This window comes from Pseudomonas sp. TH07, from assembly GCF_016651285.1.
Taxonomy (GTDB): Bacteria; Pseudomonadota; Gammaproteobacteria; order Pseudomonadales; family Pseudomonadaceae; genus Aquipseudomonas.
In genome coordinates, this window is record NZ_JAEKED010000001.1 from 4,760,227 (window position 1) to 5,221,599 (window position 461,373).

Sequence of the window (461,373 nt, forward strand, 5' to 3'; positions counted from 1 at the left end):
CTGTCGAGGCGCGAAACCAGGATCGCGCCCTGGTCATCCTTGAGCAGGCTGCCGTTTTCCTGGGTTACCGGTGCACCGTCACGGCTGCCGATCCCCAGCATCAATAGTTGCGGTGCACGGCCACCCAGGGCCTGGCGGATGCCTTGGCGTTCCTGTTCGCTGAGGGACGAGGCGATCAACAGGATCCGGCCCTGACCCAGGGCGCCCTGGTCCAGCAGTTGCAGGGCCTTGTGCACCGCGAGGTCGGCGCGCTGGCCGGCCTCGGGCATGATCGACGGCTTGAGCGCTTCGAGCAGGTTGCGGCTGGTGGCCAGGTCGTCCGACAGCGGCACCAGGGTGTGGGCACTGCCGGCGTAGACCACGATGGCGGTCTGCGCGTCACTGCGCAGTTGCAGCAGGTCCAGCAGCTTGCGCCGCGCCTGTTCGAGGCGGTTGGGCGGCACGTCGCTGGCAAGCATTTGCGGCGTCAGCTCCAGCAGCACCACCAGCGGGTCGGCGGGCTTCTGGCTGATTTGCTCCACACGCTGCCAGCTGGGGCCGAGCAGTGCCAGGACCGCGATCAGCCACGCCAGGCCGAGCACCACCCAGGGCATTTTGCTCTCACGGCCGTTGCCGCCGCTGAGCAGGGCCGCATGGAAGGCCGGTGGCAGGATCATCTGCCAGCGTCCGGCGCGTTTTTGCCGATGCCAGAGGCGCCACAGCAGCCAGCCGAGCGGCAGCAACAGCAGCAGCCAGGTGGGGCGGAACCAGTGCGGCCAGAGCGCGGCGATCATCGACGCCTCCGCAGGCGCAGGCGTTTGAGACGCTCGCGCCAGTCATGGGCCGGTTGCAGGAAGTGCGCCTTGGTGAAAAACCGTTGCAGCGGGTTCTCCGGCCAGCGCTCGCGCACCACCAGCAGCATGCTGAAAATCAGCGCCAGGGCCAGCGGCCAGCTATAGAGTGCCTGGGCCGGGCGCGCCTGGGTCGGCTGCTGGGCCACGGGCTCCAGTTGGTCGAGGGTTTCCTTGATGGCTTGCAGCTCCTGGCCGTCGCGGGCGCGGAAGTAGCGGCCGCCGGTGACTGTGGCGATTTCCTTGAGGGCCGGCTCGTCCAGGTCGAGGCTCGGGTTCAGCCCCAGCAGGCCCTGGGTGCCGCTTTGCTCGGGGTCGGCGCCGATGCCGATCGGGTAGATTTTCACCCCTTCTTCAGCGGCCAGGCGCGCAGCGGTCAGGGGGTCGATTTCGCCGCCGTTGTTGGCGCCGTCGGTCACCAGGATCAGCACCCGGCTTTGCGCCGGGCGTTGGCGCAGGCGTTTCAGGGCCAGGCCGATGGCGTCGCCGATGGCGGTGTTTTTACCGGCGATGCCGATCTTCGCTTCATCCAGCCAGATGCGCACCGTGCGGCGGTCGAAGGTCAGTGGCGCCTGCAGGTAAGCCTTGCTGCCGAACAGGATCAGGCCCACGCGGTCGCCTTCGCGGCCTTCGAGAAAGTCCCCCAGAAGGTGCTGCACCAGGCTCAGGCGGCTGACGTCTTCGTCCAGCCACTGCATATCGGGGAAGTCCATGGAGCCGGACACGTCCACCGCCACCAGCAGGTCGCGACCGCTGGCCGCCACCGGCAGGGGGTCGCCCAGCCATTGGGGACGGGCCGCAGCCAGTAGCAGCAACAGCCACAGCAGGATGAACGGTGCCTGCTGGCGCCAGGCCGGCAGGTTGGCCCGGGCCCGGCGCCGGGTAAGGCCTTCGAGTTCGGTGAGGAAGCTGATCTTCAGCGCCGGCTCGCCGCTGTCGGCCACCGGCAGCAGCACCCGCAGCAGCCACGGCAGTGGCAACAGGGCAAAGACCCAGGGCCAGGCGAACTCAAACATGTTTGCGGATCCAGGTGTCGACCGCCTGGGTCAGGCCGGCGATGGCTTTGTCGTCGAGCTTGCACTCGGGCTTGTAGGCGCCTTCCACCAGCACCATCCAGCGCGTCAGCCCCGCAGCCGGGCAGCGGTTGTCGAGAAACGCCAGCCATTTGCGGCCGTTCAGGGTATGGCTCTGGCTGTAGGGGTAGTGGTTGCGGCACAGGCGCTTGAGCAGCGCATTGAGCTGTTGCAGCCAGGCCCCGGCCGGTGCGCCGTCGTAGGGCTTGGGCAGCAGTGCCAGTTCGGCCAGGGCCGCCAGGCGCACCGGGTCCAGGGGCAGTTCGGCGCGCACGATGGGGCGCTTGCGCTGCCACCAGCGTTTAAGCCGCCACAGGCCGAACCCCAGCAACGGCAGCAGCACCAGCAGCAGCCACCAGCCCGGGGCGGGCGGCCAGAAGCCGATGGCGGGCGGGGCCATCAAGGGCTGCAGTTGTTCGAGGCTGCTCATCGGGATTTACCCGGGCGTTGCGGGTTCAGGTATTCGCGCAGCTGTTCGACCATCTCGCTCTGGGTGCTCAGGGGCATCAGCAGCACCCGCAGCTTTTGCGCCAGCAGCTCCCAACGGGCGATGCGCGCCTCACTCATGGCGCGGTAGGCCTGGCGCAGGTCGTAATTCAGGGTGTCGAGCTCCAGCTGCGCACCACGCTCGGCAAAGCGCAGCAGGCCGGCGGCGGGCAGGGCGTGGTCGAGGGGGTCGGACAGCGGCATCAGCAGCAGGTCGCAATGGCGTGAAAGCAGGCTCAGCTGTTGTTCGGCGGCGTCGGACAGGGCGCGCTCGTCGCAGATCACGATCACCAGGCTGCCCGGGCGCAGGACTTCGCGGCCACGGCGCAGGGCGGTGCCCAGGGCGTCGCGCTCGGGTTCGGTCTCGGTGTGCAGCGACTGGTTGACCCGCACCAGGCGGTTGAGCAGCTGCAACAGGCTCTGTTTGCTGCGGCGCGGCTTGATTTCGTAGTGTTCGTCATCGCCGAACACCAGGCCGCCGACCCGGTCGTTGTGACCCAGGGCGGCCCAGCCGATCAGGCTCGCGGCCTGGGCGGCGAGCACCGATTTGAACATCAGCCCGGAACCGAAGAACAACCGGCGACTTTGCTCGACCATGATGAAAATCGGCCGTTCGCGTTCTTCATGGAACAGCTTGGTGTGCGGTTCCTGGGTGCGCGCCGTCACGCGCCAGTCGATGGTGCGCACGTCGTCGCCGGCCTGGTAGACCCGCACCTGATCGAAGTCGACCCCGCGTCCACGGAGTTTCGAGTGGTGCAGGCCGATCAGCGGGCTGCGTTGGCTCGGGGTCGAGAACAGCTGCACTTCGCGCACCCGATGGCGCATCTCGATCAGCTCGGCGAGGCTGATGCGGATGCCGGGTTCGGCGGTCTTGGGGCTCGGGCTCATGGGGGTCAAGCGACGGCAACGACGTCGAGAATACGCTGGACCACCCGGTCCTGGTCGATGCCTGCGGCTTCGGCTTCAAAGGACAGGATGATGCGGTGGCGCAATACGTCGAACAGCACGGCCTGGATATCTTCCGGGCTGACGAAGTCGCGCCCGGCCAGCCAGGCATGGGCCCGGGCGCAGCGGTCGAGAGCAATCGAGCCCCGGGGGCTGGCGCCGTAGGCGATCCACTCGGCCATCTCAGGGTCGAACTTGGCCGGGGTGCGAGTGGCCATGACCAGTTGCACCAGGTATTCCTCCACGGCGTCGGCCATGTACAGGCCGAGGATTTCCTTGCGCGCGGCGAAAATCGCCTGCTGGCTGACCCGGCGTTCGGGCTTGGTTTCGCCGTTCAGGGCTTCGCCACGGGCCTGTTGCAGGATGCGGCGTTCGACGGCAGCGTCGGGAAAGCCGATTTTCACGTGCATCAGGAAGCGGTCGAGCTGGGCTTCGGGCAGGGGGTAGGTGCCTTCCTGCTCGATGGGGTTCTGGGTCGCCATCACCAGAAACAGGGGCGACAGCTCATAGGTGCTGCGCCCGACACTGACCTGGCGCTCGGCCATGGCCTCCAGCAGGGCCGACTGGACCTTGGCCGGGGCGCGGTTGATTTCGTCGGCCAGCACCAGGTTGTGGAAGATCGGGCCTTGCTGGAACACGAAGCTGCCGGTTTCCGGGCGATAGATCTCGGTGCCGGTGATGTCGGCCGGCAACAGGTCAGGGGTGAACTGGATACGATGGAACTGCGCTTCAATGCCTTCGGCCAACTCTTTGATGGCCTTGGTCTTGGCCAGGCCTGGCGCGCCTTCGACCAACATGTGACCGTCGGCGAGGAGGGCGATGAGCAGGCGCTCGATGAGTTTTTCCTGGCCGAGAATCTGCGTTGAAAGAAAGGTTCGCAGCGCAAGCAGCGCTTCACGATGTTCCATCGATGACTGTTCCTGGAGAGGGAGAGCCCGGGTGTTCGAGTAACGCCGGGGCTGGGGGCGATACTTTAATCCATAGCAGGGGGTGCCGACTAACGGGGAAATCCGGAATTGCCGATTTAGTCGAAAAAATCAGCCCGTAGCGCTGTAGCCGCTGCCGCAGGCTGCGCTGGCCGGGGAGGGCGATACAGGTTTGTCCGACACCCTCCCGGCGGCCACAGGGCTTACAGCTGGCTTATATAGGTGCCGGTGCCCTTGAGGATGTTTTGCAGGGTCAGTTCGACTTCGGCGAGGTCGCTGGCGGCGGTGGCGTGGTGGATTTCCAGGTGGTCGTCGCCGTTGAGGGCGTCGGCGTCGGCCGCGGCGATTTCGATCAGCAGGCGGGTCGGGCTCAGGGTGACTTTCACCCCGTCCAGGGTCGAAGGCTCACCGTCGAGGGTGATTTCCAGCTCGTCCTCATCCGGGTAGCGGCTCATCAGAAACATGTCGCCCTGGCTGCTGTGGCAGCAGAGCATGGCCATGTTGTCTTCTTCGTCATCGCAGGGGTTGGCAATCAAATGGGCGGTGGTCAGTTGCATGGGGCTGTTCCTGAAGAGTGGCTGCACGGACCCACAGCGGGGCAGGCAAAGCGCAATTCTGCCAGCCCTGGGGAATTTCTGCTGGTTTGCGTGTCTGAGAACAGGTCGTGACCGCAGTCGCCCTGGTGGGTCATTTCTGGTACGCCAGTACCCCGAAAACCAGGTTCAGGCCACGGTTCGGTCCGCTGGCTGCTAGTGTTGTGCGGGGTGCGGCGCGTCGGGTGCGTGCCAATGACCGAATATGTCGCAGCATCGCAAGCAGCGGCCTTGCCGCACTCGTTAAGCTGCGCAACGGATGGACACCTGTAAAGGCATTGTGCGCGTGATGCGTCAGTCGTTTTTGCAGATGCCCATCGCAGCGAAGGTGAATGTGACCCGAGTGTCCCGTCCAGCTTCACCACCTTGTCATCCTGCAACCTCTGCCCGAGATCAGGAGCAGGGTGACGCTTGACCCCGCAAGGGGATTGCACGCGACGCTTCCATCAATAACAAGCCCAAGCGGAGTACCACAGATGGCGTTCTTCACCGCAGCCAGCAAAGCCGACTTCCAGCACCAACTGCAAGCGGCACTGGCGCAGCACATCAGTGAACAGGCACTGCCACAAGTGGCGCTGTTCGCTGAACAATTCTTCGGCATCATTTCCCTGGACGAACTCACCCAGCGTCGGTTGTCCGACCTGGCGGGCTGCACCTTGTCAGCCTGGCGCCTGCTTGAGCGCTTCGATCACGCGCAACCGCAAGTGCGCGTCTACAACCCCGACTACGAACGCCACGGCTGGCAGTCGACCCACACCGCGGTCGAGGTCCTGCACCATGACCTGCCGTTCCTGGTCGACTCGGTGCGTACCGAGCTCAACCGTCGCGGCTACAGCATCCATACCCTGCAAACCACCGTGCTCAGCGTGCGTCGCGGCAGCAAGGGCGAGTTGCTGGAAATCCTGCCCAAGGGCACCCACGGCGAAGGCATCCAGCAAGAATCGCTGATGTACCTGGAAATCGACCGTTGCTCCAACGCCGCCGAGCTCAATGTACTGAGCAAGGAACTGGAGCAGGTGCTGGGTGAAGTGCGCGTCGCAGTGGCCGACTTTGAACCGATGAAGGTCAAGGTCCAGGAACTGATCGACGGCATCGATAACAGCCAGTTCGCCATCGCGGCGGACGAAAAAACCGAAATCAAGAGCTTCCTGGAATGGCTGGTGGGCAACCACTTCACCTTCCTCGGCTATGAAGAATTTGTGGTTCGCGAAGAGCAGGACGGCGGTCATATCGAATATGACCCCAACTCGTTCCTCGGCCTGACCAAGCTGCTGCGCGCCGGCCTCACCGCCGACGACCTGCGCATCGAAGACTACGCCGTCAACTACCTGCGCGAACCGACTCCGCTGTCGTTCGCCAAGGCCGCGCACCCAAGCCGCGTGCACCGTCCGGCCTACCCGGACTACGTATCGATCCGCCAGATCGATGCCGACGGCAAAGTGGTCAAGGAATGCCGTTTCATGGGCCTGTACACCTCGTCGGTGTACGGCGAAAGCGTGCGGGTCATCCCGTACATCCGGCGCAAGGTGGAAATCGTCGAGCAGCGCTCGGGCTTCCAGGCCAAGGCCCACTTGGGCAAGGAACTGGCCCAGGTCCTCGAAGTACTGCCCCGTGACGACCTGTTCCAGACCCCGGTCGACGAACTGTTCAGCACCGTGATGTCCATCGTGCAGATCCAGGAACGCAACAAGATCCGCGTGTTCCTGCGCAAAGACCCCTACGGTCGTTTCTGCTACTGCCTGGCCTATGTGCCGCGCGACATCTACTCCACCGAAGTGCGGCAGAAGATCCAGCAAGTGCTGATGGATCGCCTGCAAGCCTCGGATTGCGAGTTCTGGACCTTCTTCTCCGAGTCGGTACTGGCCCGCGTCCAACTGATTCTGCGGGTCGACCCGAAGAACCGCATCGACATCGACCCGCTGCTGCTGGAAAAAGAAGTGGTCCAGGCCTGCCGCAGCTGGCAGGACGACTACGCCAGCCTGGTGGTCGAAAGCTTCGGCGAGGCCCACGGCACCAACGTGCTGGCGGACTTCCCGAAAGGCTTCCCGGCCGGCTACCGCGAGCGCTTCGCTGCGCACTCGGCCGTGGTCGACATGCAGCACCTGCTGAGCCTGACCGAAGCCAACCCGCTGGTGATGAGTTTCTACCAGCCCCTGGGCCAGGTCTCGGGCCAGCGCGAGCTGCACTGCAAGCTGTACCACGCCGACACCCCGTTGGCGCTGTCCGACGTGCTGCCGATCCTGGAAAATCTCGGCCTGCGCGTGCTGGGCGAGTTCCCGTATCGCCTGCGTCACAACAACGGCCGTGAGTTCTGGATCCACGACTTCGCCTTTACCGCTGCCGAAGGCCTGGACCTGGATATCCAGCAGCTCAACGACACGCTGCAGGACGCCTTTGTCCACATCGTGCGTGGCGATGCCGAGAACGATGCCTTCAACCGCCTGGTGCTGACGGCCGGCCTGCCATGGCGCGACGTCGCACTGCTGCGTGCCTACGCCCGTTACCTGAAGCAGATCCGCCTGGGCTTCGACCTGGGTTACATCGCCAGCACCCTGAACAACCACACCGACATCGCCCGCGAGTTGACCCGGTTGTTCAAGACCCGTTTCTACCTGGCGCGCAAGCTCACCAGCGACGACCTGGAAGACAAGCAGCAGCGCCTGGAACAAGCGATCCTCACCGCCCTGGACGACGTTCAGGTGCTCAACGAAGACCGCATCCTGCGTCGCTACCTGGACCTGATCAAGGCCACCCTGCGCACCAACTTCTACCAGACCGACGCCAACGGCCAGAACAAGTCGTACTTCAGCTTCAAGTTCAACCCGCACGCGATTCCAGAGCTGCCGAAACCGGTGCCGAAGTTCGAGATCTTCGTCTACTCGCCACGGGTTGAAGGCGTGCACCTGCGCTTCGGCAATGTGGCGCGTGGCGGCCTGCGCTGGTCCGACCGTGAAGAAGACTTCCGTACCGAAGTCCTGGGCCTGGTAAAAGCCCAGCAAGTGAAGAACTCGGTGATCGTGCCGGTCGGCGCCAAGGGTGGCTTCCTGCCGCGTCGCCTGCCACTGGGCGGCAGCCGGGACGAGATCGCGGCCGAGGGCATCGCCTGCTACCGCATCTTCATCTCCGGCCTGCTGGACATCACCGACAACCTGAAAGACGGCGCCCTGGTGCCACCGGCCAACGTGGTGCGTCACGACAACGATGACCCGTACCTGGTGGTCGCGGCCGACAAAGGCACCGCAACCTTCTCCGACATCGCCAACGGCATCGCCATCGACTACGGCTTCTGGCTGGGTGATGCGTTCGCTTCCGGTGGCTCGGCCGGTTACGACCACAAGAAAATGGGCATCACCGCCAAGGGCGCGTGGGTCGGCGTGCAGCGCCACTTCCGCGAGCGTGGCATCAACGTCCAGGAGGACAGCATCACCGTGGTCGGTGTCGGCGACATGGCCGGCGACGTGTTCGGCAACGGCTTGCTGATGTCCGACAAGCTGCAACTGGTGGCCGCATTCAACCACCTGCACATCTTTATCGACCCGAACCCAACGCCGGCCAACAGCTTCGTCGAGCGTCAGCGCTTGTTCGACCTGCCGCGTTCGGCCTGGACCGATTACGACACCAGCATCATGTCCGAAGGCGGCGGTATCTTCTCGCGCAGCGCGAAGAGCATTGCCATCTCGCCACAGATGAAAGAACGCTTCGACATCCAGGCCGACAAGCTGACCCCGACCGAACTGCTCAATGCCTTGCTCAAGGCACCGGTGGACCTGTTGTGGAACGGCGGTATCGGCACCTACGTCAAGGCCAGCACCGAAAGCCACGCCGATGTCGGCGACAAGGCCAACGATGCACTGCGGGTCAACGGTAACGAGCTGCGCTGCAAGGTGGTGGGCGAGGGCGGCAACCTCGGCATGACCCAGCTGGGTCGTGTGGAGTTCGGCCTCAATGGCGGCGGTTCCAACACCGACTTCATCGACAACGCCGGTGGCGTGGACTGTTCCGACCACGAAGTGAACATCAAGATCCTGCTCAACGAAGTGGTGCAGGCCGGCGACATGACCGACAAGCAGCGCAACCAGCTGCTGGCGAGCATGACCGACGAAGTCGGCAGCCTGGTGTTGGGCAACAACTACAAGCAGACCCAGGCCCTGTCCCTGGCCGCGCGTCGTGCCTACGAGCGTGCTGCCGAGTACAAGCGCCTGATGAGCGACCTGGAAGGCCGGGGCAAGCTGGACCGCGCCATCGAGTACCTGCCGACCGAGGAGCAGCTCACCGAGCGCGCCGCGGCGGGCAAGGGCCTGACCCGTCCAGAGCTGTCGGTGCTGATCTCCTACAGCAAGATCGACCTCAAGGAAGCACTGCTCAAGTCCCTGGTACCGGATGACGACTACCTGACCCGTGACATGGAGACCGCGTTCCCGCCAAGCCTGGTTGCCAAGTTCTCCGAGGCCATGCGTCGTCACCGCCTGAAGCGCGAAATCGTCAGCACCCAGATCGCCAACGACCTGGTCAACCACATGGGCATCACCTTCGTGCAGCGCTTGAAGGAGTCCACCGGCATGAGCCCGGCGAACGTGGCCGGTGCTTATGTGATCGTGCGTGACATCTTCCACCTCCCGCACTGGTTCCGTCAGATCGAAGCCCTGGACCACCAGGTTTCGGCTGAAGTGCAGTTGGCGTTGATGGATGAGCTGATGCGCCTGGGCCGTCGTGCCACGCGCTGGTTCCTGCGCAGCCGTCGCAACGAGCAGGATGCAGCGCGCGACGTCGCCCACTTCGGTCCGCACCTGGCGGCGTTGGGCCTCAAGCTCGACGAACTGCTGGAAGGCCCGACCCGCGAAGGCTGGCAGAACCGTTATCAGGCGTATGTCGAAGCCGGTGTGCCGGAGTTGCTGGCGCGCATGGTTGCAGGCACCACTCACCTGTACACCCTGCTGCCGATCATCGAAGCCGCTGACGTCACTGGTCAGAGCGCCGCCGATGTGGCCAAGGCCTACTTCGCTGTGGGCAGCGCCCTGGACCTGCCGTGGTACCTGCAGCAGATCAGCGATCTGCCAGTGGGCAACAACTGGCAGGCCCAGGCCCGCGAAGCCTTCCGCGACGACGTGGACTGGCAGCAACGGGCGATCACCATCAAGGTTCTGCAAATGGCCGATGCGCCGGACGACATGGAAGCCCGCGTGGCCCTGTGGCTGGAGCAGAACGCGAGCATGGCCGATCGCTGGCGCGCCATGATGGTGGAAATCCGTGCCGCAGTCGGCACTGACTACGCCATGTACGCGGTGGCCAACCGTGAACTGCTGGACCTGGCACTGAGCGGTCAATCGAGCCTGTAACGGCCTGATCGAGCGTTAACCCAAAAAGCCCCGTATCGCGAGATACGGGGCTTTTTCATTGCACCCGATAATGGCAACGCCCAACCCCACCATCCCCGCCGCTACTTCTCCAACGGCGTCAACACCGCGTCCTGCTCATCCATCAACATGAACACTAAGAGCTTCGCCGGCTCGGTCTGGCTGGCATTGCTCGACACCGGATGCCGCGAACCGGCAGGCTCGAACCAGGACTGCCCGGCCTTGTAGGTTATCGCCGGCTGGTCATTGACCCGCGAAGTGATCGCGCCCTGCAGCACATAAGCCATGGCCGCGCCGGCATGCCGATGGGGCACCGTGGCCTGGCCCGGGGCGTAGTCCACGGTCAGCATCAGGGCTTTCTTTCCAGGCATATTGCTCAAGGCCTGTTCCTGGAGAATCGCCAGCTTTTCCTGGCCGTACACCGGTTCATGGGCGGCGGCGCCCAGGGAGGTCAGCAGCGCCAGGGCGGCGAGGGCAGCGGTCAATGGGTTCATGGTCTGGTTCTCGTGCTCAATGAAAAGACCGACCCAGACTAATCCCGCTCAGCGCCCCGACCTATGGCCAATCCCGGCAAAGAACGGCAGACCACTGCTCAGGCGATCTGCCGCAGGATGTCGCGCACCTGGTCCAAGGCCGGATCGATGTCCAGGGTTTCAATGGCGCCAAACCCGATGAACAACCCGCTTCTGACCGGCGTGTCGTTGAAGAAACCGTCCAGGGAGTACAGCCCGATCCCGGCCTGTTTCGCCCGCTCCAGCAGCAACGGCAGGTTCACCGGCACCTTGCACAAGGCCGCCATGTGGAAGCCGGCGGTGGAGGGAATGGCTTGCAGCCAGGGCGAAAGGTCGCCGTCGAGGCGCTGCAGGATACGCTCGCGGCGCCCGGCATAGACCGTGTGGCAGCGGCGGATATGCTTGAGCAGGCAGCCATCGCTGATGAACTTGGCCAGGGCCCACTGCGCCAGGGTCGAGGTGTGGCAGTCGGTCAGGTGCTTGGCTCGCACCACCGCGCCGATGATCGCCGGCGGCAGCACCCCATAACCCAGGCGCAGCTGCGGCAGCATGGTCTTGGAAAAGGTCCCGACGTAGGCCACCACCCCATGGCTGTCCAGGCTTTGCAGCGAGTCGGTGGGCCGTCCTTCGTAGCGAAACTCGCAGTCGTAATCGTCCTCGATGACAATTGCCCCCAGTTGCTGCGCCCGCTGCAACAGGGCCTCGCGCCGTGCCTGGCTCATGGGCATGCCCAGGGGGAACTGGTGCGACGGGGTGACGTAAATCAGCCGCACGCCATCGGGGATCAACGCCACCTGCAACCCTTGCTCATCCACCGGGACCCCGATCACCGTCGCGCCCTGGGCACTGAATAGCATGCGCGCCGGGCTGTAGCCGGGGTCTTCCATGGCCACCAGGCTGCCGGGTTCGAGCACCACCCGGGCGATCAGGTCCAGGGCCTGTTGCGCACCGTTGCAAATCACAATGTCGTGCTCGGTACAGACCACGCCCCGGGAAAACGCCACGTGCCCGGCGATGGCGCTGCGCAGGGCCGGCAAGCCCTCCGGCTGGCTGTAGAACCCGCCGTGTTCGGCCATGCGCCGCAGGGCTTCCTGGGTGCAGCGCCGCCATTCCTCCTGGGGAAACTGATTGCGCCGGGTCGCGCCGCCGATGAATTCATAGCGCGCGGTGCTTTCCAGGGAGGGGTGGCGCAGGGGCCAGGGCAGGTTCTGCCATTTCTCCAGGTTGGCGGCGCAGGCCAGGTCCTGGGCCGCCTGTTTGCGTTCGACCTTGACCGCCCGGGCATTGACGAAGGTGCCACGGCCGATCTTGCCGATCAGTAGGTTGTCGTAGGTCAGCAGGGCATAGGTGTCGGACACGGTCTTGCGTGAAATGCCCAGTTGTTGCGCCAACAGACGGCTGGGGGGCAACTGGGCCCCGGCGGCCAGGCGCCCGGATTCGATGGCGCTGCGCAGTTGCTGGTAGAGCTGGTCGGCCAGGTCCTTGCGGCCGTTGATGACGACATGCAGTTCCATCGATACATCCTGAGCAAGGCAATGGACGCAAGGTTACTCCCATGCCCGCAGCGGGTGTAGCGCCGCGGCCGGCCTGGCGCTCGCGGCGATGGCATTGTGCTGTGTCTTATGGCCGTTGCGGCTTCACCGAGGTGCCGAATGTATTGCCCATGCGCACGCTGGTGGCGGCTGGGGTCGATAGGCCGATCTGGTTCGGCGGGCGTTTCTCTACCGGCACGGTCTGCGCCTGCTGGTTGTGCTGCGCGGCCTTGGCGGCGTCCGGGGTGCCGCCCATCTGCTGGCTCAGGCAGCCGTAGTCCGGCGCCTTGTAACCGCCGACGCTGACGTCGACGCAGCCGGTGGCGGGCTCTTCGGCCAGGGCGGCGAAGGGCAGGGCGGCGCACAGCAACAGGCTGGCGAGGGTCGGAAACAGCTTCATCTGGGCCTCCTGGCGGGCCCGAAGGAGTGGGCCGGTATGGGACCTGAGTGTAGTGCAGGGGCCCTGGGCCAAAGGTGATGTTTTTTTTGCTATCACCGTAACATCAGATTCATAAACTGGCCTCAGGATGACGGTTTTCAGGGACGCGTCAGCCGTGCAGCGATGCAGAGCAGAGGTCGAGCGGCGGTCTTGGGTGCACGCACGTTTCGCGGGCTGTTGCCTGGCGGTGCTGCTGGGCCTGGCCATGCCCGGCCTGCTGCGGGCCGAGCCATTGGGGCCGCCGCAGATCGACTCGCCGCAGTTGCTGGCGCTGGACCTGCCGGCGCAAAACCTGGCGGACGCCCTGGAAGCTTTCAGTCGTTCGACCGGGATGGCGGTGCTGGTGGACCGCGAGTTGACCCGGGGCCGGCGCTCGATTGGGGTGCACGGCCGTTACAGCGCGCGCGAAGCCTTGGGCCTGTTGCTCACCGGCAGCGGCCTGGTGGCGCGTTATGCCCGCAGCGATGCGTTCACCCTGCAGGTGCCCGAGGCCAGTCAGCCACTGTCACCCAAGGGGCCACGTGCGGCACGGATCAACAGCAGCTACGCCACGGCGTTGCAGCAGGCGATCGAGCGCAGCCTGTGCCGCTCGCCATTGACCCGCCCGGGCAGTTTCCGGGCGCTGGTGCAGGTCTGGATCGGCCCTGACGGCAGCATTGAGCACAGCCGCCTGGTCAGTTCCACGGGTGATGTCCAGCGCGATGAAGCGCTGGTCCGCAGCCTGGGCAGTACCCGGGTCGAACGCCTGGCGCCGAGTTCGTTGCGCCAGCCGCTGACCTTACTTTTGATGCCGGACACCACAGGAACACGCATGGAATGCACAGCACGGGAAGGAGCTTCCGGGGTATGAAAAATACCGGGCACAGTCCGATGGTCAGGTTGTTCTTGACCTCCTACGAGGATTTCAAGGTGCGTCTGCGCCGACGCCTGGGCTCGGAGGACCTGGCCAACGATGTCCTCCACGAAACCTACCTGCGGGTCGACCGCATGGAGGTCCCGCCGAACCTGCTGCAACCCAATGCCTACCTGTACCGCATGGCCCTGAACATTGCCGCCGACCGGCGCCAGTCCGATGCCCGGCTGTTGACCGGCAGCGAAGTCGAAGAGCTGTTGCAGGTGGCCGATGAAGCCCAGGACCCGTCGCGGGTGGTAGGCGGCCAGAAAGAGATCCAGACCCTGCTCAAGGCCCTTTATGAACTGCCGGCGCGGCGGCGCAAGATTTTTATCGCGGCGCGCCTGGAAGAAGCGCCGCACCTGGAAATCTCCCAGCGCTTCGGCATTTCCACGCGCATGGTGGAGAAGGAACTCAAGGCCGCCCTGGGGCACTGCGCCTTGCGCCTGGAAAGAAAAGTCATCCAGCGGTTCGGTCCCGGGGCCGGAAAACCGTCTTAGTCAACGAGTCCCTGATTAATCCGTGAGTATTTGCGCGCTTGAATATTTTTAGCATTTCCACTGCTCGGGATACGCCAGACAGCCGACTGCACAGCGAGGCCCGCGACTGGCTGCTGCTCCTGACCTCGGGCCAGGCCACCGTGGCCGACGCCAGGGCCTTGCGCCAATGGTGCGCGCAGAGCCCGGAGCATGCCCGGGCCTTCGAGCAGGCCAAGGCCCTGTGGCAGCAGTTGGCGCCCGCCGCCGAGCACTGGCAGCAGGCGACGCAGCCCCGGCGTTTCGGGCGGCGGGCGTTCCTGGGTGGGGCGATTGCTGCCTCGGCGGCCTTGTTTATGGTGCGGCTCACGGTGCCCGGCGGTTTTGCCGGGTTGACGGCCGACTACCGCACCGAGGTCGGTGAGCAACGGCGAGTTGAACTGGCCGAGGGCGTCAGCCTCGAACTCAACACTCAGACCCGCATCAACCGCCGGGCATTGGCTGAGGGCGAGCAGGGCATCGAGTTGCTGCAGGGCGAAGTCGAGGTCCTGGCCCAGGCTGCGCGGCCGCTCAAGGTCCAGGCTGGCGCCGGCTGGCTGAGCGCGACAAGGGCGCGCTTCAACGTGCGCAACACCGACAGCCGGGTCTGCGTCACCTGTATCGAAGGTTCGGTGGCGGTGGCGGTGGGTGGACGCAGCATGGCGTTGGAGGCGGGCCGCCAACTGATCTACGACGCCCAGGGCATCGGCCAACCGCAGGTGGTGGACACCCAGGCGGTGGTTGCCTGGCGCGAGCAGGTCCTGGTGTTCGACAACGCCAGCCTCAACACCGTGATCGATGAGATCAACCGCTATCGCCCGGGGATGCTGGTGCTGCTCAACGCCGAGTTGGGCAAGCGCAAGGTCCAGGCACGCTTCAGCCTCAACCAGCTGGCCGGCGTGGCCCTGCTGATCCGCGACGCCTACGGCGCCAAATGCACTGAACTGCCGGGCGGCGTGGTCCTGCTCAGTTAGGCCCTGTAGCCGCTGCCGAAGGCTCGGGCCGCGCTGTCCCTCCAACCCATGCATTCCTTCCGGATGTATCCCGGCGCCCATACGGGCCAGCGTCCGCCCGAGCCTGGTGGCAGCGGCTACAGGTTATTGCAGGGGGCCGAGCACTTGGCGGTAGCGTTCCACGCCTTGGGGTGTCTGGCGCACCAGGCTGATTTCCAGGCCGGGTGGGTTGTCCTGGCGATTGCCGCTGAGTTGTCGCCAGCCTTTGTCGGGGTCCCAGACCCGCAGTTGCAGGTCGCTGACCTGGCTCAGCACCGCCACCGCCTGTTTCGGCGCGGGCAGGGGTAGCGGTCGCCGGCGGGGGCGGCGGCGCGGTACAGGGTGTCGCCCTTGAGCCACCAACGCACCCGTTGCAGGCCGGCACCCGGGACCGCCGCGCTGCGGATCAGGTCCAGGCGAAAGCCCTTGCTGTCCGAGCTGCGCACACTCAGGGCCGGTGGCGCGGCGGGTCGTGGCGGGTCTTCCCGAGGTTCGGCCGAGGCCTGTTCGGGTTCCGCCAGTTCGATCCCGGCCCGCAAGCTGATGTCGCGCTGCAACTGGTTCAAGGCGCGCAACAAGGCTTCAGTCTGCTCGGTGCTGGCCTGCAGATGACGGTCGGCGCGGGTCACGCTGTCCAGCCCGCGCCAGGCAATCAGGCTGACCAGTGCCATGAGCATGATCGCCACCATCACTTCGATCAGGGTAAACCCCTGCTGCGGCCGCTTCATGGCTGGTTCACCAGCCGCAACCGGCCATCCGCGTCGCGTTGCAGGTCGAGGCTGTGCTGCCCGTCGGACAGCACCAGGCGTAACGGCGGGTTGATCCACTCGGCGTCCAGCACCAGGGTTTGCCGGGGCTCGATGCGCACCTGCATCGGCGTGCTGTCCCAGGACCGTGCATGCAATTGCGGGTCGCCCGCGAAGTGCTCCAGCCCCTGGCCGTCGGCGCTGCGCCGGCTGAAGCCATAGCCTTTGGCGTCCGCGCGCCAGGTGATCGGGCGCCCATCGACCCGTGCCTCGGCCTGGGCCATTTGCAGCAATTGGCTCAAGCGCTCGGCATCCTTGCGCAGCTGTTGCAGCGGGTCGGGCTTGATGCTCAGGCCGACGGCCGCACTGGCGATGCCGATGATCACCAGCACCACCATCAGCTCGATCAGGGTGAAGCCCTGTTGCTTGAGGTTGTTCATGTTCGCGCTCCCTTGCGTCGATCCGATGCTGCACGGCGAAGATGATGGGCGTGTGAAATAAAAACGTGAGAATTGGCCTGTAGGCTGTCGGCACGGACAATCAGGAGGTCCCATCCATGGCATTCGCCCATCGTATTTCAGCTGCGCACGCGGTCCAGGGCCTGGCCTTGCTGGCCGCCCTGGCCGGGGTTGCGACCTGGTCATCATTGCTGCTCACCTCCGCCGAGTCCCACACCCCGCCCGTGGCGCCCCAGGTGCTGGCGGAGCGCAACGACAACCCGGCGCTGCAGTGGTTTTCCAATCGCCCGGCGCCGGTGCAGATCAAGGTCTCCGGGGTACTCAGCGGGGCCCATGGCGCGGTGGCGATCCTCAGCCTCAACGACGGCCCGCCACGCAGTTTCATGCAGGGCGAGCGCCTGAGCCAGGGCGTGCGCCTGGCGGCGATCGAAGGCGATGCGGTGCTGATCGAGCGTCGTGGCGAAACCACGCGCCTGAGCCTGCCCAAGCCAGCGGAGCCGCCGGCCTTGCCGATTCTCACCCGGCCCTAGAGCGGCCTAGGGCAACTTCTTCAGCAGCGCGCGGCCCACCAGGGTTTCCAGGCGCGCCAGGGGCGGTCCGTCTTGGCGCCGGTCCAGCACCTGCACGCTGACCTTGAACAGCCGCGCCTGCGGCCCTTGGCTGATGACCTGTTCGCAACGCAATTGCAGGCGGCCCTGGTCGCACTCGAACACCTGGCTGCCCAGGCTCGGGCGGCCCTCCAGGCGCACTTCGGCGAGGCGGCTCTGGGCGGCCAGCATGGCGATGGATTTGTCCCGCAACAGGCCGTTGCTCTGGGTCATGACCCCGGCCACGCGCACGGCCGCCGACATGGCCACGGCGATGATCGCCAGCGCCACCAGCACTTCGATCAGGGTAAAGCCTTGCTCATTACGCGGGTGTGGCATGGCGTGCTCGGGCCGGGAAACAGGCCCGCAGACTAGCCTTCGGGCTTGACCGATTGGCGACCGAAACACCCGAGGATTTTCAATACCACTGACATATCTTCTTGCAACACTGCGCGACGAATCCGCAATCAAGCCAAGGAATGTCGAGATGGATATCGCGCACTTCACGTCCCCGCCCCGAGGCCCTCGCGGCCAGCGTGGCTTCACCCTGATCGAGATCATGGTAGTGGTGGTCATTCTCGGGATCCTGGCGGCCATGGTGGTGCCCAAGGTCCTTGACCGGCCGGACCAGGCGCGGGCCACGGCGGCGAAGCAGGACATTGGCGGGTTGATGCAGGCGCTGAAACTCTACCGCCTCGACCACGGCAGCTACCCGAACATGACCCAGGGCCTGAAGGTGCTGGCAGAGCGCCCGGCCGATGCCAAAAACAGCAACTGGCGCTCTTACCTGGAGCGCCTGCCCAACGACCCCTGGGGCCGGCCTTATCACTACCTCAACCCGGGCGCCAACGGTGAGGTCGACGTGTTTTCCCTGGGGGCCGACGGGCAACCCGATGGCGACGGTGTGAATGCCGATATCGGCTCCTGGCAGCTGTAAGGGCGACCATGAAAACCCATTCGCCGAAGCCGGCGAAGCAGCGCGGCATGGCGATTATCAGTGCCTTGCTGATTGCTGCCGTGGTCGCGGTCATCGCCGGAGGCATGCTCACCCGGCAGACCCTGTTCACCCGCACCCTGGAGGCCGAGCAACTGCGGATCCAGGGCAACTGGCAGTTGCAGGGCAGCCTGGAACTGAGCCGCCAACTGCTGTGGGAGGCGCGCCAGCACGAGGTCCTGACCCGCCTCGATCAGGCATGGGCCCAGCCTCTGGGCGGGATCCAGGCGAGCAACCTTGGCGGCGTGTTTGAGGGTCGGCTGGAGGATGAGCAGGGCAAGTTCAACCTGCGCAACCTGGTGCTCAATCAGCAGCCGGACGCCGCCCAATTGCAGAACTTCCAGCGCCTGTGCGCGCTGCTCGGCATCGACGCCAACCTTGGCCGACGCATCAGCCAGCGAGTGATCGCCTCCTATGACCTGCTGCCTGAGCGGCTGGCGCCAGTGCCGGTGAAGAACGGCTTCGACAGCGGCCGTGAAACCTCACCGGGCAGTGCCGCGCGCCTGCTGCCGGCCAGACAGCCGATGCTGCGCAGCCTGGATGACCTGCGGGGCCTGAAAGGGCTGGATGAACGCCGGCTGAAGCAGCTGGCGGCCTATATCAGCCTGTTGCCGAGCAACACCTGGGTCAACGGCAACACCGCCAGTGCCGAGGTGCTCAGCGCAGTGGTGCCGGGCCTGGGTTTGCCTCAGGCCCGGGCTCTGGTGGCCGAGCGTGACGGCGGTCGTTGGTTTATCAACCGCGGGGACTTTTTCAACCGCCTGCGTTTAAAGGGGCTGGCCCTGGACCAGGTCCAGGTGGGGATCACCAGCGAGTGGTTTCAGCTCAATGGGCAGGTTCGCCGCGAGCAGCGCCGGCTGCATCTTCAGGCGCTGTTGCATCGGCCCGAAGACCGCCTGCCACAGGTGATCTGGTCGCGGGTGGGGGCATGAGCCGGTTGCGGGTCGCCTTGCCGGCCCTGGAACACCTGAGCGCCGAAAGCCTGGTGCAGTTTGCCTGGCTGGACCGCGCCGGACAGGTCAGCCGTGAGGGCCAGGGCAGCCTGGCGCAACTGGGGCTGGCGCACAAGGCGCTGGCGCTGGAGTGCTTCCTGCACCCCCAGGACAGCCTGCTGACCAGCCTCGAATTGCCGCTGTTGCCGACGGCCAAGGTCGCGGCGGCGGTGAATTGCGCGGCCCAGGCGCTGATCCTCGGGCCGTTGCAGGAGATGCATGTGGCCCACGGCCCCCGCGAGAGCAATGGCCTGGTGCAGATTGCCTGGCTGCCCAAGGTGCGCCTGGCCCACCTGGGTCGGGTCCTGGCCCAGGTGCAGCTGAAGGTGCGCGGCCTGTACCCGGCGCCCTATGCCCTGGCGCTGCCGCCCCCTGGACGGCTGACGGTGGCCCTGGCGGCGGAGCATTTGTTGTTGCGCCATAGCCTGCAACAGGGCGCGGTGCATCCCTTGGGCCAGCAGGCACTGCAGGACCTGCTGGCCTCGGGCGCCGAGTTGCAGTGGGTCGGCGAGGGCGCTCCGGCAACGGCGCAGGCGCTGGGCACGGCACAACGCTGGAGCGGCGCGGCACCAACCTGGGGCCTGCACGGTGGGCTCGACGCGCCCCGTGTCGGCGCGGCCGGCTGGGGCCGGGCGCTGGCGTGCGGCGCCCTGGCCGTGGCGATCTGGGCCCTGGGCCTGAACCTGTACGCGGCACGACAGGCCGAAGAGGGTCAGCGGCTCAAGGCGCAGATGAGCCAGCGGGTGAAACAGGCCTTCCCCGAATTGCCGGTGATTCTCAACCCGTTGCAACAGGCCCGCCAGCAATTGGCCGCCCCCCAGAGCGGCACGGCGGCTGACCCCGGGCAACGCTTTGCCAGCCTGTTGCAACTGGCGGGCAAGGCCATGCCGTTTATGGTCGGCGGCGTGCAGCAACTGGAGTTCGAGCAAGGGCGCCTGCACCTGAGGCTATCGAACGATAGCCAGCAGGGCGCGCCAGGCGACTGGCAAGCGGCCTTGACCCAGGCCGGTTTTGCCGCCGTTCGCGATGAACACGGCTGGACCCTGGGCCCCCTGGCCGAGTCCGCCGAGGCCACGGCTGCCAAGGAGGCCGCGGATGAGTAAGCGCGCGTTGGCCCCGTATCGATTGCGCTGGCAGCGCCTGCGAAGCCAGGCCGAACAGCTGTGGAGCGGCCTGGCGCTGCGGGAGAAGCGCCTGCTGGCGGGCATGGGCCTGGGGCTGTCCGGCCTGCTGCTGTGGATGCTGCTGATCCAGCCGGCGCTGGCCAGGATCGATTACTGGCAAACCGAAACCCCCAAGCTGCGGGCCCAGGCCGAAGCCTTGCACGTGCTGCTGCAAGAGCTCGCCAGCGACCCGCGGCCAACCCCTGGCGCGGACCTGGAACCGGCGTTGCGCCAGGCCCTGGACAGTGCCGGGCTCAAGGACCGTTATCAATTGCAGGCCCCCGATGCTGCGGCGCCCGGCAGTTGGCGCCTGACTTTTCAAGAGGCCCCGGCGGATGCCGTGGTCGGCTGGCTGCTGGGTAGCCCCCGGCAATTTTCCCTGGAGGTGTCCGAGGCTCGCCTGCAACGCGCAGGCGCGGCCCAGGCCGAAGATTCGGCCGGCACATTGTCCGGAACCGTTCGCATGGATCAGGCGCTTGGCGCTAAGGAAGCTTCATGAAGTGGTCAGGCTCCAACACCGCGCGCTGTCGCAAGGCCGCGCCCCTGCTATTGCTCGCCCTGGGAGCGTGCAGCAACACCCAGTCGCCGACACCGCCGCCCTTGCTGGTGGACAGTGAACTGGGCCAACCCCTGGCCGATACCCGACGCAGCGGCGACGCCTTGCTCGACCGCCAGCGCCCGGCCAGCAGCCTGGAGCCGCGGCCAAGGGTGCAGCACCCGGTGACCAACAGCGCCCGTGGCCACGCTGCCAATACCCGTGGCAGCGCAGCGCGCAACCCCCTGGGTGAGCAGCCGGTGCAGCTGAACTTTGTCGAGGCCGATATCCAGGCCGTGGTGCGGGCGTTGTCCCGTTCCACCGGCCAGCAGTTCCTGGTGGACCCGCGGGTCAAAGGCACTTTGACCCTGGTCAGCGAGGGGCAGGTCCCGGCTCATCAGGCCTATGCCATGTTGCTCGCGGCGCTGCGCATGCAGGGCTTCAGCGTGGTGGATGTGGGCGGCGTGGCCCAGGTGGTGCCCGAGGCCGATGCCAAGCTGCTGGGCGGGCCGATCTACAGCGCCGACAAACCCGCGGGCAACGGCATGTTGACCCGGACTTTTCGCCTGCAATATGAGAACGCGGTGAACCTGATCCCGGTGCTGCGCCCGATCGTTTCGCCGAATAATCCGATCAACGCCTACCCGGGCAATAACAGCATCGTCGTCACCGACTACGCGGAAAACCTGCAACGGGTGGCGCAGATTATCGACGGCATCGACACCCCGAGCGCCATCGATACCGATGTGGTGGCGGTGCAAAACGGCATCGCGGTCGATATCGCGGCCATGGTGGCCGAACTCCTGGAAAATCAGGGCGGCGACCAGACGCAAAAAATCAACGTGATCGGCGACCCACGCTCCAACTCGATCATCATCCGCGCCGGCAGCCCGGAACGGACCGAACTGGCACGCAACCTGATCTACAAACTGGACAACGCCCAAAGCAACCCCAGCAACCTGCACGTGGTCTACCTGCGCAACGCCCAGGCCGGCAAATTGGCCCAGGCTCTGCGCGGCTTGCTGACCGGTGAAAGCGACAGCGGTGGCAACGACAATGCCCGTTCGATGCTGAGCGGCATGGGCGGCTCCGGACAAAGCGCCCAGGGCAGCAGCCAGAACAGCAGCGGCACACCCACCGCCAGCGGCAACCTCAATGGCAGTACAGGCAGCAGCGGCTATGCCCAGGGCGCCAGTGCCGCCAGCACCCAGGGCAGCAGCACGACCCAGAGCGACCAGAACACCGCGTTCAGCGCAGGCGGCGTCACCATCCAGGCCGACGCCACCACCAACACCCTGTTGATTTCCGCGCCGGACCCGCTGTACCGCAACCTGCGGGAAGTGATCGACATGCTCGACCAGCGCCGGGCCCAGGTGGTGATCGAAAGCCTGATCGTCGAAGTCAACGAAGACGATGCCAGCGAGTTCGGCGTGCAATGGCAGGCCGGCAATTTGGCCGGCACTGGTGGTTTCGGCGGGGTCAACCTGGGAGGCAGCGGGCTCAACGGCACACCCACCAGCAAGACCAGCATCGATGTCTTGCCCAAAGGCCTGAACATCGGCTTGGTCAACGGCACGGTGGATATTCCGGGAATAGGCAAAGTGCTCGACCTCAAGGTTTTAGCCCGAGCCCTGAAAAGCAAAGGCGGCACCAACGTGCTGTCGACCCCCAACCTGCTGACCCTGGATAACGAAGCCGCGAGCATTTTTGTCGGGCAGACCATCCCCTTTGTCACCGGCAGCTATGTGACCGGAGGCGGCGGCACCAGCAACAACCCATTCCAGACCGTACAGCGCGAAGAAGTCGGGTTGAAACTGAATGTGCGCCCGCAGATTTCCGAAGGCGGCACGGTGAAACTGGACATCTACCAGGAAGTCAGCAGCGTCGATCAGCGCGCGTCGGTGGATGCCGGCACCGTCACCAACAAACGCGCAATCGACACCAGCATCCTGCTGGATGACGGACAGATCATGGTCCTCGGCGGTCTGCTGCAAGACGGCTACAGCCAGAGCAACGACGCCGTGCCCTGGCTGTCGAATATCCCCGGGCTTGGTGCGTTGTTTCGCAATGAAAAACGCAGCGTGAACAAAACCAATCTGATGGTGTTTTTACGCCCTTACATCATCCGCGACAGCGGAGCGGGGCGCAGTATCACCCTGAACCGCTACGACTTCATGCGCCGCGCCCAAGGTGGCCTGCAGCCGGAAAGAAGCTGGGCCATGCCGGATATGCAGGCACCGCAATTGCCCTCGGTAGAGAAGGGCATCCCCGGCGCAACCCCAGCGGCCCAAGGGCCCAGGGCCGTGATCAGGGCGGTGCCGCAATGATTCGGCGCCAACACCCAGGCCGGCCGGAAGGCCGCCGCGCTCTTGATTTTGATCTGCAGCGCCCCGTCAAACCACGATGGCCGAACGCAGGCAGTGAGCCGTGGGTAACCCGGCAGGACGCCGGGTTAGCCGCGCTGGGCCAAGGATGGCCCATCGCGGCGGCCCACCCCCCAACAACGGATCTGCCCCCGATCTAAATCCCGCGGAGCCCACATGACCCAACTCCCCTACGCCTGGGCCAAATCCCACCGCATCCTCCTGCGCCAAAGCGAGGCGGGCGCCATACTCCTGGTCTGCCCCTCAACCCCCGGCTGGTCAATCAACGAAGCCCAACGCCAATTCGGCCCCAGCCCCATCGAACACATCCGCGATGACGAACTCGATGGCCTGCTGGCCAGCGCCTACGCCGACACCGGCAGCGCCGCCGCCGTGGTGGGCGCCGCCGAAAACGAAGTCGATCTCGATCGCCTCATGCAAGACATCCCGGAAATCACCGACCTGCTCGACACCCAGGACGGCGCCCCGGTGATCCGCATGATCAACGCCTTGCTGACCCAGGCCGCCCGCGACGAAGCCAGCGACATTCACATCGAGCCCTACGAAACCCATTCCGTGGTGCGCTACCGCGTCGATGGCACCCTGCGCGATGTCGTGTCGCCGCGCAAAGCCCTGCACGGCGCCCTGGTCTCACGGATCAAGATCATGGCCCAACTCGACATCGCCGAAAAACGCCTGCCCCAGGACGGCCGCATCGCCCTGCGCGTGGCCGGGCGCCCCATCGATATCCGCGTCTCCACCGTGCCAACCGGCCATGGCGAACGGGTGGTGATGCGCCTGCTGGACAAACAGGCCGGGCGCCTGCAACTGGAAACCCTGGGCATGGACCCTGAGGTGCTGGCCCGACTCGACAGCCTGATCCGCCAGCCCCACGGCATCGTGCTGGTCACCGGCCCCACCGGCAGCGGCAAAACCACCAGCCTGTATGCCGCTCTGGCCCGGCTCGACGCCAGCACCAGCAATATCCTCACCGTCGAGGATCCGGTGGAATACGACCTGCCCGGTATCAGCCAGATCCAGGTCAACGCCAAGATCGACATGACCTTCGCCCTGGCCCTGCGGGCCATCCTGCGCCAGGACCCGGACATCATCATGATCGGCGAAATCCGCGACCTGGAGACCGCGCAGATAGCAGTGCAAGCCTCGCTGACCGGGCACTTGGTGCTGGCAACCTTGCACACCAACGATGCCGTGTCGGCCGTCAATCGCCTGATCGACATGGGGGTCGAACCTTTTCTTCTCGCCTCATCAATGCTCGGAGTCCTCGCCCAGCGTCTGGTGCGCCGTCTGTGCTCGCAGTGCAAGGAAGAAGACCCGACGGCCCCCGGCACCTGGCGCCCACAAGGGTGCGCCGCGTGCAATCACACTGGCTACAGCGGCCGCACCGGAATCCATGAGTTGTTCTGCATCGACGACGATATTCGCACCCTGATTCACCAGGGCGCTGGCGAGCAGGCCCTCAGGGCCGCTGCTCGTAAAGCCGGCATGCTGAGCATGCGCGAGGATGGCGAGCGCTGGGTGCGCAGCGGTGCCACCGCGCCGGAAGAAATCCTTCGCGTAACCCGGGACGCCTGATGAATCGCTATCGCTACGAAGCCGCCGACGCCAGCGGCAAGATCGAGTCCGGGCACCTGGAGGCCGACAGCCAGAGTGCGGCGTTTACCAACCTGCGTGGTCGTGGCCTGACGGCGCTAATGGTGCAACTGGACAGCCATCAGGGAACCAATGGGGCAGGGGGCCTGTTCAGCGCCAAGCTTTCAGACAACGACCTGGCCTGGGCCACCCGCCAATTGGCCAGCCTGCTGGGAGCCAGTCTGCCCCTGGAAGCCGCGCTCAGCGCCACGGTGGAGCAGGCCGAGCGCAAACATATCGCCCAGACCCTGAGCGCGGTGCGCGCCGACGTGCGCAGTGGCATGCGCCTGGCCGAAGCCCTGGCGGCGCGGCCCCGGGACTTTCCGGAGATTTACCGGGCGCTGATTGCCGCAGGGGAGGAGTCCGGCGACCTGGCCCAGGTCATGGAGCGTTTGGCGGACTACATCGAAGAGCGCAACAACCTGCGGGGCAAGATTCTCACCGCCTTTATCTACCCCGGGGTGGTGGGGCTGGTGTCGATCGGCATCGTGATTTTCCTGCTCAGCTACGTGGTGCCCCAGGTGGTCAGCGCGTTTTCCCAGGCGCGCCAGGACCTGCCGGGCCTGACCCTGGCCATGCTCAACGCCAGTGACTTTATTCGCAGTTGGGGCTGGTTGTGTTTCAGCCTGTTGGCAGGCGGTTTCTGGGCGTGGCGCCTGTACCTGCGCAACCCCGTCGCACGCCTGAGCTGGCACAGCCGGATCCTGCGCCTGCCGCTGATCGGGCGTTTTGTGCTGGGCCTGAATACCGCCCGTTTTGCCTCGACCCTGGCGATTCTCGGCGGCGCCGGGGTGCCGTTGCTCAGGGCCCTGGAAGCCGCTCGGCAAACCCTGTCCAACGACCGCCTGAGCCTGAGCGTCAGCGATGCCACGGCCAAGGTGCGTGAGGGCGTCAATCTGGCGGCGGCGTTGCGGGTGGAAAAGGTCTTTCCGCCGGTGCTGATCCACCTGATCGCCAGCGGAGAAAAGACCGGCGCCTTGCCGCCGATGCTGGAGCGCGCGGCGCAGACCCTGTCGCGGGATATCGAACGCCGGGCCATGGGCATGACCGCGTTGCTGGAGCCGCTGATGATCGTGGTCATGGGCGCGGTGGTGCTGGTGATCGTCATGGCGATCCTGCTGCCGATCATCGAGATCAACCAACTGGTGACCTGAGTAAGGTCACCCGGTTTTTATCTGCGGCATGGGGTCAGGCCCGAAAATTTTTCACTGCTGTGCCAGCGCTCCCGACTTCGGGCAGGCGGGTTCTCGGGTTCGTTGTTCTGTCATGTGTCGGGCCCGGCTTCAACAGCGCTGCCGGCTCCCGCCGAGGCCCGCTGAACTCTCGCGCTCACCTGCCTGGCGTGCCCCCGCAAAACCCTGCTGAACACCCGAGAATCCCGGGCAAAAACCCGCGGTTCCTCCCGAGGTTTTTTCCTTTATCTGTCACCGGAAGCTGCGAACTTCTCTACCCATGGCCTCACCCCTCAAGCCCTCTGGATCAAGGCTGCGGACCGGAGCGCCATGGCGTCATGCAAGAGCCATCTACCCCACGTACGAACACGATGAAAGGAGCTTCTTCATGTTTAAGCGCAACGTTCTCGCAGCATCCCTGACCCTCGCGGCCCTGTGCTCGGCCCAGGCTGCACTGGCAGACATCAACGGCGGCGGTGCAACCCTGCCACAACCGCTGTACCAGACTGCGGGCGTACTGACCGCCGGTTTCGCGCCCTACATCGGCGTCGGCAGCGGCAACGGCAAATCGGCCTTCCTGAACAACGACTACACCAAGTTCGTGGCCGGCACCACTGGCAAGAACGTGCACTGGGCGGGCAGCGATTCCAAGCTCTCCGAGGCTGAACTGAGCGGCTACGTGACGGCTCACAACACCGCCTGGGGTCCGTTGATCCAGGTGCCTTCGGTGGCCACTTCGGTTGCCATTCCTTTCCGCAAAAGCGGCGCCAACGCCGTTGACCTGAGCGTCAACGAACTGTGCGGTGTGTTCTCTGGTCGTGTGAACAAGTGGGATCAGATCACCGGCTCCGGTCGTACTGGCCCGATCACTGTGGTCTACCGCAGCGAGAGCAGCGGCACCACCGAGCTGTTCACCCGTTTCCTCAACGCCAAGTGCGCTGAAACCGGCGCCTTCGCCGTCACCACGACCTTCGCCAACAGTTACTCGGGCGGCCTGCCAGCCGGTGCTGTGGCCGCTGCCGGTAGCCAGGGCGTGATGACTGCGCTGAACGACACCACCGTTGCTGAGGGTCGTATCACTTACATGAGCCCGGATTTCGCCGCCACCACCCTGGCCGGTCTGGACGACGCCACCAAAGTGGCCCGCGTGGGCAAAGATGTGGCGAAAAACATCGTCGGCCTGTCGCCTGCACCGGCCAACGTCTCGGCCGCAATCAACGCCGTAGCCGTACCGGCCACGACTGATCGTGCCAACCCGAACGCCTGGGTTCCGGTCTTCACTTCCCAGGCTCAGATCGACCTCAACCCAACTGACCCGAGCCTCAAGCTCTACCCAACCACCGGCTACCCGATCCTGGGCTTCACCAACCTGATCTTCAGCCAGTGCTACTTCAACCAGGATCAAAGCAACCAGGTGCGTGATTTCTTCACTCGCCACTACGGTGCCGCAGCGGCCACCAACAACGACGCCGCCATCACCGCCAACCGTTTCGTACCGCTGCCAACTGCCTGGAAAGCCGCTGTACGCAGCAGCTTCCTGACCGCCACCAGCGATCAGAGCATCGGCAAAAGCAACATCTGCAACGGCATCGGTCGTCCGCTGTAACCCTCGCTTCACTGTCGCGCAATACCCGATCAGCAACGGCCCAGGCCGTTGCTGATTTTTTGCTTGGGGCGCCCTGAGGCCTCAAAGATGAATTTTCCATGACAAGCGTTCGGTCGCAGCCCGCGCCAACGGCCTATTGCCTGAAGCGTCGTGCTCCCGTGGGCGTCATAACAAAGGATGAGTCGTAATGGTTCGCTGCAAACCACCGGTCAAACCCCAAGCCCAAGGCCACGATGGCCAGGCGATCCTGCGGCTCAAGCCCCTGGCCCATGCCATCGCCTTGCTGCTGATGGCCGGCAGTGCCCATGGCGCCACGGCGTTCAGTTCCGGTTGGTTTGCCGCCAAGGGCGCGTCCCAGGCGGCCACGGCCGCGCGCACCGGGGGTCAGGTGCCGGGCATGCCGCCGCCGTTGTCCCAGCAGACCCGGGCCAACCAGCAGTTGCAGCGTTCCCTGAGCAACCTCAACACCAGCGTCGCGGCCATTGCCGCCCAGCAAGCGGCCCAGGCGGCCGGGCGCCAGGCCGCGTTCGGCCGGGTGACCACGGTGCCCGACGGCCTCGGCGAAGGCGGGCTCAAGGTCGACAACAGCCTGACCCAGGGCTGGACCAACGCCAAAGGCCCGGTGCAGACCCAGGCCGGCGGCCAGACCACGGTGACCATCGAGCAGACCGCCGACAAGGCGATCCTCAACTGGGAGACCTTCAACGTCGGGCGCAACACCACGGTCGACTTCCAGCAGCAGTCGAGCTGGGCCGTGCTCAACCGGGTCAACGACCCCAATGCCCGGCCCAGCGAGATCCAGGGCCAGATCAAGGGCGCGGGCACGGTGATGATCATGAACCGCAACGGGGTGATCTTCAGTGGCAGCAGCCAGGTCAACGTGCGCAACCTGGTGGCCGCGGCCGCCAGCATCAGCGATGACCAGTTCACCCAGCACGGACTGTACGTGGACACCAACGGCACCCTGCCGACCTTTACCGATGCCGCCGGCAAGGTCGAGGTGCAGCGCGGGGCGCTGATCCAGACCCACAGCCCGGCGACGTCCACCGACGCCGGTGGCTACGCCTTGCTGCTGGGTTCGGAAGTGGAGAACGCCGGCACCCTGATCACCGCCAAGGGCCAGACCACCCTCGCGGCCGGTGACAGTTTTTACATCCGGCGTGGCGTGGGCACCAGCGGCAACCAGCATTCCACCACCCGGGGCAACGAAGTGGCGACCAGCCTCAACCCCGGCAGCAGTGCCGGCAAGGTCACCAACACCGGCCTGATCATGGCGTCCACCGGCGATATCACCCTGACCGGGCACCAGGTGCAGCAAAACGGCGTGGCCCTGGCCAGCACCTCGGTGGACACCCGCGGCACGATTCACTTGCTCAATTCGGCCAGCGACAGCACGGGCAGCGTGACCCTGGGGCAGGGCAGCACCACCGCGATCCTGCTCGACAGCAGTGGCAGCAGTGCCCTGGACAGCCAGCGCAACAATGGCCTGATCAACCTCGACGGCACCCCGACCAACCTGATCACTGGCCAGTTCAATAACCTCAGCAGCATCAGCGACCGCACCGATCAGTCCCGGATCGAAATCGTCAGCGGTGGCCATGTGGATTTCCAGAGCGGCTCCATCACCCTGGCCACCGGCGGCCAGGTGGCGGTGACGGCGGGCCAGCGCAGCCTGGTGCGCGACGGCGCAACTATCGATGTGTCCGGCGCCGTCGGGGTCAAGGTGGCGATGGAGTCCAACACCATCAAGATCAACGTCCAGGGCAACGAGCAGCGCGACTCGGCGGGCAACCGCGATAACGGCCAACTGATCAACAATGATGTCTGGGTCGACCTGCGGGAGCTGGTGTTCGTCCCGGCCGGCACCAACGGCTACGCCACCGACCGCTGGTACACCGCCGGCGGCCTGCTGGAGGTGGGCGGCTACCTCGGCACCCAGGGCCATACAGTCGGTGAGTGGATGGCCCAGGGCGGCACCCTGACCTTTACCGGCAAGGACGTGCTGACCCAGTCCGGTGCCCAGTTGAACCTCTCCGGCGGCACCGTCGACGTGCAAGGCGGGTATATCCAGCAAAGCTGGCTCAAGGGTCCCAACGGCCAGCTGTACGAACTGTCGCGGGCACCGGGGGACATTCTCTACACCGGGCTCTACAAGGGGTATGAAGACATCAGCACGCGCTGGAACCGCAACGACTACTACTACAACCCGCTGATCGCCCAGCAACGGCGCTACGAGGCCGGCTACACCATCGGCCGCGACGCCGGCAAGCTGGTGATCGGCACCCGCAACGCCGTGCTCGAAGGCCAGTTGATCAGCGACGTATTCAAGGGCGAGCGCCAGACCCAGGCGCCCAACGTCAACCTCGACGGCTACCAGCAATCCCACAAGGCCGCTGCCCAGCGGGCGCAGTTGATCATTGGCAACTACACGCCGATCTACAACAAGGCCAGCGGCACCCTGCGCTACGCCCTGAGCCCGAGCGTGGACCAGGTGCTGATCGAGGCCAACACGCAGAAGATCGCCGACGGCCTGGACCTCACCAGCGCCTTGCCGGCCGATCGCCAAGGGCAGTTGGTGCTGGACAGCGACCAGCTCAACGGCTTCCAGCTGGGGGCGATCAAGGTCGGTGCGCGGCAGCAGATCCAGGTCAACAGTGGGCTGAAGGTGGCCGACGGCGGCGATATCACCCTGTTCGGACCCCAGGTCCAGATCAACGCCGACCTCACCGCCCATGGCGGCCGGATCAATGCCGGCAACGTCTTGAACCAGGTGGATGTAAACCGTGGTTTTGTGCTCGGTGACGTGATCCTCGCACCTATCGGCGCTGCCCAGCCCCGGGTCGATGTGGCGACCGGGGTCAAGCTCGATGTCTCCGGGCGCTGGACCAACCTCGCCCTTGATCCGCAGGCCAGCGAGGGGCTGGCCTTTATCAACGGCGGCAAGCTGTCGCTGCGCAGCAGCGGCGACCTGAACCTGGCCAGCGGCACCCGGCTGGATGTCACGTCCGGTGCGAGCATCGGTTACGACGGCAAGACCAGTGGCGGCAAGGGCGGTGATCTGACCCTGGCGGCCGATGGCTCGCTGGACCTTGGCAGCGAGCTGCTCGGCTACGGGGTCAACGGCGGCGGCACCCTGGCGCTGCAGGCGCACAAGGTGCTGATCGGCGACACCGGCGCCGCGCCTGTGGCCGGCACCCTGCAACTGGCCGGGGACTTCTTCGACAAGGGCTTTTCCGCCTACGACATCACCGGCAATGAAGGCCTGATTGTCGCCGACGGCGCCCGGGTCGACGTCAACCAGCCGCTGTACCGCCTGACCGCCGAGGCCAGCACCCGCCCCACCGGCAGCGCGCCGGCCAGCGTGCTGCAAAGCTGGCTGCCGGCGCTGTACCAGCAGGACCCGGCCAAAGGTGTGCTGACTCAGCGCCGTGGTGCCAGCCTGACCCTGAGCGCCGGCACGCAATACGCCACCGCCGCCCAGTTGGCGACCACCGCCCTGAGCGTTGGCCAGGGTGCGGTGATCACGGTCGACCCGGGGCAGGCGATCAACCTGCGCAGCGTCGGCCAGTTGACCGTCAACGGCACCCTCAATGCCTGGGGTGGCCGCGTCAGCCTCGGCGGCCTGACGACGGCCAGTGGCGAGGCGGCCAACGCCACCGGCCACGGGCGCTCGATCTGGGTCGGCGAGCAGGCGCTGATCGATGTCGCGGCCCGGGCGGTGAGCGCGGTGGACAACCGTGGCCGCAGTTACGGGCAGGTGCGCAATGGCGGCACGATTGCCATCGGCGGCGAGATCGACCTGGCCACCGGCATCGCCAAGGCCAGCGATCTGTTCGTGGTGGTGCGCGAAGGCGCGCGGCTGGAGGCTTCCGGCGCCCAGGCGGCCCTGGATATACCGGGGCAGGGCCGGGTGCAGGTGGCCAGCAATGGCGGCAGCATCAGCTTCGCCTCCAACAACGGCCTGTACCTGGACGGCAGCTTTGCGGCCCGGGCCGGAGGCGCCGGCGCGGCGGGCGGCAGCCTGTCCCTGGCCCTGGAAAGCCCGTACTACATCAAGAATGCGCTGACCGACCGGGTGCTCAAACCCCGGGAACTGGTGCTCGGCCAGGTGCACCAACCGAGCACGCTGCCGGCGACCGCCGAAGACGCGGCCGCCAGCCTGGAGTACGGCCATGGCCGCCTCGGGGTGGACCAGGTCAGCGCCGGTGGTTTCGACAATCTGGCGCTGCTGAGCAACGGTCTGCTCAGTTTCGATGGCGATGTCTCGCTGCATATGGGCCAGAGCCTGCGCCTGTACAGCAGCGCCCTGAACCTCAGCGAGACCGCCGCGGCCCACTCGCGGGTCGAGTTGTCGGCGCCCTACCTGTTGCTGGCCGGGATCCTCGCGCCACTGGAAGCCAAGGATCAGTATGAGCATCCGGTGCTCGGCGGAACGCCGTCACAGCGGCCGACCCAGGCGCAGTTCAGCGCCAGTGGCAACCTGATCGACGTGCGCGGCAGTGTGGTGTTCGGCAGCCTGGGCAGCCTGCGCCAGGCCAATGGCAGCCAGCAGGTTGTCGAGCGCCGTGGCTTCGATGATGTGCAACTGACCAGCCAGGGCGACCTGCGCTTCCTCGCCGGTGCCGGCGCCGATGTGATCGCCAAGGGCATCAGCACCCAGTTGCTGACCCACGGCGACATGACCCTGCGGGCGGCGCAACTGTACCCGGCCACCGAAGTCGGGGCCCGAGTGCTGGCTGGTTACGTGGGGGCCGGCAATGGCCTGCTGCTGAACTTCGACCCCGCACGGACCCTGACCATCGGCCGCAGCGGCAATGCCGAGCTGGCCGTGCCTTATTCGGCCTTCGGCCGCCTGCAATTGGGCGCGGCAACCATCAAGCAGGGCGGGGTGCTGCGTGCGCCCCTGGGCCTGATCGAAATCGGCAACCTGGGGGCGACCCGGGTCGAGTTGCTGCCCGGCAGCGTGACCTCGGTCAGCGGCAAGGGCCTGGTGCTGCCTTATGGCGGCACGGTCGACGGCCAGCTCTACAAGTACAACGGCAAGAATGTGACCTTCCTTGGCCAGGGAGCGCTGGTGAATGAGAACAGCGACCTGAGCGTGGGGGTGATCCTCGGCGGCCAGTCGGTGAAGGTGCTGCCCGAGGCCACGGTGGATCTGTCTGGCGGTGGTGAGTTGCTGGGGGCCGGGTTTATCTCCGGGCGTGGCGGTTCCACCGATGCCCGCTACAGCCCGTTGGTGCAGATTGGCGCCAATGGCGGCTTTGTCCTGCCGGGCCTGGGCACCAACCCGATCTACGCGATCGTGCCCGGGGTGCAGCCGGGCTATGCGCCGGTGGCGGCGGAAGGTGGGGCGGTGGACCCGATGATCGGCCAGCAGATCAGCATCGGCGCCGGAGTGCCGGGCCTGGCGGCAGGCACCTACACCTTGATGCCGTCGACCTACGCCCTGATGCCGGGGGCGTTCCGGATCGAGATCAACGGCCTGGCCGGGCTCGGCAGCGAAGGCACGGCGCAACAGCTGCGCAATGGCTCCTGGTCAACCGCCGGGCGCCTGTCCGTGGCCCATACCGGGATCGGCAACAGTGTGGCCAGCCAGGTGATCCTGACCCCGGCCGAGACCTTGCGTCGTTACTCCCAATACAACGAAACCGGTTATGCGCAGTTCGCCCTGGCCGACGCGGCCAAGCTCGGGGTGCCGCGGCCGCTGTTGCCGGTGGATGCCAAGACCCTGAAGCTGGCCCTGTACGCGGGCGCCGGGGCCGAGGCGTTTTCCTTCGAGGGCATTGGCCGCTTCGAGGCGGCTGCCGGTGGCTACGGTGGCACGGTGGCGGTGCTGAATTCGGGTTTTGGCGGTATTGAAGTGGTGAAAGCCGGCAACGCCGCCAGCAGCGGCTTCGGCGGCGTGACCCTGGATGACCGGAGCCTGAACGCATTGGGCGCGGCGCGCCTGATGCTCGGTGGCCTGACCCTGGTCAAGTACGGTCAGGGCGGCAACTACATCACCCTGGCGAGTGGCACCAACGCCATGTCGGGCTCGATCACCTTGCGCCAGGGCGCGAGCCTGGCCGCGCCCGAGGTGTTTCTGGTGGCGGGCAACGGCCAGATCGTCCTCGAACAAGGCGCGTCGATCAACAGCATCGGCCGCGGCCGGGCCAGCTACGACGCCCGGGATGGGTTTATCTACCAGATGAGCAACCTGCTGGCGGTGTCCAACGGCCTGCTCAACGTCATCGGCCAGACCCAGGCCGGCGGCCAGGTCAGCGGCGGCATCCAGGTCGGCGCTTGCACCAACGCCCCGTGCAGCGGGCAGACCGCGCTGTATTCCGAGGGCAGTATCGTCGCCCTGACCGACAACACCTTCGAGCTGGGAGACCAGGTGCGCTACGGCACCCGGCACCTCAACCTGGGCCTGAGCAGCGTCAACGTCGGTAGCCCCGAGGCCCTGGCTGCGGCCGCGGCCAGTGGTCGCCTGCCGACCGGCATGACCCTCAACCAGCAGTTGCTGGACCGCTTGCTGCGCGGCGACACCCAGTTCGGCGCGCCGGCCCTGGAGACCCTGCAACTCTCGGCCCGGGACAGCTTCAACTTCTACGGCAGCACGGCCCTGGACACCTATGACCCACTGACCGGCAAGTCGCTGCTGAGCAACCTGCTGCTGTCGAGCCCGGCCATCTACGGCTCGGGCAGCGCCAGCGACGTGGCGAGCATTCACACCGCCAACCTGATCTGGCAGGGCACGGATACGCCTGCCGGCGCGGTGGTGGCCGGTGGCGCCGGCACGGGCAGCGGGCGCCTGGATATCCAGGCCGAGCGCATTGAGTTCGGTTATGGCGCCTTCGCCCAGCCCAGCACGATCAAGAGCTTCGATCGCCTGGCCCTGGGCTTTGGCAGCGTCAACCTGAGTGCCAGCGAGCGCATCACCGCCAACCACAAGGGCAGCCTGGCGGTCTACCAAAGCCAGGGTGCCTATGAAACCGGCAAGGGCTTCCAGTACAGCGGCGGCAACCTGAATATCCTCACGCCGTTGCTGACCGGTGCCGCCGGTTCGGTGAATCGCATCACCGCCGGGGGCGCGATTGATGTGGCGGCAACGGGCGTTACCCCGGGCACGGCTGACGGCCAGGGCGCCGAGCTGGCGTTGCAGGGCGACAGCATTCGCCTGGCCAGCGCCGTGGTGCTGCCCAGCGGCAAGGTGACCCTGGGCGCGCGGGGCGATGTGCTGCTGACCGACGCCGCGCTGATCGATGTGGCCGGGCGCGCCGTCGCTTTCAACGACCTGACCAAATATGGCTGGGGCGGCGATGTGCTGCTGCAGAGCCGCGCCGGTAACGTGCTGCAGGCGGCGGGTTCGACCATTGACCTGTCGGCCAGGAACAACCAGGCCGGCAAGCTGCAAGCCATCGCCCTGGACCCGGGCGCGGGTGGCGTCGACCTGCAAGGACGGATCCTCGCCGGCAGCAGCGGCTATTACGATGCCGGTGGCAGCCTGATGCCGTACGCGGCGGGCGGCGTCGAGATCCAGGCCCAGCACCTGGGGGCCGGCGCGAGCCTCGACCAGCAGTTCGCCGCGCTCAACCAGCGGCTGAACGAAGGCCAGGTGTTTGGCGCCCGCAGTTTCCAGCTCAAGCAGGGTGACCTGACCATCGGCAATGGCCTCAAGGCCGGCAGCATCAGCGTCTCCCTGGACAACGGCAGCCTGCGGGTCAACGGCCTGGTGGACGCCAGCGGCGAACGGGTCGGCAGCATCAACCTGGCGGCCAGGAACGGCCTGACCCTGGACGGCAGCGCAGTGCTCGACGCCCATGGCAGCCGGCTGCGGGTCGACAGCTACGGCAAGATCATCGACTCGCCCAACCGCGCCACGGTGGTGCTCAGCTCCGGCCAGGGCCAGTTGACCCTGGCCGACGGCGTGCGTATCGACCTGCGCCATGGCACCGAGGTTGCGCTCGGCACGGCCCCCGGCGCCAACGACGGTCGCAGCCGCGGCACCCTGGAGCTGAATGCGCCACGGCTGATCAAGCCCGATCAGAGCAGCGACGACATTGCCATCGACGCCCATGGCCAGCTGGATATCCAGGGTGCACGCTCGATTGCGGTCAACGGCATGATCAGCTACGACGATGCCCGGGAAGGCACCGATACCAGCGCCAGTGGCCGCCCATACCAGGTGATCGATGAGGATTACCTGAAGCAGAAACATGCGCTGAGCGTGCTGTTTATCAACGCGGCGAAGAACAACAGCGACCTGATGCAGAACAAACTCGCCGGCCTGAACAATGCCACCTACGCCGATGCCTTCCATTTGCGCCCGGGGGTGGAGATCGTCAGCAAGACCGCCGACGGCGACCTGGTGGTGCAGGGCGATATCGACCTGTCGCAGTTTCGCTACGCTAGCGTCAACCCGCACACCGAGCAGACCCAGGTGTACGGCTCCGGTGAGGTGGGCAGCCTGACCTTGCGCGCCGGTGGCGACCTGAACATCTACGGCAGCATCAACGACGGCTTTGCGCCGCCACCGCCCACCGACGATGACACGGGCTGGATTCTGCGGGCCGGCCTCGACTTCACCGGCGGCGACATCGTGGTGCCGGGCACGGGCGTGACCCTGGCCGACGGCACGCTGTTCCCCGGCGGCAGCACCCTGAACTACGACCTGCCGATCCGCGGCCTGATGCTGCCGGCCGGCAGCCGCCTGCCGGTCGCCGCGACCCTGGCCCAGGAGCTGTTCCTGCCGGCGGGTACGGTGCTGGCGGCGGCGGTGCGCGATGCCGACGGCAAGGTGCTGTTCACCGCCGGCTCCTTGCTCGGCCACGACCAGACCCTGGCCGTGGGCAGTGTGCTGGACGCCGGCACCTTGCTGGTCGGCAACACCCGGGTCGGGGCCATGACCTGGCCCAAGGGCGTGCCTCTGCCAGGCCAGGCCGGGAGCCGGGCGGTGGTCACCCTCGATGGCAGCCGGCTGCTGCCGCGCGGGGCGCTGATCCCGTCCGGCACCGACATCAAGCTGCCGGCCGGGGTCGAGTCGGTGCAGTTGCGGCCCGAGGTGGCCGGGCGCCAGGGCAAGCTGTGGGCCATCGCGCCGATGCTGGCCGAGGGTTCCCAGTCCTGGTCGCTGCGCCTGGTGGCGGGTGCCGATACCCAGGCCGCCGACAGCCGTCTGCTGCAAACCCAGGCTCGGGCCGGCGATCTGCATCTGGCGGACAGTCACTACGGGATGTACGGCCAGCCGGAGTTTGTCTGGACCGAAGAGGGTTCGCTGGACTTCTTTGGCGACGACAGCATGGTGGGGCTGCCGATCGATTTCGTCGAACTGCAATACCCGGGGCTTTGCGACGATACGCCCAGTTATTGCCAGGTAGGCAGTGGCTATACCCTGGTCGCCAGCAGCACCCGCCCCAGCGTGGTGCGTACCGGTGCCGCCGACCTGGAGCTGCTGGCGGCGGGCAACCTGAGCATGGATTCGCTGTTCGGCGTCTACACCGCCGGCACTTCCTCGACCCCGACCTCTGCCAGCGACCCCTACAACCTGGCGCGCTCAGGCAGCGGCGGCAAGGTCCTGAAGAACCTCGCCGGCGGCTATGAAGCCCTGGTCGACGGCGGCACCCAGAGCCTGTACCGCGCCTGGTACCCGGAAGGCGGCGGCAACCTGCGGATCAAGGCCGGCGGCGACCTGAGCGGCAATATCGTCGACCTCCCGAGCCAGAGCCCCAACGGTCGCCCGGTGGGGTCGGACATGGGCCATGACTCGAGCAATGTCGGCAACTGGCTCTGGCGCCAGGGCAACGACGCCGGTGCCGGCCAGGCGCGGGACACGGCCTGGTGGATCAACTTCGGGACCTACACCGCCAACAGCGTGTCCGGTGCCGACCAGATGGTCGGTTTTACCGGCTTCGGCACCCTGGGCGGTGGCAACCTGGAGGTTGAGGTCGGTGGCGATGCCGGGGTGCTCGCACCGCTGGCGGCGGCGGATTTCGCCGGCTACGCCAACCGCCGCAGCCAGGGCCTGATCCTGGCCGTCGGCAGCACCGGGCGCCTGGCGGCCGATGGCAGTCGGCAAGTGACCGGTGGCGGCGACCTGAACCTGCGGGTGGGCGGTGCCCTGAACCCTTATCGCCAGTACGGGGCCGGTGCGTTCAACGGCGCGCTGGTGGACCTGCGCGGCCATGTGCAAGTGAGCGGCAGCGCCCTGGGCAGCCTGGAGCTGCATTACGGCGCCCGGGCGGTGGACCAGAGCTCCAGCGAAATCCGCGCCTTCGACTTCCAGCGCGCGACCCTGGCGGCCGCCTCGGGCGGTCTGACCCTGGTGCCGGGGGACGCCACGTTCAACCTGTCGACCCGTGGCGACCTGGTGCTGCAGACCGTGGCCGACCCGGGTCGGGCGACCCTGGTCAATGGCTGGAGTTATCAGAGCCCCGCTGGCACCTGGGGCGTCGGCCAGAGCTGGTTCACCCTGTGGACCGAGCGCACGGCGGTCGATCTGTTTTCCGCCGGGGGCAACCTCACGCCCATGAACGACGGCAGCCCCACCGATATGGCGACGGTGTACCCGGCCACCCTGAGGGCGGTCGCTGCCAGCGGCAGCCTGTATTACGGGCACTCCAGGCAGTTTTCGGCAGGCGCGAACAACGTCCCGGCGGCCCTGGTACTGGCGCCGTCGCTCATTGGCCAACTGCAGTTGCTGGCCGGCGACTCGATCTACGGCGGGGACCTGACGGTGAGCCGCTCCAGCGCCGCCGCCCGGGTCCTGGCCACCCCGCAGCACCCGGCCTATATCGTGACCACAGACAACCTCACGGGCGCGCCCATCGTCGGCCGCGGCAATCTGCCCAGTGACGGCAACCGGGCCCGTGGCGGGACCTTTCCGTTGTTTGCCTTCGGCCCCAACAGTGCTTCCACCGAGTGGGGCAGCGCCGCCGAACCGGCACGCTTCTATGCCATCAATGGCGACTTGATGGGGGTCAGCAGCGGCCGGGCGATCACCATGACCTCCACCACCGACTCGCGCTTCGGGCAAACCTTCTACGAGGGCGGTGGGCCGGTACGGATGCTGGCCGGGCGCGATATCGTCAGCAGCGGCACGCCCATGAACGGCAGCACTGGCGGCGACTTCAACTTCGGTGCCTATACCCTGGTGGGCAACCTGTTTATCCATAACGACCCGACCGATATCTCCATCGCCAGTGCCGGGCGCGACATCCTCTACAGCAACTTCAGGGTCGCCGGCCCTGGCACCCTGGAGCTGACGGCGGGGCGCACTATCCTGATGGAGGACAAGGTCAGCGTCATCAGCCTCGGCGGCGTGGCACCCGGTGACAGCCGCCCCGGGTCGAGCATTGTGATGCAGGCCGGCGTCGGTCCCAACGGTCCGGACTACCAGCGCTTCGTGCAGGCCTACCTCGCCCCGGCCAACCTGGCCCAGCCCGGGGAAAGCCTGGGCGCCGGCAAGGTGGCCAAGACCTATGAGGGCGAGTTGCAGGCCTGGCTGGCCGGGCGCTTCGGTTTTGTCGGCGACAGCACCCAGGCCCGGGCCTATTACGCGGCGCTGCCGGCGGAGCAGCAGCGGGTGTTTGCCCGCGAGGTATATTTCGCCGAACTCAAGGCCGGCGGGCGCGAGTACACCCAGGAAGGCGGCCTGCGCCAGGGCAGCTATGCCCGTGGACGTACGGCGATTGCGGCGTTGTTCCCGCAGACCGATGTGGCCGGCAACCCCATCCGCTACCAGGGCGATATCACCCTGTTCGGCGGCGCCGGGGTGCACACCGATTTTGGTGGCTCGATCCAGATGCTGACCCCCGGCGGCAACCAGACCTTCGGCATCGAAGGCGCGGCGCCACCGGCCTCGGCCGGGGTCATCACCCAGGGCGCGGGGGATATCCAGCTGTATTCCCTGGGCAGCATCCTGCTCGGCCAGAGCCGGATCATGACCACCTTTGGCGGCTCGATCATGGGCTGGTCGGCGGCCGGCGACATCAACGCCGGGCGCGGTTCCAAGACCACCGTGGTCTATACGCCGCCCAAGCGGGTGTACGACACCTGGGGCAACGTCGGCCTGTCGCCGTCGGTGCCGAGCACCGGGGCTGGGATCGCCACCCTCAACCCGATCCCGGAAGTCGCGGCCGGCGACATCGACCTGATCGCGCCCCTGGGCACCATCGATGCCGGCGAGGCGGGGATCCGCGTGTCGGGCAATATCAACATCGCCGCGCTGCGGGTGGTCAATGCGGCCAACATCCAGACCCAGGGCAAGTCGTCCGGGGTACCGGTGTCGGCGGCGGTCAATACCGGGGCCATGAGCTCGGCCAGTTCGGCGGGCGCTGCGGCTTCCCAGGCTGCTGAAGACGCTGCGCGCAACCAGCAGGCGGCGGCGAAACAGGGGCGGGCGTCGATCGTTACCGTCGAGGTCCTGGGCTTTGGCTCCGAACCGCTGCAACGCGGTCGCGAAGACGCCAGCCGCGCCCCGGGCTACAACCCCGACAGCCCGGTGCAAGTGCTGGGCGCCGGGCCCTTGAGCGACCAGGCACGGGCGCGCCTGACCGATGAGGAACGTGGGCAGCTGACGTTATAGGGTTGTTCTCGTAGCACGTTCGGGGGCGATCGCTGATCGCCCCTTTTTTTTGCCGGTCGCCGCGCCACGACCTATGCCGCGCCGCGTACGCAACCGCAGTTCGGGTTGATCAGCGCGGGTGGCTGCTCACTGGTATTCATGGCTCTGGGTTTCAATGAACTCCTTGAGCCAGTGGGCGATGTGTTCGACGTCGATGGGCTCGCCCTGCCTGACGCGTTTCAGGAGCAGGCCAGTCACGCCGATCTGCAGGGTGGTTTGCCGGTAGCGCAGGACCGGATCGACGCCGTACTCATCGCTGACCAGGGCCCAGGCCAGGCCGGGCACTTGCGCCAGCAGTGCGTCGCCCAGCGCGATGCCCATGGCCTCCCAGGCCTGGACGTCGGAATCCTCCAGGGTCTGGCTGGCGACCATCTGCTGCAACAGGGCGAAATCGGCGCCGGTGCCGCTCAGGGAGGCGCCTGGGAACTGCTGGGCAATCCGCTCGCCGAGCTGGGCCCGCAAGCCGTGCATCGTGGCCAGCAGGTCGCCAGGGATAGGGCCGAAGGTTGCCGTGGCGGGTTGGGAATTCGACATCAGAAAGCTCCATGGGGTGGTGTCGTGGGGCGCTACTATCGGATTTTTTCGAGCCGATTTCCAGAGTGCAGACGCAGCTTGGCCGGGGCAGGCGAGACGAGGTGGCTGATGGAGGAGGTCGTTCGGTACAGCCGGCATGTGCGCGGCTCAAGCCAGGTATCGGCTGCGGGATAACGGGTGGATAACCCTTGAAGAAAATGGCAGGGGCGGCTGGATTTGAACCAACGCATGGCAGGATCAAAACCTGCTGCCTTACCGCTTGGCGACGCCCCTGTAGCTGTTGCGACGTTGCTTGCTGTCACTGCAGGCCGTGGAGGCCCCTGTGCAAGAACGCGCGGAAATTTATCAATATTTATCGCGTATGGGAAGTGAAAGTTGAAAAAAATAGTTTTTAAAACAGCGGCTTACTCAGGCATTGAGCACTCGGCTATATAAGCGGCCTGGGTATCCTTCAGGGGCCGGGCAATGTCCAGCGCATGGCGGATGGCCCGCAGCTCATCGCCCGCCAGGCGCTTGCGGCCCAGGTCGCAGGTGCTGGAGCCCGGGTCCATATGCAGTGAAAACAGCCCGGTCAGTTGCTCGCCATCTTGTTCCAGGAGCATCTCCATATAGGTTTCATGGGGTGCGCTGGCGGTCAGGTAGATCAACCCCGCAACCTCGGCGCGGCCGCACACGCGCACCTCATCCCAACTCAACCGGGTGCCGCGCGCGGTGCCTACCTGGGGCAGGTGCCAGGCGTTCGGGGCGGGCGGCAGTGCACGCAGGAGAGGCAACAGTGCCTCGCAGGCAAGCACCTCGAATTCATAGCGGTACTTGCCATGCAGCATGCCGTGGGCGTTTGCCGCGCCGGGCAGCGCGCGGATAACCCGGGCCCGCAGCAGGTGACTCAGGGCGATTTCCGAAGGTTGTTCGCTCCAGCCGTTGAGGTCGGAGACCGGCGGGCACCAGATCAGTTGCAGGGTTTCACCGGGCGTCAGGTGGGCCTGCCAATCGAAGGCTGCCAGGGTGTTTTGACCCACGGCCGGCAGCAGGTCGCGCAGGTACAGGGTCGGTGCGCCGTAGTCGATGCCCAGGTCGGTGGCCCAGAACAGGGGCAGGTAGGTATTCATGGGGTGGTTCCGGTTGCGGTTTTTTCGAGCGCCAGCGGGCCGCCTGTGCCGAACGCGATCCTGGCGAAGCGCTGGCCGATCCGCTGGTGCGCGGCATCGTCCGGGTGCAACTGATCAGGCAGCGGCAAGTCGGCAAAATCCTCGGCGCCGTACAGCTGCCGGCCGTCGAGATAATGCAGGTTCGGGTCGTCGGCCCGGCGTTGCTCGACGATGCGCTGCAGTTCCTGGCGGATGCGGATCAGGGTCAACTTGCCGGCCTGGGCTTCTGCGGGGTCACCCGACGCACGAAACAGCACCTTGCCCGCTGCCAGGGCCTGGCTATCAAAAGCGCCAGGGCCGGGAGTGCGTTCATGAATCGGGCAATAGAGCGGTGAAATCAGCAGCAGCGGGGTGTGCGGGTGCCCGTCACGCAGGGTGTCGAGAAAACCGTGCACCGCCGGGATAAAGGCTCGCAGGCGCATCAGGTCGGCGTTCACCAGATTGATCCCGAGCTTGACGCTGATCAGGTCGGCGGCGATGCCGCCCATGCTGCGCGCGGTGAAGGGGTCGAGCAGGGCGTTGCCGGCCAGGCCGAGGTTGTACAGCTCCACCTGGCCAAGGCGGGCCGCCAGCGCCGGCCAGATCGAGGTCGGGCTGGCGGCATTGGAACCGTTGCTGATGGAGCTGCCGTGGTGCAGCCAGACCGGGCGCCCCGTGGCCTTGGGCACCGCCAGCGGGGCGTTGCTGCGCAGGGCCTGGAGCCAACTGGTTTCGTTATAGGGCAGCCAGATTTCCACGGTCTTGTCCCGCGCCGGCAGGCCGGCAAAACCCAGGGTGGCGACCGGCCCCGAGGTGCATGTCTGCGCACCCGTGGCCAGGTCGATGCGTACCTGGTCACCGCCCTGGGCGCTGCACTGGTGCAGCAACTGTCCATTCACCCACAGGTCATAGACCCCCAGCGGCCGGGGCGGTGCGCCGCTATACAGGTAGCGGATCGGAACTACATCCAGCTCGATCTCGGTGGCCTCGGTTTGCAGCACCAGGCGCACCCCGCAGGGTTGGGCTTCGGCCCGGGCGAACTGCGGGTCCGCGCATTGCGCCCGGGCCCAGGCGGGCAGGCGGTGGGGCAACAGGCCCTGTTCGCCGGCTTCCAGCTCCACTGCACCGCGCATCAGTTCCAGGCTGATGGGGGTGGTGATCAGGGCAAGGCGGGGGTGGGTCATGGTGGCGGCGCCAGATGGGGGACGGCGGATCTTAACAAGGGGCTACATAGGGGAGCTACATAAGGGAGCTACATAAGGGGGGTACATAGGGCGCGTACCGCCCTTTGCGGCCGCTGCGCAGCCGAGCGGGAGCAAGCTCCCTCGCCACCGGGAGAGGAGCCAGGTGTATGGGCGTCGCACTGTGCTTTTTTTTGTGGCGAGGGAGCTTGCTCCCGCTGGCCTGCGCAGCAGGCCTGATCTGGTCACTGATACCTCTGAGTCTGCCGCGCGCAACGCGTTGCCGGGGCTATACTGCGCCGCCGCGCTCAAGGGCGGACTCTTTTTCAGGCAGAGGCGTCGCCGATGATCGTGTTACTCGACAGGCCATTTCCAGAGACCTCGCTGGCGCAAAGTGCCGAGCTCGACCTGCGCAATATCGGGCCCAAGGTCTGGCCCCAGGTGCTGGCGCACTGCCGCGCGCAAAAGCTGCGGCTCTACCACCTGACCCTGGCCTCCCTGCAAGGGCTTGAGCGGCTGGTCGACACCCGCGAGCTGGAGCTGGAGTGGGCGACGAAAATCGACGACATGACGCCGCTGTGGCAATTGACCCGCTTGCAGAGCCTGTCGATTGTTGACGTTCCCCGGCTGCATGAACTGGCAGGCATCGAGGCCTTGCAGCAGCTGACCCGATTGCACCTGTCGGGCAGCCAGGGGGCGTCTGGCAACCCGATGCGCCTGGTCTCCCTTGAACCCCTTGTGGGGTTGCCCGGGCTCAGCGAGCTGTCGTTGGTCAATGCCAGGATCGATGACGATGATATCCGCGTGCTGGCACGCTGCACCGGCCTGCGCCGGCTCAAGCTGTCGAACCAGTTCGAGCGGGCTCAGGTGGCCTTTGTTGCCGGCCGGCTGAATTCACAATTGGCGGAGCCGCTGACGGCCTGTATCGAGACCCGTGTTCCCTGCAAGAAATGCGCTGCGCCGACCTCGTTGTTCAGCGGACGGCGAATGCCGTTTCTGTGTCCTGATTGCGACCGCAAACGCTTCGAGAAATTGACCGGGGAGTTTGATCAACTGGTGCGTGAGGCGCAGGGGTAGCCGCGCCGATGGGGGTGGGTTGGGGGATGTTGGGAGTTTGTCGGATGGTTTTCGGCGGCTGTGCTGGCCAGCGCAGCCTGCGGCAGCGGCTACAGTGGCCCGCGTGCATGCCGGGGGTGTCGGACTCCCCTCGGCAGTGGCGACGGATGTGGGTTAGAAGTCCACGGTGGCGGAGAGTTCGAAGGTCCGCGGCGCTCCCAGGCCGAGGCTGGAGGTCAGGGGCATGCCCCAATAGGCCTTGTTGGTGACGTTGGTGACGTTGCCGCGCAAGGTCAGCGGACGGCTGGCCAGTTGGGTGGCGTAGCGAGTACCCAGGTCATAGACGGTGTAGCCCGGCACCGACAGCGAGTTGTCGGCGCTGATGTACTGCCTGGAGATGGCGGTGGCATTGGCGGTCAGCGTCAAGCCCTGTACCAGCGGCGTGTCCCACTCCACGCCCAGTTTGCCCTGCAGTTTTGGCGTGCCCGTTGCGGTCTTGCCCGCGTTGACTCCACCGGCCGTCTTGGTGACCTTGGGATCGACATGGGCCACGCCCCCCCTCAAGCGCACATCGGTCAGCGGCGAGCCGAAGAACCCCCATTCCACCCCTCGGTTGCGCTGCTCGCCGCCAAAGGAAAACACGTTGGTCACCGGGTCGGTGTAGCTGCTCGGGCGTTCGATCTGATACAGGCTGAGGGTGTGGGTGAACTCGCCAAGGTCCAGCTTGATGCCGACTTCCTTCTGCTTGGATTTGTAGGGGGCAAACACGTCCCCGGCATTGGCTGCGGTCGCCGGCGCGGTGGCGCCTTTGCTCAGGCCCTCTATGTAGTTGGTATAGAGCGAGACATGGTCCGTGACCTTGACCACCAGCGCTGCCGCGGGGGTGGTCGCGTTCTCGTCATAGCGCCCGGTGCGGGCGCCGGTGGTCACGCTGAAGGTGTCGCTGAGCACTTCCTGGCGGCGCACGCCCAGGGTCAATTGCACGCGATCATCGAGGATCGACAGGGTGTCAGCCAGGCCGTAGCTGGTCAGTTGGGTTTCCGTATGGCTGATGATCGGCCAGCTCTCGCCTGCGGCAGGGCCCCAGGTCGGGTGATAGATATTGGTGACCCAGTTCGCCCCCGGGACCGATCGGCGGCCGTAGTCTTTTTGGGTGTCTGCGTAACGCGTGGTGTTCAGTACCCATTGATGCTTGACCGGGCCGGTTTGCAATTGGCCCTTGAACCCTGCCTCCCCGGAGGTCTTTTCGATGTTCATCTTCAACTGGCCCATGGTCGACTGGTAGTCGCCTGCGGCGTTGAGTACCTGGGACGACATGGCGCCGCTGTAGCGATAGCGGGTCTTGCTGGCGCCGAAGGCGGCATAGCCCAGCAGGTGCTCGCTGATCTCATATTCGCCACGCAGGATCGCGCCCTGGTCCTTGGTTTCGACAAACGCCCAGTCCGGGTTCAACAGGGTGTCTGCCTTGGGCGGCTTGGGCACCGCCACCCCCGGGGCCAGGCTCAGGCCACGATTCTGGCCACGCACGCGGTCTTCGCTGTTGTAGAGATCAGCAGACAGGCGCGCCCGCTCGCCACGCCAATCCAGGCCCAGGGAGGTCAACTGGGCCTTCTGTTCCTGATGCCGGGTCGCCGTGTCGCCATCCCGATAGACGTTGTTGAAGCGAACACCGAACTGCTGGTTCTCGCCAAAACGCCGGCCCAGGTCCAGGTGCCCGCCGTATTGCGCATCGGACATGTAAGTGGTGGTCAGGCGGGTCAGCGGTTCGCTGCCCGCGCGCTTGGGCACCAGGTTGACGGTGCCGCCCACCGAACCGCCGGGGGGCATGCCATTGAGCAGGGCGGACGGGCCTTTCAGAACCTCGATGCGCTCGTACATTTCCGGCGAAATCCGGTAGTAGGGCGCCACGCCGAACAGGCCGTCGATCGTCACGTCGCTGATGCTGCTGGCGAAGCCGCGTATGGAGTAGTTCTCGCTGTAGGTGCCTTTCAGGCCGTTGCTGAACACTGCGGGGTCGGTGGCGGCAATCACCTGGGTGAGGTCTTTGGCCTGCCGGTCGTTGATGTATTTTTCCGTGTAGCTGATGGTGCTGAACGGCGTTTCCATGAAGTCCTTGTTACCCAGCAGGCCAATGCGGCTGCCATACGCCACCTGCTCGCCGGCATAGGCGGCCGGCAGGTCATCGAGCACCGCAGTTTCCCCTTGCACCATGGTTGCAGGCAGCACGGCCACGGCATGCTCTGCGCTGCCGGCCGAGGCCAACCGGTAATTGCCGTTGGCCTCGGGCTCGACCCACAAGCCGTGTTCGCGCAGCAACTCGCTGAAGCCAGCGTCCACGCTGTAGCTGCCGGACAGCCCCTGGCTGTGCTTGCCCAGTAGCAGGCCGGGGTCGGCCGCCAGCTTGACCCCCGCCGCCGCGGCGTAGGTATTCAATACCTGCCCCAGCGGGCCGGCCGGCACGTCGAAGCGGCTGAGGGCTGCCTGCGCCCGGCCAGTGTCTTGCGCCACGGCTGCCGGGACGGTCAGGGCCAGGGTCAGCCCGAGGAGGGCGATCTGCACCGCGGCAGAGCTGCCCTTGAGCGCAAAGGCTGAACGAGGAGGCGCGATGGAAGGGTGGCAGTGGGTCATGCTGGGGCTCCATAAAATTGAGTAGGGGCAAATCTAAATAAACAAGGTAGGGCGAATGAGAATCAGTAAATGACAGGGCGCAACACTGGCGCTGCCCGCGCAGTCAGTCCTGATAGCCCTTGATCACGTCGTTGATCACCAGCTTCAGGGAAGTCGGGCTGGCGGCAGTGACGTACCAGGCCTGGGCGTCGACGAACACCACGCGCCCGTTCTTCCAGGCCTGGGTCTGGCGCAGCAGCGGGTTGCCCATGCTTTGGGCATTCAGGGGCGGGCGGCCCTCCATCACGGCCGTGCGATCCACCACGTAAATGATGTCGGGGTTGGCCTGCTGGATGAACTCGCTGGAAATGGGCTGGCCATGCAGGCCGGTCTCGGCGGTCGAGCTCGCCGGCTTCACGCCCAGGGCGGTGAACACGAAGCCGTAGCGCGATTGCACACCGAAGGAACTGAAGGCGCCGTTGTTATGCAGCACCACCAGTGCGCGCTCGGGACGGTCCTGGGTGATGCGCCTGGCTTCTTCGACCCTGACCTGCAACTGCGCGGCTTTTTGCCGGGCGAGGTCCGGCTTGCCGAAGATCTGCCCGAGGGTCATCAGGTGATCCTTGATGACCTCGATATGCTGGTTCGCGCTATCGCGGTAGTCGACGTCGAAATGCAGCGTCGGCGCGATCTGGCTCAGTTCCTGGTAGTGGTTGGCCTGGAGCGAGGTGATCAGGATCAGGTCCGGCCTGGCGCCATGCACTCGCTCCAGGTTGGGCTGCACGATCGAGCCCGTGTCCTCGACCTGCGGGTCGTTCTGGTAGCGGCTGAGGAAGTGCGGGACGAAATCCTTGGGCATGCCGACGATAGCGACGCCCAGCTGGTCGAGAAAATCCACTTCATTCATGTCGAGGGCGATGGCCCGTTGCGGAAGCTGGCTGATCACCGTCGTGCCCAGCTTGTGCTGCACCGTGACGGGCGTGAACCCAGTCTGCTCTGTGGCGCTGCTAGCGGCGTGTGACGGTGCGGCGGATTGCGGGTCGCACCCTGGCGCCACGACCGCCGTGGTCAGCAGCAGGGCCAGTGCCCAGGGCCGGTTTATGTGATTGAGGGTCATTTCAGTGCTCTCGATGGGTTGAAGTAGTTGCACAGGTAGCCGCGCTCGTCATGGCTGATGGCGAAGTCCAGCCCGTACAGCTCCTGCATCCGGGGCTGGGTGACGACCTCGGCAACGCTGCCGGTGCAATGCACGGCGCCGTTCTTCATGGCGACGATATGGTCGGAATAGTTGGCGGCGAAGTTGATGTCATGCACCACCAGGATCACCGTGCGCCCCTGTTCGTCGCACAGCCGGCGCAGCGCGCCCATGATCTGCACCGCGTGCTTGATATCGAGGTTGTTCAGCGGCTCGTCGAGCAGCAGGTAATCGGTCTGCTGGGCGATGGCCATGGCCAGAAATGCCATCTGCCGTTGACCGCCGCTGAGTTCATCGAGGTAGGCGTGACGCAGGGGCTCCAGGGACAGGAATGCGAGCGCTGCATCGATCGCCTGCTGATCCTCGTGGGTCAGTGCCCCGCGGCTGTAGGGGAAGCGCCCGAACGCCACCAGTTCATCGACCGTCAGCCGCAGATTGAAATCCGGCGACTGGCGCAAGGTGGCAACGCGCCGTGCGTAGGCGCCGATGGGAATGTCTGAAACCCTTTGCCCGTCGAGGCGGATTTCACCCCGGGTCGGTTCCATCAACCGGGCGATCATCATCAACAGCGTGGTCTTGCCTGCGCCGTTGGGGCCGATCAGCGAGGTCAGGCGCCGGCTCGGGAACTGCGTGTCGACGGCGCGCAGCACGTTCTTGGCACCATAGGCTTTGTGAAGGTCGTGGACGGTGATCATGGGGCTCCTCGGGTACGGACCATCAGCGCGAGGAAATACCCGCCACACACCAGGTTGACCAGAATGCCGACGGTGGTTTTGTAGTTGAAAACATGCTCGACCAGCAGTTGGGCGGCGATGAAGATGCCTATGGCAATCGCGGTGCCCAGGGGCAGGGTGACCCGATGCCGGGACGTGCGCGCCAGGGCGTAGGTAGTGTTGGCCACGAACAGCCCCATAAAGGCCGTGGGGCCGAGCAGGCTGGTGGAAATCGCGACCAGGGTCGCGATCAGCGCGAGTTGCAGGCGAACCGTGCGCCGGTAATCGACCCCCAGGGAAATGGCCTGGTCGCGGCCCAGGGAGAGCACGTCGAGGGTCGGCAGGGTCCTGCGGGCTGCCAGGCACAGCGCCGTGACCACCAGCCCCGCATAGAGCAACTGCTGGGGCTGCGCCTTGTTGAAAGAGGCCTGGCTAAACCCCAGAAGCACCGAAAACTCGCCGGGGCTGATCCTGACCTGGATGAACTGGGTCAAGGTGCCGAGCACCATGGTCAGCACCAGTCCCACCAACAGCAGGAAGAACACGTTGTTCCTGCCGTCGCGGAACAGCCAGCGATGGATCGCCCACGAGTAGGCGAGCATCAGCAGCACCGAGAGCAGGAAGTTGCCGTTGGCGCCGAGCAGCACCAGGCTGGAGGTGCCCATCAGCAGAACCAGCAAGGCTTGCAGCAGCAGGTAGACCGCCTCGTAGCCCATGATCGCCGGGGTCAGTATGCGGTTGCCGGTCAGGGTCTGGAACACGATCGCGGACCAGGCGATGCACACGCCTGCGACACCGATGGTCCCCAGCCGGACCAGGCGTTTGGGGATCACATAATCGAAGTCCAGGCCTGAGCGCAGCAGCACAAACGTCAGCGCCAGGGCGATGACCAGGATCCAGACCCCGTACCCGCTTGCCAGGCGCCTCATTTGTTCCTCCAGATGATCAGCGCGAGGAACAGCACGCCGCCCACGCCGCCTGCGGTCAGGCCGATGGGCACTTCGAACGGATAGATCACCAGCCGCCCCAGGATGTCGCAGGCCAGCAGCAGCGAGGCGCCGCCCAGGGCGACGATGGGCAGGGTGCGGCTCAGGTTTTCGCCGTAGCGCAGCGCTACCAGGTTGGGGATCACCAGCCCGACAAAGGGGATCGCGCCCACGGTAATCACTGTGGCCGATACGGTAATCGCCACCAGCATCAGGCCCAGCGCGGCCGTTGCCCCATAGTTCAGGCCCAGGCTGGTGGCCATGCTCTCGCCCATGCCAAGCACGGTGAAACGCTGGGCATAGAGGTAGGAGAGGGCGACGATCGGCAGAATCAGGTAGATGATTTCGTAGTTGCCCTGGACCACCTTGGAAAAATCACCCAGCAACCAGCCCTGCATGCTTTGCAGGATGTTGTGGCGATAGGCGTAGAACTCGGCGATGGCGCTCAAGACCCCGCCATACATGAGGCCGATCACCGGGACCAGCACCGTGCTCTTGAACCGGATGCGGCGGATGAGCGCGACGAAGATCAGGCTCGCACCGAAGCAGAACACCAAAGCGAATAACATCCGCCCCAGGGTGCCGGTTGCGGGCGCTACGGACAGCGAGACGAGGATGCCCAGCTTGGCTGCATCCAGCCCGCCGGTGGTGCCCGGCTCAACGAACTTGTTGCGCACAATGTGCTGCACAATCACCCCGCAGACCGACAACCCGACCCCCGTCAGCACCAGCGCTGCCAGGCGTGGCAGGCGGCTGGCGGCTGGCGGTCAGCGTCAGCCAGGCATCGCCCGACAGCGACAACAGTTGGCTCCAGGCCACCTGCCGCGCGCCGACCAGCAACGACACAAGGCACAGAAGGGCGAACAGCCCCAGCCAGCGTGCACGCATCAACGGGGCTCGCTGCCGGTGGCGCTTGCGATGCGCCAGCCCCGGGCAGCCCGGCGCTGCTCCAGGAACTGCGCGTAGCGGCCGCCGCTGGCACGCAGGGATGCCGGCGAGCCCTGTTCGACGAGACGGCCCTCATCCAGCACCAGGACCTGGTCGGCCATCGCCACCGTGGACAGCTGATGGGCAATCACGATCAACGTGCGTCGCCCCCGCAGCCGGGCCAGGGTCTGGGTAATGACGGCCTGATTCTCCGCATCCAGGGCGGCGGTGGCTTCGTCCACCAGCAGGATCGGCGCGTCCTTGATCAGCGCACGGGCAATGGCGATGCGCTGGCGTTCGCCACCTGACAGGCGTGCACCGCCTTCTCCGACCGGGGTGTCGATGCCCTGCGCCAGGCGCTCGATGATCTCGCTGACGCCGGCCTGTTGCGCTACTTGCAGAATTTCGGCGGCGCTGGCATCGGGTTTGCCGATGCGGATGTTGTCGGCAATGCTGCCTTGAAACAGGTAGCTGTCCTGGAAGATCTGGCTGATCTGGCCGGCCAGTTGCGCGCTGGACATCTGCCGCACATCCACGCCGCCGATCAGCACGCTGCCCTGGCTGACATCGAAGAAGCGCGCAATCAGGCGCACCAGTGTGGTCTTGCCGGAACCGGACGCGCCGACCAACGCGACCATGTCGCCCGCGGCGATGCTCAGGCTCAGGTCGCTGAGGACATCGGGCTGTTCCGGCCCATAGCGGAAACTCACCTGGCGCAACGTTATCGAGGCATCGGCCGGGGCCTGCGGCTGCTCCGGCTCGGGCAAGGGCCGGACCGCGAGGATTTCGTACACCGCGTCGAGCTGGCCGTGGGCGCCACGCAGGATCTCGCCATAGCTGGCCACGTCCAGCAGCGGATCGATGTAACGGCACACCAGCAACAGGGCCGTGACCACGCCCAGCACCGAGCCGGTTTCCAGGCCGCCGCTCAGGCTGGCGTTGAGCCACAGCGCGGCGGCCACCAGCAAGGCGGCAAAGGTGGCCTGGACGAACCAGGTATTGAGCACCGCCGACAACGAAGATTGCAGGATCAGGCGCAGTGCGGACTGCCGTTGCTGATCGATGGCCTGCTCCAGCAAGCGGGTACTGCCGCCCCCGCCATTGAATGCACGCAACACCGACTGGGCCTGGGCGAACTCGACCATGCGCTGGCTGGCGTCGGCGAAGTGCTGCTGGTAGACCGCGTCGGCCCGCCGGCCCAGGCGGGCGGTGAACAGAAACGCGCCGGCGAGCAGCGGCAGCGCCGCCAACGCGATCAGGCCCATGGGCCAGTGCAGGGCGAACAGGGCCGCCACCATCACCAGCGGGGTCACGATGCCGCTGATCACCGGGGTCAGCACATGGGCCGGCAGTTGGGCCACGGCCATCATGCCGTGGGTGATCACATGGCTGAGCCGGGCCGTGTTCTGCGACGTGAACCAACCGACCGGCAGGCCCGCAACGTGGTCGCCGATGCGCTGTCGAGCGCCCCGCAGGACCGCGACCCCGACCGCGACCCCGGCCTTTTCCAGTGTGCGGCGCCAGGCCCAGCAGGCGAGCATGCCGGCCAGCAGCACACTCAGCCACAGCGTCGCGCCGCGCACATTGCCGGCCAGCAAGTCGCCAATCACCGGCACCAGGGTGAGGATGGTCAGCCCGCTGAGCACACCGTAAGCCACGGCCAGCACCAGGTAGCGCCGAAAGACCGGCGCCTCGTCGCCCAGCAGTTGCATGAAGTTCTTCAGCATGACGGCACCGCCTGTTCTTTGGCCTGGTCATGGCCGCCCAGGGCCCACAGTCGGGCATAGGTTCCCCCGCGAGCGAGCAATGTGGCGTGGTTGCCTTGCTCCTGCACCTGGCCGTTCTCGAGCACGATGATCTGGTCGGCGTACATCACGCTGTCCAGGCGGTGAGCGATAACCAACAGGGTGCGGCCCGCGGCGAAGCGCGACAGCGCGTCCTGGATCGCCACTTCATTTTCGGCATCGGCGGCGGCCGTGGCTTCGTCGAGCACCAGCACCGGCGGATCGAGCAGCACGGCACGGGCAATGCTCACCCGTTGCTGTTCGCCACCGGAGAGCTGGGCGTCCTCGCCAATCACCGAGTCGTAGCCACGAGGCAGGCGCACAATGCGCTGGTGGATGTTGGCCATGCGCGCGGCGTCTTCGATTTCCTGCTGGCTGGCCGAGGGCCGGCCCAGGGCAATGTTGTCGCGCACGCTGGCATGAATCAGGCGCACCTCCTGCAGCACGAAACCCAGGTGCTGGTACAGGTTTGTCGACTCGATATGCCGCAGGTCCACGCCGCCCAGGGTGATGCGCCCCTCGCTCGGGTCGAAGAAGCGCAGCAGCAGGCGAGCCAGGGTCGATTTGCCAGCGCCCGAGGGGCCCACGATGGCGGTGGTGGTGCCCGGTTCAAGGGTGAAGCTGATGCCCGAGAGCACCTTGTGCCCGCTGGCGTAGCCATAGCCGACCTGCTCCAGGCGGATCTCGCTGCCAGCCGGCACCTGGCGTTGCGCCGCCGTCGGTTGTTCGAGCACCGGGGTCTGCAACAACTGCTGTACGCGCTGCGCTGCACCCGTCGCCTGATTCAGGTCGTGGGTGATGTAGTGCAGCAACAGCAGCGGGGCGCAGAGACCTGGCGTGACCAGGGCGAACGGCAGCACATCCAGCGGGGCGATCCAGCCCTGGCTGACGAACAGCGTGCCGCAGATCAGCACCACGCCCAGCACCGCCACCGGAGCGATCATGGCGTTGGCGTTGGCCATCGAGGCGACCAGCGGGCGGGTGAAACCGATGAAGGTCTGAGCGAAGGCGTCGATGGCCTCGCGGTAGCCGCGGTGTGCCTGGCCACTGGCGCCAAAGGACTTGACCACCGGGATGCCATGGGTGAACTCGACCACGGCGTTATCGATGCGGCCCATCGCCGTGACGAATTCATCCATGTTCGCGCCGCTGGCTTTCATGGCCCTGGCGAAGAACAGGAAGTACGCGGGGAACGGCAGGATCGAGACGATGGCCATGGAGTAGTCCATCGCGAACAGGTAGATCACCGAAATCAGAATGGCGCCGACGGCGCGGCCGGCAGTGGTAAAGAAATGCGCGGTCAGGCTGTGCAGGGTGTTGATGTCGTCCTGCACTGCCTGCTTGACCTCGCCCGAGGCCCGGCTGGTGAACCAGCCCAGTGGCACTTGGCTCAGGCGCTGGGTGATCGCCAGGCGCAGGTGGTGGGTAAGGCGGTTGTCAGCCAGGTGGGCGAGCATTTCGGCGCAGGCCAGCAGCGCCATTCCGACGAACAGGCTCGCCACGCTGATTGTCACCACCCACCACACCTCGCTGGCGCTGACGGCAACGTCACCGAGGACGATTCTGGCGAGCTGGGCAATGCCGGCCAGCGGCACCAGGGCGAGCATCGCGCCGCCGGCTGCCAGCGTTGCCGCCACTGCCAATTGGCCACGGATCGGGCGCAGTACTTGACTGATCGGGCCGGGCACCTTGGGTGCGGCGCAGGCCGTGTCGTTAGTTTCCATGAGGAGGCGAGGTCCAGAAATTCAGGAGGATGAAAAAGCGCGTTCGCACTGCCTTGTGCCTGGCCCTGGCGAGTCGCTGCCGCGCTGCCGTGTTCCAGGAACAGGGCAGGGACTGGGTGCTGGATTCGCGTGAAACAGCCTTGAAAATCAACGCGGTAATTAGTTGCATGACTATAAACTAATTTGCGGAATCTAGACAAGACGGCTACAACACAGCAGTCCCCGCACTAGGAATCAGCATGAAACCGCCACAACCACCCGCAACACGCGGGCGTCCTCGCACCATCACCCGGGAACGGATTGTCGACGCCGGTATCAAGATGGGCTTGCCGAGCATCACCTTCGTGGGTGTCAGCGCCGCGCTCGGGGTCAGCCATATGGCGCTCTACAAGCACGTGGCGAACCTCGAAGCACTGAAGAGCATGGTCGCCGAGGAGATTTTCAGCCGTTGGCAGATCCCCCAGGCCAGCGGCAAGGAGCCTGGCGGCCTGCGCGAGTACCTGAGCCTGTTCGTCACTTCGACTCGCGAGTTCGTCAAGGCTCACCCCGGGCTGACCCCCTACGTGATCCGCAGGCTGGCGGCGACGCAGCCCATGCTTGCCAAGATCGACGGGCATCAGAGCCATATCGCCCAGGCCTATGGCATTTCAAAGGAACAGGCGCGCTGGTTGCTGGCGACTGTGGCCTTCCACTGCATCGCCGTGTCCGACACGGTGTATTCGGTCACGGGCCGGGAGCCGGTGGTGAGCGCGGACCGTGCGGTGGAAGAGGCCGAGATGGAGCTGGAGCTGGCTCAGGGCATGCAGGCGCTTATTGTCGGCGCGCTGGCCATGCTGGAAGAGGGGATTGATGGCGTCGGCGCTGAGGGCCAGGTCACGACATAGGTTGCGGCTGCGATCGCCACTGCCGCTCGACTCCGGCCACGGCTACAGGGGGTAGCCGCGGCGGCTGGCTCTTATGCAGGCCGCACAGTCGACAGCTCCAACTGCTCGACCACTTCCCCGGTGAAAAAATCCACGACCTCGGCCAGATGGGTCAACAGATGATCGCCAAACCAGTCGGCGGCGAGCCGGGCGGGTGGGCCTTTCTGGCGCACGACGGTGTTTTCGATCCGGCCGCTGTCGGCTGCGATGATGATGTCTTCGCCCCAGCGCGAGTGTGGCGTTGACGAGATCGGCACGCATAAATGGCTGCCGGATTCGTTGAACAGGATCATCCCCGAACCCAGCTGGCCGTATTCCCCCAGGTCCCGGGACCACAGCGTGGCGCCCGTGCGGTCGCAGCAGAGCAGCCGATTGCTGTCGGTCGTGACAAACAGGGACTGGCCGTCCCGGGAAAACCGCAGGCTCTTGCTCTTGGCCTCCAGCGCCAGCGTCAGCTTGTCGATTTCGCCACTGGCGCAATCCACCGCCAGCAGGCTGTTGCGCGTACGCTCGTCGGGCACCCACAGGCGGCCTTGCAAGGGGTCGATGCAGCCGTAGCGCGCGTCCACATCTCGGGCGATAGGCTCACTGCAGGTTCCGTTGTCGAGGTCGATCACCACCGGGCGTTTTTTGCCATTGAAAGTGCTGGTCAGCGCGTAGCGGCCACTGGGGTCGAACCGGCACCAGAACGACAGGAACTGTTGGGTCTCATGCAGCGCCGCACCGTCCTCCAGAAAACTCAGGCGAGAGCGACTGGCGCCCCGCACCACCTGCCAGTCAGCCCCTTGCAGGGCCATGCGCCGACCATCGCGCGCCACATCCCACACCCTGTCATCCGGCTGGGCACCCAGCGGTTGGGTCAGCGCCCCCGTGTCCGGATGGTATTGGGTCAGGCACGGGACATTGGCGGTGTCGCTCTTGTCAAAAAACACCAGGCGGCGCGGAACATCGACGTACATGAAAACCCCAAAAGCCAGCGAACAAGGAGCGGCAGGATAAAGGCTGGGAGGAGGGGAGGAAAGTGACGTCTGGTGTGGCACACCTCCGGGCTGGGCGGATCCTGCATCGACGTTGCATACTCCGGCCTTTTGCATGGCGGATCCTTGCATCGATGATTATTACCTTGAGCGACGCCGACCTTGATGACGTGATGCGCGCCGCCATCGAAGAAGGCTCCGGCCTCGACCTGAACCCTATTGCTCAGCGCCTGCAGGTCGATCGGCGCGACCTGTTGAACCAGGTCGCGCTGGCCGTGGCCCGAAGGTTTACCTCCAACAGTCGGGATTTCGAGTTCTGCGATGACGTCATGAACGGGTTGATTGGCGCGATTGTCGACCTGTCCCTGGACGCGCAAATGCCTGAGCCGGCGTTTTCCATCTATCAGGCGTTTGATGCCGGGGAATATTGCCACCGCGGCGATCCTCGGGAGGTGTGCCCCTGGGAGAAATACACGCGGCCGGAGCTGGAGCGGATTTTAGCGGCGGTGGAGTAGCTGCTGCTGGAGGCTGCGCTGATCATAAAATCCAGCGCAATTGTTCCAGGTGTACCTCCAGCGCCCATGAGGGCCAGCCCAGCCTCGTGCCTTGGCAGCGGCTACAGCCGGGCAAATTGTTGTTTGACCCGGCACGCGCGTCTGGGCAAGGATCCGCAACCCCTCTCACAACCCAGGCGCTCGATTTTGAATCACAAACAACTGCTGGCTTATCTTCCCCGTGATCTGGTCGATCCCATCGTGCATGACGTTTCGCGACTTACCGCCTGGGAGATGCTGGGCCCGGAAAAAGACCCCCATGAGGCGCTCGCGGCGCGGGTGATCGGGCCGCTGTTGTTGCGTTGGAATTGTGTGTTGAACGCCTCCGGGGAGGTTGCCACCGATCATTACAAGGACCTGATATGCCTGGCCCTGGCGGTGGTGCTGCACCGTCATGGGTTCAAGGACGACGGCTTGACCCACGATGCATTGCGAGCGGTCGACCGGCTCAACGACCAGGTGGTGCTGAGCGACGCTTTTTATCGCCAGCGCGAGGCGATCAAGGCCTTGCTCGTTTCGCCGCCGACCGCGCTGAGCCGGCGCCCGGCAAAGAGCAAGGACCAGACGTTCTGGAGGGCCGGTGATGCCGCGTCGGTGCAGATCGGCGAGTGGTTCTACGGGATTTACGTCCTGGAGATCCTCGGCAATCACGAAGCGCCCATTGTCGAGATTTATGATTTTGCCTCGCGCCAGCGCCCCTCCCCGGCGGACCTCCTGCAGTGCCGGGCCAAGGGCCAGCGTTACAACGATGGCCAGCAGCGTATCTCGCGCCATGCGGCCTACGGCCTGCGGGATCTGCCTGACCGCGCGAATCAGTTCCAGATCATCGCCAGCGGCGTCGCGGCGCCCGGCACCGATCATTTGCAACCCTCGGTCGGCCTGTTCGCGGTCAGCGATCACTTCCGGCTGTTGCGGGATATCCAGGCGCTGTTTGCCCAGGCCTGACCTCGCGGGCAAGGCGCTAGGAGCAGGGCGCGCATAGAGCAAGATCGTACAAGCCATCCCGGTCCGGATTAACTACTGTCTGTTCATGTTCAAAAAAGGAAGATCAGGAACATGACGCGCAAAATATTCTGGGACGAGCCTTATCGGACGACGCTGGACACCGTCGTCAGCCAAGTGAATGGCGAGCAGGTGCAGGTCGAGGCGACGATATTTTTCGCCTTCTCCGGCGGCCAGGAAAGCGATCACGGCTCATTGGCCGGTTACCCGGTGATCAAGGCCGAAAAGCTCGGCCTGGAGATCGTCTACACCTTGGCGCACGACCATTCGCTCAAGGTCGGGGATCCGGTCGCATGGCGCATTGACTGGGCCAGGCGCTATCGGTTGATGCGCCTGCACTTCGCCGCGGAAATGGTCCTGCAACTGGTCTATCAACTGCGCCCGGGCATTGAGCGGATCGGCGCGCATATCGCCCAGGACAAGGCCCGTATCGATTTCGCCAGCGATGTCAGCCTTGCCGGCTGGTTCCCCGAAATCGAACAGGCGGCGAACGAGCTGATCGCCCGTGACCTGCCCATCGTCACCGACTTCAGCGATGTCCAGGCCCAGCGCAGGTATTGGCAGGTGGAGGGGTTTGCCCGGATGGCCTGTGGCGGCACCCACCCCCGCTCAACCCGCGAGATTGGCCAGGTGAAACTCAAGCGCAAGAATACCGGCCGGGGCAAGGAGCGGATTGAGATCCTGTTGCTGGACGATCTGTCTGTTGAAACCCTTGCGGGTGAGCCTTCTGGTTAATCCGGGTGGGGGCTTGGCACCTCGGTCCGCTAGCCGCGGGTGCCAGGCTCGGGTGGCCTATGGATGCAGGCCATAAGAACCCCACACTTCTCCCGCCTGTATCTCTCGCGCCTATTCTGGCCAGCATCTGAACGCGGCCCTAGCTTGCGGCAGCGGCTACAGGCTCTCTTGCTCTTTTTCTTGATTTTTTCAGCGCCTGCCCGGGCTTTTGCCGTGGGCGGTTGGGCGGCGCTTTTTTGTGAATGAAGCTTTTGTGACAAAAGTTCGGTAGCACCGGGTCGCACAGGTCTTGGCTATGTAACGCGCTTGAGGGGGCCCAGAGGGCTTTTTTCGGGGCGAGGCGGGATGCCAGGAGTGAGGCGATGGGGACTATGGAACGTTACTCGAAAGTGGGCATGCAGGAGCTGGATCAGCGGCTGTCGAAGATTGTCGAGGCCGCGCGCAAGAAGCCGGTGTCGGTGTATCGCTACGGCGCGCCGTGGGTCTGGATTGTGTCCCAGGATGACTGGCAGGGCGCCTTGAAGGAGGTGTCCAGCTACATCCCTCCGGGGCATTCGCTGGTGCTGCTGCGTCCGCAGATCGATGACTTGCTGGCCGAGCACCGTGACCTGCTGCAAGGCCTGAACGCCGAGCCGGGCATGCTGATCGCGCCGCAGACGGTGTTGCAGATTTTGTTGCTGCAACTGCTGTATTCGGTGCCCAGCGAGCAGCAGTTGTACGAGCAGCTCAATTACAACCTGCTGTTCCGCTGGTTTGTCGGCCTGGACCTGAATCAGAAGGTCTGGAGTTTCAACGCCCTCAGCCGCGACATCGCCACCTTGCTCAACAACCCGCGAGCGGTGCAACTGATCCAGAAAATCATTGGTGAAGTGTTCTGCGGCGCCTTGCTGCAAATGCCGGAGTTCTCCCTGAATTTCGCCTTGCTGCACACCTGGCTGTCGCGCCACGCCCACACATCGACATCGAACAATTGAAGGGGCCAAACGCTGTGCAGACAGCGACGGCCGGTTCCGGGCGACCGGGCAATTTCGGCAATCTAGGGGGCGGTGTGGAGTATCTGTTCAAGTCAAAGCGGCCGGCGGCGGGCGGGCGCGGCCTGGCGCTGTGCGGCTGGCTGGCGCTGGGGGCGCTGGTGCCGACGGCCCAGGCCGACGAGGCACCTGTGGGGCAGGGCGCGGAGCCGGCGCCACGGCTGGTGGACGTCAACGAGTACTTTGTGCGCGGCAACACGGTGCTCGACGCCCGGGCCATCGAGGAGGCGGTGTACCCGTTTCTCGGCCCGCAAAAGGCCTTGAGCGATATCGAAGGCGCGCGCGATGCCTTGCAGAAGGTCTACCAGGCCCAGGGCTATCAGTCGGTGTTTGTCGAGCTGCCGGAGCAGAAGGTCGATGACGGTATCGTCTACCTGCAAGTCAGCGAGACCAAGGTCGGCCGGGTGCGTGTGGTCGGCGCCAAGCACTATTCGCCGGTGGAGATCCGCGACGAGGTGCCGGCGCTGCAGGAAGGCCAGGTGCCGGATTTCGCCCGGGTGCAGACCCAGCTCGCCGGCCTCAACCGCAGCGCCGGGCGCCAGGTCACGCCGCTGGTGCGTGAAGGCCAGCGCCCGGGAACCATGGACGTCGACCTGCAGGTGGAGGACCAGAATCCGTGGCACGCCAGCCTTGGCCTGAACAACGACTACAGCGCCGACACCGAGAAGCTGCGCAGCGTCGCCACCCTGGGCTACGACAACCTCTGGCAACTGGGGCACAGCATTTCCCTGACCTACTTCACCGCGCCCCAGGACAGCGCCAACGCCAAGGTCTGGTCGGGCTCCTACAGCGCGCCCTTGAGCGAGCGCTGGAGCCTGCAGTTCTCCGGCTATCAGTCCGACAGCAACATCGCCACCATCGGCGGCAGCAACGTGCTGGGCAAGGGCCATTCCTACGGCGTGTCGGCGATCTACAGCCTGCCGGCCGCCGGCAACTGGGCCAACTCGTTGTCCGTGGGGGTGGATTTCAAGGACTTCGACGAGCAGATGCGTTTCGGTTCCAGCAGCGACCAGATTCCCCTCAAGTACGCGCCGCTGACCTTTGGCTACAACGGCTACCGCTACAGCGAAACATCGCAACTGGGGCTGGGCCTGAACCTGATCGTCGGCACCCGCAGCTTTTTCGGCTACGGCAGCGATGCGGAGGAGTTCCAGTACAAGCGTGACGCCGCGAGCCCGAGCTTTGCCGTGCTCAAGGGCGACCTGAACTTCACCTACACCTTCGCCAGCGACTGGCAGTCGGCGTCCAAGGCCGGCTTCCAACTGGCCTCCGGGCCGCTGGTGTCCAACGAGCAGTATTCCGCCGGTGGCGCCACTTCGGTGCGCGGCTACCTGGCCGCTGAGCGCACGGGGGATGAGGGCTACCTGCTGTCCCAGGAGCTGCGTACGCCGTCCCTGGCCAGGTTTCTCGGCAGCTATGTGCAGGAGTGGCGCTTCTACGCCTTCGCCGAAGGCGCACACCTGTCCCTGCATGACCCGCTGCCCGAACAGGAAGACGAGTACAGCCTGGCCAGTGTTGGCCTCGGCACCCGCGCCAGTTTGAGCAAGTGGCTGTCCGGCAGCCTCGACTGGGGCTACCCGCTCAAAGACGGCCCCAACACCCAGAAATACGACCCGCGCCTGCACTTCAGTGTGCAGGCGACGTTCTGACTTTTACGGAGAACCCATCACATGCAACGCTTATTTCTGAGCCTGTTGATCTGCCTGGGCTTCGTGCTCCCGGCCACGGCCCATGCCTGGTGGCAGGATGACTGGCATTACCGCAAGCAGATTTCGGTCGACACCACGCCCCAGGGCGCGGCGATCAACGAGGCCCTGGGCCGTACCGCGCTGCTGGTACGCCTGCACACCGGCAACTTCACCTTTGACGGGGTCAAGGAAGACGGCGCCGACCTGCGCTTTGTCGCGGCCGATGACAAGACCGTGCTCAACCACCAGATCGAAAGCTTCGACCCGCTGATGGGCATGGCCCTGATCTGGGTCGATGTGCCCAAGGTCGAAGGCGGCCAGCGCCAGGACATCTGGATGTACTACGGCAACCAGAAGGCCCCGGCCACCGCCAATGGCCAACTGACCTTCGATCCGAACTACAGCGCGATCTACCACTTCGACGGCGCCAACGGCACGCCGGCCAAGGACACCACCGCCTACGGCAACACGGCGCAGAACGCCACGGGCGCCAGCATCGACGGGGTGATCGGCCGCGCCTTGCAGTTCAGCGGCCAGCCGCTGTTGTTGCCGGCCAGCCCGTCGCTGCAACACAGCGCCGGTGGCGCCTTTACCTTCAGCAGCTGGCTGCGCCTGGACCAGGCCAGCGGCGAGCAAGTGCTGCTGGCCCGCCGCGACGGCGCCCACAGCCTGTTGCTGGGCTTGAACCAGGGCACGCCGTTCGTGGAGGTTGACGGCCAGCGCGCTGTTTCGACCCAGCCGCTGAACCCCGGTCAATGGCAACACCTGGCCTTTACTGCCCAGGGCGAGCGGGTTGCGCTTTACCTCAACGGCCGCGAAACCGCGAGCCTGGCCCTGGCGCTGCCGGCGTTCAATTCGCCCCTGGCCATCGGTGCCGACCTGCCGGACGCCGCCAGCACCCACCTGCCATTCACCGGGGCCCTGGACGAACTGCGCCTGTCCAAGGTCTCGCGCCCGGCCGCCTTGCTCCTGGCCGACGCCAGCGCCCAAGGCGCCGAGTCGAAGCTGGTGGCCTATGGCGTCGATGAAGAGCAGTCGGGTTTCGGTTTCGGCAGCCTGGGCTTTCTGCTCAACGCGGTGCCGGTGGACGCCTGGGTGATCATCCTGGTGCTGGTGGGGATGATGATCCAGTCCTGGATAATCATGCTGCGCAAGAACCGCATGGTCAGCCGGGTCAGCAGTGCCAATGAAGTTTTTCGCGAGCAGTTCGCGCAGATCGGCACGCGCCTGGAAATGTTCGCCGACGACCCGCAACTGGCCGAGCGCCTGACCCATTCCTCGCTGTGGCGCCTGTACCTGGTGGCGGTCAAGGAGATCCGCACCCGGCGGGCCCAGGGCGCCGACACGTCGTCGGTCTCGGCGGCCACCATCGAGGCCATCCGCTGCTCCATGGACGGGGTGCGCACCCGGGAAAACCAGCAGCTCAGCGCCAAGCTGTCGACCCTGTCCAACGCCATCGCCGGCGGACCCTATATCGGCCTCTTGGGCACGGTGCTGGGGATCATGGTGGTGTTCCTCGGCACGGCCATGGCCGGTGACGTCAACATCAACGCCATCGCCCCGGGCATGGCCGCGGCCCTGCTGGCCACCGCCATGGGCCTGTTCGTCGCGATCCCGGCGCTGTTTGGCTACAACCGCCTGATCACCCGCAACCGCGAGGTCAGCGCCGACATGCGGGTGTTCGTCGACGAGTTCATCACCCGCCTGGCGGAGATGCACGGCGAGAGCCAGCACAGCGAAAACGCCCATTGGCGGGTCAGCCATCCCAACGCTTCCGTACCGGCCTGAGGAGAACCGCCATGGCTTCCGTGAACGCCTCCCATGACGACGAAGAAGACGCCGCCGTCGACAGCATCAACATCACGCCCCTGGTGGACGTGCTGATGGTGGTGCTGGTGATGTTTATCCTCACCGCCACCGCCCAGGTCTCGGGGATCCAGATCCACCTGCCCAAGGCCAGCGCCTCGGTGTCGTTGTCCGAGGCCAAGACCAAGGCGATTTCGGTGAACGACGGCGGCCAGGTGTTCCTCGACGCCTACCCGGTGACCCTGGCCGAGCTGGAAGAGCGCCTGCGCATCGAGAAGGCCCAGAGCCCGGACTTTCCGGTGATTGTCCGCGGCGATGCCACGGTGCAGTACCAGAAGGTGATCGAGGTGCTCGACCTGCTGCGGCGCCTGGAGCTGTCCCAGGTCGGGCTGGTCACCGGCAAACCGAGCCAGGGCTGAGCCATGACCGCACAACAACCTATCCAGCTGCCACCGGTGCGGCACACGCCGCGCGCCGCGCGCCTGTTGAAGTGGGGCGCCGGCCTGCTGCTGGGCGCGGTGGCGGCCTGGCTGCTCTGGCAATGGGCCAATGACATGACCGGCGTGCGCCGTGAAGCGCCCAAGGTGCCGACCATCATTCCCTTGCCGCCGCCACCCCCACCGCCTCCGGAAAAGCTGAAGGAGCCTGAGCCCCAGGTCGAGGAAAAAGTCCCCGAACCCGAGCCGACACCAGAGCCGGAACAGGTCAAGCCCGAGGAAGAGGCACCGCCCAACCCGGCCCAGGACCTGGCCAACCCGATGCAGATCGACGGCGATGCCCAGTCCGGCAACGACGGTTTCAACATCGGCGCCGGCAAGGGCGGCGGCATGGCCGGTTCCGGTGGGGGCGGCCTGGGCACCGGGACGTTCAAGCAGTACCTGGCGGCGACCTTCCAGCGCCTGCTGCGCGAAGACCCGGAGCTGCGCAAGAAGGCCTACGCAGTACAGGCGGACCTGTGGTTGAGCGCCGATGGCCAGGTCACCCGGGCCGAGCTGGTGCAGTCCAGTGGCGACCCGCAGACCGATGCCCAGGTGCTGGCGGCGTTGCGCGCCACGCCGCGGCTCAAGGAACGCACGCCGGCCTCGCTGACCCTGCCGGTGCGCCTGTCCCTCAAGGGCCGGCGTCCGGATTGATCGAACCCTATTTGCAGTTTTCTACAGGAGTTGTGTGCAGATGATTTCCCACGTGAATCGATTGACCCTGGCGGTCGGCATGGTCATTGCGACCCTGGTCGGCCAGGCGACGGCCGCTCCGGCTGCGCCTTCGGAAAACGCCACGATCAACCTGATCCGCCTGCTGGTGCAGCAGGGCGTGCTCAAGCAGGAACAGGCCGACGGGCTGATTGCCCAGGCTGAAAGCGAAGCCCGCCAGGCCCGTCAGGCGAGCAATGCGACGGCGGTGGCGGCCGGCCCCGCCACCGCCCCGGGGGATGTGCGGGTGCAGTACGTACCGGCGGCGGTGCGCGACCAGATCCGCGATCAGGTCAAGGCCGAGGTCATGGCCACCGCCAAGCAGGAAAACTGGGCCCAGCCCAACACCTTCCCCGACTGGGTGTCGCGCATCAGCTTCGACGGCGACATTCGCCTGCGGGACGAGTCGCGCTACTACTCGGGCAACAACAGCAATGAAATCGTCGACTACGCCAAGCTCAACGACACGGGCCCCTACGACGTCAACAAAGACACCAACACCAAGCTGCCACCCTTGCTCAACACCCGCGAAGATCGGGAAAACCTGTTCCGCCTGCGTGCACGGTTGGGCATGAAAGCGCTGATTTCACCGGAGTGGACCGCCGGCGTGCGGATCGGCACCGGTTCCGACAACAACCCGGTATCCACCACCCAGACCCTGGGCGGCGGCTTTGGCAAGAAGGACATCTGGCTCGACCAGGGCTACCTGACCTGGAAGGCTACCCAGGACCTGACCCTGACCGGCGGGCGGATCGCCAACCCGTTTTTCTCCACCGACATGATGTATTCCAACGACCTCAACTTCGACGGCGTGGCGGCGATCTTCAATCACACGCTCAACAGCGATTGGGGGCTGTTCGGCACCCTGGGCGCGTTCCCGGTCGAGTACAGCTCCGACACCGCCAGCAGCAACGGCCTGGACAAGGAAGACAGCGACAATAAATGGCTGTTCGGCGGGCAGATCGGCGCCAACTGGCGGATCAATCGTGGCAACAGCCTCAAAGGCGCGTTGGCCTACTACCGCTTCGACGACATCGAAGGCCAGCGCTCCAGCCCTTGCGCACCCTGGGCCGGGCAACCGGCGTGTGACAGTGACGGCTCGCGGGTGGCCTTCATGCAGAAGGGCAACAGCGTGTTCCTGCTGCGCGATATCAGCCCCAACCCGGCCACGCCCGGCCTGACCCCGCAGCCGCAGTACGTCGGCCTGGCGTCCAAGTTCGACGTGCTCGACCTGAACCTGGTGTGGGATGCCGAGTTGCCGGACGACCTCAAGCTGCGCAGCCAGACCAACTTCATTCACAACCTGGCCTACGACAAGGGCGAGATGCTCAAGCGCAGCGAGGGCGAAATCGTCAACAACATCAACCGCAATGGCCAGTTTGAAAGCGGCGCCAACGCGCTGATGGTGCAGTTCACCCTGGGCAGCGCGCTGGAGATGAAAAAGGCCGGCGACTGGAACCTGCTGGCTGGCTACAAGTACATCCAGCCCGACGCCTTGCCGGACGGCTTCAACGACTCGTCGTTTCACCTGGGCGGCACCAACGCCAAGGGCTATTTCATTGGCGGCAACTACGGCATCGACAAGAACATCTACGCCAGCGCCCGTTGGCTGAGCGCTTCAGAGGTGTATGGCGCGCCGTTTGAAGTCGACGTCATGCAGCTGGAAATCAACACGCGCTTCTGACGCGCAGGGAGACGCCACATGAACACGCGAACCCGGGCAGGCGCTTGCTGCCTGTTACTGGCCTTGGGCGGCCTGGCCGCCAGCGGTGCCTTGGCCGAAGGCATGGAGGAGCGCCTGCGCACTCAGCTGCGCAGCACCACCGCGCAATTGCAGGCCCTGCAAAGCGAACAGGCCCAGGCCACTGCTGCACGCAGCGCCGCGGAAAACCAGGCAAAGCAGGCCCAGGCGCAAATCAGGCAACTGACCGCCGAGCTGGACAAGACCCGGGCCCTGGCCGAACAACTGGCCGGCCAGCAGCAAAGCCTGCACAGCCAGGCCCAGGCCCAGGTGGCGGCCAGCAGCGAGCAGGCCGGCAAGTTCAAGAAGGCCTACGACGAGCTGCTGGTCATGGCCCGGGGCAAAGAGACCGAGCGTGCGCGGTTGCAAGGGCAATTGGCCGAACGTGACACACAAGTGCAGCAATGTTCGGTCAAGAATCAGCAGATGTACGAGGTCGCCAAAGAGGTACTGGCGGCCTACGAAAAAATCGACGTGGCCGATGTGATGAAAATCCGCCAGCCGTTTGCCAGCGGCGCCCGGGTCAAGTTCGAGGAACTGGCCCAGGGCTTTGGCGACGGGCTGTACCAGAACCGCTTCGATGCCCCCCAGGCTGCGATCAACCACTGACTGACAAGGAAGAACCTGCATGAACAGCCCACAACTGATTACCAGCGTCACCGTGCCAAGCCTTACCGAGCTGCTGCAAGAGGCCGGCTACCGGGTCAACCAGAGCGAACAGAACGCCATCGTGCAACTGCTCAGCGCCAGCCAGGGCATCGGTTTTGCCGTGCGCTTCGGCAACCCGGCGGCGGAGCCGGGCAGCTACGTGGACTTCACCTACAGCTGCGCGCTGCGGGTCCAGGGTGATTTGCCGGACGGCCTGGCGCAGCTGTGGAATGCCTCGCGGCGCTTTGCCCGCCTGGCGTTGCAGGGCGAGTTTCTGGTGATGGAAATGGACGTGGTGGTGGCCGGTGTTGGCGAAAGCCACCTGCGCAGCCAGCTGGAACTCTGGGACCGCCTGTTGCAGGAATTCATCGTCTACCTGCGCGAATACAGCCAGCACGCGGCGCAGCTCCAGGCCCAGGAATCCGCCGCCGCTGCCCCCGCGCCGGCCCCCACTGAAGAGGCGCACGCCCTGTGAAAAAGCCCAGCCTGGTGATCGGCGCCGGGGCCCTGGCGCTGCTGGTGGTGGGCGTGGGCCTGGCCTTGCGTCCTGGCGTCGATCCGGTGGCCGCCCAGCAGGCGGCGCCCGCCATCGACCTCGAGCCAAGCGGGCCGGCAGTGGCACGCCTGGGCAATCAGCAGGTGGCACTGCCGGAGCTCACGGCGCTGCTCGCGGCGCTGCCCGAAGAGTCGCGGCAGCAACTGCGGGGCAATCGTCCGGCCCTGGAAACCTGGATTCGTTCGCGCCTGGCGCAAAAGGCCGTGCTGGAGCAGGCCGATGCCCAGGGCTGGCGCCAGCGCCCGGAGGTCGAGCAGCAGATGCGCGCCGCCACCGAGCAGATTGTGTTTCGCGACTACATGATTTCGGTCAGCCAGGTGCCGCCGGGCTACCCCAGTGAGGCGGAACTGCAACAGGCCTACGACAGCGGCAAGGCGGGGTGGATGACCCCGGCGCTGTACCGGGTCAGCCAGATCTTCCTGGCGCTCGATGACCCGCAAAGCCTGGATTCGGTGCGGCGTCAGGCCCAGGAGTTGAGTCGCCGGGCCCAAGCCGCGCCCGCCGAGTTCAGCGCCCTGGCCGCGCAGTATTCCCAGGATCGCGAGAGTGCCCGGCGCGGTGGCGACAGTGGCCTGCAGCCCTTGCAGCAACTGGTGCCGGAGGTGCGTGGCGTGGTGGCGCGGCTCAAGCCCGGGTCGGTTTCGGACGCGGTGCAGAGCGCGGCCGGGTTCCATGTGCTCAAGCTTGTCGAGCAACAGCCGGCGCGCCTGGCCAGCCTCGATGAGCTGCGCGAACGGCTGACCCAGGCCCTGCGTGCGCAACGCCAGGAGCAGATCGCCAAGGCCTACCTCGAAGGCATGCTCAACACCGCGACCCTGAGCATCGATGGCGCGCAATTGAACAAAGTGCTGGAGGAGCCGCTTTAGCCACCGGCAATGGATGCAATAACCATAAGACAGGGAGTCAACAATGGCCTTTTTAGAACCCGCTGCACCCCAGGGCATCGCGCCTTATCGCTCGTCCGGCGAACCTCGGGAAGCCTGGCTGGCCCTGGCGGCCGCCATCGACCCCGAGGTGGCCCGCTACTTTCTGGCCAGCGCCCGCTGTGGCTGTTTCATGCAGGCGGCGCGCAGCCTCAATATCAAGGCCACGCTGTTGCGCAAGCAGCTGGCCTTGCTCGAAGAACAGGTGCATCGCTCATTGTTCAGCTACCACGGGAGCGCCTTGACCTTGAGTCGCGAAGGCCATCAGTTACAGGCGCAGTTGATCGCCCTGGCCCATGAACGGCGGTTGCCGGTGATCGAGCAGCCGTTGATCCGCCTGGCGGTGGCCGAGTCGATCCTGCACGACATCCTCGGCCGCGACCTGATTGCCCTGCTGCGGCGCAACGCCAGCGTGCGCCTGGAGATCATCTCGATCGACAGCGAGCTGTCGCTGCAAGCCCTGAGCGCCGATGTGGTGCTGTGGCTGGCCGGGGTGGACTCGCCAGCGCCCGGGCCGAGCTTCGCCACCGATACGCCGCGAGCCCTGGCGCGCCTGGATTATCTGCCGCATATCGCCAAGCGCTATTCGCGGGTGGCGGCACGCCCCGACAGCCTGGATGACCTGGCCGACTACATGCTGGTGCAGTGGCAGCATGACCGCCAGATCGAGGCCTTGCGTCCCTGGAACAGCCTGGTGGAACAGCGTCTGGCCGGGGTGGTGCAGGTGCATGCCTACGAACTGATGCTGGAGATGATCCGCTGCAGCGCCTGCATTGGACTGCTGCCGCGCTACATGAGCTGCTTCGATCGCGGGCTGACGGCCTTGCCCGGGTTGTTCGCCGAGGGCATGCAGCGCCAGGCGTGGATGGCGGTCAATGCCCAGGTCGAGCACCCGCAGGCGGTGGAGCTGATGGTGGAGCTGATCCTCAACACCTTCAACGAGCGGCGCGACTGGTTCGAGTAACGGGGGACGGCAGGCGGGCGAGGTACTCGCCAAGTCGGAGGCGGGCCGCTTACACTCGGCGGCCACACCGATTTCAAGGACGAGCCTGCCATGTCTCACCGTGACCCGACCATCGTCATCGAACGCTTCAGCGAAGCGCACCTCGATGGCATCACCGCCCTCTATAACGACCCGGCCGTGGCGCGCCAGGTGTTGCAGATGCCGTATCAGTCGCGCGAGGTCTGGCGCAAGCGCCTGGACCCGGACAACGAGCGCCGCGTGGCGCTGGTGGCGCTGCATCAAGGCTCGGTGATCGGCAGTTGCAGCATCGAGCAGTATTCGCGGATCCGCCGCGCTCACTGCGGCAGTATCGGCATGGGCGTCGCGGTGCCCTGGCAGGGCAAGGGCATTGGCACCTGTCTGCTGGCGGCGGTATTGGATGTGGCCGACAACTGGATGAACCTGCGCCGCGTGGAATTGACGGTGTACGCCGACAACGAAGCCGCCATCGCCCTGTACCACAAATTCGGTTTCGACAGCGAAGGCCTGCTGCGTGAATACGCCGTGCGGGACGGGCGTTACGTCGACACCCTGAGCATGGCGCGCCTGCGGCCAGCACCCACGGCCTGACCCACCGTCAGCGGCTACCCTGTAGCCGCTGTCGAAGGCTGCGCTGGCCCTCACCAGCGTCGACGCCCTACCTGAACAACCTCGGCCAACCGCCAATCCCGCGCCCAAACCTGACGGCTTCAGGGCTGCTGCAAGGCAAAGGCAACTGCCGCCCGCGCATGCAGCTCGGTGGTGTCGAACAGGGGCAGGGGGCTGTGCTCGGGCTTGATCAGCAGGCCGATTTCCGTGCAGCCCAGGATCACCGCCTGGGCGCCGCGGGCCATCAATGAGGCGATGACCTGCTGATACACCCGGCGCGATTCGGCGCTGATGATGCCCACGCACAACTCCTCGTAGATGATCCGGTGCAGCGCCTGGCGCTCCTCGGCGTCCGGCACCAGCACTTCCAGGCCCTGGGCGCCGAGGCGTTCCTTGAGGAAGGGTTGCTCCATGCTGAAGGCCGTGCCCAGCAGCCCGACCTTGAGTGTGCCGGCTTCCTGCGCGGCCTGGGCCACGGGGTCGGCGATATGCAGAAAGGGCACCTCGACCGCGTTCTGAATCTGCTCGGCGACCCGGTGCATGGTGTTGGTGCAGAGCACGATGCACTCGGCGCCGCCAGCTTGCAGGCGCTGCGCCGCGTCCACCAGAATCAACGCCGCATCCTCCCAGCGTCCGGCATGTTGCGCCTGCTCGACAGGCCCGAAGTCGACGCTGTACATCAGCAGTTTTGCCGAGCGCAAGGGCCCGAGCTGCTCGCGCACCTGCTGGTTGATAAGCCGGTAATACTCGGCGCTGGACTCCCAGCTCATGCCGCCGATAAGGCCGATGGTTCGCATGCAAAGTTCCTGTTGATGACTACCTGAGATGCTCTAAAGTGTGTGCCGACACGCCCCGTCGTTCTATCAGGAAATTTCACATGCTGAGCCAGCCGTTGCTCGATGACCGACTGTGCCTGCAACTGCTGCCGCGCTCGGCCTACAGCGCGCGCGACCCGGCGCAGCGGTCAACCCTGGGCGTGACCCTGGAGCGCCAGCAGGGCGTGCATGCCATCGACAGCGACCACCGCCAGGACTTCGACACCTGGCCCGGCACCCTGGCGCTGACCCCGGCCGGGATCGAGGTTTTTTCCGAGTCGGACACCGGCGGCGAATACCTGCTGTTGCGCTGGCGCGATGAGGCCCTGCAAAGCGTATTGCCCCTGACCTCGGGCCGCGTGCAGCGCCAGGGTCACGGCCGCGCCCTGGCATTGGCGCAGCAGGCACGACGCCTGCTGCTGGAGCCGACCCCGGATGTGCTGGCACTGGAGCATTGCGCGCTGCAATTGCTGGCCTTGCAGGCGGTGACCGAACCGGGGTGCTCGCGTCCGCGTCCAGCGCAGTTCGCCCGGGTGCTGGAGCAGATGGCTGAGCAATACGGGCAGCCGTTGTCCCTGGCACAACTGGCCGCTAGCTGCGGCCAGCATGAGCTGCGCTTTCTGCGGGACTTCACCCGTGCCGTCGGCATGACACCCCACGCCTGGCTTATCGAGACCCGGGTCCAGGCCGCGCGCCGCGCAATCGACAGTAGCGACTTGGCGCTGGCGAGCATCGCCCTGGACGCCGGTTTTGCTCATCAGTCGCATATGGGTAGTGCGTTCCGCAAAGTCCTGGGGCTGACCCCCAGCCAGTACCGGGCGCGCCGACGGGCACTTTAGTCATACGGCCGTGGCTGGCATCTGCCATGATCCAGACCCGCAACACCGGTTTACTCAAGGATCAAGACAATGGACGACGTACAGCAACTGGGCGAGATGCTCAAGCAATTCGCCCAGAGCGAAGCGCACAAGAAACAGCTGTTCGAAAGCCAGTCGGCGGTCTGGGCCACCCGTATCGGCGAGCTGTTCGACCAGATCGAGCAATGGCTGGACCCGGTCAAGAGCCCCAACCTGCTGGAAGTCGCGCGCGAACCCTATGTCGCGTTCGGCCCCAGCGTGGCGGTGGAAACCTCGACCTTCAAGACCGAGAAACTGACCATCGTGATCGCCGGCAAGCCGGTGGAATTCGTGCCGGATGTGATGGGCGCCGGTGGTCTGATTTCACTGGCGGTGATGGGCCTGACCGCAGCGCGTTATGGCAGCGTGTCCCTGGTGGGGCTTGCGTCTGGCACGTGGCAATGGCGCAAGACCAACGGCCTGAAAGACCCGGATACCTTTGCCTTCGACGGCAACTTTCTCGCCGCGCAACTGCAAAGCCTGATCCCCCGCGAACGCGGTTGATCCCGCCGTCGGCGCCGTGCCTACGGCGCCACGACCTGCAACTGATAGCTGCGCTCGGCGCTTTGCCCGGCGCATTGGGTGCCGTAGCTGGCGGTGTAGATCAGCACCGGATAGACCCCTGGGGTGTGCGCGGTGCCCGACAGCTCTGCGAAGTCGCTATTGGCCAGCTGCCGCAGCTCGATGCCCTCGGGCAAGCGTGTGGCCGGGTCCAGGTAGAACCCGCTCAGGGGCGTATGGGACCCCGGCACCGTCAACCTGACCTGGTAGGGCTGGCCGACGATGGCGGCGGGCAGTTGGCCGGGTTCGATCTGCAACGCCGTGCGGCCCATGCAGCCGAGCATGAACAGCGACTCGCAGCCCCCCAGCGTCAGGCTCAGGCCGAGCAGCGCCAGGGTTTTCAGGGTGTGCCGGCCGGCCTTGCCGGGTGTGTCGTGGTCAGTGTGCATGGCAGACGTCCTTGTGAAACCAGGCGTGCAGCTTAAACCAAAGGGCCGGCGCCGGACCGTGGTCCAGGCCTCAAATATCGATATTGCCCCAACCCGGCCTGGCTTCTTCGGGGGCCACGGCCTTGATTTTCTTGCCGGTGGCCAGCTCGACCCGGCGCGCCACTTCCGGGTCGTCGGCAAAGGGAATCAGGCTGGCATCGTCCAGGCTTTGGCTGTTGTGGTGGCGCAGGCAGTACTCGATGCACAGGTACAGGCCGGCCACGCCCAGCAGGTTGAAGAGGATTTCCATGGGTGAATGCTCCCGGGCAAGGCGGGCGCCCCCGCTAGAGGGCGCCCGGGGTGGTCAGGCAATCTGCGCTTCGCGCTCGGCCAGGCCAAGGTCGGCCACGCGTACGGTGCGCCAGGTGTTGTAGGCCATCAGCAGCATGCCGCTGAGGAAGAACACGCCGCCGGCAAAGCGCACCACGAACCCCGGATGGCTGGCCTGCAAGGCTTCGACAAAGGAGTAGGTGAGGGTGCCGTCGTCGTTGATCGCGCGCCACATCAGGCCCTGGGTGATGCCGTTGACCCACATCGAAGCGATGTAGAGCACGGTGCCGATGGTCGCCAGCCAGAAGTGCAGGTTGATCAGCGGTGTGCTGTACATCTGCTCGCGGCCGAAGACCTTGGGGATCATGTGGTACAGCGAGCCGAAGGTGATCATCGCCACCCAGCCCAGGGCCCCGGCGTGCACGTGGCCGATGGTCCAGTCGGTGTAGTGGGACAGGGCGTTGACCGTCTTGATCGCCATCATCGGCCCCTCGAAGGTCGACATGCCGTAGAACGCCAGGGACAGCACCAGAAAACGCAGGATCGGGTCGGTGCGCAATTTATGCCAGGCGCCGGACAGGGTCATCATGCCGTTGATCATGCCGCCCCAGCTCGGGGCCAGTAGGATCAGGGACATGGCCATGCCCAGGGACTGCGCCCAATCCGGCAGGGCGGTGTAGTGCAGGTGGTGCGGGCCGGCCCAGATGTACAGGGTGATCAGGGCCCAGAAATGCACGATCGACAGGCGATAGGAGTACACCGGGCGCCCGACCTGCTTGGGCACGAAGTAATACATCATCCCCAGGAAGCCGGTGGTCAGGAAGAAACCTACGGCGTTGTGGCCGTACCACCACTGGACCATGGCGTCCGTGGCCCCGGAATACACCGGGTAGGACTTGAACCAGTCCACCGGGATCGACAGGTGGTTGACCACGTGGAGCATGGCGATCACCAGGATAAAGGCGCCGAAGAACCAGTTGCCGACGTAGATATGCTTGGTCTTGCGCTGCACCACGGTGGTGAAGAACACGATGGCGTAGGCGACCCAGACCACCGTCATCCACACCGCGCCGCTGAACTCGATCTCGGCGTATTCCTTGGTGGTGGTGTAGCCCAGGGGCAGGCTGATCAGCATGATCACGATCACCGATTGCCAGCCCCAAAAGGTGAAGGCGGCCAGGGTGTCGGAGTACAGCCGCACCTGGCAGGTACGCTGTACCGCGTAGTAGCTGGCGGCAAACTGGGCGCTGCCGGCAAAGCCGAAAATCACCAGGCTGGTGTGCAGCGGACGCAGGCGACCGAAGGTGGTCCAGGGCAGGTCGAGGTTCATTTCCGGCCACACCAGTTGCGAGGCGATCCACACCCCCATGGCCATGCCGATGACGCCCCATACCACGGTCGCCACGACGAATTGGCGAACGACCTTGTAGTTGTAGGCCGGTTCGATTGTTGCTGTGCTCATGGTCAATTCTTCCACGGTTGCAAAGTCTTGCCAGGCCACCCGGTCTGGCATGCCGCAAACTGTAGAAAGCATGGGCGAAACAAAACAGGCTCAGAAAAACTGCATTAATACGGATCAGATTTTTCGCCTGCCTGCGGCCATCGGCCGCGCCCTGATATGGTTTTTTAGTATTTACCTGAATCTGTAACGCGCTGAGCTGTTGCGCCATAGTCTTCATCACACAAGAACCCTGTCCGCCCCCTCCAGCGTGCGACCCCCAACCCTGTAGCCGCTGCCGTGGCACGAGGCTGCGCTGGCCCGTTGCTGGGCCAGGATCGCTCTGGCACTCGCCGATTGTCCGGGCAGGCCAGCGTCCGAGCGCGGCCCGAGCCTGCGGCAGTGGCTACAGGTTGGAGGGGGCGGGAGGGAGCGGCGCAGTACTGATGAGGCAATGACATGTATCTGTATGACGATTACGACCGGGCCCTGGTCTTTGAGCGGGTGGCGCAGTTTCGCGATCAGGTCGAGCGGTTCCTGGCCGGCGAACTGAGCGAGGAAGAGTTCCTGCCGCTGCGGCTGCAGAACGGCCTGTACATGCAAAAGCATGCCTACATGCTGCGGGTGGCGATTCCCTACGGCACCCTCAGTGCGCGGCAGATGCGCACCCTGGCCAGCATCGCCCGGGACTACGACCGCGGCTACGGCCACATCACTACCCGGCAGAACATGCAGTTCAACTGGATCGAGCTGGCCGAGGTGCCGGACATCCTCGAACGCCTGGCCGAGGTCGAGATGCATGCGATCCAGACCTCCGGCAACTGTGTGCGCAACATCACCACCGAAGCCTTTGCCGGGGTGGCCGCCGACGAGATCCTCGACCCCAGGCCGCTGGCGGAAATCCTGCGCCAGTGGTCGACCATCAACCCGGAATTCTTGTACCTGCCGCGCAAGTTCAAGATCGCCATCTGCTCGGCCAGGGAGGATCGGGCGGCGATCATGATGCACGACATCGGCCTGTACCTGTACCGCACCCGGTCCGGGGAAATGCTGCTGCGGGTGATCGTCGGCGGCGGCCTGGGGCGCACGCCGATCCTTGGCTTGCAGATTCGCGAAGGCTTGCCCTGGCAGCACCTGCTGTCCTACGTCGAGGCCGTGCTGCGGGTCTACAACCGTCACGGGCGGCGCGACAACAAGTACAAGGCGCGGATCAAGATCCTGGTCAAGGCCCTGGGGATCGAAGCCTTCGCCAAGGAAGTGGAAGAGGAATGGCAGCACCTCAAGGACGGCCCGGCGCAATTGACCGAAGCCGAGTACCAGCGGGTCGCCAGCGCCTTTGTCTCCCCCGATTACCCGCCGCGCAGCGAGATCGACCTCGACCACGGCGTGCGCCTGGCCGAGAACCCGGGGTTTGCCCGCTGGGTTGCGCGCAACGTGCAGCCGCACAAAGTGCCGGGCTACACCTGCGTGGTGCTCTCGACCAAACCAGGCATGGCGTCGCCGCCGGGGGATGTCCGCGCCGAGCAGATGAGTGCGGTGGCCGACTGGTCCGAACAGTTCGGCTTTGGTGAGATCCGCATGGCCCACGAGCAGAACATCGTCCTGCCGGACGTGCCCAAGTCGCTGTTGTTCGACCTCTGGCAGCAAGCCTGCGAGCAGGGCCTGGGCTGCGCCAACGTTGGCCTGCTGACCGACATCATTGCCTGCCCCGGCGGTGATTTCTGCGCCCTGGCCAATGCCAAGTCGATCCCCATTGCCCAGGGTATCCAGCAGCGTTTCGAAGACCTGGATTACCTGCACGACCTGGGGGATATCAGCCTCAATATCTCCGGCTGCATCAACGCCTGCGGCCACCACCACATCGGCAACATCGGCATTCTCGGGGTCGATAAAAACGGCAGCGAGTGGTACCAGGTCACCCTCGGCGGCGCCCAGGGCCGCGACAGCACCCTGGGCAAGGTGATCGGTCCGTCGTTCAGCGCCGCCGAAATCCCCCAGGTGATCGAGTGGATCATCGCTACCTTCGTGCGTTACCGCGAAAGCGAAGAGCTGTTTATCGACACCCTCAACCGCATCGGCCTGGAGCCGTTCAAGGAGCGGGTCTACCCCAAGGCCCAGGAGGCACTGGCATGAATAACCTGTTGCAACTGCAGGAAGGCGAAGCGCGGCTGGTGGAGGACGATGCCTGGACCCTGGTCCGCGAGGTCGACGGCCCGTTGCCCGACGGGCCCCTGGTCTTGCCCCTGGCGCGCTGGCTGATCCGGCGCATCGAGCACCACCCGGCGCGGGACGCGGTGTGGCTGGGCCCGGACGACGAGGTGGAAAGCCTCAAGCCCTGGCTCAAGCTGCTGCCGATGATTGCCCTGGACTTCCCGAGCTTTCGCGACGGCCGTGCCTACAGCCAGGCCTATCTGCTGCGCACCCGCCTGGGCTGGCTCGGCGAGTTGCGCGCCATCGGCGATGTGCTGCGCGATCAGCTCAGCCATATGCGCCAGTGCGGGTTCGACAGCTTTGCCGTGCGCGAAGACAAATCCGCCACCGATGCCCTCAAGGGCCTGGTCGGCATGAGCGTGCAATATGGGCGCTCGGTGATCGAGCCACGGCCGCTGTTTCGCCGGCGCTAGGTTTTTAGTGCGTCCGCAGCGATCGGGGCGAGTTTCGGTTGCGTGCGGGCGTGTGAAGTGACTGGTAACGGGGGTAGAAACAACTCCGCAGCGCCAGCAAAGTGCCGTGTTTTGGCTATACCTATAACTCCTCCAAACCAGCATCGCTTGGCCCCTGATAGGAGTTACCCATGAAACGTTCACTGATGATAAGCATGCTTTGCATCGCCTCACTCGGGATTACCGGCTGCTCCAGCAGCGTTACCCAACCCGACGAATATTCCGGCTTCCTCAAGGATTACAGCCGGCTCAAGGAAGCCAAGTCGCCCTCGGGGGTGGAGGTGATGCGCTGGATCGATCCCAAGCTCGACGTGAAGCAATACCGCAGCGTGTACATCGAACCTACCCAGTTCTACCCTCAGCCCCAGCCCACCGCAAAAATCCCCCAGAGCACTTTGTCCGGCCTGACCCGTTATTACGACCAGGCGTTGCAGCGCGAGATGAGTAAGTCCCTGCCGCTGGCCAACGGTCCCGGCCCGGGTGTGATTGTGGTGCGGGCGGCGATCACTGCGGTCAGCAGCAAGACCGAGGGCCTCAAGCCTTATGAAATCATCCCGGTGGCCCTGGTGGCTGCGGCAGTCAGCACCGCCAGTGGCATCCGCGACCAGGAAACCACCCTCGCCACCGAAGCAGTATTCCTCGACGGCAGCAGTGACGCGGTGTTGGCCCAGGTGGTGCGCAAAGGCACCGGCAAACCCTTGGAAAACGATACCCAAGTGATGCAGGCCAACGACGTCAAAGGCGTGATCGACGGCTGGGCTTCGGACCTGCACCAGTCCTACCTCAAACTCAAGGGTCGCTGATCTGGCGGCGGTAGATAGGCTGTGCTGCCTCTGGCGGTTGTGTATACCGCATCACGAAACTGAAAGAATGACCTGAAGGTTGTCAAATCGACTCGTTAATACTTGGCTGAGACTCTTTCTTGGCCTGCGGTGGCGGTTTTTTTCAACACAGGGAGTTGTTCATTAATGGCGGTCTTGTTACGCAGCACCTTCATTCCCGGGCGCAGCCCGGCGCAAGTCCTCGACTTCTGCCTGGAGGGCAGCAACTTTCCGAAGATTTTTCCGGAGCCGGTGACGCCCCTGGGGGAGATCGATATCAACGACTTGCGGATCGCCGAGGGGCGCGAGTTCAGGTTTCGCCACTGGATGTTCGGTGTCATCCCGGCGAACTGGAAGGTGGTGATCCGTGAGGTGGGCCCCAGCCATTTTGTCGACGAGATGCTCAAGGGGCCGATGCGTGCCTTTCGCCATGAGCATCGGGTGGAGGCGGCCGAAGGTGGGACCCTCTACACCGACCGTGTGACCTACCAGGCGCTGGGCGGTGCCCCGCTGGAGTGGCTGCTGGTGAATGCCTATATGCGGCGCATTTTCCAGGCCCGCCATCGCAACATGCTTGAACTGCTGGCCTGACCCCCAAACCCCGTAGGCGCTGCCCCAGGCTCGGGCCAGCGTTCGGACGCTGGGCCTGACTGGCGCTGGGGGAGTGTCTGGAATAGGTGTGGTGGTGTTGAGGGCCAGCGCAGCCTCATGCCTCGGCAGCGGCCACAGGGGCGCAGGGAATGTGGCGGGATCTGGGGGATAAATTGTGGGCTGGGCATAGGTCGTTGGCGTGTTTCGTGGTTAACTTCGGCCTTTCGAAAAAACCTTATCGCTGTTCAATCACCTTCGTGCAAAAGGACTCCGTTCATGGCTCAAGTCACTCTTAAAGGCAACCCGGTGCAAGTCAACGGTCAACTGCCGCAAGCCGGTTCCAAGGCCCCTGCGTTTTCCCTGGTGGGTGCAGGCCTGGCCGACGTCACCCTGAGCAGCTTTGCCGGCAAGCGCAAAGTGCTGAATATTTTCCCAAGTGTCGACACCCCAACCTGCGCCACCTCGGTGCGCAAGTTCAACGCCCAGGCCAACGAACTGGCCAACACCGTGGTGCTGTGCATCTCGGCTGACCTGCCGTTCGCCCAGGCTCGTTTCTGCGGCGCCGAAGGCCTGGAAAACGTACAGAACCTGTCCACCCTGCGTGGCCGTGAGTTCATCGAAAACTACGGCGTGGCCATTGCCGACGGCCCGCTGGCCGGCCTGACCGCACGCGCAGTGGTGGTGCTGGATGAGAACGACAACGTGCTGCACAGCGAGCTGGTCAAGGAAATCGCCGAAGAGCCGAACTACGACGCTGCGTTGGCCGTTCTCAAGTAAGCCTCTGTCCCCGTTCTGCGGCGCTGGGCTCAGGCGGCGTTGAAAATGGCTTTGAAATGCGGATTTAGAACCCTGAACTGCAGGTTCTCAGCCATTTCTGCCTGGCCTGGGCGTCGTTAGATCGCGAACCGGCTGCAACAGGTTTTACAATTATTAACGGCCTGGCCCTGTCCAGGCCGTTTTTATTTGTGCTTCAGTGGCTTAGCGGGCGTTGTAAAACGTAAGCCAAAGGTAAATTGCCGGTAAAGGCGCTTTGCTAATCCCCCGCCAGTGCTTATCTTTCAGCCTTCTCAAGAAGACCTCCTCGCGCCCAATGGTTGATCATTCCATGCAATCCTCCGCTCCCCGCAAATCCCGTCGCTGGCTGTTCGGCCTGCTCGTCCTGCTGGTCATTGCCGTCCTGTGCTGGAAATTCTGGCCCGCGTCGAGCACCTCGAAGGACGAAGCAGCACCCAAGGCCGCCGCCGGGCATGCGGGCAGAAGCGGGGCGATGCGTCCGGGGTTCGGCGGGGCGACCGGGCCGATCCCGGTGCGCGTGGCGCCGGCGACCGAGGGCGACTTCCCCGTGTATTACAAGGCGCTGGGCACCGTTACGGCACTGAACACCATCAATGTGCGCAGCCGGGTCGCCGGTGAGCTGGTCAAGGTGGCGTTCGAGGAAGGGCAGATGGTCAAGGCCGGCGACCTGCTGGCGGAAATCGACCCGCGACCTTACCAGAACGCCTTGCTCCAGGCCGAAGGCACGCTGTTGCAGAACCAGGCCCAGTTGAAGAATGCCCAGGTCGACCTGGAGCGCTACCGTGGCCTGTATGCCCAGGACAGTATTGCCAAGCAGACCCTGGACACCGCCGCCGCACTGGTGGGCCAGTACCAGGGCACGGTCAAGACCAACCAGGCGGCGGTCAACGACGCCAAGCTCAACCTGGAATTCACCAAGATTCGCGCGCCGATCGCCGGTCGCCTCGGCCTGCGCCAGCTGGACGTCGGCAACCTGGTGGCGGCCAACGACACCACGGCGCTGGTGATCATTACCCAGACCCAGCCCATCAGCGTCGCCTTCACCTTGCCGGAAAACAGCCTCGACACCGTGCTCGCCCGTTACCACAGCGGTGCCAAGCTGCCGGTCGAAGCCTGGAATCGCGGCGACACCCAGTTGCAGGCCACCGGCGTGCTGCAAAGCCTGGACAACCAGATCGACACCACCACCGGCACCCTGAAGTTCAAGGCGCGCTTCGATAACCGCGACCAAAGCCTGTTCCCCAACCAGTTCGTCAATGTGCGGCTGCTGGCCGATACCTTGAAAAAAGTGATCCTGGCCCCGTCGGCGGCGATCCAGTTCGGCACCAATGGCACCTTCGTCTACGCGCTGGATGGCGACAACAAGGTGCAGATCCGTCAGCTCAAGGTGGGCGACAGCAACGGCGAATCGACGGTGATCAAGGAAGGCCTGGCCGCCGGCGACCGCGTCGTGCTCGAAGGCACCGACCGCCTGAAGGACGGCAGCGCGGTGGAGGTGGTCAACGACAGCGTCGACGTGCCGACCACCCCGACTGAACACCTGCAAGGCAAGCCGACCACCTCCACCGGAACCCCGGCCGCCGGGACCAAGGCGCAAAAGGGCGGCGCATGAATCTCTCGCGGCTGTTCATCCTTCGCCCGGTAGCCACCACCCTGAGCATGCTGGCCATTGTCCTGGCCGGCCTGATCGCCTATCGGCTGTTGCCGGTGTCGGCCTTGCCCCAGGTCGATTACCCGACCATCCGCGTCATGACCCTGTACCCAGGGGCCAGCCCGGACGTGATGACCAGCGCGGTTACCGCGCCCCTGGAACGCCAGTTCGGGCAGATGCCCGGCCTGACCCAGATGGCGTCCACCAGCTCCGGCGGCGCCTCGGTGCTGACCCTGCGCTTCAACCTCGACATCAATATGGATGTCGCCGAGCAACAGGTGCAGGCCGCGATCAATGCCGCCACCAACCTGCTGCCCAAGGATCTGCCGGCGCCGCCGGTGTACAACAAGGTCAACCCGGCGGACACCCCGGTGCTGACCCTGGCCATCACTTCCAAGACCATGTTGCTGCCCAAGCTCAATGACCTGGTCGATACGCGCATGGCGCAGAAAATCGCCCAGATCAGCGGCGTGGGCATGGTCAGCATTGCCGGCGGCCAGCGCCAGGCGGTGCGGATCAAGGTCAACCCCGAGGCCCTGGCGGCCAACGGCCTGAACCTGTCGGACGTGCGCACCCTGATCGCCGCGTCCAACGTCAACCAGCCCAAGGGCAACTTCGACGGCCCGACCCGGGTCTCGATGCTCGACGCCAACGACCAGCTGACGTCGCCCAAGGATTACGCCGAACTGATCCTGGCCTACAACAATGGCGCGCCGTTGCGGCTCAAGGATGTGGCGCAGATCGTCGATGGCGCGGAAAACGAGCGCCTGGCAGCCTGGGCCAACGAGAACCAGGCCGTGCTGCTGAATATCCAGCGCCAGCCCGGGGCCAACGTGATCGAGGTGGTGGACCGAATCAAGGCCTTGCTGCCGAGCATCACCGATAACCTGCCAGCCGGCCTGGACGTCATGGTGCTGACCGACCGCACCCAGACCATCCGTGCCTCGGTCACCGACGTGATGCACGAGTTGCTGATCGCCGTGGCGCTGGTGGTGATGGTCACCTTCCTCTTTCTGCGTCGCGCCAGTGCCACCCTGATTCCGTCGATCGCCGTACCGCTGTCGCTGGTCGGCACCTTCGGCGTGATGTACCTGGCCGGGTTCTCGGTGAACAACCTGACCCTGATGGCCCTGACCATCGCCACCGGGTTCGTGGTGGACGATGCGATCGTGATGCTGGAAAACATCTCGCGTTATATCGAGGAAGGCGACAGCCCGATGCAGGCGGCGCTCAAGGGCGCCAAGCAGATCGGCTTCACCCTGATCTCCCTGACCCTGTCGCTGATCGCGGTGTTGATTCCGCTGTTGTTCATGGCCGATGTGGTGGGGCGCCTGTTCCGTGAGTTCGCCATCACCCTGGCGGTGGCGATCCTGATTTCCCTGGTGGTGTCCCTGACCCTGACCCCGATGATGTGCGCGCGCCTGCTCAAGCGCGAACCCAAGCCTGAAGAACAGGGCCGCTTCTACCGCGCCAGCGGCGCCTGGATCGACTGGCTGATCGAAAGCTACGGCCGCAAATTGCAGTGGGTGCTCAAGCACCAGTTCCTGACCCTGCTGGTGGCCATCGGCACCCTGGGCCTGACGGTGCTGTTGTACCTGGTGGTGCCCAAGGGCTTCTTCCCGGTGCAGGACACTGGGGTCATTCAGGGTATTTCCGAGGCGCCGCAGTCGGTGTCCTTCGCGGCCATGAGCCAGCGCCAGCAGGAGCTGGCCAAGATCATCCTCGAAGACCCGGCGGTGCAGAGTCTGTCGTCCTACATCGGGGTCGATGGCGACAACGCCACCCTCAACAGCGGCCGCCTGCTGATCAACCTCAAGCCCCACAGCGAGCGGGACCTGAGCGCCAGTCAAGTGATCGCGCGGATCCAGCCCCAGGTCGACAAGCTGATCGGCATCCGTCTGTTCATGCAGCCGGTGCAGGACCTGACCATCGAAGACCGGGTCAGCCGCACCCAGTATCAATTCAGCATGTCGTCGCCGGACGCGGAACTGCTCAGCCTCTGGAGCCAGCGCCTGGTGGAAGCCCTGGCCCAGCGCCCGGAACTCACCGATGTCGCCAGTGACCTGCAGGACAAGGGTTTGCAGGTGTTCCTGGTGATCGATCGCGACGCCGCCTCGCGGGTCGGGGTCTCGGTGTCGAACATCACCGACGCGCTGTATGACGCCTTCGGCCAGCGCCAGATCTCCACCATCTACACCCAGGCCAGCCAGTACCGCGTGGTGCTTCAGGCCCAGGCCGGGGAGAGTATCGGGCCCCAGGCCCTGGAGCAGATCCACGTCAAGACCACCGACGGCGGCCAGGTCCGGCTGTCGAGCCTGGCCCATGTCGAAGAGCGCCAGGCGCAGTTGGCGATTGCCCACATCGGCCAGTTCCCGGCGGTGATGATGTCGTTCAACCTGGCACCGGGCGTGGCCCTGGGGCAGGCGGTCGACATCATCGAGCAGGTGCAGCAGCAGATCGGCATGCCGGTGGGGGTGCAGACCCAGTTCCAGGGTGCGGCCGAAGCGTTCCAGGCCTCGTTGTCGAGCACCTTGCTGCTGATCCTGGCGGCGGTGGTGACCATGTACATCGTGCTCGGCGTGCTCTACGAGAGCTACATCCACCCGATCACCATCCTCTCGACCCTGCCTTCGGCGGCGGTCGGTGCCTTGCTCGCGCTGATCCTCAGCGGCAATGACCTGGGGATGATCGCGATCATCGGCATCATCCTGCTGATCGGTATCGTCAAAAAGAACGCGATCATGATGATCGACTTCGCCCTCGACGCCGAACGCAACCAGGGCATGGCGCCGGAGAAAGCCATCTACCAGGCGGCGCTCCTGCGTTTCCGGCCGATCCTGATGACCACCCTGGCGGCATTGTTCGGTGCCGTGCCGCTGATGCTGGCTACGGGTTCCGGCGCCGAACTGCGCCAGCCCCTGGGCCTGGTGATGGTCGGCGGCCTGTTGGTGAGCCAGATCCTCACGCTGTTCACCACGCCGGTTATCTACCTGTACTTCGATCGCCTGGGGCGCCGCTTCGGCAAGCGCGAAGTCGGCCAGGAGCAGGGCGTATGAAGCGGCGCAGCGGCCAGTTGCAAGCCGCAAGCCGCAAGCTGAATCAAGAGCAGCAGCAAAAGCATGCGCCGATCGCGCTTTTCTCTTGCAGTTTGAGGCTTGAAGCTTGGAGCTGCTCCCGATGAACCTGTCCGGACCGTTCATCAAGCGCCCGGTGGCGACCATGCTGCTTTCCTTGGCGATCATGCTGCTGGGCGGCGTCAGCTTCGGCCTGCTGCCGGTGGCGCCGCTGCCGCAGATGGATTTCCCGGTGATTGTGGTCCAGGCCAGTCTGCCCGGGGCCAGCCCCGAGGTGATGGCGTCCACCGTGGCCACACCCCTGGAGCGCTCGTTCGGGGCGATTGCCGGGGTCAACACCATGAGCAGCCGTTCGAGCCAGGGTTCGACCCGGGTGATTTTGCAGTTCGACCTGGACCGCGACATCAACGGCGCCGCGCGGGAAGTGCAGGCGGCGATCAACGCCTCGCGCAACCTGCTGCCCAGCGGCATGCGCAGCATGCCCACCTATAAGAAGGTCAACCCGTCCCAGGCGCCGATCATGGTGCTGTCGCTGACCTCCGACGTATTGCAGAAGGGCCAGCTCTACGACCTGGCCTCGACCATCCTTTCGCAAAGCCTGTCCCAGGTGCCGGGTGTGGGTGAGGTGCAGATCGGCGGCAGCTCGCTGCCGGCGGTGCGCATCGAACTCGAACCGCAATTGCTCAACCAGTACGGCGTGGCCCTGGACGATGTGCGCAACGCCATCGCCAATGCCAACCAGCGCCGGCCCAAGGGTTCGGTGGAAGACGATCAGCGGCTGTGGCAGATCCAGGCCAACGACCAGCTGGAAAAGGCCAAGGACTACGAACCGCTGATCATCCACTACAAGGACGGCGCAGCCCTGCGCCTCAAGGACGTGGCCAAGGTCAGCGATGGCGTCGAGGACCGCTACAACAGCGGCTTCTTCAATGACGACGCGGCGGTGCTGCTGGTGATCAACCGCCAGGCCGGGGCCAACATCATCGAGACAGTGAACGAGATCAAGGCCCAGTTGCCGGCGTTGCAGGCGGTGCTGCCGGCCAGCGTCAAGCTCAACTTGGCCATGGACCGCTCGCCGGTGATCAAGGCCACCTTGCACGAGGCCGAAATGACCCTGCTGATCGCCGTGGCCCTGGTGATCCTGGTGGTGTTCCTGTTCCTCGGCAACTTCCGTGCCTCGCTGATCCCGACCCTGGCGGTGCCGGTGTCGCTGGTGGGCACTTTCGCCATCATGTACCTGTACGGGTTTTCCCTGAACAACCTGTCGCTGATGGCGCTGATCCTCGCCACCGGGCTGGTGGTGGACGATGCCATCGTGGTCCTGGAGAACATTTCCCGGCATATCGACGAGGGCATCGCGCCGATGAAGGCGGCGTACCTGGGGGCCAAGGAAGTGGGCTTTACCTTGCTCTCGATGAACGTGTCGTTGGTGGCGGTGTTCCTCTCGATCCTGTTTATGGGCGGGATCATCGAGAGCCTGTTCCGCGAATTCTCCATCACCCTGGCGGCCTCGATTGTGGTCTCGCTGGTGGTGTCCCTGACCCTGACCCCGATGCTTTGCGCGCGCTGGCTCAAACCCCACGTCCCGGGCCAGGAAAACCGTCTGCAACGCTGGAGCCAGCGCAGCAACGAGTGGATGACCGAAAAGTACGCCACCAGCCTGGACTGGGTGCTGCGCCATCGGCGCCTGACCCTGCTCAGCCTGCTGCTGACCATCGGTGTCAACGTGGCGCTGTATGTGGTGGTGCCCAAGACCTTCCTGCCGCAGCAGGACACCGGGCAACTGATCGGTTTCGTGCGCGGCGACGACGGCCTGTCGTTCAGCGTGATGCAGCCGAAGATGGAAATCTTCCGCCGCGCCGTGCTCAAGGACCCGGCGGTGGAAAGCGTGGCCGGCTTTATCGGCGGCAGCAACGGCACCAACAACGCCTTTATGCTGGTGCGCCTGAAACCGATCAAGGAACGCAATATTTCCGCGCAGAAGGTCATCGAGCGCATGCGCAAGGAAATGCCCAAGGTCGCCGGCGCCCAGCTGATGCTGATGGCCGACCAGGACCTGCAGTTCGGCGGTGGCCGCGAGCAGACCACCTCGCAGTATTCTTACATCCTGCAAAGCGGCGACCTCGGATCGCTGCGCGAGTGGTACCCGAAGGTGGTGACCGCGCTCAAGGCCCTGCCGGAGCTGACCGCCATCGATGCCCGCGAAGGCCGTGGCGCGCAACAGGTGACCCTGGTGGTTGACCGCGACCAGGCCAAGCGCCTGGGGGTGGACATGGACATGGTCACCGCAGTGCTGAACAACGCCTACAGCCAGCGCCAGATCTCCACCATCTATGACAGCCTGAACCAGTACCAGGTGGTGATGGAGGTCAACCCGAAATACGCCCAGGACCCGATCACCCTGAACCAGGTGCAGGTCATCACCAGCGCCGGCGCGCGGATTCCGCTGTCGACCATCGCCCATTATGAAAACAGCCTGGAAGACGACCGCGTCAGCCACGAGGGCCAGTTCGCCTCGGAAAGCATTTCCTTCGACATGGCCGAAGGGGTGACGGTGGAGCAGGGCACGGCGGCCATTGAGCGGGCCATCGCCAAGCTCGGCATGCCGGAAGACGTGATCGTCAAGATGGCCGGCACCGCCGACGCCTTCGCCGCGACCCAGAAGAGCCAGCCGTTCATGATCCTCGGCGCGCTGCTGGCGGTGTACCTGGTGTTGGGCGTGTTGTACGAAAGCTACATCCACCCGCTGACCATCCTCTCGACCTTGCCCTCGGCCGGGGTCGGGGCCTTGCTCTCGATCTACCTGCTGGGGGGCGAGTTCAGCCTGATCTCGCTGCTGGGCCTGTTCCTGCTGATCGGGGTGGTGAAAAAGAACGCGATCCTGATGATCGACCTGGCGCTGCAACTGGAACGCCACCAGGGCCTGGCGCCGCTGGAGTCGATCCGCAGTGCCTGCCTGCTGCGGCTGCGGCCGATCCTGATGACCACCCTGGCCGCGATCCTCGGCGCTGTGCCGTTGCTGCTGAGCACCGCCGAAGGCGCGGAAATGCGCCAACCCCTGGGCCTGACCATTATTGGCGGGCTGATCTTCAGCCAGGTGCTGACCCTTTACACCACCCCGGTGGTTTACCTGTATCTCGATAAACTGCGCCATAAATTCAACCACTGGCGTGGAATACGTACCGATGCCGCTCTGGAAACGCCGCTATGACTGACTGTTCGCCTCGCAACTCTCTTGTGCGCTCCGCCCAGCGCCTGGCCCTGGCTCGTGGCTCGCGCCTGTTGAGCCTGAGCCTGAGTCTGGCGCTGCTCAGTGCCTGCGCCATCGGCCCGGATTATCAGCGCCCGCAAGTGGCTGAGCCGGCGCAGTACAAGCAGGCCGAGGGCTGGCGCCAGGCCAACCCCAGCGATGCCCTGGCCCGTGGCGCCTGGTGGGAGCTGTATGGCGATGCGCAACTCAATGGGCTGGTGGAGTCGCTGAACAGCGCCAACCAGACCGTGGCCCAGTCCGAAGCCCAGTACCGCCAGGCCCAGGCCCTGGTGCGCAGCGCACGGGGTTCGTTGTTCCCTTCGGTGGACCTGAGCGCCGGCAAGACCCGCGCCAGCCAGGGCACCGGCAGCAGCAGTTCGGGGCTGAGCAGTTCCTCCAGCGGCATCCGCGACACCTACAACAGCCAGTTGGGCGTGAGTTGGGAGGCGGACGTGTGGGGCAAACTGCGCCGTGGCCTGGAAGCCAACGAAGCCAGCGCCGAGGCCAGCTTTGCCGATCTGGCGGCCATGCGCCTGAGCCAGCAGTCGGAACTGGTGCAGAACTACCTGCAACTGCGGGTGATCGACGAGCAGAAGCGTTTGCTCGAAGCCACGGTGGCGGCGTATCAGCGTTCCCTGACCATGACCGAGAACCAGTACCGCGCCGGGGTGTCCGGCAAGGATGCGGTGGCCCAGGCCCAGACCCAGCTCAAGAGCACCCAGGCCGACCTGATCGACCTGATCTGGCAGCGCGCCCAGCTGGAAAACGCGATTGCGGTGCTGATCGGCCAACCTCCGGCGGGTTTCAGCCTGGCCGAGACCCAGAGCATCCCGGCCTTGCCCCAGGTGCCCCTGAGCCTGCCGTCGCAGTTGCTGGAGCGGCGCCCGGACATCGCCTCGGCCGAGCGCTCGGTGATCGCGGCCAACGCCAATATTGGCGTGGCCAAGGCGGCCTACTACCCGGACCTGACCCTGAGCCTGGCGGGCGGCTACAGCAGCAGCACCTATGCCGACTGGATCAGCCTGCCCAACCGCTTCTGGTCGGTGGGACCCAAGTTGGCGATGACCCTGTTCGACGGTGGTCAGCGCTCGGCGGAAGTCGACCGTACCGAGGCGGTGTACGACCAGACTGTGGCCAAGTACCGGCAAACCGTGCTCGACGGGTTTCGCGAGGTGGAAAACTACCTGGTGCAGCTCAAGGTCCTGGAAGACGAGAGCGCCGTGCGCCAGCAAGCCCTCGACGCGGCCCGGGAATCCCAGCGCCTGACCGAGAATCAATACAAGGCCGGGCTGATCGCCTATCTCGATGTGGTCGCGGTCCAGGCCACGGCCCTGAGCAACGAACGCAATGTGCTGAACCTGCTGCAAAGCCGCCTGGTGGCCAGCGTCCAACTGATCGCCGCCCTGGGCGGTGGCTGGGACGGCCAGTTGCAAGCCAGCGAGCAAAAGCCCAACCCTTGAAACCCCACGGCGGCTACAGATTTGTCCCACGGCGCCCCTGTAGCCGCTGCCCCAGGCTGCGCCGTTCCTAAAACCCGACAACCCTCCACCTGACACCCCTCCGGCGCCTGTCCGGCCCAGCGCAGCCTGGCGGCAGCGGCTACAGTGAGGCTTGTTGTTTTTGGGGGGCGGAGCGGCTGATTTCGAGGCATGCCCACAGGGCCCGTAAGGGCATGCCGGGCCGGAATAAAGTCTTCCGTCTGACTAATGGCGTTCTGCTCACTTTGTGAGTGCGTTCTGCCGTGCAATCAGTACAATCTGCCGCTTTGCCCACCGAGCCTGGATCCAGGCTTAACGGCTGCGAGACCCTTGATGCTCATTGGTTCCTACTCTCCCGCGCTGGTCGTCATTTCGCTGTTTGTGGCGATTCTTGCGTCCTATACCGCTCTGGATCTCACAGGGCGTATTGCCACTACCCGTGGCCTGGCGGCGCAGCTGTGGATGGTCGGCGGCGCGCTGGCCATGGGGGTGGGTGTATGGTCGATGCACTTTATCGGCATGTTGGCCTTTGAGTTGCCGATCGAGCTGGGCTACGACCTGTCGATCACCGCTTTGTCGCTGCTGATTTCCATCCTGTCCTGCGGTTTTGCCCTATGGCTGGTGAGCCAGACGCGCCTGCCGTTCTGGCAGTTGGGTTTTGGCGCCCTGGTGATGGGGGCCGGGATCAGCGGCATGCATTACACCGGGATGGCGGCGATGCGCATGCAACCGGGCATCGACTACGATCCGACGCTGTTCAGCGCGTCGCTGCTGATTGCCGTGGGCGCATCGGCCGCGGCCTTGTGGATCGCCTTCCGCCTGCGCCGCAATACCCCCCATGTGCGCCTGGTCCGGGCCGGTGCAGCGGTGATCATGGGCATCGCGATTGTCGGCATGCATTACACCGGCATGGCCGCCGCGCGGTTTGCCGATGGCAGTTTCTGCGGCGCCCTGGGCAATGGCCTGAATGGCAAGGGCCTGGATAACCTGGTGCTGATCACCACCCTGGCGGTGCTGATCATCGCCTTGCTGACCTCGGTGCTCGATGCGCGCCTGGAAGCGCGCACGGCGATCCTGGCCGAGTCGCTGACCGAGGCCAACCGCGAGCTGACCCAGCTGGCCTTGCACGACACCCTGACCAGCCTGCCGAACCGGATCCTGCTGGCCGACCGGATCGACCAGGCCATGCACCGGGTGACGCGCCAGGGTGGCTGCTTCGCCCTGATGTTTATCGACCTGGACGGGTTCAAGCCGGTCAACGATGCCTTCGGCCACCATATGGGCGACCAGTTGCTGCGGGAGGTGGCCCAGCGTTTGCGCGAGGATTTGCGCAACGAAGACACCCTGGCGCGGATCGGTGGCGATGAGTTCGTGCTGCTGGTGCAGCTGGCCGAGCCCGATGACGCCATGCGCGTGGCTGCACGCCAGGTCGGGCTGATTTCCCGGGTGTTCCGGGTGGCCGACCATGACCTGCAGATCTCCGCCAGCATCGGCATTGCGGTGTACCCGGGCAATGGCCAGAACGCCCAGGAACTGCTGATGAACGCCGACGCCGCGATGTACCACGCCAAAGGCGCCGGCAAAAATGGCTACAGCTTCTTCGATGCATCGATGAACACCAACGCGCGCCGACAACTGCAACTGTTGCAGGACTTGCGCAACGCTCTGGATCAGCAGCAGTTCAGCCTGCACTACCAGCCCAAATTCGATGCGGTGAACGGCTTGCCGGTCGGTGCCGAGGCGCTGTTGCGCTGGAACCACCCGCAACAGGGGCTGCTGTTGCCGGACAAATTCATCGAGCTGGCGGAAAAGACCGGGCTGATCATTCCGATTGGCGAATGGGTGCTCAACGAAGCGTGCCGGCAGATGCGCGAGTGGTATGTGCAGGGCTACACCGGCTGGCGTATCGCGGTAAACCTGTCGGCATTGCAGTTCTGTCATGCCGGGTTGGTCAAGAGTGTCGCCGGTGCCTTGGCCCGCTATGAGCTGCCGGCCAACAGCCTGACCCTGGAAATCACCGAAACCACGGCCATGAGCGATGCCGATGCGAGCATGACGGTGCTGCAGCAGCTGTCGGACATGGGGGTGGACCTGTCCATCGATGATTTCGGCACCGGTTATTCCAGCCTGATGTACCTCAAGCGCTTGCCGGCCAACGAGCTTAAAATCGACCGCGGTTTCGTTCGCGACCTGGAGCACGACAGCGATGACGCGGCGATTGTCTCGGCCATCGTCGCCCTGGGTCAGGCCCTGGGTTTGCGCATCGTCGCCGAGGGCGTGGAAACCGGTGTCCAGCAGAACTTCCTGACCCAATTGGGCTGTGATTCGCTGCAAGGGTATTTCCTTGGCCACCCACTGCCCGCCGAACGTTTTATGCAAGACATCCAACTCGCCGAGCAAACACAAAACCCGTAGCTGCTGCCGAGGAATGAGGCTGGGTTGGGCTGGCCGGGTCGGGCGCCGGAGTAATCTGGAAGGAATGCGGCGTAGCGGACGGCCAGGCGCCGCAGCTATGTCGGGAAGGATTGCAGTGTTGGAGAGGACCAGGCATCCACTGGGCAAAGCAGTTTTCATCGCTGCGCGCAGGGTGTTTAATTGCCCGGGTTTAAAGGATCAGCAAGGGGATTGGCCGTATGGATAAAGTCATCGTCATCACTGGCGGCGGACGGGGGATTGGCGCTGCCACGGCGGTGCTCGCCGCGCAGCAGGGCTATAGGATCTGCATCAATTACCAGGCCGACGAACAATCGGCGCTCGCGGTGTTGGAGCAAGTGCGCGCGCTGGGGGCCCAGGCCATTGCGGTCCGCGCCGATGTGAGCATCGAGGACGAGGTGATCAGCCTGTTCAACCGGGTCGACGCCGAACTGGGACGGGTGACCGCCCTGGTCAACAATGCCGGGACCGTGGGGCACAAATCCCGTCTCGACGAGATGTCCGAGTTCCGCATTCTCAAAGTACTCAAGACCAATGTCCTGGCGCCCATGCTGTGCGCCAAGCAGGCGGTGCTGCGCATGTCGCCACGCCATGGCGGGCAGGGCGGCAGTATCGTCAATGTGTCGTCGGCCGCGGCGCGCCTGGGTTCGCCCAACGAGTACATCGACTACGCCTCGTCCAAGGGCGCGCTGGACACCTTCACCCTGGGCCTGTCCAAGGAAGTGGCCGGGGAGGGGATCCGGGTCAACGCGGTGCGTCCGGGTTATATCTTCACCGACTTCCATGCCCTGAGCGGCGACGCCGACCGTGTCAGCAAGCTCGAAAGCGCGATCCCCATGGGCCGCGGCGGACGCCCTGATGAAGTGGCCGAGGCGATTATCTGGCTGCTGTCGGACAAGGCCTCGTACTCCACCGGCAGCATCATCGACCTGGCTGGCGGCCGTTGATTCGCGCTTGAGCCTGGGACCGCTGCACAGCGCAGCGGGAGCCAACTCCCTCGCCACGGGCAGGCCGCTTCAGCCCAGGCGCGGCCTGCGGCTGCGGTGGCTCAGCAGCAAGGCCAGCAGCAGCCCCAGCAGGCTGATGCCGTACATCATGTGCAGGCTCAGGAAGTAGTCCAGGGTTTCACCAGGGCGCACGCAGCTGTAGCTGAAGCCCTGGCCATCCTGGGTCACGCCCGGCGCGGCACTCAGGTCTACCGCCACCTGGGGTGGCGACACTGGATCAGGGTTGCCGATGTCGGTCCAGGTCTGGCTCGCCAACTGGTCGATTGCCGCCAGTTGCGCGCCGTTGCAGCGGTGGAGTGCATAACCGCCGATGATCAGCAGCGCGAATATCAGGATCAGCATCGGTATCACGTAGTAGCGCTGCGCAGGCAACACGCGCACCACCACCAGCCCTGTAATAAAGCCCGAGACCAGCAGGTTGGTCCAGATTGGCAAACTGTCGTTCCAACTGTCGGGGATCAGCAGCATCAATGCGTAGGGCACGACCAGGCTCATCAGCAGTTTGCACAGGGCAGCCGCCAATACGGCGACCAGCAAGGGTTTGATCAAGGATTTCATGGGCAATTCATAACCTGATGAGGAAGATGGGGGTCAGTCGTGGTCGGCGGGCGAGGGGATCGGCGGCGGGCTGAAACGCCGCGCGTATTGCACCAGGTCCCGTGGGTAAATCAGGTGTTTGACCCGGCTGTCATCCAGGTCATAGAGGTAGGCGATGGCAGCCGCCTCGAAGGCCCAGTAGCCAACATACTCGCTGTCATCGACCTGCTGATGGCTGTCGAACCAGGGTGCCTGGGTGAAGGCCGGGTACCACTGGTTGCAGTATTCCTCCAGCAATTCGGCGGCTTCGGCACGGTCCTCGGCATAGATGGCGTTGATCAGCGGCGTATACAGTTCGTGGTACCACTCGTCCAGGTCCAGCCGCTCGGCCAGGAACGGCTTGAGCAGGTCTTCCACCAGGGTGTCTTCGCCGTGATAGCCGGCGCGGTCGAACAGCGCGACGAAACGCGGCAGCAGGTCGCTGCGCTGGAGCAGGATGCACAGGCTGATGACTTGCACATATTCCTCGAACTCATGCACCGCGGACTGGATGTCGAGGGGCGCAATGTCCGGTGCCTCGAGCCAGTCGCCGAGGGCCTGTTGATGGCGCTCGTAATCAAGGATCAAGCGGTCCAGGCGCCCGGCCAGGGAGGCGATGTCGGCCCCGGCGGTGTACTCGAGAATCAGCGCGTTCAGGGTCGCAGTCTGAATTTCCAGGGCTTCCAGTTGTGGGCCCTGTTTGCCCGTATCAGGCGGCATCGGGTGTGCCAGCAACATCTGCTCGGTGCCTGCCAGGCTGTGGCGCAGGTCGTGGTACTGCTGTTGGCTGAGAAAAACCTGTCGTCTGTTCATGGGCGCTCCAGGCTCATTCAAAGATCAGCGGGGTAAAGGGGGCCCGGCGGCCTGAGGTTTCTTCGAACAACTGCGCCAGGTCCGTTTCATCGAGGTCCAGGCCCAGCTCGTCAAGCTCCTCTCGCAACTGTTCGACATCGCCCTCAACGATCTGCAACGGCAGGCGGTGATAGGGCCGCGGGTCTTCGCCGTAATACACCTTGGCCGGGCCGAAGGGCACGTCTTCGAGGCGGGCGAAGCCTTCGTCGTCGAGGCTGCCCTGGCGCTCCGAGCCATCGCTGAAGATCACCCGGTACGCCGCGCCGGACACCGGTTCCAGGTTGCCGTAGTGCAGGTTCAGTTCCAGCCAGTTGCCGCTGCCCTCGCTGCCTTGATTGAGGCTCTGGGTAGTCTTGGCGCCATCGCTGGCCCCGGCCCCCGGCAGGGCGCCGGGGCGTTGTTGGGACTGGGGCTTGAGGAATCGCGCCGGCTCCTGGCTGCCGGTATCGGCTCCCGAACTGTTGCGCTGCACGGCCACCCAGGGGGCGATGCGTTCCTGCAGGGTCTGGATCAGGAACCCGCTGTGCCCCGTGGCTTCGTTGAGGTTATGGCGGACCATGGTCTGTTGCTGCGGGGTCAGCCCGAGGAAGTGCCGGGACTGTTCCACCACCTGCTGCACCAGCAGCATGTCATCCCTCAGGCGTTGCGCGTCGAGGGTCTTCTCCAGCAACTGCTCCGGGCTGGTCTTGATCCGGCAGGCTTCGAGGCTATAGCGGATCAGATCGAACAGGCTGCGGGCATGGCGTTGGGGTGCACGGTTGATGGCACGCAGGATCAGCTTGAGGTCCTGGCCCGGGCCGGGGATCCAGCCCACCAGGGACAAGGCCAGGTCGAAGAAAGCGTCTTCCTCGTCGTCGGCAAAACGCACCGCTTCCAGCTCGAGGATCGCCTGCACCGTGTCGTAGGCGTTGAGCTCCTGGGTCAGCAGCGGCAACCGTCCACGGTAGATGGCCTTGATCAACTGCTCCTTGGCGTCCTGATAGTCGATCAGCGACTCATCGTAGAGGTCTTCGCCCATGGCGCGCTCCATCCCTGGAAAAATTCGAGGGCGGATGCTGCCGCAATTGCCCCCGGGCTGCAAGGCCCGGTTCAGAAAGAACGGACAATCCGCCCCAGGGTTTCCATGGCCCGTTCCATGGCTTCGTCCCATGGGCTGCCGTAGTTCAGGCGGATGCAGTTCCTGAAGCGCTGGGTCGGCGAGAAGATCGGCCCCGGGGCGATGCTGATGCCCTGGGCCAGGGCCATCTGGAACAGTTTCAGCGAGTCCATTTGCGGCGGCAGTTCCAGCCACAGGAAGTAGCCTCCGGCCGGCTGGCTGACCCGGGTCTGGGCCGGGAAGTAGCGGGCAATCGCCGCGAGCATGGCGCTTTGCTGTTCTTCCAGGGCGTAGCGCAGTTTGCGCAGGTGTCGGTCATAACCACCGTGCTGCAGGTAGTCGGCGATGGCGGCCTGGGCCGGCATCGAGGCGCACAGCGAGGTCATGAGTTTCAGGCGTTCGATCTTCTGCGCGTAGCGCCCGGCAGCGACCCAGCCGATGCGGTAGCCGGGGGCCAGGCTTTTGGCGAAGGAGCCGCAGTGCATCACCAGGCCTTCGGTGTCGAAGGCCTTGGCCGGTTTCGGCGCCTGCTGGCCGTAATACAGTTCGGCGTAGACATCGTCTTCGATCAGCGGCACCTGGTGCACCCGCAGCAATTCCACCAGTTCCTGTTTCTTGGCTTCGGGCATGGTCGCGCCCATGGGGTTCTGGAAGCTGGTCATGCACCAGCAGGCCTTGATCGGATGACGCTCCAGGGTCTGCGCCAGCACCCCGAGGTCGATCCCGTCCCGTGGGTGCACGGGGATCTCCACGGCCTTGAGCTTGAGCCGCTCCAGCACCTGCAGGCTGGCATAGAAGGCCGGGGCCTCGATCGCCACCAGGTCACCGGGTTCGGTCACGGCCTGCAGGCACAGGTTCAGGGCTTCCAGGGCGCCGTTGGTGATCAACAGTTCTTCCATGGGCAGCATCAGCCCGCCGACCATGTAGCGCAGGGCGATCTGGCGCCGCAGTTGCGGGTTGCCCGGGGACATGTCGGTGACCACCATGCGCGGGTCCATCTCGCGGCTGGCGCTGGCCAGGGAGCGGGCCAGGCGTTGCAGGGGGAACAGGGTCGGGCTGGGGAAGGCCGAGCCGAAGGGCACGGTGGTCGGGTCCTTGATCGAGTCCAGCACCGAGAACACCAGTTCACTGACGTCGACTTCGGTGGACTCGCTGACCTGGCTGCTGATCACCGGCTCCGAGAACGGGCTTGGCGCATGGGTGTTGACGAAGTAGCCGGAACGCGGCCTGGCGCGAATCAGCCCGCGGCGTTCAAGCAGGTAATAGGCCTGGAATACCGTGGACGGGCTGACCCCGTAGGTCTGGCTGGCGTAGCGCACCGACGGCACGCGCTGGCCGGGGCCCAGGACTCCGGAACGGATCAGTTCGGCGATGTCCTCGGCAAATTTTTCGTAGCGTTTCATCGGTATCCCGCGATGGACTGAATTCGGATTGCTGGTGTGGCGAGGGAGCGGACTCCCTCGCCACAGAGGATCGCTTGCTCAACAAAAGCAGCGCATCTTAAGGCTCAGCGATTCAATGGCGCCACAAAACGGCTTTTGGCCACGCTGTAGACTTCGGGCTGGTCAGTGTCGGTGACTTTGAAACCGATGGTCTGCGAGCTGCTTTGCGGCTTGTCGGTGATCATGGCCACGGACACCGGGAAGTCGGTGATTTCCCCGGGCGCCAGGCTGAACTCGGTCTTGCCTTGCAGCTTGAAGCCATCGCCGTCCACCAGTTCGACGCGATAGTCCTGGCGCTGCTGGGTCTTGTTGATGACCTTGAGGCTGTAGATGTTCTCGATCTGGCCTTCGCTGTTCTCGCGGAACAGCCCACGGTCCTTGCTCACGTCCAGGGACACCATCGGCCGTTCCACCAGGGCCAGGGCCAGGGCGCCGATCATGATCACCAGCACCGCGCAGTAACCGATCAGGCGCGGTCGCAACAGGTGCGTCTTGCCGCCCTGCAACTGATGCTCCGAGGTGTATTTGATCAGGCCGCGGGGGTAATTCATCTTGTCCATGATCGAGTCGCAGGCGTCGATACAGGCCGCGCAGCCGATGCATTCCATTTGCAGGCCGTCGCGGATGTCGATGCCGGTCGGGCAGACCTGCACGCACAAGTGGCAGTCGATGCAGTCGCCGAGGCCAACGTCCGCCGGCTTGACGTCACGCTTGCGCGGACCACGGTTTTCGCCACGGGCCACGTCGTAGGAAATGGTCAGGGTGTCCTTGTCGAACATCACGCTCTGGAAGCGTGCATACGGGCACATGTGCATGCACACCGCTTCCCGCAGCCAGCCGGCGTTGATGTAGGTGGCGCCGGTGAAGAACAGCACCCAGAACAGGCTGACGCCGCCGATCTGCAAGGTCAGCAGCTCTTGGGCCAGGGGCCGGATCGGGGTGAAGTAGCCGACGAAGGTCAGCCCGGTCATCACGCTGATGCCCAGCCACAGCGTGTGCTTGGCCGCGCGTCGTGCCAGTTTGTTCGGCCCCCAGGGCGCCGCTTGCAGCTTGATCCGCTGGTTGCGCTCGCCTTCGGTGACTTTCTCGCACCACATGAACAGCCAGGTAAAGGAGCTCTGGGGGCAGGTGTAGCCGCACCAGACCCGGCCGGCGAACACGGTGATCGCGAACAGGCCGAAGGCGCAGATGATCAGCAACGCCGACAACAGGATGAAATCCTGGGGCCAGAAGGTCGCGCCGAAGATGTGGAACTTGCTTTCGGAAAGGTCCCAGAGCACCGCCTGGCGGCCGCCCCAGTTGAGCCAGACCGTGCCGAAAAACGCCAGGAACAGAAAGCCGGCGCCGGTCACGCGCAAGGTACGGAACAACCCGCTGAAGCTGCGGGTGTGGATTTGGTTGTCGCTGGATTTGGCCTTCATCTTTGGGCGTGAAGGCTCGAATGTTTCTACTAATCGGACGGGGATTCTATCGCTCATGGTCTTTCGCTCATCAGCCTCCATCAGGCAGGTGCACTATGACCATCGATCTGTTTGCATAACAGACTCAGCTATTGCATTAAAAAGCGGATCAGATACGCCTTCGGGGGCTGCCTGCGACAACTTGCTGCACCCTGGCAAACTCCCGCTGGCGCGTGGCGCCGAGCCCTAACGCAGGCGTCGGCGCTTGTCTGTGATCCAGGTCAGTCAAATCACCGACTCACTGTCGGTGGCCTTCAGGTGCTTACGGCCGTCGGTAGCGCCTGCTACGGTCAATGCGTCGGCTTCTGCTTCGGTGATGTATACCCGCTGGCCTTGCAGCTCGACGGCGGACATGGATTTTTCACTGTCGGTGATGATGGTCACTTCGTTGGCGGGCCACTGGCCGCGGACTTCGTCGGTGTCGATGTAACAGATCTGGTTTTCGATACGCAGGCTCATGGCGCGAGTCCTTTTTCAGGGGTGATACAGGTTAGGGCGCCGCAGCCGGGCATGGTTCGGTGCAACCGATTAATGGTCATGGTGGGTGCGGGTGCCGTTGCAACTGCACCGCACTTTTTGCCCTGGGCCGCTGTCCATCCTTGGTCGAGGGCTGCTCGCGTTCAGGTACCGCACGCCGCCGCTCTCCACACAAATCCCCACACAAGGATCGAATCATGAACGCCTGGTGGCATGAAGTCTGGGTAACCTTGCAGGCCGAGTTCGCCGATATCGGCGATGCCAGGCAGCTGACACAAATCACCGTGCGCCTGCTGATTGCGGCGACCCTGGGTGGGATTCTCGGGTTCGAGCGCGAGCACAAGGGCAAGGCCGCCGGGGTACGCACCCATATGCTGGTGGCCTTGGGCGCTGCGTTGTTTGTGCTGGTGCCGCAGATGTCCGGGTCCCAGGCCGATGCCATGAGCCGGGTGGTGCAGGGGGTGATCGCCGGTATCGGTTTTCTCGGGGCCGGGACCATTCTCAAAGGCCGGGAAGACGGCGACGAACAGCACGTCAAGGGCCTGACCACCGCCGCCGGGCTGTGGATGACCGCAGCCATCGGGGTCGCTGCGGGGCTGGGGCGCGAGGCCACCGCCGTGCTCAGCACCTTGCTCGCCCTGGGCGTGTTCAGCCTGATGCCGCGCATCGTGCGCTTGCTGGACAAACCCTAAACCTGTTGCCGCTGCCGAGGCACGAGGCTGCGCTGGGCCTCAAGGCCAGCGTCCGAACGCGGCCCGAGGCAGCGCGCCACTGGCCTGCGAACTCAGCTGCTCAGCATCTTCAGCCTAGGTGTCTAAGCTTCATCCCCTGGGCTCGACAATCACCGGCGGCATGGTGCTGGGCGGATCGCCCTTGGGGGCGGGGTGCTTTCGGGCGGCTCCTGTTCCGGCACCGGTTGCGGTTCGCTGGGGGCAGGGTCGGTTGGTCGATGTTCGGATCGGGGGTTTCTGCCGGAATCGGGATATTCATCGTACTGGCCTCCTTTGTGCTTGGCTTTGCACAGGCTCATGGGGTGGACCCTGGGTGAGGCGAATTGATTCCCTGCCGTTGGCGGCGTCCGTCCGGCCGAGTTCATCCGGCGGCGCCACATTCGGCTGAACTTTTAGCGCGCTGCTCGGTTCGGAACTTAAGTCTCTGAACTTAAGTGCGCCCGTCTGGGCCACGTGTGAATACATCAGGTACAAGAGCGTCCACGGGGCGTTAAGGGGTGATGCTCGATGACTGCTGATAAACCGACTGAGCTGCACTACAACCCGCATTTACCGCTGTCACAGGCCTTGCTGCTGCCACGTATCGCCATCGAAAACACCGAGCCGGTGATCGATGGCGGGCAGTTTGCGGTCAAGGCGGTCGAGGGCGAGACCATCAACGTGCGCAGCAAAGTGTTCGCTGACGGTCACGACAAGCTGGCGGTGCGCGTGCGTTGGCGTGCCGAGGGCGATGAGGTCTGGAACAGCCGGGCCCTGGACGACCTGGGCAACAACGGCTGGGGCGGCCAGTTCAGCGTGCCGACCCAGGGCCTGTATCGATTTTGCATTGAAGCCTGGGTCGATCAGTTCGCCAGCTTCACCTACGAGCTGGAGAAAAAATTCCTCGCCGGGATCCCCGTCAGCCTTGAGTTGCAGGAAGGCCGCAACCAGGTGCAGCTGGCGTTCGAACGCAGCGAGGGCGAGTTGCGCGAGCAGTTGATCGCGTTGCATCACCGGTTGTCCGGGTTGCTGGAAACCGAACAGGTGCAGTTGTTCCTGGCCGCGGACAGTGCGGCGCTGATGGCTGAGGCCGACCATCGGCCCTACCTCAGCCTGAGCCCCGAGTACCCGCTGGACGTCGAACGCTCCCTGGCCCAGTTCGCCAGCTGGTATGAGCTGTTTCCGCGCTCGATCACCGACGATCCCCACCGCCATGGCACCTTTAATGATGTGCACTCGCGCTTGTCGATGATCCACGACATGGGTTTTGACGTGCTGTACTTCCCGCCGATCCACCCCATCGGCCGCAGTTTTCGCAAGGGGCGCAACAATTCCCTGAACGCCGGCCCCGATGATCCCGGTAGCCCCTATGCCATTGGCAGCGAGGAGGGCGGGCATGACGCCATCCACTCCCAGCTCGGCACGCGCGAAGACTTCCGGCGCCTGGTGGCCGCGGCCGCCGAGCACGGCCTGGAAATCGCCCTGGATTTCGCCATCCAGTGTTCCCAGGATCACCCTTGGCTCAAGCAGCACCCGGGCTGGTTCAACTGGCGCCCGGACGGCACCATCAAATACGCCGAAAACCCGCCGAAGAAATACCAGGACATCGTCAACGTCGACTTCTATGCCGCCGAAGCGATCCCCAGCCTGTGGCTGGAGCTGCGGGACATCGTGGTCGGCTGGGTCGAGGAGGGGGTGAAGATCTTCCGCGTCGACAACCCGCACACCAAGCCGCTGCCGTTCTGGCAGTGGTTGATCGCCGATGTGCGGGCGCAGTACCCGGAAGTGATGTTCCTCGCGGAAGCCTTCACCACCCCGGCGATGATGGCGCGCCTGGGCAAGGTCGGTTACTCCCAGAGCTACACCTATTTCACCTGGCGCAACACCAAGAGCGAGCTGGCGACCTACTTCACCGAGCTCAACCAGGCGCCGTGGCGCGAGTGCTTTCGGCCCAATTTCTTCGTCAACACCCCGGACATCAACCCGGCCTTCCTCCATGAGTCGGGGCGCCCGGGGTTCCTCATCCGTGCCGTGCTGGCAACCATGGGCTCGGGGCTGTGGGGCATGTACTCGGGGTTCGAGCTGTGCGAAGCCGCGCCGGTGCCGGGCAAGGAGGAGTACCTGGATTCGGAGAAATACGAGATCCGCCCCCGGGACTTCACCGCGCCGGGCAACATCATTGCCGAGATCGCCCAACTCAACCGCATCCGCCGCCAGAACCCGGCGTTGCACAGCCACCTCGGGCTGACGATCTACAACGCCTGGAACGACAACATCCTGTACTTCGGCAAGCGCAGCGCCGATGGCAGCAACTTCATCCTGGTGGCGGTCAGCCTCGACCCGTTCAACGCCCAGGAAGCTCATTTCGAATTGCCACTCTGGGAGTTGGGCCTGCCCGACGACGCCCAGACCCAGGGTGAGGACCTTATGAACGGCCACCGCTGGACCTGGTACGGCAAGACCCAGTGGATGCGCATCGAACCGCACCAGCCGTTCGGCATCTGGCGCATCAGCAGCCCTTGATCCCGCCCGCCCGGTGCTGGCGCAACCCGCGCGAGCACCGAGAGCAGTGCCAGGGGGAGGTTGACGACCTTCGCGCAGTATCCGGACCCATCACATTTTCAGGAGTTTCCAATGGCGAAGAAGCCCAGACCAGCCACCTTTATCAATGACCCGCTCTGGTACAAGGACGCGGTGATTTACCAAGTGCACGTGAAGTCCTATTTCGACTCCAACAACGATGGCGTCGGTGACTTCCCGGGCCTGATCGCCAAGCTCGACTACATCAAGGAGCTGGGGGTCAACACCATCTGGCTGCTGCCGTTCTACCCGTCACCGCGCCGCGACGACGGCTATGACATTGCCGAATACCGTGGGGTCAGCGCCGACTACGGGACCATGGCCGACGCCAAGCGTTTTATCGCCGAGGCCCACAAGCGCGGGCTGCGGGTGATTACCGAGCTGGTGATCAACCACACTTCGGACCAGCACCCCTGGTTCCAGCGTGCGCGCAAGGCCAAGAAGGGCTCCAAGGCCCGGGACTTCTACGTCTGGTCCGATGACGATCAGAAGTACGACGGCACGCGGATCATCTTCCTCGACACCGAAAAATCCAACTGGACCTGGGACCCGGTCGCCGGCCAGTACTTCTGGCACCGCTTCTATTCCCACCAGCCGGACCTCAACTTCGACAACCCGCAGGTGATGAAGGCGGTGCTGTCGGTGATGCGCTATTGGCTGGACATGGGCATCGACGGCCTGCGCCTCGACGCCATCCCCTATCTGATCGAGCGCGACGGCACCAATAACGAAAACCTGCCGGAGACCCACGTGGTCCTCAAGCAGATTCGTGCCGAGATCGACGCCAATTACCCGGACCGCATGCTCCTCGCCGAAGCCAACCAATGGCCGGAAGACACCCAGCTGTATTTCGGCGATGTGAAGGGCGACAACGGCGATGAATGCCACATGGCCTTTCACTTCCCGCTGATGCCGCGCATGTACATGGCCCTGGCCCAGGAAGATCGCTTCCCGATCACCGACATCCTGCGCCAGACCCCGGAGATTCCCGCCAACTGCCAGTGGGCGATCTTCCTGCGCAACCACGATGAGCTGACCCTGGAGATGGTCACCGACAAGGAACGTGACTACCTGTGGAACTACTACGCCGCCGACCGGCGTGCGCGGATCAACCTGGGTATCCGCCGACGCCTGGCGCCGCTGATGGAGCGCGATCGTCGGCGCATCGAACTGCTCAACAGCCTCCTGCTGTCGATGCCGGGCACACCGACCCTGTATTACGGCGATGAGATCGGCATGGGCGACAACATTTACCTTGGCGACCGCGATGGCGTGCGCACGCCCATGCAATGGTCCATCGACCGCAACGGCGGCTTCTCCCGCGCCGACCCGGCCAGCCTGGTGCTGCCGGCGATCCAGGACCCGCTGTATGGCTATCAGTCGGTCAACGTCGAGACCCAGGCCGGCGACCCACACTCGCTGCTCAACTGGACCCGGCGCATGCTGGCGGTGCGCAAGCAGTCCAAAGCCTTTGGCCGGGGCAGCTTGAAGATGCTGTCGCCGAGCAACCGGCGGATTCTGGCCTACACCCGTGAATACACCGGGGTCGACGGCAAGCACGAAATCATCCTCTGCGTGGCCAACGTCTCGCGCAGTGCCCAGGCCGCGGAGCTGGACCTCTCGGCGTTCGCCGGCATGGTTCCGGTGGAGATGCTGGGGGGCAATGCCTTCCCACCCATCGGCCAGCTGAATTTCCTGCTGACCCTGCCGCCGTACGGTTTCTACTGGTTCGTGCTGGCGGCGGAAAACCAGATGCCGAGCTGGCACGTGGAGCCGGCGCAAAGCCTGCCCGACTTCAACACCCTGGTGCTGAAAAAACGCCTCGAAGAATTGCTCGAAGAGCCGGCACGCACCACCCTGGAGCACACGGCGCTGCCGACCTGGCTGCCCAAGCGGCGCTGGTTCGCCGGCAAGGACAGTGCGATCGAAGGCGTGCGTATCGCCTATGGCGTGCGCTTTGGCGATCCGCAGCATCCGGTGCTGTTCAGCGAACTGGAGGTCACCAGTGGCGGCCAGGTTGGGCGTTATCTGCTGCCTTTCGGCCTGCTGGGCGAAGACCAGTTCGGCGCGGCCTTGCCCCAGCAACTGGCCCTGGCCCGTGTGCGCCGGGGGCGCCAGGTCGGCCTGATCACCGATGCCTTCGCCCTCGACAGTTTTGTGCGAAACGTGCTGCTGGCGCTGCAAGCCAATACGGTGCTGAGTTCGACCCAGGGCGAGATTCGTTTCGAGGCCACCGAGCTGCTGGCGGGCCTGGGCCTGAATGCCGAGTCCGAGGTGCGCTACCTGTCGGCGGAGCAGTCCAACAGTTCGGTCGCGGTCGGCGGCAGCCTGGTGCTCAAGCTGATCCGCAAGGTCGCCGCCGGGGTGCACCCGGAACTGGAAATGGGCGCCTACCTGACGGCCGCCGGCTTCGCCCATATTTCACCCTTGCTGGGTTCGGTGATCCGCCGGGACGAACAGGGCCAGGACAATCTGCTGATGATTGCCCAGGGCTACCTGAGCAACCAGGGCGATGCCTGGGAGTGGACGCAGAACAACCTGGAACGGGCGATCCGCGACGAGATGGCCGAGGTGATTTCCGAGCAGCAACAGCACTACAACGCCCTCGGTGAACTGCAGGACTTTGCCGGCATGCTCGGCCAGCGCCTGGGCGAAATGCACCAGGTGCTCGCGGCGCCCAGCGACAACCCGGACTTTGCCCCGCTCAAGAGCACGGCCAAGGACGCCCAGGCCTGGGGCAAGCAGATCAGCGCCCAGCTCGAGCGGGCCCTGCAATTGCTCAAGCAGCATGAAAATAACCTGGAACCTGCCGATCGGCAGCGGGTCAGTCAATTGCTGCAAGGTAAGAAGGCGATCCTGGCCTATGTGCAAACCCTGGCCAAGCAGGCCATCGGCGGTTTGCGCATCCGGGTTCATGGCGACCTGCACCTGGGACAGGTGCTGGTGATCAAGGGCGATGCCTACCTGATCGACTTCGAAGGCGAACCGGCGCGGCCGCTGGAAGAACGCCGCGGCAAGCACAGCCCGTACAAGGATGTGAGCGGCGTCCTGCGTTCGTTCGACTACGCGGCGGCGATGGCGCTGAATGTGCAAGGGGTGGATAGCTCGGAGCAAGCCCTGGCCAGCCGGCAACGGGTGACCGAACGCTACCTGGCCCAGGCGCGCGAAGCGTTTGTCGAGGCCTATCGCTTGGCAACGGCTAATCTTGCTCATGCCTGGCAGGACAGCGCCGGTGAAGAGGCCTCGCTGTTGTTGTTCGGGCTGGAGAAAGCGGCCTATGAAGTGGCCTATGAGGCCGAGAATCGTCCCGGCTGGTTGGCCGTGCCGTTACGCGGCCTGGTCGGGCTGTTGAGTGCAGTGCAACCCTTTTCCGATACAGCGAGTAGTGGAGAGCAGTCATGAGTTTCTCGAACAAGGAACAGGGTCGGACCGAAGCGGTGTTGCTCCCCAGTGCGAAAGACATCGAAGCGCTGGTGCGCGCCGAACACCATGATCCATTTTCCATTCTCGGCCCCCACGATGACGGGGCCGGTGGGCAGTTTATCCGCGCGTTCCTGCCGGATGCCCTGAGTGTGCAGGTGCTGGCCCGGGACGGCGGCGAAGTCCTCGGCAGCCTGGAGACCGGCCCGGTGCCGGGGCTGTTTCTCGGGCACTTCGCCCAGGCCCGGGATTACCTGCTGCGTATCCAGTGGGCCGGTGGCGAGCAGGTCAGCGAAGACCCCTACAGCTTCGGTCCGCTATTGGGGGAAATGGACCTGTATCTGTTCGCCGAAGGCAACCACCGCGACCTCAGTTCGTGCCTGGGCGCCCAGTTGAAAACCGTGGACGGCGTTGATGGCGTGCGCTTCTCGGTCTGGGCGCCGAATGCGCGGCGGGTGTCGGTGGTGGGTGATTTCAATATCTGGGACGGGCGCCGGCATCCCATGCGCCTGCGCCATCCGTCCGGGGTCTGGGAGTTGTTTATCCCGCGCCTGCAACCGGGCGAGGCCTACAAGTACGAGATCCTCGGCGCCGACGCGATCCTGCCGCTCAAGGCCGACCCCATGGCCCTGGCCACCCAGCTGCCGCCGGACACCGCGTCCCGGGTCGCCGCGCCGCTGAGCATCGATTGGCAGGACGGCGAGTGGATGCAGGCTCGTGGCGAGCGCCAGCGGCCTGACGCGCCCTTGTCGATCTATGAGCTGCACATCGGCTCCTGGCAATGCGAGGTCAACGACCTGGGGGAAGTCGCCCGCCAATACAACTGGCATGAACTGGCTGAGCGGGTGATCCCCTATGTCCAGGACCTGGGCTTTACCCATATCGAGCTGATGCCGATCATGGAGCACCCCTTTGGTGGCTCCTGGGGTTATCAGCCGCTGTCGCAGTTCGCCCCCAGCGCGCGCTACGGTTCGCCGGATGATTTCGCGGCCTTCGTCAACGCCTGCCACCAGGCCAATATCGGGGTCATCCTCGACTGGGTGCCGGCGCATTTCCCGACCGATGCCCATGGCCTGGCGCAATTCGACGGCACCGCGCTGTACGAATACGGCAACCCCCTGGAAGGCTTTCACCAGGATTGGGACACCCTGATCTACAACCTGGGGCGCACCGAAGTCCACGGCTTCATGCTGGCTTCGGCGTTGCACTGGCTCAAGCATTTCCACGTCGACGGCCTGCGGGTCGATGCCGTGGCCTCGATGCTCTACCGCGACTATTCGCGCAAGGCCGGCGAGTGGGTGCCGAACCGTCACGGAGGCCGGGAAAACCTGGAGGCGATCGACTTCCTGCGCCACCTCAATGACGTGGTGGCCCTGGAAGCGCCGGGCGCATTGGTGATTGCCGAAGAGTCCACCGCCTGGCCCGGGGTCAGCCAGAGTACCCAGCAGGGCGGCCTGGGGTTTGCCTACAAGTGGAACATGGGCTGGATGCACGACTCCCTGCATTACATCCAGCAGGACCCGGTGTACCGCGCCCACCACCACAACGAGCTGAGTTTTGGCCTGGTGTATGCCTGGTCCGAGCGGTTTATCCTGCCGATCTCCCACGATGAAGTGGTGCACGGCAAGCATTCGCTGATCGACAAGATGCCGGGCGACCGCTGGCAGAAATTCGCCAACCTGCGGGCTTACCTGAGTTTCATGTGGGCCCATCCGGGCAAGAAGCTGCTGTTCATGGGCTGCGAGTTCGGCCAGTGGCGCGAGTGGAACCACGATCAGCAACTGGACTGGTACCTGCTGCAATATCCGGAGCACCGTGGGGTGCAGAAGCTGGTGGGCGACCTCAACCGCCTGTACTGCCAGGAGCCGGCGCTGCACGACCAGGACGATGCACCCCAGGGCTTCCAGTGGCTGATTGGTGATGACGCGATCAACAGCGTGTATGCCTGGTTGCGCTGGAGCAAGGACGGCAAGCCGTTGCTGGTGGTGGCCAACTTTACCCCGGTGCCGCGTCAGGCCTACCGCATCGGCGTGCCGTTCGCCGGGCGTTGGAGCGAAGTGCTCAACAGCGATGCCGAGACCTACGCCGGCTCCAACTACGGCAACTCCGGCGGCGCCTTCACCGAAGACGTCGCCAGTCATGGCCAGGCGCTGTCCCTGGTGCTCAACCTGCCGCCGTTGGCCGTCCTCATCCTGCGCCCCGAAGCCTGACCGTCGTCGCAGCCTCGCGCAGCTGTAGCCGCTGCCGCAGGCTGCGCCGGCCGTCATGGATATGGAGATAGTCCAGAACTGCTTCGGCATCCATCAGGGCCAGCGCAGCCTCGCGGAGCTCGGCAGCGGCTACAGGGTCGCAGCGGCTATACGCTGGCCGTCATGGCGTTCAGAGGTGGATTTCGACGGACAGGGGCAGGTGGTCCGAGAGGTGAGTCCAGGGTCGGTTGCCGAGGATTTTCGGTTCATGGCTGCTGGCGTTGCGCAGGTAGACCCGGTCCAGGCGCAGCAGGGGAAAGCGCGCCGGGTAGGTCTTGGCCGGGCGGCCGTTGTGGCGTTCGAAGGCTTCGTGCAGGTCGGCGCGTTTGGCCAGGGTGGCGTTGCCGTGCAACTGCCAGTCGTTGAAGTCGCCGGCGATGATCACCGGCGCATCTTCCGGCAGGGATTCGAGCAATTGGCAGAGCAGGGCCAGTTGCAGTTGCCTGTGGCTCTCCAGCAGGCTCAGGTGCACGCAGATGGCATGCACCTCGGCGTGCCCCGGCACCTCCAGCACACAGTGCAGCAGGCCACGGCGCTCGGGGCCGGTGATCGACACATCGAGGTTGCGAAACTGCCGGATCGGGTACTTGGACAGCAACGCATTGCCGTGGTGGCCATCGGGGTAGACCGCATTGCGTCCGTAGGCGAAGTCGCTCCACATGCTGTCGGCAAGAAACTCGTACTGCGATTGCTGCGGCCAGTTTTCATGGCGCGACGCGTGCCGGTCATGTTCGCCCAGCACTTCTTGCAGAAACACCAGGTCGGCACCGGTGCTGCGTACCGCCTCGCGCAGTTCCGGCAGGATGAAGCGGCGGTTGAAGGCGGTGAAGCCTTTGTGGGTGTTGACCGTCAGGATCCGCAACCGGTGGATCGCAGGGGCCTGGTCCTGGGGGGCGGACTCAACGGGGCGCCCGGGGGGATGACTGCTCACGCTCACTCCTTTTGATCAGTGCCAGTTACTTATGCGACTGATAGCGCGCCCGTCAGTTCAGGTTTTTCATGGGTTGCCTGGCCCCGTGGCTACATCAGGATGATCTCGTAGGGCTGGCGCAGGCGCTCCAGCAGCACCGCCGACAGTGCCGGAGCCAGGCCGATCTTCGGGTCGCCCTGCAACTGGCTGGCATAGGCGTGGGCGGCATGCCGCTTGCGGGCCACGGTCCAGGTGTCCAGGCGCAGCTTGCGCGCGCGCGGCCAGGGGATCTGGTACTCATCGCGCAGGGCCCGGTGCCAGACCCCGACCGGCAATTCAAAGTGACGTGCCCCGACCTGGGCTGCGGCCTTGGCGGTGGCACGGCCGACGGCTTCGTGATCGGGCGGGCCGTCTTCGCACCAGGTGCTGAACACCACGTCGTCGTGGCGCAGGTAGCGGCTGATGAACTGGCTGAGCTGATGCTCGCGGGCGGCGAGGGCGTTATCGGTAAAGCCGCCGCGGATCCACTTCAGGCTGTGCAGGGGCAGGCCCAGGCGCCTCAGGGCCTCGGCGCTTTCCTGGGGGCGGAACACGCTCAGGCGGCGCTCCGACCACAGTTCCGAGCCCGGGTGGCTGGCGCTGCCATCGGTGACGGAAATCAACTGCAAGGGGTGCCCGTGGTGCGCCAGCACTTGCAGCAGGCCGCCGCTGGCGATGACTTCATCCCCCGGGTGCGGGGCGACGACCACGGCCCGGGCGCCGGCGGGCACCAGGCTGGCGAGATGAATCGGCGGCACGTCGACCAGTTGCCGCGTACCGTTCCAGATCTGGTTCGGCCAGTGGTTTTCTATAACGGGTATGGATTTCATCGGTGTCACATCCCTGTTCCTGGCAGTCTGCGGCAGCACATCTGGCGCTGGCCGGCAGCCTTGGGTTCGCACGCACGCCAATGTGTCGACGACAGTTTGGCGTGAAGTACCGGCGCTCCAGACCTTGGATTGCCGTATTTGCGCGGGGGCAATCATACACAGCCCGCTCGCGCCTACGCAGCGCCGTGGCGGTTTTTTTCTCCGGCACGGCATGCGGTTTTCACCATAGTCGGTAAATCCGCGGTGTGCAGGCCGGCCTGACGGGCGACCGCCACCGGCCTGGGGTCAGGCCGGCGCCACCAGGCTTTTCAGGTAATCGCCGAAACCGCCACGGGCGCGGCTGTCGAGGCGGGCGCTGGTGATGACCTGCGGCCGATGGCTCCAGGCGATGCTGGCACCGCAGCGTTCCAGCTGGCGCACCAGTTGCACGTCTTCATCGCAGGCCAGGGGTTCGAAGCCCCCGGCGCGGCGGTAGGCCTCGGCACTGATGCCCAGGTTGGCGCCGTGGATATGCCGATGATCGTCACGGGCCTGATAGGCCTGGTGATAACGGATCTGCGCCTGGGAGTCGAAGCCCTGGCTCCAGACGTCGACAGTCACGGTGCCGCACACCGCGTCGGTACCCAGGGCCAGTTGCGCCACCAGCCAGTCGGGGGCGACCCGGCTGTCGGCGTCGGTGCAGGAAATCCAGCGCGCACCCTGTTCCAGCAGGCGATGGGCACCCGCCGCCCGGGCCTGGCCGACGTTGCGGGCACTGAGCGCCAGGCTCTGCACCGGGTGCTCGCCGACGATCTGCGCCGAGTTGTCGCTGCAACTGTCGAGGACCACCAGGATCTGCACCGTTTCGCCGCCCAGGCTGGGGTGGCTGCCGGCATGCAGTGCGGCTTGCAGGCAGTGCTCCAGGTACTGCTCTTCGTTGTGGGCCGGAATCAGGATGCCGATCATCGCAGGCCCTCCAGGGTGGCCACCGAATCCGCCTCGCGGCTCCAGAGGTCGAGCATGAAGTCGGCCTCCTGATGCTCCAGCAGGCGCGGCAGTTGCAGCTGGCGGTGCAACTGGTCGTGAACCTGGCCGGCATCCAGTGGGCAGCCGGCGATGGGCGGGCGCCAGTGGCAGGCCAGCAACTGGCCGTCCGGGGTCAGGGAGCGCAGGGCCTGACGGATCAAGTGCGAGAGGTCGGCGGCGTCCAGGTAGTAGCCGATTTCGCTGAGCACGATCAGGTCGAAGCGCTGGTCCGGCCAGTCCCTGGGCAATCGCCCCTGGAACACCTGGGCATGGGCAAAGGGCTGCAGGCGCTGTTCGGCCAGGCTCACCGCCGCCGCCGCAGTGTCGCAGCACAACAGACGCTCGCAGCGGGTCGCCAGTTCGGCGCTGAGTTCGCCATTGGCGCAGCCCGGCTCGAAGACACTGCGGTAGCGTCGGCGCGGCAGACAGGCCAGGGTCAGGGCCCGCTTGCGCTGTTCATACCAGCGTTCGCGAAACGACCAGGGATCGGCGCTCTGGGCGAACAGCTCATCGAAGTAGCGGTTGCCGACGCTCATACGAACACCACTTCAAAGGGTTGCAGCAGGCGCTCGATGATATGGGGCGCCAGGACCGGTGGCAGGCCGATCTGCGGGTCGCCTTCCAACTGGCTGGCAAAGGCATGGATCGCGTGGCGCTTGCGGGCCACCAGCGAGGGCTCGAGCTGCAGTTTGCGCGCACGCTGCCAGGGTATCTGCGGGTCTTCGGGACCGGCCCAGTGCCAGGTCCACACCGGCAGTTCATGGAACGCCGCGCCCACCGCCCGCGCCGCTGCCGCACTGGCACGGCCCACCGCTTCATGGTCGCAGTGGCCGTCTTCGCGCCAGGTGCTGAACAGCACGTCGGTGGGCCGCAGGTAGCGCTGGATAAACGCCGTCAGGCGCGGCTCATCGGCGGCCACCTGGCTGTCGCTGAAACCGCCTCGCAGCCATTGCAGGCGGTGCAGGGGCAGGTCCAGGCGGCGCAGGGCCTCGGCCGATTCCTGAGGGCGTACCGCGCTCAGCCGCTCCACCGGCCAGCGCGCCGAACCGGGGTGGCTGGCGCTGCCGTCGGTGACCGAAATCAGCAGCAGCGGTCGACCACTGTTGGCCAAGAGTTGCAGCAGGCCGCCGCAACCGAGGATTTCATCATCCGGGTGCGGCGCGATGATCACTGCACGGTGCCCCGGGGGCACCAGTTCGTCGCAGCTGATCGATGCCAGTTGCGCCAGGTGCGTGGAGTTCTGCCACTGCTGCAACGGCGTGCCGTGGCCGACGATAGGGTTGGGTTTCATAGTTGCCATGTTCCTTCTGGCTGGTTGGCGACCTGTTCGCCCAAGGCGGCCAGGTCACGCTCGGCATGACTTTGGCGCAGGTACACCGGCAGGTCGGCCAGCAATTGGGCGAAGCGCCGGTCCTGGCAGTAGGGGCCGGCGCCCAGGGCCCGGCCGACGTGCTGCAGCACGCACTCGACGCTAGCCTCGGTCACTGCCCGGGCGCGACGTGCCAGCAGCGCGGCATCGGCTTTTGGCCCGTGGTCGATGGCCTGGGCGCTTTCCCGCAGGACGCTGGCGCTGGCCTGCAAGGCGCTGTCGACGGCGCCGAGATGGGCCAGGGCATGGGGTTCCTGGCGCGTGGCGCAGTGCTCAAGCAGGCGTTGGGCGATGGCGCGCGCCGCGCCATGCCAGCAGGCGGCGATACCGATGCCGCCCTGCCAGAAGCCGGGGCGCCGCAGGTAGTCGCCGGGGCCGCCGACCTGTTGCGCCTCGGCCTGGTCCAGGTTGACCACCAGGCTGGCGCTGCTGGCCATGCCCACCGCGTGCCAGCCCTCGGCGTCCAGGGTGACCCCGGGTTGTTGGAGCTCGACACACATCAACTGCTGTTGGCCATCCGCGTCCCAGGCGGTCAGCAGACCATGGCTGAGGACCGCCGCCCCGGAGCACCAGGCCTTGCTGCCCTGGAGCCGCCAGCCGTCGCCATGGCGCCGCACCTCGACCCGCGCCTGGGGCGGCTCGGCGGCCCAAGTGCCGAGGGTGGCGCCCGGCGGCGGGCTGGCGCCGAGTTCGGCGAAGATGGCCAGGGCATCGGTATGGCCTTCGTACAATTTGCACAGCCCCAGGTCGTGGCCACCGACCGCCGCCAACTGGCGCCAACGTCGCAGGGTGGCGCCCTGGCCGGGCAGGGGCAGGCGGTCCAGACCGAGTTCGACCATCCGCCGCAACTGGCGGCCATGGTCCTCGGCGCTGGGGGCGCCTATAGGCAAGCCTTGCAGGTAACGCTCCAGGTCCATATCAGTCGTCATCCTCGCGTTGCAGTTCGAAAAACAGCAGCGAGCGGCCGGTCACCGAATACTCGTGGCCGAACTGGAAGCGTTCCTGGCCGCGTACCGCCGGCTGGTTGGTGTCGATCATGCACGTCCAAAACTCGCCCTGGGGCACTTCCGGCAGCCTGAAGTTGACGATGTCGTGGTGCGAATTGACCACCAGTAGCACCGTGGCATCGGCCCCCGGACGCAGGATCCCGGTTTCCTGGGCGCGACCGTCGAGCAGCATGCCCAGACAGCGGCCATTGGCGTCCTGCCATTGCTCGGTGCTCATTTCATTGCCGTCCGGCGCCAGCCAGGTCACGTCCTTGACCCCGATGTCTTCGTTGTATTCGCCCACCAGGAATCGCCCGCGGCGCAGGATCGGGTAGGCCATGCGCAGCTTGATCAGGCGCTTGACGAACTTGAGCAGCGACTTGCCGTCATCATCCAGCTCCCAGTTGATCCAGCCGATTTCGCTGTCCTGGCAGTAGGCATTGTTGTTGCCGTGCTGGGTGCGGGCGAACTCGTCGCCGGCCACCAGCATCGGCGTGCCCTGGGCCAGCAGCAGGGTGGCGAAGAAGTTGCGCATCTGGCGCAGGCGCAGGGCATTGATTTCCGGGTCGTCACTGGGGCCTTCGACGCCGTGGTTCCAGGACAGGTTGTTGTTGCTGCCGTCCTGGTTGTTTTCGTCGTTGGCCTCGTTGTGCTTGTCGTTGTAGGACACCAGGTCATGCAGGGTGAAACCGTCGTGAGCGGTGATGAAGTTGACCGAGGCGTACGGCCGGCGCCCGCGCTGGTTGAACATTTCGCCGGAGGCGGTCATGCGCCCGGCAAAGTCTGCCAGTTGGCCGTCGTCGCCTTTCCAGAAGGCGCGCACGGTGTCGCGGAACTTGTCATTCCATTCGACCCAGCCCGGTGGGAAGCCGCCGACCTGATAGCCGCCAGGCCCGCAGTCCCAGGGCTCGGCGATCATTTTCACCTGGCGCAGCACTGGGTCCTGGCGGCAGGCGACGAGGAAGCTGTGGCGTTCGTCGAAGCCATCGTGGTAGCGGCCGAGGATGGTTGCCAGGTCGAAGCGGAAGCCATCGACGTGCATTTCCGTGGCCCAGTAGCGCAGCGAGTCGGTGACCATCTGCAATACGCAGGGGTGGCTCAGGTCCAGGGTGTTGCCGGTCCCGGAATCGTTGATGTAGAAGCGCTTGTCGTCGGGCATCAGGCGATAGTAGGAGGCGTTGTCGATGCCGCGCATGGACAGGGTCGGGCCTTGTTCGTTGCCCTCGGCGGTGTGGTTGTAGACCACGTCCAGGATCACTTCCAGGTTGGCCTCGTGCAGGTGCGCGACCATCTCCTTGAACTCGGCGATCTTGCCGCTGGCCAGGTAGCGCGGGTCGGGGGCGAAGAAGGCGATGCTGTTGTAGCCCCAGTAGTTGGTCATGCCCTTGTGCAGCAGGTGCTGGTCATTGACGAAGGCGTGGATCGGCAGCAACTCCACCGACGACACCCCGAGCTTGCGGATGTGCTCCAGGACGTCATCCACCATCAACCCGGCGAAGGTGCCACGCACATTCTCGGGGACGGCAGGGTGGCGCATGGTGAAGCCGCGCACGTGGGTCTCGTAGATGATGGTCTTGTCCCAGGGCACGCTGACCCGCTGGTCGTTGCCCCAGGTGTGAGCCGGGTCGATGACCTTGCTCTTGGGCACGAAGGGCGCGCTGTCCCGTTCATCGAAGCTGAGGTCGGCGTCAGGGTGGCCGATGGTGTAGCCGAACAGCGCTTCGGACCACTTCAACTCGCCCACCAGTTGCTTGGCGTAGGGGTCGATCAGCAGCTTGTTGTGGTTGAAGCGGTGGCCGTTGGCCGGGTCGTAGGGGCCGTAGACCCGGTAGCCGTAGATCAGCCCCGGATGGGCGTCGGGCAGGTAGCCGTGGTAGATCTCGTCGGTGTATTCCGGCAGCTCGATGCGTTCGAGTTCGACTTCACCGGTGGCATCGAACAAGCACAGTTCAACCTTGGTGGCGTTCGCGGAAAACAGCGCGAAGTTGACACCCAGGCCATCCCAGGTCGCACCCAGCGGAAAGGGCAAGCCTTCGCGAATGCGCGAGGCTTCGGGTTCTGGCTGGGGCGCGGCGGATTTTTTTGGCGTGCTCATAGGTGCTCCTGCAAAGGGGTTACAAAACGGGCTGAGGGTTTTTTCCGGGCAAGCGATTCCCCTGTGGCGCTCAGGCACGCCACGCGTTCAAGGCATTAAAAAAAGGCCGGGCCCGGACTCGGATCCGGGCGCCGGAACCGGACGTCAGCTGGCCGGTGGTTTGCGGGGGGCGCGGGGCTTCTTCGGTGCCTCGGCTTTTTCTCCGGGCGGGACCACCACTGTGCTGGCAGCTGCCGGCTTGGCCTTGGGTTTGGCGGCAGGCTTTTGTGCGGGCTTGGCCGCCGGCTTGGCTTTGCTGGCCTTGGGTGGCTTGCTCGGGGCCAGGGCCTCGGCTTCGGCCAGCTTGCGTGCCATCTCCCAGTGACGGGCTTCCTGGCCCTCGGGCTGGCCTTCGGATTCCCAGATTTGATAGGCAAACTCGCGAATGCGTTTATCGTCGGTGCTCATCGCAATGCTCCTGAAACTGACTCAAGTTTGGATGAAGAGGTTGACCGGGAAATCCCGCAGTGCGGAACTGATTAGCAGGTCCTTGTGGTGTGTGACTGCACCCGTTGAAAAAAGTCCCTTCAGGTTTTGTTGTGGAGCGGCGAACGGTAGATGCACCTTCGTATCGCCCCAATCCAGCGCGTGGATTCTGGGTGTTGCGCTGCTATCCAGCAGCGTGGCGGCCAGCCTTGGCACCAGGATCACCGCCCATTGCTCGTGCAGTTCCCGGGCAAAGGCCAGCACCTGGTCGGCATGCTCGCCGCTGACCTGCAGCGGCTGGTAATGACCCCGGCGAAACAGCTCCGGGTACTGCGCACGACGTTGCAGGACCTGGGCGATCAATGCCTGTTTGATCTGCCCGTTGCGCCATTCCTGCAGCAGGTGTTCCGGTTCGGCGGCGGCCTGCAGCGCCTGTTGCCGGGCACTGAAATCCACGGGCCGGCGGTTATCCGGATCCACCAGGCTGAAGTCCCAGAACTCATCACCCTGATACAGATCGGGCACTCCCGGTACGCTCATGCGCAGCAAGGATTGAGCCAGGCTGTTGAGGGCACCGGCCGGGGCGATATCATGGGCCGCGTGGCAGATCGCCGTGCGCAGCGCCAGGCCTTCGGGCGCCAGCAGCAGCGCCCGCAGAAACTCGCCCATGGCCTGTTCGTAACCGTCGTTGGCGGCGGCCCAGCTGCTTTGCAGCTTGGCTTCGCGCAGGGCTTTTTCCTGCCATTGCCACAGGCGCTCGGCGTAGCGTTCGAGCCCGGCCTGATCGTCTGCGCGCAACTCCAGCGGCCAACTGCCGAGCAGGGCCTGGTACAGAATCAACTCGTCGCCGGCCGAGGGCGCCACCGGGTTGCGGCGCAGGGCCTGGGCCAGGCCGCGCCACTGCTCGACCTGTTCGACGTACCACGGCGCGCGCTCGCTGAGCACCGCCAGGCGGGCGCGGCTGTCTTCACCGCGTTTGTGGTCGTGGGTGGCGGTGGCCAGGAGGTTGTCGGGGAAGTCCCGCAGGCGCTCTGCGCATTGGCGATGGAAGTCGGCCGGGGGGGCGCTGAACTGTTCGGTGCTGAACCCCACGTCATTGCGCGACAGCAGCACCGCCGAGCGATAGAACGCGGTGTCTTCCACGGCCTTGGCCGCTGCCGGCGAGGTCAATTGCTGGAAGCGCACGCAGGCATGCTTGAGCAGTTTGCGCGAGCGCCCGGGCGGCAGCTGGCGCCAACCCTGGCCACCGAGCCAGCGTTCCAGGTAGTCGAGTACCGGCCAGTCGGCTTCGCCCAGGGAGCTTTTGGCGCCGTCCAGGGCCTGCTGGAAAAAAACCTGGTCCTGCGTCGAGCGCCCGCAGGCACTGATATAGGTGCGGTACACCGGGAAGTGCACGATCAGCTCCTGCAACGCCCGGCGAATTGCGCCCAGGGTCAGGTCGCGGCTCATCACATCCTGCCGCGCCACTTGCAGCAGGGCCTGGGCCACGCTTTCAAAGTCACCGGCCAGTGAGCCGTTGAGGATCTGCTGGCGCGCCAGCCGTGCCTCGTCGATAAAGGCTGCCGGGCGCTCGCTGTGCCGGCTCCAGAGCTCGGCCAGTGGCGCCTGGCCCCGAGGGTCGTGTTGCAGCAGCGAGACCTGGTTCATGAACTCGTAACCGGTGCTGCCGTCGACCTTCCAGTCGCGGTGCAGGGTTTCGCCTTCGCCAAGGATCTTCTCCACGTAGATCGGCAAGTGCCGGCCCGGGCTCAGGGCATCGACCCGGCGCCGCAGCTTGCGGCAGTAGCCGCGCGGGTCGGCCAGGCCATCGATATGGTCGATGCGCAGGCCGTCCACCAGGCCCTGGCTGATCAGCTCGAAGATCTTGGCGTGGGTGGCTTCGAACACGGCGGGGCGCTCGACCCGCAAGCCTCCCAATTCGTTGACGTCGAAGAAGCGCCGCCAGTTGATGTCGTCGGCCGCCGTGCGCCAGCTGGCCAGGCGGTAGCTTTGCTGTTCCAGCAGCGCGTGCAGGCCGGCAAAGCCTTCGGTCTGACGGGCGTCGTACAGGGCCAGAGTGCGCTCGACGGTCTGATGGATGGCCGGGTCCGCCAGCAGTTCGCGCAGCGCCTGTTGCAAGGGGCGCGCCTGGGCATGGGCGTCGGGCCGGTAGCGCAGGGTGCTGAATTGATCGGCCAGGGCCTTGAGCGCCTCGGCCTGCTGGGCGCTCAACTGGGCGTCGGGTTTGAGCAGTTCGCCGTAGTCGCTGGGGCAGATCGGGAAGCGATGATCGTAGTGCTGGGCGTGGAACTCACCCTGCTCGGCGTCCAGTTGCAGCACCAGGCTGCCTTCCTGCAGGACCGTGCCGTAGTCATTGCCCAGGAACGGCAGCAGCAGTTGCCCCTCCATCAAGGGGTCTGGGGAGTGCCACTGAATATCGAAGAACTCGCCGTAGGGACTCAGGCGCCCCCATTGCAGCAGGTCCAGCCACCAGGGGTTATCGGCGCCGCCGACGGCCATGTGGTTGGACACGATGTCCAGAATCAGGCCCATGCCGTGTTGCCGCAGGCTGGCCACCAGGCGCTTGAGAGCCGCTTCGCCGCCCAGTTCGGGGTTGACCCGGGTCGGATCGACCACGTCATAGCCGTGCATCGAGCCGGCCCGGGCGCACAGCAGCGGCGAGGCATAGACGTGGCTGATGCCCAGTTCGGCGAAATAGGGCACCAGCGGCACTGCGTCGTCCAGGGTGAAGCCTTTATGAAACTGCAGGCGCAGGCTGGCCCGCAGCAGGGGTTCGAACGCTGGGCTCATTGGTCACGCTCGACAGCCTGTTGCCGGGCGCAGGCCAGCAGTTCCAGGCGCCGCGCGGCATCCGGGTCGTCCAACAGCTCACGGGCCGGACGCGCCAGGCGCCGGCGCCAATTGGGGTGGCTGTCGGTGGTGCCGGGCAGGTTGGGCTGCTCGTCGACACCCAGGGCATCCTCCAGCGGCAACAGCACCAGGGGCGCGCGGGTATGGCCCAGAAAACGTACGCTGGCATCCACCACTTCATCGGCTTCGTGGGCGTGCTCGCGAAAACTCTGCGGGTCCTGGTCCAGGGCCTGACGCAGGCCGTTGCGCTCGTGCTGGCGATGCTCGCGCCAGTGGGTGGCGCCGTTTTCATCCACCAGGCCCAGGCGCAGGTTCCAGTCGATATCGCGGCCATGCCACCAGCCATTGAGGGTGGGCAGGTCATGGGTGCTGGTGGTGGCCAGGGCGTTGTCGGGCCAGTCGAGGATGGGTTTGAAATGGCAGCCGTGGTCCTGCTCGAACAACAGTACCCGCATGCCGAGAATCGAGCGCGCCGCGAGTTTTTCCCGCAGGCCGTCGGCCACCGTGCCCAGGTCTTCGCCGAGGACGATGGCCTGGTGCCGATGGGATTCCAGGGTCAACAGGCGCAGCAGGTTGTCCACCGGGTAATACAGGTACGCACCGTCGCTTGGCGGCGAGCCCAGGGGGATCACCCACAGCCGTTGCAGGCCCATCACATGGTCGATGCGCAAGCCGCCGGCATGGGCGAAGTTGGCCCGGAGCATTTCGATAAAGGCGTGGTAGCCGTTGCGCACCAGGCCTTCGGGGGAGAACGCCGAGATGCCCCAGCCCTGGCCCTGGCGGTTGAGAATGTCGGGGGGCGCGCCCACGGTCAGTTCTGCCAGCAACTCGTCCTGGCGACTCCAGGCCTGGCTGCCGCCACCGTCGGCACCCACCGCCAGGTCGGCGATCAGGCCGATGCCCATGCCGCTGCTGCGGGCCGCACTCTGGGCGCGGGCCAGGCCACGGTCGATGAGCCATTGGCAGAAGGCATAGAAGCCGATTTCCCCGGCGTTTTCTTCGGCAAAGCGTGCCAGTTCAGGGCTGCGCGGGTTGCGCCAGGCCTCGGGCCAGTGGCGCCAATCGAGGCTTTCGCCACGTGCGCTGCGCTCCGCTTGCAGGGCTTCGAAGCGGCAGTGGTTTTCCAGGGCTTCGCCGCTGGCGTGGCGGAAACTGGCAAAGTCTTCGTGCAACGGGTGCTGCCCGCTGCCAAAGCCCCGGTACAGTTCGCGCAGCAGGGTCTGTTTGGTTTGCGCTGCCACGGGCCAGTCGATCAGGGGTTGTTGTTCCAGCTGGTGCAGGGTCTCGCTAAGACCGCAGGCGTCGATCGCGCTCTGCCAGGCGTGCTCGCCGAGAATGCTCGCCGGCGCACAATACAGGCTGTTGAGAAACAGGCGGCTGGAGGGTGAATAGGGGCTGTAGCGGCTGCTGTCGCTGCTGAACATGGCGTGCAGCGGGCTGATGGCCAGGGCATCGGCACCGCGCTCGCCGGCGACCCGCGCCAGCTCTTCCAGGGTCTGGGTATCGCCGAAACCGCCATCTCCGGTGCGGCGCAACGAGTACAGCTGGACACTCAGGCCCCAAGCCCGGGGCGTCGGCTGGTCCACCGCATCGGCCACGCTGTGGCAGTGCTCGGGCGCCACGGCCAGGGTGAAGTGCTGGTCATCGATGCTCACGGCCTGGTAACCCACCGGCACCAGCCCGGGCAACACGGCGTCGGCGTCGAGTTTGAGGTTGAGGATCGAACCGTCTTCGAGGTGAATTTCACAGGGACTGTGGGGCGCAAAATAGTGCGCCAGGTCCAGGCCCTGGCCGGCATCCGCGGTCAACAGCGGCGGCAGGTGCCGGGTCTGTTGCACCGCTTGCAGTTGCAGCAGGCTTTGTTCGATTTCCTCATCGGTGTCGGCGGGGTGGCCGAGGCCTTTGAGGACGGCGCGCAGTACGCGCGGTTCGACCCGCTGCGGACGGCCGTTGGCGTCGATCCAATCGACGGCCAGGCCAGCTCGGCTGGCCAGTATTTCCAGGTGCGCATCGCTCATGGACGCTCTCCATCAAGGGGTGCGGAAGGGGGGACGGCGGTCAGGCTGACCCGCGCGCTGTAGCCGCCGAGGCGGCCGGGGTGCATGCAGGCCGGATCCTGGTCCGGGTATTGGAACAGTGGCCGGGCATCGTCGAGCGGGGGCAGGGCCACGCTGTCGGCGCCGAGGTTGAGATCGATGCGCAGCAGGCTGCCGTCGCCCAAGCGCCAGCGGGCACTGACCGCGCCTTCGGCCAGGACTTCCGCGCCCAGGGCCAGGGCCCCCGGCAGGCGCGGGATGATGTACTGGTGGCGCAGGCCCAGCAGGTGCTGGTACAGGGCGCGGGTTGCCGCTCCCTGTTCCGGGCTGGCCTCGGGCCTTGAAGCGTGGAAGGTGGACGCCGCGTTGGGGTCGGGGATCCGTTCCCGTTGCTGCGGATCGGCGAACACGCTGAAGTCGGCGAATTCATTGCGCCGGCCTTCACGCACGGCGTCGGCCAATTCACCGTGGTGGCTGGTGAAAAACAGGAATGGCTCGGTCGCCGCGTGTTCGTCGCCCATGAACAACAGCGGGATCATCGGCGACAGCAGCAGCAACACCGTGGCCGCCTCCAGGGCCTGGGGCGGCGCCAGGCGGTTCAGGCGTTCGCCAAAGGCGCGGTTGCCGACCTGATCGTGGTTTTGCAGAAACAGCACAAAGGCACTGGGTGGCAGATGGCCGCTGGGCTCGCCGCGAGCGTTGCCGTGGCGGGTGCGGTGGCCCTGGTAGACAAACCCCTGGCTCAGGCAGCGCGCCAGCTTGGCCGTGGGTTGTTCGGCAAAGTCGGCGTAATAGGCGTCGGTTTCACCGGTCAGCAGCACGTGCAGGGCGTTGTGCCCGTCGTCGTTCCACTGCGCGTCGAAACCCTGTTCGAGGAGGCTGGCCTGGTTGAACTCGTTTTCCAGGTTGAGCCACACCTGCCGTCCCGGGGCGACTTCACTGCGCACGCGACGCGCCAGTTCCTGGAGGAAGTCCGGGTTGTCGATGGCGTGCACCGCGTCCAGGCGCAGGCCGTCAAAGCGGTATTCGAGCAGCCACATCAGGGCATTGTCGATAAAGAAGTCGCGCACCTCGCGGCGGCGGAAGTCGATGGCCGCGCCCCAGGGGGTGTGTTGGTCTTCGCGAAAGAAGCGTTTGGCGTAATGGTGCAGGTAGTTGCCGTCGGGGCCGAAGTGGTTGTAGACCACGTCGAGGATCACCGCCAGGCCCAGGCCGTGGGCGCTGTCGATCAAGAACTTGAGGTCCTCGGGCGAACCATAGGAGGCTTGCGGCGCATAGGGCAGGACCCCGTCGTAGCCCCAGTTGCGGCTCCCCGGGAACTGCGCCAGCGGCATCAGTTCGATGGCGGTGATGCCCAGCCGCGCCAACTCAGGCAGCCGTTCTGCCACCGCGCGATACCCACCGAGCACACCCACGTGCAGCTCGTAAATCACCGCCTGGTGCCAGGGCCGGCCCTGCCAGAGCGGGTGTTGCCACTCGTAGGCGCGGGGGTCGACCACCACGCTCGGCGAACCGATATCGCCGGCCTGGAAGCGGGAGGCCGGGTCAGGCACCTCCAGTTCGCCATCGATCTTGAACCGATAGTGGCTGCCGGCCGGGCAGCGGGCCTGCAGCACATGCCAGCCCTCGGCCTGGGGCTGCATGGGCAGGGAACGCCCATCTTGCAATTCAACCTTTACTTCATGTGCATCAGGCGCCCACAAGGCGAAGCGGGTATGTTCCGCATCCAGCATGATCGCGCCGTGGGGCCAGGTTTCCAGAGTCCTTGACGGCATCCATGTGGCCTCTTATTTGTGCATCGATTTACCCAGCGCCTTGGCAACCAGTTGTTCATAGAGTTCGGCGTAGGGTTCGACCGCCTTGCACCAGTTGAAGGGTGCGGCCATGGCCCGGCAGCGCATGGCATTGAGCAGTTCGGGGTAGGCGAATACCTTGAATGCCCGTTGCAGGGCTTCTTCGTAGCTGGGCACGGTGGACTCGTCGAACAGGAACCCGGTCACGCCGTTTTCGATGGTGTCGGCCAGGCCCCCGGTGTTGCGTGCCACCGGCAACGAGCCGAAGCGCTGGGCGTACATCTGGCTCAGGCCGCAAGGCTCGTAGCGCGATGGCATCAGCAGAAAGTCGCTACCGGCAAACATGCGTCGGGCGTCAGTTTCGTTAAAGCCGATATGCACCCCGATCTGCCCTGGAAAACGCTGGGCCAGGGCGCGCATGGCTTGCTCTTCTTCCGGCTCGCCACGGCCGATGATGGCGATCTGGCCACCGGACTTGACGATAAACTCGGCCACGCCTTCGGTGAGGTCCAGGCCCTTCTGGTAGACCAGGCGCGAGACCACGGCGAACAGCGGACCCGACGAATCGTCGAGGCCGAACATCTGCCGCACATGGTCGGCGTTGACTGCCTTGCCGTCCCAGTCGCCAATGCCGAATGGGCGGAACAGGTGCGGATCGCAAGTGGAATCCCAGCTTTCGTCAATGCCGTTGGGGATACCGCTGAGCAGGCCCTGCTGGGTCTTGCTGGCCAAAAAGCCGTCAAGCCCGCAGCCGAAGGCCGGGGTGGTGATTTCCTGGGCGTAGGTGGCGCTGACCGTGGTGATGTGGCTGGAGTAGGCCATACCGGCCTTGAGGAACGACAGCTTGCCGTAGAACTCCATGCCTTCCTGTTGCAGGGCATGTTCGGGGATGCCCAGCTCCGGGCAGCAGGCCAGGCTGACCACGCCCTGATACGCCAGGTTATGGATGGTGAACAGGGTTGGGGTGCGTTGACCGCGCCAGTGCATATAGGCCGGGGCCAGGCCGGCGGGCCAGTCGTGGGCGTGCACCAGGTCGGGGCACCAGTGGATCTGCGCCAGGTTGGCGGCGATATCGGCGGCGGCCAGCCCCAGGCGCGCGAACCGGATGTGGTTGTCCGGCCAGTCGCGGCCGTTGTTGGCGCCATAAGGCGTGCCTTCGCGCTCATAGAGCTCGGGGCAGATCAGAACGTAGATGACCAGGCCGTCGGGCATGTCCATGCGCCCGATCTTGCAGGCCGGCAAGGCCGCGTGGCCGCCCAGCTCACCGATGATATGGATCGGGTTTTCGCTGTGCAGCACCTGCGGGTAGCCGGGAATCAGGACCCGTACATCGTGCAGATGGGACATGGCCCGGGGCAGTGCCGCCGAGACGTCGCCCAGGCCGCCGGTTTTCACCAGGTCGGCGATTTCCGAGGTCACGAACAGGACTTTCTTGCGGTTGGGATTGATCCGATGAATCGGCGAAACCGTTTTGCCACCCGGAGCGAGCATGGACTTGTTGGCCGCTTCACTGGCCTGAGGCTGAGGTTGTTCTCCCTGGGTTTCCAATACGGCACTGATCATGTGTCTCTCCCATTTTATTGATCTGGTCCTGGTCTCACACCTGCACTGGCGCCGGTTCGCTGCCTGAATTGGGCCTGGATCCGGGCGCACAAGCGCTACGCAATGAAGAGCCAAGGCAGCCCATTGCGTCGAAGCAAAAAGGGTGAAAGGGGCATTGCAAGGATTGCACCAGTCGCTATGGCCCCACCTTTAAGCTGACCCAAGGGCTACAGCAAAAGTTTCGACTATTTTTCAGTAAAGGTGACTGTCCGGTCACTTTGTGAAAACCAGTCTAGGACAGAACCTAGAGCCTGGCAGGCGCGATCGGGGAATAAGTTCGACCGGCGGCGACAGCGGGCGCAAATAACCCGACGAAAGGTAGGGGCTGCACTGCGGGAGGGCGGACAGGTGCGGCCCGTGGCGCGAAAAAGCACCGCCAGGAGCGAGGTCGCGGTGCGGGCGCCATTCCCTGCGCACGAAAGCGGTGCGCGGCTCTGACGCGGCGCCGGGCGCTCTAGTTGAGTGGGCGCAACGCTTGGCCGGCGTGCCAGGCCAGCAAGTCTTCGATCATCTGCCCATAAAACTGGCGGTAGTTGTTGCGACTGACGTAGCCAAGATGGGGCGTGGCCAGCACCGTGGGCAGGTGGCGCAGGGGATGATCGGCGGGCAGTGGCTCCGGATCGAACACATCCAGCGCCGCGCCCCCCAATCGGCCCTGTTGGAGGGCAGCGATCAGTGCCGCTTCGTCGACGATCGGCCCGCGCGCGGTGTTCACCAGCAGCGCTGCAGGTTTCATCCAGCCCAGGGCCTGGGCGTCCACCAGGCCACGGCTGCGCTCGCTGAGCACCAGGTGCACCGAGAGCACGTCGGCCTGTTCAAACAGTTGCTGCTTGCTGACAGCGGTCACCCCGACCTCGGCGGCGCGCTCCGGGGTCAGGTTCTGGCTCCAGGCGATCACGCGCATGCCGAACACCTGGCCGAATTGCGCCACCCGCTGGCCGATGCTGCCCAGGCCGAGAATACCCAGGGTCTTGCCATGCAGGTCGCCGCCCAGGCCTTGCTGCCAGCCGCCGTTGCGCAGGGAGGTGGCTTCGGCCAGCAGGTTGCGGGTGTGGGCCATGATCAGGGCCCAGGTCAGTTCGGGGGCGGCGTGCTTGTAGCTGTCGGTGCCGCACACCTGGATCCCCAGGCTGCTGGCCGCCGCGAGGTCGATGGCGGCATTGCGCATGCCGCCGGTCAGCAGCAGCTTGAGGCGCGGCAGGCTGCGCAGCAGGGCCGCGTCGAAGCGGGTGCGCTCGCGCATTACGCAGATCACCTCGAAATCCGTCAGGCGCTGGCTCAAGGTCGCGGTGTCGGCGGGGTAGTCATGGACAAAGGTGACCTCGCCAATGCCTTGCACTGGCGACCAGTCCACCACGTCACGGGCGACCTGTTGCCAGTCATCGATTACCGCAATCTTCAGCGTCATGGGGCGGCTCCTGGGGCGGGGAGAATCTGCACGCTCAACCCGGTTCCTGCACGTCTGGACAGGGAGGGCGTAGCGGGTGGCAGACGATCTTGGCGCAAATCCGTTGCGAATTCCACGCCCCCGATTGGCATGGATTCAGGCGGTGATGCCCAGGGTCAGCAGGGCCAGCACGCCATAGCGTGCGCCCTTGGCCAGGGTCACGATCAGCAGGAAACGCTTGAGCGGCTCACCCATGACCCCGGCCACCAGGGTCAGCGGATCACCGATGATGGGCACCCAGCTCAGCAGCAGCGACCAGTGCCCGTAGCGTTGGTAATGCACCCGGGCGCGCTCCAGGTGGCGGGGGCTGACCGGGAACCAGCGCCGGCTCTTGAAGCGTTCGAGGCGCCTCCCCAGCCACCAGTTGAGCAGCGAGCCGAGGACATTGCCCAGGGTCGCGCTCAGCAACAGCAGCCACGGCGCGTAGTGGGGGTTGAGCAGCAGGCCGACCAGCAGCGCTTCCGATTGCAGGGGCAGCAGGGTGGCGGCGCCGAACGCCGCTAGAAACAGCCCGAGGTAGCCGAGGATCAATGGGCCGGGTAGTCCGCGACCACGACGTCCTGGCCGTCCTTGGTCAGGCCGATGACCTGGTAGGCGTCGGCGGGCATGCCGTCCATCTCCATGCCGGGCGAACCCATGGGCATGCCCGGGGCGGCGATGCCCAGCAGGTCGCTGCGGTTGCGCAGGGCCAGCACCTGCTCGGCCGGGACATGGCCTTCGACGAATTTGCCGTCAATCACCGCGGTGTGGCAGGAGGCCAGGCGTGGCGCCACGCCGAGGCGCTGCTTGACCGCGCTCATGTTGCTTTCAACGTGGTCCTCGACCTTGAAGCCGTTGGCTTCCAGGTGCTTGATCCACTCCTTGCAGCAACCGCAGTTGGCGTCGCGGTGTACTTCAATCGGGATGGGCGCGGCGGCCTGGGCCAGGGAAGTGACGAACAGGGCCGACAGGGCGGCCAGGCGCAGGGTGTTTTTCATGAAAGGTCTCGTGATCAAAAGGAGGTCCGGGGGGCGTGCATTTTGAGCTTTTTTCGACCCGTCGCCGGGCACTTGTGTTTCAAGGTTATACAAACTACAGCCCGCCCTGTAGCCGCTGCCGCAGGTGTTGCTTGGGGGGAGATTAAACCGTGGTTGCTGACAGATCACTGAGGGCGACATTACAGATTTGTCAGCGAGGCGGGATTTCCAGCTTGTGCTTGAGGTTATCCAGGGCCTGGTTCGATTGCTCCACCAGGCGCGAGTGGATGCCACCCAGGTTGAGGTCGGAGGTGTAGTGCAGGGTGCGCTTGAACAGGGTGGCGTTGCCCCGGGTCTGCAGTTGGTAATGCAGGGTGCCGTCGACGGCGATGGAGCTGAACACCGCCTTGAATTCCCGGGGCGGGAGGGCGGTGATCACCCGGCAATTGAGGTGCACTTGCACCCCCAGCAGGTCGATGACCCCGGTAAAGCGCTGGCCCAGGGGCAGGGAACCCGGGTGACTGGTACTGGCGCTGAGGGCCGTGGGGTGCCATTCGTGCCAGCGCTCGGGCTGGGTCACGTAGTCATAAACCTGGTCGATGCCTGCCTTTATATAGAGCTCATTGATGATGTGCTCGTCCAGCAGATGCGATTGGCGCTGTCCCATGCTGCACCTCCTTGTGACCGGAGCTGCAAATATAGCTGCACTGGCGCGCCACGCACGCCAGTGCAACCGACCGTTCAGCGGACTTTGAAGCGCGCCATCAGGGCGCTGACCCGGTTGTTGGCCTGCAGCAGGTTCTGGGTGTTGCTGGCGCTGGCCTGGCCGCTGTCTACCAGTTGCTCGACCATGTGCCGGATGCTGACCATGCTGCGATTGATCTCTTCGGTCACTGCGCTCTGTTGTTCGGCCGCGGTGGCGATCTGGGTGCTGAGGCTGTTGATCTGGTTGACCGAACCGGCCATTTCATCCAGCCCGGAGTTGACCCTGGCCGTGGCGTCCGCCGCCGACTGGCAGCTGGCCTGGGTGTTTTCCATGGCGCTGACCGAAGAGCTGACGCCCAGGGTCAGGCGGTTGAGCATTTCGTTGATCTCCGAGGTGCTGGCCTGAGTGCGGGCGGCGAGGGCGCGCACTTCGTCGGCCACCACGGCAAAACCGCGGCCTTGCTCGCCGGCCCGGGCGGCTTCGATGGCGGCGTTCAGCGCCAGCAAGTTGGTCTGCCCGGCAATGGCGCCGATCACCCCGAGAATCTCGGTGATGCGCTGGGCATCCTGCTGCATGGCCTCGACCTTGTGGGTAGCGCTGGCCACTTCGTCGATCAGCGCCACCACGCTGCTCGACGCTTCGCCGACCACCACCCGCGAGCGTTCGGCGTGTTCGTTGGCGCGCTGGGTAAAGGCCGCGGTTTGGGCGGCATTGGCCGCGACGCTGTCGGCGGTGGCGCTCATTTCGGTAATGGCGGTGACGGTCTGGTCGGTTTCCGAGGCATGCCGCGCGAGGATCTGCGTGGTCTGGGTCGAGGTCTGTTGCAGTTGCTCCAGGCTGTTGGCCATGGCCCCGGTAGCCTCGGTCACCTCACCGATCATGTTCTGCAGGTAGACGATAAAGCGATTGACCGAATGGCCGATGGCCCCCAGTTCGTCTTCGGCGCGAATGGTGATGCGCCGCGTCAGGTCGGCATCGCCGGTGGACAGCGCGTCGATATTGGCCTTGAGCGCCTTCATCCGCTGCACCAGCTGGCGGATCGCGTACACCTGCAACAGCACCAGCAGGACGATCATCGGGATCTGCAACAGGCTCAGGGTGCTCAGCACGTCGTCACGCTGGGCGGTGATCAACTCGGTCGGCAGGGCGCTGGCCAGGAACCAGGGGGAGCCCTCTATCGGGCGCATGAAGAAGGTGCTGGCGACCCCGGCGTTGTCGAACTCGACCCGTTGCAACGAGGCGTCGCGGCGTTCCAGCCCGGCCTTGACCTGGGCAGCGAACGGCGAGCTGGCTACCAGATCGCTGATGTTCTTGAGTACGATCTGGCCGTTGATGCGCGAGCTGTTGCTGATGATCTTGCCGTCGGCCTCGACGATCAGCATCTCGGCCTTGAGGTCCTGTTCCTTGCGCGCCACCAGGTCGTTGAAAAAGCCCAGGGTCACGTCGATGGTCGCCACGCCGTACGGCACACCGTCCCGGGTAATGGCCATGGCGCAGTTGGTGCGCGGCTCGGCGCTGGCATCATCCTTGTAGGCGGCGGCCCAGGCACATTGTCCACGCGGGGTCTGCATGCCGCCCTTGTACCAGGACTGGTCGTAATAGTTGGGCGCCGGGTCGCTGTTCCAGAAGGTATTGACCGTGAGCTTGCCGGAGGCATCGCGGTGCCAGAAAGTGCTGTGCTTGTTGCGCCCCGGGGTGCGCTGGCCGGGCAGGGGCCAGATGCCGCCGCCAAACACTTTCAGCTCGCCGTATTGGTCCACCAGGCCCGGCAGGACCTTGTCGATGGTGTCGCTGTCGAGCAGGGGAATGGTCTGGGTGATGGTGCGTTGCTGGGCCTGGACCTTGTTCAGTTCGCCCTGGATCTGCTGGGCCACTTCGGCGATGCGATTGAGGACCACCTGTTCTTCGGTGTGGCGCAGCTTGGGCGCCACCAGCTGGCTGATGCCGACGACCGTCAGCACGAACATCAGCAGGATGAACAGGACCAGAAACAACGTGTAGCGAGCTTGGATCGTGCGCAGTGCGGGCATTGGACCTGTCCTTTCGAAGCGTTTCTTATTATTCGAGGCGAGCGCCCCCTATCAGGGCTTCGTCAGGTTGTCGGCGTGGTTTTGCCCAGCTTTAGTACGCCCGTGCAAGAAAGTTATGGCCGTCGTCGCCTGATATCGCTGTCATGTATCCGAGGCCGTTCAATTGCGCAGGCTGCAGGCCTGAAAATACGCTTGAAAAGGACCTGGAACACTTCGTGCTGATGAGTACAAGCCTTGCAGGACGGGGCTTGGCTGGTTTGTATCGAAAATGTACAAGAATTGTAAATTGCCGAAATAAAGCGTTGTTGGAGGGCGATGGCACGTTGATACTTGCGCCTATTCGCCGCTCGGCTGAGGCTTCGCCGCCCGGGCACTGTGTACATATGAAAAAGGAAGCATGCTCGTGACAATCGGATATGTCGGTGCCTGGACCAGTAAGGCCGGTTTGTTGGTACGTGAGGGCTCGGAGACCGCCAAGCCGGTTTCCCAGAGCACCAAGGTGCGACAGATGCTGGCCCTGGTCGGCAACGACCCGACGGCGCTCAACACCAAGAAGATGGACGAGCTCAAGCTGCACCGGCAGATCAAGGGCTTTGATCCGACCAACGTCACCGCCACTCAACTGGGCAACATGAGCACCTTCCTCAAGAACAACGGCCTGATCACTGATATCACGGCGTTGAACCTGCTCAGTGCCGGCGATGATTTCGACCGTTTCGGTGCGCCGAAGAACCCGGACCAGGCGTTCAATGCCCTGGAATTCTTCGCCACCAAGCTTGAGACCATCCAGAACAACAACCTCAAGGGCAACAAGTACGCCAACTACTTGATCCCCGAGTACAAGAAGGCCATCTACGTCCTGCAAAACCTGCAGACCTATGGCAAGGGCAACGGTACGACGGTGGTCGACAAGAACATCTCCGCCAAGGCCTGACGCCTTGAGTGCGTCGGGGCTCTGGCCGAGCCCGCGACGCACGCCGCTTACTTGTCGAGCAGGGCCATCACTGCCTCGGGGTAGCGCTGGCCGGACGTGGCCTCGGGGCTGAAAATCCGCTCCAGAGCTTGCAGCTCGGCGGCCTCCAGGCGCACCTCCAGCGCCGCGACGTTTTCTTCCAGGTATTTGCGTTGCTTGGTTCCGGGAATCGGGATCAGGTAGTCGCCCTGCGCCAGCACCCAGGCCAGGGCCAATTGCCCAGCGGTCACGCCTTTTTCCGCCGCCAGGCGCTGCACCTGATCCACCAGCAGCAGGTTTTTCGCGAAGTTCTCCCCCTGAAAGCGTGGGCTGAAGCGCCGGTAGTCATCGGCGGCGAAGTCTTCTGGGCTTTTCAGCGCGCCGGTGAGAAACCCTCGGCCCAATGGGCTGTAGGGCACAAAGGCGATGCCCAGGCGCTGGCAGGCGGCGAGGCAGCCGTTGTCTTCCTGATCGCGGCTCCACAACGAATATTCACTTTGCAGGGCACTGATCGGATGCACCTTGTGCGCCCGCTCCAGGGTCGTCGCCGAGGCTTCGCTGAGCCCCAGGTAACGCACCTTGCCGGCCTTGACCAGCTCGGCCATGGCGCCGACGGTTTCCTCGATCGCCACCTGCGGGTCGATGCGGTGCTGGTAGTAAAGGTCCAGGGTTTCAACCCCCAGGCGCTGGAGGGTGCCGTCGATGGAAGCGCGGATGTATTCGGGACTGCCGTTGACCCCGCGGGCCGCCGGGTTGGCCGGGTCGCGCACGATCCCGAACTTGCTGGCCAGGAACACCTGTTCGCGCTTGCCGCGAATGGCCTGGCCGATCAGTTCTTCGTTGCTGTGGGGGCCGTACATGTCGGCGGTGTCCAGCAGGTTGATACCCAATTCCAGGGCGCGATGCAGGGTGGCGATGGCTTCGCGGGTATCGGTGCCGGTGGTGTAGAAGTCGGTCATGCCCATGCAGCCGAGGCCGATGGCGCTGACGTGAGGGCCGTTTTTACCAAGTTGACGGGTTTGCATCGGGGTATGACTCCGGTTGGTTAAGTGTCGCCATTGTTCTCCTCGACAAAACCAAGATAAACCGGCTAAAAACGCTATCACTGTTCGTAATTTCTAAATAATCCACGAGTCTGCGCCCCATGGACCGTTTCAACGCCATGCGTGTTTTCACCCGTATCGTCGAACTTGGCGGCTTTGCCAAGGCCGCTGACAGCCTGCAAATGCCAAGGGCGTCGGTGACCATCCTGATCAAGCAACTGGAGGCCCATCTGGGTGTGCAGTTGCTGCACCGCACCACGCGCCAGGTCAGCCCGACCCTGGATGGGGCCGCCTATTACCAGCGCTGTGTGCAATTGCTGGCGGACCTGGAAGAGACCGAGGCGGCATTTTCGGCGACCCGGCGCAACCCGCGTGGCACCTTGCGCATCGATATGCCGGCCGGCGTCGGGCGCTTGATCGTGATCCCGGCATTGCCGGCGTTTTCCGCGCGTTATCCGGCGATCGAGCTGGAGATCGGCCTCAACGACCGGCCGGTGGACTTGATCCGTGAGGGTGTGGATTGCGTGTTGCGCGGCGGCCTGTGCCTGGATGACTCCCTGGTGGCCCGGCCACTGGTGCTGATGGAGCAGGTGACCTGCGCCAGCCCCGGTTACCTGGAGCGCCATGGCACGCCGCAGTCCCTGGACGAACTGGGCGGGCATCAGGTGGTGGAGTACTTTTCCAGCGTCTCCGGCAAGCGCTACGGCCTGGAGTTCGAGGTGGGGGAGGAAGTGCGCCTGGTGGACCTGCCCAAACAGGTAGCGGTCAACAGCGCCGATGGCTACCTGGCGGCCTGTGAGGCTGGCTACGGGCTGGTGCAGACGCCGTACTACCACGTTGCCCAGCAGTTGGCCGACGGACGCCTGCGGCAGATACTGCGGGATGTACCACCGCCGAGGTTGCCGCTGACCGCGCTGTACCCGCCGCAGCGGCATTTATCGACGCGGGTGCGGGTGTTCGTCGATTGGCTGGTGGAGCTGTTCGACGGGCCGGGCGTGCACCAGTACCGGCGCTGAGCGGCCACAGCAAAACGCCCGCTGGGGAGCGGGCGTCGGGACGTTGTGCTGCGGGTCGGCGCTTCAGGCTGGCCTGGATCGGTCAGTGCTGGAGTGCCGGGTCTTCAACGGTGGTAGTAACCAGGCCCGCCGTCGTAGTAGCGATGGCCTCCGTGCCCGCCTGGAAGAAAGATGCAGCCGGACAGGGCCAGCATCAGCAGCAGGGGAATCAGCACTGTGATTCGACGGAACATGTTTCAATCCTCATGGGCTCTGGGGGACAACTTCGGCGCCCGTGCAGCGAAAACTTTTGCGCGCCTGTAACATACGACCCCGTTTGCCCTGTCCCATCCCCGAATCTCGGTAGGTGCTTGGCATTCGTCTTGATACAAAGCCGATACATTCCAAGGCCCAGGAACCCGTAATGACCCAGTCACAACGCTTGAAATACTCGATTCTGATCTCCCTCCTGGTACTGGGGATCATGCTTGGCCTGTCCTACCTGCAGAACAACGGCGTCATCAGCGAGAAGATGTTCCAGTACATCGCCATCGGCGTGGCCGTGGCGGTAGTGGTCATCAACGGCGTGATGCGCCGCAAGGTCAAGCCCTGAGCTGAACCCGGCGGGCTCAGGCGCTGCCGTCGAGCAAGGCTGCGGCCTGCTGGTGCAGGCTGTAGCTTTTGTCGGCGTTGAGGGTGATCACCCCTTCGCTGCACAGGCGCTTGAGCACTTCACGCACACTGAGGAACGACAGCGGGATATCCAGTTCCAGCAAATGGCTGTGAATACCGCGTACACCCAGTGAACGGTCGTTCTCGGTGGCCACCAGCAGGGCGTCTATGACTTTGAGGCGAATCAGGCTGGTGCGCAGGCCGAAGCCCTTGAGCAGCTGGCGGATACGCTCGTTACTGTTGCGGTCGGCGTTCTTGCCGAACACACCGGCGCCGGCATTCAGAGAAGGCGAGGACTGCGCGGTGTTGCCGTCCGTTGGCAATTGCGGGTTGTACATGCAAAAACTCCTTTTCAGAGCCTGATCAGGAAAATGATGGGTGCTCTCATTAACTAAGACGTATGAGCACGCCAAATCATGAAGCCCCAGATGTATAAATTTCGTCAGTATCTTGTCGCTGACACGTCAGACAGCTTTCTGTCGCCCCTCGCGCGCTAAATTTCCCGGTCGGTTTTCGTCTTTATGGGCAGGCACTTTTCGGCTTCGGCCGGACTGCACCGTGTTCTCCAGGCTGGCTCGACGTGTGTGCGTCGTCCCCCCCTTGCCGGCCTGGTGTCTTTTTTTTCGAGCAGGAGTCGGCGTGATTATTTCCAGGCAGTTACCCAGTGTGTGCCTCGCAGCCTTGTGTCTGGGGCTGAGCCTTGCGGCCCACGCCCGCACCCCGGCCCCCGCGCAACCGCGCGAGGCCAGCGCCGAGATCCGGCGAACCGCTTTCGGCGTCCCCCATATCCGTGCCACCGACGAGCGTGGCCTGGGATATGGCATCGGTTACGCCTATGCCCAGGACAACCTGTGCCTGCTGGCCAACGAAGTGCTGACGGTCAATGGCGAGCGCTCCAGGTACCTGGGGGCCGAAGGGCAGACCCTCGAGCAGCGCGACAACCTCACCAGCGATGTGTTTTTCAAGTGGCTGAACACACCCGACGCGGTGTTCGGCTTCCTGCAGGCGCAAACCCCCGAGGTGCGCCAGTTGATGGGGGGCTATGTCGACGGCTACAACCGGCAACTGGCCGAACGCCGGGCCCAGGGGCTGCCAGCGCAGTGCGACGGTGAATGGGTACGGCCGCTGACCACCCTGGACCTGGTGAAATTGACCCGGCGCCTGCTGGTGGAAGGCGGCGTCGGGCAATTCGCCGAGCCCCTGGTCGGTGCCACTCCGCCCGGTGCTCCGGCCCAGGCCAGCATCAGTCGTGCCAGCCTGCAACTGGCTGAGGCGCGTCAGCAGCGCTTTGCCCTGGACCGCGGCAGCAACGCGGTGGCCGTCGGGGGCGAGCGCTCGTTCAACGGTCGCGGCCTGTTGCTGGCCAACCCCCATTTCCCGTGGATTGGCGGCATGCGTTTCTATCAGATGCACCTGACCATCCCTGGCAAGCTCGATGTCATGGGCGCCGCGTTGCCGGGGCTGCCGATGATCAATATCGGCTTCAATCGGCACCTGGCCTGGACTCACACGGTCGACACGTCCAAGCACTTCACCCTGTATCGCCTGCAACTGGACCCCAAGGACCCGACTCGCTACCTGTTGGACGGCAAGTCGCTGCCGCTGACTCCGCAGACCCTGAATGTCCAGGTGCGGGGGGCGGACGGCGAGTTCCAGCTTGTCACGCGCACGGTCTACAGTTCGCAGTTCGGCCCGGTGGTGCAATGGCCGGGCAAGCTCGACTGGGATCGCCAGTACGCCTACAGCCTGCGTGACGCCAACCTGGAAAACGACCGGGTGCTGCAACAGTGGTACGCCATGAATCAGGCGTCGGACCTCAAGCAACTGCAGGGGTCGGTGCACAAGATCCAGGGCATCCCCTGGGTCAATACCCTGGCGGTGGATGATCAGGGCCAGGCGCTGTACATGAACCAGTCGGTGGTGCCCAACGTCAGCGCGGCCAAGCTGGCACTGTGCAGCGACCCACGGGCGGGTACGCAGATGATCGTGCTCGACGGCTCACGCAGTGCCTGCGCCTGGGACAACGCCCCGGGGGCTGCGCAGCCGGGCATCTTCGCCGCGCGACAATTGCCGCAACTGCTGCGCGGCGACTTTGTGCAGAACTCCAACGATTCGGCCTGGATGGTCAACCCGGCTGCGCCGCAGGAGGGTTTCTCGCCGCTGATCAGCCAGCAGGACCTGCCGCTCAAGCAACGCTCGCGGTTTGCCCTGGAACGCCTGGGCCGGATGAGCGGTTCGGGCCAGATTGGTGTCGCCGATTTGCAGCAGATGGTGATGGATAACCAGGTGTACCTGGCCGGGCAGGTGCTGCCGGACGTGTTGCAGTTTTGCGCCGGGGACCTGGGGGCCGATGCCGGGCGGCTTGAGGCTGTGTGTGCCAGCCTGAAGACCTGGGATCGCAGCGCCAACCTGCAGGCCGGCCTGGGCTTTGTGCACTTTCAGAATGTGATGCAGCCATTGCTCAAGCACAACGACTTCTGGCGCGTGGCCTTTGATCGTAAAGATCCGCAGCACACGCCGCGCGGCTTGAACATCGACCAGCCGGCGGTGGCTCAGGCCCTGCGTGAAGCGATGCTGGGCTCGGTGACCAAGGTGGCCGAAGCCGGGCTGGGCGCGCAGACGCGCTGGGGTGATATCCAGGTGGCCAGCAGCGGTGAGCGGCAGACGCCGATTCATGGCGGCCCGGAAAGCCTGGGGGTGTACAACGCGATGCAGAGCGTGCCGGGGGCCAAGGGCAAGCGTGAGGTGGTCAGCGGCACCAGCTACCTGCAAGTGGTCAGCTTTGACGATCAGGGGCCTCACGCCCAGGGGCTGCTGGCGTTTTCCCTGTCCAGCGATCCGGCGTCGAAATATTCGCGGGACCAGACCGAGGCGTTCTCCAACAAGCAGTGGCACGCACTGCCGTTCACCGAAGCGCAGATCAAGGCCGATCCGAGCTATCAGGTGCAAGTAGTGGGTGAGGGTGCCCCGGCCAAGCGCTAGGGGTAATCGGGCTGCGCCTGTCAGGGCGCAGCCTTCAGATTTTCGGCGGGCTTTGCGGCAGCGAGTTGATCACTGGGTTGCCGTCTTTGTTACGCGTCAGGTACACCGGCAGCACCTTGGGCAGCGAAGCCGGCAGGCCCTTGACCTCCTTGATGTTGTAGATGCCGCCAACACGGATCGCCCCGGTGGCCTGGTCGGCCAGCATCAGCGGCGCGCTCAGGTAGCGGTTGATCAAGGGCAGGGCATCGCTCAGGGCCAGGTTGTCGAGTACCAGCTTGCCGCTGCGCCAGGCCAGGGAACTGTCGTTGGCGTAGGTCTGGCTGATCTGCGGTGCGTAATCGCCATGTTTGTAGCGGGCCTGGGTCCCGGGTTCGAGGCGAAAGCCATCGCCGGGCAAGGCGTTGTTGCTGGTGACCAGCACCGAGCCTTCGATCAGGGTCACGCGCACCTGATCCTCATACATCCACACATTGAACTGGGTGCCGGTGACTTTCACCTGGCCCTGGGCGGCCTTGACCACGAACGGGTGGCTGCTGTCATGGCGCACTTCAAAGAAAGCTTCGCCCTTGCGCAGGGTGACCTGGCGCTGATCCTTGTAGTTGCTGTAAGTCAGTTCGCTGCCCAGGTTCAATTCAACCTGGCTGCCATCCCCCAGGGTCACCTTGCGCACCGTGTTGTCGCTGGTGAAGTGCTCGTAGGAGGAGGGGATCCAGCCCAGGTTCCACCCGGCATAACCGGCCATGGGCAAGGCCAGGGCGCTGATGGCCGCTGCCACGCCGTAACTGCGCCAGTGCCTGCGTGCCCGGGGCTGGACTGTCGGGGGAGGCGTGAGCTGTTCGGGCAATGGGCGGGGCAGATGGTCGGCGACGTCCCAGATTTCGCGCATCGCTTCATATTCAAAGGCGTGCAGAGGATCGGCGTCATGCCATTGCTGGAATGCCTGGCGTTCTTGCGCCGTGCAATCGGATGCATGCAGACGCATGCACCAGTGGGCTGCCGCATCCGTGATGGCGTCGTATTCGGCTTCTGAGAGGGTGTGTTCGCTCATTGACTCTTCCTGATTTCCGACATTCTACCCTCCACGCCAACCCTTGGAGAACAGCCGTCATGGCGAATGCGCATCAAAGTGGAACTTATTTTTTACGGTAATGCCCTAAAAACAGGACTTACGTAATCAGTATCCACAAATGGAGTGAAAAAATGATCAAGAAAACCCTCGCCGCTTTCGTCGCCACTGCCTCCCTGCTCAGCGCCGGTGCCGCGCTGGCCGATCGTCCGGGCGCAGGCTGGATCAGCATTGAAAAAGCCGTCGAAACCGCGAAGACCAAGGCCGGCTATGTAGAGATCTACGAGATCGAAGCCGATAACGACGGCTACTGGGAAGGCAAAGGCCGCAAGGCTGACGGAATTGTCTATGAGTTCCGTATCGACGGCGCTTCGGGCAACGTCCTGCGTGACCAGAAAGACTGATAGTCCCTCGCGCCAGGGCACGTTCTGTAGCCCTGGCGCTCCTGCCCCCTGTCTCGACTCCCCGCTGCAAACGTCCCCTCCGGCCTCCGATTTCCTCTGAACGACCTGTGTTGGCATTGGCTGTGCACGCCTGCGCGGTGGTTGACAGCAGGCGCGTCGAAGGTTGTTTAATCCGCTTCTACGCTGTTGCCCCCTCCAATAATTAAACTGGAGCTTCAGATGTCCGCATTGCCCCTGGTTGATGAAACGCCTGGCGAAGCCCTGTCGCTGGACCAACTTACACAGCTCCTGGAAACCATCTTCCTGCGTCACGGCACTTCCCTCGAGGTGGCCCGCAGCCTTGCTGCCAACTGTGCTGGCGCCGAGCGCGACGGCGCCCACAGCCATGGCGTGTTCCGTATTCCCGGTTATGTCTCGACCCTGAAAAGCGGCTGGGTCGATGGCCAGGCGGTGCCGGTGGTCGAGGACGTGGCGTCGGGCTTTGTCCGGGTCGACGCTGCCAATGGCTTTGCCCAACCGGCGCTGGCCGCTGCTAGGGCGTTGTTGGTGGAAAAAGCCCGCAGCGCCGGGATCGCGGTGCTGGCAATCCGCAATTCCCATCACTTCGCCGCGCTGTGGCCGGATGTCGAACCCTTCGCCTATGAAGGCCTGGTGGCCTTGAGCGTGGTCAATAGCATGACCTGCGTGGTGCCCCATGGCGCCGACCGGCCGTTGTTCGGCACCAACCCGATTGCCTTTGCCGCGCCCCGCGCCGGGGGCGAGCCGATCGTCTTCGACCTGGCCACCAGCGCCATTGCCCACGGCGATGTGCAGATTGCCGCACGCAAAGGCGAGCGCCTGCCGCCGGGCATGGGCGTGGACAGCCTGGGGCAGGCGACCCAGGACCCGAAGGCGATTCTGGAAGGCGGCGCCTTGCTGCCCTTTGGCGGGCACAAGGGGTCGGCGTTGTCGATGATGGTCGAGCTGCTTGCAGCGGCCTTGACCGGTGGCAATTTTTCATTCGAGTTCGACTGGTCCAACCACCCTGGGGCCAAGACGCCCTGGACGGGGCAGTTGCTGATTGTCATCGACCCGAGCAAAGCGGCCGGGCAGAACTTCGCCGAACGCAGTCAGGAACTGGTCAGGCAGATGCATGGGGTCGGGCTCAAGCGTTTGCCGGGCGATCGGCGGCATTGGCAGCGGGAGAGATCACAGGAGCAGGGGATAACCCTGGCACGCACCGAGCTGGCACAGTTGCGGGAATTGGCGGGGTTGTAGCGGTTGACGCGATAAACAAGGCTCAGGCGAGCGCAAGGCTCGCCTGAAACCCTTGCTCAGGAACCGATATCAGGAACGGCGCCCGAGCAACAGGCCAACCACCAGGCCGAAACCTGCGGAAATGGCCACGGTCTGCCACGGGTGGCCACCGATGTAGTTCTCGGTGGCGTCCACCACCGGTTTGCTGCGTTCACGCACATTGGCCACCGAATCCAGTGCCTGCTTGAGCTTGAGCGCAACCTGCTGACGCAAGGTTTCACCTTCTTCGCCGACCAGCGCGGCGCTGCCCTTGAGCAGTTTTTCCGATTCTTCGATCAGCGCCTGCAACTCGCTGAACGCCTGGTCCTTGATTTGTTCTTCGGCTGCTTGCGCGACAGTTTTGCGAGCCATTGAGTTACTCCTTGAGTTAAGTGATGCGGTGAACAATGGAGTCGAGCGGGAGCGGAAAAGTTGCAGCTATTTTCCGCTTCCGTGAAAACCCGAGGGTAAACCCGTAGCCGCCTAAGGTGTAAGATGTCGCCTATTTTACGCAGCAGGAATTTCCCATGAGCTTCAACCTGGCCGACAAAACCCTGGCCGAACGCGCCGCCCTCGAAGATGAAAAGTCCCGCCTGTTCGACCTCTGGCAGAGCAACCTGGGCAAGGCCAAGGGCGATGCCGCGCGGCTGTTCGGCGAGCGCAGCAAGCGCAAGGGGCGCTGGTCCGAGTGGGTTCGCGCCGAACTCGACGGCATGTCGCCGCCGGAATACGCGAACATGGTCCGCAGTGAAGTCAACCGGCTGATGGCGGCGAGCAAGTAACCGCGAAGCTTTCGATAATCGCCTCACGCACCTTGAGCAACACCGGGTCGACCTGGGCGCTGGTACGCCACCCCAACTCGATCGGGTAACGCGGCAGGTCCAGCGGGCAGGGCAGCAGCGCCAGCCCGCTCAAGGCGGCAATCCCCCGGGCGGCGTGGGCCGGGATGGTCGCCACCGCCTGGCTGCCCTTGAGCAGATAGGGCAAGGCTGCAAAATGGCTGGTGGAGGCGCACACATGGCGGCTCAGGCCCAGGGCGGCGAGCCCCTCGTCGGTGATCCCGATAAACCCCTGTGACGACACCAGCACATGTTCGCGCGAGACAAACTGCGCCAGGCTCAGTGCCTGCTGCCCGGGTTCCAGGCTGGCCGGGTCTGCCAGGCACAGGTAGCTGCCTTCGCCCAGTACCTGGCGGCTGAGCAGGCGTTCGGCAAAACCGCCGGCGCTGATCGCCAGGTCGATGCTGCGTTGCAGCAGGGCTTCACCGACGATCTGGCTGTGGCTCTGGCGGAAAATCAGGCGCAACTTCGGCGCCCGCCGGGCCACGGCCTCGATCAAACGCCGGCCATAGGCGATCTCGAAATCATCCGACAGCCCCAGCGTCACCGAGCGGCCCTGATAGTCGTTGGCGTTGGGGTCGACCATGGCCAGGCTCTGCCGGCATTTGTTCAGGGCCTCACTGATCACCGGCTTGAGCTGGTTGGCCCGCAGGGTCGGTGCCAGGCCGCGTCCGGTGCGCACGAACAACGGGTCGCCATACAATTCGCGCAAGCGACGCAAGGCCGCGCTCATGGCCGATTGGGTGACGCCCAGGCGCAACGCCGCGCGGCTGGCGCTGGACTCGTCGTGCAGGGCTTCGAAGGCCTTGAGCAGGTTGAGATCGACGCTGGCGATATTCATCTGGTTCATATCATTAAGCACTGAGATGGGGTTTATGCATGATCGGCGCGCGGCGGAGAATGGGCAACACTTCACCGTTCACGGAGCTTTCCGATGCCTGTATCCATCGTCGCCGCGCTACAAATCGGCTCCCTGCCCGAAGGCAAGGCCGCCACCCTGGAACAGATCCTGTCCTATGAAAGCGCGATCATCGAAGCCGGCGCGCAGCTGGTGGTGATGCCCGAAGCGCTGCTTGGCGGCTACCCCAAGGGCGAAGGGTTCGGCACCCAGCTGGGTTACCGCCTGCCGGAAGGCCGCGAAGCCTTCGCCCGCTATTTCGCCAATGCCATCGACGTGCCGGGGGTGGAAACCCAGGCCCTGGCCGAACTCTCGGCGCGCACCGGGGCCAATCTGGTGCTGGGAGTGATCGAGCGCAGCGGCAGCACCCTGTATTGCACGGCGCTGTATTTCGACCCCCAGCACGGTCTGCTGGGCAAGCACCGCAAGTTGATGCCCACCGGCACCGAACGCCTGATCTGGGGCAAGGGTGACGGTTCGACCCTGCCGGTGTTCGACACCCAGGTAGGGCGCGTGGGCGCGGTGATCTGCTGGGAAAACATGATGCCGCTGCTGCGCACCGCGATGTACGCCAAGGGCCTGGACCTGTGGTGCGCGCCGACCGTGGATGAGCGCGAAATGTGGCAGGTCAGCATGCGTCACATCGCCCATGAGGGGCGCTGCTTTGTGGTCAGCGCCTGCCAGGTCCAGGCCTCGCCCCAGGCGCTGGGCCTGGAGATCGCCCATTGGCCCGCCGAGCGCCCGCTGATTGCCGGCGGCAGCGTGATTGTCGGGCCGATGGGCGATGTGCTGGCCGGGCCCCTGGTCGGCTGCGCGGGGCTGATCAGCGCGCAGATCGACACCGCGGACCTGGTGCGCGCCCGCTACGACTACGACGTGGTCGGGCACTATGCGCGCCCGGATATCTTCGAGTTGACGGTGGATGAGCGCGCCCGGCCCGGAGTGCGTTTTACCTGAGGTGCAGCCACGCTTCGCGGGTGTTCGCCCGGGCGGGCCGAGGGGCCTGCAAGCAAGGCCGCCAGCAGTTGACGCTGGCTCCGGGCTGCCGTTGAATAGCCAGCCTCACGCCCCTTTGCCCGCGGAACTACTGTGCTTAGAAACGTCACCGATATGGACTTGCGTCTGCTGCGGATTTTCTCCGTGGTGGTCAAATGCGGTGGCTTCACGGCGGCCCAGGCCGAGCTGAACATGAGCCAATCGAACATCAGCACCCATATCTCCAGCCTGGAAAAACGCCTCGGCTATCGCCTGTGCGAGCGCGGCAAGGGAGGCTTTCGCCTGACCGAGAAGGGCCAGCGCATCCTGGCGGCGGCCAGTGCGCTGTTTGGTGCGGTGGACGTGTTTCGCAACGAGGCCCAGGAATTGTCCGGGCGCCTGGTGGGTGACCTGTACCTGGGCCTGGCCGACAACATCGCGACCTTGCCGGCGGCGCATATCGACGCAGCGATCGCGCGCTTTTACCGGCGCGACCAGGATGTGCACCTGCACGTGTTCGTCAACTCGCCCACCGAGCTGGAGCTGGCGGTGATCGACGGCCAGCTGGACCTGGCCATTTCCTATTTCAGCCGTAGCCTGCCGACCCTGGACTATCAGCCGTTGTACAGCGAAGAGATCGGCGTGTTCTGTGGGGCTCGGCATCCGCTGTTCGCCGAAGCCGCGCCGACTTTGGAGCAGATCAAGGCCTGTGACTGGATTCGCCACGGGTTCCTGCCGGCCAACCAGGTGCTGCCGGTGGCGCCGTCGCGTGCCACGGCCACCGCCTACCACATGGAGGCGGTGGTGCATGGGGTGCTGGCGGGTACGCACCTGGGTTATTTGCCCAATCACTACGCCCGGCCCTGGGTGCATGACGGGCAGATGCGCGCGTTGCATGCACAGACCCTGCGCTACGAGGTGCAGCACAGCATGATCACCCACGCCGGCCACCCCCATAGCGAAGCCCTCAAGGCCTTTATCGATGACCTGCTGAGCGAACACCGCAACTGAGCACCGCGTTTACCCCAGGCAACGGGTCACGTGCTTCAGCGACTGATAGGCGGCCAATCCCCAGGGCCCCAGTTCACGACCGATACCGCTGCCCTTGGTCCCACCCCATGAGGTTTCGACGAACACTGCCTGGATCGAGTTGATCCACACATGACCGACCTCCAGGGCTGCCGCCAGCCGTTCAGCCCGGGCCAGATCGGCACTGATCACTGTCGCCACCAGACCGAAGGCGCTGTCATTGGCCAGGGCCAAGGCTTCGGCTTCCGTGCTGAAACGCCTTGCGCAGAGTACCGGTCCGAAAATTTCCTCGCGCCACAGGCGGCTGTCGCCCGGCACCTGGTCGTACACCGTCGGGCTGACGAACCAGCCGGGTTCGGCCAGGGCTTCTCCGCCGGTCAGGCACACCAGGCCTTCGTCGCGGGCAATGGCGAAATAGTCGAGCACCTTGCGGTACTGTGCCTCGCAGGTCAGGGGGCCCATATCCACTTCCTGATGCTGCGGGTTGCCCACCCGCAACCGTTCCAGGGCCTGGCTCAGGCGTTGCAGCAGGGAATCGGCAATGGCTTCATGGACCAGCAGGCGTGAAGTCGCCGAACACATTTGCCCGGCGTTCCAGCAGAAGCCGGCAATGATCCACTCCACCGCCTGATCCAGATCGCAGTCCTCGAACACCAGGATCGGCGATTTGCCCCCCAGCTCCAGGGTCACCGGCCGGCAATGTTCGGCGCAGCTGTGCATGACTTTTTGCCCGACCGGGTTGCTGCCGGTGAACGACAGCTTGTCCAGCCCCGGGTGCGCACTGAGGGCCGCGCCGACGGTGCTGGCACCGACCACGATATTCAACACCCCGGGCGGCAGGCCCAGCGTTTCTGCGATCTCGGCGTAGACCTGTTCTATCAGAGGCGTGACCTCCGACGGCTTGAGCACCACGGTGCAGCCGGCGGCCAGGGCCGGGGCAATCTTCCAGGCGCTGGTCACCAGGGGGAAGTTCCAGGGCACGATCAAGCCCACCACGCCCAGGGCCTCGACCCGGCAATGGGCCTGGAAGCCGGGAGCCGACAGCGGCACTTCGCGGTTCGGGGTGGCGTCCAGTTGTTGGGCCAGCCCGGCGTAGTAGGTGAAGGTGGCGATGGCATCGTCCAGGTCGACACTGGCTTCGTGCCGCGGCTTGCCGTTATTGCGCATTTGCAGCTCGACCAGCGTGCTGCGGCGTCGTTCGAGTTCGTGGGCGAAGCTTTGCAGATAGTGCCCGCGCTGGCTGCCGCTGAGGCTGCGCCAAGGACCGAGGGCCTGGCGCGCGGCAGTGACGGCGAGGTCGATCTGCTGCGCGCTGGCGCCCTGGAGACGGGCAATGACCTGGCCCAGTGACGGGTCGCAGGGGCTCAGTTGCTCGTCGCCTTCGCCATCCTGCCACTGGCCGTTGATATAGAGCGCCGGATTCATGGACGCACCCCCGGCAGCACGCCGTGTACCGCGTTGCAGAAAATCGTCCGGTACTGCTCGGCGTTCAGGGGCTGGGCATTGGTCTCGGAAGAGGAAATATCGGCCACCGCCTGAGCCCCGACCCAGTCGGCGTCGGCCGTGTCCAGGCCGATCTCGCCGAGGCTGTGGGGGATGCCCAGCTCCGCGCGCAGCGCCAGGACCCAGTCCAGGAAGCCTCGGAAGTCAGGCTGCGGCAATTCCAGGTAGCGGGCCAGGCGCGCGATATCGGCGTCGATCACCGGCTGGTTGGCCACCAGCACATAAGGCAGCAGGATCGCGTTCAACAACCCATGGTGCTTGTGGTAGCGCGCTCCCAGCGGGTGCGCCAGGGCATGCACGCCGCCCAGGCCTTTCTGGAACGCCACGGCGGCCATGGCCGAGGCCACCAGCATGCCTTCGCGGGCCACCAGGTCCTGGCCGTTGGCGTAGGCCTGGCGCAGGTGCTGGCTGACCAGGCGAATGCCTTCGACGGCGATGCCGCTGGACATCGGGTGATACAGCGGCGAGCAGAAGGCTTCGAGGTGATGGGTCAACGCATCCATGCCGGTCGCGGCGGTCAGTGCCGGCGGCAGGCTGCGGGTCAGTTGCGGGTCAAGGATCACACAGGCCGGGAGCAATTGTGGATGGCTGATCACCCGTTTCACGTGCAGCCGGGTATCGGTCAGCACCGCCTCACGGCCCAGTTCCGAGCCGGTGCCGGCGGTGGTGGGCAGCGCGATCAGGGGTGGCAGGCCGAGTGCGGGGAAGTCGCTCAGGCTCGGATAGCGCTCGATGATCTGCGACCACTCAAAGCGCTCCAGACCCTCAGGGTCGCAGGCTGCCAGGGCGATGCCCTTGGCCGCGTCCATGGCGCTGCCGCCACCCAGAGCGATCAGCGAGTCGTGCTCGCCGGACTGGAACGCGACAACGCCGCGCTGCACATCTTCCAGGCTGGGGTTGGCGCCCAGTTCGGAAAACACCGCAACGGGCAGCCCGGCGCGGTGCAACTGCGCAACCAGCAGGTTGAAGGGTTCGAGGGTGAGCATGCCGGGGTCGGTGACCAGCAGCGGACGGCCCATGTTCAACAACCGGCAACGTTGCCCGAGCAGGTCCAGGGCGTCGGCGCCGCAGAAGATTTCAGTGGGGTAGTTCCAGTAATGCACAGCAGGGGACATGGTTTTCTCCAGCACGAGTGAGTTCACAGGTGGCCAGTCATGGCCACCCGGGCAGGGAGCAGAGCGCTGTCGGCGACAGCGCGGGGGAAGTCAGTTGGTGGGTAGCGGGGCGCTGGGTGTGCGCAGGTAGGGCTTGGCCAGCAGCATGTACAGCAGGCCAAGCAGCGCCAGGCTGGAGAACACCAGGATCACCGCCCAGACCTGGAACCACGGAGCACCCGGTGGCGCCAGGGACTCCCGGGGCCAGGCGACGTTGATGGTTTCGAACACCAGCCAGACAAACGCCAGCAGGTTCACCGGCAGGCCCCAGCGTCCGAGACTGAACACCCCGGCCTCGGGTTTCCAGCGCCCGCGCAGGCGGGCAATCAGGGCGCAACTGATAACGATCAGGAACACCATGAAAAAGCCGCCGCTGCCAAAGGCGATCAGGGTGCCGACGGCCGTGGCATTCAGGCCCAGAGCCAGGCCGAAGCTGGCGAACAGAGTGCTGAAGACCATCGCGGCGAACGGCACCTTGCGCTTGTCCACCCGGCGCAGAGTGGCCGACGCCGGCAGGATCGAGTCCCGGGCCATGCCGAACACGGCGCGGCCAATGTAGGTCTGAACCGACACCACGCAGGCAATAAAGGCCACCAGCACCACGCCGACGAAGGGCCGCTCGGACCAGGCCCCAAAGGCGTCGACCACCGCCGGGGTTACCGGGTCGACCACGCTACCGGCGACCATGCCGGCGGTATCGGTAAACGACAGGGTGACGGCGAACGCGGTGAGCATCACTGTCAGCCCCACCAGGATCATCGAGCGCAGGATGGCCCGTGGGGTCGAGGTGCGGGCGTCGGCGGTCTCTTCGGAAACCTGGGAGCAGGCATCGAAGCCGAGAAAGGCCCAGCCGCCGACGGCCATCGCCGTGATAAAGCCACTGAAGTACGAACCATCGGCCGGGGCCGTGGCGCTCAGGCCTTCTAACAGCAGCGACCAGGAGTGGTTGCGGAAAAAGATCAACAACAACAGGCCGATACCGATGGAGGCAATGGCTTCGGCGATGATCCCCGCGTTGACGAAATATTTCAGCGGGTTGATGCCCAGCAGATTGACCCCCAGCCCGAGCAGCAGCAGGACTGCGCCGCTGGCCACCTGGGCGTTGGCTTCCGGTGCATGACCAGTGACGAACAGCCACAGCCAGAACCCGCCGAGGTAGGCCACGGTGGTCAGGGACGCCAGGGCCGACGCGAGGTACATGAAACCGGTGAACCAGGCCCAGCGATCGCCCGCCAGGCGCTTGACCCACTGGTAACAACCACCAGCCAGCGGGTACTGCGAAGCCAGTTCGGCGTACACCAGGGCCACCAGAAGCTGCAGGGCCAGGCTCAGCGGCACGATCCAGACCCAGGACGGGCCTGCACTCATGGCCCCCAGGGCCATCACCGAATAGATGCCGACCACCGGCGAGACCGTGGCAAAGCCTACGGAAAAGGACGACCAGAGCGACAGGCCACGGTGCAGCTCCTGGCGGTAGCCCTGGCGCTGAAGCAGGGTTTCATCATGGGAAGTGTTCATTGCGCACCTCGTGCGCACGGCGCAGCACGGGTACGGCGGCCACGGGTAGGGCGTCGAAATTGGGACATAGGGAGTTCCTGGAATCGGCAGATCAAATTGTTATTGGGGTGGCCTGTAGCTTTTGTTGTAGGCGGACCGACCTTGCCTGCCCTCGGATGAGGACAGGGCGAGCTTAAGCGCGGTAAACATCAAGATGAATACACATATTAGTAAGCTGACATTTGAGTTTGTTGATGTTTGCCGAGCTGGTGAGGCGAGCAGGGGCAATGGCATCCAAGGCGCCAGTGTCCGCAGAGAAAGACGACAAGCCGCCGCAGCTTGGGCCGCCGATGGCGGCTGTGGGGCCAGGGCGTTACGCCCGACGAACGCCGGGACAAAGGGCGCCAAGCGCCCGCTTTGAAGCCAAGCCCGGGTGCGGTTTACCTGAGGCGCTGCCACTCTTCGCGGGTGATTTCCCAGAGCTCCCTGGGGAGTCGCCCGGCGACGAAGTCCCCCTCGTCGCAGCTGATCAGGCGCATCCCGCTGCGTTCGGAAATCCGCCGTGAGCCCAGGTTGGGCGCCGCCTTGGGCGCCCGCAGCAGGGGGCGTTGCAGCACCTCGAACCAGTAGGCGGTGACCGCGGCGCTGGCTTCGCCCATATACCCCTGGCCCTGCCAGGCGGGAGCGAGCCAGAAACCACGGTTGTTATCGGTTTCATCCATCAGGCTGACGTTGCCAATCAACTGTCCGGGCGCTGATTTCAGGCAGATTGCCCAATGCCACTCTTCACCCCGGGCCATGGCCGGCAGGGCCAGGTCTCGCAGGTAGCTCAGGGCACCATCGGCCGGGTAGGGCCAGGGCACCAGGGCGTTGAGATACCGCACCACCTGCCAGTGAGCAAACTGCGCTTGCACTGCTTCGGCGTCCGCCAGTTGCAGCGGCCGCAGGATCAGGCGATCGGTGTACAGGGTGGGGATCTCGACAGTGAGTGGGGTGTCCATCGGGGGGCGCGGCTCCTGAGTCGGTCATGGCGCCGCCATATTCCAGCCTGAGCCGGCGCTGGGCAAGGATTACCCGAGGATCAATCGCGCCCCAGGCGCAGGTGCTCGCCGAGAAAGTCGACGAACACCCGCAGCTTGGGCAGCAAGTGGCGGCTGCTGGGCCAGAGCACCGAAAATTTGCCGCTGTCGATCTGATAGTCATCCAGCACTGCCACCAGGCTGCCTTCGGCCAGGGCGCCGCGGACCACGAAATCCGGGACAAAGGCGATGCCCAGGCCCTGGCTGGCGGCAAAGATCAGCGACTCCAGGTTGTTGCTGGTCAAGGCGCTGCGCAGGCTCAGGGGCGGCTCGCCGGCGGGCAGGCGCAGGGTCCACTGCTGCAACTGGGTGGTTCCGGGGAATTTGTAGCGCAGGCAGGCGTGCTGCTCCAGATCCCGGGGGGACTGCGGCGTGCCGTGTTCGGCAAAGTACTGCGGAGCGCTGACCAGGACAAAGCCGAAGGGCCCGAGGGTGCGGGACTTGAGTTGCGAGTCGGCCAGCTCGCCGCTGCGGATCACTGCGTCGACGCCCTCGGCGATCACATCGATCAAGCGGTCGTTGAAGTCCAGGTCGAGTTCGATCTGCGGGTAGCGCCGGGTGAACTCCGGAAGAATCGGCAACAGCATGCGATAGCCGATTGCGGGCAGGCTGACCCGCAACTTGCCGCGCGGAGTGTCGCTGATCCGCGCCAGTTCGGCTTCGGCTTCTTCCACCTCGCCGACGATGCGCTGGCAACGCTCGAAAAACAGCGTGCCTTCGTCGGTCAGGCTGATGCGCCGGGTGCTGCGATTGAGCAGCCGCACACCGAGCTTGTGCTCCAGCCGCGCCAGGCTTTTGCCGACCGCCGAGGCGGAAATTCCCAGGCGTTCGGCGGCGCCCACCAGGCTGCCGCTTTCCACCGTGCGGACGAATGCCAGCAAGCCGTTCAGATTGTCCATGGGGGACCTCGATTAGAGCGTTTATGTCCGCAAGCCAAGGACTTTAGCCCTGTTTTTTGCTGATTGCGGCGAATCTATCATCCAAACCCACCCCTGTCCGCTGTGGCTTTTGCCTGTTCGAGGTCCTGATGAACCCTGAAATCGATCTGCCCGCCGCCTTCCAGGCCGCCACCCCTGCCAGCCGTGCCTATGGCGTGCTGGCGGCGGTGTGCCTGGCGGCGCTGATACTGCCCCTGACCTTTGTCGGCGTGGCCGTGGCCACCCCGGCCATTGCCCGCGAGCTGGGTGGCAGCCCCATGGCCCTGAGCTGGGTGACCAACGCCTTTATGCTGACCTTCGGCAGTGCGCTGATGGCCGCCGGGACCCTGGCCGACGAGTACGGCCGCAAGCGGGTGTTCAGCCTGGGTGTCGGTCTGTTTGCCCTGACGTCCCTGGTGCTGGCCTTTGCCCCGTCGGTGCTGTGGCTCGATGGCCTGCGGGCGTTGCAAGGGCTGGCGGGCGCTGCAGCCCTGGCCGGCGGTTCGGCGGCCCTGGCCCAGGAGTTCGAAGGCCGCGCCCGCACCCGTGCCTTCAGCCTGCTGGGCACCACCTTTGGCGTCGGTCTGGCATTCGGGCCGCTCCTGGCCGGGGTGCTGATCGAGCACTACGGCTGGCGCGCGATCTTTATCAGCGGCACCTTGATTGGCGGGCTGTCGCTGCTGTTTGGCGTGCCGCGCATGCACGAGTCCCGTGACCCGGACGCCGCCGGTGTCGATTGGCCCGGCACCCTGAGTTTTACCGCAGCGCTGGTGCTGTTTACTTGGGGCGTTCTGCAGGCGCCGCAAAGTGGCTGGGGCAGTGTGCTGGTGCAAAGCCTGCTGTGGGGCTCGTTGCTGGCGCTGCTGGGGTTTGTCGCGATCGAGTCGCGGGTCCAGCGGCCGATGCTTGATCTGTCGCTGTTTCGCTACCCGCGTTTTGTCGGGGTGCAGGTGTTGCCGATCGCCACCTGCTACTGCTTTGTGGTGCTGCTGATTCTGCTGCCGATCCGCTTCATCGGGGTTGAAGGCTACAGCGAGATCGAGGCCGGGCTGATGATGATGGCCCTGTCGGCGCCGATGCTGGTGGTGCCGTTGCTGGCGGCGTGGCTGACGCGCTGGGTCAGTAGTCGCGTGCTGTGCAGCGCCGGCCTGCTGATTGCCGCCTTCGGCCTGTATCTGCTGAGCCGGGTAGGCGTGGGGCAGCCCACGGCCAACGTGCTGCCGATGCTGTTGATTGGCCTTGGGGCGGGTTTGCCCTGGGGCCTGATGGATGGCTTGTCGGTCAGTGTGGTGCCCAAGGAGCGTGCCGGGATGGCCACCGGCATCTTCAGCACCACCCGGGTGGCGGGTGAGGGCATTGCCCTGGCCCTGGTGGTGGCATTGCTGGCCGGGCTGCTGCAGCACTCCCTCGGCGCGGCGCTGGTGGACGCCGCGCAGATTCCCCTGGCCGCGCAGCAACTGGCCAACGGCAACCTGCAGGCCAGCAGTGCGCTGCTGCCGGAGGTCGGGCGCGGTGCCCTGTTGCAGCTGTATGTGGAGGCCTTCGGCCAATTGCTGCGGGTGCTGATCGGCATCACCCTGGTCTCGGCCGTGGCGGTGTGGCTGGCCCTGCGCGAGCCGGCTCGTCCTTGAGCGCGGGAGGTTTCAGCGGAACTCGAACAGCTCGTAATGCAGATTGCCCTCGGGGATCGCCTGTTCGCGCATCAGCTCGCGGACGCGCTCCAGCAAGCCCTTGGGCCCGCAAAAGCTGATCTGGATCTGTTGTGGGTCGGTTTGCGCTACGGCGTGCTTGAAGGTCTCGGACAGTTGATCGCCCCCGCCATCCTGACCAACAAAGCGCACGCCGCGTTGCTCGGCCATGCTTTGCAGCTGTTCGGCAGTGGGAAACGCGCGTGAGGGATTGAAGCAATACACCAGGGTCGTGTTATCCAGGCGTTCGCTGGCATCGTCTTGCAGCCAGGCGATAAACGGCGAGATGCCAACCCCGCCCGCGACCCAGATTTCCCGTGGTGCATCGACCTGGCGCTTGAACTGTCCATAAGGCGCATAGACATCCGCGAGCATGCCGACCTTGACCTGGTCGCGCAGCTTTTGCGTGTAGTCGCCCAGGGCGCGGATCACGAACTCGATACGCCCATCGCTGGCATGGGCGCTGGCAATGGTGAACGGATGGGGCTCGCGCAGGCCCTTTTCCTTGAGCGCAAGAAAGGCGAACTGCCCGGCCTTGAACGCAAAGCCGTGCTGCACAGGCGTCAGCTCCAGGTGCAGGGAGTGTTTGTGCGCCGACACGGCGCTCACGGTGTATTCGCCGGCCTTGGCCAGCACTGGGTAGAGCAACAGCTTGTACAACGCACCGAGCAGCCCCAGGCCGCAAAGCAAAGTCAGCCACAGGCCCGATGGGTTGTTCAGGGCAATCGGCGATTTGAAGCTCAGCCAATGCAGGATGACGATCACGAACAGCGGGCCGGAGAGCTTGTGCCACCAGCGCCACAAGCGATAGGGAATATTGCGGTTCAACGCCAGCAGCACAATCAGGCCCAGGGCCACATAACTGAGCTGGCGCACCAGGCGCGTCCAGTACTTGGGCCACTCGATGATGGGCACGCTGTTCCACAGGTCCAGGTTGGCCTTGAACACAAAGTGGTAGCTGGCAAACACCAGCGCCCAGATCCCCAGCCACTTATGCGCTTCATACACCCGGTCGAGGCCACCGAACAGCCACTCGACCCAGCGCCAGCGGCTGGCCAGCAGGCACGAGGTGGCCATGTACGCCAGCGCCGAGGCCCCGAGAATCAGGCTCAGGCTGGCGGAGGTGAGCCAAGTGCTGCTGGGGATTTCGATCAGGACGGTGATGCTGGTGATCAGCAAAATACCAAGGATGCAATGCCAGGGTTTCAACGCGCTTCGCCTCTGTAGACACCGGTTTTCCGGCGATGGTGCCGCTGCGCCGGGTGCACTCATTGACTGGCCAGCATCGGCGAGCAGCCGCTGTGAGCGGTCGAGGGCACGGTTGTGGCAACGGTTTTTACGGTCACGCAGCCTACTCGCATCGCGCCAGGGGGGAGGTGACCTGTGTCAGGTGTGGGCCGTAACTGTGCTGCGCGGCGGTTGTCGGGCGTCTAGCAAGCACAGCCCCGCAGCGGTTCGGGGCCAGAGATTGCGAGCCTGACGATGCAAGCGCTGTTGAACGAAATCCTCGACCAAGTTCGGCCACTGATTGGCCAGGGGAAAGTCGCCAATTACATCCCGGCCCTGGCCGACGTGCCGGCCAACCAGCTGGGGATTGCCGTGTATGGCAACGACGGCCAGGTGTTCAGCGCCGGCGATGCCGACACGCCGTTTTCGGTGCAGAGCATTTCCAAGGTGTTCAGCCTGGTGCAGGCCATCGGTCATTCCGGCGAGGCGATCTGGGAGCGGCTGGGGCATGAACCTTCGGGGCAGCCGTTCAATTCCCTGGTGCAGCTGGAGTTCGAGCGTGGGCGCCCGCGCAACCCGTTTATCAACGCCGGGGCACTGGTGATTTGCGACATCAATCAGTCACGGTTTGCCGCGCCGGCCCTGTCGATGCGTGATTTCGTGCGGCGTCTGTCGGGCAACCTGCAGGTGATGGTCGACGGCAAGGTGGCCGACTCCGAGTACCAGCACCGCGCCCGCAATGCGGCCATGGCCTACCTGATGCAGTCCTTCGGCAACTTCCACAACGATGTCGAGGCGGTGCTGCGCAGCTACTTCAGCCATTGCGCGCTGCGCATGAGCTGCGTCGACCTGGCCCGGGCGTTCTGTTTCCTGGCCAACGACGGCTTTTGCAAGCACAGCGGCGAGGCCATCCTCACCGCGCGCCAGACCCAGCAGGTGAACTCGATCATGGCCACCAGCGGCCTGTATGACGAGGCCGGCAACTTTGCCTATCGCGTCGGCCTGCCGGGCAAGAGCGGGGTGGGCGGCGGCATAGTCGCCGTGGTGCCGGGGCAATTCACCGTGTGCGTGTGGTCCCCGGAACTCAACGCCGCCGGCAACTCCCTGGTCGGCATGGCGGCCCTGGAACTGCTGAGCCAGCGCATCGGCTGGTCAGTGTTCTGATCCCGTAGCCGCTGCCGAGGCATGCGGCTGCGCTGGTCAGAGTGAACACTGAAGAGTGCCTATTGAAAACAGGTTGCCTCACCAGGTGCCATTGGCGGCATTGGGCAGGCTCAGGGTGCCGTGGTCGACAAAACGTAGGGTGCCGAACAGGCCGCCGGCCAGTTTGCCGCGCAGGGTGTAGGGCAGGTTGTCGACATTCTGGTTCTGGCTCAAGCCCAATGTCTGGCGCAGCACGGAAAACGCCGAGACGCTGACCGGCACCACCAGCACCTCTTCCGAGAAGCGCCCAATGCTGCCGTGCTGGTCACTGACCCCCGAGGCCAGGGGCCGGCCGTTGACGTCCAGGTCCAGGGCCACGCCGTTGTAGTCGATCGCGGTTTCGTTGGGGTTCTGCAGGCGCAGCTTGACCGCGAAACGCATCTCCAGATCCTGGCTGGGCAGGGGCTCGATGCCCACCACATTGATGTTCAGCGGGTCGCGATTGGGGAACAGGGCACAGGCGCTCAGGCTGAGCAGCACCAGGGACAAAGCGATCAATCTGCGCATGGGGTACCCGTCAGGTTGGAGGACATACAGGGGGCGGTCGCCCCCCGCTGTAGACGTCCGCTGACCTCAGGAGTTCGCTTTGGCGCTCATGTCCGGGTCCTGCATGACCTTGAGGGTTGCCGCCTCGGGGTCGAACTCGTCTTCTTCCAGTTCCATGAACTCTTCCGGCAGGAAGATATTCAGGAAAATGGCGCAGAAGGCGCCCACGGTGATCGGCGATTCAAAGATGTTGTGCAGCGCCTTGGGCAGCTCGCGCAACACTTCCGGCACCGCTGCCACGCCCAGGCCCATGCCCAGGGAAATCGCCACGATCAGCACGTTGCGCCGATGCAGGCCGGCTTCGGCGAGGATCTTGATCCCGGCTACCGCCACGGTGCCGAACATGATCAAGGTGGCGCCGCCGAGGACCGGCTTGGGCATCAGTTGCAGCACCGCGCCGATCATCGGGAACAGCCCGAGCAGCACCAGCAGCCCGGCAATAAAGTAGGCCACGTAGCGGCTGGCCACGCCGGTCAGTTGGATCACCCCGTTGTTCTGGGCAAAGGTCACCATCGGCAAGCTGTTGAACACCGCCGCCACCATCGAGTTGAAGCCGTCAGCCAGCAGCCCGGACTTGATGCGCTTGATGTACAGCGGACCCTTGACCGGCTGCTGGGAAATCATCGAGTTGGCGGTCAGGTCGCCGGCCGCCTCCAGCGGCGAAATCAGGAAGATCACTGCTAGCGGGATAAAGGCGATCAGGTCGAACGAGAAGCCGTACTTGAACGGCACCGGCACGCTGACCAGGGGCACGTCGGGCAGGCTGGCCATGTCGACCCGGCCCAGCATCCAGGCGACGACGAAGCCCAGGGTCAGGCCGATGACGATCGAGCCCAGGCGCAGCATCGGGTGGTTGAAGCGGTTGAGGATGACGATGGTCAGCAGCACCAGTGCTGCCAGCCCCAGGTTGCTGGCCGCGCCCAGGTCCGGCGCGCCGAAGCCGCCGGCCATGTCGGTGACCGCGACCTTGATCAGTGACAGGCCCATCAGAGTGATGATGGTGCCGGTGACCACCGGGGTGATCAGCTTGCGCAGCTTGCCGATGAACTGGCTGAGGAACATCTCGATAAAGGCCGCGCAGAAGCAGATGCCGAAGATGGTCGAGAGAATCTCTTCATTGCTGCCGCCACGGCCCTTGACCATGAAACCGGCGCTGAGCAGCACGCTGATAAAGGAAAAACTGGTGCCCTGCACGCACAGTAAACCGGAGCCGATAGGGCCCAGGCGCCGGGCCTGGACAAAGGTACCCAGGCCGGAGACGAACAGCGCCATGCTGATCAGGTAGGGGGTTTCTTCGTGCAGGCCGAGCACCCCGCCGAAAATCAGGGTCGGGCTGATGATGCCGACAAAACTGGCCAGCACATGCTGCAACGCGGCGAAGATGGCCGCGCTGAAATGCGGGCGGTCGTCCAGGCCATAGATCAGGTCGGACTTGTAGCGAGGGATGCGATCAGGTGCGGTCATGAAAAGGCCTGCCAATGGCGTGTCGGTACAGGGAGCACACGCCGGAAAGTGGACGGGACTTGGTTTGCGAAAGGATTGCGCCAGGCAAAACCTGCGAACCGGTCAGAAAAAGGAGGCGCAGGATGCCAGAAAGGCGCCGCAGTCAGAAGCGTAAATAGCGGCAAAGGCACAACTTCGAAAGGATACGAAAGATACTGTTTCTCATTTGCCGTTATGGAATAATCCGGCCCCCGACCCCCGGACCGCCCCTCGATGCTGCCCACGCCCAGCCTGCTGCTGAGTTTTCAGGAGCACTACGACGACCTGCTGAAGTTTCTCACCCGGCGCATGAGTGATCGCCAGCGTGCGGCCGATGTTGCTCAGGAAACCTACCTCAAGCTGCTCAAGGTCGATCAGACGGTGGCGGTGCACAACGACCGCAGCTTTATCTTTCGCGTGGCCGGCAACCTGGCCATTGACACCTTGCGCCGTGAGCAGCGCCTGGCGGCCAATCACAGTGACGGCCAGGAGCATGCCGAGGCCGTCGACCCGGCGCCCGAGGCGGTGCTGCTGGCCAAGGAGCGTCTGGCGCTGCTCGACGACGCCCTGCAATTGCTCTCGGCCAATGCCCGGCAGGCCTTGCTGCTCAACCGTATCGAGGGCCTGACCCAGGCCCAGATCGCAGTTCGGCTGGGCGTTTCCGAGAGCATGGTGGCAAAATACATCGGCCAGGCCCTGCGCCATTGCCGCGACTGGCTCAAGCACAATCATGCATGATCCTTCTCCCTCAGCCGCCGACCTGCCCATGACCCAGTCCCCGATTCCCGAGCCTGACGACAGCCTCGAAGACGCCGCCGTCGACTGGCTGGTGCTGCTCAACTCGGGCCAGGCCAGCGCCGCCCAGCGCATGGCCTATCAGCAATGGCGCCTGACCAGCTCGGCCCACGCCGCGGCCGCCGACGAGGCGCAGCAACTGTGGGCCGACCTCGGCATGACCGCGGCGGCGAGCGAGCTGCGGGCCCAGGCTCAAGTGCCACGACGGCCACGGCGTTGGTGGCCGGCCCTGGCGGCTTCGGTGCTGGTCGCCGTTGCCGGGGTCACCGGCTGGCAACAGTGGCCGGCCTTGAGCGCCGACTACCACACCAGTGTCGGCCAGCAGCAGACCCTGACCCTGGACGATGGCTCCACAGTCACCCTCAACAGTGCCAGTGCCTTGTCGGTGGCCTACACGGCCAGCGAGCGCAAGGTCATCCTGCGGGCCGGCGAGGCACTGTTCGAGCCGGCACCCGACCGGCAGCGGCCGTTTGTGGTGAGCGCCGGCGACGAGCGCCTGCAAGGCACCGACAGCAGTTTCAGTGTGCGCCGCGACGGTGGCGACCTGACGGTGGTGGTCAGGAGCGGCCAGGTGCAGTTCAGCGGCGACCATCAGCCAATGCTGTTGCAGGCCGATCAGCGCCTGCAGCACCGAGCCGGCCAGCCCCTGCTGGCCCAGCAGAAGGTGGATGCCGCCAGCCTCACGGCCTGGCAGCGCGGCAAGCTGATCTTCAATGGCCGGCCGCTGGGGGAGGTGATTGGCGAGTTGGAGCGCTATCAGCATGGGCGGATCGTGATTTCCGATGCGCAACTGGCGGCTCTGCCGGTCAGCGGGGTATTTGATCTGAACGATCCGCAAGGGCTGCTGCGCACCCTCGAACAGCGCTACCCGCTAAAGGTCACGTACCTGCCATGGCTGGCGGTCCTGCACTGATTTGAATTTTTTTCGCTGGGCCGTTGCAAGTTCCGGCTGGCGAAATCGTCGTAGTGAGAACGAGAAGAAAATCATTCTCATTGACGTATTCAAACGGGGCGGGAAAACAGTCGTGAAAGGTATGTTCAAGCAGTCGACACAGGTCCGGGCCAAGGCCCTGGTGCGCCGTACACTCCTGGCTCAGGCCATCATTGCCGGGCTGTGCAGCCCGCTGCTGGTTCAGGCCCAGGACGCCGTCGCCCCCAGCCACAGCGCCGAAGAGCGCCGGGTCAACCTGGCATTGCCCGCCCAAGCCCTGGACCAGGCCCTGACCGGCTTTGCCGACCAGGCCGGGTTGCGCCTCTTGTACACCACCGCCGATGTCGAGGGCCTGCAAGCCGAGGCGTTGAATGGCGAGCTGAGCGTGGCCCAGGCCCTGCAACGCCTGCTGGCCGGCAGCGGCATGAGCTGGGCGTTCAGCGACCCGCGCACGGTGATCCTGCGCCGCGCCACGGCGCCGGCAGCGAGCCTCAACCTCAAGCCGATCCAGGTCAGCGTCGCCTCGCGCACCAGCACCGCCATCAGTGAAATCCCCGGCACCGTATGGGTGGTCGACCAGACCCAACTGCGCGAACAATTGCAGACCGGGGTCAGCCTCAAGGAAGCCATCGGCAAGCTGGTGCCGGGCCTCGACCTGGCGCCCGAGGGACGCACCAACTACGGCCAGAACATGCGCGGGCGCAACGTGCTGGTGATGATCGACGGTGTCAGCCAGAACAGCTCCCGTGGGCTGTCCCGGCAGTTCGACAGCATTTCTCCGTTCAACGTCGAGCGGGTGGAAGTGCTCTCCGGCGCCAGCGCCATCTACGGTGGCGGCGCCACCGGCGGCATCATCAATATCGTGACCAAGAAGGGCGAGGCGGGGGCGGCGCAGTTTGAAACCCAGGTCGGGGCCAGCAGCGGCTTCAACAACAGCGATGACCTGTCGACCCGTATCGCGCAGTCGGTCAGCGGCGGCAACGAGCGCATCAACGGCCGACTGGCGGTCGCCGCCGAACAGAACGAGGCGTTCTACGACGGTTCCGGCAACCAGATCTTCATCGACAACACCCAGACCGACCTGCAATACAACCGCACCGTCGACCTGATGGGCAGCCTGGCGCTGCAATTCAACGAGGCCCAGGGCCTTGACCTGCTGGCCCAGTACTACGACTCCGGCAACCATGGCGGCACCGGTATCTACTTTCCGAACCTCAGCTACCAGAAGCCTTCGGACCTGGAGGACGCGCAATTGCGCGGCGGCTACTCCACCGATCTGCAGCCACGCACCAAGCGCCTGCTGCTCAATGCCAGCTACCACTACGACGATGTGCTGGGCGGTCAGGACTTCTATCTGCAAGGCTCCTACCGCAAGGAAGACGACAACTTCTACCCGTTCCCCTATTACAACGCGGCCAACCCCACAGGCTCCAAGGGCGTGTATTTTGCTGCCTCGCAGCAGAACTTCGAGGTCAGCAGCCTAAAGGCTCTGCTGGTCAAGGAGTGGAGCGCGTTCAAGCTGACCTATGGCGTGGACCTGGACCGCGAGCGTTTCAACGCCGAGCAGAGCGTGTTCAACTCCCAGACCTCGTCCGCCACCGGTGGCCTCGACCTCGATACCTTGAGCAAGGCGCCGCGCTATCCCAGCTACCGGGTTGACGGGCTCTCCGGCTATGCCCAACTGGACTGGCACGCCACGGACAACCTGACGGTGTCCGGCGGTGCGCGGCGGCAGAAAATGGATGTGGATGTCGGCCAGTTCAAGAACGTGCCGGGCGGCAGCAATGACTATGAAGTGAGCCTGTACAACATCGGGGCCATCTACGACTTCAAGAATGGGCATCAGACCTGGATCAACTACGGCGAGGGTTTCGATCTGCCGGACCCGGCCAAGTTCTACGGCAAGCCGGGCTTGAGCGTCGACGACAACCCCCTGGCCGGGATCAAGAGCCGCCAGGTGGAGACCGGCTGGCGTTATTCGGACAGCGACTGGGATGCCCAGGCGGCGCTGTACTACATCTGGTCGGATAAGGTCATCACCACCGACAGCGCCACCCTGACCATTGATGTGATCGACCAGAAGAGCCGCGACTACGGGTTTGAAGGCGCCTTGACCCGCCACTTCGCCAGCGGCTGGGAAGCTGGCAGCACCCTGCACCTGGTGCGTTCGGAAGAAGAGGACAAGAACGGCGACTGGATCAAGCGAGATGCGCGCTATGCCTCGTTGTCCAAGTCCACGGCGTTCGTGGGCTGGAAGGGCGACCGCAGCAGCGCCCGTCTGCAAGGCAACCACGCGTTCACCCTCAAGGATGACGCCGACCACACCATCAACGGCTACACCACCTTCGACCTGCTGGGCAGTCATGACACCGGCTTCGGCACCTTCAGCGCCGGGATCCAGAACCTGTTGGACAAGCAATACAGCACGGTCTGGGGCCAGCGCGCGACACTGTTCTACTCACCGGCCTACGGCCCGGCGTACCTCTATGACTACCAGGGCCGAGGCCGCACCTACACCCTCGGGTGGTCAATGGCGTATTAACCCCTGTCGCCGCTGCCGCAGGCTGCGCTGGCCCCCATCAACACCGCAAACTCCCTGGCATCCCGGGCGTCGGTCAGGGCCAGCGCAGCCTCGTGCCTCGGCAGCGGCTACAGGGTGGATACCGCGCATCTCCAGCAACAGGCCGGCGGCTCCTGACAGTTTCTGACAGGGGCCTCTGCTAAGCTGCGCGGCTCTTTTGTGTGGAGGCTGCTGCGGTGTCGCGAACCAGTCGTTTACTTACCCTGCTGCAAGTCCTGCGTGGCAAGAGCCGTCCGGTGACGGCCGCGGTCCTGGCGCGGGAGCTGGAAGTCTCCGAGCGCACCTTGTACCGCGATATCGCCGAGCTGACGGCCCTGGGCGCCCCGGTGTATGGCGAGGCGGGCATCGGTTATGTGCTGCGCAGCGGCTTGTTCCTGCCGCCGTTGATGCTCAATGCCGACGAGACCGAAGCCATTGTGCTGGGCCTGCGGTATGTCGATCAGCGCGGCGATGATGTGCTGGGCAAGGCCGCCGCCAATGCCCTGGCCAAGATTGCCGCCGTCTTGACCCCGGCGGCCCAGGAGGCCTTGCGCAACCCCACGGTCATGCCCGGGCCGTCGGCCTGCGCCTACCCGGAAAACGTGGTGCCGCTGGATGTGTTTCGCCAGGCCATTCGCGAACAGGCCAAACTGCATCTGGACTACGCCGACGCCAAGCAGGTCTCCAGCCAGCGGCTGATCTGGCCCCTGGCCCTGGGGTTTATGAACGAGGCGCGGGTGATAGTCGCCTGGTGCGAGTTGCGCGGGGCTTATCGGACCTTTCGCACCGACCGCATCCTCGCGGTCAGCGCTCGGGGAGAGGTCTACCCCGGTCGGCGCAGTGACCTGTTGCGCACCTGGCGCACGCTGATGCAGCTGGATGAACACGGGCGCTTCACTCCTGACAAGAACTGACGCAGGGGGCCATTAGCATGGCGCCTGACTTCACTCACAAGGAGCTTCACGCATGCCCAGCACCGCCCCCGTACTCGCCCCGGCGATCGCTGCCTACATCGCCGCCGCCAACGCCCGCGACAGTTCGGCAGTGACCAGTTTCTTCGCCGAGGACGCGACGGTATTCGATGAAGGCCGGCAGCGTGTCGGCACCCAGGACATCGCGCACTGGATGGCCGACTGCGCCCAGCGTTACCAGCCGCGCCTGCAAGTGCAGGCGGTGCAGCAGCGCACCGGCAAGGTGCTGCTCGACAACCTGGTCTGGGGTGCGTTTCCCGGCAGCCCGCTGGTGTTGCGCTACGTGTTCCGGCTCGATCCCCAGGGCAAGATCTGCCGCCTGGACATCTCTCTCTAGGCGCCGCCCGGCAGTGGCAGGCGCCAGCGGCGTGGCATACTGCGCGCTCTTTGCCCGGATCGTTCGCCCCATGCCTTTTGATTCCCCCCTCAGCGCCTATCAGCATGCCCTGGAGCAAGGATTTGTCGCCGACCCGGCGCAATTGCGCGCGGTGCAGGCCCTGGAACAGTGCCACCAGGCCCTGCACCAGGGCCAGGCGCCGATTACCGGGGTGTACCTATGGGGGCCGGTGGGGCGCGGCAAGACCTGGCTGATGGACCAGTTCTACCAGAGCCTCAGGGTGCCGGCGCGGCGTCAGCATTTTCACCACTTCATGGGCTGGGTCCACCAGCGCTCATTCCAGCTGACCGGCACCGCCGACCCTTTGCAGGCGCTGGCCCGGGAACTCAGCGCCGAGGTGCGGGTGCTGTGTTTTGACGAGTTGTTTGTCAACGACATCGGTGATGCGATCATCCTCGGGCGTCTGTTCCAGGTGATGTTCGATGAAGGCGTGGTGGTGGTCTGCACCTCCAACCAACCGCCCGCCCAGCTGTATGCCGATGGCTTCAACCGCGAGCGTTTCCTGCCGGCGATCCAGTCGATCGAGCAGCATATGCAGGTGGTTTCGGTGGATGGTGATGAAGACCATCGCCTGCACCCGGGCACCGGCCTGCAACGCTACTGGGTCACGGCGGCAGGCGAGCCCAGTGCCCTGGGGCCGGTGTTCGAGCAGTTGAGCGCGGGGCAGGCGGTATCCAGCGCGGTGCTGGCGGTGGGGCATCGCAACGTCACGGTGCTCAAGGTCAGTGAAACCGTGCTCTGGTGTCGCTTTGCCGACCTTTGCGAGGCGCCGTTCGCGGCCATGGACTTCATGGCGCTGTGCGACCGCTTCAGTGCCATTCTGCTCAGCGAAGTGCCCAACCTCAGCGCCCGGCAGCGTCCGGGACGCATCGCCCGAGGCACCGAGGATGGCGCGCAGCGGGTTGATGCCGGGGACCGCCAGTTGCCCCAGCTGTCGGTGCACGACGACAGCGTGCGGCGCTTTATCGCCCTGGTGGACGAGTGTTATGACCGCAAGGTGCCGCTGTACCTCGAGGCCCAGGTCCCGCTGGAGCAGCTGTATACCGAGGGTTACCTGGAGTTTGCCTTCCGTCGTACCTTGAGCCGCTTGCAGGAAATGCAGTTGCAGCGTTTTTGCTGAAGATCCCGCTCCTGGATCTACCATTGCTCCGTGAGGTGTTGCCGTGAACCAGCCCTTGTCCCACCACTTGTCGACCATGGCCTACCAGAACGCCTGGGCCAACCACCGCCTGGCCAAGGCCTGGGGCCAGTTGAGCGCGGCCGAACTGGTCGCGCCGCGCAGCAGCTTTTTCCCCAGCTTGAGGGCCACCCTCAATCACATCCTGACCTGCGACTGGTTCTACGTGGATGCCCTTGAACGGGAGCTTCGCGGCGAGCCGCCACGGGTCGATTGCTATGTGTTTTTCGACGTCGACGAGCCCTGCGTCGAGGCCGGTGAACTGCGCCAGGCACAATCCACCGTCGACCAGCGGCTGCTGGCGTACTGCGCGCAATTGCGGGACGCCGATCTGGGGCGCAGGGTGACCATCGCCCGGGAGACGCCGCAGCACGACAGCCGCTTGCGCATGCTCAGCCATCTGTTCGAGCACCAGATCCACCATCGCGGCCAGGTGCACGCCATGCTCAGCGAAACCCGGGTCGCGCCGCCGCAACTGGACGAGTTTTTCTGCGCCGGCGAGGCCGGGTTGCGTGCTGCGGACTTTGCCGAGCTGGGCTGGACCGAAGCACTGATCTGGGGCGACTAAGCGCTCGGTTCAGCTCCCGGCCAGCGGGCGACGCCGGAACACCAGGCGGAACTCGGTCAGGCCGTCGGGCTGGCTGCTGACGTCGGTCTGGCCCTGATGCAGGTTCATGATCGAACGCACAATCGCCAGGCCCAGCCCGGTGCCGCCTTCGGCTCGGGAGCGGCTGCTGTCGACTCGGTAGAAGCGCTCGAACAGGTGCGGCAGGTGCGCTTGCGCAATCCCGGCCCCGGAGTTGCTTACCGTCAGCGCTACGCCTGCGGCCAGTTCTTCCACCTGCAGCGAGATGGCGGCCTGCCGCGGTCCATGGCGGATGGCGTTGGACAGCAGATTGGAAATGGCGCGCTGGATCATCAACCGGTCGCCGTGTACCCAGCCGCTGCCGGACAGGCTCAGAGCCTGGTGTTTTTCCTCGGCGCTGAGGGCGAACAGTTCCATGACCCGGCGCGCTTCTTCCTCCAGGGCAACAGGTTGGAAACTGACCTGGGAAGCCGGGTGGCTGACCTGGGCCAGGAACAGCATGTCGCTGACGATCCGGGTGACCCGTTCCAGTTCCTCGAGGCTCGACTCCAGCACCTGCTTGTACTGCTCCGGCGGGCGCTCGCGGGACAAGGTGACCTGGGCCTTGCCCATCAGGTTGGTGATGGGCGAGCGCAGTTCGTGGGCCAGGTCATCGGAGAATTGCGCGAGCTGCTGCACGCCGCCGTCCAGGCGGTGCAGCATGAAATTGATGCTATGGGCCAGTTCCGCCAGCTCCCGCGGCAGGTTGTCCTGGGACAGGCGGTGGGTCAGGTCCTGGGTAGTGATCTGCGCCGCCACCCGGCTGAATTGCTGGAGCGGCAGCAGCCCGCGTTGCACCAGCCACCAGGCGCCGATACCGATCAGCAACAGCAGCAACGGCAGGATGATCACGGTCGAGCGCAGGTAGGCGCTGAGCAAGGCCTGGTCATTTTGCCGATCCAGCGACAGCACCACTCGCACCTGTTCGCCACTGCCCAGGGGCAGCAGGCGCGAGGCGCTGAGCAGGGGCCGGCCGCGGCTGTCCGCCCAATCCAGAAATGCCGGGCTGTCGGCGCCGTTCAAGGCGGCGGGCAACGGCTCCAGGGGCTGGCTGCCGATGTCGAGCAGGGGCGGCGCCTGGCGATCGACGGCGAGAATCCGCAAGTGCAGGTTGTCGTGGCCCATGACCAGGTCGAGCAGGGAATGGGGGCGGGCGGCGATGTCCGCAGTCTTGAGGTCGCTGGTCAGGCTGTGCTGGATCTGGGTCAGCTTGTTGTCCAGGCTTTCCCGGGCGAGTTTGCCCAGTTCGTGGGTCAGCGCGAGGTAGGCCAGGGTCGCCAGCAAGAGCACCAGGCCGGCGCCCATCAGGCTCACGGTCAGCCCCAGGCGCATCGACAGGCTGCTGGGTTGCCTCGCCGGCATCGGCAACGGTCCGGCCTTGCCGGCCCCTGGTCTCATTGGCGCACCTCCAGCACATAGCCGACACCGCGAATGGTGTGGATCAGCTTGATGTCGCTGGCATCGTCGATCTTGGCCCGCAGGCGGCTGATGGAGACCTCGACCACGTTGGTGTCGCAATCGAAGTTCATGTCCCAGACCTGGGAGATGATCTGGGTCCGGGTCAGCACTTCGCCGGCCTGGCGCATCAGAACATGCAACAGCGTGAATTCCTTGGTGGTCAGGTCGATTCTGCGGTTGCCGCGGTAGGCTCTGTGGCGCCGTGGATCAAGTTCCAGATCGGCCACTCGGAATACGTCCACCGCCGTCAATTGTTCATTGCGCCGCAGCAACGTACGAACTCGGGCCAGCAACTCGGGGAACTCGAAAGGTTTGACCAGGTAATCATCGGCGCCCAAGTCCAGGCCCCGGACTTTATCCGCCAGGCGTCCGCGGGCGGTTAACATGATGACCCGCGTACTGTGTTCACGGCGCATAAGTTCCAGCACTTGCCAACCATCTTTGTGTGGCAGGTTGACGTCGAGAATCACCAATTGATAATCCTGCTGATCAATCAAGTGCAAGCCATCCTGGCCATTCGCCGCACAATCGACGACATAGCCACTTTCCGTCAGGCCCTGTTGTAGATAGTCAGCGGTTTTTGGTTCGTCTTCGACAACCAGGATGCGCATCAATAGTTCCTCGTATGACTCAAGTTGAATATGAGCGGTGTAGAAAAAAGCCGTGGCCAGCCCTCGATTACTCCGCGCAGGAGCTTCGGGCGGCAGGTTGGCCTGGGTTTGGGTGGGCGGATAATGAAGCCTGTAGCTGCTTTAGGGTCAAGAGAGGAATGGCTCTGAATCAACGGTTTGCGTGAGGCTTGGCGAGGCGGGGGGGCGCCTGCTGTTGTATCAAGGCGTGTCTGTTTGCAGGCACCGACAATCGGTTGGTGAAGGCCAATGGTTAATTCCGGGGGGAACGGTGTGGATATAGCAATAATGAAGGGCGTGAGTGACATCCAACAAGAAAGGCGCCCGGTCAGGCGCCCATTGCTTTAACGGTGTGAACTTAAGCGTCCGGGGTGTGTGCGGAAGTTTTATCGGCTGAAGATTCAATAGTGTTCTTTGGGGTTTCGCTGGAGGCGGTGGTTTCAACCGTGCCGTGAGTCTGTTGCTGGCTCACGCGGAAGTTCTCCCAGAACTGTTGCGAGCGTTCCGAACCATCTTCGGCAAAGGCACTGGCCGAGCCAAGCGTTATCAAAGTGGTCAGAATAAAAGTTGAACGTTTCATGCGTTGTTTCCCATTAACAATGTTCGCTGCCCGCCTTATCTCTGGATAAGTGCTGATAGGGGCGGAGTGTGTGCGAAGTTTATTAAATGGGAGTTAACGCCGGCATGAGCCGTTGATTACATATTCGTAATCTTTGCCCGAGGGCGATACAAGACGACTCGCGGGAGTCGTCTTGTTGGGAGGGGGTTACTGCTGGACCACTTGCGTGGTGCGCGGCTTGGGTTTCATCAGGCTGAAGTCGATCAGGGCCTTGGACTGGCGCTCGAAAGGGTTGCCGATCAGCAGCGGCCGCGGCTTGAAGCTGTCGCTGACCAGGCTCTTGCTGCGGTCCAGTTCGTCGGCGCTGAGGCCGGCCAGGTCGGCCCAGGTGTGAATCAGCTGCGAGCTGCTGTAGGGGCGACCCAGGTCGCCGGCAAAGCTCCAGTCGTGGGTTTCCCGCCATTTCGGCGAGGCCCAGGCCATGAACGGGATGGTGTACATCGGCGCGGTCGGCTTGCTTTCGTTGCGCCCCAGGGTGTTGTGGCCGGCGGAGTCAAAGACGTCTTCGCCATGGTCGGACAGGTACAGCAGGAAGCCGTTGGGATCGGTCTTGGCGTAGTCCTTGATCAGGCTGGACACCACGAAATCGTTGTACAGCACGGCGTTGTCGTAGCTGTTGTAGGTTGGCACCTGGTCGTCGCGCACGCCGGCGGGCACGCCCTGGCGGTCGGTGAACTTGTCGAAGGTTGGCGGGTAGCGGTACTGGTAGCTCATGTGGGTGCCGAGCAGGTGCACCACGATGAATTTGCGCGGGGCTTTGTCGGCCAGGGCCTTGTTGAAGGGCTCGAGCACATCGCCGTCATACTGGCGGGCGTTCTGGTTGCGGTTGTTGTTCAGGTACACCTGCTCGTCGGCCTGCTCGGAGAACGTGGTGAGCATGGTGTTGCGCTTGGTCATGGTCTGCTGGTTGGTGATCCAGTAGGTCTTGTAGCCAGCCTGTTTCATCACGCTGACCACCGACGGCGTGGTCAGGTACAGCTCGGGATTCTCTTCGTCGGCGAAGGTCAGCACCTGTTGCAAGGCTTCAATAGTGTATGGCCGAGGGGTGATCACGTTGTCGAACACCGCCAGCTGATCCTTGAGCTTGTCCAGCTCCGGAGTGGTCTGGCGTGGGTAGCCGTAGAGACTCATGCGTTGGCGGTTGGTCGATTCGCCGATGACCAGCACCAGGGTCGCAGGCAGGTCGGCCGAGGCGTCCTTCAGGTTTTTCAGTGGCGCGATCTTGCTTGCGCTGGCCAGCATGCCTTGCATGTTGTCCAGTTGTTCCAGGTAGCGGCGATAGGCAACCACCATCTGCCACGGCACGGCGGGTTCGATGCGGGTTTCGAATCGCTCCAGGCCGCCGCGCAAGCTGTCGGAACGGGCGATCTGCTTGACCAGCGGGTAGCCGACCACCGCCACCAGCAGCGCCGTGGTCGCGACCAGGGCCCGGCCACGGGGCATGTACACCGGGCGCAAGCGGGTCCAGAGGAAAATGGAGAACGCGGTGTGGGCGATAAAGGCGAGGACGATCCACCAGGCAAAGTATTGCGTCATGTACTCGCCGGCTTCCGACGGGTTGGACTCGAACATGATGAAAATGACGCTTTGCGAGAATTCCTGCTGATAGATGAAGAAGTAGCCGAGGCTGGCCATGGAGCAGGCCCACAACACGATACCGATCAGGGCGGCGAGCAGGCGGGTGCGTGCGGGGAACAGCAGCACCGGCGCCAGCCAGATCGAGCTCATTATGAAAGCCTGGCGGAAGCCGGCGAAACCGGAGGTGTCGGTCAGCAGGATCAGCAGTTGGGTGATGCCGGAAAAGTACCAGAAGAACAGGAAGAGCCAACCCAGACCGGCCCAATCGAAACCTTTCGCAGACGTGTCGCCGCGTTTAAACAATGCCATGGAGCGCTCCAACCGGTTAATCACTGCTATCGCGGACACGCAGGAGCGGTCCGTGAGCCAGGGCGGCTCTGAACCGAGCGGCCACAATGGCCGGAGTATCACCACTCAGGTGTGAAAAGTTTGTGAGCTGAAAGCGCGCCGCGTTCCGATGAACGGTGAGGATGGAACGGCTGATGAGGGGGGTGCAGTCATTGCCGGCATCATCCCCGCAAGGGATAACGCCGGCGATGTGGCGCAGAGGGCTGCGTCAGGTTGAATGCTGGGTCCGCTGGCGGGACTCAGTTCGGCGAGGGTGCGTGCAGGCTGGTGATCTGGGCGGTCTGGCCCTGGCCTTGAAGCAATAGACGCAGTTGCGAGAGTTCCTGCTGCAGTTGATCGCGTTCTGCTTTCAATTGACGCAATTCATCACGACGGATCGTGACATACAGGGTTTGTGCAGGTCGTGCCGGTAGTACTGTGCCCATTGCTCACCTCGCAAATGGCGTGTTTCAACTGTGTGTGTACCGCTCGGTTTCGAGGGTCAAAACACTATCGGCGCCGATTTTGATTTCTTTTGCCGGCAAAGGGAACTTTTTTATTTTTCAATGTCGTTGTGTCTTCGAGGCGATTTGCGTCGTTATCCACTGTCTGCATGGGAAACTAAGTCCGGGCGCTCTGGACTAACCCTCATTGGCCCCATTGGGCTATAACCTTTTGACACAAATCTATTCGTAGTAAGGAGCATCAGCACATGCAACTGGGGATTATCGGACTGGGCCGCATGGGCGGCAACATTGCACGGCGCCTGATGCTCAACGGGCATGAAACCGTGGTGTATGACCGCAACGCCGAGTTTGTCAGCACCCTGAGCGGTGAAGGCGCCAAGGGCGTGGCCGATCTGCCGGCCCTGGTGGCAGGCCTGGAAAAACCGCGTGCGGTATGGGTCATGCTGCCGGCCGGCGCACCCACCGAAGACACCATCGAGACCTTGAGCCAACTGCTGGAAGCGGGCGATGTGATCATCGATGGCGGCAACACCTACTACAAGGACGATATTCGCCGCGCCCACAGCCTGGCGCAAAAAGGCCTGACCTACATTGATGTCGGCACCTCCGGCGGCGTCTGGGGCCTGGAGCGCGGCTACTGCATGATGATCGGCGGCGATGCCGACGAGGTTAAGCGCCTGGACCCACTGTTCGCCGCCCTGGCGCCAGGTTATGGCGACATCCCGCGGACCAAGGACCGGGTTGCCGAAGATGACCGTGCCGAGCGTGGCTACATTCATGCCGGCCCTGCGGGCTCCGGGCATTTCGTCAAGATGATCCACAACGGCATCGAGTACGGAATGATGCAGGCCTTTGCCGAAGGCTTCGACATTCTCAAGACCAAGGCGTCGGAAAACCTGCCTGAAGATCAGCGTTTCGACCTCAACGTCGCCGATATCGCGGAAGTCTGGCGTCGCGGCAGCGTGGTGTCCTCGTGGCTACTGGACCTGACCGCCGACGCCCTGGCCACCGATCCCAAGCTCGACGGTTACTCCGGTTCGGTCGCGGACAGTGGGGAAGGGCGCTGGACCATCGAAGCGGCCATGGAGCAGTCGGTGCCGGTGCCGGTGCTGTCCAACTCGCTGTTCGCTCGGTTCCGTTCACGCCAGCAAAGCACCTACGGCGATAAACTGTTGTCGGCCATGCGCTTCGGCTTCGGCGGCCACGTGGAGACTTCGAAAAAATGACCACTGTGCGCAGGAAATCCAAGGCTGAACCCGCACCGCCCACCACCCTGTTTCTGTTTGGCGCCCATGGCGACCTGGTCAAGCGCCTGTTGATGCCGGCGCTGTACAACCTCAGTCGCGATGGCTTGCTGAACGAGGGCTTGCGGATTGTCGGGGTCGATCACAACGCTATCAGCGATGTGGACTTCGCCAAGAAGCTGGAAGACTTCCTGCGCACCGAAGTGGCGAACAAGGTCGGCGACGGCGCGACCCTGGACCCGCAGCGCTGGGCCAAGCTCGCCCAGGGCATCAGCTACGTACAGGGCGACTTCCTCGACGATTCGACCTATAGCGCGCTGGCCGCCAAGATCGCTGCCAGCGGCACCGGCAATGCGGTGTTCTACCTGGCCACCGCGCCGCGTTTCTTCAGTGAAGTGGTGCAGCGCCTGGGTGCGGCCGGATTGCTGGAGGAGAGCCCCGAGGCCTTTCGCCGGGTAGTGATCGAGAAACCCTTCGGCTCCGACCTGCAATCTGCCGAAGCCCTGAACGGTTGTCTGCTCAAGGTCATGAGCGAAAAGCAGATCTACCGCATCGACCATTACCTGGGCAAGGAGACGGTGCAGAACATTCTGGTCAGCCGTTTCTCCAACAGCCTGTTCGAAGCTTTCTGGAACAACCATTACATCGACCACGTGCAGATCACCGCGGCAGAAACCGTTGGTGTGGAAACCCGTGGCAGCTTTTATGAACACACCGGTGCCTTGCGCGACATGGTGCCCAACCATCTGTTCCAGCTCCTGGCCATGGTGGCCATGGAGCCGCCCGCGGCCTTCGGCGCCGATGCCGTGCGCGGCGAAAAGGCCAAGGTGGTCGGCGCTATCCGGCCCTGGACGATAGAAGAGGCTCGCGCCAACTCGGTCCGTGGCCAGTACGTGGCCGGTGAGGCCGGCGGCAAGGCGTTGCCGGGCTATCGCGAGGAGCCCAATGTGGCGCCGGACAGCAACACCGAAACCTATGTGGCGCTCAAGGTCATGATCGACAACTGGCGCTGGGTCGGTGTGCCGTTTTACCTGCGCACCGGCAAGCGCATGAGCGTGCGCGACACCGAGATCGTCATCTGCTTCAAGCCGGCGCCCTATGCTCAGTTTCGCGACACCGAGGTCGACAAGCTGCAACCGACCTACCTGCGGATCCAGATCCAGCCCAATGAGGGCATGTGGTTCGACCTGCTGGCGAAAAAGCCCGGGCCGACCCTGGACATGGCCAATATCGAGCTGGGGTTCGCCTACAAGGACTTCTTCGAAATGCAGCCGTCCACCGGGTACGAAACCCTGATCTACGATTGCCTGACCGGCGACCAGACCCTGTTTCAGCGTGCCGACAATATCGAGAATGGCTGGCGTGCGGTGCAGCCGTTCCTCGACGCCTGGAAGGAAGACGCCAGCGTGCAGGCCTACCAGGCCGGTGCAGATGGCCCAGAGGCTGGAACCCAACTGCTGGCCCGCGATGGTCGCGAATGGCACAGCCTCGGATGAATGACGCCACGCGACAGCCCATCCGCTTCCTGCTCAGCGACATGGACGGCACCTTGTTGCTGCCCGATCACAGCCTCAGTTCGCGCACCATCGACGCGGTAAGGGCGCTGCGTGAGGCGGGGATTTATTTCAGCCTCGCCACCGGCCGCCCACCCAGGGCCATGCTGGCCCAGATCAAGACCCTGGGCGTCGACCTGCCCACGGCGGCCTTCAATGGCGGCACCATTGTCCATCCCGATGGCCGCTTTCTCGCCCGCCATCACCTGCCGGTAGACGCGGCGATCACCACCATTGAGCTGTTTTCGACGCAGCCCGAGGTGGAAGTCTGGGTGTTTGCCGACGGTGAGTGGTTGTTGCGCGACCCCCACGGGCCGATGGTGCCACGCGAGCAACATGGCCTTGGCTACCCGCCGGTGGTGGTCAAGGGTTTTGAGGAGTACTTGCCGCGCATCGACAAGATTGTGGCCGCGAGCAACAACGCGTCGTTGCTGGTGGAGCTGGAGGCGCAATTGCAAGCCCGGGTCGAAGGTCAGGCCCAGGTGTCGCGCTCGCAGCCGGTGTACCTGGATGTCACGGCGATGGAGGCCAACAAAGGCCAGGCCCTGGTGACCCTGGCGGCTTTTCTCGGGGTAGACCTGGCGCACACGGCGGCACTGGGCGATGGCGGCAATGATCCGGCGATGTTTCACAAGGCCGGGTTGTCGATTGCCATGGGCCAGGCGCAGGAGGAGGTCAGACGCCAGGCTGACCGGGTCACGGCGAGCAACGTCGATGACGGTGCGGCGCAGGCCATCGAGCGTTATATCCTGGCGCGCTGATCGCTCGCGCCAGCCGATCGCCGGCGCCAGGCCCTTGAGCCCAGTGCCGGCCCATCGCTACAACCAGTAACTCACCGCGTACCAGCCCAGCAGGCCCATCACCACGGTGTAGGGCAGGGCCATCCACACCATGCGCCCGTAAGACAGGCGCACCAGCGGGGCAATCGCCGAGGTCAGCAAAAACAGGAACGCCGCCTGGCCATTGGGCGTGGCGACGCTGGGCAGGTTGGTGCCGGTGTTGATCGCGATGGCCAGGGTTTCGAAGTGTTCACGGCTCATGTGCCCGTTGAGGAAGGCCTGCTTCACCTCGGTGATGTAAATGGTCGCCACAAACACGTTATCGCTGATGGCCGACAGCAGGCCGTTGGCGATAAACAGCATGCCTGGCTGTTGCTCCGGCGGCAGGGCCAGCACCCACTGGATCAGTGGCGTGAACAGTTGCTGATCGTGAATCACCGCCACCACCGCAAAAAACACCACCAGCAGTGCGGTGAATGGCATGGCGTCCTTGAACGCATTGCCGATGCGGTGTTCTTCGGTAATGCCGGTGAAGGCGGTGATCAGCACGATCACCATCAGCCCGATCAGCCCCACTTCGGCGATATGCAAGGCCAGGCCGGCAATCAGGATCAGGGCTGCCAGGCCCTGTACCAGCAGTGCCGCACGCTGGCGCGGGGTACGCTCGGCATCGTCGACGGCGGCGTAATCGGCCAGCACGGCGCGCACATTGTCCGGCAACAGGGTGCCGTAGCCGAACCAGCGCAGTTTCTCCAGGAGCACGCACGTCAGCAGTCCGGCAGCCAGCACCGGCAGTGACACCGGGGCGATCTTCAGCAGGAACTCGGCGAAGTGCCAGCCCATTTCATGACCGATCAGCAGGTTCTGCGGCTCACCCACCAGGGTGCACACACCGCCCAGCGCAGTGCCGACCGCGCCGTGCATCAGCAGGCTGCGCAGGAAGGCACGGAACTGCTCCAGGTCCTCGTGGTGCAACTTGGGCAGCCGCTGATCGTCGCTGAAATCGCCTTCCTGGCGTGGGTCGTTGCCCGAGGCCACGCGGTGATACACCGAGTAGAAGCCCACGGCGGCGCTGATAATCACCGCCGTCACGGTCAAAGCGTCGAGGAACGCCGAAAGAAAGGCCGAGAGGAAGCAGAACAGCAAGCCCAGCAGCACCTTGGAGCGCACCCCGAGCAACAGCCGGGAGAACAGGAACAGCAGCAGCTCCTTCATGAAGTAGATGCCGGCCACCATAAACATCAGCAGCAGGATCACCGGGAAGTTGTGCAGCAGCTCTTCATACAGCGCCTGGGGTGTGGTCATGCCCAGCAGCAGAGCTTGCACCAGCAACAGGCCGCCGGGCATCAGCGGGTAGCACTTGAGCGCCATGGCCAGGGTGAAGATGAATTCCAGCACCAGCAGCCAGCCCGCCGCTGCCGGGCTAACCAGCCAGAACAGCAACGGATTGAGAATCAGGAACGCGACGATACTGGCCTTGTACCAGCGTGGTGATTGACCGAGAAAGTTATGGGCAAACGCCTGGGCCATTGAACCGGACATCGGCGGCTCCTTTTATTGAGAAGCGCGCAAAGTGCCGCAAGCCGCATTGAAGAGCAAGGATCGATGAAATCTTTTGTAACAATCCGTAGCCGCTGCCGAAGGCTCGGGCCGCGTTCGGACGCTGACACTGAAGTACAACCCATTCCTTTCGGGTGTACTCCAGCGCCCATCCCGGCCAGCGCAGCCTCGCCAAGCTCGGCAGCGATTACAGGCTCGCGGGGGCTTACCCTTCGCGTTTGACGACGAGGGTCAGGATGTCGTAGCTGGCCACCAGTTCGCCCAGTTGGTTGGTGACTTCCACGTCCCAGGCCACGACGCCTTGGGGGATGCCCTGGGGGCTGAGCTTGCCCTGGTCGATCTTGCGTTTGCAGGTCAGGCGCGCCTGGATCGTGTCGCCGATGCCCACCGGGTTGATAAAGCGCAGGGTGTCCAGGCCGTAGTTGGCCAGTACCGGGCCCGGTGCCGGGGAGACGAACAGCCCGGCCGCGGCCGACAGCACGAAGTAGCCATGGGCGATGCGCTTGCCGAATTGCGATTCCTTGGCGGCGATCTCATCGAAGTGCATATAGAAGTGGTCGCCGGACAAGCAGCCAAAGTTCACCAGGTCCGCCTCGGTCACCGTGCGGCGATGGGTCAGCAGCGACTCGCCGATCTGCAGGTCCTGGAAGAAGCGGCGGAACGGATGGACCTCGGTCTCGATCACCTTGGCCCCGCGCACGTATTCGCCGGTAACCGCCGCCAACATGCTCGGCGAGCCCTGGACGGCGGCCCGTTGCAGGTAATGCTTCACCGCTCGCAGCCCCCGAGTTCCTCGCCACCGCCAGCGCGGCCCGGGCCGCCGTGTTTCAATTGGGGCAAGGGTGAGCCATGGCCGGTGGACTCGCCGGCGCATTCGCGGTCCAGCACCAACAAGCGGCCGTGCCAGGCAGCCGCCACCGGGATCGCCTTGGCGGCAATCTGCGGATCGCGGGTCACCAGGCTGCCCACCAGGCTGCCTTTGCCGCGAGCCGCCAGGGCCAGGGCTTCGTCCAGGTCGTCATAGGCCATCAGCGTGCTGACCGGGCCGAAGGCTTCGATATCGTGGGCACCCGCCCCATGCGGGTCGCGGGCCAGCAGCAGGGTTGGGGCGAAGAATGCCCCCTGGCTGACGTTTTCGCCGCGGGGTTCGAAGCCGTCGCGGGCACCGAACAGCAGGTCGCTGCTGTGCAGCAGGCTTGCCACGCGCTCGGCCACATCCCGTTGCTGGTCGTGGGAGGCCAGGGCGCCCATGCGCACGCCTTCCACCGACGGATCACCGACCACCACCTTGGCCAGGCGCTCGCGCAAACGGCTGGCCACGGCGTCGATGTGCTTGGCCGGGACGATGGCACGGCGGATGGCGGTGCATTTCTGACCGGCCTTGGTGGTCATTTCCCGGGCGACTTCCTTGATGAACAGTTCGAACTCTTCATCGTCCGGGGTCACGTCCGGGGCCAGGATCGCGCAGTTCAGCGAGTCGGCTTCGGCGTTGAACGGCACCGAGTGGCGAATCAGGTTCGGGTTGACCCGCAGCTTGGCCGCGGTGTCGGCGGAGCCGGTGAAAGTCACCACATCCTGACCTTCGAGGCGGTCCAGCAGGTCGCCGGTGCTGCCGATCACCAGTTGCAGGCTGCCGCTGGGCAGCAGGCCCGACTCGTCCATCAGGCGCACCACGGCCTCGGTCAGGTAGCTGGTGGCGCTGGCCGGCTTGACGATGCACGGCATGCCGGCGAGGAAGCAGGGGGCGAATTTTTCCAACATGCCCCAGATTGGAAAGTTGAAGGCATTGATGTGCACCGCCAGGCCACCACGGGGCACCAGGATATGAGTGCCGGCAAAGCTCCCGAGCTTGCTCAGTTGCAGTGCCGGGCCTTCATGCACGATGTTGCCTGAGGGCAGTTCGCGGGCGCCGAGGCTGGCATAGGTGAACAGCGTGCTGTTGCCGCCTTCGATATCGATCCAGCTGTCGGCGCGGGTGGCGCCGCTGTGGTGGGACAGGGCGTACAGCTGTTCCTTGCGCTCGCTGAGGTACAGCGCCAGGGCCTTGAGACGCTGGGCCCGTTGCTGGAAATCCAGGGCCATCAGCGCGGCGTTGCCCGCGCGGCGACCATGCTCGACGGCTTCGGCGAAATCCGGGCGTTCTTCATGGGTGCGTGCCAGTTCATGGCCATCAAGGGCGCTGCGCAGCACCTGGGCACCGTGTTGGCCGATCCAGCGGCCGGCGATGAAGCTTTGCAGGGTAGGGGCGTGAGGCATCACGATTGCTCCGGGTGAAAAATGAGGCCGGCGCGGCGAACCGCGCCGGAGGGGGGTTACCAAAGCGCCAGGGTGTAACCGAGGATCAGTCGGTTTTCATCGATGGCGGTGCTCAAGCCATTGCCGGAGCGGAACGTCAGGTTGCGCCAGCGAATGCTCACGTCCTTGAACACGCCGCTCTGGATGACGTAGGTAATGTCGGTGTCGCGTTCCCATTCGCGGCCGTTGTCGACGGCACCGGCCTTGACGTGGCGGCCATCGGTGTAGCGGCTCATGAAGGTCAGGCCGGGAATGCCCTGGGCGGCGAAGTCGTAGTCGTAGCGCAGTTGCCAGGAGTCTTCTTCGGCGCGGGTGTAGGTGTTGTAGGTCACCAGGTTGACCACGTACGGATCGCCGCCGTTGAGGAACGGGAAAGCGCTGTCACCTGACAGCTGCTGCCAGGTGGCGCTGACTTTGTGCGCGCCGTGGGCCAGGGTGAACATGCTGTTGAAGTTGCGGTTGTCGATACGCCCGGCACGTTCGGCGCCGTCGCCGCGACTGTCGAAATAGCGCAGGTCGCTGCGCAGGCTGAAGCCGTTGCCCAGGGGCTGGCTGTGCACCAGGCCGAGGAATTGCTGGCGATAGATTTGATCGAGCTTGCCGTAGTAATAGCTCAGGCTCAGTTGTGGGTTGAAGGCATAGCTGCCGCCGGCGAAATCGAAGTGGTCGCTGCGGGCGGCGCCATAGCCAATGTCGTCGTTGCTGGAGGAATCCCGCAGGTTGGTCTTGGTCAGGCGCCCGGTATTGATGGTCAGGCCGCTGATTTCCTGGCTGGTGAGCAGGCCGCCCTGGAAGGTCGAGCCCAGCAGTCGGGTGTCGTTGTAGGTGGCCACCGGCAGCAATGGCTGCAAGGTGCCGAGCTTCAACACGCTTTTGGATAGGCGCAGCTTGCCGGTCAGCCCCAGTTCGCTGAACTCGTCCGCCGGCTCGTGGCTGTTGGGGCCATAGGGCAGCAGGCCGGTGCCACGGCGGTCGGGGCTGGAGTCGAGCTTGAGTCCCAACTCGCCCAGGGCATCCAGGCCGAAGCCCAGGGTGCCCTCGGTAAAACCGGACTCGATGCGGGCGGTAAAGCCCTGGCCCCATTCCTCGGCCTTGGACTGCGCGGCGTTGTCCTGGCGGAAATCACGGTTCAGGTAATGGTTGCGCAGCTCCAGCCGCGCCTTGCTGTCGCCGATGAAGTCGGCCAGGGCACTGGGGGCGAACAGCGGCAGGCTGAGGGCCGCCATGATCGACAGTAGAGCCTTGGGTGAAGCGATGTGAGCGGGGTTCATTGTTGTTATTCCCTGTCATCCGATCGGTCGTGGTGAGTTCAGTGGTTGCTGGCGCTGGAGGCGCCGATGCCGGTCATCGAGCGGATGAACTGCGCCAGGTAGCGCCCGCGCTCCAGTTCGGCCCGGGGCGAGCGGTCGGTCACCGAGAACAGCCACGCGCTGAGGAACGCCAGGCTCATGGAGAACAGCGCCGGGTTGGAGTAGGGGAACAGCGCCTGCTCGTGGTGCAGGACGTTGACCCAGACCGCCGGGCTCAATACCAGCAGGACAATGGCCGAGATCAGGCCGGCCAGGCTGCCGGTGACCGCGCCACGGGTGGTCAGGCCTTTCCAGTACATGGAGAGGAACAGCACCGGGAAGTTGACCGAGGCGGCAATCGCCAGCACCAGGCCAGAGAGGAAGGCGATGTTCTGCGACTCGAACAACAGGCCAAGGATGATCGCCAGCACGCCGATGCACAGGGTGGCGATGCGCGACACGCGGATTTCCTGCTTCTCGGTGGCCTGGCCCTTGCGGATCACGCAGGCATACAGGTCATGGGACACCGCCGAGGCACCGGACAGCGCCAGGCCGGCCACCACCGCGAGAATGGTGGCGAAGGCCACCGCCGAGATGAAACCGAGGAACAGGTTGCCGCCCACGGCCTGGGCCAGGTGCACGGCGATCATGTTGCCGCCGCCGATGATCGCGCCGTTGGCATCGCGGAATGCCGGGTCGGTGCCGACCATGACGATGGCACCGAAGCCGACGATGATCAGCAGCAGGTAGAAATAGCCGATGAAACCGGTGGCGTAGAACACGCTTTTACGCGCTTCCTTGGCATCACTGACGGTGAAGAAACGCATCAGGATATGGGGCAGGCCGGCGGTGCCGAACATCATGCCCAGGCCCAGGGAGATGGCGTCGATCGGGTTCGACAGCAGGCCGCCCGGGGCCATGATCGCGCTGCCCTTGGCGTGCACCGCACTGGCACCCGCGAACATCGCCTCGGTACTGAAACCGAAATGCTTGAGCACCATAAAGGCCATGAAGCTGGTGCCGAACAGCAGCATCACCGCCTTGATGATCTGCACCCAGGTGGTGGCGAGCATGCCGCCGAAGGTCACGTAAAACACCATCAGCACGCCCACCAGCATCACCGCGTACAGGTAGCTGATGCCAAACAGCAGCTCGATCAGCTTGCCGGCACCGACCATCTGTGCCACCAGGTACATCAGGGCCACGGTCAGGGTGCCGAAGGCCGAAGTCAGGCGCACCGGGGTTTGTTCCAGGCGATAGGACACCACGTCGGCAAAGGTGTATTTGCCCAGGTTGCGCAGGCGTTCGGCGATCAGGAACAGGATGATCGGCCAGCCGGCCAGCACCCCCAGGGCGTACAACAGGCCGTCATAGCCGTTGAGGAACATCATGGCCGAGATGCCGAGGAAGGACGCGGCGGAGATCATGTCGCCGGCAATCGCCAGGCCGTTCTGGAAGCCGGTCATGCCGCCACCGGCGGTGTAGAAATCACTGGCCGAACGGGTGCGCAGGGCCGCCCAGCGGGTGACGCCGAGGGTGAACAGGACGAACACCAGGAACATGCCGATGGCGTTCCAGTTCAACGGCCGGGCGCTGCCCTCGGCGGCCAGCGCAACGTCAGTGGCGAAGGCACAAGGCAGCAGGAACAGGGTCAGGAGGCGCTTCATTGGGCGCACTCCTGCTTGAGTTTTTCGTTCAGCGGGTCGATCACGTGGTTGGCGCGGTACACATAGAAACCGGTCAGGGCAAAGGCCAGCAGCACGATCACCACGCCCACCAGCATGCCGACCGTGGTCACGCCGCCGCTCAGGGATTGGCCCAGGGTGCTGGGGGAAAACGCCACCAGCAGCACAAAGCCGTAATAGATCACCAGCATCGCCAGGCTCAGCGACCAGTAGAGGTTCTGTTTGCGGCGCACCAGCTGGATAAAATCCGGGTGCTGACTGATCTGTTGTATCTCTTGCGGGGTCATGGCGGCGCTCTCTGGGTTGTTGTTTTTGTTTTGGGTGAAGCAGGTTGCGGGCACGGCGTCAGGCATCGCGCCTGCACGGTGGCAGGCGCTGCTGGGGTGACGGCTGGCGTCAGAGTTGGTCGAAGTCCAGCACCACCTTGGCGCTGACCGGGAATGACTGGCACGACAGCACGTAGCCGGCCGCCACTTCGTAGTCCTCGAGGGCGTGGTTGCTGTCCATTTCCACCTCGCCTTCGATCACCTTGCATTTGCAGGTGGAGCAGACCCCGGCCTTGCACGAATAAGGCAGCTCGGCGCCCTGGATGTTGCCGGCGTCGAGGATGCTCAAAGTGTTGCGCGGCAGGTCGAAGGCCAGGGCGCGGCCATCGCTGATCACGGTGATCTGGCTGGTGGCGGCGTCGATCTGGCGTGCAGCTTCGCGGGCCTCGCGTTTTTGCTGGCTGCCGGCGGCGGCAAACAGTTCGAAGTGAATGCGCTCGGCCGGCATGCCCTTGGCCTTGAGGCTGTCGCGCACGGTTTCGGTCATTTCCTGGGGGCCGCAGATAAACGCCGCGTCCAGGGCCTTGACGTCGAGCCAGCGGGAAAACAGCTGCTCGCATTTCTCAGCGTTGATCCGGCCGTTATAGAGGTCGACATCCTGCTGCTCGCGGCTGAAAACGAAGATCAGGTTCAGGCGCTGCAGGTAACGGTTCTTCAGGTCCTCGAGCTGTTCGCGAAACAGCGCACCGGAACTGGAACGGTTGCCGTAGAGCAGGGTGACCTGGCTGTGGGGTTCGGTTTCCAGGGTGCTCTTGATGATCGACAGGATCGGCGTGATACCGCTGCCGGCAGCCACCGCCAGGTAGCGCCCGTGCCGCGCCGGGTCCAGTTCGACATGAAAATGCCCGGCGGGTGGCATCACTTCCAGGCGGTGCCCGGCCTTGAGCTGTTCGTTGGCAAAGGCCGAGAAACGTCCGCCGGCCACACGCTTGATGGCGATGCGCAGTTCGCCGTCATTGACCCCGGTGCAAATCGAATAGGAGCGGCGCACTTCTTCACCGTCCAGTTGGGTGCGCATCACCAGGTGCTGGCCCTGGGTGAAATGAAAGCTGTCCTGCAGGTGCTGCGGAATCTCGAAGGCGATGGACACGGCGTCACGGGTTTCGCTGCGCACATCCTTGATCACCAGGCTGTGGAATTTGCTCATTGTGGGTCTCCCACTGACACGGCAAGCGGCCGCTCAGATGCACTTGAAGTAGTCGAACGGTTCCAGGCAGTCACGGCAGCGATACAGCGCCTTGCAGGCGGTCGAGCCGAACTCGCTGAGCAGCTCGGTATGGGCGCTGCCGCATTGCGGGCAGAGGATGTCGTGGCGCTCTCCCAGCAGGCCGCGTTTGCTGGTGCTGCCCGGGCGCGGCGGCGCGATGCCATAGGCCCGCAGGCGTTCGCGGCCGTCGTCGGTGATCCAGTCGCTGCTCCAGGCCGGGGTCAACTTGCGTTGCAGCTGCGGAGCGCGGAAACCGGCGAGTTCCAGGGCGTCGCGGATGTCGCTTTCGATCACCTCGGTGGCCGGGCAGCCGGAGTAGGTCGGGGTCACTACCACGTGCAGGTGGCCGTCGCGCCAATCGAGATCGCGGACGATCCCGAGGTCGACCACGCTGACCACCGGCACTTCCGGGTCCATGACCTGGGTCAGGGTCGCCCAGGCCGCGTCCAGGTCGCCTGGCTGTACCGCCCGCGCGCCCTGGTCGCTGGTGATCAGCTCACCAGGTCGCATCGGGGTACGCTCGGGGCAGGAACTGCATTTCCGCCAGCAGGGTGCCCAGGTGTTCGCTGTGCAGGCCGCGACGGGCATCGAGGTAGAAGTAGCTCGGCGCCGCAGGCAGGGGCAGGGTGGCGCGGGTGAAGACCTGCTTGACCCGGGCCTGCCAGGCGCTGGCGATCTGCGCGGCATCCGGCACCAGGCCGGCGGCGTGCAGGCGGGTTTCGCTGTCGTCACCGCTGATCAGCTCGATGGTGAAGCGCCACAGCAGGGGGATGGCATCGAGCATGCGCTGATGGCTCTCTTCGGTGCCGTCGCCCAGCCGTTCGACCCATTCGCCGGAGCGGCGCAGGTGATAGGTGGCTTCCTTGACCGCCTTGGCGGCGATCCCGGCGATGCGCTCGTCGCTGGACTGGCTCAGGCCCTGGAGCACTTCCAGGTGCCAGGCGTCATAGAAAAACTGCTTGAGCATGGTCACCGCGTAGTCGCCGTTGGGCTGCTCCACCAGCAACAGGTTGCGGTAGGCGCGCTCGTCGCGGCGGAACGCCAGGTGGTCGGCGTCGCGGCCGTCGTCCAGCAGCTCGGCGGCGTAGTCCAGCCAGTTGCGGGCCTGGCCCACCAGGTCGAGGCCAACGTTCATCAGCGCCAGCTCTTCTTCCAGCGCTGGCGCGCGACCGCACCATTGGCACAGGCGCTGGCCCTGGATCAGGGCGCTGTCACCGAGGCGCAGCAGGTATTGGATCAGATCGGTTTGAGTGGTCATGGTCGGCCTCACATGTGTCCGACTTCAGGCGGCAGCTCGTAGAAGCTGGCGTGGCGATAGACCTTGTCGTCGGCCGGGTCGAACAGCGGGTCTTTCTCGTCCGGGGACGAGGCGACGATCAGATTGGATGGCACCACCCACAGGCTCACGCCCTCGCTACGGCGGGTGTACAGCTCGCGGGCGTTCTCGATGGCCATGACACTGTCGGCGGCATGCACGCTGCCGACGTGTTTGTGGTTGAGGCCGTGCTTGCTGCGCACGAAAACTTCGAAGAGGGTCCATTCAGACATCGGGGTGACTCCACATCAGGCGTTTGATCGACGGGCGATCAGGCGGCGTTTTTATTGGTTTTCTTGCGGGCGTGGGCGACAGCGGCCTGGCGCACCCAGGCGCCGTCTTCAATGGCCTTGCGCCGGGTCGCGACGCGTTCCTGGTTGCACGGGCCATTGCCCTTGAGCACTTCGTAGAATTCGTCCCACTGGATTTCGCCGAAATCGTAGTGGCCGCGCTCTGCGTTCCACACAAGGTCCGGGTCGGGGCAGGTGCAGCCCAGCAGTTCCAGTTGCGGGATGGTCTGGTCGATAAAGCGCTGGCGCAGCTCGTCGTTGCTCTGGCGCTTGATTTTCCAGGCCATGGACTGGGCGCTGTTGGGCGAGTGTTCGTCGCTGGGGCCGAACATCATCAGGGCCGGCCACCACAGGCGGTTGATGGCGTCCTGGACCATGTCTTTCTGCGCCTGGTTACCCTCGCGCATCATGGTCAGCAGCACTTCGTAGCCCTGGCGCTGGTGGAAGCTCTCTTCCTTGCAGATGCGCACCATGGCCCGGGAATAGGGGCCGTAGGAGGTGCGCTGCAACACCACCTGATTGACGATGGCCGCGCCGTCCACCAGCCAGCCCACCGCGCCCATGTCGGCCCAGTTCAGGGTTGGGTAATTGAAGATGCTTGAGTACTTGGCGCGGCCGCTGTGCAACTTGGCGATCTCCTCGTCGCGGTCGGCGCCCAGGGTCTCCATGGCGCTGTACAGGTACAGGCCGTGACCGGCTTCGTCCTGGATCTTGGCCATCAGTTGCAGCTTGCGCTTGAGGGTCGGCGCGCGAGCCACCCAGTTGCCCTCGGGCAACATGCCGACGATTTCCGAGTGGGCGTGTTGGGAAATCTGCCGGATCAGCGTCTGGCGATAGGCATCGGGCATCCAGTTCTTGGCTTCGATCTTGATTTCCGAATCAATTTTTTCCTGGAAAGCGCGCTCCTGCTCGGACATCTCCGACAGGCTCTTGATGCTCTTGACCCCGGTTTCTACCAGCTGTGCATACATGACGTGTCTCCCGCCGTGAAGGTGTGCGTGGGCATGGAGAACTTTATATGTGATACATAAATAAATATCAAACACAAAATAACGTGTCGTATATTTTTTTGTATCGCATTGGGGGGATGAAGGCTCCAGATCAGGGGTTGCTTCTCAATGCTGTCAGGCGAGTGCTGTCAGGCCTCTGGCTAGGGAGCTTGCTCCCGCTGGGGCGCGCAGCGGCCCTGAAACCGGGCGTTGCGGTGCCTCAGGGAGATGGAGTTGGGGTGATTGCGGCTGCTGCGCAGCCGAGCGGGAGCAAGCTCCCTCGCCACAGGAGGGATCGGGTGTGTTGGGATGTTTCTGGCTGCAACGATGGGGTGTTTCTCAAGGCTGTCAGGCGAGCACTGTCGGGCCGTTGTGGCGAGGGAGCTTGCTCCCGCTGGGGCGCGCAGCGGCCCTAAAACCGGGTGTTGCGGTGCCTCAGGGAGATAGAGTTGGGGTGATTGCGGCTGCTGTGCAGCCGAGCGGGAGCAAGCTCCCTAGCCACGGAGGGCGTTCACCACGCTGTTTCAGGGGCTTGAAGCGGAGGGGCGCCCCGGCATCGGGCGATGCGGGGCGTGGCAGGGGCAGGGGTGGTTATTTGCGGTTGTCGATCACATGGCAGGCCTTGCCTTCGGAACGCTTGATGGAGAACGCCGGCTGCAAAACGATACGGGAACTGATGCCGATGTTGGTTTTGATGTGCCGGCTCAGTTCGCTGCAGATGGTTTTCTGCTGCTCTTCAGGCAGGTGCTGGTGCTCGCTCTTGAGTTCGACGTGTACGTCGACACTGTCGAGGTTGCCGTTGCGATAGAGATGGATCTCATAGCTCTCGCACAGCTGCCGGACCTTGAGCACCTGTTCCTCGACCTGGGTCGGGAACACATTGACGCCGCGAATGATCAGCATGTCATCGCTGCGTCCGGTGATCTTGTCGATACGGCGCATGGGGCGGGCGGTGCCGGGCAGGAGCCGGGTCAGGTCGCGGGTGCGGTAACGGATCATCGGCAAGGCTTCCTTGCTCAACGAGGTGAAGACCAGCTCACCCATCTGCCCGTCGGGCAGTACCTCGCCGGTGATGGGGTCGATGATCTCGGGGTAGAAGTGGTCTTCCCAGATGGTCGGGCCATCCTTGGTCTCGGCGCACTCCATGGCCACCCCCGGGCCCATGATTTCCGAAAGGCCATAGATATCCAGGGCAGTGATCCCCAGTCGTTGCTCGATGGCGCTGCGCAGTTCGGCGGTCCAGGGTTCGGCGCCGAAGATGCCCAGGCGCAACGCGAGTTTTTGCGGGTCGATGCCCTGGCGCTCGATTTCATCGGCGATGTTGAGCATGTAGGAGGGCGTGACCATGATGATGTCCGGCTGGAAATCCTTGATCAGTTGCACCTGTTTTTCGGTCTGCCCACCGGACATCGGGATCACGGTGCAGCCCAGGCGCTCGGCGCCGTAGTGCGCCCCCAGGCCACCGGTAAACAGGCCGTAGCCATAGGAGATATGCACCTTGTCGCCACGCCGCCCGCCACCGGCGCGGATCGAGCGCGCCACCACGTTGGCCCAGGTGTCGATGTCGTTCTGGGTGTACCCGACCACTGTCGGTTTGCCGGTGGTGCCGCTGGAGGCGTGCAGTCGCACCACGTCCTGCATCGGTACGGCGAACATGCCGTAGGGGTAGTTGTCACGCAGGTCGGACTTGGTGGTGAAGGGGAATTTTGCCAGGTCATCGAGGCTGCGCACATCGTCGGGGTGCACCCCCAGTTCGTCGAAACGCTGGCGATAGAGCGGTACGTTGTTGTAGGCGTGGTTCAGGCTCCAGCGCAGCCGGTCAAGCTGATGCTGGCGCAGTTGGTCGATGCTGGCGGTCTCCAGCGGGTCCAGCACGGGGTCAAGCACGGCTTTGGCAATTGGCATGTTCATGACTTCACTCGAATTGTTTTTGTGTTGCGACCCGCCGGCAAGCGGGTCTTGAGTGCATGCGCCAAGGATACCTGGCGGCACCCTGGGTCTTGCGTTGTTTCTACTAGAACCTTTCGATAATCAGGGCGATGCCCTGGCCGACGCCGATGCACATGGTGCACAAGGCGTAGCGGCCCTGGCGTTGTTCCAGTTCGTGCAGGGCCGTGGTCACCAGGCGTGCGCCGCTCATGCCCAGGGGTGGCCCAGGGCGATGGCGCCGCCATTGGGGTTGACCCGTGGATCGTCATCCCCCAGCCCCAGTTCGCGCAGCACGGCCAGACCCTGGGCAGCGAAGGCTTCGTTGAGTTCGATCACGTCCATGTCTGCCAGGCTGAGGTTGGCCAGTTCCAGGACCTTGCGCGTCGCCGGCACCGGGCCGATGCCCATGATTCGCGGCTCGACTCCGGCCGTGGCCATGGCCACCACCCGACCCCGGGCCTTGAGCCCGTAACGCTGGGCGGTGGCGGCATTGGCCAGCAGCAGCGCACAGGCGCCGTCATTGACCCCGGAGGCGTTGCCGGCGGTGACGGTGCCGTCCTTGCGGAATGGTGTGCCGAGCTTTTGCAGCTGTTCGAGGGTGGTGTCGCCCCGTGGGTGCTCGTCGTGTTCGACGACGATGGCCGGACCTTTGCGCTGACGGATCTGCACCGCGACTATTTCCCGGGCGAGGCGCCCGCTGGCTTGGGCGGCAGAGGCGCGTTGCTGGCTGCGCAGGGCGAAGGCGTCCTGGTCGGCGCGGGAGATATTGAACTGCGCAGCGACGTTTTCGGCGGTCTCCGGCATCGAGTCGATGCCATATTGCTGCTCCATCAACGGGTTGACGAAACGCCAGCCGATGGTGGTATCGAAAAGCTGCGCCTGGCGAGAAAACGCGGTCTCGGCCTTGCCCATCACCAGGGGTGCACGAGACATCGACTCGACGCCACCCACCAGCATCAGCGAAGCCTCGCCGCAGCGAATCGCCCGCGCCGCGCTGCCGATGGCGTCCAGGCCGGAGCCGCACAGGCGGTTGAGGGTGGTCCCGGGTACGCTAACCGGCAGCCCGGCCAGCAGGGCCGACATGCGCGCCACGTTACGGTTATCTTCGCCGGCCTGGTTGGCGCAGCCGTAGAGGACATCGTCGACCGTGCTCCAGTCCACTTGCGGGTGGCGGCGCAGCAGTTCGCGCAGGGGTATCGCACCAAGGTCGTCGGCGCGCACGCTGCTCAGGGCGCCGGCATAGCGGCCGATGGGGGTGCGGACTGCATCGATGATCAGGGCGTCATTCATTGGGGGTCTCCTGCGTCAGCACCGGGCCGCGCACTTTGTAGGATTTGCCATGGAACAGGGCAATCAACTGCCCTTGCTGGTTTTCAATGCGCACGTCGTAGTTACCGGTGCGCCCGCTACGGCTTTGTTCGATGCAGTCGGCGGTGAGGGTGTCGCCCAGGCGTGCCGGGGCGATGTAGTCGATGCTGCAGCCGATGGCCACGGTGGCCTCGTTGTAACTGTTGCAGGCAAAGGCGAAGGCCGAATCCGCCAGGGCGAACAGGTAGCCACCGTGGCAGGTGCCGTGGCCCTGAAGCATATGGGCGCCGACGCTCATGCCCAGTCGGGCGGCCCCCGGCGCCACTGACAGCAGGCGCATGCCCATGGCCTGGCTGGCCTGGTCACGTTCAAACAGGTTTTGTGCGCATTGGCTGGCCAGGTTCATGGCTTGGTGGTTAGTCATGGAAGGTGCTCCCTTCGGCTACCTTGCGCCGCAGCAGCAGGGACGGCCGGTAACGTTCTTCGCCATAGGCGGCTTGCAGGTTTTCCAGGACGTACAGCAGCGCCGCCAGGCCGATGCGGTCGGCCCAGGCCAGCGGGCCCTGGGGATAGTTGACGCCGGCGCGCATCGCCAGGTCTATGTCGGCAGCGCTGGCCACTCCGTGCAGGAGCGCGTCCGCGGCCTCGTTGGCGAGCATCGCCACGCTGCGCAGCACCACCAGTGCCGGGCTGTCAGTGACTTGGCTGACCTTGAGCCCGGCGCGCTGCAACAGCGCCACGGCTTGCTCCATAGCCTGGGGCGAGGTGTCGGCGCTGCAACTGATGGCAATGCGCCCTGCACTGGAAAAATCGCCCACCAGATCCAGCAGGATCAGGTTGCGCAGGCCGCTGGCACGGGCGCGTTGGCTGGCCGAGCGGCCATCGCTGAGGGCCAGCACCGCGTCGCCAACCCGCAGCAGGCCGCTGCCGTCGCGAAGAGTGAGGTGAATGCCGGCCTCGCGCAGGCGCGGCAGCAGTTCGCGGGCGATGCCGAGGTCGCCCTCGACTTCGCAGCAGTCAATGCTGGCCTGGCTTTCGAGCTGAGCAGGGGTTGGCCGTGGGGCGCCTTCGGCATAGCTGTAGAAGCCCTGGCCGCTCTTGCGGCCCAAATGGCCAGCGTCCACCAGTTCTTTCTGGATCAGCGACGGTTGGTAGCGCATGTCGCCGTAGTAGGCGTGGAACACCGAGCAGGTCACGGCGTAGTTGACGTCGTGGCCGATCAGGTCGGTGAGCTCGAAGGCGCCCATGGCGAAGCCGCCGCCTTCGCGCAGCAAAGCATCGAGGGTGGCGCAATCGGCGGCGCCTTCCTGCAGCAGGCGCAGGCTCTCGGCATAAAACGGCCGGGCCACGCGGTTGACGATAAAGCCCGGCGTGGATCGGGCATGCACCGGTTTTTTCCCCCAGGCGGCCGCCGTGTCATACAGGCAGCGGGCCAGGGCAGGGTCGCTGGCGAGGCCCGAGATCACCTCGACCAGGGCCATTACCGGCGCCGGATTGAAGAAGTGCAGCCCCAACAGGCGCTCGGGCCGTGTCAGGCCGGCGGCGATGCTGGTGATCGACAGTGATGAGGTGTTGCTGGCGAGGATGCAGCTGGGCTGGCACAGGCTTTCAAGCTGACGAAACAGCTGCTGCTTGACCTCGAGGTTTTCGACAATGGCTTCGATGATCAGGTCGCTGTCGGCCAGGCTGTCGATGGATTCGGCTACTTGCAGGCGGTCCAGGGTGGCGCGATGGGCCTGGGCCTCGAGCTTGCCGTTCTGCACTCGCTTGCCGAGCTGGCGGTCGATGCCGGCGATGGCCTGGGCGGCAGCGCCGGGACGGCTATCGAGCAACTGCACCTGGTGCCCGGCCTGGGCCGCCACCTGGGCAATGCCGGCCCCCATGGCGCCGGCGCCGATCACCGCGATGCGGGCGTCTGTAGTCAATGCGCTCATGGTCAGCGGCCCTTGAAGGTCGGTGTGCGTTTTTCCATAAAGGCGCTGACGCCTTCGCGGTAATCCTCGCTGCGCCCGGCCAGGCGTTGCAGGTCTTTTTCCAGCTCCAGTTGCTCGTCGAAGCTGTTGTGCAGGCTGGCGTTGAGGCTGCGCTTGATCAGGGCCAGGCCGTAGGTTGGCTGGGTCGCCAGGTGCCGCGCCAGCTTCAAGGCTTCGTCGCGCAGATCGGCATCGTCGACGCAGCGGTAGATCAGCCCCCATTGCTCGGCTTGTTCGGCGCTCAGGCGATTGCCCAGCAGCGCCAGGGCCTTGGCTCGGGCCATGCCGACCAGGCGTGGCAGGGTCCAGGTGCCGCCGGAGTCGGGAATCAGGCCGATCTTGCAGAACGCTTGGATAAAGCTCGCCGAGCGCGCCGCCAGGACTAGGTCACAGGCCAGCGGGATATTGGCCCCGGCCCCGGCTGCGACACCGTTGACCGCGCAGATCACCGGCAGCGGCAGGTCGCGCAGTTGGCGGATCAGCGGGTTGTAGAACTTCTCGATGGATTCGCCGAGGTCCGGCACGGCACTGCCGGGCGCTACGTTGCGGTCGCTGAGGTCCTGGCCGGCGCAGAAGCCACGGCCTTCGCCGGTCAGCAGCAGCACCCGGACTTGCGGGTCATTGCGCAGCAGCTTCAGCGCCTGTTTGACTTCACCGTGCATCTGCGCGTTGAAGCTGTTGAGTTGCTCGGGGCGGTTGAGGCTGAGCAGGGCGACGCCGGCCTCGATGGAAAACAGGATGTGTTCGAAGTTCATGGTCATGGCGCTCTCTGCGAGGTCGTTCGAATAAGGGGCCTGGGCCGGGTCATTGCCCGCTGAAGTGCGCCGGGCGCTTGTCCTGGAAGGCGCGTATGCCTTCGTCGCGGTCACGGGTGCCGGCCAGCAGGGTGAAGGCCTGGCGTTCGAAGCGCAGGCCCGTGGCGAGGTCGGTGTCCATGGCCTTGAGCAGCGCCTCCTTGGCCAGGCGCACTGCCAGCGGGGCTTTGCCAGCAATCAGCGTAGCCAGTTGCAGGGCGCGCTCGACGGTGAATTCGGGCTGGGTGACTTCGCTCACCAGGCCGGCGCGCAGGGCGTGGCGGGCGTCGATTGATTCGCCGCCAAGGACCATCTGCATGGCCATGGACTTGCCGACAGCGCGCAACAGGCGTTGGGTGCCGCCGGCGCCGGGCATGATCCCGAGGTTGATTTCCGGCTGGCCGAAGCGGGCGTCTTCGCCGGCAATAATGATGTCGGCGTGCATCGCCAGTTCGCAGCCACCGCCCAGGGCGAAACCGTTGACGGCGGCGATCAGTGGTTTGCTGAAGCGGGTGATGGCGTGCCACGACGCCTGGCGCGGGTCATTGAGGATGCCCACCAGGTCGCGCTCGGCCATTTCCTTGATGTCGGCGCCGGCGGCGAACGCTCTGGCGCTGCCGGTCAGGACCACCGCCCGGGCATCGGGGTCGGCTTCAGCCTCGGCCAGGGCGCTGGCCAGTTCCGCCAGCAACTCGGTGGTCAGGGCGTTCAAGGCCTGGGGGCGTTGCAGGGTAATCAGGCGTACGCCGTGCTCGAAGCATTCGACGGCAAGGGTTTGAGGCATGGCGGATGCCCTCGGGTGCACGCTCGGCCTGGGGCCGGCTCATTATTGGATCGGCTGGGACGCCGGTTTTCGCCGAGTATATCGCCAATGCGATACACGAATGCAATATTAAAATTGATTTAATGTGTCTTATTGTTTGTCATTGGATGGCCAATTGCTACAGATCAACGGGTGTGTTTTATTCTTTTTACCCCTGTTTCATTGGTTTTAAAGCGTGTTCGTTGTTCGGCGCAGGGTTGCCTTGTGTCTTGATCGTGAAGCGATACGCTTTTAATCGCTTTGTTCGATTAAACCGATGTGATACAAAATGCAGCCATTACGGCATCGCTTTGCGCAGTGCTTCCTGCAGCGCCTTATCAGGAGTGTTTCATGACCTGCTACAGCCTCGATGGCCTGACCCCGGTGGTCGATCCCAGCGCCTATGTGCATCCGTCCGCCGTGCTGATCGGCGATGTGATTATCGGTCCTCATTGTTATGTCGGGCCGCTGGCCAGTTTGCGCGGCGATTTCGGCCGGATCGTGCTGGAAGAGGGGGCCAACCTGCAGGACACCTGTGTGATGCATGGCTTTCCCGACAGCGACACGGTGGTCGAGCGCAACGGGCACATTGGTCATGGCGCGGTGTTGCACGGCTGCCGGATCGGCGCCGATGTGCTGGTCGGGATGAATGCGGTGGTGATGGATAACGCCCGCATCGGGCCGCGTTCGTTTGTGTCCGCCGCCGCCTTCGTCCGGGCTGGGTTCGAATGCCCGGAGCAGTCGCTGGTGCTGGGCACGCCGGCCAGCGTCAAGCGCCGCCTGAGTGACGACGAAGTGGCCTGGAAGCAGGCCGGAACCCGCGAATATCAGGTGCTGACCCGGCGTTGCCTGGAGAACATACAGGTCTGCGAGCCCCTGGCCGCGCCCGAAGCCGATCGTCCTCGTCACAGCGACAGCGGCTTTCGAACCAAAGGCGCGCAATAATGCCGCAGCCGGGTCGAGCGTTATGAAACCCGGTATATTTATTCCTTTTTTCTCGGTACGCCCATGTCGTCCCTCGCACCTTTGAATCAACTTATTACTCGTTTCCAGGAGCAGACGCCGATTCGCGCCAGCTCGCTGATCATTACCCTGTACGGCGACGCCATCGAACCCCACGGCGGTACGGTGTGGCTGGGCAGCCTGATTCAATTGCTGGAGCCGATCGGCATCAATGAGCGGCTGATCCGCACCTCGATCTTCCGCTTGAGCAAGGAAGGTTGGCTGACCGCAGAAAAGGTCGGGCGCCGCAGTTATTACAGCCTGACTGGCACGGGTCGCCGCCGTTTCGACAAGGCCTTCAAGCGTGTGTACAACGCCAGTGTGCCGGCCTGGGACGGCTCCTGGAGCCTGGTGATGCTGTCCCAGCTCAATCAGGACAAGCGCAAGCAGGTACGCGAAGAGTTGGAGTGGCAAGGATTTGGTGCGATCTCGCCGGTGGTGCTGGCTTGCCCCCGCAGTGATCGCGCCGACATCAACGCCACGCTGCTCGACCTGGGGGTGCAGGAAGACACCATCGTCTTTGAAACCACCGCCCAGGATGTGATGGCCTCCAAAGCCTTACGCCTGCAGGTGCGCGAGAGCTGGAACATCGACGAGCTGGCGGCGCACTACAGCGAGTTCATCCAGCTGTTCCGACCGCTCTGGCAGGCGCTTCGCGAGCAGGAGCAACTGCAGCCGGCGGATTGTTTCCTGGCTCGTCTCCTGCTTATTCATGAATACCGCAAGTTGCTGCTGCGCGACCCGCAGTTGCCGGATGAGTTGCTTCCCGGCGACTGGGAAGGCCGGGCGGCGCGTCAGTTGTGCCGCAACATCTATCGGCTGATCTATGCCCGGGCCGAGGAGTGGCTGAACCATGCCCTGGAAAATGCCGATGGGCCGCTGCCGGATGTCGGGGAAAGTTTTTATCGGCGTTTTGGCGGGTTGAAGTAAGCAGAACCACGGAGCAGGAGCGTTCAGGAGAACAGCCGTTATCCCGGTCGCCACAGACGGCCGGGCAGAATAAAAATAATGCCTGGTGAGGTTCGACATGAGAGCGTGCAACGCACAACAGCGTGAAGGGTTTGATCAGTGGCTGAACCAGATCAACCAGATCTGCGGTGCCTTCGATGCCCAGGCCCTGGGGCCGGCGTTTTCCGGTGCAATCCGCGAGTTCCGAAGCGGGGCGCTCAAGCTCAGTTTCGTCGATGCCTGCCAGGCGCGCCTGTACCGCACTGCGCGCGAGGTGGCGGCCAATGAGGGCAACAAGTATTTCGCGGTGTTCCAGTTGGAAGGCACGGCCGGCATGGCCCAGGGCGATAGCCGGGTCAAGCTTTCAGCGGGCGATATCACCTTGATCGATGCGTCACGCCCCAGTGATTTCACCTACAGCGACAACTCGCGCCAGTTGTCGCTGATCTTGCCCCACCAACAGGTGGAGCAAGCCTTGCGCTTCAACCAGGTCCAGTGCGGGCGGCGGATCCCCGCGACTTCGCCGATCGCCATGCTCTCCCATCGGCTGATTCTCGAAACCACCTGCCAGCCGCAACTCAATCAGGTGGAAAGCGAAGCGACCCTGGACGCGATGATCAGCCTGCTGCGACCGGCCATCAGCGCCAGCGAAGACAGCGTCGACCCGCACCAACGCATCTTGTGCAAGAGCTTTGCCTTTATTGACGAGCATATTCGTTGCGAGGAGTTGTGCCCCGAGTGGCTGGCTCGCGAGGTGGGGGTTTCGGTGCGTGGGCTGTACCGGCTGTTCGCCAAGAAAGGCCTGGTGGTGGCGCAGTACATCAAGAACCGGCGCCTGGATTTCTGCGCCGAATCACTGCGTCAGCCCGGGGCGGAACAGAAGCTGTCGGCGCTGGGGTATTCCTGGGGCTTCAGCGATTCCAGCCATTTTTCCACCGCGTTCAAGGCGCGGTTCGGCGTGTCCCCCGGCGAATACCGCAAGCGTTACGCCTGAGCCCCGTCGCCGCTGGCGAAGTTCACGAGCACCCTTGATCTGTCTGAAGCACCTACGGCGTTCATGCCGGCCAGCGCAGCCTGGCGGCAGCGGCTACAGCACAATCCTGTCGCCGCTGCCAACACCCGGATCGGCCGGGAACACCCTCGATGCCCATGCCGGCCAGCGCCACCTTCGACAGTGGCAACAGGGCTCCTATTGATACAGCCTGGCAGCCTCACCAATACGTCTGGCATACAAAGCAAACCCCGCTGGTTTCCCAGCAGCAACACTTCGATCTCTCTCACCACGGGCCGCAAGGCCGTTCCTTATCAGGAGTCTGCATGAGCAAGGTTGAAGTTCTGCCCCAGGTCACCGCGTTTCTACAGCGCCAGCATGGTTGTTTTATCGACGGCCGCTGGCACCTCGACGACGGCCCGAGCACGCCGGTCCTGAACCCGGCCACCGGCCAGGAGATTGCCCGGGTAGCGGATGTCGGGCTGGAGGTCCTCGATCAGGCCGTGACCTCGGCTCACCGGGCCTACACCTCCGGCATCTGGTCTGGTCTGCGCCCGGCTGATCGCGAGCGCATTCTGTTGAACTTCACTGCGCTGGTGGAGCAGCACGCCGAGGAGCTGGCCCAGTTGGAAACCCTCAGCCAGGGCAAGTCGATCAACATTGCGCGGATGCTCGATGTCGGCGCCACGGTGGAGTTCATGCGCTACATGTCCGGCTGGGCGACCAAGATCGAAGGCCAGACCCTGGATGTGTCGATCCCGATTCCCGAGGGCACGCGCTTCACCGCCTTTGCCCGACGTGAACCAGTGGGCGTGGTGGCGGGCATTGTGCCGTGGAATTTCCCGTTGATGATCAGCGCCTGGAAGCTGATGCCGGCCCTGGCCTGTGGCTGCACGGTGGTGATCAAGCCCGCCAGCGAGACGCCGCTGACCGCCTTGCGCCTGGCTGAGCTGGCATTCGAGGCCGGGATTCCCGCCGGGGTATTCAACGTGGTCACCGGGCGCGGTAGCACGGTGGGCAATGCCCTGGCGTCGCACCCGTTGATCAGCAAGGTGTCGTTCACCGGCTCCACCGAAGTCGGCAAAGGCGTGGGCGTGGCGGCGTTGCAGAACATGACCCGTTTCGCCCTGGAACTGGGGGGCAAGAACCCGATGATCGTGCTGGCCGACGCCGACATTCCCAAGGCGATCCAGGGCGCGCTGCTCGGTGGCCTGCTGAACCAGGGGCAGGTATGCGCCGCCGCGTCGCGTTTCTATGTGCAGCGTTCGCGTTATCAGGCGTTTGTCGACGGCCTGGCGGCGGCGGTGGCCGGGATGAGTATCGGCGCCGGCATGGACCCTTCGGCAGCGATCAACCCGCTGGTCTCGCGCAAGCAGCAACAGAGCGTGCTCAAGCATATCGAGCTGGCAAGGGAGCAGGGCGCGCGCCTGGTGGCAGGCGGCAAGGCGCTGAACCTGGACGGATTTTTCGTGCAGCCAACGGTGCTGGCGGACGTTGACCACAGCATGGCCGTGGCCCATGAGGAGGTGTTCGGCCCGGTGCTGTCGGTGATCCCGTTCGACGACGAAGACAGCGCCATCGCCCTGGCCAACGACAGCCCTTACGGCCTGGCGGCCAGCCTGTGGACCAACGACCTGACCAAGGCCATGAACCTGGTGCCACGGATCCAGGCCGGTACGGTGTGGGTCAATGCCCACGTGCTGCTGGACCCGAATATGCCGTTCGGCGGGGTCAAGCAGTCGGGGATGGGCCGTGAATTCGGGCGCGCGGTGATCGAGGCCTATACCGAGTTGAAATCGGTGTGCATTGCTCATTGAGCCTTGAGGCAACAGCCAGCCCCGTAAGCCTGATGCCGTCCATCTGAGGATGAACACTGTACGTGTGCGAGGGAGCTTGCTCCCGCTGGACCGGCCGGCGCTCCGGTGCGTAGCAGTCCCATGTTTGAGGATGCTCCACGCTGAAGGGCCAGCCTGGCCTAGCGGGAGCAAGCTCCCTCGCCACAGATGTTTTTCTGCTAATGCTGTCGTTTAAGTGAACAACAGCAGCCCCGTTTGCCGGGGCTGCTGCTGAATGGACAGGGTCTGTGCGCTGCCTTCCTGACCAGGCCCTTGCCGCATCACTGGGGCAATGGCCGTGTCGCTTTCGCTCCTGTCTGACGCGGCTTATCGCCCGGACGTGCCCACTGCCTAACGCGGCATCCCGTCCTCGATCACAATCCCCTGCGCCTGCATCGCCTTGATCAGCCCGGACCGGGTGTCGGGCAGGTTGAGGATGGAGACGCTGCGGATCGCGCTGACTTCTTCGGCCGTGTAGGGCTGGACCTGTTGCGGCAGGCTGTCACCGGCCATGCCGTCGCGGGTCAGCAGCCAGTTCAGCATGTCTGCCAGTTGCGCGTTGTTGAGGGCGGATTGGGAGATGCCGGGGACCCGGACCAGAAACTCCCGGCCGCCGGCGACTTTGAGAAAGTTGCCGACAAAGCCGCGCATGCGCGGCGTGTCATTGGCCGGGGAGCCCTGGCCGCTGGCCTGGTGGCAGCCGGCGCATTGCAACTGATAGTTGACCGCTGTGCTGTAGCCAGCTTCGGCGATGGGCACCTGGGGCCGTTCGTTGCCGGGCGCCGGCCGTTGCTGCGGGTCGGGAATGGCCCGGGCCAGGGCCAGCGGGGCGGCGATCAGGCACAGCAGTCCGAGCAGCAACCGGGTGCGCAAGGCGCCGCCCACCTTAGACCGCCACGCCGCGGATGACCGCGATGGTGCAGTTGTAGACGTGGGACTTGGCGCCCAGGCACCAGTTCACGTCGTTGTTGTTGAACGGGCGGTACAGCGGTTCCTCGCTGTCGTTGCGGGTGCAGGCGCACTGGGCGCAGCTGTGTTTTCCGCAGCAATCGTTGTAGGAAATGATGTAGTCCTTGCCATCCCCCGGGTTGCGGCAGGTGCCGATCCAGGTGATTTGCGAGACTTCGGCCCCCGGCGGGCAGGCGGTCACGGTGCCGCCGCAGCAACTGCAGAGAAAACCGTCGATCGAGCAGTAGCGCCAGTAGTCGCAACTGGTGGGGTCGCCCGGGTCGCCGGCTTTCGGTGCTTCGGCGGCCAGGGCCTTGGAGGTGCGGTCGATCGGCAGAAGCAGGGGCAGGGCGGCGCCCACCACCATCAGCGAGCCCAGGCGCGACAGCAGCTTGCGCCGTGAAGTGGTGTCGGCGACCCGCCGGGTGGAGCGCTCGAACAGAAGGTCGAGTAATTTCATGGGGGACTCCTTGGCTTATTGTTGTGGCGCGTGCGTGTGGACGTGGTCGCGGTGCAGGTAGTCCTGCAGTGTCGCGCTGCCCAGATGCTCGACTTCGAACAGGCTGTCCAGGTGCTCGCGGGAGTTGACCAGGCCCTTGGCGCGCAAGGTGCCGCTGCTGTCGATCATGGCCGCGTAGGGCAACTTGCCAATCTGGTAGGTCATGCCGACTTCCGGGCCGACCACATAGCGCGCGCCTTCGAGCTTGAACTCGGTGATCAGCTTGCGCTGGGCCTCCAGGTCGCCATCGCTGACATAGATCACCTCCAGGCGCTCGGCCTGTTCCCTGGCAATGGATTTGATGGCCGGCAGCAGCGACTTGCAGATCGGGCAGGTCGGCGACAGGAAAAACAGCAGTTGGCCCTTGTCGCCGGCATAACCGAAGTTCACCGGACGCCCGTCACGGTCGGCGGCGGTGACTTTCGGCGCCGGTTCGTTGACCGCCACGCCCTTGTCCAGCATCAAGGCACCGGCCGGCGCGATGCGGCCATGCAGAATACCGATCTGCCGCACCAGCCCCATCACGGCGAACGCCAGGGCAATCAGCAGGCACCAGAGCAATACGTTGGAAACAATCAGAGCTTGCATCATTCACCTTCCAATCAATTTGAGAAGACCTGGGCTGTTGGCCAGAAGGCCATCGGCTGCGGCATAAATCAGTAACGCCACCGCGCTGGCGGCGAGCACCACGAAGGCGTCGAACAGGCCCAGTGCACGGCTCTCGGGCTGCCAGGCGGCAAGCAGTGCCACGGCGACCAGCAGGCCGTTGCGGATCAGCAGCAGCGGGCGGATCGGCTGGCGCTGGTGCGGCCCGGCGCAGCCGCAATCAATGTCCTTGCGCCCGCGCCAGAGGTTGATGGCCATCGCGGTGGCGTACAGCGCCAGCAAGGCCGCCGCCGCCATTGCGGCGCCAGTGCGGCTGAGCGGCAGCAGCAGGGCGAAGGCCAGGGCCAGTTCCAGCCATGGCAGACCGCGGGCAACCGGGCGCACCAGGGCACTGGGCAGCAGTTGATAGGCTTGCAGTTGGGCACTGAAGCGGGCCGGTGCACGGACTTTATGGGTCGCGGCGCTGGCCAGAATCACCGCCGTGCACAGGGCCCCGGTCAAGGTGAAAAGTGGATCAGGTTGCATGGGGAGCCTCCTGGAGTGGAACGGGGGTTAGTGGCTCAGGACCTGGATCGGGGTCTTGGCGATCTTGTCCATCGTCCCGTTGAACTTGCCGCTCTTGAGGTCGAAGATTTCCAGGCCGCCGCTGACGTTGGTGCCGATCAGCAGGGGCTTTTCATCCTGGGTGGCGTGCAGGCTCCAGACCGGGTTCGGTGCTTCGAGGGTGCCGATCTTCTTGCCGGTCTTCAGGTCGAACACCCAGATATAGGGGCTTGGGTCTTCCCACTTCATGGCCTGGTGATCGGCATGCATGATCGCGTACAGACGATTGAGCCTGGGCGCCACTGCCAGCAGCTGCCAGCCGCCAGGTGCCCAGCCGGCCTGTTGTTCCTTGGCGTCGACCAGGGACCAGGCGGGAAGGAACTTGGGCGTGTCGCCGGAAAAGTCCACGCCGCGCACGGTGCCGGTGGTGCTGGTGAAGTAATAGATGTCGCCTACGGCGATCCCGCGTTCGTTGAGCTTCTCTTTATTGGGGTCGAAAAACGGCGTCTGGCTGCGGGAGGCTTCCTGGCCTTGCTCATTGAGCTTGACCACCTGCAACTGCCCATCGCCACACAACGAGGCGAAGCTGCGTTTGCCCACCGGGTAGCTGAGCACACAACCGCTGATGGCGATTTCGCTGGCCACGCTCCTGCTTTGGGTGTCGACCACGGTGACCGAGGTTGCGGGGGTGAAGTTATAGACGTAGGCAAAGCGGCTGTCGGAACTGACCCCAAGGGCATAGCGCTGGGTCAGGATCGACGCGCGCTTGGAGGGGATCACCACTTCCCAGTCGGGGGACAGGGTCGAGGTGTTCCAGGCCGTCAATACGTCGGTGCGGGTGCCGCGGGTGCCGCGTGAGTAGAAGGCGTCGGCGCTGTAGAGGTATTTCTGGTCCGGGCTCAGGGTGGCCGGGGCGGCAAATCCGGTGCTGACCATGCCGAGCATGCGCTTGGCGTCCGCGTCGATCACCGTGACCCGGCCGGTAACGAAGTTTTCGAACTCCACATCCACCACGTAGGCTCGGTGCGGCTCGGGTGGCACCGCCAGGGTGACCTGGCCGATGGTGTCGGCGGGCAAATCGGCCCAGGCGGGCAACCCGCCCAGGCACATGCCCAGGGCCAGGGTTGAGTGAAAGAGGATCCTGTTTATTCGCATCGGGGGGCTCCCTGAATTATTAGGCTGCGGATCGTGCATGCAGGGGCAGGGGTCTGCAGGCCCAGTCTGCCTTAGCTATTCAGGGAGAGAGTTGTTGTGGCTGCCAATCACTTGTGTGCCAGTGCCACGCTGAATGTCGGGAGAAAACAGGCGAGGCTGTCGCGGAATCGGCAAACACAATATGCGGTCTGAATCGCCTTTGGCGTGCTTGGCGCCGAACATCAGAAGGGCTGACAGAAAAAAGCCCGCGAGGCCGTGGCTTCGCGGGCGTGAGCAGGCTGGTTGCCGAGCGCAGCCCGGGTGTGCTGTTAAGCGCAGGCGCTAATGCGGGCGACGGCGACGTCGATACAGCACGACAGATACCAGCCCCAGCAGCATCAGAGCCCCGATCAGCAGCAGCGCGAGATAGGGCTGGACCCTGGCCAGTAACGGTGGTGCTCCACCGGCGCGGATCAGGGCGACTTGCTCGGCGCTGATTTGCAGGGTCGGGTCGCCAAACTCCCGGGACACGTGGTTGGCGATCAGCGCAATCTGTTGATCGCTCAGGGCATTGACCGCTGATTGCGTCCCGAACCCGGGCATGAATACCTGGGTCCCGCCCACGTTACGATCAACGCCAAACAGGATGGTCGCCACCAGGTTATTGGCTTCACCCTTGTGACTGCCTCCGGTAGTGCTGGAGTTGAACAGCGGCGGAAAGGCCTGGTTGTTGCTTCCACGGCCATCGGGTTGGTGGCAGCTGGAGCAGTTGCTGCTGAACAACGCGGCGCCGTTGTTGAGGCTGTCACTGGCATTGATGGCTGACTGGCCGCGTAACGTCGCCTCACTGCTGCTGGGCTGGCCGAAGCTGAAGGCGCTTTTGCGGTCCTGGGCCGAGCGGATGGGCGGGATGGTGCGCAGGTAAGACACGATGGCACTGATGTCCTCTGTCTTGAGGTATTGCAGGCTGTCTTCCACCACCTCGGCCATGCCGCCGCCGGCGCGGGCCTTGCTTTGGGCGACGCCCGTCTGCAAATAGCTCACCAGTTCGGCATCGCTCCAACCGCCAATGCCGCTGACAGGGTCGGAGGTAATGTTGGGCGCGTGCCAGCCAGCCAACGCCGCCCCGGTAAAGAGTTTGTCGTCTTGTTCGGCCATCAGCACATTGCGCGGGGTGTGACACACGCTGCAATGCGCCAGGGGCTGGCTCAGGTACGCGCCACGATTGATCGCCTCGCTATGGTCCGGGTTATCGATGAAGGGCCCTTTCTTGAGAAACAGCAGGTTCCACCCCAGCATTGAACTGCGGATATTGAAGGGAAAGGGCAACGCGGTCTGCGGCGGCACATTGTCAACCGCCACCACCCCGTGCATGAAGTAGAGGTACAGCGAGTGGATGTCCTCATCTTTTAGCTGGCTGTATGAGGTGTAGGGCATGGCCGGGTACAGATGCGCTCCATCGGCGCGGATGCCGTTGCGCAAGGCATTGGCAAACTGGGCTTCGCTGTAGTTGCCGATGCCGGCGATTTTGGAGGGGGTGATGTTGCTCGAGTAGATGACGCCCAGCGGCGAGATGATGGGGTAGCCCCCGGCAAACTCGAGGTTGCTCCCGGGGCGGGTATGACAAGCCGTGCAGTCGGCAGCCCGGGCCAGATAGTGGCCCTCTTCAATTTTTTCCGACAAGGCGAGCGCCGAGGCGTCCTTGGCCTGGGCTGCGGGGAGCATGAGCCCTAGCAGCAGGAGCAGCGCGGTGCTGTTTACCCGTCGGCACAATCGCCGCAGGTCATTCGATGAGCGTAGAAGGCCGGTCATCATCAGTTACCCGCCAAGGAGCTGGAAATCGAATCCGCAGCCTTCAGTCCTAAAGCCACCATGGTCAAGGTGCTGTTGACCACGCTTCCCGAAGGCATTGCAGAGCCGCCCGGCAACCAGAGGTTGGCATGGTCATGGGCACGACAGTCACCGTCGACCACCGAGGTTTTCGGGTCGTCGCCCATGATGGTCGACCCCATCAGGTGGTTGTTGCCGTTGAAGGGGCTGGTGTGAAATTCGACTCCGTTAAACAACCCGCTCAGATGCCGCAGCCGCTCACGTGCCGCCACCGCGCCGCGGCGGACATAGTCGCCGGTGTCGTAGTGGATGTCCGGGCAGGCCAGACCCAGCCCATCAAAACGGGTATTGCTCAGGGTCAGGCGGTTATTGGCGTCAGGCAGGGGCTCCATCATCACCGTGATGTAGATGCCGAATGCCACGCGCCGGCGGATTTCTTCATCCAGCTCGACGCCGACCAATCCCATGTCCAGGGCTTGCTGGGTGGCATTGGGCACCCGTGAGCGGTTGTCGAAAATAAAGCTGAAGCTGGAGTGATCCGCGCGCGTCGGGCTATCGCGCATGCCGACCATGCTGCTGTTTTCCTGGGGGCCGCGACCGCCCCAGATCGGTTTGTCGGCCAGGAACGAACAGTAGAACCCGGTGTGGTCCATCATGTTGCGGCCCACCTGGTCCGAGGAGTTGGCGATGCCATTGGGGTTGGCCGGATTGGCGGCCTGTAGCAGCAGGCGAGGTGTCTCTATCGCATTGCAGGCCAGTACGAACACCGTGCCGCTGGCGCGATGTGACTGGCGCTTGGCGTCGTACCAATGCACCGCCGTGACCTTGTTGTTCTGATCGGTATCGATTTTGTAGGCCACCGACTCGGCCAGCACCAGGGCGCCATTTCGTTCGGCTTTCTGCACATGTTGAATACCGGCGTACATGGCGCCGATCGGGCAAATCGGTTGGCAGTTGTTACTGCCACAACAGGCCGGACGCCCCTCCCAGGGCGTGACACTGCGTGCTTGGGGTACGGGAACAAAGTGATAGCCGTGGGGGTTCACCACACTGGCCACATAATTGTCGGCGTAGCCCCTGGGTATCATGTCGAACAGATAGGGACGACTGCGCTGCGAGGGGGATTGCAGGGCAGGATCGTGAGGCCCCGATATTCCCATCTCTTCTTCGGCGCGACAGTAATAGGGTTCGAGTTCATCGTAGGAAATCGGCCAGTCGCGACCCACGCCGTAGGTGCTGTTCAAGACAAAGTCCACCGGCAGATGGCGCCAGTTCGAACCGGCCCAATGCCAAGTCGTGCCGCCTACGGCACGCAAGTAATATTGCTTGAAGCTATTGCTGTCGGGACCACTCAGGCTGATGTAGTTGTTGTCCGGGAAATATAAGGGCGCGAGTGCATAGGGCGTTTGCGGATAAATAGTTTGGTAGTCGGGTTTGTCAATCAGGCGGTGATCGAAGGGCAGGTTGCGAAAGTTCTCCACGACTTGAGCTCGTTCAATAATGGGGCCGGCTTCCAGGATCAATACTGAATGTCCTTGTCGTGCCAGTTGATCGGCGATCATGGCTCCCACTACTCCGGAGCCCACAATAACCACATCGGCCTCAATATCGCCGTTGGTTTTTTTAATAGGACTGTTCATTAGGCTATTTGCTCACGGCGCGTGCATAAAAGAAGGGGCAATCAGACCGGTGCTGAAACACCAACGGCCGGTGGCGGGTGAACCCAGCCCTGGGGGCCGTGCTGGCAATAACTGGGTACGTTGCAGGCATCCAGGGTGGGCCGAAACATCAAGGCGTCGTAAAAAGACACGCTGACCGCTTGCGCGTCCCGGCCGATAGTCCCGGTGTACCAGGCTGTGACAATCGTCAGCGCTGGGACGCGCAAACCCGCATCGCTGGCCGTCACCAGCAATTGCTGGGCGGATTGGTCCGGGCGCAGCAGGTTGCTCAGCGCGCCGACATGATGCTCGAAGTGGCTGTCCTGATTTTCCAGCGCAGCCAGGATCCGGGCGCTGGTGATGGGGTTGAGGTCGGCATGTCCGGTCAGCGCTCGTGAAAGCTCCAAAAAGCCATTCAAGGCTGTTGCTGTGGTTCTCAGCCCGGCGGCCTGCGCGATACCTGTCGGCAAAAAGAGTGGGGCGCTGACTAACAGGCAGGCTGAACTTGCGAGCATAAAACGGCGTCGAGTAAAGGACATAGAGAGCCCGTTGAGTGATGTCAGTTAAAAGATAGTGTTGGTGTGATAGGTCTTGGTTTTTAACACGAATAAACTGCGCGTGTTGTTAAAACTACTAAAAGTTTAAATAAGAGCTTGTTTATATGTTTTGACCTTGACGTGGTCTTGCTGCATTAATGATCGTCGCCAGCGCTGTTGTATTTTTATGGTTTTGAGTTTTTGCAGGAGGATAAATATTAGTTTGATGTTGCTTATGTTTTGAGTGTGACCATATAAGTGGCGACTTGCTGGTTGCTCGTGATTTTATATGGATTAAAAGATGGCGTTATGCGGTCGGTGAGTGACGGGGAAGTTGTTAGGTGCAGTCGTTGCTGTGAAAGTATTTATAAACCTATGTGTGCTATCGCACAGACTGACTGCGCCTGTGTATGTGTCTGTGTTCTTCAATACAACTAAAGTTTGAATAAGCGGGTCGCCGATCTGCCCAATGCTGAAGGAGGTTTAATCACGTCTCTTAAGCCGAGGTGCTGGGAAGGGCTAAAACCTGCGCATAAAAAAACCGCGAAGTGACGAACTCGCGGTTTTTTGGGGTGTGGTTTGTTGGCTGCGATTCAGGTTGCTGCCAACGTCAACCGATCTTACTTGGGCATGGCCCAGGACTGCAGTGTGTAACCTTCCTGGCTCAACTCGGCGCGGGCTTGTTTGAGCAGGTTTTCCAGTTGTGCCGGATCGGAGTAGGCACTGCTGGGGATCTGTTTGCGACCAATGCGGGTATTGGTGCGGTCGATGACGGTCAGGCTCAGTTCGCCATTACCGTCTTGTGGGGCCCAGGCTACGCATTGAAATGGCTGGAATGCGCGGTCGGCGATCAAGAGTGCTTCGTTGATACGGAGCGGGGCGTTCATGGGGTCTTCTCTCTTAAGGTGCCCAATCAAATGATGTGCCGTCGGTTGGGCTTACCGTTCGGCTGGTACTTGTACTGATGCCCCACTGTGAAGACGGGTCACACATTTAATCGATAAATTTCGTGTTTCTTTCAAACAAGGGGCCCAGGTCAATAAAGTTGAAAGTTAACCGAAAGGTTGGGGATTAAGCCGAGCACACAAACCGATAAAAGCGCAGCTGGTTAGTCGGTTTGGCTATTAGCGCTATAAACAAACGGTACAAGACGCTGTCAAGTTCTTGCTAACGTTACACCCAGGTTTGCCAAAGTATTGTTTCTAATAACTTTTCCTCTATTTGGCGCCAAGGATCAGTCATGCTCGAAGCCCCTGTGCAACGTCGACTGTTGGTGGTTGATCCGTGTGACGATTGTCATCGTCTGCTGCCCGGCTTGCGCTCTGTTGGCTGGAACGTCGACAGCTGTGGCCTGGAGGCGGCCGCTGACCGTTCCTGCGATGTTGGCCTGCTGCGCCTGCAACCCTTTCATCTGGAACGCCCCGAAGCGGTCAAGGACCTGATCAGCCGCAGCGGCACCGAGTGGATCGCGGTGCTGAGCCCCGATGTGCTGCGGTTGCAGAAGGTCGGGGACTTTGTCTGCGAGTGGTTTTTTGACTTTCACACCCTGCCGTTCGATGTCTCGCGGGTCCAGGTCACCCTGGGTCGGGCCTTCGGCATGGCGCGTCTGCGCGGGCAGGGCGCCATCCATATCGAGCAGCCCGAACATGAGCTGCTGGGCGACAGCCGGCCGATCCGCGATCTGCGCAAACTCTTGAGCAAGCTGGCGCCCACCGAGTCACCGGTACTGATCCGCGGCGAAAGCGGGACCGGCAAGGAGCTGGTGGCCCGGACCCTGCACCGGCAATCCCAGCGGCACAGCAAACCCTTCGTGGCGATCAACTGCGGGGCGATTCCCGAGCACCTGATCCAGTCCGAGTTGTTCGGCCATGAAAAGGGCGCCTTCACCGGGGCCCACCAGCGCAAGGTCGGGCGTATCGAGGCGGCGCACGGCGGCACGCTGTTTCTGGATGAAATCGGTGACCTGCCCCTGGAACTGCAAGCCAACCTGCTGCGCTTTCTCCAGGAAAAGCACATCGAACGGGTCGGTGGCAGCCAGCCGATCCCGGTGGATGTGCGGGTGTTGGCCGCAACCCACGTCGACCTGGAGTCGGCAATTGGCAAGGGCCGTTTTCGCGAGGACCTGTATTACCGGCTCAATGTCCTGCAAGTGGTCACCGCGCCGTTGCGCGAACGCCACGGCGACCTGGGCATGCTGGCCAACCACTTTTCCCACTTCTACAGCCAGGAAACCGGGCGCCGCCCACGCAGCTTCAGCGAGGACGCCCTGGTGGCCATGGGCAAACATGATTGGCCGGGCAATGTCCGAGAGCTGGCCAACCGGGTGCGGCGTGGCCTGGTGCTGGCCGAGGGGCGGCAGATCGAGGCGCGGGACCTGGGCCTGCTCAGCCAGCAAGCCATCAGCGCGCCCATGGGCACCCTCGAAGACTACAAACATCGCGCCGAGCGCCAGGCGTTGTGCGATGTGCTCAACCGCCACAGTGACAACCTCAGTGTCGCCGCCCGGGTCCTGGGCGTGTCGCGCCCGACCTTCTACCGCCTGCTGCACAAGCATCAGATTCGCTGAAAGCACGGCCATGAAAAAAGCCCGCTGCGATTGCGTTCGCAGCGGGCTTTTTCCGTAGCAGGGGGGCCGTCAGAAGTAGTACGGGAATTTGAGGCTGAAGGTGAAGTCCGGGGCGTCTTCGGTCATGCCGATGGACAGGTTGGGCACGATGGTCAGGTTGTCGGTGGCAGCAATGGTCATGCCGACGTTGAAGTAGCCGGCGTTGGCATCGCTGGAGACCACCGATTGCCAGTCGCCGCCATCCTGCTTGAGCTTGCTCTTGCGTTGGATCAGGTCCGAGACCGAGAACGACATACTCATGCGTTCGTTGAGGGCAAAGGCGACACCGGCACCGATCTGGAAGCTGTCACCCAGGCTGACTTTGCCCGGAATCTTGGAGTTCATATCGGAACTGATATCGCTGAACGACTCTTCCAGGTTGTGGGTGTAGGACAAGCTGCCGAAAAGCACCGCCGGGTCGAAAGTCTTGACCAGGGAGATGCCCGGTGTGACGGACCATACGCCGTTACCGGTCGGTAGGCTTTCAGGCACCACTAGGCTGTTGCTCTTGGGGGACTGGACGAACTTGATGCCGAAAGGGTCCTTGCCGGTAGGCGCCTTGACTCGCAGGCTGACGACCGCATCGGGCATGTAGTCGGACTCGTCGAGGAATTTGTACGCGACGCCAAAGTTGACGTCACCCAGGGTTGGGTCTCGGGTAACCGTCTGTTCCGCGGTGCCCTGTGCGTTGCCGCCATTAGCCCCACCCGACTGATAGGTGGACTCGCGGTAAACCACGGGGGCGTTGATATCGAACTGCCAACGGTTGTTCAGGTTGTAGCGGGCGGTCAGGTCCAGGGTCCAGTTATCGGATTTGATCCGGTCCAGGTTGACGGTACCCAGCAGGATCGAGTCCAGGGCCAGGAAGCCATTGAGGGTCAATTGCCGCGCATCGTAGCGCGAGTAGCTGATGCCGGTTTCGACGCTGAACTTGCCGCCGCCAAAGAAGCCGCTGGCCTCGTCGTAGAGGTTGCTCACGCTTTGTGCCGGTGCCGAATCATCCTTGAGTGACTGACCATAGGAACTGCCCCCGCCGGCAGCGCCTCCGGAGGCCGCGCCCGCGCCGGTGCCGGCGACCTGCTGATTGCCCTTGAGATCGGCCGGCGACTTGGCCAGGCGCTTGGGCGGTGCTGCTGCGGGCTGATCCTCGACCTGGCGGACCCTTTGCTCCAGTACGGCAAGGGCCTTCTGTTGTACTTCGTAACGTTGCTTCAACTCCAGAAGTTCTTGTTTCAGGGCCGCTACATCCGCATCTGGGGCCGCCTGCAAGGCCGCCGCAGGGAGGAGCGTGCTAAGACAAACGACTGCGCGCAATGAAACTGATCGATACATGAAAAAACCGTCCCTTGTGAACCCCAATGGTCGAGAGGAGCGTAGTTCAAGATCAGAAGTTGCGTAGGCCGTTGAGCGTACTCAAATTACAGTCCAGGGCGCCGCTGCTCGGGCCGTTGTTTCTGAGGACGACGTTGAGTTGGGTCAGGTTGTTGACCATGTTGCTGTCACCCAGCAGCCGGGTGTTTTGCAGTAGGTTGCCCTGAGCCACTTGCTGCAGGGTATTGCCCTGGTTGCTGTTGGCCAGGATGGCCATCTGAATACCGCCATTGGCGGCGGAAACCGAGACTGTGCCGGCGGCATTACTGCCGGTAATGGTTTGCCCGCTGATCAGTACCTGGCCTTGTCCGGGCACCAGGGCCGGGGCCTGGTTAGCTTCGGTGACATTGATGCTGACGTTGTTGTAGGCGCTGTTGCCGTCGCCGGCGGCGCGCACGGTCTGCGTCACGCCCTGGCCGGTGCCCAGGCCAGCGCCGCCGATCACGTTGCCGGTGCCTGAAGTGGGGGTGCTGCCGTTGCCGGTCTGGCTGATGGTGGTCACATAGAACTGGGGCGTTACCGTAGATTGCTGGATCTGCAGGGTGCTGGTGGCACCGATCAGGTCGCCACTGGCGTTGCGCCAGGTACTGCTCATGACCACGCCGAAGCTGATGATTCGCCCCGGCATCACATAGCGGCCGCGCATTTGCGACAGTTCCGAATCCTGAATTTCGATGGGCGTGAAACCAGCATGTGCTGGAAGAGCTGCTGCCAGGCAGGCGGCTGCCAGCCAGTATGAAGTTTTCATCTGCTGCTCCCGGAGCGTCCTGCCCCCTTTTTATCGTTGTGTGCGCTTCTCTAGAAGAAGTCGCTTTGTATAAAGCCGAAATCCATCAACTCCGCGTCTCGGACCGGGTAGAAACCATCGAGTTTGTTTTTCGCGGTCAGGGGGGCGGGGGGATCGAGCAAGGCGTTGGTCTTGTCGTAGCCCGGGCCGATGATGGCGAACACGATGCCATTCCAGCCTTTGACGAAGTCTTCATGGGAGTAGCGTTTGTGGCCCAGTACCGGGTCACCGATATAGACCCAGTCCTTCTGGGCCCGCTGCATCACCACGAAGTGCTTGTAGCCTCGAATTTCCATCAGTACCACCACCGGAATGGTCACCGCTTCGAGCTTTTCGGGAGGAATCCGATAGCCCCGGGCGCGCATGCCGATACTTTCCGCGTAGCGTTTCATGTCAAGCATCGAGAAGCCCTGGGTCTGGACCAGCTTCTGGTCCGAATTGACCAGCATGCCCTTGATGACTTCATCTTCGGAGACATCCATCCAGTAGGCCTGGCGCAGAATCGTCGCCAGTGCGGCGGCGCCGCAGCTGAAGTCGGTCTTCTGTTCGACGATGTCGCTGAACTTGCGCTCACGAATGCTCTGTACCTGCTTGAAAATCAGGCTGCCGCCGGGAAGTCCGGGAACCGCCATCTGTGCTGCAAACACAGGGCCGCAAAGGCACAGCAAGAGAGTGAGGATCGCAGTTCGCATGATCGTTACGCCTTGTGAGACTGTGGAAAAGCCCCGTTGCCGGGGCTTTCTTTTTCGATCGCGACTACATGCAGGCTTTGCAGCCAGCAGCGATGGACAGCGAGTTGCTTTGTTGGTTGCCCACACCTGCCGAGACGTTGGCGCCGCCGTTGCCGGAGAAGCCGTTCATCGAGCCGGTCATGCTGGCGTTGTTGACCACTGGGTTTTTCCAGCCGTCTTTGGTCAGCACTTGCTGGGTCCAGTAGCCAGCCAGTTCGATCGTGCCTTGTTCTTTGAAGGTGAGTTTTTGATCGTCGTTGCCATGGCCTTTGTTGTCGCCGTAGCCATGACCGCTGCCATGACCGTCGTCGCCTTCGATTTTGCCGCTGCCGGTACCTTTGTAGGTGCCCGAGGCTACGAAGCCACCAGTGAGGGTGTCTTTTTTGTAGGCCTGTACGCCTTTGTTATCCACGACCAGGTTGGTCGACTGCTGGTTGGCCGAAGCAGCCGCAGTCGCTACGCGACCACCGGATACGGCGATGGCCAGGTTGTTTTTCTGTTGGTTGAAGTCGCCGGCGGTGACGTTGATGCCCAGGTTGCCCGAGCCGTTGTTGCCGGAGTTGTTGAGGATTGCGTTGTTTTGAGTCGACGAGTTTTTAACGTAGTTATTGTTGTTGTACTGAGTGGCGCTGGACGCGGCCACGGCGCTGCCGAAGATGAAGTTTTCATCGGCAGTGGCCAGGGCGGCAGCGTTGTCTTGTTGGTTGCCGTCGCCGGCTGCAACGTTGGCGCCCATGTTGCCGTTGGAGTTGTTGAGCGAGTTGTCAGCCTTGCCGGTGTTCAGGGTGCCCTGGTTTTTCACCACGTTGGTGTTGCTGTTTTGCACGTCGATCACTGCCGCCCCGGCCCCGGCGGTGATTTGCAGCAGGGTGTTCAGATCCGGACCCTGATTGTGATCGTCATGGCCATTGCCATGCCCATTGCCGTTGCCTTGCCCGCCTGCTTGAGCGGCCATTGCCATAACTGCAGCCAGTGCGAAAACCAGTGGTTTGAGAGCCATTGTAGGTTTCATGGTGTTTCTCCGGTGCTTATTAGTTGGTTAAGTGTTGGTACTTTCTAATTGCACTGCGTTTGGGTCAGTCAGCGACCCGGATGCTCAGGGTGTTAGCCATTCGGTTCCCCACCCCGGCACTCTGGTTCACCTGAGTCACTCCACGGCTGCCGGTGAAGGCCTGGTCGCTGGTAACGACCTGGCGGCTGCCTTGATGAGCGTCAGTTGCTCCTGAGCTTGGTAACAGCGCCACGTTCTGTTGGGACAGGACGCTGTCGTCGATGCCTTGCGGATTGGCACTGATGCTGATCCGCATGGCGTTGACCATTTGGTTATTGGCGCCGGAGGACTGGTTGACGCCCAGTGCTCCGCCGCCATTACTGAAAGAGTTGCCGCCGATGGTGCTGCTGGCATTGATCGAGCGATCGGCTGGCGTGGTGAGTTTCTGATTGACGCTGGTGCTGGCGCTGGCATTGGTGCCGATGGCGATGGCCCGCACGTTGGTTTGTTGTTGCTGGTCGCCGGCGGCCTGGTTGATATTGAGATTGCCGGTGTAGCCCGCGCCGGAGTTCTGGATGGTCGAGGTGCTGGTCACCTGGCTGGCCGAGTCGGCCATGGCGCTAGTGCAGGTGAGCAGGGCGATAAGCAGCAGGGACCGGTTCATCTCACTGCCCTCCGATATTGCTCAAGGGCGCCATGCCGGCGCTGATCGAGCGATTGATCGAGTTGGAGATGGAGGCGCCCGAGCCGCCGCCGTGGCCGGCGGACATGCCTGGCAGGCCGTTGGGGTTGGTCACCACATTCAGCCCTGGAACGTGTCCACCGCTGGGCATGATAGTGTTGCGAATCAGCGCGCCGCTGTTGACGCCGGCAAAATCGCCGTCGGTCATTTCACTGCCACCGATGATCCCGTTGATCCGCGCCGAAGGGTTGGCGTTGACGGTGGTGGGGTACGGGTCCGGTTGCAGCGACTGGCGACCGATGGGTTGAGGGTGCACGGTGCGCTCAAGCACAATCACGCCGTCGCCGGCTGCCTGTACGGGAAGGCAATACGCCGCGCTGACGGCACAACCGATCAGCAAGAGGCGGGTCAAACCTTGATTGATATTCCCCACGGCGGCATTCCTTCTTCTGAGCGCTGGCCCTAACCAGAGCGTTGACAGGAAGAGAGCAGGAGCTGTGCCGCTTTTTAATTCTTTCGATAATTCAAGGCCTTGGATTTTTTTGCCGAGGGTGGCGATCGCGAGTGTTTCAACCCTGAGACAGGTGGCAGGACCGGCACATAGCCATAGGCGGGCCGATGCTCTAGATCAGGGGTTCGCAAGAGGCTGTATCAGTGGCTTAACAGATCCGCGGGCAATCGCGGCGAGCCTTGGCGCAGGCTGATATGGGGGCGGGCACCTGTTTCAGGAATGGACACTTGGGCCCTGTTCGGCGGGAAAATGCGCGGGTCAGGGCTTCAACCGGCGAGCAATTGGCCGACCTCAGCCAGGGCCAGTTGCCGACGTTGCTCCCAATCACCGCCCACCACCGTAAACGGCTGGCGATGTTGCACCAGCCAGTCCCGCGAAGCCTGGAAAAAACCCAGCCGCTGCTCCAGCTGCGGCTGGCAGCGCTGGCCGTCGTCAACCCAGCCCACCTGCTCCGGTGACAGCAGCAGGTGCAGGTCGTAGCGTCGGGCCAGCAGTTCCGGTTCGAGCCAGGGCGGGCAGTCGCCAAACAGGGTCTGGCTCCAGAGCATGTTGCTCAGCAAATGAGTGTCGAGGATCAACAGTTCAGGGTTGCGCGCCCGGGCGGCGTCTTCCCAGTCCAGTTGGCCCCTGGCGATCTGCGGAATATCGGCGAAGCAAGTGTCGCGGCCTTGCTGATCGATGAAATGGCGCACGTACTCGCCGACCTGGATGCCCCCCAGGCGCGCCTGCAGCTCGTTGGCCAGCCAGCTCTTGCCGCTGGACTCGGGGCCGGTCAGCACCACCACCTTCATGCTCGGCAGACCGCAGTAGCGCACCCATCTGCCCACCAGCTGGCGTTGGCCCTGAGCCAGGCGGCAACGGCGCCGAGCGCAACGGCAAACAGTTCAAGCCCGGGCATGGACATTCCTTGGGAAAATGGAGGAGGGCGCGGATTGTAACCAGAGTGCGGCGCTGCGCGTTAGTCCGAGCGCGGCGAAGGTGGCGGGCAGGGCCCGCCACCGCCGGGACCTAGACGCGGAACTGGCGCAACAGACCGTTGAGCTGCTCGCTGAGCTCCTTGAGGTGGCGGCTGGCGGCACTGGACTGCTCGGCCGCCATCGCCGTGCTGTGGGACAGGCCTGCGGCCTGGGTCACGTTCTGGTTGATGTCTTCGACCACATGGGCCTGCTGCAGGGTGGCACTGGCGATGGAGGCGTTGAGCCCATTGAGGTTACGCAGTGCCTGACCGATGGCATTCAGACTCTGGCCGGCCAGACCGGCCTGTTCGATGGTCATCTGCGAGGCACGGCTGCTGTCGCCAATCACCTTGACCGCGGCTTCGGAATGGTTCTGCAGGCGCTCGATCATCGACTGGATCTCGGCCGTGGATTTCTGCGTGCGTTGTGCCAGCAACCGCACCTCATCAGCCACCACCGCAAAGCCGCGACCCTGTTCGCCGGCGCGGGCCGCCTCGATGGCCGCATTCAACGCCAGCAGGTTGGTCTGCTCGGCGATCGAGCGAATCACCTCCAGCACACTGCCGATCTGAGTGCTTTCCGCGGCCAGGGTGCGAATCACTTCAACCGCCTGGTCGATGGTGCTCGACAGCCGGTCGATCTGTTGCAGGCTGCCGTCGATATTGACCTGGCCCTGTTGCGCCTGGGCCTCGGCATCGCGCATTTCACTGGCGGCATGCTCGGCGTTTTTCGCCACATCCTGCACGCCGTAGGTCACCTCGTTGATGGCGGTGGCCACCAGCTCCATCTGCTGTGATTGCTGCTGGCTGCGTTCCTGGGCCTGGCTGGCGTTGCTGCCCAGGTCTGCCGAGGACTGCTCCAGGGCACCGGCGGACACCTGCAACTGGCTGACCACCAGGCGCAACTTGGCGGTAAAGCCGTTGAAATGCCGCGCCAATTCCGTGACCTCATCCTGGCCGTGGGTATCGAGGGTGCGGGTCAGGTCGCTTTCGCCGCTGGCGATATTGGCCATGGCATGCACCGTTTCCTGGAGGGGGCGCACGATGCTGCGGGCGATCAGCGCCACCAGCAGGCCCATCAGCAGCGCAATGCCCAGGCCGATAAACGATGCCTGACGGACCTGGGTGTAGAACTCGGCCTGCATGTCATCGATATACACCCCCGAGCCGATGATCCAGCCCCAGGGCTGGAACAACTGGACATAGGAGGTTTTCTGCACCGGCGCGTCCGCCCCGGGCTTCGGCCAGCGGTAGTCGACCATGCCGGCGCCCTTGGTCTTGGCGATGTTGACCATCTCGTTGAACAGGGCAAAGCCATCCGGGTCCTTGATCGCCGAGAGGTTCTGGCCTTCAAGCTTGGGGTTGGCCGGGTGCATGACCATCACCGGCGTCAGGTCGTTGATCCAGAAGTAGTCGTTCTGGTCGTAGCGCAAGCCGCGAATCACGCTCAGGGCCTGTTTCTGCGCAGCCTCGCGGCTCAGGGTACCGGCGGTTTCGAGGCTTTGGTAATACGCCAGCACACCGTTGGCGGTCTGCACCACATGTTGGGTTTTCTGCGCCTTGGCCTGATACAGATCGTTGTGGATCTGCTTGAGCATCAACATGCCCAGGGTCAATAGCATGAGCACCGCGACTATCAGGATCAGCCACAGCCGGCGGCTGATCGATACATTGCGCAAGCTATTCATCATTGCGTCACTCCGATTTGTTGTTCTTGTCATCAATAGTCGCGAGTATTCAGGCACCTTGTCGGCCCGGGGCGCCGAGCCTGTCGGCCAGACAAGGTCGAAGCGTTATTCATGCATGTCTGATAGGATTTCGGCCCCGCAGCGGAAAACCTGAATCCGGCTTGATTTTTCACGGATTTTTCATCGGTTGTTGTTAATTCTATTGCGCGCGCACCACCGCTACGCTCATCGCAGTGAACACTAAAAAAACGATCAGGGCCTGCTGCAGCACGGCCTTATGGGGGACTGATGGATCTTTGGACCGCCGCTCAGGCGTTGATACTTGGGGTTGTCGAGGGGCTGACAGAGTTTTTGCCCATCAGCAGCACCGGCCACCAGATTATTGTGGCGGACCTGCTCGACTTTGGCGGTGAGCGCGCCATGGCGTTCAACATCATCATCCAGCTCGGGGCGATCCTGGCCGTGGTCTGGGAGTTTCGGCGCAAGATCTTCGACGTGGTGGTGGGTCTGCCCAGGCAACGCAACGCCCAGCGGTTTACCGTCAACCTGCTGATCGCGTTTTTCCCGGCCGTGGTGCTGGGGGTGATTTTTGCCGACCTGATCCATCAATACCTGTTCAACCCGATCACGGTGGCCACGGCCCTGGTGGTCGGCGGGGTGATCATGCTCTGGGCCGAGCGCCGCGAGCATGAGGTACATGCCCACAGCGTTGATGACATCACCTGGCAGGACGCGCTGAAAGTCGGTTTCGCCCAATGCCTGGCAATGATTCCCGGCACGTCGCGCTCCGGCTCGACCATCATCGGCGGCCTGCTGTTCGGCCTGTCGCGCAAGACCGCTACCGAGTTTTCGTTCTTCCTGGCCATGCCGACCATGGTCGGAGCGGCGGTGTATTCCGGCTACAAGTACCGTCATCTGTTCCAGCCCGATGACATGCCGGTGTTCGCCATCGGCTTCGTGACCGCGTTTATCTTCGCCATGATCGCGGTCAAGGGCCTGCTCAAGTTCATCGCCAGCCACAGCTACGCCGCGTTTGCCTGGTACCGGATCGTGTTCGGCCTGCTGATCCTCGCCACCTGGCAGTTTGGCTGGGTGGACTGGGCGGCGGCCAAGCCTTGAGCGAGCCACGGAGCAGTGGTCGCCCCGGGCGCAACAGCGGGACGACGGTCGCGCACCCACGCCTGAAGTGGCTGGCGTTCGCCTTGCTGTGCGGGCTGCCGTTGTTCGGCTCGCTGTCCCTATGGCAGCAGGGGGGATCGTTGCTACCCCTGGTCGGTTATGGGGTCGTCAGCGGCCTGACCTTTGCGCTCTACGGGTACGACAAGCGCCAGGCCCGCAACAACGGCCAGCGCACGCCGGAAAAGGTCCTGCACGCCCTGGAGCTGGCCGGTGGCTGGCCCGGCGCGTTGCTGGCGCAGCAAGTGTTCCGGCACAAGACGCGCAAGGTCTCGTACCAGGCGCTGTTCTGGCTGATTGTGGCGGTGCACCAAGTGTTCTGGATCGACCGGCTGTTTCTCGACGCCGGGCTGGCGAACCTGCTCTAGAGCAGCAGCCCGACCTGTACCCGTTTCGGCAATTTGGCCACCACCAATTGATGGGAGCACCGCAGCAGCTCTTGCAGCTCGCCGGCGACCAGCGGGTAGGGCGCGTCCATGATCACCCAATGGGCTCGCGCCAGGTAAGGTGCGGGATGGATCCCCGGGCGGTCGACATGGCCGAGGAACAACTCCTTGTCGACCTTGAACGCCAGGGAGTCGCCCCGCAGGCCTTGCAGGGCGAACATCTTGTTGCCGGCAATGGAAAACACCCGCACGCCGCCCCACTTGTAGTCTTCCCGGGCGCCGGGCAAGGCCAGGCAGAATTGCGCCACGTCGTCTTCGCTCATGGGTTTGGCTTTCACAGGGTTCGGTCTCCGCAACTCTTGAAGGATTCGGTCAGGTGGTCGATCCAGGATCGTACGGCCGGCAATAACCCGCGGCGATGGGGATAAACCGCCTGCAGCCAGCCGCCCGGCAGCGACCACTGGGGCAGCAGTTGCACCAGCTGGCCAGTTTGCAGTTCTTCCTCGCAGTACATCATCGGCAGAACGGTGAAGCCCAGTCCGGACAGGGTGCAGGCTTTGCGCACGATAAAGTCGTCGATGCCCAGCCGTGCCTCCAGCGCCAAATCAAACTGGGTGCCCTGTTCGTCGAACATGCGCAAATGCACCTGGCGATCGGCTTCCAGGGCGCCGAGCACCGGTACCTGGTGCAGGTCTTGCGGGTGGCTGATGCTGCGCTCGCGCAGAAAGTCGGGGCTGGCGACCATCACCGTCTGCGCCTGGCGCAGGCGGCGAGTAACCAGCAGCGGGTCTTCATCCCCCAGTTCGCGCACACGCAGGGCCACGTCGATGCCCTCGGTCACCAGGTCGACGCGGCGATTGAGCAGCATCATTTCCAGCTGAACATGGGGGTGTTTGCCGAGGAAGGTGCTGATGACCTGTGGCAGGAACTGGTGCGCCAGGCCCACCGGACAGGACACCCGCAAGCGCCCACGAGGCTCACTGGACATGCTGGCCACGGCTTCGTCGGCCATTTCCGCCTCCAGCAGCATGGCCTGGCAATGGCGCAAATAGCGCTCGCCGACCGCGGTCAGCTTCAATTGCCGCGTGGTGCGTTGCAGCAGGCGCGCATTGAGGCGTTCTTCAAGCTGGGCAATACGCCTCGACAGGCGGGACTTGGGGATGCCCAGCAGGCGCCCGGCGGCGGCAAAACCACCGGCTTCCACCACCTTGGCAAAGTAATAAAGATCGTTGAGGTCTTGCATGACGGGCTCGACTGTTCCACTGATGAGACGAACTATCGCATTTATGCCGACTAATCAGCTATTGGTTTCATCTGTAGGATCACCCCCACTTGATCGCCCGGTGGCGATCCTCACTTGGAGATCCCACATGAAACTGTTGCATATCGATTCGAGCATCCTTGGCGACCACTCGGCCTCCCGTCAGTTGAGCCACAACGTGGTGGCCGCCTGGCAAGCCGCCGATCCATCGGTGGAGGTTACCTACCGCGACCTGGCCAGCGATGCCATCAGCCACTTTTCCGCCGCCACGTTGCTTGCCGCCGGCACCTCGGCCGAATTGCGCGACGCCGCGCTGCAGCACGAAGCCGAGCTTAGCGCCTCGACCCTGGCCGAGTTCCTGGCGGCTGACGCCGTAGTAATTGCTGCGCCGATGTACAACTTCAGTATTCCGACCCAGCTCAAGGCCTGGATCGACCGCATTGCAGTGGCCGGCCAGACGTTCCGGTACACCGAAGCCGGCCCTGAAGGCCTTTGCGGCAACAAGAAAGTTGTGGTGGTTTCCACCTCCGGCGGCCTGCATGTGGGCCAGGCAACCGGCGTCGGTCATGAAGATTACCTCAAGGTCATGCTGGGTTTTATCGGAATCACCGACCTGGAATTCGTCCGCGCCCACGGCCTGGCGTACGGTGAAGAAGTGCGCAGCAAGGCCTTGAGCGACGCGCAGGCGCAGATCGAAGAGCAATTCGCCGCCGCGTAAGACTTGTGTAAAGACTTAATCCGGGTGCGGTAACGCGCACTAAACTCTGTATTCTGATCAGTGTCGAAAATGATCAGAGTACGGAGTTTTTTTGTTTTTGCCTTTCACGCCTTCTGGCCCAGGTTATGCAGATAGAAGTTCATCGGTCTTTTGCCTGTTCCCCTGCCAGCGTTCGCCAGATGTGTTGCAAGGCCTTGGCTGCAAGGGAGGGCAGGGGCAAAGGGTTTCTCGATCCAGCCGCAAAGGTGGGCGTCCCATGAAACGTCTCAGTGCACTGTTACTGATCTGCCTGCTCAGCAGCCTGATTTCGGTGCAGGCCGCGCCTGCACCGCACCCGCACTGGAGCGTCGGTTATCACGAGATGACCTTTCTCGACCCGCTCGATCTGCAACCCATGCGCGCCATCGCTTTTTATCCATCCACCGGTTACGAGCACAACAGCACGCTTGAGGGATACCAAGTGGCGGCGACCCAGGATGCCAAGGTCGCCATTGGTCGTTTCCCGATGCTGATGCTGTCCCATGGCAATACTGGCACCCCGCTGGCACTGCACGATCTGGCCACCTCCCTGGCCCGCAAGGGGTTCGTGGTGGTGGCGGTGATCCACCCCGGGGACAACTCCAAGGACCACAGCCGCCTCGGAACCTTGAGCAACCTCTATGGGCGGCCGATCCAGATTTCCGAAGCCATTACCGCGACCCTGGCCGACCCGATGCTGTCACCTTTCGTCAATGCCGATCAGGTGGGGGTGATCGGCTATTCCGCCGGTGGTGAAACCGCGCTGATTCTCTCGGGCGCCACCCCGGACCTGGATCGCCTGCGGCGCTATTGCCAGGAACGTCCCGATGACCGGGATGCCTGCAATACCCAGGGTGAACTGATCGTCGATCGCGATGATTTGCAGCCGGTGGCGGATGCCCGGGTGCATGCCTTGATGCTGATGGCGCCGCTGAGCCTCAAGTTCGGTCGCCATACCCTGGCGGGCGTGCATGTACCGGTGCTGCTCTACAGTGGCGACGGCGACAAACTGGTGGCGCTGGACAAGAACGCCGCGGCCCTGGCACGCAAGCTGCCGGTGGCACCGGACTTCAAGCTGCTGGCCGGCGCCGGGCATTTCGTGTTCATGGCCCCGTGCAGCGAAGCGCAATTGGCAGCGATGCCAGCGCTGTGCACCGATGCCGATGGCGTCGACCGCGAGGACATTCACCGCAACCTGATTGCCGAGGCCGGTAAATTCTTCGCCCACACCCTGGGCAAATCCAGCCGCGCCGGGATGCAGACCGCGGATCAGTGAGTCAGGCGTTGGACCGGCGCTGCAACAGCAGCGTCAGGCCCAGCGCGGTGACGGACAGCAGCGCCGCGCAGAAGAAGATCCACGAATACCCCAGGTTCAGTGCCACTGCCCCCATCAACGGCCCGGCAATCGCCAGCGCCAGATCGAAAAACACCGCATACGCACTCAGGCCCGCACCGCGACTGCTGTTGGGCACCTGTCTGATTGCCTCGACGCCCAGCGCCGGGTACACCAGTGACAAGCCAAAACCGGTCAGCCCGGCGCCGATCAGGGCGTAGGCGGTGGAGGGCGCGAGCCACAGCAGGACCAGGCCCAGGGTCTCGATGCTCATGCAGGCGATAGCGGCCCTGAAGCCGCCGAAGCGGCTGATGGCGGAGATGAACAACAGCCGCGACACGATGAAGCACACGCCAAATACGGTCAGGCAGTAGGCGGCGCCGGTCCAGCCGCGGTTCAGATAAAACAGGGTAATAAAGGTGGTCAGGGTGCCGTAGCCGATGGAGGCCAGGCTCAGGCTGGCGCCATAGGGGGCGATGCGCCCGAACACCGCCCAGAACGGCAGGCGCTCGCCACGCACCACCGGCACCGAGGCTTTGTTGCGGATCAGTACCAGAGCCAGGGCTGCCAACAGTGACAAAGCGATGCCGAGGCTGGCGAAACCGTACTGGTCGACCATCACCACCCCCAGCGGTGCCCCAATCGCAATCGCCCCATAGGAGGCAATGCCGTTCCACGAGATCGAGCGAGCGGTGTGTTCGGCGCCTACCTGGCCCATGCACCAGCTGATGGTGCCAACCCCGATCAGGCCCTGGGCCACGCCCAGCAGCAGGCGCCCGCCGAGCAGGATGGTCAGGCTCAGCAGCGGCAGGCTTTGCAGCAGGGTCGAGAGCAGTGTCAGGCCGCCGCTCAGGAGGATCCCGATCAACCCGTACACAATGGCGCGCTTGGTGCCGACGCTGTCCGACATGCGCCCGGCCATGGGCCGGCTGAGCAGGGTCGCCAGGTATTGCGAACCGATGGTCAGCCCGGCCACCACGGCGCTGAAGCCCAACTGTTCGTGGACATAACCCGGCAACACGGCAATCGGCAGGCCGATGCAGAGGAAGGCAATAAAGGTATAGAAAACGATGGAAACGATCTGCAGGGTGATCGTCATGGAGCTGGGAGCAGGCGGCTGTTGCGCAGACATGAGGGCTCGTTCGCGGGCGGGCGGTTGGAGAACCGCATCATGGCGTGGCTGGATAATAAAAGAAAGCAGGCTATCTATTGCTTCGAGCTGGCGTACCACCGTGCGGGAAAAACAAAAAGCCCCGTCACCAGGACAGGGCTTTTTCTTGCAGCTTGCCGCTTATCGAGGCTCTTGGCTTAGATCGCTACACCCTGGCTGCGCAGGTAGTCGTCGTAGGTGCCGCTGAAGTCGGTCACGCCGCTTGGGCTGAGTTCGATGATGCGGGTGGCCAGGGACGAGACGAACTCACGGTCGTGGCTGACGAAAATCAGCGTGCCCGGGTAGTTTTCCAGCGCCAGGTTCAGCGCCTCGATGGATTCCATGTCCAAGTGGTTGGTCGGTTCGTCCATGATCAGCACGTTCGGCTTTTGCAGAATCAGCTTGCCGAACAGCATGCGACCTTGCTCGCCACCGGAGATGACCTTGACCGACTTGAGGATCTCATCGTTGGAGAACAGCATGCGGCCCAGGGTGCCACGAACCATTTGTTCGCCTTCCTTGGTCCAGCGGCCCATCCAGTCGAACAGGTTGGATTCGTCTTCGAAGTCCGACGCGTGGTCCTGGGCGTAGTAGCCCAGTTCAGCGGCTTCGGTCCATTTCACGGTGCCGGCGTCCGGGGTCAGTTCGTTGACCAGGGTACGCAGCAGGGTGGTCTTGCCGATACCGTTCGGGCCGATGATCGCGACGCGCTCGCCGGCTTCGACCTGGAAGCTGAAGTCCTTGAACAGGGTTTTGCCATCGAAGCCTTTGGCCATGCGCTCGACAATCACTGCTTGGCGGTGCAGCTTTTTGGTTTGTTCGAAGCGAATGAACGGGCTCACGCGGCTCGAAGGCTTGACCTCGGCCAGTTGGATCTTGTCGATCGCCTTGGCGCGGGAAGTGGCCTGCTTGGCTTTCGAGGCATTGGCCGAGAAGCGGCTGACGAACGATTGCAGTTCGGAAATCTGCGCTTTCTTCTTGGCGTTGTCCGACAGCAGTTGCTCGCGGGACTGGGTCGCCACGGTCATGTATTCGTCGTAGTTGCCCGGGAACAGACGCAGCTCGCCGTAGTCCAGGTCAGCCATGTGGGTGCACACGCTGTTCAGGAAGTGACGGTCGTGAGAGATGATGATCATCAGGCTGTTGCGCTGGGTCAGGATGTTTTCCAGCCAGCGGATGGTGTTGATGTCCAGGTGGTTGGTCGGTTCGTCGAGCAACAACACTTCAGGATCGGAGAACAACGCCTGGGCCAGCAATACCCGCAGTTTCCAGCCTGGGGAGACTTCGCTCATCGGGCCATTGTGCTGCTCGATGCCGATACCCAGGCCCAGCAGCAGTTCGCCGGCGCGGGATTCGGCGGTGTAGCCGTCCATTTCGGCGAAATCGGTTTCCAACTCGGCCACGGCCATGCCGTCTTCTTCGGTCATTTCCGGCAGCGAGTAGATGCGATCGCGCTCAGCCTTGACCTTCCACAGCTCTTCGTGACCCATGATCACGGTGTCGATCACGGTGAATTCTTCGTAGGCGAACTGATCCTGGCGCAGCTTACCCAGACGCACGTTCGGTTCCAGCATCACCTGGCCGCCGGATGGATCCAGGTCGCCGCCGAGGATCTTCATGAAGGTCGACTTGCCGCAACCGTTGGCACCGATCAGGCCATAACGGTTGCCGGCGCCGAATTTGACCGAAACGTTTTCGAACAACGGCTTGGCGCCGAATTGCATCGTGATGTTAGCTGTGGAGATCAATTACTTTACCTATCAATAGCTTAGAGTGCGCTTGTTTCGGCTGGGACCAATTTGGGACTGATATGGAGCGATTCGATTTCGCTCCAACCCGTACGTTGAGTTGATCCATCGCGCATAAGTCGAGAGCAGCATCTGCACGTTATGGCCGAGCTGCTGGGAGATGAATGCGGGGGTTCATGCCAGACATGGCGCGCATTGTCGCATAGGTGTGACGACAGTTGTATGGCGGTCTGCACCCTCCAGTCTCTTGACCACCCCCTGGGCCCATGAAAGCATCCGCCGTCTTTGAGCTACTACCTATCGCCACGGAACGGACTGCCAGCCATGAAAATCACCTCCCTCGCCATGACCCTGGCTGCACTCCTGCTGAGTGCGAACTTGCAAACGGCCCACGCGGCATCGGAACTGATCGGCAAGCGAGTGCAGAACACCTATGACGTGACGCTTTACCTTGACCCGGAAAAAGGCCTGGCCTACGCGATGAAGGACTGGAAGTTCCTGCGCTATCACTACAACCCCCGGCAACTGAAAATCAGCTACGCGATGCAGAACGTGGAGGCGCAGCCAACCTCCACGCCGGCGGAGCCGGTGGTGATCGAGATGGCCGTCAAGAGCGATCGTGAGCTGGCCAAGCTGAAGCTGAGTGAAGAAGACCAGTGCTACGAAGCCTTCACCGAAGTGCTGGGGCGCCTGGTCGACGCTGCGGCCGAGGCCAAGAATCTGCAGGATAAGCAGTACTTCCACCTCGCCGAGGTGATCACCCTGGACGACAAGAAGGTGCCCGGCGCACCGGGTGTGATCACCTGCAAGATCCCCGACCACGGTTCCATCTTTATGTACGCCCGGGGTCAGGTCAGCGTTAAGTGACGGACCAGGCTGTGCGGCCCCTCAGGAACGGCCCCGATAAAGGACGATGCACATGGATATTGGATTGGCCCATGAGATCGAGGCCGCAGAACGGCAGTACTTGTGTGCTCGGGTCGAGAATCTGCTGAGGATCGAGGGCAACCCCTACGGGGCAAGGGTTTTCTCCAACGGCGCCGCGGCGTGCTTTTACGTGCAGGCCACGCCGAGCCCGATGTTCAATCGCATCTACGGCGACAATCCGGGGGAGCCTCAGGCCGTGTTGAGTTTGCTCAAGGCATCGGCAGCCTATTCGACCGTCACCCCGCTGATCGGAAAAGCCCCCGCGATGCAGCCATACGCCGAGCTGGCCGGCGCATCCCTGGAGAAGTTGAAGGGCTGGACGCATTTGCAATTTGCCTGCGCCATCGACAACGGGGTCGCAAACCGTCACCCCTTTGAGATCGAAGAGGTCACGCCGCAGACGCTGGCCGAATTCGCCGAGGTTCATGCCGGCGGTTTTCGCACAAAACCGGAGCTGCGAGAGCTGTCTCAAGCCTCTTTTGCGGGGCATGGGCCGGATGAGCGCATGAAAATCTACGTGCTCAAAGCCCAAGGCCAGGTCGTGGCGGGTGCCTTGATGTACCTGGCCGACCATGGCGTTGCCTACCTGGGGACGGCCGCCACCCGCAAAACCGCGAGGGGCGCGGGCTATCACGGCGCCCTGATCTCCCATCGGATAGAGCAGGCCAGGGCCCATGGTTGCCGTGTCGTCGCAGCAACGGCGCTGGCCAACTCGCAAAGCCGGCGCAATCTGCAACGCGCCGGTCTGATGCCGTCCCATGCCCAAGCGCTGTACCGCCTGGCTGATACCTGAGGCCGGCCGCGAGCTGAAGTGGAGGGGGCGACCGCCATTCAAGGCCTTGTCATCCCCTAGGGCCCATTCAGTGGTTGCTGATGTATTCCCTTTTCTGGCCGTCGTAGACATAAGTCACGTTGTCATCGGCAGCCAGGGGGCGGGTGCTGTTCGGGCCATCGAAGGTGGTGCCGCTGAGCGTGACCTTCACCTGCGGCATCGGGCCCTGGCCGTCGACAAAACTCAGTTCGCCCTTGCTGAAGGTGCAAGGCATCACGGCGGCCTCATCGCACGCGGCCGAGTTGTCCTCGCCGGTGCGCACCTGGCCGATAAAGGTCCAGATCCAGCCGTTGTCATCCTCGTTTTTCTTCGGATTGAACACGAACAGCGTGTAGCCGTTGAAGATGACGCCGCTGTCGAAGGTCGAGGTCGGCACGGCCAACAGCAGGCGGCCATCGGCTGTGCGGTGTTCCAGGGCAGGGCGAGCGGGGTCGACGTCCTCCGGCTTTTCCCGGGCTCCAAAGAAACCGATCTTGCGTTCGATGTAACGCAAGGTATAGGCCTGAGTCTGGCCCGGGTGAGTGCGCTCGAATGTCGCCTCTGCCAGCCTGACCTGGACCTCGGGTGCGGCGAAGTCCTCGCCCTGGCGGGCGGCATTGTCCCGGGTATGCCAGACGAACGCGGTGTAGTAGTGCTTGCCGTCGAGGTCGAGCTCATGGCCGTACCAGAAAGTCGCAACGGCACCGTCCTCCAGTTCCCCGGTGTCGGCCTGATCGTCGAACTGGATGTTTTCCATCACGCTGAGCACTGCACCAGGGGGAATCGGCGCGTCCTTGGCCTGGACCAGTGCAGGCGCTGCCAGGGTTATTGCGGCCAAGACCCAACCGGCCACTATCTGACCCAGGCCAGCGTCCTTGCGCGACTGTGGCGCCATCTTGATTTTCATCGTTTCAACATCCTTGTAGAGCCTGTGAAAAGCCTGGGGCAGCATCAGTCCCTGGACCAAAGCCGGTGCCTATTGGGTGAGGCGCGATCATATAGGCAGGGTTTTATAACCGACAAGATGCTGGCAAATGGCAATTGTGCGGTTGCTGCGGGCTGACAGGGTAGGGGCTCTAGCGGTTATCAGAAAACTAGCTAAGCAAGTTAGCTATATGCTAATTTGCTGGCCCGTTACCCTCGGCCGTTGATTTCATCATGCCTATCTCGCCACGCTCATCTGCGCCATTGACCACCGAGGACCCACGCGGCCTTCGGATTGCCAGTGATCCGGTCGGGCAACAGCTGCAACAGATCGCCATCCTCACGCGCAAGGCGGCGGGCCATTTGGGCACGTCGTTGGGCATCAACCAGACCGACGTAGCGGCACTGGAGCACCTGATTACCGACGGCCCCTTGCCACCGACCGAGCTTGCAACGCGCCTTTCAGTGACCACTGCCGGCATCACCCAGGTCATCGACCGGCTGGAGCGCGCCGGGCACGTGATCCGTGAGCGCCAGCTCAACGACAAGCGCCGGGTACTGGTGCGTCCGGTACCGGCCTCGGTGGCGCAGACCTATCGGCATCTCGCGCCAATGCTCGACGGCCTGGGCACGGTGCTGGGCGCGCTGGAAGGCCAGGACCGTGCAGTGGTCGAGGCGTTTCTGGAGCGAGTGATCGAGGTCTACCGCAGCACCTTGCCGGGCACTGCCCAGCCAACCCTTGAGCACCGGGAGCCGTGATGAAACCGCAAAAAATTCTTGTCACCGGTGCAAGCATCGCCGGGCCGGCATTGGCCTATTGGTTGTCCCGGCAGGGCATGGACGTCACCGTTGTCGAAAGGGCGCCGGCATTTCGCGACGGTGGGCAGACCGTCGATGTGCGTGGCGCCGGGCGCGTTGTCGTCCAGCGTATGGGCCTGGAGGATCTGATTCGGGCTAACGCGACTCAGGAGCAAGGCATCGCCTTCGTTGACCAGGGCAACCGGACCAAGGCGTTTATTGGGGTGAACGCCTTCGACGGCGAGGGGCCGATAGCTGAGCTGGAAATTCTTCGTGGCGAACTGGCCAAGCTATTGATCCAGCGCAGCGAAGACCGGGTCAGGTACCGATTCGGCGACAGTATTCAAAGCATCGAGGACGATGGCCGACAGGTTCATGTGCGCTTCGAGCAGGGCGATGAGCAGGTTTACGATCTGGTCATCGTGGCCGAGGGCATTGGTTCAGCGACGCGCAATCGGGTGTTCGGCGATGAGGTCCGGCGCCGGCCACTGGATGTGTATACCGCCTATTTCACCGTGCCCCGGCAGCCAAGCGACGGTCAGGTCATGCGCTGGCACAACATTCCAGGTGGCCGCTGTGTCTGTTTGCGTCCGGATAACCTGGGCACCACGCGGGCTTTTCTGTCCTTTCAGCAGGCCCCGAACGGGTACGAGAAACTTGCCCAGGACCAGCAGATAGCCTTGCTCAAGCAAAAGTTTGCCGACGCGGGATGGGAGACACCTCGCGTGCTGGCAGCGCTGGATGAAACAACCGACCTTTACCTGGAAGCGGTCGGCCAAGTCAGGATGCCCCGTTGGTCCAAGGGGCGCATCGCGCTGGTGGGGGACGCGGCCTATTGCGCCTCGCCCATCAGCGGCATGGGCACCAGCCTGGGGCTGTGCGGCGCCTATGTATTGGCCGGGGAGCTGGCTCGCCACGTCGACCACACCCAGGCGTTCGCCGCCTATGAACAACGGATGCGGCCTTACGTCGCCCAGGCGCAAAGTGTGCCCAAATTCGCCCCCAGGTTGGCGTCGCCCCATTCACGGCTTGGCATCGGACTCGGCCATGCCGTGCTGAGGTTGGCAACCGCGCCTGGATTCAAGACATTGCTCGGCAAGTTCCTTTCACCCAAGGCGGACGCCATCGACTTGCCAGACTATGACGTGCAACAGCAAACATAAGTCCTTTGGTCAGCCTCGGGCCGGCCGGTGCTGCAACTGGATTGACCTCTATGCCTGATAGGTAGCAATCGATGATTGATGAAGTGTTGATAGTGGATCTCTTTGAAGCCGGCAACGCCCTGGTTAACGGCGATGCAAGTGCAATGGAGCGCTTGCTACCACGTCTGAAAAGAAGCGAGTCATATAACGATCTGCCCATGTTGTTTTATGTGGCTGACTCTATCGAGAGCCTTGAGTTTCTGGCGGCGAATGACGTTGATCTGTTTCAAAAAAGTGATCTCGGAGGAGGCAATCTGCTGCATCGAGTGGCGTTGGAACATGACGATCCGGTGTTTGAATGGGTACTGGCCTGGTACAGAAAACACAACAGGGTCGATCAAGCGGATGACCATGGAATAACCGTGCTCTCCATGCTTCTGAAGTTCGGCCACATCGAGCGTGTAAAACGATTGATCGACAATGGGGCCAGTCTTTCATCTGCCGCCCGCAACGGGCTGACCCCTGCACGGCAAGCGGTTATTTGCATGGAGCAAGAGCGGGATGCAATGGCGGGCCTTGAACTGATCCTGAGCCATGGACTCATCCTGGGCAGTGAGGAGTTGGAATATTTAGCGCAAACCGCGCGAGCTATCAATCGGCCCACACTGGCGCGGTGGATTGAAGAAGATCTACTTCCAGCGGCGGCGCTTCAATTGCGCAAGTAGCGAGAGGAACATGGCCGAATACAGTCCTCTAATGCACCTTCGGTACTACGACTATTTGCCCGGGTGCACGCTCTTTGGTCTCGTTCGGCCTGAATACAATGGACGTCGTTAGTTGCGGCTGTAATTCTGCGATTCTGCCCTTCGGGGGTGATCTTCAACGATAAGGAATCTCGGAATGCTCGGTTATTACGCGCAATACAGTCAGCATTACATCACCACCCTGATGATTGTCACTACGCTGTTTTTTGCCCTGCCGATCTTTATCGCGCCCATCGCCTGGGCCCGGGCGATGCGCTGGACCATTCCTGAACACCAGCATCTGGCCATTTATTTTGGCCGCTGCCTGGGGGCTTTTATTCTGGTGGTGGAAGTTGCCATGCTGCGTTCCGCGACCACTGGCACCAGTTTCAGTTATGCCTTCGATATTCTGTTTGTGGTCTTCGCCTTGATGTTTGTGGTGCATGTCTACGGTGCGGTGAAACGCATCCAGCCTATTACCGAAACCCTGGAAATCGGTTTCTGGATGATTCTTTTCGTGCTTAACACGCTGTTCTATCCGGCGACCTCCATTACCCTTTGAGAACCGCTGATCAAGCGTGCCTAACCGATCCGTAAGAGCAGGGGGGGCGCCCATCGATTTTCAGCGGTTGATACTTCAGTCCAGCGCACTTTCAACCGATTCGGTGCGTCGGCAGAACAGTTCGAAGCTGGGGGCCAGACAGCGTGCGTCCTCGAAACCCAGATTGCCCGCAGAGGCCACGAGTACAGGGTATTCGGCGTGGGGAGCGGGTTCGCGCACATCCAGCACTGCAAAGTTGCCGGCCCCATCCAGCCCCAGGGGGATCGCCTGGGGCATGTATTCGGGGAACTGGTAAGCCAGCAGGAACTCGCGAACCTCTCGGGTTCCAAAAAAACAGAACTCCATTTCGCCCTGGGTGACCAGCCCGCCATTGGACCATGCCAGAAACGCCAGCCAACTCGTTGTCGGAGACGCGCCGGGCATCGGCCAGGCGCTGGGGTCTATCGGCGTCCAGCTTGAGTGCAGGCCGTGGCTCACGGGCCAGGGGTTACGCTGCGCGTCAAGGATCGAACGGCGCTCGTCGGCCTGGATCGGTCGCGACAAGTCGGCCAGCAACTGGTCGATCTCGTCCCGCGTGGCTGCGGGCTCGCGCTTGAGGTTGGGCAATAGCGAGTGCCAATTGATGTCCATCGCGAAAACTCCTGGGGGCGGCCTGGGAATTGGCCAGTCACTGAATCCGTCTGCGGCACCGCCCGTCGGGATCCTCGACACCCATCTTCAAGGACCACGGGGGCCGGCGGCGAATGTGGCATTTTGCCGCGAAAAACAACACTTGTTATATGGATATTCCTGTCTAGCCTATCCATCGGATTGACTGAATCCACGTATTTAAACATGACAACCAGCCGATAGTTCACGCCTCTATCGTCGGCGAGTTACGCGCTTTAAAACACACAGTCCCAAGGCAGAAGGATCTGCATATGAATATCGATTGGCAAGGTGCGAGCGATGTCGAGTCGTTGTTCGGTTCATTGGTCAACGAACAGGTCAATCCCTATGCCCTGGAACGTGATCGCAGTTCCACTCCGATTCCGGATGAAGTATTCAGGTTGTTTGCCGAGCGCGGCGGATTCCAACTGGCACTGCCACAGCGTTATGGCGGCGCCGATATAGGCGTTGCGCAATGGGGCAGTGTGCTGGAGAAGCTCGGGTACTTGTCCAGTGATATGTCTTTTCCATTCCTGTTGTCGGTCAGGATGTCCTTTATTCTTTTTCTGGCAGCGGTCGGCCGGCGCGAAGTGGTAGCGCCTTATATCGATCGACTGGTGACCGGGACCAGCATCGGTGCATTTGCCTACACCGAAAACGCCGACGCCTTTTCATTCGTGTCCAATGCACGGCATGACCCGGACAGCGGGTACTACCTGCTCAATGGCGGAAAACCTTACGTCAGCGGCGGGCGCACTGCCGATCTGTTCGTGGTGTTCGTGCGCAGCGACACCCGGGACCTGCAAGTCTTTCTGGTGCAGCGCAGCGATCCGGGAGTCAGCACCAGCCCCATGAAGATGAGCGGTGTACGGGCCTTGGGCACGGTGTACCTGACCCTGGATAACGTGCGGCTCGACGAGAGCCGCCTGCTGGCAGGGACGGATGGCCTGGCAGTCGCGCAACGCTACTTTCTCAACTGCCGGCGTTCATTGCAGGCCTGTCCGTTCCTCGGGCATGCCCGGCGCGTGATAGAGCAAACCATCGGCTACCTGCAACGGACCATCCGCTACGACGGTCGCCTGGCCGAGATGCAACATGTGCAGGCAGTGGTCGGGGAGATGTATATCGCCCTGGAGTCGGCCCGCTCCGTTGTCTATCGCTCGTTGTTGCGGCAAGTAAACGGGGACACCGATCCCTATTGGGATTCCCTGTCTTCCGCTGCCAAGCATTGCGCGGTGGAAAACATCACCCAGATTGCGTTGTCCGCACTCAAACTTACGGGCGGCTGGGGGTACACCGAAGAAAGTGGCATTGGCCGCGCACTCCGCGATTTCACATCACTGTTTGCCGGCGCCGATCCGCAGGAAAAACTAGTGGTCGATTTGGGCATCAGGAAGTTGCACGAGTTTGACCTGTTGAGCCAACAGCTGACTAACCAGGAAGGTGAATGACATGAAATTCAAACTGTCCGGAAATCTGGCGCGCTTCGTTGATTACAAGCGTGAACTTGAGATTGATGTTTCTGCCGCCAACACGGTGAATCAGGCCGTTCAGGAACTGGTCAAGCACTACCCCAACTTGCAGGAAATTATTCACGACAAAAACGGTGATATCAAAAAGGGCTATCTGATCTCGTTGAATGGTCAGAAAGTGGACCTGACGCAGCTGGATAACCGCGTGAGCAACGATGGCTGCATCGATATCTTCACCGCTGTGGCGGGAGGCTGAGGCCATGGGCGAACGTCCTGTAGCCGTGATGCGGCCGATTGACCCGACCTTGTTCAACCCGTTGCAGTTTCAGTCCCGGTCGCTGCTCTCGCTGTGCAAGAGCAGCATGTGGTCCTGGTTTTCCGAACGCCTGGATATCTCGTTTCCGGGGCTGATCCGTGAGCACCACCAGAGCCTGGTGGCGGTCGAGGCGGATGTGGATTACCTGCGTCCTTTCGGGATGTTCGACAGTGATTGGTTCCAGGTCTCGGTGGAGCAGGTCCGTCTCAGGCAAGACAACACGGTGCTGGAGATTTTTCATCAGTTTCAAGCGGACGGTGGGGTGTTTGCCAAGGTCAGGATGCTCTGGCGCTTGCTGGAACTCGATGGCGATGCGGCCTTGACCGGGGTTCCCGGGCAATTGCGGGGCAGCGTCCTGAAACACCTGCTGCCGGCCGAGGTCGATCCCGGGCGCGAGCCGCGGTATGTCGATGCGCAGGTGGCGTTGATCGAGGACGAAGGGGAGCGCGTTGCCGGGGCCGAGTACCGCTTCACCCTCTATCGCCACCTGTGCGAGGTGGCGGACCAGTGGTGTTTTCTCGAGGTGCCGGGCCTGGCATCAGAAGGGCGGGAGCGCCTGGTGGATGCCCTGGTCGATGACCCGCTAGCCCTGCGCAGTGGTTTGGGCAAGCCGTTGCAGGAGGTCCTGGTCAAGTTGTGTTGCCCCTTTTACCTGTTCGATGAGGGCGAAGTGCGGACCACGACCTTTATCCATCACGGCAACCCGGTCTATATCCACCGGGTCATCAACCTGACGCGCGATAACCGCCTGGCGGCGGTGGTCATCGAGACGTTCTAGGCGCGCACGCTCGGGTGTTCGGCCGCGGCGGGAATGCCGCGGCCTTTATTTCCAGGGAATGAAGACGATGAGCAGAGCAGGGGATCAGCAGCAACCGGTGAGCCTCGAACCGGGCGAGGTGGGGCTGTATTCGAGGCATCTGTTGATGCCTGCCATTGGCATCCAGGGCCAGCTGGCGCTGAAGGCGGCCAGTGTGCTGATGGTCGGCGCGGGCGGGCTGGGGTGCCCGGCATTGCTCTACCTGGCGGCCGCCGGTGTAGGGCGGCTGGGGATCATCGATGCCGACCGGATCGAGGTGTCCAACGTCCACCGCCAGGTGCTGTTTCGCACTACGGACAAGGGCGAGAACAAGGCAGATGTGGCCAAGGCCCGTCTGCAGGCGCTCAACCCCTACATTCACATCCAGGCCTACGTTGAGCGCTTCAACATCGAAAACGCGGCCGCACTGGTGGCCGACTACGACATCGTGATCGACGGCACCGACAACTTCACGGCCAAGTACTTGATCAATGACGCCTGCTGCCTGGGGGGCAAACCCCTGGTGTATGGCGCAATCATTCAGTTCGAAGGCCAGGTCGCGGTATTCAACGCGTTGCAGGCCGACGGCCAGCGCAGCGCCAATTACCGCGATCTGTACGCCGAGCCACCGGAGGCCGCCCTGGCACCCAATTGCGCCGAGGCCGGAGTGCTGGGCGTGTTGCCGGGGATCATTGGCTGCTTTCAGGCCAATGAGGCGATCAAATTGATCACCGGTATCGGCCAGCCCCTGAGCAATCGCTTGTTGATGTATGACGCGCTTTCGGCGAGCACCCAGGAAATCCGCTACTCGGCCGCGCCAGGCAACCCGCTGCGAGACCCGCTACAGCCCTTTGCCCTACAGGAATTGCCCGTGGCCTGTGCCGCGCCCACCAGCGACGGAGGCCTGAACATGGGGCTTGGCCAATTGCTGGAGCTGGCGCGCAAGGGGACTGCGGTGCATCTGGTGGACGTACGGGAAGCCCATGAGCGCGAGCAGGTGTCCATTGGCGGGGTGCATATCCCGCTGGCGCAGCTCGAACACCTGGGCGGGCGTTGTTTGAGCGATGCCCCGGTGGTGCTCTACTGTCAGTCCGGCCTGCGCAGCCAGCGCGGGGCAGTGCAGGTGTCCAGGCAGTGGGGGCGCTCGGATATCTTCAGCTTGCAGGGTGGGATCAGTGCCTTTCTCGGCTCGGACCTGTACCCGGAACTGATGGCGAAACTCACCTTGTGCCAGTGCTCGGGGTTGCTTCGCCCGCAGTGAGTGTCGGCTGAGGAGGGGGAGCGCGCCTTGGCTTGCGCTGACCGGCGCTGCTTAACCCGCAGCGGGGAGCAGGGCCTGGGCCTTCTTTTCAACCAGGCCAGCGCCCATGACCAGCATCTGGGGGAGATCGAGCTGGTCCTGTGCTGATGCGGGTCCCAGATGCTCATCCCCCTGCCACAACTCGGTGGCAACGATTCTGCGATCCAGGCCGCGTTGGGTGGCGGTGAGTACCTGGTTGCCGACCTGCAGCCAACGCTGGGCCCGGATGGGGGCTTTGGAGGTGTACAGGGTCAGGCCGAAGCCGTCCGGCAGGTCCGCGGGCATCTGTGCTGCGCTGAGGGTCGTGGCGTAAAGCCCAAGCAGGATGGTGTCTTTATAGCGCTGCGACACATACAGGACTTTGGCCGGCCGAAAGCCCTGAGCCAGGGGAATCAAGACAATGTCACCGACTGCGGTTTTTCCGGGCTTCATCAAGCAATCTCTTCAAGCAGGTGGCGCAATGGGCGGGTTCAGGACACCGATTGCAGAAAGCGCGTCAGGTGCTGCGCCGCTGGGTCCGGGGCAGCCTGCAAAAGGCAATGGGGGCCGTCGAGGGTCACGATCTGCGCATCCGGCCGCAGGCTTGCCACCGTTTCGCTGGCGCTGGCCGGCACCAGAAAGTCCTGGCTGGCCCGCAGGTACAGCACAGGGACGCGACTGGCAGCCAGTGCCTGACTGACATCCACCGCCACCACCGCCCTGAGCCGGGCCTGCATCACCCGCGGCGTGACCTGGGCGACTGCCTGGGACAGCGCCTGATGCAGGGCCGGCGTCGCGTAGCTGCCGAGCAGAACTCTGCTGATCGGCCCCAGCGGTGCCCGGGCCAACGGCAGCAGCTTGAGCAGGAAACTCAGGCGTCCCAGGCGCGGCCTTGGGTTGCGCACGAAGGTGCAGCACAGCACCAGGCCCTTGAGCAGTGGCGTGTTCGTGGCGGCAATGGCCACGGCGATCGGGCCGGAAAACGACTCGCCGAGCACTACAAACGGTCGCGTCTGGGGCATGGCCTGGCGCACCAGGGATTCGAGGGCCGGGTAGTCCAGGGGCTGATCACTCGGATAGCGCAGCACGATCAGCTCGAAGCGCCCACCCAGGGCGGCAATCAGCGGCTGAAAAAGCTCTCCGGTGCCGTCCATGCCGGGCAGCAGGATCAGCGCCGGTGCGAGGGTGTCAGTCATGGGTATCGCGGTCCTTTGCGGGCGGTCGTTGCAGGCGCTCGCGGGTAGGCGTCGAGCGCGCGCAGCATAACAGGCTGAAAAGCTCCTCGGGCAAGGCGCGCGCTATGCATCGACGATCGCGCCCGGAGCCTTGGGAACAGTGCACAGACGGGTGACCGCCGGGGGGGGCGGCAAGCGCAGTTTTTCACAATTTTGAGTTAACTTTTGGTTACAGAATGTGGCTAAATTGCCAACCAATGGCCAGATGCCAATGAGTGAGGCGGTTCAGTAACCTGCCTGCAGACTGCGCTTTTTTTAATTCAGACGCTGCAATTTGCCCTTCAACCATCGGTTTGCAGGGGCGCGGCATATTCTTTTCTGACGTGTGACGATTTCTCGTGAAACTCATTATTGCTGCTGTTTATGTTCTCTCTATCGCCTACGTCCACCTGCGCGGTCGTGTGCGCCATAAGCTGGGCCGCCAACTGAGTGATCACTCAAGCTTCCTGGCCCCGATCAACTGCTTCCTCTACCTGTTTTCGAAGAACCCCAACCGTCCCTACCTGGACCCGGCCCAATTCCCCGAATTACAGCCGTTGCAGGAGCACTGGGAAGAAATTCGCGCCGAAGGTCAGAACCTGCTCAGGGCAGGGGAGATCAAGCGCTCGGATACTTATAACGACCTGGGCTTCAACTCCTTTTTCAAAAGTGGCTGGAAGCGCTTCTACCTCAAGTGGTATGGCGACAGTCACCCGTCGGCGATGAAACTCTGCCCGCGCACCACCGAACTGGTACAAGGCATCGGCTCGATCAAGGCGGCGATGTTTGCCGAGTTGCCGCCAGGCTCCAAGCTGGTGCGCCACCGCGACCCCTACGCCGGTTCCTATCGTTACCACTTGGGCCTGGACACGCCGAACGATGATGGCTGCTACATCAATGTGGACGGCGAGAGCTACTCCTGGCGTGACGGCGAAGCGGTGGTGTTCGACGAGACCTACATCCACTACGCGGAAAACACCACCCCGCACAATCGCATCATCCTGTTCTGTGACGTCGAGCGGCCGATGAAGTACCGCTGGGTCGCGGCCTTCAATGCCTGGTTCAGCCGCACGGTGATGGCCGCTGCCGGTTCGCCCAACGATGCCGGGGACAAGACCGGTGGCCTGAATCGCGCCTTCAACAAGCTGTACAAAATCCGCCTGCGCGGCAAAGAGTTGAAGAAGCGCAACCGTACGCGTTATTACCTGGAAAAGTGGGCCATCTTCGGCGGCCTATTGTTGCTGTTCATCCTGATCTGACTCCGCCCCCGGGCGCCTGCACCCTCGCTGCAGGCGCCGCTGCCGCCCCTCGTCTCAGGGGGGACTGGCCCCCAGTTGCTGCCACATTTTTGCGCTGATCCGCTGCCGATGGCCATAGCCGTTCCAGGGGTCGTCTTTGAGGGTTTCCAGGCGTTGCCAGAGGGTGCGGATGTCCCATTGCTGGGCGCTGCGCAACCCTGGCAGCTCATCGCGGCTGATAGGCACCGACACCGGCAGGCCGGGCCTGGCCCTGACCGAGTAGGCCGCCACGGTGCTGGCGCCACGGGCATTACGCAGGTAGTCGACGAATATTTTCCCGACGCGGTTCTTCGGGCCCATGGTGGCGCTGATCCGCTCCGGCAACTGCTGCGCCATAAAGTGCGCGATGGCCTTGGCGAAGGCCTTGACCGTGGTCCAGTCATGGACCCGTGCCAGCGGCACGATCAGGTGCATGCCCTTGCCGCCACTGGTTTTCAGAAACGCCTGCAGCCCCAGTTCGTCGAGCACTGAAAGGGTCAGCTGGGTCGCTTCGAGCATGGTTTTCCAGGGCAGGGCCGGGTCCGGGTCGAGGTCCAGGACAAACTGGTCCGGGGTGTCGATGTGCTCGGTGGTGGCGCCCCAGGTGTGCAACTCGACCGTGCCCATCTGCGCCGCGCCGATCAGCGCCGGCAGGCTGTCGATTTCCATCAGGCGTGCATGGCCGGGGTCCAGGGCCGGGTCCAGGTGCTTGATGTGGGGGATGGCCAGGTGCTCGGCGTGTTTCTGGAAGAATTGCTCGCCCTCGACCCCTTCGGGCGCGCGCAGCAAGGACACCGGGCGCCGCCGCAGGTGGGGCAGGATCCAGTCGCCGATGCTTTGGTAGAACTGGGCCAGCTCAAGCTTGGTGGTGCCGCTGCGGGCATCGATGACCCGTTCCGGGTGACTGATGCGCACCCCGGCGACACTGTCCGGGGGCTGGCTCGGGCTGTGTTTCTCCGCTGGCGTTCGATGCTCCCTGGGTGCTGGTGCCTGCTCGCGAACCACCTGGGTCGCCGGTTTGTCGCTGCGCAGGGCAATAAAGGCGGCCTGGCGCACCAGGTCTTCACGGGTCCACTCGGCAAACTCCACTTCGCCCACCAACTGCGGTTCGATCCAGTGCACGCCCCGGGCCTGGGCCGTCGTCAGTGGCTTGGCCAGGGGCGAGGCAGGGCGTTCCAGTGGCTGCATCTGGCCATGCAGCTGTTTCAGCATGGCCTGGTTGAACCCGGTGCCCACGCGCCCGGCGTAGACCAGCCCGGACGTGGCGTACACCCCCAGCAGCAACGCACCAAAGCCGCTGCGCGAGCCTTGCGGGCGGGTGTAGCCGATGATCACGAACTCCTGGCGCAGGCGGCATTTGAGCTTGATCCAGTCCGGGCTGCGCCGCGACACATAGGGGCTGCCGGCGCGCTTGCCGATCACGCCTTCCAGGGACAGGGCGCAGGCGCTCTCGAAAATATCCTGATGGTGGGCGGCGAAGGCCTCGGAGAAGCGCAGCACCTTGCTGTTCTTGCGCCCCAGGGCCTGCTTGAGCAGGGCTCGGCGCTCTTCCAGCGGCGTCTGGCGCAGGTCGGCGCCTTGCAGGAACGGGGCGTCGAACAGGTAGTAAATGATGTCCAGGCTGCGGCCGATGTCGAAGGCGCTCTGCAAGGCCTGGAAGTCTGGCAGGCCCTTGTCGTTGAGCACCACCACCTCGCCATCCAGCCAGCTGTCGCGCAACTTCAGCGCCGCCAGGGCCTTGGCCTGCAACGGCAGGCGCGGGGTCCAGTCATGGCCGTTGCGGGTCAGCAGGCGCACCTGGCCTTTTTCGATCCGGGCCATGATTCGGTAGCCGTCGAATTTGATCTCGTAGCGCCAGTCACCGTTGGGCGGCTGTTCGGCCAGGGTCGCCAACTGCGGTGCCAGGCGTTCTGGCAGGGCCGTGGCGGCTGCTGTGGCGCGCGTGGACTTTTTGTCTTTGGGCGGGGATTTTGGCTTACTCCGGCCGGCACCGACCGTGGCCTGGCTGATCACGCTTTTAGGCAGGTCTTCGAGGACGTCGTATTCATCGGCGGAACGGGCTTGCGGGTCGTTTTCCTTGATCAACAGCCACTGCTGCTTGTCGCCACTGCCGCGTAAATGGGTGCGGACCAGGGTCCAGTCACCTGCCAGCTTTTCGCCGATCAGGCGGAACTTGAGCTTCCCGGCCTCGTAGCCGGCCTGCGGATCGCCATGGGGCTGCCACACGCCATGGTCCCAGACGATCACATCGCCGGCGCCATATTGGCCGGCAGGGATGCTGCCCTCGAAATCGCGGTAACTCAGGGGGTGGTCTTCGACATGCACGGCCAGGCGTTTCTGAGTCGGGTCCAGGCTCGGGCCCTTGGGCACCGCCCAGCTTTTCAGGGTGCCGCCCAGCTCCAGGCGAAAGTCGTAATGCAGGTTGCGTGCATCGTGTTTCTGGATCACGAAACGCAAGGCCGAGGCCCCCGGCCTGTCCTTGGCCGACGGCGTGTCCGAGGGCTCGGAGGTGATGTCGAAATTGCGTTTGCGGCTGTATTCACTCAGGGGTCTGGCCATGACGGACTACCTTGTGCTGCGCGCCCATGCGAGGTTCAGGCGCGGGTCTTGTGCGTGGACTTCTTGCTGGGGGCTTTTTTGCTGGCGGGTTTGGCAGGCGCGCGTCGGGTGGCCGGTTTGGCCGGGGCCTTGGCGCTGGGGCGCGAGCCGAGGCTGCGCTTGAGCATTTCGGTGAGGTCGATAATGTCGGCGCTTTTGCGTTGCTCCTCGCCAGCCTGGGTCTCGACGTCCTCGATCTTGCCGGCGCGGGCTTTCTTCTCCACCAGGGCGTGGATCTTGTCCTCGAAGCTGTCGCGGTACTGCTCGGGCTCCCAGTCGGCGCTCATGTCTTCCACCAGGCGCTTGGCCATTTGCAGCTCCCCCTTGGCCAACTGCGGCTGGGTGACTTCGGCCCCCAGTTCGAGTTCGTCGAGGCTGCGCACCTCGGCCGGCCAGCGCAGCATCACCAGCACCAGCGCCGACTCCAGGGGCATCAGTGCCGCCAGGTGCTGGCGGGTGTGCAGCACCACGTGGGCGAGGGCGACCTTGTCGGTGCTGGTCAGGGTCTCGCGCAGCAGCGCGTAGACCTTGCCGCCGCGTTTGTCCGGAGCGAGGAAGTACGGGGTGTCGATGTTTTGCAGGGGGATCTGCTGGCTGTCGACGAAGGCAAAGATATCGATGGTCTGGGTCGACAGCGGGTGCGCCGAACGGATTTCCTCTTCGCTGAGCACCACATAGCGGCCTTTCTCGTATTGCACGCCCTTGACGATGTGTTCCTTGGTGACTTCCTTGCCGGTGACTTTGTTCACGCGCTTGTAGCCCACCGGGTCCATGCTGCGCTGATCCAGCCAGTCGAAGTCGACGCCGTGGGACGCCGTGGCCGACACCAGGGCCACCGGGATATGCACCAGACCGAAACTGATCGCGCCCTTCCAGATTGCCCGTGCCATGGTCGTCGCCTCTGCAGTGTGAGTCTTCAGGTGACCTGCGGCGTTCGGCAAAAGTTTCGCCCATTAACGCGCGGCGATTCCCTGACGATTCCCGGACCAGGCCGGCTGCGGATATTCGGTGTTACAAGTTCTTAAGGATTATTTAATTAACAAAGGCGAACCCCGGGCGTAGCGTGGACTCGAAACTGATATCTGCTTGCTATCAACGAGGGCCCTATGAACAGACTGATGGGACGCCTGGCCGCGCTCGCCCTGGCCGCATGTGCCAGCGCCGTGGTGCAGGCCGCTCCACAGGCCGGTACTGGCGAAGCGAAATTATTGCTGGCGCAGAGCCTGCCCAATAGCGGCAACGACAACCCCTACAACAGCCCGACGCGCCGGGCCAACCCCAATAGCATGCAAGGCACCCAACCCAGCGCCCCGGCCATTCGCGGGCCGAATACCGCCCCGGTGCCGCGTCCGCCGACCCTGGAAAACGGCGGCATCGGCAACGGCTATCCACGCACCGGCAGCCCGCCCAGAGCCAATCCGCAGCCCCAACCCGGTAGCCGTGACCCTCAATCGAATGACAGACGCTGAGCGCTGCCGAGGACGTTGACGGTCCTTGGCCCGCCGGACTTTCAAGCAACGGAAGGAATAGTGCATGTTGCGTAAAACTCTCCTGGCCACGTTCTGCGCCAGTGTTTTCCTGACCACCGTACCCGCCGCCTCGGCTGCCACCGCGCAGCAATATGCCAGCGAGCAGGGCACCCTCAGCGTCACCCCGATCACCCAGAACCTCGATCATCCCTGGGCCCTGGCCTTCCTTCCGGACAGCCAGGGCATGCTGGTGACCGAGCGCCCCGGCCACCTGCGGCTGGTCAACGCCGACGGCCGGATATCGGCGCCACTGACCGGTGTGCCGCAGGTCTGGGCCAAGGGCCAGGGCGGCCTTTTGGACGTGGTGCTGTCACCGGACTTCAAGCAGGACCGCATGGTCTACCTGTCGTACGCCGAGGGTGGTGGCGAAGGCGGCACCGCCGGGACGGCGGTGGGTCGTGGCCGGCTGTCCAGTGACCTGAAGAGCCTGGAAGGTTTCCAGGTGATCTTCCGCCAGGAGCCCAAACTCTCCACGGGCAATCACTTCGGCTCGCGGCTGGTGTTCGACCGTGACGGCTACCTGTTTATCACCCTCGGCGAAAACAACGATCGGCCGACGGCCCAGGACCTGGACAAGCTGCAAGGCAAAGTCGTGCGCCTCTTCGCTGACGGCAAGGTGCCGGACGACAACCCCTTCGTCGGCCAAAGCGGCGTGCGTCCGGAAATCTGGTCCTACGGCCACCGCAATCCCCAGGGCGCGGCCCTCAATCCCTGGAGCGGCACCTTGTGGGAGAACGAGCACGGGCCCAAGGGCGGCGATGAAATCAACATCATCGAGCGCGGCAAGAACTACGGCTGGCCCCTGGCGACCCACGGCATCAATTACTCCGGCCAGCCGATCCCTGAAGCTCAGGGGCAGAGCGCACCAGGCACCGTGGCCCCGCACCATGTCTGGGAGAAGTCTCCGGGCATCAGCGGCATGGCGTTCTATGACGGTGACCGCTTCAAGGCCTGGCAGCACAACGTGTTTATCGGCGCCCTGGCCTCGCAGGAGTTGATTCGCCTGCAATTCGACGGCGAGCAGGTGGTGCATGAAGAGCGCCTGCTCGGCGAACTCAAGGCGCGCATCCGCGATGTGCGCCAGGGGCCGGACGGTTACCTCTATGTCTTGACCGACGAGGACAAGGGCGGGCTGTACCGCGTAGGCCTGAACTGATTGCCGGCGGCGCCGGGGCCAGGGTCACCGCTCGCATCCGGCACCTGTGCCTGGGGGGCGTACAGCACCACCGCCGCCCGCAGCTTGCTGCTGCCGAAGCTGCACATCTTGGCGAACTCGGCGTGGCTCACCGGCAAGTGCTGGCAGTCCACGGCCTGGCGATGCTGGCTGTGGTCGACGTCCGGGTCGTGCAGGTAGACAAAATCCGGGTCACAGTCAGTGACCATCACCCAATGCGGCGCCTTGGAGCGGGTCAGGCGATAACTGCTGATCAGCACCAGGGGCTGCCCACCGTCGTGCAGCAGGCGCGGCAGGTCCAGCGGTCCGCCCAGCACCTGCTGCACCGAACTCTGGGCAAGTTGCGCGCAGAACTCTTCGTGAACCAGGCGCATGACGTCCTTTTTACGCTCGTCCCGCACGCCATTGAGAAACAGCGGGCCCACGGTATTGACCTGTAACCGCACCCGAAAACCTCGCTGCCAGGCCGCCAGTGCCAAACCCTGGGGGCTGCAGCCGCCATGGCCTGCGGTCATGAACACGGTGGTGGCTTCACGCCAGATCTGCAGTTCTTCGCGTCGCTCCAGCAGCCGGCCGGGTAGCAGGGCGCCCATGGCCATCAACAGGCAGGCCGGGCCGCAGGTGAAGTCGGTGGTCTGGGGGTAGTAGGGCACGCGGATGCTGCGGGTCTCGCGGTGCTGCAGGATGCGTTTTTCCAGGCGCAGGGCATCGGCGTGGTCCTGGTAATAGTCGTGGATCAGGGCAAAGCGCCGATAGCCGTTGCGCTCATAGAGGGCAATCGCCGACGGGTTGTCGCTGCGCACCTCCAGGCGCAGATAGGCGCAGTCATGCGCCAGGGCCCGTGCCTCGATCTCTTGCAGCAGGCGCTGCCCCAGGCCCTGGCCCCGTGCCTGCACGGCGGTGGCGATCGAATACAAGCGCGCCAACGAAGTGCCACGGTGAAACAGCACCAGGGCATAGCCCTGAATGCCTCCCTGGTGTTCGGCGACGACCAACTGCCCATGGGCCCGGCTGATCATCCATTGGAAGCTGCGCGGCGTCAGCCGGTCGCTGGTGAAACATTGCTGTTCCAGCGCCAGCAGACTGGGCAGGTCGTCGAGGGTTGCAGTGCGAAAGACAAGATCCATATAACCGCCGTAAAAGTTGCGTAATGAAACGGGACTTTTAAAAAACTTCATGCTTAATAGAAACGGTCTTGTTCTTCAGCGGATCAATCACTATGTCAGCGGTACAGGGTCAATGGCGTGAAGTATCCGAGCAAAGTTTGCCGGAAACAATAACGACAACTGCTTATTTTTCCGAGGCGGCTAGAACTTCCAGCCAGCTGGTTATTATTGTCGAACGCAAGGAAGACTGGGCGTCCTACTTCCCCAGCGAAGACGTGGTCACGGCTCAGGAATACCTTGAGCAAACCCGTGGCAACGAGCCGGGCAAGCGGGTCCAGGTGATCAACCTGTGCCGCAGCTACAAGTACTTGGGCCATGGCTACTACTGCTCGTTGCTGGCCGAGGCGCGGGGCCATCGGGTGATTCCTTCGGTGCGGACCATCAGCGAGCTGACCCGTAAGTCGCTGTATGGCCTGGCCTTGGATGACCTGGATAAAACCCTGGAAAAGGCCCTGAATAATCATGCTTACAGTGACACTGAAGCCTTTACCCTGACCTTGTACTTCGGCAAAAGTAGTATCGAGCCGTTGCAGGATCTGGCGCGTCAGTTATTCGAGTTGTTTCCCTGTCCCATACTGTTAGTTGACTTCAAGAGAACTAACGGCTGGCATATTGAAGGGGTCAAGTCCGGCACGTTGCATAAAGTGCGCGATGATCAGGAAGATCAATTCGCCAATGCCCTGGACAGTTTCAGCCGCAAGATCTGGCGCCTGCCACGCTCGCGGCGCATGGCCCGTTATGACCTGGCGATCCTGCATGACCCTCAGGAAGCCTTGCCGCCGTCCAACGCCCTGGCCCTGGAGCGTTTTATCCGGGTCGGCAAGGGGCTGGGCATCGATGTCGAACTGATCGAGAAAAAGGATTACTCACGCCTGGCCGAATACGACGCCTTGTTGATCCGCGAAACCACCAATGTCGACAACCACACCTACCGCTTCGCGAAAAAGGCCGAGAGCGAGGGGCTGGTGGTGATGGATGATCCGGCGTCGATCCTGCGCTGTACCAACAAGGTGTACCTGACCGACCTGCTCAAGAGCCATCAATTGGGCATGCCGGCCACCGAGATTCTGTACAAGGAGCGACCGCAGGACTTCGAGCGCGTGGGCGAGCGCCTGGGGTTCCCGCTGGTGCTGAAGATCCCCGACGGCTGTTTCTCCCGTGGGGTGATCAAGGTCGAAAGCCAGCAGGCGCTGCTGGAGGCCACGGCCGAGCTGTTCGAGCATTCGGTGCTGTTGCTGGCCCAGGAGTTTTTCTACACCGAGTACGACTGGCGCATCGGCGTGCTCAACCGCAAACCGATCTTTGCCTGCCAGTACTTTATGTCCAAGGGCCACTGGCAGATCTACAACCACAAGGCCAAGGGCCAGGACATCAACGGCGAGTGCCGGACCCTAGCGGTGCATGAGGCGCCGCGAGCAGTGGTGGAACTGGCGGTGAAGACCGCCAACCTGATCGGCGACGGCCTGTATGGGGTCGACCTCAAGCAGTCCGGCGACAAGGTGGTGGTGATCGAGGTCAACGACAACCCGAACATGGACGCCGGCATCGAAGACGCCTACTTGCAGGACGACCTGTATTCCCTGGTGCTTGAGGAGTTTGTCCGACGCCTGGAGCTCAAGCGTCGCGGCCAGGCCTGGTGAGGCCGCCGCGATGATCCAGAGCTACCGCTTGGCCCAGGGGCGCCTGCTGCCGGTGCAGCGGCTGGACGCCGAAGTGATGCTGTTCTGCAACCCCGACCTGGGGGAGCGCGACCTGCTGCACAGCGCGTTCAAGCTCGATGAGCATGCCCTGGCCTCCGCCCTGGACCCGGACGAGGTGTCGCGCATCGAGTTTCATCCCGACAACCTGTTCCTGATCTGGAAGCGCCCGGAAAACTACTCCGGCGGCGGCAGCCTGGCGTTCGAGGTGTCGTCCTGCGGGTTGCTGTTTTCGCCGGATCGCCTGCTGGTGATCGCCACCGACGACGGCCAACTCGACGGCCTGGGCCAGCGCCAGGCCCTGCACACGCCGCTGGATGTACTGCTGGACCTGCTGCTGGGCAATATTCACCACTACCTGGGGCACCTGAAGGTGATCAAGATGGTCGCCCGGGAGTTGCAGCAGCAGTTCAACGCCTCCATGGAAAACCGCCACCTGGTGCAGATGTTCAACCTCAGCGAGAGCCTGATCTATTACATCAATGCGATTCACAGCAACGGTGCGGTCCTGACCCGGTTGCGCAACCATGCCGAGAAGGAGCATTTCAGCCCGCAGGCGGTGGGCCTGATCGACGATCTGATCATCGAAAACAACCAGTGCTACAAGCAGGCGGAGATCTACTCCACGGTATTCTCCGGGCTGATCGATGCCCGCGGCAACCTGATGAACAACAACATGAACAGCCTGTTGCGCAAGCTGACGCTGATCAACGTGGTGTTTCTGCCGCTCAACCTGCTGGCCAGCATCGGCGGCATGTCGGAGTTCAGCATGATGACGGCCGGCACGCCCTGGTGGGTGTCGTACCCGTTGTTTCTCAGCGCCATGGGCCTGGGGGCGGGGGCCATGGTGCTGGGGCTGAAGCGGCTGGCGAAAAGCCCTTGAGCATGGATCTAGCCAGGGGTTGCTTCAGATAAAGCGCGGCTTGGTGGCGAAATGTCCATTGACGGGTCAGCCTTTTGCCGGGTAATTTCCGTGCATGACTTCCCCAGCATTCCGTTCCCAGCCAAGCATTATTACCGCCATTCCTTATTGGCGGGCTTGCTGACGACTGCACCCAACCCGCCCTGGAGGCGGGTTTTTTCTCTCTGTCTTCCGGGCTTCGAACACCACCCAGGAGACCTCCCATGACCCGCGCCAACCGCCAGGACCCGCAACTCGGGCTGCTTGAAGGCTATGTGAAGAAAATCCTCGCGGCGCCGGTCTATGACCTGGCGGTGCGCACGCCGCTGCAATTGGCGCCGGCCCTATCCCAAGCACTGGGCAATCAGATCCTGCTCAAGCGCGAAGACCTGCAACCGACCTTTTCCTTCAAGATTCGCGGCGCCTACAACAAGTTGTCACAGCTCAGCGAGGCGCAGCGTCAGCGTGGGGTGATTACCGCCTCGGCGGGCAATCACGCCCAGGGTGTGGCCCTGGCGGCGCGGGAGCTGGGTATCGAGGCAACCATCGTCATGCCCACCCACACCCCGGAGCTGAAGGTGATCGGGGTGCGCAGCCGTGGGGCCGAGGCGGTGCTGCACGGGCCGAGCTTTCCGTTTGCCCTGGCCTACGCCCTGGAGCTGGCGGCGCAGACCGGGCGCACCTTTGTCTCACCGTTCGACGACCCGGATGTGATCGCCGGGCAGGGCACCGTCGGCATGGAGATCCTGCGCCAGCAGCCCGGGGCGCTGGATGCGATCTTTGTACCGGTGGGTGGGGGCGGGCTGATCGCCGGGATTGCCGCCTACGTCAAGTACCTGCGCCCCGAGGTGCGCATCGTGGGCGTGGAATCCGAGCACTCCAATTGCCTGCAAATGGCGCTCAAGGCCGGGGAACGGGTGGTTTTGCCCAGCGTTGGCACCTTCGCCGATGGGGTCGCGGTGGCCCAAGTCGGCGTTCATGGGTTCGAGATCTGCCGCCACTATGTGGATGAGGTCTTGACCGTCAGCAATGATGAACTCTGCGCCGCAATCAAGGACATCTACGACGATACCCGCTCGATCACCGAACCTTCCGGCGCCCTGGCCGTGGCCGGGATCAAGCGCTACGTGGCGCAGCGGCAAGTGCGCGGGCAAACCCTGGTCGCCATCGACTCGGGGGCCAATATCAACTTCGACAGCCTGGGCGGCATTGCCCAGCGCGTGGCCCTGGGCAATGCCGTGCCGGCCTGATCAGGCCAGCAACGGACGCATGAAGCTGCGTTCGTAGCTGAGGATGAATTTCTTCTCCAGCAGCGAATCCACCAGGGCCACGCTTTGCGGGTCGGTGAGGGCGATATGGCGGTAGCTTTCGTAGTCGGCCAGGGACGGGAAGCTGAACAGGCAGTAGGCGATATTGCTGGCGCCTTCGGACGGCAGGAAATAGCCGTGGTGGGTGCCACCGAGGCGCTCGACCACCTCGATCCAGGTCTTGGCGTAGGCCTCGAATTCGGCGAGTTGGTAAGGGTCGATCACGTATTTGACATGGCAGGTAATCATGTTCGGCAATCCTTGGAATTCGACGAGGACCTGAATCGGTCAGGGGTGATGCAGCGCCGGCAGCCGACTTACTCGACGCGGGCGCTGTCGACTTTTTTCCCGGCGCTCCAGATCCGGTAGCGCACTTCGACGTCCTTGGGGGCGTAGATCACGATGGGCAGCTTGCTGTTGTAGCGCAGCATGAAACCGTCACCGATCACCGGGACGAACGCGCGATGGCTCTTGCCATCGGGGCAGGCCATCAGGGTGGTCATGGGCCCCGTCACCTGCTCCAGGCGGTAGTACGAATAGCCCCAGCCCTCGAGGGTTTGCTCCTGCAGGTTGCCGCCCAGGCGTTGCTGGTTGCAATCCACGGTCAGGGTCTTGCCCGCAAGGATCTCGACCTTGTAGTCCTGTTCCTGGGATTTTTTCGGAAGCTGGATGACTTGCCGGTTGAAGCCGGATTCGGCCTTGGGGTAGGGGGCTACGTCTTCAAGTTTGGCGGCGTTCGCCGTTGAGGAAATACCCCACAGCAACAGGGCAATGCCGGCGGAATGGATGGATGTCGAGCGCATGACGCCTCCTTGCGGATAAAAAGAAAGACCCACTCATTTGCGTGGATCAGGGCCGGGGCCCGGGTCGGGCATTCTTACCGCCTGCGCTGGGTCAATGCAAACCGTCCGTCTGCGGTCTGGCAATTTGCAGGGCGCAATGCGGCCTTTGTTGCAGATTGCATGATGTCGGAATGATATTTATGGCCCAAGCCCTTGATTGTTCTAGGCATGCCCGGTGGTCGCCCTGGGCATGTTCCGTGCATCTCATACCCTCAAGCCTGATCTCTGTGTCACACCCGGAAACAGCCTGTGGCGGGGCCATCCCTCCAAATGGATCGATGCCTGCAATCCTGGGTAAAAAGCTTGGAGCTCAGAGCTAAATAGAATTTAGCGGGAGCGGGAAAGCGGCCTAGTCTAGGAGTTGGTCCTGTCTTCATGGAAGGTCAAGGCACGGCCCGGATCGCACTCGAACACGGAAGTCACTGCAGCCCTGCTGTTTTGTCCATTGATTGGCAGTCTCAAATAAAGGAGAGAGTCGCCATGTTTTTATCTGCCCTTGAACTACGCAACATTATTGAAAGCAGTTTTCTGCCCAAACGCTGCCAATGCACCTTGAGCCCGGACTTGTCCATGACGGTGAAAGTCTTTGGCGACCATGAAACCGACCGCGTGGACCTGGTCGTGACCGGCATCGATGCCTCGGGCCTCAATGGTTGCCGGGAAATCAACGAGCTGATCGCCGAATTGCGCTATGACCTGGCCCACAATCCAGGTCAGCAGAGCCTGCCCCAACGAGCCCGTGCCTACTAGTCAAGCAGTGGGGCACCGGGGTTTGTCACCATACGCCTGGCTTGGGTGAACCCCAGGCCTGGGCTGGTTTTTTGCCATGCAATGCGGCGCCGAGCCGGTTTCCCGGTCAGGCGCTGCGTTCAGGTCATTTCCTTTATTTCATTCAGCCGATTCGATAGCGCCCAAGGTGAAGCCGCGCCTCAGGGTATTTCGTGGGCGCATCTGATAACGCCCGGCGAACGGGGCCGGGAGGCAGCGACTGAATCAGGCGCTGTGGCCGGGGTCAGGTGGCAGGGTTGCGGCGCCTGACCCCGGGGCTGTTTCAGTTCTGATCGCTGCAGGCTTCGGACAGTTTGCTGTAGCTGATGTCTTCAAGCTTGCCGGCGTTGTCGATGAACTTCATGTCAGCCGTCACCACCTTGCATTCCAGGGTTGTAGGCTCGGTCATCGACACCACTTTGGCCACGTGCAAGGGCATGCCGTAGTGATAGGGCACGGGATGTGTGGTGGTGGTATCGGCCTGGGCCAGCCCGGTAACGCCAGTCAGGGCCAGGGCTGCGCCGATCAACAGGATGCGCGCGTTCATAATGAATCTCCGATGCAGACATTAGGTCGCTCAGCGCCGGATGGCCGCTGAACCTGCCGCGGAGGGCATCAGAAGTATCTGAGCTAGCGCGGTCCAGTACAGCTTTGGACCGCGGGATTAACCAATGATTAAGTAGGGAGCTAAGCAGTTGTAGAAAAAAGCCAATCAGTATTCGCGGCCTTGGGGTTGCGGACTCTGCCCCGAGAGCTCCAGTGCCGGCGCCGGTGGCACGCAGCCGGGCCGGTAATAGGCGTGAAACCACTCGACGAAATGTCCCAGCCCCTGGGCCAGCGGCGTCTGTGGTCCGAACCCGGTGAGGTTTTCCAGGGCGCTGATGGGTTCCGGCCCTGGGGGCAGGTCATTACCCGGCAAGCTCAGGTATTCAAAGCGGGCCTTGCGGCCCAGCAACTGTTCCAGGGTGGCCACGTAATCCTTGAGTTGCACCAGGCGCTGCCCACCGATATTGAACAGGCGCCGGGGCAGGGTGCTGTCGAGCCAGGCCGGCGATTCGTCCTGCAGTTGGGTGTGGCCCGAGGGCGGCTTGTGCAGCAGGCGGACCAGGGAGTGGACCACATCGTCGATGTAACTGAAGTCGCGCTGGTGCAGGCCGTGGTTGAACAGTTTCAGCGGCAACTCCTCGCAAATCGCCCGCGCAAACAGATGGGGCGCCATGTCTGGCCGCCCCCAGGGCCCATACACCGTCAGAAAGCGCAGCGCGGTGGACGGTATACCTTGCAGGCGGCCGTCATTGTCCACCTGCAAGGCACTGCCTGCTTTGCAGGTGCAATGGCTTTCGGGGGCGGCGTAGATCAGGTGTTCAACGGTATGACGTTGGCAGGGGGCCAGGATCGGCTGCAAACCCGCTTGGCTGCAATCAGACTGCCCATGGGCGTTCGCTTGGGTACAGCGTCCACCGGGCTGAGTGGCAAGGTGGATCACCACCTGCGGGCGGACTTCGGCAAATAGCCGCCCCAGGGCCGGAGCGTCGTTCAGGTCCAGCTGTCGTAGGGGGAATTGGCCCACCTGCTCGGCGACCCAACGCACCCGGTCCTGCTTGAGCTGCGGGTCGTAATGGGCATTGAAGTTATCCAACCCGGTCACCTGATGCCCATCCTTGAGCAGACGCAGTGCCGTATGGGCGCCAATGAACCCGGCTGCCCCGGTGATGAGTATGTTCATGTGTGGCAGCCCCCGTGTTGCGCGCCCCCTGAAAGAACGGACGGTGCGCGAGCATACGGCTTGCCTGCAGGATTGCCGGCTAAAGCTCTGATATCCAAGGGAACGACCTCGTCCGTGATGAGCATGATGGGGGTTATTGGCCAGACAGCTGGCGCACGCCGAAAAAACAGCTTTTCCGTATTTTTGACGCTATCACATGCTAAAGACGGTTAATTGACGCGAAGCCGTGTTGTATAAATGACGAGGGTGTAATAAATAAAAAAACCAATTCGATATTTACCTTAAATATCAATTAGTTGAAGTGATTTTATAATCTGATGTATGACTAAGAGAAAGCTGCATCTGCTGTAGGAGAATGCCGACGAGCGGTCATGAATTCGGATCCAAACTTCATGTTGTTTCTCCGTACCGACCCCCGACTACCCGCTGAACCGGGCGACACCGTCAGACTAAGGTCGGGTTTGGTGTCATAAAGCCATCTGCGATGATTGCCGCCCCTCATTGATTCAATCAATTTTGCCCCTGCATCCGAATTTGTCGGGTGGATGGGGCCGCTTGTTTTTATCGCTGTATCGATTGGCTGTTGGAGCTTTTTTCATGTGTTGCCCATTTTCTTTGTCCCCTGCGCGCCCGGTCCTGGGCTTCGGCGCTGCCTTGCTCTGCGCCGGTTTTGCCGGCCCGGTGCGGGCTGAAGGTTTTTTCGAAGACAGCAGCGCGCGGCTGGAGTCACGCACGGTTTACTTCAACCGTGATTTTCGTGACGGCCATACCAGTGCCGCACAAGGGGCCTCCAAGCGTGAGGAGTCGGCCCAGGGTTTTATCCTCAATCTGCAATCGGGGTACACCCGGGGCACCTTTGGCTTTGGCCTCGATGCGCTGGGCATGCTCGGGCTCAAGCTCGATTCCAGCCCGGGTCGCAGCAACAGCGGGCTGTTGCCGTCCCACGGCCAGGACCCCAGGGGTTCCGAGGATCAATACGCCAAGCTGGGCCTGACGGCCAAGGTGCGTTTCTCCCGCAGCGAGCTCAGATACGGCGCGTTGCTGCCGGACCTGCCATTGCTCAAATACAACGACGGTCGCCTGTTGCCAACCCTGTTCAACGGAGCCCTGCTGACTTCCCGGGAGCTTCAGGATCTGACCTTTACCGCCGCCCGCCTGGATCGCTACACCGCCCGTGATTCCACCGATGCCCAGGACATCCGCGTGCATTGCAAGAACAAGCGCTATGCCTGCAACACCACGGCTGATCACTTCGACAGTTACGGGGTCGACTACCGCTTCAATGAGCGCCTGAGCGCCCAGTACCACTACGCGCAGCTGGATGACGTCTATCGCCAGCACTTTATCGGCCTGCTGGCCAATCAGCCCCTGGGCAGCGGCGTACTCAAGGCCGATCTGCGCCTGTTCAAGAGTGCCGACAGCGGCGCCCAGCGTGCGGGCTCGATCGATAACCGCGCCCTGAGCGGCATGCTGGGCTACGCCATCAGCGGCCATACCTTCAGTGCCGGCTGGCAGCGCATGAATGGCGCCAACTCGATGCCGTATCTGGATGGCAGCAACCCGTACCTGGTGAACTACGTCCAGGTCAACGATTTCGCCGCCGCCCAGGAGCGTTCCTGGCAGTTGCGTTATGACTACGACTTCAAGGCCCTGGGCCTCAATGGCCTGAGCTTCCTCACCCGTTATGTCAGCGGCGACCACATCAGCGTGCCGGGCAGCGCCCAGGCGGGTCGAGAGTGGGAGCGCGACAGCGAGCTGAAGTACGTGGTGCAGCAGGGCGATTTCAAGGGCCTGAACCTGCGCCTGCGCAATGCCACCTACCGCAGCAACTACGAGAAGTTTGCCCGGGATACCGACGAAACCCGGCTGATCCTGAGCTACAACTTCTCGATCCTGTAGCCACCCGAGTTTCAGCCCAGTTGCTGCCGATAAGGCAGGTCCGGCCCGGTGCGGGTGCAGGTCAGGGCGGCGGCGCCGACCGCAAAGTCGAGCAGGGCGTCGACCTGGGCTTTGCTCAGTTGTGCCAGGCCCGCTGGTGAATCCAGCTGCTGCTCGGTCAGCCAGGCAATCAGGGCAGCCTGGAAGGTATCGCCGGCACCCACGGTGTCGGCAATTGTCACTGGTCGCGCCGGCACCGACCAACTGCCGTGGGCCCGGCTGAAGACCGTTGCGCCCTGGCCGCCGCGGGTCAGGAAGGCCAATTGGCAGCGCTGCTGCAGCCAGCCCTGGATCACTTCGGCAGGGTCCCGGTCAGGGTAGAGCAGGTTCAGGTCCTCGTCGCTGACCTTGATCAGGTCGGCATGCGGCACCAGGCTGCCGATACGCTGGCGCCACAGGCCGATATCAGGCTGCGGATTGAGCCGGACATTGGGGTCGAGGCTGATCAGGCGCTGACCGCTTTCGCGTTGCACCAGCGCTTGCAGGGTGTCACCAATGGGCTGCACCACCAGGGAAAACGAGCCGATATGCAAGCCGCGTACATCATTGCCCAACAACGGCAGATGGCTCGGTTGCAGCTGGCGGTCGGCGCAGCCTTCGCCGCGAAAGCTGTACTGGGGTGAGCCGTCAGCCCCCACGGCCACCATGGCCAGGGTGGTCGGCGCCTCGAACTGCACCAGGAAATCGGTGCGCACGCCTTCCTCCTGCAACACCTGATGCAGCCGGCGCCCGAGGAAGTCACTGGACAGGCCGGCCAGCAGGCCGACATCGACCCCGAGCCGCCGCAGTCCCACGGCCACGTTGAACGGCGAGCCACCGGCAATGGCCTGGTAATTCACCTTCGAGGTCAGGCCGCTGGCGTCGTCTTTGCTGAAGAAATCGAACAGCGCTTCGCCGCAAACAAGGTACATAAGTCATTACTCATCAATAGGTTACGTATTTTTATTAAAGCTTATTCTTGGGTTTGTGACCGAATCCCAGGGAATCCATGGCTCAAGGCGCTCCGGCAAGGCGTTTTCTGCAAGCAGAAAGCCTGATTTTCATGGATAAATTCGTTTAAAATCAAATAGATAAAACATAATTGTGATGTCGTTTGTACAGTTCGTGATAAGCGCTCACATTCGCCGCAATCGGCAGTGTTTCACTGCCCGGGTCCAGCGTGACACAGCGTTCGCACAATTCGCCCAGGGGGGTGTCGAGCCCGCTCTGGCGCGCCTGGCACCAGGCGGCCTGGATTGCCGCGCCCAGGGCTGCGGCTTCGCTCTGCTGGGTGCAGACCACCGGGGTGTCCATGATGTCGGCGACTATCTGCCGCCATACCGGGCTTTTCGAGCCGCCGCCGATCAGGCGGATGCTGCGGCTTTGCAGGCCATTGTTGCGCAGCAGGTCCAGGCCATAGCGCAGCCCGAAGGTGGTGCCTTCCACCACGGCGCGGCACAGATTGGCCTGGGTCAGGTTGTCCATGGTCAGCCCCAGCAGGCTGCCGGTGGCGTGGGGCAAGGCGGGCACCCGTTCGCCATTGAGGAACGGCAGCATGCACACGCCCTGGGCGCCGATCGGTGCTTGCTGTACCCGCTGGTTGAAGGTTTCCAGGTCCAGGCCCAGCAGTTCGCGCACCGCGCCGGTGGCATTGGTCAGGTTCATGGTGCAGATCAACGGTAGCCAGCCGCCGCTGGATGAACAGAAGCTCGCGACCGAGGCATCGCGGCTGACCTGGGGCTGGTCGGCATAGGCATACACAGTGCCGGACGAGCCGAGGCTGATGGTGATCGCCCCCGGCTGGATATTGCCGGTGCCAATGGCGCCCATCATGTTGTCGCCGCCGCCACTGGAAACCAGGGCGGCAGGGTTGAGCCCCAGGTGCCGGGCGATGTCCGGGAGGATGGTGCCCACCGCCTGCGCGGACTCGATCAGCGGCGGCAGTGCCGCCTGCAAGCGCCTGCTGGGATCGATATGGGCCAGCAGTTCCAGGTCCCACTGGCGGCTGCGCACATCGAAGTAGCCGGTGCCCGAGGCATCGCCGTATTCGCTGCAGGCGCGCCCGGTGAGCCAGAAGTTCAGGTAATCGTGGGGCAGCAGAATCCGCGCGATACGGGAGAACAGCTGCGGATGTTGCTCCTTGGTCCAGAGCAGCTTGGACACTGTGTAGCCCGGGGCTATCACCAGGCCCAGGCGTTCCAGCGAACCGGACTCGCCCCCCAGCCATTCCAGTAGTCGGTCGTTTTCCGCGGTGGATTCGGTGTCGCACCACAGTTTGGCCGGACGCAGCACCTGGCCCTGGTCGTCGAGCAGCACCAGGCCGTGCTGCTGCCCTGAAACGCCGATGCCGAGGATCTGCTGGCCATCGACTCCGGCCGCCTGCAAGGCCTGTGCGGTGGCGTGGCTGAAGGCTTGCAGCCACTGCTGGGGGTCTTGTTCACGCCGACCGTTGTCGCCGCTGATCAGGCTGTGGGGGGCCGCGCCCAGGCCCAGCACCTGACCGCTGTGGGTGTCGAGAATAATCGCCTTGGTGCCCTGGGTGCCGCAGTCGATCCCCAGAAACAGCTGCTGTGTGGTCATGAATCACCCTGCGCAAACTATGAAATCCAGCGTTTTCAGCCGTGGCTGGCCAGCACCCGCTCCAGGGTCTTGCTCACGCCGTGCTCGCGCAGGCTGGCCAAGCAGCGTTCGAAGGCTGCGACAAAGGCCGGCGAGCGGGCAAGGGCGCTGCCGAAGATTTCCTCGACCCCCAGCAGGCGCTGGGTCAGCAGGGCATCGTCGGCCACCAGGCCCTGGCAGAACTCGGCGCGGGGGTCGGGAATGCTGTAGCGCGTGCCGTTCTCGTCGACGCCCTTGAGGTACAGGGCCCAGGCCGCCACCACCAGGGCCGCGCGCTCGGTGTCGCGGCCGTCGGCAAGCAGGCGGTTGAGGGTAGGCACGGTGAACTTGGGAAACTTCGATGAACCGTCGGAACAGACCCGCTCCAACTGGTCGGCAATGGCCCGGTTGGAGAAGCGCGCCACCAGGGTGTCCTTGTAGTCGGCGAGGTCGATGCCTGGCACCGGCGCCAGTTGCGGGGTCACGTCCAGGTCCATATAGGCGCGCATGTAGGCGACGAACAGCGGGTCGGCCATGGTCTCGTGGACAAAACGGTAGCCCTTGAGGAACCCCAGGTAGGTCAGGGCCAGGTGGCTGCCATTGAGCAGCTTGATTTTCATCTCTTCGTAGGGCGTGACGTCGTCGGTGAACTGCACGCCGACCTGTTCCCAGGCCGGGCGTCCATTGACGAACTTGTCCTCCAGTACCCACTGCACAAAGGGTTCGCAGACCACCGGCCAGGCGTCGTCCACCGCGTGCTGGTCGTGCAGCTGCAAGCGGTGGGCGGTGCTGGTCATGGGCGTGATGCGATCGACCATGGCGTTGGGAAAGCTGACGTTGGCGGCAATCCAGTCGTGGAGGTCGGCGTCGCGCAGGGCGGCAAACGCCAGCAGCGCCTTGCGGGTCACCGCGCCGTTGTGCGGCAGGTTATCGCACGACATCAGGGTAAAGGCCGGGGTGCCGGCGGCCCGGCGCCGGGCCAGGGCCGCGCAGAGAAAGCCGAACACGGTTTTCGGCTGGGTCGGGTGGGCCAGGTCGTGCTGGATCTGCGGCAGGTGGGCCATGAACTCGCCGCTGCTGTCGTCGATGCAGTAGCCGCCCTCGGTGATGGTCAGGGACACGATGCGGATCTCGGGGCTGGCCAGTTTCTCGATCAGGGCCTGGGCGCCGTCCTCGGCCAGCAGCATGTCGCGGATCGCGCCGATGACCCGGACCTCGGTGTCGTCGCCATCGCCCAGCTCGAACAGGGTGAACAGGTAGTCCTGCTCCTTCAGGTCATCCCGCGCGCGGCGGTCTTCGGCGCGCAGCCCGATGCCGCAGATGGCCCAGTCCAGGCCGCTGCCGGTGTTCATCAGGGCGTCGGTGTAATACGCCTGGTGCGCACGGTGGAAACCGCCAACGCCGATGTGGGCGATGCCTTGGCGCGTGTCGTCCAGGGCGTAGGCGGGCAGTTGCACTTCAGAGGCGAGGCGGTGCAGGTTGGCGTGGTTGAGTTTCATCGCAGGTTCTCGGCTATCAGGCGGCGGCGCGCAGCGGGCGGGTCAGGGCCACGCCGTCGGCATCGAATAAATGGCAGTGTTCGGCGTCCAGGTGCAGGCTCAGGGTTTCGCCGTAGCGGCTGGCCAGGTCGCCGCGCACGCGCATGGTCAGGGCTTCGCCGGAAGCGGTCAGCACGTGGCAGAAGGTGTCGCTGCCCAGGCGTTCGCTGACGTCGGCCGTGACCTGCAGGGTGCAATCGCCGGGTTGGGCCAGGTTCAGGTGTTCCGGGCGGATGCCCAGGGTCACGGCGCCGCCGACGCTCAGCTTGGCGCCGCTCAGGGGCAGGCTGATGCGGGTGCCGGCATCCAGCAGCACTTCGCAGCCCTGGCTGTCGATCCGGGTCACCTGGCCCTTGAGAAAACCCATCTTCGGCGTGCCCAGGAACCCCGCGACAAACAGGTTGGCCGGCTGATGGTAGAGCTCCAGGGGCGAACCGACCTGCTCCACGCGGCCGCTGTTGAGCACCACCACCTTGTCCGCCAGGGTCATGGCTTCGACCTGGTCGTGGGTCACGTAGATCATGGTCGCCTGCAGTTCCTTGTGCAGGCGCGCCAGCTCCAGGCGCATCTGTACCCGCAGCGCGGCGTCGAGGTTGGACAAAGGCTCGTCGAACAGGAATATTTTCGGGTTGCGCACAATCGCCCGGCCAATGGCCACGCGCTGGCGCTGGCCGCCGGACAGCTGCTTGGGCTTGCGTTCGAGCATCGGCCCCAGTTCGAGGATCCGCGCCGCTTCATTGACCTTCTTCTCGACCTCGGCCTTGGCCACCCCGGCCAGGTCCAGGGCGAACGACATGTTCTTGCGCACGCTCATGTGCGGGTACAGGGCATAGGTCTGGAACACCATGGCCAGGTCGCGCTTGGCCGGGCTGACCTCGGTGATGTCGCGTCCGTCGAGCTCGATGGTGCCGCCGCTGACTTCCTCCAGCCCGGCAATCAGTCGCAGCAGGGTCGACTTGCCGCAGCCCGACGGGCCGACGAATACCACGAACTCCTTGTCGTTCACCTCCAGGTCGATGCCCTTGATGATGGAGAACCCTTCGAAACCTTTTTGCAGATTGTTGATTTTCAGGTGGGCCATGATGGGCCTCCGCTTCTAAATTCGTTGTTGTTTGAAGGTGCGGTTACTTCACAGCGCCGAAGGACAGGCCCCGGACCAGTTGTTTCTGGCTGATCCAGCCAAAGATCAGGATCGGCGCACAGGCCAGGGTCGACACCGCGGACAACTTGGCCCAGAACAAGCCTTCGGGGCTGGAGTAGGAGGCGATCAACGCGGTCAACGGCGCGGCATTGGAGGAGGTCAGGTTCAGCGACCAGAAGGCCTCGTTCCAGCACAGGATCAGCGACAGCAGCACGGTTGAAGCCAGGCCGCCCTTGGCGATCGGCAACAGTACCCGGACCATTTCCTGCAACAGGGTGGCGCCGTCCAGGCGCGCGGCCTCGAGGATGTCCCGGGGGATGTCCTTGAAGTAGGTGTAAATCATCCAGACCACGATCGGCAGGTTGATCAGGGTGTAGATGATGATCAGCGCGATCCGCGTATCCAGCAGGCCGAAGCTCTTGGCCAGCAGGTAGATCGGCATCAGCACCCCCACCGGCGGCAGCATCTTGGTCGACAGCATCCACAGCAGCGTGCTCTTGGTGCGCTGGGTTTCGTAGAAGGCCATGGAGTAGGCCGCCGGCACCGCAATCAACATCGCCAGGGCCGTGGCGCTGAAGGAAATCACCACCGAGTTCCAGGCAAAGGCGAAGTAATTGCTGCGCTCGTTGATGTGCAGGTAGTTCTCCAGGGTCGGCGTGAAGATGAACTGCGGCGGCGTGGCAAAGGCGTCGATTTCGGTCTTGAAGCTGGTCAGCACCATCCAGAAGATCGGGAAGAAGATCAGGATCGCGATGGCCCAGGCCAGGGTGCCGAGCAGCAGGCTTTGCAGGCGGCGGGATTGTTGAAGCGTCATGGCGCGGCCCTCAAGGCTTGTCAGTCAGGTTTTTGCCGAGCATGCGGACCAGGATGATCGCCGCGATATTGGCGATCACCACCGCGATCAGGCCGCCGGCAGAGGCCATGCCCACGTCGAACTGCACCAGCGCCTGGTTGTAGATCAGGTAGGCGAGGTTGGTCGAGGCGTAGCCGGGGCCGCCGTTGGTGGTGGTGAAGATTTCGGCGAACACCGAGAGCAGGAAGATGGTTTCGATCATCACCACCACGGCGATGGGGCGCGCCAGGTGGGGCAGGGTCAGGTGCCAGAAAATCGCAATCGCCCCGGCACCGTCCAGGCGCGCGGCTTCCTTCTGTTCCTGGTCCAGGGACTGCATGGCGGTCATCAGGATCAGGATGGCGAAGGGCAGCCACTGCCAGGACACAATGATGATGATCGACAGCAGCGGGTAGTGCGCCAGCCAGTCAACGGGCTCGGCGCCGAACACCTTCCACAGGGCCGCGAGAATCCCCGACACCGGGTGGAAAATCAGGTTCTTCCAGATCAACGCACCAACCGTGGGCATGATGAAAAACGGCGAGATCAGCAGCACCCGCACCAGGCCGCGGCCGAAAAACTCGCTGGCCTCCAGCAGGGCACTGATCAACACCCCGAACACCACACTGATCAGCAGCACGCTGCCCACCAGCAGCAGGGTGTTGGTGGCGCCGGGCAGGAAGCCCGAATCGGTGATGAAGTAGGTGAAGTTTTCCAGGCCGACGAATTGGTTTTCGCCGGGGTAGAGCAGGTTGTAGCGAATCAGCGAGAAGTACAGGGTCATGCCCAGGGGCACGATCATCCACAGCAGCAACAAGGCCACCGAAGGGCTGACGAGGAACCAGCCGGGGTTGATCAAGCGGCTTTTACGCGGCTTGTCCGGGGTCGCGGTTTGCACGGGGGCAGTGGTGGTATTCATAGCGATCACAGGCTCGTTAGGCGGCGGGGCCTTGCGCCGAGGGGCAGGCTCCCGCGGCGCAATGGGGGCATCTACAGACTATTTGGGGTAACCGGCGCGCTTCATTTCGCGCTCGGTGAAGGTCTGTGAATCCGCCAGGGCTTTTTCCACGGTCGAGCCGCCGGTCAGCGCGCTGGAGAAGAACTTGCCGACCTGGGTACCAATGGCCTGGAATTCAGGAATGGTCACCAACTGGATGCCCACATACGGCACCGGCTTGGCCGATGGGTCTTTGGGGTCGGCGACTTTCAGCGATTCGAGCGTCACCTTGGCAAAGGGCGCCGCCTTCATGTACTCGTCGCGGTAGGTCGAGGTGCGGGTGCCTGGCGGTACGTTGGCAATCCCATCAGTCTTGGCGACCAACTGGCTGTATTCCTTGGACGTGGCCCAGGTGGTGAAGACCTTGGCGGCGTCCTTGGCTTTGGAACTGGTCGGAATCCCCAGGGACCAGGAGTACAGCCACGAAGCACCTTTTTCGGTTTTCTCGTGGGGGGCAAAGGTGAAGCCGACGTGGTCAGCCACCTTGCTCTGAGTCTTGTCGGTCACGAACGAGCCGGCGACGCTGGCATCGACCCAGATCGCGCACTTGCCGCTGTTGAACAGGGCGAGGTTTTCGTTGAAACCGTTGCTGGAGGCCCCCGGTGGGCCGGATTTCTTCATGTTGTCGACGTAGAAATTCAGCGCGTCTTTCCATTCCGGCCCGTTGAATTCGGGTTGCCACTTCTCATCGAACCAGCGCGCACCGTAGCCGTTGGCCAGGGTGGTGATCAGCGCCATGTTCTCGCCCCAGCCGGCCTTGCCACGCAGGCACAGGCCGTATTGCTCTTTGCTCTTGTCGGTGAGTTTTGCCGCGAATTCGCCGATCTGGGTCCAGGTCGGGTGCTCGGGCATGGTCAGCCCGGCGTCCTTGAACAGGTCGGTGCGGTAGTAGGTGATCGAGCTTTCGGCGTAGAACGGCAGGGCGTACAGCGCGCCCTTGACGGAAAGGCCGTCGCGTACGGAAGGGAAGACATCCTCCAGGTCGTAGTTCGCCGGCAGGTCTTTCATCGGCTCCAGCCAGCCCTTGGCGCCCCAGAGTGCGGCTTCGTACATGCCGATGGTCAGCACGTCGAACTGTCCGCCCTGGGTGGCGATGTCGGTGGTCAGGCGTTGGCGCAGTACGTTTTCTTCGAGCACCACCCAGTTGAGCTTGATGTCCGGGTGTTCGCTCTCGAAGGTTTTCGAGAGTTTTTGCATGCGAATCATGTCGCTGTTGTTGACGGTGGCGATGGTGACGGTCTGTGCCGCGAAGGTGACGCCGCTGAGGGTCATGCAGGTGGTGACGAGCAGAGCTTTTACCGAAGGTTTCATCGTGCACTCCTCTTCCGGGCCCAGGGGGCGACAGAAGGACGGTTATTGTTTTTGTGTCTTCCGCAGACCAGGAAGATGTGCGCTGATTACAGCCCTCAAAACCCTCGCTGACAAATCATCCCTGACACTTTAATCGATACTTTTTTGCACTCGGTGCCAACGGCAATATCCCCAGCGATCGCTGTTTGAGCGGGCCCGGGCTCAATGGGCGCTGCAAGAAAGGCGCAAAAAGCGTATTGGTTTTGGTGTGGGCACGGGCCTCTCAGCCAAAAGGCCACTGGCTTTTTAGCTGCCACTGCCTAAGATGGCCGACCCATCCCCCCTGTACAGGAAGCTGTTAAGCGCGATGTCGGAAAAAGACACCATTTCCATTCACCTGGTGCGTGAAGCGCTGTTGCAGAGCTGTGCCCGTGGTGCGGCCAGCGTTGAAGCCCTGAATAAGGTCGGCATCGACCCGCAGTTGCTCGATGACCCCGCCGCCCGAGTTCCGGCCACGGCCTATGCGCGCCTGTGGCGCTTGCTGGCGCGGCGCCTGGACGATGAGTTTTTTGGCATGGACCCGCGCAAGCTCAGGTCCGGCAGCCTGGCGTTTCTGTGTCGTTCGTCCATGGCCCAGCTCAACCTGGCGGCGGGGCTGGCGTCGGGACTGGGGTTTCTGTCACTGATGCTCGAACGCCTGCCGGCGCAACTGGTGCGCCAGCAGAGCCTGGCGGAAATCGTGCTGCTGGAGGACGATCCGCAGCCGGGTCGCGCCTTCACTTACTTCACCTACTGGATGATCGTGCACGGCGTGGCCTGCTGGCTGGCCGGGCGGCGGATCCCGATCCTGGCCATCGAGCTGCGGTGCCCAGAGCCGGACTTCTGCGACGACTACAAGGTGATGTTTTCCGAAAACCTGCGTTTCGACCGGCCGCGCACGCGGATGATCTTTGCCGCCGATTGCCTGGACCTGCCGATCAAGCGCAGCTTCGAAGAACTCAAGCGCTTTTTGGCCCATGCCCCGGCCAATATCCTGGTCAAGTACCGCGACCCGCAGAGCCTGGCCAGCCGCATCAAGCACGACTTGCGCCAGCTTGCGGCCGAGCAGTGGCCGGAGACCGAGAGCCTGGCCCTGAGCCTGTGCATGTCGGCCTCGACCCTGCGCCGGCGTCTGGCGGAAGAGGGCCAGACCTACCAGGGCCTCAAGGACAGCGTGCGCAAGGAGCTGGCGATCATCTGGCTGGCCGAGCCGCAGATCAGCTTTGCCGAAATCGCCAGCCGCCTCGGGTTCGCCGATGCCAGCTCGTTCTACAAGGCCTTTCGCAAATGGTCCGGTTCCAACCCCGGGCATTACCGCAGCCTGATTCTCAACGAAGCCCACTGACCCCGCGCAGCGGTCAGGCCGAGCGCACTTGGCGGCGCGCGGCCTCTTCGCGCACGGCGGGGAGGATCCAGCGCCCGTAGTCGACGGTGTCGTACAGCGGGTCGTAACCGCGGTTGAGGAAGGTGGTGACCCCCAGGTCGACGTAGTCCAGCAGGGCCTGGGCCACGGTTTCCGGGGTGCCGACCAGGGCGGTGGTGTCGCCATAGGCGCCGACGGCGGTGGCGGTGGGCATCCACAGCGCGCGGTCATGGCGGTCGCCCCGGGCGGCGGCGGCCAGCAGGCGTTCCGAGCCGGTGCCCTTGATCCGTTTCTGCCAGGGGCTGCCGGCGGCGAACTGCGGGTTGGCCTTGATCTGCGCCAGGATCTGCTCGGCGCGTTGCCAGGCCAGTTCCTCGGTGGCCCCCAGGATCAGCCGGACCGAAAGGCTGACCCGGGGTGCCGCGACTCCAGCGGCCTGGGCGGCGGCCTTGAGTTTGGCAATCTGCTCGGCGACCCCGCTCAGGGGCTCGCCCCACAGCGCATACAGGTCCGCATGCTTGACCGCGATCTGGTAGGCGATGTCCGAGGACCCGCCGAAGGAAATCGGGATGTGCGGCTGTTGCAGCGGCTTGACCGGGGAAAACGCGCCCTTGATGTTGAAGTACTGCCCTTCGAAATCGAATGGTTCCTCGGCGGTCCAGGTACGGCGCACGATCTCCAGGTACTCGTCGGTGCGTTTGTAGCGCTCGGTCTTGTCCAGCAGGGTGTCGCCTTCCTGGGGTTCGGCGGTGATGCCGGTGATGGCATGCAGGCGAATTCGCCCGCCGCCGGTGGTGTGGTCCAGGGTGGCGAAGGCCCGGGCAGCGACGGTCGGCGCCGTGAGGGCCGGGCGGTGGGCAATCATGAAGCCCAGGCGCTCGGTGTGGGCGGCGGCATAGGCGGCGATCTGCAAGCTGTCGGCACTGCCCGGGCCGCTGGCGATCAGCACCCGGTCAAAGCCGGCGTGCTCATGGGCGCGGGCGTGGTGGCGAATGAACTCCAGATCAAAATCCGGGCTGCGCACGCCCCGGGTCTCGGACCATTGGCGAGGGAAAATCATGCCGACAAATTCAATGCTCATCTCGGGTTTCCTGAGGGTGTGATTAATCAATCCGTAGCGGCTCTGTAGCCGCTGCCGCTACAGCTGTTAAAACTGGTAATCCACCTGGGCCAGCAGGGTGCGGCCGGGCATGGGTTGCAAGAAGGTGTTGGTGGAACCGGCGAGGCCGCTGACGAAGTTCAGTTCGTTGGTCAGGTTGAGCACGCGCAAGGTGGTGCTCCACTGGGGCTGGCGGTAGTACAGGGCCAGGTCGAGGTTGTATTCGTCGGGGATCTTCACGGTCTTGCTCAGGTTCAGGTACCAGCTGCTGGTCCACCAGCCGGAAAGCTCGGCGCCAAAACCTGAGTCGAAGCGGTAGTCGACATAGCCACTGGCGGTGTATTCCGGGATTTGCACCGCGTCGAAGCGCCCGGAAGGCCGCTGGTTGAGGCTGTTGTTGTCGCCGAACACGGTGCCGTTGTCGGCGACGAAACCGGCCGAGGCAAAGCCTGCCTGGGAGGTGAACTCGTTGTAGGCGTTGAGCTTGGACAGGTTCAGGCCGCTGCGCAGGTGGTCGCTGGGTTGGTAGCGCAGGGTGGATTCCACGCCCTTGATCACCAGCCGCGCGATGTTGTTATTGCTGTCCGGGGCCTGGTCGCGGGCCTGCTTGAACGCGGCCAGGGTCATGAACAACTGGTCGGGCACGGCTTCGACCTTCAGCCCGACTTCATGCAGCACGCTCAGGCTCTGGAAGGCCAGGGGGTTGAGCTGGTTGGCGCCAGCGCCGCTGCCCCAGCCCAGGCCGTTGGAGAAGAACCCGGTATTGACCGCCAGGGAGCGGTCGAAGGTGTAGTACAGGGTGCTGTTTTCGGTCGGCTTGACGTAGGGGCTGACCTGAAACGAGAACAGCCGGTAGTTGTTGCTGTCCTTGCGCGGGTTGCCGCCGGCGAGGACGAAGGGGTTTTCGATCTCGGCATCGATCCAGCTGCGGCTGGCGCCGATGTTCAGGCCCAGGCGCTCGCCGAAGTGCAGGTTGTGCTGGCTGAACAGGGTGCGGGTGGTCCAGGTGCTTTCGGCGGTGTAGGGCGCCACGGATTCGGCGTACAGGCCGTGGCCGGCGGGGTACATGGCACCCAGGTTGAGCCAGCCGTAGTAGCTGGAGTACTGGGGCACCCCGGGCTGGCCGATCCAGGCGCCATTGCCGCCGGCAGGGTTGCTGCCGGTGAGCCCCAGCAGGTCGCCGGGGTTCTTGCCCGATGGGTCCTGAGTCAGGTCGTAGGCGTTGATGGTGTTGCCGAAGTTGTTGTTGGCGGCAATCGACTGGTTGAACTCGCGGCGGTAGATCAGCCCGCTGTTGCTGTCATCGCGCAGGGTCCAGTCGCCGAGTCGGGTTTCATTGCGCGAGCGGAACTCGAAACGGTTGTCGAACAGGTTGTCCCTGGACTGCACCTGGAACGAACCCACGGCGTCGGTCAGGTCCCTGGAGCGCTGGTAGAAGGTGCTGTTGGCCAGGGTGATGCTTGGCGACAGGTCAGCTTCGACCCGCAGCTGGGTGGTGAAACGCCGCGAGCTGTTTTCGTCCTCCTTGCGCTGCCCGGTCTGCGACGACAGCGAGGTCAGGCCGTTGCCCGCCAGGGTCGGGTCATAGACCCAGCCGCGCAGGCTGCCGGGGCTGGCCTGGGTGTTGGGCGAGGCGGTCTGGAAGCTGCCGTCCACCACTGCGTACTGGCCCTGGGCGTTGCGCTGGCGCTGGACCCAGCCCAGGGTCGGTGCATCGGCGGCCCCCGAGGCCAGGACCGGCGACCACAGGGTGTTGCCGTTCTGGATGATCGGCGTGGCGCGCCCGGCATAGTACTGGCCGCTGTCCACCAGTTGCTGGGTGGCGCGGTTCCAGCCGTGGGTGATGTTGTAGTCGTAGTAATTGTCGTAGCTGGCGTTCCAGTCGACCCGCACGCTGTCGTTGCGCCAGGCCAGGGCACCGTAGAAGGCGTCGAAGTTATTGTCGACGTTGTCGTAGAAGTCCTGCTGGCGCTGCTTGGTGATGCTCAGGCGGTACGCCAGGTTGTCGCTCAACGGCCCGGTGTTATCGATGCTGAATTTGCTCGAGTCCCGGGACTCGCCATCGGGAATCCACGACCCCAGCTCGCCGCTGAGCTTGGTCTTGAACTCGTTGAAATTGGGTTTCTTGCTCAGGTAGTTGACGTAGCCACCGCTGCCGGACACCGAGCCGTAGGTCACGGAAGAGGGCCCGGCGACGATATCGGCACCCTCGTAGGCGTTGAAGTTGGCCGGGTGGCGCACGCCATAGGCGCGCTGACCGTCCTGGAACACTTCCGAGCCCTGGGCCCGGAACTGCGGGGCGATGCCGGCGTTCTGCCCGCCACCGCGGGTGATGCCGGGGGCGTACTTGACCAGGTCATCGGCGCTGCGGATCGAGTCGTTGGCCAACTGCTCGGCGTTGACCTGGGTCACCGAGCGCGGGGTGTCGAGCACTTTGCCCTCAAGGCCACCGTAGACCGAGGTCGGCGGGCGGGTGGGCAGGGCGTCGTCCTCGGACTCGCTGGCGCTGGCCTGGACCGTGACGGTTTGCAGCTGGGTATCGGCGGCAAACGCCTGGATCGGCAGGCTTGCAGCCAGCAGCAGAGGTAAACGCAAGGCGATAGCGTGCATGGCAGAAATGCCCCTTGAAAAATGGGAGGTCGATGTCGAGTCGCGAGTGGGGCGAGGCAGCAGGCTGCCTCGCCACCCTGTCAGGCGGTGTCTTTGAGCCAGAGCTTTTCAAAGCGCCAGGTGCTGAACAGCGACTGCTCCGCTTCGGCGCCGCCAACCCGGGTGGCCACGCTGTCCAGCAGATCGGCGTAGCCCCAGATCAGCATGCCGCCGCGCTCGTACTGGATCTGCTGCACCTGGTGCACCAGGGCCTTGCGTTTCTCCAGGTCGGGCTGGGCCATGGCCGCCAGGAACAGCTCACTGAAATGCGCGTCGCTGAAGTGAGTCTTGTTGGCCACGGCAAAGGGCGCATCGGTGTGAATCGCGCTGGCCAGAAATGGCGCGCCGATGCTGCCACCGGTGCTCAGGGTCCAGTCGTTGCGCAGCGGGCCCTGGAAGGTCGCGAGATCCACCTGCTTGACCTTGAGGGTCACGCCAATGCGCTTGGCCTGTTCCGCCAGCACCAGGGCCGAGGTCAGCCCCGGGCCGGGGTGGTCACCAGTTCCAGCTCCAGGTGTTCCTGGCCGGCTTCCTTGAGCAGTTGCGCTGCGCGCTGCGGGTCGTGGGCCCGTGGCCCGAGGCTGTGGTTGAAGGTCGGGTCGCTCGGCGCATACAGGTCGTTGGCCACCCGGCCCTGGCCGTTGAGGGCGCGGCGCACCAGCTCCTCGCGGTCCGCCAGGAGGCGAAACGCCTCGCGTACCCGTGGGTCGTTGAAGGGTGGCTTGTCCAGGTTCATGTCGAAAGACAGCCAGTTGCCGGTCACCGACTTCAGCACCTTGAGCCGCGGGTCGCGCTGCAACACCTCCAGTTGTTCGGTGGGCATGACGTTGGCCATGTCGATCTGGCCGGAGCGCAGGGCCGCCAGGCGCGACACCTGGTCCTTGAAGTCGATGATCTCCAGCTCATCGGCGTAGGGCTTGCCGTCTTTGTAGTAATTCTCGAAACGGGTGAACAGCGAGCGCTGGCCGGGGGTGAAACTCTTCAGCTTGTAGGGGCCGGCACCCACCGGATTGGTCACCGGGTGGTAGTCCACCGGGACGATGCCGCCAAAGTTGACCCAGGTTTCCGCCAGGGGCATGTAGCTGCGGCCCTCGCGAAAGCTCAGGCGCACCGTGCGCTCGTCGAGTTTGACCAGGTTGTCGCGGTCCACCCAGTGCAGCAGCGCGGCGTAGGGCGAGGCCAATTGCGGGTCGGTCAGGCGGCGGATGGAGAAGATCAGGTCATCGGCGTCGATGGTCTTGCCGTGGTGGAACTCCAGGTCCGGGCGCAGGCGCAGGGTCCAGCTGCTGGCGTCGGCATTGGGTTCGGCAAACTCGGCCAGGGCCAGGCGCGGCTGCATCTGCTCGTCCCATTCCCAGAGCTTGCTGTACAGCGCAAAGCCGCGAACGATGCCGCTGCCGATGGGCTTGTGGGCATCCAGGTTGCCGCTCTGGTTGCCGTCGAGGATGCCCAGGCGCAGGCGCCCGCCGTAACGCGGCGTGTCGTCGTTGAGGGCCCCGGCGCCGGCCGCTGCGGGCGGGTCGCTGCGCTGATCGCAACCGGCCAGCAGGCTGCCGCCCAGCAGCAGGCCGCCGCCGAGGGCGACACTATGGCCGATAAAGTCCCGCCGACTGATTAACAACCGATGATCCTGGCTCATGGCATCAGGCTCCGGCCGGGCCGTTGGCGGAGCGCAGCTCCAGCGGCGCTTCCTGGGGCCGGCTCAGCTCGGCCCGTTCGCCGCGAAAGTGCGGCAGGATGTGCTCGCCCAGACGGTAGGCCTCTTCCAGGTGCGGGTAGCCGGCCAGGAAGAACAGATCAATGCCCAGGGTGTTGTACTCACGGATCCGCGCCACCACGTTTTCATAGCTGCCGACCAGGGCGCAGCCCGGCGGGATACCGATGTAGCCGAAGCCGGTCCAGACATTGGGGTGGATGAAAAAGTCGTCGAAGCCCTGGGTCTCGTTCTTCTGCGCGAATTCGGTTTCGTAGCTGAGCTTGCGCGCGGTGCGCAACCCGGCGTGGGCGGCCACTGCCTTGACCGCACCACGGGCAATGCCTTCGTCGAAGAAACGCTTGGCTTCCGTGCGTGCCAGCTCTTCGGTCTCGCGGGTGATGACGTCGATCGACAGGCCGAAGCGGATATCCGTGCGCCCGTATTTCAGGGCGCGCTGGCGAATATCGGCAATCAGCGCGGCGATCTCGTCCGGGTGCTCGGCGCGCATCAGGTAGAAGTCCGCATGCTTGGCGGCGAACTCCCGGGCCGGAATCGACGAGCCGGCGGTGCAGATCAGCGGCAACTCGGCCTTTTTCAGCGGCCCGCGCAGGCCGCCGCCTTCGGCCCGGTAGAAGCGGCCCTCGTAGTGGAAATTCTCGTTGTGCCAATAGCCTTTGACCACGTCCATGAACTCGATGGCGCGCGCATAACGCTCGTCGTGGTCGCTGAAGTCGCCGACCTGGCGCTGAATCGCATCCGAGCCGCCGTTGATGATGTTCCACACCAGGCGGTTGCCGGTGGCGCGCTGGTAGGTCGCCGCCTGCTGCACCGCGACCCAGGGCGTGTAGTGATAGGGCTGGAAGGCGGTGACGAACTTCAGGCTGCGGGTTTCCCGGGCCAGCAGCGAGCACACGGTCCAGGGCTCTTCGCCGGTCGGCGCGTTGACCATCAGCGCGCCGCCGAAGCCGTTGATTTCCGCCGCCCGGGCGATCTGCCCCAGGTAGTCGATGTAGGTGAAGTGGTCGCCAACGCTGAACCCCGAGACTGCACCGGTGCTGGGGCCGCCGCGGTGCCAATCGCCACGGTTGCGCGGGTCGCCGGGGAGGAACTGGGTTTCGCCGTGCAGTGGCAGGCGGGTAAAGAATTCAATGCTCATGGGCGGGTCTCCGGCTTACTGCACGCTGGGGTTGCAGATGGGGGTGATGGGCTGGTCGTTGATCACCTTGTGGGCAAAGGGCACCGAGTCCTTGAGCGAGGCGTTGACCGTCTCGCTATGGCCCAGGCCCTTGTACAGGTGGCCTTCGACCACCGAACCGGTCTTGCAGGCGTCCTGCATCAACGCCACCTGGGTCGAGGCGGCAGGGGTTTTGTCCTCGGCGCCGGTGCCGATAAAGATCGGCTGCGCCAGCTTCAAGGTCGGGTAGGAAACCTGCTTCTGCCAGGCGGCCAGTTGATTGCCCTGGTAGTCCTTCTTGGCGTTGGCCGGAGTCAGGCCGACGCCGACCACATCACTGACCAGCGCTGCCAGGCAACTGGTGCGGGCCTGTTCGAACAGCGGCAGGGCCTTGTCGGTGTAGAAATCCCGGGGGTCGATGCTCGGGTCGTACTGCTGGGCGGCCAGCAGGGTGTAGAAGCCGTAGGCCAGGGAGGCGTCGACCTTGTTCGGGTCCTGTTCGCCGACGTTTTTCGCGCCCACGGTGTAGATCACTCCGGTGCCGATGCTGCCCTTGACCCCCAGTGTCGGGGCGTAGGTCGGGGCATAGGCGGCCGAGGCGAAGGCGCCGGCGCCGCCCTGGGACTGGCCGATGATCAGCACCTTGTTGGCCAGCCCGGGAACCCCGGCGACCACCGCCTTGGCGGCGTCGAGGATGCCGTAGGCGGCCATGCGGTTATTCAGCAGCGGGTGCCCGCCCGGGACGCCGAGGCCCTGGTAGTCGCTGGCGACAATCGCGTAGCCCTCATCCAGCCAGCGGCTCAGGTACTGCACGTCGCGGTAGGAGCGGCCTTGCCAGGAGGGCGCGCAGACATCCGCCACGCCCACCGTGCCATGGCCCCAGCTGGCCACCGGCCAACCGCCGGCCGGCGCCTTGCCCTTGGGCAGGAACAGCGTGCCGGAGACCACGATCGGGGTCTTGTTGTCGATGCCGTCGGTGGAGCTGTAGAGAATCCGCTGGGCGCTGGCGGCATTGGGCAGGCTCAGGGTCTTCTCCAGCGGTTCGCTGCGCAGCAGTTTGCCCGGGGTGGCGGGGATCGCCTGCTGCCAGGTGTAGAAGGCCGAGACGCGGCCGTCGCCTTGCAACGGGTCAGGTTTCGGGGCGTGGGTCTCGGCAGCCAGGGCACTGAGGGACAGCGTCAGGATGCTCAGGCCGAAGGCCAGTCTTGGGGCGAGTTTCATCGGGATTTCCCTATCAAGGTTGGGTCGTGACCGGGCCACGCAGGGCCGGCCAGTAGTCGGTGAGGTTGAGGTCGATCAGGGCCTGGCGGGTGTAGCCGGTGGCCAGGGCCGGGCCGATGTCGTAGTTGTCGCGAATCAGTTGGTTGGCCAGGGCGTAAGCGGTCAGCGCCTGGTAGTGCGCCTTGAGCTGGGCATCGCTTTTGGGCGCCCAGCGTTGTTTCCAGGCCACCGGGTCGTTCTGGTCGTCGCGGCGCAGCACGCTTTCGGCGGTGCCGGCGCGGGACGACAACTGGTAGTAGGCGTCCTGGTTCTGTTCCTGGGAGATCCACCAGGCCGCCTTGACCCAGGCCGTGGCCAGCAACTGGGTCAGGTCCGGGTGCTGTTCGATAAAACGGTCGGTGCCCCAGAGGTCGGAGACCAGGCGCCAGTCGTTGTCGCCTTGCTTGGTCGACCAGATGATCTTGCCCACACCTTTGTCTTCCAGGGCATAGGCCTCATTGAGCAGTACCGCGGCATCGACCTTGCCGGCGGCGACGGCTGCGGCGCCGACCTGCGGGTTGAGGTTGGCGATCTTGAAGTCATCGAGCTTCAGGCCCTTGCTGGCCAGAAAATTGCTGAAGGCGAATTCCCAGGGCCGGCCGCGATGCAGGGCCAGGCGCTTGCCCTTGAGGTCCTCGATGGTATTGGCCGTGGAGCTGGCGGGTACCACCAGGTAGATGTTGTTGCCACTGCCGCCGGGCACGATCAATTTGCCGGGCACGCCGCCTGCACCGGCGATCACCGATGGCAGGTCGCCGCGTACCGCAAAGTCGATGCTGTTGTTGCTGAAGCCTTCGTTGATCTGCGGGCCGGCGCCGGCATGGGGCAGGGCGATCCACTCCAGCTTGACCCCACGTTGCTTGAGCTGTTGTTCGAGCCAGCCATCCTCGATGACCCGCCCGGCGATGCCGCCGAATACCGGTTTGCCGCCTTGGGTAAAGGCGACGATGGCGATCTTCACCGACGCCGGAGCCTGCGCCGTTTCGGCCAGGGCCGTGACACTCACCAGCAGCGCGGCCGCGGCGGCCAGGCTGTTGCGCCAGAAACCTTTCATTGCAATCCCCTTAATGGCTGGCCGACGCCAGTGCGTCGGTCATCAAGTTGCCGAACCCGCAGGTTGGCTGTCGCAAGGGAGAGAGCAGATTGCATGCCAGCGCCTGGAAAAAGCCCTGCAGGCCTTGTGCGCCAAGGCTTTGGGCGTGCGACCAGGTGCACGGGCGGTGGCCGCGTTGCTGATCTGTGAACAGTGCGGCTGCTGGCCGGTTGCTGCTCCAGCAGCAATGAGTGTGCGGCTGGCAGGTATATCTCTTTATGGAATATACAAATACGAATTGATAATTTTTTGGTCTAGCTTTCTTCGTGCACTATTGAGCCCGCGCTTTTACTGCCAGGAATGCACCATGTCGCTGATCACCCATCCCCACGCTCGCGAATTGACCAAGTCGGTGCGGGCCACCGTCCTGGTGTTCAAGGACCCGCGCTCCCAGGAATTGCTCAGCCGCATCGAGCGCCTGGCCCCCAGTGAGGCCAATACCCTGATCATTGGCGAGACCGGTACCGGCAAGGAGCTGGTGGCCCGACATATCCATCACCTGAGCCGCCGCGGACGCGAGCCCTTTGTCGCCGTGAACTGCGGCGCGTTCGCCGAGAGCCTGGTGGAGAGTGAGCTGTTCGGCCACGAAAAGGGCGCCTTTACCGGCGCCACCACCCACAAGGCCGGCTGGTTCGAGGCGGCCAATGGCGGCACGCTGTTTCTCGATGAGATTGGCGATTTGCCGCTGAACATGCAGGTCAAGCTGCTGCGGGTGTTGCAGGAGCGGGAAGTGGTGCGCCTGGGGTCACGCACGCCGATCCCGATCAATGTGCGACTGGTGGCGGCGACCAACGTCAACCTGGCGGACGCGGTGGTGGCCGGGCATTTCCGCGAAGACCTGTTCTACCGCCTGCACGTCGCCACCATCCGCCTGCCACCGCTGCGCGAGCGCCCGGGGGACATTCTGCCCCTGGCGGAGTTTTTCCTCGAGGAGCACTGCCAGCGCCTGGGTTACAACCGCGCCACGCTGACCATCGAGGCTGAGCGCAAGCTGCTGGAGCACAGCTGGCCAGGCAACATCCGTGAATTGGAAAACGCCATTCACCATGCCTTGCTGGTGTGCCGCAACCAACGGGTGGCGCCAGCCGACCTGCACCTGGTGGACATGCGTTCATCCGGCATTCGCCAGGATCAGGCGGCCCAGGCCGTGCACGCCATCGCCGGCCCGGTGGACCTCGAAAGCGCGCTTAACGCCCTGTTCGAGCAGAACATTCCGGACCTCTACGAGCACATCGAAGAAACCATCTTTCGCGCCGCCTACCGCTACTGCCACGGCAACCAACTGCAAACCGGGCGCCTGCTCAACATCAGCCGCAATATCGTGCGTGCGCGCCTGGAGAAAATCGGCGAACTGAGTCGCCCGGCCTCGGGCGAATAACCAACGACCTGCCCGATGCCCGGCCTGGACGCCAGGCCGAGGCAGGGCGGTTTTTTTACCCGCAATGATTGACGGCTGGGGAGGCTTGCTCTAGTTTGTGGAACGTTCATTCCAGTACAGGTGATTACCGTGCGCCCCAAGGAGTTCGACCCCGAGCAGATTGCCGATGCCGCGATGCAGGTGTTCTGGCAGCGCGGTTATGCCGCGACCTCGATCCAGGATCTGGTGGAAGGCACTGGCCTGAGCCGCAGCAGCCTGTACAACGCGTTTGACAGTAAGCACGGGTTGTACACCTGCGCCCTCAAACGCTATCAGGAACGGAGCAACGCCAATATCGCCCTGTTGGCCCAGGACGCACCGGCAAAGGAGCTGGTGCGCCAGTTGCTGCTGCGCATCGTCGACGATGAACTTGACGACACGCAGCGCCTGGGATGCCTGGCGGCCAATGCCGCGCTGGAGGTGGCGGGGCAGGATCCGGAGGTGGCCGAACTTGTGGCGCAGAACTTTCGTCGGGTCGAAGCCGCGCTGGAACGGGTGTTACGCCGAGGGCAGGAACAGGGCGATATCGATCCCGATAAAAACCCTCGGGCCCTGGCCAGTTTTGTGGTCTGTACCGTCCAAGGCCTGCGGGTGTTGGGCAAGGGCAGTGCAGCCGATGAACGTCGTGAGCGGTTGTCGAATGTGCTTGAGGTTGTTCTGAAAAGTCTTTGATTATTAAGTAAATAAAACTTTATACGGGCTGAAGCCTGGGCTTCGCCGTGAAAAATTTTGCCCTGTTCTGGAATGATCATTCCATAAAATGCATGGCCCTTCGCCGAGGCTCATCGAGCCTGGCGATCGGTCCTTTATCACCCAAAAAAGGAGAGTCTTCGATGCCCACCCCTAACCCCGGGTTGCCGAGTTGGCGCCTGCTGGCATTCACCGTAGCCGGCTTTATCACCATCATGACCGAGACCATGCCCGCCGGCCTGCTGCCTCAGATCAGCCAAGGACTCGGTATTTCCCAGGCCATGGCCGGGCAGTTGATCAGCCTGTATGCCCTGGGTTCGGTGGCGGCGGCGATCCCCCTGGTGGCGGCGACTCGCAGCTGGCGCAGAAGGCCGCTGCTGTTGCTGGCGATCGCCGGCTTGCTGCTGTTCAACAGCCTGACCGCACTGTCGACCTATTACCCGCTGACCCTGGCCGCGCGGTTTATTGCCGGGATGGCCGCGGGGCTGATCTGGGGCCTGCTGGCCGGTTATGCCCGGCGCATGGTGCCGGAGTCGTTGCAAGGCCGGGCTCTGGCGGTGGTTGGGGTCGGTCAGCCGCTGGCCCTGTGCCTGGGGGTGCCACTGGGGGCCTGGCTGGGCAGCATGATCGAGTGGCGCAGCATTTTCTGGATCATGTCGGCGCTGGCAGCGCTGCTGTTGCTCTGGGTGCGCGTGGCAGTGCCGGATTATGCTGGCCAGGCGGCGACGCGGCGCCAGCCGGTGGCGCGGATCTTCCTCACCCGGGGCATTCCTTCGGCGCTGTTGGTGATCTTTGTCTGGATGCTCGCCCACAACATTTTGTACACCTACATCGCGCCATTCCTGGCCACGGTGGGGCTGGGCGAGCATCTGGATCGGGTGTTGCTGCTGTTCGGCCTGGCATCGATTGTCGGCATCTGGCTGACCGGCCTGCTGGTCGACCGCTGGCTACGGGTCCTGACCCTGTGCAGCCTGGCGGGATTTGCCCTGGCCGCGCTGGTACTGGGCATCGGCGCTGGCCAGCCGCTGGTGATCTACCTCGGGGTAGCGGCCTGGGGCCTGACCTTCGGCGGTGCCCCGACCCTGCTGCAAACCGCCGTGGCAGACGCTGCGGGTGACGGCGCGGACGTGGCGCAGTCGATGCTGGTGACCATCTTCAACCTGGCAATCGCCGGTGGTGGTGTGGTCGGTGGCCTGTTGTTGAACAGTGCCGGCGCCCAGGCCTTCCCCTGGGCCATGGCCGCCCTGGCTGTGGTCGGCCTGGCCACGGTGTGGGTCGCCAGCAGCCACGCCTTCAAGCCCGGGCAGCGCCTGGCGGGCTGCGGCTGATACCACGCCGAGGCCCGCCGCCGGTTATTGGCTGCCGGCCCCGGCCTTGGTCAGGGCGATGGCGTCGACCAGGCCATCGATGCCCTGCAGCAGCTCGCGGTTGTCGTGATCCCAGGGGTGAAAGCCCGGCTTGAAGAACTGCAACCAGGGCAGGGCGATATTCGGGAACACGCCGCGCCTGCCGTACAAGTACTTGATCACCCGCCACAGGCCGCGCAGATGGCCGCCACGCTTGCGGTCGGCGATCAGCATGCGCAGGTGAAAATCAAACACCACCAGCCAGAACATCAGGGTGGTGAACAGCATGCTCGAGGTGCGGATCAGGTAGCGCTTGGGCCCGGGCTTGAGCACGGTGTTCCAGACGTCGTAGGACACCGCCTTGTGTTCGGTTTCCTCCAGCGCGTGCCACATCCACATCTGCCGGTAGCCTTCGACCGAGTTGCCGAAGCGCGTCGGGTCGCGCAGCAACAGGTCGGCGAGGATCGCCGTGTAATGCTCCAGGGCCACGGTCACCGCCAGGTTGAACGAGGCCGGGAAGTGTTTTTTCTGGAAGTCGAGGATTGCCCGCAGGCGTTGGTCGAGCTTGTGTGCCGGCAGCCCGGCCGCCTGCAACAGGTCGTTGTAGCGCAGGTGCTCGCGGCTGTGCATGGCTTCCTGGCCGATAAAACCCTGGATCTGCTGTTTCAACAGCGGGTCGTGAATCTGCCCGCGGTAATGGCGCACGCTGTCCATGAAAAACAGCTCGCCGGCGGGAAACAGCAATGAAAGCGCATTGAAGAATTGGGTGACGTGGCTGCCTTGTTCATGCCAGTCGCAGGCGCGGTCGGCGGGCAGTTCAGGCTGGATGTCGCGGCGGATGGGCAGCATGGCTGGCGCTCCTCTAGACAGTAAGGGTCGGGCGGCTCACAGGCCGCGTTCGTTATTGGCCTGGTAGACCTGGTGCTTGCGTCGGTGCGCCACCAGGCGCCGGGTGGCGAACACCAGCAACGTCTGATAGGCGCTGGGCAGCAGGCGCACGAACAGGTCGAGAAAACGCGCGTCGCGGCCGATCAGCACCCGACGCCTGTTCTTGCGCACCCCATGCAGAATCACCTTGGCCGCCTGCTCGGCAGAGGTGATGAAGAGTTTTTCGAAGTCCTCCCGGGCCTGCTGCTCGCTGTCGATCAGAAAACCCTTGAGGTTGTCGGTGATCCGGCTGGAACGGGCGATATCGGTGCGGATCCCGCCGGGGTAGACGCAGGTGGCGGACACGCCGTTGGCCTGCATGTCCAGCTCCTGGCGCAGGGATTCGGTGAAGCCGCGCACTGCGAACTTGGTGGCGTTGTAGGCGCTCATCCCCGGCTGGGAAAACAACCCGAAGACGCTGGAAGTGTTGACGATGTGGCCTTCGCCGGCTTGCTTGAGGTAGGGCAGAAAGGCCTGGGTGCCATGCACCACGCCCCAGAAATTGACGTCGACGATCCACTCCAGGTCAGCCAGGCTCGACCCTTCCACCGTGCTCGACAGCGCCACCCCGGCGTTGTTGAACACCAGGTGCACCTGCCCATGCTCGGCGGCGCTGTGGGCGGCCCAGGCGAACATCGCCGCACGGTCGCCGACGTCCAGTTCCTGGGCCGTGATGCGCAGCGGCAGCAGGGTGGCGGCTCGGGCCAGCTCCACGGTGTGGGCCAGACCCTGGGCATTTTTATCCGACAGCGCCAGGTGGCAGCCTTCACGCGCCAGGTTGATCGCCAATGCGCGGCCCATGCCGGACGCGGCCCCAGTGATGGCGGCGACTTTGCCGTTAAAGTTTTTCATCGGTGGCGGCCTCGTGCAGGTGGGAGTGGCTGGGCGCGTGCTGGGGTGCCGGGTGGGCGTCGTGCCGGGCGCCGGCGTTCAGGTAGTCCTTGAGTTCGAAGCTGGCGGTGGCCTGGCGAAAGCGCCAGGTCGACCCCGGCCACAGCGTGGTGTTGTGGCCGGTGCGCGGGTCCAGGTACCAGCTGCGGCAGCCGCCGGTGGACCAGATCGCGCCCTTGAGTTGCTGCTGCAAGCGCGCGTTGTAGAGGCTCTCGACCCCGGCCTTGACCTCCAGCGTGGCCAGGCTCTGGCTGCGCATCTGCGCCAGGGCCTTGAGGATGTACTCGACCTGGGCCTCGATCATCAGAATCATCGAGTTGTGCCCCAGCCCGGTATTGGGCCCGATGATCATGAACAGATTGGGGAACTGCGGCACGCAAGTGCCGAGGTAGGCGTGGGCGCCGTTGGCCCAGCTGTCCATGATGTCGACCCCGCCACGGCCGATCAGCAAGCCGCGGGGCAGGGGCTCGGTGGCCTGGAAACCGGTACCGAAGATGATGCAGTCGGCCGGGTGTTTGACCCCTTCGGTGGTCACCACGCCATCGGCTTCGACCCGGGCAATGTCCTGGGTCACCACCTGCACGTTGCGGCGTGACAGCGCCGGGTAATAGTCGTTGGAGATCAGGATGCGCTTGCAGCCGATGGTGTAGTCGGGCGTCAGGCTGCGGCGCAGGGCCGGGTCGGCGACCTGGCGCCGCAGATGGCGCAGGGCCATGCGCTGCACCAGGCGCATCAGCCTGGGGCGATGGGCGAAGGCAATGACCCGGCTTTCCAGGGCCCAGTAGATGGCCGAACGCACCAGTTTCTGGGTCCACGGCAGGTGCTTGAATGCCCAGCGTTCGGCGGGCGACAGCGCGCGATCAGGCTTGGGCAGGATCCACGGCGGGGTGCGCTGGAACAACGCGAGCTGCGCCACCTGCGGCGCAATCTGCGGCACGAACTGAATGGCGCTGGCCCCGGTGCCGATCACCGCCACGCGCTTGCCCTGCAGCGGGTACTGGTGGTCCCAGTGCTGGGAGTGAAAGCGCTGGCCCTGGAATGACTCCAGGCCCGGGATCTGCGGGATGGCCGGGCGCGACAGGCCGCCCATGCCCGACACCAGCACCCGCGCACTGACCCGGCGGCCGTTGCTGAAGTGCAGCGCCCAGCGCTGGCGCTGTTCATCGAAGGTGGCGCGCTGCAAACCCATGCCCAGCCGCAGGTGCGGGGTCAGGCCAAAGCGTTGCGCGCAGTCTTCGAGGTAGGCGCGGATTTCCGCCTGGGGCGCGAACTGGCGGCTCCAGTTCGGGTTGGGCGCAAAGGAAAACGAATAGACATGGGATTGCACGTCGCAGGCGCAGCCCGGGTAGTGATTGTCGCGCCAGGTGCCCCCGAGGGCGTCGGCCTGTTCGGCAATAAAGAAGTCGGCAAGGCCTGCCTGCTTGAGTTTGATGGCCATGCACAGCCCGGCGAATCCGGAGCCGATGATCGCGATGTCAACGGTTTCCCAATCCTGGGGCGGCGAGTACGCATTCATGGTGTGTACCTCGATTGTGGTGACGCCTGAGGGTGACTTTCGTCGGTGGATGAAATCTCAGCATTGCATAATTAAAATTTATGTTTTAAAAAATAATTTAAATAATGTACCTGAAAAATTCACCGACGCCAGTGGCCTGTACCCAACAAGGGATTCATCGCAGCGGCTGCGATGGCCTGAAAACGGACAGCAGGCCCGGGGCAGGGGGATCGCCGTCATCAGGATCAATTCCGGTCCGGGGGCATGGCGCAGGGAAGCCGAGGGGGCGCACGTTATGGAATGGCTTGTGGCTGTTGTGCTGCTGGGGGTGGTGAGTGTCGGGCTGTGGGTGATCAGTTTTCGCATCACCCGCCGAATCGAGACCGCGGTGCCGATCGACGGGCGCTTTCTGGAGGTCGGTGGCGAGCGCCTGCATTACGTGGATGAAGGCAAGGGCCCGGCGCTACTGATGATCCACGGGCTTTCAGGTTGTGGTCGCAACCTGACCCATTCACTGTCGCCGCGGCTGCGGGAGCAGTTCCGGGTGATCACCATCGATCGCCCGGGCTCGGGCTACTCGACCCGCGCCCGGGGCGCGGCCGCCGATCTGCCGGCCCAGGCCAGCCTGATTGCCAAATTCATTCGCGCCCTGGACCTCGGACAGCCGCTGATCCTCGGCCATTCCCTGGGCGGCGCGGTGGCCCTGGCACTGGCCCAGGACCATCCGCAATCGGTGTCCGGGCTGGTACTGGTGGCGCCCTTGACCCATCCGCAGCGGATGCTGCCCCTGGTGTTTCTGTCATTGGCGGTACGCCCGGGCTTTGTGCGGCGCTGGGTCTCGCTGACCCTGGCCACACCCCTGGCGATGCTCACGCGCCATAGCCTGGTCAAGGCGGTGTTCGCCCCCGATGCGCCACCGGCGGATTTCGCCGAACGCGGCGGCGGGCTGCTGGGCATGCGCCCGGACAACTTCTATGCCGCCTCCAGCGAGATTGCCCTGGTCAACCGCTCGTTACCCAACATGCTCAAGCATTACCCGAGCCTCGACCTGCCGGTGGGGCTGGTCTATGGATCCGCCGATCAGGTACTGGATTACCGCAAGCATGGCCAGGCCATGGCAGGCCGGGTGCCGGGAATCATGATCGATATTGTCGAAGGCGCCGGGCACATGTTGCCGATCACGGCGGTGGAGCGCGTTGCAGCCATGGTGCATCGGGTCGCAGCCCAAGCCAGGCCGCAACGGAAGGCGACGCTGCTGCATCCGCCCTTTGCCATGAACCAGGCAGGCTAGGGTGGTTCGGGGTGGTTTACGCCCCGGACGGCCTTGGCGGCACGCTGCACATTCGCAGCGTTGGCAACATTCAAAATGGATCCAAGAAAATAGTTGACGAGCTAATGAACCCGGGCTATTTTTTTAAAAAAATGTTTTGAATGTTTTTTTTGAAAGTGCAATTGAGCGATTAAAATAATGAAAATAACGCCTTTTGACGCATCTTGTATTTCTCGCTGCACCGCTGTCCACGGCGCCTGTGCGTCGATCCCACGTTCGCCCCGCGCGGCCCTGACCCTGCGGAGGCTGCCATGAATTCCACTGTAGCAGCACCTGGCGTCTGGACTGACAGCAAGCGCCATCTGTGGTGGCTCGGCATCATGCCCCTGGCCACCCCTCTGCTTTCTGGATCCCTGGCGATTGTCAGCGGCGTGCAGGAACTGTGGTGGGTGGGCGTGTTGGTGATCTTCGGCCTGATCCCGCTGATCGACGGCCTGCTCGGCGAAGACGTCAGTAACCCACCGGAGTCGGCCGTCGGCGGCCTGGAAGCACAAAGCTATTACCGCTGGATCGTCTACACCGGGGTGCTGTTGGTGATTTCCTCAGTGGTGATCACCGGCTGGCTGGCGGCGGGGGGCATCGATTGGATCATCGCCGGGGGCCTGTTGCAGGCCACGGCGTCACTGGCACCGGACAGCTTCCTGGCCAGCGCGGCGGGTTACCTCACCGAGCGCGTGCAGGTCCATGGCGCGGTCAGTTGGTTCACTTACCTGGGCATGGCCATGTCCACCGGCGCCGCCACCGGCATCGCCATCAACACGGCCCATGAGCTGGGGCACAAGCCGCGTCTGCTGGAGGTGGTGCTGGCCAAGATCACCCTGGCGCCGACCTTCTACGGCCACTTCTATACCGAACATAACCGGGGGCATCACGTGCGGGTCGCCACCCCCGAAGATCCGGCCAGTTCGCGCCTGGGGGAGAGCTTCTGGTCCTTCCTGCCACGCTCGGTATGGTTCAGTGCCCGCTCGGCCTGGCACCTGGAACGGGAACGCCTGAGCAAGCAGGGCCTGTCGGTGTGGCACTGGAAGAACGGCGTGCTCAGCGCCTGGTGCTACAGCCTGGTGTTGTGGGGCGCGATGATTGCCTGGCTGGGGTGGGCGGTGCTGCCATTCCTGATTATCCAGGGCATCTACGGCTTCTCGCTGTTGGAAGTGGTCAACTATGTCGAGCATTACGGCCTGCAACGCCAAAAGTTGCCCAACGGTCGTTATGAGCGCTGTTCGCCGCGCCACTCCTGGAACAGCAATCGGATTGTCACCAACATCTTTCTGTTCCAACTCCAGCGCCACTCCGATCACCACGCCAACCCGACCCGCAGTTACCAATCCCTGCGCCACTTCGATGAGTCGCCGCAACTGCCCTATGGCTACGCGAGCATGATCGTCTGGGCCTACGTGCCTTACCTGTGGCGCCGGCGCATGGATCATCGGGTGCTCAAGCACTACGGCGGCGATGTGCTGCTGGCCAATATCCAGCCCTCCAAACGCTCGAAAATACTCGCCAGGTACGGCAACAGCAGCACCTTTTAAATGAATTGAACGGTTGTTACGGACACTCGGGATCAACGTATCGCGCAGGTTTTCATCGCCCCGGATTCGTCGATTTCGAGCGCCCTGAAGTTTGAAGAAAGTGGCTTGCCCTCAACAACAATAAATAAAGGGAAGGACCTCATCATGCTGATCACCGCCAAATTGGCTGCCCCTCTGGTACTGGCCGCGTTCGGCCTGGTTGCCTACAGCCAGGCGCAAGCCGCGCGGATCGAACCCGCCGGCAGCGATTTCACGGCCAAGGGCCCCATCAGTTTCGCCAAAAGCATCATCAACGCCGATTGCACCATTGAAGTCAGCGGCAAGGTCAGCCCCGACGGCGCCTTTGCCAGCGTGGAGAAGGTCGGCTTCAGCGGCGGCTTCAAGTGCGGCCAGGTCGAGGCCACCCATCTGCCCTGGAAGCTGGTGGCCAAGGATGAGACCAGCGGCGCCATGTCCGGGATCCAGGTCACCGTCAATGCGCCCCTTGTGGGCGGCGATTGCGGCCCGACCACCGCCGAAGGCAGCTGGAACAACAGCAGCGGCAAGCTCCAGGCGTCCCAGGTGGCGCTGGACGGCGGCTGCACCATCAAGACCGTGTCGATCCAGATGCCGCCGACCTTTCGCGTCGTGCCCTGAACACTGACCCACAGAATTTGAGATTTGGCTGAAAGGGAAGCTCGGTCGCTGTCGTTGTACTCCGTGTTGTCTCACCCGAGGCCATTAACCCGGCGAAATGAATCGCCATACATGTGAGGAAAAATAACAATGAAAGGCATCAAAACCCTCGTTTCTGCTGCTGCTATCGCTGTTTGCCTGGGCGCTGCATCCATGGCCAGTGCCGCGAGCATCATCATCAAGGATCCAGACGCTCCAACCGGTCCGGTGGACGGTCCATTCTCGACTTCGGCCGGGCAGATCGTGGTCAAGTCGCCATCGTCGCTGCAAGCCCCTGTCACCTGCGGCATCACCTTTACCGGCAACGTGTCGGGCGGGATTGCCACCATCAACGGCGCGAGCCTGACCGGTGGCGGCCTCTGTGCATTGCCTGTGCTGAAAAACATTCCGTCGCCGGGCTGGGTGCTGACTGCCTCGTCGCTGACCAACGGCACCGTGACCAACGTGGGTTACACCATCGCGTCGTTCCCTTCCACCAACTGCGGGCCTAACACCATCGCGGTGACCTGGAATGAGAGCACCAAGACCCTTTCCGGAAGCAATATCGGCCTGACCGGCAACTGCACAATCGTGTCGCTGTCGGCCACTGCGCCGAAGTTGAGTGTCACCAACCCGTAAGCATTCGATTGATCAATGTTGCAAGGCAAACGCCCGTAACCGGGCGTTTGTCCAGGTCGGATAAGCAGTGCTCAAGAATAATAAGGAGTGGGGCATGAATAATAAGAAACAACAGGCACAGGCGCTTTTGGGGCTGGCCTTGGTAGCGGGTTGCATGGCAGTCGGCAGTCAGGCTCAGGCCGGCGGCTTTTCTACCCCCACTTACGGTGCACCGGGATGGGGTCGCGCCTTCGGCGGCGGCTCCCTGTTCAAGAATGACCCCAGTGCCGCCTTCAACAACCCGGCGGCCATGGCGTTCATCGACCACAACGTGGCGCAGATGACGGTGGACTACGCGCGGATCAATCTCAAATACAAAGGCGATGCCTACGACTATCTAGGCAACCCGGCATCCACCGCGCCGGTAGACGACTTTGGCAACTCGACGCCTCTCTCGGGTGACGGCGGCGAGGGCGGGTTTACGGCCTGGCTGCCGACGGGCTTCCTGGTGATGCCAATCAACGATCGCTTTGCGTTCGGTCTCAGCCAGGTTGTGCCGCTGGGTATGCGCAGCACCTGGGATGAAGGCTGGAAGGGCCGCGACTTCGCGGTCGACACCAAAATCGAGACGGTGGGTTTGACCGGGTCCTTGTCATTCAAGGTCAACGATCAGTTCTCCCTCGGCCTGGGCGCCATCGTCCAGCACAGCAAGGGCTTCGTCAGCCAGAACCTCAACGTCTCTGGCGCGGCGGGGATGTCGATTCTGCCCGGGGCACCTTCCGGCGTGGGCGCCAACCTGATGCGAGTCAAGGTGGACAACACCTCGGTCGGCTGGTTTACCGGCGTTACCTGGAAGCCCACCGAGCAAGACACCCTTGGCCTGAATTACCACGCCAAGATCAAGAACAAGATGGAGGGTAAGTACAACATCCGCGCCGATGCGATCGGCCGCAGCTTCATGACCGATACCGACAACAACGGCAACACGCTGATCGAGCTGGCCTATCCGGGGCTCAAGTTGTATCCGGACGGTGCCAATGCCGAAACCCAGCTGGATGTACCGGCTACCGCCGGCCTGGACTGGGTGCACGTGTTCAACGATCGCTTGACCTTGGGCGCCAGTGCGACCTGGACCCAGTGGTCGTCGTTCAAGGACCTGACGCTCAAGTCCAACGGCGCCACCATCATCGCGATCCCCTACAACTACAAAGACAGCATGATGTACTCCCTTGGGGGCGACTACCGGTTCACCGACCAACTGACCTTGCGTGCCGGTGTGGCATTCGATGAGACCCCGACCCGCAATTCCACCCGCGACCCACGTATTCCCGACAACGATCGCTGGTTCACGTCCCTGGGGTTTGGTTATGACATCAAGGCGATTCCGGGGCTGGTGATCGATGGCGCGTACTCGCGGCAATTCGTCAAGGAAGCCCGGATCAAAACCGTGAATCAGGACCGCCTTGGCGGCTCGCGGCTCGACGGCAAGGTGGACGCGAAGGGTGAAGTGGTCAGCGTGTCTGCCACCTACAACTTCTGATCGCCACCCTCTGATCCACCCCGGTGCATGGGCATGCGGCGGTACAGGGTTGCCTGTATTGCCGTAGCCTGAAAAGGCACTGGCGACCCATTTCTGATCAACTCTTTGCACGCCCGAGGCTGACGTTGTTCGGCCGTTATCATTTCGCCAAAACACTAAATAAATATTTAAAAATAAAATTTGAAACGTCTATCTATCCTTTGTAGGGTGATCTTCGAGAAGCCGGCACAACGCCCAGGTTTCCGCGGGTTGTCTGCACGAACCAAGAGAGGTATTCCATGATTGTCTGGTTATTGGTGGGACTCGCTGCGGCGCTCACACTGGCCTATCGGCAGGCGGCTGCGGCCATGTGGCTGGGTGTTGGCCTGGTCTGGCTGGCGGCCGGTTATCTGTTTGACCTGGCGGCTTCGTTGGGCCTGATCCTGGGGGCGCTGCTGGTGGTCGTGCCGGCGGCGATCCTCAGCCTCAAACCCCTGCGCCGCACCCTGCTGACGCGCAAGGCCCTGGGCCTGTTCCGGGAGATCATGCCGGCGATGTCCGAGACCGAGCGTGCGGCCATCGAGTCCGGCAGTGTCTGGTGGGATGCCGAGCTGTTTAGCGGCACGCCGCGCTGGGAGCGCCTGCTGCAGGCCGCACCGGCGGCGCTGAGTGTCGAGGAGCAGGCGTTCCTCGACACAGAAGTGGAGAAGCTGTGCGACATCGCCAACGACTGGGAGACCACCCAGATCTGGCAGGACCTGTCGCCCCAGGCCTGGCAATACACCAAGGACGCCGGCTTCCTGGGGATGATCATTCCCAAGCAATACGGCGGCAAGGGCTTCTCCCATTACGCCCATTCCCAGGTGGTGATGAAGCTTTCGACCCGTTGCTCGGCGGCGGCGATCTCGGTGATGGTGCCCAACTCCCTGGGCCCCGCCGAATTGCTGCTGCACTACGGCACCGAAGCCCAGCGCCAGCACTACCTGCCGCGTCTGGCCCGGGGCGAAGACATCCCGTGCTTTGCCCTGACCAGCCCCTACGCCGGTTCCGATGCCGGGGCGATTCCCGATCTGGGGATTGTCTGCAAGGGCCTGCATGAAGGCCAGGAAGTCCTGGGTTTCAGCGTCACCTGGGACAAGCGCTACATCACCCTGGGACCGATTGCCACGGTGCTGGGCCTGGCTTTCCGCGCCGAAGACCCGGACGGCCTGCTGGGCAAGAAGGGCAGCCTGGGCATTACCTGCGCGCTGATCCCTACCAGTCACCCCGGGGTGCAGAGCGGGCGTCGGCACTGGCCGTTGAACGCGGTGTTCCAGAACGGCCCGACCCAGGGCAAGGATGTGTTTATCCCCCTGGAATGGGTGATCGGCGGCGCCGACCAGGTCGGCAACGGCTGGCGCATGTTGATGGAGTGCCTGGCGGCCGGGCGGGCGATTTCCCTGCCATCGGCCAACGTCGGCCTGGGCAAGGTCGCGGTGCGCGGCACCACCGCCTATGCGGCGATGCGCAAGCAGTTCGGCCTGCCCATCGGCAAGTTCGAAGGGGTGCAGGCGCCGCTGGCACGCATGGCCGGGCATCTGTATGCCTGCGATGCGGTGCGCAAGGTCTCGGTGGCGTCCCTGGATGCCGGGGAAAAACCCTCGGTGATCTCGGCCATCGCCAAGTACCACGTCACTGAGCGCGCGCGAATCATCGTCAACGACGGTATGGACATCGTCGCCGGCAAGGGCATTTGCATGGGGCCCAATAACTTCCTGGCCCGCGCCTACCAGCAGAGCCCGATTGCGATCACCGTGGAGGGCGCGAACATCATGACCCGCTGCCTGATCATCTATGGCCAGGGCCTGATCCGTTGCCATCCCTATGTGTTCCGTGAAATGGAAGCCGCCCGGGATCCCGGTCGCCAAGGGCTGGAAGCCTTTGACAGCGCGATGTTCGGCCACATCAGCTTCTTTATCGCCAACAGCGTGCGCGCCGGTGTGCACGGCTTGACCGGCGGGCGCCTGCTCAAGGCACCGGGCAATACCGACAAGGCCCTGGCCCCTTACTACCGGCAGATCAATCGGCTGTCGGTGGTGCTGGCCCTGGCCTCGGATATTTCCATGGGCGTGCTGGGCGGCGCCCTCAAGCGCAAGGAAAGCATCACCGGGCGCCTGGGGGACATTCTTTCCCAGCTGTACATCCTGTCCTGCGTCTTGAAGCGCTTCGAAGACGATGGCCGGCCCCAGGCCGACCTGCCGCTGGTGCATTGGGCGGCCCAGGATGCCTTGCTCCGGGCCCATGAAGCCCTGGCCGAGGTGCTCGACAATTACCCGTCCAAGGCTGCGGCCCGGGTGATTCGGGGCTTGAGCTTTCCGTTGGGGATTCCCCAGCGCAAACCGTCCGACCGGCTGCTGGCCCAGGTTGCCGAGCTGGTGCAGATCCCGGGGGCAACCCGCGACCGCCTGCTGGCCGACTCCTACATTCCCCAGGCCGATATCGACAAGCTGGCCTACGGCGAACTGGCGTTCCGCTTGCAACCCCAGGTCGACCTGATCGAGGCCCGGCTCAAGCCGCTGATCAAGCAGGGCAGCCTGGCACCGCTGCCGATCTCCCGTGAGGCGTTTGTCATCTGGCGTGCCAAGGCCCTGGAGGCGCAACTGATCAGCAGCGACGAGGACGAACTGCTCGGGCGCTATGTCGAGTACGGCGACCATGCGATCCAGGTCGATGACTTCCCGCAGGACTTCGGACTGCTCGAAGCCTTGCAGCAGCGCCAGGCGCACTTCGACCAGGCTGGCAAGGCCACGTCCCGGCGTCGGGTGGCCAGCAGTGAAGGTTCGGCGGTGTCGAGCGACGCGCTCTCTTGAGGTTTTTCGGTTTTTTAACGGGGTTTCTCCATGTCTGACGGTTATCTTTCGTTCGTCAATTCCCCTTGGGGGCGCCGGCTCGCGCAAACCGCGGGCCTGCCGCAACCCTTGGCCCTGCAACGCCAGCGCGAGGGGCAGGGCGGCAATCTGGTCAACCCGGTGATTCTCGCCAGCGGGTCCGAGGGCCGGTTGCTGGGCGAGCTGCAACGGATCTTCGCCGCCACCGATACCGTGGCGGCCCAGGCGGCGAGCATCAAGGCGCCGTCCACGGTCAAGGTCCAGGGCGCGGTATTCGATGCCAGCGGCCTGCGCGATATCGCCCAGCTGGATGAGCTGTATCGCTTCTTCCATGCCAATGTGCGGCGCCTTGGTGCCCATGGCCGGGTGCTGGTGCTGGGCACGCCGCCCGAGCAGTGCAAGGAACTGGCGCAGGCCGTGGTGCAACGGGCCCTGGAAGGTTTTGTGCGTTCCCTGGGCAAGGAGCTGCGCCGGGCGATTACTGTGCAGTTGCTGTATGTGGAACCGGGGGCCGAGGCCGAGCTGGACAGCAGCCTGCGGTTCTTTTTGTCGCGACGTTCGGCCTACGTTTCGGGGCAGGTGGTGCGGATCGCCGAACCGGTGGACGTGCCCAAGCCCATCGCCTGGGACCAGCCCCTGGCCGGACGCCGGGCGCTGGTGACCGGAGCCAGTCGCGGCATTGGCCTGGCCATCGCCCAGGTGCTGGCAGGCGAGGGCGCGCACGTGGTGTGCCTGGATATCCCGCAGAACGCAGCAGCCTTGCAGCAGGCGGCGACCGCGGTGGAGGGCAGCGCGCTGGCCCTGGACATCACCGCCGCCGAGGCTGGCAGCCAGTTGCTGGGGTTTGTCGGTGAGCATGGGGCGTTCGACATCGTGGTGCACAACGCCGGCATCACCCAGGACAAGACCCTGGCTAAGATGACCGAGGCGGCCTGGCGCCAGGTGCTGGCGGTCAATCTGGAGGCGCCGCTGCTGCTGAGCCAGGCGCTGCTGGAGGGCCAGGGCCTGAACCCGGGGGGGCGGATTGTCTGTGTGTCGTCGATCTCCGGGATCGCCGGCAACCTCGGGCAGACCAACTACGCCACGTCCAAGGCCGGGGTGATTGGCCTGGTGCAAAGCCTGGCGCCTTTGGCGGCGCGGCAGCAGGTCACGGTCAATGGCGTGGCGCCGGGGTTTATCGAGACCCAGATGACCGCCAAGATCCCGTTGCTGATCCGCGAGGCCGGGCGCCGCATGAACTCACTGTCCCAGGGTGGGCAAGCGGTGGATGTGGCACAGACCATCGCCTGGCTGGCCCATCCGGCCTCGGGCGGGATCAATGGTCAGGTAGTCCGCGTCTGCGGCCAAAGCCTGCTGGGAGCCTGAGCCATGACTGTCGACTCTGCCATTCGTATCATCGAGCCCCTGCCGTCCCGGGGCCAATTGCTTTACGACGGTCTGCGCAGCCTGCGCAAGCCCAAGCCGGACGCTGCGCCGCCGTTGCCCACCGAGCGCCTGGTGCGCCCGGCGGTGGAGCTGCAGGCCGCAGAGGTGGCGCGCTACGCCCAGGCCTGCGGCTTTCGTCGCGAGCATGGGGTGCCGCTGTCGTTTCCCCACACCCTGGCCTTTCCCCTGCACCTGTTGCTGCTGACCCGCCCAAGCTTTGCCTACCCGGCCAGCGGCATGGTGCACCTGGCCAATCGCATTCGGCAGTACCAGCCCCTGGAAGAAGGCCAGGCCCTGCGCCTGGAAGTCTTCGCCGAACGCTGGCTGGCGCACCCCAAGGGCCAGGCACTGTCCATCGCCACCCGTGGCTACAGCAACGGCAGCCTGGTCTGGGAGGGCGATAGCCTGTACCTGCGCCGCGGGGTGGTGGCGCCGGTGGGCGAGCCCTGGCAAGGCGCCCTGGCACTGGCGCCGGAAGCATTGCGCCGCACTCAGCGCTGGACATTGCCGGCGGACCTTGGGCGGCGCTTCGCCAAGGTCAGCGGTGACTTCAACCCGATCCACACCTCCTGGCTGGGGGCACGCCTGTTCGGTTTTCGGCGGCCCATCGCCCATGGCATGTGGACCCTGGGCCGGGCCCTGGCGGCGCAGCAACCGCCCCAGGCGCTGGAGGCGGCGCAGTTGGAGTGCGAGTTCAAGCTGCCGATTTTCCTGCCGGCGGCGGTGACCTTGTGGAACGCGCCGTCAAGCGGATCGCGGCATGAGTTTGAAGTGCGCAACCAGGCGGGCGACAAGCCGCACATGCGCGGGCTGTTTATTTGGGGAGCGGGGCAATGAGTGAATACAGTTTCAACCCGGCGCCGGTGCGTCGGGTGGCGATCCTGGGAGGCAATCGGATTCCATTCGCCCGCTCGAACACGGTGTACGCCAACGACAGCAACCAGGACCTGCTGGTAGCAGCCCTGCAGGGCCTGGTGGATCGCTACGGCCTGCAAGGGCAGCGCCTGGGGGAGTTTGCCGCGGGGGCGGTGATCAAGCATTCCCGGGACTTCAACCTGGCGCGCGAGACCCTGCTGTCCACCACTCTGTCCGCGCAAACCCCGGCCTACGACGTGCAGCAGGCCTGTGGCACCGGGCTGGAGGCGGCGTTGCTGGTGGCCAACAAGATCGCCCTGGGGCAGATCGAAGTCGGGGTCGCCGGCGGTGCCGATACCACCTCCGATGCGCCGATCGGGATCAATGAATCCATGCGCCGCACGCTGCTCCAGGCTAATCGGGCCAAGGGCGCTGGCAACAAGCTGCGGACCCTGCTCAAGGTGCGGCCGGCGATGTTTTTCAAACCCCTGCTGCCGCGCAATGGCGAACCGCGCACCGGGCTGTCCATGGGCGAGCACTGCGAAGAAATGGCCAAGCGCTGGCAGATCAAGCGCCTGGCCCAGGACGAACTGACCCTGAACAGCCATCGGCAGTTGGAGGCGGCCTATCAGCGTGGTTTCTTCAATGACCTGATCACCCCCTACCGTGGCCTGGCCCGGGACAATAACCTGCGGGCCGATGCCAGCCTGGAAAAGCTTGCCGGCCTGAGCCCGGCCTACGACCGCCAGAACGGCACCCTGACCGCCGGCAATTCGACGCCCCTGACCGATGGCGCCTCGGTGGTGCTGCTGGCCAGTGAAGCGTGGGCGGCGGCGCACAACCTGCCGGTGCTGGCCTACCTGCGCACCGGGGAGACGGCGGCGGTGAACTTTGTCGACGGCTCCGAGGGCTTGCTGATGGCCCCGGCCTATGCCGTGCCGCGCATGCTGGCCCGGGAAGGCCTGAGCCTGCAGGACTTTGATTTCTACGAGATTCACGAAGCCTTCGCGGCCCAGGTGCTGTGCACCCTCAAGGCCTGGGAAGACCCCGACTATTGCCGTGACCAGCTCGGGCTGGAGGCGCCCCTGGGCAGCATCGAGCGCAGCAAGCTCAACGTCAACGGCGGCTCCCTGGGTTGCGGTCATCCGTTTGCCGCCACCGGTGGGCGGCAACTGGCGACCCTGGCCAAGGCCATCGCCGAGCGCGGTGGCGGCCGAGGCCTGATATCCATCTGTGCAGCAGGCGGGCTGGGTGTTACCGCCATCGTCGAAAAATAACAACAAGGAGACTGCCATGAGTGTCGTAAGCCTGCACCCCGCTGAACGCATCTGGTTGAACGCTTATCTGCCGGGCGTGCCGACCGATATCGAAGCCGAGATCGACCGCTACCCGTCGCTGCGGGAAGTGTTCCTGGAGCATGTGGAGAAATACCGCCAGCGCGTGGCTTACGTCAGCATCGGCACCGAGATGGGCTATGACCAGTGGGAGAAAAGGGTCTTTGCCTTCGCCGCCTGGCTGCAATCGAAGGGGGTGAAGAAGGGCGACCGGGTGGCGCTGATGATGCCCAACTGCCTGCAATACCCGATCTGCCTGTTCGGCACCCTGTTGGTGGGGGCGGTGGTGGTCAACGTCAACCCGCTGTACACCGCCCATGAACTCAGGCACCTCCTCAAAGACAGCGGCGCCGAGACCGTGGTCATCTTTGAAAACTTCGCCCACACCCTGGAGCAGGCGCTGCCCGGCAGCCGCCTGAAAAACATCGTGGTTGCCGCCATTGGCGACCTGCTGGGCACCTTCAAGGGCGCGGCGCTGAACTTTGCCCTGCGCCACGTGCAGAAACAGGTGCCGCGCTTCAACCTGCCGGGGTCGATCCGCTTCCCGCAGATGATGAAACTGGCCAGCGTGCTCAGCCATCAACCGGTTGCGCTCAAGCACGACGACATCGCCTTTTTGCAGTACACCGGCGGCACCACCGGCGATGCCAAGGGCGCGATGCTGACCCATCGCAATATCCTGGCCAACCTGATGCAGGCCAAGGCCTGGGTCGGCAATCAGCTGGACGAGAACCAGCAGGAAACCAACGTCACCCTGTTGCCGCTGTACCACGTGCTGTCGCTGACGGTGAACTGCCTGATGTTCATGTGCCTGGGCGGGCGCAATATCCTGATCGCCAACCCCCGGGACGTGAAGCGGGTGCAGATGATCCTGCGCAAAGAGAAGTTCAGCGGCATTGTCGGGGTCAACACCCTGTTCAACGGTCTGCTGGAAAACGAGGAGTTTCGCGGCCGGGATTTTTCCGGGCTGAAACTGGCAATCGCCGGCGGCATGGCGACCCATACGGCGGTGGCCCGGCGCTGGAAAGAGGTGACCGGGGTGCCGATCATCGAAGGTTACGGCCTGACCGAGTGTTCGCCGGTGGTGAGCATTAGCCCGATCGACATTGCGCGCATGCGCGAGGGGGATTTCACCGGCACCATCGGCGTACCGCTGCCGTCGACCTGGGTGCGGTTCGTGCGTGAAGACGGTGAACTGGCGGACCTTGGCGAGGAGGGCGAATTGCAGGTGCGCGGGCCCCAGGTGATGAAGGGCTACTGGCAGCGCCCGGATGAAACCGCCAAAGTCCTGGACCGCCATGGCTGGCTGTCCACCGGTGACATCGGGGTGATGAACGAGCAGGGGTTCATCCGCCTGGTGGACCGCAAGAAAGACATGATTCTGGTCTCGGGTTTCAACGTCTACCCCAACGAGATCGAAGACGTGGTTGCACTGCACCCGGGAGTGGCCGAAGTGGCGGCGATCGGCGTCGAGGACGGGGTAAGCGGCGAGAAAGTGAAGATCTTCGTGGTGCGCAAAGACCCCAACCTGACCCAGGAACAGCTGCTGGCCCACTGCCGCGAATACCTCACGGGCTACAAGGTGCCGCGTTTCGTCGAGTTCCGCACCGAAGAGTTGCCCAAGACCACGGTGGGCAAGGTGCTGCGTAGAGCCCTGCGCTAGGGGGGGCGCTGTCGCAGGCTCGGGCCGCGTTCGGACGCTGGCCCTCAAGACCGCCGCAAGGCACCAGGTGTGCCTGCGGCGTGCCCATGACCCGCTCAATCGTCGGTTTTGCGGCGCCCCACCAGTTTCATCACCACCACAAAGAACACTGGCACGAAAATCACCGCCAGGGTCGCGGTGATCATGCCGCCGATCACCCCGGTGCCGATGGCTTGCTGGCTTGCCGAGCTGGCGCCGGTGGCGATGGCCAGGGGCACCACGCCGAGGATAAACGCCAGGGAGGTCATGACAATCGGCCGCAGCCGCAGGCGCGCCGCTTGCACCGTGGCATCCACCAGGTCGTGGCCTTCGTCGTACAGGCTCTTGGCGAACTCGATGATCAGGATCGCGTTCTTCGCCGACAGGCCAATGATGGTGATCAGCCCGACCTTGAAGAACACATCATTGGGCATGCCGCGCAAGGACACCGCCAACACCGCGCCCAGCACCCCCAGTGGCACCACCAGCAGCACCGACGTCGGGATCGACCAGCTTTCATACAGCGCCGCCAGGCACAGGAACACGATCAACAGCGACAGCCCCAGGAGCATCGGCGCCTGGCTGCCCGACAGGCGTTCCTGCAGCGACAGCCCGGTCCACTCCTGGCCCAACCCGGTCGGCAGTTGCTCCACCAGGCGCTGTATTTCGGCCATGGCTTCGCCGGTGCTGTGGCCCGGGGCCGGTTCGCCGGAAATGCTGATCGCCGGGTAGCCGTTGTAGCGGGTCAACTGCGCCGGGCCCTGGACCCAGTGCGCGCGGACGAACGCCGACAGCGGCACCATCTTCCCGGCGTTGTTGCGCACGTGGATCTTCATCAGGTCGGCAACCTGGCTGCGCTGATCGCCTTCGGCCTGGACCACCACCCGCTGCATGCGGCCCTGGTTGGGGAAGTCATTGATATAGGCCGAACCAATGGCCGTGGACAGCACGTTGCCGATATCGGCAAAGGAAATGCCCAGGGCGTTGGCCTGCTTGCGGTCCACCTCCAATTGCACCTGAGGCGCTTCGGCCAGTGCGCTTTCGCGGACGTTGGTCAGGATCGGGCTTTTTTCCGCCGCCGCCAGCAACTCGCTGCGCGCTGCCATCAACGTCGCATGCCCCAGGCCGCCGCGGTCCTGCAAGCGGAACTCGAAGCCGCTGGAGGTGCCCAGGCCGTCGATGGGCGGCGGCAACACGGCGTAGGCCACCGCGTCCTTGATCTCGCTGAGGGCCGCGTTGGCCCGATCGGCAATCGACATCGCCGAATCGTCGCTGCCCCGGGACGACCAGTCCTTGAGGGTGGTAAAGGCCAGCGCCGCGTTCTGCCCGCTGCCGGAGAAGCTGAAGCCGAGGATCACCGTGCTGTCGCCAATCCCGGGTTCACCGGCGTTGTGCGCTTCGATCTGTTCCACCACCTGCACCGTGCGGTTCTTGCTGGCGCCGGGTGGCAACTGGATATCGGTGATGGTGTAGCCCTGGTCTTCCACCGGCAGGAACGAGGAGGGCAGGCGGCTGAACAGCAGCCCCAGGCCCACCAGTAGCACGCCATACACCAGCAGGTAGCGTCCGCTGCGTTTCAGCGCGTGCACCACCCAGCTCTGGTAACCCTCGCTCAGGCGTTCAAAGCGGCGGTTGAACCAGCCGAAGAAACCACGTTTTTCGTGGTGCTCGCCCTTGGCCAGGGGTTTGAGCAGGGTCGCGCACAGCGCCGGGGTCAGGGTCAGAGCGAGAAAGGCCGAGAACAGGATCGAGGTCGCCATCGACAGCGAGAACTGCTGATAGATCACCCCCACCGAACCCGGCATGAACGCCATGGGGATAAACACTGCCACCAGCACCAGGGTGATGCCGACAATGGCCCCGGTGATCTGCTGCATGGCCTTGCGCGTGGCCTCCTTGGGCGACAGGCCCTCGTTGGCCATGATCCGTTCGACGTTCTCCACCACCACAATGGCGTCATCCACCAGGATGCCGATGGCCAGCACCATGCCGAACATGGTCAGCACGTTGATCGAGAAACCCAGCAGCAACATGGTGGCAAAGGTGCCCATCAGCGCCACGGGCACTACCAGGGTCGGGATCAGGGTGTAGCGGATGTTCTGCAGGAACAGGAACATCACCGCGAACACCAGCACCATGGCTTCGACCAGGGTGTAGACTACTTTGGTGATCGAGACCTTGACGAAGGGCGAGGTGTCATAGGGGATCTTGTATTCCACGCCGGCCGGGAAGTAGCGCGCCAGTTCGTCCATTTTCGCCCGCACCCGGGTCGCGGTGCTCAGGGCATTGGCCCCGGGAGACAGCTGCACGCTGACCGCAGTCGACGGCTTGCCGTTCAGGCGCGTGGAAAACTGATACTCCTGGCTGCCGATCTCGACCCGTGCCACATCGCCGATGCGCACGGTAGAACCGTCCTGATTGGCCCGCAGTACGATGTCGGCGAACTCCTGGGGCGTCGACAGCTGGCCCTTGACCAGGATCGAGGCGGTGATTTCCTGGGTCGAGCGGGTCGGCAGGTCACCAATGCTGCCGGCCGAGACCTGGGCATTCTGCGCGGCGATGGCGGCGCTGACATCGGCCGGGGTCAGGTTGAAGCCGATCAGTTTCTGCGGGTCGACCCAGATGCGCATCGCCCGTTCGGACCCATAAAGCTGCGCTTTGCCGACGCCATCCAGGCGGCGGATCTCGTTCATCACGTTGCGCGCCAGGTAGTCGCTCAGGGCCACGTCATCCAGGCGTCCGTCGCTGGAGGTCAGGGTGATCAGCAGCAGAAAGCCCGCCGAAACCTTTTCCACCTGCAGGCCTTGCTGGGTCACGGCCTGGGGCAGGCGTGGCTCGACCGCCTTGAGCCGGTTCTGCACGTCGACCTGGGCCATCTCCGGGTTGGTCCCGGGCTGGAAGGTGGCGGTGATGGTGGCGCTGCCGAGGCTGCTCTGGGATTCGAAATACAGCAGGTGATCGGCGCCGTTGAGTTCCTGTTCGATCAGGCTGACCACGCTTTCGTCCAGGGTCTGGGCCGAGGCGCCGGGGTAGGTGGCGTAAATTTCCACCTGTGGCGGGGCGACGTTGGGGTATTGCGCCACCGGCAATTGCGGAATGGCCAGGGCACCGGCCAGCAGGATGAACATCGCGACCACCCAGGCGAATACCGGACGGTCGATAAAGAATTGCGGCATGGGGGTTCCTACCTACTGAGCAGCCTGGGCGAGGGGGAGAGGGCTGTCGTCGATCTGTACCTGCTCGCCGGGGCGGGCGTGTTGCAGGCCTTCAACCACAATGCGGTCACCGGGCTTCAAGCCCTGGGTGACGATCCAGCGGTCCTGCTGCACCTGGCCCAGTTGCACCGGGTGCTGGCTGACGCGCAGGTCGCTGTCCAGCAGCAGCACCTGGGCGATGCCGGCGCTGTCGCGCAGGATGGCCCGCTGCGGCACGCTGATGCCTTGCTGGTTCACCGCCTGTTCCAGGCGCACCCGGACGAAGCTGCCGGGCAGCAGGTCAAGGTCAGGGTTGGGGAATTCACTGCGCAGGATGATCTGCCCGGTGCTGGGGTCGACGCTGATATCGGCGAACAACAGCTTGCCCGGCAGCGGGTAGAGGCTGCCGTCGTCCTGGATCAGGGTGGCCTTGGCCTGGTCCTGGCCGACCTGCTGCAACTGCCCGGCACGGAAGGCCCGGCGCAGGTCATTGAGTTCGCGGGTCGATTGGGTCAGGTCGGCATGGATCGGGTCCAACTGCTGGATCAGCGCCAGGGGCGTGGTTTCGTTCTGCCCGACCAGTGCGCCTTCAGTCACCAGGGCGCGGCCGACGCGGCCGGAAATCGGCGCAGTGACGGTGGCGTAGCCCAGGTTGAGCCGGGCCCGCTGCACCGCCGCCTGATTGGCCGCGACCTCAGCGGCGGTCTGGCGGGCATTGGCCCGGGCGTTGTCGTACTCCTGGCCGCTGATGGCCTGGTCGTCGACCAGTTGGGCGTAGCGCTGTTCCTGCAAGCGTGCCTGGAACGCATTGGCTTCAGCCTTGCGCAGGCTGGCCAGGGCGCTGTCGAGGTCGGCCTTGAACGGCGCCGGGTCGATGCGGAACAGCACCTGGCCCTGCTTGACGTCACTGCCCTCGCGGAAGGTGCGTTGCAGCACCACGCCGGCCACCCGGGCGCGGACCTCGGCGATGCGCGGCGCGGCAATCCGCCCGCTCAGCTCACTGCTGATCGACAGCGGCCGGGCCTCGATGGTTTCAACCCGGACTTTGGCCGCTGGCGGTTGTTGTTCACTGTCGGCGGAAGGGCCACAGGCGCTCAGGGTCACGGCCAGGGCGACCAGGCCAAGTTGCGCAAACAGGTTTTTCGACATGCTGATACCCCAATAATGACCCCGGCATGCTAAGGGCAAGGGTCAAGGGGCGCTGTGAAGCTCTGTAGGTGCTGTGTGAAAAAGTGTGAAGCGGGCACGCGCTGGGGCCCGAGGTTGTATATCCTTTGTGCCCCTCGTGAACTTTCGCCGCATGCTCGTCGGCAATTTCTGGACGTCCCCATGCCCAATATTCTTCTGGTCGAAGACGACACCGCGCTGTCGGAGTTGATCGCCAGCTACCTGGAGCGCAACGGCTACCAGGTCAACGTGATCAGCCGCGGTGACCAGGTGCGCGAACGGGCGCGGGTCAGCCCGCCGGACCTGGTGATTCTCGACCTGATGCTGCCCGGGCTCGACGGCTTGCAGGTGTGTCGCCTGTTGCGCTCCGACTCGGCGACCTTGCCGATCCTGATGCTCACCGCCCGTGACGACAGCCACGACCAGGTGCTGGGCCTGGAAATGGGCGCCGACGACTACGTGACCAAACCCTGCGAACCCCGGGTCCTGCTGGCCCGGGTACGTACCCTGTTGCGCCGCAGCAGCCTCAGCGAACCTCAGAGCGCCAGCGACCGGATCCTGATGGGCAACCTGTGCATCGACCTTTCGGAGCGCAGCGTGACCTGGCGCGAGCAGCCGGTGGAGCTGTCCAGCGGTGAATACAACCTGCTGGTGGTGCTGGCGCGGCATGCCGGCGAAGTCCTGAGCCGCGACCAGATCCTGCAACGCTTGCGCGGCATCGAGTTCAACGGCACCGACCGCTCGGTGGACGTGGCGATTTCCAAGCTGCGGCGCAAATTCGACGACCACGCCGGCGAGGCGCGCAAGATCAAGACCGTATGGGGCAAGGGCTACCTGTTCAGCCGCTCCGAGTGGGAATACTGAGTCCATGCTGCGGATCCTGATCCGGCTGTACCTGATCACCATCGTCACCTTCAGTGCCGCCATCTACCTGATCCCCGACCTGGTGGTCAGGGTGTTTCACGATCGTTTCCTGAATTACAACCTGGACCAGTCCCGGGGCCTGCAAAACCTCATCATCAAGCAGTTTCACGCAGTGCCGGCCGAGCAGTGGCTGAGCCTGGCGGCGCAGATGGACCAGGAGTTCCAGCCGCTGCACGTGGCCCTGGTGCGTATCGATGACCCCGACTTCAGCCTGTATGAGCGCGAGCGCCTGGAGCGCGGGGAAAATGTCGTGCGTGTCGGCGACTGGGGCTGGCGGACCCTGGCGGTGGCGCCGCTGGATGGCCAGCAGGCGGTAAAGCTGGTAGTGCCGCCGGACCCGCTGGACGTCAACCTGCTGTACTGGAGCATCAACGTGCTGATTGGCGCGGCGTTGCTGGCGTGCCTGCTGTTCTGGCTGCGCCCGCACTGGCGCGACCTGGAGCGGCTCAAGCGCACGGCCGAACGCTTCGGCAAGGGCCACCTGGGCGAACGCACGCACATCGCCGCCAGTTCCAACATCGGCAGCCTGGCCCATGTCTTCGACACCATGGCCGGGGATATCGAAAACCTCCTCAACCAGCAACGGGACTTGCTCAATGCGGTGTCCCACGAGCTGCGCACGCCCCTGACCCGGCTCGACTTCGGCCTGGCCCTGGCGCTGTCCGACGACCTGCCGGCGCCGAGCCGCGAGCGCCTGCAGGGCCTGGTGGCCTATATCCGGGAACTGGATGAACTGGTGCTGGAACTGCTGTCCTACAGCCGCCTGCAAAACCCGGCGCGCCTGCCGGAGCAGGTCGAGGTGGCACTGGACGAGTTCATCGACAGCATCCTGGGCAGTGTCGACGATGAGCTGGAATCACCGGACATCGTCATCGATGTACTGCTCAACGGCTCCCTGGAGCGGTTCACCCTCGACCCGCGCCTGACTGCGCGGGCGATCCAGAACCTCCTGCGCAACGCCACGCGCTATTGCGAGAAGCGCATCCAGATCGGGGTCCAGGTCAGTGCCGAGGGCTGCGAGATCTGGGTCGATGACGATGGCATCGGAATCCCCGAGGCCGAGCGCGAACGGGTGTTCGAACCCTTCTACCGCCTCGACCGCAGCCGCGACCGTGCCACCGGTGGTTTCGGCCTGGGCCTGGCCATCAGCCGGCGGGCTCTGCAAGCCCAGGACGGCACGCTGACCGTCGAGGCCTCGCCGTTGGGCGGAGCGCGTTTTCGCCTGTGGCTGCCCAACCCCTAGGCGGGGTTCCCGGTGCTGGCATCGGGCTGAAACTGACATTTTCTTCATGGGCCGCCAGGGGCGGGCAGGGCTAAGCTGAGCGCCATCGGCGATCCATCAGGAGCAGCGGACCATGAGCGAATCAAAGCCTGCCATTCACCATTCGGCAGCCGACGGCTACAAAGGCGCGGCGGACACCTATGTGCGCGGCCGGCCGGATTACCCGCCGCAACTCGAGCAATGGCTGCGTCACACCCTGGGCCTGGGGCCTGGCCAGGTGGTGCTGGACCTGGGCGCGGGCACCGGCAAGTTTACCGGCCGGCTGCTGGCCACCGGCGCGAAGGTGATCGCGGTGGAACCGGTGGCGCAGATGCGCGCCAAGCTGGCGGCGGCCCATCCTGCGGCCGAGGCGCTGGATGGCAGCGCCCTGGCAATCCCGCTGGCTGATCAGTCACTGGACGCGCTGGTCTGCGCCCAGGCCTTCCACTGGTTTGCCAGCCGCGAGGCGCTGAACGAGATGCAGCGCGTGCTCAAGCCTGGCGGCCGGCTGGGCCTGGTGTGGAACCTGCGCGATGCCCGGGTGCCGTGGGTCGAGTGCCTGGACAGGATCGTCAACGCCCTGCAGGGCGATACCCCGCGCTACTACACCGGGGCCTGGCGCGCAGCCTTTCCCCATCCTGGCTTTACGCCCTTGCAGGAACAGCACTTCAGTCACGGCCACAGCGGCGCGGTGCAGGACGTGTTGTTCAATCGGGTGCGCTCCACCAGTTTTATCGCAGCCCTGGGTGAGACGGAGCGGGCGCTGATCGATCGCCAGATCCAGGTCCTGATCGACAGCGAGCCTGAGTTGCGAGGCAAGTCGCAGCTCACGGTGCCCTACGAAACCGCGGCCTTTTGCGCGATAAAACGTTGATGGGGGCATAGCGGCCTGGATCGGGCCGCCAGGGCGCTGCCAGTCCCGCTTTTGGCCGATGCGCTGCCTTACTGCGTGGCGGCCGTGCTTGCTATAGTTCGGCCCTCATTTTCTGCCCAGTAAAGGATCACTGCCATGTCCGAATATCAAGCCTTTCGCGTCGAACTTGCCGACAACATCGCCCATGTGCAGATCAACCGCCCGGAAAAGATCAACGCCATGAACGCCGCGTTCTGGAGCGAGATCGTCGACATCTTCCGCTGGATCGACGACACCGACGCCGTACGCGTGGTGGTGCTCAGTGGCGCCGGCAAGCATTTTTCCTCGGGCATCGACCTGATGATGCTGGCCGGGGTGGCCAACGAGCTGGGCAAGGACGTTGGGCGTAACGCCCGTCTGCTGCGGCGCAAGATCCTCAATCTGCAAGCCTCGTTCAATGCCGTGGACAATTGCCGCAAGCCGGTGCTGGCGGCGATCCAGGGTTACTGCCTGGGCGGTGCCATCGACCTGATCGCCGCCTGCGACATGCGCTATGCCGCCGAGGATGCGCAGTTCTCGATCAAGGAAATCGACATCGGCATGGCCGCCGATGTCGGCACTTTGCAACGTTTGCCGCGTATCATCGGCGACGGCATGTTGCGTGAACTGGCTTACACTGGCCGCACCTTCGGTGCCGAGGAAGCGCGCGGCATGGGCCTGGTCAATCGCACCTACAGCGACGCCGCCAGCCTGCTTGACGGGGTGATGGGCATTGCCCGCGAGATCGCCGGCAAGTCGCCGATCGCCATCACCGGCACCAAGGAAATGATCAGCTACATGCGTGACCATCGCATCGACGATGGCCTGGAATACATCGCCACCTGGAACGCCGCCATGCTGCAATCCACTGACTTGCGCGTGGCCATGGCCGCCCATATGAGCAAACAGAAACCCGAATTTCTGGATTGAGTGACTATGACTTCACGCTGGACCACAGCAGTACTGGATATCGACCTTCCCGGCGGCTGGGCCGTGGCCCGCAGCCGGGATGGTTTTCTGTTCGACGACAATGGCGCGCTGTTTCCCCGGGAATGGCTCAAGCGCCAGGACCTGTCGATCCTCACCGAGCACGGCATCGGGCATCTGGATGGCGAGCCGGTGTACCTGCTGGAGCTGAGCCATTCCAGTGAAGTACCGGGCTGCAGCTGGAAAGGCTTGCGGGCATTCATGCTCGAAGGCGACCACACCCTGTACAAGGTCCTGGGTTATGCCGCGCAGATCGGCACCTGGGCCCGCGAGCACCGCTTCTGCGGCAACTGCGGGCAGCCGACGCATCAAGTACCCCGGGAGCGGGCGATGTACTGCGAGCCCTGTGACTTGCGCAGTTACCCGCGGATTTCGCCGAGCATGATCGTGCTGATTACCCGTGGTGACGACGTGCTGCTGGCGCGCTCGCCGCGTTTTGTGACGGGGGTCTACAGCACCCTCGCCGGTTTCGCCGAGCCGGGGGAGTCGGCGGAGGAATGCCTGATTCGCGAAGTGCGCGAAGAAGTGCAGGTCGAGGTGCAGAACATCCAGTACGTCGGCAGCCAATGCTGGCCGTTTCCCCATTCGATGATGCTGGGCTTTCACGCCGAGTACGCCGGTGGCGAGATCGTGCCCCAGGCCGATGAGATCGAAGACGCGCAGTGGTTCAACATCCGCAACCTGCCGCCATTGCCCGCCTCGCGCTCGATCGCCCGTTACCTGATCGACCTCTATGTCGCCCAGCGCCTGGGCCAACCCGAGCCCATCCTCCCCACCTGAGCAGAGCGCTTGTAGCCGCTGCCGCAGGCTGTGCTGGCCACCCGCGACACACAACACTTCAGGACTAACGCTGGCGCCTACATCGGCCAGCGCAGCCTTGCGCTGGCCATCCGCAACAACGCATCGCTTCAGGAATCACGCAAGCTCGCTCAGCGGTTACAAAGGGCTGTCAGGCGACGCTGAACCAGTGTTGCCAGGCCAGGCGTACGGTCAGGCCCAGGACCACGGTGATGAACACCGGGCGAATGAATTTGGCGCCGCCACTGATGGCGGTGCGAGCACCGAAGAAGGCGCCGACCATCACCGATAGGCCCATGCACAGGCCGATGATCCAGTCCACCTGCCCGGAAAACACAAACACCGACAACGCCGCGGCGTTGCTGACGAAGTTCATGCTGCGCGCCACACCGCTGGCCTTGACCAGGTCGATGGGGTAGAGCAGCAGGCTGCTGACGGTCCAGAAGGCACCGGTGCCGGGACCTGCAATGCCGTCGTAGAAGCCCAGGCTGAAGCCCTGGGTCGATTGCCATTTCTTCTTGATCGGAGCATCGCTGTCCAGCGGCGCTTTGGGCGTGCCACCAAACAACAGATACAAGCCGCAGGCAAAAACAATCACCGGCAGCATCTTGTTCAGCCACTCGGCGGGCAGGTAATGGGCGACCACCGCACCCACCAGTCCACCCACCAGGGTGCCGACGATGGCGTGGGTCCACTGCCGTGGATGGAACAGCTTGCGGCGATAGAAGGTAAAGCTGGCGGTGGCCGAGCCGAAGGTCGAGCTGAGCTTGTTGGTGCCCAGCACCAGGTGGGGCGGCAATCCGGCGGTGAGCAGTGCCGGGGTGGTGAGCAGGCCGCCACCGCCGGCAATGGCGTCGATGAAGCCGGCGATAAAGGCTACGAAGGTGAGAATGGCGAGGGTGGTCAGGTCTACGCTGAGTTCGAAAGGCATGGGTTCGGCTTATTTCGGCGGGAAGCGCAAAGGGGGCTGCGCGAAAGACCGACATATTACCTGCAACCCAGGTCGCCACGCGACCGTGACCGACGCTATTGCACACTGGCCGCAGCCAGGCCCCCTTCGCCAAAGGGACCCAGCTGCAGTGGCCTAGGCCTTCTGCGGCCCGTTGCCGATCTGCCAGACAAAGGGTGGTTCGTTGCCATTGACCACCCAGTCGCCGATGATCCGCGCCTTGTAGATCACCGGGTTGTGCGAGGACACGGTACGAGCATTGCGCCAATGGCGGTCGAGGGCCTTGCCCTGGCGGATGTCCGACGCCCCCAGAGCGTTGAACAACTGGGTGGTGGCCCGCTGGATCAGTTCGCTGACCACCACCTGGGCGGTGGCCGATTCGATTTCCGCGGCGACATTGGCTTCACGCTCCAGCGCCTCATCCACGGCAAAGCGTGCCAGGTAGGCACGTTGCGCGGGCTCTGCGGCGCGCACGGCGCTGGCTTCGGCGGCGTACACCCAGGCGGCGACTTCGCCGACCACCTGCTGCACCTGGGGGTCTTCGCTGACCCGCGGCGCATTGCCGTGGCTGTAGATGCGCTTGCGGCTGCGTACTTCATGGGCCACGTCGCGCAGCGCGGCGCGCCCGATCCCGGCCAGGGTGGCCAGCAGCACCAGTTGATAGAAGGCGGTCTGGTACTTGAAGCGGGTGGCGAAGTCGATGACGTTCTCGGCGTCGACCGCAGCATCGCGAAAGCGCGAAGTGCCGCTGCCCGTGGTGCGCTGGCCGAAGCCGTCCCAGTCATCGCTGTGCTCGATGCCCGGTTGGCGCGCACGCACGGCCGCGATTACATCGCCGCCGGTGTCGCTGCGCTGGGCGTAGACGTCGATCCAGTCAGAGAAAATGCTGCCGGTGCTGTAGAACTTCTCGCCATTGAGCTTCCAGGCGTCGCCGTCGGGCGAGACCTTGGTGACCACATCGCCAATCGCCACGTTGCCGATCTCGGTCCAGGCGCAACCGACGATGTCGCCCTCGACGAAACGCTTGAACCACAGGTCCCGTCCCGGACCCGGGGCGGCGTTGAGGCGGTCCTCGGCAAAGGCGAAGTGCCCGCGCAGGGCCTGCGGCACATTGGAATCGGCTTCAGCCAGCTCGATCAGCAGCTGGAACAGTTGCGGCAGGGACGCGCCGCCGCCACCGTACTCCACCGGCACCCGCACCGCGCCGAACCCGGCCTGCTTCAGCCACTGGATCGGTTCATGGGGCAGGCTGCGGTTTTGCTCGCGCTGTACTGCGCCGTCGGCGATCTGCTTGAAGATCGGGCGAAAGCGCGCGGCCAGGGCCTCGTAGTCGACGCCAATGGACAGCGGGTTGATTACCTGGTGTTCAGTCATGGGACAGTTCCTTGAATCGGCAGTTGAAGAGCAGGTGTCTGCCCAGACGTTTGCACACTCCATGCCGCAGTTGCAGGCCCCGGTTTTCCTGGGGCTGGCGCTGGCTGTCGGGCTGGTAACTGTTGCTCGGCCAACAGCGCTTCAACAAATCGCTGTCTTTCATGGGAAGTGGCCGGGGTTTGGCGCGGCATCCGTCAGGCCGCGAATGCCCCTCGCAAAACAGCCCCCGATGGCTGTACTCCGCCCGCTGCAGCCCATGCAGCCCGGGCCTGCAGGCGCAGCCCTGGCAACTGGCACGCTTGCTGCTCTGCTAGCCATACCTTCTCTAGTCCCGAGGACAAGCCAATGAGTCAGCAAGCCGTCAAATTTGCCTACTGGGTGCCCAACGTCAGCGGTGGGCTGGTGGTCAGCAAGATCGAACAACGCACCGACTGGGGCATCGACTACAACCGCAAGCTGGCGCAACTGGCCGAAGCCGCCGGCTTTGAATACGCCTTGACCCAGATCCGCTTCACTGCCGGTTACGGTGCCGAGTTCCAGCATGAGTCCGTGGCGTTCAGCCATGCGCTGCTGGCCGCCACCAGCACGCTCAAAGTGATCGCGGCGATCCTGCCCGGGCCATGGAAGCCGGCGCTGGCGGCCAAGCAATTGGCGACTATCGACCAACTGACCAATGGCCGCATCGCGGTCAACATCGTCAGCGGCTGGTTCAAGGGTGAATTCCAGGCCATCGGCGAGCACTGGCTGGAACACGATGAGCGTTATCGCCGTTCCGAAGAGTTCATCCGCTCGCTGAAGGGCATCTGGTCCCAAGACAATTTCACCTTCAAGGGCGACTTCTACCGGTTCGACAACTACAGCCTCAAGCCCAAGCCCCTGGGCCAGCCGGAGGTCTTTCAGGGCGGCAGTTCACGGGCGGCGCGCGACATGGCGGCGCGGGTGTCGGACTGGTACTTCACCAACGGCAACACGCCGCAGGGAATCAAGGCCCAGGTCGACGACATCCGGGCCAAGGCCGCGCTGAACAACCATTCGGTAAAAGTCGGGGTCAATGCCTTTGTCATTGCCCGGGATACCGAGGAAGAGGCCCGCGCAGTACTGGCGCAGATCATCGACCAGGCCGACCCCGAGGCCGTCAACGCCTTTGGCGATGCGGCAAAGCAGGCCGGCAAGGCCTCACCGGAAGGCGAAGGCAACTGGGCCAAATCCACCTTCGAAGACCTGGTGCAGTACAACGACGGCTTCAAGACCAACCTGATCGGCACCCCGCAGCAGATCGCCGAGCGCATCGTCGAACTCAAGTCGGTGGGGGTGGACCTGGTGCTGGCGGGCTTCCTGCACTTCCAGGAAGAGGTGGAGTACTTCGGCAAGCGGGTGTTGCCACTGGTGCGCGAGCTGGAAGCCAAGGCCGCGGCGCAACGCGAACAGGCCGCCTGATTCGCCGCGCGGGGCCGGCAGCGCCCCGCGCAGGCCTCGGTTACAACCCCAGCTCGCTGAGGCCCGGATGATCGTCCGGGCGCCGGCCCAAAGGCCAGTGGAACAGCCGTTCGCTGGCCTTGATTGGCAGGTCGTTGATGCAGGCGTAACGCTTGGCCATCAGGCCGTGCTCGTCGAACTCCCAGTTTTCATTGCCGTAGGAACGGAACCAGTTGCCGGAGTCGTCATGCCATTCGTAGGCATAGCGCACGGCGATGCGGTTATCGGCAAAGGCCCAGAGCTCCTTGATCAATCGGTAGTCCAGCTCCTTGGCCCATTTGCGGGTCAGGAAGGCCTTGGCCTGGGCGCGGTCATGGATGAACTCGGCGCGGTTGCGCCATTGGGTGTCCAGGGTATAGGCCAGGGACACGCGCTCGGGGTCGCGGGAGTTCCAGCCGTCTTCGGCCAGGCGAACCTTGTGCAGCGCCGACTCGCGGCTGAACGGGGGCAGGGGCGGACGAACTTCTGGGGCAGATGACATCGGGCGTCTCCAGTCATGGTTGCGTGCAGGGAGTGTTTACACCCTTGTCGCGCTGGCGCCAACTGCCGGCCCGCCGCCATGGGTCGTCGGCAGCATCGATAGCGGCCGTGACGACAGCCACAAGACCCGAGCGGTCGCTTGGTGTAAGCTCGTCGGCTCTTTGGATTTCGAGCCACTGCGAGCCCTATGCCGTCGCTTTTCAAACGCTCCCTGCTGCCCAAACTGCGCAGCTTTCCGTTGACCGCCGATGCCGTCACCATTCTTTCCGGCGCCGCCGAGTTCCGCCGCTGCTTGCTGGAACAGATCGCCCAGGCTACCCAGCGCATCTATATCGTCGCGCTGTACCTGCAACAGGACGAAGCCGGGCAGGAAATCATGGATGCCCTGCACGCCGCCAAGGCTGCCCGTCCCGAGCTGGACGTGGTGGTGGTGGTTGATTGGCTCAGGGCCCAGCGCGGCCTGATCGGCGCCGGCAAGCAGCCGGGCAACTCGGCCTGGTATCAGGACATGACCCGTACCCACGCCAGCGAAGTGCCGGTGTACGGGGTGCCGGTGCAAACCCGCGAGCTGTTCGGCGTGTTGCACCTCAAGGGTTTTGTGATAGACGACTGCGTGATCTACAGCGGCGCCAGCCTGAACAACGTCTACCTGCACAAATTCGACAAATACCGTTTCGACCGTTACCACCTGTTGCGCAACCAGGCCCTGGCCGACTCCATGCAGCACCTGGTGCAGCACGGCCTGGTGGCCTCGCGTGCGGTGCATCGCCTGGACCTGCCCGGCCTGCCGACCACCCGCAGCCTGCGCAACGACATCGGCGACCTGCGCAGCCGCCTCAAGCATGCGGCCTATGACACCAGCGCCGGGAGCGTGACCAAGGGTGAATTGTCGGTCAGCCCGTTGCTCGGCGTGGGCAAGAACAACCCGCTGAGCCGGGTGATCTGCGAACTGATCGCCAGCGCCCAGCAGCAGCTGACCATCTGCACCCCGTATTTCAACCTGCCGTTGGCGGTCACCCGCGAGATCAACCGGGCCCTGGCCCGTGGGGTGAAGATCGACATCATCGTCGGCGACAAGACCGCCAACGACTTCTACATCCCGCCGAGCGAGCCGTTCAAGGTCATCGCCGCGCTGCCGTACCTCTACGAGATCAGCCTGCGCCGCTTTGCCAAGCGTCATCAGCGCGCGATCGACAGCGGCCAGCTCAACCTGCACCTGTGGCGCGACGGCGATAACACCTACCACCTCAAGGGCATGTGGATCGACCAGCGCTACACCTTGCTCACCGGCAATAACCTCAATCCGCGGGCCTTCCGTCTCGACCTGGAAAACGCCTTGCTGCTGGACGACCCCAAGGGCGAGCTGCTGGAACCGCGGCGAGTCGAACTGGAGGAAATCTTCCGGCACACCCGGCGCATCGAGCACTTCCAGAACCTGGAAAGCCTGGTCGACTACCCGGCGGCGGTGGGCAAGTTCCTGCGCCGGGTCAGCCGGGTACGGATCGAACGCCTGCTCTATCGCATCCTCTGAACCGGCCGGCGCCCGTGACCACTAGGCTGCGGTCACGGGCGCTGCCCGGTCAAGCGGGCCGGGGCGGGGTCTTGCTGTCCGGCCACAGGGCCACCAGGATCAGCAGCAGCGCTGCCATCAGGTACGGCAGCCGTGGCTCGACGGCATAGATCAGGGCGCCCGTCAGCGGTCCGATCACCGCCCCGAAACCTTGCGCCGCGCCAATCGAGCCGGCAGTAGCCCCTTGCTCCGAGGCCTCCACGGCATTGGCGGCGAGAGCCGAGAACGAGGGGAAGATGCCGCCCATGCCCGCCGCCGCTACAAAATACGCCAGCCACAGGCCCCAGGCGCTGTCCACCAGCATGCTCCCGGCATAACCGCAGGCGGCGATCAGGGCGCCGACGCGGATCATCCGCAACGGCGGCCATTCCAGCTTGCGCACCACCAATTGCGCGCAAATCAGCGCCACCCCGACCATGGCCAGGGCAATGCCGGCGGCTTGCGCAGCGTCGGCCGGGTTCAGACCGAGACGGTCAAGGGCATAAAAGCTGACGGTGATCTGCGACACCGACACACACAGCATCGCCACGAATGCCACCGCCATTGGCTGGCGCAGGCGTGGATCGGACAGGCGCACCGAACGTGGCGGCTGCTTGAGGTGCAGCTCCTGGCGCGGCAGCTTGAACAGCAGCACCAGGAAGGCAATCAGCGGCAACAGGGCCATGGCATACAGCGGCAGACTCAGGCTGACCCTGGCCAGCATCGCGGCAAACGCCGGCCCCAGGACCAGGCCCACGGCATTGGCGGCACCCAGGGTGGCCATGGCGCGGGCACGGTGCTCGGGTTCGACGTTATCGGCGATCAGGGCGAAACCGCCCACCGGCACCGCGGCATAAAACACCCCGACCAGGCCACGCCCGAGCATCAGCCCGAGAAAGGCCAGCCACATGCTTGGCAGCACCCGCAGGGAGACGTCGATAAACAGGCACAAGGCCCAGTAGGCGAGGGTGAAGCCGGCCGTGCCGACCAACAGCACCCGACGCCGGCCAAAGCGATCGCTGGCCGCGCCCCAGGGCCGGGCCAGAAGCACCCAGATCACCCCGGACACGGTCACGGCGGCGCCGGCCTGCCAGGTGGCCAGTGCCAGCTCGCGCGACAGTGGGCCGATCAGGGAAACGAACGCCATCATCGACATGGTGCAGGCCATGTACGCGATCATCAGTGGGAACAGTTTGAACGGGGTGGCGGTCAGCGGCTGAGTGGTGGTGGCCGTTGAACTGGGCATAAAAAATCATCCATGAGGGGCGGGCGTTTCGCGACCTTATACAAGCAGCGGGCGAAGGCTCAGGGTTATTGGCGCGGCTGATGGTAGCCCGACAGGGCGCGGGCGGGTACAGGCGAGTGTGTGCAGATGCTTGGCAATGGCGCGGGCAAAGCCGCCGCCGCAGGCATGGGCTGCCTGCGCGACAGGGGCCGCAGAGCCCGGGGCAGGGCCTGCGGCAGCGACAGCGGGGGTCAGTTCAGGCCCAGTTTGCCGCGCAGGGTCGACAGGTCTTCAGCCAGGGTGTTGACCGGGCCCACCAGCGCCTTGCGATCGTTTTCCTTGACCTTGTCATAGGTCTGGAAGCCACCGTCGGCGGTTTTGTACTTGGCCAGGATCTTGTTCACCGTGGCGAAGTTCTTGTCGACCTTGGCCACGAAAGCCTTGTCCTGCTTCTCTATCTGCGGACGGAACAGGTCGACGATTTTCTTCGCGCCGTCGATGTTGCCCTGGAAGTCATACAGGTCGGTGTGGCTGTAGCGGTCTTCTTCACCCGAGATCTTGGTCGCGGCCACTTCTTCAAGCAGGGCGGCGGCGCCACCCACGACTTTTTCCGGAGGGAAGGTCAGGCCGGCGACGCGGGTCTGCAGGTCCTTGACGTCCTTGTTCAGGCCGTCGGCCAGCTCATCCAGGCCCTGGGTGCTGTTTTCCGAGAACAGTGAGTACTCCAGGCGGTGGAACCCGGTGAAGTCCTCGGCCTTGACGCCTTTCTCGTGGTCGTCGACCCGGGAGTCGATGGACGCATCGAGGTCACTGAACAGCTCGGCAATCGGCTCGATCGACTCGTAGTACACGCGGGTCGGGGCATAGAGCTTCTTGGCGGTGGCCAGGTCGCCTTTTTTCACCGCGTCGGTGAATTGCTGGGTGTGGCTGGCGAGCTCGTCGAGCTGCTCGGTGACGTAGATCTTGTAGTCGGAAATCGGCCCCACCAGTTCCAGCGGCGACGTGGCGGCAAAAGCCGAAAGCGGAACATGGAGCAAGCCAAGGGTCAGCAACACAGCGAGAGGCGACTTTTTCATGGGACGTTTCCGTGGGGGGGTGGGTTGTTTCAAGCAGAGGTTTTGGGTTGGGTGGCGTTGAGCAATGTGCGACCGATAAAGTCCTGGTCGCCGGTCACGCCCGGCAGGGTGAAGAAATAACCGCCGCCGACCGGCTTGAGGTATTCCTCCAGGGGCTCGCCATTGAGCCGGGTCTGGACCGCAATGAAGCCTTGCTCCAGGTCAGCCTGGTAGCAGATGAACAGCAGCCCCATGTCCAGCTGACCGTTCTTGTTGACGCCGTTGGAGTAGTTGAACGGTCGGCGCAGGATCAGGTTCTTTTCGGTTTGCGCGGTGCGCGGATTGGCCAGGCGAATGTGCGCATCGAGCTTGGTCAACTTGCCGTGGGGGTCCTGCTGGTAGTCGGGGACCTGGGTTTCGTGCTGGCCGCCCATGGGCGCGCCGGTGGTCTTGATCCGGCCGATGATGCTCTCCTGCTCCTGCAGCGGCGTGCGGTCCCAGCGCTCGACAAAGTTGCGGATGATGCGCACTGCCTGATAGCTGCCGTGGGCGGCCCAGGCCGGTTCGTCGCTGCCCGGCTGGACCCATACCAGCCGCGTCATGGCGCTCTGGTCGTTGGAGTCGGGGTTGGCCGAACCGTCGCGAAAGCCCAGGAAATTGCGGGCGCTCTGCGCCGGTTCGCCGGCACGGACCGGGGCCTGGGGCGGCACGCTGCCTTCCTGTTTCCAGCGCACCAGCAGCAGGTCCGGCAGGTTTTTCACGATGTCGCGCAGGGCGTGAATGTTGGTGTCGGTGGTGTTGGAGCAGAACTGCAGGCTCAAGTCGCCATGGCAGCAGTCGGCCTCCAGGGCATCGTTGGGAAAGCCGACCATGCGGATCAGGCGCTTGGGCTTGGCGTCGCCCAGGCCGAAGCGCTCATCGAACAGCGACTCGCCGACCGAGACGGTGATGGTCAGGTTGTCCGGGGTCACCACCGGGCCCAGGATGCCGGAGTCGGGCGGTGGCAGTTTCGGGTCGATCTCGGCCACCGGGCCGCCCCGCATCAGGAAGCTGATGCGTTCGTTGAGAGTACGGAACAGGCGCTCCAGGTCGTCGCGGTCGCTGGCCAGGACGTCGAACGACACCAGCATGCCGGCTGCCGGGCGCGGGGTGACGATGCCGCTCTGGTGCTGACCGTGGAAGTCGTGGCGGTCCTGGGTCTTGTCGCTGCTCGGCGCCTCGGTGACCTGAGCCGGTGTGCTGGCGGCCATCGCCGGGCAGCTCAGGGCCGAGCCGGCCAGGGCGACGCCGGCGGCGCCCATGCCCAGCAGCACGCGGCGACGCTGAGCGGAAAATGACGGTTGCTGCTGATCTGAATCGTTCATTTCACAAAGTCTTCTGCTTACAGGCCGGACAGGCCAAGGGCGGGATCGATGGCATCCAGTGCGTCGGCCAGTTGCTTGGCCTGGTCGGCAATCTGCTGGCGCTGAGTGGCATTGACGCTGTCGTAGGTGCGGTAGCCGTCGCCTGCGCGCAAGGCGGCGAACTGGGCCTCCAGGCCGCTGATGGCGGTGTCGATTGGTGGCAACAGCTCGGCGGCGGCCTTGCTCAACAAGGGCCGCAACAGGTCGATGACCTTGCGCGTGGTTTGCAGGTTGCTGGCAAAGCCATTGAGGTCGCTGTGGCTGTAGCGTTCCTCTTCACCGCTGACCGCGCGCACTTCAGCCAGGCTGCGCACGTTGCGGGCGACCACGCTGACCAGTTGCTCAGGTGGCAATGACTGGGCCAGCAGTTGCTGCTTGAGGCTGCTGACATCGTCGAGCAGGCGCTGGGCCACGGGGGCCATGCCGCTCAGGTCGCGTTGCTGGAACAGGGCGTATTCGAGGCGGTGGAAACCCTGGAATTGCGGATCCTGCTCGCGCTTTTCAAAGTAGTCGGCGCGGGCATTGATCGCGTTGTCCAACTCGGCCAGGCGTTGCGCGGCCGGGGCCAGGCGCTGGTAGGCCGCACGGGCCGGCAGGTACAAGGCCTGGGCCTGTTGCAGGTCGCCTGCGGCCACGACTTGCTGCAGGGCGGCGACCGCCTTGATCAGGGCGCTGCTCTGGCTGCTGAGGTAGACCCGGAACTCCGAGAGCGGGCCGATAAAGGCCACCATCGACGGGCGCGCCTTGGCATTGGCGTCGGACTCCGCCGTCGGCGTCACGTGCAGGGTGCCGCGCGGGTTGCTCAGCAGGCCGCAGGTGATGGCGTAGTCGCCGGGCAGCAGGTTGGCGTTGATCACCTGGCTCAGGCCCGGGGCGATGTTCTCGCGCTCTTCGACCACCAGCACGCCGTCGAGGATTTCCCATTCCACGGCACGTTCGGAGCGGTTGACGATCCGGAAGCTCGCTCGCCCGGCCGGCACGCTCAGGGCGTTGGGCTCGCAGCTGTGGGGGTGGATGGTGACAGTGATTTCACCCTGGTTCTGGTTGCTCTGGCGCTTGCTGGCCGCGAGCTGCGAGGCGTAGTAGAACAACCCGCCGGCGGCGATCATCACGATCACCGAACCGGCTACCGCCCAACGCAGAGCGCGGGGGGGCGAGGCCTGTGGGGATGCTTGCTGGGTCATGGAGAGCCTTACTGACTGGAAACGGAAGACGAGGAACTGGCCGGTTTGGCGGGCGGGGCGCTGGGCAGGAAGAACAGCACCAGGGTCACCACCAGGTACAGCAGGTAGGCGCCCAGGGTGCTGATGGTCGGCGCATCCTGGTAGCCGAACATGCCGGCCAGGACCGAGCCCAGCGGGCCGTCCATCGGCAGGCTGGCGCTGAAATCGAAGAGCACGGTTTGCAGGTGGTTCCAGACGCCTGCTTCATGCAGGGCCTGCACCGAGTTGGCGAGGATCCCGGCGGCGACCACCAGGATAAACAGCCCGGTCCAGCGGAAGAACGCGCCGAGGTTCAGGCGCATGCTGCCGGTGTAGATCAGGAAGCCGACGATGATCGCCAGGATCAGGCCGAGCAGGGCGCCTATGGGGGCGGCAGGGCCTTCGCTCTGCTGGAACACTGCGAGCAGGAAGAACACGGTCTCCAGGCCTTCGCGGGCCACGGCGAAAAACACCATGGTGATCAGCGCGGTGACCTGGTGCTTGGAGCCCGCCAGAGCGTGGTCCAGGGACACATGCAGCGAATGCTTGATGGAGCGCGCCACCTTGCGCATCCAGAACACCATGGAACTGAGGATGCCTACCGCCACCAGCCCGACCACGCCTTCGAACAGTTCCTGCTGCTTTTGCGGGAATTCCGCGCTCATCAACTCCAGGCCGCCGCCGACCAGCAGGGCCAGGGCTGCGGCGAGGAAGACGCCGATCCACACTGCGGGCATCCACTGGCCACGGCCGGTCTGCTTCAGGTAGCTGGCGATGATGCCAACGATAAGCGCGGCTTCAATGCCTTCGCGCAGCATGATCAAAAAGGGAACGAGCATTCAGCACCGGCGGGGAAGGAGTCAGGGGTTCAATTTGTAACATAATGATACTCATTGCTGAATGACTATTATTGCTATCTCCTGAACATGGGCTGAACGGGACTCGTTTACAAACAGCCAGGCCCCGCCTATGACGGCGTGGCGTTGAATCTGAATGAAATTGCCGTTCGTCGCCCACAACGCGCCCGGGTTCTGGGCGCGGCAGGCGAGGCGTGGATTGATCGCGGGGGAGGATGCAGAAGGCCGGTTTAGAGCGCCAGGAATGGTCTAGCCAAGGTTCTGCTCGGTCAGCCGTTGCACCGCCAGGCGGCGGTAGTGGGACGGGGTCATGCCCTTGAGCTGCTGGAAACGCCGATTGAAGTTGGAGATGTTGTTGAAGCCGGATTCGAAACACACATCGGTCACCGGCTTGTCGCCGTCGGCCAGCAACTCGCAGGATTTGCTGATCCGCAGGCGATTGACGAACTCGACGAAGCAACGCCCGGTGGCCTGCTTGAACACCCGGGAGAAATAGGTGGGTTTCATGCCCAGGTAGTCGGCGACTTCTTCCAGCGGCAGTTCCCGGGCGTAGTGAGTAAAGATGTAGTCCACCGCACGGTTGGTGCGATCCACATTGTGTTCGTCGGCCAGTTGCACGTTGGTTGCGCCGGACAGCAACTGAAAGTCGTCACTGGCCGCCAGCAGCTCCAGCAGAATGAAAAAGTGCCCCAGGCGCGTGACGCCGCTGGAGTCGGCGATGCGCTGCATCAGGTTCATGGCCTGGGCAATGGTGCGCTTGCAGCGGAACTCGATGCCGTATTGCGCGCGCTCCAGCAGCGGTGCGAGGTTTTTCAGCTCGGCGAAAACCTGGTAGCCGCTTTCGAACAACTCGTCGGTGAAGTTCACCAGCATGTCGCGCTTGGGCACCACTTCATCCTCGGCCACCTGGCTGATCCAGTTATGGGGCAGGTTGGGACCGGTGAGGAACAGGGATTCGGGGTAGAAGTTGCCGATGTAGTCACCGATGAACACCTTGCCCGAGCTGGCGACGATCAGGTGCAGCTCGTATTCCTTGTGAAAGTGCCAGCGCACCAGGGGGCAGGGAAAACCGTGCTGGCGATAGATGACCGACAGGCCGTTGTGGTCGTCCATCAACTCGTAGGAAGGGTCGGTGATTTTCGCGGATCGGCTCATGGCGCAGGGCTTTTCTTGTTGTTGGCTCGACGGATAATGCCCTCTGCCATCTCCTGGCACCAGTGCCTGCGGCAGCGGCTACTGAGTCGGGATGCGGTTTTTGGCTTCGATCCACTGGGCCATGTACTGGGTACTTTTATGGTGATGGTGGCGCAGCATGGCGCCGGTGAAGTTGTCGCGGCGCAGTTGGGCCAGGTTGGCCCGGCATTCGGCCAGGCGCTGGATCAGGGCCGGGCCGTGCACTGGCTGGCGGTAGCGGGCGGCGAGCAGTTGCTGGCCCTGTTGCTGGGCCTGGTGCCAGGCTGCCGGGTCTTGGTACAGGCTGACTGCCGCCGCTGCCAGGGCCGTGGCCGATTGCGCGATGGCTCCCGGCCAGGGTTCATCGGCGTGCATGGCTTCGGCGCCGACCGGGGTGGTAATGCTCGGCGTACCGCAGAGCATCGCATCCACCAGCTTGCCCTTGATCCCGGCCCCGAACCGCAGGGGCGCCAGGCAGATGCGCGCGGCACTCATTACCTGCAACGCGTCCTCGGCCCAGTTCATGATGTGAAAGCCTTGCCCCGGGTTATGCAGCGCCGCCGCCTTGGGCGGGGTGTAGGCGCCATATAGATGCAACTGGGCGCCGGGCAATTGCTGGCGGATCAGCGGCCACAGGCTGTTCTTCATCCACAGCACCGCATCCCAGTTCGGCGCGTGGCGAAAGTTGCCGATGCTGAGAAAGTGCGCGCGCTCCTCATAAGGCACAAAGCGCTCCGGCATCTGCTCCAGCATCAGCGGGCACCAGTGCAGCAGGGCCGGCGGCAAGTTGAAGTGCTCGACCAGCAACTGGATCTCAAACTCGGAAATCATCAGGTTCAGGTCGCAGCGATAGATCGCGGCAATCTCGCGCTTGGCCAGGTCGGTCTCGGCCATGTTCTCGAATTCTTCCCGCAGCGCCGGGGCGAACAGGGCGCTGAAATCGTCGCTGTCAGTGCTGTCTTTCAGGCGCTGTTTGAGCCGGTCGTGGCGCGCGTGGCGCAGGCTCTGCAGGTCGGAGGTCTCCAGTACGCGCAAGGCGTTCGGGCAATGCTGCTCAACGCGCCAGCCGAACTGCTCCTCCATCATGAACTGATCGAACAGCACGATATCCGGCGCCAGCTCGGCGACAAAGCGGTCGAAGCTGCTGTTGTTGAGCTCGATCGGGCATTCACGAATGCCCAGGGCCGCCAGGTTTTCCTTGTGTTCACCTTCATTGGCCGGGCTGCTGAAGGTGATGTCCCAGCCCTGTTCGAGGAAGGTCTGGAGGATCTGCATCATGTGTCCGCCCGCAGCGGAGGAACGGGGCTCAGGCCAGACGTAACCAATGATCAGGACTTTGGTTGCGGCGGTCGGACTCATGAGCGGGTATTCCTGGCAGGCGTGGGGGAAATCGGGGCGCAATTAAACCACAGCTGGGCGTCAGCGCCGCGATCAACGCAGCGCCGTCAGCTTGGCTCGGGCGGGAAGGGCAGGGTCAGCCTGGGTCGGCAGGCGCAGCCATCAGGCGAGGATGGAACGCACCTTGTCACGCAATTGGTCGATGGAGAACGGCTTGCCGATAACCGACATGCCGGGCGGCACTTCGATGTTTTCGGCATAACCGCTGGCAAACAGAATCGGCAGGCTCGGGCGCAGTTCCCGGGCGCGTGCGGCCAATTGCTTGCCGTCCATGCCGGGCAGGCCGACGTCGGTCATCAGCAGGTCTATGGTCAGGCTGGTGTCTTCGAGCAGTACCAGAGCGGCCTCGCTGCCGTCGGCTTCCAGTACCTTGAACTCAAGCTCTTCGAGCACGTCGACGATCAGCATGCGCACGATGGTGTCGTCTTCGACTACAAGGATGGTGGAAGCGATGCTGGACATAAAAGGACACTCTCGGAAAATTGAAATCGGTAGGCCGGGGCCGGAAAATCGCGGCCTCTTGCATCAGTAAGTCGCGACTGATCACAAGTTCCCGAAGCTGTACAAAAAACCTTTGCTGTACAACCGGCGCCCAGAATAACTGCTCTTGCGCCGGCAGGGCAGTGCGCAACGAAAAATTGCCGGGCAAAACTCGCAGAAAAATAGCTCCAGGGGCCCTTTGTGGGGCAAACTCCGTGTTTTTTTACACTTCACCAAGGCCAAATCATGATCCGTCCGTCTTCGGTTGATGAACAGAGTTTTCGCAAACTCCTGAGTCGCAACATCTCCCTGCCATTGGGCGTCGGGGTGTTGAGCGCGGTTTTTTTCGTGTCCCTGATTACCTACCTGTTGTCGGTGATCCAGTGGGTCGAGCACACCGACCGGGTGATCAATAACGTCAACGAGGCCTCGAAGCTGACCGTTGACCTGGAAACCGGCATGCGCGGGTTCCTGATCACCGGTGACGAGCGTTTCCTCGACCCCTACGAGGTGGCCAAACCGCGGATCATCGATGAGCTGCAAAGCCTGCAGCAACTGGTGGCGGACAACCCGCAGCAAGTCGACCGCTTCCGCCGCCTGGAAGCCTTGCAGGTCGAGTGGAATAATTACGCCCAGGGCATGATCGACCTGCAGCGTCAGAGCGGTGACTATCGCGGTGCGGTGAAGGCCGGACGGGGCAAGCGCCTGACCGATGAAATCCGCAAGGAATACGACGAAGCCGTGGCCATGGAGCAGCAACTGCGGATGGCGCGCAATGAAGATGTGCGGCGCACCACCATTCTCAGCGTGACCCTGTACCTGGTGTTTGTCCTGGGCCTGAGCGGGTTGCTGGCCTACATCGGCCGGCGTGACTTGATGGCCCTGTCGAAAAGCTACAGCGACAACCTCGAGTCCCAGCAAAGAAGCGCCCGGCGCCTGGAGCAGCAAGCCTGGCTGCGCAATGGCCAGACCGAACTGGCCGAGCAGGTCCTGGGGCAACTGACCCTGAACCTGCTGGGGCGCAATATCCTGCAGTTCTGCGCGCAATACCTGGGCTCGCCGGTGGCGGCTCTTTATGTGCGTGAAGAGCACGGCGGCCTGAAACGGGTGGCGAGCTACGGCTTTTCCCGGGAGCAGGAACAGCAGGAGCAGTCGATCTACAGCGGCGAGGGCATCGTTGGCCAGGCCGCCCAGGAAAACCGCCTGATCCGCCTGGACGAAGTGCCGGTGGACTACTTCAAAGTCAGCTCCGGCCTCGGCGACGGCGCGCCACGTAGCGTGCTGGTGGTGCCGACCAGCAACGACGAGCGGGTCAACGGTGTGGTCGAGCTGGGCTTCTTGCGGGCCTTGACCGATCGCGATATCGAATTGCTCGAGTTGATCGCCGACAACATCGGCACCTCCATTGAGGCTGCGCGCTATCGCCAGCGCCTGCAGGAAGTCCTGGCCGAAACCCAGCAGCTCAACGAAGAGCTGCAGGTGCAGCAGGAAGAGTTGAAAACCGCCAACGAGGAACTGGAAGAGCAGTCGCGGATCCTCAAGGAGTCCCAGGTCCACCTGGAAACCCAGCAAGTGGAGTTGGAGCAGACCAACGAGCAGTTGGCCGAACAGGCGCAGACCCTGGCCGAGCAGCGCGATGCCATGGACCGCAAGAACAACGAGCTGAACCAGGTGCAGATCCAGCTCGAAGAGCGTGCCGACGAGTTGCAGCGCTCCAGCAAGTACAAGTCCGAATTCCTCGCCAACATGTCCCACGAGCTGCGCACGCCGCTCAACAGTTCGCTGATCCTGGCCAAGCTGCTGGCGGAGAACCCCCAGGAAAACCTCAGCGCCGAGCAGGTCAAGTTCGCCGAGTCGATCTATTCGGCCGGTAACGACTTGCTGAACCTGATCAACGACATCCTGGATATTTCCAAGGTCGAAGCCGGCAAATTGGAGATGCGCCCGGAACACGTCAGCGTGCCGCGCCTGGTCGAAGGCCTGCGCGGCATGTTCCAGCCGCTGACCCTGGACAAGGGCCTGGCGTTCGAGCTCGAGGTGCAGCCCGGCACGCCGCAGATGCTGTTCACCGACCGCCAGCGCGTCGAGCAGATTCTCAAGAACCTGCTGTCGAACGCGGTGAAATTCACCGAAAAAGGCCAGGTCAGCCTCACGGTCTCGCGCCAGCCGGGTGTCGGGATTGCCTTTACCGTGCGTGATTCCGGGATCGGCATCGCCCAGGATCAGCAGCAGAGCATTTTCGAAGCCTTCCGCCAGGCCGACGGCACCACTAACCGGCGTTACGGCGGCACGGGCCTGGGCCTGTCGATTTCCCGCGATCTGGCGGCCTTGCTCGGCGGCTCGATCACGGTCAGCAGCGAGCCAGGGCAGGGCAGTATCTTCACCCTGGAATTGCCTGAGCAGTACATCGAGCAGGCCGAAGGCAGCCAGTTGCCCGAGACGCCGACTGCGCTGGTCAGCACCACGCCGTTCACGCCACGGCCGGCCCCGGCGCCGCTGCCGGAGGTGGTTGAAGTGCCGATCGCGCGTTTTGCCGATGACCGCGACAAGGCTCCTTTCGCCACGCGCTGCATCCTGGTGGTGGAAGACGAGCCCAATTTTGCGCACATCCTCTATGACCTGGCCCATGAGCTGGGCTATCACTGCCTGGTGGCCCACGGCGCCGATGAAGGCTACAGCCTGGCGGCGCAGTTCATCCCCGACGCGATCCTGCTTGACATGCGCCTGCCAGACCATTCCGGGCTGACGGTGCTGCAGCGCCTCAAGGAGCACGCCGAGACCCGGCACATCCCGGTGCACGTGATTTCGGTGGAAGATCGAGTCGAGGCCGCCATGCACATGGGCGCCGTCGGCTATGCAGTCAAGCCCACCACCCGTGAAGAGCTCAAGGACGTGTTCGCGCGCCTGGAAGCCAAGCTGACGCAGAAGGTCAAGCGCGTGCTGCTGGTGGAAGACGACGACCTGCAACGCGACAGCATCGCCCGCCTGATCGGTGACGACGACATCGAAATCACCGCCGTCGGCCTGGCCCAGGAAGCCCTGGACCTGCTGCGCCAGAACATCTACGACTGCATGATCATCGACCTGAAACTGCCGGACATGCTGGGCAACGATCTGCTCAAGCGCATGTCCACCGAAGACATCTGCTCGTTCCCGCCGGTGATCGTCTACACCGGTCGCAACCTGACCCGGGACGAAGAGGCCGAACTGCGCAAGTACTCGCGCTCGATCATCATCAAGGGCGCCCGCTCGCCGGAGCGCCTGCTGGATGAAGTGACGCTTTTTCTGCACAAAGTCGAATCCCAGCTGTCCCATGAACGACAGAAGATGCTCAAGACCGCCCGCAGCCGCGATCGGGTCTTCGAGGGGCGCAAGATCCTGCTGGTGGACGATGACGTGCGCAACATCTTCGCCCTCACCAGTGCCCTGGAGCAGAAAGGCGCGGTCGTGGTGATTGGCCGTAACGGCCATGAAGCGATCGCTAAATTGAATGAAGTCGAGGACATCGACCTGGTGCTGATGGACGTGATGATGCCGGAGATGGATGGCTATGAAGCCACGATCGAGATCCGCAAAGACCCGCGCTGGCGCAAGCTGCCGATCATCGCAGTGACCGCCAAGGCCATGAAGGACGACCAGGAACGTTGCCTGCAGGCCGGTTCCAACGACTACCTGGCCAAGCCGATCGACCTGGATCGCTTGTTCTCGCTCATTCGAGTCTGGTTACCCAAGATGGAAAGAATCTAGTGGAGCGCAATACCGAAATCGAACTGCGTTTGTTGATCGAAGCTATTTATCTCAAATACAGCTACGACTTTCGCGACTACTCCGGCGCTTCGATCAAGCGCCGGGTCAACCATGCCTTGCGCCAGTTCGAATGCAAGACCATATCGGCCCTGCAGGAACGGGTGCTGCACGACCCGACGGCGTTCATGCAACTGCTGCAGTTCCTGACGATTCCGGTCAGCGAGATGTTCCGCGACCCGTCGCATTTTCTGGCGATCCGCCAGGAAGTGGTGCCGCTGCTCAAGACCTACCCCTCGATCAAGATCTGGATCGCCGGCTGCAGCACCGGTGAAGAGGTGTATTCCATGGCCATCCTGCTGCGCGAGGAAGGCTTGCTGGAACGCACCATCATCTACGCCACGGACATCAACCCCAGCTCGCTGGAAAAGGCCAAGCAGGGGATTTTCTCCCTGGAGAATATCCGCGCCTACACCCACAACTATCAGCAGGCCGGTGGCCAGCGCTCGTTTGCCGATTACTACACGGCGGCCTACGACTACGCGATTTTCGACAAGACCCTGCGCGAGAACGTGACCTTTGCCGACCACAGCCTGGCCACGGACAGCGTGTTCTCCGAAACGCAATTGATTTCTTGCCGTAACGTATTGATTTACTTCAATAAAAAGTTGCAGGATCGGGCGTTTGGGTTGTTTCATGAGTCGCTGTGCCATCGTGGCTTCCTGGTCCTGGGCAGCAAGGAAACCCTGGATTTCTCCGCCTACGGCAAGCATTTCGAACCCCTGGTCAAACAAGAACGGATCTACCGCAAGTTATGAGCCACGGTGTTATCGAACCTGAAACCCTGCCTCGGGTCGAGGCTGTAGTCGTCGGCGCCTCGGCGGGCGGTGTCGAGGCGTTGTTGAGCATCTTTGGCGAGCTGCCACGGGGCTTTGAGCTGCCGATCATTGTCGTGCTGCACCTGCCGGACGAGCGCCGCAGCCAGTTGGCCGAGGTCTTTGCCAAGCGCGTCGCGCTGCCGGTCAAAGAGGCCGAGGACAAGGAGTCGGTGACCCCCGGCACCCTGTACTTTGCCGCGCCCGGTTATCACCTGTCGGTGGAGCAGGATCGCAGCCTGTCCCTGAGCCTGGAGGCGCGCCTGCATTACTCGCGCCCGGCCATCGATTATCTGTTCGAGTCCGCGGCCGATGCCTATGGGCCCAGGCTTGCGGCAATGCTCCTGACCGGGGCCAATCAGGATGGCGCCCGGGGCCTGGCCCAGGTCAAGCGGCGCGGTGGCCTGACCGTGGTCCAGGACCCGCAGGAAGCCCAGGTCGCGACCATGCCGGACGCGGCGCTGGCCCTGCACCAACCGGACTATATTCTCCCTTTGCGCGGCATCAGCCGTCTGCTAGTCGAGCTGGAACGAATCGCATGTTAAGTACCATTCAAGCCAAGCTGCTGATCGTCGACGATCTGCCGGAGAACCTGCTGGCCCTCGAAGCGCTGATCAAGCGCGAAGACCGCACCGTGTACAAGGCGCTGTCGGCTGACGAAGCGCTGTCGCTGCTGCTGCAGCATGAGTTCGCCATGGCCATCCTCGACGTGCAGATGCCCGGGATGAACGGATTTGAACTGGCCGAATTGATGCGCGGCACCGAAAAGACCAAAAACATCCCCATCGTGTTTGTCAGCGCCGCCGGGCGCGAGCTCAATTACGCCTTCAAGGGCTATGAGAGCGGGGCCGTGGACTTTCTGCACAAGCCGCTGGATATCCATGCGGTGAAGAGCAAGGTCAATGTGTTCGTCGACCTGTATCGCCAGAGCAAGGCCATGAAGCAGCAGGTCGAGGCCCTGGAACAGAGCCGGCGCGAGCAGGAAGTGCTGCTCAAGAAGTTGCAGGCGACCCAGAACGAACTGGAGCAGGCGGTGCGCATGCGCGATGACTTCATGTCGATCGTGGCCCATGAAGTGCGCACGCCCCTCAACGGCCTGATTCTCGAAACCCAGCTGCGCAAGATGCACCTGGCCCGGGACAACGCCGCCGCGTTCACCCTGGACAAGATGCACGCCATGGTCGACCGCGATGAGCGCCAGATCAAAAGCCTGATTCGCCTGATCGAAGACATGCTCGACATCTCGCGCATCCGCACCGGCAAACTGTCGATCCGCCCCAGCCGCTTTGATCTGTGCCAATTGGTCCGGGGCCTGCTGGAAAACTTCGCGCCCCAGGTCCATGCCGCCGAGTCGTCGGTGAGCCTGTGTGCCGAGGACAGCGTTGAAGGCGAGTGGGATGAGTTCCGCATCGAGCAAGTCATTTCCAACCTGTTGACCAATGCCCTGCGCTACGGGGCCAAGAGCCCGATCGAAGTTCGGGTCTACCGCCAGGACGGCGAGGCGCGGGTGGAGGTGCGTGATCACGGGATCGGCATCAGCGAAGACAACCAGAAGCGGATTTTCCAGCAGTTCGAGCGGGTTTCCGGCAGCCCGGTGGCCGCCGGCCTGGGCCTGGGATTGTTCATTTCAGAGCAGATCGTCGCCGCTCACGGCGGCTCCATCACCGTCCAGAGCCAGATCGGCGAAGGCGCGCTGTTTCGCGTGAGCCTGCCGCTTGGGGAAAACCACTAAACTCGACGCAACCTCTGCGTGACCCAGTGGTCGTATCAGCAGCAATTGACCGAACAAAGGCGCCCCATGAGTGAAGATGCACAAGACGTCGTATTGATCGTCGAAGATGAACCGGTGATTTTGATGTTGCTCGCTGACTACCTGTCCGGCCTGGGTTACCGGGTCCTGCAGGCAGAAAACGGCGAACAGGCGTTCGAGATCCTTGCCAGCAAACCGCACCTGGACGTGATGATCACGGATTACCGTCTGCCTGGCGGGATTACCGGGGTGATGATTGCCGAGCCGGCAGTCAAGCTGCGCCCGGACCTGAAGGTGATTTTTATCAGCGGCTATCCGACCGAGATTCTTGAATCCGGCAGCCCGATCGCCAAGACCGCGCCGATCCTTGCCAAGCCGTTCGACCTCAACAGCTTGCAGGAACAGATCCAGGAACTGCTCGCCTGAGCGCCGGCCTGATGCCTTTGGGCATCAGGCCTTGATCATTTCCCGGACCTTGGCGGTCAGCAGGTCGAAAGTGAAGGGTTTGGTGATCATCTGCATCCCCGGGTCGAGGAAGCCGCCACGCACCGCCGCGTGTTCGGCATAACCGGTGATGAACAGAACCTTGAGCTCCGGGCGGATCTGCCGCCCGATCTCCGCCAGTTGCCGGCCGTTCATGCCGGGCAGGCCCACGTCACTGATCAACAGATCGATGCGCTGGCCCGAGTCGAGAATCGGCATCGCCCCGACGGCATCGCCGGCTTCGACAAAGTTGTAACCCAACTCGCTCAATACCGCGCTGACCAGCACCCGGACCGCCGTGTCGTCTTCGACAATCAGCACCGTCTCGCCGTTCTGCGCATAGGGCAGCAGTTGTGGTGCCAGGTGTTCGTCCTGTTGCACGTCGCCACTGAAACGCGGCAGGAACAGGCTGACTTCGGTGCCCCGGCCAAGGGCGCTGGTGATGCTGACATGGCCGTGGGACTGCTTGCTGAAGCCGTAGATCATCGACAGGCCCAGGCCAGTGCCCTGGCCGATCGGCTTGGTGGTGAAAAATGGATCGAACACCCGGTTGATGATGCTTTCCGGCATGCCGCAGCCGTTGTCGCTGACGCGCAGGACCACGTAGTCGCCGGGTTCCAGGTTGTCATGGGCCTGGGTGAAGTCGTGGTCCAGATGCTGGTTGAACGTCTCGACCAAGAGCCGCCCGCCATTGGGCATGGCATCGCGGGCGTTAAGCACCAGGTTGAGCAGGGCGCTTTCCAGTTGATTGGGGTCGGCTTCGGCGACCCACAGCGTGGGGTTGAGCTGCATCTCCAACTGCGTGCTTTCACTCAGGCTGCGGTGCAGCAGTTCACCCATGGACGTCACCAGGGTGTTCATCTCCACCGGTTTGGAGTCCAGGGACTGGCGCCGCGAAAAGGCCAGCAGCCGGTGAGTCAGGCCCGCGGCGCGGTTGGCGGAGGTCACGCCGAGGTCGATCAGGCTGTCCAGGTCTTCGGTGCGGCCCCGGGCCAGGCGCCGTCGCAGCAGCTCCAGGCTGCCGATGATGCCGGTCAGCATGTTGTTGAAGTCATGGGCAATGCCCCCGGTCAGTTGCCCGACCGCTTCCATTTTCTGGGATTGCCGCAGGGCCTCTTCGTTGTGCCGCAGCTGCGCGGTGCGCTCCTCGACCTGCTGCTCCAGGGTTTCCAGGGTGCTTTGCAGGCGCAGTTCGCTCTGGCTGAGGTCGATCAGCCGATCCCGCGCTTCATACTGGCGCCGCCGTCCGCGCAGGGCGGTGCTGACCAGGCTGATCAGGGTGGCCGGGTGAAATGGGCGTTCGAGAAAGGTCACATTACCCAGGTTGCCCAGGCCCGAGGACGGGTTCTGCTCCGGCCCGCCATGGTGAGTCAGGAGCACGATCGGCAGATCGGACCACGCAGGTTGCTGCTCTAAGTGCTGCAGCAAGGGTTCGATATCAGCCCCGCGCAGGGCTTCGGCGGAAATAATCAGCAGCCCGGCGCCGTGCTCCAGTTCCTCGCACAGCGCCGCCAGATGGGGGGTGATCACCCCGTGAAAGCCCGCTTCCTTGAGCATCAGTTGCGCCAGTTGGCTATCACGCCCCAGTGGCGTGAGCACCAGGGCGCGTTCGGAGAGCGGTTCGATAACGGTCACGGCTGCTCATCCTCGAGCAGCGGATTGCTCTCGCCGAGGTAGGTGGGCACGCCGCGCAACACGCCCTGGAATGCGGCCAGGGGCTCGCCGATGGTCATGCCCTGGCTGCCGATACGGTATTCGCGGATGGTCGATTCATGGCTGCCGGTACGCTTCTTGATAATGGAAATGGCCCGGCGCACCTTGCCCAGGGCCTCGAAGTAACGCAGCAGGATCACCGTGTCGGCCAGGTAGGTGATGTCCACCGGCGCCTGCATGTCGCCGACCAGGCCGTGCTGGGCCACGGTCATGAAGGTCGCGGCGCCCTGGCGGTTGAGGTACAGCAGCAGCTCGTGCATGTGCAGCACCAGAGCGTTCTCTTCAGGCATGGCGGCCTGGTAGCCGTTGATACTGTCGATGACCACGGTCTTGATATTGCCTTTGTCGACGCAGCGCCGGACCCGGTGCGACAGTTCGCCCGGTGACAATTCGGCGGCGTCGACCTGCTCGATCATCAGGTTGCCGGTGGCTTGCAGGGCCTCGAGGTCGATGCCCATGTTTTTCATGCGTTCAAACAGCAGGCCCAGTTCTTCGTCGAAGATAAACAGCGCGGCTTTTTCACCGCGGGCCACAGCAGCGGCGGCGAAGACCATGGAGATCAGGGATTTGCCGGTACCGGCCGGGCCGAGGATCAGGGTGCTGGAGCCAGTCTCGATACCGCCGCCGAGCAGGGCGTCCATTTCCCGGATGCCGCTGGTCAACTGTTGACGCACGTAACGCCCACGGTGCTCGGCGGCCACCAGCCGTGGGAACACATGGACGCCATCGCCCATGATGGTGAAGTCATGGAAACCGCCGCGGTATTTCTGTCCGCGGTACTTCACCACGCGGATCCGTCGCCGTTCGGCGCCATAGTTGGGGGTCAGCTCTTCCAGCCGCACCACGCCGTGGGCGACGCTGTGGACGGTCTTGTCCAGGGATTCGGTGGTCAGGTCGTCCAGCAGCAGGACGGTGGCGTCGTAACGTACGAAGTAATGCTTGATGGCCAGGATCTGGCGGCGATAACGCAATGAGCTTTGCGCCAGCAGGCGGATCTCCGACAGGCTGTCGAGCACCACCCGGGTTGGCTTGACCCGCTCGACCACTTCGAAAATCTGCTTGGTGGCTTCGCCCAGCTCAAGGTCCGAGGAGTACAGCAGGCTTTGCTGGTGCTCGGCGTTGAGCAGGCTTTCCGGGGGGGTGAGTTCGAAGATATGGATGTTTTCGTCCAGCTCCCAACCGTGGGACAGCGCACCCTGGCGCAGTTCACGTTCGGTTTCCGAGAGAGTGATGTACAGCGAACGTTCGCCGGCGCGGGCGCCAGCCAATAGAAAATGCAAGGCCACGGTAGTCTTGCCGGTGCCAGGCTCGCCTTCGAGCAGAAACACATGCCCGCGGGATAAGCCGCCGGAAAGAATATCGTCCAGACCTTCGATGCCGGTGGCGGCTTTGGCGCTGATCAACTCGGTGGATATCGTCAAGAAATGCCCTCGCGTGGCGACTGATCGTAATAGGCAGTGGCGCGCGAACGCCCTTCAAAGCACTGCCTCAATACTTGACCGTCGCCGATGATGGCGGTTCAACATTTATTGTTCTGTAGGGGCCGGGGGCGGGGGCTGTCGGGGATTTATGAGGTAGTGCGGATGTTCAGCGCCCGACGACCTCTGTAGCCGCTGCCGATGGCTGCGCTGGCCCTTCAGTGCGCTGGAGTGTGTCAGGTGTACATGCGCAGGGGCGACTGGCCAGCGCAACCTGGCGGCAGCGGCTACAGGCCTTGCTGCAGTGCCGGGTCGTCGGGGTTTTGTTGTTCGAGTTGGGCCAGCAGCACCTGGACGTTTTGCAACTGGCCGCTTTCTTTCCAGTAGCTGATCAGCAACACCCGTGCCTTGCGGTTGGCCGGCTGGCGCTGGACGATTTCTTCCAGTTGTTTCTGTGCCGCTTCCAGCTCTTGCTCACTGTGCAGGGTGGTGGCGAGGTCGTAGCGGTAGTCCGCGTTGTTCGGCTCCAACTCCACCGCGCGCGACAAGCCGAGCAAGGCAAATTCGCCCTGTTGGTGATGCAGCAGCCACAGGCCCAGGGCGTGTTGCAGATAGGCCGAGTCCTGCTGCGCCTGCAGCTGCTTGGCCAACAGCTGGCGCGCAGCGTCGCTGCGACCCTGTTTATCCAGCACTTCTATTTGCAGCACCACGGCCTGCAGGTTATCCGGTTGCAGGCGCAGGGCCTGCTCAAGGGCCTGCTGGGCTTTGACCAGGTCGGCGTTGTGCAGGTACAGGCGCGCCAGTTGGTACTGGGCTTCGACATCGTCCTCCCGGGTCTTGAGGACCTGGGTGTATTCGTCGATCACCTGTTGCAGGGGGCCGAAATACAGCCCCTGGTCGTCCGGCGACAGCCCGAGCAACGCAGTGGCGGCGGCAAACCGCACCTCCTGCTCCCGGTCTTCCAGCAGCGGACCCAGCAGCAGGCTGCGCTGACCGTTGGGCACCAGCCCCAGCACGCTTTGAATGGCCGCCTGGCGCACTTCGGCGCTGGGGTGGTAGAGGTCGGCGTCGGCCAGTTTCAGGGCTTGCGGGCTGGGGTAGTTGGGCAGCTCATTCAACAGCCGGATGCGTCGGGCATCGGTCAGGTCAGGGCGCGCCAATTGCTGATAAAGCACCCGAGCCGCGCCCCCCTGGCCGTTGCGTGCCTGCTCCAGAGCCTTGGCATAGCCATGCTTGATCGCCTCCGGCACTTGCGGCGGGCTGCTGCGCAGCATGAACCAGCCCAGGCTCAGGGCCAGGGCAATAAGCAGACTGATCAGCAGATAGCGACGGGGAGGGGACATGCAGGATTCCGGAGCAGAGCGACTTTTTCTAGAGGCGCAAGCTTCGGTCAGGAACCGGCTGGAGTCAAACCCGGACTCAGGTCAACACGTACTCCACCGGCTCCAGCGGCGGCGGCAGCGGGCTTTGCCCCAGTGCTGCCAGGACTTCGCGTTCGAGGGTGCGCAGGATCGCGTTGCACGGCAGATCGTTCTCGTCAAAGCCGAACGGATCCTCCAGATCGTCACCGATTTCGTCGAGGCCGAAAAAGGTGTAGCTGACGATCGCGGTAAAGATCGGCGTCAGCCAGCCCAGGGGTTCGGCCATGGCAAACGGCAGCAGGATGCAGAACAGGTAAATGGTGCGATGCAGCAGCAGGGTGTAGGGAAAGGGCAGCGGCGTGCTCTTGATCCGCTCGCAACTGGCCTGGACCTGGCTCAGGCTCACCAGGCGTGTTTCCAGCTGGGTATAACGCCACTCGCTGATCAGGCCCTGTTCGGCCAGGGCCGAGCAGCGCCGCCCCAGGCCCTGCAGCAGGTTGTCGGTGATATTCGGGTGACTGCGGTCTAGGGGTTCGCTGACCCAGGGCTGGCCCGCGCTGACTTCGTCTTCCAGGCGCAGGCGGGCGATCAGGCTGTGGGCGAAACCGCAAAGCTCGCGCAGCAGACTGTCGCGCTGCGGGCTGTATTGGATGATCAGGGTTTCGCGGATCAGCGAGCGCACCTCGATGATCAACTGGCCCAACTGTTTGCGGCCTTCCCACCAGCGGTCATAGCAGGCGTTGTTGCGGAAGCTCATAAAGATCGACAGTGACAGGCCGAGCAAGGTGAAGGGCGTGGCATTGACCTTGGAGAAGTACGCCGGGTGCAGGGTCTCCACCAGCACAATCACCGATGCCAGCAGGGTCACGAGAATGCTGCGCAGGGCGATCCGCTTGGCAATCGACCCTTTGAGGGAGAACAGGATGCCGATCAGGTTCGGCTTGGGACGGACAATCATCGAGGGACTACGACCAATGGCGGACACGGTGCCGCAGGGCTTGCACGGCGGGTTAAGGCTAGAACCCGAGCTGTGGGTTGTCCAATTGCTATGGCTGACAGGTTGATCAATATCATCTATCAATGATCACCTCTTCATAAAGTAAAAGGTCATCGGCGTTAAAAGCGAGACCAAAAAAAGCCCCGCGACCGAATGGGGCGCGGGGCAAAAAATTGGTTGGTTGCGGCCAACCAAAGGAGCTCTGTCTGTTACTTACTGGCCACCGTCTCGGGCTGCCAGCCGCCACCCAGGGCCTTGTAGATGGCAACGATGCCGCGATACAGGTCGACTTCGGCCTGGGCCTGGGAGTCTTCGGCGGCCAGGCGTTCACGCTGGGCGTCGAGCAGGACCAGGAAGTCCACCGTGCCCTCGCGATAGCGGATCTGCGCCAGGTCGGCCGCCGCGCGACTCGATTCACTCTGGCGAATCAGCGAGATCAGCCGTTGCTGGCGCTTGCCGTAGTCGCTGAAGGCGTTTTCCGACTCTTCCAGGGCCAGCAGGACTTGCTGCTCATAGGTCGCCAGGGCGCCATCGGCATTGGCGTCGGCACCGCGCAGGCGGGCCCGCACACTGCCCAGGTCGAACGCAGCCCAGGTAATGCTAGGACCCAGGGCCCAGGCATTGGCGGCCGAGGAACCGATCTGCGAACCGCGCCCGGCCGTAAAGCCGAGGAAGCCGCTGAGGCTGACCCGTGGGAACAGGTCGGCCTTGGCCACGCCGATCCGTGCCGTCGCCGCTGCCAGTTTGCGTTCGGCGCTGAGAATATCCGGACGGCGTTGCAGCAGTTCACCCGGGTCGCCGATCGGCAGCGCCTTGGCGATTGCCGGCAATTGCGCCGGGCTCAGGTCCACGGTGAGCTTGTCCGGGCGCTCACCGAGCAGGGTGGCAATGCGATTGCGCTGGCGTACCTGTTCCGCTTGCAGTTGCGGCACGCTGGCTTCGACCGACGCCAGGCGCGCATCGGCGCGCACCACGTCGAGCTGATCGCCGACCCCGGCATCGCGCAGGCTCTCGGTGATCTTGCGCGACTCCTGCTGGTTGTTCAGGTTGGCCAGGGCGATTTTTTCCCGCAGCTGGGCGCCGCGCAGTTGGCCGTAGGCGTCCACCAGCTCGGCGATCATGGTCACTTGCAGCTGGTACAAGTCAGCCTCGGCGGCCTGCTGGTCAGCGTCGCTGGCTTCCAGGTTGCGCTGGATGCGGCCAAACAGGTCCAGCTCCCAGGCCATGTCCAGGCCCAGGTCGTAGCGCTCGCTGTTGACGCGCTTGGTGGTCTGGCCAGGGATCTGCCCCTTGGCCAGGTCACTGCTGGCACGGCTGGTGATGGTCGGCATGGCGTCATTGCTGGCGTCGTCCCGAATCGCCCGGGCCGCACGCAGCCGGGCAAAGGCTACCCGCAGTTCGCGGTTGCCTTGCAACGACTGGGTCACCAGCTGGTTGAGGATCGGGTCCTCGAACTGCTGCCACCAGATACCTTCGAAGCGTGCACGGTCAAAATTCTTCTGTCCGGCGGCGCCATCGGTGGCGGCCGTGATATGGGCCGCCTCCAGGTTCTCGGTCTTGTAGTCCGGACCTACGGCACAGGCGCTCAGCGCCAGTACCAGGAGGCTTGGCAGGAAGACTTTCAGGCTCATTGTTGCGCCTCCAGTTTCAGGGCGCGGGCGGCTTTGCGGGCCTCGCTGCGCTCCACATAGTTGCGGATCAGGACGTAGAACACCGGCGTCAGCAGCAGGCCGAAGAAGGTCACCCCGAGCATCCCGGAGAACACCGCGACACCCATGGCGTGACGCATTTCCGCGCCGGCACCGCTGGAGAACACCAGGGGCACCACACCCATGATGAAGGCGAACGAGGTCATCAGGATCGGCCGCAGACGCAGGCGGCAGGCTTCCAGCACCGCAGCCAGCGGGTCCAGGCCTTCCTCTTGCTTATCCTTGGCGAACTCGACAATCAGAATCGCGTTCTTGCACGCCAGGCCAACCAGTACGATCAAGCCGATCTGGGTGAAGATGTTGTTGTCACCCCCCGACAGGATCACCCCGGTAATGGCCGAAAGCAGGGTCATCGGCACGATCAGGATCACCGCCAGTGGCAGGCTCCAGCTTTCGTACTGGGCGGCGAGCACCAGGAACGCCAGCAATACACAGAGCGGGAACACAAACAGCGCGGTGTTGCCCGAGAGGATCTGCTGGTAGGTCAGGTCAGTCCACTCGTAAGTCATGCCGTTGGGCAGTTCTTCCTTGAGCAGTTTCTCGATGGCTTTTTCGGCCTGGCCGGAGCTGTAGCCTGGGGCCGCCGCACCGTTGATTTCAGCGGTGATAAAGCCGTTGTAGTGCATCACGCGGTCCGGGCCCGAGGTGTCGCTGACCTTGATAAAGGTCGCCAGGGGGATCATCTCGCCTTTGTTGTTGCGCACCTTGAGCTGGCCGATCTGGCCCGGTTCGAGGCGGAACTGCTGCTCGGCCTGGACGTTGACCTGGTAGGTGCGGCCAAAGCGGTTGAAGTCGTTGGCATACAGCGAACCCAGGTAGATCTGCAGGGTGTCGAAGATGTCACTGACGGCGACGCCGTGGGTCTTGGCTTTTTCCCGGTCGATGGCGGCATCGACCTGGGGCACGTTCACCGTGTAGCTGGTGAACAACCCGGCCAGTTCCGGCACGTTGTGGCTCTTGTTGATGATGTTCATGGTTTCTTTGTACAGCTCGTCATAGCCCAGGTTGCCCCGGTCCTCGATCTGCAGGCGGAACCCACCGATGGTGCCCAGGCCCTGTACCGGCGGCGGCGGGAAGATCGCCATGTAGGCTTCTTCAATCCCGGCGAACTGGCCGTTCAAGGCACCGGCAATGGCGCCGGCCGACTGGCTCGGGTCCTTGCGCTCGTCAAACGGCTTGAGGGTGACGAACACGATGCCGGCGTTGGTGCTGTTGGTGAAACCGTTGATCGACAGGCCAGGGAAGGCCACGGCCGCCTCGACCCCAGGCTGTTTCAGCGCCAGGTCGGACATGCGTTTGATCACTTCCTCGGTACGGTCCAGGCTCGCCGCATCCGGCAGTTGCGCGAAGGCCACCAGGTATTGCTTGTCCTGGCCGGGTACGAAGCCGGTCGGGGTGCTGGAGAAACCGAAGAAGGTCAGGACCATCAACCCGGCGTAGAGCAACAGGGCGATGCCGCTGCTGCGGATGACCCGGCCCACGGTGCCGACGTAGCCATGGCTGGCGCGGTCGAAGAAACGGTTGAAGGGACGGAACAGCCAGCCACCGAAAATCTTGTCCAGCACCTTGGAGAAACGGTCCTTGGGCGCGTCGTGGCTTTTCAGCAACACCGCTGCCAGGGCCGGCGACAGGGTCAGGGAGTTGAAGGCCGAGATCACGGTCGAGATGGCGATGGTCAAGGCGAACTGTTTGTAGAACTGCCCGGTCAGCCCGGAAATAAAGGCCGCTGGGATAAACACCGCACACAGCACCAGGGCCGTGGCGATGATCGGGCCGGTGACTTCACGCATGGCGCGCTTGGTGGCGTCCACCGGGTTCAAGCCGAGTCCGATGTTACGTTCGACGTTCTCCACCACCACGATGGCGTCGTCCACCACGATCCCGATGGCCAGTACCAGGCCGAACAGTGACAGGGCGTTGAGCGAGAAACCGAACAGGTGCATCACGGCGAAGGTGCCGATCAGCGAGACCGGTACCGCCACCAGGGGAATGATCGAGGCGCGCCAGGTCTGCAGGAACAGGATCACCACCAGCACCACAAGAATCAGTGCTTCGAACAGGGTATGCACCACCGCCTCGATCGAGCCACGAACGAAGATCGTCGGGTCATAAACGATGCTGAAGTCCATGCCTTCGGGGAAGTTCTTCTTCAGCTCGGCCATCTTGTCCCGAACTTCATTGGAGATCTGGATCGCGTTCGAGCCTGGGCGCTGGAAGATCGGGATCGCCACCGCCGGCTGATTGTTCAGCAGGGAACGCAGGGCATATTGGCTGGAGCCGAGCTCGACCCGTGCAATGTCCTTGAGTCGAGTGATTTCACCGTTGTCGCCGGAGCGGATGATGATGTTCTCGAACTCTTCCTCGGAAACCAGACGCCCCTGGGTATTGACCGACAGCTGGAAGCTGGTGGCGTTGGGGGCGGGCGGCGCACCCAGGGCACCGGCGGCGACCTGGCGGTTCTGCTCGCGAATGGCGGTTACCACGTCGGTCGCGGTCAGGTTGCGTGAGGCGGTCTTGTTCGGATCGAGCCAGACCCGCAGTGAGTAGTCGCCCATGCCGAACAGCTGCACGTCACCGACACCGCCCAGGCGCGCCAGCTCGTCCTTGATATTGAGCAGGGCGTAGTTGGACAGGTAGAGCATGTCGTAGCGTTTGTCCGGCGAGGTCAAGTGCACAACCATGGTCAGGTCGGGCGAAGCCTTGTCGACGGTGATACCGATACGCGTCACTTCTTCGGGCAGCTTGGGCTCGGTGCGTGTCACGCGGTTTTGCACCTGCACCTGCGCGTTGTCCAGGTCGGTGCCCAGGGCGAAGGTGATGGTCAGGGTGATTTTGCCGTCGGCGGTCGACTGCGAGGACATGTAGAGCATGTTCTCGACGCCGGTGATGGCCTGCTCCAGGGGAGCGGCCACGGTTTCACCGATGACCTTGGGGTTGGCCCCCGGGAAGTTGGCGCGTACCACCACGGTCGGCGGCACCACTTCCGGGTATTCGCTGATCGGCAACTGGAACAGCGAGATCGCGCCGGCGATCAGGATCAGCAGCGAAAGCACCGCAGCGAAGATCGGCCGTGAAATGAAGAATTGGGAAAAATTCATCGGAGTTGTCGTCCCTTAACCGCGTGGAGTCGCAGCGCTGGCCAGTTTCACTGCCGAGCCAGGCGCGCTTTTGGCGGGCGTGACTGGGGGCAGGTTGCTGGCTTCCAGTGCTTGTCGTTGTTGCGCCAGAGCGGCGAGGGTTTCCTTGGTGGCCATGGGGATCACTTCAGGCGTGACCGGCGAACCCGGACGCACCCGCTGCAAGCCCTTGACGATGATGGTGTCGTCCTTGTTCAGGCCGCTGCGCACGATGCGCAGGCCTTCGATCTTCGGCCCCAGCTCGACGGCGCGGTAGGTGGACTTGTTGTCGCCATCCATCACCAGAACGAACTTCTTGCCTAGGTCGGTGCCCACCGCTTCGTCGTTGATCAGCACGGCGGAGTAGGTGCCGCTGCCCACCAGTTTCAGGCGTGCATAGAGGCCCGGGGTGTAGGTGCCGTCGCTGTTGTCGAACACGGCCCGGCCGCGGATGGTGCCGGTTTTCGGGTTGACCTGGTTGTCGACGAAGTTCATCTGGCCCAGGTGCGGGTTGCCGTCTTCGTTGGACAGGCCCAGGTACACCGGGGTGGTTGCACCGCGCTGACCCTGGCGTGCGAGCTGGGTGTACTTGAGGAACACGCGCTCATCGGCATCGAAATAGGCGTAGACCTTGTCGGTGGAGACCACGCTGGTCAGCGCAGTGGTATCGGCGGTGACCAGGTTGCCGGCGGTGATTTCCGCGCGGCTGACGCGACCGCTGATAGGCGAGGTCACGCGGGTGAAGCTCAGGTTCAGCTTGGCCAGATCCAGTTGCGCCTGGATCGCGCCGACAGCAGCCCGGGCTTCCTGGGAGGCGCTGGTGCGCGAGTCGGCCAATTCGGCGGAGATGGCGTTGCTGGCGCGCAGGCGTTCGCCGCGCTGGGCTTCGTTTTCACTGCGGGTGGCGTTGGCACGGCCTTGGGCGACCAGGGCCTCCAGACGGCGTACCTCAGCCTGGAATGGGCGTGGATCAATCTGGAACAACAAATCGCCCTTTTTCACCAGGGAGCCTTCGGTGAAGGCCACTTGATCGATCTGGCCGGAAACCCGTGGGCGGATTTCAACGGTTTCCGGGGCTTCGAGGCGCCCGGTGAATTCGTCCCATTCATTGACCGGCTGTTCCAGCACCTTGGCCACGCTGACTTTGGCAGCGGGCATGCTGGCGGCGGTTTCCGGGGCTTTACCGCAAGCACTCATCACCAGCACGGCCAGGGCCGCGAGTGGATAGCGCAAGAGTTTGAGTGACTGGTCCATGGTTCATCCGCCAAGGTAATTTAAGATGGGCGGATGATGAGCGGCAGGCTGGTATCGCACGAATCGAATGAAGCGAAGGTAACTATCATCGGGAATGATAGAGAGCCCCATGCGAGCCCCCTAGCATGCGCCTTTCGTTAGGGGGCTATCAATTACAGGCTGCGCAATTCAGTGTATCCATTCGTGCAACGATGCTGCAGGGCAGGGCGGCAGCAACCCTGGGCAGATGCTGGTCATTTCAAGCCGTCAAGGCATTGCGTTTGGCGAACTCGGCCAGGTCCACCAGGGACGTGGCATTCAGTTTTTGCAGCAGACGGGTCTTGTAGGTACTGATGGTCTTGTTGCTGAGGAACAGCATTTCGCTGATCTGCTTGTTCGAGTAGCCCTGGGCCAAGTGCTGCAAGACCGTCAACTCGCGATCAGTCAGGGACTGAATCTGCATCAGTTCGGTGAGTTGCTCCGCCGGATTGACCGTGTCCGAGGCCAGTGGAGGAAAGAAGGTATACCCGCTGTCCACCGCCTTGATCGCGGTAATCAGATTGTCCATGCCTTCTTCTTTGTTGACGAAGCCACGGGCACCGAGCTGGATACAGCGTCGGCACACCGAGTCGGCAGGTTGCGAGGTCAATATCAATATTTCGCTGCGCACGTTGAGTGTCTTGATTCGGGTAATAACGTTGAAACCATCCAGTTTTGGAATGCCGATATCGAGAATCACCACCTGCGGTGTCAGCTCACGCACCAACTGAACTGCATCGATACCGTTGTCGGCTTCGCCCACCACACGCATCCCGTTTTTTTCCAACAGAGCCCTGACGGCGAATCGAATCACCGGATGATCGTCAACTATCAGAACACTATGCATGGTGTTGTTTAACCTCTCGAAAACACGTCGGTCATGGGACGTCTTATTGGGAAAATGCTGACGCCATTATTAGCCGAGTCGGACAGCGGAGTACTTGCGCCTAGTTTAGCTTCGGAAAATTCCTGGATGACATAGGAAATTTCCCATTTAGGCCTCAGATGCAGCCTCGCACACTGATCATCCCCCCCTTTTGTGTGTAGACCTGCGATGCAAGACTTGATTGTTTTGGTGCTCGAGGATGAACCCTTCCAGCGTCTGGTCACCGTGACCGCGCTGGAAAAGCTGCTGCCGGGCCGCGTGCTGCAAGCAGCGGACGGCGATAAAGCGGTGGCTATCCTGGCCGAGTGCAGCCACGTGGATATTGTGCTCTGTGATCTGAAAATGGCCGGGATGGATGGCCTGGCCTTTCTGCGTCATGCCAGCAACAGCGGCAAGGTGCGGGGGGTAGTGCTGTGCAGCGAGCTTGAACCTATCCTGCGCCAGGCCACGGTGTCGATGATCCACTGCCTGGGCCTGCCGTTCCTCGGTGATTTGGGCAAGCCCTTCAACATGGAGGGCTTCTGCCTGCTGGTCAAACGCTACCAGGCGCGTTGCAATGCTGCGCCCATCTTGCTGTCGCCGGCCGAGATGCCAACGCTGGGCGACGTGCGACAGGGCCTGGACGACCACCAATTCGAGGCCTATTACCAACCCAAAGTCACCCTGCATGGGCAGGTCCTGGTCGGTGCCGAAGTGCTCGCGCGCTGGGCGCACCCGCAGTTGGGGATCTTGGCCCCCGCGCATTTTTTACCGGTGATGGAGCAGCACAACCTGATCGACAGGATGTTCTGGCATCTGTTCGAACAGGGCCTGGCCCTGCACCAGCGGCTGGCGGCCCAGGGCCGGGGGATCAACCTGGCGTTCAATCTGCACCCGGCGCAGTTGGCCAACGCCGTGTTGACCGAGCGCATTCCGATGCTGCTCAAGCGTGCCAAGGTGCCGCCGGCCAGCGTGATGTTCGAGATCACCGAGTCCGCGCTTATCGGTGCTCCGGCCAGCAGCCTGGAGAACCTGGTACGGCTGCGGATTCTTGGCTGTGGCCTGGCCATGGATGATTTTGGCGCCGGCTATTCGTCCCTGGATCGGCTCAGCGAGCTGCCATTCAGCCAGATCAAGCTCGACCGGGCGTTCGTGCACAAAATGCAAAGCCAGCCCCGGAGTGCCGCCATCGTCAGTTGCTCGGTGGCACTGGCGCGGGCACTGAACATTTCGCTGGTCATTGAAGGTGTGGAAACCGTCGAGCAACAGGCTCGCCTGATCGAGTTGGGTTGCAGCATCGGCCAGGGCTTCCTGTTCGCTCGCCCCATGCCGGAAAATCACTTTATCGACTACTGCCTGGGCCGGGCGGCAAACCAGAATGGGCCGGGCAACGATGATTAAGCCTGGCCAACGGCTTTGATCTATTATTGCGCGAGCCGCGACGGCTGCGTTTACCCACAACCGGCTCCCGTATTCCCAGGCATTTTCGGTCTCTGAACTCCCATGTATTTACGTTCTTTCTGGCTGTGCTTGTGCCTGCTTTCCATCAGCGCCTCAGTGGTCGCTGCTTCGCCGGGTCTAGTGCCCAAGGCGCTCTCCAGTCAATTGCGCATCGACCGTCACGATATGGCGATTTCGCCTGACGACTGGCGCTGGCTGCGGCACAAGGCCGAACTCAGGGTCGGTGTGTCGCCCAGCGAGTCGCCGCCATTCTCGGTCAATGCCCAGGACAACCAATACGAGGGCATCAGCGCTGATGCCACCCACCTGGTTGCGCAGTTGCTCGGCGTCCAAGTGAAAATCGTGGCCTTCGCCAACGATCAGGATGCCGAGCAGGCCCTGCAAGCGGGCAGCATCGATATGGTCAGTCGCCACGGCAGTTCGTTGCCACGCCAAGACCTTATTTTCAGCATGCCCTATGCTCGGGACCGGCTCGCGCTGTTCAAGCGCAACGCCGAGCCACAGCATTCGCCCCTTGATCTGGCCGGCGTGCGCGTGGCCGTCACGGGCGAGCACCTGACGGAGTTGCAGCAGCGCTACCCGGGTGCCGATTTCAGGGTTTTTGCCAGCCATGAGCAGGCGATTGCCGCCGCTGCCTTTGGTCAGGCCGATGCTTACCTCGATGACCTGTACAGCGCCTATTACCAGATCAATCGTTCGTTCTACGGCTACGTGCGCTTCGAGCGTTTTGCCGATTTGCCCCTCGGTGGCTACAGATATGCGCTGCGGGGCGACAACACTCGCTTGCAGCACCTGGTGGATGTGGCCATCGAGACCATTGGTCATGATCAGTTGAACATTCTGGCCAAACGCTGGGTCGGCAACAGCTTTATCCCCGGCGAAGAGCCGATCCACCTGACCCCGGAACAGTTGCGCTGGATCGAGCGGCACCCGGTGGCGCGACTGGTGATCAATGACGACCTGGCCCCCGGTGCCTATTTTGACGCCAATGGGGTTTTTTCCGGCAGTATGATCGATCTTCTGGAAGTGATCACCCTGAGTACCGGCCTGGACTTTCAAGTGGTCTCGCGCAGCGGCGGGTACCCGCAGATCATCCAAGCCCTGCAACAGGGCGAGGCCGATCTGGCGCTGATGACGGCGAGCCCCGAGCGGGAAGACTACCTGCGCTTTTCCAGGCCGCTGATTGCCGGCCCTTTTGTGTTGCTCAGCGATATCGAGCAGCAAGGCAAGCTGGGCGATCTGGTGAATAAGCGGGTGGCCATTCCTTCCGGTCACGTCGCTCTGCAGCGGCTGCGTCAAAGCTATCCGCAAGCGCAAGTGATCGAAGCCGGCAGCACCCTGGATTCGATGAATCTGCTCTACGAGGGCAAGGCCGATGCCGCCGTTATTGCGCTGCCCGCAGCACGCTATTACACCGAGCGACTGTTTCGCGACAAGTTGGTCATCAACCATGTAATCGATCTCGGGCCGAGTACGATCAACTTTGCCTTGCGCCGCAGCGATGCGGAGCTGCAGTCGATCATCGACACGGTTTTGCAGAACATTGCGCCGGATGAATTGAACGCGATCTCCAATCGCTGGCGCTCCCCGCCAGGCATGAGCGGGCAGACTTGGGTCGATTATCAGCGGGTGATCAGCGAGGTAATCGCCGGTGCTGCGCTGCTGGTGCTGTTGTCCCTGGTTTGGGTGATTTACCTGCGTCGACAAATCAAGGCGCGGCGCACCGCCGAGCGGATGCTCAACGATCAGTTGCGGTTTGTCGAAACCTTGACCGACTGCATGCCGCCGCCGCTGTACGTCTGTGACACCGCGGGCCGCGTGCTGTCGTGCAACCGCAGCTACCTGAAAAGCGTCGGTCTGGGCAGAGAACAGGTGCTGAACAAAGCAGTGCAGCAGTTGCCTGCGGAAAACTTCGAAGGCCCGCCTGATTTCCATCGTGACTACCAACGAGCCCTGGACGAGGGGCAAACGGTCGAGTCGGTGCATGCCGTTCAACTGCAAGGCCGGGAAGTCTGGATCAGCCACTGGGCACATCCGTTTCAGAGCGCCCAGGGCGTTCTTAAGGGTGTGATCTGCGGTTGGGTCGACATCACCGAACACCGTCACCTGGTGCAGCAGTTGCAGGAGGCGAAAAACCACGCGGACGATGCCAGCCGGGCCAAGACCAGCTTCCTGGCAACCATGAGTCATGAAATTCGCACGCCCATGAACGCGGTCATCGGCATCCTGGAGCTGGCGCTCAAGCGCGCCGACAGCGAGCCCATCGACCGTGCGAGCATCGAAATTGCCCACACTTCGGCCAGAAGCCTGCTGGAATTGATCGGCGATATCCTCGATATCGCCCGTATCGAATCGGGCCGCCTGAGCCTTTCGCCCAAGCGCGCCAACCTGCGTGAACTGGTTGAATCGGTCGCGCGGGTATTTGAGGGGCTGGCGCGACAGAAACGCCTGAACCTGGTGCTGGAGATCGACTCGAGCATCAATTGCGATGTTCTGGTCGACGCCCTGCGGTTCAAGCAGATTCTCTCCAACCTGGTCAGCAATGCGATCAAGTTCACTGAAGAGGGCATAGTCAAGATCAGTATCGTGGGCAGCTTGAGCGACAGCAGCCTGCTCAATGTGAGTATCCGTGTCGAAGACAGCGGCATCGGTATCAGCTCGGTCGATCAGCAGCGCCTGTTCCTACCGTTTTTCCAGGTGCAGCGCACGATGCAGCACTCTGAAGGTACGGGCCTGGGCCTGGTGATCTGTCGCTCGCTGTGCGAAATGATGGGGGGCCGGCTGAACATCAGCAGCACCTTGGGTCGGGGTACGCAGGTCGAGATCGAGCTGCGGGTGCAAGTGCTCGAGCCCATCAGCGTCACGCAGCTCTCGGCGCTACCAACGTCCCCCCAGCGTTATCGCCTGCAGGTGCTGGTGGTGGATGATCATCAGGTCAATCGCCAAGTGCTGTGCCAGCAACTGGAGTTCCTCGGCCACGATGTCGGCGAGGCGGAAAACGGCCAGAAGGCCTTTGAATACTGGAGTGAACAGCCTTTCGATATTGTCATTACCGACTGCCACATGCCGGTCATGAATGGTGTCGAGCTGACCCGTGCAATCCGCCGTATGGAGCAGGAGCGGGCGTTGGAGCCCACCGTGATTCTCGGCCTTACCGCAGATGCCCAACCCGAAGAGCTTGAACTGTGCATCCTGGCGGGCATGAATGATTGCCTGATCAAGCCCATCGGGATTGATGACCTGGACGCTCGCCTGCTGGCGCTGCACCAGGCCGATCAGCTCGAACATTCCTCCTTGCAGCCACTGGACGCGACACACGGGGTGGCGCAACTGGTCGATCTTGGCCCGCTGGAGTTGTTGATCAGCAGCGAACCGGTGAAATTCCGCCAGATCCTCGATGAACTGATCAACAGCAATCGCAAGGACTGCCAACGGATGTTCACGTTGTTGCAAGAAGGCGAGATCGACAAACTTTCGGAGCTGGCGCATCGCATCAAAGGTGCTGCGCGGGTGGTGACAGGCGAGCAGTTGGTGGAGTGCTGTCGGCGCCTCGAAGCGGCATGCGAAGACTCGCAAGTGACATCGGCGCAGCTCAGGCCGGCGGTGGAGGAGGTCGAAACAGCTATCAATGCGCTGGAGCGGGCGCTGCTGAATCTCCAGCAGCGCTGAGGGGCTGTATCAGATGGCGCCATATCCGCTTGATGCTATGCATCCACTCATGCCAAAACCGTAGTGTCTCGGCATCAGTGCCAAAGCCGGCGCCTTTGTCCAGGGTACAGAGCTCAAGGACCGTGTGTGTTCTTGAGTTAAACAAGGGGGGATTTATAACGGGTCAATGTTTAGAGGTTTATTGTTTGATGGGGTCGAATTGCTTTTCTTTGATAAACAGCGCGGGAATAACTCCGCAAATGAAATAGGCCGCCCCCATAATCAAGAAGCCGGTACCAATGGACGCATACGTGGCCAGAAAACCTATGGTTGCCGGAGCAATGGCTGCGCCAATACGCCCGATATTATAAGCACCGCCCACGGCCGTTCCTCGAAACTTTGCCTCAAAGCTTTCTGTCATGTAGGTGGCGTTGACGGCATAGGGTATTCCATACAGAAAACCAAAGGTCACCATCAGCGGCAAGATGGTTTCCGGTGTTTGAAACAACACGATGATGGGCAGGAAAGCGGCAGTTGATAGTGTCCCAAATGCAAAGGTGGCTCGGCGGCCGAATTTATCCGCGGCGATGCCGGCTAATATTTTGCCTACTATCATGGCGGTGTAAGTTCCAACCATATAGGTGGTCATGGACTTGAACTTGATCCCCAGTTCACCTTCGAGATATGAAGGCATCCAGTTGTTCACGCCAAAGTAACCAAACTGCAGGAAGCAGGCAGTGAGCGCCCAGAATATAAACATGCGGTTGGCGGCCGGGTCATTCCAGATCTGTCTGAAGGTGCCAGCGCCTTTGCTGCGGGTCCATGTTCGCGGTTGAGTTCCTTTGGTTTTCAAGCGATCGGCGCGTGCTTTTAACCAAATGTCTGATTCAGGAACAAAGATCTGCATGAATACCGCGAGCACCACGGGAATCGCGGAAACATAAAATAACCAGCGCCAACCGTGCTCGGGCAAGATCCAGCCTGCAAGCAAGGTCGCGACTATATAGCCTACCGAGTAGCCCGCCTGCAGGGTGCCAAGGACCGTGGTTCTATAGCGTGTGGGTACGTATTCCGCCATAAGGGTCGTACAGGCCACATACACCGCGCCCAAGCCCAGGGATGCGATAAAACGTATAACTGCAAATTGGCTGTAGCTATTCGCCAGCCCTAGGGCACCGCTGGCTAGACTGAATAACACAATGCTCCAGATGATGGTCTTGACCCTGCCGAAGCGGTCACACAACCATCCACCGTAAATGCCACCTATGGCCATGCCGGCCAATGTCAAACTGCCTAAAGTCCCCGCCTCAAGGCTGGTCAGCCCAAACTCCGATTTCAGGCTGCTTAAACTATAGGAAAGGAGCATCAGGTCGGTGCCGTCAGCGACTAGGCAGATAAAGCAAAAAAAGAAAACTACAATCCAAGTTCGATTTTTATTAAGTGTCAGTGCTTGTGTCTGAGCAATATTGTTCATGGCTATGCCTGTGTTTATTATTTTTATAAGGATTTGACTTTTTTGTAGGGTAAAAATATATCGGTACAGTGCGAGGTTGTGACTCGCCATCACGCGGCTATCGTTAGTCGCTCTGTTGGCGTTGCTCAGGATCGCTTTATGCGGTTTGTAATTAAGGAGGTTTGTCAGGCCCGTTTGTGTTGCGTGTTATTTGTATTTCGCCTAGATCCACGGTTTTTGGTTTAAAAGAGCGATTTGAAATGGTGGTCGTGACCTTCAAATCTGCACTTTTAACCTTGCTCTCATGCTGAGGGGTGTAGGTCTCCAGTGGATTTGCAGCGTTCACGATGTAGGGCTTTGTTGCCCTGGGCGATTCCAGATCACGCCGGCAGCTGCCAAGTGTCGTAACTCATCAGTCGAGAGGTTGATCCACTGGCTCAGAATTTCTTCGGTGTGCTGTCCAAGCCTTGGCGGCTCGCGACGATAGTCGGCAGGTGTCTCGGAGAGCTTGCCAGGATAGGCCAGGGTGGGGATGTCTACGTTATCGTCTCGCACGAAATGGTGGACCGATTTTCTTGCTTCGATAAACGGGTCGGCAAAGACCTGGTCGAGGGTGTTGACGGGGCCTGCCGGAACCTTGGCAGCGACCAGTTGCGCTATCAGTTGGTGACTGCTCCATGTTCCTACGATCTCTTCAAGTTCGGCTTCCAGTGCATCACGGTGAATGACGCGTCCTGAGTTCTCCATGAATCGCTCGTCAAGCGCGAGGTCGGGGCGCCCCAGCACCTGGACCAGTGCTTTAAACTGGTGGTCGTTGCCCACTGCGATGATCAGGTCGCCATCCAGGCTTTCGAACGTGCGATACGGAACCACTGTCGGGTGCGCATTACCCATGCGCCCCGGCACTGTGGCGCCCACCAGCCAGCTCATGGCCTGATTGGCGAGCATGGCAATCTGGGTATCGAGCAGCGAACAGTCGATGTGCTGGCCGATGCCGGTTTTCTCTGCGTGACGCAGGGCGATCAGCACCGAGACGTTGGCGTAGATACCGGTAGTCAGGTCGGTGATGGCGACCCCGACCTTGGTGGGAGCGGCATCCCGATCGCCGGTGATACTCATGAGGCCGCCCATGCCCTGGGCGATGAAGTCATAACCGCCGCGGTCTGCGTACGGGCCGTCCTGGCCGAAGCCGGTGATGGAGCAATAGACCAATTTAGGGTTGATGGCTCGCAGGCTCTCGTAGTCGAGCTGGTATTTTTTCAGCCCGCCGACCCGGAAATTTTCAACCAGAATATCGGCCTGTGCCGCAAGGCGCCGGATCAGGTCGGCGCCTGCCGGGTCAGCGATATCGATCGCCGCGGAGCGCTTGTTCCTGTTGCAGCCAAGGTAATAGGCGCTTTCACCTGGCCCGCCCTCGCTGTCCTCGGGAAGGAATGGAGGTCCCCACCTGCGGGTGTCATCACCCACCCCGACCATTTCAATCTTGGCCACGTCGGCGCCGAAATCTCCCAATATCTGCGTGCACCACGGGCCTGCCAGTACGCGGGAGAGGTCCAGTACACGCACGCCCTCCAAGGGGCGCTTGCTGGTGTTCGTGTTCATTTGTCAGTCATTCCTCATCTCTAGAAAAAACAGGCCTCCGTCGTTGTCGGCGGTGTGAGTCGTGTTGTGGATGTCGAAGCTACTTCAAGTTGATTTTGTTTTCAATATGGAGAATGCTATTCAGCATGATGACTAAAACAAGGTGTTTCAGTTCTATAGATAATCAGAAGTAGGCCGTGATTTCCGTGGGCTGTTAAGGCTGTATGTCGACTTATCCTTATTGTTTGTAGGATTTTTCGTTGCTTTTAAGCTGCGTCGTGCAGAACAAGATGGCCAGGGATAGAGGGTTTCGCGGTTTGCTAAATTTCCGATTGCTGATTGAGGTTCAGAATGGTGATTTTAGAAGGCAAGGTGATTGTGGTGACGGGCGCCGGTGGCGGTATCGGGCGGGCCATGGCGCTGGAGATGGCGCGCGCCGGTGCGGCGGTGGTCATAAACGACGTCGGCGTGTCACTGGGAGGCGAGGGCGGTTCCTCCTCGCCGGCTGAGGAATCCCTGAAACTGATCGAGGCCGAAGGCGGGCGCGCAGTCATCAATACCGACAGCGTTGCCGAGTGGAGTGGCGCGCAACACATCATCGCCTGCGCGCTGGACAGCTTCGGTCGGATCGACGGCGTGGTGAACAACGCGGGGATTATTCGTGACGTGATTTTTCACAAAATGAGCCCGCAAGACTGGTTGTCGGTGATCCAGGTTCACCTCAACGGCAGTTTCTTCGTCAGCCGTGCGGCGGCCGAGCACTTTCGCCAGCAGGAAAGTGGCGCCTTCGTGCACATGGTCAGCGCCTCCGGGCTGATCGGCAACGTCGGCCAGGCCAACTATTCGGCGGCCAAGCTGGGCATTGTCGCGCTCTCCAAATCCATCGCCCTCGACATGCAGCGCTTCAACGTGCGTTCCAACTGCATCGCCCCATTTGCCTGGAGCCGCATGACCAGCGCTATTGCGCAAACGAGCCCGCAGGAGACGGCGCGGGTTGAGCGCCTCAAGCAGATGACCCCGGAAAAGAACACGCCACTCGCCGCGTACTTGCTGTCCGATCGGGCCAAGGATGTGAACGGGCAGGTGTTCACCGTACGTCGCAACGAAGTGATGCTGATGAGCCAGAGCCGCCCGCTGCGCTCGGTGCAACAGAGCGAAGGTTGGAGCCCGCTGAGCATCGCCGAACATGCCATGCCGGCGTTGGCCGATGGCTTCACGCCCTTGCAGGTGAGCGCCGATGTGTTCTGTTGGGATCCGGTCTGACCGCTCAGTCAGCAGCCACTCAATAAGGAGATAGAGCCATGAGCTTCAAGGGTCCGCAACAACGCTGCCTTGCCCGCTTACCGGAGGCTTGGCGATGAGCACTCAGCAACCTGAGGCAATCCAGGCCTGGCTGGGGCGCCGCGAAGTGTGCGAGGCGCTGCTCACCGAGCAGATGCTCGAGGCCTATCGTGCCACCCTGGGTCCGCATCTTTGGCAAACCGAAAGTCATGCGCCGCCGGGTTTGCACTGGTGCCTTGCTCCGTCCACGGCACAGGCCGGCATGGATGAGCTGGGGATTGATGGGCATCCGCAACGTGGCGGTTTTTTACCGCCGGTGCCTCTGCCTCGGCGAATGTGGGCGGGGGGTGAAGTGCACACCCTGGCACCGTTGCCACTTGGCCAGCGTATCCAGCGGGTGTCGACCATTGCCGATATCCGCTTCAAGACCGGGCGCAGCGGACAGTTGTGTTTCGTCACGGTCGAACATGAGTTGTCCTGCGCTGGAAGGTTGGCCATTCGCGAGCGCCAGGACATCGTCTATCGAGGCGCCGCGACCTGTACTGCGGGCCCAGCCGAGGCAGCACCGCCGCGACGGGGCCAGCGGCAATGCTGGGTACAGACGCCGCCAACGCTGCTGCTGCGTTACAGCGCACTGACCTTCAATGCCCACCGCATCCACTACGACTTGCCCTACGCCACCGGTGAAGAGGGTTACCCCGGGCTGGTGGTCCATGGGCCGCTGCAGGCCAGCGTGCTCTTCAACCTGATGGCCTGCCATGCCGGGCGGGTGCCGCAACGCTTTGCCTACCGTGGTCTAGCCCCCTTGATTGGCGGACGGGCATTTCGTGCTGCGGTGGATTGGCAGCAGCAGGGAGCCAGCCTTGAGGGGTGGACCCAGGATGCGGATAACCAGGTGAACATGGAGGCCAGTGCGACATGTTAAGCAGCTCTTTTCGGGCGCCGATTGCGGCCTTGTTTGTGCCGGGCGATCGCCCCGAGCGGTTTGCCAAGGCTGCCGCCAGTGGGGCCGATGCCGTCGTTCTGGATCTGGAAGACGGCGTGGCGCCGGCTGCACGCGACGTAGCTCGGCGCTCCGTGGCTCTGCATGGGATTCAATCGGTGCCGGTCATTATTCGGATCAATGCCGCCGCCAGCGAGGCCTTCGAAGGCGATCTCATCGCGCTGCGCGCTGCGCGTTTTGATGGGCTGATGCTGGCCAAGGCCGAAACGGCCGCCGATATCCAGCGCGTGCACGATCTGCTGGGGTACCAGGTGCCGGTGATTGCACTCGTCGAAACCGCCAACGCCTTTATTGACCTTGCCGGCCTGCTTCAGGCCCCGGGTGTGGTTCAAGCCGCCCTGGGTGCGCTGGATCTTGCCCTGGACCTGGGCTGCCAGCCGAGCTGGGGGGCGCTGGCCTACTGCCGCGGGGTGCTGGTATTGCAGTCGCGGCTGGCAGGCTTGCCGCCGCCGTTGGACGGTATTGCCACACGTTTTGACGACCCGGAGGCGGTGCACCACGAGGCATTGATGGCCGCCGGCCTTGGCTTTGGCGGCAAGCTGGCGATTCACCCGCGCCAGGTGTTGCCGATCAAGCAGGCGTTCGTGCCGGATGACCAAGCGATTGCCTGGGCGCGCGCTGCGCTGAAGGCCTGTGACAGCGGCGCCGCGGTGCAGCTTGATGGCGAGATGATCGACCGGCCGCTGATCGAGCGCGCACGACGCATTCTTGCCCGAGCGATCAACACCGGGGACTGCGCAGTATGAACGCCTGGTTCGGCGCTGCCCGGAAAGCCGCTTCCAAGCCCACGGTCGAGTGCGCCTGTTCAAGCGTCCTGAACGGGGGGGCGTCTCCTGCTGTGCGGCCCCTCGAAATCATTTCTCTACAAAGTGAGTGAGCACTATGCGTGAAGCAGTTATTTGTGAGCCGATGCGTACTGCGGTAGGTCGCTATGGCGGCATCTTTCGTGACGTTCCCGCTGTCGAGCTGGCAGCACAACTGATCGGTGAGTTGGTCAAGCGCACCGGACTACCTCCCGAGGTGATTGACGACGTTATCCTTGGCCAGTGCTACCCCAACGGCGAAGCCCCCGCTATTGGGCGGGTCGCGGCGCTGGACGCCGGGCTGGGGGTTCGAGTCCCTGGTTTGCAACTGGATCGGCGCTGTGGTTCCGGCCTGCAAGCGGTGATTGATGCCGCAATGCGAGTGCAGACCGGGGCTTGTGATCTGGTCATTGCTGGCGGTGCGGAAAGCATGAGCCAGGCTGAACACTACGTGCTGGGCAATCGCTGGGGCTTGCGTGGGGATTCCAGCCCATTGTGGGACCGCATTGCACGGGGGCGTATCACTTCGGGTGGCAAGCACTACCCGGTGGCGGGCGGCATGCTGGAGACCGCAGAAAACCTTCGTCGTGAATACTCCATCAGTCGGCATGCGCAGGATGAAATGGCGCTGCGCTCTCACCAGCGGGCGATTGCCGCGCAGGCTAATGGCAGTTTTGAGGAGGAGATCGTTCCGGTCGCAGTCAAGACTCGCAACGGGGTGATGCAGGTCAGCGTCGACGAGCATCCACGGGCCGATGTGTCGATTGAAAGCCTGGCTGCACTCAAGGCCGTGCGCCTGGGCGCCGACCCCGAAGCCACGGTGACTGCGGGCAACGCCAGCGGCCAGAACGACGGCGCCGCCGTGTGCATTGTCACAACCCGTGAAAAGGCTGAGGCGCTTGGATTGCGGCCTTTTGGCCGGCTGGTCAACTGGGCGGTGACGGGAGTTGAGCCTGAGCGCATGGGCATCGGCCCGGTGCCGGCCACCGAGTTGGTACTGCGCCGTGCCGGGCTGACGCTCAAGGACATGGACCTGATTGAAATCAACGAAGCGTTCGCCGCGCAAGTCCTGGCATGCACCAGCGCCTTGTCTTTCAACGCGGGCGATTATGAGCGCCTTAACGTCAATGGTTCGGGGATTTCCCTGGGCCATCCGGTTGGGGCTACAGGGACCCGGATTCTGGCGACCATGCTGCGCGAACTGGGGCGGCGTAATGGTCGCTACGGCCTGGAGACTATGTGTATCGGTGGCGGCCAAGGGCTGGCGGCGATCTTTGAGCGGGTGAGTTGAGCGCTGTACGCAAGAGTCAACCCCTCAATAGATTCAGCGGCAGGAGCCAGGTCCCATGTACCCGTTCTTGAAAGGTTTACGTGTCATCGAATGTGCGTCTTTTATCGCCGCGCCTTCCTGTGCCCTGCATTTGCAACAGTTGGGCGCCGAAGTGATTCGCATCGACCCCATCGGCGGCGGCCCCGACTTTAAGCGTTGGCCGGTATCCAGTTCAGGCGCGAGCTTGTATTGGGAGGGCTTGAATAAAGGCAAGCAATCCGTGGCGTTAGACCTGTCACGCGCCGAAGGTCGGCAGTTGGCCATCGACCTGATCACCGCGCCCGGGGCGAATGCGGGAATTTTCGTCACCAACTTCCCGGTGGGCGGTTTTCTTGCCCATGAAGCCTTGTGCAAGCAGCGCGCAGATCTGATTACGGTGCGGGTCATGGGCTGGGGGGACGGTACGTCGGCGGTTGACTACACCGTCAATGCTGCGATTGGCGTGCCCTACATGACGGGCGATGAGGTCAATGCAGAGCGCCCGGTGAACCATGTGCTGCCGGCTTGGGATCTGCTGACGGGGGCCTACGCGGCTTTTGCGACGCTGGCGGCAGAGCGTCAGCGGAACCTGACCGGGCAAGGGCAGGAGGTTCGAATCCCGCTGTCTGACGTGGCCATGGCGGCATTGGGCAATACCGGGCAGATCGCCGAAGCCCTGCACAGTGGCGATCGGGCTCGTCAGGGGAATGCGCTGTTTGGCGCTTTTGGGCGGGACTTCGTTACGGCTGATGACCAATACCTGATGGTGGTTGCCATTACCGCCAAGCAGTGGAAAGGGCTGCTGAACGCTTTGCAGCTCAAACAGCGGATCGAGCAACTGGAAGGTGTCCTTGGCGTTTCTTTTGAGCGTGATGAAGGGCAGCGCTTTATCCATCGCGATGCCTTGTTCCCGATCTTCGAGCGCTGCATTGCCGAGCTCACCCTGGAACAGGTAACGGCCCGCTTTGCTGCCAATGACCTGTGCTGGAGCCCTTATCGCACCTTGGGCGAGGCAATGCAGGTCGACCCGCGCCTAGCGCTTTCTTCGCCGCTCTTTACGCAACTGACCCACCCCAGCGGGCTGACGTATCCAGCCCCCGGGGCGGCCGCGACCTTTGTCGGCACCCCGCGCGATGCTGGTGTGCGGGCGCCTTATCTCGGGGAAAACACCGATCAGGTCCTGGAACAGGTGCTGTCACTGACCTCGGCGCAGATCGCCCAACTGCATGACAGCGGGTTGGTGGCGGGCAGCCGGCATGGGTAGTGGCGGCACCTGGTTGGCAACTTCATGAATGCATTCATTGATTGAGACGGTTATGACAACAACAACTTCTTTTACCGCTCATTTGCAGGGTGCTGCGCAGGCAGCGCAACACTATGGCCACAGCCTCCACGGGGCGGCCCGTGAATTTTTTTGCAGTGACGGCCCGCCAGCTTCGGCTGCGCTCAAGCAGCATCAGCGCCTGCTCCATGGCTTGGCCTGGGTGGCGACAACGGTGGAGGCGATTGTTCGATCTGCCGAGTGGGGCCGGCAATTGGCGGCCAAGGGGCACCTGGGCAAGGTGGATGAAATGGCCCTGGCCGTAGGCATCGCCGAATACCTGGCTCAGCTCTCTGGCGGCATCCCGATGGGGCAGAACGAGATATTTCGCCCTGGGGAGCTGGATCTGGAGCCTGCCGCCCGGCGGCTTGCCGAACACCCGGATGTTCGCGCTCTGCAAGCCGCCGGTGGGGCGGCGGGGCGCTTGGCCCTGGTGCAGGCCTGGCGTGAGGGCGACAGGGTCAGCGAAACCCTGTTCGATCAGGATCTGGACCTGATTCGCGATCAGTTTCGGCGCTTTACCGCCAACGAAATCACCCCCTATGCCCATCAGTGGCACCTCAACGATGAGTTGATCCCCGATGCGTTGATTGCCCAGTTGGCGGAGCTTGGGGTGTTTGGCATCTGCATCCCCGCTGAGTACGGCGGCATGGGGCTGGGCAAGCGAGCGATGTGCATCGTCACCGAGGAGCTCAGTCGCGGCTGGATCGCGGCCGGCTCGCTGGGCACGCGCTCGGAAATTGCCGGGGACCTTATCGACTCGGTCGGCACTGCTGAACAAAAGGCCCGTTGGCTACCGGGGATTGCCTCGGGAGACATCTTGCCAACGGCGGTGTTCACCGAGCCCAACAGTGGTTCCGACCTCGCCTCGCTGCGTACCCGCGCCAGTCGCACAGTCGATGGCGGATGGCGCATTGACGGCAACAAAACCTGGATTACCCACGCCGCCCGCAGCGACTTGATGACCTTGCTGGCGAGGTCCGAACCAGGGGTTGAGGGGCATGCCGGACTGTCGATGTTTTTGGCGGGGAAACCCCGAGGTACTCAAGCCGAACCGTTTCCTGCGGCGGGTATGAGTGGTGGGGAGATCGAGGTCCTGGGGTACCGGGGCATGAAAGAGTACGAAATCGGTTTTGATGGTTTTGCAGTCGACGCTGACGGGCTGCTGGGTGGAGTGCAGGGCCAGGGCTTTCGGCAACTGATGCAAACCTTCGAGGGGGCCCGGATACAGACCGCAGCCCGGGCGGTTGGCGTGGCGTGGCGCGCGTTCGACCTGGCATGGCAATACGCACTCGATCGCCAGCAGTTCGGGGCACCGATTATCGAGTTCCCACGGGTGTCGGACAAGCTCGCGATGATGTTGGCCGAAGTGATCATGGCCCGTCAGCTCACGGTGTTTTCAGCGACCGCCAAGGAGCAGGGCCGGCGCTGTGACATCCAGGCTGGCATGGCCAAGTTGCTGGCTGCCCGGGTGGCGTGGAGCAACGCCGACGCGGGTTTGCAGATCCATGGTGGCAATGGCTATTCGTTGGAATTCGAAATCAGCCGCGTGCTGTGCGATGCCAGGATCCTCAGCATTTTCGAGGGGGCTGCGGAAATTCAGGCCCAGGTCATCGGCCGCGGCCTGTTGACCCAGGAACCTTGAGCATAGGTAGGCGGCAGACGAGTCAAGGGCGGTCAGGCAGTGGCCGATCGAACAATAAAAAGGCACCGAACAGGTCGACAGTTTTCGCAAGGCCGGCTTTCTGGGCCGATGGTGCTCAGCGCAACTGTCGATAAAAGGCGCCTAAAAAGCGAGGTAACCATGACACACCCTATGCACAACCCTCAGGCAGAAATGACAGAAGTGCTGGTCGCGATCGAGGATTCGGCAGAAAAATTTCTCAAGGACCGAGGAGGCCTGGATGTGCTCCGGCAGCACCGCGTATTCGAGCCCCAGGAGCTGCCAAAACAGGAGTTTGGCCGTGATGACTGGCAGCAAATCGTCGCCCTGGGCTGGCCCGCCATGCTGGTGCCCGAGGCACTCGGCGGGCTGGGGCTGGGCCTTGATGCCGCGTCGGCGGTGGCGCGTAAAGTCGGGCGCTGGCTGGCGCCCGAACCGTTCACGGCAGTTGCAGGCGTGGTGGTGACGCTGCTGGCCGGTGCGTCATCCGCCGCTGCTCGTGAACTTCTGGAGTGGGTGTTAAGCGGCGAGCGTATCGTCGGCGTCGCTCTGGATCTGGATGAGCGGCTGAGTGCGTCGTCCATGGCCTGTCGAATCGAAGTTGGGGTGGAGGGTGAGCGTCGCCTGTATGGCGTGGCGCCGTATGTGGTGCCTGTCGACCCGGCCGATGGCTGGCTGATCGTTGCTATGGATGAGCAAGGGGGGCCGATATTGCTGTACGTGGCAGCCGACAATGCAGGCCTTCGGGTCGAGCCGCAGATCGAGGCCGACGGGCGCTGTCGGGCCCGCTTGTGCTTCGACGGTGTTCGCCTGTCGCGGCCGGCGATTGTTGCCCAGGGGCCGGAGGTCGCCGAGCTTCTGGGCCGAGCCGCCTCCATCGGTCGCCTGTTGTACGGCGCGGAGTTGCTGGGCGCTGCCGAGCAGATGCACGAACTGACCCGGGACTACATCTCGCAACGTCACCAGTTTGGCAAACCGATCGGCAGTTTCCAGGTATTGCAGCACCGCTGTGTCGATGTGCTGATTCAGATCGAGCTGGCCCGTGCCAGCCTGCGCCAGGCTGTCGCTTGTGCCACGGATCAGGCGCTGAATATCGCCTCGCTGCAAGCCAATTTGTGCGCCGGCCACGCGGCCATGGAGGCCGGTCAGGCGGCAGTCCACCTCCATGGTGCCATGGGCATGACCGATGAGTGCGACGTAGGGCTTTATTTCAAGCGTGTGTTGGCGCTACTGCCACGTTTCGGGTCGGAGCAGACCCTGAAGCTGCGCTGGTTCGAGCTGACGCGAAATGACAACCACGGGGGCCAGGTGGTCTGCGACTGGAGCGGTGAGTTTCCGAGGCGTGGCGATTGGGATTGTTGGTCAGACGGCGAATTTCGCCGCATGTTGCGCGCTTTTCTCATCAGGCACTATCCAACCCCACTGCGGCATATGCCACGCCGGGTGCATTGGCACGAAATCGGCGATTGGTACCGCTGCCTGTCCCAGCAGGGCTGGATCGCTCCTGCCTGGCCCGAAACCCATGGCGGCATGGGGCTGCCCGCCGCCAAGCTAATCGCCTGGCACGAAGAGTTCGAAGCCTACGGCGTAGCAAGAGCCCCGGACCAGGGGATTTTGATGGTGGGGCCGGTTCTGATGCGGTTCGGAACCGCCGAGCAGCAACAGCGTTTTCTACCGAAAATCTTGAGCGGGGAGAGCATCTGGTGCCAGGGTTATTCCGAACCCAATGCCGGCTCGGACCTTGCCAGCCTGCGCGCTGAAGCGCTGCTTGAGGGCGAGCACTTCATTGTTTCGGGCCAGAAAACCTGGACCACCCTGGCCCAGGATGCCACCCACATTTTCCTGTTGGTGCGCACCGACAAGGCGGCCAAACCGCAGGCGGGTATCAGCTTCCTGCTCTGTGACCTGAACTCGCCGGGTATCAGTGTGCGTCCGATACGTGATCTCGCCGGGCACTGTGAGTTCTGTGAGGTGTTCTTCGACAACGTGCGTGTGCCCCATGAAAACCTGGTAGGGCAGGTGAACCAAGGCTGGACCATTGCCAAGGCTTTGCTCGGGTTCGAGCGCCTGCACTTGGGGAGCCCCAAGCAGTCGCAGCATGCGTTGGGGCATTTGAAGGCGCTGGGGCAGCAGCTTGATTTGATGGGCGACTCTGCCTTTCGTACCCGTTATGCCGAGTTGGCCCTGGATGTGGCGAACCTCACCGCGCTTTACACCCAGTACGCCGACTATGTGAAGCGCGGCGAACCTTTGCCGCCCTCGGTTTCGATACTCAAGATCTGGGCGACTGAGACTTACCAGCGCATCGGCCTGGCCATCGTGCGCAGTGCCGGGTCCCTGGGCGCCTTGGCTGGGGCGACGGCGACGGGGGACGGGCAGCAACACCTGCTGGCCGCGCTCTACAACGGCAGTGCCGCGAAGATCTACGGCGGCTCCAACGAAGTGCAGCGCAACATTCTGGCGCGCACGGTTCTGGAACTACCGAGTTGAGGGGCAAGTGGCGGTCAACCGATTGCTGCTCAATGGCAAGCGGCAGGAACATCAAGCGCGGGTGGCGATGTAGCCACCCGGTTTTAAGGTCAGCGATGGCCGAGGAGTACCGTAAATGATCGACAAAAGTCATATCGGCGCCTTGGTTTCCAGCCACACGCAAGTGGTCGAAGCCGGTCGCCTGCGTTTTTTTGCCAAGGCGACCCAGCAGCAGGATGCGTGTTACAGCGACGAAGCGGCAGCGCTCGACGCGGGTTATCCGCTATTGCCGGTGCCACCGACCTTCCTCTTCTGCCTGGACATGGAAGCCGGGGGCTCAGCCGCCACCCTCAAGCACCTGGGTCTGGATAACGGGCGAATACTGCACGGCGAACAGGGTTTTACCTATCACCGCATGGTCTTCGCCGGTGAATGCCTGAGTTTCGAGACCAGGATCGTCGACATCTATGACAAGAAAGAGGGGACGCTGGAGTTTGTGGTTCGCGAGACCCGTGTCACCGATGCCGCTGGGCATTTGGTCGCGAAAATGCGCAATAGCCTGGTCATATGCCATTGAGGAGCCGTAGGTGAAACTTTCCGAAATCGAAATCGGCCACTGTTTGCCGTCGCTGACTGCCGAACCCATCAGCCGATTGACACTGGCGTTGTATTGCGGCGCCTCTGGCGATCACAACCCGATCCATGTGGATATCGACTACGCCAAGCAGGTCGGGAGGTCCGATGTGTTCGCCCACGGAATGCTGTCCACGGCCTATCTGGGCCATGTGCTGACACGCTGGGTGCCCCAGGAACGTTTGCGTCAGTTCTCGGTGCGGTTCGTGGCGGTGACTCAGGTCGGCGATGCTCTGAGCAGTTCCGGCAAAGTAGTGGAGATAGACATGGCTGCCGGCACCGCACGCTTGGAGATCACCAGCCGAAACCAGGCAGGTGAAATTAAGCTGTCAGGTGAAGCCGTGGTGGCCCTTGATGCGTGAAAGCGCTAGGCGCGCTTGCGCCCGTTGACTGAGGTTCAGTAATCCTTAGAATTCATTCGCCATAAAGAATATTAATTCGAATAGTGAATATGACTTCAGAAAAAGAAAGCAACACCGCGACGGCGAGCGCCCCCGGTCCTAAAGAAGTCGGCGCGGTGGTCAACGCCATTCAAATCCTCCGTCATCTCGCCCAATGCACCGAGCCCAAAGGCGTTGCGGCTATTGCCCGGGCAACGGGTATCAGCCCCAGCAGTGCTTTCAACATCCTGCGCACCCTGACCAATGAACAGTGGGTGTCCTTCAGCGATAGCGGCAAGACCTACAGCCTGGGGTTGGGGCTTTCCGAACTGGCAGTCAGTTTTATCGGTCGCAGCTACGCTGACCTTATCCAGCCAGAGCTTGAACGCCTGAGCCTGAACCACCGCATCATGGTCTTGCTGTGGGAGGTCACCGGCGATAACTACATGCACGCCATCGCCCGTGCCATCCCGGCCGTGGCGCATATCGACGTTAATCTCAAAACCCGTATGCCAGAGCTGTTGGGTGCCAGCGGGCGGTGTATTGCGGGCCTGCGCAATCTGCCCGAAGACGAACTACGCCGCCGTTTCGCCCGCCTGCATTGGGAAAGCCCGCCGAGCTTCGAGAGCTATCTGGACGAAGCTCGTCAAACCGTGCACACCGGTTGGGCCATTGATGATGGCAACTTGTATCGCGGCGTCAGCGTGGTATCCAGTGCCGTGACTGACCACCACAACCAACCGCGTTTCGTGGTTTCCGGTATTGGCATCAGCGCCCAGTACGATCGAACCCAACTGGAGGCTCTGGGCGAGGCGCTAAGCAGCACGTCAGGGTTTATCAGCCGGGCGTTGTTTCCTGGGGAAAAGCGGTAACCGCTCACCGCAGCTTGAGAGGCCTCGCTTGCGAGCCCCAATGCGGGGAGAGAGAGGCTCTCGGAATCTGCAAGGATGAAACAACACTGCCAGGGCCCTTACACGGGCGCCGGCAGTGGGCGAGGGGGTTGGCCGTCAGCGATTAACGTTTTTCTGCAGATGAGCCGGATAACGATCACCCACCACCTTGATCTGCTCCAGCGCCGTGGCGATGGCAGCCAGATCGGGCGGGGTCAGGAGGAGGTCAGCAGCGCCGGTGTTCTCTTCTAGCCGATGCAACCGGGTGGTGCCTGGAATGGGGGCGATCCAGGGCTTCTGTGCCAACAGCCAGGCCAGGGCCACCTGCGCCCGGGTTGCACCTTTACCCTCCGCGATCTGGCCGAGCACCTCGACCAATTGCGCATTGGCCTTGCGGTTCTCCTCGGTGAAGCGCGGCACCACATTGCGGAAGTCGCCCTCCGCGAACCGGGTGTTGGCGTCGATGGCGCCGGTGAGGAAGCCTTTGCCCAGGGGGCTGAATGGAACGAAGCCGATTCCGAGCTCTTCCAGTACCGGCAGGATCTGCTGTTCCGGCTCGCGCCACCACAGCGAGTACTCGCTTTGCAGGGCGGCGACTGGCAGCACGGCGTGGGCGCGGCGGATTGCGTCGGGCCCGGCCTCCGACATTCCGAAGTGCAGGACTTTGCCTGCTTCGACCAATTGCTTCACGACGCCTGCAACTTCCTCAATCGGTACCTGTGGATCGATGCGGTGCTGGTAGAGCAGTTCGATACGGTCGGTTTTGAGGCGCTTCAACGACGCCTCGACCACGGCCTTGATGGTTTCAGGGCTGCTGTCCAGACCATCATCCGGCCGGCCGTTTTTGAAGCCGAACTTGGTGGCAATGACCACCTGATCCCGGATCGGGGCCAAGGCTTCGCCCAGCAGTGCTTCGTTGGTGTAGGGCCCATAGGCCTCTGCGCTGTCAAAGAAGTCGACACCTTTGTCGAAGGCGTCGCGGATCAGGGTAATGGCGGCCTTTTGCTCCAGGGCAGGGCCATAAGCGAAGCTCAGGCCCATGCAGCCCAAGCCGATGGAGGACACTTCCAGGCCGCTTTTGCCGAGCTGACGTTTCTGCATGTTTCTTCTCCTTCGCAAGGATGGGGGGACCGGTACACTTTAGATTCCTGTGCCTTGCTCAACAATTGGCACCACGCTTCATAGGTAGTTGAGGAGTATTCACTAATGATCCGGGCCGGCCTTCCCGAGTTGACCGCTTTTGTCGCCATCGCTGAACAACGCAGCTTCAGCGGCGCGGCCAGGATGCTGGGGGTTTCGGCCTCGGCGCTGAGCCATTCGATGCGTGGCCTGGAATCACGCCTTGAACTGCGCCTGTTCAATCGGACAACCCGCTCGGTTGCCTTGACGGAGGCGGGTGAGCAACTCTTCCTGCGGGTGCAGCCGCTGCTGGGTGAGCTCGAATGCGCCGTCAACGACGTCACCTCGGAGCGCAATACGCCCTCGGGCCTGATTCGCCTGAGCGCATCCGAATCGTCATTCAAGCTGTTGATCCGCCATGTCATGCCCCGGTTTCTCCAGGACAACCCGCAGATCCATATCGAGTGTGTGGCGGATAGCCGCTTGGTCGATATCGTCGCCGATGGGTTCGATGCCGGCATTCGGTTGTTCGACGATGTCCCGCGGGACATGATCGCGGTGCGTTTCGGCCCGGACGTACGATTTGCCGCAGTGGCGTCGCCCGAGTACCTGAGTCGGCACCCGGCGCCCATGGCACCCCATGACCTCAAGGCGCATCGATGCATCCGTTTTCGCTTTGCCAGCGGCACGCTGTTTCGCTGGGGCCTCGATCACCTGGGCCGATCATCCAGCCTCGATGTCGACGGCCCCATGACCATGGACAACATCAACCTGATGACGGACGCGGCGTTGGCGGGTATCGGCATCGCCTGGGTGCCTGAACATCAGGTCGAGGAGCATCTGCAGGCCGGGCGCCTGGTCCACCTGCTGCCTGACTGGGGCCCTTCCTATGCCGGTGCCTGCCTCTACTACCCGGCCAACCGACATCCACCGATGGCCTTGCGGATGTTCGCGGAAGCGGTGCGCGAGTGGGCGCGCCAGCCAGGCTAGAACCGCGGCGGCCGGCCTGTGACGCTACTGGTCAGCGCCGTACCAGTATTGAGCGGTCACACCGCCATCCATCAGGAAGTCGCTGCCGGTAATGAATGTCCCTTCGGGGCCCATCAGCAGCGCCGCGACCGCAGCGACTTCATCGGGCGTACCGCCACGCTTGGCCGCGCAGGATTCGATCATGCGCCGATACCCATCCCCACGCGGGCCCTTGAGTTCATCCCGGGCCAGGGGTGTGAAGATAATGCCCGGGCTGATGGTGTTGACACGTGCACCACGCTTGCCCCAGCGAACGGCTTGCGCCGCCACGCGTAGCGAGTTGCCACGCTTGGAGATCTGGTAGGCATTCAGGGGATCGGTTACCCGCTCGGGTTGCAGCATCGGCAGCGCAAGAAGTGCCTCAGTCGGGCTCAACGCCAGGGCTCGGTTCTGCTCGACGCTGAGCGCCGGCAAGCGGTGGCCTGACTGCGAGGCGATAACGATGGCCGATCCCCCTTTGGCGATGACCTCGCCAAACAGCTCCAGCACCAGGGCGGTGCCATATAAATCGACCTGGAGGATGGTGGCAGGCGCGGCCTGAGACGGGGAAACGCCTGCGGCGTGGATGACGCCGGTGATGTCGCCAATACACATCGCCTGGGCGACGAGTGCCTGGACCGACTCGCGGGATGAGACATCAACCTTGGCTGTCGTAACCTCGAAACCTGCATCGCTCATGACCTTTGCGGCAGCATCTGCAGTTGCTTGCTGCAAGTCTGCCAGCAACACATGTTTGCCAGCGCTGACGCGCCGAGCGATGGCTTGGCCGATCGAGCCGGCTCCGATAACTACAGTGACCTCGGTCATCTTTATGTTCCTGGGCGGGTGTGAGGCCACTTTAGGGTGTGCAGCGCTTGATTATTAGCCTTCCAGCGGTGCGTGGCCTTGTGAGCTCAATTCAGCAGTTACCCCGGTCAGGCCCGGGTATTGGTGAGTCACCCTCATGAGCCTATGCAGCCATGACCTGACTGAATTGCCCCGGGTTTCGTCGACACCTCTTTTTCTTAACCTCGGCTCAAGGAGTTTCTCGTAAAACCCAGTCAGTAAAGAGGTTACGCATTGGCCAACATTGCTTTCTGCCTGGATGTTTGCCGCGCAAAAGCTTTCAGTATCGTTCTAAAGTGCGCACCGTCGCGGTCGATAATTCAGAGTACGCATGGGCTCTATCTCCTCATAACAACACATGCGACGTTCGGCTCTAGCGTTTCCCCTTGCCAAAACTATAAATACCCGCAGGTGAAGTCATGAATATCAAGCAGAAGCTGACCTGGGCGTTCGCGGCTATCGCGTGTGTCCCGGTCATCCTGGTCGCCATTTTGGTAGTGCTGAATCTGCGAGAAGGGGCCCTGGCCAATTTCCTCGACAGCAGCGGTCGCGAGATCCGCCAGATCGACAATGGCATGAAGCAGTTTTTTGACGGCATCAGCCAAAACGTCGACTACGTAGCCAAGGACCCGCGCGTTGTCGCGGCCAAAGATCTCAAGAATTACGCGGGCGCCGAAGCAGCGCAAATTCCGCTCACTCAGACCAACAAAGAGCTGCTGGCGATATTCGACCAGTTCGCCAAAAGCCATCCGAGTACCGCATACCTGTCCCTGGGGCTGAGCGATGGCGGCTACGCCAGCTGGCCGGACGACACCAAACTGAACAACTACGACCCACGCGTACGTCCCTGGTACAAAGCGGCCATCGCCGCGCCAGGCGCCACCGTGCGCACCGGTGCCTACTATTGGGCGCCGGACGATGTGACGCTGATCGGCACCGTGCACACTGTCGCCGACGCCGCCGGGAATATCCTGGGAGTGGTTGGCCTGGACGTGTCGCTCAAACAGCTCACCGAACTGGTGCGCAACATCAAGCTGGGCGACAGCGGCTACCTGATGCTGGTGGAAGCCAACGGCAACGTGCTGGTAGACCCCAGCGACGCCAAGCACAACTTCAAACCCCTGGCCGACCTGGGGCCCAACTATGCCGACCTCGCCAAGCGAGGCGACGGCGTGACTCAGATCGAGATTGATGGCGTGCCCTACATGGCCAACGTGGTCAGCTCCAAAGACCTGGGCTGGCGCTTTATCGGCCTGATCAAGCGTGATGAAGTGCTGGCCGACGCCACCCGCCTGACCTGGTTGATCGCCGCCATTGCGGCGGCCTTGGCGTTGGTGTTCGCGATAGTTGGCGCCAGTTTTGCCAGCGTCATCGTGCGTCCGATTCGCGGCGTGGCCGACGGCCTGCAAGAAATCGCCGAAGGAGAAGGCGACCTGACGCGCCAACTCAAGGTGCAGGGCAAGGACGAAACCGCCAGCCTGGCGGGCTGGTTCAACCAGTTCCTGGGCATGATCGCGCAATTGGTGCAGCGCATCGGCAACGCCTCATCTGACCTGCAGACCGCCGCCGCCGACACCAGCGAAGTGGCCAACAACATGAACCAGGCCGCAGGTCGCCAGCGTGAAGCCGTGGAGCTGGTGAGCACCGCGTTCAATGAAATGGTCGCTACTGCCAACGAAGTCGCGCGTTCGTGCAGTGCCGCCGCGTCGAGTGCCGACGAAGGCTACCGCGACGTACATGACGGCCAGCAGCACATCGGCGAAGCCACCGGCAGCGTGCTCAAGCTCAGCGAAGACCTGCAAAAGTCGACCCAGACCATGCAGTTGCTGGAGCAGGACAGCCAGAACATCAACACCATTCTCGACACCATCCGCTCGATTGCCGAGCAGACCAACCTGCTGGCGCTCAACGCAGCAATTGAAGCGGCGCGCGCCGGAGACCAAGGCCGAGGCTTCGCCGTGGTCGCCGACGAAGTCCGCGCCCTGGCCCGTCGGACAGCCGACTCCACCGGCGAGATCGACAGCTTGCTGGGCAATCTCTCCCGCCGCACCCAGGAAGTCACGCAGCAGATGCAAGGCAGCCTGCAGGTGTCCCACACCAGCGTGGAACGCATCCAGCAGGCACGTGACAGCTTCGACAAGATCCGTGGCTCGGTGGACTCGATCCGCGACCAGAATACCCAGATCGCCACCGCCGCCGAGGAGCAGCACCAGGTGGCCGAAGAGATCAATCGGCATATCGCGCAGATCCATGCCGATGCCCAACTGGTCGAAGGCTTTGCCCAGTCCTCACAGACTGGCTCGGGTCGATTGATAGAAATTTCTGGTCAGCTCAAAGGCCTGGTGGGGCGTTTCAAATACTAGGATCCCAACCCGAATGAAAACGGTGAGCACTCACCGCTTTCACTCGGCCGATCTACGCAGTTTTTATCGCTGAAAGCCTCAGGCCGGTCTATCGAATTGCAGAGAGTCCGGTCGGAGCCATCCTCATCAATAGCTCGCTTGGCCTTAGGCTGGGGGGCATTCTTTGCAAACCATCCAAAGCGTGTCCTCAGATTTGCCTTCGAAAATGGCAATCCACTGGAAGTGGATGGATCTTCATGGTCTAGGAAAAGGCAGAAATGATCACGCAGCCTGCCTGCCTGACTATGCCTAGAGACTCTCAACGTCGCCAAAATAATTTGCCTTGGCTCTAGTTCGGTAGTTTCAGGCCAAAAATACTTGGTCTTACCCCCAGTATTGCTCCCAGTCGCCGCCGGTACACGAGTAGTCGTCCTTCCTGAACCGCGGCGTGTACTCCGTCGCCCAGAAAGGGGTTAGCTGCCGACAACTGACACTCCACAGCTTGGAAATAGCAGCTGTTCGAGTCAGCGCCAACCGCGAGTCTTCCGATCCGGTCTCAATGACAACGTTATTTGCATCAGCGGTCGTGATACGGAAACGGCGCTACGCATGGGGTTTGCAGTTTCTCGCCTTGCAGGTGGCAGATGAGCCCAGAGAGTGTTGTCGACTTGAATGATGTGCTGCATCGGATATTCCTTTGTTGCTGAACGGACGCTGGCTTTATCCTGAAGCGACTTATGGAATCTTGATACCCAACGCATTCAAAGATGGAGTATCCATTCGGCCATTCACGGTCAGACCACTGTCCATCTGAAAGGCCATCAACGCACCACGTGTCGCTTTTCCCATCACCCCATCAATGGCGCCTTGGTAATACTGGCGCACCATCAGTGCGGTCTGCACACGGGTGACCAGGTTGCTTTTCTGCTCATTGGTCGCGCGGCTCTTTGAAGTGCTCGAACTTGTCCCGCTGGTAGTGCCAGACGACTGATAAAGGCTGTTGCTGCTTGGGGTGCTGCTCGAAGCACTCGGCGCGCTGTAGCTTCGGGTGCTGGTAGCGGGTGGGCTGTAGTAGCGAGGTGCGCTATAGCCACCCGAGCCGCTGTAGTGAGAACTGTGCGAACTGTGGGACCGGTGAGAACTGTGCGAGCGATGTGCCGCATAGATGTTGACGGTGTCTGGCGCATTGAGCGTATCGGCAAATACTGGGGGCTGTAGCTTGTCGTTGGGTTGCCAGTTCGCATCGGCGAGCGACAGATGGCCCGCCTGTGCCAGGGTGGTACCTGCCATTGGCAGCAGGCTGATCCCACTGATCAGGACTTTCCAGCGGTCGAGCAATTTCACTGTGCACTCCTTGCATAGGCGCTAAAGGCCTCGGTCGATAGTAGTTGTACGCCGCGGCTCTGCCAGCGGTCGGAGTGGGATTTGAAAAAGCCAGAGCAATGTTTGACGGCAGCGCATTGCTGGCAGGTATCGATGAACAGGTTCTTCCAGTCCGAGATGCTCTGGCGGGCGAAACGCGAGAGGTGGGCCGGGATCAGGCACAGGGGCAAGTTGTAGATCGAAACCGGCACTCCGCGGTTGAACAGGAAATACACTGCCTGGCTCAACGACTCCTGATAGTCCAGCGGGTCAATCCACAGTTCTTCATAGTTCTTCCTGGCCAGGCCGGTACTTTCGATACCCATCAGAGCAACGTGCCGCACGAAGGGCAGGTTCCTGAACACGTAGTGGGCGAGCTCCGGCAAGCGTGGCGTGGTCAGGCGACTGAGCACCACGCGTATCTCGATGATCTGGTTGGCGCGCGCCAGGTTGTAAAGACCTTGCAGGGTTTCGCTAAACGCGCCGGGAGCCTGCACCACATGGTCATGGTCTTCGGCATTGTCGGCATACAGCGGGATGCCCCAGCTCAACTGAGGGTGACCGATGGCAGAGAGCGCAGCGATCCAGCTCGGGTCTTGGAACAGACGCCCGTTACTGAGCACATGGATGGATTTTTGCGGCAAAACGGCTTTGCTCTTGGCCAGGATTTCGAGCAGGCCGTCGCGATAAAGCGTTGGCTCTCCGCCGCTGATTCCTAGATTTTCTTCGCCCGGGTCCATCAGGTCGATTAGCCGTAGGTTCTCCTCGATGTGCCAACGGTCATCGATATCTCTGGGCGGCTGCGAGCACATCAAACAGAGGCTGTTGCAACGATCGGTCATGAACAGCAGGTTGCTGTCTGAGCCTCGTCGATAGAGCACTCGCACCATCGCGTTGCCTGGTGTGATGGCAATGACATCGCCGGGCTGCACGACATCCGCATCTTTGGGGGTGTGCAAGTGTGGCCGCATGCTGTCGAAGTCGCCGATCAATGGTTCCGGGATCAGGAATCCACCCACTGGTAAAGAGAGCAGATGCGGGCTCCGTAGCCGTTCTTCGTTTGGCAGCCAAAGCAGCAGGTCACCGAACTCAGCGCTTCCGGCACAAACAGCCAGGCCTTGTTCGATGAACTCATCCAGAGTGATGACCTTGAGCAGTTTCGGCTCATTCAGGTGATGGATTTCGAAGTGGGTATCTTTGCGCAGCATCGCCATCAGCCCCTGTAACCCGGGAACCGGACGTCGTTGTAAGAGCGCCTGTTCAACCAAGACAGCAGCACCCTCTGCACGTTGTCGTCACCATCGCAAAGCAGGCCGAAAAGATGCTTCAGCAGCCCCATGTTCTTCTTGCAGAAGCTGCTGAACACTCGGTGTCCGATCGGGTCACCTTGGCGGGCATAGTGTTCGACGGGGTCAGCACCGCAGTACGGGACAAGTGCGCAGTCGGAGCAGCCCGGCAGCGCCTCTGCTATACCGCTGGCGAGCAACGCATTCATAACGGGCGATGCGAGTAATTCAGACAAGGGTTGGTGTACGGTGCCGAGCCTCAAGCCGTCTTCACCCATCTCCAGCAACATTCGGGCTTCGTCCGATGGATAGACGTAACCGTCATAGTTGTAAACCAGCGCCGCAGTGCCTGCGCCTGCAGGGGAGCGCAGGTCGACATAGCCGGAGGAGAAGGGTGTCAGGATATTCTTCAGCAACAGGCTCGTATAACTCTCTGAGAGGTATATGCCCTGTTGGTTGATATGCAGCAAATAGGCCAGTGCCTTCTTGTAGAAGGCCAGGTATCGCTCAATAGGATAATCAAGTCGATGGGCACTCTTGGTGGCAAACCCATAAGGGCTCAGAGGCCGAAGCGAGATGCTGGAGAAGCCCTGGCTTACATACTCATCGATGATCGCTTCAGGTTGTTCGAGGCTTCTTGAGGTCAGTGTGGTCAGCGCGGAAACTGCATCATGGCCAAGGCGCTCACGGACCCACTGGATGCCTTTTACAGTGCGTTCGTAGGAGTCTCGTGAAGGGGTAGGGCGGTTAGCGTTGTGCAAGGGCGCCGGCCCATCGAGCGAGGTCGAAAACTGAATGCGATTTTGTTCTGCGAAGTCGAGTATTTCCTCCGTCAGGTGGTGCAGCGTGGTGGTTATGACGAACTGGATATCCCGTTGTTCGACCACGTTCCGTTCAACGACCCATTCGACAATCTGGCGGACGCGCTCGAAGGCCAGAAGTGGCTCTCCACCCTGAAACTCCACAGTCAGGGCGGGGGCGTTCGATTCGAACAGGCGATCGACCGCCGCCTGTGCATCCGCTTCCGACAGGTCATGGCCGGATCCTCCCAAAGGGGCCCGCGACACCTGGCAGTACTGGCAGGTGTGGTTGCAGCGCAATGTAACCACGAACAAGTGCAGTGCCGGGCCCTGGAACAGGAAGTCCTTTCGGCTGCGATACTGCGCGGCCATTTCCGGGAACGGGTCGTGGCGGCCTGGTTCGTATATGAAGTGGCGGGCCAGCAAGTCCTTGTAAAAAGGCGTACTTGCTTGAACGTCGAAGTAACTGAGGGCTCGTAATTGCGCGTCGTTCACGTGCATGTACTCACCGGTATCGGAGGTGAGCAGGATGTCACGGTCATGTCCCGTGTTCATGCGCATGAATCGAAAAGGCAGCAAGCGGTAGTGTTTGGCGTCTGTCGCAATCAGTGTCACTGGGGAATCCCACACCCAGTGAGCGCGGCTCGGGCCAGGACTTCGCGCAACCCTGCTGTTTCGCGGTTGATATGGTCGCGTAGGGCGAAGTCGTTCAGATGCTGAAGGATCAGCGAGTGAGCCGGCTCCGGGGAAAGCGTTAGCCTTGCTTCAGCGGGGTAGGCTGTGAGGCTTATCTGATTGGATTCAATACCGACCTGGATCGTGACAGTGTCGGCCAGGGAATAAGCGGCACGTTGCACCACGCTGAGCGGGTAGGCTGCGCTGTCGAGTTTCAGCGTGACTGGCCATGTCATCGGAACCGGTCCTTCAAATCCGTTGGGAACGTGTGGATTTTGCGGGTTGCCTAGGCATTATGCCATCATAATTTTTTACATTTGCGCGCATTTGCCCAGCGTGGTGGGTGGTGCGCTCACTACGGCTCGGCCCTCGATACGGATTAGGGTCGAGGGTTCATATCTCCCTCAGTCCACCCATCCCTCATCAATAGTCCGCTTGGCCTTAGGCTGGGGGGCATTCTTTGCAAACCATCCAAAGCGTGTCCTCAGATTTGCCTCCGGGTGTGGCAATCCACTGGAAGTGGATGGAGCTTCATGGTTTGTGGAAAGGCAGAAATGATCAGCCGAACAGCCTGCCAGACTACGTCTAAAGACTCTCAGGATCGCCGAAAAACATCTGAATCCGCGACCGCAACCAACGCTCTCCCGGGTCGTTGTCCTGGGAGCCGCGCCAGGCCATGTGCAGTTCGAAGTCGCGTACCGGCAGCGGTGGGTCTTCGGCGCGCACGCCGCCAGCGGCGGTCAGGGCTTCGGCGGTGTAATCCGGAACAGTGGCCAGGATATCGGTGCCCGCCAGCAGGGTGCTCAAGCCGTTGAACTGCGGTACGGCCAGCACCACATGGCGCTTGCGTCCGAGTTTTTCCAACTCTTCATCGATAAAACCGCTGAGATCGCCGGCGAACGAGACCAGGGCATGGGGACGGGCGCAGAAGTCATCCAGGCTCAAGGCGCCGGGTACGGTGTCGGCGCGCAGCAATTTGGGCAGGCTGCGGCGCAATACCTTGCGCTTGGCGTTGGCCGGCAGGTCGGTGGTGTAGCTGACGCCAATCGAGATTTCGCCCGAGGCCAGCAACGCCGGCATCAGCAGGTAGTTGGCGCGGCGTACCACCAGCACGATTCCGGGAGCTTCGGCGCGCAGGCGCTTGAGCAGCATGGGCAGCAGCGCGAACTCGACATCGTCCGACAGACCGATGCGAAACACGGCGGTGCTGGTGGCCGGGTCGAATTCGGCGGCGCGGCTGACCGCGGTCGAAATCGAATCCAGGGCCGGCGAGAGCAGGGCGAAGATTTCCACCGCCCGCGCCGAAGGCTCCATGCTGCGGCCGGTGCGTACAAACAGGGGGTCGTCGAACAGACTGCGCAGGCGCGACAACGCCGCGCTGATGGCGGGCTGGCCGAGGAACAATTTCTCGGCGGCACGGGTCACACTGCGTTCATGCATCAATGTTTCGAACACGATCAACAGGTTCAGGTCGACACGACGCAGGTCATTACGATTCATCTGGAGTCCTGGCAGAGTCAGCAAACTTGACGAGAGCGGCCATATAAGAACAATGGCCGGCGTGAATCTTACGGGGAAAGGCTGCTACTCTGCACCGGCTAATTCAGTTTCCTGCCAGGCAAGTTCGCTCTGGCACGCGGTTTATAAGGGTTGCCGGAGCTGCGGAATCAATGACAGGCATGTCGACTATTAATAGCCACTGATGGTCTTGCTGTAAAAGCCCAGATAAAGTTCAGGGCATTAGAGGTTACTTTGACGAGGTTTGCGATGTCCCGCACGATCCGTTTTCACAAGTTTGGCTCGGCCGAGGTGCTCAAATGCGAAGAGCATGCGGCCGCTTTGCCTGCGCCAGGCGAAGTGCAGGTGCGCGTCGAGGCGATTGGCATCAGTTGGTATGACATTCTCTGGCGCCAGAACCTGGCCTCATCCCATGCTCGTCTGCCTTCAGGCCTGGGGCATGAGATGGCCGGTGTGGTCACCGCAGTCGGTGATGGCGTCGACGACCTGGCAGTGGGTGACAAAGTCGCCAGTTTCCCTGCCGAAAGCCCCAATGATTACCCGGTATACGGCGAGCAGATCGTATTGCCGCGTTCGGCCCTGACCCGTTATCCGGACATTCTCAGCCCGATCGAGGCCAGCGTGCATTACACGCCGCTGCTGATTGCCTATTTCGCCTACGCCGATCTGGCCCGAGTCAAACCCGGGCAGTTCGCCTTGGTTACCGATGCCAGCCATTGCGCCGGCCCATCCTTTGTCCAGCTGGGCAAAGCCCTTGGAGTGCGGGTGATTGCCGCGACCAAGACCGCGGAAGAGCGCGAGTATCTGCTGTCCCTGGGCGCCGAGAAAGTGATCGTCACCGAGGAACAGGACCTGCTGATGCAGATCAACAAGTTCACTGACGGCCGTGGCGTGGACGTGGTGTTCGATGGCTTGGGTGGCCCGCAGATGTCACTGCTGGGCGATGTCCTGGCGCCGCGTGGCAGCCTGGTCCTGTATGGCCTGCAGGGCGGTAACCAGACGCCATTCCCGGCCTGCGCGGCGTTCCAGAAGAACATCCAGTTCTTTGTGCACTGCATCGGCAACTTCACCGGCAAGCCGGAGCTGGGTATCGTCCAGGACCAGGTGGCACTGCAACGAGCGTTGCGTGACATCAACCAGCTGACCGCGGACCGAGTGCTGCTGCCGCTGAAGACCCGGGTGTTCCCGTTCAATGAGTTTGTCGAGGCGCACCGTTACATGGATGAGTGTCCATGCCGCGAACGGGTTGCGCTGCAGGTCGAATCGGCCTGATCCCCACGCCAGGGTTCGCCACCACGAACCCTGGCGTTTTTTATCGCACGGGTGCCTCAAGCGCCGGTCTTTCATCTTCCCTCACGATCACTCCAGCCCTTCCCGGGCGGCGCCTGCGTGTTCGTTGTGCAAATTCTGCAAGTTCCGCTCATGCCACGGGATAGATCCCGTCGCGCGATGGTCAAACTGCCAGTAAACTGCCTTCCACTCCCGAATCATCCTTTTCCAGAGGTTTTGCATGACACTCAGTCCTTTTGCGGGCAAGCCGGCACCAGCTGAATTGTTGGTCGATATCCCGCGACTGGTAACGGCCTATTACACCGGCCAGCCCGATGCTTCGGTTTCTACCCAGCGTGTTGCCTTTGGTACTTCGGGGCACCGTGGCAGCTCGTTCGATCTGAGTTTCAACGAATGGCATGTACTGGCCATCAGTCAGGCCATCTGCCTGTATCGCGAATCCCAGGGTATCGATGGCCCGCTGTTTGTCGGCATCGACACCCATGCGCTGTCCACGCCTGCCGGCGCCAGTGCCCTGGAAGTGCTTGCCGCCAACGGTGTGACGGTCATGATTGCCGCCGGGGATGAGTACACACCCACTCCGGCCGTTTCCCACGCCATCCTGTGCTACAACCGCGGCCGCACTTCGGGCCTGGCGGACGGCATCGTCATCACCCCATCGCACAACCCGCCACAAAGCGGCGGTTACAAGTACAACCCCACCAACGGTGGTCCGGCCGATACCCATATCACCAAGTGGATCGAAGCCAAGGCCAACGAGTTGCTCGCGGCCAAGCTCGCCGGGGTCAAGCGCATCAGCTACGAGCAGGCGCTGAAAGCCGATACCACCCACCGTCACGATTACCTCAACACCTATGTCGCCGACTTGATCAATGTGATCGACATGGATGCCATCCGTGGCGCCAAGCTGCATCTGGGCGTCGATCCACTGGGTGGAGCAGGGGTGCGCTACTGGACGGCAATCGCCGAGCACTATCGCCTGGACCTGGACGTGGTGAACAAGCAGGTCGACCCGACTTTCCGCTTTATGTCGGTGGACTGGGACGGGCAGATCCGCATGGACCCGTCCTCCAGCTACGCAATGCAGGGGCTGATCGGCCTGAAGGATCGCTTCGATGTGGCCTTCGCCTGCGACCCTGACCACGACCGCCACGGCATCGTCACCCCGAGCGGTGGCCTGCTGGCGCCGAATAATTACCTGGCAGTCACCATCGACTACCTGTTTCAAAATCGCCCGCAATGGCGCGCCGATGCCGCCGTTGGCAAGACTGTGGTCAGCAGTGGCCTGATTGACCGGGTTGCCAAGCGCTTGGGCCGCCGTTTGTATGAAGTGCCAGTAGGCTTCAAGTGGTTTGCCGACGGCCTGTTCGATGGCTCGTTGGGTTTTGGCGGCGAAGAAAGCGCCGGCGCCTCATTCCTGCGCAAGGACGGCGGTGTCTGGAGTACTGACAAGGACGGATTGATCCCGGCCTTGCTGGCAGCAGAAATGACCGCCCGTACTGGCCGCGATCCGAGCCAGGCCTACCGTGCCCTTTGTGATGAGCTGGGCGAACCTTTTTCGGTACGGGTCGATGCCAAGGCCAATCCGCAACAGAAAGCCTTGCTCAGTAAGCTTTCGCCGCAGCAGGTCACCTCGACCCAACTGGCTGGTGAAGCAATTGAGCAGATCCTCAGCCACGCGCCGGGTAATGATCAGGCCATCGGCGGGCTCAAGGTCATGACCGCCAACGGCTGGTTCGCCGCGCGACCTTCGGGCACCGAGGACATCTACAAGATCTACGCCGAAAGCTTTATCGGTGATGACCACCTCAAGCAATTGGTGCAGGAAGCTCAGACCCTGGTGGATGGCGCTATCAGCGGCAACTGACAGGCAGGTAAAAAAAGGGCGACCCCAGGGTCGCCCTTTTTTATGGCTTCTGTTTTATCAGGCCAGGTCCACCAGCACGATTTCACTGTCCTCGATCGCCGTCACTCGCAAGACGCTTTCCTCGCCAACCGCCACACCGTCTCGAGCTTGTGCACGCAAGCCGTTGACTTCAATCACCCCGGTAGCGGGCACCAGGTAGGCACGCCGGCCCGGGTCCAGTGCATATTCGGCTGATTCGCCAGCCTTGAGGTTGGCCGCCACCAGGCGCGCATCGGCGCGAATCCGCAGGCTCTGGTCATCACCGTGCTTGCCGCTGGCCAAGGTCACAAACCCTTCGCGCTGGCCTTTGGGGAAAGGCTTGGCGCCCCAGGATGGCGCTGCGCCGGCCTGGTTGGGGATGATCCAGATCTGAAAGATCCGGGTTGGCGTCGATTCCAGGTTGTACTCGCTGTGGGCGATCCCGGTGCCAGCACTCATCACCTGCACGTCGCCGGCTTCGGTCCGGCCTTTATTGCCGAGGTTGTCCTGGTGAGTGATGGCGCCTTCGCGCACATAGGTGATGATTTCCATGTCGCGGTGCGGGTGCTGGGGGAAGCCGGTGCCAGGGGCGATCACGTCATCGTTCCACACCCGCAGGTTGCCCCAGTTCATGCGTGCCGGGTCGTGGTATTCGGCAAACGAAAAGTGGTGGTGAGCATCCAGCCAGCCATGATGGGCGCCGCCCAGGGATGCAAAAGGTCTGAGTTCAAGCATGATCGTCTCCTGTAAGGGATTGGCCGGGTCGCTGCCATAGAGCGCCAATCCCGGTTGATGGCGAGCATCATCTATCAGCCATGCATCGATAAAAAGTGCAAAAAATGCCGTAATCCAATCTATAAATTAGATATTTATACGGGCCCGTTGCTACTGTCGAATCTTCAATTCATCGCTTAAGTGGATGACCTGTAAGCATTTCGCTAGAAGTCAGCGGCAAATGCAGCGACCATAGCCCACACAGCCTCACACCCTGGAGTCAGCGTGCCGCAACACACCCCCGATCTTCCTCCCGAGCTTTTGCCACTGGCCGAAATGCCGCTGTTCAAGCGGCTGGCAGCCAGGTTTTTCGGACATGGCCTTACCCGTCTACGCGCTCAGCATCGGGCTTCCTGGCTGCATGGCCAGGCGGATGGCTTTCGCAGCGGGCATACCGCAGGCGTCGAGTATGGCTATAAGGAGGGCAAGCTCGAAGGCCTCGAGGAGGGCCGTCAGGTGCTGTTGATCCGCGATACGCGCAATACCGAGCACCGTGCTCCTGGCGTAGATGACCTGCTGTTCGATGACTGGCGCCTGCCGCTGAGTACGGAGTTGAAGAAGCGCATCAAGGCCGATGTCGCCCGCTTGCTGCCGGCCCATGCCCAGCCGAGCACCGCGCAGTGGAAGATGATTTTCAGCGATACCCCGTCCACTTCCGTGATCGCCGGCGCCGGGGCGGGCAAATCGACTTCCCTGGTGCTGCGCATCCTGTTGCTGCATCACTACCTGGGCTTTGAGCTCGACTCCTTGACGGTGGTGACCTTTACCCGTGAGTCGCGCAAGGACTTTATCCAGAAACTGATCCAGGTGTTCAGCCTCTGGGGCCTTAGTCTGGGCTTGCGCGACGCGCGGGAAGTGGTGCGCACCTTTCACTCGCGGATCCTGCCGATGGTGCGCAGCCTGCCGGGGTTCGAACGCCTGCAGGCGTTTGAAAATCTCAGTGAGCGTGGGCCGGGCGCGGATGAGGAGGTGGAGAGCAATCCGTTCGACCTGCGCATCAACGACGCCCAACGCCGTCACCTGAATGCCTGCTACCACGTCTTGCATGGCCGCGATGAGCGCTTTCGCCAGGCGATCAAGCCGCTGTTGCGCCATGCCTTGCAGCTCAAGGAGCTGGAGCGCGATCACCCTGATGTGCAAAAGCGCATGGCGGTCACCGAATTGGCCGCCAAGCGCGACGAAGAGCTGTGCGACACCCTGGAAGACCTGTGGTTTCGAGCTGGCGCCTGGCCGATCAAGGGTATCGAGCCCAATCGACAAAGCATCGAAATCAACGGCTCGCGCTTCCATTGCCATGGTTATGCGGCCGAGTTGGATGCTTGGGTGGTGTTGGGCTTCGACCCGCGGGAAAATCCCCAGGTCAGCCGTCCCGGGGCCAAGCTCACAGTGCGCGCGGAATGGGCGGTCAAACGCACCCTGTTTCAAGCTTTCTGCCATAAGCCTTTGATATGGCTTGATTCTTATGATTCAGCAAAGCGCGTCCTGTCGTCATTGGCCGGAGATGCCAGCGCGGGGCCGGGTTTCGACTACAAGGTCAAGGGTGAGCTGGCTTCGGCGCCATTACTGGATTGTTTTGTCGGTGCCGCAGGCTTTATCGAGAACCTCGGGCTGGATGTGTGCGATGCGGTTGGGCGCATGAGCTTTGCCAAGGATGACCCGGATCGGTATTTCTTCGAAGCGCTCAGCCTGTTCTGGCGTGCCCTGGAGGACCATTTGCTGGACCAGTCGCCGCCGATCATGAGCTACAACCGCATGTTCGCCTTATTCAGCGAGCATTCGCCGGAGAACCTCAAGCTGTTGAGCAATGAGCGCCTGCGCCCTTTGTCACATCTGATGATCGACGAATTCCAGGATGTTTCGCCGCAGATCGTGTCCTGGCTTCGCGCTTGCCTGCGGGAAATCCGCAGTCGCGGCCCGGCCATGCACGTAGGGCGCGGCGCCCAGCGGTCGTCCCTGCTCTGTGTGGGCGACGACTGGCAGTCGATCTATGGCTGGCGTGGCAGTTCGCCGAAATACTTCATGGAGTTCAACAAGGAGTTCCCGTCGCCCAGCACCACCCGGGTCATGCTCAGCGAGAATTACCGCAGCCACCAGCACATCATCGACGCCGCTGAACACATTGTCCGGGCGGCGCCGGCGATCAGCGGGAAAAAAGCCAAGGCCAGTGGGGCCGAGCAGGAGTTGCGCCCGGTACAGGTGCTGGACCGCGATGACGCAGGTCTGGGCAAACGCCTGGCCGAGCACTATCAGAAGGGCGATTCAATCTTGATGCTCTTTCGAAAAAGTAGCGATAAGTTATTGATTGAGGAGCATATTAATCAAATAGTTAATGTTGATTCTAGGTTGCCGATCGAAGCCCGCAGGCTTAAGCAACTGACCTATCACAGTTCCAAGGGCTTGCAGGCGGATGCCGTGTTCCTGCTGGGTGATTGTCAACACTTGACCAGCTCGCCCTACAAGAATCAGGTCTATCGCATGGCCGGCCTGGGCAAGGACGGCGACGCCGAGCCCTACGACAGCGCACAGAAGGATGAAATCCTGCGCCTGGCCTATGTCGGTATCACCCGTGCGGTGAAGCACTGCTACTGGTACGTCGATGGGCAGGAATCTGCGGCTGCCAATGCACCCAAGGCGTCTGATCGGGTTGCGCGGGGCAAAGCGTTTTTCAACGATTTGCGTGCATGAAAAAGCCCGCTGCATAAGCGGGCTTTGGTTCAAAAGGTTGGGTAGTCAGGCCTTGAGTGCCAAAGGCGGCGTGAAGGACTCAAGTTCATCTTCCACCGCCTCGATTATTCGCTCGACGTCGGTGGCGTTCATCACGGTGGCGCAGGGGATGCCGGCTATGGCGATCATGGTTTCGCCACTGACGCGATCGAAGAGCCGGGCGATCATGCTGCCGGGCGCATCCATGCTGGCCTCGAAACCCATGGGGTGAAAATGCCAGCGCATCAACTGACATGCGTTGGGAAAGGTGACCTTGCTGACGGAAACTCTATTCATGAGATGCCCACCTGGATCATTGAGCGCTTCCTTTTGCTCGCGGTAGGTAAGGAGGGACCGTCGATGGTCCTTCCTGTGGAGCTTGTAAAAATAGCACCCGCTTGTGACAGTCCGCGGTTTTTTTTCAGGCCGTTTGGCGATTGCCTTGCAGAATTTTGATGCAGGTCATGTCCTCGCGATTTTTGGGCACAATGCCAGTATTCGCGCGACCGGGATTGCCCATTGAAGCCGCCTGCCAACTTCGGCAAGCTCGGTTTTTATTTTGACGAGTGCCCTATGTCCGCCTTTGATGACGGCCCGCAGCAAACCCAGGCCACCGCCGAAACTGTGATGCGCTATCACCTGTGCTGGAAGCACCGGGATCTGGATGGCGTGATGGCGCTTTACCATCCCGAGATTCAATACAACGACTTTTTCCAGAACCGCACCCTGGGCCTGGATCAATTGCGTGAGTACGTGGCCAGCAGCATGCCCCGCGACGCGGACGAAGTCCTGGAGCACAGCGATCGCATCCGGGTGGATGGCAATACCGCGTTTATCCAGTACCAGGTCACGTTGCGTGGCGGCCGCGGCCTGGTGTCATTTCGCGCCAGCGAGGCGATTACCGTGCGTGACGGTCTGATCTGGCGCGTCAATGAATACGCCTCTTTGGTGCACGAGACCCTGCCCGACAAAGCGCGCCACAGCATGCGCCCAGCTGCGAGCCGCCTGGGATTGTCGCCGCGCCAACTGAGCTTCATGGCCGAGGACTTGCAGCAGTATTTCGAGCGGCAACAGCCGTATCTGGATCCTGAGCTGGATTTGCAACGGGTGGCGAAGGAGTGCGGTTACAGCCGCAATCAGATTTCTTACCTGCTCAACCAAGTGCTGGGCCAGAGCTTCTACCGCTATGTGAACCAGGCGCGCTTGCAGCACCTGCTGCTGGCGTTGGACCAGGCGACGCCTCCGCTGCGTGTCGATGAGTTGGCCTTTGCCGCCGGCTTCAATTCGCTGTCGGCGTTCTACAGCTGTTTTCGCCAGCACACCGGCCAGTCGCCCAAGGCTTACGCCAAGCAAATTTCTTTGCGTGCACGCGCGCAAGACAACGCCTGACCCCAGCCACTAGGATCGCCGCTATCGAAAACTCGGTTGCGGAGTTGTTGCATGCCAGCATGGCGCACTATCAGTTTGTGGATGGACCAGCTCGACGAGCCGCTGCTGGCGCGGCCGTCTCTTGAGCAGGATCTGGATGTCGACGTAGCCATCATCGGTGCCGGTTACACCGGGCTGTGGACGGCTTACTACCTCAAGCGCCAGGCGCCGCAGTTGCGCATCGCCATTGTCGAGGCCCAGACCGCCGGCTTCGGTGCCTCAGGGCGCAATGGTGGCTGGCTGATGGGCAATCTGTTGGGGGAGGACAGGTTGCTGGCCGGGTTGTCGAGCGAAGAGCGTCGGGCGTCCTTTGATCTGCTCCACAGTATTCCGGATGAGGTGGCAAACGTCATCGAACGTGAAGCCATCGACTGTGATTACCGCAAGAGCGGGGTGTTGTACTGCGCGGCGCGCTATCCCGAACAGGAAACCAGCCTGCGTCAATACCTGGCCAAGCTGCATGCCCAGGGCCTTACCGATGCCGACTACCACTGGCTCAGCCCTGAGCAACTGGGCCAGCAGGTGCGTATTGCCAATGCCTACGGCGCTATCTATTCCCCTCATTGCGCGACCATCCATCCCGCCAAACTGGTACGTGGCCTGGCGCTGGTGGTTGAAGGCATGGGCGTGCAGATCTACGAAAACAGCCCGGTCACCCATTGGCAGTCTGGCGGGCTGCAAACGGTCAAGGCCCACGTGCGTAGCCGTTGGACGGTACCGGCGGTAGAAGGCTATTCGGTGACCTTGCCGCCCCTGGGCCGTTATCAGATGCCGGTGCAGAGCCTGTTGGTGGCCACCGAGCCGCTGTCCCAGGCACTGTGGGACGAGATCGGCCTGGAGCACGGGCAAGCGTTCAGTGAAAGCAGCCGTCAGGTGACCTACGGCCAGCGCACCCTGGATAACCGCCTGGTGTTCGGTGCCCGTGGCGGATACCGCTTTGCCGGCAAGCTGCGGCATGACTTCACCTTGAGCGACAACGAAGTCGGGTTGCGCCGGTATCTGTTCGGCGAGCTGTTCCCACAGCTGAAGAATGTGCGCATCACCCACTCCTGGGGCGGCAACCTGGGCATGTCCCGCCACTTCAAGCCCCATATGCTCTGCGACCGGCGCCATGGCATTGCCCTGGCCGGTGGCTACGGTGGCGAAGGGGTTGGAGCCAGCAACCTCGGCGGCCGCACCCTGGCCGATCTGATTCTTGAACGCGACAGCCCGCTGGTGCGCCAGCCCTGGGTCATGGCCGACGGTCGTGTGGATGGCTTGCGCCCCTGGGAGCCTGAACCCTGTCGCTGGCTGGGCTACAACGCGATCATTCGCAGTTTTGTCCATGAAGACCAGACCCTGGCCAACCCGGCCAGCCCACCGTGGCGGCGCAAGTTGGCCAGTCGCGTGGCCGGTTTCATGGAAGGTTTCATGCACTGACTGTGCGATTTCCAACCCATAGGTAGAACCATGAGCATCACTCAATTCAAGAACACCGCCACGGCTGTCCTCGATCAATCGAGCCCGGTCGCCGTGCCCCTGGGTAGCCCGGTCGCCGTCACGTCGGTGACCTGCGTCGAGCGTAACGACGGGGTCGAGACCGGCATCTGGGAGTGCACACCGGGGCGCTGGCGGCGGCAGATCGTGGCCCAGGAGTTCTGCCACTTTATTCAAGGCCGCTGCACCTTTACTCCAGACAACGGTGAAACCCTGACCATAGAAGCCGGCGATGCCCTGATGTTGCCGGCCAACAGCACCGGAATCTGGGATATCCAGGAAACCGTGCGCAAGAGCTATGTGTTGATTTTCTGATCCTTTGATCCCTGATCCCTTGATTGCCTGCCAATAAAAATAGCCCATACCCAGGAATCGCCCCATGACCCGCATGACCCCAGCTTCGCTGCTGTTCGCTCCCCTGATGCTTGTCGCTGCACTCGGCCAGGCCGCCGAGACGGTGAAGATCTACAACTGGTCGGACTACATCGCGCCGGACACGATGAAGAATTTCCAGAAGGAAACCGCCGTCGGTTTCAGCTACGACGTCTATGACAGCAACGAAACCCTGGACGGCAAGTTGATGACCGGCACATCCGGGTATGACGTGGTGTTTCCGTCAAACCACTTCATGGCCCGGCAGATCCAGGGTGGCGCCCTGAAAAAGCTCGACAAGGACCAGCTGCCGAACTGGAAGAACCTCAACCCGGTACTGCTCAAGGCCCTGCAAACCAACGACCCGGGCAACGCGCATGGGTTTCCTTACCTGTGGGGCAGCACCGGCATCGGCTACAACATGGCGAAGGTCAAGGCGGTGCTGGGCGACAATGCGCCGGTGGACTCCTGGGACCTGATCTTCAAGCCCGAAAACATGCAGAAGTTGCAGAAGTGCGGGGTGGCGATCCTCGATAACGGTCCCGAGTTGCTCCCCGCAGCCTTGAACTACCTTGGGTTGCCGCACCACAGCCAGAACCCGGCGGATTACAAAAAAGCCGAGGAACTGCTGATGAAAGTTCGGCCTTACATCAGCTACTTCCACTCCTCCAAATACACCAGCGACCTGGCTAACGGTGACATCTGCGTGGCGGTGGGATTCTCCGGCGACATCCTGCAGGCCGAAAGCCGGGCCAAAGAAGCCAAGAATGGCGTGGAAATCGGCTATTCGATTCCCAAGGAGGGCGCAGCCATCTGGTTCGACATGGTGGCGATGCCGGCCGATGCTCCGGATGAGAAGGCGGGTTACGCCTTTATGAACTACCTGCTGCGCCCTGACGTCATGGCCGCTATCAGCAACTACGTGCATTACGCCAACGGTAACCAGCAGGCAGACAGCCTGATCGACCCTGCAATCAAGAACGACACCAAGGTTTATCCGAGCCCGGACATGATGGGCAAACTGTTTGCCCTGGAAGCCATGCCGCTGAACATCGACCGGATCCGTACCCGGCTGTGGAACAAGATCCGCACCGGCAGTTGAGGGCGGCGGGCGAGTTGAGCAGGAGTGCCGAACCTGCCCTTGGATCCTGGCGTCCACGCGCGGCTCGGCAGCGGCTACAACCTTCTGTAGCCGCTGCCGCAGGCTGCGCTGGCCCTCGGCAGCGCCCTAACGACTCCAGGGCTTGCACCACGGACGGCGACTGCCTCAGCTCAGTTGTGCATTTTCCGGCAACAGCGCACCACCATCGACAACCAGGGTTTGCCCAGTGATATAGCCGGCGTTGCGCGACGCCAGAAACAGCATGGCGTAGGCAATGTCCTCGGGGCTGCCCAGGCGCTTGAGCGGGATATGCTCGGCCAACTCCGGAGAGTCACCGAGGTTGGCCATGGCCTGGGTGGCAATCAGGCCGGGCTCGACCCCATTGACCGTGATTCCATATTCGGCCAGTTCCAGCGCCGCGCTGCGGATAAAACCGTTGACCCCGGCCTTGGACGCGGCGTAGTGGGCCAGCCCGGGAATCGCCGTGCGTGGGCCGGTGACCGAGGAGGTGATGACGATGCGCGGGTGCTGGGCGAGGCGCAGCGTTGGCAAAGCGGCCTGGGTCAGCCAGAAGCAGCTCTTGAGGTTGACCGCCAGGGTCTGCTCCAGGGTGTCATCGCTCAGGTCGATCAGCTTCTGCATCGGAAACACGCCGGCGTTGTGCAGCAGCAGGTCCAGTCCGCCAAAGGTTTCAAGGGTGGCCTCTACCGCCCGATTGGCGGCGCTGCGACTGCCGAGGTCGACCGTCAGCAACTCGGCCTGGCCCCCAGCCTCGCGTATCAGGCGCAGGGTTTGTTCACCGCTGTCCCGGGAGCGGGTCGCCAGCATGACCTTGGCCCCCTGTGCTGCAAACACCTGAGCAATCGCCCGGCCAATGCCCTGGCCGGCACCGGTGACCAGGGCGATACGTCCTGTCAGGTCCTGGCTCATGAAACAGCTCCCTGAAGGTTGGGCTGGGCAAGGACCTGGCTCAGGCACTGGTCCAGCAAGCGATTGTGCAGGTCGACGTCCTGCGCGGTGGTGGCCGGGCACATCAGGGCCATGTTGTGGAAGGGCGTCAGCAACACCCCACGGTTCAGCAGGTACAGGTGCAGGTAGGCCTCGATCAACCCATGGCGCGCGTGATGGGCTTCGCCGCCATTGCGCGGGGCGTGGTCCATAAACAGGTATTCGACCCGCGCGCCGATGCGAGTCACATGCCAGGGCAGGCGATGGGTGTCGATGATGCGCTGGACCCCCTCACGCAGCCGCTCGGCCAGCGTGATCATGTGGGCATAGTTGGCCTCGGTCATCACGTCGCTAAAGGTCGCGCGCATGGCGGCCATTTGCAGGGCGTTGCCGGCCAGGGTGCCACCGAAGCCGAAATGGTTGATCGCCTGTCCCGGCTGGAAATGCGGCAGCACCCGCCAGATCCGCTCGGCCATGGCCTGGCTGCAGCCCCATACCGCAGCGGGAATACCGCCAGCGATGCATTTGCCGAGCACAAAGAAGTCCGCCTGCAAGCCGTGTTCGACGCTGTAGCCGCCAGGGCCGCAGGAGATGGTGTGGGTTTCATCGATGATCAGCGGCACATCGAAGCGTCGTGTCAGTGCTCGCAGGCCATCGTGAAAGCCAGGGGCCGGCGGCACCATGCCGACGTTGGTCATGAAGGGTTCGGTCAGTACCGCGGCCACGTCACCCTGGGCCAGGGCGGCTTCGAGGGCGGCCAGGTCATTGAATTCCACCAGGCGTGTGGTGGTGTCATGTTTGATTCCGTTGGCGTGCACCCCTTCGCGAGTAATCATCTGTCCGGCGCTGTCGAACTCCACCTGGGACTCGTCGACGCTGCCGTGGTAATTGCAGTTGAACACCAGTACCTTTTCGCGACCGGTGATCATCCGGCACAGGCGCAGGACGAAGCGATTGGCGTCTGTGGCCGATGTCGTGACCTGCCAGTAAGGCAGGCCGAAGCGGCGCACCAGTTCCTGGCCGACCCACAGGCTATCGGCAGTGGGCAGCATCAGGGTCGAGCCGTGGAGCGCCTGATGGCCAATGGCTTTGGCGACCGCCGGCTGACTGTGACCAAACATGGCGCCGGTATCGCCCAGGGCGAAGTCGACATAGGTGTGCCCGTCGCAGTCGGTCAGGGTCGCGCCCTGGGCATCGGCGACCAGGATCGGATATAGCCCCGGCCATTGCTGCATCCAGTGCAGGGGAGCGCCGTACAGCCAATGCTTGAGGTTTTCCTGGTAGTACTCGCCGGAACGGGGATGGCGTTCGGCGAATTGTCGCAGCTCGGTTTGGTAGCAACTGGCGACACGTTCGAGATCAAGGCCGAGGGTCATGGGTAACGCTCCAGTTTAAAGGGGGCTTAACGGTATTCGGTGCGATTGAGCACGTAGGCGAGGGCGCCCACCGGGAAGTTGGCGGCGCTGCTGAAGTCGTCGCCCTGGTAGCCGAAGATCTTGCCGTCGGTCTTGCCGGCTGCCAGGTCAATCAATACCAGGCCCAGGGTGGGGACGATCTTTTCCCGCCAGACAAACAGGTAGAGCTGATCGGCGACCTTGTAGTAGTGGCAGCGGTCGGTATCCGCCAGCCCCTGTTCAACGCCTTCCAGGCACTGCCAGCTGTAGAAGTTCGAGTTCAGGTACACATGTTCATAGGCTTCGGTGGCGCTGTAGATGTACTGGTTGCGCAGGCCAACCAGCTCCAGGGTCGGCGCGTGTCGAGGGGTATCGGGGGTGAAGGGCAAGTCGATGCTGCCATGCAGGAACTGCGCGCTGACCGCCGTCAGCTCCCGGCCGGATAACGCGCGGCTGAACAGGTCGACTGCGGCTTCGGCCTGGGTCGGCATTTGCCCGATCACGGCGGTGAATAGGTTGTGCATCAAGTCCAGCACCAGGCTGACCGAGTGGGTCCGGCCGTCTTCCAGCTTGAGAAAGTCCACCAGGTAGATGCCCGGCCGGATTGAGCTGGCGCGATAGGGCGCATCGCCGCTGGCGTCGTTATCAGCGGTTTGCCAGTGCAGGGTCTCGGCGCCGAATTGGTGCTCGATCAGCCAGCCGTTGGCGAAGTGCAGCGTGAGGCTACGGCCCTTCAGGTCATCGAGTGCCGGAAGGATGTGGTTGTCGCTGGCAAAGCCATCGGCCAGGGCGCCGACGGTGATCCATTCTGGTTGTGTGTGGGTGGTCATGGGCTGGGTCTTGTCGGTTGAGGGAAGACTCCATAGTCATCCCGTCGACCCGCGTCGCCCATCAACCGGATGGTTGAGTTCTAGAGGAATAGCACCTTGACCAGCTCGGTGCGGTTGCCGACAGCGGCTTTGCGAAACAGGTTGATCAGGTGAGTCTTGACCGTCGGCAGGCCCAAGCCCAGGTGCTGGGCAATGACTTTGTTGCTGGCGCCTTCGCGCAGCAGCCAGGCGATTTCCTGCTCCCTCGGGGTGAGTGCGGCCAGGCGTTGGTCGGATTGGGAGTAGGGCGCCTGGGCGGCGATTTCCAGCAGCCCCTGCAGGGCGTGCAGGGTTGTCAGCTCATCAGGGCTGAAACGTCCGAGGCTGGCATCACGCAGCAGCGACAAGCCGGCAATCGGCCGCTGACCGTCGCTGGCCAGGATCTCCACCACATCGCACACCCCGTTGCGTTGTAAAAAGCCCTGGTAGACCTCGGTCTCGTGACGGCCCTGTTGGGCCATGCCCATGTGCAGCGACAGCACCGGGCGGCCTGCCGCGGCGCAGTTGCGGGGCCGCAACGGGTCGTAGTGACGGTAGCGTTGCAGGTAAGCGTCGTGCATGTGCGGGGTCATGCGATGCAGCGAAAAGTGTTGGGCCTGCAGTTGCTCGTCAATGCGATAGAACGCACAGAGGGTGGCCGGCACGACCTGGGTAAATGCCCGGATACAGCGCTGGCCGAGTTCGAGGGCATCGGGCAGGGCGGGTGACTGGCTCATCGATGACTCCTTGGATTGAGGCAACCACTCAAAGGGTCGATAAGGCCCGAAGGGGCCTTATCGAGCGCAGCAACCACTGGGTAGCGTCAGCGGCGCGCCTGGGACAGGCCCAGTTCCAGGGCATTGACGATCACGTCGATCTGCTCCTGCTGTATCACCAGAGGTGGCGAGAGAATGATCTTGGTCCCCACCGGGCGCACCATGACGCCGTTGTCGCGGGCGATCTGTGCCACCTGGTTGGCGTAGCCACTCATGGGGTCGATTGGCTCGCGGGTGGTTTTATCGGCCACCAGGTCGAGGGCGACCATCAGACCCTTGCCGCGTACTTCGCCGACACTGTCAAAGCGTTCGGCAAAGGGCTGCAGGCGCTTGAGCATGTAGTCGCCCATTTTCGCGGCATTGGCCGGCAAATCATCCTTGACCACGATATCCAGGCAGGCCAGGGCCGCGGCACAGGCCACCGGGTGTCCGGAGTAGGTGTAGCCATGCATGATGGCGCCGGTGAAGTTGCTGTTCTTCTCGAACGCCGCTTCGACCCGTTCGTTGACCACGGTGGCGCCCAGGGGGATGTAGCCCGAGGTGATGCCCTTGGCCAAACACATGATGTCGGGTTTTACGCCCCACAGGCGGCTGCCGAACATCGAGCCGCTGCGGCCGAAACCGGTCACCACCTCGTCGGCGATCAGCAGCACGCCATACTTGTCACACACCTCACGGATCAGCGGCCAGTAGTTGGCGGGCGGCACGATGACGCCGCCGGCGCCCTGAATCGGCTCGGCGATAAAGGCCGCGACGGTGTCGGGGCTCTGGAACTGGATTTCACGTTCGAGAATGTCGGCGCAGATCTTGCCGAGTTCTTCCGGGTCCTGGCTGTAGGGGTTGCGGTACAGCCATGGGGTGTCGACATGGAAGCAGCCTGGCAGCAGCGGCTCGTAGTTGCGACGGAACACGGTGTTGCCATTGACCGAGGCGCCACCAAAGTGGGTGCCGTGGTAGCCCTGGCGCAGGGAGATGAACTTGGTGCGATCGGCCTGGCCTTCGAGTTTCCAGTATTGGCGGGCCAGCTTCAGGGCGGTTTCGATGGCGTCCGAACCGCCACTGCTGAACGCCACGCGGCGCATCCCTTCGGGCTCCAGCAGGTTCATCACCACTCGCGACAGCTCTTCGGCACGAGGGTGGCTGACGCCGTCGAACAACTGGAAATACTCCAGCTCATCCAGCTGCGCGGTGATCGCCGCTTTCACTTCCTTGCGGTTGTGGCCGACGTTGACGTTCCACAACCCGGCAACGCCATCCACCAGTTGGTGGCCCTTGTCGTCATACACATAGCAGCCATCGCCACGGACAATACGAATCGGCTCGCGTTGCTTCATTTCGTTGGGGTGCAGCATGGGGTGCCAGAAGCGGCTTTGTTCGCTCACGTTGAGTCTCCTGATAACGCACGGACAGCGTGGGTCTATTAGTGCGTCATTTATACCCCTGGCGCTTGCCTCTGTGTGCCAGGGTTCTTGATCGTCACTGCCAGACTGATGCAAGGCATGACGCCGCGCGCAGCGATCATTGGTGACGGATTGTGCAGGGCATCGATGGGCTGGCAGCCAGTGCCAAGTTTCCCGGCAGCCAGGATCAAGACGACGTTCGGCTTTGCGCTCAGAGTCTGTCTCGAACTAGGTCTATTTCCGAGGATTCCAGATGAGCGTTGCCATCGACCCACGTGTCGCTGCATTTATAGACAGTCAGCATGGACTGCTGATTGACGGTCACAGCCAGCCAGCGCTATCCGGTGCGCAGATGCCGGTCTTCAACCCCGCCACCGGCGAGGAGCTGACCCGGGTGGCCGCGGCTGCCGCGGCGGATGTCGACCTCGCCGTTGCCGCTGCGCGCCGGGCCTTCTGCGGCAGTTGGGCAGCGCAACGCCCGGCCGACCGTGAGCGTCTGCTGCTGAAACTGGCCGACCTTCTAGAGGCCAACGGCGAACACCTGGCCCAGCTCGAAACCCTCAACAACGGCCAGTCGATCCACCTTGCCCGCGCCCTGGAAGTCGGCGCCGCAGCGGAATTCACCCGTTATATGGCGGGCTGGGCGACCAAGATCGAGGGCAAGAGCCTGGACGTTTCGATCGCCGCGGTGCCCGGAGCCAAGTACCGCGCCTATACGGTGCCGGAGCCGGTGGGGGTGGTGGGGGCCATCGTGCCGTGGAATTTCCCGTTGCTGATGGCGATCTGGAAGATCGTCCCGGCATTGGCCTGTGGCTGCACGGTGGTGCTCAAGCCGGCGGACGAAACACCGTTGACGGCCTTGCGCCTGGGGCAGCTGTGCCTGGAAGCAGGCATCCCTGAAGGCGTGGTGAACGTGGTGACCGGTACTGGCGCCGTAGCCGGTGCCGCGTTGGCCGGGCACCCGGGGATCGACAAAGTGGCGTTCACTGGCTCGACCCAGATCGGCAAGGTCATCGGGCATGCCGCAGTCGACAACATGACTCGTTTTTCCCTGGAGCTGGGCGGTAAATCCCCGGTGATCGTGCTCGATGATTGCTCTCCCGAGGTGGCGGCCGCCGGCGCAGCAGGGGCCATCTTCTTCAATCAGGGCCAGGTGTGCACCGCAGGGTCGCGCCTCTATATCCAGCGCGCGATCTTCGACCAGGTGCTGGAGCGGCTGGCGACCATCGCTGGTGGGCTGAACATTGGCCCGGGGCTGGATGAACAGGCACAGATCAACCCGCTGATTTCGGCAAAACAGCAAAAACGCGTGCTGGGCATGATCGAGCGTGGTGTGGCCGAAGGTGCGCGGGTGGTTTGTGGTGGCGTTGCCCATGGCGAGCAGGGCTTCTACGTGCGCCCGACAGTGCTGACCGATGTCACTGCCGATATGCAGGTGGTGCGTGAGGAGATCTTCGGTCCGGTGGTGGTGGCCACCCCGTTCGACAGCCTGGATGAAGTGGTCGAGTTGGCCAACGACAATCAATACGGGCTGGGGGCGAGCATCTGGTCCAACGACCTGGCCAAGGTCATGGCCCTGATTCCGCGAATCAAGGCCGGTACGGTCTGGGTAAATACCCACAATATGCTCGATCCGTCGATGCCGTTCGGCGGTTACAAGCAATCGGGCATCGGTCGCGAGATGGGCCATGCGGCGATCGAGGCGTATACCGAGAACAAGTCGGTATGCATCGCCTACTGATTGGCTGCTGGCCTCGTCAGTTCGACGATGGAGACGTCGATGGCCCTGTTGCACGACAGTGCCTGCTCGGGTAGTCGAGCAGGTTCCGTTCAAGCTGCGTCAGACAGCAAAGCAATTCGCGCACCTTCGGGTGCGCCCTTGAAATGCCTAAAACAACAATCACTAACGCATGCTTTCGAGGTCCAGAACCATGTCATTCAACGACAAACTCACCCGACACCTGAACCAGGGCGTGGTCGGTTTCCCCACGGCGCTGGCCAGTGCGGTCGGCCTGATCATGGCCAGCCCGGTGATCCTCACCGCCACCACCGGCTTCGGCCTGGGCGGCGGCGCCTTTGCCGTGGCCATGGTAATCGCCATGGTGATGATGCTCGCCCAGTCGACCACCTTCGCCGAAGCCGCGTGCCTGCTACCCACCAACGGTTCGGTGTATGACTACCTGGCCTGTGGCCTGGGACGGTTTTTTGCCATCACCGGGACGATTTCCGCCTACCTGATCGTGCATGTGTTTGCCGGCACGGCGGAAACCATCCTCAGCGGCATCATGGCCCTGGTCAACTTCGAGTCACTCAACACCATGCTCGAGCAAAGCGGCAGCGCCTGGCTGGTCGGGGTCGGGCTGGTGATTTTCTTCGGCTTGCTGAATGCCGTGGGCATCACCGCGTTCAGCCGCGCCGAGGTGATCCTGACCTTCGGCATGTGGACCACCCTGATCATCTTTGGCGTGGTTGGAGTGATCAAGGCACCGGCAGTGGAGCTCAATGGCTGGTTTGGCGAGTCCATGGTCGGCACCGACCTGCCGACGATCCTGTCACTGGTGGGCATGGCGATGTTCATGTTCGTCGGCTGCGAGTTCGTCACGCCCCTGACCCCGGATGTGCGCAAGGCGGCCAAGACCATTCCACGAGCCATGGCCCTGGGCCTGGTGGGTGTGGCCACGTGCATGTTCATCTACGGTTCGGCGATGAAACGCCAGGTGGCCAATATCCCCCTTACCGCAGACGGCAGCGTGCATTTGCTGGATACGCCCATGGCCATCCCGCAGTTCGCCGAGCAGATCATGGGACCCTTCGGGCGTATCTGGTTGGGTGTCGGCCTGCTGTTCGCCGGTGCTGCGACGATCAATACCCTGATGGCCGGCCTGCCACGGATTCTCTACGGCATGGCCCTGGATGGCGCCTTGCCCAAAGTCTTTACCTACCTGCATCCGCGCTTCAAGACGCCGTTGCTGTGCATTGCCGTGGCGGTCTTGATTCCGTGCCTGCACGCCTGGTGGCTGGGTGGCAGTACCGACAACATCATGCACCTGGTACTGGCGGCGGTTTGCGCCTGGAGTACGGCTTACCTGCTGGTCACGCTGTCGGTGGTGGTGTTGCGCATTCGTCGGCCGGACTTGCCACGGGCCTACAAGTCGCCGTGGTTCCCGCTGCCGCAGATCGTCTCTTCGGTGGGCATTCTGCTGGGCATGTGGTTTATCACCCCGCCGGGCATGAATCCGCGTGATATCTATGTGCCATTTGGCAGCATGCTCGGCCTGACGGCGGTCTATGCCCTGGTCTGGACCGTGTTTGTGCAAAAGGTCAATCCATTCCGCCCGGTGCCGGTGGAAGAGGTGCTGGAGAAAGCGTTCAACCTGCAATCAGAGGTGCACAACGCGCCGGGAGCGATGCCTGATGAACAGTTCAAGCTGGCTGCAAAACCTCTCTGATGTCTGGGACCGGCCGCCCTCCGGCTATCGCCCGGGCGTTACCCTGGGGCAACTGCGGCGTGATCTCGCAGGTCTGGAATGTGAGGTCGCAAGCCCGACTCGGGTGCAATTCAGCACGGGCGACCTGGAGTTTGAGGTGCAGGAGCGGGCCCAGGCCCAGTTGCTGATGCACATCGTGGTGTGCGAGTTCGTGCTGCGGGTGCCCAGTCAGCAGACCGAGGCAACGAAAATCGTGCTGCGCCACACCGGGGCGATCCGTCGCCAGGGTGTGGCTGCGCGGCTGAGGGAGGGTTCTGCGCAGGCGATGGCACCACTGCTGGAGCGCTTGCACGCCGATGCGCCCTTGCTCGCTGCGCTGCTGCCCCTGGACTTCAAGCGTCTGGAGCTGCAACGCGACGCGCAGGGCTGGCAGGTACGCCTGGAACACTTCGGTGCCAGTGAAGTGGTCAATCGTCTGCCCGGGTTTCGTCGCTACATCCGCCTGACCCACGAGCAGCGCGCCGCGTTGCTGGCCACCTTCACCCGGTTGTACAGCCTTCTAGGAGAGTTCTGACAACCATAACCGTCTCTGCTGGCATACGCCGTGCTTAAGCCATAACAAACTATCCATGGTGCCAAGGTTCCTTGCCTGGCAAATAGATAACATGTTAATGATATCGCCATAACAACAAAGGCGGTCTCAACCGGCTTCTGGAGGTGCACATGCTTGCTTCGCATAGTTTCGGTTCCTGGGTCGGCGCGCTGCAGGGTGTGTGCGGTCGTTTTGACGCACGCCCGGCGCTGAACTCGGCGTTGTTTATTGGTGAGGTCGGGCTGCTGGATTACGCAGGCCTGGAAGTCGCACAGATCCGCACCAATGCCGGGCTGATCTCGCGCAAGAGCACCAGTGTCGATCAGGACGACGATCGCCACTGCTTCCTGATCATGCAGCGCAGCGGCCATGCCCAGCTGCGCCAGGGCGGCGAGACGATCGAGCTGGCGCCTGGAGACATGGCGCTGCTGGACTCGGCCGGCGCTTGTGAAATCGTGCCCCACGGCCTGATTGAGCACTCTTCGTTCCACCTGTCCCGGGATGAGGTGTACCGCCACCTTCCGGCCCATCAGCGCAAGTTTGGCAAGCTGTCGCAGAACTGTGCCAGCGGCCGGCTGATGCGCATGCTGGTGGAGCAAATCTGCGCCGGCGAGCTGCAAGGCTGCGCCGCTCAGCAGGAGGGCGAGGCGTTGCAGGAAGCCTTGATCGCCTTGCTCGGCCCCACGCTGCGCCAGGCCAGCAGCCACAGCCTGGACGGTTACGACAGCCTGCACGGGGGCAGCCTGTGCAGCCAGGCACAGCAATTGATCCGGCAGTCGCTGAACGAGCCCAACCTGAGCCCGGTGTCCCTGGCTAATCAGATGAATATTTCCGTGCGTCAGTTGTACCGTCTGTTTGAGGAGCAGGGTGACAGCGTCTGCCGATTCATCCAGCGTTCGCGGCTCAATCGCAGCGCTGCCGACCTCAGCAACCCGCGGCTGCGCAATGAGTCGATCACCGATATCGCCTTCAAGTGGGGCTTTACCGATTCGGCGCATTTCAGCCGTACCTTCAAAAAGCACTTTGACCAGTCACCACGGGATTACCGGGCCCACTCATTGAACGGCTAGGCGCGGTTCCCGGCACCAGGTCGACCTCTGGCCCGTGTCTGCTGTTGCGGAAAACCCCTGGCTTCAGGGGTTTTCCAGGTCATGCCCCAGGGATTGGATAAACAGCGAAAACAGCTCGGGCTGGGAGGAAATATCGAGCTTGGCGTACAGGTGGCGCCGGTGAACCTTGATGGTGTCCGGGGAAATTTTAAGGCGCTCGGCCATGGCCTTTGAGGAAAACCCGCGCAGGATCAGGCGCGCAATCTCCAGCTCCCGGTCCGACAACACTCCACAACCGAAATGACTGAGCGCATCGCGGATCTGGCTGGCCATTTCCTCGGCGGGCGCGGGCAGGGCGCGCACTGCGCTTTGCTGCCAGTGCTGCTGCATCAGCGGCAGGACCCAGGCCGCAAACGTGGTCAATTGGCCGACTTCTTCGGCGCTGAACAGCCGTTGCATGCCCAGGGACAACGACAGGGTGCCGCCCTCGGGGATCTGCAGGATCAACTGCAGCTCGTCTTCGAGCACGTTGTCGTGGAAGTAGTTGAGGAAGTATTCGCTCTGGCGAAAGTGATCGGGGGCGACTTCCTCCAGGCGGTACAGGCCGCTGGGATAACCCTCGCGACAGGCCTGGAAAAACGGGTCCAGCAGGTACAAGCCATTGAGGTAGCTGAGCATCGATGCGGGCTTGCTCGTGGGCTCGGCGTCGTATTCCTCCAGGGCCTGGGGCAGGCTATCGCGGGGGTAGAAAATCGCCAGGGCGTTATCGAACGGCGAGGCCTGGTGCAGCAGCAGGATCAGTTGCTTCCAGAAGCGAGGCGTGCCGATCTGCGTCAGGGTACGGCCCAGCGCGGCATGCATGCCGACTTCGCGGAACAGAGTGCTCAAATACGTGGCTCCACTTCAGGGGGTGCGGTGATGGGCGTTGGTGCAGGGTTTCGGGCATTTGCGCCACGGCGTCAAGGGGGAGTACTCCAATAGGGGAATTGGTCGGGCCACCCGGGCGCTCTAGAGTAGCGTCCATCAAGTGCGGCCCAGAACGCACCCAGCCGATTTATTTTCGTTTCTGCCTCAGACCAAAAATAACCACGAGGATAACGATATGAGCTCTCCCGCTGCGCCCGATGGCGCACTGAAACCGACCCTGAGTGTGTTCGATGTGGTGGCCATTACCGTGTCCGGTGTGACCCCCGCCAGTTCCGTGTTCGTGATTGCGCCCTTTGCCATCCACCAGGCCGGCAGCGGGGTGTTCCTGGCTTTCGTGATGGCCGGGTTACTGGCCCTGATGTTCGCCTTTTGCTACGCCGAACTGGGCCGCGCCCACAACAGCGCCGGCGGTGAATACGTCTATGCCAAGCGGGTGTTCGGCGGCATGGCCGGTTACGCGACCTTTCTCACGGTGCTGGTGATGTTGCTGTTTATCCCGCCGGTGCTGGCAACCGGTGCCGCCACCTACCTGAACAATGCCCTGGGCACCCAGTACGATTCCCAGACCGTCGCCCTGGTCATTGTGGTCTGCAGTTATTTGTTGGGCATCCTCAATATCAAGCTCAATGCCTGGATCACCGGGACCTGTCTGTTGCTGGAGATTGCCGCGTTGCTGGTGATCGTGTGCCTGGGCTTCGGTAACGCCACACAACCATTGAGCATCCTGGTGCATCCGCAAATCGTCGAAAACGGCGTCTTGCATATGGCGCCCTGGGCCCTGGTGATCGGTGCCGTGGGCATTGGCCTGTTTTCCTACAATGGTTACGGTCCGGCGGTACTGCTGGCCGAAGACATGAAATGCCAGGGCCGTGGCGTGCACAAGGCGGTGCTGTGGTCCCTGGTGCTGGTGGTGATCATTGAGCTGGTGCCGCTCACCGCGCTGTTGATCGGTGCGCCGTCTCTCACTGCAATGCTCGCCAGCCCCGACCCGATTGGCTATCTGCTGACCAGCCATGGCAATGAAACCCTGTCGCGGGTGGTCAGTGCCGGAATCTTCCTTTCCGTGTTCAACGCCATTGTCGCCATCGTGATCCAGATTGGCCGGGTGGTGTTCAGCAGTGGTCGCGATGCGCTCTGGACCCCGAGCATCAATCGCCTGTTCACCCGCATTCATCCGCGCTGGGACTCGCCGTGGATGGCCACGCTGTTCCTGGCGGTGCCCTCGGCGATTCTCAGTTTCAGCTCGAACCTGGCGGACCTGACGTCATTCAGCGTGCTGCTGATCATGCTGGTGTACCTGATCGTGGCGCTGTGCGCCTTGCTCAGCCGGGTGCTGCTGCGCGATCGCGAGCATCCGTACCGCATGCCGCTGTGGCCGCTGCCGGCGTTGCTGGCAGTACTGGGCGCCGGCTACTTGCTGGTCAGTCTGTTCCTTGAAGCGTCGCTCAGGGACATCATGGTGATCATCGGCCTGCTGGCACTGTCGGTGATTCTGTATGGCACCAACGGTCGGTTCAGTCCGGCCTTTCAAAAACTGTAAGGAGTGGTTATGCGCGCACGTCAATTGGGGATCAGCCTGGGCCTGGGCACACCTGGCCCGTTCAATGCGATCACCGATGTTCCGGGGGTGCGGGTCGGTCACAGCACGCTCAAGACCGAGGTCGACGGCAAGCAGGTGCGCAGTGGCGTGACCCTTATCCAGCCGCGGGCCGGCCACGCTCGCCAACAACCCTGTTTCGCCGGCTGCCACGTACTCAATGGCAACGGCGACGCCACTGGGCTTGAGTGGATCCGCGAGGCCGGACTGCTGGCGACGCCGCTGGCGATCACCAATACCCACAGCGTCGGCGTGGTCCGCGATGCCCTGATTGCCGCCGAGCGCGACAGCCTGGCGGACCCGGCGGTGTACTGGTGCATGCCGGTGGTGATGGAAACCTACGACGGCCTGCTCAACGATATCTGGGGCCAGCACATAGGCCCGCAACACCTGCGCGAGGCCATGGCCCTGGCCGAGTCGGGGCCGGTCGCAGAGGGCGCGGTGGGCGGTGGCACCGGGATGATCTGCCATGAGTTCAAGGGCGGTATCGGCACCGCTTCACGGCGGCTGCCGGCGGAGCAGGGTGGCTTTACCGTGGGTGCACTGGTGCAGGCCAACCATGGCAAGCGCCAGGAGTTGCGGGTCGACGGTTATCCGGTGGGGCGCCACTTGATGGGCATCGCTTCACCTTTCGACGAGGGCGGAACCCCGGGCATGGGGTCGATCGTGGTGATCCTGGCCACCGATGCGCCCTTGCTGCCCCATCAGTGCCAACGCCTGGCGCAGCGTGCGTCGATCGGCATCGCGCGCACCGGGGGCGGCACCGAAGATTCCAGCGGCGATATCTTCCTGGCCTTCGCCACCGGCAACCAGGACCTGCCTGCCGCCGACTACGGGCGCAAGGACCTGCCCCTGAGTACGCCGCTGGCCATGCTCAACAACGATCACATCTCACCCTTGTTCAGCGCAGCGGCGGAAGCGGTGGAAGAGGCGATCATCAATGCCTTGCTGGCGGGTGAGCCGATGACCACCCGCAGTGGCACCCTGGTGCCGGCGCTGCACGCGCAAACCCTGCTGGAGGCATTGCAATGCAGCGGCTGGAAAGCAACTTAATGCAACTCTCAAGTTGCCGATGGATGCTCTATTTAGTGTCGATTATTTAATTATTAAATTGTCGATTGTCGGACAATTAGTTGTTGGGCTGGCTTTTAAAAATAATCTTTTACCGGCCCGATCATTGTTTGCGGGAGTTTGTCTGGACAACAAAGTTTGACGCCAAAAAAGTACTAGACGTCTTGTTTAAAATTGTGTCAGTTTTCTTGCGCCTGCATTGGGCGAGTGATAGGACGATCTCGCCAGGGATTGTTGCTATCGAAAAAAACTGCTCCATTGATTACAAGGAAGTGTTCATGTCGAAAGTACAAGACAACGCTATTACTGCTGCTGAACAAGCGCTGCTGCCATTGGCTGCTGCAAGTTCGGCGTATAACCAGATCAATAGCTTCAGCCATCAGTATGACCGTGGCGGTAACTTGACGGTCAATGGCAAACCCTCCTACACGGTCGATCAGGCCGCGACCCAGTTGCTGCGCGATGGCGCTGCCTACCAGGACCTCAACGGCAGCGGCAAGATCGAGCTGACCTACACCTTCCTGACGTCGGCGTCCTCGAGCACGCTGTACAAGCACGGGATCTCCGGGTTCAGCCAGTTCAGCGCCCAGCAAAAGGCCCAGGCCGCGCTGGCCATGCAGTCCTGGTCGGATGTGGCGAATGTCACCTTCACTGAAAAAGCCTCCGGCGGCGATGGTCACATGACCTTCGGCAACTACAGCGGTGGCCAGGATGGTGCGGCGGCCTTCGCCTACCTGCCGGGGACCGGCGCCGGCTATGACGGCACCTCCTGGTACCTGACCAACAGCAGTTACACCCAGAACAAGAACCCGGAGCTGAACAACTACGGCCGTCAGACCCTGACTCACGAAATCGGCCACACCCTGGGCCTGGCGCACCCCGGCGACTACAACGCGGGCAACGGCAACCCGTCCTACAGCGACGCGACCTATGGCCAAGACACCCGTGGCTACAGCGTCATGAGCTACTGGAGTGAAAGCAATACCAACCAGAACTTCAGCAAGGGCGGGGTCGAAGCCTATTCGTCCGGTCCGCTGATGGACGATATTGCCGCGATCCAGAAGCTCTACGGCGCCAACACCAGCACCCGTGCGGGCGATACCACCTATGGCTTCAACTCCAACACCGGGCGTGACTTTCTCAGCGCCACTTCGGCGTCGGACAAGCTGGTGTTCTCGGTCTGGGACGGGGGCGGCAACGACACCCTGGACTTCTCCGGTTTCACCCAGAACCAGAAGATCAACCTCAATGAGGCCTCGTTCTCCGACGTTGGCGGCCTGGTGGGCAACGTCTCCATCGCCAAGGGTGTCAGTGTCGAAAACGCCATCGGCGGTTCGGGCAATGACCTGCTGATCGGTAACAACGGGGCCAACGAGCTGCGTGGCGGTGCCGGCAACGACATCCTCTACGGCGCCGGTGGCGCGGACAAACTCTGGGGTGGGGCCGGTTCCGACACCTTCGTGTTTGCCGCCAGTTCCGATTCAAGGCCGGGTGCCGCCGACCAGATCATGGATTTTGTCAGCGGCCTGGACAAAATTGACCTGACGGGCATCACCAAAGGCGCTGGCCTGCACTTCGTCAACGCTTTCACCGGTGCTGCCGGCGACGCCGTGCTCAGCACCTCGGGGGGCGTCAGCACCCTGTCGGTGGACTTCTCCGGGCACGGTGTGGCGGACTTCCTGGTCAGCACCGTGGGCCAGGCGGCATTCAGCGATATCGTTGCGTAATTGAGCAGCAAGGAGGGAGGCGCGAAAGCGTCGCCCTCTGTTGTTGCAATGGCCGGGCGCCTGAGCGAGGCTAGCCCGCGAATGGAGCCCCCGATGACCCGCAAAGCCTTGATCTGCAAGCCCCGCGCGTGGCTGTTCACGACGCTGATGATGTTTTTTGGAGATGTAACCATGGCAAGCAGCCTGAGATTGGCCGACCCCTCTGAACTGGCCGGGAAGTGGCAATTGCAACAGCCGGCGCAACCGGCGCAGCAATGTTCCCTTGAACTGTTGCCCAACGGCACCCTGGGGGCGGGCGCCGACTGCCTGACCCAGTGGCTGGGTGCGGCCGCCATCGGCTGGTTTCCCGAGCCCGACGGTATCGCCGTCACCGGCGCCGAAGGATCGAAGATCATCTTCCTGAGTCGACAGAAAGAGGGGCTTTATCAAAGCACCTTGAGTTCCGGACTGGTGATCGTACTGCAGCGCGCAGGGCACTAGCCTTAGTTCAAAAGAGCCCGCGTCAATGGCGCAAGTCATACAAGGCTGTCAGTCATTGACCCTTGACTGCTAAATAAGGACAACACTGACTCGTCTACAAGTAGAGCCTGTTGTTGTATGCCCGCTTTATATATAAACAGCGCCCGTATTGCGTCGGGCGATGCATGTCTTCCTGCGCCGCAAGGTTCAGGTTATTAGTTCAGGGAAGATCAACCAAGATGGCGAAGACCACTCAAGCCGCACCCTTATTCAAGGCGCTCGGTGATTACAAGGGTATTTTGATCAGCGTCGGGTGTTTCACGGCGTTGATCAATGTACTGATGCTGGTGCCATCGATTTACATGCTCCAGGTTTATGACCGGGTTCTCACCTCGCAGAACCAGACCACCTTGCTGATGCTGACCCTGATGGTGGTCGGCTTCTTTGCGTTTATCGGCCTGCTTGAAGTGCTGCGCAGCTTTATCGTGATTCGCATCGGCAGCCAGTTGGAGCGGCGATTCAACCTGCAGGTCTATCAGGCGGCGTTCGAACGCAACCTGGCGCGTGGTGAAGGCCATGCCGGTCAGTCACTGGGCGATTTGACCCAGATTCGCCAGTTCGTCACCGGTCCGGCGCTGTTCGCCTTCTTCGATGCCCCCTGGTTTCCCATCTACCTGCTGGTGATTTTCCTGTTCAACACCTGGCTGGGTGTACTGGCTTCGGCCGGGGCCGTGCTGCTGATCGGTCTGGCGTGCCTCAATGAAGCCATGACCCGGCAACCCCTGGGCCAGGCCAGCGGCTATTCCCAACGCTCCACGCAACTGGCCAGCAGCCATTTGCACAACGCCGAAACCATCCAGGCCATGGGCATGCTCGGGGCACTGCGCAAACGCTGGTTCGAGGTGCACTCGCGGTTTCTCGGGTTGCAGAACCAGGCCAGCGATACCGGCGCGGTCATCAGTTCCCTGAGCAAGACCTTGCGTCTGTGCCTGCAATCGTTGGTGCTGGGGCTGGGGGCCTTGCTGGTGATCAAGGGGGAAATGAGTGCGGGGATGATGATTGCCGGCTCGATCCTGATGGGGCGCGTATTGAGCCCCATCGATCAACTGATTGCGGTGTGGAAACAGTGGAGCACCGCCAAGCTGGCCTATCAGCGCCTGGACGCGCTGCTGCAGGAGTTCGGCAGCCGCCAGAGCGCCATGGCGCTGCCGGCGCCCAAGGGCCAGGTCAGCTTCGAGCAGGTCAGCGCCGGGCCACCGGGCCGACGCCTGGCGACCCTGCAACAGGTCAGCTTCAGCCTGGGGGCCGGCGAGGTGCTGGGGGTGCTCGGCGCCTCGGGTTCCGGCAAGTCGACCCTGGCCCGGGTGCTGGTCGGGGTGTGGCCGACGCTGGCGGGCACGGTGCGCCTGGATGGCGCCGATATCCATCGCTGGGACCGGGAGCAACTGGGCCCCTATATCGGCTACTTGCCCCAGGACATCGAGCTGTTCAGCGGCAGCATCGCCGACAACATCGCGCGCTTTCGCGAGGCCGACCCGCAGCAAGTGGTGGCAGCGGCGCAGCAGGCCGGGGTGCACGAGATGATCCTGCGCCTGCCCCAGGGCTACGACACGCTGCTGGGGGATGAGGGCAGCGGCTTGTCCGGTGGCCAGAAGCAACGGGTGGCCCTGGCCCGGGCGCTGTATGGCAAGCCGAGCCTGGTGGTGCTCGACGAGCCCAACTCCAACCTCGACACCGTGGGCGAAAGCGCCCTGGCCGCCGCCATCGCCCAGATGAAGGCCCAGGGCACCAGCGTGGTGCTGGTGACCCATCGTTCCTCGGCCCTGGCCCAGGCCGACAAGTTGCTGGTGCTCAACGAAGGGCGCTTGCAGGCCTTTGGCCCGAGCCAGGAAGTGCTCAAGGCCCTGGCCGGTGCCCAGGAAGCGGCCCGCACGCCCAATCCCGCACCGGCCGCGACCCCGGCCGGCTTGAGCATGAGCCGGCAATACCAGGCGCCGAACCGGAGTAACGGCCCATGAGCCAGGACCAGCAGATGATCAATGACAGCACTTACACAGCACCGCGCCCGGAGCGCGACGCGCGGTTTTTTGCACGGCTGGGCTGGGCCCTGGCGCTGTTCGGCGCCGGCAGCTTTTTTGCCTGGGCGGCCCTGGCACCGCTGGACCAGGGGATCCCGGTGCAGGGCACGGTGGTGGTGTCGGGCAAACGCAAGGCGGTGCAATCGATGAGCGGCGGGGTGGTCAGCCGGATTCTGGTGCGCGAGGGGGAGGCGGTGCGCCAGGGCCAGCCGTTGTTTCGCCTGGATCAGACCCAGATCGGCGCCGATGTGCAGTCGCTCCAGGCTCAGTACCGCATGGCCTGGGCCAGCGTGGCGCGCTGGCAGAGCGAGCGCGACAACCTCAAGCAGGTCGACTTCCCGCCGCAGTTGAGCAGCGATGCCGACCCGCGCCTGGGCCTGGTGCTGGAAGGCCAACGGCAATTGTTCAGCAGTCGGCGCGAGGCATTCTCCCGCGAGCAGGCGGCCATCGGCGCCAATATCGAAGGCGCCAGTGCGCAACTGGCCGGCATGCGCCGCGCCCGCAACGACCTGAACAACCAGGCCGACTCCCTGCGCCAGCAATTGGGCAACCTGCAACCCCTGGCCGACAACGGCTATATCCCGCGCAATCGCTTGCTGGAGTACCAGCGCCAACTGTCGCAAGTGCAGCAGGAACTGGCACAGAACAGCGGCGAAAGCGGACGCGTGGAGCAGGGTATCCGCGAGTCGCGGCTCAAGTTGCAGCAGCACGCCGAGGAGTACCAGAAGGAGGTGCGCAGCCAGTTGGCCGATGCCCAGCTCAAGAGCCTGACCCTGGAGCAGCAACTGGCCTCGGCCGGGTTTGACCTGCAGCACAGCGAAATTGTCGCCCCGTCCGCTGGCATCGCCGTCAACCTCGGGGTGCACACAGAAGGCGCGGTGGTGCGTGCCGGCGAAACCCTGCTGGAGATCGTGCCCCAGGGCACGCGGCTGGAGGTGGAAGGGCGCTTGCCGGTGAACCTGGTGGACAAGGTCGGCAGCCATTTGCCGGTGGATATCCTGTTCACCGCCTTCAACCAGAGCCGCACGCCCCGGGTGCCGGGGGAGGTCAGCCTGATTTCCGCCGACCAGATGCTCGATGAGAAAACCGGCGTGCCCTATTACGTGCTGCGCAGCAGCGTCAGCGAACAGGCGCTGGAAGCGCTCAATGGCCTGGTGATCAAACCCGGCATGCCGGCCGAGATGTTCGTGCGCACCGGCGAGCGTTCGCTGCTCAATTACCTGTTCAAGCCACTGCTCGACCGGGCAGGTTCCGCGTTGACCGAAGAATAAGGATGTTGCGTCGCATGAGTAAGCTTTCCATCTTCGCTGCCGTCCTGCTGCTGGCCTGTGGCAATGCCCGGGCCATGGGACCGTTTCAGATTTACGAGCAGGCGCTGCGCAACGACCCGGTGTTCCTCGGCGCCATGAAGGAACGCGACGCCGGTCTGGAAAACCGCGCCATTGGCCGCGCCGGCTTGCTGCCCAAGCTGGGCTACAGCTACAACAAGGGCCGCAACACCTCCAAGGTGACCTACCTCGACACCGTGCGCGGCACCCAGCACGAGGACCGCAACTACAGCAGCTACGGCTCGTCCTTCACCCTGCAGCAGCCGCTGATCGACTACGAAGCCTACGCGGCCTACCGCAAGGGCGTGGCCCAGGCGCTGTTTGCCGATGAGAACTTTCGCGGCAAGAGCCAGGAGCTGCTGGTTCGGGTGTTGACCTATTACACCAAGGCCCTATTCGCCCAGGACCAGATCGACATTGCCCAGGCCAAGAAGCGCGCGTTCGAGCAGCAGTTCCAGCAGAACCAGCACATGTTCCAGCAGGGCGAGGGCACCCGCACCGACATCCTTGAAGCCGAGTCACGCTATGAGCTGGCCACCGCCGAAGAAATCGAAGCCCGGGATGAACAGGATGCCTCGCTGCGGGAATTGGGGGCGCTGATCGGGGTGCCGGCGGTGGATATCGGCGACTTGCAGCCGCTGGACCAGGGTTTCCAGGTGTTCACCCTGACCCCGGCCAATTTCGCCACCTGGCATGAGCTGGCCCTGAGCAACAACCCGAACCTGGCCTCCGGTCGCCAGCGCCTGGAAGTTGCGCGTTACGAGGTGGAGCGCAATCGCGCCGGGCATATGCCCAAGCTCAACGCCTATGCCTCGGTGCGCCAGAACGAGTCGGAAAGCGGCAATACCTACAACCAGCGCTATGACACCAACACCATCGGCATCGAGGTCAGCGTGCCGCTGTACGCCGGCGGCGGGGTGTCGGCGGCGACCCGCCAGGCCAGCCGCTCCATGGAGCAGGCCGAGTACGAACTGGACTCACAGACCCGCGAAACCCTGATCGAGCTGCGGCGCCAGTTCAGTGCCTGCCTGTCGGGCGCCAACAAACTGCGGGCCTATCAGAAAGCCCTGAGCTCGGCCGAGGCCTTGGTGGTCTCCACCCGGCAAAGCATCCTCGGCGGCGAACGGGTCAACCTTGATGCGCTGAACGCCGAGCAACAGCTCTACAGCACCCGGCGCGACCTGGCCCAGGCGCGCTACGACTACCTGATGGCCTGGACCAAGCTGCATTACTACGCCGGCACTCTGCGCGAAGCGGACCTGGCGCGGGTCGACGAGGCCTTTGTGCCGCGCAGCTCGCACTGACGGGCTCCAGGCAGACACGATCAGCACACGAGAGGAAACCCCCATGGGCATTTTTGCTTACAAGCAGTTCTCCGAGCAGGAGGCCAAGGCGCAGTACAGCGCCGCCATGACCCTGGCGCTCTATGCCTACGCCCCTGACGGCCAACCCCAGCCCGGCGGTTGGCTGACGATTGGCGCCGAGGCCCTGGGTTACCAGGGCCGGGTCGGGCCCCAGGGCACGTTTTTCGGGGAGCAGGCCGGCTTCACCAGCGCCGAGGCCGAGGTCCTTGGCCAATACGATGCCAATGGCCAACTGACCTCGATCGGCATTGCCTTTCGCGGCACCGGTGGCCTGGGTTTCAGCGACACCCTGGGTGACATCAAGAACAACCTGCTGGCGGCGATCGGTCCGGTGGATTACGCCCAGAACTACACCCAGAACGCCTTCAACCAACTGCTGCAGGACGTGGCGACTTTCGCCCAGGCCCAGGGCCTTGGGGCCAAGGATGTGCTGGTCAGCGGCCACAGCCTGGGCGGGTTGGCGGTCAACAGCCTGGCGGCCCTGAGTGGCGAGCACTGGGGCGGGTTTTATCAGCAGGCCAACTACGTGGCCTTTGCCTCGCCGACCCAGAGCCCGGCCACGCCCCAGGTGCTGAACATCGGTTTTGAAAACGACCCGGTATTCCGGGTGCTCGACGGCACCCGCTTCAGCGTGACCTCCCTGGGCAGCCACGATCAGCCACAGCCCTCGGCCACCAACAATATCGTCAACTTCAACGACCATTACGCCAGCACCCTGGAGAACCTGCTGCCGCAAAGCATTCTCAACCCGCAGTCGTGGCAGGCCCACGGGTCGGCCGGGTATGCCGATGCGCTGAATCGGGTGATCGACTCAAGCTTCTACGGGCTGACGAGCAAGGATTCGACCCTGGTCATTTCCAACCTGTTGTCGTCCAGCCGTGGCAACACCTGGGTCGAAGACCTCAATCGCAATGCCGAGGCGCATACGGGCAGCACCTTTATCATTGGCAGTGACGGCAACGACCTGCTCAAGGGCGGGCGTGGCAATGACTTCCTGGAAGGCCGCGATGGCGATGACCGTTTTCGCGATGACGGCGGCTACAACGTGATACTCGGCGGCAAGGGGCACAACGTGTTCGAACTGCGCCAGCCCCTCGATCACTTCACCCTGGCCAACGATGGCGACGGCACCTTGTATGTGCGCGATGCCTACGGCGGCATCAGCCTGACCCGGGACATCGGTGCCCTGGTCAGCAAGGAGCCGGGCTTTGCCTGGGGCCTGTTCAGCAAAGAGGTGAGTCACGAGGTCACCGCTGCCGGGCTGTTGGCCGGTGACCAGTTGACGCCCTACAACCATTCGCTCAACGGCGATGCCTACGGCAATTCACTGGTGGCCAGCGGCGAGGGCGACTGGTTGTTCGGCCTTGGCGGCGATGACCTGCTGCGCAGCGAGCACAGCCAGGTGACCTTCGTCGGCGGTGCCGGCAACGATGAGCTGTACGCCAGCGGCGGCGGCAACACCTTCCTGTTCAACGGCGCCTTTGGCTTCGACACCCTGCACGGCTACCAGGGCAGCGACAGGCTGGTGTTCCTCGGCGTCGAAGGTGCCGGGCAGGGCTACGACTACAGCCAGCACCTGACGCAGAGCGGCCAGGACACGGTGCTGAGTGTGGGCGACTACTCCGTGACCCTGGTCGGTATTGCCCCGGACAGCCTGGTCGGCGCGGGGCTGGTCTTCGCCTGAGCAGGCAGTGCAAGCGTGCGCCGTCGGCTTGCTGGCGGCGCCGGTTTCAGCCCGGTTTTCCCAAAAGAGAGGCACCATCATGGCGGTCTATGACTACAAAAACCTCGGCAGCGAAGGCAGCAAGGCGCTGTTCGCCGATGCCCTGGCAATCACCCTGTATTCCTACCACAACCTCGATAACGGCTTTGCCGTGGGCTATCAGCACAACGGCTTCGGCCTCGGCCTGCCGGCGACCCTGGTCAGCGCATTGATCGGCAGCAGCGATTCCCAGGGGGTGATTCCCGGCGTGCCGTGGAACCCCGACTCGGAAAAGGCCGCCCTCGACGCCTTGCACCAGGCCGGCTGGACACCGATCAGCGCCGCCCAACTGGGGTATGGCGGCAAGGTCGATGTGCGCGGCACTTTTTTTGGTGAAAAGGCCGGCTACACCACGGCCCAGGCCGAAGTCCTCGGCCAGTACGACGCCAATGGCCAGTTGACCTCGATCGGCATTGCCTTTCGCGGCACCAGCGGCCCGCGCGAATCGGTGATCAGCGACTCCATCGGCGATGTGCTCAACGACCTGCTGGCTGCCCTGGGGCCCCAGGACTACGCCAAGAACTACAGCGGCGAGGCGTTCGGCGGCCTGCTGGGCGATGTCGCGGCCTTTGCCCGGGCCAATGGCCTGAGCGGCTCGGATATCGTGGTCAGCGGCCATAGCCTGGGCGGGTTGGCAGTCAATAGCCTGGCGGACCTGAGCGAAGGGCGCTGGGACGGGTTTTTCAAGGATGCCCAGTACCTGGCCTACGCTTCGCCGACCCAGAGCGCCGGCGACAAAGTGCTGAACATCGGCTTTGAAAACGACCCGGTGTTTCGCGCCCTGGACGGTTCCACCTTCAACCTGTCATCCCTCGGGGTGCACGATGCGCCTCATGAGTCGGCGACCAACAACATCGTCAGCTTCAACGACTTCTACGCCTCCAGCGCCTGGAACCTGCTGCCGTTCTCGATTCTCAATGTGCCCACCTGGCTGTCCCACCTGCCCAGTGGCTACGACTCCGGCATGACCCGGGTGCTGAACTCGGCGTTCTATGACTTCACCCACCAGGACTCGACCATCATCGTCGCCAACCTGTCTGACCCGGCACGGGCCGGCACCTGGGTCCAGGACCTCAACCGCAATGCCGAGGCGCACCAGGGCAGCACTTTTATCATCGGCAGCGACGGTAACGACCTGATCCAGGGCGGCAAGGGCAATGACTACCTGGAGGGCGGCGCGGGCAACGATACGTTCCGTGATGGCGGCGGCTACAACATCCTGCTCGGTGGCCAGGGGCACAACACCCTGGAGTTGCAGCAGTCGGTGCACAGCCTGGAATTTGCCAACGATGGCGCCGGCAGCCTGTACATCCGCGATGCCCAGGGCGGTATCAGCATCACCCGGGATATCGGTACCTTGACCAGCAAGGAGTCAGGCGCGTTGTGGGGGTTGTTCAAGGATGAGGTCAGTCACCAGGTCACGGGCAAAGGCCTGCTGGCGGGCTCGGTGCTGACCGCCTACGCCAAGTCCCACAGTGGCGACGCCGGCGCCAGCCAGGTGCGGGCCGACGGCGTGGGTGACTGGCTGTTCGGCCTGGGGGGCAACGATCATCTGCTGGGCGAACTCGGCCATCACGTGTTTGTCGGCGGCGCCGGTGATGACCTGCTGCAGGCGGGGGGCGGCCACAACACCTTTGTCTTCAGTGGCGACTTCGGCCATGACCGGCTGCTGGGGTACCAGGCCAGTGACAGCCTGGTGTTCATGGGGGTGGCCGGGGTGGCGCCGAACGACAGCTACCGTGCCCACGCCACGGCGGTGGGCAATGACACGCTGCTGAGCTTTGGCCAGGCTTCGGTGACCTTGGTGGGTGTGGGCCTGGAGCAGTTGAACGGCGCGGGCATCGTCCTCGCCTGAGGCATCGAGACGGGCGGCGCGTGCCTCGCATGCGCCGCCACCCCCCATCACTGGTAGCCGATCACGATGCCCTTGAGCTTGCGCCCATCGATGGTCTGGATGTCCCGGTCCCACAATGGGCCGCTGACATAGGCTGATACCGGCTGGATCTTGTCATACACCACGACCACTGCATCGCCGCCGATCTTCGCGGCTTCTTCCCGTAGTTTCTGCTCGATTTCACTGACCGGTGGCGCCGGGTCGACGCTGCTGTCCAGGACCACTTCACCGAGGCGAATGTGAGGGCGGGTCGGCTCGCTGCGCAGCACCTGGACCGACGCTGGCGAGGTGGGCCCGGCGTGGGTCACGCCGACGTATTCAGTGGTTCGCGCATTGATGTTGGCGCAGGCGCTCAGGCCGCCCAATACCAGGGTCAACGCCAGGGTCTTGAGGGGCAGGGTCCGGCAATAGTTCAACAGCGGGTTAGGGCTTTGCACAATGGCTACTCCTTGTAGGGGGCAATGCAGGCACCGCGGCAGTCATCGGGAACCGGGCGTGACCCGCACCCCAAATAACGACTCCAATACCTTGCACCTGGGGCTACCGCCCGAGGGCGCTCATGGTGAGCGCTGGGAAAGCATAGCCAACATGACGCAGACCGCGAGGGCGGGCCCGGCGCCTTTATCCAGGGGCGCGGGCAGGGACTAAAGCGTTAGGCAGCCCATGCGTTATTCAGGCACGGGCGATGGCCACAAGCCGTCGCACCGGCCCAATGGACAGCAGGAGACAAGTCAGGTGAGTAACAACAAGAGGTGTGCAATCGGTCTGGTGCTGAGCCTGCTGGCAGGCACGACGCTGGCGGACGAGCTGCCGCACAACTCGATTTTGCAGCGTTATGGCGTGACCCCGGAGCAATTGCCGGCCGGGGCCAAATTGAAGGTCGAACCCAAGCAACAGCCCGCCCCCAGCCGCTTTCACATCGCCCCGGAGCAACCCTGGGCCCAGGTCCGCCTGGGGGACGGCCAGCAGCCGGAAACCACGGGCAATATCAGCATCGACAATGCCGCCAGGCAGGAATATGACCGCTGCCAGAAGGTTCGCGGCGAGTTGTACAAGCGCAATGCCCAGCAGAGTATTTCCTGCGATGGCAGTGTCCCGGGGCTTGGCCTCTACCGCTGATTGCCCTAGATCGGAGGCGGTTATTGTTCCTGGCGGACGGTGGCTACATCGTCCGCCTTGATGCGAATTTTCTTGCCGGAAATATCGACGAACTCATAGAAGCCATCGGCCGTGCGGGTCTTTGGCACATCCTTGGTCAGGTACTGGGTGCCGTTCTGCAAGGTCACCACGGTGGGCGAGGCGCAACCCGCCAAGGCCAGGAGTGCGGTGGCAGCCAGGGCCAGGCCCAGGGTTTCAAACTTCATAGACAAACCTCTCGTTCATGCACGTTGAAGCGGCACAGTGTGCCGTATTTTGATGACTCTATAGTCATTCTCCATCGCGATAACCCTCGAAAAAAAGTGTTCGTCCAGGGCCGGCAAGCCGGGGCGCCATTTATCCAATAGTGTTTGCCAGGCACGGCGCACAGCTGTTATCTGTATGCATAACCAGTGTCTTTTTCCGCGGTGCCTGCCTTCTGTGACTTCCAACCCCCTCGAAAACCCGTTCTATTACCTGCACAACTTTCAGCAAGTGCTGGCCTGGATCGAGCAGCGGTATGCCGACCTGCTGTGCCCTGAAGAGCAGCGCTTCATCGCTGATTTCGCCGGGTTGCCGCAACCTGCCCAGGCATTGCTGGTACGCCTGGTGATGCGCAAGGGCCGGCATTTTCGTGCCGCCAAGCTGAGTTATGCCGAGATCGGCGATATCACCCTGGCGGCCACGCCCCTGGTGCGCCTGGGCTGGGTCGACCCGGGGGCCGAGGTGTCCCTGGACGAGCTGTTCGGTCTGTTGCAAAAGTCCGAAATCCTGCAGTGTTTCGCCGCCCTCATCGATCAGCCCAAAGCCAGGAAAACCGATTGGCTGGCGGCATTGACCGAGCATGGGGCCCCGCCCCGAGCCTTCGCCGATTGGTGCCCGCAGCTCGATGATCAGTTGCTGAGCCTGACAGTCATGGATCTGTGCGATCGCCTGCGCCTGATGTTTTTCGGCAACCTGTACCAGGACTGGTCGGAGTTCGTGCTGGCCGACCTTGGCATCTACACCTACGAAAAAGTCGAGTTCAGCGCCGATTCCCGCGGCTTGCGCAGCCGCAGGGACGTGGATGGCTTTATCTATTTGCAACAGTGCCAGGAAGCCTTCGAAGCCGGGCACGAGCTGGCTGATGTGCTGGCCCGGATCCAGGCCTTGCCCATCGACAACCCCTGGCTGGAAAAACGCCGCGCCAAGCTGCTGTTTCAGTTGGGCCAGCACTGCGAACGCCTGGCGGACTGGGCGCTGGCCCTGGCGATCTATAGCGGCTGTGCCTACCCCGGGGCGCGGATGCGACTGATCCGCGTGCTGGAACGCAGCGGCGACTATCCCCAGGCCCTGGCGCTGGCCGAGGTAGCGGCCCAGGCACCGCAAAGCGCAGCCGAACAGCAGCTGTTGCTGCGGGTGTTGCCGCGCCTGCGGCGCAAGCTGGGCGGGCCGGTCCAGCGCCGGGTGCCGGGTCGCGAGCCACAACGCCTGGAGCTGAACCTGGCCCGCAGCGATGCGCTGCTGTCGGTGGAGTACCACGTCCAGGCCCACCTGCATGCCGAGCAGGCCCCGGTGCACTATGTCGAGAACAGCCTGATCAATTCGCTGTTCGGCCTGCTGTGCTGGCCGGCGATCTTCGCACCGTTGCCCGGGGCGTTCTTTCACCCGTTCCAGCGCGGGCCGGTGGACCTGTTGAGTGAAGATTTCCATCCCCGTCGCGCCGAGTTGTTCCAGGCCTGCCTGGCCGAGCTGGATGACGGGCGTTACATCCGCACCATCCGCCAGCGCTTCGTGGCCAAGTGGGGCGTGCAATCACCCTTCGTGTTCTGGGGGGCGCTGACCGAAGAGCTGCTCGACCAGGCCCTGGACTGCCTGCCAGCGATCCACCTCAAGCACTGGTTCGAGCGCCTGTTGCTGGATATCCGCGCCAATCGTGCCGGCATGCCGGATCTGATCCAGTTCTGGCCCGAGCAAAAAACCTACCGCATGATCGAGGTCAAGGGCCCGGGCGATCGCCTGCAGGACAACCAGTTGCGCTGGCTGGAGTTCTGCCACCAGCACCAGATGCCGGTGGCGGTCTGCTATGTGCAATGGCAGGAGCAGCCGGCTTGAGCTACCGCATCGCGGTGCGGGCGCTGTGCGAGTTCACGGCCAAGATTGGTGACCTCGACTTGCGTTTCACCCCATCGCCCACTGCGCTCGAAGGCATCGCCGGCCATCGCACGGTGGCCGCCCGACGCAGCCCCGGCTACCAGAACGAAGTGGCCCTGCAAGGCCAATATGGGCCGCTGACGGTCAAGGGCCGGGCCGATGGCTACGACCCCATGCAAAACCTGCTGGAGGAGGTCAAGACCTACCGTGGCGACCTCAGCCGCATGCCGGCCAACCATCGGCAACTGCACTGGGCCCAGGCCAAGGTCTATGGCTGGCTGATGTGCCAGGCCCTGGAACTGAGTGAGATCCGCCTGGCGCTGGTGTATTTCGACATTGTCAGCGAGCAGGAAACCGCCTTGGTCGAGCCCTTTGAGGCGGCGACGCTGGAGCAGTTTTTCAAGCAGCAATGCGCAGTCTTTGTGCAGTGGGCCGAGCAGGAACTGGCGCACCGCAGCACGCGGGACCTGGCAACCCAGGCCCTGGCGTTCCCCCATGGGCAGTTTCGCAGCGGCCAGCGCTCCCTGGCGGAGTCGGTGTACAAGGCAGTGAGCACCGGGCGCTGCCTGATGGCCCAGGCACCGACCGGGATCGGCAAGACCATTGGCACCATCTTCCCCATGCTCAAGGCCATGGCCCCGCAGCACCTGGACAAGCTGTTGTTCCTGACGGCCAAGACCCCGGGCCGCAAACTGGCGCTGGATGCGTCCCAGGTGCTGTTCGACAGTTGCCCCGAACTGCCGTTGCGGGTACTGGAGCTGGTGGCCCGGGACAAAGCCTGCGAGCACCCGGACAAGGCCTGCCACGGCGAGTCCTGCCCCCTGGCCCGCGGCTTCTACGATCGCTTGCCGGCGGCGCGCCAGGCGGCCAGCCAGGTGCGCCTGCTGGACCAGCAGCGCCTGCGGCAGATTGCCCTGGCGCATGAGGTCTGCCCCTATTACCTGAGCCAGGAAATGGCCCGCTGGAGCGACCTGGTGGTCGCGGACTACAACTACTACTTCGATTTCAGCGCCTTGCTGTTCGGCCTGGCCCAGGCCAATCAGTGGACCGTGGCGGTGTTGGTGGACGAGGCGCACAACCTGGTGGAGCGCGGGCGATCGATGTACAGCGCCAGCCTCGACCAGTACCAGATGAACACTGTGCGGGCGGCGGCGCCCGAGGCGCTGAAAAAGCCCTTGCAACGCTTGAACCGGGAGTGGAATGCCCTGCACAAGGAGCAACTGGCACCATACCAGGCCTATGCCCAGGCGCCGGCAGCCTTGCTCAAGGCCCTGTCGCTGTGCGTTTCGGCGATTGGCGATTACCTCAACGATCACCCCCAGGGGCTGGATGCCAGCCTGCAGGGTTTCTACTTCGAGATGCTGCAGTTCACCCGGGTTGCCGAGCTGTTCGATGAGCACTTTCTGTTCGATATCAGCAAGCGTGAGCTCAATGCCAAGCGCAGCCTGTCCCAGCTGTGCCTGCGCAATGTGGTGCCGGCGGGTTTCATTCGCCCGAGGCTGACGGCGGCGCGCAGTTGCGTGCTGTTTTCCGCGACCCTCAACCCGCGGCATTACTACAGCGACCTGCTGGGCCTGCCGGACACCACGGTCTGGGTCGATGTCGAGTCGCCGTTCGACGCGGCGCAACTGGAGGTGCATATCGTCAAGCGCATCTCCACCCGTTTTGTGCATCGCCAGGCGTCCCTGGCGCCGATTGTCGAGCTGATGGCTCGCCAGTTCCGTCAGCGTCCCGGCAATTACCTGGCGTTCTTCAGCAGTTTTGATTACCTGCAGCAGGTGGCGCAGCTACTGGCCCGAGAGCACCCGGACATTGCCCTGTGGCTGCAATCGCGGGGCATGGACGAAGGGCAGCGCCAGGGCTTTCTCGATCAGTTCAGCAGCGAAGGCCAGGGCATCGGGTTTGCGGTGCTGGGCGGGGCGTTTGGCGAGGGTATCGATTTGCCGGGATCGCGGCTGATCGGTGCCTTTATCGCCACCCTGGGCCTGGCCCAGTTGAACCCGGTGAACGAGCAGTTGAAGCAGCGCATGGCGGCGATCTTTGGCGCCGGTTATGACTACACCTACCTCTACCCGGGGCTGCAGAAAGTGGTACAGGCGGCGGGCCGGGTGATTCGCAGCCAGCAGGATCGCGGGGTGGTGATGTTGATCGATGATCGTTTTGGCGAGGCACGGGTCCAGCAACTGCTGCCGAGCTGGTGGGCCTTGCAGCCCGATCTGCCGCTGCCGGGTTGAGTTCATGCGAGTTGAGTTCATTGCTCCAACTGATCAAGAAACAGCGTCAGCCGTTGCGCCAGCTGCCGGGCCTGTAGCTCCAGGCCGGAACCTGGGCGCTGCTCGCGCAGTTGGTTTTCCAGCTCGACACAGGCGCGCGCCAGGGGCAGGGCGTTGACCACGCCCAGGGCCCCGGCAACGCTGTGAAAGCATTGCGCCGCGTGCAAGGTATTGCCCGTGTCCAGGGCGATCTCAATGCGCTGGATATCCGCACGCAGGGTGCTGATAAACACTTCGCGCAAGGCCACGGGCAGTAGCAGCGCATCCATATCGGCGGCGCAAGGTGGGCTAGACAAGGGCATGGGCAGTAGCCGCTCCGAGTGGGTGGCAGGGGTTGCGGGTTGGGGCGATTGCGCGTGCAACAGCGGCAGGTTCAGGTGTCCGGCGGTCCGGGCTGCGGCGGCGCCTTGGCGTAGGGCGCGAGATAACTGAGCAGCGTGCGCAGGGAAAAGGGTTTGACCAGACAGCGCTCCATGCCGGCCGCCAGGCATTGGGCTTCTTCGCCGTGCATGGCGTTGGCGGTTGCACCGAAAATCGGCGTACTGCACCCCAGTCGCCGCAGCTCCCGGCTTAATTCATAGCCATTGAGCCTGGGCATGTTGATATCAGTCAGGACCACATCGAAGCGCTCGTTGTGCCACAGGCTCAAGGCTTCGTCGCCGTTGCCGGCCAGTTTTACGCTGCAGCCCAGTTCTTCCAGCTGGTCCTTGAGGATCAACTGGTTGATCACGTTGTCCTCGGCCACCAGCACATGCAGGCCCAGCTTGGGCAGGTCGTGGCTCTGGACCAGGGTTTCGTCCTCGGTAGCGGGCTGTCCCTGGGCCTGGCTGACGGCCCGGTGAATGGCCCGCAGGTCGCTGACATCCACCTGCCAGCCATGATTGCGGCGCGGCTCGTGATGCCCGATGCCGCAGGCCAGAACCAGCGGCCCCTGCCATTCGGGTTCGAGCCGGTGCTTGATGGCGCCCGGGTGCAGTTCGAGCAACACGCAGTCGCTGGCGGCATCGATGTAGCCGGGCAGGCGCAGGTGCACCCGCGCGCCCCAGCGTCGCAACCAGCCCGCCAGGCTCTCCGCCAGCTCGCGTACTGAAGACCGCACGTAGATGATCTGGGGGCCGAGCAGGGGCATGAAAGGGGATTGGGCCGTGTCCATGGCCCGTTGCAACGGCAGGCTCAGGCTGAAGCTGCTGCCCAGCCCAAGCTCGCTGACCACGCGCATGTCGCCGTTCATCAACCGTGTCAGGCGCAGGCAGATGGGCAGGCCCAGACCGGTGCCGGCAACCACGTTGGTATTGCCCGAGGTCTGGAAAAACGGTTCGAACAGCATCCTTTGGTCCTGCTCGGCGATGCCCTTGCCGGTATCGCTGACCTGCCACTCGAGGGTGCAGCGGTTCCCCTTCAGTTCAAGCAGGTGGGCCCGCAGCACCACGCGCCCGACATCCGTGAACTTGAGCGCATTACTCAACAGGTTGCCGAGTATCTGCCGAATGCGCGCGACATCACCCACCAGCCGTTCCGGCAGTTGCCACTCAAGGCAGGCATACAGTTGCAGGCCCTTGGCCTGAGCGGCGGCGGCATAGCTCTGGACGATTTCGCAAGCCAGGTCCAGGGGCGAAAACTCCCGGAGTTCCAGTGCCAGTTCTCCGGCTTCGATTTTCGACACGTCGAGCACGCCGCAGATCATCTGCAGCAGGGTCGCCGACGAGCCCTCCATCGCCTGCAGATAGTGTTTCTGCTGCTGGTCGAGCCGGGTGCGCCCCAGCAGTTCCAAGGTTCCGAGCACACCATAGAGCGGGGTCCGGATCTCGTGGCTCATGGTAGCCAGGAACAGGGTCTTGGCCTCGTTGGCAGACTCGGCCAGGGAACGGGCTTCATCGAGTGCGGCTTCAACCTGCTTGCGTGTGCTGATGTCGCTGAAGGCGCAGAGCAGCACGTCTTCGCCGTGGTAGCGGGTCGGCACCGAACTCAGCTGGAGGTGCCGGCCCTCGGCGGTTTCGAAATCATCGATGGGCGCGCCGCCATCCGGTTCAAACGCCTGCCGGATCCAGCCATCCCACAGCAGGCCTTGGGCTTTTCCTTGATCCAGCCATTGTTGCGCCAGGGTATTTTCCAGGACCACCTGACCGTCGCTGCGGCGTAACACGCACAGGGCCACGGGGGCGGTCTGGATCACGTCGCGGCTGAAAGCCTCACTCTCCACCAGTGCCTGGATCCGGTTCAGCGCCGGGACGATAAAGTGCTGCTCCACACGCCGGGTCAGCAAGTAGATCAGGCCGCTGCTCAGCAGGCTGAACAGCAGCGCGCCCAGCAGTTGCGGCCACAGATCCTGGAGCAGTTTGCGCAGTTCGAAGGCGTAGATCAGTTGCCAATCTGTGGACTTGAGTTGCTTGCGGATCACCAACTGCTCGGGAAACCAGGCACCGCCGATAAAACCGAAAAAGTTGTCGTGCTGCAGCTCAAGCAGGGCCTGGCTCAAGCGGTAGGTAGGGGTGTTGGTGAGGACCAAGGCGCCCTGGGAGTTGAGGATCATGAATTCCCCGGCGCTCTGGTCGCTGAGAGCCGCCAGGACTTCGTTGCCATCCATCTCCAGGCCCAGCCAGCCGGAATCGGCGACGCGATGATCGAGGGCAAAGAAAATGTACAGCTGGGTGGACTGCGCCGATTGTTCGGTCAGCCACTGACCTTCCTCGCCGAGCGTCATCCGGGGTTCCCGCGTCGACAGGTGCTCCATTACCGACGCCGGAACGGCGGCTGCCTGCGGGTTGGCGCTGTACAGACGCTCGACCCGAGGTCGAGGGCCTGCGCTGATGTACAGCAGATTCAGTTGATTGCGCTTGAGGTGTTCGCGCATGCGTTCGGTGAGCCAGATACTCCACCGCTCGCCATCGGCATTGCCCAGTTGCAGCCTGATCTGGTCTTCAGCCGCTGGAGGCAGTTGCGCCTGTTCCGCCGTCTGGCGCACCGCCGACAGGCTGAGGCTTTCGAGCAGGGTTTCACGGGTGGTGAAGAAGGTTTGCGCCTGGGCGATGGCGCCGCTCATGTAGCTGTGACGCCGGGACAGGTTGTCGTTCAGGGTCGAACGCACAAAGTTGTAGACGCCGATCAGGATGCCTGCGAGCAGCAGCAACGCAAAAAGCCGAAGCAAGCGGAGAACGGCTTCAGGCCGGGAAAAGAGTGGATTTATCTGATGCAGGCAGCTTTTTAGTCTCATGCGCCAACTGTAAAGCTGAGACACACTGCCCAGGCATCAGACGAATCTTAAATACATCGGTGTCAGAACTCTGCTAATCGTCAGTCTTTTCTGAGCAGCGTCCAGAAAGCGCCGATTCGGGCTCAAATCATCGCCAGGCGTCGCTTGCGTGTGGGGCCGGCGAAGGCGCTATCGATGGCGGCCAGATCCTCGGCCTCCAGTTGCAGGCTGGCAGCGGCGGCGTTGAGTCGCAGGTGTGCCGGATGCACCGCCTTGGGAATCGCGATGACCCCCTCCTGGCGCAATACCCAGGCCAGGGAAACCTGGGCCGTGGTCACCTGGTGGCGCTGGGCAATCTGTTCCAGCAGCGGATGGGCGAGCAGGGCGCCGGCCTGGGCAATCGGGCAGTACGCCATGATCGGCAGGCGCTGCTGCTGGCTCCAGGGCAGGAGGTCGAACTCGATGCCGCGCTCTTCGATGTTGTACAGCACCTGGTTGGTGGCACAGGCCGGTGCCGCCAGCTCCTGCAAGTCGTCCAGGTCGAAGTTGGACACGCCCCAGCGCCCGATCTTGCCGTCGGCCCGCAGGCGTTCAAAGGCCTCGACGGTTTCTTCCAAGGGGTACTGGCCGCGCCAGTGCAGCAGGTACAGATCGATATAGTCAGTGCCCAGCCGTTTCAGGCTGCGCTCGCAAGCCTGGGGGATACCCTGGCGGCCGGCATTGTGCGGGTAGACCTTGCTCACCAGAAACACCTGCTCGCGCCGCCCGGCAATGGCTTCGCCGACCACTGTCTCGGCGCCGCCCTCGGCGTACATTTCGGCGCTGTCGATCAGGCTCATGCCCAGATCGATACCGGTCCGCAACGCGTTCACTTCCCGGGTCCGTTGATGACGGTCCTCGCCCATGTGCCAGGTGCCTTGTCCTATCACCGGGACGCTGACGCCCGCCAGTTCGAGCCTGCGCATACATAACCTCCTGAAACAGCCTGATCGGCTGTGGGGCCCCAGAAAAACAAAGGTGCCGCGTGGGGTCAAGCCGACCGGCTTGGCGGGGAGGGGTTCAATATATCTAAAAAGAATAAAATACTAATTATTTATTCCTTTAAAACAGTTCGCCAAGGGTGCACTTTAGCCCTCAGCCACCCGGCGAATTTGCCGGGCCTCACACAGGAAGACCGAGCATGACCATTAAAGCGATCAACGTACGCAATCAGTTCAAGGGCGTGATCAAGGAGATCCACGAAGGCCAGGTGGTTTCGGAAATCGACGTTCAGACCGCGTCGGGCATCGTCACCTCGGTGATCACCACCCGTTCGGTGCGCGACCTGGAATTGAAGATCGGCAGCGAAGTCATTGCCTTCGTCAAATCCACCGAAGTGTCGATCGCCAAGCTCTGAACCCGTTTTGAGCGCAAGGGTTGCGCGCAGGGGTTACGGCGCGCATCGGACTTTTTCAATTCACAGGGGAGTGAAGCATGTCGCACTCGCTGGATATCACCGCGCTGCCTTCGCTGGACCTGGCGCTGCTGGACGGTAGCCCCGCGCAGCGCCAGGGGTTTCTTGAGCAACTGCGCCATGCGGCGCGGGATGTGGGGTTTTTCTACCTGACCGGGCACGGCATCGACAGCCAATTGCTGAAACAGGTGCAGCAGCAGGCGCGGCAGTTCTTTGCCTTGCCCGAGGCGCAGAAACTGGCGGTGGGGATGATCAATTCCGCGCATTTTCGCGGCTATAACCGCGCGGCCTCCGAGATCACCCGTGGCCAGCCGGACTTGCGCGAGCAGTTCGATGTCGGGGCCGAGCGCCAGGCCCTGGCACTGGACGCCCACAGCCCGGCCTGGGCACGCCTGCAAGGGCCCAACCAATGGCCCGAAGCCTTGCCCCAACTCAAACCCTTGCTGCTGGAATGGCAACAGGCGATGACCGCCATGTCCCTGCGCCTGCTGCGCGCTTTCGCCCTGGCGCTGTCACTGCCGGAGCAGGCCTTCGATCAGTTGTACGGCGACAAGCCCAATGAACACATCAAGTTGATCCGCTACCCCGGTCGTGTCCCCGGCGAAAGCCAGCAGGGCGTCGGCGCGCACAAGGATTCCGGGTTCCTGAGTTTTCTCTTGCAGGACCAACAGGCCGGGCTGCAGGTGGAGGTCGAGGAAGGCCGCTGGATCGATGCCCTGCCACGGGAGAACTCGCTGGTGGTGAACATCGGCGAGCTGCTGGAGCTGGCGAGCAATGGCTACCTGCGGGCCACCGTGCACCGGGTGCATTCGCCGCCGCCGGACCGCGATCGCCTGTCCATTGCGTTCTTCCTCGGCGCCCGGCTGGACGCAGTGGTGCCGCTGTATCCGCTGCCCGCCGAGCTGCAACGCGAAGCCCGTGGCCCGGCCAGCGACCCGGCCAACCCGCTGCTGCGCGATGTCGGCTGGAATTACCTCAAGGGGCGTCTGCGCTCCCATCCGGATGTGGCGCAGCGCTTCTATGGCGACGCCTTGCTGCCCGCGGCACTGAGTGCCTGACCTCTTTATTCGTTATCCGATCAAGGACTGCCCCATGTTGAAGAAAAGCGCATTGACCCTGGCGTTGTTGAGTGGACTGTCCGCCGCATTTGCCGTGCAGGCCGTGGAACCCCTGCGGGTCGCCGCCGACCCGGTGCCCCACGCGCAGATCCTGGCCTACGTGCAGAAGATCGACCCGCAGTTGCGCCTCAAGATCATCGAGATCCCCAACGGCGTGAATTCCAACGAGTTGCTGGCCCACGGTGATGTCGACGCCAACTATTTCCAGCACCTGCCGTACCTGCAATCCCAGGAGCAGGCCCTGGGCCAGAAGTTCGCGGTGGCCGCCACGGTGCACATCGAGCCCCTGGGGATTTACTCCCACCGCCACAAGAGCTTCGACCAGGTGCCCGTCAAAGGCACAGTGGCGGTGCCCAATAACGTCACCAACCTGAGTCGCGCCCTGTACCTGCTGCAAGACAATGGCCTGATCAAGCTCAAGCCCGGTTTCGACGACCCGGCCCGCGACCAGGCGACCCCCAAGGACATCGCGCAGAACCCCAAGCAACTGAAGATTATCGAGATCGAATCGCCGCAGATCCCCCGGGCCCTGGACGATGTCGACCTGGCGGTGATCAACGGCAACTACGCCCTGGAAGCCGGGCTGGTACCGGCCAAGGATGCCCTGGGCCTGGAGAAGGCCGCGCACAACCCCTACGCCAACATCCTGGTCACCACCCCCAAGCTGGTGGATGACCCGCGGATCAAGCAATTGGCCAAGGACCTGAATTCGCCGCAAGTGGCCAAGTTCATCACTGAAAACTACTCGGGGTCGGTGATCCCGGTAGCGGTCGCGGGCAGCCAGCCATGATTGAAGTCGAGCAGTTGAGCAAAAGCTACGGGGCCGGGCAGGCACCGGCGCTGGACCGGGTGTCGTTGAGCATCCCCGATGGCGCGGTGTACGGCATTCTCGGGCGCAGCGGGGCGGGCAAGTCGACCCTGTTGCGTTGCCTCAATCTGCTCGAACGCCCCAGTTCCGGGCGCATCATCATGGACGGGCAAGACCTGACCACCCTGGGCGACAAGCCACTGCGCCAGCAACGCCAGCGCATCGGCATGATCTTCCAGGGCTTCAACCTGCTGCATGCGCGCACGGTCAGGGACAACATCGCGGTGCCCCTGGAAATCGCCGGCATGCCCAAGGCCCAGCGCCTGGCGCGGGTCGGCGAGCTGCTGGACCTGGTGGGCCTGGGCGACAAGGCCGAGGCCTTTCCCTCACAACTGTCGGGTGGACAGAAGCAGCGCGTGGGCATTGCCCGGGCACTGGCTGCGCGCCCGGCGTATTTGCTCTCGGATGAAGCCACCAGCGCCCTTGACCCGGAAACCACGGAGTCGATCCTGGAGCTGTTGCGCGATATCAATCGCCAGTTGGGGGTGACCATTGTCCTGATCACCCACGAGCTGGAGGTGGTCAAGTCGATCTGCGACCACGCCGCCTCCCTGGCCCAGGGGCGCCTGGTGGAGGCCGGGCCGATTCGCCAGTTGCTGGCGGACCCGGGTTCAAGCCTTGGGCGCTCACTGTTGCCCGGTTACCAGAGGGCGCTGGGTGCGGAAGACGACACCCGCCAGGCGCTGGAACTGACGTTTTTCGATTCCCTGCTGGCGACCCCGATTCTGCAAGAACTGGCCCAGCAGCAAGGGGTGGATGTGAGCTTGCTGGCCAGTGGCGTGGAGTCGATCGGCGGGCAGCGGGTAGGACGCCTGCGTGTCGCGTTTCGCCAACCCCACGATGCGCTGAAGCTGGCGCAGGTGGTGGATTTTCTCAAGCAGCGCGGGGTCAGGGCTGAATCCTCATGAACAAAACCACTGACTGGAATGAAATCGCCCAACTGCTGTTCAACGCCACCGGGGAAACCCTTTACATGGTGTTGCTGGCCGGGCTCTTTACCCTGCTGATCGGCCTGCCGCTGGGGGTGTTGCTGTTTGTCAGCCGTGCCCGCGGCCTGTATCCGCTGCCCAGGCTCAACAACGCCCTGGGGGCGCTGGTCAACCTGGGGCGCTCGCTGCCGTTCGTGGTGATGCTGATCGCCTTGATTCCCCTGACCCGGCTGGTGGTGGGCACCACCCTGGGCAGCACGGCGGCGGTGGTGCCGATCACCATTGGCGCCTTTCCTTTTTTTGCGCGAATCGTCGAGAACGCCCTAGATGAAGTCGACAAGGGGCGCATTGAAGCGATCCTGGCCATGGGCGGTGACATTCGCCATGTGATCTTCAAGGTGCTGCTGCCCGAAGCGCTGCCGGCACTGTTGGCGGGGATCACCCTGACCCTGGTGATGCTGATCGGTTTCTCCTCGATGGCCGGGGTGATTGGCGGTGGTGGCCTGGGCGACCTGGCGATTCGCTACGGCTACCAGCGTTTCAACAACCAGATCATGGTCGCCACCGTGGTGGTCCTGGTGATTCTGGTGCAGGGCGTGCAGAGCCTGGGGGATCGCCTGGTGCGCTCGCTGGCTCACCGGCGCTGAAACCGTCACGCAGCACAGCAAGCCCGGTGCGAAGGGTCGCGCCGGGCTTTTTCGTGGGTGCCTGGATCTGCAGTCTGGCTGCTGCAGTCGCTTCAATCAGCCCCCCGCGGGGCAGTGAAAAGCGCCGTAACAATCAACGGGCTTTGCAGGGCGGCTGATTGGAACTATGCTTTTTCGACATTTTAGTGACTGTTTTTCATGTGCGGGCCAAATGAAAATTGATGATATCGATGCCTTTGTCGAAGTGATTCGTTGCCAATCGATCAGCCATGCGGCCGAGTCGCTGCAACTGACTCAACCGGCGATTACCCGGCGTGTACAGAACTTCGAGCAGGCCCTGGGGGTGGAGCTGTTCGACCGCAATACCAAACCCTTGAAACCCACCGTGATCGGCACCCGGGTCTATGAGCAGTGCCGTTCGATCCTGCGGGAAATGGACGCCCTGCGTGAACTGGTAGCCAGCGACACGCCGCCCACCGGGCTGTTTCGCCTGGGCGTGCCGCAAACCATTGGCGATGTGGTGCTGCTCGATGCGCTCAAGCACCTGCGCAGCGAATACCCGGACCTGCGGGCCCAGGTTGCCACCGGCTGGGGCGGCCAGTTGGTGGGCAAAATCGAAAGTGCCGAACTCGATGCGGTGGTGGCCTTGTTCCCGGCGGGCAAGGTGTTCCCGGAAAACATCATTGGGCAATCCATCGGCAAGATCGAACTGGTAGTGGTCTGTGCCCGCGACCTGGTGCCCAAGCGCCCCTGCAAGCTTGCCGACTGCTACCACAACGGCTGGGTGCTCAATCCCGATGGCTGCGGTTTTCGCGCCGGCCTGCAACGTACCTTGTCGGACCAGGGCCTGGCCTTGCGCGTCAACCTCGAAACCTTCGGCACCGAGTTGCAATTGGGCCTGGTGGCCGACGGCCTGGGGCTGGGCCTGGTGCCGCGACCGTTGCTGGAGCGCAGCGTCCACCGCGAACAGTTGGCGGTGGTGCCGCTCAAGGACTTCAAGCCGGTGATGGACCTGTGGCTGGTGTACCCGCACTTTCTGGGCAATCTGCAGGGGCCGGTGGAGTCCTTTGGCCGGCTGGTGGCCGCGTCATTGAAGAAGATCGGCGACGCAGCCTGAAGCTCGCCGCAGAGGCCGGGGCAGGGTGCCTGCCAGCGGCGAGGGGGCAGGGCCGGGCGAGGGCGCAGAGGAATAAACCTGAGCCTAAGCTAATTCCTAAATGATATTGGATTGTAGTTTTTAAGATCGTTTAGCTTTATGTCGCAAGGGCCGGGGCCTGCGTACCAGCGCAGCCCCCGGCCTTTGCGTCAGGCGTCCGTCTACAGGACTTGGCCTGATGTTCAGTCCATTTTTCCAGCCCCGGCGCCCAGGCTCACATGAGCGGCGCCGCCGGGGCCGCTTGGCGGAGCTGTCGTGTCAATCATTCAAACTTCTGTGGCGCAATCGCGGCTCGCTTCCGGGCTGCCGATCTCCCTCGACGATCCCGCCGGGGCGACCGACGTGGTGCTCGAACTGCGTGATATCACCAAGGCCTACGGGCGTGATCACGCAGGGTCGAAAGCGCCGGCGGTGAGCAACGTCAGCCTCAAGGTGCGGCGCGGTGAAGTGCTGTGCCTGATGGGCACCTCCGGCAGCGGCAAGTCCACCTTGCTGCGCCATATCAACCGCTTGATCGAGCCCAGCAGCGGCGAGGTGCTGATCGACGGCCAGGCCATCAGCGGCCTGAGCCCCCAGGGTCTGCGTGAGCTGCGCTCGCGGCGCATCGGCATGGTGTTCCAGCACTTCGGCCTGCTGCCCCATCGCAGCGTGCTCGATAACGTGGCCTTGCCCCTGGAGCTGCGCGGCGAACCCGAGGCCTTGCGCCACGCCGCAGCGGCCGTGCAGTTGCAGGCCGTGGGCCTGGAAGGCTGGGGCGAGCATTACCCCCATGAGCTGTCGGGCGGCATGCAGCAACGGGTCGGCCTGGCACGGGCGCTGGTCAGCGAGCCGGACATCCTGCTGATGGACGAACCCTTCAGCGCCCTGGACCCGACCATCCGCCGCGACCTGCAAAGCCATTTCCTGTCCCTGGTGCGCGAGCGCGGTATCAGCACCTTGCTGGTCACCCACGACCCGGTCGAAGCGGTGCGCCTGGCGGACCGGATCGCCGTGTTGCGCCATGGCCAACTGGTGCAAGTCGGCACCCCACAGCAGTTGCTCGAACAACCGGCAGATGCCGAAGTAGCAGACTTTTTTCGTGATTGCGGCCCGTCGCCAGTGGCCGCGCCCCAGGCCGCCGAGCCCCCTCGGCCGGTGGCCAACAGCGCCGGCGCAGTGGCCTATACCCAGGGGCTGCCCGGCTGGCAAGCCTTGCTCCTGGGGCCCGCAGCCCTTGCTGCCCGTGGCCGTGGCGGGCTGTTCTGGTTGACCTTCGGCGCTGAGCTGGCGGCCCTTGCGACCCTGGCCCGCGGGGTGCTGCAGGGCGCCTGGCTGCCGACGCTGGTGGCCGTCGCGGTATTGGCCGCCAGCCGTTTGATTGCCATCAGCCAGAGTGCCAAGCCGCTGCGTCGGGCCCAGGCCGGCTGGGGCCTGGCCCTGCTGGTGCTGCTGATCAGCCAGGCGCTGGTGGTCTGGCGGGTGGTGACGCCGGACGCCAGCGGTGCGCTGTTGCAGTTCCCGGCCAACCGCCAGGCGCTGCTGCTGACCGCCGACAGCATCGATCAATTCATCAGTTGGTCCCAGGTCAACTTCGAAAGCGCCTTTGTCGGGGTGATAGTCGCCGTGCGCACCGTGATCGAGGGCGTGGAAAACGTCCTTGGCTGGCTGCCCTGGCCGGTTGCGGCCCTGGCCCTGGTGTTGCTGGCATGGCGTTCGGCGGGCACCGCCCTGGCCCTGACCAGCACTGTGGCCCTGCTCTATATCGGCCTGTTCGGTTTCTGGGAGCGCACCATCGCCACCCTGGCCCTGGTCGGTTCCTCGGTGCTGATTGCCCTGGCCATCGGCGTGCCCACCGGGATCATCCTGGCCAAGCGACCCCTGGCCCGGCGCCTGATCACGCCCTTGCTGGATGTGATGCAGACCCTGCCGACCTTTGTGTACCTGATTCCGGCTGTGGCGTTTTTCTCGGTGGGCAAGACCCCGGCCGTGATCGCCACGGTGATTTTCGCCCTGGCGCCGATGATCCGCCTGACCTCCCTGGGCATCCAGGAAGTGCCCAAGGACGCGGTGGAAGCCGCCGTCGCCCACGGCGCCAGCCCCTGGCAGACCCTGCTCAAGGTGCAACTGCCCCTGGCTCGTCGCTCGCTGCTGCTGGGGGTCAACCAGACCATTGTCATGAGCCTGTCGATGGTGGTGGTCGCGGCGTTGATCGGCGCCGGTGGCCTGGGCTACGACGTGATGACCGCGTTGCGCAACATCAAGGGCGGCGAAGGCATGTTGGCCGGTGCGGCGATTGTGCTGTGCGCGCTGATCCCGGACCGAATCATTCAGTCGAGCCTGCGCAAGCAAGGCTCCACCTCTAACCAAAAGTGAGACATACCGTGAAGACACGCCTTTCGCGCACCCTGGGTGCCGCTGCATTACTGGCTACCCTGAGCCTGCCGGCCACCGTGCTGGCCAAGGACAAAATCGTCATCGGCGAACAGAACTGGACCGGCGCCATCGCCATCCAGCACATCCTCGGCGAGGTGATCAAGACCCGCCTCGACGGTGATGTGTCCTACCTGGCCGGCGACGTTGCGGTGCTGCTCAGCGCCGCCGCCAAGGGCGACGGTTCGGTGGATGTGCTGACCGATATCTGGCTGCCCAATCAGTCGGCCGCCTGGGCCAAATACGTGACCGGCGACAAGCATTCGCTGGTGCCCAACAAGCAGCCCTATGCCGGCGAACAGGGCTTCTACATCCCGGGTTACCTGCAAGACAAATACGGGGTCAAGAGCGTCTACGACCTAAAGAAACCGGAAGTGGCCAAGCTCTTCGAGCCCCTGGGCGGTGGTGAAGCCCAGCTGCTGGTGGGCCCGGCAGGCTGGGAGTCGACTTACATCGGCCAGGTCAAGGCCAAGGATTACGGGTTTGCCGACAAGTTCGAAGCGGTGTCCACCGAAGCGTCGGTGACCTACGCCAAGCTCTCGGCGGCCTACAAGGCCGGGCGCGGCGTGGTGTTTTATGCCTACACCCCGGACTGGATTTTCTCCGCCTTCGACCTGCGCCGCCTGGAAGAGCCGGCATTCGACGGCTATGCCCAGGACAACAAGAAGGGTGACCCGTTGTACAAGGCCGATGGTTGCTGGAAGTTCATCAGCCCGACGGTGGACCCGGACTGGCTGAACAAAAGCAAAATCACCTGCGCCTTCCCGGATGCCAAGGTCTACGTCCTGGCCTCTGCCACCTTGCAGCAACGCGCGCCACGCATCGCCAGCTTCCTGCATAACGTGGCCCTCGACCCGGCCGTGCTCAATGGCCTGATCCTGCAGATCGAAAAAGAAAAGCAACCGGCTGACGTCGCGGCCAAGGCCTGGGTCGATGCCAACCGGGCAACGGTCGACAAATGGCTGGCCGAGCCGCAGCAGACCGTTGGGGCTATTCAATGACCAGCGCCAGCCTGCGTCTGCTCGATGGCGGCATGGGTCGCGAGCTGCAGCGCATCGGCGCGCCATTTCGCCAGCCGGAATGGTCGGCCCTGGCGCTGATCGAAGCCCCCGAGTTCGTACTCCAGGCCCACCGCGCCTTTATCGAGGCTGGGGCACGGGTGATCACCAGCAACAGCTACGCCCTGGTGCCTTTTCATATCGGCGAACAACGCTTTAACCAACAGGGCCGGGCCCTGGCCGAGCGTGCCGGGCAGGTGGCGCGCCAGGCCGCTGCCGACAGTGGGGAAGCGGTGATCGTTGCCGGTTCGTTGCCGCCGGCCCTGGGCTCCTATCGCCCGGACCTGTTCGATCACTCGCGTTCGGTGGCCATCCACCGGGTACTGATCGACGGCCTGAGTGCCCACGTCGACCTGTGGCTGGCGGAAACCCAAAGCTCGATCGCGGAAGTCCGTGCCGTGGCCGAAGCCCTGGGCAGCGACAGCAAGCCGTTGTGGCTGTCATTCACCTTGCTCGACGTGCCGGGCGCCGATGGCGTGGCGCGCCTGCGTTCCGGCGAAGCGGTGGCCGAGGCGGTGCAGGTGGCGGCGCAACTGGGGGCCAGGGCGGTGCTGTTCAATTGCAGCCAGCCCGAGGTCATGGCCCAGGCGCTGCGCGATGGGCGCCAGGTGCTCGAGGCCCTGGGCCTGGACCTGGAGTTGGGGGTGTATGCCAACGCGTTCCCGGTGGTCAGCAGCGATGCCAAAGCCAACAGCACCTTGTTGCAGATCCGCGATGACCTGGGCCCCGAGTCGTACCTGCACTGGGCGCGCACCTGGGTTGAGGCCGGGGCGAGCATTGTCGGCGGTTGCTGCGGCATCGGCCCGGAACACATCGCCGCGCTGCACCGCCACTGGTTCGCGGCAGAGGCGCAGCAGGCGACCTTTGGCGCCGGTTGTTTCTGGGGCGCCGAAGCGGCCTTCCGGCAATTGCCCGGGGTGCTCGACAGCCGTGTCGGCTTTGCCCGGCCTGCCAGTGGCGAGGCGCTGTCGATAGAAGTCGTGCAGGTTGATTTCGACCCCCGGCAGATTGCCTACAGCCGCCTGATCGAGGCGTTCTGGACCCTGCACGACCCGACCTCGGTCGACCGTCAGGGGGCGGATGTCGGGGTCAAATACCGCTCGGCGTTGTTCGTCAATGGCCCCGAACAGGCCGCCAGCGCCGAGGCTGCCCGCGAGCAACTTGAAGCCAGCGGACGCCTGGCCAAACCGGTGGCGACCGTGGTGCTGCCCCTGGGCGAGTTCGAACTGGCCGCCGAAGAACACCAGCGGTACCTGGAAAAACACGGCGCCAGCGCTTGCTCGCTCTGAACCTTGAACCGGTCGCGGCCCGCGTGCCGCGCCCGGCTTTCCCTTGATGATTGTTGCGAGGTCTGCATGAAATTCTCCCGACACCTGCGCGCGCTGCTGGCCGGCGCCATACTCGCCGCGCCCCTGGCGCACGCGGCCGACAAGCCGGTGCTGCATATCGGCGATCAGAACTACTACAACATCCGCGCCTCGGTCGAAGCTTCCGGGGTGCTGGAAGGCGCGCCCTATACGGTGGACTGGAAACACTTCCAGGCCGCCGCGCCCCTGGCCGAAGCCCTGAATACCGGGGCCCTGGACCTGGGCTTTCTCGGGGATTCCGGGTTCCTGTTCCTGGCGGCCAAGCAGGCGCCGGTGAAACTGATCGGCGTTTCCCGGCAAAATCCCGACACCATCGCCTTGCTGGTGGGCAAAGACTCCACTGCCAAGAGCATCACCGACCTCAAGGGCAAGAAAGTCGCCTACTGGCCCGGCGCCTGGAGCCAGCAACTGACCTTGCGCGCCTTGGAGCAGGCCGGGTTGCCGGAAGATTACGTGCAGTGGGTCAAACTGATGCCGATTGACGCCGCGGCCGCCTTGCCCCAGGGCAGCATCGACGCGTTTCCGGTGTGGGAACCCTATATCTCCCAGCAGATCCTGTTTTCCGGCGCGCGTCCGATTGTCAGTGCCAAAGGCCTGATGCCTGGCCTCAGCGCAATTGCCGCCTCCACGCCGTCCATCGACAGCAAGCGTGAAGCCATTGCCGACTTCCTCCAGCGCCTGAAAAAAGCCCGGGCCTGGGTCGATACCCACACGGACGAGTACGCCGACCTCTGGGCGAAAAAAGCCAACCTCGACCAGGGCGTATCGCGCCACTGGTTGCGCCAGGCGCATCTGACCCTGGGCCCGGTGGATGCCCAGGCCGCCGCTGACCTGCAAGGCACGGCGGACTTTCTGTTCAAGGTCAAGACCCTGCAGGCGCCCTTGAACACCGCGCCGATCATCGATCAGTCGTTCCAGAAGGCCTTGGCCGACTGAACCCTCGCGCACGGCGCGGTCAAGCAACGGCAGACAAGGAAAGGTCGCGATGCCACAGCTCAGCCCGGATCCCGGCGCCCGTCAGCGCTGGGCAGCCCTGACCCGGATCAACCTGTTGTCGGTGCTGTCGCAGATCGTGCAGATCGGCACCGTCACGCCGTTGCTGTCGTTGTCCCTGGAGCAGCGCGGCGTCGGCGCGACCGGGATCGGCCTGATCGTCAGCGCGGCCTGGCTGGCGATCCTGCTGCTGTACAAGCAGGTGCCGAGGATCCTGGCCCGGCTCGGGCTGGTCCGGACCAACCTGCTGAGTGCCTTGCTCAGCGTGCTGGCACTGTTGGGCATGGCCTTCAGCGAGCACCTGGTGCTGCTGTTTCTGTTGAATTTCCTGTTGGGTATCGGCCTGATCCTGCGCTGGATCGCTTGCGACACCTGGATTGTCGCGGTGGCCAGCCGCAGCGAACGCGGCCGGGCGATTGGCGTGCACGAAACCCTGATGGGCCTGGGCATCGCCGCCGGGCCTTTGCTGCTGGTGGCGCTGGGGGTGGAGGGGCGGCTGCCGTACCTGGCCTGCGCCGCGATCATTGCCCTCAGCGCTGGCCTGGCCCTGAGCCTGCTGGCCCACGACTGTCGCCCGCAAACGCCCCTGGCCAAACACCATTCGCGGTTGTTTACGCTGATCCCCCTGGCCTTGTGCGGGGCCTTCGTCGCCGGCTTCTGCGAAACCTCGTCGGTGGCTTTTCTGGCCGGCTATAGCGTGTCCGCCGGTTATCTGCTGACCGCCGCCACCTTGTTTATCGCCTTGTTCGGTGCCGGCGGCACTCTGTTGCAACTGCCCCTGGGCTGGCTCGCCGACCGCACTTGCAGCCGCAGCGCACAACGGACCTGCGCACTGCTGGTGCTGGCGGGCACCCTGGCCATCCCCTTGAGCCAGCCGTGGCCGTGGCTGGCGTCGTTGCTGGTGTTTGTCTGGGGCGGGGCCATCGGCGGCCTGAATACCCTGGCGGTGATGGAAGCCGGCGAGCGGGTGGCTGAGCATCAGGTGTCGACTGCCATGACCGCGATTGCGCTGTTCTACACCCTGGGCAGTGTCCTCGGACCGATTGCCACGGGGTTGGCGGTGTCCCATATCAGCGCCAGTGGCTTGATGCTCACGGTGGGGGCGGTGGCGCTGCTGTTTCTCGTCCTCCTGGCCTGGCACCGAGCGCCGCGCCCCTAAACCCTCGGCCTGTCATGGACGGCTGGGATCAATGCCCCACCAACTCTTCGAGCAATTGCTCCTTGTAGCCTTGCAGCACGCTTGAGGAACGGTCCCGCGGGTGCGGCAGGTCGACCTCAATCTGGTGCTTGATCCGGCCTGGGTGGGCGTCCATCACGATCACCCGGTCGCCGAGGTACAGCGCTTCCTCGATGTCGTGGGTGACCATGATCACCGTGCAGCGCTGCTGGACCCAGATGCGTTGCAGCTCGTGTTGCAGGTGGACCCGGGTCAGGGCGTCGAGGGCGCCCAGGGGTTCGTCCAGCAGCAGCACCTTGGGTTTGTTGATCAGCGCCCGGGCGATGGCCGCGCGTTGCGCCATGCCGCCGGACAACTGATGGGGGTAGGCATTTTCAAAGCCCTGGAGATTGACCAGGGCAATGTGCTCGGCCACCAGCCGGTCTTTTTCCGCCTGGGGCAGGGGATGGTTCTTCAGCGCCAGGGCGATGTTCTTGCTCAGGGTCATCCACGGGAACAGGCGATGGTCCTGGAACACGATGCCCCGTTCCAGGCTGGTGCCGGAAATGACCTGGTCGTCGAGCAGGATCTGGCCCTGGTACTCGGCTTCAAGCCCGACAATCAGCCGCAGCAGGGTGGATTTACCGCAACCGCTGGCGCCCAGGATGCTCACGAACTCCCCGGGGCGGACCTTCAGGTTGATCTCTTGCAGCACCGGCAGGGGTTTGCCTTCGATCTTGTAGGCCTTGCTCAGGCCACGGATCTCAAGGGCGCCGCTCGCCAGTTGCGGGCTGCGGGACGGGGCGTGTTGGGCAATTGCGTTCATGGGGTGGCCTTTCAACGAATGGAGCGCCAGCGCAACAGGTGGCGGCTCAACAGGGTAAACAGCAGGTTCATCAGGTAGCCGCAAAGGCCGATGCACAGCACGCTGAGCACAATGACCTCCATTCGCGAGCCGGCTTCGGCGTTCATCATCAGGTTGCCCAGGCCAGCCCCGGAAGACAGGAACAATTCACTGCCCACCGCCGTGACCCAGGCGAATGCCAGGGCGTGCAACACACCGGTGGCGATGCTCGGCACAGCGGCCGGCAGCAGCACATGACAGAACTGCTGCCAACGGCTGAACACCAGCACCTGGCCGACCTCGCGGTAGCGCTGCTCGACGTGACTGAAGCCCTGGTAGGTGTTGAGCACCATCGGGTAAAAGGCGGCGAGGCTGACGATCAGCACCTTGGAGAACTCGCCATTGCCGAACCACATGGCGATCAGCGGGATCCAGCCCAGCATCGGCACCTGGCGGATCGAGTGAAACAGCGGGCCGATCAGGCGGTTGGCCAGGCTCGACAGCGCCATCAGCACCCCCAGCAGCACGCCGAACACAATGCCCAGGGCCAGGCCGCTGCTGGTGCGCGCCAGGCTTGCCAGCAGGTTGACCAGCAACTCGCCGTTGCCCAGCAGTTCGAGCAGGGCGCTGCCGATGGTCGACAGCGGCACAAAGGCATAGGCGCCGGCGGCGTCCTGACGCGACAGGTACTCCCAGGCGCCGATCAACAGCAGCGGCAGCAACAGGCCACGGGTTTTTCTCAGCCAGTGCAACATGGGCGGCTCCTAGCGGGTCTGCCAGCGGAACAGGTGCTGTTCCAGGCGGCGAAAGGTGAAGTCCAGGGCAAAGCCGATGACCCCGGTAACCAGGACCCCGACCATGACCACGTCGATGCGCAGCATTTGCCGGCCCATTTCAATCATCTGCCCCAGGCCGCTGTCGGCTGCCAGCAACTCGGTGGCCACCAGCACCACCCAGGCCCGGGTCAGGCTGATACGAAAACCGGTGATGATCGGCGGCGCGGCGGCGGGCAGGGCGATTTCGCGGACCAGGGTCGGCCAGCGCAGGCGGTAGACGTCAGCCACCTCGAAGTAGCTGCGGGGGATGGCCTTGACCCCTTCGCTGGCGGCCAGGGCCACGGGGAAAAAGGCGGTCTTGGCGACGATGATGATCTTGAAGGTTTCGTCGATGCCGAACAGCAGCACGAACATCGGAATCAGGGCGATGCTGGGGATCTGGCGCAGAGTATGGAACAGCGCGCCGCAATACACCTCGACCTGCCTGGACAAGGCCATCAACACGCCAAAGGCCAGGCCGCTCAGGGAACCGATGGCAAACCCCAGGCCCAGGCGCGACAGGCTGTTGCCCAAATGCTCGTACAGTTCGCCACTCGCCAGCAGCCCGGCAAACGCCTGCACCACCTGGGCCGGCGGAATCAGCAAATTACGCGGGAAAATCCCGGCCGCGGCCACCAACGCCCATACCGCCAACAGCGCGATGGGCGAGATGAGCCAGGTCAGGGCAGTCAATACAGAACGGGTACGAAAGGCCATGGCGAGTCTTAATTCAGCGAAGTACCCCAGTGCCTTCGCAAGACCTGTGCCACTCCGGATCCGTAGCTGCGCCGGAGGCTGCGTTAGGCCTGGAGGGGCCGTGGTTTTTCTGGGAAATCACTGCGTCAGGGCTGGCCAGCGCCGCCTTCGGCAGCGGCTACAAGGGCCTGTCGTGGACCTGTAGCCGCTACCGCCAGGCTGCACTGTCCCTGGAGGGCACCGTGGTTTTTGGACGTATCGGGAAGGGGTGGTGCCTGGCCAGCAGTGACTGCTGCCTGGGCAACACCCCGTCAGCAGTCAGAACTCGTAGCTGACGCTGGTGTAGTAGAACGCGCCCTGTGCGCCTTCGGGGCTGGTGGTGGAATATTTGGGAACGCCGTACAGCTGCACGCCGTCGGACTTGTCTGGGTGGCTGTCGAACAGGTTGATCGCACCCACCGATACTTTCAGTGCCTTGTCGAAGGTGTAGGACAGGTCGAGGTCAGTAACCCACTGCGGGCTGTAGGTCTGGTCCAGGGTCGGGTTGGTCGCGTTCAGGCTCTTCCACTCGCCATAACGCCGCTGGGCCACCGTCAGGCCCCAATTGTCATACAGCCAATTGGCGCTGAGGATCAGCTTGTTTTTCGGCGTACCGTCTTCGATCAGGCCCTGGGTCGTGCGGCCGATGATCTGCGAGCCCTGGATATTGCCGACATCGCGCAAGGCGGTGATTTTGGTGTTGTTCTGGCTGATCCCGCTGCTCAGGTTCAAGCGCCCCCATTGCGCCAGGTCCAGTTGATAGTTGCCGGTCAGCTCGACGCCATCGGTGCGGGTATCGGCCACGTTGGTGTAAAACGCCGCGCTCTGGATATTGGCGTAGGGCGTGCCGGCAAAGATCGGCGACACCACCGAGGCCGGCAGCTGGTCGGAGAGGGTGATGCGGTTGTCGATGTTGATCCGGTACGCGTCCAGGGTCACCGACGCGTTGGGCCGTGGCCGCCAGACCAGGCCCAGGGAGTAGTTGGTGGACTCCTCGGGCTTGAGCGCCTTGCCCCCGAGCAGCGCGGCTTCCGGGCTGTTGGCGCGCAGGGTGCGTTGCTGCACCTCGACATAGTTGCCGCTGCCTGGCGGTTGTTCGACCACCTGCACGCTGAACGAGGACATGCCGCTCTGCACCAGCGACGGCGCCCGGTAGCCGGTACTGGCGGTGGCGCGGGCGGCGATCTGCGGGGTGAAGTCATAGCGCAGCGACAGCTTGCCGTTGGTGGTGTCGCCAAAGTCCGAATAATGCTCGGTGCGCACCGCGACACCAGCCTGGAACTTCTCGGTGACCTGGCCTTCGACATCGATGTAGGCCCCCAGCACCTTGCGGTCCAGGGACGCGGCGTCGACCTGGGTGATTCCCGAGTAGTAGCCCGGAATCCGTCGGCCGGTGATCGGGTCGATGCTGTTGAACAGCGGGCCGTTCTGCCAGCCCGCGGCTTCACCGGCGCTCAGCTCGTAGTTCTCTTTGCGCCAGGCCAGGCCGGCGGACAGGGTCAGCGGCTTGAACAGCAGATCGGTGGGGAAGTCGCGTACCCAGTCCAGGGTGATGTTGGTCTGATCGGCCTCGCGTTCGCCGGTGTAGATCTTCTCCGGGCTGCTGGCCCCCCAGCTCGGGTTGATCGCATTGCGGTCGGTGGATTTGACGCTGTTGTCACCGTGGTTCAGCGCCAGGTCGAACTTGCCCAGTTGCTCGGTTTCATAGCGCAGGCCGCCGGTGACCGCGTAGTCCTCCAGGGTGTAGCGGGTGATGGGCACGCGGCCGTCGGGGAAGCGCGCCAGGGCGACGCTGCCGTAGTTGTTGCGCAGGCTGGTGGGCGGGTCGAAGAAGTTCTCGGCGTCGCTGTTCTTGTGGGAGTAGGTGGCAAAACCGTAGGCGGTCAGCCCTTCGCCCACGCCGATTTCGCTGTTGGCGGTGAAGTTGTACTGGTCCGAGATATTCGCCGCCCCCAGCGCCAGGTGCGGTTCGGGTTGTTCTGCTCGCGCGGGGTGTTGATGCTGGTGGAGCCGGGGTAAAAGATCCGGTTGTCGGGGTTGGTGTCACTGGCCGGGTCCTGGCTCCCGGCGTCGAAACTCAAGGTCAGGAAGCCGTCGTTGGGCAGGGCGAAGCCTTTCCAGCCGCTGAGCTTGCGCTGGATGCCGTCGCCCTTGTCATAGCCGCCAAAGCGATAGCCGAGGTTGCCGCCGTCGTCCTTTTCCTTGAGCACGATGTTGATCACCCCGGCAATCGCGTCGGAGCCGTACTGGGCGGCTGCACCGTCCCGCAGGATCTCTACCCGCTGGATGGCGCTGATGGGGATCAGGCTGAGGTCGACTGCCGCGGCGCCCCGGCCGTTGACCAGGCTTTGCCGGGTAACGTTGGCACTGGTGTGGCGGCGCTTGCCGTTGACCAGCACCAGCACCTGGTCGGAGGCCAGGCCGCGCAGCGAGGCGCCCTGGGCGATAGACCCGGCGAAGGCACCCTGGGGCGACTGCGGGAAGCTGAAGGACGGCGACAGTGCGGTCAGCGCTCCGGACAGATCGCTGGCCCCGGTCTGCTGCAGTTGTTCGCCGGACAGCACGTCCACCGGCGCTGCGCTTTGCAGGGCAGTGAGGTCGCTGCGGCGGGTGCCCAGCACCACCACCGTGTCCAGGTGGTCGCCGCTGGCGGCGGGTTTGCTTGAGGTTTCGGCAGCGAAAGCAGGCACGGCAAGGCTGCCGATGACCAGCGCCACGGCGCCGGCCAACGGATTGCGATGGAACATGGAAAAATTCCTTTTTGCTGAGAACGGGCGTGTGCAGGAACCGGCCGTCGGTAGCGGCCTTGCGAGCGGCATCCCGCCCGGCTGCTCCTGCAGGGTTATGTGGATGCCGGTGGCCCGGAAATCGCGGTGTGCTGCCGGAGCGGGCAGGCCTTCAAGCCGATGCGCGACGTGAGGGCCCGCTCCAGCGGGGTGTATCGCCGCCGGATCAGAAGCGGCTGGTGACGCTCAGGCCGACGGTGCGTGGGTCGCCGTAGGTGATGACGTATTGGCCCAGGGTGCCGTTTGGCCGGCCATGCACCTGGTAGCGGCGGTCGGTGAGGTTGTTCACAAACCCGGTGACGCTGAGTTTTTCATCCGGGCTGTACCAGGTCAGGCGACTGTTGGCCAAGGTGTAGTGGGGCTGGCTCAGGGTCTTGTCGGCGCTGCTCTGGCGATCGGCGAGGAAGTACTCCTTGTCGCGGAAACTCACGTCGCCACCGGCCACCAGCTTGCCGCCGATTTCCAGGGGGAAGGTGTAGTCCGCGCCCAGGGACACCACGTTGCGCGGCGAGCGCACGAAGCTGTTGCCGCTGTAGTCGCCGGTGACCGCGCCGCTGGTGGGGTTGGTGTTCTTGAAGTCGGTGTATTCGGTGTCGAGGAATGACACCGCCGCCCGCAGGTGCAGGTAATCGGTCGGCTGGCCTTCGAGTTCCAGCTCGGCGCCCTTGACCTTGCCCGAGGCACCGTTGGTCAGGGCCGTGGTCAGCACCCCGTTGTTGACGGTCAGCAGATTGACCTGGATATCCGAGTAGTCGTAGTAGAAAACGTTGGCGTTGGCGGTCAGGCGGTGGTTGAACCACTCCGACTTGAGGCCGATTTCATAGGCGTCCAGTTGTTCCGGATCGACCGTGGTCAACTGCGCCAGGCTGGTGGAAAGGCCCGTGTTGAAGCCGCCCGAGCGGAAGCCATGGGCATAACGGAAGAACACCCGCACATTGTCATTGATCCGGTATTCCGGGGTCAGGTCGTAGGTCCAGGCTTCCCAGGTCTTGTCTTCCTGGCGGTTGCCGTTGGTGCCGCTGCCGCCCAGGGCAATCAGCGGGCCGTTGGCCGTGGCGCGTGTCAGTTGGGTCAGATCGAGGTCGATGTTTTTCTTTTCCTGGGTCCAGCGCAGGCCACCGGTGACAGTGAAGTTGTCGGTGAAGTCGTAGGTCAGGTTGCCGAACAGCGCGTAGCTGTCGGTCTTGTGGTCGTAGTTCAGGTCACGCAAATCGGTGACGCCGCCAGTCTGGTTCGAGCCGGTGCCATTGGGTGTCGGGCCCGGGGTGATGATGCGCTGGGCCGAGCTGTCGAGGTCTTCGTGGAAGTAATGCGCACCGAGCAACCAGCGCAGGGTTTCCTGCTGGGGCGAGGCCAGGCGCAGTTCCTGGGAGTACTGGGTGTACTTGTTGTCGGAAATCGCCGCGCCGTTGACCTCGTAGGGCGTGTAGTCGGCGTCGCTGGTGGAGCGCCCGCGAATATAGTCATAGGCGCTGATCGAGGTCAGGGTGTAGTCGCCCAGGTGCCAGTTCAGGGTCAGGGACGTGCCGTCATGATCGAGCTTGGCATCTTCGTTGGTATTGAGCGCGATATTGCGCCCGTTCGGCCGCTGATAGCCGACGTTGTAGTAACGCCCGACCGGCAGCGAACCGTTGCTGCCATCGCCCTTGAACTCACGGCTGTGGATCTTCAGCAAGGCGTCGAGGTCTGGGTTGAGCTGGGCCAGGAACTGCAGGCGCACGGCTTTCTTGTTGACGTCGCCATAGGTGTGATCGTCGGTGAGGTTTTTCTGGAAACCGTCACGTTCCTCGGAGTACAGCGAGATCCGCGCCGCCAGCTTTTCGTCCACCAGGGCACCGCCCAGGGCGCCGCTGAGGATGCGTTCGTTCTTGCTGCCAAAGCCGATGGTGCCGAAGCCGTCAGTGTCGAAAGTCGGCTTCTTGGAAATCACGTTTACCGCGCCTGCGGTGGTGTTCTTGCCATACAGCGTGCCCTGGGGCCCGCGCAGAATCTCGATGCGCTCCAGGTCGAACAGCGGGCCGCCACCGGCAATCGGCGCGTTCAAATACACGTCGTCGGCATAGATTCCCACCGGGAATACGGTGGCGGCGCCGGTATCGCCGGTACCCAGGCCACGGATGTACCAGCGCGGACGGCCGTCGCCGTCGGGATTCTTGGCCGAGGCGTTGGGAATAAAGGTGGTGATGTCGCCCATGGCGCGCACGCCGTCGGCGGTGATGCTGGTGCCCTGGACCGCCGAGACCGCCACCGGAACCTCTTGCAGGGTTTCTTCCCGGTGCTGGGCGGTGACGGTCACGGTCTTCAGCGCAGGTTCGCTGCTGTTCTTGCCGTCGGCCTCGGTGCTCTCGGCCGCCAACGCCAACTCGCTGACAGCGCCGCCTGCGAGCCATAACGCAAGCCCGATGCTCTTGGTAAGCGGATGAAGTTTATGCATGTGAATCTCCCCCGGAAAAGTTGTGCTACAGGGGCTAGAGCAGAGATCGTGCCAAGAGATTTTTCAGGCCGGTTAGTTTTAATAAGCTATTGATAATTAAGGATTTAAATATTCTATCCGGGGCTTTAAACGTTGTTTTTCAATAGCCGGATCAGGGCGATCCAGTCCGGCCGAAACAGCATGCCGATTATTCAGCAGAAGTTGCGTGGAGGCTGCTGCTGGAGCAGCAGCAACAAAGGTCGAGAATGCTGCTCCAGCAACAGCCGAGCCGGCAGCGGAACAGCTGGCAGGCCAGTCATCTTTGCGGGGGCGTTACATAAGCAACAGGTCAATGGTTGCCGGGAAACAACCGGAGCGCCTTGCGCGCGCACTCCGGCATGAGGGGAGGGGGTCAGACGGCGACGCGGGAGGTGGAGCCTATGACTTTTTCCAGGACGCTGAAGTCGATCCAGTCGCGGACGTCGAAGCGGCGCGGGATGAAATCCCAGCGGTGGAGGAAGTCGGTGAAGTCTTGCAGCGCTTCGATCGAACGTGCATCCAGGGTGGTGCGCAGGCGCCGGTGTGCATCTTCGCCGTAGGCTGCGGCCACCCAGTATTCGCTGGTGTTCAGTTCGCGAGCGAGAAAACGCCGGGTTTCCTCGGGGTTGGCCCAGGCCCATTGCTCGGTGCGCAGCACGGTGTCGACGATTTTCACGCTGGCGTCGAAATGTTCCTGCAACAGGTTGATGTCCACGGTCAGGGTCCGTGGCGTGCCGTTGTTGCTGCGGATCAGCGGGTCCGGGTGGGAGCCGGTGTCGACCACCACTTGCAAGCCGAACTCGTTGGCCAGGTGCACGGCATGGGCGCCCTTGAGGAAGATCGCGTCAATATCGCCGCGCAGCAGGCCGATCAGTTCGTTGTTGCGACGGCTGAAGCGGCTAACCCCGAGGCTGACTTCCGAGCCATACACATGCTGCTTCTGTTCATCGCTGTAGGTGCCGCCGTAGGGGTAATCCACCAGCTCGACGTCGGACACGTTCAGGCCTTCGAGCTTGAGCGCGTTCTCCAGGCCGCGCAGGGCCTGGGCGCGGGTGAAGTCGATCTGCACGTTGGCCCATTTCGGCAGGCCGAAGCGGCGGTTCTTCAGGTCGCGGATGCTTTTGACCCCGCTTTCGGCGGTGGTCAGGATCAGCTGCACCTCGTCGCTCCAGGACAGCCCCAGGACCCGGGTCTGCACGCCGCTGGCGTAGGCCCAGATCGCCGGGATGTTGCCGCCGTGGCGCACCGAGTTCTGCAAGTGGTGGTCGTAGTGCGCTTCGCGAACTTCCCGTTCGCTGGATTCGCGCAACGACTGGATATTGGTGCCGAACGGCAGGAACGCTTCCGCCAGGCGGCCGGACTGCACCGCGATGCCAAGCCCGGTGGGGACCGGGCTGTGGGTGTACCAGAGGGTATCGAGTGGTTTGCTCATAAGGGTCTTCAGTTCGAATCCATGAAACCCGGCGGGTTAGCCCGCCAGTGCGGTAGGGGTGGCCAGCAGCGCTTCCAGCGGCCGACGGTCGATCCAGTCGCGAACATCGAAGCTGTGCGGGATAAAGCGCCAGCGATGCAGGAATTGGGTGAAGTCCTGCAACGCGTCGATGGCCTGTTCATCGAGGGCGGTGCGCAGGCGCAAATGGGCGTCTTCGCCGTAGGCGGCATTCACCCAGTACTCGCTGCTATTGGTTTCCCGGGCCAGGTAGCGCCGGGTCTCTTCGCCGTGGGTGTGGGCCCACTGCTCGGCGCGCAGCACCGAATCGAGAATCCCGCTGGCCACCTCGAAATGCTCGTCGAGCAGGGCCAGGTCCACCGCCAGGGTGCGCGGCGTGCCGTTGTTGCTGCGGATCAGCGGGTCCGGGTGGGAGCCGGTATCGATCACCGTGTGCAGGCCGAAATCATGGGCGTGCTGGGCGGCGCTGGCGCCCTTGAGGAAGATCGCATCAACCTCGCCGCGCAGCAGCCCCACCAGTTCCAGGTTGCGCCCGTTGCCCGGCTGGGCACCGACCGGGGTGCCGCTGACGGTGCGCACCGGGGCGTCGCTGAAGGTGCCGCCGTAGCGGAAGTTCACCAACTGCAGGTCGCCGACTTGCAAGCCTTCGAGCTTGAGCGCGTTCTCCAGGCCGCGCAGGGCCTGGGCCCGAGTGAAGTCGATCTGCGCGCCGGCCCAGTCCGGCAGGCCGAAACGCCGGTCCTTGAGGTCCTTGACGGTTTTGATGCCGCTGTCATGGCGGGTCAGGATCAATTGCACTTCATCGGCCCAGGACAGGCCGATCACCCGGGTCTCGCGACCTTGGGCCCGGGCCCAGATCGCCGGGATGTTGCCGCCATGGCGCACCGAATGGCGCAGGCTGTGATCGAAATGTGATTCACGTACCGCCTGGTCGCTGGACTCGCGCAGCGACTGGACCTGGGTCCCGAGGGCGCCGAGGGTGTCTTGCAGCCAGCCTTTCTGCACGGCGATGCCCAGCCCGGTGGGAACCGGGCAGCGGGTGTACCAGAGCGTATCGAGGGGTTGGGTCATTGCGGGCTCTCCGGTGGCGCTCAGGCGCTGGCTTTAAGGTGGGGGCGGGCGCGGGTTGCGCGACCGGGCGCTGGTGCACCAGGGGCAGGACTTCCTGGCCGATGCGCAGGGCTTCTTCCAGGTGCGGGTTGCCGGCCAGGATAAAGGTCGAGAACCCGGCATCGCGATACTCCACCAGGCGTTCGGCGATGTTCTGGTGGCTGCCCACCAGGCCCACGGTCGGCCCCGGCTTGGCCTTGGCGAAACCGGCCCAGAGGTTGGGGCCGATGATCAGGTCGTCGAAACGGTCGATGTTCTGGTGGTAGGCGGTCTGGCGCGCGGCGCCCACCGAGTCGGAACCGCTGGTGAACCCCTTGGCCACCACGCTGCTCTTGCCTTCGAGCTTGTCGAACTGGCGGCGCAGGTCGGCCCAGGCCTGTTCTTCGGTTTCCCGGGCGAACAGGTCGACCCGCAGGCCGAAGCGCACGCTGCGTCCCTGCTTGTCCGCCAGCTCGCGTACGCGCTCGATGTGCGGCTTGAGCTTGTCCACCGGCTCGGCCCAGTTCAGGTACACATCGGCATGCCTGGCGGCCACGTCCAGCGCAGCGTCGGAGAACCCGGAGAAGTACACCCCCGGTTTGCGTTCATGTTGCAGGCCCGGGGGCAGGGCGCCGTTTTCCAGCTGGAAAATATCGCCGTCATAGGAGAAGCGTTCGTTCTCCCACAGGCCCTGGATGATGTCGAGGAACTCGCCGGTGCGCTTGTAGCGCAGGTCATGTTCGAGGAAGTCGCCATTGGCGCGCTGGCTCGCCGGGTTGCCGCCGGTGATGATGTTCCACTCCAGGCGCCCGCGGCTGAGGTTTTGCAGGATCGCCGCTTGCTGCGCGGCGTAGGCCGGCAGGGTCCAGGTGGCCTGGAACGCGATCAGGAACTTGATGCGCCGGGTCTCACGGGCCAGGGCTGCGGCCACCACCCAGGGCTCGGGGCCAGTGGGCAGCAGGGCGCCTTCGAAGCCGGCCAGTTCTGCGGCCTTGGCCACCTGGGCGATGTAGTCGATGTAGGTGAAGTCGTCGGGCTCGCCATTGGGCAAACGGCCCGGGGCAATGTTGCCGGGGCGATACTGCGCGCTGCCCCGGTTGTGTTTGTCGGTGCTCAGCTGTGGACCGTCGGTGCCCAGCGGCAGGCGCCAGAAAAATTCAGTGCTCATGGATGCTCCTGATTCAGTAACGCGTTGCGCCGCGCGGGTGCGAGGTCGCCGTGCCAGGGTGAGTGCAACGGCCATGCCATGGGCTGCCCTAAGCGGTTTCGGCCAGCAGGGCCGCAGGTTTTAGCGCAGTACTCGCAACGTTCGCCGGCCGGGGTGCGTCTGTAGCAACACCCCGTCAGCAATCGCTGCTGGGCGTGCAACAGCCTGATTAATCGCCGACACGGGCCCGAACAGCGCAGCCCGCGGCAGCGACTACAGCTGTAGCCGCTGCCGAGCCCGCGAGGCTGAGCTGGCCCGGACAGGCGCCTTGCATCTAGCTGATGAATCCCCGACACAGGCCCGAACAGCGCAGCTTCTGGCAGCGGCTACAGGGCTTTTAGGCGGTGGTGGCGCTGATTTCGTCGATGCTGGCCCCGGTTTCGGCGCTGCGCAGGTAGGTCTGGTACAGCGCCGCATAGGCGCCGCCCTGGTCGATCAACTGGTGGTGGGGGCCTTGTTCCACCAGGCGCCCATGGCGGATCACGGCGATGCGGTCGGCGTCGCGGATGGTCGCCAGGCGATGGGCAATGATGATGGCGGTGCGGCCCTGGCACAGGCGGCGAAAGGCCCGCTGGATGCGGCGTTCGGTGTGGATGTCGACCGCCGAGGTAGCCTCGTCCAGCACCAGCACCGCCGGGTCCGCGAGGTAGGCGCGCACCAGGCACACCAGTTGCCGCTGGCCATGGCTCAGGTGGCTGCCCAGCGGCCCGACTTCGGTCTGGTACTGATGGGGCAGGCGCTCCAGCACCTCGTCGGCGCCCAGTTCCCGGGCCGCGGCAATCAGCGCGGCATCGTCGGCATGGGGCGCGGCCAGGCGCAGGTTGTCGAGGATGCTGCCGCTGAACAGCACGTTGTCCTGCAACACCACCCCAACGCTGCGCCGCAGCTCGTGCTGGGCCAGGTCGCGAATGTCAATGCCATCGAGCTTCACCGCCCCCGACTGGACCTCGTAAAAGCGCGTCAGCAACTGCACCAGGGTGCTCTTGCCATGGCCCGAGGGGCCGACAATCGCCAGCACTTCGCCCGCCGCAATCTCCAGGTCCAGGTCATTGATCACCGGGGTCTTGGCCGCAGGGTCATAAGCGAAGCGCACACGCTCGAAACGCACCGCGCCCCGTGCCCGGCCCAGGCTGCGCGGCTCCGGGATGTCGTTGATCTGCGGCTTGGTGTCCAGCAGCAGAAAGATGCGCTGGGCCGAGGCCGAACCGGTGGCGTAGCGTTCGAACAGGTCCGACAGTTCCTGCAATGGCCCCAGAAATAGGAACACGTAGAACAGGCTTTCCGCCACCTGGCCCACCGTCACGTCCGCCTGCGCCAGGCCGTAGCCGCCCACCAGCAACAGCACAGCCATGCCCGCCGAGCTGAGCAGCGCGGTAAACGGCGCGAACCAACTGGAGCGCAGGCTGCCGCGAATCAGCGCCTGGTTGAAGTCGTCCAGCAGACCGCGGTAGCGCCGCAGGTTCGGTGTCTCCTGGGCGCACTGTTGCAACATGCGCGCGCCGCTGACGCTTTCCACCAGGTGCGCGGTAAAGCGGCTGCGGTTTTCCGCGACCTTGGCCCAGTTGCGCTGGGAAATGCGCTTGAAACTCCAGGTTGCCAGCACCAGCAAGGGCACGGTGGCCGCCAGGCTGAGAAAGAACCGGGGCTCAATGCGCCACAGCATGACCGAAGCCAGGCCGCAGCGCAGCAGGGCCCCCAGCAGCTCCGGCGGGCCCTGGATCAGCAGCGGTTCGAGGCTGTCGACATCGCGGTCGGCGCGGGAAATGATGCGCCCGGCCTTGGTTCGGTCGAAGTAGCTGACACTCAGTGACTGCACATGGGCAAACACCCTGACCCGCAGGTCGTTGAGCACGCGAATCGCCGCGCTGCCGGCCACAAACTGCGACAGCCCGGCCAGCAGGAAGCGCCCGAGCCAACTGGCCGCCAGTCCCAGGCCGAGCCACAGCACCAGACGTTCATCCAGCAACCAGTGCTGTTCGTGCAGCACCAGCCCACGGTCCAGCAGTTCGCGCACGAACCACGGCCGCAGAAACACCGTGAGCACCAGCAGCACTTCGATGCCGATCACACTGAAGATCTGCCCGCGGATCGGCCCCAGCAATGGCAGCAGCCGGCTGAACATGCTGCGGTCCAGGGCTTTCCTGGCCAGCAGTTCTTCGATTTCGATATCGCTCAGGGCCTTGCCGGCGATTGGATTAGCCATGGTCGATCCCCAACAGGTCGCGGTAGTCCGGATTGCTGTGCAGCAGTTCGGCGTGGGTGCCGCTGGCGGCGATTTTTCCGTGTTGCAGCATCAGCACCCGGTCAGCCAGGAGGATGGTCGACAGCTTGCTGGAGATCACCAGCAGGGTGGTGGCGCGCCCCTGGTCGCGGCGCAACTGACGGATATTGTTCAGCACCTGGCGCTCGCTGATGGCATCCAGGGCACTGGTGGCGTCGTCAAGGCAGAGAATGTCCGGGGTGCCGAGCAGGGCCCGGGCCAGGCTCAGGCGCTGACGCTGACCGCCGGACAGGGTCACCCCGCGATCGCCCAGGGGCGTGGCCAGGCCCTGGGGCAGGCGTTCCAGGACATCTTCGGCCGCAGCCAGGCGCAGGCCATGGCGCAACTGCTCGTCGCTGGCCTGGGGCGCGCAAAGGCGCAGGTTGGCAGCCAGGGTGTCGGAAAACAGAAAGCTTTCCTGGGGCACCACGTGCACCCGCCGGCGCAGCTCACTCAGGTCGAGCTGGCGGATGTCGTGCCAGCCGGCACTGTCGGAGCCCAGCAGCAGGCGCCCGGCGCTGATGTCGCTGAGGCGCGGCAACAGGCTGGCGAGCAGGCTCTTGCCAGTGCCGGTGGCGCCGACCAGGGCCACGATCTCTCCCGGCTGCAAGGTCAGGCTGCACTGGTCGAGGATGTTCAGCCCGCCACCCGGGGCGCTGACGCTGACCTGTTCCAGCTTCAGGCCCAGGGCGCTGTCGGGCAGGCGGGCGCTGCCGCTGCGGATGGCCGGTGGCTCGTCCAGCAGTTGCCAGATGCGTTCGGCGCTTGCGCGGGCGTCGGCGAAGGTCTGCATCACCCGGCCGATGCCTTCGATGCGAAACACCAGGGTGGTGGCGATCAGCAGCGAGGTCACCAGCTCGCCGATCCCCAGTTGCCCGGCGGCCACCAGGTGCGCGCCGTACACCAGGATCCAGACATGGCCCAGGGCGACCACTGCCTGGGGCAGGGGGATGCGCGAACTGGAGTAGGCCAGGGCCTGGCGCGCATGCCCGGCAAACAGCGCCACCTGGCCGGCGAAGCGCTGCACGCGGCTGTGCTCGAGGCCGAACGACTTGATCACCCGCACCCCGCCGATGCCTTCGCTGAGGTCCTGGTTGACCCGGTCGTAAGCGGCGCCCACCGCGCGGTCCAGGCTGACCAGGCGCTCGGTCTGCAAGACAAAAATGCCCAGGCCGAACACCGTCAGCAACAGCGGCACCAGCCCCAGCAACGGGTTGTACCAACTCAACAGGCCGACCGTGGCCAGCACCACCAGTGGGGTTTCCACCACCTGGCGCCAGAAGCTGATCAGGGCATCGCGCACCTTGTCGGCGTCGCGGGTGGTGCGGGTGATCATCTCGCCCATGCCGTGTTGCCAGTGATAACCCAGGTGCAGGCCCTGGACCTGAGCCAGGATCCGCTCGCGCAGGCGGGTCAGCAGTTCCTGGCTGAGCACCAGGGACAACACGCTGGCGGCGTATTGCAGCACGCCACGGCCCAGGGCCACCGCCAGCATCAGCCACAGCCAGTACCAGCCGAGGCTGGCGTCCAGGCTGCCATCGGCCTGGCGCAGCACCGCACGTCCGGCGCTGACGTCATTCACGGCATGGCCGATCAGCCATTGCTGCCAGACCAGCCCCAGGTTGACGGCGATGTACAGCGCGGCCACCAGGGCAAAGCGCCAGGGCATTTCCCGGTAGATCGCCAGGCTGCGCAAAAGAGGGTGTTTTTCGATCATGAAAGGCTCGTTGCAAGGAGGAGGGGCTAAATCGGTGGCCAGGCGTGACGCGGGCCGGAACCCGCGCCACACAGCGTCGGCAGGTCAGCTGCGGGTGGCGCCCTGTTTTTCCTTGGCATTGAGGATCGCGGTGTATTCGCCAGGGTCGACGCCGTTGAGGTAGTAGTTGCCCACGTGGTGCAGGCGCCAGCGGATCGGGTCGTGGGTGGTGTGGACCCGGGCGTTGCGCCAGAAGCGGTCGAGGTTCCATTTGCTCAGTGAGGAACTGGCCCCCAGCAGCGAGAAGATGTCGCTGGAGATCTTCAGCGAGGCGCTGTCGGAATGGGCGCGGGCGGTGGCCACCGAGAGAATCAGCTCGTCTTGCAGCTCTTTGTTTTCCGGGTCCAGCTCATGCTGGTCGAAAACCCGCGCCGCATCGCGCAGCAAGGATTCGGCGCCACGCAGCGCCACGGCGTATTCACCGATCTGCTTGATGATGTGCGGCTCTTCATTGGCGAAATCCACACCGCTCTCGACCCAGGGCCGGGCGTGGTGCTTCAGGTACTCCACCGCTGCAGCCAGGGCGCCGGCGGCGATCCCGGTGTCGATGGCCGCGTGCAGGATCTGCGGGAAGGTCAGGCCCGTGCGTTTCATCGGCCCCTTGCGCTGGGAAACGAAGCGCTCGTCCAGCTCGATGTTGTCGAAAATCACGGTGCCGCTGACCGAGTTTTTCTGGCCGAAGGCGTCCCAGTCGTCGACCAGGGTCAGGCCCGGGGTATTGCGGTTGAGCAGCACCCCGGCGCCGCCGTCTTCGCTGGCGGCGGTGAGGGAGATCCACTCGGCCAGGTACGAGCCGGTGGAGTAGAACTTGCTGCCATTGAGGATCAGCTTGCCGTCCGCGCGGCGCTCGACCCGGGTCTTGAGCGCAAACTTGTTCTTGCCGCCGATTTCCGCGAGAGCGTTGCCGAAGCGCTTGCCGGCCAACACATCGCTGATCAGGCGGTCTCGGACCTCATCCGGGTAGCCATTGAAGATCCCGCGCAGCATCACGTTATGGATCTGCAGCAACTGGCCGACACCGCCGTCGGCCACGGAAATCAGGCGCACGGTTTCAACGATGGTCTGCACCGAGGCGCCCAGGCCGCCAAAGGCCTTGGGCACGCCGATGGCGGTCAGGCCGCTTTCCGATAACAACTGTGCCTGGCGCCGTGGCAACTGGCCGTTGGCCTGGCTGTCGGCGGCGATCTCGGCAATTTCCCTGGCTATCTCCCGGGCCACGGCAATGGCCTCGGCCTCGCTGTGCAGGAGGCGCACGGGGGCCTGTTCTTGCAACGGTTGCGTGGCGGGGTTGGGTTCGACGGTGCTCATTGCATTACCTCTGTTAAGGGATCTGATGCCGCCCTGCAGGCGCTTGATGCCTGCGCCCACCCAGGACGGCTGGGTGAAACAGCCTTGAGCAAGTTCTGCGCCAGGGCGTTTTTCAAACCCCGAAAAACCCCTGCAAGCCACAGCCGGCGGGGCCTTGACCCTGGGTGCAGGGCGTCTGTCAGGCCTCGATTGCTGCTGGAGCAGCAGTGCTCGGCAGGCTGCTGCTCCGGCAGCAGCAGTCGGCGTGCAAAGCTGCTGGCAGGCCAGCAATCGGCCGCCGGGAATTGTCAGGGGGAGGGCGCCAGGCCTTGTAAAACGGGGGTTTGCGCTCTTGGCACGGGCGCTGCAATAGCCCAGGTAAGCCATCCACCTTGGCCAGCAGTCACCACGACTGCCTTGACCCGCCACAGGAGCTCGCCATGACGCTTGCCGCCACACTCGCCGAACCCGTTGCCCAGGCCGCCCTGGAACAGATCTGGTTCACCCGTTGCCCGGTGCCGACCGCCTCCGGGATCGCCTACAAACTGGGCTGGCTCAGCGAAGAATTCGCCGCCGACGGCCTGCCGGTCTCGACCCTGCAGGAGGCCCGCCAGCTGGGCCATCACCACTACGATCACCAGTTGCCCGGGCTGTTTCGCGAGGGCGGCAATGTCCCGGCCCTGGCCGCGCGTGCCGCCGGTTCACCGAGCCGGCTGATCGGCCTGACCTGGATCGAGGAGTGGCAGACCATCCTCGTGCGCCCCGACTCCGGGATCCGCAGCGCCCAGGACTTGAAGGGCAAGCGCCTGGCCCTGCCGGCGTGGGGCGACAGTCGTCCGGGCAGCATCGCCCGGGCCATGAGCCTGCACGGTTACAAAGGTGTCTTGAGCCTGGCCGGCCTGAGTTTCGACGACGTCGAGCTGGTGGAAGTGGCATTGCAGAACCAGGAGCAGGCCGCCAACCCCCAGGAAGGTTTGCAGCGCCTGTGGTCAGGCCTGGACTACCTGGTGCGCGGTGAAGTCGACGCGGTGTACGTCAAGGGTGCGTCGGCTGCTGACGCCGCGCGGCGCCTGGGGCTGGTGGTGGGCATCGACCTGGACCTGATCGCCGACCCGCGCTACCGCATCAACAACGGCACGCCACGGCCGATCACCGTGCACCAGAGCCTGCTGGACAACCATTTCGAGCTGGTGGTGCGCTTTCTCGCGCAGACCCTGAATGCCGCCGACTGGGCCGCCAACAACCGTGAGGCGCTGAACGCGATTCTCGAAGAAGAAACCCGCGCCGGCAGTGCCGGAGTGGCCGAAGCCTATCGCGGCGCCTTCCACACCACCCTGGCCCCGGACCTGTCGCCCCAGCGCCTGGAGTTTCTCGGGGTGCAAAAAGACTTCCTGTACCTGCACGGCTTCCTCGAACGCGATTTCGCCATCGCTGACTGGGTCGACCCGCGCCCGCTGCAAGCGGCCCATGAACTGCTGGCCAAACGCCGCGCCTGACCCTGAACCCAGCCTTTACCTCAATTCCTGTCGGAGAACTGCCATGACCGTACTTATCCATGAACAACCCATCAGCCAAGAACTGCAGAGCTTTATCGATCAGGTGCTGATCGACGCCGAAGAAGCCTTCACCGTGTTCCGCGAAACCAACACCATCACCGCCAACGGCACCGTCGGCTTTATCGAGCGGGTGCCGGGCCAGGAGTTGCTGGTCTCGGTCAACTACGGCGGGCCGTGGAACTACCGCAAGCCGCTGCAGGCCACGGTCACCGACTTTGCCGGCAAGGTGATTTTCGGCAAGGGCAAGGGCGGCCTCGGGCGCTACACCAAGCTGTTCCAGACCCACCCGGACGTGACCACCGTGTCCCACGTGCACTCGCCGTACCTCGGTGCCTGGGCCCAGACCCACCGCACCTTGCCGTTCAACTACGTGCCGGTGCAGCGCTACCAGCTGGCCCGGGAACTGCCGGTGTACATCGATCGTCGTCAGCCGGAGGTGGACTTCATCCTCGACAAGATCGCCGAGAACCCCTTCAACCTGGCGATTCTCGAAGCCAACGGCGGCTCCACCGTGTGGGGCAAGCAGGGCCTGCGCGCCACCGCCGAATTCATCCTGTTGCTGGAGGAGGGCGCGCAACTGCAACTGCTGGCCGATGCCCTTGGCGGCTCGCGCCCTTACGGTCCCGGGGTACTGACCCAACAATGGAAAATGAGCGGCCTGTTCGAGCGCGCCACCGAACTGGGCCTGGTGCCGGCCATCGATCGCCGCAACTGATCGCGGTCGTCCACTCACTTTCAAGGAAGCATGACCATGGCGGTAAAGATTCTCTGGTACCTCACTACCCCCGATGGCCCCTATCCATGGGAGCCCGAAGGCCGCTGGAAGACCGACTTCGAACACCTCAAGCAACTGGCGGTGGCCAGTGACCGGCTGGGCTACTACGGCTCGTTGCTCGGCTCCAGCCCCAACGAAAGCCTGGCGGTGTCGGCGGCCCTGATCGACGCCACCCAGCGCCTGCGCTTTCTCGTGGCGCAACACCCGGGCGAACTGTCGCCGGCGGTGTTGGCCAAGTGGGCCCTGACCTTTGACCAGTTTTCCAACGGCCGCCTGCTGTTCAACGTGGTCAATGGCAATGACGCGGGCCTGGCGACCCTGGGCGTGCATTACCCCCATGACGAGCGCTACGACTTCAGCCTCGAATACTGGCGCGCTTTCCAGAGCATCTACGCCGGTGAAACCGCAGGCTACGACGGCCGTTACGTCAAACTCGCCGCGCGCTCGCCAGGCGCCGCCAGCCATCCCCTGGGCGGCTGGCATCCGCCGCGGCAGAAGCCGGGCATCCCGCTGTGGGGTGCCGGCACCTCCGGCCCCGGGGTGGCGCATTCGGTGCAGTTGCTCGACGTCTACCTGAGCTTCGCCAACACCCCGCCCAAGCTCGGCGACAAGTTCCGCAAAGTGGCCGCTGAAGCGGCCAAGATCGGCCGTGAGCTGACCTTCGGCACCCGCCTGCAAATCATCGTCCGCGAGACCGAGGAAGAAGCCTGGGCCCACGCCGAGAAACTGCTGCAACGCACCTCGCTGCAAACCGCGCGCAACGCCATCGAGCGCCAACTGCCGCCCGGTGCAACCCTGGACAGCTTCCACAGCGATGACCCGCAGACCCAACGCAATGTCGAGACCATCCGCGCCGGGCGCCTGCCCAAGGCCCGGGACCTGGAGATCTACCCCAATGTCTGGCTCGGCCCGAGCCTGTTCGGCTTCAATATCCTCGGCCCGGCCGCCGGCACTTACCTGGTGGGCAGTGCGCAGCAGGTGGCTGAACGTATTCGCGAATACGAGGCCCAGGGCACGTCGGCCTTTATTCTTTCGGGCTTCCCGTTGATCGATGAAGCGCACCGGGTGGCGGACCTGCTGTTCCCGCTGCTGGACCTGGACCATGGCTTCGAGGTGCCGCGACTGGGCGTCACCCCGGTGGCCAAGGCCCAGCCCAGCGCCGTCGAAGCGGTATAGGGGAGAGGGCCATGAGTGAGGCATTTTCGCGGCGGATCTTTCTCGGCAACAGCCTGGCCGTCGGTGGCGGGCTGCTGCTGGGCAGCAGTCTGCTCAGCGGTTGTGACGGCGGCGCAGCACCCGCCGACAGCGCGGCGCTGCTCAGCAGCACGCCGGTCCAGGGTGGGCGCTTGCGCATCGGCATTATCGATGGCGACCAGTCCGGCAATCTCGACGCGCACAAGCCGGTGGGCGGCGGAATCATTCGCGGCTGGGCGCTGTACAGCAAGTTCTGGGAATGGAACCGCGACGTCAGCACGCGCCTGGCCCTGGCCGAGTTCGCCGAACCCAATGCCGATGCCAGCGCCTGGACCATTCGCATCAAGCCTGGGCTGGAGTTCCACCACGGCAAGAGCATTGGCGCCGATGACATGCTGTTTTCGATTCTGCGCCTGACCGACCCGAAACTTGCCTCACCCTTTGCCGGGCTGGTGGGGGCCATCGACCGCACGGCCCTGCGCAAGCTGGATGCGCGCACGATCGAGATCCGCTTCAAGCAGGGCCAGAGTTTCTTCCCCCTGGATGAAACCCTGATCAGCTTCGGCGGCATCGTGCCCACCGACTATGACCCGGTGACCAACCCGGTGGGCGCCGGGCCGTACAAACTCAAGAGTTTTATCCCGGGCCAGCGCTCGCTCTACAGCCGCTTCGAGAACTACTACAAACCCGGCCAGCCCTATGCCGATGAACTGGAGATCATCGAATTCAAGGACCAGGTGTCCCGCGCCGCCGCCCTGCGCGCCGGGCAGATCGACGTGGCCAGCGGGGTCCAGGCCGAGCACAGCGCGCTGCTCAAGGCCGATACCCGGCTCAAGCTCTACGTGTCACCCAGTACTTCATTCACCGGCTTCAACCTGAACCTGGCCAAGGTGCCGTTCCAGGATGAGCGGGTACGCCAGGCATTCCGCCTGCTGGCCGACCGACAGGAACTGGTGGACCGCGGCCTCAACGGCTTCGGGCGGATCGCCAACGACCTGTATTCGCCCCACGACCCGACCTACAACCATGCCATCGCCCAGCGCCCCCATGACCTGGACCAGGCGCGCTCCTTGCTGCGCCAGGCCGGGCAGGACGGGTTGCGGGTCGAGCTGACCACCACCCCGGGGCCAGGGGTCAATGCCGCGCTGGTGTTCGCCCAGCAGGCGAAAAAGGCCGGGGTCGAGATCAAGGTGACCCAGGTCGACGGCTCGGTGTTCAACGGCCCGCAGCGGGAAAACTGGCAGTTGTCGCCCGGCGCTACGCCGGCCCGGGGCTTTCTCGCTTCGGCGCTGCACAACGATGCCCCCCAGGCGATCTACAACCGCAGCAACTTCCACGACCCGCGCTTTACCGCGCTCTACCAGCAGGCCCTGGCCCAGCCCGACCTTGCGCTGCGCAAGCAGCTGGTGCATGAGGCGCAAGGTATCCAGCACCAGCGCGGCGGCCTGCTGATCTGGGGCTTCAATGATGTGCTGGATGCGGCCTCGACCCGAGTCGGCGGCTTGCAGCCGGAACAGACCACCTTCGCCTCCTGGCGTTTCGACGAGTTGTGGTTGAACCATGCCTGAGCCGACTGTTGCCAACGCTTCCTGCAAGACCCCACGCACCCCGGCCTGGCTGGCCTGGTTTATCGGGCGCCTGGGCTATGGCCTGCTTACCGCCTGGGTCATCAGCCTGGTGGTGTTTATCGCCACCCAGGCGCTGCCCTCGGACCCGGCGCGGGTGATCCTCGGTCCCGATGCGCCCCTGGAAAGCATCCTTACCCTGCAACGCCAACTGGGCCTGGACCGGCCCATCCTCGAGCAGTACCTGCGCTGGCTGGGCTCGGCCCTGAGTGGCGAGCTGGGGGTGTCCCTGGACTCCAATGCGCCGGTGGCCGACATCCTGTTCGGGCGTTTCGGCTACACCCTGGCTCTGCTCGCCGGGGTCATCGCCCTAGTGGTGCCGCTGGCCTTGCTGTTGGGGGTGTCCCTGGCCTTGCGCCGGGACAGCCGGGTCGATCGCTGGAGCCTGTCGCTGCTGATCTTTCTCAAGGCCACCCCGGGCTTTCTCCTGGCCATCGGCCTGGTGCTGCTGTTTTCCATGCCGCACATGGACCTGCTGCCGGCGGTGTCGATCCTCGACCCGGACAAATCCCTGCTGCGCCAATTGCAGTTCCTGGTGTTACCGGTGCTGGCCCTCGGCCTGTCCGCGCTGCCGTACCTGACGCGCATGGTGCGCGCCTCGATGATCGAAGCCCTGGAGTCGGACTACGTGGTTGCCGCACGGCTGCGGGGCATTCCCGAGTGGCGCATCGTCTGGCGCCATACCTTGCCCAATGCCCTGATTCCGGCCATCCAGGGCGTGGCCCTGACCCTGCGCACGCTGATCGGCGGCGCGTTGCTGGCCGAGGTGATCTTCAGCTACCCGGGGATCGGCACCTCCCTCAACTCGGCGATCCAGATGCGCGACCTGCCGATGATCCAGGCCATCGTGCTGCTGATCACCCTCGGTGTGGTGCTGATCAACCTGCTGGCCGACCTGTTGACCGTATTGCTGACCCCGAAACTGCGCACTGCGCGCCGGGTGACCATGATTCGCCGCAACCGCCGGGGCATTCAGCCCTGGTGGCGGCGTTCGCCCTCCAAAGCGCCTTGAGAGGTGACGCATGACTGACGTATCAAGGGCCCGCTGGCAGCGCTGGCTGGCCGAACCGCAAACCCGCAAGGGCGCGCTGATCACCCTGTTGCTGGTGGCCCTGGCCTTGTTCGGCCCCTGGCTGGCGCCCCATGCGCCGACTGACATGCTTGGCCAGGTGTACGGCGCGCCGTCGGTCGCGGCGCCTCTGGGCTATGACTTTCTGGGGCATGACGTGCTGTCGCGGCTGCTCAGCGGTGGCCTGTCGGTGTTGTGGATGTCGCTGGCCGCGGCGGCCATCGCCTTGCTGGTGGGCAGCGCCCTGGGCCTGCTGGCCGGCTTTTCACGACGACGCCTGGACCAGTTGATCACCTGGCTGGCGGATGTGTCCCTGGCGTTTCCGGACCTGATCCTGGTGCTGTTGATTGTCTCGATGCTGGGCCGCGCGCCCTGGCTGATCGTGCTCACCGTGGCCATCGCCTTCACCCCCGGGGTGATTCGCCTGGCCCGGGGCAGCGCGGTGGCGGTGGCCGGCCAGGAATTTGTCGAGGCGGCGCAGATGATGGGGTATTCGCGGCGGCGGATTCTGCTGCGCGAGATTCTGCCCAACATCCTCACGCCGCTGCTGGTGCATTTCGGCAACATGCTGACCTGGGGCGTGGGCATGCTCTCGGGCTTGAGCTTCCTCGGCTACGGCGTGGCTCCGCCCACTGCCGACTGGGGTTTGATGATCAATGAAAACCAGGCCGGGCTGCTGGTCCAGCCCTGGGCAGTGCTGGCCCCGGCGGTGCTGATCGGGATCTTCGCCTATGGCACCAATATCCTCGCCGAAGGCATCGGTCGCAGCAGCTCACGGATCGGAGACAAACAACCATGAACGCCATCGCCGGGATCGAGACGCCGCGCAGCCCTGTCAGCACCCGAGTGTTGCAAGTCACTCAATTACGGGTCGAACTGCGGGACCAGGTGGATGTGCTGTCGGGGTGTCCTTCAGCCTCGACGCCGGGGAGATTGTCGGGCTGGTAGGGGAGTCGGGGTCGGGCAAGACCACCCTGGCGACCGCCTTGCTGGCCCATGCCCGGCGCGGCGCACGGATTGTCAGCGGGCGGGTTGAAGTGGCCGGGCAGGCGCTGCTGGAACTGCAGGGCGAGGCCCTGCGCCAGGCCCGGGGCAGCCTGATCGGCTACGTCGCCCAGGACCCGGCCACTGCGCTCAATCCGGCGCTGCGCATCGGCGGCCTGCTGCGCGAAACCCTGGCCGTGCACCAGGTGCGCCTGGACCGCGCGGCCCAGCAACAGCGGATCGTCGAGACCCTGCGCGATGTCGGCTTGCCGGATGACCCGGAGTTTCTGCGGCGTTTTCCCCATCAACTGTCCGGCGGCCAGCAGCAGCGGGTGATGCTGGCCCTGGCGTTTGTCCTGCGGCCACGGCTGATTGTGCTGGACGAACCGACCACGGCCCTGGACGTCACCACCCAGGCCCATATCCTCGCCACCCTGCGTCGGCTGTGCAAAAGCCTGGGGGTGGCGGCGGTGTACGTGTCCCACGACCTGGCGGTGATCAAGGACCTGGTGGACCGGGTGATGGTGATGTACGCCGGCCGCCTGGTGGAGATCGCCAGCCGCGAGGCGCTGTTTACCCGGCCCGCGCACCCTTACACCCGGGGGTTGCTGGCGGCGATCCCGGATGTTGCCCAGCGCCGCGAGCTGCTGGCGATTCCCGGGCACGCCCCGGCACCTGGGCAACGACCCGCCGGTTGCGCCTTCGCTCCCCGCTGCTCGCGGCGGCGTGCCGAGTGCAGCGAAGCCGAGCCGCCCCTGCGCGAGCTGGTGGCGCAGCAGCAGGTGGCCTGTGTCGAACCCTATGTGCAGGGTCTGCAACTGACACCCCAGCTGCCGCTGCTAGCGATTGAAGACAGTGCGCCGCGCCCGGCGCTGCTGGAAATCAACGGCCTGAACCTGGCCTACGACCGCCAGGTGCTGTTCGACGTCTCGCTGCGCCTGCTGCCCGGGGAATGCCTGGCGCTGGTGGGCGAGTCCGGTTCGGGCAAGACCAGCCTGGCGCGGGCGGTGGCCGGGCTTGGGGAAAACGCCGAGGGCGAGCTGCGGTACGCCGGGCAGCCGCTGAAACTGGCGGCGCGCCAGCGGGCTGCCGGATTGCGGCACCAGATCCAGTACATCTTCCAGAACCCGTACCGCGCGCTGAACCCGCGGCAAAGCGTGTACCAGACCCTGAGCGCGCCCTTGCAGCACTTCTTCGGCATCAAGGGCGCAGCGGCCCGGGAGCGGGTCGAGGCGGTGCTCAAGCGCGTGTCGTTGCCGGCTTCGGTGGCCGACCTGTATCCCCACAGCCTGTCCGGTGGCGAGCGGCAACGGGTGGCCATCGCCCGGGCCCTGATCTGCGAGCCGAAATTACTGATCTGCGATGAAATCACCTCGGCCCTGGACGTCTCGGTGCAGGCCTCGATCCTGGCCCTGTTGCGCCAACTGCAGGCCCAGGGCCTGACCCTGCTGTTTGTCACCCACGACCTGGGGGTGGTGCGGGCGATCGCCGACCGGGTGCTGGTGCTCAAACTCGGGCGGGTGGTGGAGCAGGGGCGGGTGGACGAGGTGCTCGACCGGCCCCAGGCGGCCTACACCCAGACCCTGCTGGAGAATTCGCCGACTCTGGCCTGAGCCGTGCCCCGGGTGCCGCCAGGGTCGGCGCCTTGGCCAAACCAGTCACACAACTTGATGGCTTTGACCATTGCCGCAGCAGGCCTGCAGCGCCAGTATTTCCTCGCTTTTATGGTGTTCCCATCCTAATAAGAACAGCGAGGGATTCTGGCGATGCGCGATTACTTGTCTGCCACAACACAGTTCAACTACCAGCACACCGTCGACGCTGCCCTGGCGGGCAACCTGTCGGCACTCAATGCCTGTATCGAATGTTGTGACCGGCATGCCTTGCCGGGCCGCATCGCCCTGTTCTGGGAAGGCCGCGACGGCAGCAGCGCGACCTACACCTTCAGCGAACTGCAAGACAAGGCCGCGCGTTTCGCCAACTTTCTCGTGGCCCAGGGGGTGGGCAAGGGCGACAAGGTCGCCGGCCTGTTGCCACGTAACGTCGAGTTGCTGATTACCGTGCTCGCCACCTGGCGTATCGGCGCGGTCTATCAACCGCTGTTTACCGCCTTCGGCCCCAAGGCCATCGAGCATCGCCTGAGCAGCTCCGGCGCCGCCCTGGTGGTGACCGATGCGGTCAATCGGCCCAAGCTTGGGGAAGTGGCGGGCTGCCCGACCATCGCCACCGTTGGCGGGGCCAAGGGCCAGGGCATCGTGCGCGGCGATTTCAGTTTCTGGGCCGAACTGGCCAATTACCCGGCCCGACATGAGCCCGTCATGATGACCGGCGAGGACCCATTCCTGCTGATGTTCACTTCGGGCACCACCGGCCCGTCGAAAGCCCTGGAAGTGCCGCTCAAGGCCATCGTCGCGTTCCAGAACTACACCCGTGACGCGGTGGACCTGCGCCCCGAGGACGCTTTCTGGAACGTCGCCGACCCGGGCTGGGCCTATGGCATCTATTTCGGCGTCACCGGGCCCCTGGGCCTGGGCCACCCGATCACCTTCTACGATGGCCCGTTCACCCTCGAAAGCACTTGCCGGGTGATCAACAAGTACGGCATCAGCAACCTCACCGGTTCACCCACGGCTTACCGCCTGCTGATTGCCGGCGGCGACGACTTTGCCCGTTCGATCAAGGGCCAGCTGCGCATTGTCAGCAGCGCCGGCGAGCCGCTGAACCCGGAAGTGATCCGCTGGTTTGCGGACAACCTGGGGGTGGTGATCCACGACCATTACGGCCAGACCGAGCTGGGTATGGTGCTGTGCAACCACCACGGCCTGGACCACCCGGTGCATGTCGGCGCTGCCGGCTTCGCTTCGCCGGGGCACCGGATCGTGGTGCTGGACGACGATTACCAGGAGCTGGGCGTCGGCCAGCCGGGGATTCTCGCCGTCGACCGCACGCAGTCGCCGATGTGCTGGTTCGCCGGCTACCAGGGCGCGCCGACCAAGGCCTTTGTCGGCAATTATTACCTGAGCGGCGACACCGTCGAACTCAACCCGGACGGCAGCATCAGCTTTGTCGGGCGCAGTGATGACGTGATCACCACTTCCGGTTATCGGGTCGGCCCGTTCGACGTCGAAAGCGCGCTGATCGAGCACCCGGCGGTGGTCGAAGCCGCAGTGGTGGGCAAGCCGGACCCGGAGCGTACCGAACTGGTCAAGGCCTTTGTCGTGCTCAGCAATCAGTACCGGGCAGCGCCGGAGCTGGCCGAAGAACTGCGCCAGCATGTGCGCAAGCGCCTGGCCGCGCACTCGTACCCCCGTGAAATCGAATTTGTCAGCGAGTTGCCGAAAACCCCAAGCGGCAAATTGCAGCGCTTTATCTTGCGCAACCAGGAGATCGCCAAGGCTCAAGAGGCCGCGGCGCACAACGCTCAAGCTTGAACCCAAGGAAATAATGATGCAGATCGAAAACAAGGTTTTTCTCGTCAGTGGCGGTGCTTCCGGCCTTGGCGCCGCCAGCGCCGAGATGCTGGTGGCCGCGGGTGCCAAGGTGATGCTGGTGGACCTCAATGCCGAGGCCGTGGCGGCCCAGGCGCAGAAGCTCGGCTGCCACAGCGTGGTGGCCGACATCAGCCAGGAAGCCGCTGCCGAAGCGGCGGTGCAGGCGACCGTCAAAGCCTTTGGCGCGCTGCACGGCCTGATCAACTGCGCCGGCATCGTGCGCGGCGAGAAGATCCTCGGCAAACACGGGCCCCACGCCCTGGCCAGCTTTAGCCAAGTGATCAACGTCAACCTGATCGGCAGCTTCAACCTGCTGCGCCTGGCCGCTGCCGCCATCGCAGAAAGCGAAGCCAATGCCGATGGCGAGCGCGGGGTGATCATCAACACCGCCTCGGCCGCCGCCTTCGACGGCCAGATCGGCCAGGCGGCCTACGCGGCGTCCAAGGGCGCGATCGCCAGCCTGACCCTGCCTGCCGCCCGCGAGCTGGCGCGCTTTGGCATCCGGGTGATGACCATCGCCCCGGGTATTTTTGAAACCCCGATGATGGCCGGCATGAGCGATGAAGTGCGCGCCGGCCTGGCGGCGGGCGTGCCATTCCCGCCACGCCTGGGCAAACCCGCGGAATACGCGGCGCTGGCCCGGCATATCATTGAAAACAGCATGCTCAACGGCGAGGTGATCCGTCTCGACGGTGCCTTGCGCATGGCCGCCAAATAAGCAGGAGATTGCCCCATGAATACCTCCCAGGATCCCATTGTTATCGTCAGCGCCGTCCGCACCCCCATGGGCGGCTTTCAAGGTGAACTCAAGGGCCTGACAGCGCCGCAACTGGGCGCCGCGGCCATCCGTGCAGCCGTGGAACGCGCCGGCGTGGCCAGCGACGCGGTCGACGAAGTGCTGTTCGGCTGCGTGCTGCCGGCCGGCCTCGGCCAGGCTCCGGCGCGCCAGGCTGCCCTGGGCGCGGGGCTGGATAAAGCCACGCGCTGCACCACCCTGAACAAAATGTGCGGTTCGGGCATGGAGGCCGCGATCCTGGCCCACGACATGCTCGTGGCCGGCAGCGCCGAGGTGGTGGTGGCCGGGGGCATGGAAAGCATGTCCAACGCGCCGTACCTGCTGGACCGCGCCCGCAGCGGCTACCGCATGGGCCACGGCCGGGTCATCGACCATATGTTCCTCGATGGCCTGGAAGACGCCTACGACAAGGGCCGGCTGATGGGCACCTTTGCCGAGGACTGCGCCCAGGAGCACGGCTTCAGCCGTGAAGCCCAGGACGCCTTCGCCATTGCCTCCACCACCCGCGCGCAACAGGCGATCCAGGATGGCAGCTTCAAGGCCGAGATCGTGCCGCTGAACGTCACCGTCGGCAAAGAGCAGGTGCTGATCAGCAACGACGAACAGCCGCCCAAGGCCAAGCTGGACAAGATCGCCTCGCTGAAACCGGCGTTCCGCGACGGGGGCACGGTTACCGCCGCCAACTCCAGTTCGATCTCCGACGGCGCGGCGGCCCTGCTGCTGATGCGTCGCTCCCAGGCGCAGAAACTCGGGCTCAAGCCGTTGGCGGTGATTCACGGCCACGCGGCATTTGCCGACACCCCGGGGCTGTTCCCGGTAGCCCCGGTGGGTGCGATCAAGAAACTGATGCAGAAAACCGGCTGGTCCCTGGATCAGGTCGACCTGTTTGAAATCAACGAAGCCTTTGCCGTGGTCAGCCTGGTCACCATGAGCAAGCTGGAAATCCCCCACGACAAGGTCAACGTGCACGGCGGCGCCTGCGCCCTGGGCCACCCGATCGGTGCCTCGGGCGCGCGGATCCTGGTGACCCTGCTGTCGGCCCTGCGCCAGAAAAACCTGAAGCACGGGGTGGCGGCCATCTGCATCGGCGGCGGTGAAGCCACGGCCATGGCCGTTGAATGCCTGTATTGAGGAAGTGCCATGTTGCCCAATGACGAACAACTGCAGATCAGCGAAGCGGCCCGGCAATTTGCCCAGGAACGGCTGAAACCGTTCGCCGCCGAGTGGGATCGCGAACACCGTTTCCCCAAGGAGGCCATCGGCGAGATGGCCGAGCTGGGCTTTTTCGGCATGCTGGTGCCCGAGCAGTGGGGCGGTTGCGACACCGGCTACCTGGCCTATGCCATGGCCCTGGAAGAAATCGCTGCCGGCGACGGTGCCTGCTCGACCATCATGAGCGTGCACAACTCGGTGGGTTGCGTGCCGATCCTCAAATTTGGCAACGATGAGCAGAAGGAGCGTTTTCTCAAGCCCCTGGCCAGCGGGGCCATGCTCGGCGCCTTCGCCCTTACCGAACCCCAGGCCGGCTCCGATGCCAGCAGCCTGAAAACCCGGGCCCGGCTGGAGGGCGATCACTACGTGCTCAACGGCTGCAAGCAGTTCATCACGTCCGGGCAGAACGCCGGGGTGGTGATTGTGTTCGCGGTCACCGATCCGACGGCGGGCAAGCGCGGGATCAGTGCCTTTATCGTGCCCACCAACTCGCCGGGTTATAAGGTGGCCCGGGTCGAGGACAAACTCGGCCAGCATGCCTCCGACACCTGCCAGATTCTGTTTGAAGACGTGAAGGTGCCGGTGGCCAACCGCCTGGGCGAGGAGGGCGAGGGTTATCGCATCGCCCTGGCCAACCTCGAAGGCGGGCGCGTGGGCATTGCCTCGCAATCGGTGGGCATGGCCCGCGCCGCCTTCGAGGCGGCCCGGGATTACGCCCGGGAACGGGACAGCTTCGGCAAGCCGATCATCGAGCACCAGGCGGTGGCTTTCCGCCTGGCGGACATGGCCACCCAGATCGCCGTCGCGCGGCAGATGGTGCATTACGCCGCCGCCCTGCGCGACAGCGGTAAGCCGGCCCTGGTCGAGGCTTCGATGGCCAAGCTGTTCGCGTCGGAAATGGCCGAGAAAGTCTGCTCCTCGGCATTGCAAACCCTGGGCGGTTACGGTTACCTGAGCGACTTTCCGCTGGAGCGCATCTACCGCGACGTGCGGGTTTGCCAGATCTACGAAGGCACCAGTGATATTCAGCGCATGGTCATTTCGCGCAATCTTTGAGAAGGAGCTGCTTCATGAGTTACGAAACGATTCTGCTGGACGTCCAGGGCCGCGTCGGCCTGATCACTCTCAACCGTCCGCAGGCGCTGAACGCGCTCAATGCGCAGATCGTCAGCGAACTGAACCAGGCCCTGGACAGCCTGGAGGCCAACCCGGAAATCGGCTGCATCGTGCTCACCGGCTCGAAAAAAGCCTTTGCCGCCGGCGCTGACATCAAGGAAATGGCCGAGCTGAGCTACCCGCAGATCTACATCGACGACCTGTTCAGCGACAGCGACCGTGTGGCCAACCGGCGCAAGCCGATCATCGCCGCGGTCAACGGTTTCGCCCTGGGCGGTGGCTGTGAACTGGCGCTGATGTGCGACTTCATCCTGGCCGGCGACAACGCCAAGTTCGGCCAGCCGGAAATCAACCTCGGCGTGCTGCCGGGCATGGGCGGCACCCAGCGCCTGACCCGCGCCGTGGGCAAGGCCAAGGCCATGGAAATGTGCCTGACCGGACGCTTTATCGACGCCGTGGAAGCCGAACGTTGCGGCATCGTCGCGCGCATCGTGCCTGCTGATGAACTGCTGGATGAAGCCCTGAAAGTCGCCACCCTGATCGCCGGCAAGTCAGTGCCGATCAGCATGATGATCAAGGAAAGCGTCAACCGCGCCTTTGAAGTCAGCCTCTCCGAAGGAGTACGCTTCGAGCGCCGGGTATTCCACGCGGCGTTCGCCACCCAGGACCAGAAAGAAGGCATGGCGGCGTTTATTGCCAAGCGCACGCCTGAGTTCAAGGACCAGTAACCTCGCGTCACCGCTCAAGCCGGGGACAGGCCAGCCCCGGGCTTGAGCGTTTGTGGCTAGGCGGTGGGCAGTGCTGAAGACCTTCAGGTGCCAATACGAGGAGAGTCATTGATGAGCGCTACCGCCCCCCAATCGTTCTCTTTGGCCGTGCGCTCCTATTCCGGTCAGGTGGAGCTTCACGAACACGACTTTCATCAAATCGTCCTGCCCCAGTCCGGTTCGATGGACATTGAGGTCGATGGACAAGGTGGCAAGGTCGATGGGAGCCAGGGGGTGGTGATCGCCGCGGGCGCCCGCCATACCTTCCTGGCCAACCGCTGCAATAGCTTCCTGGTACTGGACGTGCTGACCCAGGGGGCTCAAGGGCCGAAAAGCGCTGCGCCATTACTTGAGCCACTGAGCGACAAACGCTTTTTTGCAGTCAGGCCCGATATCCGGCATCTGCTGGATTACGCGAGCAGCAACGGGGCAGGGTTAATCAGTTCGCCTTCGATGGTCGAGCCATGGAGCCGATTGCTGCTGTGCTCCTTGTTGCAGCCCGATGTTGCTCCGAACCATCCCGGGCAATTCATCCTCGCCAGGGCGCAGGCCTATATTGAGCGGCATCTGAGCACCCCCATGACGGTGCGTGATATCGCCCGAAATGCAGGCACCAGCGAACGGCGCCTCTATGTCCTGTTCGGCCAGCACCTGAAAACAACCCCGTTTGCCCATATCGCGACGCTGCGCCTGAACCTGGCCATCGACCTACTGCGCCAGACCTCGTTATCGATCATTGAGATTGCCCATCGTGCGGGTTATGCCGACCAGAGTGCGCTGACCCACGCCCTGAAAAAGGCCCGCAACCTGACCCCCGCCTCGGTGCGTAAACAAGCGCGCGAGCACTAAAAAACGGCAGCCCCGAACAAATTTTCGGCAGCCTCTATCAATACGAAGCCCTGCAACCTTTCTATTGTCCCCAGATGAGGATCATCCGCAGAGGGGGCTTGCATGAACACTTCCAATCCTTCCATCACCATCGTCAAGGGTGCCGCAGGCGCCACGTTGATTGGGGTGATTGCGGTGTTTCTATGGGCGTGCCTGGCGCTGCTGACCACCTTGACCGCAGGTATCCCGCCGTTTCAGTTGCTGGCATCGAGCTTCGCTGTCGCCTTCCTGGCCAGCCTGTGTACGCTCGGCCTGCGCGGCGCGGGCGGGTTCAGCAGCTGGCGCCAGCCCTGGTATGTGTGGGCAACCGGGTTCGCCGGGATTTTCGTCTATCACGCCTTGTATTTCTTTGCCCTGAAGGTCGCGCCCGCGGCTGAAGCGAGCCTTATCGCCTACCTGTGGCCGCTTCTGATCGTGCTGCTGTCGAGCTTTTCAAGCGGCGAGTCCCTGAGTAAGCGCCAACTGCTGGGCGCCTTGCTCGGTCTTGGGGGAACAGCCTTCATCATGCAACAGCGCGCCCACAGTGAAAGCGTGGCGGTGCCGGTCATCGGCTATGCCGCTGCCTTTGCCTGCGCCTGGGTCTGGTCGATTTATTCGGTCGTCAACCGACGTTTCAGCGATGTCCCGAGCAGCATCATCGGTGGTATCTGCGGCTTGGTAGCGGTGGCCGGGTTGCTCTGCCACCTGGCTTTCGAAACCACGGTCAAGCCTGAAGCGGCCCAATGGGCGGCGATTATCGCCCTGGGGCTGGGCCCGGTGGGCCTGGCTTTTTTTGCCTGGGATCACGCCACCAAGCACGGCAACCTGGCGATGCTGGGGGCCTTGTCTTACCTGGCGCCATTGTTCTCCACGCTGCTGCTGATTGCCGTCGGACAAAGCGACGCCAAACCGATCCTGATAATCCCCGCGGTGTTGATCATCACGGGGGCTGTCATTGCCACTTCACGCTCACGCAAGCCCTCGGCGTGATATCGACCCGTCAAGCAGACAGGTAACCGCCGTCGCGCCAGTGACGCTGACCGTGTCAGGCCGTGGCACCTGGCCCGTGGACGCTTGACTGAAGGCGCTTTGAGCGCTGGATGGAGGCCAGGCACCATGAAAAATCGCAGCCATGGCTGCGATTTTTTTGCATCAAGGAGTACTGATTACAACTGATAGTGCTTCAACTCCCGGGCAATCAACATGCGTTGAATCTCGCTCGAGCCTTCGTAGATCTGGGTAATCCGTGCATCGCGGTAGTAGCGCTCCACCGGATAGTCCTCCAGGTACCCGTAGCCGCCATGGATCTGCATCGCCGAGGAGCAGACTTTTTCGGCGATTTCCGAGGCGAACAGCTTGGCCTGGGACGCTTCCGACAGGCACGGCTTACCGGCGCTGCGCAGACGCGCGGCGTGCAGGATCAGCAGGCGCGCCGCGTTGAGGCGGGTCTGCATGTCGGCCAGCATATTGGCGATGCTTTGATGCTCGATGATCGGCTTGTCGAATTGCACCCGGTCGCGGGAGTAGGCCAGGGCGGCTTCAAAGGCGGCGCGGGCGATGCCCAGCGCCTGGGCGGCAATGCCGATGCGGCCGCCTTCAAGGTTGGACAGGGCAATGGCCAGGCCCTTGCCCCGTTCGCCCAGCAGGTTGGCTTCGGGGATGGTGCAGTTGTTGAGGGTTACCGCGCAGGTGTCGGAGGCGCGGATGCCCATTTTGTGTTCGGTGCGATCGACGATAAACCCTGGGGTGTCGGTGGGCACCAGGAACGCCGACAGGCCTTTCTTGCCCAGTTCGGGGTCGGTCACCGCAAAGACGATGGCCAGCTTGGCACGCTTGCCATTGCTGACGAACTGCTTGGCGCCGTTGATCACCCACTGGCCGTCGCGCAGTTCGGCGCGGGTGCGCAGGTTGTGCGCTTCGGAGCCGGCCTGGGGTTCGGTCAGGCAAAAGCAGCCAATGCTCTGGCCGCTGGCCAGTTGCGCGAGCCAGGTCTGTTTTTGCGCTTCGCTGCCGTAATTGAGGATCGGCCCGCAGCCCACCGAGTTGTGGATGCTCATCAGTGCACCGGTGGCGCCGTCGCCAGCGGAGATTTCTTCGACCGCCAGGGCATAAGCCACGTAGTCGACGTAAGTGCCACCCCATTCCTCGGGCACCACCATGCCCAACAGGCCCAGTTCGCCCATCTTCGCCACCAGGGCGTCGTCGATCCAGCCGGCTTTTTCCCAGGCCTGGGCGTGGGGGGCGATTTCACCGCGGGCAAAATCCCGGGCCATGTCGCGGATCATCACTTGTTCTTCGGTCAGTTCAATGTCGTGCATGGCTCAGCTCCCGCTGGTGTCGAAGCCGCTGAAGAAACTCGCCACGTGCCCGGCGTCGAGCGCCTGCAGGGTCGGTGGGTTCCAGCGCGGCGTCTTGTCTTTGTCGATCAGCAAGGCGCGCACGCCTTCGATCAGGTCGCCGCGCTCGAACCACTGACGGTCCAGGTGCAGCTCCAGGGCGAAGCAATGTTCCAGGCTCAGGTGGCGTCCGCGGCGCAGCATCTCCAGGGTCACGGCCATGGCCAGGGGCGAGCGGCTCTCCAGCAGGTCGGCGGTGGCGTGGGCCCATTCGCGGCTGTCGCCGAGGCTGACCTCGCGCAGTTGCTCGACGATGCTCGGCACGTCGGGCAGGGCGAAGTAATGGTCGATGGCCGGGCGCAGGGCGGCCAGCGGCGCATCCGGCAGTTGTTGCACACCGAGCTTGGCCAGCACCCCTTGCAGGTCCTTGAGCGGCATATCGCTCCATTGCAGGTGGTCGAGGCGCTGGTCAAGCAGGCCCAGTCGGTCGCTGTCCAGGTGCCAGTCGGCAAGCCCGCAGTACAGGGCATCGGCGGCGCGAATCTGCACGCCGCTCACGCCCAGGTACAGGCCCAGTTCCCCGGGAATGCGCGACAGGAAGTAACTGCCACCGACGTCGGGGAAGTAACCGATGGCCACTTCCGGCATCGCCAGACGGCTGCGTTCGGTGACCACCCGCAGATCGGCGCCTTGCACCAGGCCCATGCCGCCGCCCAGGACAAAGCCGTCCATCAGCGCCAGCACCGGCTTGCGGTAGTGGTGGATCGTCAGGTCCAGGGCGTATTCCTCGACGAAGAAGTCCTGGTGCAGGGTCTGGCCATTCTTGAAGCTGTCGTACAGCGAGCGGATATCGCCGCCGGCACAAAAGGCTTTTTCCCCAGCGCCGCGCAAGACCACCGCGTGCACTTGCGGGTCCTGGGCCCAGGCATCGAGTTGCTGCTGCAAGGTGCGCACCATCTGCAGGGTGATGGCGTTGAGACCGGCGGGGCGGTTGAGGGTCAGGTGGCCGATGTGGTTGCGGACCTCGACCAGCACTTCATTGCACGTGCTGTCGATGTCCCGTGTCGCCTGGGATGAAACCTGAGCAGTCATCACTAACTCCCTGCTTTTATTGTTCTTTATAGGACGCTCGCGCGCGAGCGATGGCGGATCGTAACAGTGCAAATTTGCCAAGTACAACCGGGATAACTGCAGGTTGCCTGTGCATTTTTACCTTATGGGTAAGCCCGCAACCCGCGACCGGGCTTGCGCTTCGCAGGGTACAAAAAGCGACGCATTATTGATTTACAAGCCCAATCCTGAGCCATGACGACAGAATCGGCTGTCAGACGGCTGTGTTCAGCATGGTTCGGCTGTCTGGGCGGGGCCTTACGACACCTGGCCGACCCCGGCTATTGGCATTCTGGCGGTCCGTTACAGCGCACCCAGGTGGTGACTGAGGACGGGCGACACGTTCGACGACCGGTGACTGCCGGTCGAAAACAACAATAAGACACCCCTGCGATGGACCTCGCAATAACTCTCTGCCCCTGTCGAAAAGTGTGGTTCGGTGCCTGCGCCGGCCGCGATAAATCCAAATACTCCGGGACTCTGAAGATGAACAATAAATGGCTGGCTTTGCCTGCACTGGCGTTGGCGTTGTGCGCGACCGGTGCCAGCGCCAAGGAATGGAAAGAACTGCGATTCGGCGTCAACCCCAGCTATCCGCCGTTTGAATCGACCACCGCCGATGGCGGCGTGCAGGGCTTCGGCGTCGACCTGGGCAATGCCATCTGCGCCGAGCTCAAGCTCAAGTGCGTGTGGGTCAGCAATGACTTCGACGGCCTGATCCCGGCCCTCAAGGCTGGCAAATTCGACGCCATCGAGTCGTCGATGACGGTCACCGATGCACGGCGCAAACAGATCGACTTCACCGACCGCCTGTATGCCGGGCCGACCGCCATCGTCACCCGCAAGGACTCGGGACTGCTGCCGACTGGCGAGTCGCTCAAGGGCAAGACCCTGGGTTACATGCAGGGCACCATCCAGGAAACCTACGCCAAGGCCAAGCTCGGTCCGGCCGGGGTCAAGTTGCGTGCCTATCAGAATCAGGACCAGGTTTACGCCGATCTGGTGTACGGCCGTCTGGACGCCTCGATTCAGGACAAACTACAAGCGCAGATGAGCTTCCTGACATCGCCCCAGGGCGCTGACTTCCAGAACAGCGAGGGCATCAGCGACCCGTTGGTGCCGTCGGAAATCGCCATTGGCCTGCGCAAGGACCAGGACGAACTCAAGGGCATGCTCAACGCCGCGATCAAGGCCCTGCACGAGAAGGGCATCTACGCCCAGATCCAGCAGAAGCACTTCGGTGATCTGGACCTCTACAACAACTGATCCGCGAACCCTGCCCGGCGCCGTGCGATGCGGCGCCGCGTAGGGCTGTGGCGCATCAAAGGTGACTGGCGTGAATACCTTCCTCAATCTTTTCGGTCTCGATCTCGGGGCCCTGCAGGGCTATGGCCCGCTGTTGCTGCACGGCACCTGGGTCACCCTGAAACTGTCGGCACTGGCGCTGCTGGTGAGCATGCTCCTGGGCCTGCTGGGCGCGGCGGCCAAGCTTTCGCCGCTGCGCCTGCTGAACGTGCCGGCGACCCTCTACACCACGCTGATTCGCGGCGTGCCGGACCTGGTGCTGATGCTGCTGATCTTCTACAGCCTGCAGGGCTGGCTCAGCAGCCTCACCGAGTTCATGGGCTGGCCGTTCATGGAGATCGATCCGTTCGTGGCCGGCATCATCACCCTGGGCTTTATCTATGGCGCGTACTTCACCGAGACCTTTCGCGGGGCGATTCTCAGCGTGCCCCGGGGCCAGCAGGAAGCCGCCGCGGCTTTTGGTCTCAATCGCTGGCAACGCTTCCGGCACGTGGTCTTCCCGCAAATGATGCGCTTTGCCTTGCCGAGCCTGGGCAACAACTGGCTGGTGCTGCTCAAGGCCACCGCCCTGGTGTCGATCATCGGTCTGTCGGACCTGGTCAAAGTGGCTCAGGAAGCCGGCAAGAGCACCTTCAATATGCTGGATTTCCTGTTGCTGGCCGGCGCCCTGTACTTGCTGATCACCAGTGCTTCCAACTACCTGCTGCGGGTGCTTGAGCGGCGTTACAACCAGGGCGTACGAGGGATGTCGCGATGATCGAACTGATTCAGGAATACTGGAAAGCCTTTCTGTTCAGCGATGGCGAAGGCCTGACCGGGCTGGCCATGACCCTGTGGCTGCTGGTGGCGAGCATCGCCATGGGCTTTGTCCTGTCGCTGCCGCTGGCGATCATGCGTACTTCGCGCTGGGCGCTGCTGCGCTGGCCGGTGCAGCTGTTCACCTATGTGTTTCGCGGGACGCCGTTGTATATCCAGCTGCTGATCTGCTACAGCGGCATCTACGGCATCGCCGCCGTGCGGGCCCAGCCGCTGCTCGAAGGGTTTTTTCGCGATGCGATGAACTGCACCCTGCTCGCATTCACCCTCAATACCTGCGCCTACACCGTGGAGATTTTCGCCGGGGCGATCCGCAGCATTCCCTACGGTGAGATCGAGGCCGCCCATGCCTATGGCCTGAGCGGCTGGCGCCTGTACCTGCGGCTGATTCTGCCTTCGGCGCTGCGCCGGGCCCTGCCGTTCTACAGCAACGAAGTGATCCTTATGCTGCACGCGACCTCCGTGGCGTTCACCGCGACCATCCCCGACATCCTGAAAATCGCCCGTGACGCCAATGCCGCGACCTTTATGACCTTCCAGGCATTCGGCATTGCCGGCTTGCTCTACCTGGCCCTGTCATTCGGCCTGGTGGGGGCCTTTCGCCTGGCCGAGCGCCGCTGGCTGAACTTTCTCGGGCCCGCGCACTGACCCTGTGCGGTGCGTGTCGACCTGCCCTTATTTTTGTGTGAAGTGCCAGCCGGCGGGCGGGCGCTTCAGGAGTAGCCCATGTACAAACTGACCGTTGAAAATCTCTACAAGCGATTTGGTGACAACGAGGTGCTCAAGGGCGTCTCGTTGAAGGCGCGCGCAGGCGACGTGGTGAGCATGATCGGTGCCAGCGGCTCCGGTAAAAGCACCATGCTGCGTTGCATCAACTTTCTGGAGCGGGCCGACGAGGGCAGCATCGAGCTGGATGGCGAGCGTATCGCCACCCGCGCGGCCCCCGGCGGCATGCGGGTGGCCAGTCCGGCCCAGTTGCAGCGCTTGCGCACGCGGCTGGCCATGGTGTTCCAGCATTTCAACCTGTGGAGCCACCTGACCGTACTGGAAAACATCACCCTCGCGCCGTGCCGGGTGTTGGGCGTCAGCCGCAAGGACGCCGAACAGAGCGCCCGGGCCTACCTGGATAAGGTCGGTCTGCCGCAGCGGGTCGCCGAGCAGTATCCGGCGTTTCTCTCCGGTGGCCAGCAACAGCGCGTGGCGATTGCCCGGGCGCTGGCGGTGGAACCGGAGATCCTGTTGTTCGACGAGCCGACCTCGGCGCTCGACCCGGAACTGGTGGGAGAGGTGCTCAAGGTGATCCAGGCCCTGGCCGAGGAGGGGCGTACCATGTTGATGGTCACCCACGAAATGGGCTTTGCCCGGCAGGTGTCGAGCCAGGTGTTGTTTTTGCATCAAGGACGGGTCGAGGAGCAGGGCGATGCACAGATCCTCGACCAGCCACAAAGTGAACGTTTGCAGCAATTTTTATCCGGCCGTTTGAAGTGAGGGAAAACACCCATGGCGGACATCCGCGACCTGTCGATCGTGCTTGATCGGATCGACCAGGCGATCATCGAGGTGCTGCGCCACGAAGGGCGCATCACCTACCAGAAACTCTCCGAACGCGTGCACCTGACTCCCAGGCCATGCCTGGAACGGGTGCGCAAGCTCGAACAACTCGGAGTGATCCGCGGCTACGGCGCGATTCTCGACGAGAAAAAACTGACTCCGGGGTTGTCGTTGCTGGTACTGGTGGCGTTGTCCAACCAGAGCGGGCGCGCCGCGCAGAAGGCCTTCGAAGCCAAAGTCCGCGCCTGCCCCCAGGTGCTCGAATGCCGGTTGATCAGCGGCGCCTTCGACTACAGCCTGCGCATGCGCTGCCGCGACATGGAGCATTACCGGGTGCTCACTGAAGTCTGGTTCGACGACCCCGATCTGCACATCGACAAACTGGTCAGCCACCCCGAACTGGCGATGGTCAAGACCACCATGGAGTGACCCCGTGGTCGCTGCCGCAAGGCAGCGCCCGCGCCCACGCAGTAACACGCAACATTCCAACGCCTGTCCTGCCTGTATGGCCCTTCGCAACACCGCAACTCCAGCTGACCCAGCACCGCCCTCTTATTAGTCGCTGCCCCCAGGCCCGGACCTCATTCGGATGCGGGCCCTCTGCAACATCGCACTCTGACCTGATATTTCACGGCGCCTGCGACGGCCAGCGCAGCCTGGCGGCAGCGGCTACGGGCCGCGTTTTTCGGCGCCGCCGAATCGGCTGCACGCCGGCGCGCTTTCAGCCATTTCCGGCATAGCCCCCGGCCTTATCAGCCGGGTTTTTCCGGCTCCGAGCCCGACAATGAGCGCCTCTCAACCCTCATTGATGCTGTGCCCATGCAAACCACCAATACCGTTTTGATGATTCGCCCGACACGTTTCTCCTTCAATCAGGACACCGCCGCCAACAACCGCTTCCAGCGCCCCGCGGCAGTCGCCGAAGATGTGCAGCGCCAGGCCCTGCAAGAGTTCGACGGCTATGTCGCGGCGTTGCGCGCCGAGGGGGTGGAGGTCATGGTGCATGACGACGCCGAGGCGCCGCACACGCCGGACTCGATCTTCCCCAACAACTGCTGGAGCAGCCACCCCGACGGCACCCTGGTGCTGTACCCGATGCAGGGCCATAACCGGCGCCTGGAGCGCGATAAAGGTGTGCTCGAGCGCTTGCGCGATGCCTATCAGGTCGAACAACTGCTCGACCTGTCGAGCCTGGAGCAGCAGGAAATCTTCCTCGAAGGCACCGGCAGCATGGTCCTGGACCGCGAACGGCGGATTTGCTACGCCGGCTATTCCACCCGTACCCATGCCCGGGCCCTGGATCAGTTGATCCAGCACCTGGGCTATGAGTTGTGCGCCTTCAGCGCCGTCGACCGCCAGGGCGTGGCGATCTACCACACCAATGTGATGATGAGCGTCGGCACCCGCCTGGCCGTGGCGTGCCTGGAATCGGTGCGCGATTTGGGCGAGCGCCGGGCCTTGCACAGCCGCCTCGAAGACAGCGGGAAACAGGTCATGGCCTTGAGCTGGGATCAGCTGGAGTCCTTCGCCGGCAACATGCTGGAGGTGCACACCAGCACCGGCGAGCCGCTGCTGGTGATGTCGCGCACCGCCTGGCAGTCCCTGGATGGCGAGCAGCGGCGACTGGTCGAGCGCCATGCCCGACCGCTGCCGGTGAACATCGACACCATCGAACGCATTGGCGGCGGCAGCGCGCGCTGCATGCTGGCCGAAGTCTATCTACCCAAACGTGCCACCCCTCTGGAGCAATCGCGATGATCGTGCGTCCCGCTACATTGGCCGACCTGCCGGCCTTGTTGACCCTGGCCCACAGCGCCGGAACCGGCCTGACCACCTTGCCGGCAGATGCCGGGCGCTTGCGCCAGCGCCTGGAGTGGGCTGAGAAGACCTTTGCCGGGCAAGCCGAACGCGCCGATGCCGACTACCTGTTCGTGCTCGAAGGTGAAAACGGCGAGGCCTTGGGGATCTGTGCCCTGGCCGGGGCCGTGGGCCTGCGCGAGCCCTGGTACAACTACCGCCTGGGATTGTTTGTGGCGGCGTCCAAGGACCTGGGGATCAACCAGCAACTGCCGACCCTGTTCCTGGGCAACGACATGACCGGGCATTCGGAGCTGTGCTCGCTGTTTCTTCACGCCAACCACCGCAGTGGCCTTAATGGGCGCCTGTTGTCCAAGGCGCGGTTTCTGTTCCTGGCGGAGTTCCGCGAGCATTTCGGCGACAAGGTGATCGCCGAGATGCGCGGGTTCTCGGATGAAGAGGGCGTCTCACCGTTCTGGGAGGGCCTGGGCCGGCATTTTTTCAAGATGGATTTTGCCGACGCCGACTACCTGACCGGCCTGGGCAACAAGACGTTTATTGCCGAGTTGATGCCCAAGTTCCCGCTGCCCACCTGCCTGTTGCCCCAGGAGGCGCGCTCGGTGATCGGCCGCGTCCACCCCAACACCGAGCCGGCCCTGGGGATGCTCAAGTCCGAGGGTTTCGGCTTCAAGGACTACATCGATATTTTCGACGGCGGGCCGCTGATCGAGTGCGCCACCGGCGAGATTCGTGCGGTGCGTGACAGCCAGGTGCTGCAACTGAGCATCGGTACGCCGGGCGAGCAGGCCGAACCCTACCTGATCCACAATCGCCAGTTCGCCGACTGCCGGATTACCGCAGCCCCGGCCCGGGTGGCGGCCGGCACCCTGATTGTCGCCGCCAGCACTGCCGCCAGCCTGGGCTTGAACGCCGGCAGTTCGGTACGCGCGGTGAGCCTGGCGGTGCCGCAGCAGCAGCTGTCGGCAGCCTGAGCAACACCGCTGCAGCGCGGGCGGGCGAGCGCCGCTACAATGGCGCTCGACTTTTGTGTCCGAGGCACCATGGATATCGAGCTGGCCCGCACCTTTTTGCAAATCGTCCGCAGCGGCAGCCTGGTGGCCGCCGCCGAGCATCTGCACCTGACCCAGACCGCCATCAGCGCCCGGGTGCAGAACCTCGAAAGCCAGCTCAACTGCAAGCTGTTCGTGCGCAATCGTGCCGGGGCCCGACTGACGCCCGACGGCGAAGCCTTCATTGTCTACGCCAACCAGTTGCTGCAGACCTGGGAAGCCGCCCGGCGCGACCTGCCGTTGCTGGAGGGGTATCGCAATGTGCTGCACATCGGCGGCGAAATCAGCCTGTGCAACCCGCTGATGCTGAACTGGGTGCGACGCCTGCGCCTGGCGATTCCCAGCCACGCGATCCGCAGCCAGGTGGGAGACGGCGCGAGCCTGCAGCGGCAACTGGAGATGGGCGTGCTGGATGCTGCGCTGGTGTATCAGCCGGTGTACTGGCCGGGCTTGCAGGTCGAGCAGTTGCTGGAGGAAAAACTGATCCAGGTGCGCCTGGCCGGCCAGCCCGAGCCTTATGTGTATATCGACTGGGGCGATGACTTCCGGCGTCAGCACGACGCGGCACTGCCGGATCAGGCCAAGGCCGCGGTGGGCTTCAACCTCGGGCCGCTGGCGTTGCAATTCATCCTTGAGGGCGGTGGCAGCGGCTACTTCCGGACCCGGGTGGTGCAGAGCTACCTCGACAGCGGCGTGCTGGAACGGGTGGAAAAAGCTCCGGAATTCAGCTTCCCGACCTACCTGCTGTATGCCCGCGAGCGCGACTCCGTCGAGTTGCAACAGGCCTTCGACGTGCTGCGCGAGGTCATCGCCGGCGACAACGACTGGTCCCAGCGGTGGTCGCCTTTGTAATCACACGATGGCCGTAACCGACACGGCCGCTGCGGCGGTGGTGATGGCCAGCGCAGCCTGGGGCAGCGGCTACAGGTTGCCCGGCATACCACGATGGCGTCTGGTCAGAGTCTGGGGGCCAGCACTTCGCCGATGCTGCGCCGGCGGGCGTGGGCTTCGCTGGCGTGAATCAGTTGTTCGAGGTCTTGCGGGGTGACGTCGAAAAACTCCTGCATCTCCGCCAGGGCCAGTTGCAGGTCGGCGGCGGTGATTGCCTGGCTGTCCACCACGGGCGGGTGGGCAGGGATCGCCGGCGTCGGTTCGCTGGCCGCCTTGGGGTAACGGATGCGCGTCAGGTTGTTATAGACCAGGGCGCACAGCAGCAGGCACAACGCCCCGAGCATCGTCGACGCCAAGGCGCGCCAGTCCAGGGCAATGGTCGCCGGGTCAGCCAGAACCAGGGTCAAGGCCAGTGCGCCGGCGGGTGGATGCAGGCAGCGCAGCCAGCACATCAGCACCAGCGCCATGCCGGCGGCGAGACAGGCACTGCCCAGGCTGCGTCCCAGCACATGGGCCGCCAACAGCGCGACCACCGCGGCACACAGATAGCCACCCAGAATCGACCAGGGCTGGGCCAGCGCCCCGGAAGACACGGCAAACAGCAACACGGCCGAGGCCCCTAGCGGGCCGATCAGGTGCACCGCGACTTCCATGCCGAACACTTGTCCGCACAGCCAGACGCTGATCAGTGTCCCCAGGGCCATGCCAATGGCGGCGCGGCTCCATTCCGCGGGACGGGTATTGATGGCGGCAGGTTTCCAGCGTGCAAACATAAGCAGAGCAATCCAATCGACGGGCAAAAAGAAGGGCTGTCTGGATAACCAGAAAGCCCTTTAACGTTCCAACATTTGGGGGAGGAACGGGCACAGTGTGCCGCGCCTTGCTGCTGCACACAAATTCATAATGATGCTGCTTAACTGCATTATTTTTGTATTTAAGCTGGGTCAGCCAAGGCCACGCGCCGGGCACTGAGGAAACACAGCAACCCACCCAGGGCAGTCAGCGCACTCAAGGCATAAAACATGGTCGGCGCCGGTGAGTGCACCAGCAGGTAACCGCAAATCACCGGGCTCAATGCACCGCCCAGGGCCGCCAGGTTCTGCGCGCCGTAGTAGCTGCCACGCAGAGCATCGGGGGCCAGGGTGTCGATAAACAGAAACTCCGCCGGGTAAATGATCATTTCGCCCAAGGTGAAGACGAACATCGCCAGGCACCAGCCCAGCAGGCTGTCGGCCAGGCTGAAGCCGATCAGCCCGAGGATGAACAGGCCGGTGCCGACCGCAATCCAGTAGCGCAGTTGCTCACGCTTGAGGAAGCGGCCGATCTGGTACTGCAACAGGATCACGCACAAGGCGTTGCAGGCCAGCAGGGCCGCCATGGTGTCGAGGGCGCTTTGAGCGTCCGAGGTGACCAGCAGGTACTGCGACAGGTACAGGGTGAAGCGGCCATGGACGATGGTGCTGAGCAGGCAACCGGCGGTGAACATGATCAGCGTGCGGTCGTTTTTCAGGGTGACCAGGGTCTGGATAAAACTTTGCGGTTTGCTCAGGGTATCGCTGCCCGACGCCGAAGGAATGCCGCGCATCAGCAGGGTGCTGAACAGGGCGATAACACCGGCAATCAGAAACGGCGCCAAGGGCCAGGCGCCGGCGATCACCACGCCCAGCATCGGCC

Annotated in this window: 373 protein-coding genes, 1 tRNA gene and 14 pseudogenes (2 of these 388 cut by a window edge); 194 read left to right on the plus strand and 194 right to left on the minus strand. The window is 63.6% G+C overall.

What is annotated here, in order from left to right; translation table 11 throughout:
- The 6 genes from JFU57_RS21880 to JFU57_RS21905 form a co-directional block, all read right to left on the minus strand.
- On the minus strand, positions 1–770 hold the beginning of the coding sequence (locus JFU57_RS21880; RefSeq protein WP_201132168.1) for a tetratricopeptide repeat protein. Its footprint begins 988 nt before the window's first position; 770 of the gene's 1,758 nt are visible here — the first part of the coding sequence; its start codon is at positions 768–770; its stop codon lies beyond the left edge, outside the window.
- Complete coding sequence (locus JFU57_RS21885; protein WP_201130752.1) at positions 770–1,846, minus strand: vWA domain-containing protein; 1,077 nt, start codon at positions 1,844–1,846, stop codon at positions 770–772. The genes JFU57_RS21880 and JFU57_RS21885 overlap by 1 nt, the downstream gene beginning before the upstream one ends.
- Positions 1,839–2,333: a DUF4381 domain-containing protein gene (locus JFU57_RS21890; RefSeq protein ID WP_201130753.1), complete on the minus strand. Its 495-nt coding sequence runs from the start codon at positions 2,331–2,333 to the stop codon at positions 1,839–1,841. Before JFU57_RS21890 ends, JFU57_RS21885 begins: the two co-directional genes overlap by 8 nt.
- Entirely contained in the window at positions 2,330–3,277 is a 948-nt protein-coding gene (locus JFU57_RS21895; RefSeq protein WP_020296063.1) for a DUF58 domain-containing protein, read from the minus strand. The genes JFU57_RS21890 and JFU57_RS21895 overlap by 4 nt, the downstream gene beginning before the upstream one ends.
- A gap of 5 nt (positions 3,278–3,282) precedes the next feature.
- On the minus strand, positions 3,283–4,242 hold the full coding sequence (locus JFU57_RS21900) for an AAA family ATPase (RefSeq protein WP_003218556.1): 960 nt from the start codon (positions 4,240–4,242) through the stop codon (positions 3,283–3,285).
- Between the two features lie 221 nt (positions 4,243–4,463).
- Positions 4,464–4,817 carry a hypothetical protein gene (locus tag JFU57_RS21905; RefSeq protein ID WP_078473757.1) on the minus strand — a complete coding sequence of 118 codons (354 nt, stop codon included), beginning with the start codon at positions 4,815–4,817 and terminating at the stop codon, positions 4,464–4,466.
- A 512-nt stretch (positions 4,818–5,329) separates the two neighbouring features.
- Between JFU57_RS21905 and JFU57_RS21910 the strand changes: the two genes are divergently transcribed.
- A complete protein-coding gene (locus tag JFU57_RS21910) occupies positions 5,330–10,189 on the plus strand; it encodes an NAD-glutamate dehydrogenase (protein ID WP_201130754.1) in 4,860 nt (1,619 codons plus the stop codon).
- 101 nt (positions 10,190–10,290) lie between these two features.
- Here the strand turns inward: JFU57_RS21910 and JFU57_RS21915 are convergent, their stop codons facing one another.
- From JFU57_RS21915 to JFU57_RS21925, 3 genes are all read right to left on the minus strand, one after another.
- On the minus strand, positions 10,291–10,701 hold the full coding sequence (locus JFU57_RS21915) for a cupin domain-containing protein (RefSeq protein WP_201130755.1): 411 nt from the start codon (positions 10,699–10,701) through the stop codon (positions 10,291–10,293).
- 98 nt (positions 10,702–10,799) lie between these two features.
- Complete coding sequence (pdxR, locus tag JFU57_RS21920; RefSeq protein WP_078473760.1) at positions 10,800–12,233, minus strand: MocR-like pyridoxine biosynthesis transcription factor PdxR; 1,434 nt, start codon at positions 12,231–12,233, stop codon at positions 10,800–10,802.
- A gap of 106 nt (positions 12,234–12,339) precedes the next feature.
- Complete coding sequence (locus tag JFU57_RS21925) at positions 12,340–12,651, minus strand: hypothetical protein (protein WP_201130756.1); 312 nt, start codon at positions 12,649–12,651, stop codon at positions 12,340–12,342.
- A gap of 244 nt (positions 12,652–12,895) precedes the next feature.
- Between JFU57_RS21925 and JFU57_RS21930 the strand changes: the two genes are divergently transcribed.
- The 3 genes from JFU57_RS21930 to JFU57_RS21940 are packed head-to-tail and all read left to right on the plus strand — an operon-like array spanning position 12,896 to position 15,071.
- Positions 12,896–13,540 (plus strand): secretin and TonB N-terminal domain-containing protein, encoded by a 645-nt coding sequence (locus JFU57_RS21930; protein ID WP_201132169.1) that lies wholly within the window; start codon positions 12,896–12,898, stop codon positions 13,538–13,540.
- Entirely contained in the window at positions 13,537–14,082 is a 546-nt protein-coding gene (locus JFU57_RS21935) for a sigma-70 family RNA polymerase sigma factor (RefSeq protein ID WP_020296056.1), read from the plus strand. Before JFU57_RS21930 ends, JFU57_RS21935 begins: the two co-directional genes overlap by 4 nt.
- A gap of 38 nt (positions 14,083–14,120) precedes the next feature.
- On the plus strand, positions 14,121–15,071 hold the full coding sequence (locus tag JFU57_RS21940; RefSeq protein WP_078473762.1) for a FecR family protein: 951 nt from the start codon (positions 14,121–14,123) through the stop codon (positions 15,069–15,071).
- A gap of 123 nt (positions 15,072–15,194) precedes the next feature.
- On the opposite strand, the pseudogene JFU57_RS21945 reads toward JFU57_RS21940, so the two are convergent.
- Positions 15,195–15,817: pseudogene (locus tag JFU57_RS21945) on the minus strand (type II secretion system protein GspJ).
- Positions 15,814–16,275: a type II secretion system minor pseudopilin GspH gene (gene gspH / locus JFU57_RS21950; protein ID WP_201130757.1), complete on the minus strand. Its 462-nt coding sequence runs from the start codon at positions 16,273–16,275 to the stop codon at positions 15,814–15,816. Before gspH ends, JFU57_RS21945 begins: the two are co-directional and overlap by 4 nt.
- A gap of 116 nt (positions 16,276–16,391) precedes the next feature.
- On the opposite strand from gspH, the gene JFU57_RS21955 reads away from it, so the two are divergent.
- The gene (locus JFU57_RS21955; RefSeq protein ID WP_201130758.1) at positions 16,392–16,823 is read left to right on the plus strand and encodes a type II secretion system protein N; all 432 of its coding nucleotides are present in this window, start codon (positions 16,392–16,394) and stop codon (positions 16,821–16,823) included.
- Between the two features lie 6 nt (positions 16,824–16,829).
- Here JFU57_RS21955 and gspI read toward each other — a convergent pair whose 3' ends face one another.
- Positions 16,830–17,219: a type II secretion system minor pseudopilin GspI gene (gene gspI / locus JFU57_RS21960; protein ID WP_078473766.1), complete on the minus strand. Its 390-nt coding sequence runs from the start codon at positions 17,217–17,219 to the stop codon at positions 16,830–16,832.
- Between the two features lie 148 nt (positions 17,220–17,367).
- On the opposite strand from gspI, the gene gspG reads away from it, so the two are divergent.
- From gspG to JFU57_RS22005, 9 genes are all read left to right on the plus strand, one after another.
- Complete coding sequence (gene gspG, locus JFU57_RS21965) at positions 17,368–17,817, plus strand: type II secretion system major pseudopilin GspG (protein ID WP_078473767.1); 450 nt, start codon at positions 17,368–17,370, stop codon at positions 17,815–17,817.
- 8 nt (positions 17,818–17,825) lie between these two features.
- Positions 17,826–18,806 (plus strand): type II secretion system minor pseudopilin GspK, encoded by a 981-nt coding sequence (gene gspK, locus JFU57_RS21970; RefSeq protein WP_201130759.1) that lies wholly within the window; start codon positions 17,826–17,828, stop codon positions 18,804–18,806.
- Positions 18,803–19,969 carry a type II secretion system protein GspL gene (gene gspL / locus JFU57_RS21975; protein ID WP_201130760.1) on the plus strand — a complete coding sequence of 389 codons (1,167 nt, stop codon included), beginning with the start codon at positions 18,803–18,805 and terminating at the stop codon, positions 19,967–19,969. The genes gspK and gspL overlap by 4 nt, the downstream gene beginning before the upstream one ends.
- Entirely contained in the window at positions 19,962–20,528 is a 567-nt protein-coding gene (gene gspM / locus JFU57_RS21980; protein WP_201130761.1) for a type II secretion system protein GspM, read from the plus strand. Before gspL ends, gspM begins: the two co-directional genes overlap by 8 nt.
- The gene (gspD, locus tag JFU57_RS21985; protein ID WP_201130762.1) at positions 20,525–22,891 is read left to right on the plus strand and encodes a type II secretion system secretin GspD; all 2,367 of its coding nucleotides are present in this window, start codon (positions 20,525–20,527) and stop codon (positions 22,889–22,891) included. Before gspM ends, gspD begins: the two co-directional genes overlap by 4 nt.
- 213 nt (positions 22,892–23,104) lie before the next feature.
- Entirely contained in the window at positions 23,105–24,523 is a 1,419-nt protein-coding gene (gene gspE, locus JFU57_RS21990) for a type II secretion system ATPase GspE (RefSeq protein ID WP_201130763.1), read from the plus strand.
- A complete protein-coding gene (gspF, locus tag JFU57_RS21995) occupies positions 24,523–25,734 on the plus strand; it encodes a type II secretion system inner membrane protein GspF (protein ID WP_201130764.1) in 1,212 nt (403 codons plus the stop codon). The genes gspE and gspF overlap by 1 nt, the downstream gene beginning before the upstream one ends.
- Before the next feature lie 406 nt (positions 25,735–26,140).
- The gene (locus JFU57_RS22000) at positions 26,141–27,358 is read left to right on the plus strand and encodes a substrate-binding domain-containing protein (protein ID WP_201130765.1); all 1,218 of its coding nucleotides are present in this window, start codon (positions 26,141–26,143) and stop codon (positions 27,356–27,358) included.
- A gap of 187 nt (positions 27,359–27,545) precedes the next feature.
- Positions 27,546–39,923: a filamentous hemagglutinin family protein gene (locus JFU57_RS22005; protein WP_201130766.1), complete on the plus strand. Its 12,378-nt coding sequence runs from the start codon at positions 27,546–27,548 to the stop codon at positions 39,921–39,923.
- A gap of 126 nt (positions 39,924–40,049) precedes the next feature.
- Here JFU57_RS22005 and JFU57_RS22010 read toward each other — a convergent pair whose 3' ends face one another.
- The 4 genes from JFU57_RS22010 to JFU57_RS22025 form a co-directional block, all read right to left on the minus strand.
- The gene (locus JFU57_RS22010; RefSeq protein WP_201130767.1) at positions 40,050–40,496 is read right to left on the minus strand and encodes a DUF3806 domain-containing protein; all 447 of its coding nucleotides are present in this window, start codon (positions 40,494–40,496) and stop codon (positions 40,050–40,052) included.
- A 198-nt stretch (positions 40,497–40,694) separates the two neighbouring features.
- Positions 40,695–40,769: transfer RNA gene (locus tag JFU57_RS22015), tRNA-Gln, on the minus strand.
- 131 nt (positions 40,770–40,900) lie between these two features.
- Positions 40,901–41,605, minus strand: coding sequence for a hypothetical protein (locus JFU57_RS22020; protein ID WP_201130768.1), 705 nt, complete (start codon positions 41,603–41,605; stop codon positions 40,901–40,903).
- On the minus strand, positions 41,602–42,807 hold the full coding sequence (locus JFU57_RS22025) for an SGNH/GDSL hydrolase family protein (protein WP_201130769.1): 1,206 nt from the start codon (positions 42,805–42,807) through the stop codon (positions 41,602–41,604). Before JFU57_RS22025 ends, JFU57_RS22020 begins: the two co-directional genes overlap by 4 nt.
- A gap of 342 nt (positions 42,808–43,149) precedes the next feature.
- Between JFU57_RS22025 and JFU57_RS22030 the strand changes: the two genes are divergently transcribed.
- On the plus strand, positions 43,150–43,881 hold the full coding sequence (locus tag JFU57_RS22030; protein ID WP_078472062.1) for a hypothetical protein: 732 nt from the start codon (positions 43,150–43,152) through the stop codon (positions 43,879–43,881).
- A 153-nt stretch (positions 43,882–44,034) separates the two neighbouring features.
- Here the strand turns inward: JFU57_RS22030 and JFU57_RS22035 are convergent, their stop codons facing one another.
- The 7 genes and pseudogenes from JFU57_RS22035 to JFU57_RS22065 all read right to left on the minus strand — a co-directional run bounded on the left by JFU57_RS22035 (position 44,035) and on the right by JFU57_RS22065 (position 53,796).
- Entirely contained in the window at positions 44,035–46,488 is a 2,454-nt protein-coding gene (locus tag JFU57_RS22035; RefSeq protein ID WP_242487536.1) for a TonB-dependent receptor, read from the minus strand.
- A gap of 103 nt (positions 46,489–46,591) precedes the next feature.
- Positions 46,592–47,584: a siderophore ABC transporter substrate-binding protein gene (locus JFU57_RS22040; protein ID WP_201130770.1), complete on the minus strand. Its 993-nt coding sequence runs from the start codon at positions 47,582–47,584 to the stop codon at positions 46,592–46,594.
- Entirely contained in the window at positions 47,581–48,357 is a 777-nt protein-coding gene (locus JFU57_RS22045; RefSeq protein ID WP_201130771.1) for an iron ABC transporter ATP-binding protein, read from the minus strand. The genes JFU57_RS22040 and JFU57_RS22045 overlap by 4 nt, the downstream gene beginning before the upstream one ends.
- Positions 48,354–49,304 carry an iron chelate uptake ABC transporter family permease subunit gene (locus JFU57_RS22050; RefSeq protein ID WP_078472066.1) on the minus strand — a complete coding sequence of 317 codons (951 nt, stop codon included), beginning with the start codon at positions 49,302–49,304 and terminating at the stop codon, positions 48,354–48,356. The genes JFU57_RS22045 and JFU57_RS22050 overlap by 4 nt, the downstream gene beginning before the upstream one ends.
- A pseudogene (locus JFU57_RS22055) lies at positions 49,301–50,249 on the minus strand (ABC transporter permease). Before JFU57_RS22055 ends, JFU57_RS22050 begins: the two are co-directional and overlap by 4 nt.
- A complete protein-coding gene (locus tag JFU57_RS22060; RefSeq protein WP_201130772.1) occupies positions 50,249–52,015 on the minus strand; it encodes an ABC transporter ATP-binding protein in 1,767 nt (588 codons plus the stop codon). Before JFU57_RS22060 ends, JFU57_RS22055 begins: the two are co-directional and overlap by 1 nt.
- Positions 52,009–53,796, minus strand: a complete 1,788-nt coding sequence (locus JFU57_RS22065) for an ABC transporter ATP-binding protein (RefSeq protein WP_201130773.1) — start codon at positions 53,794–53,796, stop codon at positions 52,009–52,011. The genes JFU57_RS22060 and JFU57_RS22065 overlap by 7 nt, the downstream gene beginning before the upstream one ends.
- Positions 53,797–54,035: 239 nt before the next feature.
- On the opposite strand from JFU57_RS22065, the gene JFU57_RS22070 reads away from it, so the two are divergent.
- Entirely contained in the window at positions 54,036–54,680 is a 645-nt protein-coding gene (locus tag JFU57_RS22070) for a TetR/AcrR family transcriptional regulator (protein WP_201130774.1), read from the plus strand.
- Between the two features lie 71 nt (positions 54,681–54,751).
- Here JFU57_RS22070 and JFU57_RS22075 read toward each other — a convergent pair whose 3' ends face one another.
- Positions 54,752–55,678 (minus strand): YncE family protein, encoded by a 927-nt coding sequence (locus JFU57_RS22075; RefSeq protein ID WP_201130775.1) that lies wholly within the window; start codon positions 55,676–55,678, stop codon positions 54,752–54,754.
- Positions 55,679–55,830: 152 nt separating this feature from the next.
- Here JFU57_RS22075 and JFU57_RS22080 point away from each other — a divergent pair, with 152 nt between their 5' ends.
- From JFU57_RS22080 to JFU57_RS22145, 14 genes are all read left to right on the plus strand, one after another.
- Complete coding sequence (locus JFU57_RS22080) at positions 55,831–56,211, plus strand: hypothetical protein (protein WP_201130776.1); 381 nt, start codon at positions 55,831–55,833, stop codon at positions 56,209–56,211.
- A 186-nt stretch (positions 56,212–56,397) separates the two neighbouring features.
- Positions 56,398–57,195 (plus strand): hypothetical protein, encoded by a 798-nt coding sequence (locus JFU57_RS22085; protein WP_201130777.1) that lies wholly within the window; start codon positions 56,398–56,400, stop codon positions 57,193–57,195.
- Between the two features lie 111 nt (positions 57,196–57,306).
- Complete coding sequence (locus JFU57_RS22090) at positions 57,307–57,987, plus strand: alanyl-tRNA editing protein (RefSeq protein ID WP_201130778.1); 681 nt, start codon at positions 57,307–57,309, stop codon at positions 57,985–57,987.
- Between the two features lie 362 nt (positions 57,988–58,349).
- On the plus strand, positions 58,350–58,961 hold the full coding sequence (locus JFU57_RS22095; protein WP_201130779.1) for a transposase: 612 nt from the start codon (positions 58,350–58,352) through the stop codon (positions 58,959–58,961).
- Positions 58,962–59,035: 74 nt separating this feature from the next.
- Positions 59,036–60,667, plus strand: a complete 1,632-nt coding sequence (locus JFU57_RS22100; protein ID WP_446739666.1) for a ShlB/FhaC/HecB family hemolysin secretion/activation protein — start codon at positions 59,036–59,038, stop codon at positions 60,665–60,667.
- 21 nt (positions 60,668–60,688) lie between these two features.
- Positions 60,689–62,494, plus strand: coding sequence for a DUF2341 domain-containing protein (locus JFU57_RS22105; protein WP_201130780.1), 1,806 nt, complete (start codon positions 60,689–60,691; stop codon positions 62,492–62,494).
- Between the two features lie 11 nt (positions 62,495–62,505).
- A complete protein-coding gene (locus JFU57_RS22110) occupies positions 62,506–62,931 on the plus strand; it encodes an ExbD/TolR family protein (RefSeq protein WP_020294495.1) in 426 nt (141 codons plus the stop codon).
- A gap of 3 nt (positions 62,932–62,934) precedes the next feature.
- Complete coding sequence (locus tag JFU57_RS22115; RefSeq protein WP_201130781.1) at positions 62,935–63,645, plus strand: energy transducer TonB family protein; 711 nt, start codon at positions 62,935–62,937, stop codon at positions 63,643–63,645.
- A 40-nt stretch (positions 63,646–63,685) separates the two neighbouring features.
- Positions 63,686–65,386: a putative porin gene (locus JFU57_RS22120; protein WP_078472079.1), complete on the plus strand. Its 1,701-nt coding sequence runs from the start codon at positions 63,686–63,688 to the stop codon at positions 65,384–65,386.
- Between the two features lie 18 nt (positions 65,387–65,404).
- On the plus strand, positions 65,405–66,052 hold the full coding sequence (locus JFU57_RS22125; RefSeq protein ID WP_201130782.1) for a DNA repair protein: 648 nt from the start codon (positions 65,405–65,407) through the stop codon (positions 66,050–66,052).
- A gap of 19 nt (positions 66,053–66,071) precedes the next feature.
- Entirely contained in the window at positions 66,072–66,566 is a 495-nt protein-coding gene (locus tag JFU57_RS22130; protein WP_078472081.1) for a YbjN domain-containing protein, read from the plus strand.
- A complete protein-coding gene (locus tag JFU57_RS22135) occupies positions 66,563–67,513 on the plus strand; it encodes a peptidylprolyl isomerase (protein WP_201130783.1) in 951 nt (316 codons plus the stop codon). The genes JFU57_RS22130 and JFU57_RS22135 overlap by 4 nt, the downstream gene beginning before the upstream one ends.
- Before the next feature lie 43 nt (positions 67,514–67,556).
- On the plus strand, positions 67,557–68,534 hold the full coding sequence (locus tag JFU57_RS22140) for a LysR family transcriptional regulator (RefSeq protein WP_201130784.1): 978 nt from the start codon (positions 67,557–67,559) through the stop codon (positions 68,532–68,534).
- Positions 68,535–68,624: 90 nt separating this feature from the next.
- Positions 68,625–69,143: a GNAT family N-acetyltransferase gene (locus JFU57_RS22145; protein ID WP_078472084.1), complete on the plus strand. Its 519-nt coding sequence runs from the start codon at positions 68,625–68,627 to the stop codon at positions 69,141–69,143.
- 119 nt (positions 69,144–69,262) lie between these two features.
- Here JFU57_RS22145 and JFU57_RS22150 read toward each other — a convergent pair whose 3' ends face one another.
- Positions 69,263–69,958: an aspartate/glutamate racemase family protein gene (locus JFU57_RS22150; protein WP_078472085.1), complete on the minus strand. Its 696-nt coding sequence runs from the start codon at positions 69,956–69,958 to the stop codon at positions 69,263–69,265.
- An 80-nt stretch (positions 69,959–70,038) separates the two neighbouring features.
- Here JFU57_RS22150 and JFU57_RS22155 point away from each other — a divergent pair, with 80 nt between their 5' ends.
- Positions 70,039–70,815, plus strand: a complete 777-nt coding sequence (locus JFU57_RS22155; protein WP_201130785.1) for a helix-turn-helix domain-containing protein — start codon at positions 70,039–70,041, stop codon at positions 70,813–70,815.
- A 69-nt stretch (positions 70,816–70,884) separates the two neighbouring features.
- Positions 70,885–71,376 (plus strand): hypothetical protein, encoded by a 492-nt coding sequence (locus tag JFU57_RS22160; protein WP_078472087.1) that lies wholly within the window; start codon positions 70,885–70,887, stop codon positions 71,374–71,376.
- 20 nt (positions 71,377–71,396) lie between these two features.
- On the opposite strand, the gene JFU57_RS22165 is transcribed toward JFU57_RS22160, so the two are convergent.
- The 3 genes from JFU57_RS22165 to ccoN form a co-directional block, all read right to left on the minus strand.
- Positions 71,397–71,822, minus strand: coding sequence for a hypothetical protein (locus JFU57_RS22165; protein WP_102047932.1), 426 nt, complete (start codon positions 71,820–71,822; stop codon positions 71,397–71,399).
- A 70-nt stretch (positions 71,823–71,892) separates the two neighbouring features.
- Entirely contained in the window at positions 71,893–72,111 is a 219-nt protein-coding gene (locus JFU57_RS22170; protein WP_201130786.1) for a cbb3-type cytochrome c oxidase subunit 3, read from the minus strand.
- A gap of 54 nt (positions 72,112–72,165) precedes the next feature.
- Positions 72,166–73,593: a cytochrome-c oxidase, cbb3-type subunit I gene (gene ccoN, locus JFU57_RS22175; protein WP_078472282.1), complete on the minus strand. Its 1,428-nt coding sequence runs from the start codon at positions 73,591–73,593 to the stop codon at positions 72,166–72,168.
- A 435-nt stretch (positions 73,594–74,028) separates the two neighbouring features.
- Between ccoN and JFU57_RS22180 the strand changes: the two genes are divergently transcribed.
- The 12 genes from JFU57_RS22180 (at position 74,029) to JFU57_RS22230 (ending at position 91,272) form a co-directional block, all read left to right on the plus strand.
- Positions 74,029–75,702 (plus strand): nitrite/sulfite reductase, encoded by a 1,674-nt coding sequence (locus JFU57_RS22180; protein WP_201130787.1) that lies wholly within the window; start codon positions 74,029–74,031, stop codon positions 75,700–75,702.
- Positions 75,699–76,193: a DUF934 domain-containing protein gene (locus JFU57_RS22185; protein WP_078472090.1), complete on the plus strand. Its 495-nt coding sequence runs from the start codon at positions 75,699–75,701 to the stop codon at positions 76,191–76,193. The genes JFU57_RS22180 and JFU57_RS22185 overlap by 4 nt, the downstream gene beginning before the upstream one ends.
- Before the next feature lie 170 nt (positions 76,194–76,363).
- Positions 76,364–77,035, plus strand: a complete 672-nt coding sequence (locus tag JFU57_RS22190; RefSeq protein ID WP_201130788.1) for a DUF3313 domain-containing protein — start codon at positions 76,364–76,366, stop codon at positions 77,033–77,035.
- Positions 77,036–77,200: 165 nt separating this feature from the next.
- Positions 77,201–77,644, plus strand: coding sequence for an SRPBCC family protein (locus tag JFU57_RS22195; RefSeq protein ID WP_201130789.1), 444 nt, complete (start codon positions 77,201–77,203; stop codon positions 77,642–77,644).
- A gap of 276 nt (positions 77,645–77,920) precedes the next feature.
- Complete coding sequence (gene tpx, locus JFU57_RS22200) at positions 77,921–78,421, plus strand: thiol peroxidase (protein ID WP_020300412.1); 501 nt, start codon at positions 77,921–77,923, stop codon at positions 78,419–78,421.
- A 313-nt stretch (positions 78,422–78,734) separates the two neighbouring features.
- Positions 78,735–80,051 (plus strand): MdtA/MuxA family multidrug efflux RND transporter periplasmic adaptor subunit, encoded by a 1,317-nt coding sequence (locus JFU57_RS22205; RefSeq protein WP_201130790.1) that lies wholly within the window; start codon positions 78,735–78,737, stop codon positions 80,049–80,051.
- Complete coding sequence (locus tag JFU57_RS22210) at positions 80,048–83,146, plus strand: MdtB/MuxB family multidrug efflux RND transporter permease subunit (RefSeq protein WP_078472111.1); 3,099 nt, start codon at positions 80,048–80,050, stop codon at positions 83,144–83,146. Before JFU57_RS22205 ends, JFU57_RS22210 begins: the two co-directional genes overlap by 4 nt.
- A complete protein-coding gene (locus tag JFU57_RS33450; protein ID WP_274610407.1) occupies positions 83,143–83,271 on the plus strand; it encodes a hypothetical protein in 129 nt (42 codons plus the stop codon). Before JFU57_RS22210 ends, JFU57_RS33450 begins: the two co-directional genes overlap by 4 nt.
- On the plus strand, positions 83,268–86,375 hold the full coding sequence (locus JFU57_RS22215) for an efflux RND transporter permease subunit (protein WP_078472112.1): 3,108 nt from the start codon (positions 83,268–83,270) through the stop codon (positions 86,373–86,375). Before JFU57_RS33450 ends, JFU57_RS22215 begins: the two co-directional genes overlap by 4 nt.
- Positions 86,372–87,874, plus strand: a complete 1,503-nt coding sequence (locus JFU57_RS22220) for an efflux transporter outer membrane subunit (RefSeq protein ID WP_201130791.1) — start codon at positions 86,372–86,374, stop codon at positions 87,872–87,874. The genes JFU57_RS22215 and JFU57_RS22220 overlap by 4 nt, the downstream gene beginning before the upstream one ends.
- 351 nt (positions 87,875–88,225) lie before the next feature.
- The gene (locus tag JFU57_RS22225; RefSeq protein ID WP_201130792.1) at positions 88,226–90,307 is read left to right on the plus strand and encodes a putative bifunctional diguanylate cyclase/phosphodiesterase; all 2,082 of its coding nucleotides are present in this window, start codon (positions 88,226–88,228) and stop codon (positions 90,305–90,307) included.
- A gap of 218 nt (positions 90,308–90,525) precedes the next feature.
- Entirely contained in the window at positions 90,526–91,272 is a 747-nt protein-coding gene (locus JFU57_RS22230; RefSeq protein WP_078472115.1) for an SDR family oxidoreductase, read from the plus strand.
- A 69-nt stretch (positions 91,273–91,341) separates the two neighbouring features.
- On the opposite strand, the gene JFU57_RS22235 is transcribed toward JFU57_RS22230, so the two are convergent.
- From JFU57_RS22235 to JFU57_RS22260, 6 genes are all read right to left on the minus strand, one after another.
- Positions 91,342–91,890: a hypothetical protein gene (locus JFU57_RS22235; protein ID WP_242487534.1), complete on the minus strand. Its 549-nt coding sequence runs from the start codon at positions 91,888–91,890 to the stop codon at positions 91,342–91,344.
- Between the two features lie 33 nt (positions 91,891–91,923).
- Complete coding sequence (locus tag JFU57_RS22240; RefSeq protein ID WP_201130794.1) at positions 91,924–92,721, minus strand: PoNe immunity protein domain-containing protein; 798 nt, start codon at positions 92,719–92,721, stop codon at positions 91,924–91,926.
- Between the two features lie 13 nt (positions 92,722–92,734).
- Positions 92,735–93,778: a hypothetical protein gene (locus JFU57_RS22245; RefSeq protein ID WP_201130795.1), complete on the minus strand. Its 1,044-nt coding sequence runs from the start codon at positions 93,776–93,778 to the stop codon at positions 92,735–92,737.
- Between the two features lie 71 nt (positions 93,779–93,849).
- Positions 93,850–95,259, minus strand: a complete 1,410-nt coding sequence (mapR, locus tag JFU57_RS22250; protein WP_020300422.1) for a GntR family transcriptional regulator MpaR — start codon at positions 95,257–95,259, stop codon at positions 93,850–93,852.
- Between the two features lie 104 nt (positions 95,260–95,363).
- Entirely contained in the window at positions 95,364–96,776 is a 1,413-nt protein-coding gene (ccoG, locus tag JFU57_RS22255) for a cytochrome c oxidase accessory protein CcoG (RefSeq protein ID WP_078472118.1), read from the minus strand.
- Positions 96,777–96,983: 207 nt separating this feature from the next.
- A complete protein-coding gene (locus JFU57_RS22260) occupies positions 96,984–97,217 on the minus strand; it encodes a DUF3203 family protein (protein ID WP_078472119.1) in 234 nt (77 codons plus the stop codon).
- Between the two features lie 215 nt (positions 97,218–97,432).
- Between JFU57_RS22260 and JFU57_RS22265 the strand changes: the two genes are divergently transcribed.
- From JFU57_RS22265 to glgB, 4 genes are all read left to right on the plus strand, one after another.
- Positions 97,433–97,927: an MgtC/SapB family protein gene (locus JFU57_RS22265; RefSeq protein WP_078472120.1), complete on the plus strand. Its 495-nt coding sequence runs from the start codon at positions 97,433–97,435 to the stop codon at positions 97,925–97,927.
- Between the two features lie 546 nt (positions 97,928–98,473).
- Positions 98,474–100,468, plus strand: a complete 1,995-nt coding sequence (locus JFU57_RS22270) for an alpha-1,4-glucan--maltose-1-phosphate maltosyltransferase (protein ID WP_201130796.1) — start codon at positions 98,474–98,476, stop codon at positions 100,466–100,468.
- A gap of 111 nt (positions 100,469–100,579) precedes the next feature.
- Positions 100,580–103,927, plus strand: a complete 3,348-nt coding sequence (treS, locus tag JFU57_RS22275) for a maltose alpha-D-glucosyltransferase (RefSeq protein WP_201130797.1) — start codon at positions 100,580–100,582, stop codon at positions 103,925–103,927.
- Positions 103,924–106,155, plus strand: a complete 2,232-nt coding sequence (gene glgB / locus JFU57_RS22280; protein ID WP_078472123.1) for a 1,4-alpha-glucan branching protein GlgB — start codon at positions 103,924–103,926, stop codon at positions 106,153–106,155. The genes treS and glgB overlap by 4 nt, the downstream gene beginning before the upstream one ends.
- 169 nt (positions 106,156–106,324) lie before the next feature.
- Here glgB and JFU57_RS22285 read toward each other — a convergent pair whose 3' ends face one another.
- The 17 genes from JFU57_RS22285 to JFU57_RS22365 all read right to left on the minus strand — a co-directional run bounded on the left by JFU57_RS22285 (position 106,325) and on the right by JFU57_RS22365 (position 127,313).
- Positions 106,325–107,125, minus strand: a complete 801-nt coding sequence (locus tag JFU57_RS22285; protein WP_078472124.1) for an endonuclease/exonuclease/phosphatase family protein — start codon at positions 107,123–107,125, stop codon at positions 106,325–106,327.
- A gap of 89 nt (positions 107,126–107,214) precedes the next feature.
- Positions 107,215–107,973: a PIG-L deacetylase family protein gene (locus tag JFU57_RS22290; protein WP_201130798.1), complete on the minus strand. Its 759-nt coding sequence runs from the start codon at positions 107,971–107,973 to the stop codon at positions 107,215–107,217.
- A 285-nt stretch (positions 107,974–108,258) separates the two neighbouring features.
- Positions 108,259–108,918: a glycosyltransferase gene (locus JFU57_RS22295; protein WP_078472126.1), complete on the minus strand. Its 660-nt coding sequence runs from the start codon at positions 108,916–108,918 to the stop codon at positions 108,259–108,261.
- Positions 108,915–109,514 carry an SAM-dependent methyltransferase gene (locus JFU57_RS22300; protein ID WP_201130799.1) on the minus strand — a complete coding sequence of 200 codons (600 nt, stop codon included), beginning with the start codon at positions 109,512–109,514 and terminating at the stop codon, positions 108,915–108,917. Before JFU57_RS22300 ends, JFU57_RS22295 begins: the two co-directional genes overlap by 4 nt.
- Entirely contained in the window at positions 109,511–110,269 is a 759-nt protein-coding gene (locus JFU57_RS22305) for a PIG-L deacetylase family protein (RefSeq protein ID WP_078472128.1), read from the minus strand. The genes JFU57_RS22300 and JFU57_RS22305 overlap by 4 nt, the downstream gene beginning before the upstream one ends.
- Positions 110,266–111,264 (minus strand): acyl-CoA dehydrogenase, encoded by a 999-nt coding sequence (locus JFU57_RS22310; protein WP_078472129.1) that lies wholly within the window; start codon positions 111,262–111,264, stop codon positions 110,266–110,268. Before JFU57_RS22310 ends, JFU57_RS22305 begins: the two co-directional genes overlap by 4 nt.
- A gap of 1 nt (position 111,265) precedes the next feature.
- The gene (gene glgX / locus JFU57_RS22315; RefSeq protein ID WP_078472130.1) at positions 111,266–113,428 is read right to left on the minus strand and encodes a glycogen debranching protein GlgX; all 2,163 of its coding nucleotides are present in this window, start codon (positions 113,426–113,428) and stop codon (positions 111,266–111,268) included.
- A gap of 144 nt (positions 113,429–113,572) precedes the next feature.
- Positions 113,573–113,875 carry a DUF2934 domain-containing protein gene (locus JFU57_RS22320; protein WP_201130800.1) on the minus strand — a complete coding sequence of 101 codons (303 nt, stop codon included), beginning with the start codon at positions 113,873–113,875 and terminating at the stop codon, positions 113,573–113,575.
- A gap of 21 nt (positions 113,876–113,896) precedes the next feature.
- Positions 113,897–116,683, minus strand: coding sequence for a malto-oligosyltrehalose synthase (locus JFU57_RS22325; RefSeq protein WP_201130801.1), 2,787 nt, complete (start codon positions 116,681–116,683; stop codon positions 113,897–113,899).
- Entirely contained in the window at positions 116,680–118,761 is a 2,082-nt protein-coding gene (gene malQ / locus JFU57_RS22330; RefSeq protein ID WP_201130802.1) for a 4-alpha-glucanotransferase, read from the minus strand. Before malQ ends, JFU57_RS22325 begins: the two co-directional genes overlap by 4 nt.
- Positions 118,758–120,554, minus strand: coding sequence for a malto-oligosyltrehalose trehalohydrolase (treZ, locus tag JFU57_RS22335; RefSeq protein ID WP_201130803.1), 1,797 nt, complete (start codon positions 120,552–120,554; stop codon positions 118,758–118,760). The genes malQ and treZ overlap by 4 nt, the downstream gene beginning before the upstream one ends.
- A 12-nt stretch (positions 120,555–120,566) precedes the next feature.
- Positions 120,567–122,135, minus strand: a complete 1,569-nt coding sequence (gene glgA / locus JFU57_RS22340) for a glycogen synthase GlgA (protein WP_201130804.1) — start codon at positions 122,133–122,135, stop codon at positions 120,567–120,569.
- 493 nt (positions 122,136–122,628) lie between these two features.
- The gene (locus JFU57_RS22345) at positions 122,629–123,582 is read right to left on the minus strand and encodes a D-2-hydroxyacid dehydrogenase family protein (RefSeq protein WP_201130805.1); all 954 of its coding nucleotides are present in this window, start codon (positions 123,580–123,582) and stop codon (positions 122,629–122,631) included.
- 135 nt (positions 123,583–123,717) lie between these two features.
- Positions 123,718–124,152: a YqaA family protein gene (locus JFU57_RS22350; RefSeq protein ID WP_201130806.1), complete on the minus strand. Its 435-nt coding sequence runs from the start codon at positions 124,150–124,152 to the stop codon at positions 123,718–123,720.
- Complete coding sequence (locus tag JFU57_RS22355) at positions 124,149–124,598, minus strand: DUF411 domain-containing protein (RefSeq protein ID WP_201130807.1); 450 nt, start codon at positions 124,596–124,598, stop codon at positions 124,149–124,151. The genes JFU57_RS22350 and JFU57_RS22355 overlap by 4 nt, the downstream gene beginning before the upstream one ends.
- A gap of 190 nt (positions 124,599–124,788) precedes the next feature.
- Complete coding sequence (locus JFU57_RS22360; RefSeq protein ID WP_201130808.1) at positions 124,789–125,244, minus strand: SRPBCC family protein; 456 nt, start codon at positions 125,242–125,244, stop codon at positions 124,789–124,791.
- Between the two features lie 74 nt (positions 125,245–125,318).
- On the minus strand, positions 125,319–127,313 hold the full coding sequence (locus tag JFU57_RS22365) for a methyl-accepting chemotaxis protein (RefSeq protein ID WP_201130809.1): 1,995 nt from the start codon (positions 127,311–127,313) through the stop codon (positions 125,319–125,321).
- 403 nt (positions 127,314–127,716) lie between these two features.
- Here JFU57_RS22365 and JFU57_RS22370 point away from each other — a divergent pair, with 403 nt between their 5' ends.
- The gene (locus JFU57_RS22370) at positions 127,717–128,247 is read left to right on the plus strand and encodes a hypothetical protein (protein ID WP_078472283.1); all 531 of its coding nucleotides are present in this window, start codon (positions 127,717–127,719) and stop codon (positions 128,245–128,247) included.
- Between the two features lie 47 nt (positions 128,248–128,294).
- Here the strand turns inward: JFU57_RS22370 and JFU57_RS22375 are convergent, their stop codons facing one another.
- A complete protein-coding gene (locus tag JFU57_RS22375) occupies positions 128,295–129,290 on the minus strand; it encodes an aldo/keto reductase (protein ID WP_201130810.1) in 996 nt (331 codons plus the stop codon).
- A 119-nt stretch (positions 129,291–129,409) separates the two neighbouring features.
- Here JFU57_RS22375 and JFU57_RS22380 point away from each other — a divergent pair, with 119 nt between their 5' ends.
- Positions 129,410–130,324: a LysR family transcriptional regulator gene (locus JFU57_RS22380; RefSeq protein WP_201130811.1), complete on the plus strand. Its 915-nt coding sequence runs from the start codon at positions 129,410–129,412 to the stop codon at positions 130,322–130,324.
- A 104-nt stretch (positions 130,325–130,428) separates the two neighbouring features.
- On the opposite strand, the gene JFU57_RS33455 is transcribed toward JFU57_RS22380, so the two are convergent.
- A complete protein-coding gene (locus JFU57_RS33455) occupies positions 130,429–130,557 on the minus strand; it encodes a hypothetical protein (RefSeq protein WP_274609824.1) in 129 nt (42 codons plus the stop codon).
- Between the two features lie 170 nt (positions 130,558–130,727).
- On the opposite strand from JFU57_RS33455, the gene JFU57_RS22385 reads away from it, so the two are divergent.
- Positions 130,728–130,916, plus strand: coding sequence for a hypothetical protein (locus JFU57_RS22385; protein ID WP_020298154.1), 189 nt, complete (start codon positions 130,728–130,730; stop codon positions 130,914–130,916).
- Positions 130,917–130,932: 16 nt separating this feature from the next.
- Here the strand turns inward: JFU57_RS22385 and JFU57_RS22390 are convergent, their stop codons facing one another.
- On the minus strand, positions 130,933–131,313 hold the full coding sequence (locus tag JFU57_RS22390; RefSeq protein ID WP_020298153.1) for a hypothetical protein: 381 nt from the start codon (positions 131,311–131,313) through the stop codon (positions 130,933–130,935).
- Between the two features lie 301 nt (positions 131,314–131,614).
- Here JFU57_RS22390 and pvdQ point away from each other — a divergent pair, with 301 nt between their 5' ends.
- Positions 131,615–133,957: a bifunctional acylase PvdQ gene (gene pvdQ, locus JFU57_RS22395; protein ID WP_201130812.1), complete on the plus strand. Its 2,343-nt coding sequence runs from the start codon at positions 131,615–131,617 to the stop codon at positions 133,955–133,957.
- Between the two features lie 34 nt (positions 133,958–133,991).
- Here pvdQ and JFU57_RS22400 read toward each other — a convergent pair whose 3' ends face one another.
- On the minus strand, positions 133,992–135,005 hold the full coding sequence (locus JFU57_RS22400; protein WP_201130813.1) for a FecR family protein: 1,014 nt from the start codon (positions 135,003–135,005) through the stop codon (positions 133,992–133,994).
- Positions 135,006–135,157: 152 nt separating this feature from the next.
- Here JFU57_RS22400 and JFU57_RS22405 point away from each other — a divergent pair, with 152 nt between their 5' ends.
- Both JFU57_RS22405 and JFU57_RS22410 read left to right on the plus strand, forming a co-directional pair.
- Complete coding sequence (locus JFU57_RS22405; RefSeq protein WP_020298150.1) at positions 135,158–135,427, plus strand: PepSY domain-containing protein; 270 nt, start codon at positions 135,158–135,160, stop codon at positions 135,425–135,427.
- A gap of 219 nt (positions 135,428–135,646) precedes the next feature.
- A complete protein-coding gene (locus tag JFU57_RS22410; protein WP_201130814.1) occupies positions 135,647–136,684 on the plus strand; it encodes an Ldh family oxidoreductase in 1,038 nt (345 codons plus the stop codon).
- A gap of 69 nt (positions 136,685–136,753) precedes the next feature.
- Here JFU57_RS22410 and JFU57_RS22415 read toward each other — a convergent pair whose 3' ends face one another.
- A complete protein-coding gene (locus tag JFU57_RS22415) occupies positions 136,754–137,074 on the minus strand; it encodes a DUF883 family protein (protein ID WP_020298148.1) in 321 nt (106 codons plus the stop codon).
- A gap of 155 nt (positions 137,075–137,229) precedes the next feature.
- On the opposite strand from JFU57_RS22415, the gene JFU57_RS22420 reads away from it, so the two are divergent.
- On the plus strand, positions 137,230–137,484 hold the full coding sequence (locus JFU57_RS22420; protein WP_020298147.1) for a hypothetical protein: 255 nt from the start codon (positions 137,230–137,232) through the stop codon (positions 137,482–137,484).
- Here the strand turns inward: JFU57_RS22420 and JFU57_RS22425 are convergent.
- Positions 137,456–138,391 (minus strand): LysR family transcriptional regulator, encoded by a 936-nt coding sequence (locus JFU57_RS22425; RefSeq protein WP_201130815.1) that lies wholly within the window; start codon positions 138,389–138,391, stop codon positions 137,456–137,458. The two genes, JFU57_RS22420 and JFU57_RS22425, sit on opposite strands and share 29 nt — an antisense overlap.
- A gap of 84 nt (positions 138,392–138,475) precedes the next feature.
- Here JFU57_RS22425 and JFU57_RS22430 point away from each other — a divergent pair, with 84 nt between their 5' ends.
- Together JFU57_RS22430 and JFU57_RS22435 are read left to right on the plus strand one after the other, a co-directional pair.
- On the plus strand, positions 138,476–139,396 hold the full coding sequence (locus tag JFU57_RS22430) for a carbon-nitrogen hydrolase family protein (protein WP_201130816.1): 921 nt from the start codon (positions 138,476–138,478) through the stop codon (positions 139,394–139,396).
- Positions 139,397–139,528: 132 nt separating this feature from the next.
- The gene (locus tag JFU57_RS22435; protein ID WP_201130817.1) at positions 139,529–140,425 is read left to right on the plus strand and encodes a LysR substrate-binding domain-containing protein; all 897 of its coding nucleotides are present in this window, start codon (positions 139,529–139,531) and stop codon (positions 140,423–140,425) included.
- 9 nt (positions 140,426–140,434) lie between these two features.
- Here the strand turns inward: JFU57_RS22435 and JFU57_RS22440 are convergent, their stop codons facing one another.
- From JFU57_RS22440 to JFU57_RS22460, 5 genes are all read right to left on the minus strand, one after another.
- On the minus strand, positions 140,435–141,868 hold the full coding sequence (locus JFU57_RS22440; protein WP_201130818.1) for an aldehyde dehydrogenase family protein: 1,434 nt from the start codon (positions 141,866–141,868) through the stop codon (positions 140,435–140,437).
- Positions 141,865–143,061 carry an iron-containing alcohol dehydrogenase gene (locus tag JFU57_RS22445; RefSeq protein ID WP_201130819.1) on the minus strand — a complete coding sequence of 399 codons (1,197 nt, stop codon included), beginning with the start codon at positions 143,059–143,061 and terminating at the stop codon, positions 141,865–141,867. The genes JFU57_RS22440 and JFU57_RS22445 overlap by 4 nt, the downstream gene beginning before the upstream one ends.
- 90 nt (positions 143,062–143,151) lie before the next feature.
- Positions 143,152–144,618: an APC family permease gene (locus JFU57_RS22450; protein WP_201130820.1), complete on the minus strand. Its 1,467-nt coding sequence runs from the start codon at positions 144,616–144,618 to the stop codon at positions 143,152–143,154.
- 419 nt (positions 144,619–145,037) lie between these two features.
- Positions 145,038–145,598 (minus strand): GNAT family N-acetyltransferase, encoded by a 561-nt coding sequence (locus tag JFU57_RS22455; protein ID WP_201130821.1) that lies wholly within the window; start codon positions 145,596–145,598, stop codon positions 145,038–145,040.
- 80 nt (positions 145,599–145,678) lie between these two features.
- Positions 145,679–146,575 (minus strand): LysR family transcriptional regulator, encoded by an 897-nt coding sequence (locus JFU57_RS22460; RefSeq protein ID WP_078472153.1) that lies wholly within the window; start codon positions 146,573–146,575, stop codon positions 145,679–145,681.
- A 128-nt stretch (positions 146,576–146,703) separates the two neighbouring features.
- Between JFU57_RS22460 and JFU57_RS22465 the strand changes: the two genes are divergently transcribed.
- Entirely contained in the window at positions 146,704–148,224 is a 1,521-nt protein-coding gene (locus JFU57_RS22465) for an MFS transporter (protein WP_201130822.1), read from the plus strand.
- Positions 148,225–148,236: 12 nt separating this feature from the next.
- On the opposite strand, the gene JFU57_RS22470 is transcribed toward JFU57_RS22465, so the two are convergent.
- A complete protein-coding gene (locus JFU57_RS22470) occupies positions 148,237–149,490 on the minus strand; it encodes a ferredoxin reductase family protein (protein WP_201130823.1) in 1,254 nt (417 codons plus the stop codon).
- Positions 149,491–149,763: 273 nt separating this feature from the next.
- On the opposite strand from JFU57_RS22470, the gene glsB reads away from it, so the two are divergent.
- A complete protein-coding gene (gene glsB, locus JFU57_RS22475; protein WP_020298136.1) occupies positions 149,764–150,672 on the plus strand; it encodes a glutaminase B in 909 nt (302 codons plus the stop codon).
- Positions 150,673–150,750: 78 nt separating this feature from the next.
- Here the strand turns inward: glsB and JFU57_RS22480 are convergent, their stop codons facing one another.
- Together JFU57_RS22480 and JFU57_RS22485 are read right to left on the minus strand one after the other, a co-directional pair.
- The gene (locus JFU57_RS22480; RefSeq protein ID WP_201130824.1) at positions 150,751–151,218 is read right to left on the minus strand and encodes an LEA type 2 family protein; all 468 of its coding nucleotides are present in this window, start codon (positions 151,216–151,218) and stop codon (positions 150,751–150,753) included.
- A 66-nt stretch (positions 151,219–151,284) separates the two neighbouring features.
- Positions 151,285–152,721, minus strand: a complete 1,437-nt coding sequence (locus JFU57_RS22485) for a nucleobase:cation symporter-2 family protein (RefSeq protein ID WP_078472157.1) — start codon at positions 152,719–152,721, stop codon at positions 151,285–151,287.
- A gap of 252 nt (positions 152,722–152,973) precedes the next feature.
- Here JFU57_RS22485 and JFU57_RS22490 point away from each other — a divergent pair.
- The 7 genes and pseudogenes from JFU57_RS22490 to JFU57_RS22520 form a co-directional block, all read left to right on the plus strand.
- Positions 152,974–153,465: pseudogene (locus JFU57_RS22490) on the plus strand (RNA polymerase sigma factor); the annotation flags it as partial.
- Between the two features lie 40 nt (positions 153,466–153,505).
- Complete coding sequence (locus tag JFU57_RS22495; RefSeq protein WP_201130826.1) at positions 153,506–154,447, plus strand: FecR family protein; 942 nt, start codon at positions 153,506–153,508, stop codon at positions 154,445–154,447.
- Between the two features lie 121 nt (positions 154,448–154,568).
- Positions 154,569–157,007: a TonB-dependent siderophore receptor gene (locus tag JFU57_RS22500; RefSeq protein ID WP_078472160.1), complete on the plus strand. Its 2,439-nt coding sequence runs from the start codon at positions 154,569–154,571 to the stop codon at positions 157,005–157,007.
- A gap of 215 nt (positions 157,008–157,222) precedes the next feature.
- The gene (locus JFU57_RS22505; protein WP_078472161.1) at positions 157,223–157,939 is read left to right on the plus strand and encodes a helix-turn-helix transcriptional regulator; all 717 of its coding nucleotides are present in this window, start codon (positions 157,223–157,225) and stop codon (positions 157,937–157,939) included.
- Positions 157,940–157,991: 52 nt separating this feature from the next.
- Positions 157,992–158,333 (plus strand): nuclear transport factor 2 family protein, encoded by a 342-nt coding sequence (locus JFU57_RS22510; RefSeq protein WP_201130827.1) that lies wholly within the window; start codon positions 157,992–157,994, stop codon positions 158,331–158,333.
- Between the two features lie 70 nt (positions 158,334–158,403).
- The gene (zapE, locus tag JFU57_RS22515) at positions 158,404–159,513 is read left to right on the plus strand and encodes a cell division protein ZapE (protein WP_201130828.1); all 1,110 of its coding nucleotides are present in this window, start codon (positions 158,404–158,406) and stop codon (positions 159,511–159,513) included.
- 43 nt (positions 159,514–159,556) lie between these two features.
- The gene (locus JFU57_RS22520; RefSeq protein WP_078472164.1) at positions 159,557–160,138 is read left to right on the plus strand and encodes a DinB family protein; all 582 of its coding nucleotides are present in this window, start codon (positions 159,557–159,559) and stop codon (positions 160,136–160,138) included.
- Between the two features lie 9 nt (positions 160,139–160,147).
- Here JFU57_RS22520 and JFU57_RS22525 read toward each other — a convergent pair whose 3' ends face one another.
- The 5 genes from JFU57_RS22525 to JFU57_RS22545 all read right to left on the minus strand — a co-directional run bounded on the left by JFU57_RS22525 (position 160,148) and on the right by JFU57_RS22545 (position 165,252).
- Positions 160,148–161,593, minus strand: coding sequence for a heavy metal sensor histidine kinase (locus tag JFU57_RS22525; RefSeq protein ID WP_201130829.1), 1,446 nt, complete (start codon positions 161,591–161,593; stop codon positions 160,148–160,150).
- Positions 161,590–162,264 carry a heavy metal response regulator transcription factor gene (locus JFU57_RS22530; RefSeq protein WP_078472166.1) on the minus strand — a complete coding sequence of 225 codons (675 nt, stop codon included), beginning with the start codon at positions 162,262–162,264 and terminating at the stop codon, positions 161,590–161,592. The genes JFU57_RS22525 and JFU57_RS22530 overlap by 4 nt, the downstream gene beginning before the upstream one ends.
- Before the next feature lie 376 nt (positions 162,265–162,640).
- Positions 162,641–162,862: a hypothetical protein gene (locus tag JFU57_RS22535; RefSeq protein ID WP_078472167.1), complete on the minus strand. Its 222-nt coding sequence runs from the start codon at positions 162,860–162,862 to the stop codon at positions 162,641–162,643.
- A 186-nt stretch (positions 162,863–163,048) separates the two neighbouring features.
- A complete protein-coding gene (locus JFU57_RS22540) occupies positions 163,049–164,788 on the minus strand; it encodes a phosphoethanolamine transferase CptA (protein WP_201130830.1) in 1,740 nt (579 codons plus the stop codon).
- Between the two features lie 278 nt (positions 164,789–165,066).
- Positions 165,067–165,252 (minus strand): DUF6026 family protein, encoded by a 186-nt coding sequence (locus JFU57_RS22545; protein WP_043229767.1) that lies wholly within the window; start codon positions 165,250–165,252, stop codon positions 165,067–165,069.
- Between the two features lie 242 nt (positions 165,253–165,494).
- On the opposite strand from JFU57_RS22545, the gene gnd reads away from it, so the two are divergent.
- The 3 genes from gnd to JFU57_RS22560 are packed head-to-tail and all read left to right on the plus strand — an operon-like array spanning position 165,495 to position 168,831.
- Positions 165,495–166,499 carry a phosphogluconate dehydrogenase (NAD(+)-dependent, decarboxylating) gene (gene gnd, locus JFU57_RS22550; RefSeq protein ID WP_338013629.1) on the plus strand — a complete coding sequence of 335 codons (1,005 nt, stop codon included), beginning with the start codon at positions 165,495–165,497 and terminating at the stop codon, positions 166,497–166,499.
- Complete coding sequence (gene zwf / locus JFU57_RS22555; protein ID WP_078472169.1) at positions 166,496–168,013, plus strand: glucose-6-phosphate dehydrogenase; 1,518 nt, start codon at positions 166,496–166,498, stop codon at positions 168,011–168,013. Before gnd ends, zwf begins: the two co-directional genes overlap by 4 nt.
- Positions 168,010–168,831 (plus strand): Cof-type HAD-IIB family hydrolase, encoded by an 822-nt coding sequence (locus JFU57_RS22560; RefSeq protein ID WP_201130831.1) that lies wholly within the window; start codon positions 168,010–168,012, stop codon positions 168,829–168,831. Before zwf ends, JFU57_RS22560 begins: the two co-directional genes overlap by 4 nt.
- A 57-nt stretch (positions 168,832–168,888) precedes the next feature.
- Here JFU57_RS22560 and nhaB read toward each other — a convergent pair whose 3' ends face one another.
- From nhaB to paaF, 16 genes and pseudogenes are all read right to left on the minus strand, one after another.
- On the minus strand, positions 168,889–170,391 hold the full coding sequence (nhaB, locus tag JFU57_RS22565) for a sodium/proton antiporter NhaB (RefSeq protein WP_078472171.1): 1,503 nt from the start codon (positions 170,389–170,391) through the stop codon (positions 168,889–168,891).
- 223 nt (positions 170,392–170,614) lie between these two features.
- A pseudogene (gene paaZ / locus JFU57_RS22570) lies at positions 170,615–172,665 on the minus strand (phenylacetic acid degradation bifunctional protein PaaZ).
- Between the two features lie 56 nt (positions 172,666–172,721).
- Positions 172,722–173,975 (minus strand): OprD family porin, encoded by a 1,254-nt coding sequence (locus JFU57_RS22575; RefSeq protein ID WP_078472173.1) that lies wholly within the window; start codon positions 173,973–173,975, stop codon positions 172,722–172,724.
- Positions 173,976–174,013: 38 nt separating this feature from the next.
- Positions 174,014–175,660, minus strand: a complete 1,647-nt coding sequence (locus JFU57_RS22580) for a cation acetate symporter (protein ID WP_020298116.1) — start codon at positions 175,658–175,660, stop codon at positions 174,014–174,016.
- Positions 175,657–175,965: a DUF485 domain-containing protein gene (locus JFU57_RS22585; RefSeq protein ID WP_043229807.1), complete on the minus strand. Its 309-nt coding sequence runs from the start codon at positions 175,963–175,965 to the stop codon at positions 175,657–175,659. The genes JFU57_RS22580 and JFU57_RS22585 overlap by 4 nt, the downstream gene beginning before the upstream one ends.
- 109 nt (positions 175,966–176,074) lie before the next feature.
- Entirely contained in the window at positions 176,075–177,151 is a 1,077-nt protein-coding gene (gene paaE, locus JFU57_RS22590; protein ID WP_020298114.1) for a 1,2-phenylacetyl-CoA epoxidase subunit PaaE, read from the minus strand.
- 33 nt (positions 177,152–177,184) lie between these two features.
- A complete protein-coding gene (paaD, locus tag JFU57_RS22595; protein ID WP_078472175.1) occupies positions 177,185–177,721 on the minus strand; it encodes a 1,2-phenylacetyl-CoA epoxidase subunit PaaD in 537 nt (178 codons plus the stop codon).
- On the minus strand, positions 177,708–178,469 hold the full coding sequence (gene paaC / locus JFU57_RS22600; RefSeq protein WP_201130832.1) for a 1,2-phenylacetyl-CoA epoxidase subunit PaaC: 762 nt from the start codon (positions 178,467–178,469) through the stop codon (positions 177,708–177,710). Before paaC ends, paaD begins: the two co-directional genes overlap by 14 nt.
- An 8-nt stretch (positions 178,470–178,477) precedes the next feature.
- Positions 178,478–178,759, minus strand: coding sequence for a 1,2-phenylacetyl-CoA epoxidase subunit PaaB (gene paaB / locus JFU57_RS22605; RefSeq protein ID WP_020298111.1), 282 nt, complete (start codon positions 178,757–178,759; stop codon positions 178,478–178,480).
- A 38-nt stretch (positions 178,760–178,797) separates the two neighbouring features.
- The gene (paaA, locus tag JFU57_RS22610) at positions 178,798–179,787 is read right to left on the minus strand and encodes a 1,2-phenylacetyl-CoA epoxidase subunit PaaA (protein WP_078472177.1); all 990 of its coding nucleotides are present in this window, start codon (positions 179,785–179,787) and stop codon (positions 178,798–178,800) included.
- A gap of 609 nt (positions 179,788–180,396) precedes the next feature.
- Positions 180,397–181,716 (minus strand): phenylacetate--CoA ligase PaaK, encoded by a 1,320-nt coding sequence (paaK, locus tag JFU57_RS22615; RefSeq protein WP_078472178.1) that lies wholly within the window; start codon positions 181,714–181,716, stop codon positions 180,397–180,399.
- Between the two features lie 103 nt (positions 181,717–181,819).
- Positions 181,820–183,024, minus strand: a pseudogene (gene pcaF, locus JFU57_RS22620) (3-oxoadipyl-CoA thiolase).
- Positions 183,017–183,466, minus strand: a complete 450-nt coding sequence (paaI, locus tag JFU57_RS22625; protein ID WP_201130833.1) for a hydroxyphenylacetyl-CoA thioesterase PaaI — start codon at positions 183,464–183,466, stop codon at positions 183,017–183,019. Before paaI ends, pcaF begins: the two are co-directional and overlap by 8 nt.
- On the minus strand, positions 183,459–184,976 hold the full coding sequence (paaH, locus tag JFU57_RS22630) for a 3-hydroxyacyl-CoA dehydrogenase PaaH (protein WP_201130834.1): 1,518 nt from the start codon (positions 184,974–184,976) through the stop codon (positions 183,459–183,461). The genes paaI and paaH overlap by 8 nt, the downstream gene beginning before the upstream one ends.
- Positions 184,977–184,978: 2 nt before the next feature.
- Positions 184,979–185,770, minus strand: coding sequence for a 2-(1,2-epoxy-1,2-dihydrophenyl)acetyl-CoA isomerase PaaG (gene paaG / locus JFU57_RS22635; RefSeq protein WP_201132172.1), 792 nt, complete (start codon positions 185,768–185,770; stop codon positions 184,979–184,981).
- 49 nt (positions 185,771–185,819) lie between these two features.
- Positions 185,820–186,593: a 2,3-dehydroadipyl-CoA hydratase PaaF gene (gene paaF / locus JFU57_RS22640; RefSeq protein ID WP_201130835.1), complete on the minus strand. Its 774-nt coding sequence runs from the start codon at positions 186,591–186,593 to the stop codon at positions 185,820–185,822.
- Positions 186,594–186,962: 369 nt separating this feature from the next.
- Here paaF and paaY point away from each other — a divergent pair, with 369 nt between their 5' ends.
- The 4 genes from paaY (at position 186,963) to JFU57_RS22660 (ending at position 191,369) form a co-directional block, all read left to right on the plus strand.
- Positions 186,963–187,556, plus strand: a complete 594-nt coding sequence (gene paaY / locus JFU57_RS22645; protein ID WP_201130836.1) for a phenylacetic acid degradation protein PaaY — start codon at positions 186,963–186,965, stop codon at positions 187,554–187,556.
- Between the two features lie 63 nt (positions 187,557–187,619).
- Positions 187,620–188,543 carry a phenylacetic acid degradation operon negative regulatory protein PaaX gene (gene paaX / locus JFU57_RS22650; RefSeq protein ID WP_201130837.1) on the plus strand — a complete coding sequence of 308 codons (924 nt, stop codon included), beginning with the start codon at positions 187,620–187,622 and terminating at the stop codon, positions 188,541–188,543.
- A gap of 97 nt (positions 188,544–188,640) precedes the next feature.
- Positions 188,641–189,555 (plus strand): transcriptional regulator FeaR, encoded by a 915-nt coding sequence (gene feaR / locus JFU57_RS22655; RefSeq protein WP_078472185.1) that lies wholly within the window; start codon positions 188,641–188,643, stop codon positions 189,553–189,555.
- A 323-nt stretch (positions 189,556–189,878) separates the two neighbouring features.
- Positions 189,879–191,369: an aldehyde dehydrogenase family protein gene (locus JFU57_RS22660; protein ID WP_201130838.1), complete on the plus strand. Its 1,491-nt coding sequence runs from the start codon at positions 189,879–189,881 to the stop codon at positions 191,367–191,369.
- A 369-nt stretch (positions 191,370–191,738) separates the two neighbouring features.
- Here the strand turns inward: JFU57_RS22660 and JFU57_RS22665 are convergent, their stop codons facing one another.
- The 9 genes from JFU57_RS22665 to JFU57_RS22705 all read right to left on the minus strand — a co-directional run bounded on the left by JFU57_RS22665 (position 191,739) and on the right by JFU57_RS22705 (position 200,028).
- Complete coding sequence (locus JFU57_RS22665; protein WP_201130839.1) at positions 191,739–192,260, minus strand: cytochrome c; 522 nt, start codon at positions 192,258–192,260, stop codon at positions 191,739–191,741.
- 13 nt (positions 192,261–192,273) lie between these two features.
- Positions 192,274–192,795 (minus strand): methylamine dehydrogenase light chain, encoded by a 522-nt coding sequence (locus tag JFU57_RS22670; protein WP_020298098.1) that lies wholly within the window; start codon positions 192,793–192,795, stop codon positions 192,274–192,276.
- Positions 192,796–192,810: 15 nt separating this feature from the next.
- Positions 192,811–193,422 carry a methylamine dehydrogenase accessory protein MauD gene (gene mauD / locus JFU57_RS22675; RefSeq protein ID WP_201130840.1) on the minus strand — a complete coding sequence of 204 codons (612 nt, stop codon included), beginning with the start codon at positions 193,420–193,422 and terminating at the stop codon, positions 192,811–192,813.
- 3 nt (positions 193,423–193,425) lie between these two features.
- Positions 193,426–193,965 carry a MauE/DoxX family redox-associated membrane protein gene (locus tag JFU57_RS22680; protein WP_078472187.1) on the minus strand — a complete coding sequence of 180 codons (540 nt, stop codon included), beginning with the start codon at positions 193,963–193,965 and terminating at the stop codon, positions 193,426–193,428.
- 27 nt (positions 193,966–193,992) lie between these two features.
- A complete protein-coding gene (locus JFU57_RS22685; RefSeq protein WP_201130841.1) occupies positions 193,993–195,138 on the minus strand; it encodes an amine dehydrogenase large subunit in 1,146 nt (381 codons plus the stop codon).
- A 321-nt stretch (positions 195,139–195,459) separates the two neighbouring features.
- Positions 195,460–196,842: a cytochrome c gene (locus JFU57_RS22690; protein ID WP_242487473.1), complete on the minus strand. Its 1,383-nt coding sequence runs from the start codon at positions 196,840–196,842 to the stop codon at positions 195,460–195,462.
- 89 nt (positions 196,843–196,931) lie between these two features.
- Positions 196,932–198,587, minus strand: coding sequence for a GMC family oxidoreductase (locus JFU57_RS22695; RefSeq protein ID WP_201130843.1), 1,656 nt, complete (start codon positions 198,585–198,587; stop codon positions 196,932–196,934).
- Between the two features lie 41 nt (positions 198,588–198,628).
- Positions 198,629–199,144, minus strand: a complete 516-nt coding sequence (locus JFU57_RS22700; RefSeq protein ID WP_078472191.1) for a sugar dehydrogenase complex small subunit — start codon at positions 199,142–199,144, stop codon at positions 198,629–198,631.
- Between the two features lie 617 nt (positions 199,145–199,761).
- Positions 199,762–200,028, minus strand: a complete 267-nt coding sequence (locus tag JFU57_RS22705; protein WP_020298094.1) for a hypothetical protein — start codon at positions 200,026–200,028, stop codon at positions 199,762–199,764.
- Between the two features lie 353 nt (positions 200,029–200,381).
- Between JFU57_RS22705 and JFU57_RS22710 the strand changes: the two genes are divergently transcribed.
- Positions 200,382–201,707 carry a sigma-54 dependent transcriptional regulator gene (locus JFU57_RS22710; RefSeq protein WP_078472192.1) on the plus strand — a complete coding sequence of 442 codons (1,326 nt, stop codon included), beginning with the start codon at positions 200,382–200,384 and terminating at the stop codon, positions 201,705–201,707.
- A gap of 69 nt (positions 201,708–201,776) precedes the next feature.
- Here the strand turns inward: JFU57_RS22710 and JFU57_RS22715 are convergent, their stop codons facing one another.
- The 8 genes from JFU57_RS22715 to JFU57_RS22750 form a co-directional block, all read right to left on the minus strand.
- The gene (locus JFU57_RS22715; protein WP_078472193.1) at positions 201,777–203,078 is read right to left on the minus strand and encodes a hypothetical protein; all 1,302 of its coding nucleotides are present in this window, start codon (positions 203,076–203,078) and stop codon (positions 201,777–201,779) included.
- A 52-nt stretch (positions 203,079–203,130) separates the two neighbouring features.
- Entirely contained in the window at positions 203,131–203,865 is a 735-nt protein-coding gene (locus JFU57_RS22720) for a hypothetical protein (RefSeq protein ID WP_078472194.1), read from the minus strand.
- A 50-nt stretch (positions 203,866–203,915) separates the two neighbouring features.
- A complete protein-coding gene (locus JFU57_RS22725) occupies positions 203,916–204,596 on the minus strand; it encodes a C39 family peptidase (protein WP_078472195.1) in 681 nt (226 codons plus the stop codon).
- A gap of 64 nt (positions 204,597–204,660) precedes the next feature.
- A complete protein-coding gene (locus JFU57_RS22730; protein WP_078472196.1) occupies positions 204,661–205,647 on the minus strand; it encodes a heme utilization protein in 987 nt (328 codons plus the stop codon).
- Positions 205,648–205,711: 64 nt separating this feature from the next.
- Positions 205,712–206,290: an adhesin gene (locus JFU57_RS22735; protein WP_201130844.1), complete on the minus strand. Its 579-nt coding sequence runs from the start codon at positions 206,288–206,290 to the stop codon at positions 205,712–205,714.
- Between the two features lies 1 nt (position 206,291).
- The gene (locus JFU57_RS22740) at positions 206,292–206,741 is read right to left on the minus strand and encodes a hypothetical protein (protein WP_078472198.1); all 450 of its coding nucleotides are present in this window, start codon (positions 206,739–206,741) and stop codon (positions 206,292–206,294) included.
- 344 nt (positions 206,742–207,085) lie between these two features.
- Positions 207,086–207,610, minus strand: a complete 525-nt coding sequence (locus JFU57_RS22745) for an AAA family ATPase (RefSeq protein WP_078472199.1) — start codon at positions 207,608–207,610, stop codon at positions 207,086–207,088.
- 217 nt (positions 207,611–207,827) lie between these two features.
- Positions 207,828–209,462, minus strand: coding sequence for a methyl-accepting chemotaxis protein (locus JFU57_RS22750; RefSeq protein WP_043229803.1), 1,635 nt, complete (start codon positions 209,460–209,462; stop codon positions 207,828–207,830).
- A gap of 288 nt (positions 209,463–209,750) precedes the next feature.
- Here JFU57_RS22750 and JFU57_RS22755 point away from each other — a divergent pair, with 288 nt between their 5' ends.
- A complete protein-coding gene (locus tag JFU57_RS22755) occupies positions 209,751–210,581 on the plus strand; it encodes an undecaprenyl-diphosphate phosphatase (protein WP_078472200.1) in 831 nt (276 codons plus the stop codon).
- Complete coding sequence (locus JFU57_RS22760) at positions 210,578–211,006, plus strand: DUF1294 domain-containing protein (protein WP_201130845.1); 429 nt, start codon at positions 210,578–210,580, stop codon at positions 211,004–211,006. The genes JFU57_RS22755 and JFU57_RS22760 overlap by 4 nt, the downstream gene beginning before the upstream one ends.
- Here the strand turns inward: JFU57_RS22760 and JFU57_RS22765 are convergent.
- Together JFU57_RS22765 and JFU57_RS22770 are read right to left on the minus strand one after the other, a co-directional pair.
- The gene (locus JFU57_RS22765) at positions 211,003–211,347 is read right to left on the minus strand and encodes an MmcQ/YjbR family DNA-binding protein (protein WP_201132173.1); all 345 of its coding nucleotides are present in this window, start codon (positions 211,345–211,347) and stop codon (positions 211,003–211,005) included. The genes JFU57_RS22760 and JFU57_RS22765 overlap by 4 nt on opposite strands.
- Before the next feature lie 11 nt (positions 211,348–211,358).
- Positions 211,359–212,267, minus strand: coding sequence for a LysR substrate-binding domain-containing protein (locus JFU57_RS22770; protein WP_078472203.1), 909 nt, complete (start codon positions 212,265–212,267; stop codon positions 211,359–211,361).
- Positions 212,268–212,394: 127 nt separating this feature from the next.
- Here JFU57_RS22770 and JFU57_RS22775 point away from each other — a divergent pair, with 127 nt between their 5' ends.
- A complete protein-coding gene (locus JFU57_RS22775) occupies positions 212,395–213,003 on the plus strand; it encodes an FMN-dependent NADH-azoreductase (protein ID WP_201130846.1) in 609 nt (202 codons plus the stop codon).
- Positions 213,004–213,259: 256 nt separating this feature from the next.
- Positions 213,260–214,297 (plus strand): alpha/beta hydrolase family protein, encoded by a 1,038-nt coding sequence (locus JFU57_RS22780; RefSeq protein WP_020298078.1) that lies wholly within the window; start codon positions 213,260–213,262, stop codon positions 214,295–214,297.
- A 1-nt stretch (position 214,298) separates the two neighbouring features.
- Here the strand turns inward: JFU57_RS22780 and JFU57_RS22785 are convergent, their stop codons facing one another.
- The 3 genes and pseudogenes from JFU57_RS22785 to JFU57_RS33300 all read right to left on the minus strand — a co-directional run.
- Positions 214,299–215,486 (minus strand): MFS transporter, encoded by a 1,188-nt coding sequence (locus JFU57_RS22785; RefSeq protein WP_078472205.1) that lies wholly within the window; start codon positions 215,484–215,486, stop codon positions 214,299–214,301.
- Positions 215,487–215,662: 176 nt separating this feature from the next.
- Positions 215,663–217,252: an ABC-F family ATPase gene (locus JFU57_RS22790; RefSeq protein ID WP_078472206.1), complete on the minus strand. Its 1,590-nt coding sequence runs from the start codon at positions 217,250–217,252 to the stop codon at positions 215,663–215,665.
- A 20-nt stretch (positions 217,253–217,272) separates the two neighbouring features.
- Positions 217,273–217,484: pseudogene (locus JFU57_RS33300) on the minus strand (hypothetical protein); the annotation flags it as partial.
- Positions 217,485–217,576: 92 nt separating this feature from the next.
- Here JFU57_RS33300 and JFU57_RS22795 point away from each other — a divergent pair.
- The gene (locus JFU57_RS22795; protein ID WP_201130847.1) at positions 217,577–218,119 is read left to right on the plus strand and encodes a hypothetical protein; all 543 of its coding nucleotides are present in this window, start codon (positions 217,577–217,579) and stop codon (positions 218,117–218,119) included.
- A gap of 52 nt (positions 218,120–218,171) precedes the next feature.
- Positions 218,172–218,972 (plus strand): GNAT family N-acetyltransferase, encoded by an 801-nt coding sequence (locus JFU57_RS22800; protein ID WP_201130848.1) that lies wholly within the window; start codon positions 218,172–218,174, stop codon positions 218,970–218,972.
- 67 nt (positions 218,973–219,039) lie between these two features.
- On the opposite strand, the gene JFU57_RS22805 is transcribed toward JFU57_RS22800, so the two are convergent.
- Entirely contained in the window at positions 219,040–219,897 is an 858-nt protein-coding gene (locus JFU57_RS22805) for a hypothetical protein (protein ID WP_201130849.1), read from the minus strand.
- Positions 219,898–220,148: 251 nt separating this feature from the next.
- Between JFU57_RS22805 and JFU57_RS22810 the strand changes: the two genes are divergently transcribed.
- The 4 genes from JFU57_RS22810 (at position 220,149) to JFU57_RS22825 (ending at position 223,159) form a co-directional block, all read left to right on the plus strand.
- Complete coding sequence (locus tag JFU57_RS22810; protein WP_201130850.1) at positions 220,149–220,673, plus strand: MarR family winged helix-turn-helix transcriptional regulator; 525 nt, start codon at positions 220,149–220,151, stop codon at positions 220,671–220,673.
- Positions 220,673–221,875 carry an FAD-dependent monooxygenase gene (locus JFU57_RS22815; protein ID WP_201132174.1) on the plus strand — a complete coding sequence of 401 codons (1,203 nt, stop codon included), beginning with the start codon at positions 220,673–220,675 and terminating at the stop codon, positions 221,873–221,875. Before JFU57_RS22810 ends, JFU57_RS22815 begins: the two co-directional genes overlap by 1 nt.
- A 71-nt stretch (positions 221,876–221,946) precedes the next feature.
- Positions 221,947–222,579, plus strand: coding sequence for a hypothetical protein (locus JFU57_RS22820; protein ID WP_201130851.1), 633 nt, complete (start codon positions 221,947–221,949; stop codon positions 222,577–222,579).
- A gap of 175 nt (positions 222,580–222,754) precedes the next feature.
- Positions 222,755–223,159: a hypothetical protein gene (locus JFU57_RS22825; RefSeq protein WP_078472213.1), complete on the plus strand. Its 405-nt coding sequence runs from the start codon at positions 222,755–222,757 to the stop codon at positions 223,157–223,159.
- Positions 223,160–223,234: 75 nt separating this feature from the next.
- Here JFU57_RS22825 and JFU57_RS22830 read toward each other — a convergent pair whose 3' ends face one another.
- A complete protein-coding gene (locus JFU57_RS22830; RefSeq protein ID WP_201130852.1) occupies positions 223,235–223,789 on the minus strand; it encodes an SMI1/KNR4 family protein in 555 nt (184 codons plus the stop codon).
- A gap of 290 nt (positions 223,790–224,079) precedes the next feature.
- Here JFU57_RS22830 and JFU57_RS22835 point away from each other — a divergent pair, with 290 nt between their 5' ends.
- The 4 genes from JFU57_RS22835 (at position 224,080) to moeB (ending at position 227,652) form a co-directional block, all read left to right on the plus strand.
- Complete coding sequence (locus JFU57_RS22835; RefSeq protein WP_201130853.1) at positions 224,080–225,258, plus strand: acyl-CoA dehydrogenase family protein; 1,179 nt, start codon at positions 224,080–224,082, stop codon at positions 225,256–225,258.
- Position 225,259: 1 nt separating this feature from the next.
- On the plus strand, positions 225,260–225,535 hold the full coding sequence (locus JFU57_RS22840; protein ID WP_201130854.1) for a MoaD/ThiS family protein: 276 nt from the start codon (positions 225,260–225,262) through the stop codon (positions 225,533–225,535).
- A 4-nt stretch (positions 225,536–225,539) separates the two neighbouring features.
- Complete coding sequence (locus tag JFU57_RS22845) at positions 225,540–226,373, plus strand: hypothetical protein (RefSeq protein WP_242487472.1); 834 nt, start codon at positions 225,540–225,542, stop codon at positions 226,371–226,373.
- A 67-nt stretch (positions 226,374–226,440) separates the two neighbouring features.
- Positions 226,441–227,652, plus strand: coding sequence for a HesA/MoeB/ThiF family protein (gene moeB, locus JFU57_RS22850; protein ID WP_201130855.1), 1,212 nt, complete (start codon positions 226,441–226,443; stop codon positions 227,650–227,652).
- A 51-nt stretch (positions 227,653–227,703) separates the two neighbouring features.
- Here the strand turns inward: moeB and JFU57_RS22855 are convergent, their stop codons facing one another.
- Both JFU57_RS22855 and JFU57_RS22860 read right to left on the minus strand, forming a co-directional pair.
- The gene (locus JFU57_RS22855) at positions 227,704–228,123 is read right to left on the minus strand and encodes a hypothetical protein (RefSeq protein WP_201130856.1); all 420 of its coding nucleotides are present in this window, start codon (positions 228,121–228,123) and stop codon (positions 227,704–227,706) included.
- 38 nt (positions 228,124–228,161) lie between these two features.
- The gene (locus JFU57_RS22860; protein WP_201130857.1) at positions 228,162–228,866 is read right to left on the minus strand and encodes an alpha/beta fold hydrolase; all 705 of its coding nucleotides are present in this window, start codon (positions 228,864–228,866) and stop codon (positions 228,162–228,164) included.
- A 377-nt stretch (positions 228,867–229,243) separates the two neighbouring features.
- Between JFU57_RS22860 and lpxO the strand changes: the two genes are divergently transcribed.
- Entirely contained in the window at positions 229,244–230,143 is a 900-nt protein-coding gene (gene lpxO, locus JFU57_RS22865; protein WP_078472217.1) for a lipid A hydroxylase LpxO, read from the plus strand.
- A gap of 54 nt (positions 230,144–230,197) precedes the next feature.
- On the opposite strand, the gene ligD is transcribed toward lpxO, so the two are convergent.
- Positions 230,198–232,720: a DNA ligase D gene (ligD, locus tag JFU57_RS22870; RefSeq protein WP_201130858.1), complete on the minus strand. Its 2,523-nt coding sequence runs from the start codon at positions 232,718–232,720 to the stop codon at positions 230,198–230,200.
- Positions 232,721–232,755: 35 nt separating this feature from the next.
- On the minus strand, positions 232,756–233,649 hold the full coding sequence (ku, locus tag JFU57_RS22875) for a non-homologous end joining protein Ku (protein WP_201130859.1): 894 nt from the start codon (positions 233,647–233,649) through the stop codon (positions 232,756–232,758).
- Between the two features lie 216 nt (positions 233,650–233,865).
- On the opposite strand from ku, the gene JFU57_RS22880 reads away from it, so the two are divergent.
- Positions 233,866–234,228, plus strand: a complete 363-nt coding sequence (locus JFU57_RS22880; RefSeq protein WP_078472220.1) for a hypothetical protein — start codon at positions 233,866–233,868, stop codon at positions 234,226–234,228.
- A gap of 64 nt (positions 234,229–234,292) precedes the next feature.
- Entirely contained in the window at positions 234,293–235,444 is a 1,152-nt protein-coding gene (locus tag JFU57_RS22885; protein WP_078472221.1) for a PQQ-dependent sugar dehydrogenase, read from the plus strand.
- Positions 235,445–235,503: 59 nt separating this feature from the next.
- Here JFU57_RS22885 and JFU57_RS22890 read toward each other — a convergent pair.
- A pseudogene (locus tag JFU57_RS22890) lies at positions 235,504–236,589 on the minus strand (peptidase C39 family protein); the annotation flags it as partial.
- Between the two features lie 92 nt (positions 236,590–236,681).
- On the opposite strand from JFU57_RS22890, the gene JFU57_RS22895 reads away from it, so the two are divergent.
- The 3 genes from JFU57_RS22895 to ilvA all read left to right on the plus strand — a co-directional run bounded on the left by JFU57_RS22895 (position 236,682) and on the right by ilvA (position 240,476).
- The gene (locus tag JFU57_RS22895) at positions 236,682–238,268 is read left to right on the plus strand and encodes a RimK family protein (RefSeq protein ID WP_242487470.1); all 1,587 of its coding nucleotides are present in this window, start codon (positions 236,682–236,684) and stop codon (positions 238,266–238,268) included.
- Between the two features lie 10 nt (positions 238,269–238,278).
- On the plus strand, positions 238,279–239,208 hold the full coding sequence (locus tag JFU57_RS22900; protein WP_078472223.1) for a magnesium transporter CorA family protein: 930 nt from the start codon (positions 238,279–238,281) through the stop codon (positions 239,206–239,208).
- Between the two features lie 242 nt (positions 239,209–239,450).
- Positions 239,451–240,476, plus strand: coding sequence for a threonine ammonia-lyase, biosynthetic (ilvA, locus tag JFU57_RS22905; RefSeq protein WP_201130860.1), 1,026 nt, complete (start codon positions 239,451–239,453; stop codon positions 240,474–240,476).
- On the opposite strand, the gene JFU57_RS22910 is transcribed toward ilvA, so the two are convergent.
- Positions 240,477–240,782: an NIPSNAP family protein gene (locus JFU57_RS22910; protein ID WP_020298058.1), complete on the minus strand. Its 306-nt coding sequence runs from the start codon at positions 240,780–240,782 to the stop codon at positions 240,477–240,479. It abuts the gene before it with no gap.
- A 68-nt stretch (positions 240,783–240,850) separates the two neighbouring features.
- Positions 240,851–241,336 carry a serine protease inhibitor ecotin gene (gene eco, locus JFU57_RS22915; protein WP_201130861.1) on the minus strand — a complete coding sequence of 162 codons (486 nt, stop codon included), beginning with the start codon at positions 241,334–241,336 and terminating at the stop codon, positions 240,851–240,853.
- Positions 241,337–241,855: 519 nt separating this feature from the next.
- On the opposite strand from eco, the gene JFU57_RS22920 reads away from it, so the two are divergent.
- Complete coding sequence (locus JFU57_RS22920) at positions 241,856–242,125, plus strand: DUF1652 domain-containing protein (RefSeq protein ID WP_020298056.1); 270 nt, start codon at positions 241,856–241,858, stop codon at positions 242,123–242,125.
- Positions 242,126–242,426: 301 nt separating this feature from the next.
- On the opposite strand, the gene JFU57_RS22925 is transcribed toward JFU57_RS22920, so the two are convergent.
- Together JFU57_RS22925 and JFU57_RS22930 are read right to left on the minus strand one after the other, a co-directional pair.
- Positions 242,427–242,690 (minus strand): DUF2790 domain-containing protein, encoded by a 264-nt coding sequence (locus JFU57_RS22925; protein ID WP_078472226.1) that lies wholly within the window; start codon positions 242,688–242,690, stop codon positions 242,427–242,429.
- Positions 242,691–242,855: 165 nt separating this feature from the next.
- A complete protein-coding gene (locus JFU57_RS22930) occupies positions 242,856–243,869 on the minus strand; it encodes an NAD-dependent epimerase/dehydratase family protein (RefSeq protein WP_201130862.1) in 1,014 nt (337 codons plus the stop codon).
- 597 nt (positions 243,870–244,466) lie between these two features.
- Between JFU57_RS22930 and JFU57_RS22935 the strand changes: the two genes are divergently transcribed.
- Entirely contained in the window at positions 244,467–245,768 is a 1,302-nt protein-coding gene (locus JFU57_RS22935) for an OprD family porin (protein WP_201130863.1), read from the plus strand.
- Between the two features lie 11 nt (positions 245,769–245,779).
- On the opposite strand, the gene JFU57_RS22940 is transcribed toward JFU57_RS22935, so the two are convergent.
- The 7 genes from JFU57_RS22940 to JFU57_RS22970 all read right to left on the minus strand — a co-directional run bounded on the left by JFU57_RS22940 (position 245,780) and on the right by JFU57_RS22970 (position 254,203).
- Positions 245,780–246,718 (minus strand): carbohydrate kinase family protein, encoded by a 939-nt coding sequence (locus JFU57_RS22940; protein WP_201130864.1) that lies wholly within the window; start codon positions 246,716–246,718, stop codon positions 245,780–245,782.
- 151 nt (positions 246,719–246,869) lie between these two features.
- Entirely contained in the window at positions 246,870–248,366 is a 1,497-nt protein-coding gene (gene xylB, locus JFU57_RS22945) for a xylulokinase (protein WP_201130865.1), read from the minus strand.
- 35 nt (positions 248,367–248,401) lie between these two features.
- Positions 248,402–249,883: a mannitol dehydrogenase family protein gene (locus JFU57_RS22950; RefSeq protein WP_201130866.1), complete on the minus strand. Its 1,482-nt coding sequence runs from the start codon at positions 249,881–249,883 to the stop codon at positions 248,402–248,404.
- 16 nt (positions 249,884–249,899) lie between these two features.
- Positions 249,900–251,003 (minus strand): ABC transporter ATP-binding protein, encoded by a 1,104-nt coding sequence (locus JFU57_RS22955; protein ID WP_078472232.1) that lies wholly within the window; start codon positions 251,001–251,003, stop codon positions 249,900–249,902.
- A 43-nt stretch (positions 251,004–251,046) separates the two neighbouring features.
- Entirely contained in the window at positions 251,047–251,877 is an 831-nt protein-coding gene (locus tag JFU57_RS22960; protein ID WP_078472233.1) for a carbohydrate ABC transporter permease, read from the minus strand.
- A 10-nt stretch (positions 251,878–251,887) separates the two neighbouring features.
- A complete protein-coding gene (locus JFU57_RS22965; RefSeq protein WP_201130867.1) occupies positions 251,888–252,814 on the minus strand; it encodes a carbohydrate ABC transporter permease in 927 nt (308 codons plus the stop codon).
- A gap of 78 nt (positions 252,815–252,892) precedes the next feature.
- Positions 252,893–254,203 (minus strand): ABC transporter substrate-binding protein, encoded by a 1,311-nt coding sequence (locus JFU57_RS22970; RefSeq protein ID WP_201130868.1) that lies wholly within the window; start codon positions 254,201–254,203, stop codon positions 252,893–252,895.
- A 346-nt stretch (positions 254,204–254,549) separates the two neighbouring features.
- On the opposite strand from JFU57_RS22970, the gene JFU57_RS22975 reads away from it, so the two are divergent.
- Positions 254,550–255,566: an AraC family transcriptional regulator gene (locus JFU57_RS22975; RefSeq protein ID WP_201130869.1), complete on the plus strand. Its 1,017-nt coding sequence runs from the start codon at positions 254,550–254,552 to the stop codon at positions 255,564–255,566.
- A gap of 13 nt (positions 255,567–255,579) precedes the next feature.
- Here JFU57_RS22975 and JFU57_RS22980 read toward each other — a convergent pair whose 3' ends face one another.
- The 6 genes and pseudogenes from JFU57_RS22980 to JFU57_RS23005 all read right to left on the minus strand — a co-directional run bounded on the left by JFU57_RS22980 (position 255,580) and on the right by JFU57_RS23005 (position 264,516).
- Positions 255,580–256,665 (minus strand): LLM class flavin-dependent oxidoreductase, encoded by a 1,086-nt coding sequence (locus tag JFU57_RS22980; RefSeq protein ID WP_201130870.1) that lies wholly within the window; start codon positions 256,663–256,665, stop codon positions 255,580–255,582.
- 66 nt (positions 256,666–256,731) lie between these two features.
- Positions 256,732–259,293: a TonB-dependent receptor plug domain-containing protein gene (locus JFU57_RS22985; RefSeq protein ID WP_201130871.1), complete on the minus strand. Its 2,562-nt coding sequence runs from the start codon at positions 259,291–259,293 to the stop codon at positions 256,732–256,734.
- A gap of 80 nt (positions 259,294–259,373) precedes the next feature.
- Positions 259,374–260,971: pseudogene (locus JFU57_RS22990) on the minus strand (ABC transporter substrate-binding protein).
- 4 nt (positions 260,972–260,975) lie between these two features.
- A complete protein-coding gene (locus tag JFU57_RS22995; RefSeq protein ID WP_078472240.1) occupies positions 260,976–262,184 on the minus strand; it encodes an LLM class flavin-dependent oxidoreductase in 1,209 nt (402 codons plus the stop codon).
- A 15-nt stretch (positions 262,185–262,199) separates the two neighbouring features.
- Complete coding sequence (locus JFU57_RS23000) at positions 262,200–263,423, minus strand: lipase family protein (RefSeq protein WP_201130872.1); 1,224 nt, start codon at positions 263,421–263,423, stop codon at positions 262,200–262,202.
- Positions 263,424–263,436: 13 nt separating this feature from the next.
- Positions 263,437–264,516, minus strand: coding sequence for an ABC transporter substrate-binding protein (locus JFU57_RS23005; protein ID WP_201130873.1), 1,080 nt, complete (start codon positions 264,514–264,516; stop codon positions 263,437–263,439).
- A 346-nt stretch (positions 264,517–264,862) separates the two neighbouring features.
- On the opposite strand from JFU57_RS23005, the gene JFU57_RS23010 reads away from it, so the two are divergent.
- From JFU57_RS23010 to JFU57_RS23020, 3 genes are all read left to right on the plus strand, one after another.
- A complete protein-coding gene (locus JFU57_RS23010) occupies positions 264,863–265,933 on the plus strand; it encodes a sigma-54 interaction domain-containing protein (protein ID WP_078472243.1) in 1,071 nt (356 codons plus the stop codon).
- A 129-nt stretch (positions 265,934–266,062) separates the two neighbouring features.
- Positions 266,063–266,644 carry a TetR family transcriptional regulator gene (locus JFU57_RS23015; RefSeq protein ID WP_201130874.1) on the plus strand — a complete coding sequence of 194 codons (582 nt, stop codon included), beginning with the start codon at positions 266,063–266,065 and terminating at the stop codon, positions 266,642–266,644.
- A gap of 161 nt (positions 266,645–266,805) precedes the next feature.
- Positions 266,806–267,990: an MFS transporter gene (locus JFU57_RS23020; protein ID WP_201130875.1), complete on the plus strand. Its 1,185-nt coding sequence runs from the start codon at positions 266,806–266,808 to the stop codon at positions 267,988–267,990.
- A 24-nt stretch (positions 267,991–268,014) separates the two neighbouring features.
- Here JFU57_RS23020 and JFU57_RS23025 read toward each other — a convergent pair whose 3' ends face one another.
- Genes JFU57_RS23025 through JFU57_RS23035 form a run of 3 tightly spaced genes read right to left on the minus strand, consistent with a single transcriptional unit; the run spans position 268,015 to position 271,342 of the window.
- A complete protein-coding gene (locus JFU57_RS23025) occupies positions 268,015–268,857 on the minus strand; it encodes a metal-dependent hydrolase (protein ID WP_201130876.1) in 843 nt (280 codons plus the stop codon).
- Between the two features lie 36 nt (positions 268,858–268,893).
- Positions 268,894–269,787: an SDR family NAD(P)-dependent oxidoreductase gene (locus JFU57_RS23030; RefSeq protein WP_201130877.1), complete on the minus strand. Its 894-nt coding sequence runs from the start codon at positions 269,785–269,787 to the stop codon at positions 268,894–268,896.
- Positions 269,774–271,342 (minus strand): flavin-containing monooxygenase, encoded by a 1,569-nt coding sequence (locus tag JFU57_RS23035; protein WP_201130878.1) that lies wholly within the window; start codon positions 271,340–271,342, stop codon positions 269,774–269,776. Before JFU57_RS23035 ends, JFU57_RS23030 begins: the two co-directional genes overlap by 14 nt.
- Before the next feature lie 274 nt (positions 271,343–271,616).
- On the opposite strand from JFU57_RS23035, the gene JFU57_RS23040 reads away from it, so the two are divergent.
- From JFU57_RS23040 to JFU57_RS23085, 10 genes are all read left to right on the plus strand, one after another.
- Entirely contained in the window at positions 271,617–272,612 is a 996-nt protein-coding gene (locus JFU57_RS23040) for an alpha/beta fold hydrolase (RefSeq protein WP_201130879.1), read from the plus strand.
- Positions 272,613–272,902: 290 nt separating this feature from the next.
- Positions 272,903–274,180, plus strand: a complete 1,278-nt coding sequence (locus JFU57_RS23045) for an alkane 1-monooxygenase (RefSeq protein WP_078472249.1) — start codon at positions 272,903–272,905, stop codon at positions 274,178–274,180.
- Between the two features lie 144 nt (positions 274,181–274,324).
- Positions 274,325–274,816, plus strand: a complete 492-nt coding sequence (praA, locus tag JFU57_RS23050; protein ID WP_078472250.1) for an alkane oxidation protein activator PraA — start codon at positions 274,325–274,327, stop codon at positions 274,814–274,816.
- A gap of 129 nt (positions 274,817–274,945) precedes the next feature.
- Positions 274,946–275,473 (plus strand): alkane oxidation protein activator PraB, encoded by a 528-nt coding sequence (gene praB / locus JFU57_RS23055; protein ID WP_020298029.1) that lies wholly within the window; start codon positions 274,946–274,948, stop codon positions 275,471–275,473.
- A 94-nt stretch (positions 275,474–275,567) separates the two neighbouring features.
- On the plus strand, positions 275,568–276,992 hold the full coding sequence (locus tag JFU57_RS23060; RefSeq protein WP_078472251.1) for an outer membrane protein transport protein: 1,425 nt from the start codon (positions 275,568–275,570) through the stop codon (positions 276,990–276,992).
- Between the two features lie 278 nt (positions 276,993–277,270).
- Complete coding sequence (locus tag JFU57_RS23065) at positions 277,271–279,820, plus strand: acyl-CoA dehydrogenase (RefSeq protein WP_201130880.1); 2,550 nt, start codon at positions 277,271–277,273, stop codon at positions 279,818–279,820.
- Between the two features lie 30 nt (positions 279,821–279,850).
- Positions 279,851–281,203 carry a 3-oxoacyl-ACP reductase gene (locus JFU57_RS23070; protein WP_078472253.1) on the plus strand — a complete coding sequence of 451 codons (1,353 nt, stop codon included), beginning with the start codon at positions 279,851–279,853 and terminating at the stop codon, positions 281,201–281,203.
- A 3-nt stretch (positions 281,204–281,206) separates the two neighbouring features.
- Positions 281,207–282,100 carry a MaoC family dehydratase gene (locus JFU57_RS23075; RefSeq protein ID WP_201130881.1) on the plus strand — a complete coding sequence of 298 codons (894 nt, stop codon included), beginning with the start codon at positions 281,207–281,209 and terminating at the stop codon, positions 282,098–282,100.
- The gene (locus JFU57_RS23080) at positions 282,097–283,395 is read left to right on the plus strand and encodes an acetyl-CoA C-acetyltransferase (protein ID WP_201130882.1); all 1,299 of its coding nucleotides are present in this window, start codon (positions 282,097–282,099) and stop codon (positions 283,393–283,395) included. Before JFU57_RS23075 ends, JFU57_RS23080 begins: the two co-directional genes overlap by 4 nt.
- Before the next feature lie 16 nt (positions 283,396–283,411).
- Positions 283,412–285,115 (plus strand): AMP-binding protein, encoded by a 1,704-nt coding sequence (locus tag JFU57_RS23085; protein ID WP_201130883.1) that lies wholly within the window; start codon positions 283,412–283,414, stop codon positions 285,113–285,115.
- Positions 285,116–285,210: 95 nt separating this feature from the next.
- Here JFU57_RS23085 and JFU57_RS23090 read toward each other — a convergent pair whose 3' ends face one another.
- Together JFU57_RS23090 and JFU57_RS23095 are read right to left on the minus strand one after the other, a co-directional pair.
- The gene (locus JFU57_RS23090) at positions 285,211–288,309 is read right to left on the minus strand and encodes an efflux RND transporter permease subunit (protein ID WP_201130884.1); all 3,099 of its coding nucleotides are present in this window, start codon (positions 288,307–288,309) and stop codon (positions 285,211–285,213) included.
- A 12-nt stretch (positions 288,310–288,321) separates the two neighbouring features.
- Positions 288,322–289,476 (minus strand): efflux RND transporter periplasmic adaptor subunit, encoded by a 1,155-nt coding sequence (locus JFU57_RS23095; RefSeq protein ID WP_201130885.1) that lies wholly within the window; start codon positions 289,474–289,476, stop codon positions 288,322–288,324.
- A gap of 180 nt (positions 289,477–289,656) precedes the next feature.
- On the opposite strand from JFU57_RS23095, the gene JFU57_RS23100 reads away from it, so the two are divergent.
- The 5 genes from JFU57_RS23100 (at position 289,657) to nudC (ending at position 294,338) form a co-directional block, all read left to right on the plus strand.
- A complete protein-coding gene (locus JFU57_RS23100) occupies positions 289,657–290,358 on the plus strand; it encodes a response regulator transcription factor (RefSeq protein ID WP_020298020.1) in 702 nt (233 codons plus the stop codon).
- A gap of 4 nt (positions 290,359–290,362) precedes the next feature.
- Complete coding sequence (locus JFU57_RS23105) at positions 290,363–291,661, plus strand: ATP-binding protein (RefSeq protein ID WP_078472259.1); 1,299 nt, start codon at positions 290,363–290,365, stop codon at positions 291,659–291,661.
- A gap of 112 nt (positions 291,662–291,773) precedes the next feature.
- Positions 291,774–292,553 carry a class I SAM-dependent methyltransferase gene (locus JFU57_RS23110; RefSeq protein ID WP_201130886.1) on the plus strand — a complete coding sequence of 260 codons (780 nt, stop codon included), beginning with the start codon at positions 291,774–291,776 and terminating at the stop codon, positions 292,551–292,553.
- A 135-nt stretch (positions 292,554–292,688) separates the two neighbouring features.
- On the plus strand, positions 292,689–293,501 hold the full coding sequence (locus JFU57_RS23115; RefSeq protein WP_201130887.1) for a crotonase/enoyl-CoA hydratase family protein: 813 nt from the start codon (positions 292,689–292,691) through the stop codon (positions 293,499–293,501).
- 6 nt (positions 293,502–293,507) lie between these two features.
- A complete protein-coding gene (nudC, locus tag JFU57_RS23120) occupies positions 293,508–294,338 on the plus strand; it encodes an NAD(+) diphosphatase (protein ID WP_201130888.1) in 831 nt (276 codons plus the stop codon).
- Positions 294,339–294,507: 169 nt separating this feature from the next.
- Here nudC and JFU57_RS23125 read toward each other — a convergent pair whose 3' ends face one another.
- The 3 genes from JFU57_RS23125 to JFU57_RS23135 form a co-directional block, all read right to left on the minus strand.
- Positions 294,508–295,287: a TSUP family transporter gene (locus tag JFU57_RS23125; RefSeq protein ID WP_078472263.1), complete on the minus strand. Its 780-nt coding sequence runs from the start codon at positions 295,285–295,287 to the stop codon at positions 294,508–294,510.
- Positions 295,288–295,440: 153 nt separating this feature from the next.
- Positions 295,441–296,679 (minus strand): acyl-CoA dehydrogenase family protein, encoded by a 1,239-nt coding sequence (locus tag JFU57_RS23130; protein ID WP_201130889.1) that lies wholly within the window; start codon positions 296,677–296,679, stop codon positions 295,441–295,443.
- The gene (locus JFU57_RS23135; protein WP_201130890.1) at positions 296,672–296,842 is read right to left on the minus strand and encodes a hypothetical protein; all 171 of its coding nucleotides are present in this window, start codon (positions 296,840–296,842) and stop codon (positions 296,672–296,674) included. Before JFU57_RS23135 ends, JFU57_RS23130 begins: the two co-directional genes overlap by 8 nt.
- A gap of 182 nt (positions 296,843–297,024) precedes the next feature.
- Here JFU57_RS23135 and sfnG point away from each other — a divergent pair, with 182 nt between their 5' ends.
- Positions 297,025–298,116, plus strand: a complete 1,092-nt coding sequence (gene sfnG / locus JFU57_RS23140) for a dimethylsulfone monooxygenase SfnG (protein WP_078472265.1) — start codon at positions 297,025–297,027, stop codon at positions 298,114–298,116.
- Positions 298,117–298,156: 40 nt separating this feature from the next.
- On the opposite strand, the gene JFU57_RS23145 is transcribed toward sfnG, so the two are convergent.
- The gene (locus JFU57_RS23145; RefSeq protein ID WP_078472266.1) at positions 298,157–298,636 is read right to left on the minus strand and encodes a nuclear transport factor 2 family protein; all 480 of its coding nucleotides are present in this window, start codon (positions 298,634–298,636) and stop codon (positions 298,157–298,159) included.
- Between the two features lie 186 nt (positions 298,637–298,822).
- On the opposite strand from JFU57_RS23145, the gene pssA reads away from it, so the two are divergent.
- On the plus strand, positions 298,823–300,166 hold the full coding sequence (pssA, locus tag JFU57_RS23150) for a CDP-diacylglycerol--serine O-phosphatidyltransferase (RefSeq protein ID WP_078472267.1): 1,344 nt from the start codon (positions 298,823–298,825) through the stop codon (positions 300,164–300,166).
- A 49-nt stretch (positions 300,167–300,215) separates the two neighbouring features.
- Here the strand turns inward: pssA and JFU57_RS23155 are convergent, their stop codons facing one another.
- The 8 genes from JFU57_RS23155 to JFU57_RS23190 form a co-directional block, all read right to left on the minus strand.
- A complete protein-coding gene (locus JFU57_RS23155; protein WP_201130891.1) occupies positions 300,216–301,430 on the minus strand; it encodes an MFS transporter in 1,215 nt (404 codons plus the stop codon).
- 230 nt (positions 301,431–301,660) lie between these two features.
- Positions 301,661–302,485, minus strand: coding sequence for an iron uptake system protein EfeO (efeO, locus tag JFU57_RS23160; RefSeq protein ID WP_078472269.1), 825 nt, complete (start codon positions 302,483–302,485; stop codon positions 301,661–301,663).
- A 29-nt stretch (positions 302,486–302,514) separates the two neighbouring features.
- Entirely contained in the window at positions 302,515–303,828 is a 1,314-nt protein-coding gene (gene efeB, locus JFU57_RS23165) for an iron uptake transporter deferrochelatase/peroxidase subunit (protein ID WP_201130892.1), read from the minus strand.
- A 17-nt stretch (positions 303,829–303,845) separates the two neighbouring features.
- Positions 303,846–305,051 carry an iron uptake system protein EfeO gene (gene efeO, locus JFU57_RS23170; RefSeq protein ID WP_201130893.1) on the minus strand — a complete coding sequence of 402 codons (1,206 nt, stop codon included), beginning with the start codon at positions 305,049–305,051 and terminating at the stop codon, positions 303,846–303,848.
- A gap of 8 nt (positions 305,052–305,059) precedes the next feature.
- Positions 305,060–305,908 (minus strand): iron uptake transporter permease EfeU, encoded by an 849-nt coding sequence (efeU, locus tag JFU57_RS23175; protein WP_201130894.1) that lies wholly within the window; start codon positions 305,906–305,908, stop codon positions 305,060–305,062.
- Between the two features lie 267 nt (positions 305,909–306,175).
- Entirely contained in the window at positions 306,176–307,081 is a 906-nt protein-coding gene (locus JFU57_RS23180; protein ID WP_078472273.1) for an AraC family transcriptional regulator, read from the minus strand.
- 78 nt (positions 307,082–307,159) lie between these two features.
- Entirely contained in the window at positions 307,160–308,458 is a 1,299-nt protein-coding gene (locus JFU57_RS23185; protein WP_201130895.1) for a glycosyltransferase, read from the minus strand.
- A 141-nt stretch (positions 308,459–308,599) separates the two neighbouring features.
- The gene (locus tag JFU57_RS23190) at positions 308,600–308,959 is read right to left on the minus strand and encodes a response regulator (protein WP_078472275.1); all 360 of its coding nucleotides are present in this window, start codon (positions 308,957–308,959) and stop codon (positions 308,600–308,602) included.
- A 264-nt stretch (positions 308,960–309,223) separates the two neighbouring features.
- Here JFU57_RS23190 and JFU57_RS23195 point away from each other — a divergent pair, with 264 nt between their 5' ends.
- From JFU57_RS23195 to JFU57_RS23215, 5 genes are all read left to right on the plus strand, one after another.
- Entirely contained in the window at positions 309,224–312,724 is a 3,501-nt protein-coding gene (locus JFU57_RS23195; protein ID WP_201130896.1) for a response regulator, read from the plus strand.
- A complete protein-coding gene (locus JFU57_RS23200; protein ID WP_020298001.1) occupies positions 312,724–313,539 on the plus strand; it encodes a CheR family methyltransferase in 816 nt (271 codons plus the stop codon). The genes JFU57_RS23195 and JFU57_RS23200 overlap by 1 nt, the downstream gene beginning before the upstream one ends.
- On the plus strand, positions 313,536–314,141 hold the full coding sequence (locus tag JFU57_RS23205) for a chemotaxis protein CheB (RefSeq protein WP_201130897.1): 606 nt from the start codon (positions 313,536–313,538) through the stop codon (positions 314,139–314,141). The genes JFU57_RS23200 and JFU57_RS23205 overlap by 4 nt, the downstream gene beginning before the upstream one ends.
- Positions 314,135–315,328: a hybrid sensor histidine kinase/response regulator gene (locus JFU57_RS23210; RefSeq protein ID WP_078472278.1), complete on the plus strand. Its 1,194-nt coding sequence runs from the start codon at positions 314,135–314,137 to the stop codon at positions 315,326–315,328. Before JFU57_RS23205 ends, JFU57_RS23210 begins: the two co-directional genes overlap by 7 nt.
- Before the next feature lie 66 nt (positions 315,329–315,394).
- Entirely contained in the window at positions 315,395–315,772 is a 378-nt protein-coding gene (locus JFU57_RS23215; protein WP_020297998.1) for a response regulator, read from the plus strand.
- Between the two features lie 24 nt (positions 315,773–315,796).
- Here the strand turns inward: JFU57_RS23215 and JFU57_RS23220 are convergent, their stop codons facing one another.
- The 8 genes from JFU57_RS23220 to JFU57_RS23255 form a co-directional block, all read right to left on the minus strand.
- Positions 315,797–317,464, minus strand: a complete 1,668-nt coding sequence (locus JFU57_RS23220) for an ATP-binding protein (RefSeq protein ID WP_201130898.1) — start codon at positions 317,462–317,464, stop codon at positions 315,797–315,799.
- Positions 317,461–318,963, minus strand: coding sequence for an ATPase domain-containing protein (locus JFU57_RS23225; RefSeq protein WP_078472280.1), 1,503 nt, complete (start codon positions 318,961–318,963; stop codon positions 317,461–317,463). Before JFU57_RS23225 ends, JFU57_RS23220 begins: the two co-directional genes overlap by 4 nt.
- 284 nt (positions 318,964–319,247) lie before the next feature.
- Positions 319,248–320,303: a tetratricopeptide repeat protein gene (locus JFU57_RS23230; RefSeq protein WP_201130899.1), complete on the minus strand. Its 1,056-nt coding sequence runs from the start codon at positions 320,301–320,303 to the stop codon at positions 319,248–319,250.
- Positions 320,304–320,379: 76 nt separating this feature from the next.
- Positions 320,380–321,279, minus strand: coding sequence for a bestrophin family protein (locus tag JFU57_RS23235; protein ID WP_078473480.1), 900 nt, complete (start codon positions 321,277–321,279; stop codon positions 320,380–320,382).
- Positions 321,280–321,527: 248 nt separating this feature from the next.
- Positions 321,528–322,949 (minus strand): efflux transporter outer membrane subunit, encoded by a 1,422-nt coding sequence (locus JFU57_RS23240; RefSeq protein WP_078473479.1) that lies wholly within the window; start codon positions 322,947–322,949, stop codon positions 321,528–321,530.
- Positions 322,946–326,125 carry an efflux RND transporter permease subunit gene (locus JFU57_RS23245; RefSeq protein ID WP_201130900.1) on the minus strand — a complete coding sequence of 1,060 codons (3,180 nt, stop codon included), beginning with the start codon at positions 326,123–326,125 and terminating at the stop codon, positions 322,946–322,948. The genes JFU57_RS23240 and JFU57_RS23245 overlap by 4 nt, the downstream gene beginning before the upstream one ends.
- 15 nt (positions 326,126–326,140) lie before the next feature.
- Positions 326,141–327,397 (minus strand): multidrug efflux RND transporter periplasmic adaptor subunit MexE, encoded by a 1,257-nt coding sequence (gene mexE / locus JFU57_RS23250; RefSeq protein ID WP_201130901.1) that lies wholly within the window; start codon positions 327,395–327,397, stop codon positions 326,141–326,143.
- 238 nt (positions 327,398–327,635) lie between these two features.
- Positions 327,636–328,262, minus strand: a complete 627-nt coding sequence (locus JFU57_RS23255; RefSeq protein ID WP_020297990.1) for a response regulator transcription factor — start codon at positions 328,260–328,262, stop codon at positions 327,636–327,638.
- A gap of 207 nt (positions 328,263–328,469) precedes the next feature.
- On the opposite strand from JFU57_RS23255, the gene JFU57_RS23260 reads away from it, so the two are divergent.
- On the plus strand, positions 328,470–329,681 hold the full coding sequence (locus tag JFU57_RS23260) for an EAL domain-containing response regulator (protein WP_078473476.1): 1,212 nt from the start codon (positions 328,470–328,472) through the stop codon (positions 329,679–329,681).
- Between the two features lie 102 nt (positions 329,682–329,783).
- Complete coding sequence (locus JFU57_RS23265) at positions 329,784–333,410, plus strand: transporter substrate-binding domain-containing protein (protein ID WP_242487509.1); 3,627 nt, start codon at positions 329,784–329,786, stop codon at positions 333,408–333,410.
- Between the two features lie 178 nt (positions 333,411–333,588).
- On the opposite strand, the gene JFU57_RS23270 is transcribed toward JFU57_RS23265, so the two are convergent.
- Complete coding sequence (locus JFU57_RS23270) at positions 333,589–334,863, minus strand: MFS transporter (RefSeq protein ID WP_201130902.1); 1,275 nt, start codon at positions 334,861–334,863, stop codon at positions 333,589–333,591.
- A gap of 321 nt (positions 334,864–335,184) precedes the next feature.
- Positions 335,185–336,444 carry a CaiB/BaiF CoA transferase family protein gene (locus tag JFU57_RS23275; RefSeq protein ID WP_201130903.1) on the minus strand — a complete coding sequence of 420 codons (1,260 nt, stop codon included), beginning with the start codon at positions 336,442–336,444 and terminating at the stop codon, positions 335,185–335,187.
- Between the two features lie 330 nt (positions 336,445–336,774).
- On the opposite strand from JFU57_RS23275, the gene JFU57_RS23280 reads away from it, so the two are divergent.
- From JFU57_RS23280 to JFU57_RS23325, 10 genes are all read left to right on the plus strand, one after another.
- A complete protein-coding gene (locus JFU57_RS23280; protein WP_201130904.1) occupies positions 336,775–337,686 on the plus strand; it encodes an SDR family NAD(P)-dependent oxidoreductase in 912 nt (303 codons plus the stop codon).
- A 94-nt stretch (positions 337,687–337,780) separates the two neighbouring features.
- Entirely contained in the window at positions 337,781–338,629 is an 849-nt protein-coding gene (locus tag JFU57_RS23285) for an FAS1-like dehydratase domain-containing protein (RefSeq protein ID WP_201130905.1), read from the plus strand.
- Positions 338,623–339,453, plus strand: a complete 831-nt coding sequence (locus JFU57_RS23290) for an HpcH/HpaI aldolase/citrate lyase family protein (protein WP_201130906.1) — start codon at positions 338,623–338,625, stop codon at positions 339,451–339,453. Before JFU57_RS23285 ends, JFU57_RS23290 begins: the two co-directional genes overlap by 7 nt.
- A gap of 136 nt (positions 339,454–339,589) precedes the next feature.
- Positions 339,590–340,801: an acetyl-CoA C-acetyltransferase gene (locus JFU57_RS23295; protein ID WP_201130907.1), complete on the plus strand. Its 1,212-nt coding sequence runs from the start codon at positions 339,590–339,592 to the stop codon at positions 340,799–340,801.
- Positions 340,802–340,856: 55 nt separating this feature from the next.
- Positions 340,857–342,083 (plus strand): CoA transferase, encoded by a 1,227-nt coding sequence (locus tag JFU57_RS23300; protein ID WP_201130908.1) that lies wholly within the window; start codon positions 340,857–340,859, stop codon positions 342,081–342,083.
- 52 nt (positions 342,084–342,135) lie between these two features.
- Positions 342,136–343,785, plus strand: a complete 1,650-nt coding sequence (locus tag JFU57_RS23305; RefSeq protein WP_242487508.1) for an acyl-CoA dehydrogenase family protein — start codon at positions 342,136–342,138, stop codon at positions 343,783–343,785.
- Between the two features lie 39 nt (positions 343,786–343,824).
- Positions 343,825–346,293 (plus strand): acyl-CoA dehydrogenase family protein, encoded by a 2,469-nt coding sequence (locus tag JFU57_RS33510; RefSeq protein WP_201130909.1) that lies wholly within the window; start codon positions 343,825–343,827, stop codon positions 346,291–346,293.
- Between the two features lie 115 nt (positions 346,294–346,408).
- Positions 346,409–346,849 carry a MaoC family dehydratase N-terminal domain-containing protein gene (locus JFU57_RS23315; protein ID WP_201130910.1) on the plus strand — a complete coding sequence of 147 codons (441 nt, stop codon included), beginning with the start codon at positions 346,409–346,411 and terminating at the stop codon, positions 346,847–346,849.
- Between the two features lie 10 nt (positions 346,850–346,859).
- Entirely contained in the window at positions 346,860–347,267 is a 408-nt protein-coding gene (locus tag JFU57_RS23320; protein WP_201130911.1) for a MaoC/PaaZ C-terminal domain-containing protein, read from the plus strand.
- Positions 347,268–347,356: 89 nt separating this feature from the next.
- A complete protein-coding gene (locus JFU57_RS23325; RefSeq protein WP_201130912.1) occupies positions 347,357–348,157 on the plus strand; it encodes an IclR family transcriptional regulator in 801 nt (266 codons plus the stop codon).
- A gap of 135 nt (positions 348,158–348,292) precedes the next feature.
- On the opposite strand, the gene JFU57_RS23330 is transcribed toward JFU57_RS23325, so the two are convergent.
- The gene (locus JFU57_RS23330; protein ID WP_201130913.1) at positions 348,293–349,276 is read right to left on the minus strand and encodes an aldo/keto reductase; all 984 of its coding nucleotides are present in this window, start codon (positions 349,274–349,276) and stop codon (positions 348,293–348,295) included.
- Positions 349,277–349,381: 105 nt separating this feature from the next.
- Here JFU57_RS23330 and JFU57_RS23335 point away from each other — a divergent pair, with 105 nt between their 5' ends.
- The gene (locus JFU57_RS23335; RefSeq protein ID WP_201130914.1) at positions 349,382–350,284 is read left to right on the plus strand and encodes a LysR family transcriptional regulator; all 903 of its coding nucleotides are present in this window, start codon (positions 349,382–349,384) and stop codon (positions 350,282–350,284) included.
- A 24-nt stretch (positions 350,285–350,308) separates the two neighbouring features.
- Here the strand turns inward: JFU57_RS23335 and JFU57_RS23340 are convergent, their stop codons facing one another.
- Positions 350,309–351,130 carry an SDR family oxidoreductase gene (locus JFU57_RS23340; RefSeq protein ID WP_201130915.1) on the minus strand — a complete coding sequence of 274 codons (822 nt, stop codon included), beginning with the start codon at positions 351,128–351,130 and terminating at the stop codon, positions 350,309–350,311.
- Positions 351,131–351,723: 593 nt separating this feature from the next.
- Here JFU57_RS23340 and JFU57_RS33700 point away from each other — a divergent pair.
- Positions 351,724–352,650, plus strand: a pseudogene (locus JFU57_RS33700) (cache domain-containing protein); the annotation flags it as partial.
- Between the two features lie 345 nt (positions 352,651–352,995).
- A pseudogene (locus JFU57_RS33705) lies at positions 352,996–353,511 on the plus strand (methyl-accepting chemotaxis protein); the annotation flags it as partial.
- 714 nt (positions 353,512–354,225) lie between these two features.
- Here JFU57_RS33705 and hxsA read toward each other — a convergent pair.
- The 5 genes from hxsA to JFU57_RS23370 all read right to left on the minus strand — a co-directional run bounded on the left by hxsA (position 354,226) and on the right by JFU57_RS23370 (position 359,113).
- Entirely contained in the window at positions 354,226–354,834 is a 609-nt protein-coding gene (gene hxsA, locus JFU57_RS23350; RefSeq protein ID WP_201130917.1) for a His-Xaa-Ser repeat protein HxsA, read from the minus strand.
- The gene (hxsC, locus tag JFU57_RS23355; RefSeq protein WP_201132179.1) at positions 354,831–356,066 is read right to left on the minus strand and encodes a His-Xaa-Ser system radical SAM maturase HxsC; all 1,236 of its coding nucleotides are present in this window, start codon (positions 356,064–356,066) and stop codon (positions 354,831–354,833) included. The genes hxsA and hxsC overlap by 4 nt, the downstream gene beginning before the upstream one ends.
- Complete coding sequence (hxsB, locus tag JFU57_RS23360; RefSeq protein WP_201130918.1) at positions 356,066–357,553, minus strand: His-Xaa-Ser system radical SAM maturase HxsB; 1,488 nt, start codon at positions 357,551–357,553, stop codon at positions 356,066–356,068. Before hxsB ends, hxsC begins: the two co-directional genes overlap by 1 nt.
- A complete protein-coding gene (gene hxsD / locus JFU57_RS23365; protein ID WP_201130919.1) occupies positions 357,550–357,849 on the minus strand; it encodes a His-Xaa-Ser system protein HxsD in 300 nt (99 codons plus the stop codon). The genes hxsB and hxsD overlap by 4 nt, the downstream gene beginning before the upstream one ends.
- 349 nt (positions 357,850–358,198) lie before the next feature.
- Positions 358,199–359,113, minus strand: a complete 915-nt coding sequence (locus JFU57_RS23370) for a LysR family transcriptional regulator (protein WP_242487507.1) — start codon at positions 359,111–359,113, stop codon at positions 358,199–358,201.
- A 267-nt stretch (positions 359,114–359,380) separates the two neighbouring features.
- On the opposite strand from JFU57_RS23370, the gene JFU57_RS23375 reads away from it, so the two are divergent.
- Complete coding sequence (locus JFU57_RS23375; RefSeq protein WP_078473448.1) at positions 359,381–360,403, plus strand: zinc-dependent alcohol dehydrogenase family protein; 1,023 nt, start codon at positions 359,381–359,383, stop codon at positions 360,401–360,403.
- Positions 360,404–360,641: 238 nt separating this feature from the next.
- Positions 360,642–362,288, plus strand: a complete 1,647-nt coding sequence (pgm, locus tag JFU57_RS23380; RefSeq protein WP_201130920.1) for a phosphoglucomutase (alpha-D-glucose-1,6-bisphosphate-dependent) — start codon at positions 360,642–360,644, stop codon at positions 362,286–362,288.
- A gap of 57 nt (positions 362,289–362,345) precedes the next feature.
- Here the strand turns inward: pgm and JFU57_RS23385 are convergent, their stop codons facing one another.
- Entirely contained in the window at positions 362,346–363,041 is a 696-nt protein-coding gene (locus tag JFU57_RS23385; RefSeq protein ID WP_201130921.1) for a pirin family protein, read from the minus strand.
- 264 nt (positions 363,042–363,305) lie between these two features.
- On the opposite strand from JFU57_RS23385, the gene JFU57_RS23390 reads away from it, so the two are divergent.
- Positions 363,306–365,765 (plus strand): UvrD-helicase domain-containing protein, encoded by a 2,460-nt coding sequence (locus JFU57_RS23390; RefSeq protein ID WP_201130922.1) that lies wholly within the window; start codon positions 363,306–363,308, stop codon positions 365,763–365,765.
- A gap of 45 nt (positions 365,766–365,810) precedes the next feature.
- Here JFU57_RS23390 and JFU57_RS23395 read toward each other — a convergent pair whose 3' ends face one another.
- Positions 365,811–366,080: a DUF1652 domain-containing protein gene (locus tag JFU57_RS23395; protein WP_078473444.1), complete on the minus strand. Its 270-nt coding sequence runs from the start codon at positions 366,078–366,080 to the stop codon at positions 365,811–365,813.
- Between the two features lie 276 nt (positions 366,081–366,356).
- On the opposite strand from JFU57_RS23395, the gene JFU57_RS23400 reads away from it, so the two are divergent.
- From JFU57_RS23400 to JFU57_RS23415, 4 genes are all read left to right on the plus strand, one after another.
- The gene (locus JFU57_RS23400) at positions 366,357–367,172 is read left to right on the plus strand and encodes a helix-turn-helix domain-containing protein (protein ID WP_201130923.1); all 816 of its coding nucleotides are present in this window, start codon (positions 366,357–366,359) and stop codon (positions 367,170–367,172) included.
- 51 nt (positions 367,173–367,223) lie between these two features.
- A complete protein-coding gene (locus tag JFU57_RS23405) occupies positions 367,224–368,630 on the plus strand; it encodes an NAD(P)/FAD-dependent oxidoreductase (RefSeq protein ID WP_201130924.1) in 1,407 nt (468 codons plus the stop codon).
- 30 nt (positions 368,631–368,660) lie between these two features.
- Positions 368,661–369,002, plus strand: a complete 342-nt coding sequence (locus tag JFU57_RS23410; RefSeq protein WP_078473442.1) for a cupin domain-containing protein — start codon at positions 368,661–368,663, stop codon at positions 369,000–369,002.
- Between the two features lie 73 nt (positions 369,003–369,075).
- Complete coding sequence (locus JFU57_RS23415) at positions 369,076–370,161, plus strand: polyamine ABC transporter substrate-binding protein (RefSeq protein ID WP_201132180.1); 1,086 nt, start codon at positions 369,076–369,078, stop codon at positions 370,159–370,161.
- Between the two features lie 165 nt (positions 370,162–370,326).
- Here the strand turns inward: JFU57_RS23415 and JFU57_RS23420 are convergent, their stop codons facing one another.
- The 5 genes from JFU57_RS23420 to JFU57_RS23440 all read right to left on the minus strand — a co-directional run bounded on the left by JFU57_RS23420 (position 370,327) and on the right by JFU57_RS23440 (position 375,509).
- Entirely contained in the window at positions 370,327–371,091 is a 765-nt protein-coding gene (locus tag JFU57_RS23420) for an SDR family oxidoreductase (RefSeq protein WP_201130925.1), read from the minus strand.
- Positions 371,088–372,485: an aspartate aminotransferase family protein gene (locus JFU57_RS23425; RefSeq protein WP_201130926.1), complete on the minus strand. Its 1,398-nt coding sequence runs from the start codon at positions 372,483–372,485 to the stop codon at positions 371,088–371,090. Before JFU57_RS23425 ends, JFU57_RS23420 begins: the two co-directional genes overlap by 4 nt.
- A 26-nt stretch (positions 372,486–372,511) precedes the next feature.
- The gene (locus JFU57_RS23430; protein ID WP_078473439.1) at positions 372,512–373,333 is read right to left on the minus strand and encodes a molybdenum cofactor biosynthesis F family protein; all 822 of its coding nucleotides are present in this window, start codon (positions 373,331–373,333) and stop codon (positions 372,512–372,514) included.
- An 80-nt stretch (positions 373,334–373,413) separates the two neighbouring features.
- Positions 373,414–374,088, minus strand: a complete 675-nt coding sequence (locus JFU57_RS23435) for a helix-turn-helix transcriptional regulator (RefSeq protein WP_078473438.1) — start codon at positions 374,086–374,088, stop codon at positions 373,414–373,416.
- A gap of 86 nt (positions 374,089–374,174) precedes the next feature.
- Positions 374,175–375,509, minus strand: a complete 1,335-nt coding sequence (locus tag JFU57_RS23440) for an aminotransferase class III-fold pyridoxal phosphate-dependent enzyme (protein ID WP_201130927.1) — start codon at positions 375,507–375,509, stop codon at positions 374,175–374,177.
- Positions 375,510–375,780: 271 nt separating this feature from the next.
- Here JFU57_RS23440 and JFU57_RS23445 point away from each other — a divergent pair, with 271 nt between their 5' ends.
- The 4 genes from JFU57_RS23445 to feaR (JFU57_RS23460) all read left to right on the plus strand — a co-directional run bounded on the left by JFU57_RS23445 (position 375,781) and on the right by feaR (JFU57_RS23460) (position 380,617).
- Positions 375,781–377,268 carry an aldehyde dehydrogenase family protein gene (locus JFU57_RS23445; protein WP_078473436.1) on the plus strand — a complete coding sequence of 496 codons (1,488 nt, stop codon included), beginning with the start codon at positions 375,781–375,783 and terminating at the stop codon, positions 377,266–377,268.
- A gap of 190 nt (positions 377,269–377,458) precedes the next feature.
- A complete protein-coding gene (locus JFU57_RS23450; protein WP_201130928.1) occupies positions 377,459–378,976 on the plus strand; it encodes an APC family permease in 1,518 nt (505 codons plus the stop codon).
- Positions 378,942–379,529 carry a DUF3156 family protein gene (locus tag JFU57_RS23455; RefSeq protein ID WP_201130929.1) on the plus strand — a complete coding sequence of 196 codons (588 nt, stop codon included), beginning with the start codon at positions 378,942–378,944 and terminating at the stop codon, positions 379,527–379,529. Before JFU57_RS23450 ends, JFU57_RS23455 begins: the two co-directional genes overlap by 35 nt.
- Positions 379,530–379,678: 149 nt before the next feature.
- The gene (gene feaR / locus JFU57_RS23460; RefSeq protein ID WP_078473433.1) at positions 379,679–380,617 is read left to right on the plus strand and encodes a transcriptional regulator FeaR; all 939 of its coding nucleotides are present in this window, start codon (positions 379,679–379,681) and stop codon (positions 380,615–380,617) included.
- Positions 380,618–380,680: 63 nt separating this feature from the next.
- On the opposite strand, the gene JFU57_RS23465 is transcribed toward feaR (JFU57_RS23460), so the two are convergent.
- A complete protein-coding gene (locus JFU57_RS23465; RefSeq protein ID WP_201130930.1) occupies positions 380,681–381,484 on the minus strand; it encodes a helix-turn-helix transcriptional regulator in 804 nt (267 codons plus the stop codon).
- Positions 381,485–381,698: 214 nt separating this feature from the next.
- On the opposite strand from JFU57_RS23465, the gene JFU57_RS23470 reads away from it, so the two are divergent.
- From JFU57_RS23470 to JFU57_RS23510, 9 genes are all read left to right on the plus strand, one after another.
- Positions 381,699–383,063, plus strand: a complete 1,365-nt coding sequence (locus JFU57_RS23470) for an APC family permease (RefSeq protein WP_078473431.1) — start codon at positions 381,699–381,701, stop codon at positions 383,061–383,063.
- Positions 383,064–383,072: 9 nt separating this feature from the next.
- Positions 383,073–384,173, plus strand: coding sequence for a DmpA family aminopeptidase (locus tag JFU57_RS23475; protein ID WP_078473430.1), 1,101 nt, complete (start codon positions 383,073–383,075; stop codon positions 384,171–384,173).
- 296 nt (positions 384,174–384,469) lie between these two features.
- Entirely contained in the window at positions 384,470–385,918 is a 1,449-nt protein-coding gene (locus tag JFU57_RS23480; protein WP_201130931.1) for a serralysin family metalloprotease, read from the plus strand.
- Between the two features lie 93 nt (positions 385,919–386,011).
- Positions 386,012–386,398, plus strand: a complete 387-nt coding sequence (locus JFU57_RS23485; RefSeq protein WP_201130932.1) for an AprI/Inh family metalloprotease inhibitor — start codon at positions 386,012–386,014, stop codon at positions 386,396–386,398.
- A 218-nt stretch (positions 386,399–386,616) separates the two neighbouring features.
- Positions 386,617–388,395, plus strand: a complete 1,779-nt coding sequence (locus JFU57_RS23490; RefSeq protein ID WP_201130933.1) for a type I secretion system permease/ATPase — start codon at positions 386,617–386,619, stop codon at positions 388,393–388,395.
- Positions 388,392–389,726 carry an HlyD family type I secretion periplasmic adaptor subunit gene (locus JFU57_RS23495; protein WP_201130934.1) on the plus strand — a complete coding sequence of 445 codons (1,335 nt, stop codon included), beginning with the start codon at positions 388,392–388,394 and terminating at the stop codon, positions 389,724–389,726. Before JFU57_RS23490 ends, JFU57_RS23495 begins: the two co-directional genes overlap by 4 nt.
- 2 nt (positions 389,727–389,728) lie before the next feature.
- Positions 389,729–391,087, plus strand: a complete 1,359-nt coding sequence (locus tag JFU57_RS23500) for a TolC family outer membrane protein (protein ID WP_201130935.1) — start codon at positions 389,729–389,731, stop codon at positions 391,085–391,087.
- A gap of 43 nt (positions 391,088–391,130) precedes the next feature.
- Positions 391,131–392,831 (plus strand): polyurethane esterase, encoded by a 1,701-nt coding sequence (locus JFU57_RS23505; protein WP_201130936.1) that lies wholly within the window; start codon positions 391,131–391,133, stop codon positions 392,829–392,831.
- A 79-nt stretch (positions 392,832–392,910) separates the two neighbouring features.
- Complete coding sequence (locus JFU57_RS23510) at positions 392,911–394,764, plus strand: polyurethane esterase (RefSeq protein ID WP_201130937.1); 1,854 nt, start codon at positions 392,911–392,913, stop codon at positions 394,762–394,764.
- Between the two features lie 47 nt (positions 394,765–394,811).
- Here the strand turns inward: JFU57_RS23510 and JFU57_RS23515 are convergent, their stop codons facing one another.
- Positions 394,812–395,240, minus strand: a complete 429-nt coding sequence (locus JFU57_RS23515) for a hypothetical protein (protein ID WP_421546829.1) — start codon at positions 395,238–395,240, stop codon at positions 394,812–394,814.
- A 298-nt stretch (positions 395,241–395,538) separates the two neighbouring features.
- Here JFU57_RS23515 and JFU57_RS23520 point away from each other — a divergent pair, with 298 nt between their 5' ends.
- On the plus strand, positions 395,539–395,922 hold the full coding sequence (locus JFU57_RS23520) for a hypothetical protein (protein ID WP_020297941.1): 384 nt from the start codon (positions 395,539–395,541) through the stop codon (positions 395,920–395,922).
- Positions 395,923–395,942: 20 nt separating this feature from the next.
- Here JFU57_RS23520 and JFU57_RS23525 read toward each other — a convergent pair whose 3' ends face one another.
- A complete protein-coding gene (locus tag JFU57_RS23525) occupies positions 395,943–396,167 on the minus strand; it encodes a YgdI/YgdR family lipoprotein (RefSeq protein WP_020297940.1) in 225 nt (74 codons plus the stop codon).
- 214 nt (positions 396,168–396,381) lie between these two features.
- Between JFU57_RS23525 and JFU57_RS23530 the strand changes: the two genes are divergently transcribed.
- Both JFU57_RS23530 and JFU57_RS23535 read left to right on the plus strand, forming a co-directional pair.
- A complete protein-coding gene (locus tag JFU57_RS23530; RefSeq protein ID WP_201130938.1) occupies positions 396,382–398,034 on the plus strand; it encodes a VRR-NUC domain-containing protein in 1,653 nt (550 codons plus the stop codon).
- Positions 398,031–400,307, plus strand: a complete 2,277-nt coding sequence (locus JFU57_RS23535) for an ATP-dependent DNA helicase (protein WP_201130939.1) — start codon at positions 398,031–398,033, stop codon at positions 400,305–400,307. Before JFU57_RS23530 ends, JFU57_RS23535 begins: the two co-directional genes overlap by 4 nt.
- A 17-nt stretch (positions 400,308–400,324) precedes the next feature.
- On the opposite strand, the gene JFU57_RS23540 is transcribed toward JFU57_RS23535, so the two are convergent.
- The 3 genes from JFU57_RS23540 to JFU57_RS23550 all read right to left on the minus strand — a co-directional run bounded on the left by JFU57_RS23540 (position 400,325) and on the right by JFU57_RS23550 (position 404,501).
- Positions 400,325–400,648, minus strand: coding sequence for an Hpt domain-containing protein (locus tag JFU57_RS23540; RefSeq protein ID WP_078473419.1), 324 nt, complete (start codon positions 400,646–400,648; stop codon positions 400,325–400,327).
- A gap of 71 nt (positions 400,649–400,719) precedes the next feature.
- Positions 400,720–403,557: a response regulator gene (locus JFU57_RS23545; protein ID WP_201130940.1), complete on the minus strand. Its 2,838-nt coding sequence runs from the start codon at positions 403,555–403,557 to the stop codon at positions 400,720–400,722.
- 122 nt (positions 403,558–403,679) lie between these two features.
- Complete coding sequence (locus tag JFU57_RS23550; protein ID WP_201130941.1) at positions 403,680–404,501, minus strand: aldo/keto reductase; 822 nt, start codon at positions 404,499–404,501, stop codon at positions 403,680–403,682.
- 215 nt (positions 404,502–404,716) lie between these two features.
- Between JFU57_RS23550 and JFU57_RS23555 the strand changes: the two genes are divergently transcribed.
- From JFU57_RS23555 to JFU57_RS23605, 12 genes and pseudogenes are all read left to right on the plus strand, one after another.
- Positions 404,717–404,932, plus strand: a complete 216-nt coding sequence (locus JFU57_RS23555) for a TOBE domain-containing protein (protein ID WP_020297934.1) — start codon at positions 404,717–404,719, stop codon at positions 404,930–404,932.
- A 77-nt stretch (positions 404,933–405,009) separates the two neighbouring features.
- The gene (locus JFU57_RS23560; protein ID WP_201130942.1) at positions 405,010–406,047 is read left to right on the plus strand and encodes an isopenicillin N synthase family dioxygenase; all 1,038 of its coding nucleotides are present in this window, start codon (positions 405,010–405,012) and stop codon (positions 406,045–406,047) included.
- A 34-nt stretch (positions 406,048–406,081) separates the two neighbouring features.
- Entirely contained in the window at positions 406,082–406,897 is an 816-nt protein-coding gene (locus JFU57_RS23565) for a MetQ/NlpA family ABC transporter substrate-binding protein (protein ID WP_201130943.1), read from the plus strand.
- Positions 406,894–407,883 carry a methionine ABC transporter ATP-binding protein gene (locus JFU57_RS23570; protein ID WP_201130944.1) on the plus strand — a complete coding sequence of 330 codons (990 nt, stop codon included), beginning with the start codon at positions 406,894–406,896 and terminating at the stop codon, positions 407,881–407,883. Before JFU57_RS23565 ends, JFU57_RS23570 begins: the two co-directional genes overlap by 4 nt.
- On the plus strand, positions 407,880–408,551 hold the full coding sequence (locus JFU57_RS23575; protein WP_020297930.1) for a methionine ABC transporter permease: 672 nt from the start codon (positions 407,880–407,882) through the stop codon (positions 408,549–408,551). The genes JFU57_RS23570 and JFU57_RS23575 overlap by 4 nt, the downstream gene beginning before the upstream one ends.
- Positions 408,552–408,762: 211 nt before the next feature.
- Positions 408,763–409,668 (plus strand): LysR family transcriptional regulator, encoded by a 906-nt coding sequence (locus tag JFU57_RS23580; RefSeq protein ID WP_078473413.1) that lies wholly within the window; start codon positions 408,763–408,765, stop codon positions 409,666–409,668.
- Positions 409,669–410,010: 342 nt separating this feature from the next.
- The gene (locus JFU57_RS23585) at positions 410,011–412,059 is read left to right on the plus strand and encodes an ATP-binding cassette domain-containing protein (RefSeq protein ID WP_201132181.1); all 2,049 of its coding nucleotides are present in this window, start codon (positions 410,011–410,013) and stop codon (positions 412,057–412,059) included.
- Positions 412,056–413,117, plus strand: a complete 1,062-nt coding sequence (locus tag JFU57_RS23590; protein WP_421546822.1) for an ABC transporter substrate-binding protein — start codon at positions 412,056–412,058, stop codon at positions 413,115–413,117. Before JFU57_RS23585 ends, JFU57_RS23590 begins: the two co-directional genes overlap by 4 nt.
- Positions 413,114–414,007: pseudogene (locus tag JFU57_RS23595) on the plus strand (homocysteine S-methyltransferase family protein); the annotation flags it as partial. The gene JFU57_RS23590 and the pseudogene JFU57_RS23595, both read left to right, overlap by 4 nt.
- A complete protein-coding gene (gene msrA, locus JFU57_RS33315; protein ID WP_274609829.1) occupies positions 413,996–414,463 on the plus strand; it encodes a peptide-methionine (S)-S-oxide reductase MsrA in 468 nt (155 codons plus the stop codon). The pseudogene JFU57_RS23595 and the gene msrA, both read left to right, overlap by 12 nt.
- Before the next feature lie 66 nt (positions 414,464–414,529).
- A complete protein-coding gene (locus JFU57_RS23600) occupies positions 414,530–415,477 on the plus strand; it encodes an ABC transporter substrate-binding protein (protein ID WP_201130946.1) in 948 nt (315 codons plus the stop codon).
- 49 nt (positions 415,478–415,526) lie between these two features.
- Positions 415,527–416,693: an MFS transporter gene (locus JFU57_RS23605; RefSeq protein WP_201130947.1), complete on the plus strand. Its 1,167-nt coding sequence runs from the start codon at positions 415,527–415,529 to the stop codon at positions 416,691–416,693.
- 28 nt (positions 416,694–416,721) lie between these two features.
- Here JFU57_RS23605 and JFU57_RS23610 read toward each other — a convergent pair whose 3' ends face one another.
- The 11 genes and pseudogenes from JFU57_RS23610 to JFU57_RS23660 form a co-directional block, all read right to left on the minus strand.
- Entirely contained in the window at positions 416,722–417,516 is a 795-nt protein-coding gene (locus tag JFU57_RS23610; protein WP_078473407.1) for an ABC transporter ATP-binding protein, read from the minus strand.
- Between the two features lie 11 nt (positions 417,517–417,527).
- A complete protein-coding gene (locus JFU57_RS23615; RefSeq protein WP_201130948.1) occupies positions 417,528–418,289 on the minus strand; it encodes an ABC transporter permease in 762 nt (253 codons plus the stop codon).
- A 9-nt stretch (positions 418,290–418,298) separates the two neighbouring features.
- Positions 418,299–419,066: an ABC transporter permease gene (locus JFU57_RS23620; RefSeq protein ID WP_201130949.1), complete on the minus strand. Its 768-nt coding sequence runs from the start codon at positions 419,064–419,066 to the stop codon at positions 418,299–418,301.
- A gap of 297 nt (positions 419,067–419,363) precedes the next feature.
- Positions 419,364–421,831 (minus strand): annotated as a pseudogene (locus JFU57_RS23625) (TonB-dependent receptor plug domain-containing protein).
- A gap of 205 nt (positions 421,832–422,036) precedes the next feature.
- Positions 422,037–424,304, minus strand: a complete 2,268-nt coding sequence (locus JFU57_RS23630; RefSeq protein WP_201130950.1) for a TonB-dependent receptor — start codon at positions 424,302–424,304, stop codon at positions 422,037–422,039.
- Positions 424,305–424,695: 391 nt separating this feature from the next.
- Complete coding sequence (locus JFU57_RS23635; protein ID WP_201130951.1) at positions 424,696–425,754, minus strand: ABC transporter substrate-binding protein; 1,059 nt, start codon at positions 425,752–425,754, stop codon at positions 424,696–424,698.
- A 36-nt stretch (positions 425,755–425,790) separates the two neighbouring features.
- On the minus strand, positions 425,791–426,843 hold the full coding sequence (locus JFU57_RS23640) for an ABC transporter substrate-binding protein (protein ID WP_201130952.1): 1,053 nt from the start codon (positions 426,841–426,843) through the stop codon (positions 425,791–425,793).
- A 46-nt stretch (positions 426,844–426,889) separates the two neighbouring features.
- A pseudogene (locus tag JFU57_RS23645) lies at positions 426,890–428,029 on the minus strand (LLM class flavin-dependent oxidoreductase); the annotation flags it as partial.
- Positions 428,030–428,405: 376 nt separating this feature from the next.
- On the minus strand, positions 428,406–430,271 hold the full coding sequence (locus JFU57_RS23650) for an ABC transporter ATP-binding protein (RefSeq protein WP_078473397.1): 1,866 nt from the start codon (positions 430,269–430,271) through the stop codon (positions 428,406–428,408).
- Complete coding sequence (locus JFU57_RS23655) at positions 430,264–432,045, minus strand: ABC transporter ATP-binding protein (protein WP_201130953.1); 1,782 nt, start codon at positions 432,043–432,045, stop codon at positions 430,264–430,266. Before JFU57_RS23655 ends, JFU57_RS23650 begins: the two co-directional genes overlap by 8 nt.
- Before the next feature lie 84 nt (positions 432,046–432,129).
- Complete coding sequence (locus tag JFU57_RS23660; RefSeq protein ID WP_201130954.1) at positions 432,130–433,392, minus strand: acyl-CoA dehydrogenase family protein; 1,263 nt, start codon at positions 433,390–433,392, stop codon at positions 432,130–432,132.
- A gap of 419 nt (positions 433,393–433,811) precedes the next feature.
- On the opposite strand from JFU57_RS23660, the gene JFU57_RS23665 reads away from it, so the two are divergent.
- The 14 genes and pseudogenes from JFU57_RS23665 to yddG all read left to right on the plus strand — a co-directional run bounded on the left by JFU57_RS23665 (position 433,812) and on the right by yddG (position 449,813).
- A complete protein-coding gene (locus JFU57_RS23665) occupies positions 433,812–434,867 on the plus strand; it encodes an ABC transporter substrate-binding protein (RefSeq protein ID WP_201130955.1) in 1,056 nt (351 codons plus the stop codon).
- Between the two features lie 43 nt (positions 434,868–434,910).
- The gene (locus tag JFU57_RS23670) at positions 434,911–435,642 is read left to right on the plus strand and encodes a class II aldolase/adducin family protein (RefSeq protein ID WP_078473394.1); all 732 of its coding nucleotides are present in this window, start codon (positions 434,911–434,913) and stop codon (positions 435,640–435,642) included.
- A 36-nt stretch (positions 435,643–435,678) separates the two neighbouring features.
- Positions 435,679–436,878: an LLM class flavin-dependent oxidoreductase gene (locus tag JFU57_RS23675; RefSeq protein WP_078473393.1), complete on the plus strand. Its 1,200-nt coding sequence runs from the start codon at positions 435,679–435,681 to the stop codon at positions 436,876–436,878.
- Positions 436,879–436,889: 11 nt separating this feature from the next.
- Positions 436,890–438,464, plus strand: coding sequence for an ABC transporter substrate-binding protein (locus tag JFU57_RS23680; RefSeq protein WP_201130956.1), 1,575 nt, complete (start codon positions 436,890–436,892; stop codon positions 438,462–438,464).
- Positions 438,457–439,533, plus strand: a complete 1,077-nt coding sequence (locus tag JFU57_RS23685) for an ABC transporter permease (RefSeq protein ID WP_078473391.1) — start codon at positions 438,457–438,459, stop codon at positions 439,531–439,533. The genes JFU57_RS23680 and JFU57_RS23685 overlap by 8 nt, the downstream gene beginning before the upstream one ends.
- 10 nt (positions 439,534–439,543) lie before the next feature.
- The gene (locus JFU57_RS23690; RefSeq protein ID WP_201130957.1) at positions 439,544–440,389 is read left to right on the plus strand and encodes an ABC transporter permease; all 846 of its coding nucleotides are present in this window, start codon (positions 439,544–439,546) and stop codon (positions 440,387–440,389) included.
- Positions 440,386–442,187, plus strand: a pseudogene (locus JFU57_RS23695) (dipeptide ABC transporter ATP-binding protein). Before JFU57_RS23690 ends, JFU57_RS23695 begins: the two are co-directional and overlap by 4 nt.
- A 153-nt stretch (positions 442,188–442,340) precedes the next feature.
- Positions 442,341–444,005 carry an AMP-binding protein gene (locus JFU57_RS23700; RefSeq protein ID WP_078473388.1) on the plus strand — a complete coding sequence of 555 codons (1,665 nt, stop codon included), beginning with the start codon at positions 442,341–442,343 and terminating at the stop codon, positions 444,003–444,005.
- Positions 444,006–444,021: 16 nt separating this feature from the next.
- Positions 444,022–444,783, plus strand: a complete 762-nt coding sequence (locus JFU57_RS23705) for an SDR family NAD(P)-dependent oxidoreductase (protein WP_201130958.1) — start codon at positions 444,022–444,024, stop codon at positions 444,781–444,783.
- Positions 444,784–444,798: 15 nt separating this feature from the next.
- Positions 444,799–445,992, plus strand: coding sequence for an acetyl-CoA C-acyltransferase (locus JFU57_RS23710; RefSeq protein WP_201130959.1), 1,194 nt, complete (start codon positions 444,799–444,801; stop codon positions 445,990–445,992).
- 9 nt (positions 445,993–446,001) lie between these two features.
- Positions 446,002–447,129, plus strand: a complete 1,128-nt coding sequence (locus tag JFU57_RS23715; RefSeq protein ID WP_201130960.1) for an acyl-CoA dehydrogenase — start codon at positions 446,002–446,004, stop codon at positions 447,127–447,129.
- A 14-nt stretch (positions 447,130–447,143) separates the two neighbouring features.
- Positions 447,144–447,917, plus strand: a complete 774-nt coding sequence (locus JFU57_RS23720) for an enoyl-CoA hydratase (protein WP_201130961.1) — start codon at positions 447,144–447,146, stop codon at positions 447,915–447,917.
- Between the two features lie 111 nt (positions 447,918–448,028).
- Positions 448,029–448,805, plus strand: a complete 777-nt coding sequence (locus JFU57_RS23725; protein ID WP_201130962.1) for a helix-turn-helix domain-containing protein — start codon at positions 448,029–448,031, stop codon at positions 448,803–448,805.
- Between the two features lie 102 nt (positions 448,806–448,907).
- Positions 448,908–449,813 carry an aromatic amino acid exporter YddG gene (gene yddG / locus JFU57_RS23730; RefSeq protein ID WP_201130963.1) on the plus strand — a complete coding sequence of 302 codons (906 nt, stop codon included), beginning with the start codon at positions 448,908–448,910 and terminating at the stop codon, positions 449,811–449,813.
- 176 nt (positions 449,814–449,989) lie between these two features.
- On the opposite strand, the gene JFU57_RS23735 is transcribed toward yddG, so the two are convergent.
- Positions 449,990–451,141, minus strand: a complete 1,152-nt coding sequence (locus JFU57_RS23735; protein WP_020297898.1) for an acyl-CoA dehydrogenase family protein — start codon at positions 451,139–451,141, stop codon at positions 449,990–449,992.
- Positions 451,142–451,144: 3 nt separating this feature from the next.
- Positions 451,145–452,251 carry an enoyl-CoA hydratase/isomerase family protein gene (locus tag JFU57_RS23740; RefSeq protein WP_078473382.1) on the minus strand — a complete coding sequence of 369 codons (1,107 nt, stop codon included), beginning with the start codon at positions 452,249–452,251 and terminating at the stop codon, positions 451,145–451,147.
- A 504-nt stretch (positions 452,252–452,755) separates the two neighbouring features.
- On the opposite strand from JFU57_RS23740, the gene JFU57_RS23745 reads away from it, so the two are divergent.
- From JFU57_RS23745 to JFU57_RS23780, 8 genes are all read left to right on the plus strand, one after another.
- On the plus strand, positions 452,756–453,535 hold the full coding sequence (locus tag JFU57_RS23745) for a transporter substrate-binding domain-containing protein (RefSeq protein WP_078473381.1): 780 nt from the start codon (positions 452,756–452,758) through the stop codon (positions 453,533–453,535).
- Between the two features lie 70 nt (positions 453,536–453,605).
- The gene (locus tag JFU57_RS23750) at positions 453,606–454,331 is read left to right on the plus strand and encodes an ABC transporter permease (RefSeq protein WP_078473380.1); all 726 of its coding nucleotides are present in this window, start codon (positions 453,606–453,608) and stop codon (positions 454,329–454,331) included.
- Positions 454,328–455,038: an ABC transporter permease gene (locus JFU57_RS23755; RefSeq protein WP_078473379.1), complete on the plus strand. Its 711-nt coding sequence runs from the start codon at positions 454,328–454,330 to the stop codon at positions 455,036–455,038. Before JFU57_RS23750 ends, JFU57_RS23755 begins: the two co-directional genes overlap by 4 nt.
- Before the next feature lie 78 nt (positions 455,039–455,116).
- Positions 455,117–455,878 carry an ABC transporter ATP-binding protein gene (locus JFU57_RS23760; RefSeq protein WP_078473378.1) on the plus strand — a complete coding sequence of 254 codons (762 nt, stop codon included), beginning with the start codon at positions 455,117–455,119 and terminating at the stop codon, positions 455,876–455,878.
- 12 nt (positions 455,879–455,890) lie between these two features.
- Positions 455,891–456,370, plus strand: coding sequence for an Lrp/AsnC family transcriptional regulator (locus tag JFU57_RS23765; protein WP_007974731.1), 480 nt, complete (start codon positions 455,891–455,893; stop codon positions 456,368–456,370).
- A 390-nt stretch (positions 456,371–456,760) separates the two neighbouring features.
- Entirely contained in the window at positions 456,761–457,699 is a 939-nt protein-coding gene (gene ctlX / locus JFU57_RS23770) for a citrulline utilization hydrolase CtlX (protein WP_201130964.1), read from the plus strand.
- Positions 457,696–458,730 (plus strand): arginine N-succinyltransferase, encoded by a 1,035-nt coding sequence (gene astA / locus JFU57_RS23775; RefSeq protein WP_078473376.1) that lies wholly within the window; start codon positions 457,696–457,698, stop codon positions 458,728–458,730. Before ctlX ends, astA begins: the two co-directional genes overlap by 4 nt.
- Positions 458,731–458,799: 69 nt before the next feature.
- The gene (locus JFU57_RS23780) at positions 458,800–459,660 is read left to right on the plus strand and encodes a LysR family transcriptional regulator (RefSeq protein ID WP_078473375.1); all 861 of its coding nucleotides are present in this window, start codon (positions 458,800–458,802) and stop codon (positions 459,658–459,660) included.
- A 104-nt stretch (positions 459,661–459,764) separates the two neighbouring features.
- On the opposite strand, the gene JFU57_RS23785 is transcribed toward JFU57_RS23780, so the two are convergent.
- A complete protein-coding gene (locus tag JFU57_RS23785; RefSeq protein WP_201130965.1) occupies positions 459,765–460,472 on the minus strand; it encodes an HPP family protein in 708 nt (235 codons plus the stop codon).
- A 161-nt stretch (positions 460,473–460,633) separates the two neighbouring features.
- Positions 460,634–461,373 carry the 3' portion of an MFS transporter gene (locus JFU57_RS23790; RefSeq protein ID WP_078472904.1) on the minus strand. 439 nt of this gene lie beyond the right edge of the window, so only the last 740 of its 1,179 coding nucleotides appear in the window; the start codon falls outside the window, past its right edge; it ends in the stop codon at positions 460,634–460,636.

Excerpts from the sequence above, each read along its gene's own strand:
- JFU57_RS21885 (WP_201130752.1), bottom strand. The coding sequence starts at position 1,846 with ATGTTTGAGTTCGCCTGGCCCTGGGTCTTTGCCCTGTTGCCACTGCCG.
- JFU57_RS21890 (WP_201130753.1), bottom strand. The coding sequence starts at position 2,333 with ATGAGCAGCCTCGAACAACTGCAGCCCTTGATGGCCCCGCCCGCCATC.
- JFU57_RS21895 (WP_020296063.1), bottom strand. The coding sequence starts at position 3,277 with ATGAGCCCGAGCCCCAAGACCGCCGAACCCGGCATCCGCATCAGCCTC.
- JFU57_RS21900 (WP_003218556.1), bottom strand. The coding sequence starts at position 4,242 with ATGGAACATCGTGAAGCGCTGCTTGCGCTGCGAACCTTTCTTTCAACG.
- JFU57_RS21905 (WP_078473757.1), bottom strand. The coding sequence starts at position 4,817 with ATGCAACTGACCACCGCCCATTTGATTGCCAACCCCTGCGATGACGAA.
- JFU57_RS21910 (WP_201130754.1), top strand. The coding sequence starts at position 5,330 with ATGGCGTTCTTCACCGCAGCCAGCAAAGCCGACTTCCAGCACCAACTG.
- JFU57_RS21915 (WP_201130755.1), bottom strand. The coding sequence starts at position 10,701 with ATGAACCCATTGACCGCTGCCCTCGCCGCCCTGGCGCTGCTGACCTCC.
- pdxR (WP_078473760.1), bottom strand. The coding sequence starts at position 12,233 with ATGGAACTGCATGTCGTCATCAACGGCCGCAAGGACCTGGCCGACCAG.
- JFU57_RS21925 (WP_201130756.1), bottom strand. The coding sequence starts at position 12,651 with ATGAAGCTGTTTCCGACCCTCGCCAGCCTGTTGCTGTGCGCCGCCCTG.
- JFU57_RS21930 (WP_201132169.1), top strand. The coding sequence starts at position 12,896 with ATGCCCGGCCTGCTGCGGGCCGAGCCATTGGGGCCGCCGCAGATCGAC.
- JFU57_RS21935 (WP_020296056.1), top strand. The coding sequence starts at position 13,537 with ATGAAAAATACCGGGCACAGTCCGATGGTCAGGTTGTTCTTGACCTCC.
- gspH (WP_201130757.1), bottom strand. The coding sequence starts at position 16,275 with ATGAACAACCTCAAGCAACAGGGCTTCACCCTGATCGAGCTGATGGTG.
- JFU57_RS21955 (WP_201130758.1), top strand. The coding sequence starts at position 16,392 with ATGGCATTCGCCCATCGTATTTCAGCTGCGCACGCGGTCCAGGGCCTG.
- gspI (WP_078473766.1), bottom strand. The coding sequence starts at position 17,219 with ATGCCACACCCGCGTAATGAGCAAGGCTTTACCCTGATCGAAGTGCTG.
- gspG (WP_078473767.1), top strand. The coding sequence starts at position 17,368 with ATGGATATCGCGCACTTCACGTCCCCGCCCCGAGGCCCTCGCGGCCAG.
- gspK (WP_201130759.1), top strand. The coding sequence starts at position 17,826 with ATGAAAACCCATTCGCCGAAGCCGGCGAAGCAGCGCGGCATGGCGATT.
- gspL (WP_201130760.1), top strand. The coding sequence starts at position 18,803 with ATGAGCCGGTTGCGGGTCGCCTTGCCGGCCCTGGAACACCTGAGCGCC.
- gspM (WP_201130761.1), top strand. The coding sequence starts at position 19,962 with ATGAGTAAGCGCGCGTTGGCCCCGTATCGATTGCGCTGGCAGCGCCTG.
- gspD (WP_201130762.1), top strand. The coding sequence starts at position 20,525 with ATGAAGTGGTCAGGCTCCAACACCGCGCGCTGTCGCAAGGCCGCGCCC.
- gspE (WP_201130763.1), top strand. The coding sequence starts at position 23,105 with ATGACCCAACTCCCCTACGCCTGGGCCAAATCCCACCGCATCCTCCTG.
- gspF (WP_201130764.1), top strand. The coding sequence starts at position 24,523 with ATGAATCGCTATCGCTACGAAGCCGCCGACGCCAGCGGCAAGATCGAG.
- JFU57_RS22000 (WP_201130765.1), top strand. The coding sequence starts at position 26,141 with ATGTTTAAGCGCAACGTTCTCGCAGCATCCCTGACCCTCGCGGCCCTG.
- JFU57_RS22005 (WP_201130766.1), top strand. The coding sequence starts at position 27,546 with ATGGTTCGCTGCAAACCACCGGTCAAACCCCAAGCCCAAGGCCACGAT.
- JFU57_RS22010 (WP_201130767.1), bottom strand. The coding sequence starts at position 40,496 with ATGTCGAATTCCCAACCCGCCACGGCAACCTTCGGCCCTATCCCTGGC.
- JFU57_RS22020 (WP_201130768.1), bottom strand. The coding sequence starts at position 41,605 with ATGAATACCTACCTGCCCCTGTTCTGGGCCACCGACCTGGGCATCGAC.
- JFU57_RS22025 (WP_201130769.1), bottom strand. The coding sequence starts at position 42,807 with ATGACCCACCCCCGCCTTGCCCTGATCACCACCCCCATCAGCCTGGAA.
- JFU57_RS22030 (WP_078472062.1), top strand. The coding sequence starts at position 43,150 with ATGATCGTGTTACTCGACAGGCCATTTCCAGAGACCTCGCTGGCGCAA.
- JFU57_RS22035 (WP_242487536.1), bottom strand. The coding sequence starts at position 46,488 with ATGACCCACTGCCACCCTTCCATCGCGCCTCCTCGTTCAGCCTTTGCG.
- JFU57_RS22040 (WP_201130770.1), bottom strand. The coding sequence starts at position 47,584 with ATGACCCTCAATCACATAAACCGGCCCTGGGCACTGGCCCTGCTGCTG.
- JFU57_RS22045 (WP_201130771.1), bottom strand. The coding sequence starts at position 48,357 with ATGATCACCGTCCACGACCTTCACAAAGCCTATGGTGCCAAGAACGTG.
- JFU57_RS22050 (WP_078472066.1), bottom strand. The coding sequence starts at position 49,304 with ATGAGGCGCCTGGCAAGCGGGTACGGGGTCTGGATCCTGGTCATCGCC.
- JFU57_RS22060 (WP_201130772.1), bottom strand. The coding sequence starts at position 52,015 with ATGCTGAAGAACTTCATGCAACTGCTGGGCGACGAGGCGCCGGTCTTT.
- JFU57_RS22065 (WP_201130773.1), bottom strand. The coding sequence starts at position 53,796 with ATGGAAACTAACGACACGGCCTGCGCCGCACCCAAGGTGCCCGGCCCG.
- JFU57_RS22070 (WP_201130774.1), top strand. The coding sequence starts at position 54,036 with ATGAAACCGCCACAACCACCCGCAACACGCGGGCGTCCTCGCACCATC.
- JFU57_RS22075 (WP_201130775.1), bottom strand. The coding sequence starts at position 55,678 with ATGTACGTCGATGTTCCGCGCCGCCTGGTGTTTTTTGACAAGAGCGAC.
- JFU57_RS22080 (WP_201130776.1), top strand. The coding sequence starts at position 55,831 with ATGATTATTACCTTGAGCGACGCCGACCTTGATGACGTGATGCGCGCC.
- JFU57_RS22090 (WP_201130778.1), top strand. The coding sequence starts at position 57,307 with ATGACGCGCAAAATATTCTGGGACGAGCCTTATCGGACGACGCTGGAC.
- JFU57_RS22095 (WP_201130779.1), top strand. The coding sequence starts at position 58,350 with ATGGGGACTATGGAACGTTACTCGAAAGTGGGCATGCAGGAGCTGGAT.
- JFU57_RS22105 (WP_201130780.1), top strand. The coding sequence starts at position 60,689 with ATGCAACGCTTATTTCTGAGCCTGTTGATCTGCCTGGGCTTCGTGCTC.
- JFU57_RS22110 (WP_020294495.1), top strand. The coding sequence starts at position 62,506 with ATGGCTTCCGTGAACGCCTCCCATGACGACGAAGAAGACGCCGCCGTC.
- JFU57_RS22115 (WP_201130781.1), top strand. The coding sequence starts at position 62,935 with ATGACCGCACAACAACCTATCCAGCTGCCACCGGTGCGGCACACGCCG.
- JFU57_RS22120 (WP_078472079.1), top strand. The coding sequence starts at position 63,686 with ATGATTTCCCACGTGAATCGATTGACCCTGGCGGTCGGCATGGTCATT.
- JFU57_RS22125 (WP_201130782.1), top strand. The coding sequence starts at position 65,405 with ATGAACACGCGAACCCGGGCAGGCGCTTGCTGCCTGTTACTGGCCTTG.
- JFU57_RS22130 (WP_078472081.1), top strand. The coding sequence starts at position 66,072 with ATGAACAGCCCACAACTGATTACCAGCGTCACCGTGCCAAGCCTTACC.
- JFU57_RS22140 (WP_201130784.1), top strand. The coding sequence starts at position 67,557 with ATGGCCTTTTTAGAACCCGCTGCACCCCAGGGCATCGCGCCTTATCGC.
- JFU57_RS22145 (WP_078472084.1), top strand. The coding sequence starts at position 68,625 with ATGTCTCACCGTGACCCGACCATCGTCATCGAACGCTTCAGCGAAGCG.
- JFU57_RS22150 (WP_078472085.1), bottom strand. The coding sequence starts at position 69,958 with ATGCGAACCATCGGCCTTATCGGCGGCATGAGCTGGGAGTCCAGCGCC.
- JFU57_RS22155 (WP_201130785.1), top strand. The coding sequence starts at position 70,039 with ATGCTGAGCCAGCCGTTGCTCGATGACCGACTGTGCCTGCAACTGCTG.
- JFU57_RS22160 (WP_078472087.1), top strand. The coding sequence starts at position 70,885 with ATGGACGACGTACAGCAACTGGGCGAGATGCTCAAGCAATTCGCCCAG.
- JFU57_RS22165 (WP_102047932.1), bottom strand. The coding sequence starts at position 71,822 with ATGCACACTGACCACGACACACCCGGCAAGGCCGGCCGGCACACCCTG.
- JFU57_RS22170 (WP_201130786.1), bottom strand. The coding sequence starts at position 72,111 with ATGGAAATCCTCTTCAACCTGCTGGGCGTGGCCGGCCTGTACCTGTGC.
- ccoN (WP_078472282.1), bottom strand. The coding sequence starts at position 73,593 with ATGAGCACAGCAACAATCGAACCGGCCTACAACTACAAGGTCGTTCGC.
- JFU57_RS22180 (WP_201130787.1), top strand. The coding sequence starts at position 74,029 with ATGTATCTGTATGACGATTACGACCGGGCCCTGGTCTTTGAGCGGGTG.
- JFU57_RS22185 (WP_078472090.1), top strand. The coding sequence starts at position 75,699 with ATGAATAACCTGTTGCAACTGCAGGAAGGCGAAGCGCGGCTGGTGGAG.
- JFU57_RS22190 (WP_201130788.1), top strand. The coding sequence starts at position 76,364 with ATGAAACGTTCACTGATGATAAGCATGCTTTGCATCGCCTCACTCGGG.
- JFU57_RS22195 (WP_201130789.1), top strand. The coding sequence starts at position 77,201 with ATGGCGGTCTTGTTACGCAGCACCTTCATTCCCGGGCGCAGCCCGGCG.
- tpx (WP_020300412.1), top strand. The coding sequence starts at position 77,921 with ATGGCTCAAGTCACTCTTAAAGGCAACCCGGTGCAAGTCAACGGTCAA.
- JFU57_RS22205 (WP_201130790.1), top strand. The coding sequence starts at position 78,735 with ATGGTTGATCATTCCATGCAATCCTCCGCTCCCCGCAAATCCCGTCGC.
- JFU57_RS22210 (WP_078472111.1), top strand. The coding sequence starts at position 80,048 with ATGAATCTCTCGCGGCTGTTCATCCTTCGCCCGGTAGCCACCACCCTG.
- JFU57_RS33450 (WP_274610407.1), top strand. The coding sequence starts at position 83,143 with ATGAAGCGGCGCAGCGGCCAGTTGCAAGCCGCAAGCCGCAAGCTGAAT.
- JFU57_RS22215 (WP_078472112.1), top strand. The coding sequence starts at position 83,268 with ATGAACCTGTCCGGACCGTTCATCAAGCGCCCGGTGGCGACCATGCTG.
- JFU57_RS22220 (WP_201130791.1), top strand. The coding sequence starts at position 86,372 with ATGACTGACTGTTCGCCTCGCAACTCTCTTGTGCGCTCCGCCCAGCGC.
- JFU57_RS22225 (WP_201130792.1), top strand. The coding sequence starts at position 88,226 with ATGCTCATTGGTTCCTACTCTCCCGCGCTGGTCGTCATTTCGCTGTTT.
- JFU57_RS22230 (WP_078472115.1), top strand. The coding sequence starts at position 90,526 with ATGGATAAAGTCATCGTCATCACTGGCGGCGGACGGGGGATTGGCGCT.
- JFU57_RS22235 (WP_242487534.1), bottom strand. The coding sequence starts at position 91,890 with ATGAAATCCTTGATCAAACCCTTGCTGGTCGCCGTATTGGCGGCTGCC.
- JFU57_RS22240 (WP_201130794.1), bottom strand. The coding sequence starts at position 92,721 with ATGAACAGACGACAGGTTTTTCTCAGCCAACAGCAGTACCACGACCTG.
- JFU57_RS22245 (WP_201130795.1), bottom strand. The coding sequence starts at position 93,778 with ATGGGCGAAGACCTCTACGATGAGTCGCTGATCGACTATCAGGACGCC.
- mapR (WP_020300422.1), bottom strand. The coding sequence starts at position 95,259 with ATGAAACGCTACGAAAAATTTGCCGAGGACATCGCCGAACTGATCCGT.
- ccoG (WP_078472118.1), bottom strand. The coding sequence starts at position 96,776 with ATGAGCGATAGAATCCCCGTCCGATTAGTAGAAACATTCGAGCCTTCA.
- JFU57_RS22260 (WP_078472119.1), bottom strand. The coding sequence starts at position 97,217 with ATGAGCCTGCGTATCGAAAACCAGATCTGTTACATCGACACCGACGAA.
- JFU57_RS22265 (WP_078472120.1), top strand. The coding sequence starts at position 97,433 with ATGAACGCCTGGTGGCATGAAGTCTGGGTAACCTTGCAGGCCGAGTTC.
- JFU57_RS22270 (WP_201130796.1), top strand. The coding sequence starts at position 98,474 with ATGACTGCTGATAAACCGACTGAGCTGCACTACAACCCGCATTTACCG.
- treS (WP_201130797.1), top strand. The coding sequence starts at position 100,580 with ATGGCGAAGAAGCCCAGACCAGCCACCTTTATCAATGACCCGCTCTGG.
- glgB (WP_078472123.1), top strand. The coding sequence starts at position 103,924 with ATGAGTTTCTCGAACAAGGAACAGGGTCGGACCGAAGCGGTGTTGCTC.
- JFU57_RS22290 (WP_201130798.1), bottom strand. The coding sequence starts at position 107,973 with ATGAAATCCATACCCGTTATAGAAAACCACTGGCCGAACCAGATCTGG.
- JFU57_RS22295 (WP_078472126.1), bottom strand. The coding sequence starts at position 108,918 with ATGATCGGCATCCTGATTCCGGCCCACAACGAAGAGCAGTACCTGGAG.
- JFU57_RS22300 (WP_201130799.1), bottom strand. The coding sequence starts at position 109,514 with ATGAGCGTCGGCAACCGCTACTTCGATGAGCTGTTCGCCCAGAGCGCC.
- JFU57_RS22305 (WP_078472128.1), bottom strand. The coding sequence starts at position 110,269 with ATGAAACCCAACCCTATCGTCGGCCACGGCACGCCGTTGCAGCAGTGG.
- JFU57_RS22310 (WP_078472129.1), bottom strand. The coding sequence starts at position 111,264 with ATGGACCTGGAGCGTTACCTGCAAGGCTTGCCTATAGGCGCCCCCAGC.
- glgX (WP_078472130.1), bottom strand. The coding sequence starts at position 113,428 with ATGAGCACGCCAAAAAAATCCGCCGCGCCCCAGCCAGAACCCGAAGCC.
- JFU57_RS22320 (WP_201130800.1), bottom strand. The coding sequence starts at position 113,875 with ATGAGCACCGACGATAAACGCATTCGCGAGTTTGCCTATCAAATCTGG.
- JFU57_RS22325 (WP_201130801.1), bottom strand. The coding sequence starts at position 116,683 with ATGAGCCCAGCGTTCGAACCCCTGCTGCGGGCCAGCCTGCGCCTGCAG.
- malQ (WP_201130802.1), bottom strand. The coding sequence starts at position 118,761 with ATGAGCGATGCGCACCTGGAAATACTGGCCAGCCGAGCTGGCCTGGCC.
- treZ (WP_201130803.1), bottom strand. The coding sequence starts at position 120,554 with ATGCCGTCAAGGACTCTGGAAACCTGGCCCCACGGCGCGATCATGCTG.
- glgA (WP_201130804.1), bottom strand. The coding sequence starts at position 122,135 with ATGATCAGTGCCGTATTGGAAACCCAGGGAGAACAACCTCAGCCTCAG.
- JFU57_RS22345 (WP_201130805.1), bottom strand. The coding sequence starts at position 123,582 with ATGACGCTGAAGATTGCGGTAATCGATGACTGGCAACAGGTCGCCCGT.
- JFU57_RS22355 (WP_201130807.1), bottom strand. The coding sequence starts at position 124,598 with ATGAAAAACACCCTGCGCCTGGCCGCCCTGTCGGCCCTGTTCGTCACT.
- JFU57_RS22360 (WP_201130808.1), bottom strand. The coding sequence starts at position 125,244 with ATGGGACAGCGCCAATCGCATCTGCTGGACGAGCACATCATCAATGAG.
- JFU57_RS22365 (WP_201130809.1), bottom strand. The coding sequence starts at position 127,313 with ATGCCCGCACTGCGCACGATCCAAGCTCGCTACACGTTGTTTCTGGTC.
- JFU57_RS22375 (WP_201130810.1), bottom strand. The coding sequence starts at position 129,290 with ATGCAAACCCGTCAACTTGGTAAAAACGGCCCTCACGTCAGCGCCATC.
- JFU57_RS22380 (WP_201130811.1), top strand. The coding sequence starts at position 129,410 with ATGGACCGTTTCAACGCCATGCGTGTTTTCACCCGTATCGTCGAACTT.
- JFU57_RS33455 (WP_274609824.1), bottom strand. The coding sequence starts at position 130,557 with ATGTTCCGTCGAATCACAGTGCTGATTCCCCTGCTGCTGATGCTGGCC.
- JFU57_RS22385 (WP_020298154.1), top strand. The coding sequence starts at position 130,728 with ATGACCCAGTCACAACGCTTGAAATACTCGATTCTGATCTCCCTCCTG.
- JFU57_RS22390 (WP_020298153.1), bottom strand. The coding sequence starts at position 131,313 with ATGTACAACCCGCAATTGCCAACGGACGGCAACACCGCGCAGTCCTCG.
- JFU57_RS22400 (WP_201130813.1), bottom strand. The coding sequence starts at position 135,005 with ATGAGCGAACACACCCTCTCAGAAGCCGAATACGACGCCATCACGGAT.
- JFU57_RS22405 (WP_020298150.1), top strand. The coding sequence starts at position 135,158 with ATGATCAAGAAAACCCTCGCCGCTTTCGTCGCCACTGCCTCCCTGCTC.
- JFU57_RS22410 (WP_201130814.1), top strand. The coding sequence starts at position 135,647 with ATGTCCGCATTGCCCCTGGTTGATGAAACGCCTGGCGAAGCCCTGTCG.
- JFU57_RS22415 (WP_020298148.1), bottom strand. The coding sequence starts at position 137,074 with ATGGCTCGCAAAACTGTCGCGCAAGCAGCCGAAGAACAAATCAAGGAC.
- JFU57_RS22420 (WP_020298147.1), top strand. The coding sequence starts at position 137,230 with ATGAGCTTCAACCTGGCCGACAAAACCCTGGCCGAACGCGCCGCCCTC.
- JFU57_RS22425 (WP_201130815.1), bottom strand. The coding sequence starts at position 138,391 with ATGAACCAGATGAATATCGCCAGCGTCGATCTCAACCTGCTCAAGGCC.
- JFU57_RS22430 (WP_201130816.1), top strand. The coding sequence starts at position 138,476 with ATGCCTGTATCCATCGTCGCCGCGCTACAAATCGGCTCCCTGCCCGAA.
- JFU57_RS22440 (WP_201130818.1), bottom strand. The coding sequence starts at position 141,868 with ATGAATCCGGCGCTCTATATCAACGGCCAGTGGCAGGATGGCGAAGGC.
- JFU57_RS22445 (WP_201130819.1), bottom strand. The coding sequence starts at position 143,061 with ATGTCCCCTGCTGTGCATTACTGGAACTACCCCACTGAAATCTTCTGC.
- JFU57_RS22450 (WP_201130820.1), bottom strand. The coding sequence starts at position 144,618 with ATGAACACTTCCCATGATGAAACCCTGCTTCAGCGCCAGGGCTACCGC.
- JFU57_RS22455 (WP_201130821.1), bottom strand. The coding sequence starts at position 145,598 with ATGGACACCCCACTCACTGTCGAGATCCCCACCCTGTACACCGATCGC.
- JFU57_RS22460 (WP_078472153.1), bottom strand. The coding sequence starts at position 146,575 with ATGGACAATCTGAACGGCTTGCTGGCATTCGTCCGCACGGTGGAAAGC.
- JFU57_RS22465 (WP_201130822.1), top strand. The coding sequence starts at position 146,704 with ATGAACCCTGAAATCGATCTGCCCGCCGCCTTCCAGGCCGCCACCCCT.
- glsB (WP_020298136.1), top strand. The coding sequence starts at position 149,764 with ATGCAAGCGCTGTTGAACGAAATCCTCGACCAAGTTCGGCCACTGATT.
- JFU57_RS22480 (WP_201130824.1), bottom strand. The coding sequence starts at position 151,218 with ATGCGCAGATTGATCGCTTTGTCCCTGGTGCTGCTCAGCCTGAGCGCC.
- JFU57_RS22485 (WP_078472157.1), bottom strand. The coding sequence starts at position 152,721 with ATGACCGCACCTGATCGCATCCCTCGCTACAAGTCCGACCTGATCTAT.
- JFU57_RS22495 (WP_201130826.1), top strand. The coding sequence starts at position 153,506 with ATGACCCAGTCCCCGATTCCCGAGCCTGACGACAGCCTCGAAGACGCC.
- JFU57_RS22500 (WP_078472160.1), top strand. The coding sequence starts at position 154,569 with ATGTTCAAGCAGTCGACACAGGTCCGGGCCAAGGCCCTGGTGCGCCGT.
- JFU57_RS22510 (WP_201130827.1), top strand. The coding sequence starts at position 157,992 with ATGCCCAGCACCGCCCCCGTACTCGCCCCGGCGATCGCTGCCTACATC.
- zapE (WP_201130828.1), top strand. The coding sequence starts at position 158,404 with ATGCCTTTTGATTCCCCCCTCAGCGCCTATCAGCATGCCCTGGAGCAA.
- JFU57_RS22525 (WP_201130829.1), bottom strand. The coding sequence starts at position 161,593 with ATGAGACCAGGGGCCGGCAAGGCCGGACCGTTGCCGATGCCGGCGAGG.
- JFU57_RS22530 (WP_078472166.1), bottom strand. The coding sequence starts at position 162,264 with ATGCGCATCCTGGTTGTCGAAGACGAACCAAAAACCGCTGACTATCTA.
- JFU57_RS22535 (WP_078472167.1), bottom strand. The coding sequence starts at position 162,862 with ATGAAACGTTCAACTTTTATTCTGACCACTTTGATAACGCTTGGCTCG.
- JFU57_RS22540 (WP_201130830.1), bottom strand. The coding sequence starts at position 164,788 with ATGGCATTGTTTAAACGCGGCGACACGTCTGCGAAAGGTTTCGATTGG.
- JFU57_RS22545 (WP_043229767.1), bottom strand. The coding sequence starts at position 165,252 with ATGGGCACAGTACTACCGGCACGACCTGCACAAACCCTGTATGTCACG.
- zwf (WP_078472169.1), top strand. The coding sequence starts at position 166,496 with ATGACCACTGTGCGCAGGAAATCCAAGGCTGAACCCGCACCGCCCACC.
- JFU57_RS22560 (WP_201130831.1), top strand. The coding sequence starts at position 168,010 with ATGAATGACGCCACGCGACAGCCCATCCGCTTCCTGCTCAGCGACATG.
- nhaB (WP_078472171.1), bottom strand. The coding sequence starts at position 170,391 with ATGTCCGGTTCAATGGCCCAGGCGTTTGCCCATAACTTTCTCGGTCAA.
- JFU57_RS22575 (WP_078472173.1), bottom strand. The coding sequence starts at position 173,975 with ATGAACCCCGCTCACATCGCTTCACCCAAGGCTCTACTGTCGATCATG.
- JFU57_RS22580 (WP_020298116.1), bottom strand. The coding sequence starts at position 175,660 with ATGAAGCGCCTCCTGACCCTGTTCCTGCTGCCTTGTGCCTTCGCCACT.
- JFU57_RS22585 (WP_043229807.1), bottom strand. The coding sequence starts at position 175,965 with ATGACCCCGCAAGAGATACAACAGATCAGTCAGCACCCGGATTTTATC.
- paaE (WP_020298114.1), bottom strand. The coding sequence starts at position 177,151 with ATGAGCAAATTCCACAGCCTGGTGATCAAGGATGTGCGCAGCGAAACC.
- paaD (WP_078472175.1), bottom strand. The coding sequence starts at position 177,721 with ATGCGACCTGGTGAGCTGATCACCAGCGACCAGGGCGCGCGGGCGGTA.
- paaC (WP_201130832.1), bottom strand. The coding sequence starts at position 178,469 with ATGACCACTCAAACCGATCTGATCCAATACCTGCTGCGCCTCGGTGAC.
- paaB (WP_020298111.1), bottom strand. The coding sequence starts at position 178,759 with ATGTCTGAATGGACCCTCTTCGAAGTTTTCGTGCGCAGCAAGCACGGC.
- paaA (WP_078472177.1), bottom strand. The coding sequence starts at position 179,787 with ATGTATGCACAGCTGGTAGAAACCGGGGTCAAGAGCATCAAGAGCCTG.
- paaK (WP_078472178.1), bottom strand. The coding sequence starts at position 181,716 with ATGAACATGCCAATTGCCAAAGCCGTGCTTGACCCCGTGCTGGACCCG.
- paaI (WP_201130833.1), bottom strand. The coding sequence starts at position 183,466 with ATGACTAACCACCAAGCCATGAACCTGGCCAGCCAATGCGCACAAAAC.
- paaH (WP_201130834.1), bottom strand. The coding sequence starts at position 184,976 with ATGAGCGCATTGACTACAGACGCCCGCATCGCGGTGATCGGCGCCGGC.
- paaG (WP_201132172.1), bottom strand. The coding sequence starts at position 185,770 with ATGAACTTCGAACACATCCTGTTTTCCATCGAGGCCGGCGTCGCCCTG.
- paaF (WP_201130835.1), bottom strand. The coding sequence starts at position 186,593 with ATGCCTCAAACCCTTGCCGTCGAATGCTTCGAGCACGGCGTACGCCTG.
- paaY (WP_201130836.1), top strand. The coding sequence starts at position 186,963 with ATGACCTGCTACAGCCTCGATGGCCTGACCCCGGTGGTCGATCCCAGC.
- paaX (WP_201130837.1), top strand. The coding sequence starts at position 187,620 with ATGTCGTCCCTCGCACCTTTGAATCAACTTATTACTCGTTTCCAGGAG.
- feaR (WP_078472185.1), top strand. The coding sequence starts at position 188,641 with ATGAGAGCGTGCAACGCACAACAGCGTGAAGGGTTTGATCAGTGGCTG.
- JFU57_RS22660 (WP_201130838.1), top strand. The coding sequence starts at position 189,879 with ATGAGCAAGGTTGAAGTTCTGCCCCAGGTCACCGCGTTTCTACAGCGC.
- JFU57_RS22670 (WP_020298098.1), bottom strand. The coding sequence starts at position 192,795 with ATGAAATTACTCGACCTTCTGTTCGAGCGCTCCACCCGGCGGGTCGCC.
- mauD (WP_201130840.1), bottom strand. The coding sequence starts at position 193,422 with ATGCAAGCTCTGATTGTTTCCAACGTATTGCTCTGGTGCCTGCTGATT.
- JFU57_RS22680 (WP_078472187.1), bottom strand. The coding sequence starts at position 193,965 with ATGCAACCTGATCCACTTTTCACCTTGACCGGGGCCCTGTGCACGGCG.
- JFU57_RS22685 (WP_201130841.1), bottom strand. The coding sequence starts at position 195,138 with ATGCGAATAAACAGGATCCTCTTTCACTCAACCCTGGCCCTGGGCATG.
- JFU57_RS22690 (WP_242487473.1), bottom strand. The coding sequence starts at position 196,842 with ATGCTCCCCGCAGCCCAGGCCAAGGACGCCTCGGCGCTCGCCTTGTCG.
- JFU57_RS22695 (WP_201130843.1), bottom strand. The coding sequence starts at position 198,587 with ATGAACAGTCCTATTAAAAAAACCAACGGCGATATTGAGGCCGATGTG.
- JFU57_RS22700 (WP_078472191.1), bottom strand. The coding sequence starts at position 199,144 with ATGTCCTTTACTCGACGCCGTTTTATGCTCGCAAGTTCAGCCTGCCTG.
- JFU57_RS22705 (WP_020298094.1), bottom strand. The coding sequence starts at position 200,028 with ATGAACGCCCCGCTCCGTATCAACGAAGCACTCTTGATCGCCGACCGC.
- JFU57_RS22710 (WP_078472192.1), top strand. The coding sequence starts at position 200,382 with ATGCTCGAAGCCCCTGTGCAACGTCGACTGTTGGTGGTTGATCCGTGT.
- JFU57_RS22715 (WP_078472193.1), bottom strand. The coding sequence starts at position 203,078 with ATGTATCGATCAGTTTCATTGCGCGCAGTCGTTTGTCTTAGCACGCTC.
- JFU57_RS22720 (WP_078472194.1), bottom strand. The coding sequence starts at position 203,865 with ATGAAAACTTCATACTGGCTGGCAGCCGCCTGCCTGGCAGCAGCTCTT.
- JFU57_RS22725 (WP_078472195.1), bottom strand. The coding sequence starts at position 204,596 with ATGCGAACTGCGATCCTCACTCTCTTGCTGTGCCTTTGCGGCCCTGTG.
- JFU57_RS22730 (WP_078472196.1), bottom strand. The coding sequence starts at position 205,647 with ATGAAACCTACAATGGCTCTCAAACCACTGGTTTTCGCACTGGCTGCA.
- JFU57_RS22735 (WP_201130844.1), bottom strand. The coding sequence starts at position 206,290 with ATGAACCGGTCCCTGCTGCTTATCGCCCTGCTCACCTGCACTAGCGCC.
- JFU57_RS22745 (WP_078472199.1), bottom strand. The coding sequence starts at position 207,610 with ATGAAGGTGGTGGTGCTGACCGGCCCCGAGTCCAGCGGCAAGAGCTGG.
- JFU57_RS22750 (WP_043229803.1), bottom strand. The coding sequence starts at position 209,462 with ATGAATAGCTTGCGCAATGTATCGATCAGCCGCCGGCTGTGGCTGATC.
- JFU57_RS22755 (WP_078472200.1), top strand. The coding sequence starts at position 209,751 with ATGGATCTTTGGACCGCCGCTCAGGCGTTGATACTTGGGGTTGTCGAG.
- JFU57_RS22765 (WP_201132173.1), bottom strand. The coding sequence starts at position 211,347 with ATGAGCGAAGACGACGTGGCGCAATTCTGCCTGGCCTTGCCCGGCGCC.
- JFU57_RS22770 (WP_078472203.1), bottom strand. The coding sequence starts at position 212,267 with ATGCAAGACCTCAACGATCTTTATTACTTTGCCAAGGTGGTGGAAGCC.
- JFU57_RS22775 (WP_201130846.1), top strand. The coding sequence starts at position 212,395 with ATGAAACTGTTGCATATCGATTCGAGCATCCTTGGCGACCACTCGGCC.
- JFU57_RS22780 (WP_020298078.1), top strand. The coding sequence starts at position 213,260 with ATGAAACGTCTCAGTGCACTGTTACTGATCTGCCTGCTCAGCAGCCTG.
- JFU57_RS22785 (WP_078472205.1), bottom strand. The coding sequence starts at position 215,486 with ATGTCTGCGCAACAGCCGCCTGCTCCCAGCTCCATGACGATCACCCTG.
- JFU57_RS22795 (WP_201130847.1), top strand. The coding sequence starts at position 217,577 with ATGAAAATCACCTCCCTCGCCATGACCCTGGCTGCACTCCTGCTGAGT.
- JFU57_RS22800 (WP_201130848.1), top strand. The coding sequence starts at position 218,172 with ATGGATATTGGATTGGCCCATGAGATCGAGGCCGCAGAACGGCAGTAC.
- JFU57_RS22805 (WP_201130849.1), bottom strand. The coding sequence starts at position 219,897 with ATGAAAATCAAGATGGCGCCACAGTCGCGCAAGGACGCTGGCCTGGGT.
- JFU57_RS22810 (WP_201130850.1), top strand. The coding sequence starts at position 220,149 with ATGCCTATCTCGCCACGCTCATCTGCGCCATTGACCACCGAGGACCCA.
- JFU57_RS22815 (WP_201132174.1), top strand. The coding sequence starts at position 220,673 with ATGAAACCGCAAAAAATTCTTGTCACCGGTGCAAGCATCGCCGGGCCG.
- JFU57_RS22820 (WP_201130851.1), top strand. The coding sequence starts at position 221,947 with ATGATTGATGAAGTGTTGATAGTGGATCTCTTTGAAGCCGGCAACGCC.
- JFU57_RS22825 (WP_078472213.1), top strand. The coding sequence starts at position 222,755 with ATGCTCGGTTATTACGCGCAATACAGTCAGCATTACATCACCACCCTG.
- JFU57_RS22830 (WP_201130852.1), bottom strand. The coding sequence starts at position 223,789 with ATGGACATCAATTGGCACTCGCTATTGCCCAACCTCAAGCGCGAGCCC.
- JFU57_RS22835 (WP_201130853.1), top strand. The coding sequence starts at position 224,080 with ATGAATATCGATTGGCAAGGTGCGAGCGATGTCGAGTCGTTGTTCGGT.
- JFU57_RS22840 (WP_201130854.1), top strand. The coding sequence starts at position 225,260 with ATGAAATTCAAACTGTCCGGAAATCTGGCGCGCTTCGTTGATTACAAG.
- JFU57_RS22845 (WP_242487472.1), top strand. The coding sequence starts at position 225,540 with ATGGGCGAACGTCCTGTAGCCGTGATGCGGCCGATTGACCCGACCTTG.
- moeB (WP_201130855.1), top strand. The coding sequence starts at position 226,441 with ATGAGCAGAGCAGGGGATCAGCAGCAACCGGTGAGCCTCGAACCGGGC.
- JFU57_RS22855 (WP_201130856.1), bottom strand. The coding sequence starts at position 228,123 with ATGAAGCCCGGAAAAACCGCAGTCGGTGACATTGTCTTGATTCCCCTG.
- JFU57_RS22860 (WP_201130857.1), bottom strand. The coding sequence starts at position 228,866 with ATGACTGACACCCTCGCACCGGCGCTGATCCTGCTGCCCGGCATGGAC.
- ligD (WP_201130858.1), bottom strand. The coding sequence starts at position 232,720 with ATGGCCAGACCCCTGAGTGAATACAGCCGCAAACGCAATTTCGACATC.
- ku (WP_201130859.1), bottom strand. The coding sequence starts at position 233,649 with ATGGCACGGGCAATCTGGAAGGGCGCGATCAGTTTCGGTCTGGTGCAT.
- JFU57_RS22880 (WP_078472220.1), top strand. The coding sequence starts at position 233,866 with ATGAACAGACTGATGGGACGCCTGGCCGCGCTCGCCCTGGCCGCATGT.
- JFU57_RS22885 (WP_078472221.1), top strand. The coding sequence starts at position 234,293 with ATGTTGCGTAAAACTCTCCTGGCCACGTTCTGCGCCAGTGTTTTCCTG.
- JFU57_RS22895 (WP_242487470.1), top strand. The coding sequence starts at position 236,682 with ATGTCAGCGGTACAGGGTCAATGGCGTGAAGTATCCGAGCAAAGTTTG.
- JFU57_RS22900 (WP_078472223.1), top strand. The coding sequence starts at position 238,279 with ATGATCCAGAGCTACCGCTTGGCCCAGGGGCGCCTGCTGCCGGTGCAG.
- ilvA (WP_201130860.1), top strand. The coding sequence starts at position 239,451 with ATGACCCGCGCCAACCGCCAGGACCCGCAACTCGGGCTGCTTGAAGGC.
- JFU57_RS22910 (WP_020298058.1), bottom strand. The coding sequence starts at position 240,782 with ATGATTACCTGCCATGTCAAATACGTGATCGACCCTTACCAACTCGCC.
- eco (WP_201130861.1), bottom strand. The coding sequence starts at position 241,336 with ATGCGCTCGACATCCATCCATTCCGCCGGCATTGCCCTGTTGCTGTGG.
- JFU57_RS22920 (WP_020298056.1), top strand. The coding sequence starts at position 241,856 with ATGTTTTTATCTGCCCTTGAACTACGCAACATTATTGAAAGCAGTTTT.
- JFU57_RS22925 (WP_078472226.1), bottom strand. The coding sequence starts at position 242,690 with ATGAACGCGCGCATCCTGTTGATCGGCGCAGCCCTGGCCCTGACTGGC.
- JFU57_RS22930 (WP_201130862.1), bottom strand. The coding sequence starts at position 243,869 with ATGAACATACTCATCACCGGGGCAGCCGGGTTCATTGGCGCCCATACG.
- JFU57_RS22935 (WP_201130863.1), top strand. The coding sequence starts at position 244,467 with ATGTGTTGCCCATTTTCTTTGTCCCCTGCGCGCCCGGTCCTGGGCTTC.
- JFU57_RS22940 (WP_201130864.1), bottom strand. The coding sequence starts at position 246,718 with ATGTACCTTGTTTGCGGCGAAGCGCTGTTCGATTTCTTCAGCAAAGAC.
- xylB (WP_201130865.1), bottom strand. The coding sequence starts at position 248,366 with ATGACCACACAGCAGCTGTTTCTGGGGATCGACTGCGGCACCCAGGGC.
- JFU57_RS22950 (WP_201130866.1), bottom strand. The coding sequence starts at position 249,883 with ATGAAACTCAACCACGCCAACCTGCACCGCCTCGCCTCTGAAGTGCAA.
- JFU57_RS22955 (WP_078472232.1), bottom strand. The coding sequence starts at position 251,003 with ATGGCCCACCTGAAAATCAACAATCTGCAAAAAGGTTTCGAAGGGTTC.
- JFU57_RS22960 (WP_078472233.1), bottom strand. The coding sequence starts at position 251,877 with ATGACGCTTCAACAATCCCGCCGCCTGCAAAGCCTGCTGCTCGGCACC.
- JFU57_RS22965 (WP_201130867.1), bottom strand. The coding sequence starts at position 252,814 with ATGAATACCACCACTGCCCCCGTGCAAACCGCGACCCCGGACAAGCCG.
- JFU57_RS22970 (WP_201130868.1), bottom strand. The coding sequence starts at position 254,203 with ATGAAACCTTCGGTAAAAGCTCTGCTCGTCACCACCTGCATGACCCTC.
- JFU57_RS22975 (WP_201130869.1), top strand. The coding sequence starts at position 254,550 with ATGTCGGAAAAAGACACCATTTCCATTCACCTGGTGCGTGAAGCGCTG.
- JFU57_RS22980 (WP_201130870.1), bottom strand. The coding sequence starts at position 256,665 with ATGAGCATTGAATTTGTCGGCATGATTTTCCCTCGCCAATGGTCCGAG.
- JFU57_RS22985 (WP_201130871.1), bottom strand. The coding sequence starts at position 259,293 with ATGCACGCTATCGCCTTGCGTTTACCTCTGCTGCTGGCTGCAAGCCTG.
- JFU57_RS22995 (WP_078472240.1), bottom strand. The coding sequence starts at position 262,184 with ATGAGCATTGAATTCTTTACCCGCCTGCCACTGCACGGCGAAACCCAG.
- JFU57_RS23000 (WP_201130872.1), bottom strand. The coding sequence starts at position 263,423 with ATGAAACTCGCCCCAAGACTGGCCTTCGGCCTGAGCATCCTGACGCTG.
- JFU57_RS23005 (WP_201130873.1), bottom strand. The coding sequence starts at position 264,516 with ATGAAAGGTTTCTGGCGCAACAGCCTGGCCGCCGCGGCCGCGCTGCTG.
- JFU57_RS23010 (WP_078472243.1), top strand. The coding sequence starts at position 264,863 with ATGTCGCTGATCACCCATCCCCACGCTCGCGAATTGACCAAGTCGGTG.
- JFU57_RS23020 (WP_201130875.1), top strand. The coding sequence starts at position 266,806 with ATGCCCACCCCTAACCCCGGGTTGCCGAGTTGGCGCCTGCTGGCATTC.
- JFU57_RS23025 (WP_201130876.1), bottom strand. The coding sequence starts at position 268,857 with ATGCTGCCCATCCGCCGCGACATCCAGCCTGAACTGCCCGCCGACCGC.
- JFU57_RS23030 (WP_201130877.1), bottom strand. The coding sequence starts at position 269,787 with ATGAAAAACTTTAACGGCAAAGTCGCCGCCATCACTGGGGCCGCGTCC.
- JFU57_RS23035 (WP_201130878.1), bottom strand. The coding sequence starts at position 271,342 with ATGAATGCGTACTCGCCGCCCCAGGATTGGGAAACCGTTGACATCGCG.
- JFU57_RS23040 (WP_201130879.1), top strand. The coding sequence starts at position 271,617 with ATGGAATGGCTTGTGGCTGTTGTGCTGCTGGGGGTGGTGAGTGTCGGG.
- JFU57_RS23045 (WP_078472249.1), top strand. The coding sequence starts at position 272,903 with ATGAATTCCACTGTAGCAGCACCTGGCGTCTGGACTGACAGCAAGCGC.
- praA (WP_078472250.1), top strand. The coding sequence starts at position 274,325 with ATGCTGATCACCGCCAAATTGGCTGCCCCTCTGGTACTGGCCGCGTTC.
- praB (WP_020298029.1), top strand. The coding sequence starts at position 274,946 with ATGAAAGGCATCAAAACCCTCGTTTCTGCTGCTGCTATCGCTGTTTGC.
- JFU57_RS23060 (WP_078472251.1), top strand. The coding sequence starts at position 275,568 with ATGAATAATAAGAAACAACAGGCACAGGCGCTTTTGGGGCTGGCCTTG.
- JFU57_RS23065 (WP_201130880.1), top strand. The coding sequence starts at position 277,271 with ATGATTGTCTGGTTATTGGTGGGACTCGCTGCGGCGCTCACACTGGCC.
- JFU57_RS23070 (WP_078472253.1), top strand. The coding sequence starts at position 279,851 with ATGTCTGACGGTTATCTTTCGTTCGTCAATTCCCCTTGGGGGCGCCGG.
- JFU57_RS23075 (WP_201130881.1), top strand. The coding sequence starts at position 281,207 with ATGACTGTCGACTCTGCCATTCGTATCATCGAGCCCCTGCCGTCCCGG.
- JFU57_RS23080 (WP_201130882.1), top strand. The coding sequence starts at position 282,097 with ATGAGTGAATACAGTTTCAACCCGGCGCCGGTGCGTCGGGTGGCGATC.
- JFU57_RS23085 (WP_201130883.1), top strand. The coding sequence starts at position 283,412 with ATGAGTGTCGTAAGCCTGCACCCCGCTGAACGCATCTGGTTGAACGCT.
- JFU57_RS23090 (WP_201130884.1), bottom strand. The coding sequence starts at position 288,309 with ATGCCGCAATTCTTTATCGACCGTCCGGTATTCGCCTGGGTGGTCGCG.
- JFU57_RS23095 (WP_201130885.1), bottom strand. The coding sequence starts at position 289,476 with ATGTCGAAAAACCTGTTTGCGCAACTTGGCCTGGTCGCCCTGGCCGTG.
- JFU57_RS23100 (WP_020298020.1), top strand. The coding sequence starts at position 289,657 with ATGCCCAATATTCTTCTGGTCGAAGACGACACCGCGCTGTCGGAGTTG.
- JFU57_RS23105 (WP_078472259.1), top strand. The coding sequence starts at position 290,363 with ATGCTGCGGATCCTGATCCGGCTGTACCTGATCACCATCGTCACCTTC.
- JFU57_RS23110 (WP_201130886.1), top strand. The coding sequence starts at position 291,774 with ATGAGCGAATCAAAGCCTGCCATTCACCATTCGGCAGCCGACGGCTAC.
- JFU57_RS23115 (WP_201130887.1), top strand. The coding sequence starts at position 292,689 with ATGTCCGAATATCAAGCCTTTCGCGTCGAACTTGCCGACAACATCGCC.
- nudC (WP_201130888.1), top strand. The coding sequence starts at position 293,508 with ATGACTTCACGCTGGACCACAGCAGTACTGGATATCGACCTTCCCGGC.
- JFU57_RS23125 (WP_078472263.1), bottom strand. The coding sequence starts at position 295,287 with ATGCCTTTCGAACTCAGCGTAGACCTGACCACCCTCGCCATTCTCACC.
- JFU57_RS23130 (WP_201130889.1), bottom strand. The coding sequence starts at position 296,679 with ATGACTGAACACCAGGTAATCAACCCGCTGTCCATTGGCGTCGACTAC.
- JFU57_RS23135 (WP_201130890.1), bottom strand. The coding sequence starts at position 296,842 with ATGAAAGACAGCGATTTGTTGAAGCGCTGTTGGCCGAGCAACAGTTAC.
- sfnG (WP_078472265.1), top strand. The coding sequence starts at position 297,025 with ATGAGTCAGCAAGCCGTCAAATTTGCCTACTGGGTGCCCAACGTCAGC.
- JFU57_RS23145 (WP_078472266.1), bottom strand. The coding sequence starts at position 298,636 with ATGTCATCTGCCCCAGAAGTTCGTCCGCCCCTGCCCCCGTTCAGCCGC.
- pssA (WP_078472267.1), top strand. The coding sequence starts at position 298,823 with ATGCCGTCGCTTTTCAAACGCTCCCTGCTGCCCAAACTGCGCAGCTTT.
- JFU57_RS23155 (WP_201130891.1), bottom strand. The coding sequence starts at position 301,430 with ATGCCCAGTTCAACGGCCACCACCACTCAGCCGCTGACCGCCACCCCG.
- efeO (WP_078472269.1), bottom strand. The coding sequence starts at position 302,485 with ATGAAAAAGTCGCCTCTCGCTGTGTTGCTGACCCTTGGCTTGCTCCAT.
- efeB (WP_201130892.1), bottom strand. The coding sequence starts at position 303,828 with ATGAACGATTCAGATCAGCAGCAACCGTCATTTTCCGCTCAGCGTCGC.
- efeO (WP_201130893.1), bottom strand. The coding sequence starts at position 305,051 with ATGACCCAGCAAGCATCCCCACAGGCCTCGCCCCCCCGCGCTCTGCGT.
- efeU (WP_201130894.1), bottom strand. The coding sequence starts at position 305,908 with ATGCTCGTTCCCTTTTTGATCATGCTGCGCGAAGGCATTGAAGCCGCG.
- JFU57_RS23180 (WP_078472273.1), bottom strand. The coding sequence starts at position 307,081 with ATGAGCCGATCCGCGAAAATCACCGACCCTTCCTACGAGTTGATGGAC.
- JFU57_RS23185 (WP_201130895.1), bottom strand. The coding sequence starts at position 308,458 with ATGAGTCCGACCGCCGCAACCAAAGTCCTGATCATTGGTTACGTCTGG.
- JFU57_RS23190 (WP_078472275.1), bottom strand. The coding sequence starts at position 308,959 with ATGTCCAGCATCGCTTCCACCATCCTTGTAGTCGAAGACGACACCATC.
- JFU57_RS23195 (WP_201130896.1), top strand. The coding sequence starts at position 309,224 with ATGATCCGTCCGTCTTCGGTTGATGAACAGAGTTTTCGCAAACTCCTG.
- JFU57_RS23205 (WP_201130897.1), top strand. The coding sequence starts at position 313,536 with ATGAGCCACGGTGTTATCGAACCTGAAACCCTGCCTCGGGTCGAGGCT.
- JFU57_RS23210 (WP_078472278.1), top strand. The coding sequence starts at position 314,135 with ATGTTAAGTACCATTCAAGCCAAGCTGCTGATCGTCGACGATCTGCCG.
- JFU57_RS23215 (WP_020297998.1), top strand. The coding sequence starts at position 315,395 with ATGAGTGAAGATGCACAAGACGTCGTATTGATCGTCGAAGATGAACCG.
- JFU57_RS23230 (WP_201130899.1), bottom strand. The coding sequence starts at position 320,303 with ATGTCCCCTCCCCGTCGCTATCTGCTGATCAGTCTGCTTATTGCCCTG.
- JFU57_RS23235 (WP_078473480.1), bottom strand. The coding sequence starts at position 321,279 with ATGATTGTCCGTCCCAAGCCGAACCTGATCGGCATCCTGTTCTCCCTC.
- JFU57_RS23240 (WP_078473479.1), bottom strand. The coding sequence starts at position 322,949 with ATGAGCCTGAAAGTCTTCCTGCCAAGCCTCCTGGTACTGGCGCTGAGC.
- JFU57_RS23245 (WP_201130900.1), bottom strand. The coding sequence starts at position 326,125 with ATGAATTTTTCCCAATTCTTCATTTCACGGCCGATCTTCGCTGCGGTG.
- mexE (WP_201130901.1), bottom strand. The coding sequence starts at position 327,397 with ATGGACCAGTCACTCAAACTCTTGCGCTATCCACTCGCGGCCCTGGCC.
- JFU57_RS23255 (WP_020297990.1), bottom strand. The coding sequence starts at position 328,262 with ATGCATAGTGTTCTGATAGTTGACGATCATCCGGTGATTCGATTCGCC.
- JFU57_RS23260 (WP_078473476.1), top strand. The coding sequence starts at position 328,470 with ATGCAAGACTTGATTGTTTTGGTGCTCGAGGATGAACCCTTCCAGCGT.
- JFU57_RS23265 (WP_242487509.1), top strand. The coding sequence starts at position 329,784 with ATGTATTTACGTTCTTTCTGGCTGTGCTTGTGCCTGCTTTCCATCAGC.
- JFU57_RS23270 (WP_201130902.1), bottom strand. The coding sequence starts at position 334,863 with ATGAACAATATTGCTCAGACACAAGCACTGACACTTAATAAAAATCGA.
- JFU57_RS23275 (WP_201130903.1), bottom strand. The coding sequence starts at position 336,444 with ATGAACACGAACACCAGCAAGCGCCCCTTGGAGGGCGTGCGTGTACTG.
- JFU57_RS23280 (WP_201130904.1), top strand. The coding sequence starts at position 336,775 with ATGGTGATTTTAGAAGGCAAGGTGATTGTGGTGACGGGCGCCGGTGGC.
- JFU57_RS23285 (WP_201130905.1), top strand. The coding sequence starts at position 337,781 with ATGAGCACTCAGCAACCTGAGGCAATCCAGGCCTGGCTGGGGCGCCGC.
- JFU57_RS23290 (WP_201130906.1), top strand. The coding sequence starts at position 338,623 with ATGTTAAGCAGCTCTTTTCGGGCGCCGATTGCGGCCTTGTTTGTGCCG.
- JFU57_RS23295 (WP_201130907.1), top strand. The coding sequence starts at position 339,590 with ATGCGTGAAGCAGTTATTTGTGAGCCGATGCGTACTGCGGTAGGTCGC.
- JFU57_RS23300 (WP_201130908.1), top strand. The coding sequence starts at position 340,857 with ATGTACCCGTTCTTGAAAGGTTTACGTGTCATCGAATGTGCGTCTTTT.
- JFU57_RS23305 (WP_242487508.1), top strand. The coding sequence starts at position 342,136 with ATGACAACAACAACTTCTTTTACCGCTCATTTGCAGGGTGCTGCGCAG.
- JFU57_RS23315 (WP_201130910.1), top strand. The coding sequence starts at position 346,409 with ATGATCGACAAAAGTCATATCGGCGCCTTGGTTTCCAGCCACACGCAA.
- JFU57_RS23325 (WP_201130912.1), top strand. The coding sequence starts at position 347,357 with ATGACTTCAGAAAAAGAAAGCAACACCGCGACGGCGAGCGCCCCCGGT.
- JFU57_RS23330 (WP_201130913.1), bottom strand. The coding sequence starts at position 349,276 with ATGCAGAAACGTCAGCTCGGCAAAAGCGGCCTGGAAGTGTCCTCCATC.
- JFU57_RS23335 (WP_201130914.1), top strand. The coding sequence starts at position 349,382 with ATGATCCGGGCCGGCCTTCCCGAGTTGACCGCTTTTGTCGCCATCGCT.
- JFU57_RS23340 (WP_201130915.1), bottom strand. The coding sequence starts at position 351,130 with ATGACCGAGGTCACTGTAGTTATCGGAGCCGGCTCGATCGGCCAAGCC.
- hxsC (WP_201132179.1), bottom strand. The coding sequence starts at position 356,066 with ATGGCGATGCTGCGCAAAGATACCCACTTCGAAATCCATCACCTGAAT.
- hxsD (WP_201130919.1), bottom strand. The coding sequence starts at position 357,849 with ATGACATGGCCAGTCACGCTGAAACTCGACAGCGCAGCCTACCCGCTC.
- JFU57_RS23370 (WP_242487507.1), bottom strand. The coding sequence starts at position 359,113 with ATGAATCGTAATGACCTGCGTCGTGTCGACCTGAACCTGTTGATCGTG.
- JFU57_RS23375 (WP_078473448.1), top strand. The coding sequence starts at position 359,381 with ATGTCCCGCACGATCCGTTTTCACAAGTTTGGCTCGGCCGAGGTGCTC.
- pgm (WP_201130920.1), top strand. The coding sequence starts at position 360,642 with ATGACACTCAGTCCTTTTGCGGGCAAGCCGGCACCAGCTGAATTGTTG.
- JFU57_RS23385 (WP_201130921.1), bottom strand. The coding sequence starts at position 363,041 with ATGCTTGAACTCAGACCTTTTGCATCCCTGGGCGGCGCCCATCATGGC.
- JFU57_RS23395 (WP_078473444.1), bottom strand. The coding sequence starts at position 366,080 with ATGAATAGAGTTTCCGTCAGCAAGGTCACCTTTCCCAACGCATGTCAG.
- JFU57_RS23400 (WP_201130923.1), top strand. The coding sequence starts at position 366,357 with ATGTCCGCCTTTGATGACGGCCCGCAGCAAACCCAGGCCACCGCCGAA.
- JFU57_RS23405 (WP_201130924.1), top strand. The coding sequence starts at position 367,224 with ATGCCAGCATGGCGCACTATCAGTTTGTGGATGGACCAGCTCGACGAG.
- JFU57_RS23410 (WP_078473442.1), top strand. The coding sequence starts at position 368,661 with ATGAGCATCACTCAATTCAAGAACACCGCCACGGCTGTCCTCGATCAA.
- JFU57_RS23415 (WP_201132180.1), top strand. The coding sequence starts at position 369,076 with ATGACCCCAGCTTCGCTGCTGTTCGCTCCCCTGATGCTTGTCGCTGCA.
- JFU57_RS23420 (WP_201130925.1), bottom strand. The coding sequence starts at position 371,091 with ATGAGCCAGGACCTGACAGGACGTATCGCCCTGGTCACCGGTGCCGGC.
- JFU57_RS23425 (WP_201130926.1), bottom strand. The coding sequence starts at position 372,485 with ATGACCCTCGGCCTTGATCTCGAACGTGTCGCCAGTTGCTACCAAACC.
- JFU57_RS23430 (WP_078473439.1), bottom strand. The coding sequence starts at position 373,333 with ATGACCACCCACACACAACCAGAATGGATCACCGTCGGCGCCCTGGCC.
- JFU57_RS23435 (WP_078473438.1), bottom strand. The coding sequence starts at position 374,088 with ATGAGCCAGTCACCCGCCCTGCCCGATGCCCTCGAACTCGGCCAGCGC.
- JFU57_RS23445 (WP_078473436.1), top strand. The coding sequence starts at position 375,781 with ATGAGCGTTGCCATCGACCCACGTGTCGCTGCATTTATAGACAGTCAG.
- JFU57_RS23450 (WP_201130928.1), top strand. The coding sequence starts at position 377,459 with ATGTCATTCAACGACAAACTCACCCGACACCTGAACCAGGGCGTGGTC.
- JFU57_RS23455 (WP_201130929.1), top strand. The coding sequence starts at position 378,942 with ATGAACAGTTCAAGCTGGCTGCAAAACCTCTCTGATGTCTGGGACCGG.
- feaR (WP_078473433.1), top strand. The coding sequence starts at position 379,679 with ATGCTTGCTTCGCATAGTTTCGGTTCCTGGGTCGGCGCGCTGCAGGGT.
- JFU57_RS23470 (WP_078473431.1), top strand. The coding sequence starts at position 381,699 with ATGAGCTCTCCCGCTGCGCCCGATGGCGCACTGAAACCGACCCTGAGT.
- JFU57_RS23475 (WP_078473430.1), top strand. The coding sequence starts at position 383,073 with ATGCGCGCACGTCAATTGGGGATCAGCCTGGGCCTGGGCACACCTGGC.
- JFU57_RS23480 (WP_201130931.1), top strand. The coding sequence starts at position 384,470 with ATGTCGAAAGTACAAGACAACGCTATTACTGCTGCTGAACAAGCGCTG.
- JFU57_RS23485 (WP_201130932.1), top strand. The coding sequence starts at position 386,012 with ATGACCCGCAAAGCCTTGATCTGCAAGCCCCGCGCGTGGCTGTTCACG.
- JFU57_RS23490 (WP_201130933.1), top strand. The coding sequence starts at position 386,617 with ATGGCGAAGACCACTCAAGCCGCACCCTTATTCAAGGCGCTCGGTGAT.
- JFU57_RS23495 (WP_201130934.1), top strand. The coding sequence starts at position 388,392 with ATGAGCCAGGACCAGCAGATGATCAATGACAGCACTTACACAGCACCG.
- JFU57_RS23500 (WP_201130935.1), top strand. The coding sequence starts at position 389,729 with ATGTTGCGTCGCATGAGTAAGCTTTCCATCTTCGCTGCCGTCCTGCTG.
- JFU57_RS23505 (WP_201130936.1), top strand. The coding sequence starts at position 391,131 with ATGGGCATTTTTGCTTACAAGCAGTTCTCCGAGCAGGAGGCCAAGGCG.
- JFU57_RS23510 (WP_201130937.1), top strand. The coding sequence starts at position 392,911 with ATGGCGGTCTATGACTACAAAAACCTCGGCAGCGAAGGCAGCAAGGCG.
- JFU57_RS23525 (WP_020297940.1), bottom strand. The coding sequence starts at position 396,167 with ATGAAGTTTGAAACCCTGGGCCTGGCCCTGGCTGCCACCGCACTCCTG.
- JFU57_RS23540 (WP_078473419.1), bottom strand. The coding sequence starts at position 400,648 with ATGCCCTTGTCTAGCCCACCTTGCGCCGCCGATATGGATGCGCTGCTA.
- JFU57_RS23545 (WP_201130940.1), bottom strand. The coding sequence starts at position 403,557 with ATGAGACTAAAAAGCTGCCTGCATCAGATAAATCCACTCTTTTCCCGG.
- JFU57_RS23550 (WP_201130941.1), bottom strand. The coding sequence starts at position 404,501 with ATGCGCAGGCTCGAACTGGCGGGCGTCAGCGTCCCGGTGATAGGACAA.
- JFU57_RS23555 (WP_020297934.1), top strand. The coding sequence starts at position 404,717 with ATGACCATTAAAGCGATCAACGTACGCAATCAGTTCAAGGGCGTGATC.
- JFU57_RS23560 (WP_201130942.1), top strand. The coding sequence starts at position 405,010 with ATGTCGCACTCGCTGGATATCACCGCGCTGCCTTCGCTGGACCTGGCG.
- JFU57_RS23565 (WP_201130943.1), top strand. The coding sequence starts at position 406,082 with ATGTTGAAGAAAAGCGCATTGACCCTGGCGTTGTTGAGTGGACTGTCC.
- JFU57_RS23570 (WP_201130944.1), top strand. The coding sequence starts at position 406,894 with ATGATTGAAGTCGAGCAGTTGAGCAAAAGCTACGGGGCCGGGCAGGCA.
- JFU57_RS23575 (WP_020297930.1), top strand. The coding sequence starts at position 407,880 with ATGAACAAAACCACTGACTGGAATGAAATCGCCCAACTGCTGTTCAAC.
- JFU57_RS23580 (WP_078473413.1), top strand. The coding sequence starts at position 408,763 with ATGAAAATTGATGATATCGATGCCTTTGTCGAAGTGATTCGTTGCCAA.
- JFU57_RS23600 (WP_201130946.1), top strand. The coding sequence starts at position 414,530 with ATGAAATTCTCCCGACACCTGCGCGCGCTGCTGGCCGGCGCCATACTC.
- JFU57_RS23605 (WP_201130947.1), top strand. The coding sequence starts at position 415,527 with ATGCCACAGCTCAGCCCGGATCCCGGCGCCCGTCAGCGCTGGGCAGCC.
- JFU57_RS23610 (WP_078473407.1), bottom strand. The coding sequence starts at position 417,516 with ATGAACGCAATTGCCCAACACGCCCCGTCCCGCAGCCCGCAACTGGCG.
- JFU57_RS23615 (WP_201130948.1), bottom strand. The coding sequence starts at position 418,289 with ATGTTGCACTGGCTGAGAAAAACCCGTGGCCTGTTGCTGCCGCTGCTG.
- JFU57_RS23620 (WP_201130949.1), bottom strand. The coding sequence starts at position 419,066 with ATGGCCTTTCGTACCCGTTCTGTATTGACTGCCCTGACCTGGCTCATC.
- JFU57_RS23630 (WP_201130950.1), bottom strand. The coding sequence starts at position 424,304 with ATGCATAAACTTCATCCGCTTACCAAGAGCATCGGGCTTGCGTTATGG.
- JFU57_RS23635 (WP_201130951.1), bottom strand. The coding sequence starts at position 425,754 with ATGAGCAAACCACTCGATACCCTCTGGTACACCCACAGCCCGGTCCCC.
- JFU57_RS23640 (WP_201130952.1), bottom strand. The coding sequence starts at position 426,843 with ATGACCCAACCCCTCGATACGCTCTGGTACACCCGCTGCCCGGTTCCC.
- JFU57_RS23650 (WP_078473397.1), bottom strand. The coding sequence starts at position 430,271 with ATGGCTAATCCAATCGCCGGCAAGGCCCTGAGCGATATCGAAATCGAA.
- JFU57_RS23655 (WP_201130953.1), bottom strand. The coding sequence starts at position 432,045 with ATGATCGAAAAACACCCTCTTTTGCGCAGCCTGGCGATCTACCGGGAA.
- JFU57_RS23660 (WP_201130954.1), bottom strand. The coding sequence starts at position 433,392 with ATGAGCACCGTCGAACCCAACCCCGCCACGCAACCGTTGCAAGAACAG.
- JFU57_RS23665 (WP_201130955.1), top strand. The coding sequence starts at position 433,812 with ATGACGCTTGCCGCCACACTCGCCGAACCCGTTGCCCAGGCCGCCCTG.
- JFU57_RS23670 (WP_078473394.1), top strand. The coding sequence starts at position 434,911 with ATGACCGTACTTATCCATGAACAACCCATCAGCCAAGAACTGCAGAGC.
- JFU57_RS23675 (WP_078473393.1), top strand. The coding sequence starts at position 435,679 with ATGGCGGTAAAGATTCTCTGGTACCTCACTACCCCCGATGGCCCCTAT.
- JFU57_RS23680 (WP_201130956.1), top strand. The coding sequence starts at position 436,890 with ATGAGTGAGGCATTTTCGCGGCGGATCTTTCTCGGCAACAGCCTGGCC.
- JFU57_RS23685 (WP_078473391.1), top strand. The coding sequence starts at position 438,457 with ATGCCTGAGCCGACTGTTGCCAACGCTTCCTGCAAGACCCCACGCACC.
- JFU57_RS23690 (WP_201130957.1), top strand. The coding sequence starts at position 439,544 with ATGACTGACGTATCAAGGGCCCGCTGGCAGCGCTGGCTGGCCGAACCG.
- JFU57_RS23700 (WP_078473388.1), top strand. The coding sequence starts at position 442,341 with ATGCGCGATTACTTGTCTGCCACAACACAGTTCAACTACCAGCACACC.
- JFU57_RS23705 (WP_201130958.1), top strand. The coding sequence starts at position 444,022 with ATGCAGATCGAAAACAAGGTTTTTCTCGTCAGTGGCGGTGCTTCCGGC.
- JFU57_RS23710 (WP_201130959.1), top strand. The coding sequence starts at position 444,799 with ATGAATACCTCCCAGGATCCCATTGTTATCGTCAGCGCCGTCCGCACC.
- JFU57_RS23715 (WP_201130960.1), top strand. The coding sequence starts at position 446,002 with ATGTTGCCCAATGACGAACAACTGCAGATCAGCGAAGCGGCCCGGCAA.
- JFU57_RS23720 (WP_201130961.1), top strand. The coding sequence starts at position 447,144 with ATGAGTTACGAAACGATTCTGCTGGACGTCCAGGGCCGCGTCGGCCTG.
- JFU57_RS23725 (WP_201130962.1), top strand. The coding sequence starts at position 448,029 with ATGAGCGCTACCGCCCCCCAATCGTTCTCTTTGGCCGTGCGCTCCTAT.
- yddG (WP_201130963.1), top strand. The coding sequence starts at position 448,908 with ATGAACACTTCCAATCCTTCCATCACCATCGTCAAGGGTGCCGCAGGC.
- JFU57_RS23735 (WP_020297898.1), bottom strand. The coding sequence starts at position 451,141 with ATGCACGACATTGAACTGACCGAAGAACAAGTGATGATCCGCGACATG.
- JFU57_RS23740 (WP_078473382.1), bottom strand. The coding sequence starts at position 452,251 with ATGACTGCTCAGGTTTCATCCCAGGCGACACGGGACATCGACAGCACG.
- JFU57_RS23745 (WP_078473381.1), top strand. The coding sequence starts at position 452,756 with ATGAACAATAAATGGCTGGCTTTGCCTGCACTGGCGTTGGCGTTGTGC.
- JFU57_RS23755 (WP_078473379.1), top strand. The coding sequence starts at position 454,328 with ATGATCGAACTGATTCAGGAATACTGGAAAGCCTTTCTGTTCAGCGAT.
- JFU57_RS23760 (WP_078473378.1), top strand. The coding sequence starts at position 455,117 with ATGTACAAACTGACCGTTGAAAATCTCTACAAGCGATTTGGTGACAAC.
- JFU57_RS23765 (WP_007974731.1), top strand. The coding sequence starts at position 455,891 with ATGGCGGACATCCGCGACCTGTCGATCGTGCTTGATCGGATCGACCAG.
- ctlX (WP_201130964.1), top strand. The coding sequence starts at position 456,761 with ATGCAAACCACCAATACCGTTTTGATGATTCGCCCGACACGTTTCTCC.
- astA (WP_078473376.1), top strand. The coding sequence starts at position 457,696 with ATGATCGTGCGTCCCGCTACATTGGCCGACCTGCCGGCCTTGTTGACC.
- JFU57_RS23780 (WP_078473375.1), top strand. The coding sequence starts at position 458,800 with ATGGATATCGAGCTGGCCCGCACCTTTTTGCAAATCGTCCGCAGCGGC.
- JFU57_RS23785 (WP_201130965.1), bottom strand. The coding sequence starts at position 460,472 with ATGTTTGCACGCTGGAAACCTGCCGCCATCAATACCCGTCCCGCGGAA.